Annotated in this window: 331 protein-coding genes, 8 tRNA genes, 2 pseudogenes and 1 riboswitch (1 of these 342 cut by a window edge); of the genes and pseudogenes, 209 read left to right on the forward strand and 132 right to left on the reverse strand. The window is 39.4% G+C overall.

Translation table 11 applies throughout. From position 1 onward, the window contains the following. The 4 genes from hslU to priA form a co-directional block, all read right to left on the reverse strand. Nucleotides 1–491, reverse strand: the 5' end (the start) of a protein-coding gene (hslU, locus tag ABD009_RS10395; RefSeq protein WP_343825167.1) for an ATP-dependent protease ATPase subunit HslU. It extends 844 nt beyond the left edge of the window; only the first 491 of its 1,335 coding nucleotides appear in the window; it begins with the start codon at nucleotides 489–491; the stop codon falls past the left edge of the window. A gap of 32 nt (nucleotides 492–523) precedes the next feature. Then, on the reverse strand, nucleotides 524–1,042 hold the full coding sequence (gene hslV / locus ABD009_RS10400; protein ID WP_155696378.1) for an ATP-dependent protease subunit HslV: 519 nt from the start codon (nucleotides 1,040–1,042) through the stop codon (nucleotides 524–526). A gap of 81 nt (nucleotides 1,043–1,123) precedes the next feature. After that, the gene (locus tag ABD009_RS10405) at nucleotides 1,124–1,666 is read right to left on the reverse strand and encodes an SPOR domain-containing protein (RefSeq protein WP_343825169.1); all 543 of its coding nucleotides are present in this window, start codon (nucleotides 1,664–1,666) and stop codon (nucleotides 1,124–1,126) included. A 22-nt stretch (nucleotides 1,667–1,688) separates the two neighbouring features. Continuing rightward, on the reverse strand, nucleotides 1,689–3,914 hold the full coding sequence (gene priA, locus ABD009_RS10410) for a primosomal protein N' (RefSeq protein WP_343825171.1): 2,226 nt from the start codon (nucleotides 3,912–3,914) through the stop codon (nucleotides 1,689–1,691). Nucleotides 3,915–4,030: 116 nt separating this feature from the next. Between priA and ABD009_RS10415 the strand changes: the two genes are divergently transcribed. From ABD009_RS10415 to ABD009_RS10425, 3 genes are all read left to right on the forward strand, one after another. Continuing rightward, nucleotides 4,031–4,372, forward strand: a complete 342-nt coding sequence (locus tag ABD009_RS10415) for a hypothetical protein (RefSeq protein ID WP_155696376.1) — start codon at nucleotides 4,031–4,033, stop codon at nucleotides 4,370–4,372. 153 nt (nucleotides 4,373–4,525) lie between these two features. Continuing rightward, the gene (gene rpmE, locus ABD009_RS10420; protein ID WP_155696375.1) at nucleotides 4,526–4,738 is read left to right on the forward strand and encodes a 50S ribosomal protein L31; all 213 of its coding nucleotides are present in this window, start codon (nucleotides 4,526–4,528) and stop codon (nucleotides 4,736–4,738) included. A gap of 382 nt (nucleotides 4,739–5,120) precedes the next feature. Further along, the gene (locus tag ABD009_RS10425) at nucleotides 5,121–6,353 is read left to right on the forward strand and encodes a malic enzyme-like NAD(P)-binding protein (RefSeq protein WP_155696374.1); all 1,233 of its coding nucleotides are present in this window, start codon (nucleotides 5,121–5,123) and stop codon (nucleotides 6,351–6,353) included. Nucleotides 6,354–6,457: 104 nt separating this feature from the next. On the opposite strand, the gene metJ is transcribed toward ABD009_RS10425, so the two are convergent. After that, nucleotides 6,458–6,775: a met regulon transcriptional regulator MetJ gene (metJ, locus tag ABD009_RS10430; protein WP_155696373.1), complete on the reverse strand. Its 318-nt coding sequence runs from the start codon at nucleotides 6,773–6,775 to the stop codon at nucleotides 6,458–6,460. A gap of 294 nt (nucleotides 6,776–7,069) precedes the next feature. Here metJ and ABD009_RS10435 point away from each other — a divergent pair, with 294 nt between their 5' ends. From ABD009_RS10435 to panP, 4 genes are all read left to right on the forward strand, one after another. Beyond that, entirely contained in the window at nucleotides 7,070–7,453 is a 384-nt protein-coding gene (locus ABD009_RS10435) for a DUF5665 domain-containing protein (protein WP_343825175.1), read from the forward strand. 141 nt (nucleotides 7,454–7,594) lie between these two features. Continuing rightward, entirely contained in the window at nucleotides 7,595–8,176 is a 582-nt protein-coding gene (locus ABD009_RS10440; RefSeq protein ID WP_343825177.1) for a PhnA domain-containing protein, read from the forward strand. Further along, nucleotides 8,173–8,862, forward strand: coding sequence for a tRNA (guanine(46)-N(7))-methyltransferase TrmB (trmB, locus tag ABD009_RS10445; RefSeq protein ID WP_155696371.1), 690 nt, complete (start codon nucleotides 8,173–8,175; stop codon nucleotides 8,860–8,862). Before ABD009_RS10440 ends, trmB (ABD009_RS10445) begins: the two co-directional genes overlap by 4 nt. 97 nt (nucleotides 8,863–8,959) lie before the next feature. Beyond that, entirely contained in the window at nucleotides 8,960–10,612 is a 1,653-nt protein-coding gene (gene panP / locus ABD009_RS10450) for a pyridoxal-dependent aspartate 1-decarboxylase PanP (protein WP_155696370.1), read from the forward strand. A gap of 32 nt (nucleotides 10,613–10,644) precedes the next feature. On the opposite strand, the gene panC is transcribed toward panP, so the two are convergent. From panC to ABD009_RS10490, 8 genes are all read right to left on the reverse strand, one after another. After that, nucleotides 10,645–11,502 carry a pantoate--beta-alanine ligase gene (panC, locus tag ABD009_RS10455; protein WP_343825181.1) on the reverse strand — a complete coding sequence of 286 codons (858 nt, stop codon included), beginning with the start codon at nucleotides 11,500–11,502 and terminating at the stop codon, nucleotides 10,645–10,647. A gap of 13 nt (nucleotides 11,503–11,515) precedes the next feature. Further along, nucleotides 11,516–12,310 (reverse strand): 3-methyl-2-oxobutanoate hydroxymethyltransferase, encoded by a 795-nt coding sequence (panB, locus tag ABD009_RS10460; RefSeq protein WP_155696368.1) that lies wholly within the window; start codon nucleotides 12,308–12,310, stop codon nucleotides 11,516–11,518. Nucleotides 12,311–12,331: 21 nt separating this feature from the next. Continuing rightward, complete coding sequence (gene folK, locus ABD009_RS10465; protein WP_343825183.1) at nucleotides 12,332–12,814, reverse strand: 2-amino-4-hydroxy-6-hydroxymethyldihydropteridine diphosphokinase; 483 nt, start codon at nucleotides 12,812–12,814, stop codon at nucleotides 12,332–12,334. A 2-nt stretch (nucleotides 12,815–12,816) separates the two neighbouring features. Then, on the reverse strand, nucleotides 12,817–14,235 hold the full coding sequence (pcnB, locus tag ABD009_RS10470) for a polynucleotide adenylyltransferase PcnB (RefSeq protein ID WP_343825713.1): 1,419 nt from the start codon (nucleotides 14,233–14,235) through the stop codon (nucleotides 12,817–12,819). Between the two features lie 291 nt (nucleotides 14,236–14,526). Then, the gene (gene gluQRS, locus ABD009_RS10475) at nucleotides 14,527–15,495 is read right to left on the reverse strand and encodes a tRNA glutamyl-Q(34) synthetase GluQRS (RefSeq protein ID WP_343825185.1); all 969 of its coding nucleotides are present in this window, start codon (nucleotides 15,493–15,495) and stop codon (nucleotides 14,527–14,529) included. Nucleotides 15,496–15,525: 30 nt separating this feature from the next. Further along, complete coding sequence (gene dksA, locus ABD009_RS10480; RefSeq protein ID WP_343825187.1) at nucleotides 15,526–15,966, reverse strand: RNA polymerase-binding protein DksA; 441 nt, start codon at nucleotides 15,964–15,966, stop codon at nucleotides 15,526–15,528. Nucleotides 15,967–16,099: 133 nt separating this feature from the next. Next, a complete protein-coding gene (sfsA, locus tag ABD009_RS10485) occupies nucleotides 16,100–16,807 on the reverse strand; it encodes a DNA/RNA nuclease SfsA (protein ID WP_343825189.1) in 708 nt (235 codons plus the stop codon). Continuing rightward, nucleotides 16,800–17,747: a DUF808 domain-containing protein gene (locus tag ABD009_RS10490; protein ID WP_343825191.1), complete on the reverse strand. Its 948-nt coding sequence runs from the start codon at nucleotides 17,745–17,747 to the stop codon at nucleotides 16,800–16,802. Before ABD009_RS10490 ends, sfsA begins: the two co-directional genes overlap by 8 nt. A gap of 201 nt (nucleotides 17,748–17,948) precedes the next feature. Here ABD009_RS10490 and pepB point away from each other — a divergent pair, with 201 nt between their 5' ends. After that, nucleotides 17,949–19,235 (forward strand): aminopeptidase PepB, encoded by a 1,287-nt coding sequence (pepB, locus tag ABD009_RS10495; protein WP_343825193.1) that lies wholly within the window; start codon nucleotides 17,949–17,951, stop codon nucleotides 19,233–19,235. Nucleotides 19,236–19,375: 140 nt separating this feature from the next. On the opposite strand, the gene ABD009_RS10500 is transcribed toward pepB, so the two are convergent. Then, nucleotides 19,376–21,604, reverse strand: a complete 2,229-nt coding sequence (locus ABD009_RS10500; protein WP_343825195.1) for a malate synthase G — start codon at nucleotides 21,602–21,604, stop codon at nucleotides 19,376–19,378. A 110-nt stretch (nucleotides 21,605–21,714) separates the two neighbouring features. Next, entirely contained in the window at nucleotides 21,715–22,647 is a 933-nt protein-coding gene (locus tag ABD009_RS10505) for a LysR family transcriptional regulator (RefSeq protein ID WP_155696362.1), read from the reverse strand. A gap of 138 nt (nucleotides 22,648–22,785) precedes the next feature. Here ABD009_RS10505 and ABD009_RS10510 point away from each other — a divergent pair, with 138 nt between their 5' ends. The 8 genes from ABD009_RS10510 to mrcB all read left to right on the forward strand — a co-directional run bounded on the left by ABD009_RS10510 (nucleotide 22,786) and on the right by mrcB (nucleotide 35,096). Next, on the forward strand, nucleotides 22,786–24,381 hold the full coding sequence (locus ABD009_RS10510; protein WP_343825198.1) for an isocitrate lyase: 1,596 nt from the start codon (nucleotides 22,786–22,788) through the stop codon (nucleotides 24,379–24,381). Between the two features lie 348 nt (nucleotides 24,382–24,729). Continuing rightward, nucleotides 24,730–26,478, forward strand: coding sequence for a bifunctional ornithine lipid synthase OlsF (olsF, locus tag ABD009_RS10515; RefSeq protein WP_343825200.1), 1,749 nt, complete (start codon nucleotides 24,730–24,732; stop codon nucleotides 26,476–26,478). A 48-nt stretch (nucleotides 26,479–26,526) separates the two neighbouring features. Further along, nucleotides 26,527–27,360 carry a UDP-2,3-diacylglucosamine diphosphatase gene (locus ABD009_RS10520; RefSeq protein WP_343825202.1) on the forward strand — a complete coding sequence of 278 codons (834 nt, stop codon included), beginning with the start codon at nucleotides 26,527–26,529 and terminating at the stop codon, nucleotides 27,358–27,360. 45 nt (nucleotides 27,361–27,405) lie between these two features. Continuing rightward, nucleotides 27,406–28,362, forward strand: coding sequence for a Ppx/GppA phosphatase family protein (locus ABD009_RS10525; protein WP_343825204.1), 957 nt, complete (start codon nucleotides 27,406–27,408; stop codon nucleotides 28,360–28,362). A 129-nt stretch (nucleotides 28,363–28,491) separates the two neighbouring features. Then, on the forward strand, nucleotides 28,492–29,028 hold the full coding sequence (locus tag ABD009_RS10530; protein WP_343825206.1) for a phosphatase PAP2 family protein: 537 nt from the start codon (nucleotides 28,492–28,494) through the stop codon (nucleotides 29,026–29,028). An 11-nt stretch (nucleotides 29,029–29,039) separates the two neighbouring features. Further along, nucleotides 29,040–30,098, forward strand: a complete 1,059-nt coding sequence (locus ABD009_RS10535) for an MJ1255/VC2487 family glycosyltransferase (protein WP_343825208.1) — start codon at nucleotides 29,040–29,042, stop codon at nucleotides 30,096–30,098. Between the two features lie 80 nt (nucleotides 30,099–30,178). Further along, nucleotides 30,179–32,758 (forward strand): ATP-dependent helicase HrpB, encoded by a 2,580-nt coding sequence (gene hrpB, locus ABD009_RS10540; protein ID WP_343825209.1) that lies wholly within the window; start codon nucleotides 30,179–30,181, stop codon nucleotides 32,756–32,758. Nucleotides 32,759–32,831: 73 nt separating this feature from the next. Continuing rightward, nucleotides 32,832–35,096, forward strand: coding sequence for a penicillin-binding protein 1B (mrcB, locus tag ABD009_RS10545; RefSeq protein ID WP_343825210.1), 2,265 nt, complete (start codon nucleotides 32,832–32,834; stop codon nucleotides 35,094–35,096). A 154-nt stretch (nucleotides 35,097–35,250) separates the two neighbouring features. Here mrcB and hemL read toward each other — a convergent pair whose 3' ends face one another. The 4 genes from hemL to ABD009_RS10565 form a co-directional block, all read right to left on the reverse strand. Then, on the reverse strand, nucleotides 35,251–36,543 hold the full coding sequence (gene hemL, locus ABD009_RS10550; protein ID WP_155696352.1) for a glutamate-1-semialdehyde 2,1-aminomutase: 1,293 nt from the start codon (nucleotides 36,541–36,543) through the stop codon (nucleotides 35,251–35,253). A gap of 24 nt (nucleotides 36,544–36,567) precedes the next feature. Beyond that, nucleotides 36,568–37,572 (reverse strand): aspartate carbamoyltransferase, encoded by a 1,005-nt coding sequence (locus tag ABD009_RS10555; RefSeq protein ID WP_343825212.1) that lies wholly within the window; start codon nucleotides 37,570–37,572, stop codon nucleotides 36,568–36,570. Between the two features lie 75 nt (nucleotides 37,573–37,647). Continuing rightward, nucleotides 37,648–38,160: a CopD family protein gene (locus tag ABD009_RS10560; RefSeq protein WP_343825214.1), complete on the reverse strand. Its 513-nt coding sequence runs from the start codon at nucleotides 38,158–38,160 to the stop codon at nucleotides 37,648–37,650. Then, nucleotides 38,157–39,848: a chloride channel protein gene (locus tag ABD009_RS10565; RefSeq protein WP_343825216.1), complete on the reverse strand. Its 1,692-nt coding sequence runs from the start codon at nucleotides 39,846–39,848 to the stop codon at nucleotides 38,157–38,159. The genes ABD009_RS10560 and ABD009_RS10565 overlap by 4 nt, the downstream gene beginning before the upstream one ends. A 205-nt stretch (nucleotides 39,849–40,053) precedes the next feature. On the opposite strand from ABD009_RS10565, the gene ABD009_RS10570 reads away from it, so the two are divergent. Together ABD009_RS10570 and erpA are read left to right on the forward strand one after the other, a co-directional pair. Next, the gene (locus ABD009_RS10570) at nucleotides 40,054–40,704 is read left to right on the forward strand and encodes a DUF6776 family protein (protein ID WP_343825219.1); all 651 of its coding nucleotides are present in this window, start codon (nucleotides 40,054–40,056) and stop codon (nucleotides 40,702–40,704) included. A gap of 69 nt (nucleotides 40,705–40,773) precedes the next feature. Continuing rightward, nucleotides 40,774–41,148, forward strand: coding sequence for an iron-sulfur cluster insertion protein ErpA (erpA, locus tag ABD009_RS10575; RefSeq protein WP_155696347.1), 375 nt, complete (start codon nucleotides 40,774–40,776; stop codon nucleotides 41,146–41,148). 148 nt (nucleotides 41,149–41,296) lie between these two features. Here the strand turns inward: erpA and ABD009_RS10580 are convergent, their stop codons facing one another. Next, nucleotides 41,297–41,476 (reverse strand): hypothetical protein, encoded by a 180-nt coding sequence (locus ABD009_RS10580; RefSeq protein WP_155696345.1) that lies wholly within the window; start codon nucleotides 41,474–41,476, stop codon nucleotides 41,297–41,299. Further along, nucleotides 41,476–43,974, reverse strand: coding sequence for a penicillin-binding protein 1A (locus ABD009_RS10585; protein ID WP_343825222.1), 2,499 nt, complete (start codon nucleotides 43,972–43,974; stop codon nucleotides 41,476–41,478). Before ABD009_RS10585 ends, ABD009_RS10580 begins: the two co-directional genes overlap by 1 nt. A gap of 144 nt (nucleotides 43,975–44,118) precedes the next feature. Between ABD009_RS10585 and ABD009_RS10590 the strand changes: the two genes are divergently transcribed. The 9 genes from ABD009_RS10590 to ABD009_RS10630 all read left to right on the forward strand — a co-directional run bounded on the left by ABD009_RS10590 (nucleotide 44,119) and on the right by ABD009_RS10630 (nucleotide 53,100). Next, a complete protein-coding gene (locus ABD009_RS10590) occupies nucleotides 44,119–45,207 on the forward strand; it encodes a pilus assembly protein PilM (RefSeq protein ID WP_155696341.1) in 1,089 nt (362 codons plus the stop codon). After that, the gene (locus tag ABD009_RS10595; RefSeq protein WP_343825225.1) at nucleotides 45,195–45,764 is read left to right on the forward strand and encodes a PilN domain-containing protein; all 570 of its coding nucleotides are present in this window, start codon (nucleotides 45,195–45,197) and stop codon (nucleotides 45,762–45,764) included. Before ABD009_RS10590 ends, ABD009_RS10595 begins: the two co-directional genes overlap by 13 nt. A gap of 62 nt (nucleotides 45,765–45,826) precedes the next feature. Continuing rightward, a complete protein-coding gene (locus ABD009_RS10600) occupies nucleotides 45,827–46,369 on the forward strand; it encodes a type IV pilus inner membrane component PilO (RefSeq protein ID WP_343825715.1) in 543 nt (180 codons plus the stop codon). Next, nucleotides 46,366–46,893 carry a pilus assembly protein PilP gene (locus tag ABD009_RS10605; protein ID WP_343825227.1) on the forward strand — a complete coding sequence of 176 codons (528 nt, stop codon included), beginning with the start codon at nucleotides 46,366–46,368 and terminating at the stop codon, nucleotides 46,891–46,893. The genes ABD009_RS10600 and ABD009_RS10605 overlap by 4 nt, the downstream gene beginning before the upstream one ends. A 30-nt stretch (nucleotides 46,894–46,923) precedes the next feature. Continuing rightward, nucleotides 46,924–48,984 (forward strand): type IV pilus secretin PilQ, encoded by a 2,061-nt coding sequence (locus ABD009_RS10610; protein WP_343825229.1) that lies wholly within the window; start codon nucleotides 46,924–46,926, stop codon nucleotides 48,982–48,984. Between the two features lie 136 nt (nucleotides 48,985–49,120). Further along, complete coding sequence (aroK, locus tag ABD009_RS10615) at nucleotides 49,121–49,639, forward strand: shikimate kinase AroK (protein WP_155696334.1); 519 nt, start codon at nucleotides 49,121–49,123, stop codon at nucleotides 49,637–49,639. A gap of 22 nt (nucleotides 49,640–49,661) precedes the next feature. Further along, entirely contained in the window at nucleotides 49,662–50,729 is a 1,068-nt protein-coding gene (gene aroB / locus ABD009_RS10620) for a 3-dehydroquinate synthase (RefSeq protein WP_343825231.1), read from the forward strand. Further along, nucleotides 50,726–52,258, forward strand: a complete 1,533-nt coding sequence (locus tag ABD009_RS10625) for an AAA family ATPase (protein ID WP_343825233.1) — start codon at nucleotides 50,726–50,728, stop codon at nucleotides 52,256–52,258. Before aroB ends, ABD009_RS10625 begins: the two co-directional genes overlap by 4 nt. Nucleotides 52,259–52,266: 8 nt before the next feature. Further along, on the forward strand, nucleotides 52,267–53,100 hold the full coding sequence (locus ABD009_RS10630; RefSeq protein ID WP_155696331.1) for a Dam family site-specific DNA-(adenine-N6)-methyltransferase: 834 nt from the start codon (nucleotides 52,267–52,269) through the stop codon (nucleotides 53,098–53,100). Nucleotides 53,101–53,123: 23 nt separating this feature from the next. Here ABD009_RS10630 and ABD009_RS10635 read toward each other — a convergent pair whose 3' ends face one another. Together ABD009_RS10635 and ABD009_RS10640 are read right to left on the reverse strand one after the other, a co-directional pair. After that, entirely contained in the window at nucleotides 53,124–53,303 is a 180-nt protein-coding gene (locus ABD009_RS10635; protein ID WP_343825235.1) for a DUF2970 domain-containing protein, read from the reverse strand. A gap of 5 nt (nucleotides 53,304–53,308) precedes the next feature. Further along, on the reverse strand, nucleotides 53,309–53,587 hold the full coding sequence (locus ABD009_RS10640) for a hypothetical protein (RefSeq protein WP_343825237.1): 279 nt from the start codon (nucleotides 53,585–53,587) through the stop codon (nucleotides 53,309–53,311). Nucleotides 53,588–53,749: 162 nt separating this feature from the next. On the opposite strand from ABD009_RS10640, the gene ABD009_RS10645 reads away from it, so the two are divergent. Both ABD009_RS10645 and ABD009_RS10650 read left to right on the forward strand, forming a co-directional pair. Then, nucleotides 53,750–54,619 (forward strand): hydrogen peroxide-inducible genes activator, encoded by an 870-nt coding sequence (locus tag ABD009_RS10645; RefSeq protein ID WP_343825239.1) that lies wholly within the window; start codon nucleotides 53,750–53,752, stop codon nucleotides 54,617–54,619. Nucleotides 54,620–54,713: 94 nt separating this feature from the next. After that, a complete protein-coding gene (locus tag ABD009_RS10650) occupies nucleotides 54,714–55,049 on the forward strand; it encodes a ComEA family DNA-binding protein (protein WP_343825241.1) in 336 nt (111 codons plus the stop codon). Between the two features lie 8 nt (nucleotides 55,050–55,057). Here the strand turns inward: ABD009_RS10650 and ABD009_RS10655 are convergent, their stop codons facing one another. Further along, nucleotides 55,058–56,290 carry an EAL and HDOD domain-containing protein gene (locus ABD009_RS10655; protein WP_343825243.1) on the reverse strand — a complete coding sequence of 411 codons (1,233 nt, stop codon included), beginning with the start codon at nucleotides 56,288–56,290 and terminating at the stop codon, nucleotides 55,058–55,060. A 342-nt stretch (nucleotides 56,291–56,632) separates the two neighbouring features. Here ABD009_RS10655 and ABD009_RS10660 point away from each other — a divergent pair, with 342 nt between their 5' ends. After that, a complete protein-coding gene (locus ABD009_RS10660) occupies nucleotides 56,633–57,529 on the forward strand; it encodes a methyl-accepting chemotaxis protein (protein ID WP_343825245.1) in 897 nt (298 codons plus the stop codon). A 27-nt stretch (nucleotides 57,530–57,556) separates the two neighbouring features. Here the strand turns inward: ABD009_RS10660 and ABD009_RS10665 are convergent, their stop codons facing one another. Continuing rightward, a complete protein-coding gene (locus ABD009_RS10665) occupies nucleotides 57,557–58,783 on the reverse strand; it encodes a GNAT family N-acetyltransferase (RefSeq protein WP_343825247.1) in 1,227 nt (408 codons plus the stop codon). 144 nt (nucleotides 58,784–58,927) lie between these two features. On the opposite strand from ABD009_RS10665, the gene ABD009_RS10670 reads away from it, so the two are divergent. From ABD009_RS10670 to ABD009_RS10790, 25 genes are all read left to right on the forward strand, one after another. Continuing rightward, nucleotides 58,928–59,695, forward strand: a complete 768-nt coding sequence (locus tag ABD009_RS10670) for a hypothetical protein (protein ID WP_155696322.1) — start codon at nucleotides 58,928–58,930, stop codon at nucleotides 59,693–59,695. Beyond that, nucleotides 59,696–60,178 carry a regulatory protein RecX gene (locus ABD009_RS10675; RefSeq protein ID WP_343825250.1) on the forward strand — a complete coding sequence of 161 codons (483 nt, stop codon included), beginning with the start codon at nucleotides 59,696–59,698 and terminating at the stop codon, nucleotides 60,176–60,178. Between the two features lie 32 nt (nucleotides 60,179–60,210). Continuing rightward, nucleotides 60,211–62,835: an alanine--tRNA ligase gene (gene alaS, locus ABD009_RS10680; protein ID WP_343825252.1), complete on the forward strand. Its 2,625-nt coding sequence runs from the start codon at nucleotides 60,211–60,213 to the stop codon at nucleotides 62,833–62,835. Nucleotides 62,836–62,875: 40 nt separating this feature from the next. Next, nucleotides 62,876–64,126: an aspartate kinase gene (locus tag ABD009_RS10685; RefSeq protein ID WP_343825254.1), complete on the forward strand. Its 1,251-nt coding sequence runs from the start codon at nucleotides 62,876–62,878 to the stop codon at nucleotides 64,124–64,126. A gap of 118 nt (nucleotides 64,127–64,244) precedes the next feature. Continuing rightward, nucleotides 64,245–64,436, forward strand: a complete 192-nt coding sequence (csrA, locus tag ABD009_RS10690) for a carbon storage regulator CsrA (protein WP_155696319.1) — start codon at nucleotides 64,245–64,247, stop codon at nucleotides 64,434–64,436. A gap of 189 nt (nucleotides 64,437–64,625) precedes the next feature. After that, nucleotides 64,626–64,718: transfer RNA gene (locus ABD009_RS10695), tRNA-Ser, on the forward strand. Nucleotides 64,719–64,741: 23 nt separating this feature from the next. Beyond that, nucleotides 64,742–64,818: transfer RNA gene (locus ABD009_RS10700), tRNA-Arg, on the forward strand. A 22-nt stretch (nucleotides 64,819–64,840) separates the two neighbouring features. Continuing rightward, a tRNA-Arg gene (locus ABD009_RS10705) sits at nucleotides 64,841–64,917 on the forward strand. A gap of 86 nt (nucleotides 64,918–65,003) precedes the next feature. After that, nucleotides 65,004–65,080 (forward strand) — tRNA-Arg (locus ABD009_RS10710). 472 nt (nucleotides 65,081–65,552) lie between these two features. Next, complete coding sequence (locus ABD009_RS10715; RefSeq protein WP_155696317.1) at nucleotides 65,553–65,786, forward strand: OadG family protein; 234 nt, start codon at nucleotides 65,553–65,555, stop codon at nucleotides 65,784–65,786. A gap of 11 nt (nucleotides 65,787–65,797) precedes the next feature. Next, the gene (oadA, locus tag ABD009_RS10720) at nucleotides 65,798–67,606 is read left to right on the forward strand and encodes a sodium-extruding oxaloacetate decarboxylase subunit alpha (RefSeq protein ID WP_343825258.1); all 1,809 of its coding nucleotides are present in this window, start codon (nucleotides 65,798–65,800) and stop codon (nucleotides 67,604–67,606) included. 4 nt (nucleotides 67,607–67,610) lie between these two features. After that, nucleotides 67,611–68,741: a sodium ion-translocating decarboxylase subunit beta gene (locus tag ABD009_RS10725; RefSeq protein WP_155696314.1), complete on the forward strand. Its 1,131-nt coding sequence runs from the start codon at nucleotides 67,611–67,613 to the stop codon at nucleotides 68,739–68,741. A 264-nt stretch (nucleotides 68,742–69,005) separates the two neighbouring features. Then, a complete protein-coding gene (gene pyrG / locus ABD009_RS10730) occupies nucleotides 69,006–70,637 on the forward strand; it encodes a CTP synthase (protein WP_343825261.1) in 1,632 nt (543 codons plus the stop codon). A gap of 59 nt (nucleotides 70,638–70,696) precedes the next feature. After that, on the forward strand, nucleotides 70,697–71,986 hold the full coding sequence (gene eno, locus ABD009_RS10735; RefSeq protein ID WP_343825264.1) for a phosphopyruvate hydratase: 1,290 nt from the start codon (nucleotides 70,697–70,699) through the stop codon (nucleotides 71,984–71,986). A gap of 134 nt (nucleotides 71,987–72,120) precedes the next feature. Further along, complete coding sequence (locus ABD009_RS10740) at nucleotides 72,121–72,771, forward strand: hypothetical protein (RefSeq protein WP_343825266.1); 651 nt, start codon at nucleotides 72,121–72,123, stop codon at nucleotides 72,769–72,771. A gap of 95 nt (nucleotides 72,772–72,866) precedes the next feature. Further along, on the forward strand, nucleotides 72,867–73,130 hold the full coding sequence (locus ABD009_RS10745; protein ID WP_155697132.1) for a septum formation initiator family protein: 264 nt from the start codon (nucleotides 72,867–72,869) through the stop codon (nucleotides 73,128–73,130). Next, complete coding sequence (ispD, locus tag ABD009_RS10750) at nucleotides 73,130–73,891, forward strand: 2-C-methyl-D-erythritol 4-phosphate cytidylyltransferase (RefSeq protein WP_343825270.1); 762 nt, start codon at nucleotides 73,130–73,132, stop codon at nucleotides 73,889–73,891. The genes ABD009_RS10745 and ispD overlap by 1 nt, the downstream gene beginning before the upstream one ends. Beyond that, nucleotides 73,881–74,393 carry a 2-C-methyl-D-erythritol 2,4-cyclodiphosphate synthase gene (ispF, locus tag ABD009_RS10755; protein WP_343825272.1) on the forward strand — a complete coding sequence of 171 codons (513 nt, stop codon included), beginning with the start codon at nucleotides 73,881–73,883 and terminating at the stop codon, nucleotides 74,391–74,393. The genes ispD and ispF overlap by 11 nt, the downstream gene beginning before the upstream one ends. Beyond that, the gene (gene truD / locus ABD009_RS10760) at nucleotides 74,390–75,451 is read left to right on the forward strand and encodes a tRNA pseudouridine(13) synthase TruD (protein WP_343825274.1); all 1,062 of its coding nucleotides are present in this window, start codon (nucleotides 74,390–74,392) and stop codon (nucleotides 75,449–75,451) included. The genes ispF and truD overlap by 4 nt, the downstream gene beginning before the upstream one ends. Then, a complete protein-coding gene (surE, locus tag ABD009_RS10765; protein ID WP_343825276.1) occupies nucleotides 75,435–76,184 on the forward strand; it encodes a 5'/3'-nucleotidase SurE in 750 nt (249 codons plus the stop codon). Before truD ends, surE begins: the two co-directional genes overlap by 17 nt. Nucleotides 76,185–76,188: 4 nt before the next feature. Then, entirely contained in the window at nucleotides 76,189–76,824 is a 636-nt protein-coding gene (locus ABD009_RS10770) for a protein-L-isoaspartate(D-aspartate) O-methyltransferase (protein ID WP_343825278.1), read from the forward strand. After that, nucleotides 76,824–77,405, forward strand: a complete 582-nt coding sequence (locus ABD009_RS10775) for a YqaA family protein (RefSeq protein WP_343825280.1) — start codon at nucleotides 76,824–76,826, stop codon at nucleotides 77,403–77,405. The genes ABD009_RS10770 and ABD009_RS10775 overlap by 1 nt, the downstream gene beginning before the upstream one ends. Before the next feature lies 1 nt (nucleotide 77,406). Beyond that, nucleotides 77,407–78,249 (forward strand): peptidoglycan DD-metalloendopeptidase family protein, encoded by an 843-nt coding sequence (locus tag ABD009_RS10780; RefSeq protein ID WP_343825282.1) that lies wholly within the window; start codon nucleotides 77,407–77,409, stop codon nucleotides 78,247–78,249. 62 nt (nucleotides 78,250–78,311) lie between these two features. Then, a complete protein-coding gene (rpoS, locus tag ABD009_RS10785; RefSeq protein ID WP_343825284.1) occupies nucleotides 78,312–79,292 on the forward strand; it encodes an RNA polymerase sigma factor RpoS in 981 nt (326 codons plus the stop codon). A 123-nt stretch (nucleotides 79,293–79,415) separates the two neighbouring features. Then, nucleotides 79,416–80,843 carry a hypothetical protein gene (locus ABD009_RS10790; RefSeq protein WP_343825286.1) on the forward strand — a complete coding sequence of 476 codons (1,428 nt, stop codon included), beginning with the start codon at nucleotides 79,416–79,418 and terminating at the stop codon, nucleotides 80,841–80,843. A gap of 60 nt (nucleotides 80,844–80,903) precedes the next feature. On the opposite strand, the gene mutS is transcribed toward ABD009_RS10790, so the two are convergent. Further along, on the reverse strand, nucleotides 80,904–83,519 hold the full coding sequence (gene mutS, locus ABD009_RS10795; protein WP_343825288.1) for a DNA mismatch repair protein MutS: 2,616 nt from the start codon (nucleotides 83,517–83,519) through the stop codon (nucleotides 80,904–80,906). A gap of 218 nt (nucleotides 83,520–83,737) precedes the next feature. On the opposite strand from mutS, the gene ABD009_RS10800 reads away from it, so the two are divergent. Together ABD009_RS10800 and recA are read left to right on the forward strand one after the other, a co-directional pair. Beyond that, entirely contained in the window at nucleotides 83,738–84,241 is a 504-nt protein-coding gene (locus ABD009_RS10800; RefSeq protein ID WP_343825290.1) for a CinA family protein, read from the forward strand. A 109-nt stretch (nucleotides 84,242–84,350) separates the two neighbouring features. Then, nucleotides 84,351–85,391 carry a recombinase RecA gene (gene recA, locus ABD009_RS10805; protein WP_155696299.1) on the forward strand — a complete coding sequence of 347 codons (1,041 nt, stop codon included), beginning with the start codon at nucleotides 84,351–84,353 and terminating at the stop codon, nucleotides 85,389–85,391. An 84-nt stretch (nucleotides 85,392–85,475) separates the two neighbouring features. On the opposite strand, the gene ABD009_RS10810 is transcribed toward recA, so the two are convergent. From ABD009_RS10810 to ABD009_RS10855, 10 genes are all read right to left on the reverse strand, one after another. Further along, a complete protein-coding gene (locus ABD009_RS10810) occupies nucleotides 85,476–86,717 on the reverse strand; it encodes a hypothetical protein (protein ID WP_343825292.1) in 1,242 nt (413 codons plus the stop codon). Between the two features lies 1 nt (nucleotide 86,718). Beyond that, nucleotides 86,719–89,061, reverse strand: coding sequence for an EAL domain-containing protein (locus ABD009_RS10815; RefSeq protein ID WP_343825717.1), 2,343 nt, complete (start codon nucleotides 89,059–89,061; stop codon nucleotides 86,719–86,721). Next, the gene (locus ABD009_RS10820; RefSeq protein WP_343825294.1) at nucleotides 89,051–89,722 is read right to left on the reverse strand and encodes a methylamine utilization protein; all 672 of its coding nucleotides are present in this window, start codon (nucleotides 89,720–89,722) and stop codon (nucleotides 89,051–89,053) included. The genes ABD009_RS10815 and ABD009_RS10820 overlap by 11 nt, the downstream gene beginning before the upstream one ends. Nucleotides 89,723–89,884: 162 nt before the next feature. After that, a complete protein-coding gene (locus ABD009_RS10825) occupies nucleotides 89,885–90,988 on the reverse strand; it encodes a phosphoribosylaminoimidazolesuccinocarboxamide synthase (RefSeq protein ID WP_343825296.1) in 1,104 nt (367 codons plus the stop codon). Nucleotides 90,989–91,111: 123 nt separating this feature from the next. Further along, on the reverse strand, nucleotides 91,112–92,731 hold the full coding sequence (locus tag ABD009_RS10830) for a methyl-accepting chemotaxis protein (protein WP_343825298.1): 1,620 nt from the start codon (nucleotides 92,729–92,731) through the stop codon (nucleotides 91,112–91,114). A gap of 177 nt (nucleotides 92,732–92,908) precedes the next feature. Then, a complete protein-coding gene (locus tag ABD009_RS10835) occupies nucleotides 92,909–93,676 on the reverse strand; it encodes an ABC transporter permease (RefSeq protein ID WP_343825300.1) in 768 nt (255 codons plus the stop codon). Then, nucleotides 93,676–94,611 (reverse strand): ABC transporter ATP-binding protein, encoded by a 936-nt coding sequence (locus ABD009_RS10840; RefSeq protein WP_343825719.1) that lies wholly within the window; start codon nucleotides 94,609–94,611, stop codon nucleotides 93,676–93,678. The genes ABD009_RS10835 and ABD009_RS10840 overlap by 1 nt, the downstream gene beginning before the upstream one ends. A gap of 27 nt (nucleotides 94,612–94,638) precedes the next feature. Next, nucleotides 94,639–95,310 carry a flavin prenyltransferase UbiX gene (locus ABD009_RS10845; protein ID WP_343825302.1) on the reverse strand — a complete coding sequence of 224 codons (672 nt, stop codon included), beginning with the start codon at nucleotides 95,308–95,310 and terminating at the stop codon, nucleotides 94,639–94,641. Nucleotides 95,311–95,318: 8 nt separating this feature from the next. Next, a complete protein-coding gene (gene mpl, locus ABD009_RS10850) occupies nucleotides 95,319–96,704 on the reverse strand; it encodes a UDP-N-acetylmuramate:L-alanyl-gamma-D-glutamyl-meso-diaminopimelate ligase (RefSeq protein WP_343825304.1) in 1,386 nt (461 codons plus the stop codon). A 13-nt stretch (nucleotides 96,705–96,717) separates the two neighbouring features. After that, nucleotides 96,718–99,123, reverse strand: a complete 2,406-nt coding sequence (locus ABD009_RS10855) for a zinc-dependent metalloprotease (RefSeq protein WP_343825306.1) — start codon at nucleotides 99,121–99,123, stop codon at nucleotides 96,718–96,720. Between the two features lie 346 nt (nucleotides 99,124–99,469). Between ABD009_RS10855 and ABD009_RS10860 the strand changes: the two genes are divergently transcribed. The 5 genes from ABD009_RS10860 to ABD009_RS10880 all read left to right on the forward strand — a co-directional run bounded on the left by ABD009_RS10860 (nucleotide 99,470) and on the right by ABD009_RS10880 (nucleotide 105,782). Further along, on the forward strand, nucleotides 99,470–100,450 hold the full coding sequence (locus ABD009_RS10860; RefSeq protein WP_343825308.1) for a class 1 fructose-bisphosphatase: 981 nt from the start codon (nucleotides 99,470–99,472) through the stop codon (nucleotides 100,448–100,450). Nucleotides 100,451–100,684: 234 nt separating this feature from the next. Then, entirely contained in the window at nucleotides 100,685–101,605 is a 921-nt protein-coding gene (locus tag ABD009_RS10865) for a manganese-dependent inorganic pyrophosphatase (protein WP_343825310.1), read from the forward strand. 253 nt (nucleotides 101,606–101,858) lie between these two features. After that, nucleotides 101,859–103,001 (forward strand): MFS transporter, encoded by a 1,143-nt coding sequence (locus ABD009_RS10870; RefSeq protein WP_343825722.1) that lies wholly within the window; start codon nucleotides 101,859–101,861, stop codon nucleotides 102,999–103,001. Nucleotides 103,002–103,050: 49 nt separating this feature from the next. Next, complete coding sequence (locus ABD009_RS10875; RefSeq protein WP_343825312.1) at nucleotides 103,051–103,464, forward strand: hypothetical protein; 414 nt, start codon at nucleotides 103,051–103,053, stop codon at nucleotides 103,462–103,464. A gap of 68 nt (nucleotides 103,465–103,532) precedes the next feature. Next, a complete protein-coding gene (locus ABD009_RS10880; RefSeq protein WP_343825314.1) occupies nucleotides 103,533–105,782 on the forward strand; it encodes an EAL domain-containing protein in 2,250 nt (749 codons plus the stop codon). On the opposite strand, the gene ABD009_RS10885 is transcribed toward ABD009_RS10880, so the two are convergent. The 12 genes from ABD009_RS10885 to rpe all read right to left on the reverse strand — a co-directional run bounded on the left by ABD009_RS10885 (nucleotide 105,768) and on the right by rpe (nucleotide 116,590). Further along, nucleotides 105,768–106,184 (reverse strand): acyl-CoA thioesterase, encoded by a 417-nt coding sequence (locus ABD009_RS10885; RefSeq protein WP_343825316.1) that lies wholly within the window; start codon nucleotides 106,182–106,184, stop codon nucleotides 105,768–105,770. The two genes, ABD009_RS10880 and ABD009_RS10885, sit on opposite strands and share 15 nt — an antisense overlap. A 64-nt stretch (nucleotides 106,185–106,248) precedes the next feature. Next, nucleotides 106,249–107,043, reverse strand: a complete 795-nt coding sequence (speD, locus tag ABD009_RS10890) for an adenosylmethionine decarboxylase (protein WP_343825318.1) — start codon at nucleotides 107,041–107,043, stop codon at nucleotides 106,249–106,251. Between the two features lie 143 nt (nucleotides 107,044–107,186). Next, a complete protein-coding gene (locus tag ABD009_RS10895; protein WP_343825320.1) occupies nucleotides 107,187–107,591 on the reverse strand; it encodes an OsmC family protein in 405 nt (134 codons plus the stop codon). A gap of 11 nt (nucleotides 107,592–107,602) precedes the next feature. Continuing rightward, the gene (locus ABD009_RS10900; RefSeq protein WP_343825322.1) at nucleotides 107,603–107,953 is read right to left on the reverse strand and encodes a DUF3802 family protein; all 351 of its coding nucleotides are present in this window, start codon (nucleotides 107,951–107,953) and stop codon (nucleotides 107,603–107,605) included. 35 nt (nucleotides 107,954–107,988) lie between these two features. Continuing rightward, nucleotides 107,989–108,795, reverse strand: coding sequence for a DUF1338 domain-containing protein (locus ABD009_RS10905; protein WP_343825325.1), 807 nt, complete (start codon nucleotides 108,793–108,795; stop codon nucleotides 107,989–107,991). Nucleotides 108,796–108,874: 79 nt separating this feature from the next. Then, on the reverse strand, nucleotides 108,875–110,368 hold the full coding sequence (astD, locus tag ABD009_RS10910) for a succinylglutamate-semialdehyde dehydrogenase (RefSeq protein WP_343825327.1): 1,494 nt from the start codon (nucleotides 110,366–110,368) through the stop codon (nucleotides 108,875–108,877). Nucleotides 110,369–110,376: 8 nt separating this feature from the next. Next, nucleotides 110,377–111,402, reverse strand: coding sequence for an arginine N-succinyltransferase (astA, locus tag ABD009_RS10915; RefSeq protein WP_155697130.1), 1,026 nt, complete (start codon nucleotides 111,400–111,402; stop codon nucleotides 110,377–110,379). A gap of 66 nt (nucleotides 111,403–111,468) precedes the next feature. Next, nucleotides 111,469–112,674 (reverse strand): aspartate aminotransferase family protein, encoded by a 1,206-nt coding sequence (locus tag ABD009_RS10920; protein ID WP_155696280.1) that lies wholly within the window; start codon nucleotides 112,672–112,674, stop codon nucleotides 111,469–111,471. Nucleotides 112,675–113,054: 380 nt separating this feature from the next. Beyond that, on the reverse strand, nucleotides 113,055–114,200 hold the full coding sequence (locus ABD009_RS10925; protein ID WP_343825330.1) for an HDOD domain-containing protein: 1,146 nt from the start codon (nucleotides 114,198–114,200) through the stop codon (nucleotides 113,055–113,057). A 38-nt stretch (nucleotides 114,201–114,238) separates the two neighbouring features. Further along, complete coding sequence (locus tag ABD009_RS10930) at nucleotides 114,239–114,826, reverse strand: anthranilate synthase component II (RefSeq protein WP_343825332.1); 588 nt, start codon at nucleotides 114,824–114,826, stop codon at nucleotides 114,239–114,241. 7 nt (nucleotides 114,827–114,833) lie between these two features. Beyond that, nucleotides 114,834–115,841 (reverse strand): tryptophan--tRNA ligase, encoded by a 1,008-nt coding sequence (gene trpS / locus ABD009_RS10935; RefSeq protein ID WP_330997852.1) that lies wholly within the window; start codon nucleotides 115,839–115,841, stop codon nucleotides 114,834–114,836. A gap of 83 nt (nucleotides 115,842–115,924) precedes the next feature. Further along, a complete protein-coding gene (gene rpe / locus ABD009_RS10940; RefSeq protein ID WP_343825334.1) occupies nucleotides 115,925–116,590 on the reverse strand; it encodes a ribulose-phosphate 3-epimerase in 666 nt (221 codons plus the stop codon). A gap of 159 nt (nucleotides 116,591–116,749) precedes the next feature. On the opposite strand from rpe, the gene ABD009_RS10945 reads away from it, so the two are divergent. Together ABD009_RS10945 and ABD009_RS10950 are read left to right on the forward strand one after the other, a co-directional pair. Continuing rightward, nucleotides 116,750–117,013: a DUF4404 family protein gene (locus tag ABD009_RS10945; protein ID WP_343825336.1), complete on the forward strand. Its 264-nt coding sequence runs from the start codon at nucleotides 116,750–116,752 to the stop codon at nucleotides 117,011–117,013. 410 nt (nucleotides 117,014–117,423) lie between these two features. After that, the gene (locus ABD009_RS10950; protein ID WP_343825338.1) at nucleotides 117,424–118,146 is read left to right on the forward strand and encodes a SapC family protein; all 723 of its coding nucleotides are present in this window, start codon (nucleotides 117,424–117,426) and stop codon (nucleotides 118,144–118,146) included. Between the two features lie 263 nt (nucleotides 118,147–118,409). Here the strand turns inward: ABD009_RS10950 and ABD009_RS10955 are convergent, their stop codons facing one another. The 6 genes from ABD009_RS10955 to ABD009_RS10980 form a co-directional block, all read right to left on the reverse strand. After that, the gene (locus tag ABD009_RS10955) at nucleotides 118,410–119,693 is read right to left on the reverse strand and encodes an inorganic phosphate transporter (protein WP_343825340.1); all 1,284 of its coding nucleotides are present in this window, start codon (nucleotides 119,691–119,693) and stop codon (nucleotides 118,410–118,412) included. 35 nt (nucleotides 119,694–119,728) lie between these two features. Then, nucleotides 119,729–120,406 (reverse strand): TIGR00153 family protein, encoded by a 678-nt coding sequence (locus ABD009_RS10960; RefSeq protein ID WP_155696272.1) that lies wholly within the window; start codon nucleotides 120,404–120,406, stop codon nucleotides 119,729–119,731. Nucleotides 120,407–120,643: 237 nt separating this feature from the next. Beyond that, nucleotides 120,644–121,348 (reverse strand): phosphate signaling complex protein PhoU, encoded by a 705-nt coding sequence (gene phoU / locus ABD009_RS10965; RefSeq protein ID WP_155696271.1) that lies wholly within the window; start codon nucleotides 121,346–121,348, stop codon nucleotides 120,644–120,646. A gap of 25 nt (nucleotides 121,349–121,373) precedes the next feature. Then, entirely contained in the window at nucleotides 121,374–122,198 is an 825-nt protein-coding gene (pstB, locus tag ABD009_RS10970; RefSeq protein ID WP_343825344.1) for a phosphate ABC transporter ATP-binding protein PstB, read from the reverse strand. Between the two features lie 89 nt (nucleotides 122,199–122,287). Beyond that, entirely contained in the window at nucleotides 122,288–123,937 is a 1,650-nt protein-coding gene (gene pstA / locus ABD009_RS10975) for a phosphate ABC transporter permease PstA (protein ID WP_343825347.1), read from the reverse strand. A 26-nt stretch (nucleotides 123,938–123,963) separates the two neighbouring features. Beyond that, nucleotides 123,964–126,213 carry an ABC transporter permease subunit gene (locus ABD009_RS10980; protein WP_425543073.1) on the reverse strand — a complete coding sequence of 750 codons (2,250 nt, stop codon included), beginning with the start codon at nucleotides 126,211–126,213 and terminating at the stop codon, nucleotides 123,964–123,966. 225 nt (nucleotides 126,214–126,438) lie between these two features. Between ABD009_RS10980 and ABD009_RS10985 the strand changes: the two genes are divergently transcribed. Further along, nucleotides 126,439–126,951, forward strand: coding sequence for a glycine cleavage system transcriptional repressor (locus tag ABD009_RS10985; RefSeq protein WP_343825349.1), 513 nt, complete (start codon nucleotides 126,439–126,441; stop codon nucleotides 126,949–126,951). A 105-nt stretch (nucleotides 126,952–127,056) separates the two neighbouring features. On the opposite strand, the gene udk is transcribed toward ABD009_RS10985, so the two are convergent. The 4 genes from udk to ABD009_RS11005 all read right to left on the reverse strand — a co-directional run bounded on the left by udk (nucleotide 127,057) and on the right by ABD009_RS11005 (nucleotide 133,207). Next, nucleotides 127,057–127,686 carry a uridine kinase gene (udk, locus tag ABD009_RS10990; protein ID WP_155696266.1) on the reverse strand — a complete coding sequence of 210 codons (630 nt, stop codon included), beginning with the start codon at nucleotides 127,684–127,686 and terminating at the stop codon, nucleotides 127,057–127,059. Nucleotides 127,687–127,704: 18 nt separating this feature from the next. Next, the gene (locus ABD009_RS10995) at nucleotides 127,705–128,949 is read right to left on the reverse strand and encodes an alkaline phosphatase (protein WP_425543079.1); all 1,245 of its coding nucleotides are present in this window, start codon (nucleotides 128,947–128,949) and stop codon (nucleotides 127,705–127,707) included. A gap of 213 nt (nucleotides 128,950–129,162) precedes the next feature. Continuing rightward, nucleotides 129,163–132,318 carry a TonB-dependent receptor gene (locus tag ABD009_RS11000; protein WP_343825351.1) on the reverse strand — a complete coding sequence of 1,052 codons (3,156 nt, stop codon included), beginning with the start codon at nucleotides 132,316–132,318 and terminating at the stop codon, nucleotides 129,163–129,165. A gap of 52 nt (nucleotides 132,319–132,370) precedes the next feature. Continuing rightward, on the reverse strand, nucleotides 132,371–133,207 hold the full coding sequence (locus tag ABD009_RS11005; RefSeq protein ID WP_343825353.1) for a S1/P1 nuclease: 837 nt from the start codon (nucleotides 133,205–133,207) through the stop codon (nucleotides 132,371–132,373). A gap of 260 nt (nucleotides 133,208–133,467) precedes the next feature. Here ABD009_RS11005 and ABD009_RS11010 point away from each other — a divergent pair, with 260 nt between their 5' ends. Together ABD009_RS11010 and ABD009_RS11015 are read left to right on the forward strand one after the other, a co-directional pair. Continuing rightward, a complete protein-coding gene (locus ABD009_RS11010) occupies nucleotides 133,468–134,355 on the forward strand; it encodes a PhnD/SsuA/transferrin family substrate-binding protein (protein WP_343825355.1) in 888 nt (295 codons plus the stop codon). Then, nucleotides 134,352–135,290, forward strand: coding sequence for a hypothetical protein (locus ABD009_RS11015; protein ID WP_343825357.1), 939 nt, complete (start codon nucleotides 134,352–134,354; stop codon nucleotides 135,288–135,290). Before ABD009_RS11010 ends, ABD009_RS11015 begins: the two co-directional genes overlap by 4 nt. A 99-nt stretch (nucleotides 135,291–135,389) precedes the next feature. On the opposite strand, the gene ABD009_RS11020 is transcribed toward ABD009_RS11015, so the two are convergent. The 5 genes from ABD009_RS11020 to ABD009_RS11040 all read right to left on the reverse strand — a co-directional run bounded on the left by ABD009_RS11020 (nucleotide 135,390) and on the right by ABD009_RS11040 (nucleotide 139,659). Next, nucleotides 135,390–135,962: a hypothetical protein gene (locus ABD009_RS11020; protein WP_155696261.1), complete on the reverse strand. Its 573-nt coding sequence runs from the start codon at nucleotides 135,960–135,962 to the stop codon at nucleotides 135,390–135,392. A gap of 15 nt (nucleotides 135,963–135,977) precedes the next feature. Next, the gene (locus ABD009_RS11025; RefSeq protein ID WP_343825360.1) at nucleotides 135,978–137,150 is read right to left on the reverse strand and encodes a glutathionylspermidine synthase family protein; all 1,173 of its coding nucleotides are present in this window, start codon (nucleotides 137,148–137,150) and stop codon (nucleotides 135,978–135,980) included. Nucleotides 137,151–137,152: 2 nt separating this feature from the next. Further along, nucleotides 137,153–137,797, reverse strand: coding sequence for a DUF1190 domain-containing protein (locus tag ABD009_RS11030; RefSeq protein ID WP_343825362.1), 645 nt, complete (start codon nucleotides 137,795–137,797; stop codon nucleotides 137,153–137,155). Between the two features lie 9 nt (nucleotides 137,798–137,806). Next, nucleotides 137,807–138,220 carry a DUF350 domain-containing protein gene (locus ABD009_RS11035; protein ID WP_343825364.1) on the reverse strand — a complete coding sequence of 138 codons (414 nt, stop codon included), beginning with the start codon at nucleotides 138,218–138,220 and terminating at the stop codon, nucleotides 137,807–137,809. A gap of 92 nt (nucleotides 138,221–138,312) precedes the next feature. After that, nucleotides 138,313–139,659, reverse strand: a complete 1,347-nt coding sequence (locus ABD009_RS11040; protein ID WP_343825366.1) for an MATE family efflux transporter — start codon at nucleotides 139,657–139,659, stop codon at nucleotides 138,313–138,315. A 283-nt stretch (nucleotides 139,660–139,942) separates the two neighbouring features. On the opposite strand from ABD009_RS11040, the gene ABD009_RS11045 reads away from it, so the two are divergent. Then, the gene (locus ABD009_RS11045) at nucleotides 139,943–140,179 is read left to right on the forward strand and encodes a helix-turn-helix domain-containing protein (protein WP_343825368.1); all 237 of its coding nucleotides are present in this window, start codon (nucleotides 139,943–139,945) and stop codon (nucleotides 140,177–140,179) included. Between the two features lie 23 nt (nucleotides 140,180–140,202). Here ABD009_RS11045 and ABD009_RS11050 read toward each other — a convergent pair whose 3' ends face one another. The 5 genes from ABD009_RS11050 to ABD009_RS11070 form a co-directional block, all read right to left on the reverse strand. Beyond that, entirely contained in the window at nucleotides 140,203–141,540 is a 1,338-nt protein-coding gene (locus tag ABD009_RS11050; protein WP_343825370.1) for an AmpG family muropeptide MFS transporter, read from the reverse strand. 68 nt (nucleotides 141,541–141,608) lie between these two features. Continuing rightward, nucleotides 141,609–141,932: a hypothetical protein gene (locus ABD009_RS11055; RefSeq protein WP_343825372.1), complete on the reverse strand. Its 324-nt coding sequence runs from the start codon at nucleotides 141,930–141,932 to the stop codon at nucleotides 141,609–141,611. A gap of 95 nt (nucleotides 141,933–142,027) precedes the next feature. Beyond that, nucleotides 142,028–142,663: a peptidylprolyl isomerase gene (locus ABD009_RS11060; protein WP_343825374.1), complete on the reverse strand. Its 636-nt coding sequence runs from the start codon at nucleotides 142,661–142,663 to the stop codon at nucleotides 142,028–142,030. Between the two features lie 17 nt (nucleotides 142,664–142,680). Then, nucleotides 142,681–143,217, reverse strand: coding sequence for a YajG family lipoprotein (locus ABD009_RS11065; RefSeq protein ID WP_343825376.1), 537 nt, complete (start codon nucleotides 143,215–143,217; stop codon nucleotides 142,681–142,683). A gap of 9 nt (nucleotides 143,218–143,226) precedes the next feature. Continuing rightward, nucleotides 143,227–144,441 carry a methyltransferase gene (locus tag ABD009_RS11070; RefSeq protein ID WP_343825378.1) on the reverse strand — a complete coding sequence of 405 codons (1,215 nt, stop codon included), beginning with the start codon at nucleotides 144,439–144,441 and terminating at the stop codon, nucleotides 143,227–143,229. Between the two features lie 25 nt (nucleotides 144,442–144,466). Between ABD009_RS11070 and ABD009_RS11075 the strand changes: the two genes are divergently transcribed. The 28 genes from ABD009_RS11075 (at nucleotide 144,467) to ABD009_RS11210 (ending at nucleotide 177,638) form a co-directional block, all read left to right on the forward strand. After that, nucleotides 144,467–145,132: an alpha-ketoglutarate-dependent dioxygenase AlkB family protein gene (locus ABD009_RS11075; protein ID WP_343825380.1), complete on the forward strand. Its 666-nt coding sequence runs from the start codon at nucleotides 144,467–144,469 to the stop codon at nucleotides 145,130–145,132. Between the two features lie 60 nt (nucleotides 145,133–145,192). Then, nucleotides 145,193–145,522, forward strand: coding sequence for a BolA/IbaG family iron-sulfur metabolism protein (locus tag ABD009_RS11080; protein WP_343825382.1), 330 nt, complete (start codon nucleotides 145,193–145,195; stop codon nucleotides 145,520–145,522). 55 nt (nucleotides 145,523–145,577) lie between these two features. Then, nucleotides 145,578–146,117: a TRAP transporter small permease subunit gene (locus ABD009_RS11085; protein ID WP_343825384.1), complete on the forward strand. Its 540-nt coding sequence runs from the start codon at nucleotides 145,578–145,580 to the stop codon at nucleotides 146,115–146,117. 1 nt (nucleotide 146,118) lies between these two features. Beyond that, complete coding sequence (locus ABD009_RS11090; protein ID WP_343825386.1) at nucleotides 146,119–147,483, forward strand: TRAP transporter large permease; 1,365 nt, start codon at nucleotides 146,119–146,121, stop codon at nucleotides 147,481–147,483. A 22-nt stretch (nucleotides 147,484–147,505) separates the two neighbouring features. Further along, entirely contained in the window at nucleotides 147,506–148,603 is a 1,098-nt protein-coding gene (locus tag ABD009_RS11095) for a TRAP transporter substrate-binding protein (RefSeq protein WP_343825388.1), read from the forward strand. A 120-nt stretch (nucleotides 148,604–148,723) separates the two neighbouring features. Further along, complete coding sequence (gene fabV / locus ABD009_RS11100) at nucleotides 148,724–149,914, forward strand: enoyl-ACP reductase FabV (RefSeq protein ID WP_343825390.1); 1,191 nt, start codon at nucleotides 148,724–148,726, stop codon at nucleotides 149,912–149,914. 330 nt (nucleotides 149,915–150,244) lie between these two features. Beyond that, entirely contained in the window at nucleotides 150,245–151,585 is a 1,341-nt protein-coding gene (locus ABD009_RS11105; protein WP_155696250.1) for a Na(+)-translocating NADH-quinone reductase subunit A, read from the forward strand. Between the two features lie 2 nt (nucleotides 151,586–151,587). Further along, nucleotides 151,588–152,790 carry an NADH:ubiquinone reductase (Na(+)-transporting) subunit B gene (locus ABD009_RS11110; protein ID WP_155696249.1) on the forward strand — a complete coding sequence of 401 codons (1,203 nt, stop codon included), beginning with the start codon at nucleotides 151,588–151,590 and terminating at the stop codon, nucleotides 152,788–152,790. Continuing rightward, nucleotides 152,783–153,550, forward strand: a complete 768-nt coding sequence (locus ABD009_RS11115) for a Na(+)-translocating NADH-quinone reductase subunit C (protein WP_343825393.1) — start codon at nucleotides 152,783–152,785, stop codon at nucleotides 153,548–153,550. Before ABD009_RS11110 ends, ABD009_RS11115 begins: the two co-directional genes overlap by 8 nt. Beyond that, a complete protein-coding gene (locus ABD009_RS11120; protein ID WP_155696247.1) occupies nucleotides 153,550–154,173 on the forward strand; it encodes an NADH:ubiquinone reductase (Na(+)-transporting) subunit D in 624 nt (207 codons plus the stop codon). The genes ABD009_RS11115 and ABD009_RS11120 overlap by 1 nt, the downstream gene beginning before the upstream one ends. 4 nt (nucleotides 154,174–154,177) lie before the next feature. Then, nucleotides 154,178–154,801, forward strand: a complete 624-nt coding sequence (nqrE, locus tag ABD009_RS11125; RefSeq protein WP_155696246.1) for an NADH:ubiquinone reductase (Na(+)-transporting) subunit E — start codon at nucleotides 154,178–154,180, stop codon at nucleotides 154,799–154,801. A gap of 61 nt (nucleotides 154,802–154,862) precedes the next feature. Next, complete coding sequence (gene nqrF / locus ABD009_RS11130; RefSeq protein WP_155696245.1) at nucleotides 154,863–156,086, forward strand: NADH:ubiquinone reductase (Na(+)-transporting) subunit F; 1,224 nt, start codon at nucleotides 154,863–154,865, stop codon at nucleotides 156,084–156,086. Between the two features lie 5 nt (nucleotides 156,087–156,091). After that, nucleotides 156,092–157,132 (forward strand): FAD:protein FMN transferase, encoded by a 1,041-nt coding sequence (locus ABD009_RS11135; RefSeq protein WP_343825397.1) that lies wholly within the window; start codon nucleotides 156,092–156,094, stop codon nucleotides 157,130–157,132. A gap of 2 nt (nucleotides 157,133–157,134) precedes the next feature. Beyond that, nucleotides 157,135–157,347: a (Na+)-NQR maturation NqrM gene (gene nqrM, locus ABD009_RS11140; RefSeq protein ID WP_155696244.1), complete on the forward strand. Its 213-nt coding sequence runs from the start codon at nucleotides 157,135–157,137 to the stop codon at nucleotides 157,345–157,347. A 137-nt stretch (nucleotides 157,348–157,484) separates the two neighbouring features. Continuing rightward, nucleotides 157,485–158,918 carry an MFS transporter gene (locus ABD009_RS11145; RefSeq protein WP_343825400.1) on the forward strand — a complete coding sequence of 478 codons (1,434 nt, stop codon included), beginning with the start codon at nucleotides 157,485–157,487 and terminating at the stop codon, nucleotides 158,916–158,918. An 85-nt stretch (nucleotides 158,919–159,003) separates the two neighbouring features. Continuing rightward, on the forward strand, nucleotides 159,004–160,071 hold the full coding sequence (dinB, locus tag ABD009_RS11150; protein ID WP_343825402.1) for a DNA polymerase IV: 1,068 nt from the start codon (nucleotides 159,004–159,006) through the stop codon (nucleotides 160,069–160,071). 78 nt (nucleotides 160,072–160,149) lie between these two features. Then, on the forward strand, nucleotides 160,150–161,688 hold the full coding sequence (locus tag ABD009_RS11155; RefSeq protein WP_343825404.1) for a M17 family metallopeptidase: 1,539 nt from the start codon (nucleotides 160,150–160,152) through the stop codon (nucleotides 161,686–161,688). A gap of 32 nt (nucleotides 161,689–161,720) precedes the next feature. Further along, entirely contained in the window at nucleotides 161,721–162,575 is an 855-nt protein-coding gene (locus tag ABD009_RS11160) for an MBL fold metallo-hydrolase (RefSeq protein WP_343825406.1), read from the forward strand. A gap of 32 nt (nucleotides 162,576–162,607) precedes the next feature. Further along, nucleotides 162,608–165,319, forward strand: a complete 2,712-nt coding sequence (locus ABD009_RS11165; protein ID WP_343825408.1) for a HAMP domain-containing hybrid sensor histidine kinase/response regulator — start codon at nucleotides 162,608–162,610, stop codon at nucleotides 165,317–165,319. A gap of 13 nt (nucleotides 165,320–165,332) precedes the next feature. Then, complete coding sequence (gene ampD, locus ABD009_RS11170) at nucleotides 165,333–165,884, forward strand: 1,6-anhydro-N-acetylmuramyl-L-alanine amidase AmpD (RefSeq protein ID WP_343825410.1); 552 nt, start codon at nucleotides 165,333–165,335, stop codon at nucleotides 165,882–165,884. A gap of 33 nt (nucleotides 165,885–165,917) precedes the next feature. After that, nucleotides 165,918–166,874: a regulatory signaling modulator protein AmpE gene (ampE, locus tag ABD009_RS11175; protein WP_343825412.1), complete on the forward strand. Its 957-nt coding sequence runs from the start codon at nucleotides 165,918–165,920 to the stop codon at nucleotides 166,872–166,874. A 134-nt stretch (nucleotides 166,875–167,008) separates the two neighbouring features. Then, on the forward strand, nucleotides 167,009–167,761 hold the full coding sequence (locus tag ABD009_RS11180) for a GntR family transcriptional regulator (protein ID WP_343825414.1): 753 nt from the start codon (nucleotides 167,009–167,011) through the stop codon (nucleotides 167,759–167,761). 32 nt (nucleotides 167,762–167,793) lie between these two features. Beyond that, nucleotides 167,794–170,469, forward strand: coding sequence for a pyruvate dehydrogenase (acetyl-transferring), homodimeric type (gene aceE / locus ABD009_RS11185; RefSeq protein WP_343825416.1), 2,676 nt, complete (start codon nucleotides 167,794–167,796; stop codon nucleotides 170,467–170,469). Nucleotides 170,470–170,490: 21 nt separating this feature from the next. Further along, nucleotides 170,491–172,491 carry a pyruvate dehydrogenase complex dihydrolipoyllysine-residue acetyltransferase gene (aceF, locus tag ABD009_RS11190; protein ID WP_343825418.1) on the forward strand — a complete coding sequence of 667 codons (2,001 nt, stop codon included), beginning with the start codon at nucleotides 170,491–170,493 and terminating at the stop codon, nucleotides 172,489–172,491. A gap of 150 nt (nucleotides 172,492–172,641) precedes the next feature. After that, entirely contained in the window at nucleotides 172,642–174,066 is a 1,425-nt protein-coding gene (gene lpdA, locus ABD009_RS11195) for a dihydrolipoyl dehydrogenase (protein ID WP_155696234.1), read from the forward strand. 190 nt (nucleotides 174,067–174,256) lie between these two features. After that, complete coding sequence (locus tag ABD009_RS11200) at nucleotides 174,257–174,928, forward strand: tRNA-uridine aminocarboxypropyltransferase (RefSeq protein WP_343825421.1); 672 nt, start codon at nucleotides 174,257–174,259, stop codon at nucleotides 174,926–174,928. Nucleotides 174,929–174,945: 17 nt separating this feature from the next. Continuing rightward, a complete protein-coding gene (locus ABD009_RS11205; protein WP_343825423.1) occupies nucleotides 174,946–175,449 on the forward strand; it encodes a DUF1543 domain-containing protein in 504 nt (167 codons plus the stop codon). A 110-nt stretch (nucleotides 175,450–175,559) separates the two neighbouring features. Continuing rightward, nucleotides 175,560–177,638, forward strand: coding sequence for a M13 family metallopeptidase (locus ABD009_RS11210; RefSeq protein WP_343825425.1), 2,079 nt, complete (start codon nucleotides 175,560–175,562; stop codon nucleotides 177,636–177,638). A 140-nt stretch (nucleotides 177,639–177,778) separates the two neighbouring features. Here the strand turns inward: ABD009_RS11210 and ABD009_RS11215 are convergent, their stop codons facing one another. From ABD009_RS11215 to ABD009_RS11230, 4 genes are all read right to left on the reverse strand, one after another. Then, entirely contained in the window at nucleotides 177,779–178,690 is a 912-nt protein-coding gene (locus tag ABD009_RS11215; RefSeq protein ID WP_343825427.1) for a DNA ligase, read from the reverse strand. Between the two features lie 145 nt (nucleotides 178,691–178,835). Continuing rightward, a complete protein-coding gene (locus tag ABD009_RS11220) occupies nucleotides 178,836–179,678 on the reverse strand; it encodes a hypothetical protein (RefSeq protein WP_196492502.1) in 843 nt (280 codons plus the stop codon). Between the two features lie 240 nt (nucleotides 179,679–179,918). After that, nucleotides 179,919–182,123 (reverse strand): S9 family peptidase, encoded by a 2,205-nt coding sequence (locus ABD009_RS11225; protein WP_343825430.1) that lies wholly within the window; start codon nucleotides 182,121–182,123, stop codon nucleotides 179,919–179,921. Nucleotides 182,124–182,222: 99 nt separating this feature from the next. After that, on the reverse strand, nucleotides 182,223–183,227 hold the full coding sequence (locus ABD009_RS11230) for a tRNA1(Val) (adenine(37)-N6)-methyltransferase (protein WP_343825432.1): 1,005 nt from the start codon (nucleotides 183,225–183,227) through the stop codon (nucleotides 182,223–182,225). A 24-nt stretch (nucleotides 183,228–183,251) separates the two neighbouring features. Between ABD009_RS11230 and srmB the strand changes: the two genes are divergently transcribed. The 11 genes from srmB (at nucleotide 183,252) to arfB (ending at nucleotide 193,051) form a co-directional block, all read left to right on the forward strand. Further along, on the forward strand, nucleotides 183,252–184,475 hold the full coding sequence (srmB, locus tag ABD009_RS11235) for an ATP-dependent RNA helicase SrmB (protein WP_343825434.1): 1,224 nt from the start codon (nucleotides 183,252–183,254) through the stop codon (nucleotides 184,473–184,475). A 26-nt stretch (nucleotides 184,476–184,501) separates the two neighbouring features. Then, nucleotides 184,502–185,020: a retropepsin-like aspartic protease family protein gene (locus tag ABD009_RS11240; RefSeq protein ID WP_155696227.1), complete on the forward strand. Its 519-nt coding sequence runs from the start codon at nucleotides 184,502–184,504 to the stop codon at nucleotides 185,018–185,020. A gap of 76 nt (nucleotides 185,021–185,096) precedes the next feature. Next, a complete protein-coding gene (gene nadC, locus ABD009_RS11245; RefSeq protein WP_343825436.1) occupies nucleotides 185,097–185,942 on the forward strand; it encodes a carboxylating nicotinate-nucleotide diphosphorylase in 846 nt (281 codons plus the stop codon). Nucleotides 185,943–186,212: 270 nt separating this feature from the next. Continuing rightward, a complete protein-coding gene (locus ABD009_RS11250; protein WP_343825438.1) occupies nucleotides 186,213–186,710 on the forward strand; it encodes a pilin in 498 nt (165 codons plus the stop codon). 276 nt (nucleotides 186,711–186,986) lie between these two features. After that, nucleotides 186,987–188,690, forward strand: coding sequence for a type IV-A pilus assembly ATPase PilB (gene pilB / locus ABD009_RS11255; protein ID WP_343825440.1), 1,704 nt, complete (start codon nucleotides 186,987–186,989; stop codon nucleotides 188,688–188,690). A gap of 24 nt (nucleotides 188,691–188,714) precedes the next feature. Beyond that, nucleotides 188,715–189,950, forward strand: coding sequence for a type II secretion system F family protein (locus ABD009_RS11260; protein ID WP_343825442.1), 1,236 nt, complete (start codon nucleotides 188,715–188,717; stop codon nucleotides 189,948–189,950). Between the two features lie 78 nt (nucleotides 189,951–190,028). Then, complete coding sequence (locus tag ABD009_RS11265; RefSeq protein ID WP_343825445.1) at nucleotides 190,029–190,925, forward strand: prepilin peptidase; 897 nt, start codon at nucleotides 190,029–190,031, stop codon at nucleotides 190,923–190,925. A 5-nt stretch (nucleotides 190,926–190,930) separates the two neighbouring features. Next, nucleotides 190,931–191,584 (forward strand): dephospho-CoA kinase, encoded by a 654-nt coding sequence (gene coaE, locus ABD009_RS11270; protein WP_343825447.1) that lies wholly within the window; start codon nucleotides 190,931–190,933, stop codon nucleotides 191,582–191,584. A 60-nt stretch (nucleotides 191,585–191,644) separates the two neighbouring features. Next, nucleotides 191,645–192,394: a cell division protein ZapD gene (locus ABD009_RS11275; protein ID WP_155696221.1), complete on the forward strand. Its 750-nt coding sequence runs from the start codon at nucleotides 191,645–191,647 to the stop codon at nucleotides 192,392–192,394. An 11-nt stretch (nucleotides 192,395–192,405) separates the two neighbouring features. Beyond that, the gene (gene yacG / locus ABD009_RS11280) at nucleotides 192,406–192,636 is read left to right on the forward strand and encodes a DNA gyrase inhibitor YacG (protein ID WP_155696220.1); all 231 of its coding nucleotides are present in this window, start codon (nucleotides 192,406–192,408) and stop codon (nucleotides 192,634–192,636) included. A 1-nt stretch (nucleotide 192,637) separates the two neighbouring features. Further along, complete coding sequence (arfB, locus tag ABD009_RS11285; RefSeq protein WP_343825452.1) at nucleotides 192,638–193,051, forward strand: alternative ribosome rescue aminoacyl-tRNA hydrolase ArfB; 414 nt, start codon at nucleotides 192,638–192,640, stop codon at nucleotides 193,049–193,051. Between the two features lie 19 nt (nucleotides 193,052–193,070). On the opposite strand, the gene ABD009_RS11290 is transcribed toward arfB, so the two are convergent. Next, nucleotides 193,071–194,495, reverse strand: coding sequence for a hypothetical protein (locus ABD009_RS11290; RefSeq protein ID WP_343825454.1), 1,425 nt, complete (start codon nucleotides 194,493–194,495; stop codon nucleotides 193,071–193,073). A 204-nt stretch (nucleotides 194,496–194,699) separates the two neighbouring features. Here ABD009_RS11290 and ndk point away from each other — a divergent pair, with 204 nt between their 5' ends. The 6 genes from ndk to ABD009_RS11320 all read left to right on the forward strand — a co-directional run bounded on the left by ndk (nucleotide 194,700) and on the right by ABD009_RS11320 (nucleotide 201,632). Next, nucleotides 194,700–195,131, forward strand: coding sequence for a nucleoside-diphosphate kinase (gene ndk, locus ABD009_RS11295; protein ID WP_155696217.1), 432 nt, complete (start codon nucleotides 194,700–194,702; stop codon nucleotides 195,129–195,131). Nucleotides 195,132–195,434: 303 nt separating this feature from the next. Beyond that, on the forward strand, nucleotides 195,435–196,619 hold the full coding sequence (gene rlmN, locus ABD009_RS11300) for a dual-specificity RNA methyltransferase RlmN (RefSeq protein WP_343825458.1): 1,185 nt from the start codon (nucleotides 195,435–195,437) through the stop codon (nucleotides 196,617–196,619). A gap of 32 nt (nucleotides 196,620–196,651) precedes the next feature. Next, entirely contained in the window at nucleotides 196,652–198,556 is a 1,905-nt protein-coding gene (gene pilW, locus ABD009_RS11305; RefSeq protein ID WP_343825460.1) for a type IV pilus biogenesis/stability protein PilW, read from the forward strand. After that, on the forward strand, nucleotides 198,556–199,698 hold the full coding sequence (locus ABD009_RS11310; protein WP_343825462.1) for a RodZ domain-containing protein: 1,143 nt from the start codon (nucleotides 198,556–198,558) through the stop codon (nucleotides 199,696–199,698). Before pilW ends, ABD009_RS11310 begins: the two co-directional genes overlap by 1 nt. 16 nt (nucleotides 199,699–199,714) lie before the next feature. Continuing rightward, the gene (gene ispG / locus ABD009_RS11315) at nucleotides 199,715–200,818 is read left to right on the forward strand and encodes a flavodoxin-dependent (E)-4-hydroxy-3-methylbut-2-enyl-diphosphate synthase (protein WP_343825464.1); all 1,104 of its coding nucleotides are present in this window, start codon (nucleotides 199,715–199,717) and stop codon (nucleotides 200,816–200,818) included. A 133-nt stretch (nucleotides 200,819–200,951) separates the two neighbouring features. Continuing rightward, the gene (locus tag ABD009_RS11320; protein WP_343825466.1) at nucleotides 200,952–201,632 is read left to right on the forward strand and encodes a peroxiredoxin-like family protein; all 681 of its coding nucleotides are present in this window, start codon (nucleotides 200,952–200,954) and stop codon (nucleotides 201,630–201,632) included. 87 nt (nucleotides 201,633–201,719) lie between these two features. On the opposite strand, the gene ABD009_RS11325 is transcribed toward ABD009_RS11320, so the two are convergent. The 3 genes from ABD009_RS11325 to folE2 all read right to left on the reverse strand — a co-directional run bounded on the left by ABD009_RS11325 (nucleotide 201,720) and on the right by folE2 (nucleotide 208,933). Further along, nucleotides 201,720–203,126, reverse strand: coding sequence for an FAD-dependent oxidoreductase (locus ABD009_RS11325; protein ID WP_343825468.1), 1,407 nt, complete (start codon nucleotides 203,124–203,126; stop codon nucleotides 201,720–201,722). A gap of 9 nt (nucleotides 203,127–203,135) precedes the next feature. Continuing rightward, nucleotides 203,136–207,650, reverse strand: coding sequence for a glutamate synthase large subunit (gene gltB / locus ABD009_RS11330; RefSeq protein ID WP_425543074.1), 4,515 nt, complete (start codon nucleotides 207,648–207,650; stop codon nucleotides 203,136–203,138). 356 nt (nucleotides 207,651–208,006) lie between these two features. After that, complete coding sequence (folE2, locus tag ABD009_RS11335) at nucleotides 208,007–208,933, reverse strand: GTP cyclohydrolase FolE2 (RefSeq protein WP_343825470.1); 927 nt, start codon at nucleotides 208,931–208,933, stop codon at nucleotides 208,007–208,009. Between the two features lie 227 nt (nucleotides 208,934–209,160). Here folE2 and ABD009_RS11340 point away from each other — a divergent pair, with 227 nt between their 5' ends. After that, nucleotides 209,161–210,897 carry a hypothetical protein gene (locus tag ABD009_RS11340; RefSeq protein ID WP_343825472.1) on the forward strand — a complete coding sequence of 579 codons (1,737 nt, stop codon included), beginning with the start codon at nucleotides 209,161–209,163 and terminating at the stop codon, nucleotides 210,895–210,897. 16 nt (nucleotides 210,898–210,913) lie between these two features. On the opposite strand, the gene ABD009_RS11345 is transcribed toward ABD009_RS11340, so the two are convergent. From ABD009_RS11345 to trmB (ABD009_RS11360), 4 genes are all read right to left on the reverse strand, one after another. Next, nucleotides 210,914–211,498: a YfiR family protein gene (locus ABD009_RS11345; protein ID WP_343825475.1), complete on the reverse strand. Its 585-nt coding sequence runs from the start codon at nucleotides 211,496–211,498 to the stop codon at nucleotides 210,914–210,916. Beyond that, nucleotides 211,491–213,119, reverse strand: coding sequence for a sensor histidine kinase (locus tag ABD009_RS11350; protein WP_343825477.1), 1,629 nt, complete (start codon nucleotides 213,117–213,119; stop codon nucleotides 211,491–211,493). The genes ABD009_RS11345 and ABD009_RS11350 overlap by 8 nt, the downstream gene beginning before the upstream one ends. 247 nt (nucleotides 213,120–213,366) lie before the next feature. Further along, the gene (locus tag ABD009_RS11355; protein WP_155696205.1) at nucleotides 213,367–214,443 is read right to left on the reverse strand and encodes a methyltransferase; all 1,077 of its coding nucleotides are present in this window, start codon (nucleotides 214,441–214,443) and stop codon (nucleotides 213,367–213,369) included. A 1-nt stretch (nucleotide 214,444) separates the two neighbouring features. Further along, a complete protein-coding gene (gene trmB, locus ABD009_RS11360; protein ID WP_343825480.1) occupies nucleotides 214,445–215,194 on the reverse strand; it encodes a tRNA (guanosine(46)-N7)-methyltransferase TrmB in 750 nt (249 codons plus the stop codon). 134 nt (nucleotides 215,195–215,328) lie between these two features. Here trmB (ABD009_RS11360) and mutY point away from each other — a divergent pair, with 134 nt between their 5' ends. Together mutY and ABD009_RS11370 are read left to right on the forward strand one after the other, a co-directional pair. Next, on the forward strand, nucleotides 215,329–216,420 hold the full coding sequence (mutY, locus tag ABD009_RS11365) for an A/G-specific adenine glycosylase (protein ID WP_343825482.1): 1,092 nt from the start codon (nucleotides 215,329–215,331) through the stop codon (nucleotides 216,418–216,420). Between the two features lie 77 nt (nucleotides 216,421–216,497). Continuing rightward, entirely contained in the window at nucleotides 216,498–216,770 is a 273-nt protein-coding gene (locus tag ABD009_RS11370) for an oxidative damage protection protein (RefSeq protein WP_343825484.1), read from the forward strand. A 106-nt stretch (nucleotides 216,771–216,876) separates the two neighbouring features. Here the strand turns inward: ABD009_RS11370 and ABD009_RS11375 are convergent, their stop codons facing one another. Then, the gene (locus tag ABD009_RS11375) at nucleotides 216,877–219,684 is read right to left on the reverse strand and encodes a hybrid sensor histidine kinase/response regulator (protein ID WP_343825486.1); all 2,808 of its coding nucleotides are present in this window, start codon (nucleotides 219,682–219,684) and stop codon (nucleotides 216,877–216,879) included. Between the two features lie 142 nt (nucleotides 219,685–219,826). Between ABD009_RS11375 and ABD009_RS11380 the strand changes: the two genes are divergently transcribed. The 4 genes from ABD009_RS11380 (at nucleotide 219,827) to ABD009_RS11395 (ending at nucleotide 221,433) form a co-directional block, all read left to right on the forward strand. Beyond that, a complete protein-coding gene (locus ABD009_RS11380; protein ID WP_343825488.1) occupies nucleotides 219,827–220,981 on the forward strand; it encodes an EAL domain-containing response regulator in 1,155 nt (384 codons plus the stop codon). A gap of 149 nt (nucleotides 220,982–221,130) precedes the next feature. Beyond that, a tRNA-Phe gene (locus tag ABD009_RS11385) sits at nucleotides 221,131–221,206 on the forward strand. Between the two features lie 48 nt (nucleotides 221,207–221,254). Next, nucleotides 221,255–221,330 (forward strand) — tRNA-Thr (locus ABD009_RS11390). Between the two features lie 27 nt (nucleotides 221,331–221,357). Further along, nucleotides 221,358–221,433, forward strand: a tRNA-Phe gene (locus ABD009_RS11395). Between the two features lie 96 nt (nucleotides 221,434–221,529). Here the strand turns inward: ABD009_RS11395 and ABD009_RS11400 are convergent. Genes ABD009_RS11400 through thiC form a run of 6 tightly spaced genes read right to left on the reverse strand, consistent with a single transcriptional unit; the run spans nucleotide 221,530 to nucleotide 228,098 of the window. Next, entirely contained in the window at nucleotides 221,530–222,315 is a 786-nt protein-coding gene (locus ABD009_RS11400; protein WP_343825490.1) for a HesA/MoeB/ThiF family protein, read from the reverse strand. A gap of 17 nt (nucleotides 222,316–222,332) precedes the next feature. Then, nucleotides 222,333–223,901, reverse strand: coding sequence for a thiamine phosphate synthase (gene thiE / locus ABD009_RS11405; protein ID WP_343825492.1), 1,569 nt, complete (start codon nucleotides 223,899–223,901; stop codon nucleotides 222,333–222,335). After that, entirely contained in the window at nucleotides 223,894–224,709 is an 816-nt protein-coding gene (locus tag ABD009_RS11410) for a thiazole synthase (protein WP_343825494.1), read from the reverse strand. Before ABD009_RS11410 ends, thiE begins: the two co-directional genes overlap by 8 nt. Before the next feature lie 3 nt (nucleotides 224,710–224,712). Beyond that, nucleotides 224,713–224,922 (reverse strand): sulfur carrier protein ThiS, encoded by a 210-nt coding sequence (thiS, locus tag ABD009_RS11415; protein WP_343825496.1) that lies wholly within the window; start codon nucleotides 224,920–224,922, stop codon nucleotides 224,713–224,715. A 41-nt stretch (nucleotides 224,923–224,963) separates the two neighbouring features. Beyond that, a complete protein-coding gene (locus ABD009_RS11420; protein WP_343825498.1) occupies nucleotides 224,964–226,103 on the reverse strand; it encodes an FAD-dependent oxidoreductase in 1,140 nt (379 codons plus the stop codon). A gap of 24 nt (nucleotides 226,104–226,127) precedes the next feature. Then, nucleotides 226,128–228,098: a phosphomethylpyrimidine synthase ThiC gene (gene thiC, locus ABD009_RS11425; protein WP_343825500.1), complete on the reverse strand. Its 1,971-nt coding sequence runs from the start codon at nucleotides 228,096–228,098 to the stop codon at nucleotides 226,128–226,130. A gap of 118 nt (nucleotides 228,099–228,216) precedes the next feature. Then, a riboswitch (TPP riboswitch) is annotated at nucleotides 228,217–228,329 on the reverse strand. A gap of 222 nt (nucleotides 228,330–228,551) precedes the next feature. On the opposite strand from thiC, the gene ABD009_RS11430 reads away from it, so the two are divergent. After that, a complete protein-coding gene (locus tag ABD009_RS11430) occupies nucleotides 228,552–229,877 on the forward strand; it encodes a Na+/H+ antiporter family protein (RefSeq protein WP_343825502.1) in 1,326 nt (441 codons plus the stop codon). 17 nt (nucleotides 229,878–229,894) lie between these two features. Here the strand turns inward: ABD009_RS11430 and ABD009_RS11435 are convergent, their stop codons facing one another. Continuing rightward, nucleotides 229,895–230,821 carry a serine/threonine-protein kinase gene (locus tag ABD009_RS11435; protein ID WP_343825504.1) on the reverse strand — a complete coding sequence of 309 codons (927 nt, stop codon included), beginning with the start codon at nucleotides 230,819–230,821 and terminating at the stop codon, nucleotides 229,895–229,897. Between the two features lie 281 nt (nucleotides 230,822–231,102). Here ABD009_RS11435 and ABD009_RS11440 point away from each other — a divergent pair, with 281 nt between their 5' ends. From ABD009_RS11440 to ABD009_RS11460, 5 genes are all read left to right on the forward strand, one after another. Then, the gene (locus ABD009_RS11440) at nucleotides 231,103–232,269 is read left to right on the forward strand and encodes a hypothetical protein (RefSeq protein ID WP_343825505.1); all 1,167 of its coding nucleotides are present in this window, start codon (nucleotides 231,103–231,105) and stop codon (nucleotides 232,267–232,269) included. Next, nucleotides 232,269–232,808 carry a polysaccharide biosynthesis/export family protein gene (locus tag ABD009_RS11445; RefSeq protein WP_343825506.1) on the forward strand — a complete coding sequence of 180 codons (540 nt, stop codon included), beginning with the start codon at nucleotides 232,269–232,271 and terminating at the stop codon, nucleotides 232,806–232,808. The genes ABD009_RS11440 and ABD009_RS11445 overlap by 1 nt, the downstream gene beginning before the upstream one ends. A gap of 2 nt (nucleotides 232,809–232,810) precedes the next feature. Then, nucleotides 232,811–234,952 carry a GumC family protein gene (locus tag ABD009_RS11450; protein WP_343825508.1) on the forward strand — a complete coding sequence of 714 codons (2,142 nt, stop codon included), beginning with the start codon at nucleotides 232,811–232,813 and terminating at the stop codon, nucleotides 234,950–234,952. A 76-nt stretch (nucleotides 234,953–235,028) separates the two neighbouring features. Next, nucleotides 235,029–237,332, forward strand: coding sequence for an ABC transporter substrate-binding protein (locus ABD009_RS11455; protein ID WP_343825510.1), 2,304 nt, complete (start codon nucleotides 235,029–235,031; stop codon nucleotides 237,330–237,332). Between the two features lie 17 nt (nucleotides 237,333–237,349). Beyond that, the gene (locus tag ABD009_RS11460) at nucleotides 237,350–238,690 is read left to right on the forward strand and encodes a sigma-54 interaction domain-containing protein (RefSeq protein ID WP_343825513.1); all 1,341 of its coding nucleotides are present in this window, start codon (nucleotides 237,350–237,352) and stop codon (nucleotides 238,688–238,690) included. A gap of 60 nt (nucleotides 238,691–238,750) precedes the next feature. On the opposite strand, the gene ABD009_RS11465 is transcribed toward ABD009_RS11460, so the two are convergent. Further along, the gene (locus tag ABD009_RS11465) at nucleotides 238,751–239,497 is read right to left on the reverse strand and encodes a PRC-barrel domain-containing protein (protein WP_343825515.1); all 747 of its coding nucleotides are present in this window, start codon (nucleotides 239,495–239,497) and stop codon (nucleotides 238,751–238,753) included. After that, nucleotides 239,494–241,164, reverse strand: coding sequence for a diacylglycerol kinase family protein (locus tag ABD009_RS11470; protein WP_343825517.1), 1,671 nt, complete (start codon nucleotides 241,162–241,164; stop codon nucleotides 239,494–239,496). Before ABD009_RS11470 ends, ABD009_RS11465 begins: the two co-directional genes overlap by 4 nt. 327 nt (nucleotides 241,165–241,491) lie before the next feature. On the opposite strand from ABD009_RS11470, the gene ABD009_RS11475 reads away from it, so the two are divergent. The 9 genes from ABD009_RS11475 (at nucleotide 241,492) to ABD009_RS11515 (ending at nucleotide 250,709) form a co-directional block, all read left to right on the forward strand. Next, nucleotides 241,492–241,935, forward strand: coding sequence for a hypothetical protein (locus tag ABD009_RS11475; RefSeq protein WP_343825519.1), 444 nt, complete (start codon nucleotides 241,492–241,494; stop codon nucleotides 241,933–241,935). Then, nucleotides 241,928–243,310, forward strand: coding sequence for a Na+/H+ antiporter NhaA (gene nhaA / locus ABD009_RS11480; protein ID WP_343825521.1), 1,383 nt, complete (start codon nucleotides 241,928–241,930; stop codon nucleotides 243,308–243,310). Before ABD009_RS11475 ends, nhaA begins: the two co-directional genes overlap by 8 nt. Then, nucleotides 243,300–244,658, forward strand: a complete 1,359-nt coding sequence (gdhA, locus tag ABD009_RS11485; protein ID WP_343825524.1) for an NADP-specific glutamate dehydrogenase — start codon at nucleotides 243,300–243,302, stop codon at nucleotides 244,656–244,658. Before nhaA ends, gdhA begins: the two co-directional genes overlap by 11 nt. A 131-nt stretch (nucleotides 244,659–244,789) precedes the next feature. Then, nucleotides 244,790–245,065: an HU family DNA-binding protein gene (locus ABD009_RS11490; protein ID WP_155696186.1), complete on the forward strand. Its 276-nt coding sequence runs from the start codon at nucleotides 244,790–244,792 to the stop codon at nucleotides 245,063–245,065. 156 nt (nucleotides 245,066–245,221) lie between these two features. Next, on the forward strand, nucleotides 245,222–246,235 hold the full coding sequence (locus tag ABD009_RS11495; RefSeq protein WP_343825526.1) for an extracellular solute-binding protein: 1,014 nt from the start codon (nucleotides 245,222–245,224) through the stop codon (nucleotides 246,233–246,235). A 24-nt stretch (nucleotides 246,236–246,259) separates the two neighbouring features. Continuing rightward, a complete protein-coding gene (locus ABD009_RS11500) occupies nucleotides 246,260–247,885 on the forward strand; it encodes an ABC transporter permease (protein WP_343825528.1) in 1,626 nt (541 codons plus the stop codon). 9 nt (nucleotides 247,886–247,894) lie between these two features. After that, complete coding sequence (locus tag ABD009_RS11505; protein ID WP_343825530.1) at nucleotides 247,895–248,947, forward strand: ABC transporter ATP-binding protein; 1,053 nt, start codon at nucleotides 247,895–247,897, stop codon at nucleotides 248,945–248,947. Nucleotides 248,948–249,099: 152 nt separating this feature from the next. Further along, nucleotides 249,100–249,438 (forward strand): P-II family nitrogen regulator, encoded by a 339-nt coding sequence (locus tag ABD009_RS11510; protein WP_155696182.1) that lies wholly within the window; start codon nucleotides 249,100–249,102, stop codon nucleotides 249,436–249,438. Nucleotides 249,439–249,446: 8 nt separating this feature from the next. Further along, complete coding sequence (locus ABD009_RS11515; RefSeq protein ID WP_343825533.1) at nucleotides 249,447–250,709, forward strand: ammonium transporter; 1,263 nt, start codon at nucleotides 249,447–249,449, stop codon at nucleotides 250,707–250,709. 23 nt (nucleotides 250,710–250,732) lie between these two features. On the opposite strand, the gene ABD009_RS11520 is transcribed toward ABD009_RS11515, so the two are convergent. Beyond that, a complete protein-coding gene (locus ABD009_RS11520) occupies nucleotides 250,733–251,686 on the reverse strand; it encodes a GGDEF domain-containing response regulator (RefSeq protein ID WP_343825535.1) in 954 nt (317 codons plus the stop codon). Nucleotides 251,687–251,904: 218 nt separating this feature from the next. Next, nucleotides 251,905–254,589, reverse strand: coding sequence for a PAS domain S-box protein (locus tag ABD009_RS11525; RefSeq protein WP_343825537.1), 2,685 nt, complete (start codon nucleotides 254,587–254,589; stop codon nucleotides 251,905–251,907). A gap of 301 nt (nucleotides 254,590–254,890) precedes the next feature. Between ABD009_RS11525 and ABD009_RS11530 the strand changes: the two genes are divergently transcribed. The 10 genes from ABD009_RS11530 to ABD009_RS11575 all read left to right on the forward strand — a co-directional run bounded on the left by ABD009_RS11530 (nucleotide 254,891) and on the right by ABD009_RS11575 (nucleotide 271,784). Then, nucleotides 254,891–258,871 (forward strand): response regulator, encoded by a 3,981-nt coding sequence (locus tag ABD009_RS11530; RefSeq protein ID WP_343825539.1) that lies wholly within the window; start codon nucleotides 254,891–254,893, stop codon nucleotides 258,869–258,871. Nucleotides 258,872–258,895: 24 nt separating this feature from the next. Continuing rightward, a complete protein-coding gene (locus ABD009_RS11535; protein WP_343825542.1) occupies nucleotides 258,896–260,941 on the forward strand; it encodes a sensor histidine kinase in 2,046 nt (681 codons plus the stop codon). Next, nucleotides 260,931–261,584: a response regulator gene (locus ABD009_RS11540; protein ID WP_343825544.1), complete on the forward strand. Its 654-nt coding sequence runs from the start codon at nucleotides 260,931–260,933 to the stop codon at nucleotides 261,582–261,584. Before ABD009_RS11535 ends, ABD009_RS11540 begins: the two co-directional genes overlap by 11 nt. A 280-nt stretch (nucleotides 261,585–261,864) precedes the next feature. After that, nucleotides 261,865–262,230, forward strand: coding sequence for a hypothetical protein (locus tag ABD009_RS11545; protein WP_343825546.1), 366 nt, complete (start codon nucleotides 261,865–261,867; stop codon nucleotides 262,228–262,230). 125 nt (nucleotides 262,231–262,355) lie between these two features. Then, a complete protein-coding gene (locus ABD009_RS11550; protein WP_343825548.1) occupies nucleotides 262,356–264,572 on the forward strand; it encodes an EAL domain-containing protein in 2,217 nt (738 codons plus the stop codon). Between the two features lie 167 nt (nucleotides 264,573–264,739). Beyond that, nucleotides 264,740–265,870 carry an S-(hydroxymethyl)glutathione dehydrogenase/class III alcohol dehydrogenase gene (locus ABD009_RS11555; RefSeq protein ID WP_155696171.1) on the forward strand — a complete coding sequence of 377 codons (1,131 nt, stop codon included), beginning with the start codon at nucleotides 264,740–264,742 and terminating at the stop codon, nucleotides 265,868–265,870. A gap of 5 nt (nucleotides 265,871–265,875) precedes the next feature. Next, nucleotides 265,876–266,712 (forward strand): S-formylglutathione hydrolase, encoded by an 837-nt coding sequence (fghA, locus tag ABD009_RS11560; protein ID WP_343825552.1) that lies wholly within the window; start codon nucleotides 265,876–265,878, stop codon nucleotides 266,710–266,712. 103 nt (nucleotides 266,713–266,815) lie between these two features. Beyond that, nucleotides 266,816–267,955 (forward strand): FIST signal transduction protein, encoded by a 1,140-nt coding sequence (locus tag ABD009_RS11565; RefSeq protein WP_343825554.1) that lies wholly within the window; start codon nucleotides 266,816–266,818, stop codon nucleotides 267,953–267,955. 1 nt (nucleotide 267,956) lies between these two features. After that, nucleotides 267,957–269,840, forward strand: a complete 1,884-nt coding sequence (locus ABD009_RS11570) for a putative bifunctional diguanylate cyclase/phosphodiesterase (protein WP_343825556.1) — start codon at nucleotides 267,957–267,959, stop codon at nucleotides 269,838–269,840. A gap of 135 nt (nucleotides 269,841–269,975) precedes the next feature. Then, a complete protein-coding gene (locus ABD009_RS11575) occupies nucleotides 269,976–271,784 on the forward strand; it encodes a fasciclin domain-containing protein (RefSeq protein WP_343825558.1) in 1,809 nt (602 codons plus the stop codon). 135 nt (nucleotides 271,785–271,919) lie between these two features. Here the strand turns inward: ABD009_RS11575 and ABD009_RS11580 are convergent, their stop codons facing one another. After that, nucleotides 271,920–272,123, reverse strand: coding sequence for a DUF2986 domain-containing protein (locus ABD009_RS11580; protein WP_343825561.1), 204 nt, complete (start codon nucleotides 272,121–272,123; stop codon nucleotides 271,920–271,922). A gap of 171 nt (nucleotides 272,124–272,294) precedes the next feature. Between ABD009_RS11580 and ABD009_RS11585 the strand changes: the two genes are divergently transcribed. Next, nucleotides 272,295–272,642, forward strand: a complete 348-nt coding sequence (locus tag ABD009_RS11585; protein ID WP_343825563.1) for a hypothetical protein — start codon at nucleotides 272,295–272,297, stop codon at nucleotides 272,640–272,642. A 72-nt stretch (nucleotides 272,643–272,714) separates the two neighbouring features. Beyond that, entirely contained in the window at nucleotides 272,715–273,278 is a 564-nt protein-coding gene (locus ABD009_RS11590; protein WP_343825565.1) for a CBS domain-containing protein, read from the forward strand. A 58-nt stretch (nucleotides 273,279–273,336) separates the two neighbouring features. Here ABD009_RS11590 and ABD009_RS11595 read toward each other — a convergent pair whose 3' ends face one another. Continuing rightward, nucleotides 273,337–274,872, reverse strand: a complete 1,536-nt coding sequence (locus ABD009_RS11595) for a methyl-accepting chemotaxis protein (protein ID WP_343825567.1) — start codon at nucleotides 274,870–274,872, stop codon at nucleotides 273,337–273,339. A 381-nt stretch (nucleotides 274,873–275,253) separates the two neighbouring features. Between ABD009_RS11595 and ABD009_RS11600 the strand changes: the two genes are divergently transcribed. After that, nucleotides 275,254–275,967 carry an OmpW/AlkL family protein gene (locus ABD009_RS11600; RefSeq protein ID WP_343825569.1) on the forward strand — a complete coding sequence of 238 codons (714 nt, stop codon included), beginning with the start codon at nucleotides 275,254–275,256 and terminating at the stop codon, nucleotides 275,965–275,967. 200 nt (nucleotides 275,968–276,167) lie between these two features. Here ABD009_RS11600 and ABD009_RS11605 read toward each other — a convergent pair whose 3' ends face one another. From ABD009_RS11605 to ABD009_RS11615, 3 genes are all read right to left on the reverse strand, one after another. Beyond that, nucleotides 276,168–277,775, reverse strand: a complete 1,608-nt coding sequence (locus ABD009_RS11605; RefSeq protein ID WP_343825571.1) for an HAD family acid phosphatase — start codon at nucleotides 277,773–277,775, stop codon at nucleotides 276,168–276,170. A 26-nt stretch (nucleotides 277,776–277,801) separates the two neighbouring features. Then, the gene (locus tag ABD009_RS11610) at nucleotides 277,802–278,470 is read right to left on the reverse strand and encodes a DUF3299 domain-containing protein (RefSeq protein WP_343825573.1); all 669 of its coding nucleotides are present in this window, start codon (nucleotides 278,468–278,470) and stop codon (nucleotides 277,802–277,804) included. A 323-nt stretch (nucleotides 278,471–278,793) separates the two neighbouring features. After that, a tRNA-Leu gene (locus tag ABD009_RS11615) sits at nucleotides 278,794–278,878 on the reverse strand. A gap of 229 nt (nucleotides 278,879–279,107) precedes the next feature. On the opposite strand from ABD009_RS11615, the gene ABD009_RS11620 reads away from it, so the two are divergent. Next, nucleotides 279,108–279,611, forward strand: coding sequence for an RDD family protein (locus ABD009_RS11620; RefSeq protein ID WP_343825575.1), 504 nt, complete (start codon nucleotides 279,108–279,110; stop codon nucleotides 279,609–279,611). Between the two features lie 88 nt (nucleotides 279,612–279,699). Here ABD009_RS11620 and lptG read toward each other — a convergent pair whose 3' ends face one another. The 3 genes from lptG to lptF form a co-directional block, all read right to left on the reverse strand. Then, nucleotides 279,700–280,428, reverse strand: coding sequence for an LPS export ABC transporter permease LptG (lptG, locus tag ABD009_RS11625; RefSeq protein ID WP_343825577.1), 729 nt, complete (start codon nucleotides 280,426–280,428; stop codon nucleotides 279,700–279,702). Further along, nucleotides 280,412–280,696 carry an LptF/LptG family permease gene (locus ABD009_RS11630; RefSeq protein ID WP_343825733.1) on the reverse strand — a complete coding sequence of 95 codons (285 nt, stop codon included), beginning with the start codon at nucleotides 280,694–280,696 and terminating at the stop codon, nucleotides 280,412–280,414. The genes lptG and ABD009_RS11630 overlap by 17 nt, the downstream gene beginning before the upstream one ends. Next, entirely contained in the window at nucleotides 280,696–281,811 is a 1,116-nt protein-coding gene (lptF, locus tag ABD009_RS11635; RefSeq protein ID WP_343825579.1) for an LPS export ABC transporter permease LptF, read from the reverse strand. The genes ABD009_RS11630 and lptF overlap by 1 nt, the downstream gene beginning before the upstream one ends. Nucleotides 281,812–282,056: 245 nt before the next feature. Here lptF and pepA point away from each other — a divergent pair, with 245 nt between their 5' ends. From pepA to ABD009_RS11650, 3 genes are read left to right on the forward strand one after another with little or no spacing between them, the layout of a single operon-like run. Next, a complete protein-coding gene (gene pepA / locus ABD009_RS11640; protein ID WP_155696149.1) occupies nucleotides 282,057–283,562 on the forward strand; it encodes a leucyl aminopeptidase in 1,506 nt (501 codons plus the stop codon). Between the two features lie 37 nt (nucleotides 283,563–283,599). Continuing rightward, nucleotides 283,600–284,073 (forward strand): DNA polymerase III subunit chi, encoded by a 474-nt coding sequence (locus tag ABD009_RS11645; protein WP_155696148.1) that lies wholly within the window; start codon nucleotides 283,600–283,602, stop codon nucleotides 284,071–284,073. Nucleotides 284,074–284,105: 32 nt separating this feature from the next. Further along, a complete protein-coding gene (locus ABD009_RS11650) occupies nucleotides 284,106–286,976 on the forward strand; it encodes a valine--tRNA ligase (RefSeq protein ID WP_343825582.1) in 2,871 nt (956 codons plus the stop codon). 52 nt (nucleotides 286,977–287,028) lie between these two features. On the opposite strand, the gene ABD009_RS11655 is transcribed toward ABD009_RS11650, so the two are convergent. Continuing rightward, entirely contained in the window at nucleotides 287,029–287,988 is a 960-nt protein-coding gene (locus tag ABD009_RS11655; RefSeq protein ID WP_343825584.1) for a GGDEF domain-containing protein, read from the reverse strand. Nucleotides 287,989–288,170: 182 nt separating this feature from the next. Between ABD009_RS11655 and ABD009_RS11660 the strand changes: the two genes are divergently transcribed. Continuing rightward, complete coding sequence (locus tag ABD009_RS11660) at nucleotides 288,171–289,022, forward strand: SPFH domain-containing protein (RefSeq protein WP_343825587.1); 852 nt, start codon at nucleotides 288,171–288,173, stop codon at nucleotides 289,020–289,022. Between the two features lie 85 nt (nucleotides 289,023–289,107). Next, nucleotides 289,108–289,308, forward strand: a complete 201-nt coding sequence (locus ABD009_RS11665; protein ID WP_343825589.1) for a type II toxin-antitoxin system antitoxin — start codon at nucleotides 289,108–289,110, stop codon at nucleotides 289,306–289,308. A gap of 114 nt (nucleotides 289,309–289,422) precedes the next feature. Here ABD009_RS11665 and mazG read toward each other — a convergent pair whose 3' ends face one another. From mazG to rlmD, 3 genes are read right to left on the reverse strand one after another with little or no spacing between them, the layout of a single operon-like run. Beyond that, nucleotides 289,423–290,262: a nucleoside triphosphate pyrophosphohydrolase gene (gene mazG, locus ABD009_RS11670; RefSeq protein ID WP_343825591.1), complete on the reverse strand. Its 840-nt coding sequence runs from the start codon at nucleotides 290,260–290,262 to the stop codon at nucleotides 289,423–289,425. Between the two features lie 47 nt (nucleotides 290,263–290,309). Further along, nucleotides 290,310–292,538 (reverse strand): GTP diphosphokinase, encoded by a 2,229-nt coding sequence (gene relA / locus ABD009_RS11675; RefSeq protein ID WP_343825593.1) that lies wholly within the window; start codon nucleotides 292,536–292,538, stop codon nucleotides 290,310–290,312. A 14-nt stretch (nucleotides 292,539–292,552) separates the two neighbouring features. After that, nucleotides 292,553–293,917: a 23S rRNA (uracil(1939)-C(5))-methyltransferase RlmD gene (rlmD, locus tag ABD009_RS11680; RefSeq protein ID WP_343825595.1), complete on the reverse strand. Its 1,365-nt coding sequence runs from the start codon at nucleotides 293,915–293,917 to the stop codon at nucleotides 292,553–292,555. Between the two features lie 72 nt (nucleotides 293,918–293,989). On the opposite strand from rlmD, the gene barA reads away from it, so the two are divergent. Beyond that, nucleotides 293,990–296,776 carry a two-component sensor histidine kinase BarA gene (gene barA, locus ABD009_RS11685; protein WP_343825597.1) on the forward strand — a complete coding sequence of 929 codons (2,787 nt, stop codon included), beginning with the start codon at nucleotides 293,990–293,992 and terminating at the stop codon, nucleotides 296,774–296,776. Between the two features lies 1 nt (nucleotide 296,777). Here the strand turns inward: barA and ABD009_RS11690 are convergent, their stop codons facing one another. Beyond that, nucleotides 296,778–297,260 carry a DciA family protein gene (locus ABD009_RS11690; protein WP_343825600.1) on the reverse strand — a complete coding sequence of 161 codons (483 nt, stop codon included), beginning with the start codon at nucleotides 297,258–297,260 and terminating at the stop codon, nucleotides 296,778–296,780. A gap of 32 nt (nucleotides 297,261–297,292) precedes the next feature. Here ABD009_RS11690 and ABD009_RS11695 point away from each other — a divergent pair, with 32 nt between their 5' ends. From ABD009_RS11695 to lysS, 5 genes are all read left to right on the forward strand, one after another. Further along, nucleotides 297,293–298,216: a M23 family metallopeptidase gene (locus tag ABD009_RS11695; RefSeq protein WP_343825602.1), complete on the forward strand. Its 924-nt coding sequence runs from the start codon at nucleotides 297,293–297,295 to the stop codon at nucleotides 298,214–298,216. A 108-nt stretch (nucleotides 298,217–298,324) separates the two neighbouring features. Further along, nucleotides 298,325–301,027, forward strand: a complete 2,703-nt coding sequence (gene secA / locus ABD009_RS11700) for a preprotein translocase subunit SecA (RefSeq protein WP_155696140.1) — start codon at nucleotides 298,325–298,327, stop codon at nucleotides 301,025–301,027. An 84-nt stretch (nucleotides 301,028–301,111) separates the two neighbouring features. Then, complete coding sequence (gene mutT / locus ABD009_RS11705; protein ID WP_343825605.1) at nucleotides 301,112–301,534, forward strand: 8-oxo-dGTP diphosphatase MutT; 423 nt, start codon at nucleotides 301,112–301,114, stop codon at nucleotides 301,532–301,534. Between the two features lie 110 nt (nucleotides 301,535–301,644). Next, a protein-coding gene (gene prfB, locus ABD009_RS11710; RefSeq protein WP_155696138.1) for a peptide chain release factor 2 occupies nucleotides 301,645–302,743 on the forward strand; the annotation gives its coding sequence in 2 pieces (ribosomal slippage) (nucleotides 301,645–301,719 and nucleotides 301,721–302,743; 1,098 coding nt in all). Nucleotides 302,744–302,867: 124 nt separating this feature from the next. Next, entirely contained in the window at nucleotides 302,868–304,448 is a 1,581-nt protein-coding gene (gene lysS / locus ABD009_RS11715; protein ID WP_343825608.1) for a lysine--tRNA ligase, read from the forward strand. A gap of 147 nt (nucleotides 304,449–304,595) precedes the next feature. Here the strand turns inward: lysS and ABD009_RS11720 are convergent, their stop codons facing one another. Beyond that, the gene (locus ABD009_RS11720) at nucleotides 304,596–305,078 is read right to left on the reverse strand and encodes a thioredoxin family protein (protein ID WP_155696134.1); all 483 of its coding nucleotides are present in this window, start codon (nucleotides 305,076–305,078) and stop codon (nucleotides 304,596–304,598) included. Nucleotides 305,079–305,154: 76 nt separating this feature from the next. Between ABD009_RS11720 and ABD009_RS11725 the strand changes: the two genes are divergently transcribed. After that, the gene (locus tag ABD009_RS11725) at nucleotides 305,155–306,351 is read left to right on the forward strand and encodes a L,D-transpeptidase (protein ID WP_343825611.1); all 1,197 of its coding nucleotides are present in this window, start codon (nucleotides 305,155–305,157) and stop codon (nucleotides 306,349–306,351) included. On the opposite strand, the gene ABD009_RS11730 is transcribed toward ABD009_RS11725, so the two are convergent. Genes ABD009_RS11730 through mtnN form a run of 3 tightly spaced genes read right to left on the reverse strand, consistent with a single transcriptional unit; the run spans nucleotide 306,348 to nucleotide 308,404 of the window. After that, on the reverse strand, nucleotides 306,348–306,731 hold the full coding sequence (locus ABD009_RS11730; protein WP_343825613.1) for a rhodanese-like domain-containing protein: 384 nt from the start codon (nucleotides 306,729–306,731) through the stop codon (nucleotides 306,348–306,350). The two genes, ABD009_RS11725 and ABD009_RS11730, sit on opposite strands and share 4 nt — an antisense overlap. 9 nt (nucleotides 306,732–306,740) lie before the next feature. Further along, the gene (locus ABD009_RS11735) at nucleotides 306,741–307,694 is read right to left on the reverse strand and encodes a cobalamin biosynthesis protein (RefSeq protein ID WP_343825615.1); all 954 of its coding nucleotides are present in this window, start codon (nucleotides 307,692–307,694) and stop codon (nucleotides 306,741–306,743) included. Between the two features lie 14 nt (nucleotides 307,695–307,708). After that, nucleotides 307,709–308,404 (reverse strand): 5'-methylthioadenosine/S-adenosylhomocysteine nucleosidase, encoded by a 696-nt coding sequence (mtnN, locus tag ABD009_RS11740; protein WP_155696130.1) that lies wholly within the window; start codon nucleotides 308,402–308,404, stop codon nucleotides 307,709–307,711. Between the two features lie 199 nt (nucleotides 308,405–308,603). Between mtnN and ABD009_RS11745 the strand changes: the two genes are divergently transcribed. The 5 genes from ABD009_RS11745 (at nucleotide 308,604) to dnaJ (ending at nucleotide 317,411) form a co-directional block, all read left to right on the forward strand. Continuing rightward, complete coding sequence (locus tag ABD009_RS11745) at nucleotides 308,604–309,212, forward strand: DUF2726 domain-containing protein (RefSeq protein WP_155696129.1); 609 nt, start codon at nucleotides 308,604–308,606, stop codon at nucleotides 309,210–309,212. Between the two features lie 149 nt (nucleotides 309,213–309,361). Further along, the gene (locus ABD009_RS11750; RefSeq protein WP_343825618.1) at nucleotides 309,362–310,936 is read left to right on the forward strand and encodes a CYTH domain-containing protein; all 1,575 of its coding nucleotides are present in this window, start codon (nucleotides 309,362–309,364) and stop codon (nucleotides 310,934–310,936) included. A gap of 85 nt (nucleotides 310,937–311,021) precedes the next feature. Continuing rightward, complete coding sequence (gene glnE, locus ABD009_RS11755; RefSeq protein WP_343825620.1) at nucleotides 311,022–313,994, forward strand: bifunctional [glutamate--ammonia ligase]-adenylyl-L-tyrosine phosphorylase/[glutamate--ammonia-ligase] adenylyltransferase; 2,973 nt, start codon at nucleotides 311,022–311,024, stop codon at nucleotides 313,992–313,994. A 178-nt stretch (nucleotides 313,995–314,172) separates the two neighbouring features. After that, entirely contained in the window at nucleotides 314,173–316,098 is a 1,926-nt protein-coding gene (gene dnaK / locus ABD009_RS11760) for a molecular chaperone DnaK (protein ID WP_343825622.1), read from the forward strand. Nucleotides 316,099–316,271: 173 nt separating this feature from the next. Then, a complete protein-coding gene (gene dnaJ, locus ABD009_RS11765) occupies nucleotides 316,272–317,411 on the forward strand; it encodes a molecular chaperone DnaJ (RefSeq protein WP_343825624.1) in 1,140 nt (379 codons plus the stop codon). Between the two features lie 102 nt (nucleotides 317,412–317,513). Here dnaJ and ABD009_RS11770 read toward each other — a convergent pair whose 3' ends face one another. From ABD009_RS11770 to rapA, 9 genes are all read right to left on the reverse strand, one after another. Beyond that, nucleotides 317,514–318,356: a tetratricopeptide repeat protein gene (locus tag ABD009_RS11770; RefSeq protein ID WP_343825626.1), complete on the reverse strand. Its 843-nt coding sequence runs from the start codon at nucleotides 318,354–318,356 to the stop codon at nucleotides 317,514–317,516. Between the two features lie 276 nt (nucleotides 318,357–318,632). Next, nucleotides 318,633–320,633 (reverse strand): methyl-accepting chemotaxis protein, encoded by a 2,001-nt coding sequence (locus ABD009_RS11775; protein WP_343825628.1) that lies wholly within the window; start codon nucleotides 320,631–320,633, stop codon nucleotides 318,633–318,635. Nucleotides 320,634–320,784: 151 nt separating this feature from the next. Beyond that, nucleotides 320,785–321,546 (reverse strand): sporulation protein, encoded by a 762-nt coding sequence (locus ABD009_RS11780; protein WP_343825630.1) that lies wholly within the window; start codon nucleotides 321,544–321,546, stop codon nucleotides 320,785–320,787. A 147-nt stretch (nucleotides 321,547–321,693) separates the two neighbouring features. After that, nucleotides 321,694–322,635: a sterol desaturase family protein gene (locus tag ABD009_RS11785; RefSeq protein ID WP_343825633.1), complete on the reverse strand. Its 942-nt coding sequence runs from the start codon at nucleotides 322,633–322,635 to the stop codon at nucleotides 321,694–321,696. 15 nt (nucleotides 322,636–322,650) lie between these two features. After that, nucleotides 322,651–324,954 carry a TonB-dependent receptor family protein gene (locus ABD009_RS11790; protein ID WP_343825635.1) on the reverse strand — a complete coding sequence of 768 codons (2,304 nt, stop codon included), beginning with the start codon at nucleotides 324,952–324,954 and terminating at the stop codon, nucleotides 322,651–322,653. Further along, entirely contained in the window at nucleotides 324,954–326,234 is a 1,281-nt protein-coding gene (locus ABD009_RS11795) for an imelysin family protein (protein ID WP_343825637.1), read from the reverse strand. Before ABD009_RS11795 ends, ABD009_RS11790 begins: the two co-directional genes overlap by 1 nt. A gap of 94 nt (nucleotides 326,235–326,328) precedes the next feature. After that, entirely contained in the window at nucleotides 326,329–328,029 is a 1,701-nt protein-coding gene (locus tag ABD009_RS11800) for a DUF4856 domain-containing protein (RefSeq protein ID WP_343825639.1), read from the reverse strand. 109 nt (nucleotides 328,030–328,138) lie between these two features. Continuing rightward, the gene (rluA, locus tag ABD009_RS11805; RefSeq protein ID WP_343825641.1) at nucleotides 328,139–328,807 is read right to left on the reverse strand and encodes a bifunctional tRNA pseudouridine(32) synthase/23S rRNA pseudouridine(746) synthase RluA; all 669 of its coding nucleotides are present in this window, start codon (nucleotides 328,805–328,807) and stop codon (nucleotides 328,139–328,141) included. A gap of 112 nt (nucleotides 328,808–328,919) precedes the next feature. Then, nucleotides 328,920–331,796, reverse strand: coding sequence for an RNA polymerase-associated protein RapA (rapA, locus tag ABD009_RS11810; protein WP_343825643.1), 2,877 nt, complete (start codon nucleotides 331,794–331,796; stop codon nucleotides 328,920–328,922). Between the two features lie 266 nt (nucleotides 331,797–332,062). Here rapA and ABD009_RS11815 point away from each other — a divergent pair. From ABD009_RS11815 to ABD009_RS11835, 5 genes and pseudogenes are all read left to right on the forward strand, one after another. Continuing rightward, nucleotides 332,063–332,950, forward strand: a pseudogene (locus tag ABD009_RS11815) (PIN domain-containing protein); the annotation flags it as partial. Nucleotides 332,951–333,207: 257 nt separating this feature from the next. After that, nucleotides 333,208–334,590: a PhoH family protein gene (locus tag ABD009_RS11820; protein ID WP_058405775.1), complete on the forward strand. Its 1,383-nt coding sequence runs from the start codon at nucleotides 333,208–333,210 to the stop codon at nucleotides 334,588–334,590. Between the two features lie 193 nt (nucleotides 334,591–334,783). Then, nucleotides 334,784–335,146 (forward strand): hypothetical protein, encoded by a 363-nt coding sequence (locus ABD009_RS11825; protein ID WP_008109624.1) that lies wholly within the window; start codon nucleotides 334,784–334,786, stop codon nucleotides 335,144–335,146. A gap of 209 nt (nucleotides 335,147–335,355) precedes the next feature. Next, complete coding sequence (locus tag ABD009_RS11830; protein WP_058405776.1) at nucleotides 335,356–336,393, forward strand: hypothetical protein; 1,038 nt, start codon at nucleotides 335,356–335,358, stop codon at nucleotides 336,391–336,393. Continuing rightward, nucleotides 336,390–336,737, forward strand: coding sequence for a hypothetical protein (locus ABD009_RS11835; protein ID WP_058405777.1), 348 nt, complete (start codon nucleotides 336,390–336,392; stop codon nucleotides 336,735–336,737). The genes ABD009_RS11830 and ABD009_RS11835 overlap by 4 nt, the downstream gene beginning before the upstream one ends. 137 nt (nucleotides 336,738–336,874) lie before the next feature. Here ABD009_RS11835 and ABD009_RS11840 read toward each other — a convergent pair whose 3' ends face one another. From ABD009_RS11840 to ABD009_RS11855, 4 genes are all read right to left on the reverse strand, one after another. After that, a complete protein-coding gene (locus tag ABD009_RS11840; protein ID WP_058405778.1) occupies nucleotides 336,875–340,075 on the reverse strand; it encodes an efflux RND transporter permease subunit in 3,201 nt (1,066 codons plus the stop codon). 11 nt (nucleotides 340,076–340,086) lie between these two features. Beyond that, nucleotides 340,087–341,421, reverse strand: coding sequence for an efflux RND transporter periplasmic adaptor subunit (locus ABD009_RS11845; RefSeq protein WP_058552476.1), 1,335 nt, complete (start codon nucleotides 341,419–341,421; stop codon nucleotides 340,087–340,089). Nucleotides 341,422–341,487: 66 nt separating this feature from the next. Further along, nucleotides 341,488–342,705, reverse strand: coding sequence for a TolC family protein (locus tag ABD009_RS11850; RefSeq protein ID WP_343825652.1), 1,218 nt, complete (start codon nucleotides 342,703–342,705; stop codon nucleotides 341,488–341,490). 83 nt (nucleotides 342,706–342,788) lie between these two features. After that, the gene (locus ABD009_RS11855) at nucleotides 342,789–343,139 is read right to left on the reverse strand and encodes a hypothetical protein (protein ID WP_008128668.1); all 351 of its coding nucleotides are present in this window, start codon (nucleotides 343,137–343,139) and stop codon (nucleotides 342,789–342,791) included. 166 nt (nucleotides 343,140–343,305) lie between these two features. Between ABD009_RS11855 and ABD009_RS11860 the strand changes: the two genes are divergently transcribed. The 4 genes from ABD009_RS11860 (at nucleotide 343,306) to ABD009_RS11875 (ending at nucleotide 350,056) form a co-directional block, all read left to right on the forward strand. After that, nucleotides 343,306–344,205 carry a cation efflux transmembrane domain-containing protein gene (locus ABD009_RS11860; RefSeq protein ID WP_058405780.1) on the forward strand — a complete coding sequence of 300 codons (900 nt, stop codon included), beginning with the start codon at nucleotides 343,306–343,308 and terminating at the stop codon, nucleotides 344,203–344,205. Between the two features lie 452 nt (nucleotides 344,206–344,657). Then, the gene (locus tag ABD009_RS11865) at nucleotides 344,658–345,950 is read left to right on the forward strand and encodes a TolC family protein (RefSeq protein ID WP_008128677.1); all 1,293 of its coding nucleotides are present in this window, start codon (nucleotides 344,658–344,660) and stop codon (nucleotides 345,948–345,950) included. Between the two features lie 70 nt (nucleotides 345,951–346,020). Next, nucleotides 346,021–346,917 carry an efflux RND transporter periplasmic adaptor subunit gene (locus ABD009_RS11870; protein WP_008128679.1) on the forward strand — a complete coding sequence of 299 codons (897 nt, stop codon included), beginning with the start codon at nucleotides 346,021–346,023 and terminating at the stop codon, nucleotides 346,915–346,917. 10 nt (nucleotides 346,918–346,927) lie between these two features. Further along, nucleotides 346,928–350,056 carry an efflux RND transporter permease subunit gene (locus tag ABD009_RS11875; protein ID WP_058405782.1) on the forward strand — a complete coding sequence of 1,043 codons (3,129 nt, stop codon included), beginning with the start codon at nucleotides 346,928–346,930 and terminating at the stop codon, nucleotides 350,054–350,056. A 77-nt stretch (nucleotides 350,057–350,133) separates the two neighbouring features. Here the strand turns inward: ABD009_RS11875 and ABD009_RS11880 are convergent, their stop codons facing one another. Together ABD009_RS11880 and ABD009_RS11885 are read right to left on the reverse strand one after the other, a co-directional pair. Further along, a complete protein-coding gene (locus tag ABD009_RS11880) occupies nucleotides 350,134–351,021 on the reverse strand; it encodes a cation diffusion facilitator family transporter (RefSeq protein ID WP_058405783.1) in 888 nt (295 codons plus the stop codon). Further along, on the reverse strand, nucleotides 351,008–351,739 hold the full coding sequence (locus ABD009_RS11885; protein WP_058405784.1) for a transglutaminase-like domain-containing protein: 732 nt from the start codon (nucleotides 351,737–351,739) through the stop codon (nucleotides 351,008–351,010). The genes ABD009_RS11880 and ABD009_RS11885 overlap by 14 nt, the downstream gene beginning before the upstream one ends. 77 nt (nucleotides 351,740–351,816) lie before the next feature. On the opposite strand from ABD009_RS11885, the gene cadR reads away from it, so the two are divergent. The 25 genes from cadR (at nucleotide 351,817) to ABD009_RS12010 (ending at nucleotide 373,606) form a co-directional block, all read left to right on the forward strand. Next, complete coding sequence (gene cadR / locus ABD009_RS11890) at nucleotides 351,817–352,206, forward strand: Cd(II)/Pb(II)-responsive transcriptional regulator (RefSeq protein WP_008128687.1); 390 nt, start codon at nucleotides 351,817–351,819, stop codon at nucleotides 352,204–352,206. Between the two features lie 42 nt (nucleotides 352,207–352,248). After that, nucleotides 352,249–352,626, forward strand: a complete 378-nt coding sequence (locus ABD009_RS11895; protein WP_058405785.1) for a MerR family transcriptional regulator — start codon at nucleotides 352,249–352,251, stop codon at nucleotides 352,624–352,626. A gap of 61 nt (nucleotides 352,627–352,687) precedes the next feature. Further along, a complete protein-coding gene (merC, locus tag ABD009_RS11900; RefSeq protein WP_058405786.1) occupies nucleotides 352,688–353,077 on the forward strand; it encodes an organomercurial transporter MerC in 390 nt (129 codons plus the stop codon). Continuing rightward, nucleotides 353,065–353,289: a GDCCVxC domain-containing (seleno)protein gene (locus ABD009_RS11905; RefSeq protein ID WP_082653641.1), complete on the forward strand. Its 225-nt coding sequence runs from the start codon at nucleotides 353,065–353,067 to the stop codon at nucleotides 353,287–353,289. Before merC ends, ABD009_RS11905 begins: the two co-directional genes overlap by 13 nt. A gap of 133 nt (nucleotides 353,290–353,422) precedes the next feature. Further along, nucleotides 353,423–353,803, forward strand: a complete 381-nt coding sequence (locus ABD009_RS11910) for a hypothetical protein (RefSeq protein WP_058405787.1) — start codon at nucleotides 353,423–353,425, stop codon at nucleotides 353,801–353,803. Between the two features lie 107 nt (nucleotides 353,804–353,910). Further along, nucleotides 353,911–354,408, forward strand: a complete 498-nt coding sequence (locus ABD009_RS11915; protein ID WP_004589252.1) for a DUF411 domain-containing protein — start codon at nucleotides 353,911–353,913, stop codon at nucleotides 354,406–354,408. Then, nucleotides 354,408–355,835: a TolC family protein gene (locus ABD009_RS11920; protein ID WP_058405788.1), complete on the forward strand. Its 1,428-nt coding sequence runs from the start codon at nucleotides 354,408–354,410 to the stop codon at nucleotides 355,833–355,835. The genes ABD009_RS11915 and ABD009_RS11920 overlap by 1 nt, the downstream gene beginning before the upstream one ends. Beyond that, nucleotides 355,835–357,577 (forward strand): efflux RND transporter periplasmic adaptor subunit, encoded by a 1,743-nt coding sequence (locus tag ABD009_RS11925; protein ID WP_058405789.1) that lies wholly within the window; start codon nucleotides 355,835–355,837, stop codon nucleotides 357,575–357,577. The genes ABD009_RS11920 and ABD009_RS11925 overlap by 1 nt, the downstream gene beginning before the upstream one ends. 14 nt (nucleotides 357,578–357,591) lie before the next feature. After that, entirely contained in the window at nucleotides 357,592–360,756 is a 3,165-nt protein-coding gene (locus tag ABD009_RS11930; protein ID WP_343825663.1) for an efflux RND transporter permease subunit, read from the forward strand. Between the two features lie 53 nt (nucleotides 360,757–360,809). Beyond that, complete coding sequence (locus ABD009_RS11935; RefSeq protein WP_058405791.1) at nucleotides 360,810–361,157, forward strand: copper resistance CopC family protein; 348 nt, start codon at nucleotides 360,810–360,812, stop codon at nucleotides 361,155–361,157. Nucleotides 361,158–361,176: 19 nt separating this feature from the next. Further along, on the forward strand, nucleotides 361,177–362,064 hold the full coding sequence (locus ABD009_RS11940; protein ID WP_024596191.1) for a copper resistance D family protein: 888 nt from the start codon (nucleotides 361,177–361,179) through the stop codon (nucleotides 362,062–362,064). Nucleotides 362,065–362,079: 15 nt separating this feature from the next. Continuing rightward, nucleotides 362,080–362,550 (forward strand): YybH family protein, encoded by a 471-nt coding sequence (locus ABD009_RS11945; RefSeq protein ID WP_343825665.1) that lies wholly within the window; start codon nucleotides 362,080–362,082, stop codon nucleotides 362,548–362,550. 27 nt (nucleotides 362,551–362,577) lie between these two features. Beyond that, complete coding sequence (locus ABD009_RS11950) at nucleotides 362,578–364,401, forward strand: copper resistance system multicopper oxidase (protein WP_058405792.1); 1,824 nt, start codon at nucleotides 362,578–362,580, stop codon at nucleotides 364,399–364,401. Further along, the gene (locus tag ABD009_RS11955) at nucleotides 364,398–365,264 is read left to right on the forward strand and encodes a copper resistance protein B (RefSeq protein WP_028834968.1); all 867 of its coding nucleotides are present in this window, start codon (nucleotides 364,398–364,400) and stop codon (nucleotides 365,262–365,264) included. The genes ABD009_RS11950 and ABD009_RS11955 overlap by 4 nt, the downstream gene beginning before the upstream one ends. Nucleotides 365,265–365,916: 652 nt before the next feature. Next, nucleotides 365,917–366,339 carry a hypothetical protein gene (locus tag ABD009_RS11960; RefSeq protein WP_343825669.1) on the forward strand — a complete coding sequence of 141 codons (423 nt, stop codon included), beginning with the start codon at nucleotides 365,917–365,919 and terminating at the stop codon, nucleotides 366,337–366,339. Between the two features lie 112 nt (nucleotides 366,340–366,451). Beyond that, on the forward strand, nucleotides 366,452–367,657 hold the full coding sequence (locus ABD009_RS11965) for a porin (RefSeq protein WP_343825670.1): 1,206 nt from the start codon (nucleotides 366,452–366,454) through the stop codon (nucleotides 367,655–367,657). A 13-nt stretch (nucleotides 367,658–367,670) separates the two neighbouring features. After that, nucleotides 367,671–368,198 (forward strand): c-type cytochrome, encoded by a 528-nt coding sequence (locus tag ABD009_RS11970; RefSeq protein ID WP_343825672.1) that lies wholly within the window; start codon nucleotides 367,671–367,673, stop codon nucleotides 368,196–368,198. A gap of 82 nt (nucleotides 368,199–368,280) precedes the next feature. Next, entirely contained in the window at nucleotides 368,281–368,694 is a 414-nt protein-coding gene (locus ABD009_RS11975; RefSeq protein ID WP_343825673.1) for a MerR family transcriptional regulator, read from the forward strand. Nucleotides 368,695–368,795: 101 nt separating this feature from the next. Continuing rightward, nucleotides 368,796–371,039, forward strand: coding sequence for a heavy metal translocating P-type ATPase (locus ABD009_RS11980; RefSeq protein ID WP_343825735.1), 2,244 nt, complete (start codon nucleotides 368,796–368,798; stop codon nucleotides 371,037–371,039). 24 nt (nucleotides 371,040–371,063) lie between these two features. Then, nucleotides 371,064–371,417 carry a cupredoxin domain-containing protein gene (locus ABD009_RS11985; RefSeq protein ID WP_029773135.1) on the forward strand — a complete coding sequence of 118 codons (354 nt, stop codon included), beginning with the start codon at nucleotides 371,064–371,066 and terminating at the stop codon, nucleotides 371,415–371,417. Between the two features lie 9 nt (nucleotides 371,418–371,426). Further along, on the forward strand, nucleotides 371,427–371,762 hold the full coding sequence (locus ABD009_RS11990) for a DUF2933 domain-containing protein (protein WP_058405795.1): 336 nt from the start codon (nucleotides 371,427–371,429) through the stop codon (nucleotides 371,760–371,762). Then, a complete protein-coding gene (locus ABD009_RS11995; RefSeq protein WP_058405796.1) occupies nucleotides 371,755–372,420 on the forward strand; it encodes a methyltransferase family protein in 666 nt (221 codons plus the stop codon). Before ABD009_RS11990 ends, ABD009_RS11995 begins: the two co-directional genes overlap by 8 nt. Then, nucleotides 372,404–372,826, forward strand: coding sequence for a hypothetical protein (locus ABD009_RS12000; protein WP_343825679.1), 423 nt, complete (start codon nucleotides 372,404–372,406; stop codon nucleotides 372,824–372,826). Before ABD009_RS11995 ends, ABD009_RS12000 begins: the two co-directional genes overlap by 17 nt. Nucleotides 372,827–372,836: 10 nt before the next feature. Beyond that, a complete protein-coding gene (locus ABD009_RS12005) occupies nucleotides 372,837–373,208 on the forward strand; it encodes a hypothetical protein (protein WP_058405798.1) in 372 nt (123 codons plus the stop codon). 47 nt (nucleotides 373,209–373,255) lie between these two features. Further along, on the forward strand, nucleotides 373,256–373,606 hold the full coding sequence (locus tag ABD009_RS12010; protein WP_008128014.1) for a hypothetical protein: 351 nt from the start codon (nucleotides 373,256–373,258) through the stop codon (nucleotides 373,604–373,606). A 215-nt stretch (nucleotides 373,607–373,821) separates the two neighbouring features. On the opposite strand, the gene ABD009_RS12015 is transcribed toward ABD009_RS12010, so the two are convergent. After that, a complete protein-coding gene (locus ABD009_RS12015) occupies nucleotides 373,822–374,553 on the reverse strand; it encodes a MauE/DoxX family redox-associated membrane protein (protein WP_343825682.1) in 732 nt (243 codons plus the stop codon). A 1-nt stretch (nucleotide 374,554) separates the two neighbouring features. Then, nucleotides 374,555–375,076, reverse strand: a complete 522-nt coding sequence (locus ABD009_RS12020) for a DUF305 domain-containing protein (RefSeq protein WP_008128012.1) — start codon at nucleotides 375,074–375,076, stop codon at nucleotides 374,555–374,557. A gap of 502 nt (nucleotides 375,077–375,578) precedes the next feature. Here ABD009_RS12020 and ABD009_RS12025 point away from each other — a divergent pair. Next, nucleotides 375,579–375,998, forward strand: a pseudogene (locus tag ABD009_RS12025) (PhoH family protein); the annotation flags it as partial. A 39-nt stretch (nucleotides 375,999–376,037) separates the two neighbouring features. Further along, a complete protein-coding gene (locus tag ABD009_RS12030) occupies nucleotides 376,038–379,616 on the forward strand; it encodes an ATP-binding protein (protein WP_343825684.1) in 3,579 nt (1,192 codons plus the stop codon). Nucleotides 379,617–379,674: 58 nt separating this feature from the next. Here the strand turns inward: ABD009_RS12030 and ABD009_RS12035 are convergent, their stop codons facing one another. From ABD009_RS12035 to nadK, 3 genes are all read right to left on the reverse strand, one after another. Further along, nucleotides 379,675–380,655 carry a hypothetical protein gene (locus ABD009_RS12035; RefSeq protein ID WP_343825686.1) on the reverse strand — a complete coding sequence of 327 codons (981 nt, stop codon included), beginning with the start codon at nucleotides 380,653–380,655 and terminating at the stop codon, nucleotides 379,675–379,677. Nucleotides 380,656–380,726: 71 nt separating this feature from the next. Continuing rightward, the gene (gene recN, locus ABD009_RS12040; RefSeq protein WP_343825737.1) at nucleotides 380,727–382,400 is read right to left on the reverse strand and encodes a DNA repair protein RecN; all 1,674 of its coding nucleotides are present in this window, start codon (nucleotides 382,398–382,400) and stop codon (nucleotides 380,727–380,729) included. Between the two features lie 91 nt (nucleotides 382,401–382,491). Continuing rightward, entirely contained in the window at nucleotides 382,492–383,373 is an 882-nt protein-coding gene (gene nadK / locus ABD009_RS12045; protein WP_343825688.1) for an NAD(+) kinase, read from the reverse strand. An 85-nt stretch (nucleotides 383,374–383,458) separates the two neighbouring features. Between nadK and hrcA the strand changes: the two genes are divergently transcribed. Beyond that, nucleotides 383,459–384,487 carry a heat-inducible transcriptional repressor HrcA gene (hrcA, locus tag ABD009_RS12050; protein WP_343825690.1) on the forward strand — a complete coding sequence of 343 codons (1,029 nt, stop codon included), beginning with the start codon at nucleotides 383,459–383,461 and terminating at the stop codon, nucleotides 384,485–384,487. A gap of 60 nt (nucleotides 384,488–384,547) precedes the next feature. Further along, a complete protein-coding gene (gene grpE / locus ABD009_RS12055; protein ID WP_155696112.1) occupies nucleotides 384,548–385,150 on the forward strand; it encodes a nucleotide exchange factor GrpE in 603 nt (200 codons plus the stop codon). 126 nt (nucleotides 385,151–385,276) lie between these two features. Here grpE and ABD009_RS12060 read toward each other — a convergent pair whose 3' ends face one another. Beyond that, the gene (locus ABD009_RS12060) at nucleotides 385,277–385,912 is read right to left on the reverse strand and encodes a DUF2959 domain-containing protein (protein WP_330997847.1); all 636 of its coding nucleotides are present in this window, start codon (nucleotides 385,910–385,912) and stop codon (nucleotides 385,277–385,279) included. A gap of 156 nt (nucleotides 385,913–386,068) precedes the next feature. Between ABD009_RS12060 and dapB the strand changes: the two genes are divergently transcribed. From dapB to trxA, 5 genes are all read left to right on the forward strand, one after another. After that, nucleotides 386,069–386,869 (forward strand): 4-hydroxy-tetrahydrodipicolinate reductase, encoded by an 801-nt coding sequence (gene dapB, locus ABD009_RS12065; RefSeq protein ID WP_343825693.1) that lies wholly within the window; start codon nucleotides 386,069–386,071, stop codon nucleotides 386,867–386,869. Between the two features lie 194 nt (nucleotides 386,870–387,063). After that, complete coding sequence (carA, locus tag ABD009_RS12070) at nucleotides 387,064–388,200, forward strand: glutamine-hydrolyzing carbamoyl-phosphate synthase small subunit (RefSeq protein ID WP_343825694.1); 1,137 nt, start codon at nucleotides 387,064–387,066, stop codon at nucleotides 388,198–388,200. Nucleotides 388,201–388,227: 27 nt separating this feature from the next. After that, complete coding sequence (carB, locus tag ABD009_RS12075) at nucleotides 388,228–391,446, forward strand: carbamoyl-phosphate synthase large subunit (RefSeq protein ID WP_343825696.1); 3,219 nt, start codon at nucleotides 388,228–388,230, stop codon at nucleotides 391,444–391,446. A 2-nt stretch (nucleotides 391,447–391,448) separates the two neighbouring features. After that, nucleotides 391,449–391,928 carry a transcription elongation factor GreA gene (gene greA, locus ABD009_RS12080; protein WP_155696108.1) on the forward strand — a complete coding sequence of 160 codons (480 nt, stop codon included), beginning with the start codon at nucleotides 391,449–391,451 and terminating at the stop codon, nucleotides 391,926–391,928. A gap of 144 nt (nucleotides 391,929–392,072) precedes the next feature. Next, complete coding sequence (trxA, locus tag ABD009_RS12085; RefSeq protein ID WP_343825699.1) at nucleotides 392,073–392,921, forward strand: thioredoxin; 849 nt, start codon at nucleotides 392,073–392,075, stop codon at nucleotides 392,919–392,921. A 50-nt stretch (nucleotides 392,922–392,971) separates the two neighbouring features. On the opposite strand, the gene ABD009_RS12090 is transcribed toward trxA, so the two are convergent. Beyond that, nucleotides 392,972–394,315 carry an NAD(P)/FAD-dependent oxidoreductase gene (locus ABD009_RS12090; RefSeq protein WP_343825701.1) on the reverse strand — a complete coding sequence of 448 codons (1,344 nt, stop codon included), beginning with the start codon at nucleotides 394,313–394,315 and terminating at the stop codon, nucleotides 392,972–392,974. Nucleotides 394,316–394,318: 3 nt separating this feature from the next. Beyond that, nucleotides 394,319–394,882 (reverse strand): GNAT family N-acetyltransferase, encoded by a 564-nt coding sequence (locus tag ABD009_RS12095; protein WP_343825703.1) that lies wholly within the window; start codon nucleotides 394,880–394,882, stop codon nucleotides 394,319–394,321. Nucleotides 394,883–395,269 lie beyond the last annotated feature (387 nt).

Genomic DNA, 395,269 nt, shown 5'->3' on the forward strand with positions numbered 1-395,269 from the left:
AAACGCTTACGAAGCACTTGGCGAGCTGAGCTTTCTGGTTGGTCAGATTCTACGACTTGACCAAACGTATCGCGAGCTGGCGGTAACAACGCATCTAAAATACGTTCTTCAGCCGCTTCTTCAGCTTTGTGTTTGTTCTTTTCGATAGCAACTTCACGCGTTAACTTAACGGATATTTCCGTAAGATCGCGAATGATAGATTCTACTTCTTTACCAACATAACCCACTTCTGTGAACTTAGTGGCTTCAACCTTTATGAATGGTGCGTTAGCTAACTTAGCTAAACGACGGGCAATTTCAGTTTTACCAACACCTGTTGGGCCAATCATAAGTATATTTTTAGGCGTAACTTCAGCGCGTAGTGTTGGTTCTAACTGCATTCTGCGCCAGCGATTTCGTAGTGCAATAGCCACTGCTTTTTTCGCATTGTCTTGACCAACAATGTGTTGATCTAATTCATGAACAATTTCTCTAGGGGTCATTGATGACATGGAATAACCTTAATTCTTATATGTTGCGATTGTTACAATTCTTCAATAGTTAAATTTGTATTGGTATATACACAAATTGAACCAGCAATATTTAAGCTCTTTTCAACAATGTCTCTAGCGCCTAACTCAGTGTTTTCCAACATCGCCGTTGCCGCAGCTTGTGCAAATGGGCCACCAGAGCCAATAGCGATAAGATCATTTTCAGGCTGAATAACATCACCATTGCCAGAAATAATGAGTGACGCCGTTTCATCTGCTACCGCCAATAATGCTTCTAGCTTTCTTAACATTTTGTCAGTGCGCCAGTCTTTAGCAAGCTCAACGGCTGCTTTAGTCAAATGACCTTGGTGCATTTCTAATTTAGCTTCAAACTTTTCAAATAAGGTAAACGCATCGGCGGTGCCGCCTGCAAAACCTGCGATTACTTTGCCTTTGTATAAACGGCGAACTTTAACAGCGTTGCCTTTCATTACAGTATTGCCAAGTGACACTTGTCCGTCACCACCAAGTACAACTTCTTTTCCACGTCGTACAGATACAATTGTGGTCATGAATAATCACTCCAGATTTTTTAAATAAGTCTAGCTTATGTAGGGATAATTATGGGGAATTCAAGAGGTGGCGTTAAATGCTTAACGCCATAGCCAGATTTGACAGCCTCTGATGTCATTTCGCTTTAGGATATGACGCGTTTTTTCAGCATCACGCTTACGCTCAAATGGACCTAAAATGACTTTGTACCACATGCCTGATGTGCCTTGTGAAGGGATAACTTGAGATTCAAAGCCAGCAAATGCGATACGAGCTTTAAAGCCTTCTGCGTCTGATTGACTGCGGAAACTAGCGCACTGCATTTTGTATGGGCCGCGATCTTTAAGTTCTTCAGATTCTACTTCAACGTTTTTGTTTTCAAGCTCTTCTATAAATGACCACTCTTCATCTTCAGGAGGTGGCGGTAGTGGCTTTGATTTTTTTACCGCTTTTTTATGAACAGTAGGAGCTTGGTCCTGAAAGTCATTGGAATCGTCTTTAATAAACAGCAAGCCGCCAACAAAGGCTGCTATTAAGCCTGCTACTACTAACATCTTAACCACTGGAAACGGGCGACCTTTAGGTGCTTCTTGCTTGGGTGCTTTTTGTCTTTTTTTCTGACTAACGTAATCTTTGTTTTTCATAGGGGCAGAGAGCCTTAATACTTTAACTTAAATCAATTGGGTCAACATCGACCGACCAACGGATTCTATTATCCTTTTGAATGGTATCCAAGTTTTCTAACAACCAATTAACTAATTTGTGCAAATAAGGACGAGATTGGCTTTGTATAGTTAACATATGTCGGAATTTGCCCGCTTTTCTGGTCATTGGGGCCGGAGTCGGACCTAACATTAACAGGCCTTCGTAATCATGCAAGTAATTAGACAAGTTGCTCAACCATTCAAGGCCCAAGTTAGGGACTGTGGTTTCCGCTCTTATTACGATGTGATGAGAGTAGGGCGGTAAGTTCAACATTTTGCGTTCGCTAAGAGCAAATTTGGCAAAGTCTTTATATTCGTTGTTAACTAAATCTTGGATAACGGGATGTTCAGGAAACTTAGTTTGCAACCACACTTGGCCTTTTACTGAACCGCGACCTGCGCGACCTGCAACTTGCACCACCAATTGCGAAAGTTTTTCAGCAGCTCTAAAGTCACTACTAAATAGCGCGCCATCAACATCAACAATGCCCACTAAGCTCACATTTGGAAAGTGATGACCTTTGGCAATCATCTGGGTGCCAACTATGATCATTGGCTTGCCCGAGTTAATTTGATTTAGTTTATTATCAAACTCACCTTTTTTACTGGTGCTGTCTCTATCTAAACGAACAACGTCTACATTTGGAAATAACGTTGCCAAATTGGTTTCTATTTGTTCCGTACCTACGCCAACTGGCGTCATTCGAGTTGAACCACAGCCCAAGCATTGATGCAACGTTGGGTGCTGGAAACCACAATGATGGCAAATAAGTAAGTTGCTGCCTTTATGATATGTCGTAAAGCTACTGCAACGTGAACATTCCGTAAGCCAGTGGCATTCTTCACACATTAAAACGGGAGCAAAACCACGACGATTAATAAACAACATGACCTGCTGGCCGTTATTGATTTGTTTAGCCATTTCATCAATTAATGGCTGACCTAATGACGCTTGGCTTTGACATCGGTTCAAGTCGAGCAAATGCGTGGTGGGTAGTTGACTATTACCTGCACGCTTCTGCAATTGAAGGTAACTAAATTTACCTTGTTCAGCATTGTATAAACTTTCAAGGCTTGGCGTGGCCGAACCCAAAACAACGGGAATACCCGCTTGGTGGGCTCGATACAGCGCTAAACTGCGACAATGGTATTTAAAGCCATCTTGTTGTTTAAATGAAGCGTCGTGTTCTTCGTCAATGATGATCATGCCTAATGATTTAAAAGGCAGAAAAATACCAGAACGAGTAGCAATAACGATACGAGCGTGGCCGCTTCTAGTTTGTTGCCAGGTATCAAAACGCTGTTTGTCTGTCATGCCCGAATGCCACAGCGCAACGGGAACATTAAAACGTTGTTTAAATCGAGCGATAGTTTGCGGTGTAAGGCCTATTTCAGGCACACAAACCAATACCTGCCATTGATTCAGTAAACGATGTTCGATGGCTTGTAAGTACACTTCCGTTTTGCCACTACCTGTCACGCCATCAATTAAAAAGCATTGGTGATGGTCAACGGCATTAATCGCCGCAACAGCAATAGCTTGTTCAGTATTTAACGACAACCCTTCGTTAACATGTTGAGTTTCGACTTTACTGGTGTTTTGTCCGCATGTAGCCCATTGCGCCCAGTTTTGATCAACAAATTTTTTAATGGTGGTACTAGGTACTTCTAATTCAGTTAGCTCGCTGCGGGTATAAGCATTATTAGCGAGCAAATCTCTGAGTTTATGAAGTTGCTTGGCATTTTTTGATAATTCGTCTGCAGAAGGAAACTTGTCGCCTTTTTGTAGCGTTTTAGGGAGCTGTTCATCAATGGTTTTGATGCTTCTGAGCGCGCCTGGCAACGCCATTGAAAAAACATCGCCAATGGGATGTTGGTAATAATCCGCTGCCCAGTTTAATAATGTGAGTTGAGAATCATCAAAGCTAGGTTCGTTGTCAATTAAGTCATTCGCAGCTTTAAGCTTGGCTATGTTTTGGTCAGTATTAGTGTCTACCGCGATAACAATGCCAATGAGAGTCTGGCGTCCAAACGGAACGGATACACGTTGGCCAATGCTGACTAGGTTTTTTAGTCGCTCAACATTGTCTTCATTTGCTGTAAGAGCGGCAGGCATTAAATAGTCGAACAAGCGCCTTAAAGGCACGGGCAGGGCAACGTGTAAAATAACTTGCGAAAATAATGTCATTAACTAGCAGACCTTTGCTTCTCTTGACAACAAGTGAACAATCACTTACTTTTTTACTGTTATAAACAAAGCTTTATATTGTATTATTGAGCTTAAAACAGACAAGTAAGGTTAAAATGCGTCGTCTTATATTTAGTATTTTTGTAGCAGCTTTTATTGGTATTTCATCCAGTTCGGTGGAAGCCCAAGAAGCTCGTATTTATTCTACAGAAGGATACTGTATTCTAGCATTTGAGCAAGTAGATCGTGAGTTCTTAGTTAACTACGAAAAGAAGTTAGGTTTTAAACCTAAAAACAAGCTTTGTAATCGTGTAACCCGCCTAGTCTCTGAGTTTCAGCCTGCTAAATGGGACTTTCAATTTGGTCAACCGTATCCAGGTAGCGGTATCTATTTAAGCCCTGAGTTAGTGGCAGAAATTAATAAGGCCAAACAGCGACAACGTAAAGCAAGAAAGTAATGAAAAGAAAATAGCGGTGGCTTTTAATTATCGCTTGATCTTTACCCGATACTCATTATAATTCGCGCCCTAATTTTATATAAATCTCGTATGGTATTCGGCATTATTTTTAATAAGTGACCGTTTGGCGATACGGCCCAATGAGGTAATCCCATGCAAAAAGATATTCACCCTAAATACGAAGAAATTAACGTTTCTTGTTCTTGTGGTAACAAGTTTGTAACTCGTTCTACAATCTGTAAAGACTTACACTTAGACGTTTGTTCTGCGTGTCACCCTTTCTACACAGGTCAGCAACGTAACGTTGACACTGGTGGTCGTGTTGATCGCTTCAAGAAACGTTTCAGCATGTTGGGCAAAAAATAATTTTGCTAACTTGCAAAAAAGCACCTTCGGGTGCTTTTTTTATGTCTGAAATTCAACATAGTAGATTTTTAGTCCTCTAGACGTTTAACGCCATAAAACCTGCCGTAGTAATTTTTTTTCATACAGTTCAATTCTCAACATTTAATTCGACGTTTAAACCCTAACTAAATTCTCCCATTTGATGTTAACTATACGCTTTTGTATTAAACGTAAGCTTATTGAGTTTATTAGTACTGAGTCTGTTTTTTACGGCATTTGTGCGCTTTGTTGTAATAAATTAACCAAGTGGTATGAGTTGTCTTATATGGTGTAAGTTCTTGTCGTGAATGGCTTTCCAATGCCGTACAGTGGCGGCGTTTACTCACTCCAATGGAACGTATTAATGTCAGACTTTAAGCAACGCGCACTCGATTACCATAGCCAACCATCTCCAGGAAAAATTTGTATCAACCTAACGACTCCAGCTGAAACGGTTGAAGACCTAGCACTTGCTTATAGCCCAGGTGTGGCTGAGCCAGTGAGAGAGATCGCTGCGGATCCTGACAATGCATACAAATACACAGCTAAAGGCAATACTGTTGCAGTGATTAGTAATGGAACCGCTATTTTAGGTTTAGGTAACTTAGGACCATTAGCCTCAAAACCTGTTATGGAAGGCAAGGCACTGTTATTTAAACGGTTTGCTAATATCGACTCTTTTGATATTGAAGTAACGCATAACACCGTTGATGATTTTATAAATACCGTAGCGAATATTGCAGATTCTTTTGGTGGTATTAATTTAGAAGATATAAAGGCGCCAGAGTGTTTTGAAATAGAACAAGAATTAAAGCGCCGATGTAATGTTCCGGTTTTTCATGATGATCAACACGGAACAGCCATTGTGACTGCCGCGGGTATGCTCAATGCATTAGAAATACAAGGTAAGCAAATTCACGATTGCACTATTGTATGTCTAGGAGCCGGCGCTGCTGCTATTGCATGTATGGAGCTACTGATTAAATGTGGTGCACAGCGTGAACGAATTTACATGCTGGATAGAAATGGCGTTATCCATACAAGAAGAGATGACTTAAACGAATATAAACAACTATTTGCTAATAATACCGATAAAAGAACACTAGAAGATGTGATTGAAGGTGCAGATGTGTTTGTGGGCGTATCGGGCGCTAACTTGTTATCTGCTGAGGCGTTAAAGTTAATGGCGCCAAATCCAGTGGTATTTGCTTGCTCAAATCCAGATCCTGAAATTAAGCCTGAATTGGCATTAAAAGTAAGAGACGATTTAATAATGGCGACGGGCCGTTCTGATTACCCTAACCAAGTGAACAACGTGTTGTGCTTTCCATTTATTTTTAGAGGTGCACTTGATGTAAGAGCAACGGCTATTAATGATGAAATGAAAGTGGCTGCCGTTGAAGCGATTCGAAATTTAGCGAAAGAGCCGGTGCCGGAAGAAGTATTGAAGGCATCAGGTGTGAGTAGTCTGACATTTGGCCCGCAGTACATTATTCCAAAACCGATGGATCCGAGATTATTAAAGAATGTCGCAAGAGCCGTATCGATAGCAGCGGTAGAAAGTGGTGTTGCTAAACTAGATTTACCCGCGGTTTAGCTTTGGGCTTGATATAACAAAAAGCCAACATTAATTGTTGGCTTTTGTATTTAACGGAGCGAAAAATCGTTAATCGTTAATCGTTAATCGTTAATCGTTAATCGTTAATCGTCTAGGGTCGGAATGTCTTTGCCCATCTCAGTAAGGATCTTTCTTACTTCTTCAGGTATTTGATCTGGATTTTCTTTTTTCAAATCATTATCTGATGGTAACGGCTGTCCTGTAAAAGCATGTAAAAATGCTTCACACAGCAGTTCGCTGTTCGTCGCGTGTCGTAAATTCTTTACTTGTCGACGAGTTCGTTCGTCAGTTAATACTTTGAGTACATTTAGCGGGATCGATACCGTGATCTTTTTAACTTTATCCGCTTTTTTTCCATGTTCTGCGTAGGGATGAACATATTCCCCATTCCACTTAGCCATAAAACACCTGATCAAGAATTACTGCTTACACGACATTGCTGCCGCTTTTAGTTGTTGAAATTGTATTGTATTACCAAAATTAGTCAAACAATCGATTGCTAAATGGAAACACTGCTAGACGTCTCCACTATTATAAATGGCAATTCCCGCAATAAACAGAGGGTTTTATAGATGAAAACCTATTTAACACTTTATTTTGTTAGTGCTTATGCATAAGCTGAACTAACTATTTGTAAATAAAAAAGTAACGATCTGATGAGAAGCCAAATAAAAAAAATCAAGACGGCACTAACTGTGAAAAAAAATGCACCAGTGAATGGCGACGGTAAAAATAAAGCTGAATTGTCACAGGCAAATGATATTCAAGAAAGTGAAGAGTCGTTAGATGACATTAGTATGCAAGAGATGTGGAAGAAGCTTCATATTCAAACCAAGCATATTAATGAACAGCTTCTACAATTAAACAATCACAAATTGGTGCATACCTATAACTCATTGCCTAGGTTTATTTGGTTTAGTTTATTAAAAGGCATCGCAGTGGGTTTAGGCAGTGTATTAGGTGCCACTGTGGTTCTATCTTTTGTGGTTTATATTTTATCTCAAATGGAATTTATTCCTATTATAGGCGAATGGGTTTCGGCCATTCTCGAGGTTGTTAGAGGACCAGAAGGCAACTAGTTTTTATAAACAATAAAGTGCCATAGCGTAATCTCATTTTATTCAGCTGAAAATAAGGGCTTCATTGCCCTTTTACTTTTTTTACGGAACAAAAATAGGCATAATGCGCCCTCAAAATTTAAAGGCTCAATGGAGTATCCAATGTCGATAGAATCAACACTTCAAGAACGCGGAAATAACACGTGTGAATTATGCAACAGCCCAGATAACTTGTCTGTTTATGCTGTATTGCCTAAAGCGGGTGATAACTCAGACGACTGCGTGTTGGTTTGTGACAAATGTGAGAGCGAATTAAACAGTACTGACACATTAGACGTTACCCATTGGCGCTGCATAAATGACAGCATGTGGAGCCAAGTGCCTGCAGTTCAGGTATTGGCATGGCAACAGCTGAAGTTGTTAACTAACCAAGGTGAAACTTGGGCGCAAGACTTGTTAGACATGATGTATTTAGAAGATGAAACGGCAGCATGGGCAGAGTCAGGTTTGGCACATAGAACCGCTGGCGGTGACGCAGAACACGTAGACTCTAATGGCGACAAGTTATCAGCAGGCGACAACGTCTATTTAATCAAAGATTTGCCAGTTAAGGGCGGTGGTTTTACCGCTAAACAAGGCACGACCGTTAGAGGCATTTCATTAACGAATAACCCTGAGCACATCGAAGGGCGCGTTAATGGACAAAAGATTGTTATCTTAACTAAGTTTGTTAAAAAAGTATGATTGAAAATGCGGGCAACTCGCGTTCGATTACAACTAATCAAACGGGTGTTAGTGAAGATTTAGAGAAAGTGGTTAAAAAGCATTTGAGTCACGAATTCAAAAAGCCTTTTGCGCCATTTTCGCTGCAGACTTTTGAGCAACTATCAGCAAAGGTAACGGCTTTTTTAGCTGAAGATTCTAATCGTTATATTATTTTAGACTCTTGTTGTGGAGTGGGTGAAAGCACTGTGCATTTAGCGGCAGAAAACCCAAATGCGCTAGTTGTTGGTATTGATAAGTCAGAACATCGCGTTGAAAAAATTGAGCACCACTTGGTTCATAAAGTATCGAACTTTGTTATTTTACGTGGTGATCTTAATGATTTATGGCGCCTTATTGCTGATACGGACTGGCCGATTAAATCTCACTACATTCTTTATCCAAACCCGTGGCCAAAAGCAAAACATTTACAACGCAGATGGCATGGTGCCGCGGTGTTCAGTAGTATTCCTAAATTAGCGGAAACTTTAATTGTTCGCAGTAATTGGAATATCTATATTGATGAGTTTGCTCAAGCCCTTGAAATAGCGGGTTTAAAACCAAACGTTAGTGAGTACAGAAGTGACGTAGCCATGACCCCGTTTGAGCGTAAGTACTGGGCAAGTGGACAACAAAGCTATCAATTAACCTGTAGCTTAGAAAATTAGCATTTTGCAGGACCGCATTTTGTCTGCTTAACTACAGACATTATTGTTAACTTCCAGTAAAGTACCGAAAAATTTAAAGACAACCAAACTATTTAAAATGTCAGATAAACGTTTAGCCGCTGCGTCGGAAGAGAATTTATTTAGGATCTTCACTATCCCTGAAGCTCCAGATTCAACATTGGCGCGGATAGAGCAAGAAGTATCACAAAATCTTGATGGTTTTTTACGTGACAATATTGTTGCTGTAGAAAAGCCTCTTTCTGAAATTGAACAGGACTTTCAAGACTCTGTGGTGCCTGAGCATCCGCAATTTGTTTCTGCATTAGCCGATGAGTTACTAGATAAGTTGGTTGCACAATCTGTACACACGTCATCGCCAAGCTTTATTGGTCATATGACGTCGGCATTACCGTACTTCTTATTACCACTGTCCAAGCTGATGGTGGGTTTAAATCAAAACCTCGTAAAAATAGAAACGTCTAAAGCCTTCACCCCGTTAGAGCGCCAAGTTATTGGAATGTTGCATCGTATTGCCTATGGTGGAACTCGTACTGAAGCGCATAACGACCAATATTATAAGTCAGTTATGCACAGTGCAGATACGTCACTTGGTGCGTTTTGTTCTGGCGGTACAGTAGCGAATATCAGTGCGCTGTGGATTGCTCGTAATACGTTACTAGGACCAAATGGCAGTTTTAAAGGCGTATCTAAAGAGGGCCTTTTCCGTGCGATGAGCCATTACGGTTATTCACGATTAGTGGTTTTGGTTTCTGAGCGTGGACACTATTCTTTAGGCAAAGCTGCTGATGTATTAGGTTTGGGCCGACAAGATATTGTTTCGGTAAAAACCGACGAAAATAACAAAATATGTATTGAGTCATTAGAGCAGCGGATCACTGAGCTTAAAGCTGAAAACGCAGGCATATTGTCATTAGTTGGCGTGGCTGGTACCACAGAAACTGGCAACATAGACCCATTAGATAAGATGGCTGATATTGCTGAGCGAGAAGGCATTCACTTCCATGTAGATGCAGCCTGGGGCGGCGCGACAATGATGTCCAATAACCAACGTCCACTTCTTAAAGGCATAGAACGTGCGGACTCAATAACCGTAGACGCTCACAAACAAATGTATGTGCCTATGGGTGCCGGCATGGTGTTATTTAAAGACGCGCACTCTACCGATGTTATTGAACATCATGCAGAGTACATTCTGCGTAAAGGCTCTAAAGACTTAGGCTCACATACGCTAGAAGGCAGCCGTCCAGGTATGTCTATGCTAGTTTACGCGTGCCTTAAAGTAATGGGTCGCAGTGGTTATGAAATGCTAATTGATAGAAGCATAGATACCGCTAAATACTTTGCAGATTTGATCAATGCAGAAGATGACTTTGAACTGGTTTCCGAGCCAGAGTTATGTTTATTAACATATCGTTATGTGCCAAAAGTAGTTAAAGACTACATGGAAACCTGTGATGCGGAAGAAAAGCATATCATCAATGAGTTGCTAAATGACTTAACGCGTTTTATTCAAAAGAAGCAGCGTGAGTCAGGACGTTCTTTTGTATCAAGAACACGTTTAACGCCTAAGGCGCATGACGGACAAACGATTACTGTATTTAGATGTGTCTTAGCAAATCCATTGACCACTAAAGACATACTTAAAGATATATTGGCGGAACAAAAAGAAATAGCGAAAGAGAGCTGGAGAAGTTTACCGGCGATCCTCAAGAAAATCGCCAGTCTATAATGACTGGCACTCCCGGCAATAGCGCCCTGCAGTTAAGACAACTCGACGGTCAGGTTATCTATCAAGCGAGCTTTACCAACAAATGCAGCCACAAGAATAACCGCTTGTAAGCTGCTATCTGTAACCTTACCAAAATCACTGCTATCTCTAATTTCAATGTAATCAGGCTTTAAGCCTGCTAATTCAATCATTTCTAGGGCAAATGTTTGCATTTCATTGATGTTGCGAGCGCCGCTTTTAAGGGCATCTTGAACCGCTAACAATGTTTGATATATCACTGCTGCTGTGGCCTTTTGGTCATCGCTAAGGTAACCATTGCGAGAGCTTTTAGCTAGGCCAGATGCTTCACGAACCGTTGGCACAGGCACAATGCTAATAGGCATGTTTAAATCTTTTACTAACGTTTGAATCAAACGAACTTGTTGGTAGTCTTTTTGTCCAAATAACGCTGTATCAGGTTGCACCATATTAAATAACTTAGTAACAACTGTAGCAACACCATCAAAGTGTCCTGGTCGCTGGGTAGCTTCAGCACAGTGCTCAAGTTCATTATTTGGTACAGATACTACAGTTTGAGCTTTGAGCCCGTTAGGATACATATCAGCAACGGTAGGATAAAACACCACGTGGTTGTTCACCGCTTCGAGCTTCTTACAATCGGCGTCAAAAGTTCTTGGGTATGCGTCTAAATCTTCGTTTTCTCCAAACTGCATTGGATTAACAAAAATTGAAGTGATAACAAAATCTGCGTATTTATGGGCTTGCTGAACAAGCTCAATGTGACCTTCGTGAAGGTTGCCCATCGTTGGTACAAAAGCTACGGTTTTACCGTCTTTGTAACATTGCTGACGCCACGTGCGTAATTCACTTAAAGAGCTAATAATTTGCATAGGAATAGAATACTTACTTAAACCAGCGTGCTTCGTCTGGGAACGCACCGCTTTGAACTTCATCAATATACAAGCTCACTGCCTGTTGTAAATTGCCAGTGATCTCAATGTAATTTTTAGAAAACTTTGGAATATAACCTGAGCTAATCCCTAAAATGTCATGCATCACTAAAATCTGACCATCAGTGCCATTTCCTGCACCAATACCAATGGTTGGGATAGACACGGCTGCCGTAATTGCGTTTGCTAAGTCTACCGGCACACATTCCAACACTAATAACTGAGCGCCAGCTTTTTCTAAGCCTTTAGCATGTTCAATCATTTCATTAGCTTTGTCGGCGTCTCTGCCTTGTATTTTAAAACCACCAAACACATTAACCGACTGAGGCGTTAATCCTAAATGGCCACAAACAGGAACACCATTTTGCGTCAGTTGCTTTATGGTTTCATAAAGCCATTCGCCGCCTTCAATTTTAACCATGTTTGCACCAGCGGCCATTAACTCATGACTGTTTTTAAGTGCGGTTGCTGGGCAGCTGTAACTCATGAATGGCATATCGGCAATAACAAGCGCATTTTCAGTGCCTGCTCTTACGCATTTGGTGTGGTAAGCAATTTGCTCATTGGTCACACTTAAAGTGCTGTCTTGACCATGCAATACCATCCCCATTGAATCGCCAATTAACATTACATGAATGCCTTGTTGGTCAAATAACCCAGCGAAACTGGCATCATAGGCGGTGATCGCTGCTATTTTTTCGCCATCTTGCTTCATTTTGAGTAGCTTGGAGGTAGTAATTTTGCTCATTCTTTTATCCAGAATTAATCGCTAAATAGCGTTCATGTCATTAAAAGGTAATTGTTTTGCAATATCACTTAGTATTGAACCACAAGGCAATACTAAGTTTGGCGTTATATCTAACAGCGGATAAACCACAAACTCGCGTTCTTTTAAGCCGTAATGCGGTACGGTAAGTTGCTCATCATTGATGAGGTTATCACCATAAAGCAAAATATCTAAGTCTAAGGTACGTGGGCCCCAATGTTCGCCATTTCGAGTTCGCCCATGGGCTTGTTCTAACTGACATGTTTTGGCAAACACATCGTGTGCGCTCAATGATGTTTTTAGTAAAACAACGGCGTTTACATAATCAGGTTGGTCAGAAGGTCCCATGGGTTTGCTACTGTATATTTTAGACTGACCAATAAATTCACAGTGCTCTAACGTTGCTAATGCTTTAATTGCCGAGCGAACAGTATCACGAGGGTTATTGAGGTTTGCACCTAACCCAATATAAACAAGCTCTGTCATGCCTACTGCTCTTTTTTACGACGACGGCTACCGCGATACTTTCCACGTTTTGACTTTGGTTTATCACCATCTTTGCTATCAAAGTCAGGCTTTCTGTCACCGCGAGGTCCTGAAGTAGCATTGCTCGCATTAGCGCGTGTTCTTACTGACTTAGCGATAGCTCGTTTGGCTTCATCCGTTTGTTGGTAGTCAGTCCAGAATTGAGCGATGTCATGCAATTCTCCGCCTTCCGCTTCAGCTCTTAATAATAAAAAGTCGTAAGCAGCTCGGAAACGAGGGTTTTCAACCATTTGCATTGGGCGCTTGCCCTCGGTTTTTAATAAACGGTGCTGTGAGCTCCAAATATCTCGCATTGTGGCAGTGAAACGTTTTGGAATAGCTACGGTTTGAACCGCTCTTTGCAATATGTCGCTCATGGCTACTTGGAAAGCATCATAAGGTGACAAGCCGCTTTCAAGTTCTAATTCGCTGGCGTGTGCTTCTAACGGGTACCAAAATAATGCGGCTAAAACAAAGGCTGGAGATATACTTTTCTCTGCATTAATTCTGGCATCTGTGTTTGTTAACATCGTCGCTAACAAACGCTCTTCTTTATCTAAAGGGTTACCCGTTAATACTTGTTCTGCTACTGGGAAGAAGTATCTGAAAATACCAAATTCACGAAGGGCCGCAACGTTGTCAACCGCTTTGCCGGCTAAAAATAACTTTAACGCTTCATCAAATAAACGCGCTGGTGGAATGTTGATAAGAAGATGATTTAATTCATAAATAGGTTGTTTGGTGCGTGGCGCAATTTGCATTCGTAGTTTCGTTGAGAAACGAATAGCGCGAAGCATTCTAACCGGATCTTCACGGTAACGAGTTTCCGGATCACCAATTAAATCAACCACACCTTTTTCGATATCGGCCATGCCATTGGCAAAGTCTAAAATAGAAAAGTTGCGAATGTCATAATAAAGGGCGTTTATAGTGAAGTCTCTGCGTTCGGCGTCTTCATCTATGCTGCCGTAAACGTTGTCTCTTAATAATTGGCCTTCATCACTTTGGCGTGAAGTTTTTTTGGCTTTGTCTGCGTGACCGTTTTCTTGTGATGTTTGATTGTCTTTGTTGTCTGACTCTTCCACTGGTGTGTCATGGTGCCCACGCATTGTGGCAACTTCAATAAGCTCTCGGCCAAACATAATATGAGCTAAACGGAAACGTCGACCAATCAAACGACAATTTGAAAAGCAGGCTTTAACCTGTTCTGGAGTTGCGTTTGTTACAACGTCAAAGTCTTTAGGTTGCAGACCTAGTAAGATATCTCGAATACATCCACCAACTAAGTAGGCTTCGTAACCGTTATCTTTTAGTCGATACAAAACTTTTAAAGCACTAGGGCTTACGTCGTTTCTTGAAATTGGATGAGATTCACGTGGGATAAGCGTTGCGTTATTTTCAACAAAAGGCGCTTGTGGTTTTTTAGGACGAGGTTTGCCAGCATGACGTTGAGCAGGACCACGTCGCTTTTCGTTTTTCACAGGGCGCGACGCCGTAGGTGTTTGCTCTTTTTTATCGGCTGAATCTTTGCCAAACCAAGAAATTACTTTTTTAAAAACCACGTATTTACTTACCTAATATTAATCTATTGACCACAAATGACTTTTCATTTGATTGTTAGCGGCGCATTTTACAGCAATATGAGCAAAATAAAAAATAAATGAGCAATTCACTTAAATGAGGATTTCTTGACCTTTAGGTAACCGTGAAAAATCGACAGTTTTGATGGCCCAATCTAGTATTTCAGCGCAGCTCTTTAGCTCAATCTCACTACATTCAGTTATCGGTAACCCTAGTAATTCCAAGGCTTTAACTAGCTCTGGTTTAGGGTTTTTCATATCAATAGGCGTCGCATGGTTTTGTTTACTGAGTTTATGTCCTACTTGACCAGAAATGACCGGCAGGTGAAAAAACTCTGGAGGCGTCATGCCAAACTGTTGGTAAAGAGTGAGTTGTCTAGCTGTTAGCGGCATAATATCTGAACCGCGCACCACATGTGTAATGCCTTGATCAATGTCATCAACTACAACGGCCAGTTGGTAACTGAATAAACCATCGCGACGCTTTATCAGATAATCTTCGGTTGAAAGTCCCTCAGGCGCTTCCTGCAGTCCGAAGTGAAGATCAGTATAACTATGCAAGGGATTGACTTGTTTAATACGAACAGGGTGCGTCTGAAGGTCTAATTGCTTATTTTTACATTGACCATTATAACTGCCGCCCAGTGCTTTGATTTCTTTGCGTGTGCATTCACAACCATACAGTAGGTGCTGGGCTTCTAAGTATTCAAAACATTCCTGGTATCGGTTTATGCGCTGTGTTTGCGTTAAGCAGTTTTGGTCGCTGATACGCAACTGAGATTCTGTTTGTTTGTCACAATCCCAAACAAAACCAAAGGCGGTTAACGCTTCTAAAATTTGCTCGCGGGCTTGTTTTTGAACTCTGGTGGTATCTATGTCTTCAATGCGCACAAACCAAAGTCCATTTTGTGACTTAGCGTGCAGGTAACTACCTAAAGCAGCAAACAATGAACCAAAGTGTAAAGGGCCACTAGGCGAAGGTGCAAATCGTCCGCGGACTTGGGTATTTGTAGTATTAAATTTTTTCTGTTTAGTGAAGGGGTAAGGTGTTGCTGATATCACGGAGGGGAAAAAAGGGTTAAGGCTTAAGCCTTAACCACCCATTTGTTTTTCTTTGATTTCAGAAAGCGTTTTACAGTCAATACATTGATCAGCTGTAGGACGTGCTTCTAAACGACGGATACCAATTTCGATACCACACGTTTTACAGAAACCGAAGTCGTCGCTGTCGATTAGACCTAACGTTTTTTCAATCTTTTTAATTAGCTTACGTTCACGATCTCGTGTGCGTAGTTCAAGAGCAAACTCTTCTTCTTGCGATGCACGGTCTACCGGATCTGGGAAGTTGGCTGCTTCGTCTTGCATGTGATTTTTAGTGCGGTCAACTTCTTCACGCAACTGGTTACGCCATGCTTCCAAAATTTTACGAAAATGGACTAATTGATCGTCGCCCATATATTCTTCATTTGGCTTTTCTTGATACGGCTCAACGCCTGCTAAGGCTAACAATCCTAGTGATTTCTTTTCTGCCATGCGTTGTTTTTCTCCTAAAATTCAACCGGTTAGCGCACAATTTGTTGTTTTTGTATTAGCAACCAGTGTCTAATGCCAAAAAACGGCGGCTACATATAGCAAAATTAACACTGTTTGACAACTAAAATCCAGATTAATGTTCAAATTGGCTGGTGTGGGTTACAAAAGTTTGATGCGCGTCTATATGGGTATGCAATACTAAAATTTCTACCCCTTTTTGCACCGCTTCATCAATTAAATTTCCATATTTACTATCAACATGTCTGGCTACGGTTACTTTTTTAATACCGGTATGCTGGACTAAAAAAACCAAAACGGCTCTATGTCCTTGATCTACCATCTCTATTAATTCGCGAACGTGCTTTTGACCACGTGTTGTTTTGGCATCAGGGAATGCGCCAAGACCATTTTGCTCATTTAATAATAAAGTGGTGGATTTAACTTCAACATAACAGTAATTACGTTCGTCAGGGCAATTTGGTTCGCTTAGTAAAATATCAATGCGACTATTCTCTTCGCCATACTTTACTTCCGTTTGTAATTTTTTGTAGCCCGCGAGTTCAGGAACTTTATTTGTTTCAATGGCGTCTTTTACTATTGAGTTTGCCGCAATGGTATTCACACCAATAAAGTGCCCATGTTGGTTCACTGTTTTTTCTAGCGTGTGAGCGTACTTACGTTTAGCGTTATCGCTGGTACTGAAAAAAGCATCAAAACCAGCATCCGCACAGCCAGTCATTGCGCCAGTATTAGGGCAATAAATCGTAAATTCTTTTCCGTTTTGTTCAACATCCACTAAAAAGCGTTTGTAACGTTTTAAAATAGTAGCGCTTTTAAGCATGCTGTTTTTTCCCAAACGGCAAGGTATGAATAATGCCTGCCACTATTAAGCCAGCAACAATTCCGTAAAGGCCGTCCAATAATACACTGGTAATCGTCACTATAATTGAAGGCAAGCTTAAGTCGGTAGCAAGGAAGTTGAGTACAACTTCGCTAATGTGATGTACAAAGCCAATATTGTGAGTAAGCATGCCGCCGCCAACAAGAAACATGGCCACTAAACCTATAACACTGAGGCTTTTCATTAGTTTTGGTGCAAAGGATAACAAGCCCGAACCAAATAAATTTAATATTTTGCTACCAACGCCTTTATCTTCTAATTGTTTCCAATAAAGGCCAACGTCGTCTAACCGAACGATAACAGCGACTAAACCATAAACACCGACTGTCATTGCAAAAGCGATAAATGACAGAGCGACAATTTGATTGACCATAGTTGCGCCAGCAAAACTGCCCAAAGCAATAATGATAATTTCAGCAGAAAGAACGAAGTCTGTGCGGATCGCCCCTTTGATTTTTTTTTGCTCAAAATTGAGTAACTCTTCAGGGCTTTGTTTTACTTTTTGTAATAGGGCTTGGTGATGTTGTTCTTTCTCATCACTTTTTGATTGAAAGGTTTCTATTATTTTTTCTGCGCCTTCAAAACACAAAAACAGACCACCGAGCACAAGCAAGGGAACAATTAACCAAGGCAAAAATGCACTAATGAGCAGCGCGGCGGGCACCAATATGGTTTTATTTAGCAAACTCCCTTTGGCAACGGCCCAAACAACGGGAAGCTCTCGATTGGCTTTAACGCCACTAACCTGTTCCGCGTTTACCGCTAAGTCATCGCCCAATACCCCTGCGGTCTTTTTAGCGGCGACTTTTGACATTGCAGCTACATCGTCGAGCAACAAAGCAATATCGTCAAAGAGTGCGAAAAAACTGGCAGAAGGCATAACAAACTCCGGTTGGTATTATTTAATCCATAAAAAACCATTATTAAAGATTATTGATCAGGTTGCTACATAAGAATTAAAACAATGATCAACTTTGTCTATTTACTTGTTTGTTAAAAAATAAGTCCCATATTGAACTGACGAAAGAGAATTAGTTCTCTATGATTGATAGATAATTTTTATAAAGATGAGATAGGCGTTATGACAAAATTACTGAATGTACAAATTTCTAAAAATGCAGCACCAGAAGGTTGGGGCGATGATAATCAGTTGAGTATAACTGCCGACGGTTTCACTATTCACATTGGTGACTTGTCTTTAGAAGCTTCTTTACCTCTTATTCAGTCGGTAGCTCGTAAAATTCAAGGCATGGGCGTAAACCAAGTTAATGTTCAAGGCGACTGGGATGTTGAACAACAGTGGAGTTTTTACCTTGGTTTAGTCACTGCAAAAGGTGGTCAATCGGTTGCTTGGTTAGCAAACGACAGCAAAGAGTTAGATGCTCGAAAAAAATCCTACGACTGGACTCGCGAGATGACTAACTTACCGCCTGCGGATTTATATCCAGAAGCGCTAGCGAATCAAGCGATTAAATTTATTAAAGAGTTAGGCGGCGACGCTGTGTCTCACTCACTTGTAGTAGGTGATGACTTACTTGAAGCCGGCTGGATTGGTATTCATTCAGTTGGACGTGCAAGTAGTTTTGCTCCAGCATTACTAAGCTTAGACTATAACCCTACTGGCGATGAGTCTGCACCAATTGAATATGCATTGGTTGGTAAAGGCATTACTTTCGACAGCGGTGGTTATTCAATTAAATCATCTGAAGGCATGTTAGCAATGAAATGCGACATGGGTGGCGCTGCAACGGTAACAGGCGCATTAGGTTTAGCTATTATGCGAGGCTTAAACAAACGTGTTCGTTTAATTTTATGCTGTGCAGAAAACATGATTGCAGGCAATGCTTATCGTTTAGGTGATGTCATTACTTATAAAAATGGCACTAGTGTTGAGATTGTAAATACCGACGCTGAAGGCCGATTAGTATTGGCAGATGGTCTATTGCACGCAACAGAAATTGGTGCAAAACAAATTATTGATGCCGCAACATTAACAGGCGCAGCAATGATGGCTGTTGGTAGTGATTACAATGCAATGTTCGCGTTAGACGATGCAATGGCAGACCGCGGATTAGCTGCGGCATCAAAAGAGTTTGAAGGCGCATGGCGTTTACCACTAACTAAAGCGCATCAAAATAATTGCCCGTCAGCGTACGCTGATACAGCAAATAGTCGTCCTCAAAAGGGTGGTGGTATGGGTGGAGCATCTAATGCAGCAGGCTTTTTATCGCGATTTGTTAATGAAGAAGGCAGCAACTGGTTGCACATCGACTTAGCTGGCGCATTTAACAATAACGCCACCGGAAAATATGCAGCGGGCGCTACGGCAATGGGCGTTCGTACAATTGCTAACCTGTTAGCAGAATAGATTTTTAGTTAACGAGGCTGTTAAACCGTGCGTTAAAACCAGTCACTAAAATTAAAAATGACAAATAAAAAGGCCGGCGCTCTAATTAACTTAGATTGCCGGCCTTCCCATTGGGGGACGTAAAGCGCAGATCTTAACTCTTAATTCTGCAATGAAGCCTTTTTCGCTAATCTAGCGGCATGCAACAATGGCTCTGTATAACCACTTGGTTGATCTTTACCTTTAAGCACAAGATCAAGAGCGGCATTAAAAGCGATAGAATTGTCAAAGTCAGGGCCCATTGGCTCGTATCCTTCAACATCTACGTTTTGTTGATCAACAATCGCAGCCATTTTTTTCATCACCACAACAATGCGTTGCTCACTGCACAAACCATGAGTTAGCCAGTTGGCCATGTGTTGTGACGAAATACGACAAGTTGCTCTATCTTCCATCAATCCAACATTATTAATGTCAGGTACTTTAGAACAACCAATGCCAGCATCTACCCAACGAACCACATAACCTAAAATGCCTTGGGCGTTATTATCCAGTTCATGATTTACTTTCCCTGGTGTTAATGGCTCGTCTTTGCTTAACAATGGAATGGCTAAAATGCTTTCTAAACGTTTCGCTTCGTCGGCTAACAATTCACTTTCACTGCTTTGTGCAATTAAACTGTCTTGAATCGAAGGAACAGATACTTGATGGTAATGAAGCGCATGCAAAGTCGCAGCTGTTGGAGATGGAACCCAAGCGGTATTTGCGCCTGCTTGTGGATGACCAATTTTAGCCTCCATCATGTCCGCCATGTTATCTGGGATTGGCCACATGCCTTTACCAATTTGTGCTTTACCTAAAAAGCCACTATTCAAACCGCTGGCTACATTTGACTCTTCGTATGAAGAAATCCAAGGCATTGTTTTAAGAATGGCTTTTGGCATGAACGGACCAGCTAACATACTGGTGTGAATTTCATCGCCGGTACGGTCTAAAAAGCCAGTATTAATAAATACCACGCGTTCTTTTGCTTCTTTAATACAAGCTCTAAGGTTAACCGATGTACGTCGTTCTTCATCCATAATACCCATTTTTAGAGTATAGCGGTCAAGACCAAGTGCATCTTCAACAGCATCAAATAACTGTTGCGTAAAGGCGACTTCTTCAGGTCCGTGCATTTTAGGCTTAACAATATATATGGAGCCTTTTTGGCTATTCTTTATTGTTGCCGTTGCGGGCTTTTGAACATCAATTTTACCAATCGCAGCGGTAATAATACCGTCTAGAATACCTTCTGGTACGTCTTCACCATTAAATTGTATTACCGGGTTTGTCATTAGGTGACCAACGTTTCGAACAAACATTAGCGCGCGGCCAGACAAACTATGCTGAAAACCATCTTTGCTGATGAACTCAATGTCACCGTTCATTTTACGTTGGAAAACTTGTCCATTTTTTGAGATGTCTTCTGTCAATTCACCAGACATTAGTCCAAGCCAATTTTTATAAACGGCAATCTTGTCTTCAGCGTCTACTGCGGCAACAGAATCTTCACAATCCATAATAGTGGTTAGTGCAGACTCTACCAATACGTCTTTGATAAAGGCCTTGTCAGTTTTACCAACCGGGTGATCTGCATCTATTTGTACAATTAAGTGCAAGTTGTTGTGAGCTAGCACTATGCCCGTTGGTTGGTCTGATTTGCCTTGGTAACCAACAAACTGAGATGGTTCTGCAAGATATGATGTTTCACCATTCTCAAGAGTGACTACCAGTTGTTCATTCTCAACGTTAAAGCGACTTATGTTTGTCCAGCAATCATTGATTGGGCAGTGTGTATTTAGAAGCGTTCGAGCATACTGAATAACTAAGTCACCGCGAACTGGATTATAGGCTTTGCCTTTTTCAGCTCCGTTTTCTTCACTGATAACGTCAGTACCATAAAGTGCATCGTATAAACTGCCCCAGCGAGCGTTTACTGCATTAAGTGCATAACGGGCATTCATTACCGGAACAACCAACTGTGGGCCAGCCATGGTGGCTATTTCATCGTCTACGTTTGTTGATTCGATTTTAAAAGGCGCTGGTGGGTTAACAAGGTAATTAATGTCTTGTAAAAATGACTTATAAGAAGCAACGTCTGTAGAGCCAGCATTTAAATGGTATTCATTTATTTGGGCTTGAAGAGCAGAGCGCTTCTCTAATAGTTGTTTATTTACCGGAATAAACCGTTCAAAAATACTTTCGACCTCACGCCAAAATACTTCTTGCGGTAACTGGATTTGTGGTAATACAGATGAGTTTACAAAATCGTAAAAACCAGCATCTATTGTAAGCTGATTTACCTGTACGTCTTTATTGTTCAATTCTTTACGCAATGTGTTTGGCATAACTGACTCGCATTTGTTTTAAAAAAGTTAGCGCGGTAATTCTAGATCCGAACCCTTATATAAAAATACCTTTGGTTTTATATGTTCGCCATAAGTATTGTGAATAGTAGTTACTCAGCGCCAACATCAACAATTAATCGACGTAACCAAACGTGACCAGCATCATGGTGTAACAAGGGCGACCATGCCATTTTTAATGCTATCGGAGGGATGTCAAAAGGAGGCTCCATAGTCACAGTGTCTGGGTTATCAGCATAAAGCTCTGCAGCCTTAGTAGGTAATGTCGCAATTAGGCCTTGTTCTTTAGCTAGCCACATTGCCATATGGTAGTGTCTGGTGAATACGCTAATATCGCGCTTTTTACCAAACTTTGACAGCTCATTGTCAACCCAGCCAAGCTTTTGAACCTCATTAGGATCAATGCCTACACCTACGCCAAAGCCAGTTTTACTCACCCAAACATGTTTGTGTTGTAAATAAGTATCTAAATCGAGGTTTGGCAAGCAAGGGTGCTTAGCATTAACCATGCATGAGAAGGTATCGTACCAAATGACTTTCTGATGAAATGACAGTGGTAGATCATCAAATCGGTTGATGGCCATATCAACTTTTCCTAGTTCAACATCGTGAAAGCTAACGTCCGAAGGCGTAACAATATCAAGGGTTACACCAGGGGCACGACTTCTTAATTTACCTAATACGCGTGCCAATAAAGTGGTCTCTGCATAGTCACTTGCCATTATTCTAAAGGTTCTGTTTGATTCTAACGGATCAAAATTCTTTTCTTTTTGAAGTGTTTCTTCCAGTTTTGAAAGAATACTACGGATTACAGGCTGTAATTCTAAAGCACGTGCAGTTGGTACCATTCCCTCTGAAGTTCTTATTAATATTGGGTCGGAGAAGAGTTCTCGTAATCTTTTTAAGCCATTGCTCATAGCTGGTTGAGTAATTGATAGCTTATCTGCAGCTCTTGTTACGTTTTTTTCTCGTAATAATACATCTAGATATACTAAAAGGTTGAGGTCGATCTTACTAATATTCATTTCATGAATTCCATGTATCGAAATTATTTATTTCATGAATCCTAGTCGAATGGCATAGAGTTGTCAGCAGAAAAATTCATGGAGATACAAATTAGTCTCTCCAACTAATAATAAATGATGTGAATAGAGGAAGTGCATATGTCTGCATATACTAACGAAATAGAACTATTGAATGCAATTAAAGCGCGTCACGGTGAAAGCTGGGCTGCGATTGAGCCAGAGTATGCAGCAAGAATGCGAGCGCAGAATAAATTCAAAACGGGCTTAGACATTGCTCAATATACTGCTGAGATCATGCGTAAAGACATGGGCGACTACGACCGTGACTCTTCACAGTACACTCAGTCTTTAGGTTGCTGGCATGGTTTTATTGGCCAACAAAAAATGATTTCTATCAAAAAGCACTTCCAAACTACTGAGAAAAAATACTTATACTTGTCAGGTTGGATGGTTGCGGCACTTCGCTCTGAGTTTGGTCCACTACCTGACCAGTCAATGCACGAGAAAACATCTGTAGCATCTTTAATTGCTGAGCTTTATACATTTTTACGTCAAGCAGATGCACGTGAGCTAGGCGGTTTATTCCGTCAACTAGACGATGCCCGTGAAGCTGGCGATGAAGTACAAGCGCAAAAAGTACAAAACGAAATCGACAACCACCAAACACACGTTGTTCCAATTATTGCTGACATTGATGCTGGTTTTGGTAATGCAGAAGCAACGTACTTAATGGCTAAACAAATGATTGAAGCCGGTGCTTGTGCCATTCAAATTGAAAACCAAGTTTCTGACGAAAAACAATGTGGTCACCAAGACGGTAAAGTAACGGTTCCTCACGAAGACTTCTTAGCAAAAATTCGTGCTGTTCGTTACGCTTTCCTTGAACTAGGCATTGATGACGGTGTTATTGTTGCTCGTACGGATTCATTAGGTGCTGGCTTAACTAAACAAATCGCGGTAACTCGTGAGCCTGGAGATTTAGGCGACCAGTACAACAGCTTCTTAGATTGTGAAGAAGTGGCACCACAAGATTTAAACAACGGTGACTTAGTACTTAACCGTGAAGGCAAGCTATTACGTCCTAAGCGTTTACCTTCAAACTTATTCCAGTTCCGCGCTGGTACAGGTGAAGATCGCTGTGTTCTAGACTGTATTACATCATTGCAAAACGGTGCTGACTTACTGTGGATTGAAACGGAAAAGCCACACATTGGCCAAATTGGTGCCATGGTTGACCGCATTCGTGAAGTGGTTCCAAATGCGAAACTCGTTTACAACAACAGCCCAAGCTTTAACTGGACGCTTAACTTCCGTCAGCAAGTATTTGATGCATGGTTAGAAGAAGGTAAAGACGTATCAGCTTATGTTCGTGACGAGTTAATGGCTGAAGTTTATGATAGTACTGAATTAGCACAAGAAGCGGATTCACGTATTCGTACTTTCCAAGCTGACTCTGCGCAACAAGCGGGTATATTCCACCACTTAATCACGCTTCCAACTTACCATACTGCTGCATTGTCTACAGACAACTTAGCAAAAGAGTACTTTGGTGATGCGGGCATGTTAGGTTATGTAGAAGGCGTTCAACGTAAAGAAATTCGCCAAGGTATTGCGTGTGTTAAACACCAAAACATGGCTGGTTCTGATATGGGCGATGATCATAAAGAATACTTTGCTGGCGAAGCAGCGCTTAAAGCTGGCGGTAAAGACAATACGATGAACCAGTTTGGTTAATTGTTGGTGAAGAACCAGCAATCACCATAACTGAGCGGTAAGTTCAAAATTTCCAAAGTTATCCTTTCTTTGGATACAAAGCGCCTGTTAGCAATAACGGGCGTTTTTTTATTTTCGTTTAACTGTTTTTTAGTTTACCCGCTGAAACTTATACAACTGAAGTTGAAATTGGATTTTAGATTGTTTGTTCAATTGTCATGAAGTTTAAGTTGAGATTGAAATTGGAGGGAGATTAAAATTGAAGTGAGATTGTTTGGTTCAATTGTCATCAAATTGAAATTTTTTGTTCAACTCTCTGTCATCAAGTCCGCCTAATTTATCACTTAACTCATAGTGTAGGTGAACGTCATGATTTCAGTAAAAAATGTGGTAGCAGAGCAGTTTCCAGCAATTGAAAGTGGCAACCCATTTCTAAAAAATTCTTTCCTTAGGTTTCTTCGTTTTATATTTCACGAAAGTGAATTCCAACGTTTTGAAGCGTTATACCCACATGTAAAAGGCATCGATTTTGTTGAGCAGGCTTTAGAGTTTTTTGAATTTGATTATAGTGCCAATGAGCGTGAAATCAGAAACATTCCAACGTCTGGCAAAGTCGTAGCCATCGCTAATCATCCAATCGGTAGTTTAGATGGATTGGTGCTACTTAAGCTGTTGAGCAAAGTTCGCAAAGACGTAAAAGTGGTCGCCAATGAGTTACTTTGGGCGATTGAGCCACTCAGACCTATGTTGCTGCCTGTTAACAATATGGGTGGTCGAAATGCAAAAGAAAACATGGCGGCTATCGAACAACACCTCACCAATGGTGGCGCATTACTTATTTTTCCAGCCGGAGAAGTTTCAAGGTTATCAGCAACAGGCATAAAAGACGGCGACTGGCGTAGCGGCTTTTTAAAGTTCGCACAAAAAACACAGTCTGACATTTTACCGATACATGTTGATGGTAAAAACTCGGCGTTTTTCTACGGCTTGTCTATGTTGGCTAAACCTTTGAGCACCATTTGGCTAGTTCACGAAATGTTTAAACAACATGATCAAGAGCTAAAGCTTCGCATTGGAGCGCCTATTGCGCCGAGCACTTATAACAACCTGCCGATTGATAACAAACGATTAATAAAACTGTTTAAAAAACACGTTTACGCTCTTAATAAACGTCGTTGTGTACCAGAGTTTAGCTCTAGTTTAGAAAGCATTGCCCACCCGGAGTTACCAACCTTAGTAAGAGAAGAGCTAAAGCAAAGCCAACGTTTAGGTGAAACTACAGATGGCAAACAAATATATTGTTTCCAGCCCAAAAATGATGATGCGTCAGCCGTAATGAGAGAGCTTGCTCGTCTTCGGGAGTTTACGTTTAGATCAGTAGGCGAGGGCACAGGAAAAATGCGCGACTTTGATGCGTATGATTGGTTTTACGATCACGTTATTTTGTGGGACGACAATCAGTTAGAAATTGTTGGCGCGTATCGCATGGTAGCCATGGAAAAAGTGAGAAAGCATTACACTGCAGAAGGCCTTTATACCGATACTTTATTCGACTTAACCGCCATGCCAGAAGCTTTGAGTAATAAAACATTAGAGTTAGGACGCAGCTTTATTCAGCCTAAGTATTGGGGCAAACGAAGCTTAGATTATCTATGGCAAGGTGTTGGTGCATACCTAGCAACAAAACCTCAAATACAATATTTAATAGGGCCAGTGACCATCAGTAATGAGCTCCCTAAACAATGCCAGGCGAGTTTAATTCGATATTACCAAACCTATTTTGGCGGCAAAGAATTAGCCTTTGACCGCAACAGTCTTAATCACAGTTCAACATGGCCAATTGCACGTAACCCTTATCAACTAAGCAACACATTAGGTATTCAATTTGATGGCAATAATGCTGTAGATGACTTTGTGAAATTAAAATCATTTATGAAAGAACAAGGTTATGCAATTCCAACTCTGTTTAAACAATACACCGAGTTGTGCGATGAACAAGGGACGCAATTTTTAAGTTACAACATTGACCCAGATTTTGCTGACTGCATAGATGGTTTTGTATTTATAGATATCGAAAAAATGAAACCAGCCAAACGAAGTCGCTATTTAAGATTCTGAAAACTACAGAGTCAGCACGTTAGTTTTTGGAAAGTTATAGGAGCAAACATGAGTACTAAACATCATTATGAAAGCCTTTGGATATCGGACATTCATTTAGGGTGCAAAGATTGTAAAGCTGAGTTTTTATTAGCCTTTTTAAAGAGCTGCGAAGTAAAACGTATTTTTCTTGTGGGTGACATTGTTGACTTTTGGGCTCTGAATAGAAGAACCTTCTGGCCAGAAGCGCACAATAAAGTGTTTAATCATTTATTAGAATTGTCACAACAGGGCGTGGAAGTCATTTATATTCCTGGCAACCATGACGACGTGGTTCGCTCTTATCAGTCCTTTAATTTTGCTGGCATGAAAATACATCAAGAATATATCCATGAAACCGTGTCAGGTAAAAAATTGCTGTTATTACACGGCGATAAATTTGATCAGCAAGTATGTTTTGGTCGCTTTCATGCGAAGTTAGGCGATGCGCTGTATGATTTGTTGTTATTTTTAAATAGGCAACTACATAAAGCCCGAAAAGCAACTGGAAGACCTTATTGGTCGCTCGCTTCCTATTTAAAAACTAAAGTTAAAAAGGCCAATGAAGCCATTGAACGATATAAACAAGCTGCATTATCGGAAGCCAAACTTCAGCAGGTAGATGGTGTTGTTTGTGGGCATATTCACCACCCTCAAATCTGTTTAGAAAATGGTCTTATGTACTGTAATGACGGTGATTGGGTGGAAAATTGTACTGTGCTAGTAGAAACAGAGTTAGGCGATCTTAAATTACTACGCTGGAACGATGCCATTGATAACGTTGATGTTTTAGGTCAAGTTAATTGGAGCAAACAGCAACAGAACAACAATAATCGACAAGTAGACCGGAAATGGGTATCTTAATTGTTATAAAATTGCATAAAACCTTATTTTTGGACAACCTTTTAGATGACAAACTCCCAACCGGGATCGGGCGATTTAGCATTTAGTGATACCACCAAAATCGCTGTACTGGACATTGGTTCAAATAGCTTCCACTTTGTCGTGGGAGAAATGAGTAAACAATCAGTAAAGATCTTATATAAATTAAAACAAAAAGTTCGTTTAGCCGACGGTTTGTCGGATGACATGGTGCTTTCTAATGCCGCAATAGAACGTGGTGTAGAAGCATTGGAAAAAATTAACCAACGAGTTAAAACCTACAAACCTGACTTTGTTAAGGTGGTGGGTACTTATACACTTAGAAACGCCACAAATATTGCTGACTTTGAGCGTGCGGCAAAATCGGTATTTTCATATCCCATCCAAATTTTATCTGGCGAAGAAGAAGCTAAACTAATTTTTAATGGTGTGGCTAGAAGTCACACTTTAGACAAATCTACATTGATTATTGATATAGGTGGCGGTAGTACGGAATTTGTCATTGGCCAAAATAAGCAGTCTGATTTAGCCGCTAGCTTAGACATGGGTTGTGTTAGTTATTCGCAGCGTTATTTTCCTCAAAATATCATGACCAACGACGCCTTTGATAAAGCTATTAACGCGGCAAAAAATAATCTCAAAACCATTGAGGACTCTTTTGTAAATAAAGGCTGGGAAGTTTGCTTAGGCACCTCAGGCTCGGTAGAAAGTTTAGTGAGTGTTATAGCTCAAGATACTGGACAACAGTTGTCTAAACAGGCTATTACGCTTGAAGACTTATACAAGCTAAAGCGCTTGTGTATTAATGCTGGAAACAGTGAAGCTTTGAGTATTGGCGAAATTAATGAATGCCGTAAACACGTGTTTGCCGCAGGGTTGTCAATTATAATTGCGGCCTTTGAAGTACTAAACATACAATCGTTAAAAGTGGTAACTTCAGCCTTAAGAGAAGGCGTGATGTATGAAGTTTTTGACGCCATGTAAGTAAATGATAAAGCAGGAACAATCTTCTTCATTTCATCAATTTGTCTTGTAAAAGTAACATAGAAGAAATATAGCTCACCTAATATTGAATCATGCAAACAATGCATTTCACTAATAGGTGAGGTTACTATGTTCGGTATAGCTAAAAATAACAAACTACAAGAGTTAGACACTCAGCTTTTTTACCAACTCAATCGCATATCAAAACATTCAATCAAAAACACAAGCAAGTGGATCTCAAAAACAGGCGATGGCCACTTATACTTTGTTATTGCACTCGCCACCATTGCACTTAGTGATGAGTTCAGTCCTGACTTCTTTTATACCGCGTTAGCTGCCTTTGCAGTTGAACTACCTATTTATTTAATTCTAAAAAACGTAGTTAAACGTAATCGACCTTTTGAAAAGTTAGTGGCATTTAAGTCTCATATTTCCCCATCAGATAAGTTCAGTATGCCGTCTGGGCATAGCGCCGCTGCTTTTTTATTTGCAACGGTTGTTGCTTCCTATTTTCCTGCTTTGGCAGTGTTTGCTTACATATGGGCGAGTTTAATAGCACTTTCTCGTGTGTTACTAGGCGTACACTTCCCTGGTGACACCATTATTGGTGCAGCACTTGGAATCGCTTGTGCAGAGTTTGTTATTAGTGCGTTGAATGTTCTTTAGAAGGTAAATTTATGAAAATCTTATACGGAATACAAGGTACTGGGAATGGCCACATAACTCGAGCTAGAGTAATGGCAAAAGCGTTAGCGAAAAAAGGCCTTGAAGTGGATTACGTTTTTTCAGGTCGACCTGCTGGACAGTATTTTGATATGGAAGATTTTGGAAATTACCAAACCTTTAAGGGTCTTAGCTTTGTGTCTGAACATGGCACCATTAGTTATTTAAAAACGATTCAAAAAGCGCGTCCACTAAAGATGTATAAAGACATCCAAAATTTTGATGTTAGCAGCTACGATTTAATCTTAAATGATTTTGAACCTATAACAGCGTGGGCAGGACGTAAAGCGGGCAAAAAGGTGATCAATATTAGCCATCAGGCGGTCTTCACAAAAGATAAAGTACCATCTTTAGGATTGGGTTGGTTAAACAGACAAATACTTAAAAATTTTGCACCGAGCGACATTGCCCTTGGTGTGCACTGGTACCATTACGGCCAGTCAATTATGCCACCGTTTATTGAACGTGAAGTAAGCAGCAGCTCAAGCTCTGAAAATGTACTGGTTTATATGCCCTTTGAGGACATAAATGAAGTGGTTGAGTTATTGGAAAGCCAGCTTGATCAAGAGTTTGTGTTGTATCACCCTGATGTTAAAGCACAAAGAAAAGTAAATAACGTGTTATTTAGACGCGCTTGTAGAACTGGCTTTTTAAAAGACCTTGAGGAATCAAAAGGCGTCATAGCAAATGCGGGTTTTGAACTTAGCAGTGAAGCACTTTGCGCCGGTAAAAAGCTGTTATTAAAACCTTTGCAAGGCCAGTTTGAGCAAGAATCAAATGCTGAAACCCTTCGTAGCTTGGGGCTGGCTACGGTTATTAATGGGTTAGACGAGTCAGAGTTGGAGCGTTGGTTATTATTACCAGACAATGACGCTATTAATTATCCTAGCGACCCAACGCCGCTGGTGGAGTGGTTGATTAGTGGTGATCATACTCAACCCGATGTTTTGTGTAAGCAACTATGGGCGTCTATTTCGTTACCGCAGTTTTCTAGGAGCGTTTGGTCTAAATAAGCATTTGTAATGAATGTTACTTATGAAGACTGACTTCTTGGCATATAATGACGCCAATTTACGTTGTTGTGAGCCATTAAATGAGTCTTCAATCTTTACCTGTTGATCAAATTTTTCCAGAATTGTGTTCGCTATTAAAACAGCAAACCCGTTTAGTATTGCAAGCGGAGCCTGGTGCAGGTAAATCAACACGACTCCCATTGTTATTGGTAAAAGAAGGCGAAAATCTTTCTGGTCAATTTTCTCCTAACAATCAGATCATCATTCTAGAACCTCGCCGAGTCGCGGCTCGACAAATAGCCCACTATTTGGCAAAACAATTAAACGAAAAAGTAGGCCAAACCATTGGTCTTGCCATGCGTGGTGAAAATCACACTAGCAGTCAAACTGTATTAACCGTGGTGACGGATGGCGTGCTGGTTAAAATGCTTCAACAAGACCCAGAATTAAGCGGTATTGGGCTGGTGATTTTTGATGAATTTCACGAACGTTCATTGTCTTCTGATTTAGCATTAGCCTTGAGCATGGATTGCCAGCAACTAAATGAAAACCTCGCATTATTGATTATGTCGGCCACTATAGACATTAAAAATATATCTGAGCAATTAGATGCATCAGTTATAAGTGCCGCTGGACGACAGTTTCCAATTGAGTACAGATACGTACCAAGCGAACTTATACCTACTGCTGACAACATAGTATCGGCAATAAAAACAGCGTTAGCAGAAACCCACAGCTCTATTCTGGTATTCCTACCTGGAATGGCCGACATCAAAAGAGTATCAAGTTATATAGCGAGTCATTTACCCAATAACACTGAAGTTCATTCACTGTTTGGAGGCTTGTCGATTGACCAGCAAGTGAAGGCAATTGAACCTGCGCCTAAAGGTAAACGAAAGATTGTATTAGCCACCAATATCGCGCAAACCAGTTTAACTATCGACGGCATTGATGTTGTTATTGATAGTGGTCAAGAAAAAGTGAATGTTTACCAACCTAGAATTAATGCAGACACTTTAATTAGCCAAGCAATATCTAAATCATCTGCGGCACAAAGAGCCGGTCGAGCCGGGAGACTAAGGCCAGGCGTTTGTTATCGTTTAGGCAGTGAAGAACACTGGGGCCGTAAACCAGCCTTTGATGTTGCTGAAATTGAACGAAGTGACTTATCGCAGCTGCTGCTAGAGATCACCCTGTGGGGAAGCCAATTTGATGATTTGTTTTGGGCATCTAAACCAGAAATAAGTGCACTAAAAGCCGCAGAGAAAAAGCTCGTTGCACTACAATATTTAGAACGCAGTCAAACAGAAGTTAAAAAGTCAGGTCATGAACCATCGACTGACTGCGCTCAATCAAAGTTAATAACTACAGCGCTGTCTACTCAATATCAATCATTTGGTAGCGACTTGAGACTCACGCGTTTACTGAGTTATGCAAAACAAATGGGACCGGTATTCACACAAACAGGCTGCTATTTATCAGCATGGCTTGACGTTGGATTAAATGACTCGCAGATCCGAATTCCTGAAAACATAAGTGACATGCTTAGCGCGAATCCGGCTAAATCAGATAAAATGCCGGCTAGGGTTGCGAAACAATACAAAAAAATAGCAACCAAGCTTTCTATTGAACCGTCAAAAGGTAATACAGTGGATGCTGATGTATTTGGCGTGTTGCTGGCGCATGCTTTCCCAGATCGAATCGCTAAAAAAACAAGTAAACGCTGGAAAATGAGTAATGGTGGAGCCGTTGAATTTCATCATAGTAGCGTACCAAGCAATAGTGACTTTATCGTGGTTTTGGATTTTAGTGCCAGTAAGTATGGTCATTACATTAGGCACTACGCTGAACTGTCTGAAAGCCAAGTTGATGAGTATTTATCAGATTTAGTTGTGACCAAAGAAAGCGTGACATGGTCTTCACAAAAACAGTCGCCTGTTGCTTTTATGGAAACGAAAATTGGTGAATTAGTGCTAGAGCAAAAGCCGATTAAAGTGAACTTTAGCGAACAACAATGGCAAAAAGTATGGCTTGATTATGTTTCGCAAACGGGTCTTAAAAGCTTTGGGGCCAATGAGAAAAAAATACAGGTGTGGCTGACAAAGTTAGCCTACATTACAAATTCGGTAAAAGGCACCGAATCCGAAACATCAAGTAAAGCTCAATCTTGGCCAGAATATTCGGTTGAGTGGTTAATGGATAATACCGAAAAGTGGCTAAGTCCTTTTTTAGGTAATGTAAGAAGTTTACCGCAACTGCAGAAACTAGATGTGATAACTATGCTAAATAGCCTGTTAACGTGGGAGCAACAACAGCAGTTAAAAGCTTGGTTTCCGTCGCATTATGAAACGCCAGCAGGGACTCGTTGCAAAATTGACTACGGCAATACACCACCAAAAATATCAGTCCGACTGCAAGAGATGTTTGGTGAACCCGCGTCACCAGCTATTTTTCACGGAAAAGTAGCGCTTCTAATTGAGTTGTTGTCACCTGCGCAAAGGCCGATTCAGTTGACTCAAGACTTGGCTCACTTTTGGAATAACGCTTACGTTGAAGTGAAAAAAGAAATGAAAGGTCGCTACCCAAAACACAGATGGCCGGATTCTCCACAAACGGAGTTGGCGGGACATTCGCTTAAGAAAAAAATGCCTTCCAAATAGTTTATTTACGCCTTTGGAAAAGGTAAGGTGAGATACGCGTTAAAACAATAATTATTAGAATAAATATAACCTTATGAGCAATGATGTCGACCCAAATCAGGTTTTAAAATCAGGTAGTTACCGAGCACTAAAGGTAGTTATCTTTATTCTTGTGTGTTTGGCATTTTACACTTTGTATATGGATGCCTGGGTACAAAAACGCATGTCAGGGCAAAAGTGGGACACCCCGGTTCAGGTATTCGCTAGACCGTTGTCTTTGTATAACCATAAATTTTTACCTAAACAAGAGCTAGTGGATGAGCTTAAGTTACTAGGATACAAATCTACATCTGTTGTTTCAGAGCCAGGTCAGTACAGTATCAACCAGTCTTTTGTTGAGGTGTATCGTCGAAGTTACATTGGTTTTGATGGCTTGGTTTCTCCTCAAAAGTTACGTATTGGTTTTAACAATAATCGAATTGCCGCATTACAAATATTAGTGGAGCAACAGTGGCAAGCGGAATCACTTGCGTATGTTGAACCTTTGTTAATATCTAGACAGGCAACCGAAAGTAAAGAAGATAGAGAGATACTGGATTTATCAACTATTCCTGAGTGGATGATTGACGCTTTGTTAGTGGTTGAAGACAAGAATTTTTATCATCATCACGGTGTTGCACCGTTAGCTATTGTAAGAGCCTTATTTGCTAATATTGCTGCTGGCCGAAAGGTTCAAGGCGGCAGTACTATTACCCAGCAGTTAGCAAAAAACTTGTTGCTCAATGACAACCGCAAGTCCTATTTTAGAAAATTTAAAGAAGCCATCATTGCACTCATATTGGACTACCGATATAGCAAAGATGCCATATTAGAAGCTTATTTTAATGAGATATATTTAGGTCAGAATGCCAGTCGTGGTGTGCATGGTTTTGCGCTCGCGAGTAAATTCTATTTTAACCAGCGATTAGCTGATCTGACGCCAGGTCAGTTTTCTATGCTGGTGGCAATTGTAAAAGGGCCTTCCTACTACAACCCGATTCGCCATCCTGAACGTGTTCAAGAGCGTCGTGATCTGGTTTTGCAGCTTATGGTTTCTTCTAATGTGATTAGCCGTGCTGATTACCAGCAGTATGTAGATCAGCCAATTAAGCTATCGGTTAACAAAGCAAAACATCGGGCTCGTTTTCCATCCTATTTGCAGCAAGTAGACAGGGAGCTGAAACAACTGGACGTGGTTGCGCCTCTTAACAGTGGCTTGATGGTTTTTACTGGATTAGACCCGTTATTGCAGTCTCGTTACGAATCATTGTTTTCAAAGAGTATCGCTAAATTAGAATCTGGTTATAAACAAAAAGACTTAAATGGTGCAGTAGTTTCTCTTAGTCTAGAAAATGGCACTATTTCAGCCTTGATTGGTGATAAAAACAATGCCTCTGGTGGATTTAATCGAGCTTTAGATACACAAAGAAACATAGGCTCGTTAGTTAAGCCTGCGGTATACCTTACGGCACTAAATGAACCTGACTATCATTTGGGAAGTCTTTTGCCAGATAAAAAAATATCAATGAAAAGTAACCAAGGAAAGCTTTGGGAGCCCACTAATTACGATAAAAAATTGCGCGGCGAAGTCTTGTTATTTGATGCTTTGAGTCAATCGTTAAACCTACCTACGGTTCATTTGGGTATGGACGTAGGCTTAAACTCGGTTATATCGACACTTAGAAAGATGGGTGTTGAGCAACAAATAAATAAATATCCATCGCTACTACTTGGTGCTTTACCTATGTCGCCTTTACAAGTTGCCGAAACCTTTCAGCCCATTGCTAATTTTGGGCAAAAGTTCCCTGTTAGGGCCATTACCCATGTAACCGACAACAATGGCATTCGGTTACTTACTCAAAATGAAGATAGCCAAATCATATTTGATTACGCCACAAGTTATGAATTGGCCTATGCGCTCACTCAAGTGACTAAAATAGGCACTGCAAAAAGGCTAGCAACTGAGCATAAAGGCATCCAGTTTGGTGGCAAAACAGGCACCACTGACGATTTACGAGACAGCTGGTTTGTAGGTTTTGATCAGAATAAGGTAACTAGTGTTTGGGTCGGCAAAGATGACAACTCACCTATAAACCTTACAGGCAGTCAGGGCGCTTTGTTTATATTTAGTCAATTGCAAAGTGCTCGAAAAGCAGAGTCGGTGAACAAACCAAAACCAAATAATGTGGAATTTAGATTTATAGAGAAAGAGACAGGACAAATATTATCTGATGAATGCGGTGAGAATGTCAGTTTGCCAGTTCGGGTAGATAAAATTACAAAAATTAAAGACTGCCCATCGCTTTTTGACTGGCTTTAAACGCTGAAAACCTAAGCCTTAAAGTTTCTAAACAAATAGTCAGAATTCCAATGCAAAAGGTCAATGAACAGGCACAAAAAAAGCCACGTTTGGTGGCTTTTAAACACGATTTTTATCCCGGACTATAAGTCCCGACTTCAACAGTCGCCAATAATTAATTCGCTTTTGCTAATTCCGCAAATGCTTCACCAATTACTTCAATGGTTTTGTCTAACATTGGACGATCATGCTTAATAGATACAAATCCAGCTTCAAACGCTGATGGTGCTAAGTAAACACCACGGTCTAAACAAAGGTGGAAGAACTGTTTGAATCGCTCACCGTCACATTCGCAAACTTGAGCAAACGTGGTTACTTTAGATGCTTCCGTGAAGAAAATACCAAACATGCCGCCCGCTTGTGCCGTTGCAACAGGAATACCGTGCTTAGCAGCTTGTGCTTCAACACCTTCTAATAAATAGGCAGTTTGTGCAGTTAGCTGCTCGTGAAAACCATCTTTTTCAAGTTCAGCAAGTGCCGCTAGACCAGCAGCCATAGCCACAGGGTTACCAGATAAAGTACCTGCTTGATAAACAGGACCGTCTGGCGCTAGGTGTGCCATCACTTCTTTTTTACCGCCAAAAGCACCAACAGGCATGCCGCCGCCAATAACTTTACCTAACGTTGTTAAGTCAGGTTCTACATTATATAGCCCTTGTGCGCTGCCTTTATGGACACGGAACCCCGTCATTACTTCATCAAAGATAAGTACCGCATTGTATTCATCACAAATCTCACGCAGACCTTCTAAAAAACCAGCTACAGGAGGAATACAGTTCATGTTGCCTGCTACAGGCTCAACAATAATACAGGCGATGTCGTCGCTGTGCTGCTTACAAATTTCTCTAACTGAATCTAAGTTATTAAACTCTGCTGTTAAAGTGTGTGCTGCAACGTCAGCAGGAATGCCTGGAGAGCTTGGTACGCCCATCGTTAATAAACCAGAACCAGCTTTTACTAAAAGCGAGTCTGCATGACCATGGTAACAGCCTTCAAATTTAAGAAGCTTGTTTTTACCTGTGTACCCACGTGCTAAACGAATGGCACTCATGGTTGCTTCAGTACCTGAATTCACCATTCGAACTTTTTCTATAGAAGGCAAAAACTCAGTGATTTTTTCCGCCATGGTAACTTCAATTTCAGTAGGGGCACCAAAACTTAAGCCATTTTCAACGGCGGCAATTACAGCATTTTTAATAGCTGGGTGGTTGTGGCCTAAAATCATAGGTCCCCAAGAGCCAACATAATCGATATAAGCTTTGCCATCGACATCATAAGCAATAGCGCCATCGGCTTTTTCGAAAAAGATTGGAGTGCCGCCAACGCCATTAAACGCGCGCACTGGAGAATTTACACCGCCAGGGATGTGCTGTTTAGCTTGTGCAAAAAGATCTGCTGATTTAGTCATAAAACGTTTATTACCTATTTAAAATTATTTTGAGCTTACCCAAGGAACATCACACTGAAATTTATCGACCTTGTCGGCTACTCCAAGCGTTAGTGCAAATAATGCCATTCTAATTAGAACGCCATTGTCTGCTTGGCGAAATATAGCCAAGTTTGGATTTTGGTTTAAATCGTTGTCGAGTTCATTCGCATCAGAGCGAGAGTCTCTTGGCAGTGGGTGCATGATTACCGTATTTGACTTACAATATTTTGTATAAATATCGCTATTCAAACGGAACTGACCACGGTATTTATTGGCTTCATCTTGGCTATCAAATCGCTCTTCCTGTATGCGAGTTTGGTAAACAATATCAGCACCAATATTATTTTCCATTTTGTCACTTATGGTGACCTTATGGCCCGCATTTTCTAGCGTATCAATAACGTAAGATGGCATTGATAACTCGTTTGGAGAAACCAAACTAATATGCATATTTTTATATAGCGCGAGCAACTTCGACAAAGAATGTACGGTTCTGCCATTTTTAAGATCACCCACCATTGCGATGTGCATGCCATCCACTTTTTGATCAAAAGCGGCGAGCTCTTTTTGAATGGTGAATAAATCTAACAATGCTTGTGTTGGGTGTTCATTAGCGCCGTCGCCGCCATTAATAACAGGCACTCGACTACCTTCGGCAAACTCTGCTACAGATCCGGCTTGCGGGTGACGCATGGCAATCACGTCGCTGTAACTGCTAATGACTCGAGCTGTATCGTAAAGTGATTCTCCTTTGGCCAACGCTGATGTTTGCATGCCAGTGGTCTCTCTAACTTCGCCACCAAGTAGGTTAAACGCGCAACCAAAGCTCACTCTCGTACGAGTCGAAGGTTCAAAAAAGAGGTTTCCTAAAATTGCACCATCTAATACTTTAGTTCTCAACTGGCGCTTTGCGTAAGGCTCCATTCGGCTAGCAATATCAAAGATATTTTGTAAATCGTCACGATTAAATTGATTAACTGAAAGTATGTGTTGCCCAGTAAAGTTCATCAGCTTAGTAGCCTATTTAAAAGAGTGGAACATGGTTGGAAGGCAATTTTAGCAGACCAACCCAGACTTCGACAATTAGAAAGGCTTAACAATCGCTAAGATAATAATTGCCAATAAAATTAATACAGGTACTTCATTAAAAATACGGAAAAAGCGAGCGGACTTATCATTTTTATTATCTTTAAAGCGCTTCAGTAAAACAAAACAATAACCATGATAGATATATAAAAATGCCACTAACAACAATTTTGCATGTAACCAGTGGCTCACCCTAAACCAGTCCATGCCGTAGCTATGGATGAGTAACAATCCAAATATTAAAGTGAAAATTGCGAAGGGCGTAACAAAATACAGTAATCGACGCTCCATCACTTTTAGGGTTTCAGATGTGTGGTCAATAGACTCGGTTGTTATCGTTTTTTGGTTAACCTCAGTCTGTTCTTTAGAACCGTTTTCGATTTTATCGTCAGGGTCTGAAGTAGCTTCATTTTCCGCATGGTAAACAAATAGGCGAGGCAAATAAAAAATACCAGCAAACCAAGCCACCATAAAAAACACGTGAAAAGCTTTATACCAAAGTATGATCATAACAAGGCGTTCCTATTCATTAGTATTGTGCGTAATTGTTCCCACGTGACGATGCCAACAATTTTTTCACCGCTGGTGCTGGTAATTAATGTCGCGCCGTCACGTTGATCTTTAATAAGTTCCCAAACGTGCGCTAGAGTTGAACGTGTATCCATTGTCAGTAACGGCGTGTATTTAACTTTGTCATTATTACGTGAGTAGCTGGTATCAAATTCTGCCAAAGAGTAATCAACGCCAAGGTCATGTTTCATAGCAACGATAAGCCACTGCGATTCATGCTTGTCGTTTAAGTGGAAACGGACATCCTGCTCAGTCACATAATTGATGAGTTTTAAATTAGTGTCCATTTCTGCCAATACACCAATTTTCTCTAATACGGTGGTTGCTGGCGGTGTTTGATACATCAGGCCTTGGAAATCAAGTTGCTGTAAGAAAATAGAGCGGTTTTTTAACCCTTGAGAACTGGTGATATACGCACTGGCAATAACAATAATAGCGGGCGTTATGGCAGCTGGATTATTGGTTAATTCAACCACAGCTACTAAGGCTGCTAACGGTGCATGTAAACTTGCAGCCATTAAACCAGACATGCCTAATACGGCGTAGGTCCCCATAAAATGAATGCTAGGATCGATAAGCATGACCAAGTTGGCAACAATTAAACCAATCAAAACACCTAACCCAAAAACTGGGCCTATGATGCCGCCAGGAATACCTAAACCTATTGCTACAAGCGTTAAAAATAGCTTTGAAACAAGCAGGATTACAAGTAGCTCTATATTAGTAGGGGAGATCATTGCCTGATTTATTGCGCTTGTACCGTCACCTAAGGCCTCAGGCACAAAATAACCGACAATAGCTGTTAAAACACCGGCTAATAAAAGACGTGGAAACATGTTCACATATCGGAAGGTTCGAATGATACGCATTAAGTTGGTATTAAAAATATATGCGCTGACGCCTAAAATAATGCCCAGCAATATCAGCCAAGGGTAGTGGCTACCTGGCAATGTAAATACACTAAGCTGTGCAAATTCAATGTGCTGGCCAAAAACGGCTTGAGTGATTATAGAACCTGCTGAGGAAGCCAACATCACTGGAATAAAAATGTGTATTTTATATTCCCGCAATACTACTTCCATAACAAATATAACCGCAGCTAAAGGAGTGTTAAACGACGCTGAAATACCGGCAGCTATACCACAGGCTGTTAATGTACGAACTGCGTTATGTGGAAGCCGAAGCCATCTTCCAAAATAACTCGCACCACTAGCACCAATATGAACGGAAGGGCCTTCTCGTCCAACAGAAAAACCACTGGCGAGCGCTAAAATACCACCTACAAATTGATTGGCTGTATTCCAAAAAGGCATGTTGCCATAATGAGCTTTGATTCGGTGGAGAACAAAAGGGATGCCGAGTCTGTAGTGCTTGTAGCCAGTAATATCTGCGAAGATAGCAATTAAAATGGCTGCAAAAATAGGTAAAGTAGGTAGTAAATAATCTAGGATGCTATCGAAAGGGCCGCCGGCTGAAAATGTCTCTTGAATAAATTCAATTGCTAGGCGAAAAACAACAATCAATAATGCCGCAGCGATACCGCCAAGCAGGCCTAGAATACTAAGCTGTATACTTGTTTGAGGTATTGCTAATCGTTTGCGCAAAGCATAAAGACTGTTAGATAGCATCTATGTTCCGGTATATTCTAAAAATACAGTGGTTACCTTCTTGGGTAACAAACCTTATAATGATGATTATAGTTAAACACAACTAGTCAAACTAAGGTCGCAAAGTGTACCATAAACCAATGACATATAATAAAAATTATCCAATATGAATGAGTGGCTCAGTTTTAATGGCCTAAAACAAAAATTAGGTCGATTTAGATTTTTAATGTTACTGATATTTGTACTGTCACTAACAGCATATATCAGCTACCAGATAGGTGGTAGTGTAAATCACTGGCAAAAGCAGCGATTAGTTAAACAGCAATCTCGGCTTGAAAGTTTGTATCAAGAAATTGATCAGCACGTAAGAAAAAACAACTATTTAACGGTTGAGTTGCAAGTTGAAAAAAAGGCATCAAAACAAACTCAAGAAGAGTTAGTGATGTTAAGAGAAGAGCTGTTTCAATTGCGTAAAGAGCTTAGCTTTTATCAAAAGGTATTGGCGCCAGAGCTAGTTGCCGACGGCTTGGCCATTGAGCAATTTAATATCGAACAAGATAAAGGCCAGAATCGTTTTAAGTTTCATTTTGCCGTTGTACAAACCGACAGCAAGAAGCGTAATGCAAAAGGTAATATCAGTTTGAATATTGTTGGGTATGAAAATGGCCAACGTTCAACAATTGATCTTGATAAGTTAGCAAACTTAACAGCAAAAGATTTACTCTTTAGTTTTCATTACTTTCAATATTTTGAAGGGCAATTTCAGTTACCGGAAGGTTTTATGCCTGCTCATATTGAAATTAAAGTAGTGCAACCTAAAACTCGATGGCAACCGTATAAGGCCTTTACTGAAAAGAGGGATTGGCCCGATTTATAGGCGCTGGAATACTTGATTAAATTTGTCAGGTATTAGATAATCGCGCCCCGTTTTTAAGAGGTACTTTTTATGACTAACATTGTAACACCGACTGCAGAATCAACAGAGACTCCAGAATTGCCAATTCAATTTTCTGATTCGGCTGCGATCAAAGTGAAGCAGTTAGTTGAAGAAGAAGAGAACCCAGCCTTAAAACTAAGAGTTTATGTAACGGGTGGTGGTTGTTCAGGTTTCCAATATGGCTTTACGTTTGACGAAGACGTAAACGCAGGCGACATGGAAATTGAAAAACAAGGCGTTTCTATGGTGATAGATCCAATGAGCTTACAATATTTAGTTGGCGGCATTGTTGATTACACTGAAGGCCTAGAAGGGTCACGCTTTTTTGTGAACAACCCAAACGCAACAACAACCTGTGGTTGTGGAGCAAGTTTCAGCGTTTAGTATTCAGTAAGCACTTTAAAAGTGAACGTTAAAAAAGGTCGATTATCATCGGCCTTTTTTTGTACTTACGCTAAGAAGTTCATTACACGTAAATTACACGTAAGTAGTTAAGTGCGCACAAGTAGTTAATTGCGGATAAAAATAGTAGTTAATTTAAGTAGTGATTTAGCCCGTACATCAAACCGAAAAACGCAGCAAGTGCCACTGAGAAAGCGATGATATAGAAAAAGCCTCGCTTTCCTTGCTCGATGCTCCAATTATTTATTCTTAAGTACTGCCACCAAATAAGGCTTAGCAACAGCGGTATAATAAAGAAAAACTTAATCATTAAAATATCCCTTCTTCTTCGTCAATGAGATCTTTTTCTTCATCGATAGTAATAGGTGAAAATTCGTCTACATATTTAGTGGGCTCAGTACCCTTTATGAAGTACTCAAACTCCGTTGTGTGGTCAGTTTTTCTAGAAAGCAGCCCTGTTTTTCTATCAATCCTTACGGAAACAATGCCTTCGGGGATCTCTCTATTGGCAAGCGGAATACTATCTGAAATTTGAGATATAAAAGTAACCCAACCTGGCAATGCAGTTGTAGCACCAGCCTCGGCACCTGACACTTGTTCATTGTTACCTAAATTAGAGTTAAATTTAGTTCGACCAAGCGATCTTCCTGGCGCATCAAAGCCAACCCAGGTAGTGGCAACAATCGATGCATTAAAGCCAGTAAACCAAGTATCAGCGGCGTCGTTTGTGGTACCAGTTTTACCACTGAAGTCGCGTCGACCAATAGCGCGAGCTCGCCATGATGTTCCATTCCAACCGTTACCCTTAGACCAAGTGCCGCCGCCCCAAATAGAGCTATTTAAAGCTTCAGATATTAAAAACGCATTTTCAGTAGAAATAACTCGAGGTGCAGGCATTTCTGCAGAAGGTGATTTAAACGTTTCTTCTAAGTTTACCGTCTCTTCTAGGTTAGCTACCATTTTAGTCGCCTGGTAAACCGTGTCACCAGCCACGTTTTCAATTCGCTCTATTAGGTTTGATTCAACCAAAAAGCCACCATTAGCGAATGTACTCATACCCGTTACTACGGACAAAGGAGATAAGGCTGCAGAGCCTAACGAGATAGTCTCATTAGATGGTAAGTCTGCTTTTGAAAAACCAAAGCGAGTTAAATAATCCACGGTTTTATCAACACCCATGGTACGCATTAACCTGACGGCCATTACGTTTTTCGATTCCGCTAAGCCTCGTCTCACTCGTGTAGGGCCGTTATAAGTTTCTGGTGAGTTTGAAGGACGCCAAACACTGTTCTTTTCCCATTTAGTAATAGGCGCGTCGTTTATTAACGTTGCTAAAGTGGCACCATTATCAAGTGCCCCTGAGTAAACAAACGGTTTTATGTTCGAACCTATTTGTCTTTTGGCTTGAGTTACGCGGTTATATTGATTGTGAGAAAAGTCGTAGCCGCCAACTAACGCCAAAATATCACCGTTATTCGGGTTCATGGCAACAAGTGAACTACTAACAGTAGGCTTTTGTCCTAATCTGAAGTTACCGCTTTCATCTTCTCGAACCCAAACTAAACCACCTTCCTTCAATATTTGCGACGCTGTTTCAGGAGCATCACCTTGCTTAGTATCACTTATGTACGGACGAGCCCATTTTAAATTATCCCAATCAATAATTTCTACGTTGCCGCCTTTTACTAACACATAAATTTGTTGTTCCATTACATTGGTAACCACAGCAGGAACTAAATCACCGTAATTTTTTATTCTGGACAAGTGTTTAACAATTTTTTCACTGGACCATTCAGCACCAGCTTCAGACGTGGTATCTAAATTTTCAGCATCCCATAAATAGCGACTTGGACCTCTATAGCCATGACGTTCGTCATAGGCATGAATGTTAGAACGCACCGCTTGACGTGCTGCGATTTGCGCATCACCTTTTATGGTGGTGAAAACTTTAAACCCTTCGGTATAGGCTGCTTCTAAACCAAAACGCTCAACCATCTCTTTTCTAACTTGTTCAGCAACATAAGGTGCTGGTGCAGTAATTTTTGCACCGTGCAGTTTAGCGGTAATAGGCGCACTTTTAGCTTCTTCAAAGGTTGCAGTATCAATAGCGCCCACAGTATGCATGCGGCCTAAAACAACATTTCTTCGCCATTTCGCTAAATCTGGATTTCTTATTGGATTGTATCTGGTGGTTGCTTTAGGGATTCCTGCAATCATTGCTAATTGCGGAAGAGTTAATTCACTGATGTCTTTGCCATAATAAACTTGTGCGGCTGCACCAATACCAAATGCTCGATTACCAAATGGAATCTTGTTTAGGTACAAGGTTAATATCTCTTCTTTCGACATTATTTGCTCAATGTGCAATGCGATATACACCTCTTTTATTTTTCGCATCCAGCGCTTATCAAGCGAAAGAAAGACATTTCGAGCTAACTGCATGGTTATCGTGCTTGCCCCTTGTGCTTTGCGGCCGGTGGAAATGACAGCGATGGCTGAGCGCACAATACCTATTGGATCAATGCCAAAGTGATCGTAAAAACGAGAGTCTTCCGTTGCAATAATTGCGTCTTTTAATTCTTGCGGAATTTCAGAGTAGAGTACCGGTGTTCGTCTTTTCTCACCGAATTGAGAAATGAGTTCTCCCTCTGCAGTATAAACTTTCATTGGGATTTGAAATTTAACATCACGTATTAAGTCTTCAGTTGGAAGGTCATCTTTAACGTAAAAATAAAACCCGATAACAACTAATATGGACAACAATGTCCCAAAAAATACTAGCTTGCCTAACTTTTTGAGCCAACCCATTGAATAAACCTAGAAAAAAATATGTTATGACGATAATGTAGGTAGTATAACCGGAACAGGATTCTATAAAAGGCTTTTTATTCATACAAAAAAAGTCTAATCTTTAGTTTGTAGGATAAATAACAGGTAGCTCAGTGACTTGACATGTTAGATACAATTAGGAAGTTATTCACAAAAAGTGTTCCCTATATGGTGGGGATAGACATAGGCTCTCATTCTGTTAAAGCCGTATTGCTCTCAGAGCAACATGGTGTATATAGAGTAGAAGAAGCGCTTGTGGAACCTATGCCAAAGGGAATGATAAAGGATAGTGAAATTCAGGACATTGAAGCTGTTGCTCGTGTTGTGAATAAAATCAGAAAGCAAATCCCAAAATCAATTAAGCATGCCGCCGTAGCCATTTCTGGCTCAAGTGTCATTACTAAAGTCATCTATATGGACGTGACTCTTTCTGATTCTGAATTAGAAAGCCAAATAGAAATAGAAGCGGATTCTTTAATACCTTATCCCCTTGATGAGGTTAGTCTGGACTTTGAAAAGATCGCAGTAAATAAAGCAGACCCTTCAAAAATAGATATTCTTTTAAGTGCAGCCCGAACCGAAAATATTGAAGCTCGCTCTCACGCTGTTAATGAAGGCGGTTTTGAGCCTAAGGTGCTAGACGTTGAAAGTTATGCACTGAGTAGGGCTGGCCAGTTGTGTATTGGTCAATTGCCTGATGACGCAGACAAGAAAGTAGTTGCATTTATTGATGTGGGCTCACAAATAACCTTATTAAGTATTATTGAGGGCGAACGCTCTTTATATACCCGAGACCAAGTCTTTGGTGGTGAGCAATTTACTAACTCAATTGTTTCTTATTATGGTCGTTCTTTTGAAGAGTCAGAGAAAGCAAAAGTAAACGGTGACCTTCCGCCTAACTATACTTTTGAAGTGCTGGCTCCTTTTCAAACGGCACTATTGCAGCAAATTAGACGTTCTATTCAAATGTTTTTAAATACCAGTGAAAAAGACAACGTCGATTATATTGTTTTATCCGGCGGCACCTCCTTAATATCAGGCTTAGATAGATTGCTTATTGATGAGTTGGGTATTCATACTGTGATTGCAAAACCATTCGCAGAGCTTGAAATTGCTGCGGAACTTGATTCAGAAGACATAGATTTAATTCAGTCCCAGTTAATGATTGCGACTGGCTTGGCATTAAGGAGCTTTTCACAATGCCATATATAAACCTCTTACCTTGGCGAGAAACCGCTAGAAAAGAATTACAACAACAGTTTTTGGCGATTTTAGGGATGCTATCTGCTGCTGTGGTGATTTTATTATTCCTTTTAAGCGTTTATTACTCTAAGCAATTAGAAGGTCAGCAATATAGAAATAATTACCTACAAAGCGAAATTTCAATTTTAGATCAGCGTATTAGAGAAATAAGAAACCTTAACGACACTAAAGCCGACCTTAATAAGCGAATCGAACTCATCGAGCAACTGCAAGAAAGTAGGAACTTAGGCACTGAAATTTTTAATGAAGTAGCAGGTATGGTACCAACAGGTATTTATCTAACAAAAATTGAGAAAAAAGGCCCTGCTTTACTCATAAACGGAAAGAGTGAGTCTAACAATAGACTTTCTAATATGATGAGAAATATAGAAAAATCGGACTTGTTAGAAGCCGCGGATTTAGATTCGATTGTGGCTGGTGAAAAGGACGCCGCGCTGTTAAGTGATTTTACAATGACAGTGTCCGTGAAAAAGTACGTTGTTGAAGGTAAAGGAGATAAAAAGTGAATTTAGATAAATTTAACTTTGATTTCTCGGACTTTGATATCAATGACATCGATTTCGAAAATATGGGCTCTTGGCCTAAAGCCGCAAAAGTAGCGATGGCAGCAATCGTTTCTATCGCAGTGGGCATTGGCAGTTACATGCTTTTAGTTAGCAGTGAAGTAGAAGCGCTGGAAAATGCAGAGCTTCAAGAAATTCAGCTGAAAAACAACTACCGAATAAAATACGGTGCTGCAGTAAACTTGGACTCGTATAAGAAACAGATGGTTGATATGGAAGAGAAGTTCTCACTGCTCCTCAAACGTCTGCCTACCTCACATGAAACTCCTGGTTTACTCGATGACATTACATACGTAGGTACGACTTCCGGTTTGTCATTTATCAAAATTAACTGGCTCCCAGAGCTAGAAAAACAATTTTATACGGAACTACCTATTCAAATTGAGGTGATAGGTGACTATCACGAGTTTGGACAGTTTGTAAGTCAAGTTGCTGCTCTGCCAAGAATTGTAACCTTACATGACTTTTCTATTAACGAAGCTGATGGCGACAAACTGCGCCTTAATGTTGTCGCGAAGACTTATCGTTATAAGGAGACTGAAAAATGATTAGAGTTGTTTTATTAATACTCAGTTTATTTTTAGTTGCCTGTAATGATGATGTTTCTGACATACAGCAATACATGAATAAGATTAAGTCTGGTACGCCAGTGAAAATCGAACCTATTCCTGCGGTAAATCAATTTCAACACATTGACTACTCGATGATATCTCGACGTAGTCCGTTTGATTTGCCGTCACCAGAAGTTATCCAAGAAAACTACGAGCCAGCTCAAAATTGTTTGGCTCCAGATCCTAGACGGCGTAAACAACCGCTGGAAAAATTTGCTTTGGACAATTTGAGTATGAGAGGTACTCTAGGTACGGACAAAGAAGTTTGGGCGTTAATTCAAGCTTCAGATGGGTCATTACATAGAGTGACAGAAGGGAATTTTGTTGGCTTGTATAATGGCCGCATCACATCGGTGAGTGACAATAGAGTTATTCTTGTAGAATTAATTCCCGATGGCGCAGGTTGCTGGAAAGAACGCACTGCGAGAGTACAATTGGCCGATAGTTCGGTAAATGAATAAAACTAATAAGAATATGGACTGCTAATTACAATGAAAAGTAACGTTATGTTTTATAGAATATTGACGGCATTTTTTGCGCTATTTTTGACTTTCACTGCTGCCTCAGTGCCGCTACTTTATGACATTCGCTATACACCCATTGTAAAAGGCGAAACAGAATTAGAGTTTGTTTTTGATGAAAACTTGTATTCTGATCCGAGTGTGCAAGTATTTAATGAGCCAGCCAGAATAGAATTGTTTTTCGATGAAACCGACTTTGATGAAAGCTTGGTTAATATCCTGATTCAAAAAGAAGGCGTTATCAATATTGAGACAAAGCACCAAGAGAATGGTGTTTTAGTTAGCGTATTATTAGATTATCTCAAACTGTACAAATCTAGAGTTGAAGGTAACAAGTTTTTCATTCGAATCTCTGACAACCCAACCACTGAATTGCAATCAAACAATAATACTAACATTGAACTAATCAATAGAATTCAAGCACTGGACTTTAGGCGTGGAGAAGAAGTTAACTCTGCAACAGAAGGGCGCGTTCTCGTATTTTTACAAGACAATATGGCAGCCGTAGACGTTACCTCTAAAGAACAACAAATATTTATACAATTCCATAACACTGACATATTAACCGACTTACTTTATAAAATGGATGTTGTAGATTTTGGTACCATTGTAACGGGGTTAGAGACTTTTCAAAGCGGAACTAACAGTCAGCTAGTTATCGATATTGAAGGTGATTTTGAATATGATTTTCAGCAACTGGATAATATCTTTACGTTAACAGTAAATCGCGCTCCAGAGCAGCAAGGTACATTGGCAGGTGGCTCAGAGTATCAAGGGCAGCCAATGTCGCTTAACTTCCAAGATTTACCAATTCGTACTGTGTTACAGATTATCGCAGATTTTAATGGCTTTAATTTAGTGGTTTCCGACACGGTTTCAGGAACATTAACGCTACGATTAAACAGTGTTCCTTGGGATCAGGCATTAGATATTGTGCTTAGAACAAAAGGTTTAGACAAACGAATGGAAGGCAACGTTTTAATGGTGGCGCCTTCTGATGAGTTGGCTGCAAGAGAAGCTCGAGAGTTAGAAGCTAAAAAGAAAGTAGAAGAATTTGAAGTTTTAGTATCCGAGTTTATCCAGATAAACTATGCTAAAGCTTCTGAAATAGCGGCGTTACTTAAGTCTGAAGGTACCTCAATTTTAACACCTCGTGGTCAGGTTTCGGTTGATGCTCGTACTAATACTCTACTTGTTAAAGATACAACAAGCGGTATTGAAACAGTTAAAAAAGCAGTTAAAACACTAGATATCCCAATTAAACAGGTTCTGATTGAAGCTCGTATGGTGACAATTAGGGATAATATTGATGAGCAATTGGGTATTCGTTGGGGCATCTCAGGCAATAGCTCAGATGGTAGTAGCTCAACGGGCGTTTCTGGCTCGCTAGAAGGCGCTAGTCAAACTCGTTTGGGTACAATAGGTTCTGACTCAGGTCCTAGATTGAACGTGAACCTACCTGTGGCAAGTCCAGCTGGTAGCATCGCGGTGCAAATTGCTCGTTTGGCGGATGGTACATTGCTTGATTTAGAGTTATCAGCTCTAGAACGAGAAAATAAAGGTGAGATTGTAGCAACACCAAGAATTACTGCGTCAAACCAGCGCATGTCGCGTATTGAGCAAGGTACTGAGATACCGTATGTTCAAGCAGCATCAAGTGGTGCAACATCAGTTTCATTTAAAAAAGCGGTGTTAAGTTTAGAGGTAACTCCTCAAATTACGCCGGATAATAGTGTTATTTTAGATTTAAACATAACTCAAAATGCTCGTGGCGATACAGTTTCAACCCCAACTGGCCCTGCTGTAGCAATTGATACGCAACAATTACAAACCCAGGTTACTGCGCGAAATGGCGAAACCATTGTTTTAGGTGGTATTTACCAGCAGCAAGTAATAAATAGTGTTAGTAAAGTGCCTTTGTTAGGTGATATACCATTTATTGGAAGAGTATTCAGAACGGACACATCCTTCAACGAAAAGAGAGAGTTACTGATTTTTGTAACACCAAAAATTGTAACGGATGCATTATAAACGCATTTGATCGTCAACTCTTTCTTGCATTTTAGCTACTTTTTTTGCGATAATTCGCGCCTTATTTTTTGGGCGCGACTTTTTGTGTCTGGGGCTTGTTTGTTAACACACTAAAAATGTATTTGAATTAGGTAATATGGCTGAAAAACGTAACATCTTCTTAGTTGGTCCTATGGGCGCAGGTAAAAGTACTATTGGTAGGCACTTAGCAGACCAGTTGCATTTACAATTTGTCGACTCTGACCAGGAAATTGAACGTCGTACCGGTGCAGACATTGCCTGGGTTTTTGATATTGAAGGTGAAGAAGGGTTTCGTCAACGTGAAGAAACTGTTATCACCGACCTTACAGAAAAACAGGGAATCGTGTTAGCGACTGGCGGTGGTTCAGTTGTTAGCAAAGAAATTCGCAACCGATTATCGGCACGTGGAATAGTAGTTTATTTAGAAACTCCTATTGAAAAACAAGTTGCTCGTACGCAGCGAGATAAACGTCGTCCTCTACTTCAAACTGAAGAGCCGGCTCGTGACGTTTTGATTCGACTTGCAGAAGAACGCAACCCTCTATACGAAGAAATTGCTGACATCGTTGTTAAAACCGATGAGCAAAGCGCACGTGTAGTGGCGAATGAGATAATTAGTAAACTAGACTTCTAAACGATATAAAAGGGAGCTGTGAATGAAAAGCCTAACGGTAAACTTGGCTGAACACAGCTACCCAATCTACATTGAGCAAGATAGTAGTAACTTTAAATCTTTGCTCAAAACACATATCAAAGCAAAACAGGTAGTGGTTATCTCGAATGAGACCGTGCTACCTATTTTCTCTACTGCAATATCAGACGCACTTTCAGACTATGATGTAAGGTTTTTTACTTTACCTGACGGTGAAGAATACAAAACACTCGCAAGTTATGAATCAATAATGTCGTTTCTCCTTACTGAGCAGGTTGGTAGAGATGTCACATTGATCGCGCTTGGCGGCGGTGTAGTCGGTGATATCACTGGTTTTGTCGCTTCAACCTATATGCGCGGTGTCGACTTTATTCAAATCCCAACAACGTTATTGTCGCAAGTTGACTCCTCTGTAGGCGGCAAAACCGCAGTGAATCACCCTTTAGGAAAAAATATGATAGGGGCTTTCTATCAACCTAAAGCGGTATTGATAGATGTATCTTCATTACAAACTTTGCCTCCAAGAGAATTTGCTGCTGGCATTGCGGAAGTTGTGAAATACGGTTTGTTAGCTGATTCAGTATTTTTCGAATACTTAGAAGAACATGTTGCTCAACTTAAAGCGCAAGACCTTAATGTATTGTCTTACGTTATTGGCCGGTGCTGCCAAATAAAAGCTGAAATTGTAAGCGAAGATGAAAAAGAGCAAGGCAAGCGTGCGCTACTTAATTTAGGTCATACCTTTGGACATGCAATAGAAGCTGAGCAAGGTTATGGAAACTGGTTACATGGTGAGGCTGTGGCTGCTGGTATGGTTCAGGCTGCACAGTTATCACATAGCCGGGGTTGGTTGTCGCTTAACGACATAAAACGAACCACGAGTCTTTTAGAGAGCTTTGACTTGCCAGTTCAAGGGCCAGCTTCTATGAACCTAGAGTCTTATCTTAAGCATATGAAAAAAGACAAAAAGGTTCTAGCCCAAACCATTAGATTTATATTGCTCAAATCTCTTGGTCAAGCGATACTGGTTTCAGATGTTAGCGACGAAGAATTGAAAACTATATTGGTATGACAAATACACAAATTACAAACGGCTTTTATATTCCTCCTTCACGTCAACGATTTTTAAATACGGTTCAAGAACTGCTCTCTCGAACTGGTATAGTGGCAATGGAAGGCACTGTAGGCATAGGGAAAACCTCTATGCTTGAAGAGTTGTTAACGTCCGCATTGCCAAACGCCAATAAATGTTACTTAACTGCCGTTAGTTCAATCAATGATATACAAGTTCGTAGCCGTATCATTGAGCAACTTTTTGGTAATGTATTATTTGATCCTGAAAAGCCAATGTTAAATGCGTTTCTTGAGTTTGGTGGAAATACTGAACTTATGATCGCAATAGACAATGGGCATCACTTGTCAGGGCAAATCATAGGTGAAATTTTACAGGTCGTTGCTGAATTTAAAAAACAATCCCGCGTTATTTCTGTTTTGTTTACCTTTGACAAACAAATAACCAATACGATAGGAAGCATAACGTCGGCTTTAATTAGTGTTATGCCCATCCCAAAATTCTCAGAAAAAGAAAGCTATATTCTCATTAAACAATCATTTGATGATGTTCCTAGCCCTGATACTGCAAAAGTAAAACGCTGGATTGAAAACGCTCAAGGGAATCCTATTCAGTTATTGGCATTTGATACACAAGACGCCCTAAAATTAGCTAAACCCGTTACGATGAATATTAAACTTTGGGTTTCGAATCTTGTTGTTGTTAGTTTGTTATTGGCCCTCGGCGTGTATATGTATCGGTTATACTTCACCGAAGAACAGTCGTTGCCTAAAACCATTAAAGAAAAAACAATTAAGCCAACGGTTGAGCCGATGGTGTCTGATTGGTCGAGTGCTAAAGTTAAAGAGCATGTTGTTAAAGTTAAACAAACTCAAATGCCTGAAGATAATGCTGCATCAAGTAGTGATATTTTAGAGGCGCTCAATAACGCCATGAAACCTCAAAAAGAAGTTGAAGCTGTAACCGCTAATATTGAACCTACAAAAGCTAATATTGAACCTGCAGCAGGAACTCTTGAGTCAGTACCAAATGTGAACAAGCAAAGTTTACCGGTCGAAATAGCTAAAGAAGCCATTTCTGAACCTGTCGTAAATCTTCCAGAGAGCTCCTCGAGTGAGAAAGAAATCAGTCTTGCTCCTTCAGAAGCAGAGTTTGGTTCAGAGTTAGATGCAGAGTTAGAATCAAACTTGCCTTCAAGTATCGCCCCTTTAACCGTTGCCGGTTATCGTGTTAACAACCAACAAATGTTAAGTTTGCCGAGTAATAAATTTGTTTTACAACTAACGGCAGTAAGTCAAGAATCCACACTTGAAACTTATTTAATAGAAAAAAGGTTAGATGCGAAGTTAACTCGAATTTACAAAATAAGCCGTAATAATTCAGATTGGCTAGTCGTAACCTATGGATTATTTGATACCATAGCGTCTGCACGCGAAACAGCAAAAAACATTGACCAAAATGCTTGGGCTAAATCCACAGAGGCTATTCAGCAGCAAATAAAGTCATACAATGAATCACTAAGCCAATAGAGTTACCAATGAAAAAGAAAACTAGAGCCTTTTTAAAATGGGCTGGCGGAAAATATGGCTTAGTAGAACAAATTAACGGTCGATTGCCGGAAGGTAAAAAGTTAGTAGAACCCTTTGTTGGTGCAGGCTCCGTATTTTTAAATTCCAATTTTGATAATTATTTATTAAATGATGTGAATCCCGATTTAATCACTCTTTATAAATATGTTAAAGCACGCCCCGTTACCTTTGTTAAAGACGCTAGAAAACTCTTTTCACAAAAGAATAATGACAAGGTTGCCTACTATGGTCTTAGGGCCGAATTCAACCAAACAGACGACCCGTACTATCGTTCATTGTTATTCTTGTATTTAAATCGCCACGGTTTTAATGGCCTCTGCAGATACAATCTAAAAGGGGGGTTCAATGTTCCTTTTGGTGACTATGGAAAGCCTTATTTCCCAGAAGACGAAATCTTCGCTTTCTCTGAAAAAGCCAAAAAAGCAAAATTTGTTTGTGAAGATTATAAGAAAACATTTTCTAGGGCTCGAAAAGGCGCTGTCATATATTGTGATCCACCTTACGCTCCGCTATCTAGCACGGCCAACTTTACGAGTTATGCGACGGGTGGTTTTGACGCAAATGAGCAAGCAAAGCTAGCCAAAGTTGCTGAACGAGCTGCGTTTAAAAGGAACATACCTGTTTTAATCAGTAATCATGATACTGAGTTAACTAGAAAACTCTATGATCAGAGTGAGCAAAGCTTTGTTAAGGTTTCTAGAACAATCAGTCAGAACGGAGCTGGCCGTCAAAAGGTGGGTGAGATTTTTGCGTATTACGCTAATAAACCGAATGATAAATAGTTATTTTTCTAGAAGGTAACTAGCTACCAAAGAACGATATTAACAATAGTAACAAGTAATAAAACTAAGCCGATGGCTAGAATCACTCCAGCAAGGATAAAGGGGAATGGTGTTTCAGATTCGAAATCTTTTTCATGCGATTCGGATTTTTGTACTCCAAAAAAAGCAGCAGCTGCACTTTTAAACGCCTGAATTAAAGTCAAATTATTTACCTTATGCTTTTACCCGGTGTATGGTCTGAAAATTCTGGATACTTAGGTGTTTCATCAGCATACATGAGTTCAATTAAATCAAAAAAATGAAATTGAGTAGTTTTGTTATCCGTTAACCAGCCCCACCACGTTACTTTCTTCACTTCCGATAACTGACAATCTTTATCGTCAGTACCTTCATGCAGGCAAGGCAAAGCATCAGCATTAACTGAAAGTCCTACACCAGCTAAGAACAGGGTAGCAATAACAAATTGTAAAGGCTTGAATCTAATCATTAGATGTTCCCTAAACAAGTCTCTAGTATGTAGCATAAGTTTATTTTCATACTTTACACAATTAATGCGTTAAACCACCAAGTTTTTGAGTCAAAATTGAAAAAAACTGGTTATTAATTTGTGATAGTATCAGCGATTACTTTTTTAGAACCATATATAACTATGAAATTGCCTAAACTGCAACAATTAAAATACTTAGTTGCACTTCATGACACGGGACATTTTGGTCATGCAGCAAAAAAGTGTTTTGTTTCTCAATCAACATTATCAAGTGCCATTCAGGCGTTGGAAGAGCAGCTCGATTCTCAGTTAGTAGAACGAGATCACAAAACCTTTGTGTTTACCGCATTAGGTCAAGATGTAGTTGTGAAAGCCAGAAATATTCTAGAGTTGAGTGCCGACTTGGTGGCATCATCATCGTCAAACGGTGATGAGTTTTTAGGTGAATTGCATGTTGGTATTATTCCAACGATAGCGCCATTTTTGCTTTCTGAGTTAATTCGTCACTGCAGCGCTCAATATCCGCACTTAAAGTTATATTTACGCGAAGACACGTCAGAAAACAGTTTGTCTTTGTTAAGAAGCGGACAACTGGATATGGTTCTTTTGGCTACACCTTATGACACAAGTGAATTTGTAGAGCTTAGTTTAGCAAGGGACCCATTTTATAGAGTTTCACACCCTCAGAATTCTGAAGGTAAAATCTACTTACTAGAAAGTGAACACTGCCTCTCTGATCACGCAATATCAGGCTGTCATCTTACTGATAACTCGCATATTCAACCCTTTCAAGCAAGTAGCCTAAACTCTTTACTAGCCATGGTAGAGGGTCACAAAGGTGAAACTTACTTACCTAAATTAGCCATTAACTCTGGGGTTTTAAATGGTTCGGAGCTTTTAGCTGAGCCGCTAACATTTGAAGATGCGGCTCGAAATATTAGTCTGGTTTGGCGTAAAACCAGTCAAAGACGTGAGTTTTACGTAGCTGTTGGAAACTTGTTTGAGTCGGTATTAAAGACAAAACTACAATAAACTAGACCTAAAACTGCACTGACCTACACTCGAAAAATAGCCTTTTTTAAATGACTCTTACTACAGGGAAATAAGTCCCTTATAAGGAGATATTATGAATAAATTAAATAAGGTTGTTGTCGCATTTTTGCTATCTAATGTTAGTTTTTTTGTTACCGCATCAAATCAAAATACAAGTGAAGTAGGTGCTGTGCCTTACACTGAGTCTGATACCTCAATGAAAAGCTCAGCACAAAATACCAAGCTAGATGTTAATGCCGCGACAGCGGAACAGCTAGTCTCAATTAAAGGTATTGGTCCATCTAAAGCTGCCGCGATTATTAAATACAGAAATGAGATTGGCGGCTTCACCTCTATCGAGGAGTTAGTAGAGGTTAAGGGAATTGGCCAAAAAGCTTTGGCCAATTTGAAACTATTTCTGAAAGTTTAATTAGGTCGTTAAAACTCAGAGTCATTTTGAAGTACTGAAATTTGCTCATCAGCCCAATTGACGGCACTTGCGTAAATTTCAGGTACTTTGGCATCCGTTAGATTTAGAGCTTTTTCAGCTTCATATTCAGAATCCCAGTCACCGCGTTCATAAGCCTTTGCTAATTTTAGAAATTCAGCTAACTTTCCTTCACCTTCAATTAATGCCACTTTGATCTCGTTAGCCAATGGTAATTGTTCCATCACTTTCTCAATCGTTTCATCTAAAATGGCATCTATCAAAGACATCATTCCAGTTAAAAATGCTTTGCCGATATCTTGGCTTTTTTCCGCTAGTGCTAGTTGTTCGCAAAAACGAGCTCTAACCATCGACATTTTTAATAATTCACCAGGCTTTGAGCTATTCGCTTGAGTAGAAAAAAGAAGTGATATGAACTTCTTCAGTTCTAAATGACCTAGGGCAATAATAGCTTGCTTGATTGTTGATATCTCAGATACGCGAGAAAAAGCAGCTGAATTCGCATACCTCAATAACTTGTACGAGAGGTTGATATCCCGTTCAAACACCTGAGTTATTTTAGGGATATTCACATCTTCATTTGATGTTTCATACAATAATTCGGCGAGTGTCATTTGCGCAGGCGATAGATTTTTAGTTTTTACCATTTCAGGCTTAGAAAAGAAAAAACCTTGGAAGTATGTAAAACCGACAGATTTACACCATTCAAATTCTTCAAGCGTTTCAACTTTTTCAGCTAAAAGAGTGATCTCAGGGTATGCCTTTAAATCAGCTAGTACAGAAGTTACTTCGTCCTGAGACATACTTCTGAGGTCAATTTTTATCATGCTTATATAAGGATAAAAATGTTTCCATACAGGCTTATGCTCATAGTCATCTAACGCGATGGTATAACCTTGTTCATGTAACTTTTGGACTTCAGATAGTAAACGCTTACCTGGCTGAATAGTTTCTAATAACTCAACCACTAATGTGTCTGGCGACATCATACTCGGATATTTTTTAGCGATTGTCTCTAAAGTGAAGTTGATAAATGCGGGTTTGCCGTCTGTAAGGTCTTCAAGGCCGAAGTTTATTTGGGCTCCTTCGATAATTCGAGACGTTGCCATATCGCCATCGACGTCAGGAAAAACATTATCTACGCCATCCCTAAATAAAAGTTCATATGCGTAAAGGTTTTTGTCTGCGTCAAGGATAGGTTGACGAGCCGCGTAAAAGTACATTAAAAATTCACCGCGCTAAGGGTTAGAGAGATTATGAATAATGTAGTGATTTTAGACTCAAATGCTGAAAAACTCATCTTATTTTTGAATAAATTCAGTTCGATACAAAATTTATGCATCAAAACCAGTTAAATATAAACGCTAAATTAAATTTATTTTAAGTAACTTTTTGATTACATACTATAATTACTGAAACTTAGTGGTTATCAGTAAAGTTTTTCTTAATCTGACCGATAACTTCAAAGCTAGTTACTTGATTAGACTTAAATAATATTTCTAATGAATTATAGCTTTCCTAAATTTTTAAACTTTAATCTCACTAAAAACCGAAGGTTTACACTAATGTTGAATTTTTTGAAGCCAGCTATTCCTGCTGGGCATACAACAATAAGCATAAGAGAGTTGAATGAACTTAAAGAAAAAGCTCAAGCTTTTGATAGTTCGTCAAATGCAAATTCTCTAGAAATTGCACATCAAATTCACGATACCGCTAAGAGTGTAAATCAGGTTGCCGAAGATAAGCTGCACTCTGTTGATGCCGGCGTTCAAGAAATTACGGCGTTTTTAGATCAGAGCAGTGAAATAGAAGTAAACTCTTCAAGCTCGCAAGAAAGTGCTAATGAAACGTTTCAAATGAGTCAAGAGTCTATAGAGCAGCTTGCAAGCCTAGTAAATACAATTAAGAGTTCAGCGACTTTTATTTCTGAATTCACTCAACTTTTATCTTCGTTAGATGAGAATAGTAAAAACATCGACCATTTAGTTGAATCGATTAAAGGAATAGCAGAACAAACAAATTTACTCGCGCTAAATGCAGCAATTGAAGCAGCGAGAGCGGGCGAACATGGTCGTGGCTTTGCGGTAGTTGCCGATGAAGTGCGTTCACTGGCGAATACCGCCAATAGTTCTGCGGATCAGATTCAAACTGAAATGAAGAAGATCATGGATATCTCGTCTTCTATTATCACCAAGCAGTCAGAAGTAGAACAGTTAATGGACACCTCTGTTGGTATCGCGGATGAGACTACCGTTAGGTTAAGTGCGTTAGCAGAGCTAGCTGAAACCAGTAAATCTTCTGTAGAACAAACTATTACTATGGTTCAGCATCAGCTAACTTCATCACAAGATATAATGAGTCATCTTGCGCAGATACGAGAAGAAACTGAAAATACCATCAACGGTTCAGCAAAGAATTTGGCGTTAAGCGCTCAATTAATTGAATCATTGCAGCAAAAGTAATTAGTCATTTTTAAACAGAGGCCGACATTAATTGTCGGCTTTTTTATAGGGTAATCGCTCATCGCAAGCTTGCATATAGTTTGAATTGTGAAGGGCTTCTTCAATGCAAAACTGTTCAACTGCGTTATGAAAAGGCTCAAGGGCTAATGTATGTAGGGAATTAGTTTCAATAGGCTTAAATCCTCTCGCTATTTTGTGTTCGCCCTGAGTACCTGGATTAAAGCGTTTAAGTTTGTGCTCAATACAAAACTCAATTCCTTGATAATAACAAGCTTCAAAATGTAGCTGTTCAAACTCACCAAGCGCTCCCCAATAGCGACCATATAGAGTTTCGTCATCAACAAAATACAGCGCGCTAGCAACAACTTTATCTTCATAATTACAAAGTAATAGTCTTACTTTATTTGCCATGGTTGAGAAAATTTGCTTAAAAAATGTTTTGTTTAAGTAGCCTGCTCGGCCTCTTTTTAAGTAGGTGCTTTGGTAACTTAAATAAAAAGCTTCTAATTCATCATCGGTAATTTCATTACCTCGTTTCCAATAAAAACTGAAAAGCTGACTAACCTTATTACGCTCCTTTTTAATCATCTTCCTTTTTCTGGCCGTTAAAACAGACAAGAAGTCTTCAAAGTCTCGAAAATAACTTTCTGGCTTTGTGTCTAATGCAGTGGCTAATGAATCCGTCGTAGCAATTGTTCTGTTGTTAAACCAATGAAATTGATTGCCAACTCGGCGAATAAAATTTTGGTTAGCTGCTGGTAACGTTTTATCAGCCTGATCTTCAAGGAAAAGTAAGTGACAACCAGAGTAACCTTTTTGGTTTGCATAATGATTGGCAACATCAAGTGCTGAGTCTATGCTTAAACTGCTATTTCCTATCCATTTTGAACAAGGAACTGGCGAGTATGGAATGGCGATCGTGTATTTAGGGTAATATTCTATTCCGTTACGGTGATAAGCATCGGCCCAAGCCCAATCAAAAACATATTCACCATAAGAGTTTGTTTTTTTGTAACCTAGCAATAAACCGCACTGTCCCTTATTTTCAAACAGCAAATACTCTGGCAGCCAACCCGTATGCTTGCCAATACTGCCGCTATCCTCAAGTGCAGATAAAAACTCAAATGAATTAAAAGGCGTCGCTACATTACGAAATACTTTACTTCGTTGAGCGTCCGTTAAATCATGTATAGAGTATAAAACTTGCCAATGTTCAGGCAGCAATGAAGTTGTATTCGTTCCGGTGTCAGACACATTTTTCCTTACAGGCAAGTAATTCAGCTTTTAGGTGATGGATTTCACTATTTATTAAGGTATTATTATCTATTGGCTAAATATCAACAATTAATCGACTATTTTTAACGTAAATAGTAAAAACCAATAAGTAGACTTTAAGATATGGAATTAGAAGTAACAAGAGCAAAGGTGTTTTCCGGTGTTACTTGGATAAAACAAGGTTGGAAAATTTTTACATTAAAACCTTCTGTATTTATGGCCTTGAGTGCAATCGTTGTTGTTATATCTATATTGCCAGGGTTAATTCCGTTCGCTAACTTTATTGTATTGTTTTTAATGCCTTTTATTTCATTAGGTTATTACCAAACAATTACCAATGTAGAACATGGCGAAAAAGCTGAAGTTCCTGATGTATTTCAGTATTTAGGTAAAATTCCACAGTATGGTGTGCTACTCAGAGTTGCAGCGGTTTCCTTGTTATTATCAATACCTGTCACTTACATAATGACTGATATGCAAGCTGTGATATTGCAAGAACAAATACCGCCTTTTCATAATATTCTAACACTAGCTGTTTTAATGTTTTTAAATGCAATGCTAACGGTTTTTGCAGCACCTACTGCATGGGTTGCACCTAAAACACCACTTAGTGTTATTTTAAAAAATAGTTTCAAAGCTTGTTGGATTAATGCAATGCCATTAACAGTTTACGGCTTACTCGTTTTTATTATCGCGACAATTAGCATGCCGTTTATCCTTATAGGTTGGTTAATAGCATATTCACTAATTACCATTAGTTTTCTACAAGCCTTTTTAGACATTTATCAACCAGTCCATAAGGTAAATGAACCATCTGAAGAAGCAACGGTGGAAGATATCACACAAGCAAACCTTGAATCTGATGATACGAATACTGATATAAAACAATAAATGAGTTATAAACAACCGATAAAATATGATCCAATAATTGACCCTAAAAAGCTATACAACAGGGCTTTGTATTGGTTGTCGAAAAGAGATTATTCGGTTGCTGATTTTCAAAAGAAGTTAGACAAAGTTTGTGAAATAGAAGAAATGAAAAGCTCTTTAATCATTCGTTTAATAGAAAACGATTGGTTGAGTGAATCAAGATATATTGCTGCATTTGTTCGAAGCAAAATTGCAGCAGGGTTAGGAACATATAGGATCATTAATGATCTTAAGCAGCACGGTGTATCGTCAGCAGACGCTGAAGCTTGTATAGAATCTCAAACCACTGATTGGTTTGAACAGGCCAAAGATACATATCACCGAAAGTACGGTGAAACAGAAGTAGAAGAATATAAAGAACGAGCGAAACGATTTAGGTACATGCAGTACCGCGGCTTTTCGGTTGATCAAATTAATTATGCGATGTCGCCAGAAGAAGATTGAGCGACTATTACAAACATTTTTAGGTAGCACATATGTACAATACAACGGCCAGTTTAAGAACCGCCTTTTTAGAGTTTTTTGCAAGCAAGCAGCATCAAATTGTTGCCTCAAGTTCTTTAGTTCCAGGTAATGATCCAACATTACTATTTACCAATGCCGGCATGGTACCGTTCAAAGATGTATTTTTAGGTGCTGAACAACGTCCTTATACTCGTGCAACTAGCGCACAGCGTTGTGTTCGTGCAGGCGGAAAGCATAACGATTTAGAGAACGTTGGTTACACAGCGCGTCACCACACGTTTTTTGAAATGTTAGGTAATTTCAGCTTTGGTGATTATTTTAAACAAGATGCTATTCAATACGCATGGGAATTCTTAACTAACGTTTTAGAGTTACCTAAAGAGAAGTTACTTGTTACCGTTTATGAAACTGATGACGAAGCATTTGATATTTGGAATAAAGTTATTGGTGTTCCTGCGGAAAAAATCATTCGCATAGGTGATAAGTCTTCAGACAAAAAGTTTGAATCTGATAACTTCTGGTCAATGGGCGATACCGGACCTTGTGGTCCATGTTCTGAGATCTTTTATGATCATGGTGAGCACATTTGGGGTGGTCCTCCTGGCTCTCCAGAAGAAGACGGCGATCGTTTCATTGAAATCTGGAATATTGTTTTTATGCAATTTAATCGTTCGGCTAATGGCAATATGGATAAACTGCCAAAACCGTCGGTTGATACAGGTATGGGTATTGAGCGTATTGCTGCAATCTTGCAAGGTGTGCACTCAAACTACGAAATTGATATTTTCCAAACATTGATCAAAGCAACCGCTGACTTGCTGAACGTTACGGATTTAGAAAACAAATCACTACGAGTGATAGCTGACCATATTCGTTCGTGTTCATTTATGATTGTTGACGGTGTTATGCCGTCAAATGAAGGTCGTGGATATGTGTTAAGAAGGATTATCCGTAGAGCCGTTAGACATGGTCACCAATTAGGTGGCAAAGGTTTATTCTTTAATAAACTAGTAGCAACGCTGGTTTCACTAATGGGCGAGGCTTATCCAGAGCTTGCACAGAAACAAGCCGTTGTTGAGAAAATGTTAAAAATTGAAGAAGAGCAATTTGCTAAAACTCTAGAACGAGGATTGGCTATGCTTGAATCTCAATTGGCTGATTTATCAAGTACTGAAATTCCAGGCTCTGTCGTATTTAGTTTGTACGATACATATGGCTTCCCAGCAGATTTAACCGCTGATATAGCTCGCGAGAAAAATTTGACAATTGATGAAGCTGGCTTTGAAGCTCATATGCTGGAACAGCGCAAAAAGTCACAAGCGGCCTCTTCATTTAAAGCTGACTATAACGATCAGTTAACAACTACGCATCAGTCTGAATTCACAGGTTATGTAAATGATGCTTCAACTGCAGCAGTGCTTCAGTTATTTAGTAATGGTGAGTCTGTTGCTGAGTTAACCGATGGCGAGCAAGGTATCGTGATTTTAGACTCTACACCATTTTACGCTGAGTCGGGCGGTCAGTCTGGTGATAAAGGTGAAATCGAAGTAGCTGGAGGCACATTTGTTGTCGCAGATACTCAAAAGTTAGGCAATGCCGTAGCTCACTATGGTACAGCCAATGGCGTGATTAAAATTTCTGATAAAGTAAGTGCCAAAATAGATACGGCACGCCGCGATGCAATTCGTAAAAATCACTCGGCAACACACTTAATTCACGCAGCACTAAGAAATATTATTGGTGAACACGTTGGCCAGAAAGGCTCACTAGTTGAAGCTGATAAATTTAGATTTGATTTCTCTCATTACGAAGGCGTAACAGCGGAGCAAATTAAACAAGTTGAATTACAAGTAAACGAGCAGATCCAAAAAAACCACACTTTAGCAACGGATGTTATGAACATTGACGATGCTAAGAAAAAAGGCGCAATGGCGTTATTTGGTGAAAAATACGATGATGAAGTTCGCGTAGTTACAATGGGCGACTATTCAATAGAATTATGTGGTGGTACACACGTAGGTCGCACGGGTGACATTGGTTTGTTTAAAATTATCAGTGAAGCTGGTATTGCTGCTGGTGTACGTCGTATTGAAGCGGTAACAGGCTTAGCTGCGGTAGAATACATGCATGGCTTGGAGACAACGATATCTCAAGCGTCGGCTATATTAAAGTCAGAACCATCAGCGTTAGTTGAGAAAGTTGAGCAGTCGGTTTTAAAAACTAAAGCATTAGAAAAAGAACTTCGCCAGTTACAAGACAAAGTAGCCAGCGCACAGGGCAGTAATTTATCTGAACAAGTTAAATCAATAAACGGTGTTAATGTTCTGATAGTTAACCTTGGTGAAGCTGATCCTAAGTCTCTTCGAGGACTTGTGGATGACTTGAAAAACAAGATTGGCTCAGTTGCTATGCTACTAGCTGCTTCGGCTAACGGAAAAGTAAGTCTTATTGCCGGTGTAACTAAAGACTTAGTTGGAAAGGTAAAGGCGGGTGAGCTGGTAAATGTTGCCGCAGCTGAAGTTGGTGGTAAAGGTGGAGGTCGTCCTGATATGGCACAAGCAGGTGGTAGTCAGCCAGAAAACATTGAGGCAGCTATTAAAGCCGCTGATGAGTTTTTGGCCGGTAAACTAAGCTAAACCAATTTAACTTAAATCAATTTAAACTAGGGAATGTGCATTGGCACTACTAGTCCACAAATATGGCGGCACGTCGGTAGGTTCAATAGAGCGTATCAATGCTGTCGCCGATAGAATCATTCAAACAGTACAGCAAGGCCACCAATTAGTTGTTGTGGTCTCTGCAATGAGCGGCGAGACAAATCGTCTTATTAACTTAGCAACTCAATTGGATAACCGCCCCTCGAGTCGCGAACTTGATGTTTTGATGACGACGGGTGAACAAGTTACCGCTTCACTACTTTCTATGGCGCTGGTTTCCCGTGGTTACTCGGCCATCTCACTAATTGCCGATCAAGTTGGTATCAAAACTTCTTCTCACTTTGGAAAAGCTCGTATTCAGTCAGTTAACTCTGACATTCTTAAGGAACATATAGAGCATGGGCGCATTGTAATAGCGGCAGGTTTTCAGGGGCGAGACGAAGAGAATAATATAACAACTTTAGGGCGTGGAGGTACGGATACGTCTGCGGTGGCTATTGCTGCAGCCATTGGAGCGGAAGAGTGTCTAATATTTACTGACGTTGAAGGGGTTTATACAACTGATCCGCGAATTGAGCCCAAAGCGAAGAAGCTAGATTCTATTTCTTTTGAAGAAATGATTGAGTTCGCCAGTCTTGGGGCAAAAGTACTCCAAAAGCGCTCGGTGGAGTTAGCGGGTAAATACCAAGTAAAACTGCGAGTTCTTTCTAGTTTTTTGCCGTTAAATGCAGATTTATTAGAGCAGGGTACATTAATTACTTATGAGGGCAGGAAGTTGGAAGACTTTGTTATATCCGGTATTTCAGTTTCAAAAGATGAAGCCATGATCTCTTTTTACGATGTTAGCGTAAATAATTTCAACAGAGCAGAAATACTTACTGAACTGTCGGAACAAAACATAGAGATAGATATTGTTAGTCAAAGTGCAGTAAATGCCGCTAGAGGTAGTGTAATGGACTTTACTTTTACATTAGGCCAAAGTGACTATGTACCTGCATTAGTAATATTAAGGCAATATATTGAAAGAAATAAAAATATTTCAATAGAAAGTATGCAAGGTGATGAATCTGTTGCTAAGATTTCTTTAGTTGGAATTGGAATGAAGAGTCACGCAGGAGTTGTTAGTAAAGTTTTTACCGTACTAGCAGCTGAACACATTCCTGTATTGTTAGTTTCAACATCTGAAATTAAGATTTCAGTACTGATTGATCAAAGGTATACGGAACTTAGTGTAAGGGCGCTTCATAACGCCTTTGAATTACACATGTAAAATCAATTCAATTGTAAGATGCTTTAACTGTAGGTAGAATAGCAACAGTCAGCCCAGTGCTGGTATGGAGCTTTCACTTTATGAAAGAAACCTAAGTAAGCATATTAAGGAGCTTAGAATGCTTATACTAACTCGTCGTGTTGGTGAAACGTTAATGATCGGTGATGAAGTTACCGTGACTGTCTTAGGAGTGAAAGGCAACCAAGTAAGAATTGGTGTTAATGCCCCTAAAGAGGTAGCGGTTCATCGTGAAGAAATTTATATGCGAATTCAGGCAGAAAAAGGCGGAGCGCCTTCTGAAGCAGAATAGCAGACAACCGGCTTAGGCCGGTTTTTTTATGTGTAAAAAAGGTCTAGTGTTTAGATTTTAACGGTGTAGATAAAAGCATTTATTATAGCTTTGAATCAAATTGGTTAAAATGAAGGCAAACAAACACAGATTTACAAATTTTTGTTTGACTTATATTCTTAGATCATTACTATACACCCCGCATTGATTGGAGAGGTGGCCGAGTGGCTGAAGGCGCTCCCCTGCTAAGGGAGTATAGGGTTTGTAGCCCTATCGGGGGTTCGAATCCCCCCTTCTCCGCCATTCTTTGTGTTTTTATGTATTGCGCGCTCGTAGCTCAGCTGGATAGAGTACCTGGCTACGAACCAGGCGGTCGGAGGTTCGAATCCTCCCGAGCGCGCCATTCATAAAGTTTTAAATATTGCGCGCTCGTAGCTCAGCTGGATAGAGTACCTGGCTACGAACCAGGCGGTCGGAGGTTCGAATCCTCCCGAGCGCGCCATTTAAATCCCCCAAGTTATTCAAAAAATAAACCCTGCATAAACGGAATTTTCTCACTAGGTTTAGTAAGTTTTAAAAGACTATTGCGCGCTCGTAGCTCAGCTGGATAGAGTACCTGGCTACGAACCAGGCGGTCGGAGGTTCGAATCCTCCCGAGCGCGCCATTCTTTTGAAACACACCATCTAAAAATTCAAAAAAATATCGTCATCTACAAGTTCAAAACACACCACCTGAAAATTTAAAAAACATCATCTAAAACTAAAAACAAATATCGTCATAAAAGTCAGATCCGTCTCGGGTTGGATCAGAGCCCTCGTTAGGTTCGATATTTTGTATCGAACAAAATTAAATGCCTTTATTCGGTATCAACTTTTATGCTTTCTTTCCTTTTTTAGCCTAAGCTTACTTTTTAAACAAAACATCTTTCAAAGCACCTATTCTATTCACTTTTAGTTTGAATTTTGTAAATTTCATTTACAGAACTTTAGTAGTATTTTTCGATAAAAACTTTTGTTTTTAAGTGCTTTTATGGTAATTAAGAGTTAAAGCTCTAAAAACAGGTGAGCTGTCAGTTGTATTATTATTCAATCTGCGTAGTTTAAAATTCATCTTGCAATGTGAATTAAGGAAAAGTGATGTCAGTATCAGAGTTATTGTATGAGGCGGCAATCCTCATGGTTGTAGGAATGGTCGTCGTATTTATATTTCTTACTTTATTAATTTTTGCGACAAAACTATTGTCCAAATTTGCTGGGCAAGAGGAAGCGCCAGTAAATAATCCTGTTCAACCTTCAAACCTCAATGCTCCCGCACCTGTCATTGCCGCAATTAGTGCAGCAATTCATCAATATAAACAAAATAATAAGTAAAGGACTAAGACATGAAAAAGCCCTTGTTACTAACAGAATTAGTACTTCGTGACGCACACCAATCATTATTGGCAACTCGTTTGCGTCTAGAAGACATGTTACCCATCGCTGAGAAGCTGGATAAAGTAGGTTATTGGTCAATGGAGTCGTGGGGAGGAGCAACCTTTGACTCATGTATTCGATATTTAGGTGAAGATCCTTGGCACCGTATTCGCGAATTAAAGAAAGCAATGCCAAACACTAAGCAGCAAATGCTACTTAGAGGTCAAAACCTACTGGGCTATCGTCATTATGCTGATGACGTAGTTCAAAAGTTTGTAGAGCGAGCTCATCATAATGGTGTTGATGTTTTTAGAATATTCGACGCAATGAATGACATTCGTAACCTAGAAACCGCGATAAAGTCCGCAGTTGATGTTGGAGCTCACGCACAGGGCACAATTTCTTATACTGTTTCACCAGTTCATAACCTAACCACTTGGTTGGATATGGCAAAGCGTTTAGAAGATATGGGAAGCCACTCTATTTGTATAAAAGATATGGCTGGACTGTTAAGACCATATGAGTGCGAAGAGTTGATTACAGAGTTGAAATCAACGGTTGATTTACCAATCGCAATGCAATGTCACGCTACCACTGGCCTATCAACGGCGACTTACCAGAAAGCAATTGATGCTGGCATTGATATGCTGGATACGGCCGTGTCTTCAATGAGTATGACCTATGGACATACAGCAACAGAAACCACAGTAGCTATAGTAGAAGGTACAGACCGAGATACAGGTTTAGATCTTGAGTTACTTGCGGAAATTGCTGCCTACTTTAGAGATGTTCGTAAAAAGTATGCAAAATTTGAGGGTAGCTTAAAAGGTGTAGACTCTCGTATTTTATTGGCTCAGGTGCCAGGTGGCATGTTAACTAACATGGAAAACCAGTTAAGAGAGCAAGGTGCAGAAGATAAGCTAGATGACGTTCTAAAAGAAATCCCTCTAGTTCGTGAAGACTTAGGCTTTATTCCTTTAGTGACACCAACCTCTCAAATAGTAGGAACTCAAGCTGTTCTTAACGTGTTAACTGGCGAACGTTACAAGTCAATTACAAAAGAAACGGCAGGCGTTTTAAAAGGCGAATACGGAGCAACCGCAGCTCCTGTAAACAAAGAGCTGCAGCTTAAAGTACTTGATGGTGCTGAAGCGATAACTTGCAGACCTGCAGACGTGCTAGACGATGAATTAGAAAAACTGACATCTGAGTTGTCTGAAAAAGCCAAGGAAAAAAATATAGATTTAGCAACAGATGTTGTTGATGATGTATTGACCTACGCACTGTTTCCTCAAATAGGCCTTAAGTATTTAGAAAACAGGAATAACCCAGATGCATTTGAACCTGCGCCAACGGGTTTAGAGCTTCAACAAGAGGCTTCAAAATTGGCAGCATCAGATAGCACAAGCAATAATGTTGCAGAAGGTTACTCTGTATCTGTAGATGGTAAGGTTTATGACGTTGTAGTAGGGCCAACGGGTTCTGTTTCTAGCGTACAACCATCTGCATCTGCAGCACCTCAAGCAGCACCACAAAACGCTCCTAATGCTGTAAGCTCTTCGAATGCTACTCCTCTTGAGGCACCGCTTGCGGGCAATATTTTTAAAGTATTAGTTAAGCCTGGACAAGCAATTCAAGAAGGTGATGTGGTCATTATTTTAGAAGCCATGAAGATGGAAACGGAAGTAAGAGCACAGCAGGCAGGACAAGTAGTATCGGTTGATTGCAAAGAAGGCGATGCAGTATCTACCGGTGATGTGTTACTGAGCATAGGGTAAATTTATGGAAGGCTTACAAACACTCTGGGCATCAACGGCATTAGCTAATTTTGAGATTGGTCAAATAGTAATGATGTTAGTGGGTGGACTACTGTTATTTTTAGCGATTAAAAAAGGTTTTGAACCTTTACTGCTTTTACCAATTGGTTTTGGTGCCGTATTAGCAAATATTCCCCTGGCCGGTTTTACTGAGCCAGGCGGGGTGCTTTATTACATCTATTACGTTGGAATAGAAACGGGCGTGTTTCCTTTGCTTATTTTTATGGGCGTAGGAGCAATGACCGACTTTGGCGCGTTAATCGCAAATCCAAGAATGTTGTTCTTAGGGGCCGCGGCTCAGTTTGGCATTTTTGCCACTCTATTTGGTGCAATTGCGTTAAATTTAGTACCAGGCTTCGACTTCTCTTTAAAAGACGCCTCTGCTATTGCCATTATTGGTGGTGCCGATGGACCAACCGCTATATTTTTAGCATCTAAGTTAGCACCAGATTTACTCGGAGCGATTGCTGTTGCAGCTTATTCTTACATGGCACTGGTGCCTATTATCCAGCCTCCAATTATGAAGGCATTAACAACACCAGAAGAACGTAAGATAAAAATGGAACAGCTTCGTCAAGTAAGCAAAAAAGAGAAAATCTTATTTCCTTTAGCGGTTCTGTTTTTAACGATTCTATTTTTACCAGCAGCAACCCCGTTAGTGGGCATGTTTTGTTTAGGTAATTTGATGAAAGAGTCGGGTGTTGTTGACCGTTTGAGCAATACCGCACAAAACGAACTCATTAATATTGTTACTATCTTCTTAGGTTTGGCGGTTGGCTCAAAGTTAAGTGCAGATCAGTTCCTTACCATTGAAACCCTAGGGATTCTAGGTTTAGGCGCGGTTGCTTTCAGTATTGGTACTGGCACAGGTGTCCTGATGGCAAAGTTAATGTCTAAGTTTAGCGATAAGCCAATTAACCCTTTACTTGGGGCTGCGGGTGTTTCCGCGGTGCCAATGGCCGCACGTGTTGTAAATAAAGTCGGTTTGGAAGCAAACCCACATAATTTCTTATTAATGCACGCAATGGGGCCTAACGTAGCAGGGGTGTTAGGATCGGCAGTTGCAGCAGGTATTTTATTGGCTCTGGTAGGCTAAATGTTTACCGGCACATAACCCTGTAAAAATATAAAAACAGAAGCCCATTAAATTTAATATTTAGTGGGCTTTTTTTATTATGAAGAAATCGCACAACTTCATTGTTGGAATACTGTTCGTTTGTTATACTTTTATCCCGTCCTATGTACATCCAAATTATTTCTTAATACTCAATTCGCTGTGGTTTTCTATGAGCGAAGTTTTTTGTATTGGCGTTGGCAATGTATGTAACCAAAAATAGCAATCTAACTTGTAAAGGTTTGTATGACGACTCGATATATTTTTGTCACTGGTGGTGTAGTTTCTTCACTAGGTAAAGGCATAGCGGCGGCTTCTTTAGCGGCAATTCTTGAGGCACGTGGATTAAACGTGACCATTCTTAAATTAGACCCATATATTAATGTTGACCCTGGCACCATGAGCCCGATTCAGCATGGTGAAGTTTTTGTGACCGAAGACGGTGCAGAAACAGATCTAGACCTTGGTCACTATGAGCGTTTTATTCGAACCAAAATGACTAAGAAAAACAACTTCACTCAAGGGCGTGTATATCAAGACGTTCTAGCGAGAGAGCGAAGAGGTGACTACTTAGGCGCGACCATTCAGGTTATTCCTCATATTACTAATGACATCAAACGCAGAGTAGTTGAAGGCGCAGAAGGTCACGATGTTGCTATAGTAGAAGTTGGCGGCACCGTAGGTGATATTGAATCACAACCGTTTTTAGAAGCGTTACGTCAATTAGGCACTGAGTTAGGACGTGAAAATGCAATGTATATGCATTTAACGTTAGTTCCATACTTAGGTGCTGCTGGTGAAATCAAAACAAAACCAACGCAACACTCTGTAAAAGAATTACGTTCGATTGGTATCCAGCCTGATATTTTAGTTTGTCGTTCAGACCGTTCTATACCAGCTAATGAACGTGCAAAAATTGCATTGTTTACCAACGTTGAAGAAAAAGCGGTTATTGGCTTAAAAGACGTTAGTTCAATTTACCAAATTCCAGCATTGTTGAAGTCTCAAGGCTTAGATGATCTTATTTGTCGTCGATTCCATATTGACCCGCCAGAAGCTGACTTAGTTGAATGGGAACAAGTTTTATATGAAGAGTCTAACCCAATTGGTGAAGTAACGATTGGTATGGTCGGCAAATATGTAGAGCTACCAGACGCTTATAAGTCTGTGAACGAAGCATTAAAACACGCTGGACTTAAAAACAGACTAACAATCAATATTCAATATGTTGATGCGCAAGACTTAGAAATCAAAGGAACTGAAATATTAGCGGATTTAGACGCAATTTTAGTTCCAGGTGGATTTGGTGAACGTGGTACTGATGGCAAAATTATAGCGGCTCAATATGCGCGTGAAAACAAAGTGCCGTACTTAGGTATTTGTTTAGGTATGCAAGTTGCGTTAATTGAATTTGCTCGAAACGTTGCTGGACTTGAAGGTGCTCATTCTACTGAATTTGATTCAGATACACCGCACCCAGTTGTTGGTTTGATTACAGAGTGGCTAGATGAAGATGGCCAAATAGAAATGCGTTCTGAAAAGTCAGACTTAGGCGGCACAATGAGACTAGGCGCTCAACAGTGTTTCTTAAAGCCAGATTCTAAAGTTAAAGAAGTTTATGGGGATGAGTGGATCACTGAACGTCATCGTCATAGATATGAAGTAAATAACAACTACATTGACCGACTAGAAAAAGCCGGACTTGTATTTGGTGGTTTATCTGCCGATAAAAAACTGGTAGAAATGATAGAAATACCAGGCCACCCTTGGTTTGTTGCTGGTCAATTCCATCCTGAATTTACCTCAACGCCTCGTGATGGGCATCCATTATTTACTGGCTTTGTTGGTGCAGCAGGCCAATACCATAAGAATAAATAAAATGAGTGTAAACGCAGCGTAATGGCTGCGTTTTTATATTTAAAAATAAGGAATTGAGAATGTCTCAAATTGTAAAAATTATTGGTCGTGAAATCATGGATTCACGAGGCAACCCGACAGTAGAAGCTGACGTTTACTTAGAGTCTGGTGCATTTGGTCGCGCAGTAGCACCATCTGGTGCATCAACCGGTTCTCGTGAAGCACTTGAGTTAAGAGATGGCGACAAAAGCCGTTACCTTGGTAAAGGTGTTTTAAAAGCCGTAGCCAATATCAATGATAAAATCGCACCTGAATTAATTGGTAAAGATGCACAACTTCAAGTGTTAATTGACCAAACAATGTTAGACCTAGATGGCACAGAAAATAAAACTGAACTTGGTGCCAATGCAATATTAGCCGTATCGTTAGCAAATGCTAAAGCGGCTGCCCTAGAAAATGGCATTGCTTTATTTGAGCACATTGCAAACTTAAATGGGACAAAAGGCGAGTTTTCAATGCCAGTACCAATGATGAATATCATCAATGGTGGTGAGCATGCGGATAATAATGTAGATATCCAAGAGTTCATGATTCAGCCTGTATCAGCGCCAAACTTCAGAGAAGCGCTTCGCATGGGTGCTGAAATTTTCCATAGCCTTAAAAAAGTATTAAGTGAAAAAGGCCTAAGCACGGCAGTTGGCGATGAAGGTGGTTTTGCACCTAACTTAGCATCTAACGAAGAAGCGTTGTCGGTAATCGAAGTAGCAATAGACCGAGCTGGCTACAAACTGAACGAAGACGTTACGCTAGCGCTTGATTGTGCAGCATCAGAATTCTATAGCGACGGTGTGTATAACCTTAAAGGCGAAGGCAAAGAGTTTGACTCTGCTGGTTTTGTTGATTACTTAGCTGAGTTATCTGAACGTTACCCAATTGTTTCTATTGAAGACGGATTAGACGAGTCTGACTGGGATGGTTGGAAACTATTAACAGAAAAGATTGGTGAAAAAGTTCAACTTGTTGGTGACGATCTTTTTGTTACTAATACTAAGATCTTGCGCCAAGGCATTGAAAAAGGTGTTGGTAATTCAATCTTAATTAAGTTTAACCAAATTGGGTCACTAACTGAAACGCTTGAAGCCATTCGCATGGCAAAAGAAGCGGGTTATACGGTTGTTATTTCACACCGTAGTGGTGAAACAGAAGACTCAACGATTGCTGATTTAGCGGTTGGTACAGCTGCTGGTCAAATTAAAACGGGCTCTTTGTGCCGTTCAGATCGCGTATCTAAGTACAATCAACTACTTAGAATAGAAGAGCAACTTGGTGAAGTAGCTTACCGCGGCCGTCAAGAAATCAAAGGTCAATAATCATTCAATAAGCATTCACCTGCTAAATGGTTAAAAATTGTATAAATAAAGGAGTGCATTGTCGCTCCTTTTTTGTACACTTATATTTAGTAACATCCATATGGATTCATATTAAATAGAATTAAGTTAACTTGATGTCACAAAATGATTTACAGAACAGTCTTTGGCAACAGCGCAGTAACCTGCAGGTTAAGGCAGAGGTGTGTAATGTTTTATACGAACGTGAATTGGCAAGGTTAGCTTCAGATCAAAATTTAACGCATTCAAACTTAAGGAAAAGCCTTAAGTCGCTAGCTTTTTATATCTCTAAAGCAGCGGAAAGCATTATTAATTCAAGCTCTCCATTAGACCTCGATAGCAGTAATGCAAGTTGGCTTAGCCCGCCATCAAACAAGCCCTTTAGCTTAAAGGCCAATGCAGATAACACCGAATCCTTTTATACTAAAAACAGTCAAATGGCATTAATCATCCCCGTTGCAATAAACCTTTATGGTATTGAATATATTGCTTTAGATAGTATTGATGAAATAGATAATGAAAATCAGAAAGTGCATTGTAATCAGCATGGGTGGTTTAATTTTAACGGAACACAACACAGCCCAGAATCATCAAAACAAAAGTTGCTATTAAAACCTGGAAAACCAGTAATGGCAGCGGCATGTTGTGGGCATCAATGGAAAAATAATCAAAAGACAACATCACGTGCTCTCTCGCTACGTGAATTATTATTGGCAACTCGAATTAATTGGCACAACTTCTCTAAATTAATCGCTGCAAAGCGTTAAAATTAGAAAATCTTCTTTAACTATGCGATTGAGATTTGCATAATATCAACTTGCATTAACTAAAAGGAAATTACGTGAAACCGTTAAACATATTGATGGTCATTTGCTCAGTTTTATTAATTGTCCGATTAGTGGCCGGCCACAACGGCATGCAGTTTTATTCAGACAACAGAGCAGAAGTAAACAGTTTAAAACAAGACAACGACGAGCTAATGAAACGTAACGAGTTATTGGCCGCAGACGTAAAAGATTTGAAAGTGGGCTTGGAAGGTATAGAAGAGCGTGCAAGAAATGAACTTGGTATGATCCGTCAAAATGAAACGTTTTTCAGACTAGTACCTAATAATGATGAGAAATAATGAGTCTTATTGAATCACCGGATATAGAGCAAGTCGCGTTAATTATTCCGGCCTCAGGAGTAGGTAAACGATTAGGTGCAGAAATACCTAAACAATATATAACCCTTCTCAACTTACCTCTTTTAGAGCATACCCTACGGAAATTTTTAGCGCTCCCTTTTATAGCCAAAATTGTTGTTTCCTTGGCTGAAAATGACGTTTGGTTTTCAACTTTACCCTCAGCTTCCCATGCAAAAATTCATATTGTTGCTGGTGGAAAAGAACGCGCTGACTCAGTACTTAATGGTGTTCGTGAAGCTAACAAAATGGGCTTTTGCAATGTAATGGTACACGATGCTGCAAGGCCATGTGTACTGGTATCAGACATAAAGTCACTTTATGAAAATGGAATAAATAACAATCGCTCTGCCATTTTAGGCACTAGGGTTCGAGATACAATGAAACGAACAGTGGCAAATGAGCAAGGTGAACATGGCACTCAGAGCTGTGCCGCCATTGGTAAGACAGTGGATAGGAATGATCTTTGGCATGCCTTTACGCCCCAGTTTTGTAAAACTGAAGAATTACTTACCGCGCTTGAACAGCAACTTGACCCTCAAGGGTTAGTTAACACTCAAGTAACCGATGAAGCCTCCGCTTTAGAGTTGGCAGGTTTTCCAGTCGATATTATTAATTCGAGTGCGCGAAACATAAAAGTCACCGAACCCGATGACATAGAATTAGCGACATACTATTTAGAAAGTGAGAAACATGAATATTAGAATTGGAATGGGCTACGACGTACATAAGTTTGGCGGAGAAGGCCCGCTTTCATTAGCCGGCGTTAAAGTACCATTTGAACAGGGCTTTATAGCTCATTCAGATGGTGATGTAGCCATACATGCATTATGTGATGCTATGTTAGGCGCGTTAGCAATGGGCGACATAGGCCAACACTTTCCAGACAATGCAGCAGAGTTTGAGAATATAGATAGTCGTATACTGCTCCGTCATGTTAATGATTTAATAATTAAAAAAGGTTATGTCGTATCTAACTGCGACCTAACTATCGTTGCCCAAGCACCCAAAATGGCACCTCATATTGTTTTAATGAGAGAGACGTTAGCAGCAGATTTAGGCGTTAATGTTGATCAGGTTTCAGTTAAGGCTACAACCACTGAAAAGCTTGGTTTTGAAGGTCGTAAAGAAGGTATCTCTGTTCAAGCCGTGGTACTACTACAAGGTAAGTTACAGCAGGGCGAATCGCAACAGGTGAACAAATGAGCGAAGCTAACTTTTTTCAAGACTGGGACCTATCTCATTGGAATTACTTGCACGGCAAACCGGAAGGTGAAGCGGATTTTAAGCAAATACCTGAAGACTTTGTGGTTACCGAAAAACTGCCTTTTGAGTTAACCGGTGATGGCGAAAATCTATATTTGTTAATAGAAAAGCGCGAACTAAATACCCAACAGGTTTGTCAGCATTTGGCTAAGGTATTGGGTAAAAGGTTACGTGACGTTGGTTATGCTGGCTTAAAAGATAAGCAGTCAGTTAGTCGCCAGTGGTTCTCGGTGCAATCAAACGTAACACAAGAATTGGACTTGTCAGGCATTGAAACTGACAACATTAAAATTGTAGAAACAAAACGACATCAGAAAAAGTTGAAAGTAGGTGCGTTAGAAGGCAATGGTTTTTCTATTCGTCTTCGAAATGTATCGAACAAAGAAGAACTGTTGGCTCGATTAGAAGCTGTTGCTGAAAAGGGCGTTCCAAATTATTTTGGATTACAGCGCTTTGGGTTTAAAGGTAATAATTTAAACTGGGCAAACCGCTGGGCGGATGGTGAGTCAATTCGTGACAAAAAGATAAAAGGTTTTGCCTTATCTGCGGCTCGCTCATTTATTTTTAACGAAGTAGTCAGTGCTCGAGTGGAGCAGGAAACGCTTTTTACACCTATAGCTGGGGACGTATTTGTTTTGGCTGGCAGTAACTCTTACTTCACCGGTGAGTTAGATGAGTCCATTGATAGACGATTAGCAGAGCGAGATATTTTACTGTCTGCGCCAATGTTAGGCAAAGGTGATGCCATTGCTGAATCTGACGCTTTAGAGTTTGAAAACACAATTGTTGAGCAATACGTGTCTTGGAATGCGTTATTGGCTGAGCAAGGCCTAGAGCAGCAAAGACGGGTTATACATCTAATTCCGAATAACTTAATTTGCCAGGTGCAAGATAATGATGTGGTAGTAAAGTTTGACCTACCAAGTGGCGCATTTGCAACGTCGGTTTTAAGAGAGTGTATTAACTTTAGAGTACATGAACATGAAAATACTAATTAGTAATGATGACGGTGTTTTTGCACCAGGTATCGAAGCCTTATATGAGGCATTAAGTACAATTGCAGAAGTCACGGTAGTGGCGCCAGATAGAAATTTAAGCGGTGCTAGTAGTGCGCTAACACTTACAAACCCATTGCGATTACATAAGCATAAAAATGGGTTTTATAGCGTTAATGGTACTCCTACAGATTGTGTTCATTTAGCCATTAATCAGTTACTGCCAGAACCGCCTGATATGGTTGTTGCAGGTATCAATCACGGTGCAAATTTAGGTGACGACACGTTTTACTCTGGTACTGTTGCAGCCGCAGCTGAAGGGCGGCATCTAGGTTTGCCTGCGATAGCAATGTCTTTAGCTAGTCGTTCAGAAGATAATATGAAGTGTGCCGCTCAAGTGGCGAAAAAGGTAGTTGAACACTTAAAAGAGCACCCACTAGAGTCGGATCAGATACTTAATGTGAATGTACCTGATGTTGCTTTTGAAAACATTAATGGCTTTTCTGTAACACGTCTTGGTAAGAGACATAAAGCCGAAATGATGACAAAGCAACAAGATCCATGGGGACGCGAGATATATTGGTATGGTACATTAGGTAAAGAGTTGGATGCCGGAGAAGGCACTGACTTTTTTGCGGTAAATAATAATGAAGTTTCAATAACACCACTAAAAATAGATATGACCGCATATTCAAGTTTAGAAACGGTGTCTTCTTGGGTCAAAAAAATAAAGTAGTGGCATGAATCAATATACTCGTAGCGGAGCTACGCTAGCAAATCAAGTGAAAGGGTTAGGAATAGAAAACCCTGTGGTACTCGATGCAATTTCATCGGTCCCTCGCCATCTATTTGTCGAGCAAGTCTTGGCGCATAAGGCTTATGAGAATACGGCATTACCTATTGGGCAAGGCCAGACGATCTCGCAACCTTATATTGTTGGTAAGATGACCCAAATGTTAGTTGAGCATGGTGTTACCTCTAACGTGCTTGAAATTGGCACTGGCTCAGGCTATCAGGCGGCGATATTGGGTCGTGTGTTCAGTCAGGTATTCTCAGTTGAAAGAATTCGCCAACTTCAATTAATTGCCAAACGACGACTCCAGAAATTAGATATTTATAATGTTCAAATGAAACACGGTGACGGCTGGTTAGGTTGGGAATCAAAAGCTCCTTTTGATGCAATTATTGTTACTGCCGCACCAGAGTCTGTGCCTCAAGCTTTAAAATCACAATTAAAAGACGGCGGCATTCTAATACTTCCAGTTGGTATTGAAAACCAACAGCTAGTTACCATTGTTAGAAGCGGTGATGAATTCATCGAAACGCAACATGAACCGGTTAAATTTGTACCATTAGTATCTGGAGATACCGCTTAATGAAAGTATTTACGCAGTTGTATGACGCGTGTATTCGCTGGGCTAAACATAAATATGCAACTTATTACTTAGCACTACTAACGTTTTCTGAGTCCGTGTTTTTCCCTATACCTCCTGATGTTATGCTGGCTCCAATGGTCATTAGTCAGCGCCAAAAAGCTTGGTTCTTAGCATCAATTACCACTATCAGCTCCGTAGTCGGTGGTATCGTCGGATATATGCTAGGAGCCTACCTTTACGAACCTGTCGTACTCCCTTTTATTGAAATGATGAATTATCAAGATAAGTTCGCAACAATTGTTGGGTACTTTGATGAATTTGGTGTTTGGATTGTTTTTTTAGCTGGTTTTACGCCCATACCGTACAAGCTATTTACGGTTAGCGCCGGTATGTTATCAATGACATTTTGGCCATTTGTAATAGCCTCTAGCATTGGGCGTGGTATGCGATTCTTTTTAGTAGCCGGAATTTTATATTTTGGTGGTGAAAAAATGGAGCATAAAATCAGGCAGTATGTTGATGTACTAGGTTGGCTTGTTGTCGGTTTAATCGTAACTTACGTGGTATACAAACAGTTCTAAAATGAAAATATTCCTCTCTCTAATCTTATTATTGTTAATTGTAGGCTGCGCAAACCGAAAGTATCCAGCACCAATTGTAAAAATAGATCAGGTGTCTTCGCCTTACTCCGAAGTGCACAAGAATATAATAACCGATGACTCATACCAGGTTCAAAAGGGTGAAACGTTATATTCTATTGCTTGGAAAGCTGGGATAGATTTTAGACTTTTGGCACAGATGAATAACATTTCTAAGCCCTACGAAATTTTTCCAGGCCAGAAATTGAACTTGTCACAAGGGGCTGTTTCGATAGCCAAGAATAAAACAATAAAACAACCTGTTACCGAAATAAAAACAACACAAAAAAATAATAAAAAAACTATTGCAAAAGAAAAACCAGAGGAGTACGGTAAAAACCAGACGAATCAAAAAGTACAAAAAAAAGTTCAAAAAGAACCAATTAAAAAAATAGAAAGTGATTCGTTTCCTAGCAAGGTTCGCAAATGGCGTTACCCTAGTGATGGAAAAATTATCGATACCTATTCCACCAAGGAAAATGGTAACAGAGGCATCGATTTCGGAGGAAGACCAGGCGATCCTATTATTGCAGCAGCAGACGGCAAGGTAGTTTACGCAGGTAGTGCGCTAAGAGGGTTTGGTAATTTAGTTATTATCAAGCACAACAACGATTATTTAAGTGCTTATGCTCACAATCGTTCTTTGTTGGTTAAAGAACAAGATTGGGTTAAGGCAGGACAAATTATTGCGGAAATGGGCAGCTCTGGAACCGATAAAGTCAAACTTCATTTTGAAATTCGATTTCGTGGCCGAACTGTAAATCCTCATAAATACCTGCCTAAATAGTCATAAGCTTATATTGTTAACCTAAAAAATATTGCAAAAGCAATGTATCTGGGAGTCGCACTATGGGCCAAGAACTGGTATCTGAAGTTGAAGAAACTGTAAAAACAAACGCAGAGTTTTCCGAGGGTCAGCTTAATGAAGTTGAAGATGCGGAAGAAACTGTTGAAGAGGAAGTTGTTCTTAAAGCCGAGCAGCCCAAGAACCTCGACGCCACACAAATCTACTTGAGTGAAATTGGATTCTCTCCACTACTTACCGCAGAAGAAGAAGTATTTTTTGCCCGTAAAGCATTAAAAGGCTGTGACGCATCTCGAAAGCGAATGATAGAAAGCAACCTTCGCCTCGTTGTAAAAATAGCTCGCCGTTATAATAATCGTGGTTTGGCACTATTGGACTTAATCGAAGAGGGCAACTTAGGTTTAATTCGTGCTGTTGAAAAATTTGATCCTGAAAGAGGGTTTAGATTCTCTACTTACGCGACATGGTGGATCAGGCAGACGATAGAACGTGCCATAATGAATCAAACACGCACTATTCGATTGCCTATTCATGTAGTAAAAGAGTTAAATGTTTATTTACGAACAGCCCGAGAGTTAGCTCAGCAATTGGATCATGAGCCAACAGCAGAAGAGATTGCAGCTAAACTTGATCGTCCCGTTGAAGACGTGTCAAAAATGTTACGCTTAAATGAACGTATAAGCTCAGTTGACACACCTATTGGTGGTGATTCAGACAAAGTTTTATTAGATGTCATTGCCGACGATCGCTTAAAAGGACCAGAGCTTAAAACAACAAATGACGATATAAACGATAATATTGTCCATTGGTTAGAGCAACTTAACCCAAAGCAACGTGAGGTTTTAGCTCGTCGTTTTGGTCTGTTAGGTTATGAGCCTTCTACGTTAGAGAATGTAGGTAAAGAAATAGGCCTCACAAGAGAACGCGTTCGCCAAATTCAAGTGGAAGCTTTGCGTAGACTGAAAGATATGGCTTTGCATGAAGGGTTGAACATGGAGTCACTGTTTCAAGTTGAAGAACACTAGTTTTTTACAACATGTGAATATAAGCCGGTGTTAATTACCGGCTTTTTTTTGGCTAAAATTTATAGTAATCTGTCTTTTCCTGGCTTTGGATGGCCTGACTAAAACGTTTTGAGTGTTCATCGATTGAATATAAATTTTTTTTTAAAGATAGCGATTATCTTTACACTACTTAATGTACCCCTTATATCGGCAAACCAGCCGGAAGCCCCTATTCAAAAAGAATTTAAGCAAGAAAAAACCATTCTTCTGCGTACACCTCCTCCTCATTCTCAAGGCTATTTTGTATCGGAAGTTCTGACCAAGCTTTATAAAAACCTAGGATACCAGGTGGAGTTTATAAATGTTCCAGGTGTTCGAGAGTTAGAATTGGCGGAAAAGTCGATACTATCAGGCGTTCTCGCTAGAGATAATATTATTGAACAAGAGCATAAAGAACTGACAAGAGTCGACTTTACACTTTTTGAATATCAAATCATCTTAACCGGCGACCGAAGAGTGTGTGGATATTGCTTACCTGAGCACCTTGATGTTATTGCTTACCCAAATGGGCTTGAGGTATTTCCAGAAATTATAAGGAAGTATTTTAAAGACCCTAAAGTAATGACACTAACGGATACAAAAGATGTTGAAGAGGTTGTTTTAAAGCAACGATTGCCAGCTTTTTTAAATGCAAATATCGATTATTCGGAGCAACTTAATGTTAATCCGCACATTATTAAACACATTTTAGAGGTTCGCCCTGACTTCCATTATCTTTCACCAAAATATGCTTTTTTAAAGCCGGCACTAGAGAAAGGCTTGAAAGAAATGCAAGTGAGTGGAGAGTTAGCTGCTTTAAAAGATAAGTTCGAAATAGAATCATATTCCAACGCCTATCAACTACCTAATAACTTACGCATAAAAGCTGCAAGTGGAAATTGGGAAGAATATACGGAAGTTGATGGTAGTGGCGTCTATTGGAAAATGGTAGACAGTGGGTTTGGTAAAAGTAGAAAGCTTGAAAAGGAAGCAACCTCTTGGCTCCGCGCTGTTCGCTTATTTGAAGAACAAAAAGTGGATGTTCTAGTGGGTGCTTACAAAAATTCACTTCCTGGTTATTTACCCTCAAAGTACCACATTGATTATGAAACAGAAGTCTACGCCTTTACGCATGATGAGGAAACGCTAACTAGGTTTAAAAACAACGATATAGACTTAACTGTATGTGCATCAGAAACATATGAACTAGTAGTTAGTAAATTGCCTTCGGAAACTTCAATTTATAATTCCGACTTCTTTATGTGTGAGCAGTTGTTTACAAATAAAAGAGTAGACGTTTTGATTGAATATCCTTATAACGTCCCATCCTATTTTGATACTTACAAATACACTCAGTTCCATGAGTCTTTGCCATTATTTTTGCTATTTCACAATAATGAAAAAGGCCGTACTTTGAAGGACTGGTTTGATAAAGGTATAGAGAAGGCCAGGAGAGAGAACCAGTTGTCCCAGAACTTTCTATCTTTACAAGATTATAAAAATGCTAGGATTGAAGCCTCTAAGGTCAACTAAATTCAATCAGAAGTCCTTGAGCCTATTAGATAGGCTCAAAGTTTAAGGGGTACCAATAAACTATCTTAGGGTTTGCTTTAATTTACTGATTAATTCCCAAGCTTGTCGTGGCGAAAGGTCATCAAGATCTGTATCTGATATAACATCGGCAACTTGCAACTTCGACATTTCCATCATTGACAGTGGTTTTGCTTGTGGGTTTGTAAGGGATTGTTCAGCGTACACTTCATTATTAAGCTCTTCTGGTGGGCTCTTCATTTCCAACTGGTGGAGTTTCCTTTTAGCGTAGTGTAAAACCTCTTTTGGCAATCCTGCCAATTTAGCCACCTGTATCCCAAAGCTTTTACTTGCTGCTCCTTCTTGTACTGCGTGCATAAATATTATGTCATCGCCATGTTCCTGCGCATCTAGGTGGACATTGACTACCCCTTCATGGTCTTCAGCAAATTCAGTCAATTCAAAGTAATGCGTTGCAAATAATGTTAGGGAGTGGAGTTTAGAAACTAAATAATCCGCCGTCGCCCAAGCTAAACTTAGTCCATCATAGGTACTTGTACCTCTGCCAATTTCATCCATCAAAACCAGAGAGTTTGGAGTTGCGTTGTGCAAAATGTTTGCAGTTTCTGTCATTTCCACCATAAATGTGGAACGACCCGAAGCAAGGTCATCCGATGCGCCAATACGAGTAAATATCCTATCTATTTCGCCAATTTCAGCAGACTCTGCAGGTACGTAACAACCAATGTTAGCCATTAGAGTTATTAGCGCTATTTGTCTCATGTAGGTCGATTTACCACCCATGTTTGGCCCTGTAATCACCGCAAGTCGACGGTCAACATTAAGGCTAACTGGGTTGGCAATAAATGGGTCGGACATCACCTGTTCAACAACAGGGTGACGACCGCCTTCAATATTAATACTTCGGCCGTGCACTAAAGTTGGTTTGTTATAGTTAAGAGATTCTGCTCGTTCAGAAAAATTACAAAGTACATCCAGTTGAGCAATACCTTCGGATGTATATTGCAGTGGCTCTATAACATCATTGAGCTTGGTAATGAGTTCGTCATACAACTTCTTTTCTAGCGCTAGTGAGCGACTTTGACTGGTGAGGACTTTTTCTTCATGTGCTTTTAACTCAGGAACAATATAACGTTCATTGTTTTTTAACGTTTGACGACGAATATAATGATCTGGAACCTGCGCCGAATTTGCTTTGCTGACGTCTATAAAAAAGCCGTGCACTCTGTTGTAACCAACTTTAAGAGTCGCAATACCAGTTTGCTCGCGTTCTCTTGCCTCTAGCTCTTCAACAAAGCGAGTTGCACCTGCGCTAAGCTCCCTAAGTTCGTCTAGGCTTTCATCAAAGCCAGGTTTAATGACTCCACCATCACGGATTAATACCGGTGGACTTTCAATAATTGCCGACTCCAACAGTAACGCTACGTCAGGTAACTCTTGAATATTTTGCTTAAGGGCATTGAGCCTTGCGGACTTTGTATTTGTCAGTGAAGACTTTAAGTCAGGTATAATTACTAGCGCATTTCTCAATCTAGCCAAGTCTCTTGGTCTAGCGGAGCGTAGTGCTAGCCGTGCAACAATTCGTTCTATGTCGCCAATTTGCTTTAAAAAGTCTTGAACTTCTCCGAAACGGTCACTAACTAACAACTCATCTACGGCGTCCAGTCTAGCTGAAACTTCAAGTTGCTCTCGACTTGGCATGTGGATCCAACGCTTTAACAATCGACTGCCCATTGGCGTCGCCGTTTTATCCAAAATTTGGGCTAACGTATTGTCTAATCCACCAGATAAATTTTGTGTAAGTTCTAAGTTTTTTCGGGTAGCTGAGTCTATCAATATACAACTTTGTAATGACTCTACCGTTAGACTTCTAATATGCGGTAGTGCTGTGCGTTGGGTATCTTTTACATATTGCATTAAGCAACCGGCTGCGCATAAGCCAACAGAATATTCCATAACGCCAAAGCCGGTTAGCTCTTTAGTTTTGAATTGTTGATTTAGAACTCTATGAGCCGTTTGCAAATCAAATTCCCAGTCGGGTCTGCGTCTAGCACCCTTAGCTCGGACCACGCCATGCAATTCAGTAACGGACTCTGCATATAACAGTTCGGCAGGAGACAGCCTAGTTAAAGTAGCACTTAAATCGCTAATATTTGAAAATTCATTCAATAAAAAACGACCGCTATTAATGTCTAAATAAGCGAGCCCAAATAAAGTATCAGATTTAGTTTTCTGCTCAAAAACTGCAGCAATTAGATTGTCTTGTCTGTCAGGAAGTAGGTTTTCGTCAGTCACAGTACCTGGCGTTACAATTCTTACGACCTTTCTGTCCACAGGTCCCTTGCTTGTAGCAGGATCACCAACTTGTTCGCAAATTGCGACGGATTGTCCCATTTGAACTAATCGAGATAAATAATTATCCACCGCATGATAAGGCACACCTGCCATTGGGATCGGCTGACCGTGCGCGGTACCTCTTTTTGTTAGTGAAATATCAAGTAGTTCTGATGCTCGTTTGGCATCATCAAAAAAGAGTTCATAAAAGTCACCCATTCTATAAAATAGTAGGACGTCTTGATGATCCTTCTTTAACTTTAAAAACTGTTGCATCATTGGCGTTTGTGCCGAAATACTCGCTTCACTGTATAAATCAATCATTTTTGCGGTGAACTGATGGTTGTCTCATAATGTTGTATATTGTCACAGATCGATCCACTGCTGTCTCGTAAAATTTAAAATCTATGGAATTGCATTCAATAAAATTAGGCCCATTAAAATGCTTATTAATATAAAGCTCATTAATGAAAAGTTATTTAATAAGGCTGGGCGCTAAAAGTTAGAAACAAGTGTTCCATAAACATAAGGCTAAACGGAAGATGCAAAAGCGCACAGAGATACTAGAAACCCTGGCTGCACTATTAATAAAAAGAAAATGGACAGTTACCACTGCCGAGTCATGCACAGGCGGTGGGATTTCCAGTGCCATAACAGAACTGGCTGGCAGTTCTGAATATTTTGAACAGGCGTTTATAACTTATAGTAACTCTGCAAAACAAAGTTTAGTTGGAGTGAAAGAAGATACTTTAATGACACATGGTGCAGTGTCCGAACAAACCGTAAAGGAAATGGCAAAGGGCGCACTGATAAAGGCTGGTGCGAATGCTTCCATAGCCGTCAGTGGTATTGCGGGTCCAGGTGGCGGTACAGAAAATAAACCAGTTGGAACAGTTTGGTTTGCTTTTGCTGTTAGGGATGACAACACTGAAAACAGTAAAATAGAACTTTTTAGTGAGCATCGGTTATTTGATGGTGATCGTATTTTGGTCCGAGAGAGTGCGATAAATTTTTCTTTAAATCAGTTGGTTAGTGTAATTTCTTAGAAAAATATTAAAAAAAATCTCATACAGTATTGATACTGTTTAATTATACAGTATACTCGTTTCATAAATTTTGGCTTACCGCCATGACATAGTAATTCTGGAGAAATAAATGGACGCGAATAAAGAAAAAGCACTTGGTGCTGCGTTACAGCAAATCGAACGTCAGTTTGGTAAAGGTTCTATCATGAAGTTAGGTGATAGTAAGGCACTAGATATTGAATCAATATCTACAGGCTCTTTAGGACTTGATATTGCTTTAGGTATAGGCGGTTTACCATGTGGTCGTATTATTGAAATTTATGGACCAGAGTCATCAGGTAAAACAACATTAACATTACAAGTTATTGCCCAGGCCCAAAAGGAAGGTAAAACTTGTGCATTCGTTGACGCTGAGCACGCGCTTGATCCAATTTACGCTGCTGCGTTAGGTGTTAATGTTGATGATTTACTGGTATCTCAACCAGATACAGGTGAGCAAGCATTAGAAATTACAGACATGTTAGTTCGCTCAGGCGCAGTTGACGTGCTTATTGTTGACTCCGTGGCAGCACTTACTCCAAAGGCAGAAATTGAAGGTGACATGGGTGATTCACACATGGGTCTTCAAGCTCGTCTAATGTCACAAGCATTACGTAAGCTTACTGGTAATATCAAACGTTCAAATACTCTATGTATTTTCATTAACCAAATTCGTATGAAAATTGGTGTTATGTTTGGTAACCCTGAAACAACAACGGGTGGTAACGCCTTAAAATTCTATGCCTCAGTTCGTTTAGATATTCGTCGTATTGGCTCTGTAAAAGAGGGTGATGAAATCATTGGTAATGAAACTCGGGTTAAGGTTGTTAAAAACAAAGTAGCACCGCCGTTCAAACAAACTGAATTCATTATAATGTATGGTAAGGGCATCTCTAAAGAAGGTGAACTTATAGACTTAGGCGTTAAAAATAACGTAGTTGATAAAGCCGGTGCATGGTATGCGTATAACGGAAGTAAAATTGGCCAAGGTAAAGCAAACTGTATTAAGTTCTTAAAAGAAAACACAGAGATTGCGGAAGAGATCGAAGCTAAGCTTAGAGATATGTTACTTCTTCAAGCGACCATCAAAGATGAAGTTGCTGAAGATAAAGACGCAAGTTTAGAAGGCTAATTTACACCTTCAAAAGTTGACCCTGCAAAAGTCGCCTCAGTTCAAGGCGGCTTTTTTTATGCCTAAAATTTACAACCAGTTTGTTTAGAAACGATATTGAGTAGTAAAAGAATATGACGCTTGATCTTGTTTGGCCTGCCAGCCAGACCATAACTCGCGATTTTTGTTTTCACTTTTAGTAATCGTAATTTCGGCACCAATTTGCAAGGACTTTGAAGCTTGGTAACGATAACTAGCCGTTACGCTATTACCCTTACTTTCATTTGGATCGTAAGGAGTGACGTCGTTGTCTGTTACGCTAAACTTATCATACCTTATGCTAGCTCTATGCTTATTTAGTTTATAGTGGGCTAACAAGTACCAAGAAGAGAAATCATTGTGCACGCCGTTCAGTCTGTCACCCATTTCCGTATCTCCAGACATATATTGCCCTAATAGCCTAAGTTGAGGGGTAAACTTATGTAAAAAAGAAGTGGAGATAAAGCGAGTTCGCCAGCCGTACTGCATATCAGTTTCAATTGAAAATGGGTCGGCCTTATTGTCATAATAATAGACTCTTACGTCTGTGCGTCTTTGATATTGGACATGACCTCCGACGTAGTAACCCACCCGACCGTCAGTTTCATCATTTATATCTACATAACTTGGATTAGGGTTTTCAACCGGCTGGAACTGGAAGTAATTGGCAAAGTGCACTTTTTCGCCCACAACAGACTGGCGGTTATGAATTGCCCAGCCTCGCCATGCTAATAGCGATGCCACGCCATCATTTTGAACATAAGCGGAGATAACTCCGGTATAACTAAAGTTACTATTGTACTTTCTTCCAGGGCGTTTGAATTGCCACTCGAATCCTAAGGGCTTTATTTCTTCCCCAACCCAACTGTTTATTGCCGAAAAGTTGAATGTGTAAGGACTTGTCCACCCAATATCTGAGTTTTCTAACGAAAATTGAGGATAAAAATAGCCAACTTTAACTTGATGTTTTAATCCTTGGCTTAGAGGCTGATAATTTATGTAAGCCTCGTTAAAACCTAATTTACTGTCACCATCTGGTGTATATTGAATCGTTGAAATAATAGAAAAGTCGGTTGATATGTCGACATTTACTTCTGTTAGAGCTTGATCTAACGTTAACTGAAAATCATCACTGTAACGATGTACTCCAACGCCTTTATCTAACCATGATTTTAACCAGTCTGTTTCGTTGTTATTTATACGAAGGCTAGCTTCTACTAGAGACTTTGTCGAAATTTCTGCGGCGACATTTATGCTAGCGATTAAAGCTAGGCTAGTAATGACATAAGGTAGATTTTTTATTTTCATTCTAACTTTTAAATACACCGTTGTTATCTTGTAACCAGGATTCTAGAATGTGAGCCTCGACCGGTCTGCTAATGAAGTACCCTTGTGCTGTTTCAACATTCAGTTCTCTTAATGCGGTTAAACTGCCGTTATCTTCTACGCCCTCAGCTACAATTGTCATGCCTAGGTTATGGGCTAGGCTAGTAATGGACTTAACGATTATCAAGTCATCTTTATTGGTAGCTAAATCTAATACAAATGATTTATCTATTTTTAACTCATCTACAGGTGCTCTTTTTAGTTGTTCCATAGAAGAATAGCCAGTGCCAAAGTCATCGATTGAAAGCTTGATTGACATGTTTTTAAGCATGTTTAATGCAAGCATAGCTTTGTCTGGGTCAGACATAATAGCACTCTCAGTGACTTCAAGAATTAATGAGCTTGGAGCTACAGAGTACTTTTCTAATAGATTACTGACAAAAGGAGGAAGCTCCAAATCAGAAACATCAACTGCAGAGATATTGACGGCCATCTTAATGTTAAAACCGACCTCTCTTAAACGAACGTGTTCCTGTAATGCAGTTTCAATAGCCCAATGAGTAAGGTGCCTAATATTACCTGTTTGTTCTGCAAGAGGTATAAACTCATCTGGAAATATAAAACCATGCTCGGGGTGTTTCCACCGAACCAAGGATTCAACGCTAACCACTTTCCCACTCGCAACATCTATTTTAGGTTGATAGTTTAAAGTGAGCTGGCCTTCTTCAATTGCTTGTTTTAATTCCGTCATTAAGCTTAATCTAACAACAGAGTATTTGTTATTAGACTCTTTATATCTTGTAACGCTGTGGTGTTGTTCTTTAGATTCATACAAAGCGATGTCGGCATATTGCATCAGCTTTTCGCTAACCTTTGTATCATTAGGGTAAAGTGAAACACCAATACTGACGGAGACATCTAGCGCGATTTCGTTTACGACAAAAGGACGATCAAAAAGGTGGTCAATTTGATTTGCAGCGACCAAGGCTTCTTGTTCGTTTTCAATGACTATATAAGCAGCAAACTCATCGCCGTCTAAATAAGCCAAAAACATGTTTCGTTGAGCGTTATCTTCAAGTCGCTTCGCTATTGCTTTTATGACTTCATCGCCAAATTCATGACCTAGCGTATCGTTAATGTCTTTGAAGCGATCAACATCCATCCAAAGTACCGCGAATGTATGATTTTCATATGTTGCAATCTGCTTTTTGATTTGCGACGAAAAGTAGATCCTATTTGGCAATCCAGTTAGAGGATTATAATAGGCTAGCTTATGGTTTTCCTTTTCTCTTTTTTGGATTGCGCTCTGCATGCCAGCTAATGCAAATGATAGGGTTTCTACTTCTGACAATGTCTTATCGTGCTCAATGACGGGATATTCTCCCTTTCTAATCTGATTGGCTACGTTTGCCAGTAGACGAAGAGGTTTCGCAATACTTTTAGAAAAAGAGAAGGTTAAAAAAGAGATTAATACCATAATAATGGCAATGGCTGCAGAGAGTTGAAGAATGAGTTGGTCATAATTTAGATGAGCTTTTGACTCAGGAAGTGTAAAGAATACATTGATAGGTTTTTCATTTAGTTCACCTAGGTATGATTGGTAAGAGATACTTGGCTTGTTATCTAAAAAAACTAAATTTGAGTTCTTTATTTTAGAGCTAGCAGTTAATGGCACTAAGTCTATAAACGCATTTGTTAGTTGTTCTGGTTGCACGTTATCAATAGTACTTGCTTGTATTGTATTTGAGTAACGCACACTTAATTCAAAGTTGGTAATGGACTTTATGTCGGTAGAAAACAAGTTGGAAACGTTTAAGCCAGCGATTATATAGGCGTTTGGTTTAGGGATCCGTTCTACTTCTTTAATTGCTTGTATTGATATTAAGTATAGGTTTCCGTTAATTAGACCGAAGCGCAGATTATTATTTAGTGGACCTATGTCCATTGGTTCTTCTAATACCGTTGTACTAACAACGGGTTGCCTATTTTGATCAATAACTGCCATGAAATCTGAATTGAGACGACTCTGATAATTAACCAATGCCACTTGAAGAGACGTTGGATCTTTTTTTCCGCCTAAGATTAAGCTCTTGAGGCTAAAGTTCTTACTTGCAGCCTCTAAACCTCTATTTAGACCTACCGCTTCAGACTTTAATCGATAAAGTAGCACAGAGTATGAGCTTTCAAATTGAGCATCAATCTGTTTAGTTGAGTGTTCATAGGTTTGTTGTAACGTAACGGCTAGAACGGAACTAACCGTAATAATTAGCGCAAACAGGAAAAGGAAAAAGTTACGATTTTGTAGCGAGCGGAAATTAATAAGCATCAAATTCATCGCCCTCGTCAAAACCGTCGGTAGCTCTCAATAAAGGCTGTTTTAATGACATTGTAATATTTTGAGTACCAGATACTTTAACGAGTTTAACAAACTCACTGTCCTCAAATTGCAATAATGGATTGTGAAGTCGAAGCTCATAGTCACCGGCTGGCAATTCGAGTTGAACAAAACCAGATTCATTAGTTTTAGCAAAATAAGGGGTATCGACTACATAAACATACCCCAACATCCAGTCATGTATATTACAGCCTAGAGTTACGGTTCCTGCTTTATCAAATGGAATGGGCTCTGGCTTCTCCTCTTTGTATAACCTAAGCTCAAACTTTTTAGCTTCAGAAAAGGAGTAAACATGGTGTTTTACATTATCCGCATTTGGAAAGCTAATCTCCGCGCCCATTTGTGCCATTAGAATATGAGGTGAGAATTGTGTATCAATTTGGTGTACTACTTGTGGTTCTGGTGCAGTTGCGTAACCGGTTTTTGGAATATTGATAGGTATTAACGATATGCCTACATTAGGAACTGATTGATGGTCAGTAGACAGCACTAATATATCTACTTTTTGAGAGGTAGCAGCGCTGGCGGAAAAGCTACTTACTAACAATAAGATGCTGAAAGACAACAAGACTGAAAAAAAAGTGAATCGCATAAATACCCCAATAAAATCGCTAAGAACCAGTGTACTGACATTACTGACTGTAGGCAAAAAATAAATAGATGCAGCGATATTGAGAATTAATTTTTATAAAAGCGGCATGCTCTCATTAGAGGATTACTATTAAAAACATGCCTTTGCTAAGATTTACAGTGGTTACTTTATTAAATCAAAATCAGATTTAAGGATATTGATGATTTCTTCTTTTGGGTTTTTAGATAATTGAATTGTGTTACCTGTAATTTTCTCAGCTATGTTTCTATATGTTTTAGAAACGTCCATTAAAGCTTCTGCGGGTAGTGCGTTATTTTTTGCCAACGCTTCACGCTCTGGCATACGATTTTTGTTAAGTAAAATATCTGGATCTGGGAAGTGATTCAAAAGCATCTGTCTGAAGCCTTCTTTAGAGTTCTCTACTATATTGCCATTGTTATATTCTGCCGTATCCCAAATACGTGAAGAATCTGGTGTACCTACTTCATCCATATAAATTAGCTTATCGGTACCTGCAGCATCTTTTACATAGCCAAACTCAAACTTTGTATCTACAAATGTTTGATCTATTTTTGCTAGCTCCGTGCTAATTAAGTCAAAACCTTCCAGTAAAAGACGTTGATAAAGGCTAACATCTTCTTTTGACTTAAAATTAAAGGCATCAAAATTATCGATAATATCTTGATTCGCAATGTTGGCATCATCAGCTTCAGGCACATTAGGTATACCTTTTAAGATACCTTTAGTTGATGGTGTAATGAGTTTTTCTGGTAACTTTTGGTCTTTGCTCAATCCTTCTGGAAGAGTAATACCGCAAAATTCGCGTTCGCCTTTTTCATAGCTTCTCCACATAGAGCCTGTAATGTACTGACGAGCAATGGCTTCTATCATGACTGGTTTTGCTTTTTGGACTATCCAAACAAAAGGGTGAGGGATATCTAAAATATGACTATCAGCAAGACCATGTTGCTTAAATAAGCCGAACCAATGATTTGAAATTGCATTTAGCGCTGCGCCTTTACCCGGTACACCTTGTAATCCACCTTCACCATGCCAAACACAATCAAAAGCTGATATACGATCGCTAATAACCATAATTGCTAGCGGTGTATTAGGCTCTACGTCATAGTTCTTTTCAGCAATAAGGCGTTGGCTATCTTCAGCCGTTAACCAATATACAGACCGGACTTTACCGCTGTGTACAGGTAAGTTTGTTTTGATAGGAAGATCATCATTTACAGCAAGTACAGATTGAGCCAAATTCATTGAGAGGGAATCCATTTATGTGAGGGAGCAAATTTGGCTTTAAAGTCTATCAAAATGAACGCCGAAATAGAAAACAAAAAAGGCCGCTGAGCGACCTTTTTTATCAAATCTAATAACTGCAGTTTAAAGCTTAAATTTAGACGCTGCTTCAAGTAGATCATCAGACAGTGTATGAAGACTCTTCGATACGTCCCTAATGCCATCCAATGCTTCAAGAGAACTACCAATTGACTGGTTCATATCGTTCACGTTTGTCATTACAGTATTCGCAACAGAAGTTTGTTCTTCAGTAGCCGTCGCTATTTGAGTATTTAGACCGTGGATAGTATTAATATGCCCAGCGATTTTATTAACAGACTTACCTGTTTGCGCTGCATATTCTTCGTTACGTTCAGCTTGAGCGCTTGCACTTTCCATTGAGTCAACTGAGGCTGTTGCAGCTTCTGTTAAAGCATTTAATAATTCTCGAATCTCAGTTGTCGATTTCGATGTTCTTGATGCCAACTCTCGGACTTCATCTGCTACAACCGCAAAGCCTCGACCTTGTTCTCCGGCTCTCGCTGCTTCAATAGCTGCGTTAAGAGCTAGTAAGTTTGTTTGTTCAGCGATTGACGTTATTACGTCTAGAATTTGATTAACGTTTTGAGTGTCTTGTGCTAGCTTATGAATAACTGAAGATGCACCTTTAATTTCGTTGTTTAAAGCTTGAGATACCGCCATTGACTGGTTCAAGATATCCAAACTTTGATTGGCTTCGTTCTCCGCGTTCTCCGTTGCCACTGCCGCTTCATTAGCTGAGTTGGAAATCTCATTAACACTTTGGTTCATCTCTTCCATGGATTGTTTCACCATTTCTGAATCTTCACTTTGCTTATGCATTGCGGATTCGGCAACTTCCATGCGTTGTATTAATCGAGTGGAATTATCTAAAAGCGGCTGCACTACAGCCATTACGTCACTGATAGCGGCCCTTAGTACTTCCATAAAACCATTAAAGTTTTTCGACATTTGGCCAATTTCATCTTCGCTTCGAACATCTAGCGTTGATTTCAAATCGCCATCGCCTTTAGCCAATTCACCTAGTGTTTCAGCTGCATCTGATGCTGCTTGTCGAATAACACGACCAATGAATACACCAAGCAGTACAATAAGAATTACTAATACCACTGAGACTGCAATACTTTGCATTATAGTATTTTCAGACCGTTCTTTTGCATTTTCTGCAAGCTCGACATACTCATGGTCTGATTGGGATTTATATTGCTCTAAATTATCATTTAATTGTTTAAACAACTCTGCTTTTTCAGAAGACTTTTGTTGAATCACAGAGAAATCAGCGTCACCGCTTAGGAAGGTGCTCACAATTTCTTGAGCGGTCGTATTATATTGATCAAGGGTTTCTTCAAATTGCTCTAGCTTTGCGCGGTTTGCTCTATCAAGCTTTAAAATGCTTGTAATGTTTCCTTTAAGAACTTGATATTCTTCGTTTGCTTTAGCGATTAGCTCTTCATCCCCAAACGAGACGGCTTGGCTATACAACTCATCAATACGATTTATGATAAATGAATTTGCTGTGGATATTTTAGCGATTTGATACCGACGATCTTTTAGATCATCAATGTTTTTATTATTTTCCTGACTCGCTAGGGCATTTAAAACAATTACAATAATCAGTGCAATTAATGCAATTAATGTAATGACATTAATCTTTATGAAAACGCTGAGATTTTGAAATTTATTCACACTTCATCTACCTATTGTTTTGTCGAAAGCATTTAGTATATCGGCGAGTGCCGCTAGCCCTTTAATAATAAAGGGCTGTTTAATGTTCGTCTGGTTGTAAATTAACCATAACTACTTGTAACGACTTAAGTTTAGACAAAGATCCCAATTCAACAAGGCAAACTAAAAAATAAATATTTAGCTGCGTATTCCAATTCCTTTGTTAATAAGTGTCATGGCAATTGTAAAGAATATAACTACAAAGCCCACAATCATTGATATAGCGACAGAAAGATCAACATCTGACACGCCTAGGAAACCGTACCTAAAAGCGTTAACCATATAAACAATTGGGTTTATTTTAGAAACAGATTGCCAAAACTCGGGCAATAAACTCAAGCTATAGAAAACGCCACCAAGATAAGTCAGTGGGGTCAGAATAAATGTAGGTATAATTGAGATATCGTCAAATGAATTAGCAAAAATAGCGTTGATTAACCCAGCTAAGGAAAACACCATAGATGTCATTAGCACAGTCACAATTAATGTAAGTACACTGTGTATTTGAATATCAACAAACAGTAACGATACACACGTTACGATTAAACCAACCAGCAAGCCTCGCAACATTCCGCCGCCAATAAAGCCAAGTACAATGACAAAGTTCGGAACCGGTGCTACGAGCATTTCTTCAATGTTTCGCTGGAATTTTGCACTATAAAAGGAACTTGCCACATTTGAATATGAGTTAGTGATCACCGACATCATAATTAAACCCGGGACAATAAAAGACATGTAGTCAAAACCACCCATTTCGCCAATTCTAGAACCTATTAGGTTGCCAAAAATAACGAAATACAATGTCATCGTAATAGCAGGTGGCACTAAGGTTTGAACCCATATTCTCAGAAATCGAGTGCACTCTTTTATTAATATAGCTCTTAACGCTACTGAATAACTGCCCATTACGCGTTTGCTCCTTTTTTACCGTCTTCTACTAATCGAACAAATAATTCTTCTAATCGATTGGCTTTATTTCGCATACTTAAAACTTGAATATCTTGCTCTGTTAATTGAGTAAATACACTGTTCAAGCCTTGCTCTTTAAGTACTTCCACTTCGATTGTATGATTGTCTTTTATGTTTGTATTAAAGCCCGTAATCGTTGGTTCTTTGTCAAACTCGGCGGTATCTAGTACAAAAGTTTCCACGTTCAATTTAGACAAAAGACTTTTCATTGAAGTGTTTTCACCAATAACGCCTTTATCAATAATCGCAATATTGCGACAAAGCATTTCTGCTTCTTCAAGATAATGGGTTGTCAAAATGATGGTAATGCCTTCTTTATTTAGCTTTTGCAGGGCATCCCACATACTGCGTCGAATTTCTATATCTACGCCAGCGGTTGGTTCGTCTAAAATCAATAGCTTTGGCTCATGCATTAAGGCTCTTGCTATCATTAGTCGTCGTTTCATACCGCCAGATAATGTGCGAGCTTGAGAGTCTTTTTTCTCCCAAAGATCTGTTTGTTTTAAGTACTTTTCTGCACGTTCAAGGGCGACTTTGCGTTCTACGCCATAATAACCGGCTTGGTTAACAACAATTTGCAGCACAGTTTCAAACTGATTAAAGTTGAATTCCTGCGGTACTAAACCGATATGAGACTTAGCGTCTTCAAGGCTGGAGTCAATGTCATGGCCAAATACTTTCACGCTTCCTGAAGATTTGTTTACCAATGAGCTAATCACACCAATAGTCGTAGACTTACCAGCGCCATTTGGGCCTAACAGTGCAAAAAAGTCGCCTTCTTCCACCGTTAGGTTAATACCTTTTAAAGCCTCTACCGTTCTGTTTTTTGACTGATAGGTCTTTTTTAAATCTTTTATTTCTAATGCAAACATAGAATTCAAGGTTCTCTGTATATTTGATTAACGAGTATAGCCCCATCTAGGAACTAGTGATTGTTCAATATTTAAATGATCCATGACTCTAGCAACCATAAATTGAACAAGGTCTTTAATTTCTTTGGGATGATGATAGAAACCCGGTGCCGCAGGCATAATTGTTACACCTAGGTTAGACAATTTCAGCATATTTTCTAAATGAATAGATGAAAATGGTGTTTCGCGCGGTACAAGGATCAATTGACCCCGTTCTTTTATCACTACGTCAGCGGCTCTTTCAATTAGGTTGTCTGAGCTGCCAGTTGCTATTGCCGATAGTGTACCGGTAGAGCAGGGCAGCACTACCATTTGTTTTGGCGCTGCTGAGCCTGACGCTGGCGGGCTAAACCACTCTTCTTTGCCAAGCACTATAACTTGACCTGGTTTTGCTGAAAAATGGGTTTGGCACCATTGTGTGGACTGAGTCGGTGCGCTTGGCATGTCTAACGACATTTCGGTTTTTAAAACTACCTTTGCAGCCGATGAAAGCAAAAGATAAATCTGGATATTTTTATCAACGAGCTGTTGAATAAGCTCAAACGCATAAGGCGCACCTGAGGCTCCAGTCATCGCAATTGTTATACGGCGATCAAACTCAGAACTATTAAATGAGCTGTCTGAGGTGCTATCAAAAGTGTTGCTACTTTGTTCAGTCATAAAGACGATTAGCCTTGCTGTAAAATTACATTCTTAAGTTTTTGATGGATACCACCAAAACCGCCATTACTCATGACAACAATATGGTCATTAGGCTCTAAGAGTTCAACCACATGCTGGATAATAGCATCTATACTGTTGAAAATATTTAAGTGTGTTTGATTTTCAGCTAAATCAAGTGACCAGTCTTTATCTGTATTGAAAACCAGCACCTCGTCAGCATCTTGCCATGAAGACGCGAGCGTTGAATTATGAACCCCCATCTTCATGGTATTTGAGCGAGGCTCTAAAATCGCAATTATTCTATTGCTGCCTACTTTAGCTCTTAAGCCTTCCAACGTGGTTTTAATGGCGGTAGGGTGGTGAGCAAAGTCATCATAAAGTGTTATATCATTATGCTCGAGTAGCACTTCCATTCGGCGTTTTGCGTTAGTAAAAGCACTTAATGCCTCTACACAGTGTGTAATCTCCATGCCGCAATGTCTAGCAGCGGCAAGAGCAGCCAAACCGTTATGTATATTGTGTAAGCCCGTTAAAGACCACTTCACCGTACCAACACTTTCGCCGTTTAATAGAACCTCAAAGTGACTACCATCTTTAAGGCCATGCTCATTAGGAATGACATTTACCTGCCAGTGCGCCGCATTTGATTTAGTTTCACCTGAGGCCTCAACGCTTTCTATTGGACTCCAACAGCCCATTTCTAAGGTTTCTTTTATATATTGATCTTCAGGATTAGTGATCAGCAAACCGTTATTAGGCAATATTCTCATCAAGTGATGGAACTGCGTTTTAATCGCCTCAATATCTTTAAATATATCGGCATGATCAAACTCAAGGTTGTTAATGATCAATGTTTTAGGAAGGTAGTGAACAAACTTGCTGCGCTTATCAAAAAACGCGGTGTCATATTCATCGGCCTCTATAACAAAGAACGGACTGTCACCTAATCTCGCGGAAACATCAAAATTGCCAGGTACGCCACCGATTAAATAACCAGGGTTCATTCCACAGGATTCCAATAGCCAAGCTACCATTCCCGAGGTGGTTGTTTTACCGTGGGTTCCTGATGCTGCAACTACCCATCTATTTTGCAATACTTCCCGCTTAAGCCACTCTGGACCTGAGGTATAAGCTAGGTTTCGTGCCAATACATACTCTACGGCAGGGTTCCCTCTAGACATAGCGTTGCCAATAATGACTAAATCTGGCTCTGACTTAAATTGTGCCTCATCCCAGCCTTTAGTTAGTTCGATGCCAAGTTGCTCTAACTGAGTCGACATTGGCGGATAAACATTTAAATCTGATCCTGTGACTTTGTGACCTAGTTGTTTGGCGATGGCGGCAATACCGCCCATAAAGGTGCCGCAAATACCTAAAATATGAATATGCATAATACACTACTGCTTAAATTGGAGAGCCTGGTTGCATTGTACTGAGATCTACCAAGGGTAGCCATTTTCTATGTTCAAAATACCATGATAAGTGATGACTGAGTAGGCGGTAAAAGCCTCGTTGGCCCGAACTAGCGTTATGCGACTCTTTTTTAAGCCACTCATTTAGCTGCGACAACTCATTAAATAAATCACTCTTAACTTCAATAGGAGTAGACTCAGCAAGCAAACGACCCATCATCAGTTCAATAGTAACAGCGTTAACTCGTTGCTGAACCGCGGAGTTTAGCCCGGCGCTTGAGGGTTGTTTTATAGTATTCTGTAATATTGTTTGTAAATACTCACCTACCGTCCAGTATTTACTATTTAGATTAGATTGCTGGGCTATTCGAGTGAGTCTAGCGCTATTTAGTAATGCGGATAATGTATGGTTTGCAGCGGCTGACGAGAGTGTCACCGGATCAAAAGCTAACCCCGTTTTAGTGGGACCGCTCTCTCTATCGCGGTAATTACCATATGCTTTAGGTGGAATTAAACTAATAATAGATTTAGGTAAGGTTAGGTTTTCGTTTTGCAAAGTAGCTAGCAAAGCAGATAAAGCCTGTGATTGATGCTCAAAACTTACCGGCCTCGCATTTATTGCACTGCTTTTGCTGTCGCGTTCCTTCACTACATAGTCATAATTTACACCGCCAATCAGTTTAACCGCGGCAGTGGTTTGGTATCTGTGATAAAAATAGATTGGCATCAAGATTTCTTGTAAGTCTGAAATAGGTCGGTCAAATGCCAAGTTATTAAGACCAAAGTTTTTTAATGCGACGCCTCTCACCTGCATTACTCGAGTTAACTCTGCGGCGGCGTCTTTGCCGTTATCCCATAGATGGCCGGTTGGGTGTGCGCCACTGGTTGGTCGAGCATCGGAGTCAGACATATAAAGTAGACCTTTATCCTGCGTACTGCTAATTAATGATGCTAAGGCTTTGGCTTCTTGTTCTGAGTTCTCAAATTTTTGGTAACCATATTTAATAACATACTTATCCCACTCGCCTATGCCTTCTGCATACGCGTTTGATAAGTCGATTTTGCCATCTATTAGCTCCACAAATGGATGCGGATAGTCCATGACAGAGGCTCTGTTGTTTGCAGAAGCAGCAAAGTTATGAGCAATACCTAAAGTATGGCCAACTTCATGGGCCGCTAGCTGACGAATACGAGCTAAGGCCATTTCTTTAATCTTGTCTGTGTTTGACTCTGCTCCATCATTAAATGGCCCAGTAAGCCCTTGCCCCAGTAAATAGTCGTGCCTGACTCTCAGCGAACCAAGAGTAACGTGACCTTTAATAATTTCGCCGGTTCTTGGATCAATAACGGAAGAGCCATAACTCCAGCCTCTTGTCGCGCGGTGAACCCATTGAATAGTGTTGTATCTCACATCCATAGGATCTGCATGTTCTGGTAGCATTTTAACGATAAACCCGTCTTTAAAACCGGCTTCTTCAAACGCTGTGCTCCACCATCTTGCACCTTCTAGCAATGCTGTTCTTACAGGTTCTGGTGTACCTGGGTCTAGGTAGTAGGTTATAGGTGTGTTCTTATCTAAACGGTGCCTAGGAATAACTTTTACATCCATGCTTTCATCAAGAGATACGGCGTAATCTTTATGGCTAATACTCCAGAAACCACTGAATGGGTGAAAGCGTCTAGCTTGGTATTTGTCGTCTGGCAATTTGATAAGGGAGTGATGCATGTGAACGGTGATGTTTTCACTGTCTGGTGCTATTTGTCTTACGTATTGTCCTGGGTTAGTGCCAGTAAACGAAACAATAGACTCTAATTCTGTATTTTTAGGAAATGACTTACTTTTTGCAAAGTGAACGGCGCTTCTATTTTTTACCGGTCTGTAACTTCCTTGTTTTCTTGATTTGAGTGTTTTTGCAACACCGTGAATATCACTCAACAAGAATGGCGTATAGTCGATTATAACTGTGCCGCGATCCTTTGCTTTGATTTCGAAGCCGTAAATTACTGATTTCGCAAAAGCCTCTTCAACGCTTTTCTGCTCGGCTCTGTTATCACTATTAGCGCGATAATCCATATTCAACTGAGTTAAAAGCACTTTATTGCCATAACTTTCAAACTGAACGACTCGCGTGGAGCCTAACTGACCGCGGTCTAAGCCAATATCGTTAGAGCCTAAGCCTCGAGGAAGACTACTTTGAAATAAAAATGGTTCGTTTTGCTTGTCTACTTGCAAAAATAGTTGATCATTTTGTTTGTCATAATAAAACGTGAAATACCCATCAACCTTAAGCATACCGTTAGTAAAGTCTGCAATTGATTTAACACTCGCAACGGCGTTGGCTGTCATAAAACAGCAAAAAATGATGGTTATACTTGTTATAAGACGAATTGTTTTCATAGTTATTCCCGAAACCATATAAGTTTTAGTAGCTTGACTCTTATTTATACTATTTTAGTGTGCCGCAGATTCATAATGAAGTGAACCAATAACTTAACGAGTGCTGATAATTAAGTTGGCCTAAAAAGGTTAAACGTGAAAGATGAAAAGTAAATTCTGTAAGTTGTATTGAATGTTTTCATAAATTTGATCCAAAATACTGCAACTCAGCTTAAAAATTGGTTAGAATAGCGGCATCATAAAAACGCACTCCCACTTTTAAATTAGTGTTTGATGTGAAAGTTTATTAACTTGCCTTTAAGTGTTTCCTATTGGCAATAAAATTAGATAAAAGGCTTTAATTACAATGAAAAGACTCGCACCTGAATTGCGTAAAGATGGCGTGGAATTAGATTTGATCTCACTGATCAGAACCATTTTGGCAGCCTGTAAGGATATCTCTTTTCGTGTGGGACAAGCTGATTTGTCTGGCGTGCTTGGTTCAACCCTGAATGAAAACATACAAGGTGAGACACAAAAAAAGTTAGACATACTATCTAATCAGTTACTTAAAGACATGCTGCTAGAGTCTGGTTTTGTAAGAGCTATAGCGTCGGAAGAAGAGGACTATATTGTTGAAGGCGAGCATGGCGGTCGCTTTTTAGTTGCCTTTGACCCGCTTGATGGTAGTTCAAATATTGATGTGAATAGCTTAACAGGTACTATTTTCTCTATTTTACCAGTACCTGAAGATAAGTTAGATGGTACACCAATTACCGAACAAGACTTTTTACAGCCTGGCCGCAACCAAGTAGCTGCAGGTTATGTTATGTATGGTCCATCTACGATACTAGCGTTAACCACAGGTAAAGGTGTTGATTTTTATACGTTAGATAAAACCCACGGTTCTTTCTTAAAAACCAGAGATAACATTGCTATCCCTGAAGAAACCCAAGAGTTTGCAATTAATAGCTCTAATCAGCATAAGTGGGATATACCAATGCAACGTTATATCCGCGATATCCTAGATGGTAAAGCGGGTATCCGTGGCAAAAACTTCAATATGCGTTGGATTGCCTGCATGGTTGGCGACGTACACCGCATTTTGTGTCGAGGCGGAATATTTACCTACCCAGCACATACTGATAACCCAGAAAAGCCAAATAAGTTGCGCTTGTTATATGAAGCAAACCCAATGGGCATGTTAGTTGAGCAAGCTGGTGGATTAGTATCTACTGGCGAACAAAATATCCTTGATTTACAACCAACTGAACTGCACCAACGAGTGCCAGTTATTCTTGGTTCTAAACAAGAAGTTAAAATCTGTTTGGATTATCACAACCAGTAATTAAACCGCGTTCCTCAAAATCAGGGTGGCGTATTTGAGCAATGAATACGTCACCTTGGTTTTTCCTCATTTTTAGTTACAACGAGTAAATATAGAATTTCGCTAATTCACACTCGAATTCTACGCTGGTTTGGTTATAATTCACGCCATCAAAACTATCATTTATCGCAGCGCCTTTTGTTTTTGTAAAGTCATTAGGCAGCGGCTTAAAAATCAACGATTTAAAGGTGTTCTATGCCAAATTATGTAGTGGGCCACAAGGTTCCAGACTCGGACTCAATTTGTTCAGCTATCGCATTGTCTTATTTAAAAACTGAATTGGGTGAGCCAACAGTACCTGCTCGTTTAGGTGAGCTGTCGCCAGAAACTATGTTCATACTTGACCGTTTTGGTTTTGAAAAACCAGAATTAAAATTAAGCTATGCAGGCGAGAGTTTATATATTGTTGATCACTCTGACCGTGTTCAAGGTCCTGACGATATTGATGATGCGACTATTTTGGGCATTATTGATCACCATAAATTGGGTGATATCACTACATCAACGCCACTAGAGTGTTGGATCCGCCCGGTAGGTTGTACTAATACTATTATTAAAATGATGTATGACTTTGAAGGCATCGAGATTCCTAAAGACATTGCTGGTGCAATGATGATGGCTATTTTAAGTGATACGGTTTTATTTAAATCACCAACGTGTACAACTGCTGATAAAAAATGTGTTGAAGCACTCGCTGAAATTGCTGGTATTGAAGATTACCAAGAGCTAGGCATGGATATGTTTAAGGTTAAGTCTGCGGTAGAAGGTACGCCAGCGCGTGACTTAGTATTAAGAGACTTTAAAGACTTTAATATGAAAGGCCAGCTAGTTGGTATTGGTCAATTGGAAGTTATTGACTTAGCAATGCTTGACGAAATGAAAGACGACTTACATGCTGATCTGCAATCCTTAAAAGAAGAAGGCAACCGTCACTCGGTTATCTTGTTGCTAACAGATATCATGAAAGAAGGATCAGAGTTATTGGTCGTTTCAGACGATACTAGCGTAATAGAAAAAGCATTTGATGTAACGCTGACTGAGAATCGTGTTTGGATTGACGGTATTTTAAGCCGTAAAAAGCAGGTAGTTCCACCGTTACAAGACTCCTTCAAGTAATGGGTTTTTAATCAATAAGCTTTTAAACGTTTGTTGAGTATTGATAGAGCCGTGATTATGTCGCGGCTTTTTTGTAGCCGAACTAAACGGCGAGGCAACGAGGTTATAACTGAGGTATAAGTACAGTATAGCTAAAGGCTATCTGAGTTATGCCAAAAGAGAGCATACGAATAAAACCCATAACATTACCTAGCATTAACTAACTCGTGGAGTTGCAGTGAACCGTCTTAGCCCTAAAATTTTTCTATTGGCCATGGCATTTATTTTGCCATTTGTGTTTTCAGTGTGGGCCACGCTGTTAAATAACTTTGTTATTGAAAAAGCCGCTTTTACTGGCGCTGAAATTGGGCAGCTGCAATCAATTAGAGAAATTCCAGGCTTTTTGGCATTTACCGCTATTTATATTCTGGCCTTTATTAAAGAACAACGCTTTGCCATCTACTCTATTGGCGTGCTCAGTATTGGTGTCGCGTTCACGGGCTATTTCCCAACAGAATATGGGCTATATGCCACTACGTTTATTATGTCGGTTGGATTTCATTATTACGAAACCACACAGCAAAGTTTAACCTTACAGTGGGTTGACAAAAAAGAGTCGGCGCACTTTTTAGGTAAAGCGTTGGCAATGAAGTCCTTTGCATCCTTATTAGCGTTTGGCGGGATTTGGCTATTGATGGATTGGTTTGATGTTTCATACAAGACAACCTATTTACTTGCTGGTGGAATAGGCTTTTTGGTCACGGTATTACTTTATTTTGGCTTTCCAATGTATGAACAGCCGCATGTACAAACTAAAAAAATAGTTTTGAAGAAGAACTACGCATTATATTACGTTCTCACCTTTTTAAGTGGCGCAAGACGGCAGATATTTATGGTATTTGCTGGCTTTATGATGGTAGAAAAGTTTGGCTACTCGGTAGGTGAAATTAGCCTCTTGTTTGGTATTAACTATATTTTTAACCTGTTATTTGCTAGCAAAATTGGACAATGGGTTGGCAAAATAGGCGAACGAAAAGCTTTAACCTTTGAGTATGTTGGATTGATTTTTGTATTTGTCGGTTATGCCTTGGTAGAAACGGCTGAGCTCGCAGCTGCGCTATACGTAATTGATCATATGTTCTTTGCTTTGGCTATTGCCATAAAAACATATTTCCAGAAAATAGCGGATCAAAAGGACATCGCGGCAACCGCCTCTGTCAGCTTCACTATTAATCATATTGCGGCAGTCATAATTCCTGTTTTACTTGGCATGGTATGGCTTTATTCAAGCACATTAGTATTTATGATAGGCGCGGGCTTTGCTGTGTGTAGTCTAGTCGCAAGCCAACTTATTCCTCTTGTGCCAACAGAATCTAAACCTTTTCGCTTTTCTAACAAAGTGCATACTGACCAGTAAAGCATATGATGATTAACGATTAACGATTAACGACTGGTGAGGAGAAATTGTGTACAAACGACAACTAAGCTCAAATAGACAAAGTCGCGTTACACGATCTTCGAAAGGAGGCTTTAAAGAAGCCTTAATCGACAAACAAGTCTTGGTGATACATGTAGCCATCGCAGATAAATTAATTGCTGCTAATGAAAAGGGCGACACCATCTACCTAGAACAAATACAGAAAACCCTAGATAGCCGCAGAGATTCAGGCCGTATGAGGTATGGAGAGTACCTGACTTGGCTTAGTGTGTTAGAGGTAATAGATGATTCGGTTGCCTTTAAAAATGCCATTCTTGAAGACTCGCATCAAATGAAAAAGTATAGGAGACGAACGCCTTTAGTTGGAATACTCACTGAAGCTGAAAGGCAGCGAGCTATTGAAGAGAATGCCGTTGGTTCTATAGATAAGGCTCTCTTTTAGACGTTGACACTTGCTAACAGTGCAATACAATCAGGTTATGGGAAGTCGAAAAGAGCCAATAGTAATTTGTGAATATTGAACAACTTAATAGTCTATTATTTCAAGATGTTAACATTTTATCTGAGATAGCTAATGGTCAGTCTGATGAAGCTGTTTTGAGTAAAATTTGCCAAAATTTAGAGCTAGCTTCCGGCTTTAGCGATATTCAATGCGCGGTTTTTGAAGTTATAAAAAGCAATTTATATACAGTCGCTTGCCCACACAATCATATTCAATCTCTAAACGACTTAGACGACACTCCATTAAGTCATTTTGGTTACCATAACTCATCTGCAAGTGATCTGAAAAACAAAGACTTATTAAACCACCGTTCCTTTGAAATCGAACAGCGTACTGCACCAGATAGCCAAACAATTGACAAAAATAGCCTGTTATTTAGTGTTGATGTTCCCCTTATTGATAAAAATGAGATTATTGGCCTGTTAGTTATTTTTTCAAAAGAAAAGCTATACGTAAGCCCCAAACAAACTGAGTTCATAAGATTTTATAGCCAATTAGCTTCTGCTGTATTAATTGCAGTTAGACTTAGGCAAAAGTCTGAGTTGCAATTCGATTCTCTGAAAAAAAGTAATGAAAAGTTTCAAGCATTTGTAAAAGTAATGCCAGACTTGGCGCTTATTATCGATAAAACAGGTGTATATGAGGACGTGCATGGCTCTCCAAGTAATTTAACGTACATATCTGCGACGGAAATCATTAACAAAAATGTCAACGATATATTTCCGGCTGACGACGCAAAGAAGATAATGAACGTTATAACTACTGCACTTAAAACCGACGAAACTCAAGAGTATGAGTATTCAATTGAAGGCGATAATGGAGTCTCGCTATTTGAAGGACGAATAACCCCTATACACTATAACGTGGACGAGAAAGAGTCGGCAAAACATGTATTGTGGATGGCTAGAGATGTCACCACCGCAAAACAAATCCAGAAAAAAGTCAAAGAGCTAGCCTATTTCGACCCATTGACTCAGTTGCCTAATCGAAGAATGTTTAACGAGCGTTTAGAATTGGCGGTAAAAAGTAAATCAGTGTCTAATGAGTTTGGAGCGATATTATTCTTAGATTTAGATGAATTTAAACGTATTAACGACTCACTAGGGCACTCTGCGGGAGATAAACTCTTAAAGGATGTATCCGAGCGATTAAGAATAAGTTTACGCAAGTCTGATGTTCTGTCGAGAATTGGTGGTGATGAGTTTGTTATTCTAGTGGAAAATACCGGTAGAACTATTGAACAAGCACAGTCGGAAGTAGCGATGGTGGCTAAAAAAGTTCAAGAGTCTTTCCAAGAAAAGTTTCAAATAGAGGAATTGGTATTCCAGGTTACCTGCAGTATTGGGATTTGTATTATAGACGGCTGCACTGACGCCCAAAATGTGATGAAGTTTGCCGATACCGCCATGTATAACTCAAAACGTAAAGGTGGTAATAGCTATAGCTATTACGATCCTAAACAACAAACCTTGTTAGAACGACAACTTACATTTGAATCTGAGATATCAACAGCAATAGAAAGTAGAGACTTTTGTGCGTTTTTCCAACCGCAACTAAATGGAAACGGTGAAGTTACCGGCGCTGAAGCGTTAATACGTTGGATACACCCAACAAAAGGAATGATCCCACCAGATGAGTTTATTTCCATTGCTGAGCAATTTGGTTTAATTCAAAGTTTACAAGATATTGTTTTAGAAGATATTTGTAAGTTATTGATGGAGCTTGAACGCACTTCATCCATACCGCCTGATTTTAAGTTATCGATAAATATAAGTCACTCTCAGTTTCGAGCTTCCAACTTTAAACAGTCTTTAGAATCAACTATTGATCAATTTGGAATCGCGGCCAGTAGAGTAACCTTAGAGATCACTGAGAGCATGTTGTCTCATGACATTGCAAAAACAGCTCAGCAAATGACAGAGATATCCGACACAGGGTTTAGCTTCTCAATAGATGACTTTGGTACTGGATATTCAAATTTATCTAATTTACATGCTTTTCCTGTACACGAGCTAAAAATTGATAAATCATTTGTTGATAGAATGTTAGACCCTTCGGGCTTAAGTATTGTGGAAACCATTATTAACTTAGCTAAGAATCTAAATATGAAAGTGGTTGCTGAAGGCGTTGAAAGTGATAAGCAAGCAACACTATTAAAAGAACGTGGCATTGATGTACTTCAAGGTTATCACTTTGCAAAGCCTCTGCCATTTGATGAGTATCTTAAATGGCACAATGCGCATTTAGCTCAGCGCTAATAGTTGCTCTTTATCTACTAAGTGGACTTCTAATTGCTCTCGTTCGTTGTCATTAATAGCAGATGAGGAGTTGGTTGAATAATCAAACTTAACCATAACGCATTCACCCCAAGCTACACGTTTTCCCTCTTGCCACACTTCTTGCAGTATATTTAAAGAAGAACGGCCAATTTTACTGACATGAGTTCTAATTTCTACTTCGTGTTTATAATGGATTTGTGCAATATAATTTACTTCAATCTTAGCAATGATTAAATTCCACTTATCAAGGTTTTGCTCAGGATTAAAGATTTCAAAAATACCTGGCCTAGCACTTTCAAACCACACAGGAATGACCGTATTATTGATATGAGCTAACGCATCGGTTTCTTGAAAACGAGGTTGGATTTTTATAGAAAACATTGATCACCTTTTTGACATAAAAAAACGGCACTAAGGCCGCTTTAACTTTTGTTATGTTTTTATATTACGCCATATTTCGTGCATAGAAAATTTCTTGCATCTCTTTACGTAACTTGTCTCTAATTTCGTCCTGCTGTGTATCACTTAATTCTTCAGTACTGATACCAAAAAGATAATTATTAAGATCGTTGTCTTTAATCATCATTTTTGTATGGAACATATTCTCTTGATAAACGTTTACATCAATCATGTCGTATTGATCTAAAATATCGTCGCCGATAAAGTTTTGAATAGAGTTAATTTCATGATCAATATAGTGCTTGTTACCTTCAGTGTCCCGAGTAAAACCACGAACACGATAATCTAAAGTTACGATGTCAGACTCTAAAGCATGAATTAAGTAGTTCAACGCTTTTAGTGGTGAAATAACCCCACAAGTAGACACTTCGATATCAGCTCTAAATGTACAAATACCATCATTTGGGTGAATTTCCGGGTAAGTATGAACACAGATATGACTTTTATCTAAGTGACTAACAACACTCTCTGGAATGGGTCCTGGCGTTTCACTTTGGTCCACTTCGTCAGGCGACTTAATCTCTTCTTCACTAACAAGAATGGTTACAGAGGCACCTTGAGGCTCATAATCTTGACGAGCTACGTTTAATACATTTGCGCCAATAATATCGCATACTTCTGAAAGTATGTCGGTCAAACGGTCGGCGTTATACTGCTCATCAATGTACTCAATGTACTCTTGGCGTTGAGCTTCTGTTTGTGCGTAACAAACATCATAAATACAAAAGCCTAAGCTCTTTGTTAAGTTGTTAAAACCGTGAAGTTTAAGTTTAGATTCCAACTAACAATTCCTTAATAGGTGTGGGTAAATTAAGGGGCGGATGATAAATCAAACCGCCGCTATCGCAAAATTATTTTTAAAACTATAGAAGTAAATTATGTAGGAATCAATTACGCCAATAAGAAGGCATTGGCGAGATAGTTTTAAATTTCTTTAATTTCAAAGCTATGGCTAATTTCAACGCTAGCTTCCAACATTTTTGCCACTGAGCAGTATTTATCGGCAGATAACCTTACTGCACGTTCAACATGGTTCGCTGATACGTCCTTGCCTGTCACAATAAAAGTTAAATGGATCTTGGTGAATACTTTAGGAACGGTTTCAGCTCGTTCTGCATCGATGTCGACTTCAACGTTTTTTACGCTTTGGCGCGCTTTTTCCAGTATTGAAACTACATCTATCGCACTACAAGTTGCAGCAGATAGTAATACCATCTCCATTGGACTTGGAGCAGTACCTGGATTGCTGCCATCTAAAACAACTTTATGACCAGATTCAGTTTTTCCTTCAAAGGCCATGCCTTCAAGCCATGATACATTTGCTTTCATTTAAATATCCATTAGTCGAGAAGATCAGCGATAGCGCTGTCGAATACGTTTTTAATTAGCGAGGTGAATTCTGTAATGAATTCAACCTGGCTAGGAGTCACATTTTGATGCCAGTAATCAGCCAACACTTGTTGCATGTCGTAAACAATCCCGTCTACCTCACGAACAATTATTGACCTATGATTTGTCTCAAGGTCGTCGTGCTGGCTACATAGGTTAATTATTTGAGTCGCAATTTCATTTTCAACCAATACTTCAAGCGTCTCATCTAATGTTTGTTCACTAGTAGAAGTTAAAAAAACTTCTTTACTACTAGTAAGATAATTCATTAATTCGACGTATGCGGCTTTATCGGTGACCATAAAATATTCCTTTTTTTACAACTCAAACCCTAAATTTACCCTTTTACGTTGGTACTTTCAAAGATCTTATCTGCAGAAGCTGCAACAAATCCAGAATAAAGCGTTCCAGGTGAAACTTCATAACGTTTTGCAAACTCATAAAAACAACTAGGAACAAGCTCATCACCGTCTGTAAATGGAACCGTTGCTTTGTCAGCCATCGTTGAGGATTGCTCTAATAACACTTCTGGTGAGCCTTTGATTTCGCCACCCGAAGTGTTTAATACAAAACCTTCATCTTTCAGCGTTTGATTTACACTTTCTAGTGTTTCGTATTTTGTTAGTTGGTTCACGCTAACTGTAAAGTGGTTTGGGATATATCCCCATGCTGCCATCCAAGCTGCATATTCACTTTCTTCTAATAGTACTTTGTAGTCGTTTGAACTAATTTGCCACTGAGTTCCAGAGTACAAGAAGTTATCTGCAGTAACAGAAGAAGCGTCAATTTGGTCAACTAACTCTTTGATAATACGTTGGGTATTCTCAGAAAACTCTTCAACTAATAATTCACTGATAAATACTTTTGGTTGCGTCGGGTCTGGATGTTCAAAGTGCTTCGCTTTTAGCTTTTTCGCTTCAAAGTCGTAATCGCCGCCATCTTTGTAACCTAAAGAAAGAAAGTGTTGTGCGAGTTTATCTAGATTAACTTTTTCGATGTTAAACGTTCGCAAAGCAATATGGTCATTAATAACGTCCTTACCATTTCCTTCACCTAACAGGGCATGAATTTTTTCAGCTGAAGGAGTAACAGTTAGGTATTTAGCCCACATATTGTCAAAAAGATCATTTACGTTGGTATGCATTACAGTTCCTTGAATCTTCTAAATAACGATAAAACAAATTTGATGTTTAAAAAAAGCGGCTAAGCCGCTTCTTTTTATATTAAATGCTTAAGCCGGGGCTTAAGCTTGCTGGCATGGCAACTTCTTCAAGTTCAACCGATGCAACAGGGTATGCACAGTAATCAGCGGCATAGTAAGCACTTGCTCTATGGTTGCCTGATTGACCAATGCCACCAAATGGTGCTGCACTACTTGCGCCAGTAATTGGACGGTTCCAATTTACGATACCTGCACGAATACGGCTTAAGAACTTGTTGTACAGTTCTTGATCATCGCTCAGTAGACCCGCTGACAAACCGTAGTTTGTATCATTTGCAATTTTAATAGCTTGATCAAAATCATCAAAACGGAAAACTTTTAGCAATGGACCAAAATGCTCATCATCTGGGAAGTCTGAAATATCAGTACAGTCGATAATACCTGGTGATACAAAACCGGTATCTTCTTTTAAGTGAGTCAGTTCAACAAGAACCTTACCGCCTAAATCAACCAGTTGTTGCTGAGCTGCAACCATACCAAGCGCCGCTTTGTCAGAAATCATAGAACCCATGAACGGTTGCTCAGAAGCTTCATCTAAAGAGTCGCCAACAACAATTGAGTTGGTTGCTTCAATTAACTTAGCAAGTACTACGTCGCCTTCAGCACCTTTAGGTAAAAGTAACTTTCTTGCACACGTACAACGTTGTCCTGAAGATATAAATGCTGACTGGATAATGTCATGCACAACAGCGTCGGTATTTTTTGCATCTTGGATAATTAGAGGGTTGTTGCCACCCATTTCCAATGCCAAAATTTTACCAGGTTGCGCAGCAAACTGCTTGTGAAGTAAATGACCTGTACCTGAACTACCCGTGAAGAATAGGCCATCAATTTGTGGGTGATTAGCAAGTGCTTTACCTGTCTCTACTTCACCTTGTACTAGGTTTAGTACGCCAGCAGGTAGGCCTGCTTTTTGCCATAACTCAACGGTAATTTGAGCAACCATTGGTGTTAATTCACTTGGCTTGAAGATTACAGTGTTACCAGCAATTAGAGCCGGAACAATATGACCATTTGGTAAGTGGCCTGGGAAATTATAAGGACCATAAACAGCAACTACACCGTGTGGACGGTGACGTAACATAGCACGACCAAGAGGCATTGGGTTTTCTGTAGTACCAGTACGCTCGTTATAGGCTTTTTCAGAGATGGCGATTTTACCAATCATTGCACCAACTTCAGTGCGAGTTTCCCATAACGGCTTGCCTGTTTCTTTGGCAATAGCGAGGGCAATTGGCTCTTTATATTCGCCAAGTAGCTCAGCAAAACGTTTAATAATAACTAGACGTTCTTCAACTGTTTTATCAGCCCAAGGTAAAAAAGCTTCTCTTGCTGCCAATACAGCTTGATCAACTTGCTCTGCTGTTGCCGTTAATGACTCCCACAAAAGCTCGTCTGTTGCTGGGTTTAGTGAGCCAATTAAGTGACCTTCACCAGCTAACCATTCACCATTAATGAATTGGCCATTTATATATTTATTTTCGTTATTTGACATAAATAATCCTATTTTAAAAGGGCTGCTCGCACTTGGTCGCCAGCTTGAACATTTAAAAGACTCGCGTATTCAGCCGTTAACTGAACGGTTTTAGCGTCCATGTTCATTACGGTTGTTAAGCCCGTTGCTCTAAATTCTTTAACTGATAGATTAGCAATGATGACACTTTTGTCAGATTCAAGCTCATTGACAATTTCAACTGCAAATAAATCACTGTTTTGAACCGTATGAATTTGAGAAATATCAGCTTCTACCGTCGGTCCGCCATCAAAAATATCAACATACTGTTTGTAGGTGAAACCTTCAGACTTCAATAACTTTAATGCAGGTTCTGTATTCTTATGAACTTTACCAATTACCGCTTGCGCTTCTTTAGATAACAAGTTCACATACACAGGGTATTTAGGCATTAATTCGGCAATAAATACTTTTTGGCCAATACCCGTTAAATAGTCTGCAGTAGGGAAGTCCATTGAGAAGAAATGTTCTTCTAACCACTTCCAAAACGGTGAGTCGCCATTTTCATCTGAAACACCACGCATTTCTGCAATAACAGTGTTAGAAAAACGTTCTTGGTGTTGAGCCAAAAATAAGAATCTAAACTTACTTAATACTCTACCTGTACTGCCTTTTCGAAATTCTTCGCGAAGGAATAGTGTGCATAATTCACTAGCACCAGTATAGTCATTACACAGCGTTAGAATATCGGCTGTATTGTAGATATTTAATTGACGGCTATTGTGTACTACTTTGCCTAAGTGATAATGGTAAAACGCATCATCAAGTCCTACATAAGACTCAATACCGCTGGTTCCCATTATTCTTCCGGTAGCCACATCTTCCATAACAAATAAAAATCCGTGTTCTTGCTTTTGCTCAGTCAACTCAGACTTGAACGACGCTTCTGCACGTTTAATTTTGTTAGAAATAAGCTCATCATTTACCGGTAATGACGTAAAGCCATGCCCTGACTCTTCTGCAATTTTAAGCAGTTCAGGAAAGTCTTTCTCTTGGATTGGACGAATTACAAACATCACATCTTCTTCCTTCAGAAAAAAAGCCAATGAGACATTGGCTAATTTAATTTAAATAACGCTAGATTAAGCGTTTACAATGCTTGCAACGGCTTTTTCAAATTGAGCCATGCCTTGATCAATGTCTTCTAAAGGCACAACTAGAGAAGGAGTGAAGCGTATTACGTTTGCGCCAGCAACTAGAATCATAGTGCCTTCTGCTAAAGCAGCATTAACAAACTCTTTCGCTCTGCCAGCAAACGCATCTGTTAACTCTGCGCCAACTAACATGCCTTGGCCACGGATATCTTTAAATACGTTGTACTTGTTATTAATTTCTTCAAGTTTAGCTTTGAAGATTGCTTCACGCTCTTTAACACCGTTTAGTACTTCAGGAGTATTAATAGTGTCTAATGCTGCTTCTGCAACAGCACAGGCTAATGGGTTACCGCCATAAGTAGAACCGTGAGTACCAATTTTAAGGTGCTTAGCTAGCTCAGTTGTTGTTAGCATAGCGCCAATTGGGAAACCGCCACCTAGGCCTTTAGCAGAAGCTAAGATATCAGGATTAACACCAAGACCCATATAAGCATAAAGCTCACCAGTACGACCTGCACCAGATTGAACTTCATCAAAAATTAATAGCGCGTTATTGTCATCACAAAGTTGACGAACGCCTTCAATGAATTCTTTTGTTGGAGGGATAATTCCGCCTTCACCTTGGATTGGCTCAAGCATTACCGCACATGTCTTATCAGAGATAAGCTCTTTTAGGCTGTCTAAGTTGTTGTATTCAGCGTGAACGATGTCACCTGGTTTTGGTCCAAAACCGTCAGAGTAAGCAGGTTGGCCGCCAACAGTAACAGTGAAGAAAGTACGACCGTGGAAACCTTTCTTGAATGAGATGATTTGAGTTTTATGCTCACCATGTACATCAATTGCCCAACGACGCGCCAATTTAAGGGCTGCTTCGTTTGCTTCTGCACCAGAGTTTGCAAAGTAAACTTTATCTGCAAATGTTGCATCAGTTAATTTTTTCGCTAAACGTAGCGCTGGCTCATTTGTCATTACGTTACTAAGATGCCAAAGCTTTTCGCCTTGCTCTTTTAATGCGCCTACTAATGCAGGGTGACAGTGACCAAGACAGTTGACCGCAATGCCGCCAGCAAAATCGATGTATTCTTTATCGTTTTGGTCCCAAACGCGTGAGCCTTGACCTCTTACAGGTATTACAGCCGCTGGAGAATAGTTAGGTACCATTACGTCATCAAATAAAGCACGTGTTACAGTCATTTTTGTTTCCTTAAGTTCAGCACATTTCGAAATTTCATACGAATTCAAAATGAGAATTTAAAAGTAAATACCCGCCAATTATTGCAGAAATCATCGCAAATGTCTCCATTTCAAAGCGTCACAAAGGGCTTGATGGGTAGTTCTAGCTAAATTATGAATAATTAGTGAATAAATATTTGTGTGTGTTGGAGAGAGGCAAAAAAGTGCCTTATCTGAGCGCTAGTCTAAATGCTAAAGAATAGTTAAAGAGGGCAAGATTGTTTCATTATGGTGCAAAAAGAGGAGGTGCATAGATTGTCAAAAAAAAATCACTAAAATTATTAGTTTCTATCTAAGATTAGTGACTTTTTAAGACAATTGACTAATAAACTACCTAAACTCTAACCAGTAACTCGTCTGTTGGTTAGATTTAATTTGGTGAGGTTTATAGCATTTAATGAAGTAACAAAGTCATTATTTATTTTACTGCTCATTAGAAATCGTTTTGCTTCTGGAAGCTCAATAAGGCGAGCTTTTTGCAATAATTTATATTGAGAATAAGTTTTAGACTTCAGTAATAGCGCTGCCATTGGAGTCATTTCATCAACCGCAAGATTGTTAACAACCTCTTCCATTGGTAGTGCTAGCGCTGCAAATTTAAGTTGTAGGTGCTCTAACAGTAAGTGACTTGCTTGTAAGCCATGATTCATAACCAGTTCACTAGCGAACTCACCATCTAAAACTAAAGAGTTCAGTACTTTTTCTATGTCTGCTCTACCTGTCGAGCGGGCTTTATGCATCTCTTCCAGTCGAATTTTCTCAAATGTACGTAGGTACATTCGCATGACCATGCCATACCCAAAGCTGTGCAGTAATCCCAATGTAAACGCATGTAAAGGCTTTACACCAAATACCTCTGCTTGTGTTTCCATACAGTTTGCTGTGGCAATTGAGTATTGCCAAAGCTTTGCTTTAAAATCAGAAAATGGTTCCGTGCTATGCGGTAGCCACTGTTTAGCGACCAATGCTAGAACAGGGGCTTTTATGTTATCTATGCCTACATAACGAATCGCCAGACTCACGTCTTCTTGAAAAGGTTTAGTAGACTCTTTTTCTCGAAAAGGTGGTTTGTTAACTATATTGAGTAAATCTCTTTTTATTGCCGGATTAGGTTCAATTAACTCTGCTAATTGTTTTGTATTTCCAGCATTTGATAAACAAACATCAATGATTTTGGACAGGTTAGGATCTAATTTTAATACTTCCGAAAAAAGGTATTCTGGGTCAGAAATTTTACTTTCTATATAGTCGAATAGTGTGTCGTGGAAATATTCGTTAATGTAAACTTTAAACTCTTCTTCCGTTTTAATTTTGCGTTCTTTTACCTGCTGAGCATTTGCTTCAACAGACAATAATTCACGTTTGTTAACTTCTTCTTCAACGGTTTGTATTAATCCTAGACGACGCTTAGCCACTTTGTCCGATACCATAAGGTCAACAAAGCGGGCTTGTATAATTTGTTTAAATTTATTGACTGCAGCGTCCATTATTTATCTGTCACTTTTAATTTATTAATTTAAATTTGCTATTTAGTTGTTAAAACAAAGTTATTCAACATTGCCAAACCTGATTCTGACATTACTGACTCTGGGTGGTATTGTACACCCATAACTGGATATTCCCTCATTGCCATGGCCATGAGTTCATCATGATTTACCTTGGATTCTGTCTCCACCCAAGCTGTTGGCTCAATAAACGTAGGCAAGGTGTCATGATCAACGATGAGTGAGTGATACCTAGTTACAGACAGGGGATTAGGTAAACCTTGGAACATTCCCTTTTTGCTATGGGTAATGATCGATGTTTTACCGTGCATTACTTGTTTTGCTCGTTTTACTTGCGCGCCAAACTGTTGTGCTATTACTTGGTGTCCTAAGCACACGCCTAAAATAGGCTTTTTATGATAAAAATTAGCAACAACATCAAGTGATATCCCAGCCTCGTTGGGTGAACGAGGTCCGGGTGAAATAACTATTTGTGTTGGGTTTAGTTGCTTTATCTGACTAATGGTAATGTCATCATTACGTTTCACGACAACTTCTTGGTCCAAAGACTCAAAGTAGTTCACTAATGTATAAGTGAACGAGTCGTAGTTATCTATCATCAACAACATAAATTAATTATCTAGGGTCGGCTACAAACCCTAAGGCATCATAAACAGATTTAAGCGTTTTTTCTGCTTTTGCTGAGGCTTTTTCAGCACCAACACGCATGATCCTATCTAACTCAGTTTGGTCTTCTCTGATCTCTTTGAATCTCGCTTGAATAGGTTCAATCATTGAAACCACCGCATCGGCTGTGTCTTTCTTTAAGTGGCCGTACATTTTGTCTTCATACTCAGGCACTAACTGTTCAATGGATTTACCAGTTGCTACGCTTAATATAGTCAGTAGGTTAGAAACACCTGGTTTTTCAACAGTATCAAAATAGATTCTGGCTTGCTCGTCAGAGTCGGTGACTGCTTTTTTAAGTTTCTTTTCAATCTTTTTAGGCTCATCCAACAGCATAATATAGCCATTTGGATTTTCATCTGACTTAGACATTTTCTTTAGAGGATCTTGAAGGCTCATTACACGCGCCCCAAATTCTGCGATCTGAGGTTCTGGAACTGTAAAAGTATCACCGTATATATTATTAAAGCGAGTGGCGATATCTCTTGTCAGCTCTAAATGTTGCTTTTGATCTTCGCCAACAGGAACCTTGTCTGCTTGGTATAACAGAATGTCCGCTGCTTGAAGTACAGGGTAGCTAAATAAACCAACATTAATGTTGTTGCTATGTTTGCTCGACTTGTCTTTAAACTGAGTCATGCGATTCAATTCGCCCATTTGAGCGTAGCAGTTTAAAACCCAAGCTAATTGCGCATGTTCCTTAACTTGTGACTGAACAAATAATGCTGACTTGTCTGGATCAATGCCACAAGCTGTATACAGGGCAACGCCGTCTAGAGTGCGGCTTCTTAATGTTTCAGGCTCTTGTCGAACGGTGATTGCGTGTAAATCGGCAAGCATAAAAAAACAATCGTGGTTTTCTTGCATAATGCGCCACTGGTTTATAGCACCAATGTAGTTACCTATTGTCATGCCACCAGTTGTTTGAATTCCACTTAATACTGTACTTTTCATTATATTGCCGTTTATTTAGCTAGTTTAAAATCATCAGTGCGCATTGTAACCTTAATGTACCAGTGCGCAATCTTGTATGTTGTATTTTAAGAAAGGTTGGCGATAATTTGCGCAATACGGGCCGATCTGTTCTCTGCATTAAAGATAGCTGAGCCCATTACAAAAGTATCAGCGCCAGCATCCGCAACCTTTCTAACATTATCAGCGTTCACACCGCCATCTACACTTATGCGAATGTTTCTGCCTGTTGCATCCAGTTTCTCCCTTAGGCGGGTTATTTTGTCTAGAGTTGCTGGGATAAACGACTGACCACCAAAACCTGGATTTACCGACATCACTAAAACCATATCCAGCATATCTAACACTTCATCAAGTACTTCAATTGGTGTAGCTGGATTTAATGCCAGCCCAACTTTACACCCGTGGTCTTGGATAATAGACAGTGAGCGGTGCAAGTGTTTACTGGCTTCTGGGTGAAAGGTAATCATGTCGGCACCAGCTTTTGCAAACTGTTCAATCATATCGTCTACAGGTTCAACCATCAGATGAACGTCAATAGGGGCTTCAATTCCGTGGTCTTTTAACGCTTTACATATCATTGGTCCGAAGCTTAAGTTTGGCACGTAGTGATTATCCATCACATCAAAATGCACCCATTGGCAACCGGCAGCTAAAACCTCATTAACATCATCACCCAATTTTGCAAAGTCAGCTGATAAGATGGAAGGAGATAAAATAAACTCGTTTTTCATAATGATCCTAGATTGATAAAGCGGGAAGTATTACTTATTTAGACTTAGCCTATATTATAAAAATTATTAAACAACTTCGAGACTAATATGAGTCTTTCAGACTTCCCTTATTAAATAATCATGACTAAACTTTAATTTAACAACATGGAGGAATTTAATATGTTGCCTGTAGAACTTGTTGATTCGCTATCAAAGTTGCACGCTGAATTAGAAACATCAAAAGATGTAGATCCTCAAACTCTGAACCAAGTAAGAGAGTTAGATAAACAGTTACATGAAATGCTGAAATCTAATGAATTAAAAGCAGAAGAAACAATGTTGTCACAGCTTTTAGCTTTAGAGGCCAAGTTTGCATCCGAACACCCAACCCTTGAGCGTATTACGCGTGACGTGATTGATAGGTTAGCGATGATGGGCGTCTAGATATTCACTTTAGTTATATAAATTCATATTTATAAAACCACTTCGTACAAAATGCTTGTTATTTGAGCAAGCAAAACATTAATTCATGTTTTCTATTGCGAGAGCCTTTAATTATGGCTTATTGTCCTCATGTACTTTCATAAGATATCCAGTATAGAAGGTGAGGATGGACTTTTCAGACCTCAATAAAGCGACTGCTAACTCTTTTAATAAACAAAAAGCAATAATTAAAAAGGTTTTAGCTGGTCAATCGGTTTACTGCCCTTCATGCAAACAGTTATTGGTAGTCAAGCCTAGCGTAAATACGTTAAGGATTGAGTGTTCAAAAGGCTGTACCGATATTCAACTTGAAACAGAATAATAATTATAGAAGTCAAAAAGACTGACTCGGAACTTTGGAGAAAGAACACATGGCGACAAATTTTCAGCCGTTACATAACGAAACACATAAAAGTGTAAAAATTGGCCCAATTAAAAATGTTGCTGACTTGAAGGATCAACATGCTTTAGGTTTAGTAGTTCAAGAGTTTGCAAATGCGGCTAGTGAATTCCCGGTAGTATTTTTAAAAGATAGCTCTGCAGATAAATACTTCCCAGTTGCAATGCTAGGTATTGAGCAGAATACAAATGTATTTGTTACTGAAGACAATCGTTGGGATGCCAACTACATGCCAGCTCGTTACACTCATAAGCCATTAAGTGTAATTCCTCATAAAGACGACAAAAACAAATTTTCGATAGCAATCGATCTTGAAAGCTCATTGATTCAAGACGATGGTTCACCTCTTTTTGACGAAGAAGGTAAAGAGACTGAGCATTTAGAAAAACGCAAACAAGCATTAATGTCTTACATTGAGCATGAGCAAATAACTCTTGCGTTTATTGAAGCGCTAGAGCGCTTTGAATTAATTCAGCCTAAGAATTTAAAAGTTAACCTTAAAGGTAAAGAGTTAAACCTTAACGGTATCTTTATGGTTGATGAGAAAAAGCTAAGCGAACTTTCTGATGAAAACTATTTAGAGCTTCGTAAGAAAGGTTATATTGCTGCTATTTATGCACACTTAAGTTCAATGAACCAAATTAATAGGTTAATTGAACGTCACGCAAAGCAAACAGCTGAAGATGCTGCATAAGTGTTAAATGTCGTGATTGAGAAACCAGCGCAAGCTGGTTTTTTTATGCCTCAAATTTACTTATCTAGCTCGTCATGTGCAAAATCATGTTTTGTTTTTTTGTTTTATTTAGGCTAGGCAAATAAGAGTCTAATACTATCAACAAAGTCATTATCTATTGAGTTAGCAAGGAATTAAGTTACCAAGGAATTAAGTTAGCGCTATTAAATTACAGGTACAAAAAACCGAGCACTAGGCTCGGCTTTTTAGCGTTATGATGGAGCTTAAACTACACCAAATACCGCTTTTAGAACTAGGAAACACATAATTGAAAGTGCTGCACCAATTGGCAATGTGATTACCCAAGATACAACGATGTTTCTTACAACACCTAGGTTTAGAGCTGCGATACCGCGAGCCATACCTACACCTAACACCGCACCAACTAGAGTTTGAGTAGTAGAGATTGGTAAACCAGTACCCGACGCGATGATAACTGTAGAAGCTGCTGCTAATTCAGCGGCAAAACCACGGCTAGGCGTTAGGTGAGTAATACCATTACCAATCGTTTTAATTACTCGGTGACCAAATAGAGCTAAACCAGCAACAATACCAAACGCACCTAGAGGAAGAATCCACCAAGCTAAAGAAGCTTTAGGTAAGATTTGACCGTCGTTAGATACAATGCTCACAACCGCAGCCAAAGGACCAATTGCGTTTGCAACGTCATTTGAACCGTGTGCAAAAGCCATACAACATGCAGTTACAACCATTAGTACTGCAAAGATTTTTTCAACGTTGTTGAAGTGCATTTCTTTGTCAGCAGTAGGGTCAATTTTGATTTTGCTAATAAAATACTTACCAACAAGCGCTACTAAAATACCAGCAAGGATTGCATAACCATAAGCTTCAGCACCTGAGATTGCAAAGTCGCCATCTTTAAGAACGTGTTTTAAACCTTTCTTGATAGTGACAAGTGACATAACAAAACCAGCTAGGAACATGTAGAAAGGAACGTATTTTTTAGCATTCTTAAGCGGCTCTTCAGTATCAAAGATAAGCTTTTGCGCTGAGATAAAGATTAAGTAAGCTATAATACCTGACAGCAACGGAGTTACTATCCAGCTACCAACAATGCCACCAACTTTTGCCCAATTTACTGCGTCCATACCAACACCAAAAGCTGCGAAACCAACAATGGCACCTACAATTGAGTGTGTTGTACTAACAGGCCAACCTAAGTATGAAGCAACGGCTAACCAAATTGCAGCAGCAAATAGTGCTGAAATCATGCCTAAGACTAAATACTCTGGGTTTGGAATGAATGGAGCTGAATCAATGATGCCTTTACGAATGGTTGAGGTTACTTCGCCACCGGCTAAGTAGGCACCTGCAAATTCAAAGATCATCGCGATAACAATTGCTTGTTTAATAGTTAAAGCTTTTGAGCCAACTGATGTGCCCATAGCATTTGCTACGTCGTTTGCACCAATACCCCAGGCCATGAAAAAACCAACGATAGCGGCAGTGGCGATTAACATAACGCCGTAAGTAGAAATAATATCCATTGAATATACCTAATATGTTTTAAATTGGTTGCTGCTTAACGAGCAAGCATAAGTTCTAATCGAGAACCTACACGTTCTGCTAAGTCGGCTAATTCCCCAATCCATTCAATCATTCTGTATGTCACCATGACATCGATAGGGTTTAACTGATCTTCGATTTCTTTTAGTTGTAGACGAATAGAAATTTGCATTTCATCTGTATCGTCTTCAATTGCGTCTAATTCTGTGATCATGCGCTCAACAAGTTCTACTTCACGGCCTTTAAAGCCTGTTTCTAGTAGTTCATCAAACTCATTGATTGCTTTTTTTGCTTGTGCAGTGGCATCAATGTTGCGCTCTACAAAAGCCATGAAGCTTTCTTGAATTTGCGGTGGGATAGTTAATTCACGGCCTAAATAACGACCCGCCAAGTCTTTTGCTTTGTTGGCGATCTTATCTTGTTGTGTGATTAACTCTAAAATATCCGTTCTTTCTACTGGTAAAAATAAACCTCTTGGAAGATTCATTCTTACATCGCGTTTAATAACATCCGCTTTTTTCTCAAGTTGAGAAATTTGATAACGAAGTTCCGTCGCTTCAGTCCAATTTTCTTTGCATACCGCTTCAAAAAATGGCTTTAATAATGAAGCCGCAGAATGAACGGTATTAATGTGTTCTTCTAGCGCTTTTAATGGCGATTTAGCAAAAACACCTAAAATTGAGTGACTAGCCATAGTGAACCCTTATTTAATGGCAAAAAAAAACCAGCATTTGATTGCAGGCTTATATCAATATCATAGTTTACTATAAATTCACGGAAGTGTGATTAAATAGCTTCGAGGCTATTATATGACACATTTGTGACAAAAATGTTACAGGTGGGGTAAAAAAGATCCGTTCGCTTGATTTATAACCGGACGGATCTCGTTTTTCATGTGTGTGGTTTTTAAAAGTCTAATTTTATCAGGCTCTTATAGGACATTGTCCTTAATGTCAGATTGAGACGTGTGACGGACATCTTTTCCTTTTACAAAGTAAATAATGTATTCAGAGATGTTCTGACAACGGTCACCAATTCTTTCTAACGACCTAACTGACCAAATTACGTCCATTACTTTTGGTATTGAACGAGGATCTTCCATCATATAAGTCATTAATTGACGAGTGATGGCTTCGTATTCTTTGTCGAGTACTTTATCGGCAGTATGAACTTTAAAGGCTGACTCAACATCCATGCGAGCAAATGCGTCTAGAACATCATGCAACATTACTAAAGCTTTACGGCCCATGTTGTCCATTGATACTAAAAACTCTTGCTGCTCTTTGTTAAATGACTCTAACGCTACTTTGGCAATACGTTCTGCCTCGTCGCCGATACGCTCAAGGTCAGTAATTGTTTTAATAATGGCTAACACTAGGCGTAAATCCGATGCTGCTGGCTGACGTTTAGCGATAATTCGAGTACAAGCTTCGTCAATTTGCACTTCCATTTTATTTACTTGAAAGTCGGTTTCTAAAACATGACGCGCCAATTCTTGGTCTGCTTCAGTTACTGCATTTAGGGCGTTTGTTAACTGTTGTTCTACAAGTCCACCCATTTTTAACACGTCGTTACGTATCTGTTCCAATTCAACGTTAAATTGGCCGGATATGTGTTTATTTAAATTAAGTTCCATTGTTGCCTCTCAAACTACTAATTGGTTAACCGTAACGGCCTGTAATGTAATCTTCAGTCTTTTTCATTTTAGGTGTTGTGAATAAAGCATTAGTATCTGAATGCTCAATTAGCTGACCCATGTACATGAATGCTGTTTGATCAGAAACACGCGCTGCTTGTTGCATGTTGTGCGTAACGATAACAACGGTGTACTTGTCTTTAAGCTCAGTGATCAACTCTTCAATAGTTAATGTCGAGATTGGATCAAGTGCCGAAGTTGGTTCATCAAGTAATAGTACCTCTGGCTCAATAGCAATGGCTCTTGCAATAACAAGTCTTTGTTGCTGACCACCAGATAAACCTAAAGCACTGTCGTGTAATCTATCTTTTACTTCATTCCATAACGCTGCATTAGTCAGAGATTTTTCAACCACTTCATCAAGCTCGCGTCTGTCGTTTATACCTTGCAAGCGAAGTCCATAAACCACGTTTTCGTATATACTTTTTGGGAATGGGTTAGGGCGCTGGAATACCATGCCTACTTTACGACGAAGTGACGCAACATCAACCGAGCGGTCATAAATGTTTTGGTCGTGAAGTAAAATTTCACCTTTGATTTTACAAGTATCAACAAGGTCATTCATACGGTTCATACAGCGTAACAGAGTAGATTTACCGCAACCTGATGGTCCGATAAAGGCCGTTACTTGGCCTTTTGGAATAACCATGCTGATGTTTTCTAGGGCTTGTTTTTCGCCATAAAAAAGATTCAAATTTTTAATTTCTAGAGCAATTTGCTCTTTCGTTAAATTATCGATGTCTATATTAGATGAAGACTTGTTACTCATGTCTGGTGCTACCGAAATCATCTTAAAACCTCATATCTAAATTTAGTGTAAAAAGCTGAGCTTTGTCAGCTTTGTTAAAATTGTTAGTCATTGAATTAACAGTGCTTAAATTAGTGTTCAAGTGACTTATATTTTTCGCGCAAGTGGTTACGAATACCAATTGCTGTAATGTTCAACGTTATGATAACGGTAACAAGTAAGAATGATGTTGCATAAACCAATGGTCTTGCAGCTTCAACGTTCGGGCTTTGGAAACCAACATCGTAAATATGGAAGCCTAAGTGCATAAACTTGCGGTCTAAGTGAACATACGGGAAGTTGCCATCAATTGGCAACGTAGGCGCCATTTTAACAACACCTACTAACATAAGCGGTGCAACCTCACCAGCAGCACGTGCTACAGCTAAAATAAGACCCGTCATGATGGCTGGTGACGCCATTGGTATAATGATGCGCCAAATAGTTTCAGCCTTAGTAGCTCCAAGTGCTAACGAGCCTTGTCTTAATGAACCAGGAATTCGTGATAAACCTTCTTCAGTCGAAACGATAACGACTGGTAGCGTTAGTATAGCCAATGTTAATGCTGACCATATAACACCAGGCGTACCAAAAGTTGGCCCTGGAAGTGCTTCAGGATAGAAAAGCTGATCCAGTGAACCACCAAGCATATAAACAAAGAAGCCCAAGCCAAATACACCGTAAACAATAGAAGGTACACCAGCTAAGTTAATTACCGAGATACGTATTATCTTTGTAACGGCATTGTTACCGGCATACTCGTGAAGGTAAATAGCCGCCACAACGCCAAAAGGAGTTACGATTACAGCCATTAATAGCACCATAAATACAGTACCAAATATAGCTGGGAATACACCACCTTCTGTATTTGCTTCACGAGGATCGTCAGAAACGAACTTACCTAGTTGTTTGCCGTACTGAATCACTTTTTCAAAAAAGTTCATGTCGTTTGGAAACGAAACGTCTAAAACGTAAAAAATAGGTAAGGTTACTAATTCGCCACGCATGTCTTTTACAATAACTGAATCACGTCTTGCTTCATCTCTGAAGGCGAATAGCTCTTTCTCGTATACTTTGTACTCGTCTCTAAGCGCTTGGCGTTGGTTTTCTAAATCATGTAACGCTGCGTCAGTTAGTTCATCTTCGAGTTCAAGCTTACGTTCTTTTAATCTTAACTTTTCTAATTGATAGTTAATCGCACCAATTTCGTCATTCTGCAAATCAAGAGCTTGATCATTTAAATCAACGGCTCTATCTATTGCCGCAAATAACGCGTCTTCTTTATTCTCACGAATGTTTTTGCCATCAACAATCACTGAATCTACAAAACCGTAAAAGTTACCATTTTTGCTACGCTCAAATACGGCGATGCCAGAAGGTCTAGTTTCTTTAACAATTTCAGGGCCCAATATCCATTGGAAATCCAGCTCAACGTACTCACGGTTACCCGTTTTAATTAAGTAACGCTCTACAAACTCGCCTTGTTCTTTATTAAATTCGATGCCAGAGGTAATTAAACGTTGTGTAGGAACCTGTTCAGATTCATAAACTTCACCAATAATAACGCTGGTTTCACCGCTTGAGTTTGCAATTTCAAACTGGTGAATATCTGAAGGCCAGAAAAATGACAGGCCTCTAGATGCAATGAGTAACAATAACCCAATTACTGATAATAAACTGATACTTACCGCGCCGGCTGTCATCCAAACCCACGGAGCACCCGACTTAAACCATAACTTCATATTAAATCTCCAAAAATAGGTGCTAATTAAAGTGAACTGTACTTTTCACGAAGTCGCTGACGCACAAACTCCGCAATCGTATTAAAGACAAAGGTGAATATAAACAGTACAAAGGCCGCTAAGAATAGGATTCGATAGTGTGAACTACCTACTTCAGACTCCGGCATTTCCACCGCGATATTCGCAGACAACGTACGCATGCCTTGGAAAATACTCCAATCCATAATTGGTGTATTACCCGTAGCCATAAGAACAATCATTGTTTCACCTACAGCTCGGCCTAATCCCATCATTACTGCTGAGAAAATACCTGGACTTGCTGTTAATAAAACAACTTTTATAAGTGTTTGCCACTGCGTAGCACCTAGTGCTAGTGAGCCGCTAGATAATGTTTTAGGAACACTGAATACCGCATCCTCTGCAATTGAGAATATAGTAGGTATAACTGCAAAACCCATGGCGATACCAACAATTAAAGAGTTTCTCTGGTCAAAGGTGATACCTAATTCGTTGGTAATGTATAGACGTGTATTACCGTCGAACAACCACTCTTCTACTAATGGGCTCATTTCAAATGAGAAATAACCAACAAAAGCAACAATTGGGATTAACAGAATTGAGTCCCAGCCAACAGGCATGCGGTTTCTAATTTTTTGCGGAATGTTATGCCAAGCAAATGCAGTTAAGAAAATAGCAACTGGCAATAACAGTATTAATAGAATTACACCTGGTAGTTTTTCTTCAATCAGTGGAGCTAACCAAAGACCAGCTAGGAAACCTAGGATAACCGTAGGTAACGCTTCCATGATCTCTACCGTTGGCTTTACAATTTTACGTACACTTGGGGCCATAAAGTAGGCTGTGTAGATAGCTGCCGCTAAACCAATTGGAACAGCAAATAACATGGCGTACATAGCCGCTTTTAATGTACCAAAAGAGATTGGTACTAAGCTGAACTTAGATTCAAAATCATCACTTGCTGAAGACGACTGCCAAACATAATCAGGCTCAGCATAACCTTCGTACCAAACTTCTTGCCATAAGCCAGACCAAGTTACTTCAGGGTGCTCATTTTCTACATTAAGTACGTCAAGTTGATTTGCTGACAAAACAACAAATGCGTTAGAACGTGGAGAGAAAGAAATGTCAGTGATGTTATTTGTTGGTAACTTCCCTTGCCATAAGTCCGCTTCAGAAGTGGTGTGAAAAAAGTTAACTTCGCCTGATGAGGTAGTTGCGATAAAGGTTCTACGATAAAACTCTGGATAGATTTCAGCTACGGCTTTATCACTGCCTTCAACGTTCATAGTAAAATCTCTTACTTGAACAAAGTCACGTCCAGACTTGCCGTTAACTTCAAACCACTGAGTAATTTTACCGTCTGTGTAACCTAGCATTAAAGAGTTAGCACTAGCTAAAAGTTTAGCAGTAGTAATTTGTTGGTTAGGGCGACTAATGTTTTTTGTATACAGTAATTCAACTTCGCTGCCTACGCGGCTATTAGCGACATAAATTTCATTTTTAGTCAGAATGAAAATACGAGAAGCATCTGGAGAAATGAGTAGTCGCTCTACTTTTCCATCTACAAAATCAAGTTCAGATTGTTCAACAATCCACTCAATTTCTTCAGTGAACATGTTTTCTTCACCTTCAAGGCGAGCGTATCTTACAGCGCCATTTTGAAGTTGGTAAAGAATGCCAAGTACGCCTTCTTCTTCAGCAAATACAAATTTTTCAACTGTGTAACCTTCTTCATCAAACAACTCAGGTAGTGGCTCTTCACCAAAGGGTAATTGAACACGTGGTGTCAAAGAACGAGTGTTATTCTTGAAATCGATTTTGAAAAAAGGTTTGATGATCGTTAAGCGGGCATCGTCATTCATAAAGCCGAACAAGCCTTTATGCGGAGCGCTTTGTGAGTAGGCTGTTATTTCGCCAGGGACTTCAGTTGCTATTGAAGCAATCTGTTGGCCAGACATTCCATCTTCTGCGTTAAAAAAGTCTACAGTTGCATTTGGCGTTATGGCGTATGAAATTTCAGTTTGTTCTTCAATTCCCGTTGCAAAATAGGCTTTATCTAACGTAGATGTCGCCTCTCTTGAATCTACGTGAGCAGAGTCAAAAACTGGTTTAACTACATATAATAGATAGAAAAAAATCAATAATAATGCGCATAGTACTAAGATGCCACCGGTCATTACACCGTATTTAGCGAACTTATCTTTGAACTTTCGAGTTGACTCAGTCTTCAACGCAATGTTTGTCTGTCCAGACATATATAAATACCTACCCTTTATCAGATGCCGCGAATTATATTTCATTAATGTTACAGTAATGTGACATTGGACTTTCAGTCTACGTTGAAAAGCAGAGAAAGTCGGTACTAGGATAGACGGCACTTTTGGAAGTTGTTAGGGACATTTAGCCTAAAAAAGGGACTGGATTATTTAACATTTATTGTTAATACTTGAGTTAATAAACATCAACTGGAGTGCATCTAAATGCAACACCTTGTATTAACGGTTATTGGCGCCGATCAGACAGGCTTAGTTAAGTCACTGTCTGAAATTCTTAATAAGAATGAAGCTAATTGGTTAGCGAGTAACTTATCTCATTTACGTGGGTACTTTGCAGGTGTTATTGAGGTAGCAGTACCTGAGAGCAATTTAGTAAGCTTAACAAATGAACTGTCTAATATAGATGGTTTAACCGTCACAACTTACCTCAGTAATCATGTTGAAGCGCACCAAGAGCAAGAGTTAGAGTTTGTTATTACAGGTAATGACCGCCGTGGAATTGTGCAAGACTTAGCGTCTGTTATTAGCCATAAAGGTGCCAATATTGTTAGTTTTGTATCTACTCATCAAACTGCGCCAAACTGGGGTGGTGAATTATTTCATGCTGTGGCTAGAGTCATCCTTCCTGCAGGATTAAGCGCTGATGTAATCGTAGAAGCGTTAGAGCAGCTAGCGTCGGATATCATTGTTGATGTTGAGTTAGACAAAGCGAGTTAAAGCTTAAAGATAGTTGTCACGTATCATTTGAGTTCTAATGTAAATTGTCTCAAATAAAAGAGCCAACGGCATATTATTCATGCCGTTGGCTTTTTAGTTGTCACATTAGTTTAATAAAAGCTGTTTTATTTGGGCTTTTAATACATCAATTGCAATTCTGTTTTTGCCGCCATTCGTAACAATTAAGTCAGCAACCTGTTTTGAAGGTGCTATAAATGCTTGATACATAGGCCTTACAGTCGTCAGATATTGCTTTATTACTGAATCGAAGCTTCTGCCACGCTGTTTAATATCGCGCTCTAGTCTTCTTACTAAACAAATTTCCGGCGGAGTATCCATAAACACCTTGATATCGAACTCACTATATAGTTCTGGGTGTGTTAACAGCATAATACCTTCGATCAAAATGACTTGAGCCGGCTGTACCGGTGTCGTTTCTTTTAATCGAGTGTGGGTCTTATAACAGTATTGAGGCATTTCAACGGCTTTGCCTAATTTAAGATCACGAAGATGCTCGATTAGTAAGTCATGTTCAAATGCTTCAGGGTGATCATAGTTCGTCTTTTCTCGAACGGCCATTTCCAAATGATCTTGGTTACGGTAATACGCATCCTCAGATATAAAGGAAATTTGATCTGAACCCAATTCCTGCGCCAACTCTTCAAATATAGTGGCTGTTAATAGTGTTTTACCAGACGCCGAAGCGCCTGTAATTGCTAATATAGTGGTTTTCAAAAGGAGTCTCTTCTCTTGCTACTGTGCCGAATTCAATTGTTTAAATAGTTTTTTAGCAATATCCGTATTGTCTTGTTGTCCATTGAATAGATGACTGTTTACACCAGACGCGAATACTTGTACATCACCAGCAGTATGACCGCCAGTTGTCCAACCGGTTAACGTAGTGTCATTAATAATAGCTTTAATTTCACGAGTCATCTTTTCTTTCTTTAACTTACTACTTAGAGCCGACTTTAAAGTCTCGATTTGACTTGCTGACAGATCAAAATCCACATGTTTTTTCCATGTAGACTGGATAACTTTGTCAGTAACATCTTTCTCTAAGCTTAAAAATGCCGGGATTATAACAGCTAATGAAGAATTTATTTGCTTAACTTTATCTGTTTTCCAATCATAAGTGCCATTAGCACCAATACTTAAGCCACCGGTAGCATGGTCAGCGGTAATGATTAACAACGTTTCACCATTTGCTTCAGTAAATTGTTTTGCGTACTCAATAGCTTTTGCAAAGTCTTCTAGTTCACCCATTGCGCAGGCAACATCGTTACCATGAGCACACCAATCAATTTGGCTTCCTTCAATCATAACAAAAAAACCATTGTCTGAACTTTGAGTGGCTAACAAATTCAAAGCAGTTTTTGTCATGGCCTCAACTCTATTTGGCAACGCATCATTGTCTACAGCAAATGGAAGGCCAACAGGCGCAAAAAGGCCTAGTGCTGGTAACGTATTTAATTCGTTCAATTTTGTTAAATCGTCAACGTAACTATAGCCTAAGGATTTGAATTCGTTAACGATATTTCGATCTTCACGAATAAAGTAGGAAGTACCACCACCAAGCATTAAATCTACTTTAGGTGCGTAATTCATTTTTTCGTCGATGTATGCATCCGCAATCTGATTGTAATTACGACGCGACTCATTATGAGCTATAAAACTAGCGGGTGTTGCATGATTAATTTGAGACGAAGAAACGATACCTGTCGTTTTACCAAGTTGTTTCGCTCTTTCAAGCAGTGTAAGAACAGGCTTTTTATTTACATCAACGCCAATTGCACCGTTATATGACTTAACGCCAGAGCTCAAAGCCGTTGCGGAAGCTGCTGAATCTGTAACGTAGGTATTGTCATCAGGATAAGTTGAAGAGGTACCTACAAGAAGTTCATCAAATACAGTGCGTTCTACTTCTTTTGTCGCTTTATCATCAGCGAAATAACGATATGAAGTTGTATGTGCGACACCCATGCCATCACCAATCATAAAAATGATATTTTTAGGTAGCGTATTAACGTCGTTTTTAACATTTGAATTGGCACACGCCGTGATTCCAAGTGTTATAGCGGCAATGGTGAACAGTTTATTAATAGCATTGTTCTTCAAAAGATTTCTCCATAAACATTTATGCATGAGTAAAATACAAAAATGCCCGCCTATAAAATAGGCAGGCATCTTATTTTAGCAAGTAATTATAAATTAAAAGCTATATTTAACACCAACTTTCATTGACCAAGAAGATTGTTCAGCTTCAAAGTTATTGTAGTTGTTTGTATCAACACCTTTATAACGATTTCTCAGCTGGTATTGGCTTCCGTTAGTTTCTAAATCAAATAGAACCTGTTGTGGGAAGCTCATGTTGTAAATCTTACCCCAATCATCATTCAATAAGTTAGCCAAGTTATCAATAATGAAGTACAACTGACCTTTATGTCCTTCAGCAAAACCAGGCAGTTCCTGAGTAATTGCTAAGTCCATGTTGGTTGTCCAAGGTTGGTTATGGGTATACTTCGGTATAGTTCCGCCTGCATATTGTGTTACGCCTGCTGCTTCCATAAGGGCGTATGTATCTTCATAACTCAAACGTGAAAAGTCGAAGTTCGCATCATCAGGACCGCTTGGTAATTCAGGTAAGTAAGTACCAGCTTTATAGAATTTAGACTGGTCACCAAAATCTCTATCTTCAAACAGACCCAATGTCCAAGAGAATGGACGGCCAGACTTACGCTCATAGAATAAGTTGAATGAAGTTTCATAACCTTCAAACAGCTCAGTTTCATAACCTAAGTTAAGAACAAAACGGTGCTCAATTTCATAGTAAGCACGACCCATTTCTGGGTTGTTACGGTTTGTTGTTACTTCATACTGGAAGTTAGATGTTGCTGTTGAACTTGTACCAGGGTTAACTTCATCAACATTTTGGTTGGTATAAGACATATTTAATGATACGCCATTATCCCACTTTTTGTTTAATGCAGTTGTTAAGATACGGCTATAACCACCATTATCAATATTTGTTAATTGCAAGTCGTAGCGATCTACATCATCCCAACGGTTTTCGAAAACGATACGCTCACCGATTCTTTCACCACTGTCTACACGAGCTTCATCAATCCAGTAAGGAGCATTGTCTTTTGTAACGAATGTGAATTCTGTGAACCACTGGAAGTCATTACCTAAAACAGGAATGTCAAACGTGTAGTCCGCTGATACCTGGTAACGCCAATCAGATGGCTGTTCGAAGTCTTTGTCGATTGTATTTGTATTGCCGTTCCCTGGTACTAAAGAATCTTGAAGAGCTTGTGGAACCTGGTCAAACATAACTTGAGACGGATCTGCAACTACCGCATTTTTAACTGAACTAGGGGCAGAGATAAGTGTTACACCGTCATTTGTGTATGCGTTAGAAACCCAAACTAAAGGCATTCCGCCTGAGAAACGACCTACACCACCACGTACTATTAAGTCATCACTAACCGTCCACTCGATACTCAAGCGCGGTAGTAAAATATCTAGGCCGTCAAGGTTCTCTTGGTTACTAATACCATATTCGTTAAGATAGTTTTGGTTAAGCGTTGGTTCGTCTTTTACTGTCAAGCGCTCGTAACGTAAACCTGCTGTTAAGATCACATCATCCATTATTTCAGTATTTACTTCACCGTAAAGTGAGAACTTAGTAGATTCTACTGAGAATGCTAAGTCTTGCATGTCGTTAGAAAATGCATTTTCATATGAAACAGAGCTAGGAGCTTTGTTTTGGAAATTTTCTAAAGAACTGAAAGTCCACGTGCCAGCAGCATGACGTGCATATAGATTGTAGTTTTCTACATTGTCAACTTCGGCACCAAACTTATATTCTAAGTCACCTACTAGATATAAACCGTGCAAACCAAAACTTAATGTTTCGTTCGCAAGTTCGTTACCGTGACGGCTTTCATCTTGACCAGCTACAACTGAATCATCACCAAAACGGACGTTAATCTCACCTAAGTTTGAATTAGTATTTGAAGCTTGAACGAAATCTTTGTATGCAAAGTTGAACTCAGTAGAGAAGTCTGCGCTCCAGTCTGAGAACAAGTGGCCAGTTAGGATTTCAGTTTCTGAATCTTGTGACCAACCATTTGAGGTTAGGTTTACGGTGCTATTGTTATTAATGTAGTTACGAGCAGCGGTGTTTTCTTGCTTGCTGTATGAAATGTCAGCTCGGTGATCATCGTTTATGTTCCAATCAAGCTTAACTAATAGTTTTTTGTCACTGTCTGGAGCAGGAGCTGCGCCAATAGAATCTGAAATTCCATATGTATCCTGTAACGTATCAATAACACTTTGAACTTGTGAAGTAGTAAGGTTATGACCTGCTAATGTTGTTGGGTTGAAGTTTGTAGGGACATCTTTTTCCCACTCTTCATAAGAAGCGAAGAAAAATAATTCATCTTCAATTAATGCGCCACCTAGTGCAGCACCAAATGTAACTTCATCATTTTTAAGGTCGTCTTTACTAAACGTAGGTGTGTCTTCACCAGTCCTAAACTCGCCACTCTCACGGTCAAAAGACTTTTCATCAACAGCATCGCCATTAAAAGGTGTTTTCTCGAAGAAGAATGAACCTGAAAGATCATTAGTACCTGACTTAGTTACAACATTTACCGTTCCGCCAGAGAAATTGGAAGCACGTGCATTAAACGGTGCAAATTCAATGCTAACTTGGTCAACCGCGTTTAAAGAAACCGGTGGACGCTGAGCAGGGTAACCGTTTGAGTTAAGGCCGAACGTATCGTTTACGCCAACACCGTCAACTGTTAGTGAGTTGTACTTAGGGTTTGAACCAGCAACACTCAATTGAGTACCAGATGCATCAACAACCGCTAGAGGGTTAGAGCGAACGATATCTTTAAGGTCACGGCTAACTGTTGCTGCTTTAGCAATGTCATCAGAAGTAAATATAGAGCTTGAACCAGAGTTAGCAAAAAAGTTTGCAGAACCAGTTACTGTAATTTTTTCGATGCTGCTGCTTGTTTCAAGCTTTGCAGAAAGGTCTAAAATGTCATTAAGTTCAAGGTATACGTTTTCGTATACTTTGCCTTGGAAACCTTCAGAAGCGATAGTTACCATGTATGGACCACCAACGCGAAGACCACGGGCACGGTATGCACCTTCTTCGTTAACCGTTACTTCTTTTACGCTACCAGATGGTACGTGTAAGAAAGTAATAGTTGCGTTGTTAACAGATTGGCCTGCAACTGTCTGAATTGTACCGCGAACAGCCGTTGAAGTTTCAGCCGCATTAACGGTAGCCGTGCCTAGAGCAGCTGTTACAGCTAGTGCTAGAGCGCTATGTTTAATGACATTTTTCATTGTCTTTTCCTGGTTGTTGTTTTGTTAAAATTAAAAAATTGTTGTTTTATTATTATTTTATCTTTACGCCGTTTTTGCCTACTTTTACATTAGGATCAAAAATTGCGTTTAAAATTCCAGCCAATCGAATTCCGCCTTTGCGCAATTGGTCTTTAACCGTTGGCATATGTCTATAGATATAGTCATATGAAAATTCGCCATCTTTTATGTCGTAAACATCGTCACGAAGGTTAAAAGACTCAACAACCCAATCTCTTGGTTGAGTTGAAACATAATTAGACACAAGTTTTGTGTCAGTTGTATTAATGAATCGTGCAAATTCAGTAAAAGATAAATTTTGGCTTTCAATTAGTTTTGTGTCCCACAAAGTGTGCAGGTTCATTTTCTCTCTGAAAAACTCAACTTGAATAGTATTGCCGCCTTTATCTTCGGCACGACCAACATGCAGAGGCATGTGCAAGTCACCAACTAAATGTGTTAGGAAACGTAGGTAAAATTCTTTTTCTTGTTGTTTTGATTTTGGAGAGGAGAGAACGTCTATTGCTTTGCGGATACCGGTATATACATCTTTAACTTCATCTTCGAACTTGTATGTATCAGGTTTGAAATCATCAATCGTATTTAAACTGATATAATGCCACTTAGTTCGAGACCACCATTTTTTGTCTGGTGATGAGCGCATTTCGTCTGCCCATGTTGTTACTTCTGGAAGGTGATCGCCACTGAGTAACTTTTCTATAGCTTGTTTAGTTACTGGGGTTAAATGCCACTCAGCAATTTGACCAATAATACGGTGACCATTTTGGCCATAAGCTGCAGCATTGTTTGAGACCGCTAACAGCATTATCGACGCTAGTGTTGTAAGTAGCACAAGCTTAAAGTTCTTCATTTATTAATTTCCGTTTCTACTTTTGTAATGTAATTGTAAAAATTGGGCTGGTCAAATATCAACCACTACCTCTCTGAAACTGTCGCTATTATGCTTGTTTTTTAAATATTAGGAAGGATATGTTGGGATTCATAATTACATGTTAATAAAGTTTTAAAAACAATGACTTACAATTAATGAGTAAAATTACTTAAAACAATAAGTAAATAAGGATAGAATAAATTTGTAGCGTAATGCAGGGTTTAGAGGAATTTGAAAAAATGCACTTGCTTTTATCCAAATTAAATAAGAGTTGGTATGTCACCTTTTTTATAGGTGCTTGTGTTGTTGTTTGGATGACAGCAAAGTTACATACAGACAGCCAAATAGTGCCATTGTCGCCATTAATAGAGACCTCAATACACTGCTCAACACAGTCAAAAAACAATAAAAGAAGTTTTGTTATATATAGCGGTGGTGAAGCAAGCTCTCTTTTGTTAAATGAGATTGCCTGCGCAGATCCAATAATAAACAGGCAGTACGGCGAGGTTTCTTCTTACTGGGGAGTAAGCGATGTTAATACGATTAGAATGTTAGGTAATGGCAAAGCAGACTTAGCATTAGTTAAAGAAAATATTATGTCCGCACTTAAAGCTGAAGACACTCATGGTTATAAAAAGGTGGCTTATTATCCTAATTATAAAACCTACCTAATTTCACTCTATGAAAAACCAGTATTAACAAAAGAGTATTTCCTGGATAAAACCATAGGCTTAGTCGATTACCCAACTAGTCGCTCAGGTCATATAGTACCTAAAAAGCTGTTTACGGAGCTTGGCTTAACGCTGAGTCGTATGAATATTGTTTATGCAAGCTCACATAATGAATTGCGAGAAATGTTGACCGCTGGCAAGGTTGATATCATATCTTCATATTGGCAATCAGAAGATCAAGAAAAGCTTTCTCGAAACTATATAACAAGTATTGCCGATTCAGTCTCAGGAACGTCGTGGTATTTAAGACTCGCTAAACAAAATGAGGACTTATTGTGTGCCTCGCAACGATTTTTAAAGGACTTTGCATCCCAACAAGAGTCCTCTTACTATCAAAAACTTACCTTAGTTAAAAGTAACTGCTCTAGTGCTGAAAAGAATGAAGGGGAGTTATGATGAGGAAGTTAAATAAATTATTTATGAATTCTATTAAGCTTCAAGCGGTAAGTACCTTTTTAGTTAGCTTAGTCTTGTTTTCTATTGTGCACCAAGCAAGTGTCGCAATGAGTCATGTGAATCACGTGGCCGTGACTAAACAATATGTATTACAGAGAGTTGCCCTAGACTTGCCGGTTATTCCAATTAAAAGAGAGTGGCTTAATGAATCTGGCGATAGTCAAGAAGTTCAAAATTATATAAACAGCCTTAATGAAGCAATTAACAAATACCAGTGGCCACTTAAAGTTACATTTATAGGGCCTAAAAAGCCTGTTGCTGATTATGAGGAGCTGTCTTCCGCTGAGCAAAGTGTCTACATTTCCTTTAAAGAAAAAACGTTTCCATTGCTCCACAGCCTTAGTGCAGTACCAGTGTTATTTGCTCTATTTTTCACGTGGTTGTTAGTCTTCCGACAACATTTGATACAACACCACAAGCCACTGGAACAAAAAGTAACTAACTCCCCTTTATTGTTAACCATTGATCTTAGAAGTAAGTTACTCATTAATGCTCGTATTCAAAAAGAAACGGCGTTATCTAACAAGCCGCTTTGTTTCTATTGTGCGTTGGTTGAGTATTGTATAGCTAACCCAGGTGTTAGTTTGAATATGAATAAGGACTTACCGGAAGAGTTTTTAGTATTAGCACAGAAGTATTTTTATCGTTTGATAGAACTTGGGCATACGATTAGAAAGCGACCTAACTTTGAGAGTAATTTAGATAAAACGTTAAGTGAAATAAGAGCGGCACTTGAGGACGTTTTAGAGCAGGATATAAAGTCCAAAGAGATGCTAATACCTCCTAAGGCAATAGGAGAGGGGTCTCGCTCTAAGTTACATAGCTTTGGTTTGGGCGAGATTAATGAGAATATAGTAGAAATAGTCGGGAAATAAATCGACGAAAAAAAGGCTTCATTTATTATATTGAAGCCTTTTTATTATCTACAAGCCAGGTTGGCTAATAGCTTTGACCAATAGGTTTAACCGATAGGATTAGTTTCCTTTTTCAAGTTCTCTATCTAGCTCTTGTTGTGCTTTATACGCTTTAAACTCTTGGTATAAAACGCTTTCATCATTCATCGACAAATTCTTGTTGCTTGCACTTACTAAACTTTTGAACAAACTCTCTGTTTTGTCAGGGCTCAATCCAGTTAAAACACATAATTGGTTTTTACCATTGAAGTTTGCATAGCTTGTTTTTAATGGAGTAGCACCTACAAGTGCTTGGTTAGTTACTTGTTTAGATACTGAAGAGAACGTTGCACCAATAGCAGAGTTACCATCTACGTCTACTCGCTCTTGGAACGTTTTATCTAATGCTTTTACGCGAGTGCTAATTTGTTGAGCTAAGCCAACTCTAGCCAATGCTATGGCTTGTGCTTTGTCGATAGACATATTACCAGAACTTGAAACACACTCAGCATGGGCAATGCCGTTTTCAAGTGACGGGTTTAATACCCAGTCAGGAATGTTTTCATTAAGTACTTCTGGAGTCGGGTTTGAACTACATGCCGAGAGAGCAACTGTGATTGCTGCTGCCAAGGCCAATTTGATATTTTTTCTCATGTTAAATCCTTTCATCTAATTTAAAATAATATGCGGTACAAACCGACTTAAATCTTGCGTTATAGGCTGACTATCTTCTCGAATAGAGATGCCAGCCGCCTTATCATTTACCAACCAACTGCCTATAAGAGCGTAGTTGTCTCCAAACTTAGGCAACAGATGTTTTTCTTGGTATATATACCCTTCCTGACCGTATGGTCCATCTGACATGGTTGTCGCCCGCGTTCCATCAATAAAGCTAATATTAGCTCCCTCTCGGGAGAATATGGGTTTTTTTACCAAACTTTTGATACTTGAACTAAGAGAAAGTTCCTCTTCAAAATATGCAGGCAATAAGTTTGGGTGGTGTGGAAAGTGTTTCCAAAGCATAGGTAATATTGCTTTGTTAGAAATTAGACTCTTCCATGCAGGCTCTAGCCAAGTCATTTCCGTGTCTATTTTTAGCGAGTCACCAAAGGATTCGTTAAACATAAATTCCCAAGGATATAATTTAAACATCCAAGTGATAATCTGATCATCTAAATCAGTATATTGGTGACCATTAGAGATGCCAATGTCTTCTATATAAACAAATTTATTGGGTACACCAGCGGCTGACGCGCAGTCTTGAAGGTACTGAACTGTACCCCTGTCTTCATCGCTTTCTTTGCAACAAGAGAAGTGCAATATGTGGCCAGGCTTGTTCAATAATAACTGCCTAAACCTATGAATTAGCTTGTCCTGAAGACTATTAAATTGATCACTTCTTCGATTGAGAATAGTGGAATCTACGTTGTCTTCAAGCCAAAGCCATTGCCAAAAACCAGTTTCATAAACTGACGTTGGAGTATCGGCATTATTCTCGTATAACTTAGCAGGAGAGTGTCCATCGTAGGCAAAGTCTAGTCTTGAGTACAAACTATCTTCTTTAGCCAACCAAGAATCGCGCACGAAATCCCACTTGTGTTCGGGAATACAAAACTTTGTCAGTAAGGACTCGTCTTTTACGACCCTATCAACTATATCAAGACACATTTGATGAATCTCTTCCGTGGGCGACTCAAGATCTTCTTCAATCTGCTTTAAGTTAAACTCGTAATAAGCACTTTCATCCCAATAGGCTTCGCCGTGCATAGTATGAAATTTAAAACCTAGTTTCTCTGCAAGTTGTTGCCAATTTTGACGTTGTTTTATAGGGTGCCTGAACAAAATTAGCCGCCCCAACTGCGATTTCGATTGGTTGAACGTCGTTGATTTATTTTTACTTTTTGTGCTGCTACTTGGCCAAAGCCTCCGCGAGATACAGTTCTTGCGAAAGTCGGCTTAGGTTTTAGTGAATCTTTTGGAACTTTAAAGGCCATTTTATTCATGGAGCCAAGCGCATTACCGTCCGCAAACATGTATTTATTATTAAATTTTGAGCCTTTTCGCTTGTATCCAAATACCGGTGTATAAGTACCACGATACTTGCGCTTTTTAGAGTCAAATAACGCATCTGCAATTAGGTAACCCGCCATCAATGGGAAAAAGTAATTTGTATCATTATCTTGATAGCAGTTTTCTGCACCAAATTCCCATTCGCAGTCTTGCTCATTAAAAAAGCTTGGGCCTGTTCGCTGCGCTTCTTCTAGAGCTTCTTGGTAGGCGACTTCACATTGTTGGAGGTCTAAGCTGGTATCGGCAACACAATCTTCTACCGTATTGGCAACAATGGCGGTGTAGTCAGGCTCACCACAACCAGAAAGTAGTAAACCAGTTAACCCTAAATATAATGGTCGAGTAAGTTGACGCCCAGTATTACTAAGTCCATCAAAATTAGCGGCATTAGGAAGGAGAGTTATTTTACTTCTCTTCATCGTAACTCCTTAGTAACTCATGCAAGCAGCATTTAATAAGCCAATTGCAATGCTCGTTGCACCTAATACAACACCCGCACTAATTTCATTTTGCTCAATTCGTTCTACAATTTTAGGCATGAAAATAAAGCGAATCACTGCAAATGCGAGGCATTGTGCAATTAAGGCAATAACGCCCCACGTTGCGAAGTCTAAAAGAGAAACAGAATTACTTGCTGCACTTGCTAAAGCAATAGCAAAACCTATGATTGCGCCACCAAAACCTATAGAAGCCGCAACGTTTTGTTGGTCTTTTATTAGAGTCCACTCATCATGTGGTGTGACTATTGTATAAACAAATTTGAATAGCATTAAAAAAACTAAACTAATGCCAAAATATAAAGCAAAATTGCCAATAGCAATTAAAATATCAGGGGTTTCCATTAAACTTCCTCAAGCAAAATCAATTTATTCGTAATTGCTTTCACTTTAATAGATAGCTTAACTAGGGTCAAAATATAAAAGGTTTCAAAACTTTACGACGTTAGGTTTTTCATCCAACGTTTATTCTTTACTCGCCACGCAAACATGAATATTTTACAAAACTCTTCTGAGTACATAATTACAACAACCCAAAAAAATGACAATTGCCAGTAGAATGCCGCCAGCCATACTAATGGAATGCTAATTAGCCACATACAAATTGTGTCAGTGAGTAAACAGAAACGATTGTCGCCACCAGCTCTAAGAATACCCATTGCTAATGTCATGTTTATAACTTTAAGCCAAGCTAAGCCACCCACGATATAAAAAATGGACTTGGCCAGCAGTCGAGTTTGTTCTGATATCCCCTCATAAGGAGATAACACAATATCATTAAATAGGATTAGCAAACCGCCCATCAGCAAGGCAACAAAAGGGCCTAAAACAGAAAAGATTTTTGCCATGCTCCAAGCTTCATCTAATTGATTGGCACCTAAATGCTGACCCACCACAATAGAACATGCTGAGGCGATACCAAAAAATATGGATAGAAATATGCCTTCAACAGGTAATAGCATACTAATGACTGCGAGTTCTGTTGTGCCTATACGCCCAAAAATAAGCTGGTAGGTAAAAGAGCCAAGTGACCAAATACCAAAACTGAACATCATAGGGAGAACTAAACTTAGTAACTTCTGCCAATGCAATTTTACTTTAAGGAAATCAAAATCACTTAAAGAGATGTGCAATATATGTCGTTGAGATTGTAGAAAAGTAACCAGTGCAATTAATTGAAATAGACGAGAGATAGACGTTGCCCATGCCGCGCCAGCAACACCAAGTGCGGAAATACCAAGGCCACCATTAATGAGCCAATAGTTGAGTACAACGTTTAATATGATAGAAATGGCACTGAAAACGAGCGGTATCTTTACTTGGTTTATACTTCTTAGTGCATTCTCGAATATTTGAATAACGGCAACAAAGATCATGCTAGGCATTGTGATCCAGAGGTAAGTCTCACCTAATGCAATAACTAGCGGGTCTAGGCTACCCAAGCCCATTACATCGCCTGACAAGTAATACGCAGCAACAATTACTGGAATCAGTGCAATAAAAGAGTAACAAATAGCGATAATAATAGTGCCACGAATTTTATCGCCATTACCGGCTCCGTGATACTGCGCAGATAGAATACCCACGGCCCAGCTTAGGCCCATGATAATGACCATAACTACAAAAAGTACGCGATTTCCCAATCCTACTGCAGCAATGGCTTCATCACCCAGATGACTAACCATCATCACATCAATCATACTTAAAAAAGTAACCAACATACTTTGCAATGATATAGGCCAAGCAAGTTTTAGGGTTTTACGTAGTTGTGGGTTTTTAGTCATAAAAATGAACCTCTGAATAGAGCGCGCAGAATGCCTGTTTTATCTTAATTTGTCGATAAGAGAAAACCTGAATGACAACGTATTCCATATGACAAATATATTACAAGTGTATATTAATGCTGTTATTAAATTCTATTTAAAACAGTGTCTTATAAAAAGTGTTAGGAAACGTTAATAGACAGTTGAAGGGCCCCTTTTGCTGTGTTACTAATATACTCTGCTGATATGGGAGTGTCAGTAGGATGTTAAAATTAAAAACTGCATATAAATGGGAGTAGTAACTATGATGAACGGTAGCGTTTCATCTGACGAAAATAAAATTTTAATGGCGTGGCTTAAAGTTAAACGTAAAGAAAAAGGCCATACTATGCGAACGTTGTCTCAAATTATTGGGACCCCACACTCATTTGTGGGTAAAGTCGAAAATCAAGAACGCCGTTTAGACATCATAGAGTACGTGAGATATTGTCGAGCGCTTGATATTGATCCTTTGGAAGGTTTAAAAAAGATCGCTCAATAGTATTTCAGACTTAAACGGCATGCTCATGCATGCCATTTTTGTTTTATTAGAATAACGAGAGCAATGATCGTTGGCAAACCTAACAAAGCAGTAAGCGTAAAAAAGTTGGTGTAACCAATACTTTCAAGCCACACCCCTGAAAACCCTCCAATAGACTTTGGTAGTAACAGCATTGCTGAGCTTAGCCAAGCATACTGAGTTGCAGTAAATTCCTTGTTAGTTAATGAGCTTAAAAAAGCTATTAATGCGGCCATAGCAATGCCAGCACTTAGATTATCAATAGATATAACCACGGTTAGTAGTTCCGTGCTGTGGGAAGACTGTGAAAGCACTACAAACAAAAGGTTTGTGACTGCTGATAATATTGCGCCAGCAAGAAGTATTGGCAAAATACCAAAGCGATTTATTAAACCACCGGCAAAAAAAGCGCCGAGTAGGGTCATTATTACACCAAATACTTTAGAGATAGCCGCTATCTCTTGTTTTGTGTAACCCATATCGACGTAAAAAACATTGGCCATTACGCCCATTACAATGTCCGAAACTCTGTAGGTTGCAATTAGTACTATGAGTAATAAAGCGTGGGTGCGATAGCGCGATATTAAATCCAGTACAGGATCAATAAATGCTACTTTAAACTTTTCAATTGGGGTTTGCTTAACTGAGTTAGGAGAAGAAATAGTATTTGTTGGTGTGGGCTCTGGCGAAGTAAGCGTAATAAACATGGTGCTTGCCATTAAACCAGCCATTATGAAGTAGCTAGACTGCCAAGCGTTGAAGTCGTAGTTCTGAACCGATTCAAATAGGGCGGTAAAGTAAAGGACACCCGCTGTGGCCACGATCATTGCTAGTCGATAACCAATCATGTAAGCCGCTGCCATCGCAGCTTGTTGCTTATCATCGCCTGACTCGATTCTATAGGCATCAATGACAATATCTTGGGTAGCAGAAGAAAACGCTACACATACTGCCGCAATGGCCATTACAAAAAGGTTATCCGCTGGGTTTGTTAGTGCCATTGCTGCAATGCTAAGAACTAAACAGCTTTGGCTCAGCAATAGCCAGCTTTTCCGACGCCCTAAAAGTTTATGCAGAATTGGTAGTTTAAATTTATCTACGGCTGGTGCCCAAATCCATTTTATTGCATAGGCCAGCGTTATCCAGCTAAAGAAGCCTATTGCACTTCGTTCGGCACCTGCTTCTCGCAACCAAAATGACAGTGAAGAAAATACCAACATAATCGGTAGACCAGCCGCAAAGCCAAAAGCAAATAGGCGAATGACATTGAGCTCAAAGTAAATTTTAAATGAAGTCAGTAAATTTAATAGAGTTTGGGAATATGTTGAAAGTGCGGTGCTCAAAATAAAAATCGGCCTAAAAGTAAAACTAATAGGCCGATTGTTGTCAAGATTTTACCGAATATCAAGTGTTAAGGTCGAATGCCTGAACAAAAGTCAGGAAATCGACCATACCCTTGCAGGTAACTAATGCAGGAAACCATTTCATTTTTTAACTTTTCACTCGTCTGAATTTCAGATGAGCTCCAAAATGAAATCTGATGCAACAAATACCAAAATGCACTTTCCAACGGTGTTAGGCATGCTTCTTTAGCGTTAATTTGTGACCATTCCTCTATAGTATCCCAACAATATAGATCAACTTCTGAATCTTGAATCTCTCCATCCAATAATGCATTAGCGTAGTAGCTTAGCTGATCCGTTTTGTTGTGGATAAATCGCTGTGTTTTTACCACTTTATTCACCCCCATTTGTTATTTGTATTAGTAAAGGGTACGGATTAACGATACTGCCTTTTTCGTTAAACCGGCTTTAGTATAGACACAAAAACCTATTCGGACAAAATTTGAACGGAAATTATTTTTATTTCTTTTTTAGGATAGTTAGGCCAGCCAAGCTCTTCGGAGTATTCACTGCCAATTTCTATCGCTTTTTCCAGCACTTCGTAACCTTCAACTACTTCGCCAAAAACGGTGTAACCCCATTTTTTTCCAGGATTTAAACTGTCGTTATCAGCTAAGTTGAAAAAGAATTGGCTGGTTGCCGAATGTGGCTCATATTGCCGAGCCATAGAAATAGTGAACTGTTTGTTTTTTAATCCACTGCCCGACTCATTGATAATTTCCTTGAACTCTTTGATTTGAGAAACATCATCCATTTCTTTTTTATAACCACCACCTTGAAGCACAAACTCAGGCTCTAAACGGTGGAAAATAGTACTGTCGTATCGCTTGGCAACAACATAACTTAAAAAGTTATCTACGGTAATTTGAGTTTTACTTCTATCAAGCTCAATGATTATTGAGCCGATGCTCGTTTCCATCTTTACTTTAGGAAAGAGATTATCAGGTTGTATGTATTCACCTCTTGGTACCTCACTTGAGTGAGATAAAGGAGATTGAACTGCAACTAGCAATAACGAACAGCACAGCAGAGCGTTAAACAGTGTGTTTAAACCTTTTTTCATTCAGCGAAACTCCTTGTTTAGCGGCTCAACGCTTTTTGAAACTCTTCATCTTGAAGCGTGCGTTCTAATAATGTGCTCAACATAAGGTTCATATTTTTAGTAACGTCTTCTTGGCTAAATTTCATTGGTCCGTCTTGGTTAATACCCGTTTGATAACTCTTTTTCCATGTGCGGTTTGCTGACTCTAACGTCACGGTCCACTCAAGTACGGCTTCTGACTCAAAAGACATGGCGTACTGTTTTATGTAGCTTGTAGCCGTCGTAATATCAAAGTTTAAGTTGTTTCGACCATTTGAACTTGTTTTTAAGGTGTTTTTTAGCCAAGGTGAAACTAGTTTCGTAATATTAGCCACTTCCATGAATTCGCTACTATTCACCATTGCCATGGCCTGTTGTGCGCGTGAATCGCTTACCGTGATGTTTTTGACACTCATTAGTAGTTTTGGAGACATGGCGATTGGCGCTAATTTTACCGCCTGTTCAAATTGATTTGCACAGCCGCCTAGTATTAACGTTAATAATGCTGCAGAGACTATATTTATTAGTTTTTTCATTGTTCTACCTTATCCTTTATTTACGTTTTTTTGTTGGCACATATATATAACAAATTTCGAGTTACTCGATAATACAGTAAAGCCACCAAATGTATCTTTTAACATCTTCTGGTAGGCGAGGTGTTTATTCGCAACAAGCAACATTACGCCGTTACTTTTTAATACCATGGCAGACTGCTTTATCATTTGCTCAGTTATATGAGTTGTGATGGTATTTTGCTGGTGAAATGGCGGGTTGCACAATATCAAATCCGCCGAATTATCAGGTTGTTGCGATAAGCAGTCATCTTGACTGAAATTACATACATTTATCAACTCATTGGCATTGATTTCGACATTTTGTTGTACTGAATTTATTGCCATATGTGACTCATCAGCGAAGATCATTTTAAAATTTAGATTTTGTGGTGATGCTTCGTCTGCGATTAATTCTTTAATGCGTTCTTTATTTTGTTGCAGATAACACAAACCTAATAATCCGTTGCCACAACCTAAATCAATGACAGTGAAGTTATTATCCTGCTTTGTTAACAAAGGTAAGTGATCCGCTAAAAAGCGGCCACCAATATCAATTTGGTCTTTGCTAAAAACGTTGGCATGTGAAAGCAATACTAAATTTTGTTCTGGCCATTTGGCCTCAAACTTAGGTTTCAGTAGATTGGCATCGTCGACTAATTTTTTATGCTGTTTTTTCGCAAAGATCAACCGACTCTTTTTCCTAGCTAGGCTGCTAGAAACATCATCAAAGTAACGCTCAAATAGCTTCATAACGGAAGTGGTTACAAGCGTTGTTTTACCGGTCGCAACAATGTCACAGTTTCCTTGGTATTGATTTATAGCCTGTAATTGGTGTTCTAGGTAAGCTAAGTTTTTAGTTAATTTAACAACAACAATAGAGGCTGCGGTTGGTTTTTCCAAGGAGTTGTAAACAGTAGGCGAAACTTTTGAATTGTGTTCATGGTTGTATTCAATTGCCATTTTACTAACGTAAGAATCTACCACACAGCCTAACGGAAAGTTATTTAAGGCTAGCGAAATTGCACCAAATAAGTCGTCGTAAACTAAAATGTCAGGCAGAGGTAGAGTGTGCTGGTAGGTGTCGAGAACATGTTGCACCACTAAGTCATCAGAACTGTCCCAGGCTTGTAAGGACTTGTCATGCTGATTAGGTGGATAACGATGTAACTCAAATTGAGTATTGGCAACTGTCCAGCTTGTATTCATAGCTCGCTCTTTGGTAAATTTGTTAATGGGTATTGTCCCACTGCTGGGGAGAGATGTAAATTTGCAAACAGACTTATTCAACGAATTAAATGATATAGATGTTAAAAGTGAACATGGCATACCAGAATTAGTAAAACCTTGGTTGGAGTATGTTCCAGACTTTTTGTCTTTTATCGACGCTACTGAGCTTTACCAGCAACTTGAGCAACAATTGGATTGGCAACAACCTGAAATTGTTGTGTTTTCTAAGCGACATCCTATTCCTCGGCTACAGTGTTGGCAATCCGATGAAGGAGTAAAGTATCAGTATAGTGGAAAAGCCTTAAATCAAAATGCTTGGCACCCTCTACTAGAAAGAGTCAGAGATAACATTCATGCGCAGCAAGGTGTGTACTTTAACTCTGTATTGGTAAACTTTTATCGAAGTGGCGAAGATAAAATGGGTTGGCATTCAGACGATGAACCTGAGTTAGGACCAAACCCTATCGTAGCAAGTTTATCTTTAGGTGCTTCACGGACAATGCACTTTAAAGATAAAAAGACGAATCAAACTGCGGCGGTTGAGCTATCAAATGGTGCACTATTGATGATGAAAGCCGGCATGCAACGTGCGTTCAAACATCAGGTTCCGTCTAGGAAAAAGGTACGGGAAGGCAGGATTAGCCTGACATTTCGTTACATTCATAGATAGACTCAAAGCCAAACTTTTGTTTTACTCTTTATTGAGCTGTTTATCAAAGGAATAAAAATAATGACGTCAGGTGTAATTGAACTAAAGATAATTGAAAAATTAACCAATACTTTTTTACCAGATATATTAGATGTGGTGAATGAAAGCAGTCAACACAATGTTCCAGAGGGTAGCGAATCGCATTTTAAAGTTGTTGTTATTTCCAAGACTTTTAAAGATCAAAAGTTAATCCAACGCCATAGAGCTATTAATAGTTGTTTAGCCGATGAGCTAAAAAATGACATTCATGCACTGGCCATCCATACTTTTACACCTAAAGAGTGGCGAGAAACAACAGATGTACCACTATCACCAAAGTGTCTAGGTGGGAGTAAATTCGACCGCGCTTAACCAAATATAATTCTATAAAAGCACTTTACCAATAATAAAAATAAGAGGTAAGTTTGTGGTATTTATTGAAAAACTATCTGAGCAAGTAGGTAAAGCCGTAAGTTGGTTAACATTGCTAATGGTTATTTTAATGACGTTAGTTGTGACACTTAGGTATGGCTTTAACCTTGGCTGGATAGCGCTACAAGAAAGTATTATATATCTTCATGCCGTAACGTTAATGTTAGGAATGTCTTACGTACTCAAACACGATAAACATGTTCGAGTAGACATTTTTTACAATAGATTTACGCCCCAAAAACAAGCTGTAGTAAACCTCGTTGGACATTTATTACTGCTCATTCCTACCTGCTTATTCATTATTTATATTAGTTTTGATTACGTTGCGCAGTCTTGGCAATTTATGGAAGGGTCGCAAGAAGCGGGTGGCGTGCCTTTTGTGTACTTATTAAAAACGTTGATCATCGCAATGCCAATTTTATTGGTCACTCAAGCAATTTCAGACAGTGTTGTTAGCGTCAAAAAAATCAGGGCTAATGAACAATCTCAAGATGTGAACAAACAACCTCAAAATATTAACAACGGAGCTAATTAATATGGAATGGATGGCCATTTTGATGTTTGTCACCATTTGTTTGGTATTGCTATTGGGTTACCCAGTTGCATTTAGCTTAGCGGGCACCGCTCTTATTTTTGCCGGTATAGGCTCTTTAATGGGAGGTTTTGATACTTCACTTTTAATGGCATTGCCAAGTCGTATATATGGTGTGATGACCAATCAAACTTTATTAGCAGTTCCGCTATTTGTTTTTATGGGGGTCATGTTAGAAAAGTCAAAAATAGCTGAAGACTTATTAACGAGCATGACTCAAGTGTTCGGGCGTTTGCCAGCAGGTTTAGGAATAGCCGTCACTTTAGTTGGGGCTCTAATGGCGGCTAGTACCGGCATTGTTGGAGCAACTGTTGTTACTATGGGTTTATTGGCACTGCCGTCCATGCAAAAAAATGGTTATAACGAGAGCTATTCAACCGGCGTAATTGCGGCAACAGGTACGTTAGGTCAAATTATTCCGCCTTCAATTGCCTTAGTTTTGTTAGGTGACGTGTTATCAAGTGCGTATCAGCAGTCTCAATTATCTCAGGGGATTTTTTCTCCAGAAACGATTTCTGTAGGGGACTTGTTTGCAGGAGCTCTAATACCTGGGCTTATTTTAGTAGCCATGTATTTGCTTTATTCATTAATGGTAGGGCTGTTTAAACCTGAGTGGACACCGCCAGCGGACAAAACGAACCAATTGAGTATTGGAGCCCTGATATCCAGTTTAGTACCGCCTCTTGCCTTAATGGTGATTGTTTTAGGATCCATTCTGTTTGGAATCGCAACACCAACCGAAGCCGCTGGAATAGGCGCTTTTGGTGCCATCATTATTGCTATTCAGAAGAAACAGTTAAACCTAAGTACGCTCAAAACTGTGATGGAATCAACATTAACCGTTACGTCTATGGTGTTCTTAATTTTAATTGGCGCGTCAATATTCTCATTGGTGTTCAGAGGATTTGGTGGTGAAGAGCTAGTTCATTCACTGTTTACTGATATGCCAGGTGGAAAGGTCGGGGCAATTCTAACCGTCATGTTAGTTATTTTTGTTCTTGGTTTTATTTTAGACTTTATCGAAATTACATTTGTGGTCGTACCTTTAGTGGCGCCTGTTTTGTTTATGATGGGCGTAGACCCTATTTGGTTAGGCATAATGATAGCGATAAATCTGCAAACCTCGTTTTTAACACCTCCATTTGGTTTTGCTTTGTTTTATTTGCGAGGCGTGACGCCAAAGTCCATACCAACAAATAAGATATATAAAGGGGTTATCCCATTTATTCTCATGCAACTATTACTGCTGGTGATATTAGTCATTTGGCCGGAGCTCGCCACTATGCTGCCTGAGTATATTTACGGTTAAGATACTTTTAAAAGGAATGTTAATGAAAAAGTTAGTTAAGTTTTTGTCGCTAGCAACAATTGTCTCTGTGGGATTAATGGGTTGTGGTGGCAATGAAACACAGAACACAAGTACAACGGCAGAAGTAAAAAAATTGAATTGGAAGTTAGTCACAAGTTGGCCTAAAAACTTTCCAGGTCTAGGTACAGCTCCAGAGAACTTCGCAAAACTTGTGAACGAGATGAGTGGCGGCCGATTAACCATTAAAGTGTATGGTGCCGGTGAAATTGTACCTGGCTTTCAAGTGTTTGATGCGGTATCTCAAGGAACCGCTGAAATGGGCCACGCGGCTTCATATTATTGGAAAGGTAAAATGCCTGCTGCGCCAATTTTCACTGCCACACCTTTTGGTTTAAACGCCCAAGAAACTAATGGCTGGATTCATTACGGTGGTGGTTTAGAGCTATGGCGTGAATTGTACGAACCGTTTGGCGTGATCCCATTTGCTGGTGGTAATACAGGCGTGCAATCTGCTGGCTGGTTTAAAAGAGAAATTAATAAGGTAGACGATCTAAAAGGCTTAAAAATGAGGATCCCTGGTTTAGGTGGTGAAGTACTACAAAAGCTTGGTGGTGTTCCCGTGGCGCTTACAGGTGGTGAAATCTTTACATCTTTGCAATCTGGTGCAATTGACGCAACTGAATGGGTTGGTCCATATAATGACCTAGCGTTTGGTTTCCATAAAGTTGCTGAGCATTATTATGTTGCTGGTTGGCATGAGCCTGGCGCGATGCTTGAGTTTACTGTAAACCAAAAAGTATTTAATGCCTTACCAAAAGATCTTCAAGCTATTGTTGAAGTAGCAACTCGTGCCGTTAACCAAGATATGTTGGATGAATATACCGTTAGAAATAACGCCGCGTTAGATCAACTTCAAAACAAGCATAATGTTGAACTAAAAACATTCCCAAGAGACGTTATGTTAGCGCTCAAAAACGCCAGTAAAGAGGTTATCGAAGAGCAAAAAGCTAACGATCCTACATTTAATAAGATCATGAACTCGTATCAAGCGTTCCAAAAGCAAGTGACTCAATATCATAATTTGTCTGAGCTTGAGTATTACAACAATAGAAACCAATAATGCTGGCTAGTCAGATCTGTTAAACGTAAAAAGACAGGTACACTGACGCCAGTTTTGATATCAAGCCAAAATGATTGAATGTGTTTTGGCTATTTTTATTTAGGTTAAGGAAATTCATATATGGTTATTAAGCCAAAAATTCGTGGCTTCATTTGTACTAATGCACATCCAGTTGGTTGCGCAGAAAGTGTTAATCGTCAAATCCAGTATGTAAAACAACAAGACTTTGGTACTAACGGACCAAAAAATGTATTAATTATTGGTGCTTCAACTGGCTATGGTTTAGCGTCTCGTATTGTTTCCACGTTTGGTTACAACGCCAATACCTTAGGCGTATTTTTTGAAAAGCCAGGAACAGAAAAGAAAACTGGTTCAGCGGGTTGGTACAATACAGCCGCTTTTCAAGAGGCTGCGGAAGCTAAAGGTGTTTACTCGAAAAGCATCAATGGCGATGCGTTCTCTCACGAAATTAAAGCCAAAACCATTGAAACTATTAAAGCGGATATGGGAAAAATAGATTTAGTTATTTATAGTTTAGCTTCTCCGCGCCGCACGGATCCTGACTCAGGCGAGACTTACTCTTCTACATTAAAACCAATTGGTAATGATGTAACCACTAAAAACCTTAATACCTCTAAGCGCATTATTGATGAAGTGTCCGTTGAAGCGGCTAATCAAGATGAAATCGACAATACGATCAAAGTAATGGGCGGCGAAGATTGGGAGCTTTGGATCAATGCATTGCAAGAAGCTGATGTATTGGCCGTTGACTTTAAAACCACTGCCTATACTTATATAGGTAAAAAATTAACGTGGCCTATCTATGGACACGCGACTATTGGCAAAGCAAAAGAAGACTTAGACAGAGCTTCAGCAGCAATAAACAGCGCTACCGCTAATATAAACGGTAAAGCCTACGTTTCGTCGTTAAATGCGGTAGTTACTCAAGCAAGCTCTGCAATCCCAATTATGCCTTTATATATTTCCGCTTTATTTAAAGTGATGAAAGAAGATGGCACGTACGAAGGTGTGATCCAACAAATATCTGGTTTGTTTAAAGAGAACTTGATGTCAGATTCACCTCGACTAGATGATGGAGGTCACTTGTTCCAAAACTACAAAGAACTTGAAGACAACGTTCAGGCTCGAGTACAAACTATTTGGGATACAGTGAATACAGATTCAATTGACGAGTTAACAGATTACATTGGTTATCACCAAGAATTCCTAAACTTGTTTGGTTTTGGTTATGACAACGTAAACTATGAAAATGAAGTGAATCCAGATATAAAAGTTAACGGTTTAGTTTAACCTAACTGACTGAAAACAAAGGTCTGTACAAACTTTGTACATAACAAGGAGCCAGTTGCTTAAAAATTGCACTGGCTTTTTTTGTTTTTAGGACTATGCATCAATCTTTCTTTACAGTTCTTTTATTTTTATTCGAATAATGAGCGCCTTGCGACTAAAATAAGTCCAAATTCGAATGGTCAAAATATTGAGATTAATGCTACAATTGTCGGCTGTACCGAAACTAAACTATATTCAGGTCTTGGTACTTACATAATTTTATAAATATGCGATTTAATCGGGTATTTGAAAGAATTCCATTTCTTCCAACTTAAACTAGTGCATATGCGTATGATCAACATAAAAAAAGGTTTGGATCTGCCTATTGAAGGTGTTCCACAACAAGCCATCCACGATGGCCCGACAGTGAAAACTGTTGCTACGCTTGGCGAAGAGTACAATGGTATGCGTCCTACGATGTATATCAAAGTCGGTGATAGTGTTAAAAAAGGTCAGGTTCTTTTTGAAGATAAAAAGAATCCTGGCGTTAAATACACTGCACCAGCCGCCGGTGTTATCAAAGAAGTGAACCGTGGTGAAAAGCGTGTTCTGCAGTCTGTTGTTATTGAACTATCTGGTGATGAACAAATCACTTTTGAAAGCTATAGCGCTGACCAGCTGAACGGTCTTGACCGCGAAAAAGTCGTTGCAACTTTAGTAGATTCAGGACAATGGGTTGCTTTACGCACTCGTCCGTTTGACAAAGCGCCTGCAATTGACAGCACTCCGTCTTCAATATTTGTAAATGCAATGGATACTAATCCGTTAGCCGCTGATCCAGCGCTAATTATTGCAGAGCAGCAAGCAGCATTTAACGCTGGTCTAACTGTGTTAAGCAGATTGACTGAAGGCAAGTTAAATGTCGTAAAAGCTTCTGGCTCATCAGTGAAAGCTGAAGCACCAAATGTAGACCTTCATGAATTTGGCGGTAAACACCCAGCAGGCCTGGTTGGTACTCATATTCACTATATTGATCCTGTTTCTCTAGCAAAAACGGTTTGGCATATTAATTACCAAGAAGTTATTGCTTACGGACAACTTTTCCTAACTGGTGAAATTAATAACCAACGTGTTATTTCATTAGCTGGCCCAGTTGTTAAAAACCCTCGTTTAATTCGTACAGTATTAGGTGCTTCTACAGCCGACCTAACGTCAGGCGAAGTTGAATCTGGTGAAAACCGAATCGTATCTGGTTCCGTATTGTCTGGTACTGCTGCACAAGGCGTTCACGGTTATTTACACCGTTTTGATCTGCAAGTGTCTGTTTTAGCAGAAGGTCGTGAAAAAGAATTATTTGGTTGGATTCGTCCAGGATCAAATCAGTTCTCTATCACTCGTGCGTTCTTAGGTCATTTATCGCCTAAGAAACTATTCAATATGACAACTACAACTTATGGTTCTGACCGTTCTATGGTTCCAATTGGTAACTATGAACGCGTAATGCCTTTAGACATTTTGCCAACATTATTGTTAAGAGATCTAATCTCTGGCGATACTGAAGGGGCACAAAGCCTAGGTTGTTTGGAATTAGGCGAAGAAGATTTAGCGTTATGTACCTTTGTTTGCCCAGGCAAATATGAGTACGGCTCAATTCTTCGTAATTGCCTTACCAAGATTGAAAAAGAGGGCTAATCATGGGTCTTAAGAGTTATTTAGAAAAAATTGAACCTAATTTTGAGCAAGGTGGAAAATACGAAAAGTTCTATGCTTTGTATGAAGCAGCTGCAACTATTTTCTACACGCCAGGTTTAGTAAATAAAGGTCAAACTCACGTACGTGACAGCGTTGATTTAAAACGTATCATGATCATGGTTTGGTTAGCTTTATTCCCTGCAATGTTCTTTGGTATGTTCAATGTTGGACATCAAGCAGCTGATGCCTTATCTCAAGGCTTTGCGTTAGGTGATTCTTGGCAAGTAGGTTTATTCCAAATGCTAGGCGGATCGCTAACGGCTGAATCAGGCTGGGGCATGAAAATGCTCTATGGTGCTTGTTTCTTCTTACCAATTTACGGCACAGTTTTCATCGTTGGTGGATTCTGGGAAGTTATTTTCGCTTCAGTTCGTAAACATGAAGTAAACGAAGGTTTCTTTGTTACTTCAATCTTATTTGCACTAATTCTTCCTGCAACTATTCCATTATGGCAAGCGGCGCTTGGTATTACATTTGGTGTTGTTGTTGCGAAAGAAATCTTTGGTGGTACAGGTCGTAACTTCTTAAACCCAGCGTTAGCCGGCCGTGCATTCTTGTTCTTTGCATACCCAGCTGAAATCTCTGGCGACACTGTATGGACAGCAGTAGACAGCTTCTCTGGTGCTACTATGCTAAGCCAAGCAGCATCTGGCGGTTTAGACTACAACAACATTGCTCTTTGGACACAAGCTTTCTACGGCTTCATTCAAGGCTCTGTAGGTGAAGTATCTACTCTTGCAATTGCGATTGGTGGTTTGTTAATTATCTATCTACGCATTGCTTCATGGAGAATCGTAGCCGGTGTATTCGCAGGTACAATTTTCTTTGCATCTTTGTTAAACATGGTTGGTAGCGATACTAACGCAATGTTTGCAATGCCTTGGTTCTGGCACGTTGTAATTGGTGGATGGGCTATTGGTGCATTCTTCATGGCAACTGACCCTGTATCAGCTTCGTTCACTAACCGTGGCAAGTTCTGGTATGGCGCACTAATCGGTATCATGGTTGTACTAATCCGTGTTGTTAACCCAGCGTTCCCTGAAGGTATGATGCTGGCAATACTATTTGCTAACTTGTTTGCACCATTGTTCGACTACTTTGTTGTACAGGCAAACGTGAAACGGAGGCTTGCTCGCAATGTCTAGTAATAAAGAATCATTTGGCAAAACGGTTGGTTTCGTATTTATCGTTTGTCTAGTTTGTGCAGCGTTGGTATCTGTATCAGCGGTTCAATTGAAGCCGCTACAAACAGCTAACAAGCTATTAGATAAGCAAACTAAAATCTTAGAAACTGCAGGTCTATTAGAACTAGCTGGAAAAGACATCGTTCCGACTTACAACAAGTATGTTGAAGCTAAGATGATTGATCTTGAAACTGGTGAGTATGTTGACGGCGACGTTAAGATGTTCGATGAGCGTCGTAATGCTCGTGACCCACAGAAATCTGAAAAGCTAGAAAACGACCCTGCAGGTATTAACCGTCAATCAAACACAGCTGTTGTTTATCTTGTAAAAGATGAAAAGGGCGCTGTTGAAACGGTTGTATTCCCTGTTGTTGGTGCTGGCCTTTGGGACCTAATGTACGGTTATGTAGGTTTAAAGTCTGACCTAAATACAGTTTCAAAGGTTATTTACTCAGACCATAAAGAAACTCCAGGATTGGGTGCAGAAGTTATGAACCCTAAATGGAAAGCATTATGGCCTGGTAAAAAAATCTATAACGACAATAACGAACCGGTAATTAAGTTAGTTAAAGGCGGCGCGAAAAAAGGCGATGACTACGGTGTTGATGCCTTATCTGGTGCTACTTTGACAAGTGACGGCGTTACAAGAACGTTACAATTTTGGTTCGGTGAGCAAGGGTACTTACCTTTCATCGAAAAAAATCGTGGGGAGCTTAACTAATGGCATCTGAAGCGAACAAGGTTTTAACTAAACCAATTTTTGATAACAACCCAATTGCATTACAAGTACTAGGTATTTGTTCTGCTCTAGCGGTAACAAGCTCAATGGCCAATGCATTAGTAATGACATTAGCTGTTGTTCTGGTAACTGCATTCTCTAACTTATTCATCTCAATGATCAGAAACATGATCCCATCAAGCGTACGTATCATCGTACAGATGGCGATTATCGCTTCTCTAGTTATTGTTGTTGACCAGGTGTTGAAAGCGTTCTCTTACCAGCTTTCTAAAGAGCTATCTGTTTTTGTTGGCCTAATCATTACTAACTGTATTGTTATGGGTCGTGCGGAAGCATTTGCTATGAAAGAAAAGCCAGGTGTAAGCTTCATGGATGGTATCGGTAACGGTTTAGGTTACGGTTTCATCCTGATGACAGTTGCTTTCTTCCGTGAACTATTAGGTTTCGGTACTATTTTTGGTATCGAGATTCTTCCATTAGTTCAAAACGGTGGCTGGTATCAAGCGAATGGTCTTTTAGTATTACCATTTAGCTCGTTCTTCATCATTGGTTTAATCATTTGGGCTATCCGTCAATGGAAACCAGAGCAAGTAGAGAAGGATTAATCTGATGGAACATTATTTAAGTTTATTTGTTAAAACGATATTTATAGAAAACATCGCATTATCTTTCTTCTTAGGTATGTGTACTTTCTTAGCAGTATCAAAGAAAGTAAGCACGGCCATTGGTCTTGGTGTTGCGGTAGTTGTGGTTCTAGGTATTTCTGTACCTGTTAACCAAATCATCTATCAAGGCATTCTTGCTCCAGGTGCGCTAGACGGTGTTTTAGGCATTACTGACCCAGCTCAGTCTGTTGATCTGAGCTTCCTAAGCTTTATCACGTTCATTGGTGTTATCGCGGCATTAGTACAAATTCTAGAAATGATTTTAGATAAGTACTTCCCACCGTTGTATAACGCACTAGGTATTTTCTTACCATTGATTACGGTTAACTGTGCAATATTCGGTTCTGTATCTTTCATGGTATCTAAAAACCTAACTTTCACTGAAAGTGTTGTTTACGGTATCGGTTCTGGTATCGGTTGGGCGTTAGCTATCGTATTGCTAGCGGGTATTCGCGAGAAAATGAAATATTCAGATGTACCAGCAGGTCTGCGTGGTTTGGGTATTACGTTTATTACTACTGGCTTGATGGCGTTTGGCTTCTTGTCTTTCGGTGGTATCTCTCTGTAAGGTTAATGTCGGTTTGTAGCTTAGGCTGCAAACCCTTAGATAAGAATTAAAGGAAAGGTCGATGGAAATAGTTCTCGGCGTATCGATGTTTACCGCTATTGTAGTAGCGTTAGTTTTGGTAATTTTATTTGCCAAATCTAAGCTAGTATCAACGGGAGACGTTAGAATATTAATCAACGAAGACGAAGATAAGTCTGTTGTTGCATCTGCAGGCGGTAAGCTACTTAACGTTCTAGCAGATAAAGGTATATTCATCCCATCAGCATGTGGTGGTGGTGGTACTTGTGGTCAGTGTCGTGTACACGTTCATTCAGGTGGTGGTGATATTCTTCCAACTGAAGAAGGTCACATTACAAAGCGTGAAGCAAAAGAAGGTTGTCGTTTATCATGTCAGGTTGCTGTTAAGCAAGACATGGAAATTGAACTTGAGCCTGAAATCTTTGGTGTTAAACAGTGGGATTGTGAAGTTATTTCTAACGATAACAAAGCAACCTTCATCAAAGAACTTAAGCTACGTATTCCTGATGGCGAAAGTGTTCCTTTCCGCGCAGGTGGTTACATCCAAATCGTTGCTCCACCGCATCATGTTAAGTATTCTGACTTTGATGTTCCTGACGAATATCGTCCGGATTGGGAACGTTTTAACTTCTTCAGTATTGAGTCAAAAGTAGACGAAGAGACTATTCGTGCATACTCAATGGCAAACTACCCAGAAGAAGAAGGCATTATCATGCTTAACGTTCGTGTTGCTTCTCCTCCACCTAATAACTTGTCATTACCAGCTGGTAAAATGTCATCTTATATTTGGAGCTTAAAAGAAGGCGACAAAGTAACAATCTCTGGTCCATTCGGTGAGTTCTTTGCAAAAGAAACTGAAGCTGAAATGGTATTTGTAGGCGGTGGTGCTGGTATGGCTCCAATGCGCTCACACATATTTGACCAATTACGTCGATTAAACTCTAAGCGTAAGATCAGCTTCTGGTATGGTGCTCGTTCTAAGCGTGAAATGTTCTACGTAGAAGATTTTGACGAGTTAGCAGCAGAAAACGAAAACTTCGATTGGCACGTTGCACTTTCTGATCCTCAACCAGAGGACAATTGGGAAGGTTATACAGGTTTCATTCATAACGTATTGTTTGAAAACTATTTACGTGACCATGAAGCGCCAGAAGACTGTGAGTTCTACATGTGTGGTCCTCCAGTGATGAACGCGGCCGTTATCAACTTGCTTAAAGACTTAGGCGTTGAAGACGAGAACATCCTTCTAGATGACTTTGGTGGTTAGTAGAAGTGACTCGTAAACAAGTCGTATTAACATGGCTGGCCCTTATCGGGCTGGCCATTTTGCTTTTTTTTCCAAAGCAAAATGAAGATCATGCACAGCCAGTTTTACTGCAAGGTAAAACCATGGGCACTACATTTAATATAAAGCTTTATCCTACTCAAGAGCAGTTAGCATCAAATAACTTGTTTGAGCTGGTTAACGGTGAATTAGAAAATGTGAATAGCTTGATGTCTACCTATAAGCCTGATTCAGAACTTAGCTTGTTAAATAAAGCTAAAGCTGGTGAGTCACAACTGCTGTCTGGCGATACTATTGCCGTACTAAATGAATCAATGCGTTTGTATAATGAGAGCAATGGTGCGTTTGATCCTACGGTTGGCCCTATGGTTAACTTATGGGGATTCGGTCCTGATGGTCGGGTTGTGCAGCAACCTGAGCAAGAGTTAATTGATCAAACTCGCAACTGGGTTGGTATGGATTTATTAACGATAGCAGGCAACTCAGTAACCAAGGCACATGATGACTTATATGTTGATTTTTCATCAATTGCTAAAGGTTATGGTGTTGATCAAGTTGCTAATGCTTTAGAAAAGTTAGGTATATTTGACTACTTAGTAGAAGTCGGTGGTGAAATGCGTTTGTCCGGTTCAAAACCAAATGGTGAGAAGTGGGCGGTTGCAATAGAAAAGCCGGTTTCAGATCGAAGAGAAGTGCAGCTTATTGTTAGGCCTGTAAATCTTGCGATGGCAACATCAGGAGATTACCGTAACTATTTTGAAGAAAATGGCGTACGTTATTCTCATACAATCGATCCAACTACTGGCAAGCCAATTACACATAAATTAGTTTCAGTTACTGTCATGCACCCGTCAGCAATGACTGCCGATGCTGCAGCAACCATGCTTAATGTAATGGGGCCAGAAAAAGCAATGGAATATGCAGAACGCACTCAACTACCGGTTTACCTTATCGTTAAAAATGACCAAGGTTTTACAGGTATGATGTCGAGTGAATTTAAGAAGTTATTTCCAGAAGAAAAGGGCTAATCATGCAAATATTTTTGTTAACTCTTGGCTTATTGTTGATTGTTTTTGTTGCTATGTCTATTGGTTACATCTTGCAGAAAAAAACACTAGCTGGTAGTTGTGGTGGTTTAGGAAGTTTAGGTATTGATAAAGCCTGTAACTGCGACAATCCATGTGATCGTAGAAAAGAAAGACTAGAAAAAGAAGAGCGTTGGAAACAAGACCAAATCTTGTAACGTTTTAGGATTTTATTAGTTTAATTATAAAGAAAGGGCATTAAGCCCTTTTTTTGATCCCTAAAATCAAATAGATTAGCGGGATAGCCAAAGAGCTAAAAGCATAATAATAAGAATTATAATAATAGAGAATAATAATGTTAAAGATTCAACAGTCACTCAGTCGCCGTTTTTACATGTTATTGAGTCTGCCTTCTACCGCGATGGGATTCGCACTTTCAGTTCAAATATCTGCTTTAAGCTGGTTGCTAAGCACCCAATATGGTTTGGATATCCATGAAATTGGCATCGTGTGGGCTGCTGGTCCTATTGCCGGCATTTTAGGGCAAGTAATTGTTGGTTTTATCAGTGACAAAGTTTGGTTTTGGAATGGTAGGCGTAGACCGTTTATTTTAATTGGCGGTGTCTTAGCTTCATTGTCATTATTAGCCTTACCCAATATAGGCATCATCTCAGAGTCTCTTGGTGGAATAGGTATCTTAGCAGTAGCCATTGCCATCGCACTATCATTAGACTTGTCTATAAATGTAAGTTTTAACCCAACGCGTTCAATTATTGCAGACGTTACTCCAGAAGGAGAAGCAAGAACTAAAGGTTACACTTGGATGCAAACTGTATCTGGTACCTTTGGCGTATTGGCTTATGTAATTGGCGGGTATTGGAATAACTTTGTTTTAATCTATTTTGGCGCAGCTTTAGTTTTACTATTTTCAATCTTGCCAACTTTTTTTGTTATAGAGCCAAAAGAGCTACCAAACTCTGGTGAAAACCAAGAAACAGATAAACACAATTTTAACATCGTCCAAGTATTAAAAGACATAAAACCACTGTGGGGCTTCTTAGCTTATTCACTGTACGCCAGTGTTTTACACCTAAGTAACATAGAAGTGAGTCATTACTGGGGGGAAACATTAGCTTTGTTAGTTACGTTGTTTTTTGTTTTTGAGACTCTATTCAAAAGTGAAGACAATGAAAGTAACAAATCAGGCAAAAGTCACCTAGGGTTTCAAAAAGTACTTGCGGCACATTCGTTCAGCTGGATTGGCATTCAAACTATGTTTGTATTCACCTATGCATTTTTACAAGAAAAAATGACGTTATTATCTGACGACGAATTAGGCCAAACTATCTCTTACAGCTTTGCTATTTTAAACGGTATCGCAGCGTTATTACCTGCTTTAGCGTTAGGACCATTAGCCAATAAGTTTGGTCGTATTAAGGTTCACGCAGCGGCGTTATTAGTGACTGCATTTGCCTATCTATATATTGCCTTATTTACTACATCTCCTATATCAATGTACATCATGATGGCCTTTGCCGGTGTTGGTTGGGCTGCAATTGTTAGTTTGCCGTTTGCAATTATGTCAGAACGCGTTGAAAACTCTAAGATGGGTTTATACATGGGCCTGTTCAATTTGTCTGTGGTTTTGCCTCAGCTAGTTGTAAGTCTTGGTATAAGCTTGTTCTTAAATAAAGTTGATGATAAATCTATGGTCTTTATTGTTTGTGCCGCTTCTCTACTAATATCAGCGGTGAGCTGGTTAATGGTAAAAGAAAAACAAGCTGACTGAATAGAGTAAATATATTCTTGCTCAATTAACTGTTTTTATATACAGTTGTTAAAAATAGCCTATCGTATTTGATAGGGCGAGGTTAATGAGCAAGCAGAAAAAAATTATCCATGTCGATATGGATGCCTTTTATGTATCCGTTGAGATACGAGATAACCCTAGCTTAGCTGGTAAGCCAGTTGCCGTAGGCGGTCGCTCAGATCGCCGCGGGGTTTTATCTACCTGTAATTACATAGCAAGGCAGTTTGGTGTTAGCTCAGCAATGCCAACCTCTGTCGCCTTGCGTAAATGTCCCAATTTAGTTGTAGTGCCAGGTCGAATGCACGTCTATCAAGAAACCAGCCAGATCATTCGGCAAGTTTTCAAACGTTTCACCGACAAAATAGAACCACTCTCACTAGATGAGGCCTATTTAGATGTAACAGATTGCGAGTTGCATCAAGGGTCAGCAACGTTAATAGCTGAACAAATAAGACAAGAAATCTTTGAAGCCACAGGACTGACAGCCTCAGCAGGAATCGCGCCTATAAAGTTTCTAGCAAAAATAGCTTCTGATCAAAATAAGCCCAACGGCCAATTCACGATAACGCCTAATGAGATCCTTCCTTTTATTAAAACCATGCCGCTTAAAAAAATTCCAGGCGTTGGTAAAGTGACCGCTGAAAAATTAACAAATTTAGGCCTAAGTACGGGTGCTGATATTCAGCAAAGTAATGAGTCATTCTTGGCACAACACTTTGGAAAGTATGGATATGTGTTATGGAATCGATGCCAAGGTATTGATCCAAGAGAAGTGGAGGTTTCAAGAATTAGGAAATCAATAGGCGTTGAGAGAACGTTCGAGAAAGATATTAGTGACCTTGAGATCCTCTTTAAAATACTCAACGTAAGTTTACTGCCAGAGTTAAACAAGCGCTGTGAAAGCAAAGTGGGTAATCGAAAGTTAGGAAAACTCGGCGTAAAAATTAAATTTAGTGATTTCCAACAGACCACCAAAGAGCTTAAGTATGAACGTATTGATGAAGCTGTGCTTCAACAGCTAATGATCGAGGCGCTTGACAGAGGCAACGGAAAAGCCGTTAGGTTATTGGGCATCCATGTTGGCTTGTCGGACCAAGAAGATGACAAACATCAATTAGACTTAGGTTTTTAGGATTAACTTACGTATCATTAATGAATAAGTTGAATTCACAACATTGTTTACTAACATTATAAATTTAGAGAGATTTTTATGGCTCACCCAACTCCACTAGTAATATCAAATATCAACACGGCACTGAATGATTCAAATTGGGACGCTTTAGTTATTGTTGGCCAATCCTTTGACTCTGGCCTGACCGATGAGTTATTAGAAGAGATAGCTAAGTTAGCAGAAGTTGACAAGCGCATTGGAAAATCAGAAGTAAGTTTCGTTTCTGATTCAGTAAAACAGGGGCGAGTTGTACTTGCACCAACAGGCCCATTAAATCGCTATTTTGACGATGTTCGACGTTATTTTGATGCAGCTAAGTCTGCTGCTAAATCGTTACTAGAAATGGGATCGGTAAAACCGCTACTAGTGGTTTTAGGAAATGAAGACGTTAAATATCAAAACGCCACAGTTGTATCTTATTTAGGCTTTTGCCAAACCTTTTGGCAACCACTAGAAGCACGTGAAGCGTTAGGAGACAGCATTGAGCCAGTTGGCTTAATGGGACTTGTTGGCGAAAATGTTGACGCTGCAGAAGCTAGTGCAATTGCTAATGGTCAATATGTAGCAAGAGACTTGTGTGGAACAGAGCCAGAGAGAATGGCACCACCGCGCTTTGCAGAATATTGTGTAGAAGAATTTGAAGGCACAAATGTTGAAGTATCAGTAATCGATGATATGGCTAAGTTAGAGTCAGAGTTTCCATTATTGTGGTCAGTAGCTCGTGCATCTATTGAAGTAGAACGCCATCAGCCTAGAGTGATCAGGTTGGAGTACACACCAAAAGGCAATATTGAAAAAACCTTAATGCTAGTGGGTAAAGGCATTGTTTACGATACCGGCGGCGCAGACTTAAAAGTTGGCGGGCATATGGCTGGTATGAGCCGTGATAAAGGCGGTGCAGCCGCAGTAGCTGGCTTTATGAAAGCGGTATCTGAATTAGCACCAATCGGTGTAAAAGTAGTAGCTGAAATAGCCGCTGTACGAAATAGCATAGGTGCGGAAGCATTTGTAGCAGATGAAATTATCACTGGCCATTCTGGTATTAGAGTAAGAATTGGTAACACAGACGCTGAAGGCCGCTTAGTAATGGCTGATCTACTATCTAAATTACGTGAAGAAGCGCTTGATGAAGTTAACCCTACGCTATTCACGGTTGCAACGTTAACAGGTCATGCTGCTAGAGCGGTTGGTCCATACACGGCATTGGTTGAGAATGGCGCTGCAAAAGCGGCTAATGTAGGTTCAAAAATGGTTGAAATGGGTGACTTAATTGCTGACCCATGTGAAGTATCTTTATCAAGACGTGAAGATTACGACTTTGTTGCACCAAAAACAAAAGCAGACGACTTACTATCATCAAATAATGGCGCCTCAGCAGTAACGGCTCGTGGTCACCAGTTCCCGTTAGCGTTCTTAGCCATTGTATCGGGCTTAGATAAACATGATATTGATAGCGAGCAGCCTTTGCCTTACGTGCATGTAGACATAGCTGGTAGCGGTATTGATGGTGGAGATTGGCAACATGGTAAGCCTTCTGCAGCGCCAGTGTCTGCGCTAATTAAGACTTTTATAGGCTAAGTTTGCCTATTAAAAAATATTAAGGATATAAAATGAACAAATTAACCTTTGGTATATCAATGTTAGCAGCAACAATGCTGAGTCCAGCGGCAATATCCAACTCTATGGATGATGTTGTTATAAAAGCTCAGCAAGTGTCCAACAATGTGTATATGTTGGCTGGTGCTGGCGGTAACATTGGTGTGCTTCTTGGGGCTGATGGAACACTGATGATTGATGATCAGTTTGAGCCACTAGCGCCTAAAATTGAGCAAGCCATTGCTAATATAGAGTCGGCTAAGCAGCCAAAGGTTAGTTATGTTGTAAATACTCACTATCACGGGGATCACTCTGGTGGCAACGTTTACTTTTCTAAATCAGCGAGTTTGTTAGCACATGAAAATGTAAGAAAACGACTAGCAAAAAAATCTGATCAAGGATTGCCCGTCATTACTTATGAGTCCGGTGTAAAACTTCATTTAAATAATGAAGATGTGCATGTGATGCATTTGCCTGCTGGCCATACGGATGGAGATTCAGTTGTTTATTTTGCCAATGCAAATGTTTGGCATTTAGGTGACTTATTTTTTCAAAATAGATTTCCATACATTGATACAGATGGTGGCGGTTCAGTAAAAGGTTATATTCAAAATATCTCTAGTTTACTGCTTAAAATTGACGAATCTGCACCTATTATTCCGGGTCATGGCGAGCTTGCTAATAAAAAAGATCTGCAAAACCTGCTTAGTATGATTATTGCGACTAAACTAGAAGTACAAACTAAGCGAGCTAAAGGTGACTCTTTAGAAGATGTTATCAAAGCTGGCCTTAGCGAAAAGTGGAGTAGTTGGCATTGGTCTTTTATTACAGAAGAAAAATGGATAAAAACTCTATACAATTCAAAGTAATAAAAACAGAGTTTGGTCGCTTCGGATAATACATGCGTTTACAACAAAAAGCGGTTCTATTTACACTACCTTTTATATTAATACCCACCCTAATTTTAGGGTGGTTGTCTATTCGTTATACAGAAAGCGCGCAGCGTCAGATTGCAAACGCCAGTTTACAAACTGATGTTAATTACAGAAGCGATACTTTAAATCGATATTTTGAATCAGAACGAACCACTTTAAATACCTTTTTGAACAGTAGTGAGTTTAAAAAGGTCACCTCTGAATGGTCTTTAGACAATGACTCCTTAATGTTTGAAAGCCAGTTATCACAGGTTTCTAGAGTGTTCTTTAATACTTATCCTAACGTAGTGGCAATTAGAGTATTTGATAATAGTTTAAGTGAGGTCACCACCTTTTGGACAGATGGCCCCTTATCAAACTTTAATACCAGTGGCTTTTTGAAGAGTTATAATGACTGGCACATCCTAGATCATGAAAGTTCAAACACGCCATTATCTATGATCCAAACACCTTGGTTTTCAAGTGATGTGTCTGGCCACTCAATGCTAAATTCTATTGGCTTTATTCAATTAATTAGCAAACCAAACTGGTTAGAAACGCTTCGTTTAGACAGCAAGGATGGAAATAGCTTTTCTAGCGAACACCAAATTATGATCACAAGTCAAAAAGGCAAAATATTGTTTGCTTACCCACAGTTCGACTTAGGTGATGAATTACCCGCTCAAATATTTCAAAAATTAAAAGACAGTGCCACCACCCACGCAGCTGTTGAAACCACGAATAATGGGTTGCAAATGGATTATGCGGCGCGCATTGTTGAGAATCGTTTTCTTGTGCTTTATGGGCATAAAAAGCAGAGCGTTTTTGCTGCAGACACGGCTTACACTTGGATTTCGATTTTAACGGTATTATTAACCATCGTCATTTCGCCAATTTTGCTTTACGTTAATTTTAGTCGGATGATTGTTGAGCCTATTGAAAAGTTAACGTCAGCCAAGAGGCAAGTAGCACAGGGTAACTTGGACATAAAATTAGACATGCCAAGACAAGATGAAATTGGCGATTTGTTTGCAGCATTTAATGTGATGGTAAGACAGTTAATAGTCTATCGTGAAAATGAAAGCGATAGTCGTTTAAAGCTTGAATACAAAGTTAGAGAAAGAACAGAAGAGCTTGAATCCACAAACACAGCTTTAGCCAAATCAAACAAAGCATTAGAAAGCGCAAAAGAATTATCCGAACAAGCAAATGAATTAAAAAGTGCATTTGTAGCGAACATCAGTCATGAAATTAGAACACCACTAACCGCGATACTTGGTTTTACTGAGCAAGTTTTATCGACGGAATTAAAAGACCCACACCAAGCAGAGTTGTTAAATAGAGTATTAAAAAGCGGTCGCCATCTGTTGGCGTTAATTAACGATATTTTGGACTTATCTAAAATAGAATCAAATAAGTTAGATATTGAAATTCAAGAAATTCAACTGTTCGATTTACTGCAAGACGTCAATACACTACTTGCATCACAAGCGAATAAAAAAGATCTAGACTTCAATTTTAGTTTTAGGTTCCCGTTACCAGCTAAAATTTGGACTGATCCTACTCGACTGAGACAAATCCTCATTAATTTAGCAAGCAATGCCATCAAGTTTACAGAAGCAGGCAGTGTTAATGTAGATGTTTGGTTTGACCCTGACACCAACAAGCTTTTTGTAAAAGTTATAGATACAGGCATTGGAATGAGTGAAGAGGTTCAGAAACGGATTTTCTCACCGTTTGTGCAAGCGGATGTCAGCATATCTAGAAAGTTTGGTGGCACTGGTTTAGGCTTAGTGATTAGCAATAGCTTAGCAAAACTATTGGGCGGAAACATCGAATTAGAAAGCCAATTGGGGCGTGGAAGTACCTTCACTATTAATATCTCAGTTGCCAATGACAAACATCCCCTAGGCGATAACTTCATTAATAACGAAGATGACCTAGCGGCGATAACGACAAAATACGAATCTCAAGAGGTCTATACTGAGAAACAAATATCAGGCAAGGTTTTAGTCGCAGAAGATGTAGAAGATAATCAATATTTATTCGCAATGATATTAGACTCTTTAAGCCTAGATTACGAAATTGTTGGCAATGGTAAATTAGCAGTAGAAAAAGTACTGACTAATGATTACGACCTTATTCTTATGGACATGCAAATGCCAATAATGGGTGGCCTTGAAGCCACTAAGCTTATACGTCAAGCAGGTGAAGATACGCCAATTTATGCATTAACAGCTAATGTGATGCGAGAGGATGTTGCTTTACATATGGAAGCGGGATGCGACGGAACGATTGGTAAACCTGTTGATAGAGCTGAATTGATTACCATTATAAAGTCTCATCTTACCTCCGAATCGAATGATGAATCGAAGCTCATCAATGATGACACAATGAAGGATTTGATAACGTTTTATAAATCTCAGCTTGAAAAGCAAGTTGAACTATTACAGACGTTAAAAGGCCCTCAAGATATAGAAGCGCTTAAAGGTGAATGCCATAAAATTAAAGGCTCAGCTGGAAGTTATGGATATGATCACTTAACAGAAATAGCTGGCGAGCTTGAAAGCACTTGTCGGGTGTTGATTGAGCAATCTGGAACTGACGCGGTTAGTAATATGCAGTGGCAAACGGTTCAACTTATGACAGATGAGCTTATTGCTGATATTAAAAAAGTAATTACTGGAAGCGACGAATAAAGGACTATTAGCCATGCTAAATAAAGAGCCCGTTTGGTTAAAGGGGGCAATAAAAATTGAATCGGATCATTGTGACCTTCGCGAACAAGAAGATATTAGCTTGCTGGTTATTCACAATATAAGTTTGCCGCCTGCTAGCCAAGAGTCTGACTTTGATAATAAATATGTTGAAGATTTCTTCGTTGGACAGTTAAACCCTTCGACTCACCCTTATTTTGAAACAATAGCTGGAATAAGAGTCTCAGCTCATTTATTTATAAAGCGTGATGGAAGTTTAGTGCAGTTTGTTCCGCTCAATTACAGAGCATGGCACGCTGGTGTTAGTAACTTCAAAGGACGTACTAAATGTAATGACTTTTCAATTGGGATAGAAATGCAAGGCACTGATGAAATGCCTTATACCGATGCTCAATACGAAACCTTGGCTGGAGTGACAAAACAAATAAAAGAAATTTACCCAGATATTGTTGATGAAAATATTGTGGGTCATAGTGACATCGCGCCTGGACGGAAAACAGATCCAGGTGATAGTTTTGATTGGCAACGTTATTTTAGCCAATTATAGTGGTACTTAACTAAAGGAATTGAAGGCTGAATTATGACTCTTATTTTATTACTAATGGTGTTACTCGTTGAGCGAGTTGCTCTGCAGTCTTTGCCATGGCACGCCACACGATATCTTAAATGGTACTCAAAAAAATACAGCTACAAAATAAAAGACAACGACACGTTTAGCTTGTTGTTGTTTTTGGTTGCACCAGCCGTAGCAGTTGGCATTTTCCTTTTTATCTTTGATAGCAGACTTATCGACTTTGTTGTTAGCTTATTTGTTCTAGCAATCTGTATTGGTCATTATCCACTTCGAAAGTATTACCGCCAATTTTTAAACGCTCAGCAGAGGAAAGACACTGAAGCTGCTTCAATTCTACATTACAAATTAATGGGTGAGCCGCTAGAAAATGAAGAGGCAAAAAGTAACAAGTCTGAAAGCGGCGATTCAAGTAATGAAGAGATAGAAGATCCGGGATCAGAAAATGAAGAGGCAGAACGTCCAGATTTTGATTCTGCGGAGAACAAAAACGAAAGTGTGGGTGAAACATTAGTTTGGATTAACCTTCAATATTACGCGGCACCTATTTTCTTTTATGTCGTGTTAGGTGTGCCAGGTATTATTTTATATACAACCGTACTTTATATTGCCGAAGGTAAATTCATTGATTCATTAAATGACGATAGTAATCAAGCCACAGCGTCAAAATGGCTAGAGTGGTTATTGTGGGTTCCAGCAAGACTAGTGAGTGTTGGTTACATGTTCGTTGGTCATTTTGGCCGAGGATTAGAAGCATGGTTAAAATATTCTGCAAATTTATCAAAATCTTCTAAGTTTGTAGTAACCCAAGTTGCGCTAGCAGCCGAGGGACTAGAGAAAAGTAAAGCGGATATAGAAGCCGTTGATGCAGCTAATGCAGAAAAGATGGTTCGTTTAGCAAAACGCAACATGGTCTTGTTCTTAGTAGTTGTGGCTTTATTAACGCTTTATGGTCAGATTGTATAAATTTTTTGATGATCATTTGTTCTGGTCATGCCACTTAGTTAGTGGGTTTACTTTAAAAATTTGAGCTGTTACGATCCTGGTATATTGGTAAGACCAATTTACCAATTTGAATTCAAACATGAATGGAACAGCTCGTGACAAAAGTAGTGACTAAAAAAGTATCAGAACAAGTGGCATCGCAATTAGAAAGCCAAATCATTGATGGTACTTTTGCGGCGGGTGAAAAACTCGCTTCTGAAAGAGATCTTGCCGAGCAATACGGGGTTTCCCGTCCTTCCATTCGAGACGCAATAAAACAACTTGAAGCTAAACGTTTAGTAACTCGTAAACAAGGTGGCGGTACGTTTGTAAGTCAGCAACTTGATGCGCCGTTTGCTGCACCACTATTCGACCTTTTGGCAAACAACCCAGAGTCGCACTATGATTTATTAGAATTTCGTTGTGCGCTGGAAAGTGTCGTTGCCTATTACGCCGCATTACGAGGCGACGAATCGCAGCTTAAATGTATTAAATCTGCATTTGAAGAAATAGAAGCGCTTGATGATAGTGATCTAGATTCCGTTTCAGATGCTATTGTTATGTTTTATCTAGCAATTGCAGATGCCGCTCAAAATGTTTTATTGGTTCACCTGTTAAGAGGTGTAAAAGATTTATTAAGGCACAACATTAAAGAGAACCTGTTGGTTTTTAAAGATCATAAATCAATTCGAGTTCAGCTTAATGAACACCGATTTGAATTATTAAGTGCGATTTTAAATAGTCAGCCTGAGGCTGCAAGAGTAGCAAGTGGTCAACATTTGGCCTTTATAGAACAGTCTTTATTAAAGCTTGATCAAGAACAAAATCGACTTCAAGGGTCGGTTCGCCGCTTATTAAGCAGTCAGTAAATTTTAAATTATTAATTATAGGAACCTGAAATATGTCAGAGAATCCAACTCTAAATCAGGATATAGATCCACAAGAAACTCAAGAGTGGCTTGAGTCGTTAGAAGCGGTACTTGAAGTTGACGGTGTTGAGCGTGCTCACCATATCTTAGAGTCATTGATTGATAAGGCTCGTCGTAACGGCGCTCACTTACCTTTTACACCAACCACTGCCTATCTAAATACAATCCCTGCGGGCCAAGAGCCTCAAATGCCGGGCGACCGTACTTTAGAAGCTAGAATCCGTGGCGCCATTCGTTGGAATGCACTTGCCATGGTTGTGCGTGGTTCGAAAAAAGATTTAGAACTTGGTGGACATATTTCATCATTTGCATCTTCTGCAATGCTATACGATGTAGGTTTTAACCACTTCTTTAAAGCTGACAAAGACAATTCAGGTGGCGACTTCCTTTATATTCAAGGACACGTATCACCGGGTATCTATTCTCGTGCATTCCTAGAGGGACGCTTATCAGAAGATCAACTTGATAACTTCCGCCAGGAAGCGGATGGCGAAGGTCTATCTTCATACCCACACCCTAAATTAATGCCAGACTTTTGGCAGTTCCCTACGGTATCTATGGGCTTAGGTCCAATAGCTGCTATTTATCAAGCTCGTTTCCTTAAGTATCTAACGGATCGCGGAATTAAAGATTGTTCAGATCAACGTGTTTATTGCTTTATGGGCGACGGTGAGTGTGATGAGCCAGAAGCACTAGGTGCCATTGGTTTAGCTGCACGTGAAGGTTTGGACAACTTAACGTTTATTATTAACTGTAACCTACAGCGCCTAGATGGTCCGGTTCGTGGTAATGGTAAAATTATTCAAGAGCTAGAAGGCACATTCCGTGGCGCTGGTTGGGAAGTGATTAAAGTTATTTGGGGTTCATATTGGGATCCATTACTGTCTCGTGATAAAGACGGCAAGTTACTAGATATCATGGAAGAAACCGTTGATGGTGAATACCAGAACTACAAAGCGAAAGGTGGCAAGTTCACTCGCGATAACTTCTTCTCTAAAACGCCAGAAACAGCAGCGATGGTTGCTAATATGTCTGACCAAGATATTTGGCGTTTAAACCGTGGTGGCCATGATCCAGTAAAAGTTTACGCAGCCTATGACCGCGCGACTAAAACTAAAGGTCGTCCACAAGTTATTCTTGCTAAAACTGTTAAAGGTTACGGCATGGGTGACGCTGGTGAAGGTAAAAACATTGCTCACGGTGTTAAGAAAATGGATATCGATGCGCTTAAAGCTTATCGTGACCGCCATCATATCGATATCTCTGATGAAGATTTACCAAATGTACCTTATGTTAAGTTTGAAGAGGGCAGTGAAGAGTGGAAATACCTTCATGGTCGTCGTGAAACATTAGGTGGATACTTACCAGCTCGTCGTCGTAATTCAGACGTTGAAGTTGATACACCAGATTTAAAAGCCTTTGACGCGATACTTAAAGGTTCAAATGGTCGTGAAATCTCAACAACTATGGCATTTGGTCGTATTTTGTCAGCGGTTATCAAAGACAAACAAATTGGTAAACGAATTGTTCCAATTATTCCAGATGAAGCACGAACCTTTGGTCTAGAAGGTTTATTCCGTCAAGTGGGTATTTACGCTCACGGAGGCCAAAAATACACGCCTCAAGATGCCGACCAAGTTGCTTACTATCGTGAAGATAAAAAAGGCCAAGTTTTACAAGAAGGCATCAATGAATTAGGTGCTATGTCAGATTGGTTAGCAGCGGCAACATCATACTCAAATAACAATGAGCCAATGATCCCGTTCTACATCTATTACTCAATGTTTGGTTTCCAACGTGTGGGTGACATGGTTTGGGCTGCAGGTGACTCGCAAGCAAGAGGTTTCCTAGTAGGTGGTACGGCTGGCCGTACAACACTTAATGGTGAAGGTTTACAACACCAAGATGGTCATACCCATTCTCACTTCGGAACAGTACCTAACTGTATTACTTATGACCCAACTTATGGTTATGAGCTAGCGGTTATTGTTCAAGATGGTATGCGTCGTATGTATGGTGAAAACGAAAACGTTTTCTATTATGTCACTGTAATGAATGAGAACTATGTTCAGCCAGCACTTCCTGAAGGTGTTGAAGAAGGTATTGTTAAAGGTATTTACAAACTTGATCGTGTTGAACCGAAAAAAGCGAAAGCGAATGTTCAACTGTTAGGTTCAGGTACCATTTTACTGCAAGTACGTGAAGCCGCTAAGATTCTTGCTGAAAAGTTTGATGTTAGCTCTGACGTATACAGCGTACCGTCGTTTAACGAGCTAGGTCGTGACGGATTAGAAGTAGACAGGTTTAATATGTTAAACCCAGAAGCGCCAGCACAAAAAGCCTATATCACTGAAGTTCTAGAAGGTAATGAAGGTCCTGTTGTTGCAGCTACCGATTACATCAAGTCTTATGCTGATCAAGTTAGAGCTTGGGTACCTTCAGATTATAAAGTATTGGGTACCGACGGTTTTGGTCGTTCAGATAGCCGCGCAAACTTGCGTCGCCACTTTGAAGTTGATCACAACTACATTGCTGTTGCTGCATTAAGTCAGTTAGCACGAAGAGGCGATATTGAAGCTTCAGTGGTAACTAAAGCTATTGAAGAGTTTGGCATTGATGCCGACAAACTTAGCCCACTTTACGCATAAGCACCTGAGGAGATTAAATAGATGGCTGAATTAAAAGACATTTTAGTCCCAGATGTGGGCGGTGATGAAGTTGAAATCATTGAACTATGTGTGGCCGTTGGTGACACAGTAGAAGCAGAAGATGCGTTAGTGACGGTAGAAAGCGACAAGGCGTCGATGGATATCCCAGCGCCATTTTCTGGCAAAATTGCTGAAATCAAAGTTGCTGTTGGTGACAAGGTTTCAGAGGGCACTTTATTGGTTAAGCTTGAAGAGGCTGGAGCATCTAGCTCTGAGTCTTCTGAAGCAAAACCAGAAACTAAAGAAGAGTCTAAAGCTGACGCTGCTCCAGCATCAGATAGCAAAACAGAAACATCTAGCTCAGCAGGAAAAACAATTGAAGTCGAAGTACCAGATATTGGCACAGATGATGAAGTTGATGTAATCGATGTTTTGGTTGCTGAAGGGGATACCGTTAGCAAAGAAGATGGCCTAATTACGCTTGAAACTGACAAAGCGACAATGGACGTACCTTCGCCAGAAAATGGTAAGGTTGTTTCGTTAAAAGTCGCTGTTGGCGACAAAGCTGGTCAAGGTAAAGTGATAATGACCTTGGCGATAGAAGGCGAAGACTCTTCATCATCGGACACACCTAAAGCGGATAATGCCAATACAAACCAAGCTCCTCAAGCAAATGAAAATGCTGGTGGACAAACGAGCGCTACAGAAGTTAAAAATGTAGAAGTGCCAGACATTGGTACCGATGGCGAAGTTGACGTTATTGATGTTTTAGTTGCCGTTGGCGACACTGTGGAGGCTGAGCAAGGCCTTATCACTCTAGAAACAGACAAAGCAACAATGGACGTGCCTGCACCATTTGCGGGTGTTATCAAGTCGCTTGAAATTGATAATGGTGGCAAAGTTGCAATGGGAACATTGATTGCAACAATTGAAGTAGCAGGCTCATCAAGTGCGCCAGCTAAATCAGAATCTACAAATAGCGCACCAGCAAACCAAGCAAAAGATACTCCAGCTAAAGAGAGCAAACCTGCTCCTAAAGCTCCACCTGTGCAGTTAGCACATCCTTCATCAGTAGGCGGAAATGGCAAGTCGGGCAACCTACATGCAACGCCTTCGGTAAGAAGACTTGCTAGTGAATTTGGTGTTGATTTAACAAAAGTTAAAGGCACAGGTCGTAAAGGTCGTATTTTGGCAGAAGACATTAAGTCGTTTGTTAAGTATGAGCTATCACGTCCTAAAGCAACGGCAGCGTCAAGTGTTGCAGCCGGTGAAGGTGGTCTTCAAGTATTGGCTGCGCCTAAAGTTGATTTCGCTAAGTTTGGCGAAATAGAAACAAAAGCTTTGACGCGTATTCAAAAAATATCAGGACCAAACTTACATCGTAACTGGGTAACTATTCCACACGTAACTCAGTTTGATGAAGCGGACATCACTTCACTTGAAGCGTTCCGTAAAGAACAAAACGCAATGTTGGCGAAACAAAAGTCGGATTTAAAAATCACTCCGCTTGTATTCATCATGAAGGCAGTGGCATCGGGCCTACTAACGTATCCACAATTTAACTCTTCATTAAGTACCGACGGCGAAAGCATTGTACTTAAGAAGTATGTTCATATTGGTGTTGCGGTTGATACGCCAAACGGACTTGTTGTTCCTGTTGTACGTGACGTTGACAAAAAAGGCGTTAATGAAATCTCTCGTGAGTTAATGGAGATTTCAGGTAAGGCGCGTCAAGGCAAGCTAACTGCAAAAGACATGCAAGGCGGATGTTTCACTATTTCTAGCCTTGGTGGCATTGGCGGCACTGCATTTACGCCAATTGTTAATGCTCCAGAGGTTGGAATTTTAGGTGTGTCTAAATCTGAAATGAAACCAAAATGGAATGGTTCTGAATTTGAGCCTAAACTAATGCTACCACTTTCATTATCTTACGATCATCGTGTGATAGATGGTGCGTTAGCAGCGCGATTTGCAGTACATGTTTCAAGTGTCCTGTCCGATATACGAAAATTAGTACTATAATCTGCAAGAAAGTCCTGTACTAACAGGACTTTCGACTTTTGCAGTGATAGACTTTGCAGACAAATTTTTTGAAGGGGCAAACGCGCCTTCTGTTTTAATCCCAAAAGATGAATAGTTTCGTCTTTTACTCTGAAAAGATAGAGGTTAATAATGAGCAACGATATCAAAACCCAGGTAGTGGTTCTTGGTGCTGGCCCTGGTGGCTACTCTGCTGCATTCCGTGCGGCTGATTTAGGTTTAGACGTAACGTTAGTTGAAGCTGGTCAAACGCTTGGTGGCGTATGCTTAAACGTTGGTTGTATCCCGTCTAAAGCATTATTACATGTTGCAAAAGTAATTGATGATGCAAAAGATATGGCATCACACGGTGTTACCTTTGGCGCGCCTGAAATTGATCTAGACAAAATTCGCGATTGGAAAGACAGCGTTGTTGCTAAATTGACTGGCGGCCTAGACGGCATGGCTAAAATGCGTAAAGTAAACGTAGTTAATGGCTACGGTAAATTTACAGGCAGCAACACGTTAGCGGTTGAAGGTAAAGACGGTGTTACAAACATCAACTTCGACAATGCAATTATTGCGGCTGGTTCAGAGCCAGTTAACCTACCGTTTATTCCAAAAGATGATCGTGTAATCGACTCTACTGGCGCACTAGAAATGAAAGACATTCCTGGTGAAATGCTAGTTCTTGGCGGTGGCATCATCGGTCTTGAAATGGGCACAGTGTATAGTTCACTTGGCTCAAACGTATCAGTTGTTGAATTCTTAGACCAACTAGTTCCTGCTGCAGATAAAGATATTGTACAAGCTTATACTAAGTACAATAAAAACCGCTTTAACATCATGTTATCAACTAAAGTTGTAGCGGTTGAAGCAAAAGATGACGGTTTATACGTTACTTTTGAAGGTAAAAAAGCGCCAGCAGAGCCTGTACGTTATGACAAAATCCTAGTTGCTGTAGGTCGTAAGCCTAACGGTAACCTTTGTGATGCTGACAAAGCGGGTGTTAAAGTTGATGAGCGTGGTTTCATTAACGTAGACAAACAATTACGTACAAACGTAAATAACATCTTTGCAATTGGTGACGTAATTGGTCAACCAATGCTTGCTCACAAAGCCGTTCATGAAGGTCATGTTGCTGCCGAAGTTATCTCTGGCAAAAAGCACTTCTTTGAACCTCAAGGTATTCCTTCAGTAGCTTACACAGATCCAGAAATGGCTTGGGTTGGCATCACTGAAAAAGAAGCAAAAGAGCAAGGTTTAAATGTTGAAGCGGCGAAGTTCCCTTGGGCTGCTTCAGGTCGTGCGATTGCATCTGCTCGTACAGAAGGTTTCACTAAGTTAATCTTTGATAAAGACACGCACCGCATTTTAGGTGGCGCAATTGTTGGTATCAACGCTGGTGAAATGCTTGGTGAAATTGGCTTAGCAATTGAAATGGGCGCAGACGCAGAAGACATCGCGTTAACTGTTCATGCTCACCCAACGCTAAACGAGTCAATTGGTCTTGCTGCAGAGATTTACGAAGGTTCTATTACAGATCTTCCTAATCCAAAAGCGAAAAAGAAAAAGTAATTACTTATGTAAATTACTCTTAGAGAGTAAATTGCTAAAGTACTTGAGAGAGCGGCCATTGGTCGCTCTTTTTGCATTTTAGTCGTGCTAAAATGGTGATACAGACAAGTGCCGTTGGCATAGATTTCAGCATTATCGTTTTAATATTCATGGTAATTTCACCTCCATTATTAGGTATTTAACAGGCAACATGGCACATATCAATTCAGTTCGTAGATTAAGAGAGCACGAATTACAGTTCTCAAAAAAAGAATTCAAGGCAAGAGGGGCGGCTTTAAAACGCTGTTCTGAATGCATGCTGGAGGAACGTGAATGTATTTGTGGCTCTGTTACGCCAGTACCAACAGAGATAGCTGTGTGTATGTTGATGTATCACGCTGAGTACTACAAGCCGTCCAATACAGGTCAATTAATTTGTGAAGTAGTGCCAGACAATTATGCCTTTCGTTGGCATCGCACTGAGTTAGAAGAAAGCCTAAAAGCTCTAATTGAAAGCGAAGCTTGGTATCCCATTATTGTATTTGTTCACGACGCCGCTGACCCTGACCGACAAATTCATAATATTCCAGTGCAAGCGGAGCTAAACGGCAAACGTCCGTTATTGATATTTTTGGACGGTACCTGGCGACAAGCTAAAAAAATGTTTATCAAATCGCCGTATTTAGATCAGTTTCCAGTCTTACAATTGTCTGGTTTTAATAAAGGCTCATACCAATTAAGAGAGTCATATCATGAGCATCATTTGAGCACCGTTGAAGTGGCTTTTGAGTTGTTTAGACAAAACGGCGAGTTGGAATTGGGTGATACTTTAGAGCAATTGTTTAATAATTTCAGAACCGCTTATCAAGTTCATAAGCGTTAACTCGGGGTACTTTGTAAATGAAACTCTTTATGGTTTATTTAGGTGGCTCTGCAGGGCAGTCCAATATTGAAGTCCATGATGTACGATTCGTTGTTGGGAATACTATCGATGACACAATTCCGCAGTTAATTGCTGAGTGGTATGGCAACAGAAAAAATCTGCATATTGATTGTTACATGGAAGTAAACCACATAGATGGTTACAAAATAGATATCGCCGACACAAAGTGTTCATCAGGGTTAAAATTATATTTTGTAAACTTAGGCGGATACCAGCCTACAAAGTTTACCGAATTGCATGAGTTTGGTTTGTTTGTGGCAGCCTCAAGTGAAGATGCTAAGCAACAAGCCAAAGCAACTTTGTTAAAAGACTCGGTTATTCCGCATAAAGACAACCTCATGGAAGTGGATGAATGTTTTCCGGTTTCACTATTGGACGGGCAACATTTTGTGCATTTAATTGAATCACCCGGTGGGCAGATTATAAAGCCTGACTGGTTTGGTTATCGCGTTATAACTTAAAGGGTATTACAGGATTTGATTGGCATTCAATTAGAGTCGTTGACTTTGAATTTGCTTTCATTACTCTAGAACTAATTATAAAAAAAATAACATGAATTGGGGATTACCACATGAAAAAACTAACTACGGTTGCCGCGGGCGTCGCGTTAGCGTTGGGAGCAATGTCTTTGACAGCTTGCTCACCAAAAACAGAACAAGCATCACAAGAAGTTAAAGTAGAACAACAAGCAGAAAAGCAGTTAACTTCAGGTATTTCACTAGAGAACATGGATACTAATGCTGCTCCACAGGAAGACTTTTACGTATATACCAACGGTACTTGGCTAAAAAACCAAACAATTCCTGCAGACAAGTCTAACTATGGTTCATTTACAAAACTATATGATGATGCTCAGAAAAACCTACGATTAATAATTGAAGAAGCGTCTTCAATGAAAAATGCAGCAGTAGGCAGCGAAGAACAAAAGCTAGGTGATTTCTATAATGCATTTATGGATCAAGAAGGTGCCAATGCCAAAGGCGTTGCTCCTCTTAAACCTCTATTTGATACTATCGACAGCATTAAGTCGCATGACGACGTTGCAGAAACATTTGGTAAGTTATATCGCAAAGGTGTAAGCGGCCCTCTAGGTGGTTATGTTTACAACGACGCTAAAAAATCTGACCAATACATCTTTTATGTAGGTCAATCAGGTCTTGGTCTTCCAGACCGTGACTACTATTTTAAAGAAGATGAAAAAAGCCAAGCAAACCGTGAAGCCTATGTAGCTTACGTTGGTGATATGTTAGAAATGGCAGGTGTTGAAGATGCTAAAGGTGCAGCAGAGCGCATCATGGCACTAGAAACAAAACTAGCTGATAAAATGTGGACTCGTGTTGAAAGCCGCGATGCGAACAAGCGATATAACAAGTACTCTACAGCTGAGTTCTCAGAATACATGGGTGACTTTGCATGGGATAAATATGCCGCTGCAATGGGCCTTTCTGCTGAAGAGCTAGTAGCTAGCCAAAACACTTACATGAAAGCCTTAGGCGAAATGTTTAAAGACATTGACGTAGCGACATGGAAAGAATACATGAAGCTTCGCACTTTATCTGAGTATGCTTCACAGCTTTCTTCAGACTTTGAAGATCGTAATTTTGCGTTTTATGGCACAACATTGCGTGGTATTGAAGAGCAACAACCTCGCTGGAAAAAAGCCGTATCGGGTGCAAACTCAATTCTAGGCGAAATGCTAGGCAAACTATACGTAGAGAAACACTTTAAGCCAGAAGCTAAAGAGCGTATGGAGCAGCTTGTTCAAAATGTAATTAAAGGTTTTGAAGTAGGCATCAAAGAACTAGAGTGGATGAGTGAAGAAACGAAAGTGGCTGCACTTGAGAAACTATCTAAATTTACGCCAAAAATTGGTTACCCAGATAAGTGGACTGATTACTCTGCATTAGAAATTAAAGCGGGTGATTTAGTAGGTAACTACATCCGAGCAAGCGAATTCGAAATTCAAAAGAATTTAGACAAGCTAGGTGGTCCAATTGATAACACAGAGTGGGGCATGACACCTCAAACTGTAAATGCTTATTATAGCCCAGTTAAAAATGAAATCGTTTTCCCAGCAGCAATCCTACAGCCTCCTTTCTTCAACTTAGATGCTGAAGATGCGGTTAACTATGGCGGTATTGGTGCTGTTATCGGTCACGAAATTGGCCATGGTTTTGATGACCAAGGTGCTAAGTACGATGGCGACGGTAACCTAAGAAACTGGTGGACAAAAGCCGACGAAGAAAACTTCCAAGAACGCGGTAAGTTGTTCTCTGAGCAATATAGTGGTTTTGAAGCGTTAGAAGGCGAGTTTGTAAACGGTGACTTAACACTTGGCGAAAACATTGGTGATTTAGGTGGCTTAACTATCGCATTTAAGGCTTATAAAATGTCTTTAAATGGTAAACCATCTCCAGTACTTGATGGTTTCACTGGTGAACAACGTGTTTTCTTAGGGTGGGGACAAGTATGGCGTCGTCTATATCGTGACGAAGAACTTCGTACACGCCTAGTAACAGACCCTCATTCACCTAGCCGCTATCGTGTGAATGGCATTGTTCAAAACATGCCAGAGTTCTACGAAGCGTTTGATGTTAAACCGGGTAATGCTCATTATCTACCTGAAGAAAAACGCGTTAAAATTTGGTAATAATCTAAATTTTATTTGCCATGAAATAGATTGAATATTATTTCATGTTAAAAGCCCAGCTACTTTGGTTTGAATCCAATAGCTGGGCTTTTTGTACAGGCGTTAATAACACCCGCAACCCACAGCAAGTTATTGTTGTGTTATAAGTCAGTTCTTATTTTGGAGAATCGCGCAAAACGAGGTAGCCCTGTTTTGCTAAATCCAGAGTATTCATAAGTAATAACGGCGCCCACTTTGGGTGGAGAACGGCGTTCTTCATCGGTAAAGCCCGAGCCAATTTTAAATATTTGACCTTTATTATTACGAACCCAAAGTGCACCTAACAATCCTTTATATTTCCCTTTTCCTGGTTGGTAAGCTGTTACAACGGCCTCAGCATCATAAAGAGGTTTAACTTTGAATATGTTTTTACTTCGGCCTGCTTCGTAGGTGGCATTCCCTACATTCACCATAATGCCTTCGCCAGCATCTTTTATTACGGAGTTAAAGTAACCTTCAAGCTCTACCTTTGTATCGAAGACCAAATGAGATACTAGCTGCAGCCAAGTTGGAAAGTCAGGTGCTGGACTCGTAGTGTCATCTTCTAGAGTTCGCTCAACATTGGGCAAAGGTTTATTGCGATTGAATAGTTCGAGTAAGCGCTCTTTTCTTTGATAAAACGCCAGATTGTGAATAGGTATATCAAACACCATAAATTTAATCATGCGCCACTCATTGTGATTTGGTTTATGCCGTCTTATGGCTGCTGAAACACTGTCAAAGTTGTTTCGGGATATCCAAAGTTCACCATCAAGTGCTTCGCTAGGGAAGTCCTTTGTGAACCATGACGGCGCATTGATAGTGTTGCCTTGCCGAGTTAAGAAGTGACTGCCAGTCCAATAAGCTCTTACGCCATCGTACTTTTCACTAATATAGAACCCAGACGTGTTATTGGGTAATGACGCCAGCATTTTTGTGCTTGCTAACATGACTTGGGGAGTAGACTTTGATGCTAATACAACAGGGGCAAAAACAATTATTAAGCAGATAAGCAGTGTAATAAAAAACGGCATTTTCATTCCTTTAAATTAATAATATTCAAAGGTTAGGAGAGGCTCCTAGAAAATGCCGCTGTACTCGATGTTTCTGTACGATCAGTTTTTAGTAACTGTACTTTGAAAATGCTACTTTAAAAAGAACGACTTTAAAATAAGGATCTTAAAAATAACTACCTAAAACAAACGTCCATTCCGTGAACCTAAAGTGTTGCGATGCGCTGTCCGCTTCAAATTCAGTGGTTCTAATATCTGGCATATCTATATAGCCTAATTTAACTTCAGAACGGAAGAAAAACGACTTGTAACTCAATTCTAAACCGCCTTTAATGTGTGTTCCCCAACCTGAAAAGTGGAAGTCATCGTGGCGTTCATTATTAAGCAACGTCGCATTTGTTTTTGGCAACATAACGCCAATACCGCCACCTAGCAGGCTAGAAACAATTAAGTTCTCGCTAAAGTGATGAAGTTGATCAAAGCGCGTCACTTCTGCATTTAGATAATTTAAACCATCTGAGTGTTCAAAAGCTAAGAATGTAACATCGCCTTCTTCATCTTTGTGTCCAAGATAAAATGGTTCATTATTATACGTGCCATCAAACTCACTACCTACATTAATTTGGCCAGTGATTTCTGCCGTTTGCTCTTGATCCATGATGTATTTCATATGATCAACACCAAAGGATACAGAATAATTGTCAGCAAAAAAGTACCCAACTCTAAAGTTAGTTTGTGGGCGAGTCATATCAAAAGGGTTTAAGTACGGGTCTATGCCAATGGTTGAAGGACGATCCGAAGCGCTAATATCGTTTAACTCAAATTTATAATTGTCACCCTCGAGTGTTAAATCTGACGTAGAGTAATAACCGCGGTTCCATCCCCAATAAGCAAAAAACGATCCTTTATCATGGATACCAGGTTCACTTTCAGTTTCTTCAGCTTTAGACGATGGAGACATAACCAAGGATACAAAAACTAAACCAAGAGTGATTAACATTTTAGACATCTAACTTTCCCTTTTGACTGTGTACTTATATTTTAATGAGGTGCTTTGAGCCCTGCGCGAGAGGCAAACATGCTAACTCATATTTAAAAGTCGTGATACTCATAACATAAAATAGTTAAGTGAAAACAAGATAAACGAAACAAAAAACCAGATAAACGGAACTATATAGCCAAGTGTGCAGATATAAAAAAGCCACTACAGAATAGTGGCTTGATTAAGTATTTGTAGCTTCAGGCGAAATTACAGGTTCTTGTCAAAGTATCGAACGATAGTTTTTGCCAAGTGAAGGCCTGTCTTTTTACCGCGAATACTATGTTTACTGCCTGGGTAAGTCATTACGTCAAATTCTTTACCAAGATCTTGTAAGTGTTTGAATAACTTAGTGGCATGCGTAAATAGTACGTTGTCATCGGCCATGCCGTGATAAATCAATAAGTCGCCTTGTAGGCCATCAGCATACATAAATACGTTGCTCTTATCGTAGTCTTTACCATCAACGCCAGGGTGACCTGCATAACGTTCAGTGTAGTGAGTATCGTATAACGTCCAGTCGGTAACAGGAGCGCCAGAAACACCTACTTTAAACACATCTGCTGCTTTAAACATACTCATGATAGTCATGTAACCGCCGTAGCTATGGCCATAAACACCAATGCGTTCTGGGTCTACAAAGTCTAACGTTTTAACGTAGTCCATACCTACAAGCTGATCTTTTAATTCAATATCGCCTAAGTGCTGGTAAATTGGATCTTCAAACTTTTTACCACGGTTATAAGAACCTCGGTTATCAAGTTGGAATACCACGTAACCTTTTTGAACTAAATGTTGAAGAATGAAATTACGGCTGCTCCAGCTATTTGTTACTAACTGCGCATGTGGACCGCCATATACATAGTTTACAACTGGGCGTTTACCTTTAAAGCCTTGTGGTTCAAAGATTCTGTAATGAAGAGTTTGACCATCTTCAGCGGTTAACGTACCAAAGCGAGGCTTCACCCAATCCGAAAGGTATGGATATAAAGCATGTTGCTTATTAACCTGGTTTTGTTCCATCCACGTTAGCATTTCGCCAGTGGCTTTATGTAAACTTACTTGAGTTGGCTGTGCAGTATTTGAGTATGAATCTAAATAAATACTAGAGTCTTTAGAGAAGGTGATGCTGTGAAAGCCACTTCGCTTAGATACACGAGTAATGTCTTGTGGTTTGTTTAGGTTTACCTTATATAAGTGACGCTCAGTTGGCGTGTCTTTACGGCCTGTAAAATAAACATCGCCGGTATTTTTATCAACGCCTTCTAAGGCATCTACAATCCACTCGCCTTTAGTAAGCTGAGCTTGTAGTTTGCCATTGTAGTCATAGTGGTAAATATGTTGGAAACCATCGCGCTCAGACGCCCATAAAAAGCTATCGTCTAGGTAAACTAGAGCTTCATGAAGGTTAATCCAAGTATCAGATTGTTCAGTAATGGCGACTGTTTGTTTTAGAGAATCACGTTCAACAAAACGCAGCTCTAATTTATGCTGCTTTCTGTTCTGCCATTGGTAGCTAAACGTTTTGCTTGTAGGTAACCATTTTCCGCGAGTAATGTAGATGTCTTTTTCAGCGCCTAAATCAACCCAACGAATAGCGTTTTCAGACTTAGATACGTCTAACAAACCTAGTTCGATGTTCACGTTATTTGTACCAGCAAATGGGTAACGTTGGTTAAATAGCTTGATACTGTCGGCGTAAATTTCATTGCGAGTTGCAACTTGAACTGGCGTTGTATCTACTTTTGTTAATGCGATTGTAGACTCATCAGGTGCCCACCAGTAACCAGTCATGCGGCCCATTTCTTCTTGAGCAACAAATTCGGCCATCGCGAATTTAGTAGTATCACCACCGCTTGTTGTAAGGGCTCTTGTTTTACCTGTTTTAATATCAATTAAATATAAGTTTTGGTCACGAACAAAAGAAACAAAAGTGCCTTTAGGCGAAAACTTAACGTCGGTAGCAAAACCTTCACCGTTAGTTAGCTTTTTCGCTTTTTCCGTACCTAGCTTAAAGTAAAAGATGTCGCCATTTAATGGGAACAATAAAGCGGTGCCGTCTGCTGAGAATGTGTATTCTAGAATGCCTTTACCAAAAATACGTTGGCGTTCACGACGCGCTTTTTCTTCATCCGACAAGTTTTCAGGGCCAGAATATAAAGCTTCTGAGTCAACTAGCATTGAGCGCTTGCCAGTTTCTACATTGTATTGCCAAAGGTCAAAACGGTTGTAGTCGTTTTCACGGGCTTGAATGTAAGTAGCGCGTTGTCCGTCAGGTGAAAGTTTTAATTTACGAGGCGCCGTTCCAGATAATGAAGGATCGTCATAAATTCGTTCGAGTGTTAGTTTTTCAGCATGTGCTGTAGAGCAAAAAGCAACAACTAATGCACACAGGGTGTTAATGAGTTTTTTCATATTATTTTCTTATCGTTAACAGATTAACAAATAGAGCCGCAAAGCTCTGAGGTAGGGCAATAATGCCAGAAGATGGTAAGCGATTAAATAGAAGGTGGTTTAATCGGACATTTTTAGATAAAAAGCACGGCAAAAATTTGTAAACTTAGCGCTATATTTGCCATTTTCATCACGAATAATGACTTCATCAACATCAACATCAACATCAACATCAACATCAACATCAACATCAACATCAACATCAACATCAACATCAACATCAACATCAACGTTTTCCACAGGGGGGTGTAAATTTGTGTTGTTATGGCCTTCAAAAGAACCAGTTTTTAAACCAAGCTTTATCAATGTTCTCGAAGGTGCTTTATTTGGCGTTGTTTTCACGTAAGTAAGCGCAAGCTTTTTAAAGGCCAAGTCAGCGGCAAGATTTAAGAAAGTAAGTGCTTCATCGCAAGGCAAAATTAATTCAAAGGTGCCGTTGTCTTTTAGTCGACTTTTTACGACGGCTAGCAAATCCCCAAACGGCAAACTGTCATTATGCCTAGCTTTATTTCTGGCATTATCATCGCCAATGAGTGAATCACTAAAATAAGGCGGATTGCATACAATCAAATCAAACTTGTCAGTTGTTTGTTCATTCCAACTTCGGATATCGTCATTAACAACATTTAGTAAGTTGTTCCAGGGACTTTGGTCAAAATTAAACGATGCTTGGTTCGCAGCAAGTTGATCTAACTCAACGGCAGTAATACTGATATCTGTGGCGCTAATGTCACTTTGCAAACGCACTTGTTGTTCAATATTCGTGGGAGTTCTGGTGTTTGGGTTTGTTTTGTTTGAATGTTGGCTTTGTAAACGTTGCGATAACATTAGAGACAACAAGCCCGTGCCGGTACCAATATCTAATACTTTTTTAGTATTTGGGGTGATAGAAGCCCAAGCGCCTAATAAAATACCGTCAGTACTTACTTTCATTGCGCATTGGTCGTGCCAAACACTGAATTGTTTAAATCGAAAGTGAGGTTTTGCCAACATGGTCAATTTTAGGCTATCCGTTAAGTGTGAATTTCCGCTATAATAACAAATCTCTGTCTGTTCCCAAGACATTAGCGTAAACAACTCGGAAATTGCATGACATTTAGTGAATTTGATTTAGACAGCCGTTTAGAAAAAGGGATCCATTCCCTAGGCTACGTAAAACCTACAAAAGTACAACAATCGGCAATTCCCGAAGCGCTAGAAGGTCTTGATATATTAGCCAGTGCACCAACAGGTACTGGTAAAACAGCAGCATTTTTAATTCCAGCAATTCAATACCTATTGGACTTCCCAAGAAATGCCCCAGGTTTTGCGCGCGTTATGGTTTTAGCACCTACTCGTGAGTTAGCGTATCAAATACATGAAGTTGCAGAAGGCTTGTGTAGTTTTACTGATCTTAAAATCGGCGTTATCACAGGTGGTATTAACTACGGTAGTCACAAAGACATTCTAGAGAAGAACAACGACATTCTAATCTCTACGCCAGGTCGCTTAATGGAATACATGGACGCAGAAACTTTCCACTGTGAAAACGTAGAAATTTTAGTATTGGATGAAGCTGACCGCATGTTGGACATGGGTTTCAGAAGCTTCATGAGCCGTATTGCTGAAGAATCTCGAAACCGTAAACAAGCGATGTTATTTAGTGCCACGCTTGAAGGTAGAGGCATTATTGAGTTCTCTAACCAAGTATTAACAGAAGCGGCGCGCGTTGACTGTGATGCACCTCGTCGTGAACGCGGAAAAATAGTTGAGTGGACACATTTAGCAGACAGCAACGATCATAAACTTGCTTTATTAATGCACTACTTAAAGCAAGAAGAAGTGCAGAAGTCCATTATCTTTGTAAAAACACGTGACAGACTCGATGCGCTTGTTAAAGATTTACAAAGCGAAGGTATCTACGCGACATATTTACAAGGTGAAATGCCGCAAGACCGTCGTATGAAAGCTATCGACAAAATGAAAAACGGCCGAGCAAAAGTATTAGTCGCTACAGACGTTGCTGCGCGAGGGTTAGATATCAACGATATTACTCACGTATTTAACTTTGATATGCCTAGAACAGCTGATGTTTATGTTCACCGTATTGGCCGTACAGCTCGAGCTGGCGCAAAAGGTTTTGCTATTAGCTTAATAGAAGCGCATGAAATGGGCATTCTTAAAAAAGTAGAGCGTTACACTGACCAAGTGTTTAAGCACAGAAAAGTAGCCGGACTTGAACCAAAGAATAAAGAAGCGAAAGTACCTGCTAAAAAGAAAAAGCCACATAAGAAAAAGCTCGCAAAAGCGAACGCAAAAAAATCGAAGAAGTGATTTGACCGTTATAAATAGGGAATGCCATGAGCTCAGACAATATAAAAATAGGTAAGCAGTTTTCAGTAATTTTCTGGATTTTATTTTTAGTTGTCGGTTATTGGTTTTTCTCTGACCAGCTTGAGTCACAGCAAAACCCGAACCAACAACCCGTTAGCTTTGTTAATGGCTCAACCAGCACGCTTGTTTTAAAACGAAATAGACAAGGTCATTATGTTACCTCAGGTTACATTAACGGGCAGCCGGTGACCTTTTTATTAGATACGGGCGCAACTGATGTGGCCGTTCCTGAATACATAGCAAGTTCTATTGGCCTGCAAAGAGGCCAATCAGTAAGAGTTGGTACCGCTAATGGTTCTGCCGTTGCTTATCGAACTGAAATTAATGAGCTGAAAATTGGCGAGTTAAGACTTCGTGACCTTAGGGCTTCAATTCTTCCAGGAATGAAGTCAGATCAAGTATTACTAGGTATGAGCGCCCTAAAACAAGTGGCTTTTTCTCAGTCTGGCGACGAGCTCACCATCCAATTTAATCAGCCTTATTGATTAACCTAATTTAATAGCACTAAATTAAACTAAATTTATTTCACCTTATTTATTGAGTACACATTAGGATACAAGAATGTATAAGTCGTTAATTCCTCAACAAGTTTCACAAGCATTACTTGAAGACTTAGATAATAAAGATGCCTCTGCCGACATTACCGCGCAACTTATCCCAGCCGAAGCTCAAGCTACAGGTCAGGTAATTACTCGCCAAACAGCAGTAGTTTGTGGTGTTGAATGGGTGAATGAAACGTGCAAACAAGTTGATGAAAAAATTGAAGTGACTTGGTTGGTGAAAGATGGTGAGCATGTTGAGCCTAATCAGGCGTTATTTTCGTTTTCAGGCCCTGCTAGAGCAATATTAACTGCTGAGCGCACAGCATTAAACTTCTTACAAACCTTGTCAGCTACAGCGACTTCTACGTTTAATTACGTTAAAGCTGTCAAAGACTTAGGTAGCAAAACTGAAATCCTAGATACCCGTAAAACAATACCTGGGCTACGTTTAGCACAAAAATATGCAGTTACTTGTGGTGGCGGTAAAAATCATCGTATTGGTTTATTTGATGCCTACCTAATTAAAGAGAATCACCTCCAAGCCGCTGGTGGCATTGATGCAGCTGTAAGTCAGGCCAAACAACTTAACCCTGGCAAACCTATTGAAGTTGAAGTTGAGTCTATAAATGAACTTCAACAAGCGATGAATGCCGGCGCTGATATCGTGATGCTCGACAACTTTAGTGTTGAAGAAACAAAGCAAGCGGTGGCTTTAGCAAATGGCCAAGTGAAATTAGAAGCTTCGGGTAATATGGATGGTGAAAAATTTAAGTCGTATGCGGCCCTAAATGTAGATTATATTTCTATTGGCGGTTTAACAAAACATATTGATGCTATAGACTTATCCATGAGATTTAACGACTAAAGTACTCATTTGTACCAATATTGGCTTGCATTTAAGTACACAAATAGTGTAAAAATCTCAGTGACTGGTTTTCGTGTTCGCAATTGATGTAGTGTTGAATGCAAATTTAGTAAATCTGTCGATAAATTATTAGTGATGAAAAAGCGTCCTTAGATTAAAGGTTTTGCGCGTTGAATTAAATTGCATCTTGTAATTTGATTGAAGTGAGTCACAATGGAAACAATTTTAAACAATAATAATTTCATTAAAATACATATCAGGAGTATGAATATGAAAAACCGTCAACAAAAAGGTTTTACCCTAATTGAATTAATGATCGTAATCGCGATCATCGGTATCTTGGCATCGGTAGCGGTTCCTCAGTACCAAACTTATACACTACGTACAGAAGCGACTACTCAGGTAGCGTCTGCTATACGTCCAATGCAGAATGCGATCGCTGAGTATGCGGCTCTAAACGGTGATCTACCAGCTAATTATGCTGAGTTAGCCCAAGTAGGCTTTTCTCAAGCAACTGGTATAGACCATACAGCTACTTCTTTGGCTACTGGTGATATCTCAGGAGTAGCTTGGGATGGTTCAAGTATTACACTTACATTTGACACAACTGCCCCTTCAGATCTTCAAGGTAAAACATTTATTCTTGATGCGGTCGTAGAAAATGGTGCGGTTCGTTATCAGAATCAAAATGGTAGCAGCGGTGGTGATCTTGAAGCACAATACCGCCCTAATATTGGTGAGAAGTTAGCAGCTACTCCTGCAGGTTAATTCTCATTTAAACCTCGCCTTTAATCTAAAGGTTTAGGTTACGTTCCAAAAGGTCACTTAGGTGGCCTTTTTTGATCGTGAAATTCGAGTGTTTACTCCAAAATCAAAGTGCCTTGTGGAAAATTAAATCCACTAAAAAGAGAAACTTTAAATCTATACCTTAAATGCACCAAAAACCTCACTAAATCCCTAATTCCTTTTAAGAAACGGTTGCTACCAAACGTTATACACTACATAATCTTAAGTAATAATAATCAGGATTAGTTTATTTAAGATATGCCAAATTCATACAAAGGTGCGTTGTTACGTCAGCTTTTAAGCCATCAACTGATTTCGGATGAAGACGTTGAAAAGGCACAACAAAATCGAAAACAATATCACTCTATGCCCGAAACCTTGGTGGCAGAGAACATTGTTAGTGCCGAAAACCTAGTACTCTTTGTTAGTCAACGCTTTGGTGTTTCTCGCTTTGACATAAGTCAGTTTGATATTGCCACTATTCCTGATGATGTAAAAAATGAAAAACTAGTTTCAAAACATCAAGTTTTACCTGTAGCTAAAAAAGGCCGTACGTTATTTTTAGCTACAAGCGATCCTACTGACGTTTCTGCACAAGAAGACTTTGAGTTTAATACCGGTCTGCAAACTGAGTTTGTTGTATGCGAACCAGGCCCACTTGCTGAAATGATACACAAAGCATTTTCTTCGTTGGAAGAAGGCTTAGGCGTTGATGAAAGTGACATGTTGGAACTTGCGGACTTGGAAACCGAATCTATTGATTCAAACCAAGATAATGCTGACGAAGACGGTTCTGATGATGCCCCAATAGTTGTTTATATTAACAAAATTCTTATGGATGCCATTCGCAAAGGCGCGTCGGATTTACACTTCGAACCTTATGAAAAAGAATATCGAATTCGTTTTCGTGTAGACGGAATTTTAACAGAAGTAGCAAAACCACCAACGGCATTAGCAGGGCGTTTATCAGCGCGCATTAAGGTCATATCAAACTTAGATATAGCAGAAAAGCGTAAGCCTCAAGATGGTCGTATAAAGCTAAAAATATCAGCTAAGAAGTCTATTGATTTTCGTGTTAGTACGCTACCTACTATCTGGGGCGAAAAAGTAGTAATGCGTATCTTAGATTCGTCGAGTGCCATGTTAGGCATCGACGTATTAGGTTACGAAGAAGAACAAAAACGACTTTACATGGAAGCGCTAGAACAGCCCCAGGGGATGATTTTAGTTACTGGGCCAACGGGTTCTGGTAAGACCGTTTCTTTGTATACAGGCTTAAATATACTAAATACCCCTGAGCGAAATATCTCTACCGCGGAAGACCCAGTTGAAATAAACCTTTCGGGTATTAACCAAGTTCAAATGAACGTCAAAGCTGGATTAGACTTTGCCTCTGCTCTAAAAGCCTTTTTACGTCAAGATCCAGATATCATCATGGTAGGTGAAATTCGAGATTTAGAAACTGCTGAAATTTCAATAAAGGCCGCGCAAACAGGTCACTTGGTTTTATCTACTCTGCATACCAACTCGGCACCTGAAACTCTTACGCGTTTGGCTAACATGGGCGTTCCGGCTTACAACATCGCCAGTTCGGTATCGCTTATAATTGCGCAGCGTCTTGCTCGTCGCTTGTGTTCAAAATGTAAAGAACCAGAAACTGACCTTCCAGAAGTAGAATTGCTAAAAGAAGGCTTTACTGAAGAACAACTTAGTACTATGACCTTGTTCAAACCTATTGGCTGCAACGACTGTACAAATGGTTATAAAGGGCGTGTAGGTATTTACGAAGTCCTAAAACTAAGCGAAAGAATGCGAACTATTATCATGGAAGGTGGTAACTCGTTGGATATAGCCAAACAAGCAGCGGCTGAAGGTATGAATGACCTTCGTAAGTCTGGGCTTATTAAAGCGGCGTCTGGCATGACAAGTTTATCTGAAGTTAACCGCGTAACAAATTCTTAACCAATGGATTATTAAGCGAAAATTATGGCAGTGAATAACAAGAAAAAAGTCGCTAAAAAGCAAATTGCCTACGTTTATGAAGGTTTAAACCGTCGTGGCGGAAAGATCAAAGGTGATATGTTTGCCATGTCGCCGACTGAAGCCAAAGGAATGCTTAAAAAGCAGGGCATCACACCGACAAAAGTTAGAAAAAAACCAACACCATTATTTGGTTCAGGCAACAAGCCTATAGACAGCAAAGATATTGCTGTATTTACCCGCCAGGTAGCGACAATGCTAACGGCGGGTGTGCCATTGGTACAGTCATTAGAAATGATTGCCAAAGGAGCGGAGAAGGCGAACTTACAGAAATTAGTTAACGACGTGTTAATGCACGTCCAGTCGGGTTCACCGGTAGCGGACGCATTAAGAACTCAACCTAAATACTTTGATGACCTGTACTGCGATTTAGTGGAGTCTGGAGAAAAATCTGGCGCACTTGATAGTATATTTGATCGTATTGCGGTTTATAAAGAAAAGTCAGAAGCGTTAAAGTCTAAAATCAAAAAAGCCATGACCTACCCAATTGCTATTTTAGCTATATCATTCATTGTTGTTGGTATTTTATTGGTTTACGTAATCCCGAGTTTTGAAGATATTTTTGCTAGTTTTGGGGCTGAATTACCAGCGCCAACACAAATGGCCATCGCGGCGTCTAAAGTTGCGCAAGATTATTGGATTTATGTTGTCGCCGGGATTATTGCCGGGATTTATCTATTCAAACGGGCGCTTCGTACCAATAAGCGATTTGCAGATTCTATGGACGCATTGTTATTAAAAGCGCCGATTGTAGGTAACATTGTGAACAAAGGGGCGATTGCACGTTATGCCCGAACTTTATCTACCACCTTTGCTGCAGGTGTTCCGCTTCACGAGGCACTAAATTCTGCTGCTGGCGCGTCAGGCAATGCCGTTTATAAGCGAGCCATTCAAGAAATCAAAGCGGATGTATCAGCGGGTAATATGATGCATGTTGCAATGCGAGCAACTGACTTGTTTCCAGACATGGTGACTCAAATGGTGTCTATTGGTGAAGAGTCAGGTGCGCTTGATACCATGTTAGAGCGAGTGGCTAATGTGTATGAGCAAGAAGTAGATGACGCGGTAGATGGTATTACAGCGCTTATAGAGCCTTTTATAATGGTATTTTTGGGTACCGTTATTGGTGGTCTAATAGTTGTAATGTATCTACCAATCTTCCAAATGGGTAATGCCGTTTAAGTTTTAAAAGCCGCCTGGAGGATTAACTCCGGGTTGGCTGTTTCTTTTTAATAAATCAGTGAGTAGAAGACACCATTCATGTTTGATCAATTTTTCTATTTAATGGAGCATTCAACTCCATTCTTAATTACCGTTGTGACTATTTTGTCTTTGTTAGTGGGCAGTTTTTTAAACGTGGTGATATACCGCTTGCCCGTTATGATGGAAAAACAATGGGCTTGTGAGTGTCGTGAGTTGCTTGAAGATGAATTAAAAAAGCCAAAACAGTCTCAGCAACAATCCGCCAAAGACGCTCAGTTTAATTTGGTAAAACCAGACTCACATTGTCCATCGTGTAATGCGCCGGTAAAAGCTTGGCAGAACATTCCGGTAATTAGCTACCTACTTCTAAAAGGTAAGTGTGCTAGTTGTTCAACACCAATTTCTTTGCGTTACCCAGCTATCGAACTGCTAACCGCTATTGCTTCAGCTGTAGTCGCCGTAAAATTTGGCTATTCATTACAGACTTTAATTTTAGTGCCACTCACATGGGTTTTCATCAGCCTTATTTTTATCGACATTGATAAAATGTTACTGCCGGATCAGTTAACTCTACCGCTATTGTGGTTGGTATTAATGAGCTCTGTTTGGGACGTGTTTTTAACGCCGAAGTGGACAATTATAGGCGCTGCGTCTGGTTATCTCGCTTTGTGGTTTGTTTATTGGGGCTTTAAACTCCTAACTGGCAAAGAAGGTATGGGTTTTGGTGACTTTAAATTGCTCGCGGTAATTGGCGCTGTTGTTGGCATTGTTAAACTCCCAATGGTTATTTTATTGTCCTCTGCAGTAGGCGCTGTCATCGGTTTATCAATGATGGCTTTTGGCGATAAGACTAAAAATTCACAAATTCCTTTTGGCCCATACTTAGCCATAGCAGGTTGGATAACAATGTTGTGGGGCGATGAAATGCTTAATGCCTATTTAGGGTTTATGTAATTTATATGTTGGATAATGCATTAGAAACCGAATTTTCTGATCTACTTTTTTATATAAAAGATAAACTCATTATTGGCTTAACGGGCGGAATAGGCTCTGGAAAAACCGCCGCCAGCGATCATTTTATGAAACTGGGTGTAGACATTGTTGATGCAGATGTTATTGCCCGTGAAATAGTTAAACCAAATAGTAAGACCTTAAGTAAAGTTGCAGAACAATTTGGTGCAGATATTTTATTAGAAAACGGTGAGCTGAACCGAGCAAAACTGCGCGAGCGAATTTTTACCAATGATGATGATAAGCAAGCGCTAAACAGCATAATGCAACCCGCTATTCGATACGCATTACTTGAGCAGTTAAATAAAGCACGCTCTGAGTATGTAATTTTGTCTGCACCGCTACTATTAGAAAACGGCTTAGAAAAGTATTGCCAGCGAGTACTTGTGGTTGATGTTCCAGTAGAAACTCAACTACAAAGAGCCAGTAGTCGAGATACGGTATCGAGTAATCAGATCCAATCTATAATAGATAGTCAGATAGATAGAACCTCGAGGCTGTCGAAAGCGGATGATGTTATCGATAATTCTGCAGATTTGACGCATTTATACAAACAAGTAACTCAATTACATAATAAATATTTGACACTAGCGGTTGGTTAACCCATATTGGTTCAATATGTAGCCAGTTGGACCTAAAACAATAATAAAGTACGGTTAACCATGAATTCTGTTGTTTACGAACACCCATTAAATGAAAAAGTTAGACTGCTTATGCGGTTGGAACTGCTGTTTACACAATTATCAACGCATCAAGACGTAAGTGATCAAATTCATATACAGCCCTTTTTTAACTCTTTGTTTGGAACAATTGAAGTTTTAGAGCGGAACGACATTCGCGGTACATTAACTTATTATTTAGATTTACTCGAAAAGAGCATGTTGCGCTGGTCTGCGCATCCAGAAATTCATAATGAATCATTACAAAAAAATCTGAAAGAAACTATCAACTTACAGTCTCAAATTTCCAAAATGAGTAAAGCTTGTCAGGTTCTAAAAGAAGATAAATTTTTAGCCAGTTTACGACAACGTTTTGGAATTGCTGGTGGTACATGTGATTTTGATTTGCCACAATTTCACTATTGGCGTTTAAAGCCGATAGAACAGCGCCAAGAAGATATAAAAAAGTGGCTACAAGTGTTAGCGCCACTAGAACAAGCGTTAAACTTTTCGTTGTTGTTTATTCGCGAGTCCGCAGAGTTTTCTGTGCAACAAGCACCAAATGGCTTTTACCAAGATAGCTGCAGTGATAATATTTCATTACTTCGCGTCAAATACGATCCTGAACTTGGTTACTTCCCTACTGTTAGTGGCAGCACTCGTCGCTTTGCTATTAGCTTTATGCGACCGGATAAAAGTTCTGTAAAAACTTCAGTCAATGATACAATCACGTTTGAACTAGCAAACTGCTGATTAGGTAATCCATGACAACAAAAGTTAACTGTCCTACATGTGACACTAAAGTCACGTGGGAACCTGCATCTGAATTTCGTCCATTTTGCAGCAAACGCTGCCAACTAATTGATCTTGGTGAGTGGGCTAGCGAATCAAATAGAATCGCTGAGTCTCCATTAGTTTCGTCAATGTCGGAGTCAGAATTGGATCAAGTTGAACGTCTATTAGAACAACGTTCTCAAGACTATTTAAATTCTTAATATGATACAAATTAATGAAAATGTAAGCCTTGCTGACAACGAAGTCGAAATCCATGCTATTCGTGCTCAAGGGGCTGGTGGGCAAAACGTCAATAAAGTTTCGTCGGCTATTCATCTTCGCTTTGATATAAAAGCATCAAGTCTGCCACTGTTTTACAAAGAAAGATTGCTGGCGATGAAAGATTCGCGTGTGACTAAAGACGGTGAGTTGATCATTAAGTCTCAACAAAGTCGTACGCAAGCGCAAAATCGTGAAACGGCAATTGAACGTTTAGTAGAAATAATCTGCTCAGCGATTAAAACATTGCCGCCACGTAAGCCAACTAAGCCGACTCGTTCATCGCAGCGTAAACGATTAGACAGCAAAACCAAACATGCTCAAATCAAAAAGGCGAGGGGCCGAGTGGACTTTTAAGGCTTCACAAAACCTGTACTTAGTTTTTTCTCATGGCGTTGTCACGACGCCAAAAAGTATCTTGGTTTATTTCTATTTCCCATACTTCTGCAGGGTTCCAAGTATATCCTTTAGGAAATTGCTTGGCATAAAAGGCAGCGCCAAAGTCTGAGTTCTTTCTAGCCTCATCATTTAGCAAGTTGTAATCAAAAGTAATAAGTGCCTGAGAAAAGTCATCGTACTTTATTTGGCGACGAGTGATTTGCTTCACAATTGCAGAGTTGTATTCGTTTGGACTCATGCCAATCACAATAGCGCGCTCTGGCTGACCTGTTTCTTTTGAAATAAAGTATATTCCAGCCCCTAACGGATACTGCCCAATTAGCTTCAAAAAAACCTTTGCGAAAGAGGCATGGATTAAATCTTTTTCAATCCCACTTTTTATAATGTCGTAGGCTTTATAAATAATCGAATAGTCGTGTTTGGGCTTAGTAGATAACAAAAATGATGCGTAAATCATTGGTATTCTAAGCAAGTTACCCATAGCATTAGATGGTTTTATATAGTTGTCTAAAATTGATTCCATCAAATCATAACGAGCCATTGCGTTTTGGTAATCTTCAGCTTGTTGGTTATGAAAGGCTTCTTTGTCTGGCTTGCCTAAACCAAACTCAATATACTTTTTAGTATTCGAAAAAATAACACTAATTAAGCCCTGTCGCTCTTTATCGCCCAGTAAACGGTATCGATTTCCCTTGTAAAAGGCATCGGCTTCAAGGCTATAACTGCCTATCTGGTGTAGTAGAGCAGCGCTAACGATAGGTCTTAATACTTCTTTTATATAAACATTAAGCATTTCAGGATCTGGCTCTTTTACCTCTTCATTGTCTGCCTGCTCAATCATTCTGGGCACGAGCGCAACAATTCGTTCATCATCGATTAATTTATCTTTAATCAATTGATGGAATAAACAAATAGACCAAGCCGCTATGTATATAGGTTTGTTTTTTTCATTACTTGGACATCTAGAGTGAGATTGCGGTAAAGGCGATCGTAATACCAAAGAAGTAATAAACTTATTAGCGTCTTTTTCATTAAGGGTATTTTCAATGATGAGATCTGCAAGCTCATTCACCATTAATGTTCGTCGTCTAAAGCCGCCTAGTATTTTAGGCTCTAATGAATTTACCGTTGCTTTAGATTTATCAACAATATTTTGTAATTCACCAAGGTATAACTCAGTGTCTGACTGATCTTTAATCGCAGGGTAATAGCCGTTGGCCTTTTCAAACGCAACGATAGTTTCAAGCTGATTGTGCGCTTCGTTTAGTCGGTCAAGTTCACGCTGGTAAGTTAGAACCGTGTCATCAAACTCTGCATAGAATTGTTGTGCGTCGCTGATTAAGGCTAAATACTTATTTTTCACTTGTTTCAATACATCGGTGATGAACAACGGTGAAGCCATTAACAATCCTTAAAAAGCTATATTTTATAAGCGGTTAAGCGCTTATCTATTTTTAGTACATTTATTTTCGGAGCACAACCTAGTCGCTACATTATGTTATCGAATGATAAATATAAGCAAACATATTTTTTTTAATAAAGTTCGCGTATAATTCGCGCCCAGAATTCAGAATCTTTAATTTTAATTTATATATGGAGTTTAACCATGGCGTTAGAACGTACTTTTTCAATCATCAAGCCAGACGCAGTAGCTAAAAACGTAATCGGTGCTATCTACAACCGTTTCGAATCTGCTGGTCTACGTATCGTAGCATCAAAAATGGTACACCTTTCACAAGAGCAAGCTGAAGGCTTCTACGCTGAACACAGCGAACGTCCTTTCTTTGGCGCTCTAGTATCTTTCATGACTTCTGGTCCTGTTATGGTTCAAGTTTTAGAAGGCGAAAACGCTGTTCTTAAAAACCGTGAAATCATGGGTGCTACTAACCCTGCTGAAGCACTAGCTGGTACTTTACGTGCTGACTATGCTGCATCAATCGACGAAAATGCGGTACACGGTTCTGACGCTCCTGAGTCAGCTGCACGTGAAATCGCTTACTTCTTCTCTGCAGACGAGCTATGTAACCGTACTCGTTAATCTTTGCAGATTAGTTGATAATAGAAAGGGACTTTAGCTTGCTAAGGTCCTTTTTTATATTTTTGCTGTGACTTTTTAACTTTAACTTTAACTTTAACTTTAACTTTAACTTTAACTTTAACTTTAACTTTAACTTTAACTTTAACTTTAACTTTAACTTTAACTTTAACTTTAACTTTAACTTTAACTTTCGTTTTTGCAATGTGCCTTTTGCTACAAAGTGTTTAACAGGGTATATCGCAAAAACAATGTACGCGTGTAATAACGCATCTTAATAACGATACAAGTTACATAGAGGTAAATATGTCTGTAGAAAATGTTCAAACCAACGATCAAGCCAATGCTCAAGTCACAACAGTGACACCAAAAGCTCAAAAGAAATTTAACTTACTAGATTATGATCGCGACGCAATGCGTCAGTTCTTTAAAGATGAGTTTAACGAAAAATCATTTAGGGCCGACCAGGCGATAAAGTGGATTTATCAAATGGGTCAAACAGACTTTTCTGAGATGACTAACTTCTCTAAAGCGCTTCGCGCCAAGTTAAATGAAAAATGTGAAGTTCGCGCACCGGAAATTTCAGTTCGCCAAGAATCTACAGACGGTACAATCAAGTACGCAATGCTATTAGAAGGCGGACAAGAAGTAGAAGCAGTTTGGATACCAGATGGAGACCGCAGAACCTTATGTGTATCTTCGCAAGTTGGCTGTGCATTAGAATGTACTTTTTGCTCTACCGCTCAACAAGGTTTTAACCGTAACTTAACCGTTGGTGAAATTATTGGTCAGGTTTGGCGTGTTGCTCAAGATATTGGTTGGGACGGACAGTCAACTAATCGCGCAGTAACAAACGTGGTAATGATGGGCATGGGCGAACCACTTTTAAACGTTAAAAACGTAGTGCCAGCAATGGAATTAATGATGGACGACTTTGCATTTGGTTTATCAAAGCGTCGAGTCACAATTAGTACATCTGGTGTTGTTCCAGCATTAGACTTATTGAAAACAAAAATTGACGTAGCCTTAGCAATTTCTCTACATGCGCCAAATGATGAACTAAGAGACATTCTGGTTCCAATTAACAAAAAATATAATATCGAAGAGTTCTTAGCATCTTGTCGTCGTTATATTGATGGCTCTACAGCAAACAAAGAGATCACCATTGAGTACGTTATGCTAAATGGCATTAATGACTCAATGGAACAGGCTCGTGAATTAGCACAAACGTTAAGAGGCACGCCATCTAAAATTAACCTAATCCCATGGAACCCGTTCCCGGGTGCGCCATATGAAAAATCTTCGAATAGTCGTGTAGATAGATTCGCAAAAGTAATGCAAGAAGAAGGTTATACATGTATTGTTAGACGTACTCGTGGCGACGATATTGATGCCGCGTGTGGGCAGTTGGTGGGTGATGTTGTTGACCGAACAAAACGTTTGTTAAAAAAACAGATGAAAGGTGATTCAATATCAGTCAAACTGGTTTAGTTAATAATAATAATAACTAAAAGAAGTGGGTTATGGGACGAATTCTATATTTGCTTTGCTGCATAACATTGTTATCAGCATGTGTTACGGAAAAAACATTTATCGACTCAAAAAAACAGGTACGTAGTTTTGAGTTTGATCGAGATGAAGCAGCTCGTACCCGCTTGATTTTAGCGCTTAGCTATTTAGAAACGAACCGTTTTGAACAGGCTAAGTTTAATTTAGAAAAGGCGCTAGAGTTTAATCCTGAGCGCGCCGACGTCAATTACAGTTTGGGTTATTACTACCAAATGGTTGGCGAAATGGAAATTGCCGAAAAGTACTATCTTGAAGCAATAGACCTAGAGCCTAAAAATCCAGATACATTAAACAACTACGGTACATTCTTATGTAATGTAGGTCAGCTTGATAAAGCGGCGGTTTATTTCAAAAAAGCCATCAATATTTCTAAGTACACTCGTGCCGCTGACAGTTATGAAAACTTAGCGATATGCGCGTTGTCAAATGACCAAATTCTTCAAGCGCAAGAATACTTTGAGATGTCTTATAAGCACAATCCAAGTCGTGCCTATAACCTATTATCTTTGGCAGGTATTAAGTACGCAACCGGAGATTTAATAGCTGCACTAAATTTTTACACTCGCTTTAACCGCATTGGTCAGGCAACACCGCGAAGCCTTCTACTAGGTTATATTTTAGAAACGAAGCGCGGCCGACTAAATCAAGCCAACCAATATGCCGATCAAATTATTGCTAATTTCCCTGAAAGCAATGAAGCACTATATATAACCACCAAAACGGTGATTAATAGTGAATTTGAACAGCTTCGCTTAAAGTATCAGGCGAAACATAACAATTCGCCAAAAATTAAAATCACTCGAAAGACAGCCAGCAACTCATTAGTAAAACCAAAAAAAGTAAATACGCCGAGTAAAGCGACTTATCAAAGTAAACCAGGTGGCAGTGCATTAGCGTTGCCAACGGTAATTGCTACAGCGGTAAAACAAGTGGCTACGCAGTCAGAGTTTGAAGCTGAATTACAACAAAAAGTAGCGATGTTTTCTAAACCATTAACCGATACAGAGTCTGTTAGCTTGCCAGCGGAAGTTAAGTCTGCCGTGGTGATTAGACAAGAGGCGCCATTGCCAACGGAAGAAATTCTATTAAAAGAAGTAGCCAGTGCAAAATTAGTTAATGATCGTGCAACAACAGTTAATAACCGTGAGTATACAAAAGTAGAACCGGTTAAACTTATTGTACCGACTTATGAAGTGCAACCGGGCGATAACTTATACCGTATTTCGGTGACCTTTAATGTAAAGGTAGAACGATTAGTCGCTTGGAATGCATTATCTAAAGCGGAAGTGAGTGTAGGCCAAACATTATTTGTGGCAGACCCAGAGCCTTATGTAGTACTTCAAAAAGAACAACAATTGTCAGATGTAGCAAAACAGCAAAAAGTTGAATTAGAAGCACTATTGAGATGGAATAGCCTAGACCAAGATGGATGGTTAAAAGAAGGTCAAAAAGTCTTAGTTGCTGATCCTTCATGGTATACCACTCGTCAACAAGCAGATGCAATGGCGGGACTTGGAGAGCCAATTTCAGTAGATAATGCGACTATCACTATACCTACGCATAAAGTTAAATCAGGCGAATTTTTATATAAAATATCAAAAGATTATAATGTGAAGTTAGATACACTGATTAAGTGGAATAATCTAACATCAAAAGCTAAATTAAAAGTTGGCCAAGTTATCTACGTTGGAAACCCAGATGTGTATTACACATTGCCGCAAAGTCAGAGTATGGAGCTTACGGCAAAACGTATAGGTATTAACGTTCAGCAGTTAAAAGATTGGAATAATATAGACCAAGATGGTGTCTTATCAGCAGGGACCAGGTTATTGAAAGTGAATCCGGAGCAGTATCAATAATGAAAGACGAAAATCAAATCGATGTAGTAGATGAAACATCAACAACTGAAGTTCAAAAAGAGTCAGTAGGACAGATATTATCAAGTGCGCGTGTTGCGCAGGGTATTAGTTTAGAAGATCTATCTGAACAAATTAGAGTACCAATGAAGGTGCTTGTTGGTATTGAAGCTGATGACATCCCAAATACATTACCTGAAACTTTTATCAGAGGTTACATTCGTAGCTATGCGAAAAAGGTCGGTGTGGAAGAGTCTCGAGTATTAATAGAGATAGAAACTACGGCGGCGAGTTCGCCAGACGCAATGGCCATGCAGTCATTTTCTAAGCGTAGCAAGCGTAAAAAAGTTGAACGTAGGTTGACAATTATAAGCTGGTTAATTTTTATTATCTTAGGTTCGGCATTGGTTATTTGGTGGTATCAAACTAAAGGGATTGAAATGCTTAACCCTGTAGAGCCAACCACTAAAGTTACTGAAAGTGAAGATAACGCTGTTCAGGAGCTTAATACTTCTGAGTTAACTCCAGCTGCAATGGAAGAGTCTGAAGGCGATACCAAAATTGAAGAAAATGCAGACTTAGCAGCTGCTCCTTCAGAGGCGCAAGCGGATGATTTTCCAGCAAGTGCATTAAGAGTTCAAAAGCCAGAAGCTCAACAAGCTGACGTTGAGAATACATCAGTAGAAACAACCAATGTTGTTACAGAAAACCCTGAGAACACAGTTGCACAAAATGTGAATCAAGAAGTTGCACCTGCAACTCAAACGCTTGAAGCAGCGCAACAGAAAACGGTTAATACTGATGAAGAAGCTGGTGTAAAACCAGTTCAATCACCAATTGTGTTAAGCGATGAAGAAAAACGTTTGTTAGCCGAAAACGGTGAAATAGACGAAAACGACTTTATTAGAGTTGAATTTAAGTTTGAACAAGAAGTTTGGGTAGAAGTTTATGACGCTTACGACGAGCGTATTGCAGTTGGTAATAAACCTGCTGGCTACCTAATGAAATTGAACGCGCAAGGCCCATTCAGAGTATTACTTGGCAGTACTTATGGCGTCACTATTTGGGTGAACGATAAAGAGTACGACATTTCAGAATATCCAACTAATCGAGTTGCTCGATTTGATATAGACACACAACAGTAAAAGAGAATAGAAAAAGATGTTTGGTGAAAACCCGATTAAAAGACGTAAATCCACCCTAATTATGGTCGGCGATGTGCCGGTTGGGGGAGATTCGCCGATTGCAGTTCAATCAATGACAAACACCGACACAAATGATGTTGCGGCAACCGTAGATCAAATTAACCGTATTCAAGCAGCTGGTGCCGACATTGTTCGCGTATCTGTGCCTACGATGGGTGCTGCGGAAGCCTTTAAAGAAATTAAGAAACAAGTTTCTATTCCTTTGGTTGCTGATATTCATTTTGATTATCGTATTGCCCTCAAGGTTGCTGAGTATGGCGTTGATTGCCTTCGCATAAACCCAGGTAATATTGGTAATGAAGAGCGTATCAAAGCCGTTATTGATGTAGCAAAAGAAAAGAACATTCCAATTAGAATTGGTGTGAACGGTGGTTCTTTAGAAAAAGACATTCAAGAGAAGTATCACGAGCCTACTCCGGAAGCTTTGGTTGAGTCAGCCATGCGTCATGTGGAAATCTTACAACGCCATGACTTTCATAACTTTAAAGTGAGTGTAAAAGCGTCGGATGTTCATTTGGCAGTTGGCGCTTATAGATTGCTTGCTCAAAAAATTGATCAACCTTTGCATTTGGGCATTACCGAAGCCGGTGGCTTTAGATCTGGTGCAGTAAAATCTGCAGTAGGTTTAGGTATGTTACTGGCAGAAGGTATTGGCGACACAATCAGAATTTCATTAGCTGCTGATCCAGTTGAAGAAATTAAAGTTGGCTTCGATATTTTAAAGTCTTTAGGTATTCGTTCACGAGGCATCAACTTTATTGCTTGTCCTAGTTGCTCACGTCAAGAGTTTGATGTGGTAGGAACGATGAATCAGCTAGAAGAACGATTAGAAGACGTTGTAGAGCCCGTTACAGTATCTGTAATTGGTTGTGTGGTAAATGGTCCTGGTGAAGCATTAGTCTCTGACTTAGGGCTTGCTGGCGCGAATAAACGCAGTGGTTTTTATATCAATGGCCAGCGTCAGAAAAAACGTATCGACAATGACAATATTGCAGAGCAATTAGAGTCTGAAATACGAGAGTTTATTGCCAATAAGATCCAAGTCGAAAATATTGAATAAACTTATCGTTTAGTTAAGAAAAATCACACATTAGTGAAATTACTTTCGGTAATGTAGGGTCTAGTAAAATAACCGAATGCACTTCTTTGGAAGTGCATTTTTATTTTTAAAGGAAAACCCTTACAGGAACACTATGAAAAAACATTTGATTCAATCTCTACTATTAGCAGCTTCTTTTTTCATTTCGTCTTTTTCAGCATTTGCACAAGCGGCCAATGGCATAGCCAATAGCATTTCGGAAGTTAGGCCAACCTTACCAGGCATGATTATCCCTAATACTTGTGTAGAAAGTAGCGATAAAAGCAAAGTCTGCACTGAGGCGTTGTTTGCTGAGAAACCAACGGTACTAGTTGTATATCGAGGCGGGTGGTGTCCTTATTGTAATGCTCAGCTTAATAGAATGAAGTCTATTGAGTCGGCACTTGAGTTTTTGGGTTTCCAAATCGTTGCTATTTCGCCTGACAGTAATAAAAATATTGCAGAGCAGCAGTCTCGAGAAGAGCTAGCGTACAACCTACTTGCTGATCCTAAGTTAGAATTGGCGAAAAACATGGGTTTAGCGTATTTCTTAGATAAGAAAACAGAAGAAAAGTATCGCGATAAGTTAGGTGTGCCGTTTATTGATATCGATGGTGATTCACGTGTAGCGCTGCCAGTACCTGCGGTTTATATTATCGATCAGCAGGGTAAGGTTCACTTCCAATATGTTAATCCTGATATATCTGTACGTTTAAGTGAAAACTTACTATACACAGCAGCGTCAGAAACAATGAAAGTGATTAACAAAGTAGAGCAAAAAAAAGCGAATAAATAACTTTTAAGCTAGGTTATTATTGATGGCAAGGCTTATTATTTAGCCTTGCGCATCAAGCATCAAGCATCAAGCATCAGCTATCAATAATCAAACCTCTAGCATATCCATTATTCCAGCGGCCGCATCTCGGCCTTCTGCAATGGCTGTAACGACTAAATCTGCGCCTCTGACGATATCGCCACCAGCAAAGATTTTGGGGTTACTGGTTTGATAAGCAAATTCGCCATTAGCGTTTGCTTTAATGGTATTCCAATCTGTTAGTTCAACACCAAAAGGGCTCAACCAGTCAAGCGACAAAGGTTGAAAACCAAAGGCAATAACCACTGCATTAGACTCCAATATAAAGTTGCTGTCAGGCACCGCTTCAGGTCGTTGACGGCCATTAGCATCGGGTTTACCTAAGGCTGTTTTTACAAACTCTACGCCGCAAGCTTCACCTTTTCCATTTACTAAAATGTCTAGTGGCTGTGAATTCCAAACAAACTGTACACCTTCCTCTTTTGCATTTTTCACTTCACGGCGAGAACCAGGCATACTTTTCTCATCTCTGCGATATACGCACTTAACGGACTTAGCTCCTTGGCGAATAGCAGTACGAACACAGTCCATAGCTGTATCGCCACCACCAAGTACAACAACATCTTGGTCTTTGAAGTCTATTTCTAACGGGCCTTTTTTCATGACGTGGCGAGTATTGCTAATCAAGTAAGGCAGTGCATTATAAACACGCGGTGCTGACTCATTAGTAAAACCACCTTTAAGGTTTTTATAGGTGCCTACCGCTAAAAATACTGCGTCATATTCATTGATTATCTTGTCTAGTGAAATGTCGTTACCCACTTCAGTATTCAGTACAAATTCCACACCCATTTCTTCAAATACGTTACGACGGTTTATCATCACTTCTTTTTCAAGTTTAAATGCCGGTATGCCATAAGTAAGCAGACCGCCAATTTCATCGTATTTATCGTAAACCGTTGCAGATACTCCGTTGCGAACTAACACGTCGGCACATGCAAGCCCAGCCGGACCAGCACCAATAACTGCGACCTTCTTGTCCGTCTTAATCACATCTGAAATATCCGGTCGCCAGCCAAGTTCAAAAGCCTTGTCCGTAATATATTTTTCGATACTGCCAATAGTCACGGCACCAAAGTCATCGTTCAGCGTGCAGGCGCCTTCACATAAACGGTCTTGAGGACAAACTCGTCCACATACTTCAGGAAGGCTGTTTGTTTTGTGAGACAACTCAGCTGCTTCAATTATTTTGCCTTGATTGGCTAACTCCAACCACTGAGGAATATAGTTGTGAACTGGGCATTTCCATTCGCAATATGGATTGCCGCAGTCTAAACAACGATCTGCTTGGCCTGCAGCTTGATCTTCATCTAACGGTTTATAAATTTCTATAAAGTCAGATTGCCTAATTTTAAGAGGCTGTTTTTTAGGGTCGATGCGTTGGACATCTACAAATTGATAAATATTTTTATTCATAATTCAGTCCTACATCGCTTCAATGCGTAATTCGTTTGACGAACGCTGTCTGTGGCCTAATAAAAGGTCTACATCCACTGACTTAGGCTTCACAAGTTTGAACTTGTTATGCCATTGTGAAAACTCACTTAATATCTCTAATGAACGAGTACTTTGTGTCGCTTCGTAATGATCGTTTATTAAGCCTCTTAAGAACTCTATATGTAATTGGTTTGGAAGTTTTAAGGCTTCAACGTGTTGTGGGTTTATTTTTTCATCTAAAGTGCCATCTTCATCTAGAAGGTAAGCGAACCCTCCTGTCATACCTGCACCAAAGTTAATGCCTACGGTTCCTAAAACAACGACAGTTCCGCCCGTCATATATTCACAGGCATTTTCACCTGCGCCTTCAATTACTGCATTTGCACCTGAGTTTCTAACGGCAAATCGTTCACCTGCGCAACCAGCGGCTAATAGTTTTCCGCCAGTCGCGCCGTATAAACAGGTATTTCCCATAATGGCAGACACATGACTTAAGTAAGCAACACCTAGCGGAGGATGAATAACAATAGTGCCCCCCGTCATGCCTTTACCAACATAATCATTGGCGTCACCGGTTAATTGTAAATTCACGCCGCCAGCATTCCAAACTCCAAAGCTTTGGCCTGCAGTACCTACAAAGTTTAGTTTTATAGGATCGCCTGCCATGCCTTGGTTGCCATATTTAGCCGCAACTTCGCCTGATAATTGCGCCGGAACGGAACGGTCAGTATTGCGAATAGGGTAACTAAACTCGCCTCCGCTACGTGCTTTTAATGCGGCTTTAGTATCCGCCACAATTTTACAGTTTAGTTCAGCGGTATCCGCTGGGATATTGGCCTCAGACTGATAAAGAGGTTGTGTACTTTTTAGCGTCACTGAATCTAAAATGTTTTGCAGGGCTAAATTTTGTTGTTTTGCGGTTTGACCTTCAATTATCTCAAGTAAGTCGGTGCGACCAATTAAATCCACTAGGTTAGCAACACCAAGTGACGCTAAGTGTTCTCTAGTTTCGCTGCCGATGAACTTAAAGTAATTTTCAACCATCTCTGGCAACCCAATAAAATAACGTTGCCTTAATGTTTGATCTTGTGTTGCAACACCAGTTGCACAGTTATTTAAATGGCATATACGTAAATATTTGCAGCCCAAAGCAACCATAGGTCCCGTTCCAAAACCAAAAGTTTCAGCGCCAAGAATGGCTGCTTTTACAATATCGAGTCCGGTTTTTAAGCCACCATCCACTTGTAGTCGTACTTTATGACGTAATCCATTCTCAACTAAAGCTTGATGCACTTCGGCTAAACCAAGCTCCCAAGGACAGCCTGCATGTTTTACAGAAGTTAGAGGGCTTGCACCTGTACCGCCGTCAAATCCGGAGATAGTTATTAAATCGGCGTTGGCTTTAGCGACACCTGTAGCAATGGTGCCAACGCCTGGCTCAGATACGAGCTTCACAGAAATTAATGCTTTAGGGTTTACCTGCTTCAAATCAAAAATTAGCTGAGCCAAATCTTCAATCGAATAGATATCATGATGTGGCGGTGGAGATATTAATGTCACACCAGGAATTGAGAAGCGTAACTTGGCGATTTCTGGGCTTACTTTTTCTCCAGGTAACTGACCGCCTTCTCCGGGTTTTGCACCTTGAGCGACTTTAATCTGAATAACTTCGGCATTTCTTAAATAATGAGGCGTAACACCAAAACGGCCTGAAGCAATTTGTTTGATTTTAGAGTTTTTAACGGTGCCAAAACGTTTAGGATCTTCACCGCCTTCGCCTGAGTTAGAAAACCCTCCAAGTCTGTTCATTGCCACTGCAAGTGCTTCATGTGCTTCAGGACTTAATGCTCCGATAGACATAGCGGCAGAATCAAATTTGGGGAATAGGTTCTCTACAGGCTCTACCTGTTCTAAAGGAATAGAGCTGGAAGAGTTTAATTTAAATAAATCTCTAAAATGACTGGCAGGTCGATTATTTACGGCATCGGCGTAAGCTTGGTAGTCGCTGGCATCGCCGCTTTGCACTGCTTTTTGTAAAAGTTGTACCACGTCTGGGTTATAAGCGTGATATTCGCCGCCGTGAACGTATTTTAAGAATCCGCCATGTTCTAATTCTTTGCGAGCTAACCAAGCATATTTGTTGAGTCTAGATAAATCCGATTGCACATCCACAAACTCTGCACCGCCAATTCGGCTTACAATGTGAGGGAAGCACATAGACATGATTTCAGATCCAATGCCAATAAGCTCAAATAGGTTAGAACATCGGTAGCTTGCCACCGTTGATATGCCCATTTTAGACATGATTTTTAACAAGCCTTTATTGAGACCTTGGCGATAATTAATCATGGCTTGTTTGGCGTTAAGCGGTATATCGCCTTTTTGAACATACTGCTCGACGGTTTCATAAGCTAAATATGGATAAACAGCGGTAGCGCCCAGGCCAATAAGCACAGCAAGTTGGTGAGAGTTACGCACGCCACCAGTTTCAACAATAATATTGGTATCACAACGCAGTTGCTGAGTAACAAGTGTTTCTTGCACAGCACCAATAGCGAGAGGTGCTGGAATAACAAGTTGATCTTTAGTGGGGTTTTTATCGGACAAAGTAACAATAACGGTCTTGTTTTCAGCCACGCTGTGCGCCACTTTTTTACATAAACCTTGTATTGCTGACTTTAAATCAAATTGTTCGGCGTTAAAGCAAAGTGAAAACGTTTCTGAGCGGTAATGCTCTTGGTCATACTCTTTAAGCTGTTTAATGTCGGTATACATCAATACAGGTGAATTGAATAAAACACGATCCGCATATCCTGAGGTTTCAGCAAAAACGTTTTGCTCTCGACCAATACATGTCGCCAACGACATAACATGACTTTCTCTAAGAGGGTCTATTGGTGGGTTGGTAACCTGAGCAAATTGCTGACGAAAATAGTCGTAGTAGTCTCTAACTTTTTGGGACATCACGGCCATAGGCGTATCATCGCCCATAGAGCCTGTAGCTTCTTGTCCGTCACAAGCGAGTACTTTTATGACTTGTTCTATTTCTTCGTAAGTGTAATTAAACAGTTTATGCAAAATACGTTGTTGTTTATCGTCATATAAACGAGTGCCAATTTGATCTGCCGGGTAGTCTTCAAATGGAATAAGTCGTCGAATATTTTGTTCAAGCCATTCGTTATATGGATGTCGGTCTTTTAAATCATGATCAATTTGGTCTGAGTACCACACTTTGCCATTGTAGGTATCAACGGCGAGCATTTCACCTGGACCAACACGCCCTTGCTCTATTACTTCATCGGGTGTGTAGTCCCAAATGCCAGACTCTGACGCTAGGGTCAGCAGTTTATCTTTGGTAATAATGTATCGGGCAGGGCGTAAACCATTCCTGTCCAAGTTACAGGCGACATGTCGACCATTGGTAATGACTATTCCCGCAGGACCATCCCAAGGCTCCATGTGCATAGAGTTAAATTCGTAAAAAGACTTTAGCTCTTTATCCATGTGTGGGTGTTTTTGATAAGCTGGTGGAACTAATAGTCGCATTGCCCTGAATAAATCCATGCCACCGGCTAAAAAGAGCTCAAGCATGTTATCTAGCGACGCGCTGTCACTGCCTTGGTAATTAACAAAAGGTGCAGCATCTTTTAAATCGGCAATCAGAGGAGAGTGGAATTTATATTCTCTAGCTTGCGCCCATTGTCGGTTACCCTTAATTGTATTGATTTCGCCATTGTGAGCTAAGAATCGGAAGGGTTGAGCTAGTTTCCATTGAGGCGTTGTATTTGTTGAAAAGCGCTGGTGGAAAACACAGATGGCGGTGGACATTCTAATGTCCGCGAGATCTAAGTAAAAGTCGGCAAGATCCTTTGGCATGACCAACCCTTTGTATATTGTCACCAAGCAGCTAAGGCTCGGAATATAAAAGTCTGGATCGTGGATCATTTGTTGTTCTATTCGACGCCTTGCCATGTAAAGTCGTCGTTCAAAGTCTTTTTTACGCCAGCCTGGAGGTGCATTTATAAAGACTTGTTGAATATCCGGTAAACTTTGACTTGCGATTTCACCAAGAACCTCATTGTTGGTGGGAACCTGACGCCAACCTACAATCTGTAGCGTTTCTTTTTCTAACTCTTTAGTGATAATAGCAATGGCTTGCTGCTTTAAGACAATGTCGGTACTGAAGAAAATATTGCCAACGGCGTATTTTTTGCCAAGACGCCATCCATTTTGTTCGGCAATTTCTGAAAAGAATTGATCGGGTTTTTGCATCAACAAACCACAACCGTCACCGGTTTTTCCATCGGCTGATACGCCGCCACGATGTTGCATTCGAGCCAAGCTAGTAATAGCCGTTCGAACTATTTTATGGCTAGGTTCACCTTCAAGGTGAGCTATTAGGCCAAACCCACAATTGTCTTTTACCCAATCTTCATTATGTAAAGTTGTTTGAATGCTCGTTTTGATTTTATTGTTATTGTCGTTGCTCAAAATTAACCTCACAAGTGCGACCCAATGCGCAAATATCTAAATTAGTATAGTCATAAATTAAAAGTACTAATGTTCAGGCTTGTTTAAATGCATCGATATAGCGGGTCATGATGAATATAAATTCAATAATTGTAAATAATCTATCCTTGCGAAGGTTTTAAATCAAGTAGAAATTAGAACTATGACTCTAAAATAATGTTGTAAAAAAACAATTTAATGAGTTCGGGCTAGTGGTTTTGGTGATTTTTTGAAGGGTTTTCTAAACGTTGAGGCTTTTTATGTAGTTTAGTAACAAAAGAGGGCGTAAAAAAGCAGCTCGTAAAAAATAGGAGCTGCTTCTCAAGAAACTTTAAATATTGAATATTAGCTTATTTAGAAGCGTAACCACCATCAATGCCTTTACTTGCAACAGCAACGGCGTCGTGTGCATGTAAAGATTCATAATGGTTTACTCGTAGCCAGAAGTCACGGTAGCCATCAATGCTGTTTAATGATGCTTTAATGCGTCGTCCAGCATCTTCACAGAACATTAGGTTTTGACCATTAAGGCGGGCAAATTCTTGTTCGTCTTCACGTTTTACAGCTGCTTGAACTGGCGTTTTAAGAGCAAACTCAATAGCGTCAACAAGATCAACAATTGGAAAGTCTGAAACTGAATCAGCTAGCTTAACTTTAACTTCAGCAATAGAACGTTGGCTGTGTGGAGTAGCCACTATGCCTTCAGTAGAGCCTAACCATTCGTGAACGGTTTCTGCATTTACTTGAGCTTGTCCATCAAATGTTTTTGTAAACTGGTTTTGAATAAGCTGACGCGCAAGCGCTGCTGAACACGGACAAGTAGATGAATAAGGCACTTTAACCGCTAATTCAATATCAAGTACACCGTCAGTCAGGTTACCGGTGATCACAACTGGATATGCTTTCCAGCCTAACTTACCACTGATCAATGATTTGCGGCGCATGTGGTAGTCAAACTCAAACTTTAGGTGGGCAGAGTTTGATAAGTCATGGTGACTTTCAATGAAGTTGTTTAATAGAGACTTTAAGTTCTCGATATTAAGTGCACTTTCAACTGAAAGCTCATCTAACATAAGATACAAGCGAGACATATGAATGCCTTTAGCCTTAGGCTCTTTTAAATTAACAAACGCCTCTACAAGCGCTGAAATAGGACGAGTCTCACCTTGCATCTCAACCATTAATGGCATTTCGATGTTGCTCATCCCGACCCAATCAAGTACGCCTTCAGTTTGGGCTTTCGCTTGATTTGCGATGTCTGGCATTTTAGTTGGCATGTAATCTCCAAAATTTTCAACAACAAAAGCCCTCATGTGTCATAGAGAGGGCTATTAAAATTAGTGTTTAGCTTATAGTGGTCATTTATACCACATTTTCAAGGTCTAGTTCATCAAATAACCTAGTGTTTTACTCAACTTTTTATTATAAGGTTCAAAAATAAATTATAAATATGCTAGTGTTGAATCGGGATTAAACTTATAAGTTCATAGGATAGTGATAAAGCATGTTTCGGTATTTCAAATTAACCTCTTACTTTCTTTTGGTTTTTTTAATATCAACCCAACCTGTTTATGCAGAAAAGTTTGGTACTGTATTAATAGGTGGTGGGTTAGACGTTTGTACATCCGCCCATTCGCAACACTGCAAAACTAAATTAGCAGTTAACGAAAATTCACATAGTACTCACCGTTATCTTCTCAATACAAAAAATATAAATACCTTGGCGTCACTTTATTATGCAGACCCTTCTATTCAAACTAAACAAATGCATGAGTTTTTAACAAATATTGGCAAGCTTAATGAGCTATCGAAATCCTATACGGAAAAAGGTTTAAGTCATTTCTTTAGAAAATCTAATTTACCAGATGCGACTAAGCTAGATGCCTTTCACTGGCAAATGATATTAGATGTTTTTCAAGAGAGAGTAATTGCTACTCGCTTTTTGCAAAGAGACAGGTACAAAAATGTCAACGTAGACGTGTTCAACAGTAAACAACTATTTGTAGCAAAAGCTTTAAGAGAGTTTGTGGACAATGTGTCTGGCGACAACATTTTAATTGTTACGGCGGCGAATAGAGATGCTTTTGAAGACGTATATTGGTTAATTAAAACTTTTGAACAGTTTGATTTAGATGTGAAATGGATGCCTTTAGATTTAGCTGTAGCAGAAATATGGAGAACGACAGATATTTCTAGCTCAGATAAAGTGGAAGCCGCATGTAAAAGTATTAATGAAACCAGACACAAGATAGCAAAGCGATATTTCAGAGATCGTATCTACGGTGACTTAAATGAAGAGCTCATAGAGAGCTGTAGCGAGCCAGATAAAGTTATCGATCTTGTGGAGGAAGCTGACGGGATCTACTTTCATGATGGAGACCCAATCGTCCTTCGAGATAGCTTAATGATTAACGATATTGAGCCTAATCATGTTTGGAAACGGATTTTGTCTCGCCATCAAAATAAGCAAATAACCTTAGCCTTTAATGGTGGAGCAATTCGTGCGCTAGGCGGGAATGAAGGGCGCAATGGTTTTGTTATACAGGGGTCGAGTAAAGATAGCCTTAACGATGGTTTTGGAATTTATTCAAACTTAGAAGCTTCGAAAAAGCATGTGAAAGGCAACGAGCCTTTGATGAGCATGGCGGGATTAGGATTATTTGACGGCATAAGCTTTGACAGTGAATTTAATAACATTAGCCGGCAGGGGCGACTTTTTGGGTTGCTAGCAATGATGAAGCTACCTTACGGCATTGGCATTGATGAACGAACAGTACTAGCGATAAAACAAAATGCTAATGGCCTAGAGCTGAAAGTAAGTGGGGAGGGGGGTGTGACAGTTGTTAACAATACAGAAAGTACTAGAGCATCTTTAGCGCCCGCAAAACTGACTGATATTGTAATGAGCTTTATGACACAAGACGACACAGCGCTATTTAAAGACAGTAAATTTAGTTTTGATTTTGCGAATTGGAAGTATAGTTCAAGCCAATACTCACAGCCTGTAGTCAGGGCCGGCAAAGTATTTCGCCCAGAAGCATTTTCAAAAACAATGTACATGTTGTGTACCACTGGCGCCAGAAAAGCACTATTAAAGCATATAGAGCTCGGCAAAGGGCATGTGCTAAACGTTGGTAAGTTATCTAATTCTGTATCTGTGTCTGGTAGCAAAAATGTGAATGGCGAAAATTACAGTTATTGTTCTTATCGTGGTTACACTATTTCTATAAAACCTAATTAGAAGGGAAACCTTTTATTTAAGGTATAACTACTGAAGCTCTAATAAGCTGGTGATTAACTTCGAGCGACGAGCGGCGTAAGTGTTTCCGACTGAAAACAAAGGTGACGGCAGTACCTTGGAATGAAATGCTAGCAATATTGCCAGTTTCTTTAAGATTAACGTTGTTCGCAATGGTCATCGACTCTTCTGATAAAGCTTTAATTATCTCTTTATCAGATGGTTTAGGATCTGCGTTATATATAATGTGGCAATAGGATAAAGGTACGTCTGAAGCTTGTTGCCAATTGCTGATAGACACATCAATACTTTGTTTTCGACTTTCATGTGTTTTTTTTAGTATTTCACCAATACGAAAACTCTTTTCACCAACAAAACAGAATTCAGGCTGTGCTTCTTTTTGTGCATTGTTGAAGTCTATAAAAAAGAAGAGCTGATAGATTATTGCTGCTGTTTTTTTTGCCTTTATATCTGGATTACCATTAACAGTAGCACTATTAACCGCAGTTCCATTGACCGTTGTACTATCTATAAAGTAAGCGCTGACTTCGTTAGGCAAGCTAAATAGTACTAAGGTGAGAACTACAGAAACAAGTTTAATCATGTTTTGAGCTCTGTAACTTACTTGGAAACTCTATGGTGAATATTGCACCTTCCGTTAATTGGCTCTCAACAGATATGCTACCTTGAAGTGCTTGAGTGACTAGGTTGTAAACCAAATGTAAACCTAAGCCTGAACCTCCATCGCCGCGTGAAGTTGTGACAAAAGGATCAAAGACTTTTTGTTTAATTTTTTGTTCAATACCGCAACCGTTGTCTCTAAAAACAATTATACAGTTTCCGTTACTTTCCTCTGCTGTTATAGATATGTCACCTTGCTCCATAGACTTAAATCCGTGCAGAATGGAATTCATGATCAAGTTTATAATTATCTGATTGAGTGGACCTGGTTTTGTAGTAATTGAAATTCTGTCATCACAATCCACCGTAATGATATGGCGATATTTTTTTAAGGTGGGCTGCATAGAGGTAATAATTTCATCTAAATAGGAATGGAGATTAATCTCTCTAATCACGCCTGCAGTTTGATCGACTGCAACCTGCTTAAAGGAGCTAATTAAATCAGCTGCTCGAGTCAAATTGCGATAGATTATTTGAGTGTTTTCTTTGCTCTCTGTTAAAAAAGCCGTTAACTGACCTGCACTTAATGTCTTATCATCAAGTTTGCTTGAAATCTCGTCTATCCGGTCGGAAAGCATTGTTGATGCTGTTACGCCAAGCCCTATTGGCGTATTAACCTCATGTGCAACGCCAGCAACCATTTGTCCTAAGCTTGCCATTTTCTCCGACTGAATAACTTGTGACTGATACTGATGAACCTGTTCCAGAGCCGTTAATAGCTCTTGGTTAGACTCTTTAAGGGCTTTTGTTCGGTATACAACCTTTTCTTCAAGATTTTGATTAAGCTCAGTTATTTCTTCTTCTGCCAATGAAAACCGCCTAATTTGCTGGGCAATTTTTGCAAGCAGCTCATTTACGGCATTGGTAACAACGGCAATTTCGTCAAACTCTATTGGAGAAACTTTTTTAGAAAATGAGGGATCTCGGCTAGCAGCTTCTAATTCGTCTACAAATCGAGTAATAGGTTTTAATATTCTGTTTCTTAGGGAATGAGCAATGACAAAGGCGACAATAACAACCGCAAGTATAATTATTAGATTAATCTTCAGTAATTCATACAGATCATTGTGGTAGCTTGATGTAGAAAGCTTTATATAAATGTAACCAATAACGGTATCTAGCTTTGAGTGCGTTATGGGCAAAGAATATTCTAAATAGTTTTCATTAAAGCGAGGGGTCAGTAGATTATTTAACCGATCTTTTTGTTCTACAATGGGAGCAATGTCACCACTGTTGTAGCTAGTAAAAAATTTTATACTTTGAGATTCTTCATCCACTTTGTAAATATGAACATTTAGTATTTCTTTCACGCTTTTTAGGGTGTTTAAAAAATCGTTTAGGCCAACGCGTTGATCAAAAGCAATGGGTACGGCTGCGTTATAGGCAATTATCTCACTAATGGTATTCGCTAAATATATTGATTCGTCTTTCTGATTTTTTTTATAGGTCAAGGTGGATATGGTAACGGAGACCACGAGAGTCAATATGCTCACGAGCAGTATTGCTGTGTTTATTGCGGACTTTAATGACAGACTATTGTTCATAATTTATGTTAACTATTTGCTTTAATTAACCAAAAAGAAACGAAACAAAAATTCAAATTTATACACCTAAATTAGTAGACCTATTTAAATAGAATAGTTGTTATTATAAAGAAAGGAAGTGGATTTAAGCGATTGCTTTAATTATTTTTTATCGTTCTGAGTCTATAGCTAAAAAATAGCTAAAGTAGGGGCAAAAAAACAGGTAAGAAAGGGGCTACATTAAGCCCCTCTTGATAGATTTTTAAGATTAGCGGATGTGATAAACCGAAAAACGTTTATTATTGATTATTGTTTTTCCGCTTTTAAGGTATTTTTGAAATAGTTCTGGGTAAGGCAAGAATGAATTAGCCACAACCCACATATTGAAACGGTTTTTAAGTAATACCGCGCTATTTTTTAAAAATTGATCAACTATTGAATAGTCTGTTTGCAAGCCTGTATGAAATGGCGGATTTGAAACAATAAAGTCAAACTGATTGGCTTTGTTCATTAAATTAGCAAGTCCATTTGAGTGGATTGCCGTGGCAGTTACGTTATTTAATTCAAACGTGCGCTTACTACTTTCTATCGCAAGAACGTCAACATCAATGCCAATCACTTCATTTTTAGAATCAAGGCTCAATACCGTAGCAATAACACCGCAACCACAACCAAAGTCGATGCCTTTTCCTTCAACAGGTAACATGTTTTTTAGTAACAGTTCAGTACCGTTATCTAAACCTTTAGCGCTAAACACGCCAGGTAAAGACGCAAGCGTTACTTTTTTAGTTTCACCAGACACGTTAATTTCTAGGTTGGTTTCACTAAACCAGCTTTCCATTGTTTTATTGCATGGCTCATTGTTTGATACAGCATTAAACAACATACAATGTCTAGCAGAGTCGATTTTCCTCGCTCCAGTAGTAAATTTGTTTAAAACTTTATCGCAGCCTTTTACGCCACCCTTTTTTTCACCAATAACAAAATATTCGCCATCAGTTTTTAAAAGCTGGCTCACCATCGACAAATAATAATCAAAGCGAAGTTTTGCTTTAGGGTAATAGATGATCACAGCGTCAAATTCACCCGCTTGTGCTTTGGTTAACCAAGCAGACTTGTGAACTTTTAGGTTGTCTTGTGATGACACAGACTGAGACGATAAATACTCAGCGGTATCAATATAAGGCGTGTAAACAGTCCAATGAATATCAGGGCGTAGTTTTGATAACTCGTTTAATGATGCGTCTGGTAACGCATCCATCAATAAAATATTGCCTGCAGGTAAATGGTCTATATTACGAATGATAACTTGGTTTTCGCTTTGAAAAGCACTGTTAGAAGCCATGTTATTTTACTCGCTCAAACATAATGTCCCATACGCCATGACCTAAACGGTGACCACGTTGTTCAAACTTAGTTAGTGGACGGCTGTCAGGACGTTCAACAAATACGTTTGTTTTATTTGCATCACTATTAATTTTTGATGCGATATTAGAGAATGTGTCCGTTGAGTCCATTACTTCAATCATATGTTCAGAATAGTTTTCCCAGTCTGTGGCCATATGGAAAACACCGCCCATTTTCAATTTGGTACGAAGGCTCTCAACAAAGGCTTGCTGCACAATTCTTCGCTTGTGGTGACGAGTTTTGTGCCACGGATCAGGGAAAAACAACTGTACAGTTGTTAAAGATTCATCTGCAATACAGTCACGTAATATCTCAATCGCGTCATGATTATACAAACGTAAGTTGGTTACGCCTGCTTCGTCTGCCGATGACAAACATGCACCTACTCCTGGCAGGTGAACTTCAATTCCAACAAAGTTTTTGTCAGGCGCATTTTTGGCCATTTCAACCAGTGACGCACCCATGCCAAAACCAATTTCTAAAACAACAGGGTTGTCGTTGCCAAACACTGTTTTAAAGTCGACTAAACCTTGTTTATGCTCTAACCCCATTGTTGGCCAGAACTGATCTAATGCCTTTTGCTGACCTTTTGTTAGACGGCCTTCGCGCTTAACAAAACTTTTGATAGTTCTGATGTATTTGCCTTCAGCTTGCGCCTGTTCAACAGTGTTACGAGTATTATCAGTCATGACTTCTTAATTTTTTTAGTTGAAATTGATTAAATTTTGGCGCGCATTATCTTACAGCAGAGCAAGTGTCTCAAGCTGTTTACGTCAATTCGTTAATTATTTGTTATAGTGCGCAGCATTAAAGATAGTGAATAATGACAAAAAGAACAGTTATGCCAGAGTTAACAAAAGCAGAATGCAGTTGGTTTACAAAACAATCTTTAGATTGGTACGACATCAATGGTCGTAAACATTTGCCTTGGCAACAATCAGTTACGCCATATAGAGTGTGGTTGTCGGAAGTAATGTTACAGCAGACACAAGTAACAACTGTGATCCCTTACTTTGAAAAGTTCACCGCAGATTTCCCCACTGTTTCAGATTTGGCAAACGCACCTGAAGATGAGGTTTTACACCTGTGGACTGGACTAGGGTATTACGCACGCGCTCGTAATCTGCACAAAGCCGCTAAAAAAGTTCGTGATGAATACAACGGCGTATTCCCTTCAGAGTTTCAACAAGTTTTAGATTTACCAGGAGTAGGGCGTTCCACTGCTGGCGCAGTTTTATCACTTTCACTAGGTCAGCATCACCCAATCCTTGATGGAAATGTAAAGCGAGTACTTACTCGTTTTTATGCAGTGGAAGGTTGGCCTGGGAAAAAAACAGTGGAAAATACGTTATGGAGCTATGCAGAACAACTAACACCCTCGTCTAGACCTGGAAACTTTAATCAAGTGATGATGGACTTAGGGGCAACCGTCTGCACAAGAAGCAAACCTAAATGTGAAATCTGTCCATTATCTGAAAAGTGCGCAGCAAAAGCGCAATCAAGGCAAACGGATTTTCCCTTTTCTAAACCTAAAAAAGAAAAGCCGATCAAGTTTGTTTATATGCTGATGCTTAAAAATGGCTCTGAAGTGTTTATGTATCAACGCCCACCATCAGGCATTTGGGGAGGGTTATATAGTTTCCCAGAGTTTGAGACGTTAGACATGTTACAGCATTACCTTGATGATCTAGGTTTGGGGAATTCTGATTTGGATTTTGATGAAAACTTGTTGTTTAGGCATACATTTAGTCATTATCATTTAGATATACAACCGCTTGTATTACCGGTTGGAGCGCTACCAAAAATACAGCCTGCAGTTGGTGAGCAGAATAAGTTGTGGTTTAACGCTGGGGAAATAGAAACGAACAAAGTTGGGTTGTCGGCGGTTGCTAAAAAGTTACTGCAAGATTTATAGAGATGAAACTGGGGTAGCATATGCACTCTAACCTTATTACAATACGTTTAAACACTAATTAGAAGCGAATATAAACTATGGCTCGTCAAGTATTTTGTGAACACTTAAAAAAAGAAGCAGAAGGGTTAGACTTTCAATTATACCCTGGTGAAATTGGTACACGCATTTTTAACGGAATTTCGAAAGAAGCTTGGTCTGAGTGGCAAAAGAAGCAAGTCATGCTAATTAACGAACATAAGCTTTCTATGATAAACCCTGAACATCGTGAGTTGTTGGAATCAACAATGGTTGGCTTCTTATTTGAAGGCAAAGACGTTGAAATTGAAGGTTACGTACCGAAAAGCAAATAGTCCGGATTTTTAGCTTTACCTCTAATATGAAATATATTATCTACCGGTAAATGCTAAATACGCTGGAAAGTAAGGCCTGATAACAATTTGTCGTCAGGCCTTTTTGTTATTTATATTCGCTGTTAACGTAGTTAATAACATCGTTAAATTGCTGTTGAATTTTAATAACCAATAAACCAATGTCTGCACTATCGGCTGTATGCGCAACCTCTTCCAATTCAAAGGCCGAATTAAACAATGGCATTGCGCCGACACTTTTAGACATAGACTTGAACTGGTGAGCTAAGTTCTTAAGATTTTCACGATCTGTATGCTCGACAGAGATATTCATTTTATCAATTAACTCGTTGCCTCTCGCTTTGAACATATCCAAGTATTTCACGTGTCTTTCTTTATCATTACCCAAGTAACTTACCAACACAGATTGCTGAATTGGCTCTCCAGAGCTTGGAATAGTTTCGGTTACTTTTGTTCTGCTCACTTCTTTCAATGATGTCGCTGCTTCATTGTTGTCTATATTTAGCCATTTTTTCATGACAACTTCTAAATCATTTAACTCTAGAGGTTTTGTAAGATAACCGTCCATTCCTAAGCTAATACATTTTTGTTCTTCGCCTTTCAGTGCATTTGCTGTGATAGCTACAACGCGAGTAAAGTTTTCGTTGTCACTGCCATTAGGACCTTCTTCACGAATAGTTTTTACTACGTCGTAGCCGCTTTTATGAGGCATATGAAGGTCAGTAAGTACTAATGGATATTTATGCTCACGCCACAGTTCAATCGCTTCCTGTCCGTCGTTCGCAACTTCAACGGCATAACCAAGCATATTCAGCTGCTCTGATATTACTCGTTGGTTCATCGCGTTGTCTTCTGCCAGCAAAACCAGTTGATTCTTTTTACGTGCTTCATCAATAGTCATTGTTGCTACTGATTTTACATTGGACTCTTTTGGCGCAGACGGGTCGTGTTTCTTATTGTCAGTCACGTCTTGAATTAATTCTAATAAATTACTTCGGCACAGTGGAGTTGCGTGCATATACCAAACACGGTCATGTTCCTGAACCTGATTGTCCATAGTGCTACTTAGTACTAAGAATCGGGTGTTTAATAGGTTAGGGTGTTCAAGCAGGTCGTATACTAAATTTACAGTATCGTCGTGTTGAATGGTTGCATCGATAACCCAAATTGACTGGTGGGACTGTTCAAAACGATAATGTTCTGTAACCTGCTTTAAGGCTTCTGCAGTATGGCAGGCGGTAACATTCGCGTTATAGTGTTTAACGTAAGATTCCATTGCCGCAATGTTGTGGTAGTCACTAGAAAAACAAACTAAGTCTAACTCTGAAAATTCGTGCTTAGGTGTTTGTTGTGTATCTACGCTTGAGCGCAGTGGCAGCGACACTGTAAACTCGGAACCTTCACCCAATTCAGACTTAACATCAATGTGACCATACATTAAGTCGGTTAACCTTTGGCAAATTGTTAAGCCTAAACCTGTGCCGCCAAATTGACGAGTTACAGACCCTTCGGCTTGATTAAATGGTTGGAATACATAGTTGACTTGTCGGTCAGTCATGCCTTTACCGTTGTCGATAACTCTTAATACTACATTGGTAAACTCGAGGTTCTTTTCGCTTATTTCAGCTCTTATCTGAACAACCCCTTTTTTAGACTTAGACGAGTTTGTAAACTTAATAGCATTGCCGGCTAAGTTAAATAAGATTTGACGAATTCTAATTGGATCGCCCATTAAGTTTTCGCTGATAGCAGGGTCGCAGTATAAGCGCAGCTCAACATTCTTTTGTTCCGCTACCGACAGCAAGGTTCTTCCTACTGCTTCAACAATGTCGTTGATAGACATAGGGATACTTTCTACTTCAAGTTTACCAGCTTCAATTTTTGAGAAGTCTAAGATGTCATCGATTATTCTTAAAAGTGAGAATGCGGACTCTCGAATAGTATCGGAAAGTCTAAATTGATTTTGATTTAATGTGCTTCGACGAAGCAAATCAATAGATCCTATTATGCCGTTCATTGGCGTTCTGATTTCGTGACTCATTGTTGCTAAGAAGGTAGATTTAGATTCATTCGCTTGTTCCGCTTCTTCCATTGCCATACGAAGTGCGTTGGTTCGCTCATTAATCTTACTTTCCATTTCTTGTGCTAGCTTGTCATTCGCTAAATCTAATTCTGAATTGTCTGCTCTAAGACCGTCTACCTTTTTAAGTAGGCTGTTAATGGTTGCCGCTAGCATGGCAAATGGACCAAATCGTTTTGGAGCTAAACGCTTATCAAACTTGTCTTTGGTTAAAATTAAATTAGTCTCGGCCATTAAAGGCATAGTGTTCTTATTCACATTCTGGTTAAACAGTGAGATTAATAAGCGGGTTAAAACAATGGCACCAATAAGTGAAATAAGGAATAAACTGAATATAAAACTAACATCAGCCTTTTGTTTGAGCATTGTGCCAATTAATAGACCCGTTTCTTCGCCATTTACAGTGATGATTTTTCTAATCTCTACCCAGCTATTTAAGTCTGAAACGTGGTTGGCCAAAATTGGGCTAGGGATATAACCTTTAAGCTGACTTGTGCTGGCTTGTTTAATAAGTTGTCCGCCTTCGAGGCGATATAGGAAAAAGGCTTTATTCTTCGACTCACCATGAATGGCGTTAATGTAAAACTGAGCGGGCGTTTGATTTTCGATATCCATGATGTTGTCAGGCATGCCTTTAGCAATTGAATTGACATGCTTTTGAAGATCTGTGGTGAGTTGGTCTGGTTTTAACCACTGTGAGAATGTGTACAACCCACCAATACCGGCCATTGCAGCTAAGCACCCAAACAAGACAAACCAGATTAATACTACGTGTGCTATCTTTACAAACTTGAGCTTTTTAATTTTATTATCCATTTAAGAGTGACTTTATTTATTGATTATTATTAGTAACTAGCTTAATAATAGATACTAGTTGTTCACTTTTTGCATACAAATGTCCGTTAAGTAAACAATACCTCCTTCAACTCCGTTTAATCAAGGTTTTTGTGCTGGGAATATGGAATATATCAATTTATTAAATAGGATTACCGCAGTCGATGATGATCCTTTTTTCTTGCATTTTATTGAAGATAAATTTCAAGAGATTGGGCTAAACAATGTTAACTTATTTAGTGATCCTAACTTAGGCTTAGAAAGCCTTATTGTTAGTTCTGAGTTTAATGACCTTGTGTTAGTTGACTTACAAATGCCTGAAATAGATGGCATTGCATTTTTGAAATTACTTGGGGGTGCAGGATATAAAGGTCAGGTTGTTGTTATAAGTGGGTTTGAGTCTAAAGTCTTGCAGATGGCGGAATCTATCGCAAAACAACGAGATTTAGCTATTTTGGGGCAATTGACAAAACCATTCTCGGCTGTGCAATTAAATGGCTTGGTGGATAGAGCCCTATCACGAATTATTTCAGCAGAGAATCCTGAGTTCGTAGCTTCAGTAGAAAATTACGACCCAGACAATTTTGAGATTAATGAAGTTTCGTTGTGTCCAGTTATCCAGCCTCAAATAAACATCGATAATGAAAGTATTGTTGGTTATGAGATCTTATCTCGCTTAAAAGCACTAGACGGTACAATTATTTATCCCAACCAATTTATAAGTGATTTTGAAGAAAACGGCCGAATTTCTGAATTTAATAAAGTGCTGTTTAGAACATCATTGGCTCGAATGGCAAAATACCCAAATATAAACTTTTCAATGAACCTGTCTATGCGAGACTTAAACTCTCATAGGATTGTTGATGAGATTGACTCATTACTTAGAGAGTTTGGTGTTCAGGCTAGTCGTTTGACCATAGAGATTACAGAAACCTGTCTAGTGGAAAATTTATTAACAGCTCAGGAAATTGCAACGCGACTAAGACTGTTAGGTTGCTCACTAGCCATAGATGACTACGGTACCGGTTATTCCACGATGAAACAGTTAACGGAGTTTCCTTTTAAAGAGTTAAAAATAGACCGACAGTACATCAGTAATTGTCATACACACGAAGAGCACCAAATTATAATTCGTTCAACAGTTGAAATGGCAAAAGCGTTGGGGATGAAAACCGTTGCTGAGGGTGTTGAAACAAAAGAAGAGTTAGAGTTTGTTAAAGAAGCAGGTATTGAAATTGTTCAGGGATATTACTATTCGAAGCCTTATGTTTGGGCTTAAATGCTATTTTTTGCCCAATTAGTCTATTTTATGCCCATTTAATTAAAGTATTTAAAAAACTAGTTGACTTAAAACCCCAAAATCCGTTTAATACACGCCGCACCAAGTAGGACTGTTTAAAACACGAAAACTTGATGCACGCACTTAGTGCCTCGATAGCTCAGTTGGTAGAGCAGAGGATTGAAAATCCTCGTGTCCCTGGTTCGATTCCGGGTCGAGGCACCATTCTTCTTGAATGTGTGCAGAAGAAAATCCCAGCAATGGGTTGGTGTCGCCGACTTAGCTCAGTTGGTAGAGCAACTGACTTGTAATCAGTAGGTCGCCAGTTCGATTCCGGCAGTCGGCACCATTTCTTCTTTTTTTAGCACTATAATGTGCCTCGATAGCTCAGTTGGTAGAGCAGAGGATTGAAAATCCTCGTGTCCCTGGTTCGATTCCGGGTCGAGGCACCATTCGCTAAAGTAAAATAGAACCTCATTTTTATGACTTACTATTACCTCATATAATTAAACTGTAAAACAAAAACTCGGCTATGACCTAATGCATTGTTAATCCAAATGGTTACAGCAGACTTTGCAGCTCTGTTCCTTTTTTACTTTTAAGTTACTAACAATCATCCCCCAAGCATCAAATGTAATCAATTCACTGATACTGGTACTTTTGTTCAGAAGCATTCTGATAACTTCAATAGCCTGTAGGCTACCCATAACACCTAGTAAAGGGCTTAAAACGCCAGAGGTAGAGCAGTTTAGGCTTTGTGTTGGTTTATTGGGGAAAAGACATTCGTAACAAGGTGACTGGCTGTTCGAAAAGTCAAAGCTCACTAATTGCCCTTGGCATTGTATTGCTGAGGCTGAAACTAATTTGATTTTGCTAGCAACTGCATGTGAATTTATAAAATGTCGAGTCGTAGCGTTATCAGTGCAATCTAAAACAATATCTACATTTTTTAATTGCTCAGATAAATTCAACTCTAAAACAGACTGATTAATAGCGTTAATATTAATCAAGGGGTTCAAATACTTTAGCCTTTGTTGGGCAGCACAAACTTTGGGTTCGCCGATATCTTGGCTTGTAAATAGCACCTGCCTTTGTAAGTTACTAATTTCAACAACGTCATGGTCTATTAGAGTGATACTACCAATACCAGAGGCGGCTAAGTATTGGCTAGCAGCGCAACCTAAGCCACCCATACCGACTATCATGACGCGAGCGCTAACAATATCTAGCTGGCCTTGTTCACCAATATTTTCGGTCATAACATGTCTGTTGTAACGGAGAAACTGTGGAGTACTCAGGCTTTTGTTAACATATGATTTATTAGGGCCACTCATTGGACTTTTTCTCACTTTTATTCATTTAATTGTTGTTCAATGATTTGCTGGAAATTTTTGACTGCTTCGTCAGTATTTTCAGCTCGAGTTATTGCGGTAACAACCGCTATAGATCCGACTTTAGTCATTAAGACGTCTTTTGCGTTTAAAAGACTAATACCACCAATAGCTACAATTGGAGTATTCGACGTCAATTGAACCAGTTTTTTAAGAGTACTTAAGCCTTGAATTTGTCCTGTCATATCTTTGGTTTTAGTTGGAAATATGGCACCGATGGCTATATACGACGGCTTATACTGTAATGCTTTTAGCAGCTCATAATGGCCATGAGTGCTGATACCTAAGCGAAGTCCTGCTTGCTTGATTGCTTTTAAGTCGGCCGTTTGAAGATCTTCTTGTCCTAAGTGGACTCCATAAGCATTGTGCTCAATGGCATATTCCCAGAAGTCATTAATGAATAAGCGGGCCTGGTATTGCTCTCCTAATTTGACCGCTTGTGAAATTGCATTAGATAACTTATCTCCTTTGAGCTTTTTTTCACGATATTGGATCGTTTTTATGCCCAGTTGTAGCAATTGTTGCAACCATTGTAACGAGTCTACAACCGGATATAACCCCAGCTTGTTTGTCCCACAGGAAGGAAAACTAACATTGGTAGCCTTCCGATTAGAGTGACTGTGTGGCTCCTTGCTTGGATTATTATTTAATAGTGACTCAATACTTAATACTTCAGGATAATTACTAATATTATTTGGCCAACCCCCTTGCCAAACACCGGCATATTTATAGGTTTGCTTTTTTGCTACATTCAATCCTTGATTGATATAAGCCTTAGCAATAACAAAGGCATCTCTGACTAGATACCCTTGTGCAAGCAATACAGTTATAGCAGATGAGAAAGTACACCCAGTGCCGTGGCTATTGTCAGTTAATATTGTATTGCTGCTCAGCCAATATGAGTCAGAGAAGCTTGAATAAACATCTATGCTTTTGTTTTCAGTTATGTCGATGTGACCGCCTTTTATGATGCTTGCGCCAACTCCAAGGTTAAGTAATTTTTTTGAGGCAGCTTGCAAACATGTCCAGGTTTGGGGACATATTCCGGTTAAGGCTATTAGCTCATGTTTATTTGGTGTTATTAAATCGACTAAAGGTAGTAGTAGGGTTTTTACAGCAGGTAAAAGATCTTCTTCTGTTAACGGCCCACCATTTGAAGCTATTGCAACGGGGTCATAAATTACATACGGCTTTGTTATAGCGTTGGACTTAATTTGATTTATTTGTTCCGCTATTAATTTAACCTGACGAGCATTGGCCAGCAAACCTATTTTGATGACTTTAGGAGTGTCCACCTTGATTAAAGCTGAAATCTGAGATTGTATGACCTCCTCTAGTACAGCATTAATCGCAAGTACATTATCATGGTTTTGAGCAGTAACGGCGGTTATAACACAGCTAGGATCTGCACCTAGATTATGCATAGTCTTTATATCTGCCTGAATCCCAGCTCCGGCCGTGCAATCACTGCCGGCTATAGTCCACACCGTTGGTTTTGTATTGGAATTTTCTGGGAAAATGTTATTCATTGTCGCTAATCTTTGTGTTTTGGTGCCAAAATGGAGTATCCAATGTAGGTGTACTTGCATGTGCTGTCTGTTGCTGTTGCATTAAGCCCGCCCGGAAACCAAGTTCGCCAGCATTTAATGCATAGCAAAATGCTTTTGCCATCCCTACAGGATCATCTGCCAACGCAACTGCGCTATTCAACAAGATACCGTCAAAGCCCATTTCCATTGCTATGCAAGCATCAGAAGGTTTACCAATTCCTGCGTCTAGTATCAGAGTGGTATTGGGTAAACGATGCCTGATTGTTTCGAGGTTGTATGGGTTGATTAGTCCTTTCCCTGTACCTATTGGAGAAGCCCAAGGCATGATCACTTCACATCCCAAATCGTAGAGATTTTGGCATATAACTAAGTCGTCCGTACAATATGGTAAAACCTTAAAGCCATCCTTTATCAGCATATTGGTTGCTTTTAATAACTCAATTGGGTCGGGTTGCAGGTTGTAGTCATCACCAATCACTTCTAATTTAATCCAGTTTGTATTAAATATCTCACGACTCATTTGCGATAGAGTGTAAGCTTCGTTGGCGGTTTTACAGCCAGCAGTATTAGGTAGTACAAACCCCTGTGTTTTCGACATGATGTCTTGGATATATTGCCAAATTTTTTGACCAGAGCCCTGTTCTGGCTGTTGGCGCTTTAAAGAAAGGGTCACAACTTGTGAACCACTAGCTAACACTGCCTGTTTCATAATTTCAGGAGAGGGATATAGAGCACTGCCAATCAGTAATCTGCTATTAAGTATCTCTCCATATATATTTAGGCTCATTTTTTAACCACCATGAATTGGGAATAAAACATCAATAGAGTCAGAGTTTTTGATGGAGGTAAGTGTGTACTGACTTTTGCTCACAAATTCACCATTAAGTGCCACTGCGTAGCTCATTTTTAGCTGAGAGCTTGAGAGAAAAAGATGTAAAGCGTCACTAACATAAGCTTTATCAGCTAGCGTTAATGTATGTCCGTTTATATGTATATTCATTTTATTAACCTTTTCTAAAATGTTGTGGGCATTGCAGAGTCCTAACAAAACCTGATTGGCAATAGCGAAGAGTAATTGGATGAAACAGATTCACCAGAAGTTGGAGCTCGACTTTTCAAAGCATGTTCAACGGTCGTTTCAAGTTGTTTTACGACAACGGGCGCTATTAAGTATCCATGGCGATAGAGGCCATTTACTTGGATGAGTCTATTTTTACATCGTATTTGTGGTTGATTATCATTAAAAGCGGGTCGAAGTTGGCTGATATGTTGTTGGATATGAGCTTCTGCAAAACCAGAATGAACACTATAAGCGGCACTTAATAGCTCCAATGACGAGCGAACTGTTATTGGTTTACGGCAATCACTTTCTAGTTCAGTTGCCCCTACGACAAAAATGTTGTTGGCTTTTGGCGCTATATAAAGTTGGTATCTAGGGTGCATTAATCGAACGGGTCTTGTAAGCTCAACCTCTGGGGCTAGCAAGTGAAATAACTCACCTCTTACACCTCTTAAGTCGGTAAGAGGAGCTGCTTTTTGTGACGACTCTTGAGTTCTTGCTCCTGTACCTCGAGCATCAACTACTAAATCAAACTTATGCAATTGCCCATTTGCACTGAGTGCACAATGATCAAGAGCGTTAGTCAAACCTGTGACGATAGACTCGCTATGCCAATTAATTAACTTGCACTCAAGCTCTCGCTTCAACGCTGTTAACAGCATGCGGTTATCAATTTGACCTTCCAATGGCAAGTAAACTCCTTGAGTAAATTGCTGGCTTAATTGGGGCTCTAATTGAAACAGCTGTGATTGATTTAACTTATGCATATCATGTTGAGGGTAATGCCTTGTCAAGTGACGAGTAAGCCGCTGATACTCCCCGAAGTCTTGTTGATGACTTATCATTAGAGCCCCGAGTTGTTGAAAATCAACTTGATGTTGTAATTGAGCAAGTATCTGTGGCCATAAATTGAGGGAAACAATTCCCATTTCAACAATGTTTGGGGTACAGTGTAATGACTCCCCTAACGGAGTTAATAAACCAGCGGCGGCATATGCCGCACTTTGTGTTGCTTGTTTGTTGTCTTTATCGAAAATAGTTACTCGATAACCATTGCGTACTAAAGACAATGCTGTCAACCGACCAATTAAGCCTGCACCTACCACCGCTACATTTGCCACTAGAGGCTCCTTTGTCAAAGTTTGCTATTTAGCAGGGTGATAAATTTCGCTACCTGATGCTTTAAATTCAGCAGACTTTTCAGCCATGCCTTTGACGACTTCACTAAGTTCACTCTGATTTGCCACTAGAGTCTCATCAACTAACTTAATACTTATAGATTCACCTCTTGTTTCCATCTCTGCTGCATAGTCGCGAACTTCCTGGCTGATCTTCATTGAACAAAACTTAGGACCACACATTGAACAAAAATGAGCTACCTTCCCTGATTCTTGTGGCAAGGTTTCGTCGTGATACTCAAGTGCACGCTCTGGGTCTAAACTCAAATTAAACTGATCATGCCAACGAAACTCAAATCTTGCCTTTGACAGTGCGTTATCTCTTATTTGAGCACCAGGATGGCCTTTGGCTAAGTCACCAGCGTGCGCTGCAATTTTATAGGTTATTAACCCTTCCTTTACGTCTTCTTTATTAGGCAAGCCTAAGTGTTCTTTTGGCGTTACGTAACAAAGCATTGCGCATCCATACCAGCCAATGTTCGCAGCCCCAATGCCAGAGGTTATATGATCATAACCTGGAGCTATGTCGGTAGTTAATGGACCTAAGGTATAAAAAGGTGCTTCCCCACAATGCTCTAATTGTTGTTCCATATTTTCTTTGATCATGTGCATAGGCACATGACCAGGACCTTCAATTATGGTTTGTACATCATGCTTCCAAGCAATCTTTGTTAGTTCGCCTAACGTTTTCAACTCGCTAAATTGTGCTTCATCATTTGCATCAGCAATTGAGCCGGGTCTCAAGCCATCACCCAACGAAAATGAAACATCGTATTGCTTACAAATTTCACAGATATCTTCAAAGTGGGTATATAAAAAGTTTTCTTTGTGATGAGACAAACACCATTTCGCCATTATTGAACCGCCTCTTGAAACAATTCCAGTGACTCTTTTTGCTGTCATTGGGACATATCGCAACAACACACCAGCATGAATAGTAAAGTAGTCAACACCTTGCTCAGCTTGTTCTATTAATGTGTCTCTAAAAACTTCCCAGGTTAAGTCTTCAGCCACGCCATTTACTTTTTCTAGCGCTTGATAAATTGGCACCGTACCAATTGGAACTGGAGAGTTACGAATGATCCACTCTCTGGTTTCATGAATATATCGTCCCGTTGATAAGTCCATTACAGTGTCAGCGCCCCATTTGGTTGCCCAAACAAGCTTTTCCACTTCTTCCTCGATTGATGAGGTTACCGCCGAATTGCCTATATTAGCGTTTACTTTGATTAAAAAATTACGGCCTATGATCATAGGTTCGGCTTCAGGGTGGTTGATGTTTGATGGAATAATTGCCCGGCCACGTGCAACTTCGTCTCTCACAAATTCTGGAGTTATTACTTCAGGCATATCTTTACTGCCAATTACCGCTCCAAAGCTTTGGCCAGTATGCTGTTGAGTTAACACTTCATCTTTGAGGTTTTGTCTTTTTAGGTTTTCACGAATAGCAATGTATTCCATTTCTGGGGTGATAATACCCTGGCGGGCATAGTGCATTTGAGTTACGTTTTTACCTGGCAATGCTCTTCTTACTTTGGGTAGGTTTTCAAACCTAATGTGATCCAAACCATCGTCTGCTAAACGCTGCTGTGAGTAGCCAGAAGTAGCACCTGAAAGAATTTCTGTATCGTCCCTAGATTCAATCCAACTAGCACGTAACTTATCTAACCCTTTGTGCACATTAATGGGAGTTTGTTCATCTGTGTAAGGGCCTGAGGTGTCGTATACTTGGATGGGTTCATTGGGTTCAAGTACCGGCTTTTCCTTAGTGCCACCAATAAGTGAATCAGTCAAAGCTATTTCGCGCATACCCACTTTGATTGGGTAGATGTTACCGTCAACATAGATTTTTTTTGAATTTGGAAAGCGTTGATTTGAACAATTAATTAGGAATTGCTCGGCTTGTTCGCGACGTTCGCGACGAGTTAATTTTGTCATTGGTTTCTGCCTTTCGTAAGTTAGCCCAAAGAATGAGCACAAAAGACGGAGTGTAGATATACAGGAGGTATGTCATACCCAAATTAATACGTGCTTTACAGCCGACACTATTAAAATGAGAGTGTATTCCCTTGTTTCCTTCGCAGATATTAGTCTGAATCAGGTTCTACGGATCCCGCTTAAGCGATCTCAGCCATTACAAAAATACTAATGGCACTCCGACAAGTCGAAAAGATGTTAAGCGATTCAATTTGTATACGCAAGGGATTAGTTTCACTACGTTTTTTATCAAATTACAAACTAGAGCGGATCTGGCAGGCTACAGGGGAACTTGATGAAAACGTTTTGTTATTACTCCTATCGTATTAATTATGTGATTTTATGATTTAAAGCTGGCTACTCACTAACTAATTCAGTAATAATTAGTTCTCTTTGTCTTTTTTTGAGTGTGTCATGAACGCCGTTGTTGTTGCTGTTTTGTTAATGGTTGGGTTGAGTTTAGTTCGCGTTAATATTGTTTTAGCGCTAATTGTGAGTGCGATGGTAGGTGGCTTAATCGGAGGGTTAGGTCTTATTGAAACCGTAAATGTATTTACAAGCGGTTTGGGTGGTGGAGCTGCTATCGCTTTAAACTACGCGATGCTAGGTGCATTTGCCGTTACTATTTCCAAGTCGGGCGTTACCGATGTTTTAGCTGAAAAAATTATAGGTAAAATTAACTCCCAAACTGAGAAACAAACCAGCACGCTGTGGGTAAAAGCGGGTTTAATGGCGAGTATTTTATTGGCAGCTATTTCTTCCCAAAACGCAGTTCCGGTTCACATCGCATTTATTCCAATTCTTATACCACCATTATTACACGTTATGGCTCAACTAGAGTTGGATAGAAGGGCAGTAGCCTGTTTATTAACTTTTGGCCTGACAGCAACCTATATGTTGTTACCTGTTGGTTTTGGCAAGATATTTTTGAATACAATATTGTTTCAAAACCTGGTGGATAATGGTGTTGATATTCAAGTTAGCCAATTACCTTTAGTTATGGCGATACCGGTGTTTGGTATGTTTGTAGGCTTATGTGTGGCTCTTTTTATCAGCTACAAAGGTAAACGACGTTATTCAGTGGAAAAAATATTGGCTGCAGAGCCTGAAAAAGTATCCATTAAACCTAAGCACTTGTTAACAGCTTTAGTGGCTATTATTGCTGCTTTGGCAATTCAGCTTTATACAGGTTCCGTTATTATTGGCTCTTTAACCGGTTTAGCTGTATTCATTGCTGGTGGTGTTTTAAAGGTTGATGAGACTCAGGATGTGTTCTCCAAAGGCGTGATGATCATGGGCGTTTTTGGTTTCATTATGATATCTGCCGCTGGATTTGCAGAAGTTATGAAGGCTACAAGTGCTATTGATTCATTAGTTTCGTCAACGGTAAATATGGTTGGTGATAATAAATTATTGGCTGCTACATTAATGTTAGTGACCGGTTTATTGGTAACAATGGGAATTGGCTCATCGTTTTCAACTATTCCGATTATTGCTTCTATATACGTACCTTTGGCTTTATCTTTTGGGTTTTCGCCAATGGCAACAGCTGCCATTGTTGGCGCATCGGCCGCATTAGGAGATGCTGGTTCGCCAGCTTCAGATTCAACGTTAGGCCCGACATCGGGTTTAAATGTAGATGGTCAACATGATCACATTTGGGATACCGTTGTACCAACCTTTGTTCACTTTAATATTCCGCTAGTGTTGTTTGGTATTATCGCAGCGATGATACTTTAATTGAATCAACGGCGAAGTTAGTTTGTTAGAAAGATAAATGCCGAAGTGATTGCAATAAACGCAGCTATATAAAGTACTATTTTTGAGAGACTTCGAGGTGTGCTCATTGATAAGTCTGAATAGTATTGCTCAATTGCAATTGAGACTGTATCGGGACGGTTGTTAACTTCTGGTTCGATTAGGGAAAGAGTCCAACGCTTTAATTTTGCGAACTGACTTCTGTTAGCTTCAAAACGAGGCTTGTTGGCTTGTTTTTCATGAATGCTTTGAACTTTTGTTTTTGCTGGGTAAGGAAGCTTTTTATTAAACAGCTGGAAAAATAATATTCCTGCAGCATATAAATCAGTTGTCTGGTTTACCGAAGCATCTTCAAGGTATTCCGGTGGTGCGTAAAAAGGACTGCCGCTGTCTTTGCTAGAGGTCATGTCTTTGTTTAAAACAGACAAGCCAAAATCTGCTATGTAAAGGTGGCCAGTAATATCGAGCATAATATTTTCTGGTTTGATATCTAAATGTATTGCGTTTGAGTTTTGCGCGTAGTGCAACCCTTCAAGAAGCTGTTGAACAATATCTAGAACTTGGCCATCTGATAACGTATGACTTGCCATAATGTTCTCTAAACTATCGCCCTCTATCCAATCCATAGTAATAAAGTGCAGGCCATTATGATGATAATAATCATGTAGTTTGATTATGTTTGTATGTTCTAACTTTTTGACAGAATCCAGTTTAGCTTTGAAACTAGACATCATTTCACTATTTTCAGTAATGAATGAGTCTAAAACTTTTAAAGCAATGAGTTGACCAGTAGACATATCTTGGGCTTGATAGACTAAACCGTATCGACCTTTGCCCTGTAAACTCTTAATTTCATATCGATCTAACAATACTTCCCCATCAACTAATGGGCAATTTTTAGACGCGATTTTAATACTGTCTGTCATGCGATAACTATTTTCCTGCGTTGGCTAAACGCTATTTTACTATTTGAATTAAAATTACTCACTTAAATTTAACAAAAAGTTCATAATTACATTCGTATTAATGTTCTCTTGTTAAATAAGTAGCGTATTTAAAGGTGCTATTACCTTTTTTGGTATTGTACTCCAAAAAAAACTAATAAAACGAAATAAACAGTATCCTTAATGACTAATTTTAGTTAAATTTACACATAGCTGATTAATATTGATCAGGTTGCGATTTAAAAATAATAATCATAAAAGTTGTGCGCACTCTAAGTATTATAAGTTTCATTTACATCGTTGGTAGTTTTAATGGTTACGCCAGTACCAAATGGAGTCAGCAAGAATTCGCTGTCATAGCGTCTCTCGCTCAAAATTCAACGGAAATCTACCAAGACTCCATATCAGAAACTAACTTAGCTACTAATATCGCAATAACCAAATTGTTTGAAGGTGTTGGTTTAAAAGGCAATGTTGTCATTTCCAGTGCTGACTTTTCAGAATCCTCAGAAAGTATCAATGTAAGCTCAAAAGTAGATTACAACGTTGCATTGGAAAGCCGGCTATTTATTAGTTCGCTGGTTGATATTGATTTGAGCCTTAGTAAAAGCGATACCCTTGGTGCCACTTCATTAGAAAAAGCTCGTTTCCAGAATCAGTTTTCAAATGTTGTACAAAGCTTGCGAGATCAACAAAGTGTAATCGTTAGCATAGGCTCTGCGGCAAAAAATAGATCCTTGGTGTTGTCAGCTCAACGAAGAGCAAGAACTGAATACCTATACGATGTTGATCAGCTGTTTAAAGACGAAACAATTGTTTCAGGATATTTAATCTACTCAGACCGTTTTTCTGAAGATTCACACTTTTTATTCCGTGTTGGGCAATATGTAACTGAAAGTGAATTTAACCAACAATCTCAGCAAGCCATTGATACCGTTTTAGATGTAACCAATACGTATGTTGGTATGAAAACCTCTTACCTAGGTAACAGCCAGCTAAGTATATTAATAGGCAACAGTCACCAATTTGCCGAAAGCAACTCACAAGAGTCAGACTTATTTTCTTGGAGTATTACCAATAAACTCAATATCACTGAAAATGTTCAGTTTGATTTGGGTACCTCAAGAAAAATCAGTGGCTCACCTGATCCAGAATTTCAAAGTGTTGAATTAACTGGCTACGAAATGACATTTGCTTGGAAGGTTAGTCAAAATGTTAGGTTAGTGACCGATGCAAATTACCAAGACTATCAATTCGAAGCCGGTACTACGGCATCTAGCTTGGATGTGAAACAGTCTTTGTTTTGGCAACTATCTGACCACCTTTCGGTTAACTCTTCTGTTTCATATCAAGACTTTGATGGCTCAAGAAGTGCGTTGGTTCATGATGGCTTAAACTGGTCCGTTGGTATTAACTGGGAGTTATTTTAATGCTTAAATTAATAACTTCAAAGTTCATGCAGTTGCTGGTAATTACTTTCTTTATTTTAAGTTCAAATCTGTCTCAGGCTTCATCTAGCGAATATCAATTAGGTCCTGGCGACGAAATAGAGATATTTGTATTTCAAGAGCCTGAGTTGAATGTGAGAGCAAAAATCAGCCAAGCAGGCTTCATCAATTTACCTTTGATAGGCCAAGTTAATTTAGAGGGACTTTCCGGTGAAGAAGCCAAGCTAAAAGTAGAAAACCTCTTTAAAGATGGATACTTAGTCAATCCTTATGTTACGTTAACTGTTAGACAGTATCGTCCGTTTTTTATTCACGGCGAAGTTAAGAACCCAGGAAGCTACAAATACCAAGCTGAACTTACCATTGAACAAGCAATCGCCCTTTCAGGCGGTTTAAAAGATAGAGCATCAGGATCAGAGTGGGTTGTATTGCGTGGATATCCGCAAAAGCCTTTAAAAGCTAAAAAATCAACAATTATTATGCCAGGTGATGTTATAAAAATTGAAAAGAGCTTTTTCTAATTATGGAAGAGCAAAATAAGCAAATTCATCAATTAGATGATGTTATTGATTTAGGAGAACTGTTTTCTATCGTTTGGTCGAGAAAATGGTTTTTGCTGCTGTGTGTTTTGCTCTCAGGTGTACTTACTTATAACTACCTTCTAAAAGTGCCAGACCGCTTTACTTCTTCTACTTTAATCATGTTTAAAGAAACATCGTCAAAAGCAGATGCCATTCAAAATATAATGACAAGTGGACTTACCGTAGCAGACAATACCGAGACTGAGTTGGAGTTGCTACAAAGTCGTCGTTTTGCCGGACAAATAGTAGATAATTTAAACTTGATTCATAACGTACATTATCAAATGCAGTCAGGTTATGAGCCCTTTATCCATTCGGAACAATTACTAGTAAAAAACCGTTCTTTCGCCATCGATATTCTAAGTGAGAATATTAAGGTTGCACCTAAAGCAGGTACTAACTTAGTTAGAGTATCTTACGAGTCACATTCTCCTAGCCATTCAGCCATTGTTGCTAACGAAATTGCTAAAACATTTATTACTTTTAAAGAAGAAATAATGGAAGGCAAAAATAAAGATAATGCTTATTGGCTTGAGTCTAAATTATCTGGTGTAAAACAAAACCTCTTAGATGCAGAACAACGAATATCTGAACATCAAAATGAGCATGGTTTTATTGATATAAATAGCGCGATAGCGGTAGAAAAGTCTAAATTAGAAAAGTTGACAAAAGAACGTTACGACACCACACGTGAAGTTGAAAGATTACAGATATTAAAGCAACAGATACTCAAACATAAGTCTTCTCCGGAAGAGTTGTTTAGTATTCCAGCAGTTGCTAGGGCTAAAGCACTTGGTCAAAGTAAAATAAAACTTCAGAATACTCAGGAAGCGTTTGGACAAGTTAAATTGCGCTACGGCCCTAAACACCCAGCGTATATAAAAGCTAAGCTGCTATTTGAAGACGCTCGTTCTGATGTCACGCTTGAATTAGATAGTCATATTAAGACCATTGATAAAACCCTACAGCTCGAAAAGTCTAACCTTTCGTCAGTTGACGAAGCTCTAACTGAGGCGACTTCAAGGCTCAGGGATTTAGGTATGATTGAGTTTGAATACCAGAAGTTACGACGTGAGTTTGATGCAAATTTAGAGCTTTATGAAAATCTAATGAAGCGACTAAAAGAGTCTGAAATGATGCGTGACTTAGCTAATGCATCCAACTTATTAGTGGTTGAGAAAGCGGAAGTTAGCTCTAGCCCCAATAACAAAAAAACGGTATTGACCTATACGTTAGCCGCGTTAGCCAGTGCCTTATTAGCGGCAATGATAGTACTTATTGAAGCTATGCTTGCCAGTAAGGTATTACAATTTAGAAAAGTAGCAAGATCGTACAATACAAAAATTATTGGTGTGATCCCTAAAATTAGAGTTCGTGGAACCAGAAAAAAACCTTTGTTTAAATTGGACTCTGCAAAACACATGAACTTCATGGAAGCGATGCGCTCAACCAGAACCAATATTCTGCTTGATGGCAAGTTATCGCGTCAAAAGGTTATTGCGATAACGTCAATAACGCCAAACGACGGTAAATCTAGTCTTTCTATTCAATTAGCCCATAGCTTTTCAGAGCTAGAAAAAACCATTCTTGTTGACGCCGATTTGCGTTTTCCATCAATCGGTGACGCTTTAGGTATTAATGTTAATAGCCCAGGTTTAACAAATCTTATCGCTAAAAAGCAGAAGTTAAGTGAAAGTATTCATCGAGATACCGAGTACAAATACCATGTTCTTACTGCTGGGTTCCAATCTAAGAATCCTCTTTTATTTTTGTCTCAACCAAGACTCAAAAAAATAGTAGATGCGTTAAAATCCAATTACGAACGTGTTGTTTTAGAATGTCCGCCAGTGATGTCGGTAAGCGACGCGTTTGTTATCTCTAAGCACGTAGATAGTATATATCTAATTGTTGATGTTGAAAAAACCAGCCAAAACGAATTAAGTAACTGTTTAGAAGAGCTGGCTCAAGCTAATATTATCGTTGGCGGTATTGTCTTAAATAAAGTTAAAAAGACTGAAAAATACTATACTGGTGCCTATTCAAAATACCTGAAACCTGACCTTTCTAGAGCCCGCACTGCATAAAAATATATCTTTGTTTTGATATGTCAGTTTGTGGGACTTACGCTATGATTATTCTTAAATATTAAAGGAGTATCGTGTGCGCAGTATTCATTTTTTACTATTGTTAATTAGTATCTTTACTTCTTTTTCTGCAATGCCGAGAGCGCTAGAGCCAGTTTCATTGCAATTAAAGTGGATGCACCAGTTTCAGTTTGCTGGGTACTATGTAGCCTTGGAAAAAGGTTATTTCGCAGATGCTGGGTTTGATGTAACCATATTAGAGCGGAATGTTAAAACATCACCAGTGGACGATGTTTTGGAGGGCCGAGCAGACTTTGGTATTGCTGACTCCAGTGTTGTACTGCAAAGATTGCTACAAAAGAAAATTGTCATCGCCTCAACTATCTTTCAATCTAGCCCTCTTGTGTTAATGAGTCTTAAAGAAAACGACATTAAGAGTCCCTACGACTTAGTCGGCAAACGTATTATGTATCAGCGTTCTGTGGACGATGCGTCCTTACAGGCAATGCTACAACTATTTAATATAGGTGAGAGTGACTATACCGCTGTTCCACATAGCTTCAACAATTGGGCTCTTGTGGATGATAAAGCAGATGCAATGTCCGCCTATACTTCTAATCAACCGCATTTGTATGAACGTGCTGGCTATAAAGTTAATGTGCTAGACCCTGGCAGTTATGGAATTGATTTCTATGGGGATCTCATATTCACTTCTCAAAATCGAGTAGAGCGTAACTTGGAAAGTGTTCAACGATTTGTCGAAGCTGCTCGAAAGGGCTGGCAAGACGCCTTGTCGAACCCTAAAGAAGCAATTGATATTATCTTATTGAAGTACGCACCTAAGTTAGACCGCAAACAGTTAGAACTTGAAGCCAAGTCAACTCAAAATTTAATTAAAGAGTCTTTTGTACCACTAGGGACTATGTATCCAGAACGTTTTGAAAGAATAGCAAAATCTTACAAAGATCTAAAAATGGCGCCTAGTGATTCCTCAATAAACGGGCTATTACTCACTGACTATATTGAAAAGCCTTATAAAATAACCACTAACGTGATTTTAGCGATTGCCCTTATCACTAGCTTGGTTTTAGTCTTTTTGGGTTACCAGGTTGTATTTAATCGGCGATTAAAAACAATGGTCAAAGACAAGACGATTGCCCTTGAATTGTCTAATGATTATTTAACGCACAATATAGAATTATTAAAAGAAAAAAACGAGTTGCTAGACAAGTCAAAACAAGAGGCCGAGGTCGCTACAGCTGCTAAATCTGCTTTTCTGGCTAACATGAGCCATGAAGTTAGAACCCCAATGAATGGTATCTTAGGTACATTGCAGTTAATTTCTATGGAGCCGCTTACAAGCAACGTAAAACAATTAACTGATCAAGCTTTAGTCTCAACTAAGTCTTTGCTTACTATCATTAATGATATTTTGGATTTTTCCAAAATTGAAGCTGGAAAGTTATCGCTCGACGAGGCACCTTTTTCTTTCCAAAGCATTGTCCAACAGGTAGTGAGCTTTCAAATGGTATTGGCAAAGAACAAAGGCATAGAGTTAGTAGTGCAAGTTGATGAGGACTTTCATGACCTTTGGCAGGGAGACTCGACACGAGTTCTGCAGATCTTGACCAATATTGTTTCAAACTCCGTAAAGTTTACTAATCAAGGTTCTGTGACTATAAAAATTTACAGTGAAGTAGAGGTGCCTAATCAGAGCCAACTCTGTTTTAGCGTTGCTGATACCGGTATAGGAATGGATGAAGAGGCAGTGGGCAAACTATTCCACCGCTTTGAGCAGGCTGATAGTTCAACCACTAGGAGCTTTGGAGGTACAGGGCTTGGTATGGCTATTACAGATATGCTGGTATCTCAAATGGCGGGTTCAGTTAGGGTAACAAGTGAAGTAGGTAAAGGAAGTTGCTTTACTGTTTCATTACCGTTGAAAAAGAGTGAATCTGAAACTCAGCAAAAGAGCCAAGATTCGTCGGATAAAATAGAAGTTCCTGACTTTACATCTAAACGTATTTTAATTGCGGAAGATAATAAGGTGAATCAAATCTTATTTCGAGCCATAATGACGAAAACCAATTGTGACTTTGACATTGTTGATGATGGGCAAATTGCAGTTGAGCATATCTTAAAAAATAAATATGATTTGATATTGATGGATATTCAGATGCCCGTGTTAGATGGTGTATCGGCTTGCAAAATTATAAAAAAAGACTTTTCAGCGTTACCAGTTATCGCCATTTCAGCAAATATTATGGTGGACGATATAAAAGAATATAAGGAGGCGGGCTTTGACGAGTTCATCGGAAAGCCCATAAATATCAAAGAAATGTATGAAACCTTAAATCGTTTTCTTTCTAAACCCGAATAATTTAACAATAGGACGTTATGACTAGTTTAACCTTTTTGATTGACCTTACGGATACTGCGCTTCTTAAGTCTATACAGACCAATGTATCTGGCCCAGGTAAACAGTCTTATTATGCCTCTGAACCTGGTGAAGCCTTGTTTCAACTTAAAGACAATGATGCTGACATCGCGCTTATCCAAGCCAATAAATTTACTGCGGCTGACTTGGCGCTATTGAAAGAAATTAATCAAGAGTCAAATACTGAAGTTGTTTTATTCAGTGATGGCAAACCAAACCCTTATATAGACCAAGCAATGTTTAACGGCGTTACTTATCATTTTCGTTCGCCTTATGATTATGAAAGCATTAACGCTACGTTAAGCGAATTAATTGAAGAATTGAGTGAGCAAAAGCACGTTTCCAAGTCAGCTAAAACCAGTGTTCTAGATCAATTTGGTTTGCTACTAGGTTCATCAACGCCAATGAAAAAGCTTTATAGGACGCTACGAAAAGTGTCTTCTACAGAAGCAAATGTTTTTGTAAATGGTGAAAGCGGCACTGGTAAAGAGTTAGTGGCTAATACAATACACCTCGTTAGCGACCGTTCATCAGGCCCTTTTATAGCGGTAAACTGTGGCGCTTTAAGCCCAGAGTTAGTAGAAAGTGAACTGTTTGGGCATGTTAAAGGGGCGTTTACTGGCGCTAATCGAGATCACAAAGGTGTATTTGAACAGGCCGATAAAGGTACCTTGTTTTTAGATGAAATCACCGAGATGCCATTGGAGCACCAAGTAAAGTTGCTTAGAGTACTTGAGACCGGTGAATACCGACCGGTTGGCAGTGATAAAGTTTTAAAGTGCAATGTTCGTGTTGTCGCTGCATCTAACCGTGTAATGGATGAATCCATGAGTGAGTTTATTCGTGAAGACTTATATTACCGTTTAGCCCAGTTCCCATTGCAGTTGCCACCGCTAAGACAAAGAAGTACTGATATTTTAGGTTTAGCGCAGCACTTTTTAGCGTACAGGAACATGGAGAACAGTGCGTCAAAGTCTCTTTCGGCTGCAGCCATAGCGCTCTTAGAGTCACATCAGTGGACTGGTAATGTTAGGGAGCTTAAGCACGTAGTAGAGCGCAGTTTTATTTTAGCTGAGGACGTTATCGGCGCCGAGCATATACTATTTGATGATATGTCTAGTCCTGAGGAGTCTGCCTTATCTGAGGGTATTCCTTTGGATGTTCCTTTAGAAGATATTGAGAAAATAGCGATAGAAAAAAATCTTGAGAAGAATAAAGGGAATAAATCTGAAACAGCAGATAAGCTAGGTATTAGTGTTAAAACTTTGTACAACAAGCTTGAAAAGTACAGTGAAGATTAATTCCACTGTACTTAAGTTTCTTTAATTAAACTGAGATGTGCTAACAATAAATTTAGCACATCATTTTTGATTTATAGTTGCAGATAGTTCCATCATTGCTAAAAAGGGCTCACTATTAAGTAGATTGCTCTCAAAGTGAGGGTTGCCTAACAACTGATGAGAAGATATTTGCAACGTTATCAACTGTTGATGCCAGTTATACTCTTCAATTGCATCTACCTTTATTAAACAACGCTCAGTTGCGATCATGCCGTTTTGAGCATCAACAGCGGCAAAGCTTATTTTCCAAGATTTAGTATTAAAGATATAGTCTGCCATTTGATGATGTTTATCATCGTCGGTTTTAACTAAATAACCACAAACTTCATTGATCGAACGCAGCGGAATGTCACTTTCTAGTATATCCGGCGTTGATTGATCTAATACATTGTGTGGCCTTAGTAATGCTGGATCTGAACTCATCCCCCACAAATCCGCTCCCATCCAGTAGTATCCATAACCATAATAGCGATAAAGCTCAGATTCAAAGTGTCGAGACACGGTTTCATGTTCTTCGATGCCTGGCGCTGCTTTTATCTTTTCTATATCTATGCTTAGGCATACCTCTTCAGCATCAATATTGATGTAATACACTGAGATAGGCGAAATTAAAACTTTACGACTTAATGGATTCCACTTTTGAGGATCGACAACAAGGTAACGTATTACATGATCTTTATGGGAGAACAGTACATCAGAAACAGTGCCATATTCACCGTCAATTGTGCGTATTGTGAAACCTAAAATTTTCTGAATATTGATGTTCATGATTCGTCTCCATCTGATTTTGCAGAAATTGCGGTAGGCGTATCTGGGTCAAGCAGAATGTTTAAAGAAGCAGGTTGCACCAGAATTTGAATATGATCTGATTCAAACGTTTCACCATCAATTACATAGCCAATAGGTGTTTTACTTCTAATCGTTATTTTTTTAGCTTTTGCTGTGTGAATCGAGTCTGGTGCGGCCGATTCGGAAAGCCCTGCTATTGCTAAACTTGCAACATCTGCAATGTTTTCAATAAATTCATTCTTTTCATCAAACCAAGTAATATTTAATAAACCGTCATGGAAGTTAGGGTTGCCATCTCCTTGCGCAAGAACCGTAGAAAATGGCGCAGCATTAGCAATAACCAAGCTTTTTGTTTTTATGTTCTGTGCTGGCTCAGAATCAAACTGCACCATTAAATCCAAGTTTTCTTCTGTGTTGAGGGCCTCCCAGAAGCCATGTAAATAGGCAAACTGACCCAGTTGGTTTTTAGTTTCTCGGTCAGCAGAGTTTATCATTTTCTGCTCAATACCCACCGCAGCAACGAGTAACATAGTTTTGTCATTGCATACTGCCGTATCCATACTCACGGTATTGTCGCTAACAATATGTTTAATGGCTGTTTCTATTGGAATTACTTTGCTCGAAATACCAAAAAGGGTGTGAGCCAGTGCGTTTGCTGTACCAAGTGGGATGATACCAAATTTTATGTCCGAGCCGGTTAGTTCTGTCGCCACTTCAGCAAGAGTTCCGTCGCCACCAGCTGCAATGACCATTGAGGTTTTACTAGCAACTGCTTCTTTTGCCCAATCTTGAGCACTCTTTTCTTCCGTGGTTTCAACCACTTTTAAGTTAAACTTTTGTTCTAAATAAGCTTGTATTTTTAATTGATACTTTGGCCACTTGCCTTGGCCTGAAACCGGGTTAGCAATTAACCAAGCTGGTTGCATTAATTTTAGTAAACCTGCTTCTCTGTATTGAATAAGGCGCTTCAATTGCTTTTTGTTTAAGCCTGCCTGGTTTCTAATATCGGTTATATTTGATAAAACATCTCTTACTTCTTGCTCAGGATGTTTTGCAAGTAGATATGCAGCAACACAAAATAATGAACGACCACGACCTAAAGCACAGTGCACCATTACAGGCTTGTTCTGTCTGCGTTTATTGTCTATCCAGTTTAATGCCTGCCTTAGTTGTTCAGTGGTAGGGCTTCGATGGTCTAAAATTGGAATGTTAAGATAATCCATATCTATAAAACGACTGCTCCAATCCAATGCGTCAAATTCGGCAGTAACATCTAGCACTGCTTTTACTTCATGTTCTTCAAGTTCTAAGGCTTCTTCTGCTGACAAGCGACTGGCAAGATAAATATCATCTTGAATGTGGTGAATGTAGTGACGATCCTTTTTAGCATCTTTGCTTTTTGCGGCATAGTTATAAAGCTGCACACCAATCATAAAGGGTAGAAAAATAATTCTGATAATAGCCGGTATGCTGCCGTCGGTTCGTTTCCTAAATATTCTTGGCTGATTTGTCATATACCCAACAAATACAACCAGCAACGATATAGCTATCCAATTCAGAAGAATACTGAGGATGATAGAGTCAGTTAGGCTTGCGAGATAGGCAAGAAGACCGCCAAAAATTCCATATAAATATTCGATGTACATATTAACCTCAGTTAACTTAGCGCTAACATTTTAGAAACGAACTTAGGTCTTTGCTAAAACCATGCCTATCTTGTAAGTATATGAAAATTATAGATTGTTATTGATCTTTTGCCATCTTTTAAAAGTATCTGAAGGAACATACTGTAATTTTTACATTGTTGTTATGTTAATTATTCTCAGACATCTCGAATTTTTACTAACAAGAGGGTGTGATAATCGCAGTTTAAATTTTCAACTTGCTGTTATTTATACCATTTTGTTGTTTGTTTTATAAATGGCATAAACCTAGCTTTAGTAAGGTAATGTTTTAAAGTAAGTAGGTTGTATATGACATCAAATAACCCAAATCTTCCTGAGGTTGCTTTTTTAGAAGCAAGTCAGTTTTACAGTGAGTTAGCAAATCATGTTGAGGATCTTTCTATTCGTCATGGGTTAATTAAAGTATCGAGTGTATTTCAAGAAATCCATGAAAAAGTAGGTAAATGGAAAACCAAATCTAAATGGACAGGACCGCTACATGAACTCTTTTGTAGTTGGAACAATAACCTTAATCAAATGCGAGTAGGGAATACGTCCACACCGGAGTTATCTTTGTTGGAGCAACGTTTACAAGTGGAGTCGGCAAACCTATCTAAGCTAAGAAAAGCATTTAAAGAATCCGAGCCGGAACAAGAAAAGCGATATATTGCTGATCTTATTGCAACGTATTTTAATGTTGTTGATATCTTGACCAAAATGACACGTAATCAAAAGGGAGAGCGTTATGCATAAGGAAGAGGTAGCCGTACCGGGCATTGAAAAAAAGGTAGAGAAACTGCTCAATCCATTTCAGCGCTTTATCGCAGACCAAACTACAAGTAGTAAAGTTTTATTGCTAACAACGGTCGTTGCGCTCGCTTTTGCCAATTCAGGTTTTGCTGAACAAGTGTATGCAGGGCTTCATAGCATGTTTGGTTTTGCTATAAACGATAACCTTTATCAAATGTCCGTTTTACATTGGGTTAATGACGGCCTGATGGCGTTGTTCTTCTTGTTGTTAGGCATGGAAATAAAACGAGAAGTTTTAGTTGGAGACTTAAGCTCACCAAGTAACTTAATTCCAGTTTTAGCCGCGGCGGCTGGAGGAATGTTTTTCCCAGCTATTATTTTTGCCACTTTAAATTTAGGGACACCTTATATAGCAGGTTGGGGCATCCCAATGGCAACTGATACAGCGTTTGCTGTAGGGATTTTAGCACTGCTTGGCTCTAGAGCTCCACTGGCAGCGTTTTCATTTTTAACGGGTTTAGCCATTATTGATGATATTGGTGCCATTATGGTTATTGCCATTTTCTACACGGATAGTATCAACGCGTTGTATATTGCTTTATCTGCAGTACTAACCGCATTGTTATTTGTGCTTAATTATTTAGGTATTAGAAGGCCTTTTTGGTACCTAGTTATCGGTGTTTTACTATGGCTTTCTGTATTGAGTTCAGGAATTCACGCGACTATTGCTGGCATATTAATCGCAGCAGCAATACCTGCTAGGCCAAAGTATAAAGCGTCTGTAATGGTTGAACGACTTGCCAAAGTAACACAGCGGTTCCAGCGTTTAGTCATTAATCGAGGTGCAAATCAGCCTGTACTTGCATCGAAAACTCAGCATCAACTTGCCGATGAGTTAAAAAACACTGCTAACCAAGCTACAACTCCGCTAAGGCGCTGGGAGAAGTTACTTCACACTCCTGTAGGTTTGCTGGTGCTGCCTGTTTTTGCCTTCTCAAATGCAGGTGTTCAACTTGATGCATCTAGTTTAAGTTCAACACTTAATAGCACGCTAGCCTGGGGAATATTTTTAGGCCTTGTTGTTGGTAAAGGGATCGGTATTCCGCTGATGGTATGGCTAACTATAAAGACAGGAATTGGCAAGTTACCCCAAGGTTTAAACATGTGGCATATGGTTGGTTTAGGTATGCTAGGGGGAATTGGTTTCACCATGTCGATATTCATCACGGGATTAGGCTTTGCAGGGGATCTAGCCACACAAGAGATTGCCAAAACCGCAATTCTTTTCACCTCTTTATTTGCGGGTGTGTTAGGTTATATTTTGTTCAAAGTTGCTCCTTCAAATAAAGTAAAAAAAGGGAATCAGTATGCCGGATAGCCAATATGTAGCTGAATTAAAACAACGCATTCAAGAGCGTAATCCAAATCAAAAAGAGTTTATCCAAGCGGTAACCGAAATTTTAGACAATGTTGCGGGAGAACTTGATGACACTGAACAGTACCGTCGGTATCGTATTTTTGAACGCTTAACTGAGCCAGACAGAATAATTTCATTTAAAGTTGAATGGTTAGATGATGATGGTTGTGCACAATTAAACCGTGGTTGGCGAGTTCAGCAATCTAACTTGATTGGTCCTTACAAAGGTGGCCTTCGTTTTCACCCTACGGTAAGCGAATCAGTAATTAAGTTTTTGGCTTTTGAACAGTGTTTTAAAAACGCGCTGACTGGCTTGCCTCTTGGTGGTGGTAAAGGTGGATCGGACTTTAATCCAAAAGGGAAAAGTGACCATGAGATCATGAGCTTTTGCCAAGCGTTTATGACCCAACTTTATCGTCATATTGGCGCAAATGTGGACGTGCCTGCGGGAGATATTAATGTGGGCGCTAGAGAAATTGGTTTTCTATACGGTCAATATAGGAAAATCAGAAACCAGTTTAGTGGAGTATTAACGGGTAAAGCACTAGAAATGGGTGGTAGCTTAGTACGAACTGAAGCCACTGGTTTTGGTGTTATCTATTTTCTAAAGCACGTACTTGCATTAAAGAGCATGACTATTGAAGGTCTTAAGGTTACGGTGTCAGGCGCAGGTAATGTGGCGCTTTATGCTGCGAAAAAAGCGTTAGAAAATAAAGCTAAGGTAATTACTCTGTCAAACTCCAGGGGAGTGCTTTACAAAGCCAAGGGCTTTACTAAAAGCGATATTGATTGGCTAATAAAATACGACAATATAAAAGATAATACTCTGCTTTCATTTTCTGAAGAAGATTCTAAAAAGTCTGAGGTTGAATGGCGCGCTGGAGAAAAGCCTTGGCAGTATCAATGTGATGTAGCGATACCTTGCGCAACTCAGAATGAGATGAATGGCAAAGAGGCTAAACAGCTGATTGATAACGGTTGTAAAGTTGTTATTTGTGGCGCGAATATGCCTTGTACGTCCGAAGCAATTGCGGCGATTCATGGCGCAAATGATTGTTGCTACATACCAGGCAAAGCATCAAACGCTGGTGGAGTAGCGGTATCAGGGTTAGAAATGTCTCAAAATGCCGGTTTTGAAAGTCAGACCTTTGAATACCTTGATGGGCGTTTGCAGGACATAATGAAACATATCCATGCACAATGTGCAGAATGCGGAAAAACTGAAAATGGTAGCGTTGATTATGAAAAGGGAGCAAGTATTGCAGGCTTCCATATTTTAGCAAAAGCCATGTTAGCTCAAGGGGTATAAGGCTTGAAACGCTTTATATAGCAACAAAATAGCAAAAAAATGGTGGTTTTTGTCGATAATAGGCAAACAACTGTTGAATTTTAGAAATAGGTTCCATAGGATAAGCCTTGTCTCAACTAAAGGATAAAATAATGAACAAAAGTGAACTAATCGAAAAAATGGCACAAAGTGCTGACATGACTAAAGCTGATGCAGAACGTGCACTTAACAGCCTAGTTTCTACAGTAACTGAAGAACTTGCTAAAGGCGGCGACGTTTCTTTAGTTGGTTTCGGTACTTTCAAAGTTAACGACCGTGCAGCTCGCACAGGCCGTAACCCACAAACTGGTGAAACTATTCAAATTGCTGCTGCAAAAGTTCCTGCTTTCAAAGCTGGTAAAGCAATCAAAGATGCAGTTAACGCATAATTTACCGAGTCTCTCGATAAGTTGACAAAAAAAGCCTCATTAGAGGCTTTTTTTATATTCGGAACTAAATAATTCTGTACATTGTTAAAACGTTAGTTAAAATAAATGAGAATCATTCTCAATTAGAAAATAGATAACACTAACAAAGGGTACATAATGAAACGTATATTTTTAGTCGCATTAACACTTTTCACTTCTTTGATTTCAACTTCTGCATTTAGCGCAGAAACGGTAAATATCTACTCTTTCCGCCAGCCGTTTCTTATTGAGCCTATATTGGAGCAATTTACAGCGGAAACTGGTATTAAAACAAAAGTAGTATTCTCTAAAAAAGGCTTGATAGAGCGCTTAAAAAGAGAAGGTAAATACAGTCCTGCAGACGTTGTATTGACGTCAAACTTCAATAAATTACTACAACTTAAAGGCGAAGGTCTAACGCAAGAGATTAAGTCTGAGCAAATAGACAAGAACGTTCCTAGTCAGTTTAGAGATGAAGCCGGGCACTGGGTTGCATTAACTAAACGTGCTCGCTCACTTTATGTAAGTAAGTCATCTAATTTAAATACATCAACTATTTCTTATGAAGACCTTTCAGGTGAAGCTTTATCAGGTAAAGTTTGTACCAGAAGTGGTAAACACCCGTATAACTTAGGTCTGATCGCATCAATGATTGCGCATCACGGAGAAGCTGAGACTGAAACTTGGTTAAAAGGCGTTAAAGCTAATTTAGCTCGTAAGCCGCAAGGTAATGATAGAGGCCAAGTTAAAGCGATCAAAGAAGGGCTGTGCGAAGTTTCTTTAGGAAATAGCTACTATTATGGCAAAATGCTGACTGACGAAAACCAAAAGCCTTGGGCGGATGCTGTTAATCTAGTTTTCCCAAACCAAGATAACCGTGGTACACACATTAACGTATCAGGTGCGGTATTAACAAAATATGCACCGAACAAAGCGAACGCAGAAACGTTAATTGCTTACTTAGTTGGTAAATCAGCTCAAGAGCAATATGCTTCAGTTAATATGGAATACCCAGTTAACCCAAGTGTTAAGCCTTCAGAAATGGTTTTGAGCTGGGGTGACTTTAAAGAAGATAATATTTCTTTAACAGAAGTTGCTAAGTATAGAGAGCAAGCTTTACAATTGGTTGATAAAGTAAAATTTGATTTATAAGATTCTATTAATTAAAACATGCATTTGAAATTTAATAGGCTGACCTCTGCGTCAGCCTTTCTTGCTTTACTCATCGCGTTACCTATTTTTGCTCTGCTGTTTACAGCTATGACAGAGACTGGACAAAGTTTTGAGCACATAAGAGATACAGTACTTGCTGACTATATTATTAACACTGTGTTGTTAATGACGCTGGTAGGTATCATTGTGACTTTAATAGGCGTGCCATTAGCATGGTTAATAGCATGTTGTGAATTTACAGGAAAACACCTTTTTAATTGGGCATTAGTTTTACCTTTGGCAATGCCTGGCTATTTAATAGCTTATACATATACTGACCTGCTTGACTACGCAGGGCCGCTTCAAACCTTTTTAAGAAATACGTTTGGTTGGTCGTCACCCGATGATTATTGGTTCTTTGAAATCAGATCGTTAGGCGGGGCGGCTGCAATGCTATCTTTAGTTTTGTTTCCCTACGTTTATTTAATGGCAAAAGCTAACTTTTTAAATCAAAATGCGTCATTAACACTCGCGGCCAGAACCTTAGGTTATTCACCACTCAAGAGCTTCTTTTCCGTTTCATTACCTATAGCAAAAAACTCTATTGTAGCCGCTATTTCGTTGGTATTAATGGAAACTATTGCTGACTTTGCTACCGTCTATTATTTTGCTGTTAATACGTTAACCACCGCTGTTTACGATACTTGGCTAGGTTATTATGACTTGGCTAGTGCTGCTAAAATATCAATGCTAATGATTGTTGGTGTTTTTGCTCTGATTATTTTAGAACACAAAACAAACAAAAGAGGTAAAGACAGCAACAGTGCAAAAATGTCTGTTCAACCTCTTAGCTATAAATTAACGGGTAAGCAGAATGTGTTCGCATTCCTCTTCTGTAGCCTTGTTTTTGTTCTTGGTTTTGCAGTGCCTGCATTAACCTTGCTGAGCTATGCCATTGATTACTATCAAGACGTTTGGTCAATGGAAGTAATAATGTATGCTTGGAACAGTACATATATTGCAATCGCTGTAGCGGTAATTAGCTTACTAATATCACTCGTTATCAATGTTTCGTTGCGAGAAAATAAGTCTTTAGCTAATCAATCTTGGTTTAATCTGGCAAATATGGGTTATGCAGTGCCAGGCACGGTTTTAGCGATTGCGGTTATTATTCCCTTTAGTGGTTTGGATCATTGGCTAAACAGTACGGCTGAATCATTTGACCTTGAAGCTCCTGGACTCATATTAAGTGGAACCGTGGTAGCGATTATATTTACCCACATTGTTAGATTTGCTGCTGTCGCCAATAACAATATTAAAACGAATTTTCAGCAACTTAATAAAAGTTACGATTGGGCCGCAAAAAGTTTGGGGGCGAAGCCAAATAGACTGTTTAGGCAGGTTCATTGGCCGCTTCTAAAGCGCAGCGCTTTGGTAGCCGGTTTATTAATTTTTGTAGAAAGCATGAAAGAATTACCAGCAGCACTATTGCTTAGACCTTTTGATTTCGAAACATTGCCCACATACGTATTTCAGTTTGCTAGCGATGAGCAACTTGAACAAGCTGCCCTTGGCGCAATACTTATCGTTATAGTTGGATTAATTCCGCTTATTTTTATTAATCGCTCCATTGAACAAAAACAGAATTAGGAAGCTTTCATGTCGTTGCTATCAATTAAAAACCTGTCTGTAAATTATGGTGAGTATGCCGTAATTAAAGGGTTGGATCTGTCAATTGCGAGTGGTGAAATTGTAGCGCTGTTTGGACCTTCAGGAAGCGGTAAGAGTACAATTTTAAAAGCGGTAACAGGACTTTTAAAACAAACCACTGGCGATGTTGTCTTGTCAGGTAAGGTTTTAAACTCAAGTACGGTTAACTTGCCTACAGAGCAACGTAATATAGGACTTATATTTCAAGACTATGCGCTGTTTCCTCATTTGACGGTATTTGAGAATATTACTTTTGGGATCCAGAGTGTCGAGAAAAAAGCTCGTCATAAAAAAGGGGATGAGCTGTTAGCGTTGATAAAAATGGCTGAGTATAAAAACAGCTATCCTCATCAGCTTTCAGGTGGTCAGCAGCAACGTGTCGCTATCGCGAGAGCATTAGCAACGCAGCCGGACTTATTGTTATTTGATGAAGCTTTCTCTAATTTAGATCCTCAGTTTCGCTTTGAGCTAATTGAAGAAATTAGAGATATTTTAAAGTCGACTAAAACAGCAGCGCTTTTTGTTACTCATAATCAGAATGAAGCTTTTATTTTTTGTGACAAAATCGCCGTTTTACACCAAGGTGAAATAGCCCAAATAGACACGCCTTCTGACTTATTTGATTACCCAGTAAATGAATTTGTCACAGAGTTTATAGGTGCAGGAGTATGGTTGCCAGCGGTCATCAAAAGCGAGTCCGAGTTACAAAGTGAGTGGGGGCCTTTACCATATAAAGGAAAGACAGACTTGAGTGGTCGAGTAGGTGAAACTATAAAAGTCTATCTTAGACCTCATCAAATAGGATTGAACGCTCTTAATGAGAGTGACACTAGTAATGCAGGCCCATCTTTTTCCATTGCCAGTGAGCGGTTTGTAGGGGAATTTTATGAGAGCACACTGACTTGGCATGATCAGTCTATCAAAGTAAGAACGCACGATTCATTTTATAATCAAAAAGTAAGAGTAAGAATCAAACAGCCCATCAAACAGGTTTACTTTTAGAGTGATTGCACCAAATACATAAAACTTAGCACCAATTTGGTGCTTTTTTTTTGCCCCAAAATCGAGCAGTGTAATATTTCCTTTAAAATCAGGTGTTTAATTTTTGGCATTGTTCTTCCAATAGTTTTTGCAAACTTAAGGAGAATAATAATATGAAAATGGTCACCGCGATTGTAAAACCATTCAAGTTAGATGATGTAAGGGAGGCTATCAGTGATATAGGCATTGAAGGCTTAACCGTATCGGAAGTAAAAGGGTTTGGACGACAAAAAGGCCATACCGAATTGTATAGGGGCGCAGAATACCAAGTGGATTTTTTGCCAAAAATGAAACTAGAAATCGCTGTGCTAGATGATCAGGTAGATAGATTAATTGAAGTGATCTTAGAAACTGCAGGTACAGGTCGTATAGGTGACGGCAAGATATTCGTGACAAGCCTAGAGCAGGTTATTCGAATTCGTACCGGTGAAACTGACGTTAACGCAATTTAGGAGGCGACATGGAAGTACAAATTTCTCATTTACAATATGCCATAGATACGTTCTATTTTTTAGTTTGTGGCGCACTGGTCATGTGGATGGCTGCTGGCTTTTCAATGTTAGAAGCGGGCTTAGTTCGATCTAAAAACACAACAGAAATACTCACCAAAAACATCGCGCTATATTCTATTTCGTGCATCATGTATTTACTTTGCGGCTACGCCATTATGTATGATGGCGGGCTGGGTTTAATTGCAATTGAAAGCGTTCAAGAGTCTGAGGTATTGGCGTCATTTGCTGAAAAAGAAAACCCATTATTAGGTGATGCAGTATATTCCTCCGCATCGGACTTTTTCTTTCAAGTGGTCTTTGTTGCAACGGCTATGTCGATTGTTTCAGGTGCCGTTGCTGAACGAATGAAACTATGGGCATTTTTAGCTTTTGCTGTAGTCATGACCGGCGTGATTTATCCTATTGAAGGCGCATGGACTTGGAATGGTGCGTCAGTCTTTGGCATGTTCAAGCTAGAAGACTTGGGTTTTTCTGACTTTGCAGGTTCAGGCATTGTGCATATGGCTGGCGCTTCTGCTGCCCTGTCAGGCGTACTCTTTTTAGGCGCAAGAACTGGTAAATATACACCTACAGGGAAAGCTGTGGCTATTCCAGGTGCCAATATGCCACTTGCTGCGTTAGGTACATTTATTTTATGGATGGGTTGGTTTGGCTTTAATGGTGGTTCGGTGCTTAAACTGTCAGATATTGGCAGTGCCAACAGCGTTGCAATGGTATTTTTAAATACGAATGCTGCTGCGGCTAGCGGAGTAATAGGAGCGCTATTAACCAGTATGGTTTTGTTTAAAAAAGCGGATTTAACAATGGCCTTAAATGGCGCACTAGCCGGACTCGTAGTGATTACTGCGGAGCCTTCAACGCCAACAGCATTAACGGCAAGCCTATTTGGTCTAATTGCAGGGATTGTCGTCGTATTTTCAATTCTTGGTTTAGATAAACTGAGAATTGATGATCCTGTAGGTGCTATTTCTGTGCATGGTGTTGTCGGTTTGTTGGGCTTACTCATTGTTCCTATTACAAATCCGGATGTACTGCTAGTGGGTCAAGTTGCTGGTGCGTTAACAATATTTGTTTGGGTATTTGTGAGCAGCTCAGCTGTTTGGTGGATACTAGATAAAGTCGTTGGCTTAAGGGTTACTAAACAGCAGGAATATGAAGGGGTCGACCGCTCTGAATGCGGTGTTGATGCTTATCCAGAGTTCATTAAATAATGAACTCTAAATAAACATTGAATTTACTCTTGAGCTTTAGAGCTATTAACAAATTCACGTAATTCCGGGGTATCAGCAATGGCTATCCCGGTTTGCTGCGTTTTTGCTTTATACATGGCTTCATCAGCCGATTTGAGTAACTCATTAGCTGATTTACCATGGATATCAAAAATAGCTCCGCCAATGCTGGCTTCTACAATGATATTCTTTACTGCCTGTTGAGAAGTTTCTACTGCATAAGCGCCACTAATAACATCAAACTTTATTTTGGCTAGCTGTCTTAGATGGGTTAACTCTGAGATGTTGGGAGCGAGTAATACAAACTCATCGCCGCCATAACGAGCGACATAATCAGATCCACGGTTAAAGACATTTAAACGAGAACCAACAGACTTCAATATTTGGTCACCAACAAGATGACCGTACTCGTCATTTATTTGCTTAAAGTTGTCTAAGTCTATAAATAACAGAGCAAAAGACTTTTCATATCGAGCTCCCTCATTGACCATCTCTTCGAGCTTAACATTGAACGACTCACGATTATTAAGCAGCGTTAATGCATCTCTAAATACGTTTTCCTCAAGGCTTTTCATTAGTGCAAAGCGTTCTTTTGAAAATCGAATTGAGCGTAACAATAGTGATTTGTGTAAATCTGATTTTGGAATGTAGTCTTGCGCGCCTAACTGTATTGCTCGCTCTCCGGTTACCTCGTCGTCATAACCGGTAAGGACTATAATAGGAAAGTCCTTAGCAAACTTTTTTACCTTAACAAGCGTTTCTAAGCCTACGCTATCAGGCAAATTAAGATCTATTATTAAAAGGTCTGGCAACATACTTTTCATACCAGCTTCCAAGTCGGCAACTGTCTCATAATTAGACATTTTAAAATGAGATTTAAAATTACCGATTAACATTGATTTAACCAAGTAAACGTCATCTTTACTGTCTTCTAACAAGTATATTAGTTGGTCATTCATTTTTTAACGTACCTTCGATAATTTACAATATTTAAACGGGCTGCCTTTTTCCAACATAAATAAGTCCATATATGGCTTATTAATTATTTTTGCTAAAACCTTGGGTGTGGCCGCTATTTCATACTTCATTTCTGTATCCTTTTGAAACGTAATTGCTATATGTAATATTGCCGGGAGTCTACTTTACTGCCCGTTGTTGTTAATTTATTGTAATTCCGTTAATTTGGCAGTGTGATGGTAAATGTTGTACCTACACCTACTTCACTAGAGCATTCAATGCTAGTGTTGTGAACTTTACAAATCTGTTTACAAATTGCTAATCCAATACCGCTGCCTTGATATTTGTCTTTACTATGTAACCGCTTAAATGGCTCAAATATTTGCTTGCAATACTTACTTTCCATGCCTATTCCATTGTCCTTAATTATTATCTTAGTCGAATATTCGGTATTTTCCGCAATTACACTAATAAGCGGCAATTTCTCTGACCTAAATTTGATGGCATTGCTAAGTAAGTTCTGAATCAATTGAACCATCAGTGACTTATCTACGTTCAGCAATGTCTCACCATTCGTTATGGTAATTTCTGCACCGCTCTCTTCTATAACAAATTGCAGTTGATCTTGTGCTATTGCAACAATTTCACCTAATTCGATTTTTGATTTTTGCACAGAGAAGCTACTAATCTGTGACAAACCTAAAATATCGGAAATCATTATCCTCATTCTATTTGCTGCATCTTGTATACGATCAAACTGATATTTGCTGTCATCATCTAGGCTGTATTGATTTTTCAAGGTATCGGAAAGTAACCCGCTGAAGGTGACTATTTTTCTTAGTGGCTCTTGGAGATCATGAGATGCAACCATGGCAAAGCGTTCTAGATAAGCATTAGACTCCTGAAGTGATTCTAAAAGTTGAACCTGCTCTGAGATATCAATAAAAGTAGTCAGTAAGATTAGAGGGTTGTTATTAACATCACGCTTAATAACAGAGGTATAGGTGCGACACCATCTCCACTCTCCGCTTTTATGCTTATATCGGTATTCAATCGAATGTGAGTTGTTTAAGGGGGATTGGATTACCACTTCGAGATGAGTAGAAATTTTACTTAAATCTTCCGGGTGGTATAAATCCAGCCTATTTTGGTGACTGTTTATTTCTTCCAGGGTGTACCCTAATATATCCGTATAGCGTTGATTTATTTTAATGACTTTTTGTATCGTTAAATCGAATAAACTAGCGGCACATATACTTGAGTCTAGTATGTTCTCTAAGAAAACCTTGTTTTCACTAAGTTGAAGTTCAATATCTTTTTGGGAAGTAATATCAATAGAAGAGCCTACAATTTTTACAACATTCCCATTTTCTAAAATGGGATAAAGAGAAGTATAGTACCAATAGGGTTTGCCATTCATCGGTATCATTTCTGTGTATTCACTAATGGATTTAACATCTACACAGGCCTGCAAATGATCCGTGAGTTTAGTAACAACCGTTTCACTTAATACATTTTTGTCGATTTCTGAAAGACATTTTCCCGCTATATTTTCAGGTTGAGGACCAAGCTTTTCACTCGCTGCACGGTTAAATAGTAAGAAGCGGAACTGTTGGTTTTTCTCTACAGCGACAACCCATATGGAGTTATTTGCGCCTTCGTATATTGCATTTAGTAACTCAGTTTTTTCTGCAACTTGACGCTTTAAAACTTTGCTATCTTGTATATACCGTAAAGAGCCAGAAACCGTTGCAGCCTCGTTCAATTCGTTAAATGTGGTTTTACCTATTAAATTAAACCAGCCGAACTCACCTTTTGAATTAATACCTAAATATTCTATGGAGAAGCGTTTACTGGTTTTAAATCCGCTCTTGAACTTTTCAATAGTGGATTCAACATAGTCTTCATGTATATGCTCTGTCCAAACTTTAATAGAAGGTAACTTATCCTTGGCGCCTATTAACTCATTAAACCTATGAGACCAGTTAATGGAGTTGGACTCAATATTGTATTCCCAAATTCCATCTTCTGCTGCGTCAATTGCTCGTTGTAATTTTTTGTTTGATTCAAAAAGTTGGTGTTTGATATCTTCGATTTCGGTTAGGTTTTGTACCGTAAAAATATAGTAATCGCATTCATTAAAAACTTTTTTTGCTATTCGAACTTCTGCAGGAAATGCTTCGTCATTAAGTCTTTTCAGCTGGACGATAACTTTTTTATCTAATGTTATAGGTGTGTCTTTTTGTACATTTTTTACTAGCGACGCTAAGGCTTTTACTCCCTCATGGTCGGTACTTTCAATTAAGCTGAACAACGATAAACCTATTTCGTCACCCTTATTAATTGCAGTGTCTTGATAAAACGACTCATTACATAAAGTAACTTTAAGGCTTGTATCGAGTAAACATGCTCCTATTGGCATAGTATCTAGCATAAATTGAACTAGTTTTTGTTGTTCAATTTGCATTGATAGTTGATTACGTTCTTGAGAAACCGAATTGAGCTCTTGCCTAATTCCCTCGACTTGTTTGGGGGTGGAAATCGTAATTAGGGTTGGGAGAATTCGATATAGATATATAGCCGTTGAAATGGACACTATGGCTGTCATTGATTTAAGCAATCCATGCCAGCCATACATACCTTGCCAAATAGTGACAATGCCGAATAGATGAGTGATACCACAAAATAAAATGAACAAGGAGAATAGCCAAACAACTTTCTGATAACCAATATCGGGACGTTTATTGGCGAATACCATTAGAGCAATAGGAATTGAAAAGTACGCCGCTGCAATAAGGAGGTCTGCAATGACATTTGTCCAGAGTATGTGAGGCTGCCACATGTAACAGTGGCCATGAGGCATATAGTCGCTGTAAAAAAAGCTATCCATATTTGTAACTTGCATTACAACTCCAAATAAAAAACCAACATCAATTTAAGACGAGGAACTAATACTAGTTTTTAGCGCAAAAATGAATAGAAGTCCAAAAAAGTTAAAAATCAAATAAATTCATGTATTTATCATGGGTACAAGTGTTTTTGTTAATGACTGCTAGTATCTGTTTTTTTTGAGTTTTTTAGGAAAATTACGTGTTTTATTAGTTTTTTTTACTTAAGGCTTAGAAAATATAACCCTATAAAAGTATTGGTAAATCTCTGTTTATAAGCTAAATTTTAAGCACAGTTGTGAATCGAAGGCGATGACCTTGTTAAGTAAAAAGCCGATTTTTAGACCGCTACCTGCGTTGTGTGCCATTTTTGTTATGCTGTTAGGTAGTTTAGTTATGATGGGTTGGGTAGTAGAAAACCAATCGATAGTGCAATTACATAAAACTTTTGCACCTATGCAGTTTAATACGGCTCTGTTATTTTTACTTTCAGGCTTGAGCCTATGGTTTTTAACCGAATCCCAATTGAAATTAGCCAATATAGTAGGGGGAGTAATTTTTGCTGTTGCCTCATTATCTACCCTCCAATATGTATTTGATATAAATGTAGGGTTGGACCAACTTTTTGTCTCCCACTTTATAGATATAAATACGACATCGCCCGGAAGAATGGCGCCCAATACTGGTATTTGTTTTACGTTGATAGGTTTGTTGTTAGCTGTTAGACCATTTGACAACAAGCGCTGGCCTGTGAACTTTGCCATTATTTTAGCAACTATTGTGCTCGCTGCCGCCTCCGTAGCGCTTGCTGGTTACTTCAACAATGTAACAACTGCTTATGGTTGGGGTCAAATGACGCATATGGCATTGCACACATGTATTGGCTTTATTACGATTTCAATCGGGTTTATTGTGTTTTTTGTCCAAAAAGCAAATTCCTTAAAAATTAAAGTAGACACAACTCTTCTTCTTTTCATCTTTTTTACGTCAGTCACTTTAACTCTATCACAAGCATTACTTGGTCATGAACGCTTGCAGCTAGAAAGACGTTTATTCTTCTATATTCAGCATGTGGAGTCTGAGATTAACGACAAACTGCTCAATAAAAGTAATCAACTATTGAAGTTGAGTGAAGTGTTACAAGATGAACAACTTAACTCGATTAATGAAAGTCGCTTAGTGGCCTATTTACAAAAAAACAGAAGCAATAGTGGCTTGATAGCAATATATAAAGACGGACGCGAACAGGTTATAACTGAACTTAAAGCTTCTGTAGACAGAGACGAATTAAAGGACTTATTGGTTAGACAAAAAGAGAGTGACGCTTATCCAATCCCAGGGGTTCCAAGTGCCTACATGATAAACCTCAGTCCGTTAACAAGAAATAGTGACTATTTTGCTCTTTTTTATAGTAACCCTGACTTCAATTTCAGCTTGGTACAGTTTGTTCATTTTAGTTCGTTTCTTGGTGACTTAGAGACTCGTTATAACAAACTTAATGTATCAATCAAAATAGAAGATAGTTTAGGTAATCAGGTTAATCGTTTTTCTCCCATACCGGTAAAAGAGGATGTGTTGTCATATGGACAAGACTTCAAGTCAATCGGATGGACGGTAACCTTATATTCGCAGCGCTCTAGCTTGAGCGACGGCAGCCTAGCAAATGTAATTCTTATGTTCGGGATTATCTTTTGTGGATTAATGGTTGGAATATCTAAATTGCTTTTAGACAGTAAGGCCAGAGCAATAGAAATTTCAAAGGAGTCAGAAGCACGCAAAGATGCATTAAAAAAAGCGAATGAAGCTAGGTTGATAAATGAAATGGCTCGAAAAGTTTCAGGGTTGGGAATATGGGTTTGGGATTTAGATAAAAAGGTCGTCTCCTGGGATAACAATATGTTTGATACCTACCACATGGATCCCAAACTGATAGATGAGTCTTCACTATATGACTCTTGGGTAGACGCACTCCACCCAGAAGATGCGGAAAGGGTTGAAAGTAGTTTGCAAGATGCGGTGCGAAATAAACAAGACTGGTACTGTACGTTCAGGTTAGCGTTGAAAGATAATAAAGTTAAATACATGATTGCTTCCGGGACTTGCATTAGTGATGAGTTTGGAAATGTTTTAAAAGTGGTTGGCGGTAATTTTGATGTTACTGAATTAAGAGAAGCTCAAGAACGGTTAGTCACATTAAAAGAACAAGCAGATCAAAATAATTTAGCTAAAAGCCAATTTTTAGCCAATATGAGCCATGAAATAAGAACCCCTATGAATGGTGTTCTAGGTATAACTGACTTACTAAGGCAAACCCCTTTAACACCGATACAACAAGAGTATTTAGATTTAGTCGTTAATTCTGCATCATCGCTTCTTCGTATTTTAAATGACATTTTGGATCAGTCAAAAATAGAAGCGGGAATGATGGAGCTTGTTGAGGAACACTTTTCATTAGACAACAAAGTAGGTGACATACTTAAAGGTTTCGCGCCTACGGCCCATCAAAAAATGATTGAGTTGGAATACAACATCGATAGCCAGGTGCCAAATTGCATTCGAGCAGATGAAACCCGTATTAGCCAGATGATCTTTAATGTTGTTGGCAACGCAGTAAAGTTTACTGAAACAGGCGAAGTTATTTTAGAGGTCATTTCACTTAAGCCAGACGAAGAGCTGAAAATTGGCGAACCATTTACATTAATCATAACGATAAAAGATACCGGAATTGGCATTCCTGAAGAAAAGTTATTGTCAATATTTGAACCATTTGGGCAAGTAGATAGCACTACTACTCGTCGGTTTGGTGGCACAGGGCTAGGCCTTCCAATTGTTAAGCAGTTGGTAAACTTGATGGGTGGTAGTGTTGAGGTCTCTAGTCAACTTTCAATTGGTACAGAATTTAAAATTAAAATACCCGTTAAAAAAGGTGATATATCACAGCTGAGCAATGTTGAAGGACATGCTCATATAATAAACCAGTTCGATTTTACAGGTATTAGCTGTTTAGCAGTTGATGACAATGCGATTAATCGTCGTTGGTTAAAAAGTATGATTGAGTCATGGGGTTGTAAACCAATAATGGCAAGCAGCAGCGACCAGGCTGTCGCGTTATATGATGCTGAAGTTGATGCTGGCCGAAAAGTGGATGTTTTTATCGTTGACAAGGATATGCCACAAAAGACAGGACTAGATTTCATTAATGAATTACAAGCCAAGTATAAAAATATTCCTCGAATTATCATGATGCTCACATCTAAAGAGATTAATGAATCTTTGGTAAAGCTGGAAGAGCTAGACATTGAGCACTATCTGTTAAAACCGGTTAAGCAGTCAGAAGTTTTTAACATGCTAATGAAGGTTATGGAGGTTGATCGACCAGATTTACATCAGTCAAAAAAAGACGTGTTAAGTCCACCAGAAAAGCTACTTAATGTCTTAGTTGCAGAGGATAACCCAATTAACAGTCGTCTAGTGCACGATATCCTTACCTATCGTGGCCACCAATCAACACTCGTATTTAACGGTAAGCAGGCTTTAGAGCAATATAAGGGGCATGATTACGACGTGATATTAATGGATGTACAGATGCCTGAAATGGACGGGTTGGAGTCAACGAAACTTATTAGGCAATTTGAACAGTTAAACAATAAAGAAAGTGTAAAAATTATAGGCTTAACAGCGCACGCTTTATCGGGAGACCGACAAATATGTATTGATGCGGGCATGGATAATTATTTAACAAAACCAGTGGACTCAAAAAAACTAATTTTGACAATAGAGTCCTATTTTAATATGAAGAGCGATTCTGAAGTTATAAAAGTAGAGTCTCAGAAAGGTCAAATTACTGATCAAAGCCACGCCACGCATCTGAGCTCGCATAAGGGCAATGTAGATGAAAAATTAGAAAACGAATCATTAGCAACCCAGGATAAACCTATACCTGTAAATTACAGCTATCTTGACCTAGACTGTATTCAACGTGTATCTGGAGGTCAACAAGAAACAATAGATGCTATTTCTGACATGACGCTAAAAATTCTGCCTCAAGAAATTGAGGACGTAGAAAGTTTGTTAAGCAGGAAAGAGTTTATTGCGTTAGCTAAACTTTTCCACCGACTAAAAGGTATGGTTGCTAATCTTACAGGTTCATATTTTGACAAGGGGTTTGTTCAATTGGAGCAATTCGCCATAGATGAAAATTCAGACTTGATTGAGTCGAATTGGCCATCGTTAAAGTTAAAGCTAAAGACGTTTTTAAAAGAGCTACAACACTATACGGACATACAAGATAAGAACTGATCATGGGCTATACAAGGAGGTAGAATGGCTAGGTATGATAAAAGACGGTTGTTACCGCATTTAGCGGTCTTTCTGACAGTGGTACTTTCTAGTGGCCTCTTCACACTTTACTTTGTCAGTAGCTCCAAATTAATCCAGTGGTTATTGCTAATATTTGTAGCTGCAGGCGTCTATTTTTTTGTTGATAGGTTGTTAGAGGTTATCTTTAAAGGAAGGGAGACCTACAGCCATCAAGTAAGATCCATTTTCTATAATGAAATATTGCATCAAGGCTATAACCCTTGCCTATTAATATCTGTAAATGACTTTAAAATCATAGAAATGAATTATTCTGCAAGCAAGGCATTAAGCCTTAGTAAGAACCAACCGCTTTCATCATTGATGGATATATTTGTTGAAAGTGACAGTGAGGGTTTAAATGAATGGATTCACTCAATAAAGACGCATCTAAACTACTCTACCCACATTACCAATGTCCGTATTAAAGACCGCCATGGGAAGTTAATCCCAAAAGTGTCAAAAGTTACCGCTATGCCAGTGAAAACCTTTGAAAAAGAGTTGGTTATTATCAAAGTTGAACCAAAATCCAGAATGCTTAGTGTTGCAAATGAGCCTTACCATCTTCTTAAAAATATTGATATTACTCGCCATGCTGCAGGCACTGCATATTGGGAGCTAGAAATAGACACTAATTTACTGTTTTTTAGTAGTTTAGTCGCGGAGCTCTTAGGGCTAGATAATACCTTTTCGTCGCCTATGCTGTTAGAGGAATTAGAAAAGGTTGCAGATTGCGCCGTGTTTAATTTTGCGGAGCAAATGTTTACTGGGGAAACCGGGAAGCATTCGTTTCATTCTCAAAAAATGATAATTGATCGTAATGGAAATCAAAAGTTTGTTGTTATGCAAGCGCATTACTATGAAACGGACAAGGTTATCTTAGGTACTTTGTATGACATGACGTCAATTAAAACGAGTGAAATTAAGCTAAGGCAACGAGAGCAGCAAATGAACCAACTTATTGATTCAATACCAGAAAGTATTTTGGTGTTACAGAAATCAAAAGTTGTGTTTTTAAATCGAGCCGCCGTCAAATTATTTGCATTTTCAGACATGTCTGAGGCTAGAGATATGCGACTATCGGAACTTGTATCGGACAATGATAAGTCGTTATTGAGAGATAGAATCAAATACATGCTAGCGGGTAAAAAGAGAAGTTATGGTTTTACTTCATTCAGATTACGCAAGTCCACTGGCGAGTTTTTTGATGCAGAAGTAGCAGTAAACTTAATTATTTATGAAGCGGTAGAGTCAATACAGTTTGTAATCCGGGATCTCACAGAAGTATTGCGAGTAAAGAATGCCTTAGCAAAGGCAAATTTCAGATTGAGTGCCTTATCCTCTAAGACATTGCAATTAATAGAGGCAGAGCGAAAGCAAATAGCAGGAGAGTTGCACGATGATGTTGGACAGTCACTGACGGCCATACTACTAGCAACAAAGTGGGTTAGCCGCAGACTCGAAGAAGAAGCGTTACTAGAAAAAGTATCTGATATCCATTTAATCGCTAGCCAAAGCCTAGATACAGTAAGAAATTTATCTTTGCTATTAAGACCTGCGCAATTAGATTCGCTAGGGTTTTCTCCAGCCATAAAATGGCAAATGGATAAGCTGCTTTCAATTGATGATATTCATTATGAAATTGATGATGCTGGTTTTCTTGAGCTAAAAGACAAACAAGCCGAAATCGTTGGTTTTCGTATTGTGCAAGAGTCTTTAACAAACATTGTTAAGCACGCAAATGCAAAAACTGTAAAGGTTAAATTAAGCAGTGATCTTGAAGTGTTGATAATACAGGTGAGCGATGATGGTGTAGGTTTTGATGTTCATGCTCAGAGCGATAGCGTGGGGTTAGTCAATATGAAAGAGCGAGTAGAGCTTGCTGGTGGAGATTTTAAAATTTTCTCTAAACCTCTATTAGGTACTGATATTAAAGTGGAAATTCCATTGCGAATTTCATTTTCAGAGCTAGAATCAACAGATGTCTACAGTGGAGAGTTACATGACAGATAAGAAAAAAGTGGTTTTGGTTGATGACCATCATTTAGTAAGAGCCGGCTTAAGAGCTTTGTTAGAAGATTTGAATTTTTATGAGGTTGTTGCTGAAGGTGCTGACGGAAGTGAAGTGGTTGCTTTGATAGAGCAAACAAACCCTGATGTTGTTATTCTTGATATCGCTATGAAAATAAAATCAGGACTCGATGCCTTAATAGATATTAAAGCCTTATACCCTACGTTACCCGTTATATTACTAACGATGCATAACACGAGTGATTATTTACAAACAGCAATAGAAAGAGGCGCAAATGCCTATTTATTGAAAGACTCAGCAGAAGTTGAGTTAGAGTTAGCTCTTAACGCTGTTTTAAAAAATGAAATTTATATAAGTCCTAAGTTGTCTGAACAATTACTTGAGACTTTGAATACTGATAGAAAGAGTGAAAAAGTTATAGTCTCCAAAGTCTTAACGCCGAGACAAACAGAGATATTGAAAATGCTTGCGGATGGGAAAGGCACCAAAGAAATTGCTTTTGATCTTGGGTTAAGTGTCAAAACTATTGAGTCCCACCGTTCGCAGATAATGGAAAGGTTACAAATTAGAGACTTAGCATCGTTAGTGCGTTTTGCAATTAAAAATGGCGTCACCACATTATAGCTTACCTTTTACCTAATTAAGATACAGGCTAAGGGACAGGAGTATAAGTTTTAAGAGTACTCCTGATATATATCTGATTACTATAGTTTTATCATTATTATATTAATCGAATACTCTCCAACCTGATACAGCCACTCGCAGTTTTGAATGGCTGTTTTTTTTGCTCTAAATAGGAGAATAACCTATTGGGTGCTAGGGATTGCCTCATTCATAATTGCAATGCAACTGCCATACTCCTAGTGAGTCCAAATTCTATTGGAGCGATTAGCGGAGATAAAATATGAATAATTTTATGAAAACTCCTGTATCTAACGAAATTTTGAATCACTCAGAAGTTGAACTGGGTAGTGAAACAAAAAACCATTTACTATCTTTAACCTCCTCGAATAGCTCATCAATGAGAGCTTTGGCCGTACGTAATTTAGAGTTTTATCCAGAACATCTAGATGTACTGTTAGCATTGATCAAAATAGAATCAGAAGAGGTGGTTATAAAAGAAATAAAACACTCATTGCTCGCTTTATACAAAATTGACTCTATGAAAGACGTGATTGAACATGAATTGCAAAAGTTATCTGGTCAATATGATGAAGACACAGATTTGTATAAATTCTGTAATCAACTTTTAGGTGACATAAACAATTGAACAGGCAGCAAGAGTTAAGAGTATAAAATCTAAAAATAAAGCTCGCATTGTACACTTGACACTCTATTATAATATCTTGTTCTAATTTTTTTATACAAGCGACGTTTGTAGTTATAGGGTGGTCAATGGCAACAGATAAATCGTTAGCATCTAAAGTCGGTTACTTAAAGAAAGAGCTAAAAAACGCAAAAACACAACTTACTTTTTCAATAATCGTCTTGTTTATTGTGTCTATGTGGTACAGCCATAATACAATCAAAGTGCACAAAGACTATCAGTCTTCATTAATGAGTTCAGTTTCGCAACAAGTCATAAATGAATACCAAAATCATATAAAACATCGCAGACAGCAAATTGATAGATTTCAATGGCGACACCAAACCGAACTACTAGATTTATACCGTCAAGGCGAACTTACTGAACGTGAGGACTATCTATTCTTACTCAAAGAGCTTCGTAATGAAATTTCAGGCGTAAGACTTTTCTCTATTTTTGATAAACAAGGCGTTGGCGTTTTTCGCAAAATTACGGGTGACTTTTTAGACGACTGTCAGCAGGAAATCGATTCTACGATTAATAATAATGGCCAAGAAGCAATGTTCCTGCATAAAGATTCGTCATCTGTTCATTATGATATTTTACAACCATTGATAGGCGCACAAGACCTTTTGTACCTATTTGTTGCGTTTGAACCTACTATCCTCAAATCCATTTTAGAGCGTTATAGATTACCGCAGCAGGAGTTATTCTTATTGCGAAATGACCGACACGTAGAAATTGAACTTAAAGAGTCAAGCAGTAGCACGTTTAGCAATGTTGTTATGAGCGAAGCTGAGTTTAGTAACTTTTCTAATTTAGTAAAAATTCCCAAGACTCGTTGGAGTGTCGGCATTAGACTATCCGAGAGTTATGCCAAAGATCTGTTTTGGAGTAACTACCAATGGTCTTTTATTGTTTGGGCTGTCGTATCTTTGCTTCTCTTTTTGAGTTATGTCTCTCAAAAGAAAAAAAGCGTTGGGCAATTGAGTGCGCTTAAACAGCTAGAGTTTTCTAAATCCCATGATACCTTAACGGGATTGATGACTAGAGATGTATTCTCTCAGTATTTTAATAATAGTCGCTCCTCAATACCCGAAAATCAAGGGGTAGCTTTTGTTATTGATATTGATAAATTCCAAGTTTTTAACAATTCATTAGGCTTTACCAAAGGCGATTCAGTTTTGCGTATGCTAGCTGAGGAAATCAAAAAAGTGATACCTATCGGAGCCAAAATATCTCGGATCAGTAATGATCAGTTTGCTGTTCTGGATTCAAATATGGTCCATACCAAAGCTCAAGATTATGCCCATTTGTTAAAATCCCATATTGAAAATTTAGATCTGTCGAATATCGAAGAGAGCTTGTCACTTACGAGTTGTGTCGGCGTTGTTAAAATCAATGCAGAAGTGGTTGATAGCGAGCATTTGATGAGCTCATTGTTGTTGACATTAAAACTAGCAAAAAGCAAAGGCCGAAATCAGGTTTTATTGTATCAATCCGATGATCCCGAATTAGCCCAACATGCACAAGAAATGGAGATTTATTATGCTATTCAGCGAGCTTTAAACGAAGATAACTTTCAACTTTACAGGCAAGAAATTAGATCAAACTCAAGCAATTATGAAAACAGTGTTTATGAAGTATTGCTGAGAATGTTTGATTCAATGGGCAATATTGTAAGTCCGGCTTTATTTATTCCAATTGCGGAACAACATAGCTTAGCAGCAGAGCTAGATAAGTGGGTTATCGCTAGAGCCTTTAAAAATATGGCGGTAAGTAAAACAAAAGACCACTATTGCATAAATCTTTCGGGGCAAACGTTGGCTGACCCAAGCATGGTTGGCTATGTAAAACAAAAAATTGAACAATTTGGTGTGTTACCGCAGCAAGTTACGTTTGAAATAACCGAGACCTTTGCAATTACTCATTTAGAGTCTGCTATTTACTTTATTGGTGAAATTACAAAGTATGGCTGTCAGTTTGCTCTTGATGACTTCGGTAGCGGTTTATCTTCATTTAGTTATTTGCAAAAACTGCCAGTAAAAAAGTTAAAAATTGATGGTGTTTTCATCAAGAATATCACTGAAAATCCAAGAAACCAGGCATTTGTCAGCACAATGGTAACGTTAGCAAAGTCAATGGAAATGGAAACTGTTGCAGAGTTTGTTGAAACCGAGGAAGAGTTTACTATGCTCAAGGAGCTGAACCTCGATTTCTGCCAAGGTTATTTCTTCCATAAACCCGAACGCTGGGTTGTTAATGAAATGTTGGAATTGGCTTCGAGTAATAATTTGCAACAATAGCGGTTCGATTATTGTTATTGTTGTCACTGAGAAAAAGTGAATTGGATTAGCAAGCATTTTATTTTTATTTTTTGATGGATATACTTACCACATAGTCACTTTCTAAATTACTTCAATGAATGAAAAGTTGAGGTAGTTATGTACATAAATTTAATTAAGGAGTACAAATGACAGCGCAATTTATCAAGTCTAAAGCTGCAGTAGCATGGGGCCCAAATGAGCCGTTAAAAATTGAAGAAGTTGATGTAATGCTTCCTAAAGCAGGTGAAGTGTTAGTAAAGATTGTTGCTAGTGGCGTATGCCATACTGATGCTTTTACATTGTCGGGTGAAGACCCAGAAGGTATATTTCCTGCGATACTAGGCCATGAAGGTGGTGGTATTGTTGAGCAAATTGGTGAAGGCGTAACGAGTGTATCTGTTGGCGACCATGTCATTCCTTTATACACACCAGAATGTGGTGAATGTAAGTTTTGTACTTCAGGAAAAACGAACCTTTGTCAAAAAATCCGTGAAACACAGGGTAAAGGCTTAATGCCAGATGGCACGACTCGTTTTTACAAAGACGGCCAGCCAATATTCCATTATATGGGCACTTCAACATTTTCAGAATACACTGTAATGCCAGAAATTTCGTTAGCTAAGGTTAATAAAGACGCTCCGCTTGAAGAGGTGTGTTTATTGGGTTGTGGTGTAACAACCGGAATGGGCGCTGTTATGAATACAGCCAAAGTAGAAGAGGGTGACACGGTTGCTATCTTCGGTCTTGGTGGTATTGGTTTGTCAGCTGTAATTGGTGCAACAATGGCAAAAGCAGGTCGTATTATCGCCATTGATATTAACGAAAGTAAATTTGATTTAGCCAAAAAGTTGGGCGCTACTGATTGTATTAATCCGAAAGATTACGATAAGCCAATTCAAGACGTAATTGTTGAACTAACAGACGGTGGTGTGGACTACTCTTTTGAATGTATAGGCAACGTTGATGTAATGCGCTCTGCTCTTGAATGTTGCCATAAAGGCTGGGGTGAGTCGGTAGTTATAGGTGTAGCTGGAGCAGGGCAAGAAATTTCAACTCGTCCATTCCAACTGGTTACTGGTCGTGTATGGCGTGGTTCAGCATTTGGGGGTGTAAAAGGGCGCTCTGAGTTACCTGATTACGTAGAGCGTTATTTGGCCGGTGAGTTTAAACTAAGTGACTTTATAACTCATACAATGGGCTTAGATGGAATTAATGAAGCTTTTGATTTAATGCACGAAGGCAAAAGCATTCGTACCGTTATTCATTTTGATAAGTAGTGATCATGTTAAAAAATATTAGTTCAACTAAAGTATTTGATGGTTGGCATAAGCAATATAAACACCAATCTAGCTCAGTTTCAGGGGAAATGCAGTTTGCTGTGTTTCTTCCTCCTGGTGTTAGTGAAAACAACAAAATGCCGGTTTTGTATTGGTTATCAGGCTTAACTTGTACCGATGAAAACTTTATGCAAAAAGCTGGTGCTTTGAAGCTAGCGGCTGAGTTGGGTGTGGTTATTGTTGCACCAGATACGAGCCCTAGAGGCGAAGCAGTAGCTAATGATGACAGTTATGACTTGGGCCAAGGCGCCGGCTTTTATCTTAATGCGGTTAAGCAGCCTTGGGCGAAGCACTACCAAATGTACGATTACGTTGTAAAAGAATTACCTAAATTAATCGAAAGTGAATTTCCAGTCACAAATAAAAAATCGATTTCGGGTCATTCTATGGGAGGACATGGAGCGCTTACGATAGCTCTAAAGAATCCAACTGAATATGCCTCAGCTTCGGCATTTAGTCCAATTTGTAACCCTAGTGATTGTCCTTGGGGCATTAAAGCCTTTAGCGCCTATTTAGGTGAAGAAAAAAGTCTTTGGGCGCAATACGATACAGTAGAGTTGATTAAAAGCTCGAGTGACTTTGTGCCGACACTGATTGACCAGGGTTTAGATGATAACTTCTACCCTGAGCAACTCAAAACGCTAGAGTTCAAGAAAGTAGCAGATGAAAACGACTACGATGTAGAAGTGAATCTGCGCGAAGGTTATGACCACAGTTATTACTTTATTGCGAGTTTTATAGATGAACATTTACAGTTTCACTTAAAGCACTTGTTAATGTAAAACTTTACAATAGCGTCATTAAATTATAAAAAGTCGGTAATCACCGGCTTTTTTGTTTTGTACTAAACTTAGAAGGTCTGAACGAACTAAAAGAAAGTAAGTAATGAAATCAAGTCAGTACCATTATCAGAATCGTGTTTGGCAAAAATCCAATAGCCTCCCTTTAGCAAGTCCCGCGCAATTAGTATTAACTTTTGGTTGTCGCCAGTTAGCCAGTTCTAAAGAGTTTCGAAATGAGCTCCGTTCAGCATTCCCTGATGCTGATATCATAGGCTGTACCACCAGTGGAGAGATTATTGATACGGAAGTGTTTGACGAGACAATGGTGGTCAATGAACTAACTTTTGAACATACCGAAACACAATGCCGGAGTATAAACCTAGATGACTTTGCTAGTTTTGATGCCGCTATTTCTTCTCTCGCTGAAAGTTTACCTTTTGAACACTTAAAACACGTACTGGTTATATCCGATGGACAAAATGTAAATGGTACTGACTTAGCTGAGAAGTTGATGACAGAACTACCTCCGAAAGTGACTATTTCAGGCGGTTTAGCTGGAGATGGAGACAGGTTTAATGAAACGATTGTTTGGCATAATGACAAGATTAGTGCAAAACAGATTGTGTTGTGCGGCTTTTATGGTGACCAACTCCAAGTCGGCTTTGGTTCTGCTGGCGGGTGGGTTCCTTTTGGACCAGAACGATTGATTACAAAATCAGAAGCCAATGTTCTTTACGAATTAGATGGTCAATCTGCGTTAGAGCTTTATAAAGAGTATTTAGGTGAGTTTGCATCAGAATTGCCAGCTTCCGCTCTTCGGTTTCCTCTATGCCTTAAAAATGAGAGTGATGGTGATTTTACTGTGCGTACTATTTTGAATATCGACGAATCATCAAACAGTTTGATTTTCGCTGGGGATATTTCAGAAGGGCAGTATGTCACTTTAATGCGAGCAAATACTGGAAAATTAATAGATGGAGCGCAGCTATCAGCTCAACAATCTCTAGATATTGCTGGGTATGATGAACCTGACTTCGCTCTGTTAATAAGTTGTGTTGGCCGAAGGCTAGTATTACAGCAAGAGTCTGAATACGAGCTCGAGAGTGTTCAAGAAGTGTTAGGGGAAGGTTGTACATTAGGTGGCTTTTACTCTTATGGAGAGCTGTCACCAAGAGGCTTCGAAAATCGTTGTTTACTGCACAATCAAACGATGACGGTTACTATATTTAAAGAACACAATTGATATGCACCGTTTACTAAAACGTCAAATTAAAAAGTACTTGTTAACAAATGAACCCGACGAAGAGTTAACTCATTTTTTAGCCTCCATCGACCAAGCTTATCAACAGAATGAACGCGAACTGTCTTTAATAGATCGCTCACTAGAATTGGCTTCTACCGAACTGTCTAGTCGAAATGAGTCTTTACGACGTGAAGTTGAAAAACAGCAATTGATTCAAAAAGAACTGTCGCTTTCTTTGGCTGCTTTAAATGCAACATTTGATTCAACGGGTGAAGCTATTCTTGCTATAAACCTAGAAGGAAACGTGACTAAGTATAACCAAATGGCGGGGCAACTTTTTGACAGTAATATACTTACACGTGGACCCTTGTCGTTAATCAAGTTAAAAACTGTGATTTCCCAATTAGACGACACCTCTCGGTTAGGTCATAAGCTTAGACAAATAAAACATAATCCATTAGTTGAATTGTATGGGCAGTTAAGGCTGAAGGATGGGCGCTTTTTTGAATATCACACATCTGCGCAAATCCAAGGGGAACAAATTTTAGGCCGAGTTTGGTGTTTTAGAGACATTAGTGAGCCTAAGCATAATGAGGCAATGGTTCAGCATCAAGCTTTTCATGACGCCCTTACTGGCCTGCCTAATAGAGCACTACTAGATGATCGATTATCGCACGGCATTACATACTGTAATCGCTTCAATACTCATTTGTCGGTTTTGTTTATTGACTTAGACGACTTTAAAAAAGTAAATGATAATGCTGGACACCAAGCTGGTGATGCAGTGTTAAAGGAAGTAACAAAACGCATAAAAACATGTATTAGAGATGTTGATACTATTGCACGCTTAGGTGGCGATGAGTTTGTTGTACTACTCGAAAACCTTCAAGAGTCTAAAATATCTACTGTTATTAGCCATCGAATAATAGATGAAATTGTGAAGCCATTTGTTGTAGGTGATAGTGAATTTTATATCTCATCTAGCATTGGTATTAGCATGTACCCTAAAGATGGTATCGACAGTGAAGAGTTGCTCCGTAAGGCGGATATGGCAATGTATCATGCTAAGTCCTTAGGTAAGAATAATCACCAGTACTTTGATAGTGAACTTGAGCGTTCATCAAATCAGCAATTACAAGTTGAAAACCATTTAAGAGAAGCAATAGGAAACGACGAGTTTCATTTGAATTATCAACCAAAAATTGATTTGAAGAGCAATGCTATTATTGGTTTTGAAGCTTTATTACGTTGGAACAGAGCTGGTGGAATGAATACCCCTGATATATTTATTCCAGTAGCAGAACAAACTGGATTAATAAACGAAATAGGTGATTGGGTTTTGAAGCAAGTTTGTTCTGATGTCAAAAAATGGCTTGAACTTGGATATGGGTTATTACCAGTTGCGATAAACGTTTCACCTGTGGAATTCAGAAATAAAAAGCTGGTTGAGCAGATAAAAGCCACCATTATTGAATATGGCATTCCGCCCGAAGCTATTGAAATTGAAATTACGGAATCATTATTCTTGGATAATATCTCGTTTGTGAAAGAGATATTAAAAGAGTTGAGAGACTTTGGCATCAGTGTGGCGGTTGATGATTTTGGAACCGGTTATTCGTCTTTACAATACCTTCATGAGCTGCCAATCGATATACTTAAAATAGATAAGTCGTTTATTCTGGATTTAAGTAATCAACCACATAACGCCGCGATAGCCGATAGTATTATTAATCTTGCGCACAACCTTGGTCTAAAAGTGGTGGCGGAAGGTATCGAAAACCAAGCCTCCATGTCATTTTTGAAACATCGGGGTTGTGATATTGGGCAAGGTTTTTTTATGTATAAACCTATGAGAAGTGAAGAGTTGATAGAACTTATTGTTTGATTTAACTGATATGATACCGTTGTATTTTTGAAATAGTTCAAGTTTAAAAAATAGTCTTTTTTTTAAAAAAAAAGTTGATCGAACGGAAATAAGCTTGCGTAAAAATTGAGCAAACTAAGCATAAGGAATTTTAAAGTGATAAAAATAAAAGCTCTACTTCTAATAACATGCAGTATTTTTTTTATTCAAGCTTGTAATGATAGTGACGATGAAGTGCCAGTAGCAACAATAGTTGATGTGGCCAAAGCAAACGGGAATTTTACTACCCTAATTGCAGCACTCGAAGCTACAGGTCTAGATGAAACTCTTTCAGACACAAACAGCACATACACAGTATTCGCGCCTACCGACGCTGCATTTGCGTTGCTTGGTGATGATGCAATAAATTCTCTGCTCAACGATACCGACACCTTAAGCAATATTTTAACCTATCATGTCATCAGCGGAGAAGTCAGCTCAGTTGCTGCTGAAGCCGCTGTTGGCATCACCGTTGAGATGGTAAATGGGGATTCCATTGGTATTTCTCTAGACGGCGACAATTTGTTAGTGAATACAGCGACAGTCACTGCTGTCGACATAGAGACGGACAACGGAATTATTCACGTAATTGATGCTGTGTTAATGCCACCGGCGGCAAAAGGTGCGCCAATGGATAACATTGTTGAAACCGCCGTAGCGGCAGGAAACTTTACAACGCTAGTATCAGTGCTTGAAGCCACTGAGCTGGATGACATATTAGCGAATGAAGATAGTACATTCACAGTATTTGCACCAACAGACGCCGCTTTCGCGATGATAGATGAAGAGACTTTGGGTCTTTTATTGGATAACCCGAACGTACTAGCTAGTATTCTTTTACAGCACGTTGTGTCCGGAGTAGAAGTAGATTCCGTTAATGCATATGCTTTAAATGGAACTTCAGTGGCAACCGCATCACAAGCTGCCATTGACGTTAGCATTAATACTTCAGCTGACATGCTGTTGTTTGGTGGTGCAAACGTGATTTCAAAAGATATTTATACATCAAACGGGGTAATACACGTTATCGATGCTGTTGTTATTGGTGATGTGGCGTTGCCTGAACCACCAATTAGTTTGGTAGATGTAGCGAGAGAAAATGGTAGCTTTACAACACTTGTTGCAGCTCTAGAAGCTACTGGTTTAGACATTGTATTGGCAGATACTGACTCAACTTATACTGTTTTTGCACCAAGTGATGCTGCGTTTGAAAAGCTTCCTGAGGGCACAGTAGCTGGCTTATTGGCAGATACAGAAACACTATCTGACATATTGCTTTACCACGTTTTAGCGGGAAATGTGACATCTGATACGGCAATTACAGTCGCGCAGTCAAATAGCAGCTTAATCACCATGGAGAATACTGATAACGTTGCCTTATCTTATGTGGACTCAACGTTGTTTGTTAATAATGCGTCAGTAGTGACAACAGACGTCATGGCAGACAACGGTACAATCCATGTGTTAGATACAGTAATCATGCCTCCAGCAGAAAAAGGGGAGCCTACTCAAAGCATTGTTGATGTTGCGGTAGCTGATGATCGTTTCACTACACTTGTTGACGCTTTAACTGCAGCTAACCTAGTTGATGTTTTGGCGAATGAAGAAAGTACATTCACGGTATTTGCACCAACGAATGATGCTTTTGACAAAATTGATAGTGCAGCGTTGGATGCGCTATTGGCTGACACTGAAGCGCTAAGAGAAGTATTGTTACAACACGTTATCACTGCTGAAGTTAACTCTGTGAGTGCTTACTCATTAAACGGAACAAATGTAGGAACTGCTTCGGGAAATGACGTAGGTATTTTAATAGATGCAAATACAGGCTCATTACAATTTGGTGGTGCAAACGTAATAATAACGGACATATATACCACAAATGGTATTATCCACGTTATTGATACTGTAGTGGTAGAACCATAAGGTTTAAATCAAGTTTAGGCGGGAGCTAGCTTTACGTTTAAACTGGTTACTAAAGCCGAAGTGCTTATTATATAAGTACTTCGGTTTTTAGCTTTTTGTAACCACCTACTTTACATTTGATATGCTATCAAATCTTTAATCTGCATCTGTAGCCTTTTGGTCTTTGACATTATCAGGCTTACCATCATTAGCTTCTGCGCCATACACAGGCTCTTCCGGTACTAAATTCTCTCTGTCGGCTTTACTGATATATTTTTCTTTCTTCTTGGGATTTCGCTTTTCGTTACGCTTTTTTGCTTTGCGTTTAAGTGTTTCGTTAATTTTCTTTTTTCGATTCATTTTTGCGGGCTACCAAGTCTAAATATCAATGGCATTATAATGCTAATGCAGCGTAATGGTAATGAACTTTTCACTTTACAGTTAATCAAAGAATAGACTAATCTTTAAAATAAGATTGAATACTAACAAAACAGCCCCACTTAAATAGATAGTGAATTGTTTGAGATAATTATGAAAAAAACCTCATTGTTTCTGTTAATTGTTTTTGTCAGTAATTTTATTACTGCTTTAGCTTTTGCGCAGGCTGACATTAATGAGGCCGCGGCAGAACGCTATAGTCAAACATTTAATCAACAACTAACACTGAACAGTGCAGCTAGCCAAAATCTAATAAATCTAGTTGAGCAAATCAACAGCGAATCAAATGATGATTTTGAGCAAGACTTACATTTAGCGCATAGCACAAGTTTAATAGCGAAAAGTAATGCTATTGTTCCTCTTTCGTTTTTAAACGACTCCTCCAGTGCAACCAAATATCTATATTATATTGCAAGAGCACCACCTCATTCCATTGACTAAAAATCAAACTTTTAAAACTACAAACATAATTTAATTAGTCAAATTGCACTCTAAGAGTGCGAGAGGTAAGCAATGAAAGAATTACATTTATATAATGTTGATCAAAGTGACAACGTTTTTATTCACGCTCTTGATAAACAATTAACAATTACATCTCCAGCCACAGAGGTTTTTAATGACTTTCAGGAGCATGAGCCTGTAAAAGTAAGTGGTGACGTAAAGGCAAAAGATGCTTTGATTTTAATGAAAAGAGCAGACACTGAAATGAAGCTAGTTGTATCTAATCAAGGTGATTTTTTAGGGTTGATTAGTAGCAATGAGCTCAATGAGCAAAATATTATCTCCGAGGTATCTCGTGGAGTTAGTAGGGATGATGTGTTAGTCCAAGATTTGATGATATCTAAGCACAAGTTACATGCCTTTGACTATGAAGAGCTATCACGCGCTAATGTAAGCGATGTTGTGTCTTCGTTACGTAACTATGGTTTGAGGTACTGTTTAGTGGTTGAGAGAAACCAACATCAAATTAAGGGTGTTATATCGGCTAATGATATTGCGAGAGCCTTGCAAGTACCTTTGAGCTTAAACGAAAGATCCTCATTTGGGCACCTGTATAACGCTATTGCCAATCATTAATTAAGAAAAGGAGTAAAAGTAGGATTGTCTACTTTTACTCCGGTTTAGCATAGCCGTTTTATTCTCTGAATGTTAATACCATAGATTGTAATTTGTCTGTTCTATTGGTTATTTCCGAGCTTGAATTTAAAACCGATTCCGCTTGTTGTAAATTATTCTGAGATGCATCGCTAATGTTAACGATGTTTTTACTGATTTCTTGTGAAACTAAGCTTTGTTCTTCTGTGGCTGTGGATATTTGCATGGCCAAATCTGCAATTTCTGCTATTGATTGATAAACATCTTGAACCATTTTCTGAGATTGTTCTGCCTTAAGTACGCAAACATCCGCTGAATCCTTTCCTTTATCCATCATATCCGACCAAGAAAGTAGAACAGATTGAATTTCAGATATAGATTTTTGAATCTGCTCTGTCGCTCCATGGGTCCGACTAGATAGCGCCCGAACTTCATCAGCAACAACGGAGAAACCTCTGCCGTGTTCGCCTGCTCGTGCTGCTTCTATAGCAGCGTTTAGCGCCAGTAAGTTTGTTTGGTCAGCAATACCTTGAATCTCTTGCATGATATCGCCAATTTTTTCTGCCTCACTAGCTAACTCAGTGGCAGAGTTTGCCGACTTGGATACTTCCGCGGCTAGTATATTCACTTGTACCATGGTTTCACCCATCACTGAGCTAGCTGTTTCACAATTCTTGTGGGCGAATTTGACTCTGTCATTTGTGCTCGTCGTATTTTTAGCGACTTCCTCTATGGTTGCCACCATTTCTTCTACGGCGGTAGCGACTAAATGTAGCTCTTCCGTTTCACGCTCTACGCCGTCTTTAGAGGTATTGGCAGCCTGTTGAAGCTCAACTGTTTTTTGGTTTAGCTCAGCGCTATTGTCAACAACACGACCCAAAATCGTTTTTACCTTTCCTTGCAAAATCTTATTCCGAAAATCAAAAGGGCTTAAGGTGCCGTTACCGGAATATATTAATCGAGAGATGCTATCTAACTCTTCTTTCGCTTTTTGACTGGCTTTAGGAATATCAACGAGTTCTTGCTTAAATAATACAAATGGATTCACAACAAAGCCAAGTACAAAAGCCGGGTGTAATGTAGCTAAATAAGCAAATAACAAGGTTATTAACCCAAAGAGTAACATGCGACTCTTGTAGCTATCGAACGACCGAGTCACTGATTTTCCTGCTCTAAGCGAGTTATAAGCAGATTGGGCCTTCACTTTAAGTTCAGGTTTTAAATTGGTGCGGACAGATTGAAAGCCAATAACCTGTTTGTTTTCATAAATAGGCGTTACAAAAGCATCCACCCAATAATAGCGACCATCTTTACAGCGGTTTTTTACAGCACCTCGCCAAGAACGGCCGGCCTGTACGCTATTCCAAAGGTCCGCAAATGCTTCTTTTGGCATATCTGGGTGTCTAACAATATTATGATTTTTACCGACCAACTCACTATACTCAAACCCGGCAACCCTACAAAAAGCAGGATTTGCATAAGTAATTACGCCACGAAGGTCCGTGGTAGAAACTAATTCTTCAGATTCGGCAAAACCGACTTCTTCATCAATGATGTCTGCATTTCGTTTATTCATAAAAATTAAATATTTGGCTTTAAGAAGTTTAGTTAAATCAAAGTGTAGACTTTTTTTAGGATCTTGCAGGGAAAGGAAATTTAAATGTTAACCAAACATACTCACTTTTGAGTATAGAAAATAAAAATTTAACTACAGTGAACTACTTAAACCGCAAAAAAGATAAATAAAAAATGCACCCCAAAAAGAAACCGAAGTATGTTTCAGAAGCAGGCCAACTATAGGCTCCAAAATAAATCAGGTTATACTTTTAAGTCAATTATTGATATAGGTCAACAAACCTAAGTAGGTAGTCACTTGAGGCAAATAAATATTGTTTTAGATCAATATTTAAAAATTGTATCGGATTATTCTTCTGCTCAAACGAACAGGAGAATTTATATGAAAACATCTATAGTCAGTACTACAATTTTCAGCGCCACCGCCTTAGCACTGCTCGCTAGCGCTTCGTTATTTTGTGCGTCTGCATCGGCTCATGAAAAAGGCGATATTCTAGTTAGAGTTGGTTTAACGAGTGTTGCACCTGACGAAAGTAGCTCAAACATATCAGTGGCTGGTGGTGATTTAGGATTTGGGGTGGGTGTTGACAGCAATACTCAGCTTGGTCTTAATATTGCCTATTTCGTAACGGACCGTTGGAATATTGAAGTGCTTGCAGCAACGCCGTTTAGCCATGATATCAACGTCAATTCTAATTCATTAGGTCTTACTAAATTAGGCGAAGTTAAGCACTTGCCTCCAACCGTTACAGCTAATTACTTTTTCGCTACACCTGAAGCTGATTTTCAACCTTATGCGGGTGTCGGTCTAAATTACACCGTATTTTTTGATGAAGAATTTACTGCTACCAATGAAGAATTAGGTTTTTCCGATTTAGATTTGGATGGTTCATTTGGTTTGTCAGCACAAGCTGGATTTGACTATAAAATTAATGAAAAATGGTTTGTGAATGGGTCAGTTCGATACATAGATATTAGTACTGATGCAGACTTTACTCTGGACAATGCCGGACTAGGTGCAAACAATGCAAATGGAACCGTGAGTGTTGATATTGATCCAATGGTTTATACATTGTCAATTGGTTACAAGTTATAGAGCACCCCTACGTTTGTCACGACCGGCATATCAACATACAAACAGAAACGGCATTATCCATGTAATCGATGCTGTAGTGCTAAATTAGGTAAGATAAAAGTAAGCAAAGCAAAAAGCCCTATCAATAAAGTGACCCCCAATAGTTGTACATTCCAATTACTGGGGGTCTTTTTATATCAAAAAACAGTTATCAATACCCGTTACCAGGAGCCGTACATAGGGTTTGGTAGTAGTACAAACTTAATACCTGCACCTTTCAATAATGTTTCGATATCAGCTTCATGCTGAACCACACCTACAAAGTCTTCAATGTTATCGCCGACCTGCATGATGATTTGAGCGGCTTCGAATTGGTTATGACGACCAGATTTAGGTGCAAAACAACTCGCGGTCCCAGATTCAATTTGCTGACGACGAAGGTCTTTATCATTTTTTATAGACGCACCATTTATTGAAGATTTGTCTTCAGAAACTCGGCCCATTAGACATACGTTACTTGGTGATAGTTGCAGGCCGAGCTGTTGAATATTATCCCACGTGTAACGGTCAAGATTACGTTTACGGTTAGTGATGAGCGCTACATTACCACCCTTACGAATAATGGTTTCGATAAACGATTTGGCACCAGGAACAAATGTGGCTTGTTTTGACATTACCCACGCGTCCCAACTTGCAGGTGTATACTGCTGTCCCTTAAGTTCTAAATTTGCTTGGTAGCCGCTGTTATCCAGTACAGTCTCATCGACATCCATCACTACCGCCCAATTGCCATTAAAGTTACTTTTAACAATTTGCTGCTCTGCACGCTGATAGGTTGCTGCAGTTAAAAAGCGATATTCGGCGCTGGTTGTTTGCCACTTTACGGCATTGCTTAATTCAAAGCGTTGCGGGCTGATAGACAATGAAACTGCACAATGGTCGCTTAACATCGCCTTTGGATCCATATTTTTATATGAAGCTACACTCGCTTTTTTTGCTATGTTTGAAGACAGATTACCAACCCAAATATGATCGATTGGTGCTGGATAGTATGGATGACAACCAGTTAGGTCAGCAGTTGTATTTTCTAACGTTGAGGCGCTATTGTCAGTATTTACCGTTAATTGACCGGTTAATTTATTGTAAGGCGCTGAAAGTCTGTGATTAAAGTCACCAACCATGACATAAGGAAGCCCTGCTTTTTCTTTTGACTCGACCCAGCTATCTAAAATAGGAGCCTGTTTAGAGAACACTTGGCAAGATCTTGAATCTGAACGACTATAATCATCAACAAAACAGCCACTTTTCATATGAACATTTAATATCGATAAAAGGCCATGCGGAGACTCAATGGTAAGCTCAAGACCGTAACGTAAGCCTCTCGAATCTAATGCAAGTTCAGGTAGAGATTTAACTTGTTGTACCTCAATTCCTTTTCGTACTGCAAAGCCGACCTTTTGTTGACTAGACATGCGGCCAGACTCTCTGCATTTGTATGACTCACTGTCTGGTCTATCAGAAATAAAGACTTGCCAGCTTTCTTTAGGGAATATCTGTTCAATTGCTTCTTTTGATGCGACTTCCTGCAATCCTACAACGTCAGTGTTTAATGACTGTGCGTAGGCTTTCATTTCGTTAAGTTCACTCTCGCTTCTTGGCCTACAACCGTCACTAATTGGATATGCTAAGTGTTCGATATTCCATGAACTAATTGTTAATTCTTTGTTTCCCATACTTGAAGAGGCGGCGTTCGGCATAGTTTCTGGTGCTGGTTTAGCGATGGCAGAATACGCACCAAAAAGAAGAGCAATTGCAGTTAAATGTTTCAATTTAGTTCCTTAATAAAAGTAATTGGCTAGTGAGATCCAAAATCATCGGGTTGCCCCTGATAAGTCTCTATTTTTGTTATGTCCATTTTATAAGCTGAAGTGCCTACAATATCTTCAAATAAACCTTGCTGTAGAATACCACTGAAACTGTACGCCTGTTCTAAACTAGAACTGGTAAAACCCGGCGTTAATCTAGCAAAGATAATTTGATTTGGTGGAGGGGGGGGAAAATCTATGCAAGCGCCGTAATAAGGCACAATAAAGATAAGACTTGGGGTTTTATCTTCGTGAAATTCAATTGGCACATAAAAACCGTCAATACTGACTGACTGTTGTTCAAAACTTGCAATAGTATTAGTTGAAAACATAGCATCGTGGTATTGCTCATCAGTTGAGGCTTCAATAGAGCGCAAGATTTGAGCGCTGACTTGGCCAAAGGTTTCTGATTCTGACGATATAGGTTGTTGATATCGCTTGAGGATCGACTTTTCTAGTTTTGGTAATAAATCTGTCCATTTTAAACGCTGTAATGGCTGCGAATTGAACCTTTTTAATAACTCGGTTTGATCTGTCGAGTACAACAAATGTGTGCCTAACGAAGCTTTTATAGTTTCTGTTAAATTTGGAAGTTGCACATAACTTTTGCCCACAAAAAAAACACCTAAAAAGAATAAAACAACTGCGGCTATTTTCATTGATTAGAAATATTCCAGTTCAATAGATTGTAAAATGATATGTTATATCATAAAGTATCAGCATTAGGAATTGAAGCCCAATAACTCATTGGTGACAGTTTTTGCACAGGTTACACTTTTCCTTGTAAATCCAGCTTAAAAGTCTGGTAAACCCTTTGTTTGGGCTCTGTATGAGCCCAAACCTTTTTCTTATTACCTTTCTGAAAGTCATTAAGTGTGAGTTCTTAGGTGAGCGTCACTAGGTGTGCGTCGCCAAATAGGACAAAAGCTAAATTTCAGGCACAAAAAAACCGACTATTGAGTCGGTTATTGTTTTCAAAGAATGGTACCGGTGGGCGGACTTGAACCGCCACTCCCGAAGGAAACGGATTTTGAATCCGTCGTGTATACCAATTTCACCACACCGGCAGTACGTATTCTTTGATAGATTATGAATCTATTATATTTAAATCTTCAGAGCAACGGTATTGCGTTGAAGCGAGAGGATTATAACTAGCCTAATTACACATGCAAGTTATTTGTTTATATGAAGGTTTAATTGAATAGATATTATGCAACTTGAATAAAAGGTTTTTGCAAATATGCTTTGTTGATACACTTTCAGAATTATCAGATGAAATATTTGGACGTAAATAGTTTGGAAACAAATAATAGAGCAGGTTTTTTTAAACGACTGGCCGCAATGGTTTATGATTGGTTGGCCGTGATTGCGTTATCAATGTTAGTCACTATTATCAATTTAGTCATTGTCTCTTACGGAGCCGATTTTGGGCTATTTGATTTAACGTCGTATGATGATCCTTCCGCTTATTTAAATGATCAAACGTGGTTTCAAGTAGAGTTAGTCCTGTGGGTTTGGCTATTTTACGCCTGGTTTTGGCATGATGGCGGGCAAACAATTGGCATGAGAGCGTGGCGTTTAAAGTTACAGCGCTTAGATGGTCAGCCTTTAGAGCTAACAAGAAGTTTTAAAAGGGCGGCATACTCACTGTTTGGACTTGGCAATCTCATGTTGCTGGTTAATCCAAAGAAAAAGCTATCGGTTCAAGATGCATTAACAAAAACTGAGATGATAGTATTAACGAAAGAACAAAATAAGCAGATATACCTACGTGGTATTGAAGATCCCGAAGAACGCTAATAACTGTAGCAAATAAATCAAATGCGATGGACCTTTTGGAATTGGAACATCGCATAAACGTTTTTTGTTTTTCTTCTTAATTTCTTTGTTACTTTTGCTTTTTAGTAAGCAGGCGCAAGGATATTAAAAAGAATACAAAGGTTGGGGCAAATGCTCCTAATACTGCCGGAAGTTCATAAACTAGTGCCATTGAGCCAAACACTCTGTCCACTAAAAAGAACGAAAACCCAGTGAGAATACCAAGTATGATTCTTGCGCCCATCGTGACAGAACGCAGAGGACCAAAAATAAACGATAACGCCAAAAGTAGCATTACAGCGACATTAAATGGCTGAAAAATCTTACGCCAAAACGCTAATTCATAACGACTCGCATTTTGACCATTATTATTGAGGTAGTTTAGATAATCGGTTAATTCAGATAGTGCCATACGCTCAGGCTTTACCGACACAATGCCAAGTTTATTAGGCGCTAAGTCCGTTGGCCAAGGTAGCTCGGCTTTAAAAGAAGTTGTAACGTCACGATCGTTCCATTCTTTGATTTTTACATTTGCAAGCAACCATTGGTTATTTTCAAACTTGCCAGTGTCCGCTTTTAGTTGACGCGTTAATTTTAAATCGCTGTTAAAGTCGAATACAGAAACACCAAGTAGCTCACCAGATTCTGTTACTTCCCTGATATTAACGAATGTGTCTGCTTCTTTAGCCCATATTCCTTCATCGGCAGCATATATATCACCGCCACTTATTGCTTGGGTCTTTAACTCATTCGCTTTTTTTATCGATGCAGGTACACCCCATTCAGAAAATACCATCATCGCCAGAATNACTAGACGCTAAAGCTCCTAATCCAACTAAGCCACCTATCATGGCCGCCATTGGGAAAAAGGCTTCAAAATCTTGAGGTATTAAAAACAAAGAATATAAAGCCGCTGTAACAGCCGTGAAATCGGCACGACCGATATACTTTAATTGCTCAATGAAACGAAAAAGTGAACTTATTCCCACTAAAATACCAAGCGTAACCATGATAGAACTAATTACAGTGCGGCCTACGTAGCGCTCAATTATAGACATGCCTAACATCAATTAGCTTCCTTTCGTTGTTTACTCTTTGTGGCTAACCAGTATTGCCTTAACTTACCACCGCTGGACCTATCCCGAAGTAACAATAACGTAGCGGTAAATATGCCAATAATATGAATCCACCATAAGCCAACCGACAGCGGGATACGGCCATCTTCAAGGGCTGACTTTGCTAGTAGTAGTAAAATGTAATAGGCAAAGAAAATAACAAGTCCTGGTAGAATCTTACCAAAGCGACCTTGTCTTGGGTTTACTGAGCTAAGTGGCACTGCGATTAGCGCTAAAATTGGAATGGTCAACGGAATAGCGATTCGCCACTGGAACTCCGCTTGCGCTTCAACATCATCAGAGTTCATTAATTCTATCGTGCTCTTTGCTGCTAAATTGCGACTTCTTCGCTCAACAGCTTGTTCTTCCATTAATATTTGGTATTTTGAAAAGTTAAGGCGTTGTAGGTCTGAGCGCTCATTAAAATAATAGCGGTGTCCCGCAGAGAGAATCAAATCTTGCTGGCCATTTGGCAGGTCTTGTAATTTTCCAGATTGTGCAAAAACAACGCTCTCTACACCCGATTCACTGGCTTGCGCTACAAAAACCTTTTTCATTTCTGATGTGCTGCGCTCAATGTCATGAACAAAAACAACGGAGTCGCCTTTCCCGGCTTTTTGAAATCGCCCGGCGGTAAGCGTTGATAACACGCCTTCTGCGGCAGCATTCTCTCTAACTTGGTATTCGTATTCAGCTGAAATAGGCGCTAGGTATAGAGTGATCGCACCACCAACTATTGAAAGCATAGTGGCAAACAAAAGAGCAACTCTGGCTACATACCACTCGGAAACCCCTGTCGCCTTTAAAACACTCATTTCTTGGTCAGCGTATAGTCGACCATAGGCTAGCATTACGCCTAAAAAGGCGCTTAGGGGAAGGATTACAGCCGCTAGTTGTGGGAAGCGCAAGCCAATGATTGATGCCACTAAATAACCTGGGATTTTGCCTTCTGTTGCGTCAGCTAAAACGCGAACAAAAGTTTGGCTCATGAATATACTCATAAGAACTATAAAAACCGCAAACTGAGACTTAAAAATTTCTGCAGTTAAGTAACGTAAAATTATCACTCACAAACCTTATAAAACTTGTACTTTTACTGGAATAATGCCGATTTTTGAGTAAACTTCTTATTTTCGCAAGAAATCTTTTTTATAGCAGGCTAAACTCATGCTATAACAATCGGACAACAAGCCTTTTTCTAGACTTAAACTTTTGTGCAAGGCTAGATTATAATGGTAAATCAGTGAAACACCGATAAAAATTTTAAATTTAAGTGGAATACTAAAGGTTCACTTATGTTTTTGGAGAGATCATGGAATTTAGTGTAAAAAGCGGCAGTCCCGAAAAACAACGCAGTGCATGCATTGTTGTAGGTGTTTACGAACCTCGTCGACTTTCTCCGGTAGCGGAACAGTTAGATCAAATTAGTGAAGGATATATTAGTAACCTTTTACGTCGTGGCGATTTAGAAGGCAAACCTGGTCAAGTTCTATTATTACATCATGTACCTAACGTTCTTAGCGAACGTGTATTATTAGTAGGTTGTGGTAAAGAGCGTGAACTAAACGAGCGTCAATATCGTCAAATCATTAAGAAAACTATAGATACATTAAACGAAACCGGCTCAATGGAGTCAGTTTGTTTCTTAACTGAAATGCACGTTAAAGGCCGAGATACTTATTGGAAAGTAAGACAAGCAGTTGAAGCAACAATGCATAGCTTGTATAGCTTTAACCAGCTTAAAAGCAAAAAAGACGAAGCTCGCCGTCCACTACGTAAACTTGTATTCAACGTACCTACGCGTCGTGAATTGGCGTTAGGTGAGTCTGCTATTGAACATAGTTTGGCAATATCAAATGGTTCAAAAATGTGTCGTGACGTTGCTAATATGCCACCAAACATTTGTAATCCTGCTTACCTTGCTGACCAAGGTAAAACGTTAGAAGAATTTGATAACGTATCGGTTTCTACTGTTGGTGAAAAAGAAATGGCTGAACTAGGAATGAACTCCTACTTAGCGGTTGGTCGTGGCAGTGATAATGAATCTATAATGACCATCATTGATTACAAAGGTGGTAACGAAGGCGATGCACCAATCGTCCTTGTTGGTAAAGGCTTAACATTTGATTCAGGTGGTATTTCAATTAAACCATCTGCTCAAATGGACGAAATGAAATATGACATGGGTGGAGCCGCTGGTGTTTTAGGCGCAATGCGCTCGCTAGTAGAACTAGGGCTTCCTCTAAATGTTGTCGGTATTTTAGCTGGCTGTGAAAACATGCCAAGCTCAAACGCTTATCGTCCGGGTGATGTTTTAACAACGATGTCAGGTAAAACGGTAGAAGTTTTAAATACTGATGCAGAAGGGCGCTTAGTGTTATGCGACGCGTTAACTTATGTTGAACGTTATGACCCTGAGTTAGTTATAGATGTTGCTACGTTAACGGGTGCTTGTGTTGTTGCGTTAGGCAAGCACGCAACTGGTTTATTAAGCAGCCATAACCCGTTAGCGCACGAGCTATTAAATGCATCAGAGCAATCTGGTGATAGAGCATGGCGTTTACCATTATGGGACGAGTATCAAGACCAATTAGAAAGTCCGTTTGCAGACTTTACTAACTTAGGTGGTCGAGATGCAGGAACCATCACAGCTGCATGTTTCTTGTCTAGATTTACTAAGAAGTATAACTGGGCACACTTAGACATTGCAGGAACAGCTTGGGTAAGTGGAGGTCCTAATAAAGGGGCAACCGGTCGTCCAGTTCCTATGCTTACACAGTTCTTAATGAACCGTGCAGGTATCGCGGTTGAGCAATAAGCTCAATCGTTTTTATAATTTATAAAGTTGGGCCGTTATGAACGTAATTTTTTGGTTGTTGTCAGACAAACATAGTTTGCCTCAAACCGATGAAGCCAAAAATATTTTGCCTCACTGGCATTATGCCTGTGTTCTAACGGCAGACTTATATCGACAGCACAAAAAAGTGTTGTTAGGCGCGCAGGATCAAGATCATGCTCATCAATTAGATGAGTGGCTCTGGCAATTTGAAGCAAACCGCTTCATACCTCATAATTTACCAGGAGAAGGCCCACATTATGGTACTCCGGTAGAAATAAATTGGCAGCCAAGTCCTCAACGCCGTCAGTGTTTTGTAAATACGAACAATCACATTCCTGATTTTTATCAGCAGTTAAAAGGGATAACTGAGTGGCACGACTTTGTGCCAGCTGATGATGTTGGTAAAGCCGCAGCACGCGAACGTTATAAAACACTTAAGCAAGCAGGTTTTGAAATCACAACCTCGCCTATCCCTGACTCAATCGTTTAATCGAAACAAAATAATTCAAGGCTCTTCTTAAAATGGATAAAACCTATAATCCAAGCGACATCGAACAAACCCTATATCAAGAATGGGAAAACAAAGGTTACTTTAAGCCAAGTGGCGAAGGTGACAGCTACAGTATTGTTATTCCACCACCAAATGTCACTGGTAGCTTGCATATGGGGCACGCATTCCAACATACGATTATGGACGCGTTAACTCGATACAAGCGCATGGATGGTTTTAATACATTATGGCAAGTTGGTACAGACCACGCTGGTATCGCAACTCAAATGGTTGTAGAGCGTAAACTTGCTGCAGAAAATAAACCAACGCGTACTGAAATGGGACGAGAGTCATTCATTGATAAAGTATGGGAATGGAAAGGCGAGTCTGGCGGTAATATTACTAAGCAGATGCGTCGACTAGGTAACTCAGTAGATTGGGAACGTGAACGCTTCACAATGGACCCAGGTTTATCAAAAGCCGTTGAAAAAGTATTTGTTGATTTATACAACGACGATTTAATTTATCGTGGCAAGCGACTTGTAAACTGGGATCCAAAACTTCAAACGGCGATTTCTGATTTAGAAGTTGAGAATAAAGATAAAAAAGGCCACATGTGGCATTTCCGTTATCCATTAGCTGATGGCCAGAAAACCGCAGACGGAAAAGGTTACTTAGTAGTTGCTACTACACGTCCAGAGACTTTATTAGGTGATACGGCGGTAGCGGTAAACCCAGAAGATCCTCGCTATAAAGACTTAATCGGTAAGTTCATTGAATTGCCATTTGTTGCGCGTCGTATTCCAATTGTGGGTGATGAACACGCAGACATGGAAAAAGGCACAGGTTGTGTAAAAATCACGCCAGCCCACGACTTTAATGACTATGAAGTAGGTAAGCGTAATCAATTGCCTATGATTAATGTTTTAGACTTTACTGGTCATATTCGAAAAGAAGCGAATGTTTACAATACCAATGGCGAAGAAAGCGACGAGTATAGTACAGAACTCCCTGAGCAATTTCATGGCTTAGAGCGCTTTGCTGCTCGTAAAGCGATTGTTGCCGCAATGGATGAAATTGGTTTATTAGAAGAAATAAAAGAACATGACTTAACGGTGCCTTATGGCGACCGTGGTGGTGTTGTTATTGAACCAATGTTGACAGACCAATGGTACGTGCGTGTTGAATCTATGGCTAAAGTAGCCACAGAAGCTGTGCAAAATGGCGACATTGAGTTTGTGCCTAAGCAATATGAAAACATGTATTTTGCTTGGATGCGTGAGTTGCAAGACTGGTGCATTTCACGTCAATTATGGTGGGGACATAGAATCCCGGCATGGTATGACAATGACGGTAACGTTTATGTTGGTGCTAGCGAAGCGGAAGTTAGAAAAGCAAATAACTTAGGTGATGATGTTGCACTAAGACAAGACGACGATGTTCTTGATACTTGGTTCTCATCAGCACTTTGGACCTTCTCTACAATGGGTTGGCCAGATAATATTGAAGATCTTAAAACCTTCCACCCAACCGACGTATTGGTAACCGGTTTTGACATCATATTCTTCTGGGTTGCGCGTATGATCATGATGACCATGCACTTCATTAAAGATGAAGACGGTAAACCACAAGTACCATTTAAAACAGTTTATGTGACGGGTCTAATCCGTGACGAAAACGGCGACAAAATGTCAAAATCTAAGGGTAACGTAATTGACCCATTAGATATTATTGACGGCATTGAATTAGAAACGTTAGTTGAAAAACGCACTGGTAACATGATGCAGCCTCAATTAGCAGCAAAAATTGAGAAAAGCACTCGTAAGCAATTCCCTGAAGGAATGACGTCTAGTGGCACTGACGCTTTACGATTTACTTTGTCTGCATTGGCGTCTACTGGCCGTGATATTAGTTGGGACATGAAGCGTTTAGAAGGTTATAGAAACTTCTGTAACAAGCTTTGGAATGCCAGCCGCTATGTTCTAATGAATACTGAAGAGCATGATTGTGGCAAAGACTTACCAGCAAACAGCCCAGAGTTAGAATACTCACTGGCCGATCGCTGGATTCAAAGTCAGTTACAAAAAACAGTTGAAACAGTGCGTGGTCACTTAGACGCTTATCGTTTTGATTTAGCATCAAGCGCTATGTATGAGTTCACGTGGAATCAATTCTGTGATTGGTACTTAGAATTAACTAAGCCAGTTATCTTTAAAGGAACTGAAGCGCAACAAAAAGCGACACGTAAAACGCTTGTTGATGTGCTAGAAGCTCTGCTTAGATTAATGCATCCAATTATGCCATTTATCACAGAAACGATATGGCAACGTGTTGTTCCACTAACGTCTTTAGGCGAGTCTAAAGCTGACAGCATCATGTTAAGTCCGTTCCCTCAATATAATGAGAGTGCGGTTGATGAAAAAGCTTTAGCTGACGTAGAGTGGTTAAAGCAGTTCATTTTAGTAATTCGTAATATTCGTGGCGAAATGGACTTATCACCAAATAAACCGATTAGCGTTATTTTAAGAAACACGTCTGAGCAAGATCTCTCTAGACTTGAAGAAAATAAAGCCTTCTTAATTGCATTGGCAAAATTAGAAGACATTAGTGTTTTAGCTGACGGCGAAAAAGCACCAGCTTCAGCAAGTGGTGTTGTTGGTAGCATGGATGTATTAATCCCAATGGCTGGCCTAATAGATAAAGAAGCTGAAATGGCGCGTTTGAACAAAGCCATTGATAAAAACAAAGGTGAGTTGAAGCGTGTTACAGGCAAGCTATCAAACCAAAAGTTTGTTGATAATGCGCCACAAGAAGTGCTTGAGAAAGAACAAGCTAAACTTGCAGAATACCAGCAGAGCCTTGATAAATTAGAGCAACAGTTGGTAGAAATTGAGAATATTTAAATAAAATAGACTTAATTTAAATAGCTCAAAACGATTAAAGCCAGTATGAATTTTATTCTGCTGGCTTTTTGTTTGCCTTATTTTCAAACATAATTGTTTTAGCTTCATGAATCCAATCATTACTTGTTTGAATGTGCTCTGAAATTTGGCTGGCACCAATAGAAAGCTCCACTGATTTAACTGAACCATCAGCCAATCTAAAGGTAATGCCGCTATTGATTCTCTGTATGTAATCTAACGCGGGTCTAAACTCTGTATTTGGTAAAACAATAATAAACTCGTCTTCAAAATAGCGAGCAACGGCATCGTTATTTCTAACTTCATCAAGCAATCTTGAAGCGACGGCTCTTAGAGCTCTATCGCCATACTCTTTGCCATAAGACTTGTTGATCGACTTTAACTGTTCAATATTCGTTAAAATTAAAGTGGCAGGGACTTTATGTCTATTAAACTGCTCTATACAAAATCCGATTTGTTTTCTCAACGCGTCATATTTTAGCGCACCACTAACAGCATCTATTGAAGACAGTTTGTCTATCTCTTTATAGGCGTTTCTAAGTTTTACCAAAGCAACATCTAATGCATCTTCCGTTTCTTTTAACTCAAACACATCTTGTATCGAAAAAATAAAAAAGCTTGGCCTATTAATTTCATCTCTTACTAGTGAAGCCGTCAGCTTTGCCCAAACTAAATGTCCTAATTTATGTCGGTAGCGCTTAACCCGAGTAAAGTTTTTTCTAGTATGACCAGCCAATATGGATTTTGACCATGCTAATCGCTCTTTAATATCTTCAGGCATCGTTAAGTCTTCAAAGGTAAGATCAATTAATTCGTTGTAGCTGTACCCTAAAATCTCACAAAGTTGACGGTTAATCTTTATAAACTTGCCGGAAAGTGAAACAACGGCAATACCAACGGCAATATGATCAAACCCCAGCCTGTAAACACTGTCTATATTTGTTGAATCAATAGAATTATTGTAAGGACTATCGTTAGAAAAATTTGTTTTCATTTAGTTATTATTATCCATGAGTTGATTTATAAGCATAGTGCGATAATTGAAAAACCTCCAGTCCGTATTACCCAAATGAGGTAAATAAGTTAAAGTGGAAAATGCTCATTGATCATTTGCAATTCATAAAAATAGATACTAAAGTGATATCAAAATGATATCTAAGTAAGTAAGGAAGTGATATGAATGAAAAAAATGGTTTTTCAGTAAATGGTTTTGTAGCCTCGCCAGTGCTGGCTTTATTAACCATCGGTGCGGTAAAGTCAATCAGCATCCCTTTTCAAGTAGCAGACCTATTGTTAATTGTTACGGCGGCAATACTGATTTTAAGTTGGGCCGGTTTTTTTATGGTGCAACCAAAACAAGCGCGAGTGTTAACCATGTTTGGTTCATATATGGGAACGGTTAAGGAAACAGGCTTGAGATGGACTATTCCATTTTTTATACGCCGAAACATTTCATTACGTATTCGTAACTTTGAAAGCGGCAAACTTAAAGTTAATGATAATCAAGGTAACCCGATAGAAATAGCGACTGTGGTAGTTTGGTCAGTAGAAGACAGCGCCAAAGCCGTGTTTGAAGTTGACGACTATGAAAGTTACGTTAGCATTCAGTCGGAAGCTGCGTTAAGAAACTTGGCGACGTCTTACCCGTATGATATTTATGAAAAAGACGAAGTCGCATTGCGTTCTCATCCTCAAATTATTTCAGATGCGTTATCTCAAGAAGTACAAAGTAGACTAGAAGATGCAGGCGTAAAAGTCATAGAAGCTCGAATAAGCCATTTGGCTTACTCACCTGAAATTGCCAATGCGATGTTACAAAGACAACAAGCAACAGCCATTATCGCAGCGCGTGAGAAAATAGTGGAAGGCGCCGTTGGTATGGTTGACATGGCATTAGAGCAACTGTCTGAAAAAGGTATTGTTGAGCTTGATGAAGAACGAAAAGCTGCAATGGTGAGTAACCTATTAGTTGTATTATGTGGTGATCAAAATACTCAGCCAATTATAAACGCAGGCTCACTGTATTAGTAGCTAAGTTTAAATTTAGAAAGAAGAGTGATAGTGTATTTATTGCTCTTCAAAATGCTAAAAGGTACAAACTAAAAGGTATATAGTGACTAAAAAAAAGAGCTTCCCACTACGAATTAATGAAGACGTATTTCTTGCCATGCAGCGCTGGTCAGATGATGAGTTACGTAGTTTAAATGCGCAAATTGAGTTTGTTTTGCGAAAAGCATTAGTTGACAGTGGACGAGTAAAGCTAACCCAAAAAGTAGTTACAGAGTTAGTTGATGATGTGAAAAAGAAATCATAAAGTTAAGGAATAGTAATGAAACAACTCATTATACTGTTTTGCCCAATTTTAATGGAGTTTGAACCTGCAAAAAACAGGTTCACTTTAAATCAAGGTGGTGGCAGTTTAACTTTACTAAGATTTAGGCTCACTAGCCTTAACTCTTAACCAAAGTTCTTCCATTTCATCTAGAGACATATCTGACAGAGGTGTTGAGTGCTCTTCAGCGAGCTGCTCAACGCCTTTAAAGCGTCTTGAGAACTTGTCATTTGCCTGCCGAGTTATTTGTTCAGGGTTTAGCCCTAAATGCCTAGATACATTTGTTAAAGCAAAAAACAAATCGCCAAGCTCATCTGCAATACGCTCTTTGTTGGTATTACTGTTATTTTTCTCTTTGTTCTTTTCTATTTCAACACGAAGCTCAGCAATCTCTTCTTCTACTTTATCCAGCGCTCCGTGTACATCGGGCCAATCAAAACCAACATGAGCAACACGTTTTTGAATTTTATAAGCTCTATTTAGGGCAGGCAATGCATTAGGAATATCATCGAGAACTGAGGTTTTACTCTGTTTAGAATTAGCATTTCGTTCTTGTGTTTTTATCTGTTCCCAGTTGTATTTTATTTCACTGTCATTCAGGGTTTGGTTTGAAAGTTCACCAAAAACATGAGGGTGACGGCGAATAAGCTTTTCGCACATGAGGCTGGCAATTTTTTCAAAATCAAAAAGTTCTTGTTCTTTTCCAAGCTGAGCATAAAACACCACTTGGAATAAAAGATCGCCAAGCTCTTTTGGCAACTCTTCAAAGTCTTCCTGCTCTATCGCTTCAGCAACTTCATATGCCTCTTCTAATGTATGCGGGACAATACTTTTAAAGGACTGTTTTAAATCCCAAGGACAACCGCCGTTTGGATCTCGCAGTTGAGACATGATCCATATAAGTTTGTCGATAGCGGGCTTGTCGGTGTTCATCATATTTTTTAATTCTCTGTATTCGTTAAAAAGCTCTAAAATTTGAGACCCTATGACCTTTTAACTTTCATGACTTCTTCTACTTGGCTTATTTTATCTAGTACTCTATTAAACGCACTCAAATTATAAACCTCTAACTTTAAGCCCATTGTCACTACTTGATTATTTACGTCTGAGTCGGTGCTCATTGCCAAAACGTTTACTTTGTCATTGGCTAAAATAGTGGTGATGTCGCGTAATAATCCGCTTCGGTCGTTGGCAAATATTTTTACGTTAGCAACAAAACCACCAGAGTATTGTTCCGCCCAAGATGCTTCAATAAATCGCTCAGGGTGCTCATCCATCACTATCTTAAATTGTTCACAATCAGAGCGGTGTATTACTACGCCTCTGCCTTGTGTAATGTAACCAACAATGTCATCACCCATGATTGGATTACAACAGCCGGCCAGTTGATTCATTAAATTGCCAACACCATGTAAAACCACGCCATTTTGGTTTTTCTTAGACTTTTTCCGAGGCTTTTGTATTAACCTAGGATCAATCTCCGGCTTAGGTTGATTAGTTGCCTTCGACTCGATGTAATTAATAACTTGGTATAAGCGAACGTCACCGGCGCCTATCGCGGCAAGGAGATCATCTAGTGAGTTCATATTAAAGCGCACAACCGCGTGGGACGTTTCGCTCCAATCAATATCTAAACGGTTAAGCTCGTGCTCAACCATTTGTTTACCTTCAACAATATTCTTGTCTTTGTCTTGCTGTTTAAACCAGGTTTGAATTTTTGCACGCGCTCTGGAAGAGTGAACATAATCTAAGTTAGGGTTTAACCAATCACGTTTAGGGTTTGGCTCTTTACCGGTAATGATCTCTATTTGATCGCCGGTTTTAAGCTGGTAAGTAAAAGGAACGATTCGGTTAAATACTTTAGCGCCAATGCAACGGTGGCCAACATTTGTATGCACATAATAAGCAAAGTCTAACGGCGTTGAGCCACTTGGTAAGTCAACAACATCACCGTCTGGTGTAAATACATAAACCCGATCTTCAACAACCTGATTATGAAGCTCTTCGGCAAAGTCGTTGGTATCCGCCATCTCCTCTTGCCATTGCAGTAACTTTCTTAACCACGCAATTTTCTCTTCATAACTCGACATCTTAACGTGTTTGTTTTTGCTGTCGCTTTCTTTGTACTGCCAATGTGCAGCAACACCTAACTCGGCCTCTTCGTGCATTTCTTGCGTTCGAATCTGAATTTCTATTGGTTTACCGTGCGGACCAATAATCACTGTATGAATAGACTGATAACCATTTGGCTTAGGCGTTGCTACATAGTCATCAAACTCAGAAGGAATATGTCGCCAGTTCGTATGTATAACACCTAATGCGCCATAGCAGTCTTGTAGTTTGTGAGTAACCACTCGCACTGCACGGATATCAAATAGTTGAGAAAATTCGTAGTCTTTCTTTTGCATCTTTTTATAGATGCTATAAATGTGTTTTGGACGGCCATAAACCACAGCCTCGACGCCAATGTCCGTCATTTTTTCAGACAGGCTATTCACAAAGTCTTCTAAGTACTGTTGTCTGTCAGCACGTTTTTCTTCAAGGCTAGAAGCAATGTTTTTATAAACCGTAGGCTGCAGATATCTAAATGAATAGTCTTCCAGTTCCCACTTTAACTGACCAATACCAAGCCGATTGGCAAGTGGCGCAAATATGGTTTGAGTTTCTTTGGCGGCTAAGACACGAGTTTCCTCATCGCCACTTTTAATGTCTCTTAGGTAAACAACTTGCTGACTTAACTTAATTACAACCGCTCGTACATCTTCCACCATTGCCGTTAGCATGCGACGGATTTTTTCAGCTTGAGCTGCAGAGTGTTTTATACGAGATGACAACAAGCCTAAGTTTGCCATTTTACGCACTGAGTCAAGCAGCGCTAAGGTAGAGCTACCAAACTTGTTAGTGATTTTTTCTTTGAGTTTTTTGTCAGTGGCTTGAGGGCCATAATACGGATACAGCAGAGCAGCAATTAGGCTTTCATCATCCATGCTTAGCTCAAGCATGATCTCAACAATTTGTAAGCCATGGCGGACAAAGTCAGTATCATGGACTTTATGCGCTTTTGGCGATTGTTGCTCGGCAAGTAGCCAATTTACGCCATTGCCAATTACCTCTACCGTGTGTGATTCGAGGCCCGTGTTCATCAGCCACTCATTTATGTCGTGACTGGATAATACGTTTTCTAAATTGTGAACTCGGGTAACTGAAACCACACCTATTCCTTACTTCATTTTTCTAATAACACCATAGCTTCCATATGAGCCGTATTTGGAAACATATTAAGAATGCCGGCTTTTTTCAACTGATAATCTGCCGCTAGCAATATTTTTAAGTCTCTTACCATAGTAGTTGGATTACAAGATATATATAAGATTTGTTTAGGTTTTATTTTAGGGATAGTTTGCATAACGGCCAAAGCGCCATCTCGCGCTGGGTCTAGCAATAATTTATCTATCGGTTTAAGCCAGGTTGGCGGGCGTTTTTCGTCAAAGACTGAAAGGTCAGCTTGATAAGCTTCAACATTCGTTAAGCCATTTAATTGAGCGTTATGTTTAAGCTGTTTTACCATGTTGCTAACACCTTCCACGCCAATTACTTGTTTACTGCGTTTTGCTAATGGCAAAGTAAAGTTACCTACACCACTAAATAAGTCTAAAACCGTGTCATTTGCAGTTGGTTTTAGCCAATCCATTGCTTGTTGAACCATTTGGTCATTGACGGCTTGGTTTACTTGAATAAAATCTTTAGGCGAAAATTCAAATTTTACGTTATCCGTTGAATAATGAAGTTGTTCACCATTGGCAGCGCTATGTTGATGTAAAACGTCATAGCGACTATCACTATATTCAACAATTAGGTGCACATTAAGGCCAACAGCAAAGTCGATAAGGCGTTGCTGGTCAGCAAGGGAAAACACTTCAGTAGCGCGTAAAATAGCGCATTGATAATCATCTAAGTCAAAGAGTTGGATATGCGTAAGGTTTTGTCCAGTCTCTAGCTCCAATAACGTTGGTTTAATGGTTAAGGCTATTTGTTCCAGTGCTGGAGCTAAAATTGCGCAACTGTTGATGTCTACAATATGTTTAGATTTAGACTCTCTAAAACCTAACGTTAGCTTTTTCTTGCCCGTCCACCATAATGCAAGCCTTGCTGCACGGCGGTAACCCCAAGATTTGCTAGTAATAGCTGGTTGCCAAACACCTTCAATAGAGCCTAACTGTTTTTCCATTAACTGTTTTAATACGTTTTCTTTTTCAGTAACTTGATCTTCATTAGCTAAATACTGCAACTGACAACCGCCACAAGTGCCAAAATGCTCACATTCTGGGGCGATGCGTTTTTCACTTTCTTCGATAATCTCTATGATTTGCCCCTGAAGGACCTTATCAGTATAAGTAAGAGGTTTTATTTTGGCTGTTTCACCAGTTAATAAGCCGGGAACAAAAGCAACTTTGCTATGCGGGTTAGACACAATTGACTTCAAACTTAAGTCATATTTTTCGGCAACACCACTAAATTGAGCGAGCTGTTTACCAGCGGAAGCGTGCTTTCTTGATTTAAGTTGTTTAGTCGGCTTGAAAAATTTCGCCATTGTTTGTGTACCCGCTTTGAGTTAAGTTAGATAAATACTAAAAAGAAACGTTATTATACTCGAAAAAACCGAATGAAATCTCACCTTTCCATGCGTCATTGGGCGTTTGTTGTCATTATTTTACCAACTCTGTTCATCAGCCTGATTTTAGGCAGTATTTTAATTTATAAAAGACATACAGAACTTGAGAATGTATTAATCGAAAGAGGTTTATCTCTTGCAGAGCCACTGGCTATGTTAGCGGGAAAATCTATTCAGCAACAAGATAATGAATTTTTAAGTCGTTCTCTTGATTTAGCTCATCGACGAGGTAGCCCTGCAGTCAATAATATCTCTGTTTTTACAGCGGACCATAGTTTACTTGTATCTACCAATGAACATGTTGATATTAGAGAAACTAAGTTATCAAAAGGTAAAACGGTTTCCTCTAAAAGCACCGTTGAGCGTTACGGCGATATTGTATTTGTTAGAACGCCAATTTGGGGAGAGAACTTAGACAGCTCAAAAGCCTTTGTAATTAAAGGCGATGACCGTACCCTCTATGGTTACTTGGTTTTAGAACTAAGTAGGAACAAGGTGTTACTTCAGCAACAGTCTTCACTCCTGCTCATGATCAGCATTTTGATCATCGCTTTATTTGTTAGCTTTGCTTTTGCGCAATACTTTATTAAACGGCTAATCAATCCGATACATAAAATAAATAACGTTATCAATAAAATTGTTCAAGGCGATACAAAAGTACGTTCAACAGAACTTTACCTAGCCGAGCTCAACACCTTGAGAGACGGTATTAATACATTAGGTAAAAAAATACATTTAGCTAATGAACAGGCTGAACACAATATCAGTGAGCATACGCAAGAGCTAACGCAAACAGTCGAGCTACTCGAGATTCAAAATGTAGAACTAAGCATTGCAAGAAAAGACGCCCAAACGGCAAATAATGTTAAATCTCAATTTTTAGCCAATATGTCACATGAATTGAGAACACCATTAAATGGGGTTCTTGGGTTTACTCGACAGCTGAAAAAAACGCCGTTAAATGATAACCAGAGTGACTTTTTAGAAACCATTGAATCATCTGCGAAAAATTTACTCAGGATTATTAACGATATACTCGATTTTTCGAAGCTAGATGCGGGGAAAATGGAGCTAGAATCTATTCCATTTTCTCTAAGAGATACTGTCAACGATGTCATGACGCTGATGGCGCCCACTATTTTTGACCGCGGAATCGATGTTCATTTAGGAGTAGAGTCATCTACACCAGATTCTTTAAGAGGAGACCCAGACCGAATTAAACAGGTTCTCCTAAATTTAATGGGTAACGCTTTAAAATTTACTCATCAAGGCTTTATCCGTTTAGATGTGCAATATAAAGGCGGCGATGAGCATGGACACAAAATTAAATTTGTTGTTTCTGATACAGGAATCGGCATAGATAAAACAGTTATCCAAAAGTTGTTCTCTGTGTTTGAACAAGCGGACAGTTCAGTCACCCGTCGTTTTGGCGGAACAGGTTTAGGTTTAAATATTTGTAAAAAACTCATTGAAGCTATGGGCGGGAATATCAGTGTTAAGAGTGAAAAGGACCAGGGCAGTAGTTTCTATTTTGACATCGTTGTTAAAGAAAATAACATAAGCGTTGCTGAACCCATTGATGTTGCGGACATCGCAGGGAAACGAATTTTAGTATTTGATAATAATGAACAGTCGTTAAATGACATTAATTTATTATTGTCGGATTTTACTGAGCTTCAAATCACAACCTGTGAAAACCAAGCTAACTTCTCTAAATGGTTAAAAGAGCCTTTTGATGTGGTTTTAATCTCTAGGAACGTTTCTCCAAGTACAATCGGACTGTTACAACAGTTTGTATCTGAAGCAAAAGAGAACTGCGAAAATGTTATCGCAATGATAGGTAGTATTTCGCCTAATTTAAAAGAAGCCCTCATTGGTTCTGGCGCAACAGCTTGTGTAAGTAAACCGATAAACCACAAAAAGTTGATAGATAGCCTAAGCGCACCTTTTAGAACTTATCAACAAACTGAGCAAACCAAGTCGATTTCTTTTAACGGCTTGAAGGTTTTAGCGGTTGATGACAATAAGTCTAACTTAAAATTGTTAACCACTATTTTGACAGAGATGTCGGTCGTCGCAGATACAGCATATGATGGTTTGCAGGCAGTTGAAATGGCGAAAAAGTATCGTTATGACGCAATTTTTATGGATGTGCAAATGCCTATAATGGACGGTATTACAGCTTGCCGTGAAATTAGATCTTCGTCATTAAATGAAGATATACCTATTATTTCAGTTACTGCGCATGCAACTGCCGATGAGCAGATCACTATTTCTGAATGTGGCTTTAACGACTATTTAGCTAAACCCATTGATGAACAGGTTTTACGCCAGATACTTATTGAGTTCTCCGGTGACGCATATAATGTTTCAAACAATAAAGCAGCAAAGCAAGATGCAGTCTTAAAGAGTGGTGCCGCGCCAGATTTTGCAGGGTTCCATCACATTAACTGGCCAATGGCATTAGAAAGAGCTGCTGGCAAACGAGACTTAGCAGTACAGATGCTTGATATGTTGATTAAGAGTATCCCTGATACTATTGATCAAATTAATGGTGGTTTAGCGTCTAACTCTGTTGATGATGTGCTTACTGCCGTTCACAAATTTCATGGCGCTTGTTGTTACACTGGGTTGCCAAAAATAAAGAGTTTAGCTGAGCAAATAGAAATTAGCTTAAAAGCAAATCGGCAAATTAAGAATGTAGAGCCTGAATTGTTTGAATTGTTAGATGAGATTGAGTTGTTAAGAAATGAATCAATGAGCTGGCAACTCAGCTAAATTATTTTTTCCTATGGCTCATCAGGCGTTCAAGAGACTGTCTTAGCTTTTCGTCACTTGATTTTGAAATGGTTAAAATAGAATTTGCCGCGTCATCTGGAATAAAAGAAGACTTAGTAACCTTTTTTTCAACTGCGCTTTTAGATTTTGCAGTAGACTTTAAGTTATTTAAAAGTGTACTTCTTGGACTCACTTTCATTTCAACCGTAACGGTACCGGGATTGATTTCGCGTCTCACGTGCGAGAGAATGTTAGATTGGTGCATTTTAAACGCCGTTGCTATAGTTGCAGATGGTGTTTCTAAATAAAGTATTGAGTTTTTAAAGTTGCTTACAATGATATTTTGCGCGATATTGTCGCCCAAAATAGAAACAAGTAGCGTTTGAATGGCTCGAAAATTGCTGGTTTGTTGTTGGTAATTAACTAAATTTGAACTGGCTTTGTCATGCGACATTAAATCAGATAGAGATTTTGGTGATTTCACAACAATTAATCCATAAAACTAGGTAGTATTTAATGAGTTTAACACTTATTTACAAAGGAAAGAATGTTAGCTTTAAGGTCAAAATGCCTAAAGCGCAATGGCTTCCTATTGCCGCTATTTTCCTGATTGCTACTGTTTGGTTTATAAGCTCTTCGTTAATTAACAATAACGACACTGATCATGTAAGGGAGCAATTGCTCCTAGCTCAAAAAGAATATAGCGATGAAAAACAGCAGCTCATGGGCTTAAAACGCCAAGCAGAGCACCAATTAAGTGCGTTGACGCTAAAGCTGGGTGAAATAAAAGGTCAGGTTAATAGGCTAGACGCCGTGGCTAGTCGAGTTGCTACACAAGCAAATATTCCTGCAGAAGAGTTTAATTTTGATTTAGAGTCGAGTGTTGGCGGGCCAAATTCAGAAACAGCTAGCGACGTTATGACCAGCGTTGATGGCTTGTTTTCAGAGATGGAAGAGATGCTTGTTAAGCTTGACGGTCAAGAAAGACGAATGGCAGTACTTGAATCCATATTAATGAATACCCATATAGAAGAGGAAATATTTGTTTCTGGCCGACCGATAAAGTCTGGTTGGTTATCCTCTTATTTTGGCGTCCGTAAAGACCCGTTTACTAGTATGCCTGCAATGCACAAAGGCTTAGATTTTGCCGGTGATGAAGATGCAGATGTTGTAGCAACAGGGGCAGGCGTGGTAACGTGGGCAGATAGTCGCTTCGGTTACGGAAATTTGGTCGAAATTGACCACGGTGATGGCGTGGTTACTCGATATGGTCACAATAAATCTTTATTGGTTAGTGTAGGTGACATAGTTACTAAAGGCCAAACGGTCGGAAAAATGGGCAGTACGGGTCGTTCAACAGGCCCCCATGTTCATTACGAAGTGTTAAAACGCGGTAAACAAATTGACCCATTGCCTTATGTTTACCGAAAAGCAGACTAGTTAAATTTATAAACCAGGATTGGTAACTATCTAGTTGAACAGGAACTAAACAGTCGGCATAGCCGATTGTTTTCATTATAAGAACAGTCAGAAGTAAAGCTGAAAAATATGATCTCTTCACTATTAACAAAATTATTCGGTAGCCGAAATCAACGTACGCTAAAATCCTTAAATAAAATCGTAAAAGCGATTAATGCTCTTGAGCCTCAATTTGAGAGTTTATCAGATGCTGAATTAAAAAATAAAACCGTTGAGTTTCGTACTCGACTTGCTGAAAACGAATCCCTAGATGATATCTTGCCAGAAGCTTTTGCTACTGTGCGTGAAGCTAGCCGACGAGTTTTTGAAATGCGTCATTTTGACGTGCAAATGATTGGTGGTATGGTTTTAAATTCAGGTAGTATTGCTGAAATGCGTACTGGTGAAGGTAAAACGTTAACTGCAACCTTACCTGCATATTTAAACGGCTTAACCGGCAAAGGCGTTCACGTTATTACGGTGAATGACTATCTTGCAAGCCGTGACTCTGAGTATAACCGTCCACTTTTCGAATTTTTAGGAATGAGCGTTGGTTGTAACATTCCTGGAATGAACCACGAAGAGAAAAAAGCCGCTTACCAAGCAGATATTACTTACGGTACCAACAATGAATTTGGCTTTGATTACCTGCGCGACAACATGGCATTCAGTGCCGATGAACGTGTTCAGAAAAGCCTTAACTTTGCCTTAATTGATGAAGTTGATTCAATCTTAATTGATGAAGCTCGTACGCCGCTTATTATTTCTGGACCGGCTGAAGATAATTCAGAAATCTACATTGAAATTAATAAAATTGTTCCGCTACTTGAACGTCAAGAAAAAGAAGACGAAGAAGGTGTTGAAGGCGATGGCGATTACACTGCCGATGAAAAGTCTAAACAAGTTTATCTAACTGAACGTGGTCAAATCCGTGTAGAAGAAATTTTACGTGAAGCGGGTGTGATTGCAGAAGATGACTCACTATTCAGTGCAACTAACATTCCTTTATTACATAATGTTTATGCGGCTTTACGTGCTCACATAATGTATCAAAAAGATGTGGATTACATTGTTAACGGCGACGAAGTTGTCATTATCGATGAACACACTGGCCGTACAATGGAAGGGCGTCGTTGGTCTGAAGGTTTACACCAAGCCGTAGAAGCAAAAGAAGGTGTAAAAATTCAAAATGAAAACCAAACTTTAGCGTCTATTACTTTCCAGAACTTCTTCAGAATGTACGACAAGCTATCTGGTATGACGGGTACAGCTGATACAGAAGCATTCGAATTCCAACAAATTTATGGGCTAGATACAGTTGTAATACCAACCAATAAACCAATGGTTCGTAATGACATGACTGATTTAGTTTATCTAACTCAGCTAGAAAAATATCGTGCGATTATTACCGATATTAAAGACTGCCAAGAGCGTGGCCAGCCTGTACTTGTAGGTACGGTTTCTATTGAATCTTCAGAGTTACTTTCTCAGCTACTGAAGAAAGATAAAATAAAACACTCGGTATTAAACGCAAAACAGCACGAAAAAGAAGCTCAAATTGTTGAAGATGCTGGTCGTTCAGGCTCAGTTACAATTGCGACTAACATGGCCGGTCGTGGTACCGATATTGTTTTAGGTGGCAACTGGAATGCTGAAGTTGCACGTCTTAAGAATCCAACAGACCAACAGATTGAACATATTAAATCTGAGTGGAAAAAACGCCATGATGATGTAATCACCGCGGGTGGTTTACATATTATTGGTACTGAACGTCACGAATCTCGCCGTATCGATAATCAGTTACGTGGTCGTTCTGGTCGTCAAGGTGACGCAGGTTCATCACGTTTCTATCTTTCAATGGAAGATACGTTAATGCGTTTATTCGCATCAGACAGAGTAACTGGCATGATGCGTAAGCTAGGTATGGAAGAGGGTGAAGCGATTGAGCACCCTTGGGTAAACAAAGCCATTGAAAATGCACAGCGCAAAGTAGAAGCCCGTAACTTTGATATTCGTAAGCAATTACTTGAGTACGATGATGTTGCTAATGATCAGCGTAAAGTTATTTACTCACAGCGTGATGAATTACTTGAAGATGGTGATATTGGTGAAGTGATTGAAAGCATTCGTCGTGACGTTGTTGCAACAGTACTTGATAGCCATATTCCGCCACATTCTCTTGAAGAAATGTGGAGCTTAGAAGCTTTAGAAGAACAGTTATCAGCTGACTTTGGCGTTGATATGCCAGTGCGTAAATGGCTAGAAGAAGACAAGAATCTACACGAAGAAACGCTGAAGCAACGTATTAGCGAAGAAATTGACGCTATGTATGCTGAAAAAGAGCAGCATGTTGGCGCTGAAGTTATTCGCCACTTTGAAAAAGCGGTTATGCTTCAAAGCTTAGACCAACACTGGAAAGAGCATTTAGCTGCTATGGATCACCTTCGTCAAGGTATTCACTTACGTGGTTATGCTCAAAAGAACCCTAAACAAGAATATAAGCGCGAATCGTTTGAGCTATTTAGCACAATGTTAGAGCAGCTTAAAATTGAAGTAATTAAAGTTCTTTGTCGTGTTCAAGTTAAAGCAGAAGAAGATGTTGAAGCCGTTGAAGAACAGCGTAGACAAGCAGAAGCTGCAGACCTTGAGTTCCAGCACGAGTCGTCAAATCAGTTAGCCTCTGAAGAAAAAACAGAGGTTAATGTAAGCAGCCGAGTTAAAGTTGGCCGTAATGACCCTTGTCCTTGTGGTTCAGGTAAAAAATATAAACAATGTCACGGTAAGTTAAGCTAACGCTCATCTCGCTTAACAACATTGATAAAAAGGTGAGCTTAGCTCGCCTTTTTTGTTTATGGCATTTAATAAAAGAGTTAAAGAATGACAATTGTTAACGGTAAAACTAAAACCGAACAAAAAGTAATTAGAGTCGCGGCTGCCATCATTCAGCAAGACGACCGCTTTTTGCTAAGCAAGCGGCTTGACCATTTACACCAAGGTGGTAAGTGGGAGTTCCCAGGCGGTAAAATTGAGCCAACTGAAACAGTTTCTGCAGCGTTAGTTCGCGAGTTACAAGAAGAGCTTGGTATTACGGCCACTCATCAATCTGATTTTCATGAGCTAGTCTTTGATTACCCAGAAAAGCGAGTTCAGCTTTATTTTCAACTGGTTACGGAGTTTAACGGCGAGCCAGAGGGTAAAGAAGGCCAAGCCGTGCAGTGGTTTAGTAAAAAAGAGCTGTTAACCCTGCCATTTCCTGATGCGAATAAGCCAGTTTTAGCTATGCTAGAAACACAATTATAACCCTATTTTTTGACCTAATTAACAAACCATTAATTGAGTAGATACACTAATATTGTTACACTTCGGCGCAATTTTGAGTCGTTTTAAATTTAAAGGTTATTATAAAATTCATGTTTGAGATCAACCCGGTTCTAAATCAATTAGCTGATATTCGCGAACGTACTGAAGTACTTCGGGGGTACCTTTGACTACGCTGCTAAAAAAGAGCAGTTAGAAGAAGTTAGTGGCGAGTTAGAAGATCCAAATGTATGGAACGATCCTGCTAAAGCGCAAGCATTAGGCAAAGAGCGCTCTATGCTAGAGGCTATTGTTAAAACCATAGATGACCTAGATCAAGGTTGTGAAGACGTTGATGGCCTTATTGAATTAGCGCAAGAAGCAGAAGATGAAGAAACTTTTGAAGAAGCGCAGTCTGAATTAAACGACTTAGAACAAAAGTTAGAGCAACTAGAATTCAGAAGAATGTTTTCTGGTGAGCTTGACGGAAGCGATGCCTATATAGATTTGCAGGCGGGCTCTGGCGGCACAGAAGCGCAAGACTGGTGTAATATTCTGCTTCGTATGTATTTGCGCTGGTGTGAAGCTAAAGGCTTTAAGACAGAACTTATAGAAGTGACTGATGGTGATGTTGCCGGTATTAAAGGTGCAACTATCCGGATTAGCGGTGAGTACGCCTTTGGCTGGGCAAGAACAGAAACGGGTGTACATCGTTTAGTGCGAAAGTCGCCATTTGACTCAAACTCTCGTCGCCATACTTCTTTTGCTTCTGCCTTTGTTTATCCTGAAGTGGATGACAATATTGATATTGATATCAATACGTCAGATTTAAAAATAGATACATATCGAGCGTCAGGTGCAGGTGGTCAACACGTAAACACCACCGATTCAGCGGTTCGTATTACTCACGTACCAACTAATACGGTAGTGCAATGCCAGAACGAGCGCTCACAGCATAAAAACAAAGACCAAGCGATGAAGCAGTTAAAAGCAAAGCTTTATGAGTTGGAAATGCTTAAGCAAAACGAACAAAAACAAGCAGCTGAGGACAATAAATCGGATATCGGTTGGGGCAGTCAAATTCGTTCATACGTTTTAGACGACTCACGCATTAAAGATTTAAGAACAGGTGTTGAAAGTCGTAACACGCAGGCTGTCTTGGATGGCGGTTTGGACAAATTTATTGAAGCGAGCTTGAAAGCTGGGCTATAAGACTTTAAATAAATCGTGCAAGTAAGTCTGTTAAGTATTAATTAGACAGTAGTACAGACTTACACTAAAAATAAATAGTACATAAATCATTAGATTAATCATTTTACGGTAATTGAGAACATAAATGACTGAACAAACTCAAGACGCGAACAAACTCATTGCAGAGCGTCGTGCAAAGTTAGAAAACATCCGCGAAAACTGCTCGGCTAATGCACACCCAAACAAATTTCGTCGTGAACATTACAGTGACGACCTTCAACAAGAGTTTGGTGAGTTCGAAAAAGAAAAGCTAATTGAAATGGATACAAAAGTATCTATTGCTGGCCGTATTATGGCAAAGCGTGGTCCGTTCATGTTATTACAAGACATGAAAGGGCGCATTCAAGCCTATGCCGCAAAAGACGTTCAGAAAGATCTAAAAGAAAAATACGGCGTACTAGACATTGGCGACATCATTGGTGTTTCTGGTGCTTTACATAAGTCTGGAAAAGGCGACTTATACGTTAATATGGAAAGCTACGAGCTTCTGACTAAGTCTCTTCGCCCATTACCAGAAAAGTTTCATGGTCTAACGGACCAAGAAGCTAAGTATCGTCAACGTTATGTTGATTTGATCACAAACCAAGATACTCGTAAAACATTCGTGATCCGTTCTAAAGTAGTAGAAGGCATCCGCCGCTTCTTAGCAGAACGTGAATTTATGGAAGTAGAAACACCAATGCTTCAAGTTATCCCTGGTGGTGCAACTGCGCGTCCATTCATTACTCATCATAATGCAATGAGCCGTGACATGTACCTTCGTATCGCGCCAGAGCTTTATTTAAAGCGTTTAGTTGTTGGTGGTTTTGAGCGTGTGTTCGAAATAAACCGTAACTTCAGAAACGAAGGTCTTTCAACTCGCCATAACCCTGAATTCACAATGATTGAATTCTATCAGGCGTATGCTGATTACAATGACTTGATGGACTTAACAGAAGAAATGTTACGTACCGTTGCTAACAACGTATTAGGTTCAGCCGTTGTAATTAACACGGTTAAAGACTCAGAAGGTAACGTTGTTGAAACAAAAGAGTATGACTTCGGACAGCCGTTCACTCGCTTAACAATGTCTGATGCGGTTCTTAAATATTACGATGAAGCGGCTAATAACGCTGAGTGGGCTGCTGCAATTAAAGATCCAGAAAACAACCTAGACACGTTAAAAGTTATTGCTAAAAAACTTCATATTAAAGAGCCTGAAGTTGACGGTATTTGGGGTGCAGGTAAATACCTTTGTGAGATTTTTGAAGCAACAGCGGAAGAGCAACTAGATCAACCAACGTTTATTACAGGCTACCCGTGGGAAGTATCTCCATTAGCTCGTCGTAATGATGAAAACGCGTTTATCACAGACCGTTTTGAATTCTTTGTTGGTGGCCGTGAGCTTGCAAATGGTTTCTCGGAGTTAAATGACGCTGAAGACCAAGCAAACCGCTTTAAGAAACAAGTTGAAGAAAAAGATGCCGGTGACATTGAAGCAATGCACTTTGACGAAGACTACATTCAAGCTCTTGAGTATGGTTTACCGCCAACGGCTGGTGAAGGTATTGGTATCGATCGTTTAGTAATGTTGTTTACTGATTCACCAACCATTAAAGACGTTATTTTGTTCCCGCACATGAAACCAGTTGCGAACAATGATCAAAACGAAGAAGACGCTGAATAACGAACTTATTTAGCCGAACAAACTTAGCCACGAGGGTTTAATTATCATTTAGTTAAACTCTTATAGGCTCAATATGAAAGGAGCGCTTGTCGCTCCTTTTTTATTTAACGTAAAAAGGGTGGATTTAAGCTTAGCTCTTTAACTGAGTTAGTCACCCGCACTTTTTATTAACTGAGCTATATCATTAGCCCAATCGGTTTTTGGAAACTCTAAAAAACGACCTAGTTCAGTACCATCTTTATAAACAATAACGGTAGGTGTTTTTCTTATCGAATGTTTTATAGCTTCGTCTTTTGGATCCGACTTTGCTGTGTCTAAAGCATAAAAAGTAGGTTTTATATTTTGATTATTTACTTGTTCAAATAGTGAAATCAAGCGAGGGACTTCCCTTACACTGTCATGACACCACTCTCCAAAAAAGACCTTTACCTCAACAGGTGTAGCAACTGCTCGTAACGGCGCTAAATCTGCCGTGCTATAGCTGATGTCATCTTTATGTTTAGCAAATGATTTGAATTCTTTAAGGATAGTTGGGCCTGTAATTTCCCCCACATAAAATTCACTACTTTTGGCGTTGCAGCCTGTAGCCATAATTGATAGTAAAAGTGCAATAAGTGTTTTATTCTTCATGGATTAAACCTGATGTAATTTATACTGTGCTAACCGTATTAAAACACATGGCACTGAAATGGTGGAATAAAAACTGATGAAAAAGAGTATCACGTTATGGATAACGGCAACATTGTTGGTGTTTTTTAGCTCATTTGCTTGGTCAGCTAAAACTTACCTTACAACGGCTAAAGTTGATGTTTATGATGAGCCTAATGGCAATATTATTCAATCATGGCCTAGTCATACATTATTTACTTCTAATCAAGAAGATAACTTATGGATTAGAGTATCAGGTCACTTCCCTGAGGGCGAGTGGCAGTCAGTTTTTCCTATGTGGTACGTAAAATTTTCAGAAAACTTATCTCTTCAAAAACCTCAATCATCTAACGCGCCAGCAACTATTTTTCACGTAGAAGAAGATGAGCTGGATAGCAACAAAAAAGGCGCGCAAGCTTATCGTTTGCTTGAGCAGGCGACTGTTTTTAATAGACTTGGTGAAGCGCTTGAAGTTTGGCCTAAAGGTAAAAGTTTTACTAGTGCCTATGAAAATGAAGATGCACTTAAAGTAACCGGGCACTTTCCTAACGGTTCTAGTTGGCAGGCAATGGCTGAGCCAGTTTGGATCATTAAACCTATACGATTACAAAATAGAACGCAGCCGAAACCTATTGTTAGAAAGGAAAATACCAAGCGTCTTGTTATTATCGATAAGTCGGCATTTAATATGACGGTTTATGAACAGACTCCGGATTCACTTGAGGCAATATTGACAACGCCTGTAGCGCTTGGATACGACCGTTGCTTGCCTAAGAGCCAAGGCGGAAAATGTTACTACACTCCAGAAGGTGAGTTTGAAGTTGAATTCAAGCTGTTTGATTCAGACGGAATAAAGTGGTGCATACCTAAAAAAATGGAGGCTGAATTTACCGATAAAATAGCACGTGGCGAAAGGTGTTGGCGTGGAATTATGGGGCAACATGCTCTTCATTTTGGGGATTCATTGTTTTTGCATGGTACTTCAAACCCAGACTCAATTGGAAGCCGGACAACTCATGGGTGTGTGAGACTTCGTAATAGTGATATTGAATGGGTATATCGCTTGTTAGAAAACGGTGACAAGGTGATTATTACTTCAAACAAAGTAGAAACGGTAGCAAATCTAAAAGAAAAGCAGCTAGAGGCGCTAGCGAATGCCAATGCCTCTAAAAAAGCGGCGGAAATTACGAAAACCAAGGCTGCAGAGGTTAACGCACTAGAAGCTTCTAAAAACTCAACTCCGCAGGAAAATTAAGGTTTAACCACTGGAAGCTGTTTTGCTTTCCAACCTAGCATGTCACCATCTAAGTGAACAAAACCTTTAATGCCATTTTTTCGCATCATTGCTTCTGCTTTATCCGCCCTGCGACCACTACGACAATAAACAACAATGGTTTTATCAATAGATTTTAGTTTGTCTAATTCATCAATAATCGCGTGATGCGGGATATTAATCGCACCTTCAATGTGGCCTTCTGCATATTCACTTGGCGAACGAACATCAAGAACTTGATAATTTGTTTTGTTTTTTAAGTATTGTTCAGCAGAAATCTTAGGTGTGCTATTGGCGAAAATAGCACTACTGAATAAGCTTAAAATAAGTGAAACCATGACTAAAACTGTTTTATTAAACATGTCTAAACCTTAATTTTGAAAATTTCCAATAAACCAAAATAAAAGAATAAGAATAAGCAAAAAAACGGTAAAGCGTGCAAGCCAATGACGCAGCTGAGCAATAGCACCGTGATTAGGCTTTTGTCCTTCATTTATTCTAAGTCTTGGTACTTTAACATCATTAAACATAGTTGGCCCGGCCATTTCAATACGACAACCTGCCGCTACAATACTCATCCAAACTAAATCAATAAGGCTCTGCTCTGCAGGCCATTTGTTTTTATGGCGTTGGAATAATGACCACCACCCTGGACTAGATTTAAAAACTGAAAAAATTGGAGCTATTAAAGCGCTTAACAACCAATCAAACGAAGTTTTTATGGCCGTTATAGGTAGGCCAAAATCGCTGTATTTGGGATTTAAAGCAAGCCACTGTTTTGTCACTATATCCAAAACTCTATACGCTAGGCTAGCTAAACCGCCTAGGGCAATAAACAGTACAACAGGCATTAACCAGGTCGTAACCCAAGCATTAATTTCTATTTCCAGCGCACCCTTTGTTAATCCTAGGGAGGACAATCGTTTGGTATCAAAGCTAGCCGTTTCGCTTAAATAATCTTTTGCTAAGGTATTCTGTTTATTGGCAAGAGCTTCTTCTAACGCTTTGTTTACTTTAGAGACTGAGTGGTAACTGATACTAATGTAAAGCAATACAGCTTCAGTCCATATGTCATAAGGCATTACAAAAAGTAACGACCATACAATCACAGCGACAAAGACAAAATAAGTGAGCAACGACATAAAACCTGAGATTCTGCGTTGCCGCTCTGTACCTGGTTTATTAACCTTGAGTGCAATGGCGTCTGCTAATAACGCACAAAGGCGAAGAGGAGAGTATTTAAATGGAAGTGGGATTAGCCATTCAATAACAATAACAATGGCTGCTGCCAGTAGATGTGGAAGTTCAGCCATTGTTTCTAACATAGTAATAGTCGCTTTTATTTAATTTTATTTAAAAGCTTCATCACTAAATCCGAAGAGTTTTTAGATGCGATTTCTAAATATGCATCAAAACTCATTGGCGATTCTTCACCAGCAATGTCTGAAAGAGAACGAATAACCAAAAACGGCGTGTCCATTTGATGACACGTTTGTGCAATAGCCGCACCTTCCATCTCTACTGCTAACATATCTGGGAACTGCTGACGCGTTGCTTCAATTCTAACCGGATCGCACATGAAGCTGTCACCTGTGGCAACTAAACCAACTTTGCAGGTAATGTCAGACATTTCTTCAATTGACTCTTTTGTTAACGACACAAGCTTTTCATCTGCAGCAAAGCGCGCTGGCATATTTGGTACTTGACCAAATTCGTAATTGAAAGCCGTCACGTCTACGTCGTGGTGAACCACTTGATCGCCTACAGCTACGTCGCCAACTTTTAATTCTTTGTCAAAACCGCCAGCTGAACCCGTGTTAATTACGTAGTCAGGTTTAAAGTTGTTAATTAAAAGGGCGGTGGCAATGGCTGAAGCTACTTTACCTATACCAGATTGAACTAAAACAACTTCTTGGCCATTTAATTCACCAGAAAAATACTCGTAGTTAGCAATTTTAGTGGTTTTTAAGTTGTTAATATTATTCTTTAAAATGGCTACTTCTGGTTCCATTGCGCCAATTATCGCAATTGTCATATCAAGCTCTCTATATAAATTAGGATAGTTATCTATCAATCTGAAATTAAGAGAAATTATAATAGAGCAATGGCGGCTTGGCTATGTAAAAGGAGCAAAAACAATTCACTTATCTCAGTGTCAAAATTAATACCATTTAAATGGCACACTATCTGCTTAGTAACGGTAGAGAATTATCTATCGTTCACTGGAGAATAGTATGGAATGGGTTTTAGTATTGCTAGTCGGTTTAATTTTGACCATTGCCTTAGTAGCAAGTCACTTTATTGACACCAACAATCCTTATCCTTTTAAAAAGAAAACGCAGCTTTTTACTAATGTAGAGCGCGGTTTCTTGGCGTTGTTAGATAAAGCGGTGGGTAACGACTACCGAATAGTGAATAGAGTAAGATTACAAGACATCATCGAAACAAAAGAGAGTGTTAAAGGCCGTGCCAAACGCTCTGCAATGATCAAAGCGTCAAGCAAAGTGATTGATTATGTGTTGTGCGACCCGCAAACTTATCGAATTATTGCAGCGGTAGATTTAGTTAACCAATCAAATGGTGGACACAAATCAAAGCAAGATTGGTTTGTTACTGGGGCTTTAGAAGCCGCCGGTATTCCACATATTCGTATTAAGGTAAAAGCGGGTTATAAAGTAGATGAAATTCGAAATGGCATTCTTTATAAAATAGGTAAAAAAGAGCGCGCATTCCCACCTGAACCTATCTTTAAAGGTAATATCCCTCGTAGACCTGTAGGTGCTTTGTCTGCAGGACAAGTTAAGGCTCAATTGGGCGGTCTAGGCATAGCTAAGGCGTCTTAATTAGATATTTTACAACCATTTAAGCCAGCCTATTAAAATCAATGTTTATCTAGCATATCGGTTTGAGTAGACAAAAGTTGGCTAATCGTTGAGTTTGTGGAGTGACTTAGGTAACCTGAGCACTCCAATCGAAAACAGAACGTTAATTAATGGAAATAGAGTTAAAGTTTCTTATCCAACCAGACTTAGTGAATAAGTTTACCGCTGCACTAAGCACTTCACATTTTAAAATCACCAATACTCATAAAAAGCAGTTGAGAAATGGCTATTTTGATACCGCTAATCAAGCCCTCAGAGATTTTGATATGGGCCTTCGGATCCGTTCTAGCGAGTTTTCTGATGGTCAAATTAAAGCTGAACAAACGGTAAAGTTAGCTGGCCAAGACATTGGTGGTTTGCATCGCAGACCGGAATTTAATGTTGACCTACCTACGCCCGTAAGCTTAATGGCAGACTTGTCTTTATTTGACCAAAAAATTTGGCCAAAAGGATTTGCAGTAAGTGATATTCAAGCAGAATTAAAATTATTATTTGAAACAGACTTTGAACGAACCACATGGTTAATTGAAATGCCATCGGGCACTGTAATTGAGTGTGTTCTTGATCAAGGTGTGATTAAGTCTGGCGGTCATCAAACCATTATTAGCGAAATTGAATTAGAGTTCGTTTCTGGCCAAGAAAAAGATTTATTTAACCTAGCTCAGTTTGTTAGTAGCCAAGTAGTTGTGCGATTAGGCTTTTTAAGTAAGGCAGCACGAGGTTATCAACTACTTACAGGTTCATCGCTTAAATGCACAGAGTTAAACGGTATTGAGCTTAAAAGTAATATTGAGTTTGAGCCAGCGCTTATTCAAGCAGCGTCTGAAGCTTTAAAGTTTGTACAACACAATGAGCAAGTATTTTGCTCTTCAATGTCACCAAAGGCATTGCGAAAAGTCATTGATGGCTGGTCCCTTATTATTCATATTCTTAAACTGTTTTCTGTTACCTTGGCACAAAGCCAGATTGATCAGTTCATCGAGTCTTTTGAAACCATACGTCAGCAGCACAAGTGGGTTGATGGTTTTTATCAACTAAATCAGCTAGTCAGCAGAAAAAGCCCTTACCGAAAAGAAATTGAAAATAGTGAACATCTACCTGAGTTGATGGCACAGTATCAATTGCCGGAACACAAATTAATGAAAGCGGTGGGCTTTTTTAGTACTAACGAATACAACCGACTTATTTTGAATTTTGTTCAGTGGTTAACGCAAAAGCAATGGCGAAATGCACTACCACTGAATGAGTTATGCACATTAAAAGAGCCTTTAACTGAGTTTTCAAACTTGTGGTTAGAGTCGGCGTGGCAAAACCTTCAGGTAGCGTTAGCCAACTACAAAAATCACACTGACAAAGAAAGCTTAGTAGCACTATATTGGCCTCTGGTTGAATCTATTTTAACGGGCATTACGGTGGGCAATTTATACGGCGAACAAAGCCAGTCAATGCACAATGGGCAACTTGACTTGTTGGTTGGTTGCGAAGAATTTTTGCTTTTAACTCGATTAGAAAAGCTTATTGTGCGTGATACAGAAGCGTGCAGTGAAAGTAATGATGCAACGGCAATTATTCCTGAGTCAGAAAACGCGGATTATTTATCTTGGGTAAAGGGCAAACAACAAAGCTTAAATACGGCGTTGTCAGCTTCAATAGGAAGCGTTAGCCAAATTAAACCATTCTGGTAAAACGTGATATTAGAATAGTGATAGTTAAACCTTAAAAATAAACCGTAATATCAAAATAAAGATATTTAAGTAGTGAAATTAAACCGTGAATACATTCCAATCATCGAACAATGATTCAAACTCTATAGAGGCATTAGGAGCTAAGCGTCTTTCCGCGCTTGTAAATGCACATAATGTAGACGTCGACTTTGATGATGCTTCTGCTTTGCAGTATCTGCTGGCGATGAGTGATTTTATTTTTAGGATGTGCGGTAGATATCAATTTATTTTTGAGGATTTGGCTGCAAGCTGCGTGGCCAAAGAAGTTCAACTTGTGTTGCCTCAGTGGTCTATTTCAGAAACTGAATGGCTGTCTTTATCAGAAGCAGATGCATTAAAAGCCTTGAGATATTTTAGGCATCATTTAATGGTAGTTATTGCCAGTCAGCACTTTCTAAAACAAATAGACATAAAAACTAGTATGCGATACTTGTCTGAATCAGCTGATTTGTTTTATGTATTGGCTAGGCAGTGGGCTGAATGCCAGTTAGCTCCTCGATGGGGAAAGGCGATAAATGAATGCGGGCAACCTGTTCCTTTAATTGCCCTGGGCATGGGTAAGTTGGGCGGTTACGAACTTAACTTTTCATCAGATATTGATCTTATATTTTGTTATGAGAGCAAAGGCACAACGGCTGGTGGTCGTAAGCAAGAAGACTTCCAAACTTACTTTACTAAGCTCGCTCAAAAAATTATTCAGCTATTGGATTCTGTCACCCCTGATGGTCAGGTATTTCGAGTCGATATGCGTTTGAGGCCATTTGGCGATAGTGGCCCTTTGGTAAGCAGTTTTGCCGCTCTTGAAGATTATTACCAAGAGCAAGGCAGAGAGTGGGAGCGATATGCTCTTTTAAAGGCAAGGCCGTTAGCCTACAGCAAATTTATTACGGCCGAGGAACAAAAGTCACATACACAACTTATTAGCATGCTTAAGCCTTTTGTTTATCGTCGCTATATCGACTTTAGTGTGATCGAGTCTTTGCGCACCATGAAGCGCCAGATTGAACAGGAAGTTGTCAGACGAAACTTAGTTAATAATATAAAGTTGGGCTCTGGCGGTATAAGAGAAGCGGAATTTATTGTTCAAGCTTTACAAATGTTGCGCGGCGGTAAAGAGCCACAATTGCAGTTACCCAGCTTTTTATCGGTTTTACCTGAGTTAGTTCGGCTCAATGTATTTACTGAACAAGAAGGCATTAATATTGAACAAAGTTACTTGTGGTTAAGAGATTGCGAACAATATTTACAAGCCTTTGACGATAAGCAGACCCAAACATTGCCAAGTACTGAGCTGGATCAAGAACGATTATTAACGCTATTTAATGTGCCAACCTGGGACGTGTTTTTAACAACAGTAGAGGCCGTTTCCACGCAAATTCACGACATATTTGATGAGCTGATTGGTGAATCACCGGAACATCAAAGTAGCCCAAATAATAAGTTGGTAGAAAAGTGGCAAGCAATATGGCAGTTAGATCTGCATGTAGACCTTCAAGAAAGTACAGAGTTAGAGCCTTCTCTACAGAGCTCTAACGACCTATCGGCTTCTGCTGAACATTTAACAACTGAGGTAACCACTAATTTAACTAATAACGTAGCTACTAATTTAACTACTAATAATTTAATTAGCTGTTTGATGGATCAAAAGGCGGACTTAATTAAAGCGGTTTTAAGCAGTAAAGGCCGAGACCGACTCGACTTATTAATTCCGCATTTAATGGCAGAGTGTGACGCTCAAAAAATATCGGTATCGCAATGTGCTGATATCTTGAAAATCATTAAACGTATTACGGCTAGAACAACATATCTGGCTTTATTAGTTGAACATCCTGGAGCATTAAAGCAATTAGTGAAGCTGGTGTCTTCTTGTCACTTTATAGGCCAAGAATTAAAGCACTTTCCACTTTTACTCGATCAGTTAATCGACCCAAAGCTTTTATATACTATCCCTAAATTAACCGACTACGCCGCTGACTTAAGACGAAACCTGCTACGAGTAGACGCAGACGATCTAGAATTGCAGATGGAGATCTTACGACAATTTAAGTTGTCGTCGCAGTTAATTATTGCAGCGTGTGATGTGTCGCAAATTATTGACTTACCCACTGTGAGTAATCATTTAACCGCTTTGTCCGAGGCAATACTGCATCAAGTGGTTAACTTATCTTGGCAACAAATGGTCAGTCGATATGGTTATCCGGAAGGTGCGTCAGACGAAGATAAGAACTTTGCTGTATTAGGTTATGGAAAACTAGGAGGTTATGAGCTTGGTTATGGTTCTGACCTCGATGTGGTTTTTGTCCATGGCTGTGCGTCAAGTAGCCCGACTAGTGGCAAAAAACAAATAGATTCAAGACAGTTTTACTTAAAATTAGCACAGCGAATTCTCCACGTTTTTACTACTAGAACGCCAAGCGGTATTTTATACGAGTTAGATACCAGACTTAGACCTTCAGGTGCGAGTGGTTTGCTCGCTATTAATATTAATACCTTTGCAGAGTATCAAAGCACCGAAGCTTGGACATGGGAGCATCAAGCTCTAGTGCGTGCAAGAGCAGTTATGGGAAGCAGAGCATTAACGGTGCAGTTTGAAGAGATTAGAAAGGCGATACTTAAGTCAAAGCGCGATACAGAATCGTTAAAGGCAGACATCTCTAAAATGCGAGAAAAAATGTGTGCGAACTTATCCAAAGAAACTTCAGAGTTATTTGATCTTAAGCAGAGCCGCGGTGGCATTGCCGATATAGAGTTTGTTACGCAATTTTTGGTATTACAATACAGCGGTGAGTACGCAGGGTTAGCTGACTATTCTGACAATAAACGATTGTTGGAAATTAGTTCAGAGCTAGGGTTGATAACAAAGGCTGAGTGCAATGGTCTTTGGGAAGCCTACCAGGAGTACCGCAAGTTATATCACCAGCAGTCATTAAACTTGCAAGAAAAGTTGGTGGGGCGAAGCTCAATTGAGCGTCATCAAAACTTGGTACAACAGGTTTGGCAGCGCTTATCTTTGAAATAATGGGTGCCAACAATAGTTTTTTTTAAGCCCTATTTACATTAGAAAGTAAATTCAAAAAAAATTTCAAAAAATTGTAAAAAAATTTATCTATTTCAGTTGAAAACCTCATTAGTACCCCCACTAATAGTGCAAGAATTAATTTAACCCCTTTTAATAAGTTGTTTTCGGAGTAAATCTCATGGGTAGAATCATTGGTATCGATTTAGGTACAACAAACTCTTGTGTTGCTGTTTTAGATGGTGACAAGCCTCGTGTAATTGAAAACGCGGAAGGCGATCGCACAACTCCTTCTATTATTGCATACACAGACGAAGGCGAAATCTTAGTTGGTCAACCAGCTAAGCGCCAAGCGGTAACAAATCCTCAAAACACACTATTCGCTATCAAGCGTTTAATTGGTCGTCGTTTTGAAGACAAAGAAGTTCAACGTGATATCGACATCATGCCATTTAGCATTGTTAAAGCTGACAATGGTGATGCATGGGTTGAAGTTAAGGGCGAAAAAATGGCGGCACCTCAGGTGTCAGCTGAAGTTCTTAAGAAAATGAAAAAGACAGCTGAAGACTTCCTAGGCGAAAAAGTAACGGGTGCTGTAATTACCGTTCCTGCTTACTTCAATGACTCACAACGTCAAGCAACAAAAGACGCTGGTCGTATTGCTGGTCTAGACGTGAAACGTATTATCAACGAACCAACTGCTGCAGCATTAGCATACGGTGTTGGTAAAAAAGGCAGCGACAACGTTGTTGCTGTTTACGACTTAGGTGGTGGTACATTCGATATCTCAATCATCGAAATTGATGAAGTAGATGGCGAGCAAACGTTTGAAGTATTAGCGACAAACGGTGACACGCACTTAGGTGGTGAAGACTTTGATAACCGTGTAATCAACTACTTAGTAGAAGAGTTCAACAAAGATCAAGGCGTAAACCTTAAAAACGACCCGCTAGCAATGCAGCGTGTTAAAGAAGCAGCCGAAAAAGCTAAAATTGAATTATCTTCAGCACAACAAACTGAAGTTAACTTACCATATGTGACAGCGGACGCTTCAGGTCCTAAGCATATGAACATCAAGATTACTCGTGCGAAGCTAGAGTCTCTTGTTGAAGACATGATCCAAGCAACGTTAGAGCCGTTAAAAATGGCACTTAAAGATGCGGACTTATCTGTAAGCGACGTAAACGACATCATCTTAGTTGGTGGTCAAACACGTATGCCTAAAGTTCAAGCGGCTGTTACTGAGTTCTTCGGTAAAGAGCCTCGTAAAGACGTTAACCCTGATGAAGCGGTAGCAATTGGTGCAGCGATTCAAGGTGGTGTTCTTTCTGGTGATGTTAAAGACGTATTACTACTAGACGTTACTCCATTATCTCTAGGTATTGAGACAATGGGCGGAGTGATGACTTCTGTAATTGAAAAGAACACTACGATTCCTACTAAGCAATCGCAAACGTTCTCTACAGCAGAAGATAATCAGTCAGCGGTAACAATCCACGTTCTTCAAGGTGAGCGTAAGCAAGCATCAAGCAACAAATCGCTTGGTCAGTTTAACCTAGAAGGTATTCGTCCAGCTCAACGTGGCGCACCACAAATCGAAGTAACATTTGATGTTGATGCCGACGGTATCTTGCATGTATCTGCTAAAGACAAAGATACAGGGAAAGAGCAAAAGATCACTATCCAAGCATCTTCAGGCTTATCAGATGATGAGATTGATGCAATGGTACGTGATGCAGAAGCGAATGCTGAAGAAGATAAGAAATTTGAAGAATTAGCACAAGCACGTAACCAAGCTGATGCATTAGCTCACGCAACTGAAAAGCAAGTGACTGAAGCAGGCGACGACCTTCCAGCTGAAGATAAAGAAGCTATCGAAAAAGCGATTAATGAGCTTAAAGATGCATCTAAGTCAGGCACAAAAGATGAGATTGAAGCTAAGTCTCAAGCGTTAATGGAAGCATCTCAAAAGCTGATGGAAATTGCGCAAGCAAAAGCCCAAGCTCAAGGTGGTGCCGGCGCTGAAGGTGCTGAACAAGCAACAAACGCTGCAGACGACGATGTTGTTGACGCTGAGTTTGAAGAAGTGAACGACGATAAAAAATAATCGTTAACACTTTGTAAAGTTTGAAAAATTAACATGGGCGTTTTATACGCCCATGTTTGTTACTTAAATATGGTTAATTTACGTTTAATTTCTTGCCTTTTTTATCTTAGTTTTTAAATAAACCAAAGTGATAAAAAGCGAAGTAATTAAAATAACAAGGTACTTTTTTTATTATGTCTAAACGCGATTATTATGAAGTTCTAGGTGTCGACAAGAGCGCATCAGAGCGTGACATCAAAAAAGCGTACAAGCGCCTAGCGATGAAGTATCACCCAGACCGTACCGCTGGTGATAAAGACTTAGAAGTTAAATTCAAAGAAGTGAAAGAAGCTTACGAGATTCTTTCCGACGAAGATAAGCGTCATAAATACGACCAGCATGGTCATGCTGCGTTTGAACACGGTCATGGCGGAGGCGGCGGTTTCGGCGGCGGTCATGGCGACTTTTCAGATGTATTTGGCGACGTTTTTGGTGACATCTTCGGTGGTGGTCGCAGAGGCGGTGGCGGTCAACGTCAGCAACGTGGTTCGGACTTGCGATATAACTTAGAAATGAGTTTAGAAGACGCAGTACGTGGCAAAGAGCTTGAGATAAAGGTGCCTACTTGGGTTTCTTGTAAGCCATGTGATGGCTCAGGTGCAAAAGCTGGATCTAAGCCAAAAACCTGTGGTACTTGTCACGGAGCTGGTCAAGTTCAAATGCGTCAGGGCTTTTTTGCTGTGCAACAGCCATGTCCAACGTGTCACGGTCAAGGTCAAATTATTTCTGACCCTTGTAATAGCTGTCATGGTCAAGGTCGAGTTGAAAAGACTAAGACGTTATCAGTGAAAATACCAGCAGGTGTAGACACAGGTGACAGAATCCGATTGGCGGGTGAAGGTGAAGCGGGAGCAAATAGTGCACCTCCCGGTGACTTGTTTGTTCAAGTACATGTAAAAGACCACCCTATTTTTGTTCGCGACGGCAGCAACTTATATTGTGAAGTACCAATTGGCTTTACAACTGCGGCGTTAGGTGGAGAAATTGAAGTTCCAACACTTGATGGCCGAGCAAAGCTTAAAGTGCCATCTGAAACGCAAACTGGCAAGATGTTCCGATTGCGTGGTAAAGGTGTTAAGTCTGTTCGTGGTGGGGCGGTTGGTGATTTACTTTGTAAAGTAATGATTGAAACACCAGTTAACTTAAATGACTCGCAAAAAGACTTGTTAAAGCAGTTTGAAGAAACAATGTCAGGTAAAACATCGAAATACCGTCCAAAAGAGCAGGGCTTTTTTGACGGTGTTAAGAAGTTTTTTGATGACTTAACTGGTTAATATTTATAGTTAATTCATACAATTGACATACTCGAACATAAAAAGCCAGCATCACTGCTGGCTTTTTTGTTTATGCAATATTCTAAATTTTATATTTTTTAGTTACTCGTGAGAAGTGTAAGCCTTTAATTGATTCCATGTATTAACTTGATAATCGTTTAAGTGGGAAGGGTTGATAAGACTCATCACATTTTTAGTCTTCTGTTTGTTTTTTTGATTGAAATAAAAATTAGCTAAATGCAACCTTGAGGTTGTAATAGTTATATCGTGGCCATCCAATAGCGCGTAATCTAGCGCTTTTTTTAACATCAATTCAGCGTTCTGCGGATTATCCAAGTAGACATATGCTTGTCCAATATGCCCGTAAATTACCATTATTTGTTGGTTATGACGGAGTGCCTTAGCATAGGGCAGGGCAGAAAGGTAAGCGGCTAAAGACTGCTGATGATCACCAGTTTGCCTGTATAAGTGTCCAAGATTACCATATAGCTCTAACTTAAAATGATCATCTTTACTATTTTTAAAACGCCTTTCTAGTGACAATAGAATACTCAATGACTCATCATATCTTTTAAGATCTAACAAAAGATTGGCGATACGAATGCTTCGAAGTGGGGCATAAAAAGAGTTGTTAATTTCAATAAGGTTCAACTTTGCTTCTTCTATTAACTTTAATGCTTGGCTGCGTCGTTCACTAACTATTAAAACCTTAGCTTTATATATCGTAAGGTAACTTGAGAATAGCGGAGGCGTGTTCTCTATTTTTATAGCCGTAATTGCTTTTTCTGCAGCTGTAAATTCCTTTATGCTTATTAATGACTCAATCTGTAAAAGTTTTAAATTGAACCAAGGCAAAGTGTAAGGTGTGGAGCGCGCTATTTTCTGATTTGCTTCAGCTAGACATTCTTTTGATGGCACAGAACAATGCTCAAAGTTTTTGAACATGTTACTTGCAGATACTTTGAGCGAACATATGCACAGAAAACTGCTTATTAACGCTAAACGGACAAAGTTCACTAAAACTCTCTTTTAACTCGTTGTGTGGCAAGTTATTTAATAAAGTTGATAATACTATTATGTTTTTTCAAATCAAGGACGATAATGAGAGCGTGTTTCTAAAAAACTAGAGTTTAGTAGTAAGTGTGAGGCTAAGATCTTGAATTTACTGAATTTAAAGAAAAGGCCAGCAAGGCTGGCTTTTTAGTGTTTTATATTTAGTTTTTATACTTTGAATTGCCCCATTACTCTTGAAAGTTGGTCTGCCGCAACAATCATGGCATTAATAGAGTCCGTAGCGCCTTGGGTTTCTGTAACAGAATCATCCGCTAATGACTTCAAGTGTCCAACGTTTTTAGATACGGAATGTGCAGTTGCAGTCTGTTCTGTACTAGCCTGAGAGATTGATTCAGTTTGTTGCTGTATCTCATGAATCGCAGTGGTAATTTCTCGTAACGTCTCTTCAATCTTTTGAGTTTGACTGATGCTTCGTTGAGCGTAGTCACGACTTTCTTCCATAACACTCTCAGCCTGCGACGCACTACTACGAAGACCTTCAATAATGTTTTGAATATTAGCGGTAGATTCTTGAGTCCGACTCGCTAATGTTCTGACTTCATCAGCTACAACCGCAAAACCTCTGCCTTGCTCGCCGGCTCTAGCTGCTTCAATGGCCGCATTTAGTGCAAGTAAGTTAGTTTGTTCTGCGATAGTGCGAATAACATCTAGTACTTCACCTACGTTCTCTGAATCTTGTCTTAGGTTTCTTACCACATCGGCTGCGCCCAATACATTTTTAGACAAGGCTGTGATATCGATAATAGCGCTGTTAACGACTTTAGCTCCATTCACCACTTGTTCTTCGGCAAGTGCAGCGTGTGTCATCGCTTGGGACGTGTTTTTTGCCATTTGTTCACTGGTGTACGCCAGCTCTTCCGAAGCACTAGCTACTTGAACAATTTCAGACTTTTCTTTATCAACTAGTCTTATGATCTCAGTTGAAGTTTCTTCTACTTGCGCCGACCTATCATGCACGTGATGTGAAATCTCGATGGACTCTTTAACTAACAACTGAATTTTGCTGATAAAGCCGTTGAACTCTGCTGCTAATGTACCAATTTCATCGTGTCTAGAGTCGTCAATTCGTTTTGTTAAATCGCCGTCACCTCGTGAGATGTCTTTCATCGCAGATACAAGATTTTTAATTGGTTTAATAATTGGTTTTGTTGCTGCATAAACTAATGCACAAACCACTAGCATTGTTATTACAACCCAGGCTGTATTTTTAGCAATGGCGTCATTTACAGGTTCATCAATGACAGTGTCTGGCACTACAAAGCCAAGTCTCCACCTCATTTTTGGGTAGTCACTTTCAATAGAGGTATATAAAACCGTGTGCGGTGTGTTATTCCAGGTAACAGACGATTTACCTTTTGATCTTTTTGTTACTAGCTTTGAAAAGTCATCAAAGCCTTCAGCACTTCTAAAATTATCATCTACATCTTGAATAAGTGAACCTGGGGGAAAATCTTCACTAAAGCTTGGGAAATAAACCAGCTTACCTTCATCTGTGACTAAAAACGCAAAACCTTCGCCTTCATACTTTATTTTGCTTAGTAGCTCTTCACCAATGGTTGTAACCAAAATATCCATGCCAGCTATACCAATAAGCTTTCGTTTACTGTCATAAAGTGGGGTTTTTACAGTGGCGCTAATAGAACCATCATTGGCATCGACGGCAGGATCAGAAACGTACAGAGAACCTTTTTGTTGAGCTTCACCCCACCAAGGCCGCTTGCTTGTGTAGTAATTTAAATCGTTGTGTCGACCATCGAGGTCAAAGTATTCAAAGGTATTGCCTGAACCAAAAAAGATGCTTTTTATCGTAGGGTCTTGGTCAGAAAAATACTTAAAGTATCGGGTAATCTCACGATGCCCTTCATCAGAGCTTAAGTCGCCACCGCGATCATTATAATTGCTAAACCAGTCCAGTACTTGAGGACTAGCAAAAACACTATGAATAACTTGGCCTTTGGCTTCGAAGAAACTTTTTATTTCCATCGCATTACTTTCTACGATGTTGCCAATGCCGGACTCAACCCGCTTAACAGTATCTTCTTTGACACTGAAAACATGGTTTGTACCAACAATTATAGACAAGATAAATAATGGAAGAACGGTCCAAAAGACCAATTGACGAGCAATAGATTGGTTTATAAAGCGCATATTTTACTACCTAACTACGTAAGTTTTATTATTATTATTCCTTTCGAATCTAATGTACCGTATGTAGATAAAATGCACAAAACTTTATATAAAAAAAAGGCCTACCAGTTAGTAAGCCTTTGTTTAATATTGGTATATACTAAATTTAAAATTAGAGCCATTGCTCCAATTTGGATTTTATTTGTTGATAATTAGCGCTATTTGGCAAAATTTCACTAAAGTAGGCATCACCACCTAGGAATCTATCTTTCTCAACTAAGATACCTACAGCACCATCTAGGTTTACAAAACTAAGCTCGGCTTCGCTACTTGAAAATAGCCCAGCTTGACGTTTAAATTCAAACTCTTGGTAGCAGTTAATGCTCGACTGAAACCCGTTACCACGTAGGTAGCCCTTTTCAACATCCACTTTTAAGATTTTATAACCTAGCTCGTACATGGCTTCTACAGCGTGTTTTTGAAAAGAGGTAGGGTGAATGTCTAAATAGTCCTTATCGGAACTATCTAAACCTTTATCAATATCTAGCCCTGTGGCGATCCAAACTTTAGACAGGCTGTTGGCAACAGCGGTAACTGGGGTTTCCGGATGAAGAGAAATAGTCAGATCATATTCTATTGTTTGGCCAGCCTCTAAAATTGAATTACTTAGACCGAGCTCCTGTGGAGTCATCGCCCAACGACTTAAAATAACGGTCTCGTTAACTTTAATTTCGCTATCGCCCAAGTCCTTTTCCGACTTAGCACTGGTGCATAGCGCTAACTCTAAACCATTAATATCTTGCTCAACGGAATCACTCGCTTGAATAACAACTCTTAAGTTGCATTCACCTCCTGGATTAAGTTGATCAGATAAAATGAACGTATCCACTTTAGCGCTACCAATACCGACACTCGCTAATAATTTTTTAAACATATTTAAGCCCTAACTATCCTTATGATTATTTTATATATAAGGTATTTAGCGAAAGATTCAAGTAGCGTTATATTTTGTTACAAGATAAGTGTTTAAAGGAAAGGGTCTAAAGGAAAGGGTCTAAAGGAAAGGGTCTAAAGGAAAGGGTTAGTCTCTATCAAAAGGGCTTAAATAAGCTTGCATAACACTTCGTAACTTTGTGCCCTTTATGCCAAATGTAAGGTCTTGTGTTGTGGTATTGCTAGTAATTAAAGTACCCGCCATGCGATCCCATATAGCCAATGCAGTGCCAAAGTTTTTATCGATATGAGGCGTTGCCTGACTATGGTGTATTTGATGCTGAGCTGGTGAAATAAACCATTTTTCTATCCGTTTATTCCAACACAACCAAACTTGAGAATGTCTTAAATTTGCCCCAAGCATGTTAAATATAAATACCGCAACATTCGCACCTGCAATATCGTAAAAACTCAATTTCGATTTAAATAAGTACACGCCTAAACCTATTGTGATTGCGTTAACTAATAAAAGTCGTGAGGCATATAAAAAGCTTTCTATAGGATGAGTCCGATAAACGGTTAAAGGGGTCATCACTTCAGCACTGTGGTGTAGCCTATGGAAACGCCATAAAAACGGAACCTTATGCATTAGTGCATGTAAAAGAAATCGTGTGAGGTCATCTAATACAAATAGGAAGGCTGTGAAACTAGTAAGTACAACCCACTCTGGTGTGGCAATAGTGATTTCGCCAAAGACTGCAGTTAAGGTTTTATGAGTTGCAATCGCAACAGGAGCAACAGCAAATAGCAGCGGCGTGATTATCCATGCTTTTATCAGTAGGTTTATAAACCAAATTTTACTATCTAGAATTGATGAGGGGTGAAAAAGCACTTCCCGACCAAATGACTTGCGCCAATTCCACACTCCCGTTTTTTTGTATTCTGTGCGGTAGACTAAAAAAACTAATACAAATGTTGATACTAAATAACCCCAATAAAGCCTTTTATTAGGGCTAAGCAAATGAACGTTGGCGTCTTGCCACAAGAGTGACAAAACGTTGTTCAATTCATTAAACACTTCTATTAGCATTTTAGATATTACTTACTAAAAATTATATTTATAACCAACAAACGCTTGTTGAGGTTTACTTGGTCTAGCGCCAAATGGTCGCCTACTAACTAACGCAACTTTGTCGGTAATATTATCGACTTTAAAGTAAACCGTATGGTTGGCATTAATATAATAGTTTGCAGATAAGTCGATAACTGTATAACTGTCAGTTTCTAAACCAGATAACGCGACATTGTCACCAGCCGCTTCCGGCATACTGCCTACATATTTAACTAGTAAGTTTAGTTGCCAGTCGTTGCTTTCTAAACCTAAGTTAACCGTCAATTGATCTTCTGGTAAATAAGGTACTGAATCACCAGCGGTTACATCACCCCACAACTCAAAGTCAGAAGCAAAATCAGATTTAAACTCTGAATGTGTTCGTGTATAGGTAACGGACCATGGCAAGTCTAATTCAGAGGTTAAGGTTTCACGACGCTGTAAGTTAAACTCAAGACCAGTAACATCAACCTCACCACCGTTATACTCTTGGTCTAACTTGGCTGTGTTAGTACAAGACGCTGAGGTAGAAAAAGAACAGCTTTCTTTTAAGTTATCGAAATCATTAAAAAATAGAACGGTTTCAAGTTGTGTCTTTTGATCGTTGTATCTTAAGCCAAGCTCATAGTTCACACTACTCTCTGGTTTAATCTCAGCATTTTGCTTAGGGCTTGTAGGTACAAACCCCTCATGAACGCCACCAAAAATACCAAGTTCAGAGGTTAATGTGTAAAACGCAGATGCACTGTAAAGCCAAGTTTTAGACTCTTTTTCTTGCCAATCGGTATTTTTTCCTTCGGCTTCATTTTGATAACGGCTGTCAATAATTTCACCGCGCCCGCCTATGGTGATATTCAGATCATCAATTTGAATTGTATCCGCTAGATAAATAGACACCGCTTCTGTTTCTTCATAATCAACGGTAGTGAATTTGGTGCCAATTTGATCTGGTGTCATCACACTATCTAGCATCAGATAGTTTTGCTCAAAATGATCACGATCAATTCTATCTTTATGGAATCGAATTCCAGTGCTAATGAGATTTTCAAAACCGGCCAGTTCAAATGATAGTTTTAAATCACTCTGTAAACCCTTTGAATAATAAGAACGGTCATTAGTCCCTACAACAATTTGCTCATAAATTTCTTCAGAGTTTTTTTGTCCTGTTAGCACTTGATAGTAGTTTTGGTTAACTTCTGTATTTGGATTGGCAACAATTTCCTGCAACGTACGATCAATGGCACCATTGCCTATTTGATTAAAACCATTCACTTTGCGCCAAGCACGCTCAAAAGTATTGTTATACAAACGCGTGGTTACGTTAAAACTATCATTGGATAGGCGATGAGTGAATTGGACTTGTTCGTGATCCCAATCCATATTGCCCACTTGGCTAGCAGCGTAACGACGATATGGACTCTCTTTAAAGTCAGTATCCGTTAAGCCCATGTAAGTCTCATTTGAAACTTCATCTGCGGCGGCTAACTTAAGCTCAAAAGACTGCTCAAGGTTTGTGTTAAATAAGCTAATTTGATGATCAAAAACAACTTTGGCCATCACGTCATTTTTATCAAAGCCAGTATCTTTTTCAAAAAGGCTGTTTTCAACGAAGTCGACGTCCTTAAAACCATCCGCTTGTGTATGCAAGGCTTCAATAACAAAACCAAGGTTACCGCTATCTAACGATACTGAGTTACCAACATGTCCGTGGAGCTTTTTATAACCGTTAGAGCCTAGTCCAACTTCGACTTGACCCTCAAAGCTGTCAGGTACAGCACGCGTTGTCATATTTAAGGTGCCAGCTACGGTATTCGGTCCAAATTTTATAGCCGCAGGCCCTTTTACTACTTCTACAGATGTCATTCGAGCAACCGTTGGGAAGTAATATGCCGCTGGCGCAGAGTAGGGCGCTGGACCAATTAATACGCCGTCTTCAAGAATATTGATTTTTTTAGAGCGCTCAGGCGTCACACCCCTAAACCCAATGTTAGGTCTTAATCCGTAACCGTCTTCTTGACGAATATTTACACCAGGGACATTAGCCAACACACGATGGATGTCGTCATATTCGTACTTTTCTAAAATAAGCTCATCAAGCAAGGTGGCAGAACCAGACTCTTTACGCAGCTTGTTGTCTCGGCCAATTATTTGAATGTGTTCAATGTTTTTTGATTTCTCTGCGCTGTTTGGCGCTTCATTATTTGTTTCACTTTGATTAGCCAAAACTGGAGAAGAGGCAATACTTAAAGCGGACAAAACACTTAAGGTGATCAGTGATTTCATAGCTTGATTTTTCATTAATCAGCGTCTCCTGCAGATGAGCTTGGCAGTTGTAGTGATAAAAATACGATAAAGGCAGACTTTAAATTATCAGTGACTTTTTTAGTTTGAGCGTAAAGCTCTTGCACTCTTGCTGGGTTATTTTGCACGGCGTCGGCAAAGCTACCTTCAGTCTCAAAAGACTCTATTGCGGCGATAGCAGCGGTAATATCGGCACGCATTTCATTAGCTAATGATTCGGCGTCAACAGCAGTCAAGTAATCGTCAAATGCAAGTTGAGTCGCAGGGTCGCTTCCTTGGAAAATTAACAGCATGGCTTCTAAGTTAGATTGTACATTTGCAAGTGAGTGCTTGCTAATGTTTGACTCTATGTCGTTTAGGCAGGTTGATGTGCCACAGCTATTTGTTATAAGCCCAATTGGCGAACCTAGTTTAGCGTCCTTAGTAATAGTATCTAAATAAAACAGCCCATCGGTTAAATGGTTAATAGCAGCATCAATATTCTCAAAACTAGAATTGCTGTTTGAGTCATTTGCTGTTTTTAAACTCGTTTCAAAATCAATAATAGTGTTGCTTCCGTTTTCACTACTCCAAGCTGAACTTAGCTCACCAGCAGTTGCAACTAAATCTGATGCAACTTCGGTAGCAAACTTACAACGTGCAACTTTGCGTTCAAGTTCAGGTCTATCATTCCAACCTTTTGGCCCGAGGCTATCGGTTTTACAGCTATGCGCTAATGACTCTGTAAATAGTAAGTGCTCCAAGGCGTCTAGGCCTTTGCGGTTAGCGGTTCTGTTTTTAATGTCGTAAGGACTGCCTGAGACGTTGCCGTTTTCAAAATAACTAACATCTAAATCAACAGCGCATTGGCTATCAACAGGCCACGAGTAGATTTGGTTTCGCAAATAACTCTCATCAGTACCCACAGGGCCAACTTGCATCATTTCTACTTGTTGCCAGCTGTACATGGTGTTTTTCCATGCTTCTTGCGCTGTCGTTTTTAGAGTGGCGTCTTCTGCCTGATTCGCTTGTAACGCTTCACAATAAGATTCAACCGCGACTAGTTGATTCTGAGCGTTTACTAAAACATCTTCAATTGCAGGTAAATAAACGTGATCAACCAAATCATTAACCATTTGTTGTTTATCAAATGTAGTGTTGGTACTCCCTGAACCTGATTGTGCACCACTAAATCCTGCTCCAGACGTACTGTCTTGCGAATCGCTACACGCTGCAGTAATTGAAAGAGTGCATGCTATGAGAATTACTTGCTTAACATGCTTTAAATTTGTATTCATTTAAGTTGAACCCCATTACAAGATGTAATTGTTTTAATCTTTAAAAACGCAAAAAGGCCGACAAATGTCAGCCTTATTATTCTAATGGCAGTTATTACCAACTAGTAGTATTTTCTGCATTAAATTCATAAGCTTGTTGAAGTACAAGCCTAACTTCAGCTAAATCTAATAAATATTGAACAACGCCGTCACCTGATAGTACGGGAGCGTCTTGTAAAAGTTCATTAATTTTAGTGTATTGGGCATCAGTTAACTTTTTATGCGGGTTAAACTGAAGGCTGATAGCAAAGCCTTTTAGTTCAGACCAATGTTTTGCTAAATCTGCATAGTTAAAATCTTCAGTGCCTAAGTCAGCATAATCAGCTAGAACGTCATTTACATAGTGCACAACGGTTGCTGCAATAGCATATTCCCAATTAGCAACGGCCTCGTCACGGAACTCTATAAGTGAAGCCATTTGAGCATCAGTTAACTCAGCACCAACATTTTCATTAATTAGTGCGCGGCCTTGTAAAAAGGCTTGCATTGCGGCTTCAGTAAAGTCGCTAGGCATTGAGTTGGAAGCAGTACCAAGATCACGTTTTGCTGCGTTTTGTGAATGACCAAAATTATATTCTGAATTTAAATCAATCATACCGCTTGTATCTGTATCGTACATGCCTTGGTAATTGTCACGTCCACCTTTGCTTGCGATTTCTTCATCTGTATAGCTCAGGTAATCACGTGCTGCACCAAAGTAACCAAAACCTTCATCATATTGATGTTCTAAGTTTGTATAGCTTTTACCGTCAACCAACATTTCGTTACTAGTATTTAAGCCTTTGTTGTCAACATTTGCGTCAAGATAATCATCTGTACCTTGCGAATAGGCAACCGCTCCTAATAGCGTTTTTTGAATTAATTGTTTGTAGTCTAGTCCGTTTTCACTAAGGTAAACTTTAGTAATAACGTCGCCATTAATGTCTTCACGAGTTGCACCAGAGGCTGCGATTTCTGCATTCTCAGCGACTTTTTCGAAGAAAAATTGAATAAGCTCTTCAGGAGTTTGGCTGCCCTTTTCTCCAAATGCGTAAAACTCTGTGCTCCAGTCTTTATGTTGACCTGTTGCATCGTTACCGGCAATTTTTCCTGATAAGTCTTTTGTACTGCCAGATATATCAGAAAGTAGTTTCTGCTCAGCTTCGCCATTAATGCTTAGTGTAAGAGCTCTGTCGCTGTAAACTGCATATTCTTCGTCAGTTGTTTTGTAATATGAGTTTAAAGCAGTCATTGCTTGTGCTTTAGTTGTCACATCTAAATTATCAATATCGTTTTGTAAGCCAGAGTCAATATAGTTATTCAGTTCTGCGATTAACACGTGACGAGCTACTTGGCCTGAATATGAAACACTATCTTCATTACTTAACTTGTTTGTAAATGCGTATACGTCAAGCACGTCTTCAATATCAATAGTTAGTGTTTTGGTAAAAGATAAGTTGCCAGAGTCTGTAACGGTAACTTCAACATCAATAGAAGTCGCGAACTCAAAATCAACGGCGAAATCAGGTGATAAGGATAGAGTATTGCCATCAATTACAAACGATTGGCTTGATGTGGTGAATGTAAAAGTATCAGAGTTGTTTACATCAGTCGCGGATAGAGTACCAACTTCAGCACCTAGGCTGTTTTCAATAACGCTATTGCTAGAGATAGTTATATTGGTTGGCGCTTCATTTTTATCGCTGTCGCTAGATGAACATGCCGTTAACTGAGTTGCTGCAATTACAACAAGACTAAGAATTGATTTTTTAAACATTTAAACACCCACGTAATGTTAATGAGAATTGTTATCATTATTTGGGTGAACTATAGTCTAAAGTTAAATGCGAATCAATCGCATTTACTTGAAATTTAGAAATAATTATCTAAAAGTCACACTTTTTGTAAAAGGTTAGCCATTCTTCTGTTTTTGGGTGCTGTATCTGCAATTGCTCTGCATGCAAGTTGAGTCTGTCGGCAAGAGCCACAATATTATCTGGAGCGTACAGCCTATCACCTATGATAGGGTGACCTAACTGCTGCATATGAACACGGAGCTGATGACTGCGGCCTGTGATAGGCGTTAATTTTACACGAGTAACAGCATGGCCATTAATGTCGTATCGGTTAAGTACCTCATAATATGTCATGCTCGCTTTGCCGGTTTCGTAACACACCTTTTGTTTTGGGCGATTTGGCCAATCAACAATTAGTGGAAAGTCTATATGTCCATTATCTTCTTTTAAGTGACCGTCAACCACCGCAATGTAGTACTTTCCTGTTGTGCGCTCCGCAAACTGTCTATTTAAATGACGCGTCGCGTTAATGTGCATCGACATTACCATTACACCTGAGGTCATCATGTCTAAACGGTGAACTACACAGGATAAAGGCCATACGGCCTGAACGCGACTCATTAGAGAGTCGAAGTGATCTTTTTTACGGCCTGGAACACTAAGCAAACCACTAGGTTTATTAAGCACAACAATATCTTCATCTTGATAAAGAATGTCTAAATATGGGGATGTTGGAGGTTGGTAATGTAATATGGCCACAAGGAATCAATATAAAAATGGGATAAACCTAAGTTTACCCCATTTTATTGGTTAGGATAATTGCCTTAACAAATTAAATCCTAAATACCGCTATGTTTTATACAACTCAATATTAACTGTTGTCTGCAACCAATAGTCTAATTGCGTCTAATTGAACCTGGGCTGAGTCAATTTCTGCAACGCTGTGCTCTAGTTGCAGCTCTAAAAACTCAATTTCTTCGTCTCGAATACTAGGGTTAATTGCCTGTAACGCTCGCATACGATCAAGTTCGCTTTGACGATCTGCAATTAGCTTTTCTTTTGCTGCTTTTACAATGCTATCAACTTGAGGTTGAACATTGGTATTCGCGATTTCCAAAAGCTTAATAACTTCTGGCTTTAATGCGCCAATAAGCTGCGTAGCCATGGTTTTCTTAACGTTCTTTAAACTTGCATCCATTGAGCCTTGTTTTACTTTAGGAGCTAAGTCATTACCATTTTTATCTAGCATCATTCTTACCGGTGTATTCGGTAAGTAGCGGTGTAATTGCAAGTTACGAGGTGCGTTAGTGGTAATCAAAAAGTTAAGCTCTAAGAAGTATGTACCGGCTGGCAACTTCTTATTCTTTAGTAAACATACCGATGTATTACCCAAGTCAGAACTGGTTAACATATCAAGTACGCCTGTTGTCATTGGGTGTTCCCAGCTTAAGAAGTGCTGGTCTTCTTGCGAAAGTGCAGTATCTCGCTCAAAACAAACTGTCATTCCGTCATTCTGAAGAGCAGGGAAATGCTCCGTCATCATGTGTTCGCCAGGTTTAAGTATAAAGCTATAAGCAGACTTCTCTTCAGTGTTAACACCAAAGTGATCCCAAATCTGCGTCATGAATGACATGAGCTCGGTACTATCATCTATCTCATCAATGGTTTCGCAAATTTCTGTTGCTCGCTCACCACCGCTAGAGTTAATTTCAAGTAAACGGTCTCGGCCTTGTTCCACTTCTAACTTAAGGGCTTGGTTTGCTACTTCGCATTGGTTAATTAGGTCCTGTAAGACTTCATCATCTTGAGAGTTCAAAACCGTTTGTTGAATAGCATTTAGGTTTTGCTCAAAAACAACTCGTGCAGTGGTACTTGTTTGCTCAAAAGCGTTAAACGCGTTGTGATAAAACTTAAATAAGTTCTCTGCTGCACTGCCTTCAATATATGGCACATGAATCTTCACTGTTTCAGTTTGACCTATACGGTCTAATCGACCGATTCTTTGCTCCAATAAGTCTGGGTTGGCTGGTAAGTCAAACAATACTAAGTGGTGAGCAAATTGGAAGTTTCGGCCTTCTGAACCAATTTCTGAACATACTAGTGCTTGTGCACTTTTTTCTTCATCAGCAAAATAGGCAGCCGCTTTATCTCGCTCTACAATTGTCATTCCTTCATGGAAAACCGTAGAACGTAAACCTTCTTGCTCAAATAACGCATCATCTAATTGCATAGCCGTGTTGGCATGGGCGCAAATAACCAATACCTTTTCATCTTTGTTAGCAATTAAAAGCTCACAAAGCCACTTCACTCGCGGATCGACCTGTGACCAAGTAGAAAGACTTTCAGAGTTAGGTTTATGGCGAAGTTCAGGGTGCATACCAAGCAGCTCAATCCCAGGAGCAAACAATTCTGGTCGAGGCAGTGGGTATGATGTCACTTTACGTTCCGGGAATCCCTTTATTCCTTGGCGGCTATTGCGGAACATTATGCGCCCAGTCCCGTGTCTATCTAGTAAGTCTGTAATTAAACGGTTGGCTATTTGAGCCTTGTCTTGCTCTGATTGGTATTGACTAATAGAAGCTAAACTACTTTCGTCATCAAGTAATACAGATAACGATTCTACTTCTTTGTTAGTTAACTCTTGTTGCTCAAGTAATTTATTCGCTATATCGGCAACGGCTTTGTACTCAAGTTCTTCTTTTTGATAAGTCGCGTAATCATGAAATCGATTAGGGTCTAAAAGTTGCAAACGAGTAAAGTGACCGTAATGGCCTAATTGGTCTGGTGTTGCGGTTAGAAGAATTAGACCTTTTGTCGCTTGGCCAATTTCTTGGATATGCTCATATAACGCATTAGCTGCGTCATCATTGTTGTCGTTTTCTGGTGGAGAGATGTGGTGTGCTTCATCAACTACAACAAGGTCCCAGTTGGTGCCTGTTAGTGTTGACTGCCATTTGCCACTTCGAGACAACCATTCTTGACTAACAAAAACAAGTTGCTCATTTTCAAATACGTTTTTTGTTGGATCAGATTCGGCTTCCGCTTCACAGCGTTGGTCATCAAATAAGGCAAACTTCAAATTAAAACGTCGTAACATTTCAACAAGCCACTGATGCTGAAGACTTTCAGGTAATACAATTAACACTCGAGACGCGCGCCCTGAAATAAGCTGCTGGTGGATTATAAGACCCGCCTCTATCGTTTTACCTAAACCAACTTCATCGGATAACAAAACTCTTGGTGCAAAACGCTTACCAACGGTATCTGCAATATAAAGCTGATGGGGAATAAGGCTTACTCGAGCACCTAACAAGCCATGCAAAGAGAAAGTTTCTAATTCCGCTTTTTTCTGATGAGCTTCCAATCGCAAGCTAAACCAGTGTTTTCGGTCGTATGCGCCAGTAAATAAACGTGATTCTGGGTTGTTTAACTTAACGTGGTGGTCCAACATTATTTCTTTAACGCTAACCACTTCTTCATTATCAATTCTTTGGCCATGATAAACCAAAGTCTCACCCACGGTTTCAACGTCCGAAACCTTAAACTCAAAACCTTCCATACTGGTAATCGTATCGCCAACAGAGTATTCAACACGCATTAAAGGCGCTTGATCTATGGCATACTGACGAGTTTCTTCGGCACCCGAAAATAGGACCTGCACAAATCTATTATCAACCTTGATAACGGTACCTAATCCTAAATCAAACTCAGCTTGGCTAACCCAACGCTGGCCTATCGAAAAACTCATATAATCTCCAATGGTTAAAAGCCGAAAAAAAGGCGCGTAGTCTACTCCCTTCTGCGTCAAAAATCGTTGTTAAATTCAAAAAATCCTTATTCGGTATTAAACATAGGTCACCTTTGATTATTTGTTGAGTGATCTGTTTTATTTTTATTCAATCATTTAGTAGAGCGTTGTTTGTTCTAATGAAATAATTTTCATCAAATTGTCATCAATGATGTGAAATATTAACTACAGTTAAAGTAGGGACGATAAATTAAAAGGTGCGCTGAATGGTTAATGTTAGTAGCAACATAAGAAGCGATAAAAAAGACAATAAAGCTAAGTTATTTGTATTAGATACCAATATATTACTGCATGACCCTCATGCTTATTTCAACTTCCAAGAACATGATGTGGTGATCCCCATGACCGTTCTTGAAGAGCTAGACCATATTAAAGACAGGCACAAAGATGTGTCGCGAGATGCACGCGTTGCTATTCGCTCATTAGAAACGACTCTGCATGATGTTGAACCAGAAGAAATGATAGAGGGCGTTCCTTTAAATCGTGGTGAATTAAAGGACAGCAGCGTTACCGGCCATCTAATCATCATGAATGACCATCACATTACTAGTGAAATTTCGGGGTTACCTGGCGGCGAAAATGATAATCGTATAATCAATGCGGCTTTGCACCTTCAAAAAGAACGTCCAAAGGTTACCGTTGTTTTAGTCACTAAAGACATAAACATGCGGTTAAAGGCCAAAGGTGCAGGTTTAAAGCGAGTTGAAGACTACACGACAGATCAGCTCATAGATGACATAGAGTTTTTAACAAAAGGTTTTGAACAAGTTGAAGGTGACTTTTGGTCAAATGTAAAAAATGTAGAAACGGTGAAAGATGGCCGTGATGCAAAACATACGGTAGACCGAAGTGCTTTGGAAAATGTATTTATAAATGAGTACGTCTTAGATACGGATACTGACTTTGCTGGCCGTGTGTCAGCAATCTCACCAGATAAAGTAGAATTAATGGATTTAAGCCGTACAAGGCTTATGTCTCGAAAAGCTTGGGGAATATCACCAAAAAACATATATCAGGCAATGGCATTTAATGCACTGTTGGACCCAAATATTGAACTGGTTATTTTGACTGGCCCAGCGGGTTGCGGTAAAACAGGTATTACTGCAAGCTTTTTTTCAATATTTGTGCAGACCTATCTACAGACCTTATTCTTACTGAATAAATTGAGTATTTATAACAGGCTAAGATCTAATCTCTCTAACATGTCATTAAGTGTGACTTAAAGAATAGAACCATTCATCAATAAATATAAATAACGGATTTAACCTGCAAGAGGCACAAACAAAAATAATAAAGCTAAGGTAAATCTAAAATGCTAATTAATGAAAATCGTTCTCAAAGGAGAACTAAAATGAATAATCCAAGTGAAAACAAAACCCCAAGAGTATTGGATACATCGGCACTAGTTCATGATCCAAAGTCACTTCTTGCGTACAGTGAAGACGTATACATCTGTCTAACAGTTCTAGAAGAATTAGATAACTTAAAAGAAAGAACTAACAAATCGGTTAGTGCTGATGCTCGTGTATGTATTCGTATGCTTGAAGATATAATAAATGGGCACAGTGCAGAAGAGATGGAAGCTGGTATTCCACTGCCTTCTACTGAAACAGCTAAACGAGGAAAACTGTTTATTGGAATTGATACCCAGCTCGATATGGCTAAAGAGTTAAAGCACGGTATTGGAAGTGACGCTGACAATAGAATAATTAACTATGCACTGTATCTTCAGAAGGACTTAGATAAAGACGTAGTAATTGTTAGCCGTGACATTAATATGCGCTTGAAAGCTCGAACCGTAGGGGTCATGGCAGAAGACGTTGCCGTAGATAATCAAATATCAGATATTGATCTTTTATACACAGGGGTACAAGCCTTTAAAGGAGATCTTTTTGATCGAATTAAATCAGACAAAGACTTCAAGGTTTCAGGAGAAGTTTATACTTTCCCAATAAGTCTATTTAATGATGAAGTTCAGCCAAACATGTATTGGTACGATGAAGCTGGACACATTGGGCGAATTTCAGAAGTAACAGATACTGAGGTATTCACAAAGTTATTGCCTCGTAAACAAGAAAAAGTATGGGGCATTTTGCCTAAAAATCAGCGTCAGGCAGTAGCTTTAAGCCAATTAACAGATCCATATTATGACTTAAATATCATCCTTGGCCCTGCTGGCTCCGGAAAAACTTTTTTAGCAGTTGCTTCGGCGCTGCATCAAGTATTGGAGTTAAAAAAGTACAAAAAAATCGTTGTGGTGCGCTCCAGAGACTTTATGGACGATGATCCGGGGTTTTTACCCGGTGACCTGACAGAGAAATCAATGCCGTTATTAGCAGGTATAACAGATGCGCTTATATCAATGCATTCAGGTGATAACAATGAAGGTAATATTAGTGCAACTGTTGAGCATGTGATCGAAAAAGCCAATATAGAATTTACTAGTATGGCTTACTTCCGAGGTCGTTCAATAGACGATGCTGTTTTAATCATTGATGAAGCTCAAAACATGACTAGAGCGCAAATTAAGGGCATGTTAAGCCGTGGTGGCAAAAATTGTCGCACAATCGTGTTGGGCAACTTAGCCCAGATTGATGATAAGTTTGTCACACCCGCATCTTCAGGTGCTAGCGCGGCTGTTAACGTGTATAGAAACTATGAAAAAGGCTCAGTATTGATATTTGATGAAGTAGAGCGTAGTAGCTTGGCTGAATTCACTGAAAAGAACATGTAGGCATCAAACTACAATTCACATTTCCTTATAATATTGCGACAATAGCCACTGCTTTTTGCAGTGGCTTTTCAGAGAAGCCCGTTCCCACGAAAACAGGACGAAATGGATTTACTCTGAACTAAAAGATTAAATATTCACAAAAACTGAGTGACATAGGTGCGTGGCCTAGCGTTGCCGTTTTTTTGGTGTATTGATGTCTTTTAATAAAGAAGACCTGCTAGTAAATATAAAAAGGCAGGCAAAACGATTATCTAAATTATTAACTATTCCCCTTGGACAAGCCCAAGAAGCCCTAGCTATTTGTCTTTACGGCTGTGACAGTTACAGCGATTTACTAGTAAAAATAAAAGCTGAATCCTTTGACAACCCATTGATAGCACTGTCTGCACTCTCACCAAACTCGGAAATATTTTTAGTAAAAATATTAGCTAGCCACCTAGATAGCATTATTGGAAATTTTGAAAAAAAATTTCCCGGCTCCAATATAAATGAAGAGATGGTCGTATCCCTGTTTGGGCTTAGCTTTTCAGAGTTCAAACTCAAAATATCTACCTAAAGTTGTACAAATACGTAAGTTGTCATTTTGTTTTTTGGCGATATTATAATATGAAGGCTGAACGGACAGCCTACGCCTACACATGTTTTTAAAATAAAAATATGAGCAGTGAAGCGGAGCATCCGTAAAAATTTGGTGATTCAAATAATCGAATAAATAGTGTGTTGGTAGGCCATTATTTTTTCGCAATAAATTATTTGGAAAATTACATGATATCGCTAAATCAATTACAAAATAAATTAAATAATCAAACAAAAAACTTCGCCTTACTATTAGAATTTCCCCAGCAATATGCTGAACGTCTATGGTCAATCGGTGTTTACGATTGTGCTACTATTCCACAAGCTCATGAGCGTCTTAGAGACGTTTTTGACAGCAATGATTTAAATTCAATTCTTACGCATGACTCTTTCAAATATCTGATTATTAATGAATACGATGATCAAGAAATAATTGAGTCACTTCATAAAGAAATAACGGCAATGGCATCCCGCATAGAAAGCCAGATGTTTGTTGATATCGAAACTTTAGAATTAGTTTCTGCAATTTATAAAGTTTTGGGTTTGTCTGAAGATGCCAAGTTCATCATTAATACAGGAGCTAACTTTAGGCTGGAATGGCGACCTTATTTTGACGCATATGATGATCCATTAGCCGTTCAATATGCGGATTTAAAGGTTCACGGCTGCTACTACAGGCTCATTGCCACTAAGTTTCCTTTTGAAAAAATATCTTTCGATAATATTAAAAGTTATTTGTACAAAATCAAGTGGGAGCACGATGGTGAGTTTGAGGGCTGCATTTCTAATGGTAACAGTTTCTCAAAGCATGAAGACTGGCTGATGATGACACTTGAGCTTTTCAACTCTGGAATAGGAAATGACGCTAGATTAAATCCAACGACCTTCGAAATTGAAAGGGTACGATATTTAGTTTATGGCTTTCCTCTGGTGCCTTCGTTGGTATCAGACTGGCATAAGCCTGACCTTAACCTTCAGGTTAAAAACCTAGACGGAGACCAAAAGTTTATAGTTCGTATTGACCAGCAGAGCCTAATATTTTACGCCCGTCGAGTAGAGGCTAGTTTGTTTAATACGATTGATTGTGAAAAGCATATTTCGTTGTATCGAGCTAGTGTTCTTGCTCATTTTGACGCAGATGACGAGTTATTAAAGGTCAATGGGGTTAAGTACTTAACATGCTTTCGTCCATATTCTCTAGAAGACACGAGAGGTGTTCAGATATGACAGAAAAAACTTACTTAAAGGACGTAAGCATAGTATCGGTTTATGACTACAAAGATTTTGAAAAAACATTTTTGATTGATGTCTTAGCTGGTGTAGTTATTGACGATGAAACATTTAGATTTCGTCCATTTGAGCAAATAGTTACTTCAAAAATTGTTAACAAAAGAGTTGTTGGCGACAAAATAGAAGTAATTACTCATAACGGAAGTTGTTATGTAATTGATGTTGAACATAAGTTATATGACATTTCATTTGCTGAGCTTGTAGTAATGAGAATAGGAGTGCATTCACCTGAACGTATTTTAGAAATGAGAGAACAGCTCAAAACTCCAAAATTGAATTGAATGTTAGTATGCTACGCGAGTTGCAATAACTATTACATTTAATTTCATTAAACTTTTTGGTGAATCTTTACTATTAATTAATAGTCCCACACAAAACGTCACTTAGGTGTGGGATATTGGTTCTTAATAAAATTATTCTATCTAGATAACTCCTCAATTTTCTTTCTAGAAAACCAGCTATATAAAACAGGCAAGACAAACAGTGTTAGCAGTGTTGCTGTTACCAATCCGCCAACAATAACGCTCGCTAATGGACGCTGGATTTCTGCACCAACACCATTAGACATTAACATCGGTATCAAACCTAAAGCCGATGTTATTGCTGTCATTAAAACTGGCCTCAATCTGGAGGTTGCTCCTTCAAATACAGCTTGAGAAACTTCCAAGCCATCTCTAATTCGTTGGTTAATACTCTCTACCATTACCACGCCGTTCAATACAGCAACACCAAATAGTGTAATGAAGCCAACGGAGCTAGGCACGGACAAGTATTGTCCAGATAAATATAAGGAAAAAACACCGCCAATTACAGCAAGCGGTACGTTGACCAATATCAGCATTGCTTGACCAACAGAGCCAAAAGCAAAGTAGAGTAGCAGTGCGATTAGTGCTAACGATAAAGGTACAACAATAGCTAGTCTATTTTGAGCACGTTGCTGGCTTTCGAACTGACCGCCAATCGAAACAGAATAGCCTGAAGGTAAATCAACCTTATCAGCAATTACCGTTTTGATATCAGCAACTACGCTACCCATATCACGGTTTTGAACATTTGCTTGGATAACAACCCGTCTTTGTACATCGTCGCGTCTAACTTGCGGAGGCCCCGATTCAAACGACACCGTTGCAACATCACCTAAGCGTACCCAAGCACCTGTTGGTGACTGAATGCGAATATCAGAAATCGCTTCCTTATTTCGTCGGTATTCTTCTTCAATACGTACATAAACATCATAACGCTCATTGCCGTTAATTATTTGCCCAGCTTCAACGCCTCCGATACCATCTCGTACAACTTCCATAATATTAGTGACGGAAAGCCCGAATCTTGAAAGCTCTTGCCTGTTAGGCTTTACAACTAGTTGCGCTTCCCCTGCAATTTGTTCAAGGGCAACATCTTTTGCTCCATTGACTTCTCTTATGGCAGCTTCAATTTCCTGACCTTTAGCCGCCAAAACTTCGAGTTCTGGCCCAAATAACTTAATCGCCAATTGAGCTTTAACGCCAGATATTAGCTCGTCAACACGAGTCGCAATTGGCTGAGAAAAGTTAAGTAGTAGCCCCGGAAACTCTTCTAATGATCTTTCCATCTTACCTTGAAGTTCATAGCGGTTAGATGCACTTGTCCATTGTGAGATAGGTTTTAAACCAATGTAAATTTCTATATTGTTTACAGGCTCTGGGTCGCCGCCAATTTCTGCCCTACCTATACGGCTAAGTGCATAGGTTACTTCAGGGAACGCCATTAATTTTTCTTCTAGAATTGGCGCGACAGTTAACGCAGTATCTAAACTTGAAGAAGGTGCCAGCGTTACTCTTAAGTTTATCGTGCCTTCTTCTAACTCTGGCACGAACTCAGTACCAATATAAGGCACGGTTGCCAAAGCAGATATAACTAATAGTATGGATGTAGAAACAATCAATTTAGTGTGTTTTAGAGAAAATTTCAGCCCTTTTTTGTAGAGCATGTTTAACGGCTTGAGAACGAAACTTTCTCTCTCTTTTACACCAGATCTAAATAGATAAGTTGCCAGTGCAGGTACGATAAACAACGCAACCACAATCGCAGATACAACGGCTAAGATGATGCTTATTGCCATAGGTTGGAATAACTTTGCTTCAACCCCTTCAAAACTGAACAATGGCGCAAATACGACTAAAATAATCGAGGCTGCAAAAAAGACAGGACGAGCCACTTCTTTACCTGCTTCTGTCAGGCGCAGTTCAATACCATGATCGTCGTGTTCGACATCGTGCGGATCTGCGTCAGAAGTTGGAACGCGTTCCTTTACCGATTTCGAATGTGTCGCGTCAGGTCTATTTAAATGTTTAAACATATTTTCAACCATAACGACTGAACCATCAACTAGCATACCAATGGCTACGGCAATGCCACCCAGTGACATAAGGTTTGCAGAAATGCCCCACCAAGCCATGATCATTAACGCGATACCAATTGAAATTGGAATAGATATTAAGACGAGAAAGGTTGCACGTAAGTTCATCAAAAACAGTGCTAGAACAATCGCGATGAAAATAAATGCAAGTAATAAGGCATCTACAACAGTGTTAACGGCTTTTTCAATCAAATCAGCCTGATCATAAAATGGCTCAAAGCGAACACCTTCCGGCAATGCTTGATTAATTAATGGAATTCTTGCATTGATACCATCAATGGTGGCTTTAGTATTTGAACCCATGCGTTTAAGTACAATACCAGAGACAACTTCGCCTAAATTTTCGACTTTTCCATTGGGTGATTTTCGCGTCATGGTGACAGCGCCTTGACGAATTTCACTGCCCATTTCAACTTTAGCAATATCTGAAACCGTCACAACCGTTCCATCAACCGTTTTAACGGGAACTTGTTTGATGTTACTGATGCCAGCCTCACCACTCTCAAACCAGCCTGTGCCTCTAATGACAAGCTGCTCTTGTCCACGGTTCATGTACCATCCGCCAACGTTGGCATTATTGCTATCTAATGCGCTAACGATATCTTCTTGCGTTAGTTCATATGCTAGGAGCTTAGAAGGATCGACGTTGACTTGATATTGCCTAACATTACCACCAAAAGAGAGCACATCAGTAACGCCATCGACTGGCATAATAAGCAATTTTACTATCCAATCATTGAGGCTCCTGAGTGCCATAGCATCATAGCCAGCGTTTTTATCTGAAATAAGTAAGTACTGAAACACCTGACCTAAACCCGATGTGTTTGGTCCCATTTCTGGCGTGCCGACACCTTCTGGTATTAACTCTTTTGCTGCTTGAAGCCGTTCAAATACGAGTTGTCTTGCAAAGTAAATGTCGGTGCCTTCTTTAAACACTACGGTTACGCCAGAAAGACCTGTTTTAGAAATTGAACGTACTTGCTCAACATCTGGTAAGGCGTACATAACCGCTTCAATGGGGTAAGTAATAAGTTGTTCGACTTCTTCGGCAGCCAGTCCCGGTGCTTCAGTATTAACAGCGACTTGAACGTTAGTAACGTCAGGAAAAGCATCCAAATTTAATTTTGGGATCACCATAATTGAGCCGACAATTGTGGCAAACAGTGCAATTAATATAAGGAGTCTGTTGTTAACAGACCAATCTATTATTTTATTAAACATAGTCTTGCTCCTTAGTGGTTATGCGGATCAAATCCGCCTTTAGCGATTTCAGAAGCAACAAAAAATGCGCCTTTGGTTACAATTCGAGTACCACTTTCTAGTCCGATAATTTCTCTGAAATCACCTAAAGCTCGACCAAGATTAACTTCAGTCGCTTTAAACTCTCCGGGATGGTCTTCAACAAATACTGTCCAATCACCATCGGCACTGCGGATCAGTGAACCTTCTGGTACAGCCATCACTTTCTGTTTTGTGGCGAACTGGAAATAGACTTTGACGAACATACCAGAGTGGAGTTTGTCATCAGCATTTTCTACCGCTAATCTGATAATTCGGGTGCGGGTCTTGGGATCAATAGTATGTGCTTCTTGGATAACTTTAGCTTTGTAACTTTGACCTTCTAATTTGATTGTCGCAGGAGAGTTAATTGATAGACTAAGCTTTTTGTTTGGCGAGACTTTAGCCTCAACCCATAATTGTTTTTCGTCCGCAAGTAACATAACAGTATCTCCGGCATCAACGCGTTGGCCTTGGATAAAGTCGTCTAGAAGCACGACACCTTCACGCTGGGCAGTTAATGTATATTGTCCAAATGCTTTAATGTCTTTGTTAGAAATACCATTTATTGCTTTTTCAGTTAACCCTAAAGCAATGAGTTTCCCATAACTCGCATTGTATGTTGTTTCAGCTTGTAATAATCGACTTTCACTCACCGTCTTATTACCCAGCTTTTTTACACGTTGCCATTCGGTGGAGGCAATTAAATAGTCCGCTTGCGCTTGTGCCATTGCCTCACTAAATAAAGTGACTAACTTTTGGCCTATTTCTACGTGCTCTCCAAGCGCTGCGTGACGACTAATAATGACGGACTCAGTACGAGGTGAAACCACGTAGCTTTTATAACCGTTGGCTTTTATTTCTCCGGGGGCATATATCGTGCTAAATTGATATTCTGGGATGACGCTTTCTACTTTGATGTTAGCAAGTGACATATTTTTCGGGCTAAGAGTTATACCTTCTTCATGTTCGTCTTCTTTATTCTCATTTCCGTGGTCATGGTCACCTTTTTCTTCCTTATGTCCTTTTTCGTGGCCGTGCTCGTCAAGATCTTCTTCTTGACCTTTTAGGCTTTCTCTTTCTGAGTACTCACTATGCTCAGGGTGTTCTTTAGCATGAACTCTCTCGTTCTCAGAGTGTTTATGTTCTTTTGTGTCTTGTTTGGAAAGCTTTGTGACAGAATCAGTAACATCTGACGACTGTGCAAAAGCATCATGACTTGTAGTAAGCCCTACTAACAGGCTGCTAATTACTACGGCTAATAATTTTTTACTAAATATTGTATTCATTTTTGTAACCTATATTTTTTATAAATTTAAGATTTCGCTTCTTTCGCTAATGAAAAATTAGCGCGTTCAAATCTCAAGTTTTGATAACTGACCTATACTTAAAACGAAGGATATTTCTGCAAGCTTAAATTGCTTTTCCAACCGGATGCCTGCATGAAGCGCTTCCGCGCGTTGATTTAATGCGAGTAAATAATCAGAAGTATTTATGTCACCAGCTTCCCAGCGTTTGTTGAGTAACTTTGCGCTGCTAGCCAACCTGCCTTGGGTGAGTTTGTGCCATTGCTGGTAGTAATTTTTACTGACAGTCAGCGACTCATAATTAGCTTTTGCTTCAAAAGACTGTTTTCGGTAAATTGAATGAAAGTGGGCCTCTGCTGCAATGGCTTCTGAATAAGCGGCTTTAACAGTATCTGAATAGTTATTTCTGATGTTTAAAGGAATTGAGAAAGTCACACCAACCAAGTCTTCATCTCCACTTTTACCTGCGCTAACTCCAATGGTTGGATTAGGTTTAGATTCCATAGTGGTTAGTTGAGCTTTAGATTGTTGCCCCTTCCATTGCGCTCTTGCGAGTTTAACTTTTGGATGATCCTCAACCCACTGTGAATCAAATGAATAGCTTGTTGCTCCAAAAGTAAATAAGGGTAAATTGGCGGTATTAGGCGTCCAATCTGGCAATAACTCCTGAACCTTTATCTCTGCATTTTTAAAAGCAATTTGAGACTCAGATATTTCACTAAAAATTTGCGACAAGTTTAAATAGACTAGCTCAGCGTCAAGTGGCTCTAGAAGTCCAGCTTTTCGTTTGTCTTCAACAATTCCAACGAGCGTTTGCAATTGCTCTTCTCTTTCTGAAAGTAACTGAGCAGCTTTTTTTGCTGCTTGCCAATTAACTAATGCAGTTAAGGCATTAGCCTTTTTAGAATCGAGTAGAGATAACAATTGTTGCTGGTTTGCATAAACATCAATTTCACCAATGGTTTTATTTGTTGATTGCATATCCCAAAAATCTATCGTTTGACTGATACCAATAGAGTAATTATCAAAATCACCTTCTTTTTCATAGTTTGCTTCAAGCTCTGGGTTATATACGGCTTGAGTTAAACTTTTGGCTCTATGATTACTTGCATTAAGTAACTCTTTTGCCGCAACAACTTCGGGATCTTTATTTATTTGACTATCTAGCCATGAAATACTTTTCTGTTTGCCATAAGTGGCAACTGAAAAACTCACAGCCATGCATAAAGACAGGACTAAACCTGCATTTTTTAAATATATATACATAAAAGTTCTTAATTTTAAAATTAATAAACACGAACCCTTTATCCATTGTTAAAGAATAAATAGGTCATTAAAAATTAATCTAATTAAGAAATAGGTGGGCGATGTATCGCTTCTAGGAAGGCTTTTGTCTGGTCAAATTGATAAGGAGTTTTATTGATAATATTTAGCTTACCATCGACATTTGAATTACTGACTAAAATCCAAGATAAGTGGCTGCCACTGCAATGACCACAGTGATGACAATCCTTTACATCGTGCTGTTCATCATCTGTATTATCATTTAAAACATTTCGATCATCGTCATGATCATGTTGAGTTTGAAGGTGCTCTATATCTATCTGGTGATTCTCAGATGTTGCGGATACAACAGCAGTTAACGATTGCAAAACAATAGAAACGACTAATAGTATTTTTAGCACAACATTAAGGTTCAAAGTTATTACCTGTTAAATATAGTATTTAAAATACTAGCAGAAACTATTTACTTAAACTAGCCAATTTAGTTACTTCCCAATCTTTTCAAATTAAATAACTTTTTATTTGACTCTATAGCCACTATAGATTTTATACTTATTTTAATATTGTTTCGGAATGTTAAATATGTCAGAAAAATGTAGTGGTAAGTGTCAATCATCTCCTACCAACGAAGACGTAAAAATTGATACACAATTAGATAACTATAGTGGCGCGTTTGTCAGTACATATAAAGTGCCTCAAATGGACTGTCCTTCAGAAGAGAGATTGATCAGATTAGCACTTGACTCAATTCAGCCTTCAGTTGGATTGCAGTTTGATATTCCTAATCGCTTAGTCAAAGTTTTTCATGATGAAAATTTAGATGAGATAACAAAAAAGTTACAACAACTTAAACTCGGTGCAGAGTTAGAGTCAACTAAACAAAGTTGCAGTACAGAAGCTGCAAAAGCAAAAGACTTAGCCCAAAAAAATGAGATGAAAGAAGCATCAACCCTAAAATGGTTGTTAGCCATTAATGGAGTCATGTTTTTTATAGAAGTAATTGCTGGGATTATTGCACAGTCTGCTGGCCTAATTGCAGACTCATTAGATATGTTTGCTGATGCTGCTGTGTATGGTTTAGCTATTTATGCCGTAGGTAAAAGTATTAGCATGAAACTTAGAGCAGCACATATATCTGGTGTGCTTCAAGTTATTCTAGCGCTAGGTGCTTTGAGCGAAGTCGTAAGACGCTTTGTTTACGGTAGTGAACCGATCTCTTCTTTAATGATGATATTTGGTGGAATAGCACTAATCGCTAACGTTGCTTGTCTGTTTTTGATATTTGGCAACAAAGAAGACGGCGCTCATATGAAAGCGAGTTGGATTTTTTCAGCAAATGACGTTATCGCAAACGTTGGTGTAATTTTAGCTGGCTTATTAGTTACAGCAACAAGCAGTCGTTATCCAGATTTAGTGATTGGTTTGATAATTGCTCTTGTCGTTTTAAACGGTGCTCGCCGCATCTTACAGCTAAAGTATTAAGCAGAGAAATGAAAATAATGCACTCATCGTATATCAAATCAAATATATCATACGTGATAATGATTTTAATCGCGGTGCAATCTGTGTTTTTTTCGCTAGAAGAGCTTGAAGTAAACTTAATTGAAAGTTCTTTTAATACATCACTAACTGAGTCTATTACCCCGCTAAAATCTCCAGAAACCTCCAATATATTTGAGGTGAGTAATAGCAACACTTCAATTGATAATTGTAATTTTTGTTGCTGTTGTCACTTATTTTTAAATGCAGATTATTCTTGTAACATTTTACAAACAATAGAATATTTCCTTACCTACGCCTTAGTTTCTCCTGAGCTAAAAGGCTATATCTCGGTGCCATTCCGCCCACCTAAATACGCCTAAATTTTATAGAAAATTATGAAAGGTCAAATGTTAATGACCGAAAAAAACATATAAATTTATAGGAAAGTATACATGGCACTTAATACCTGTGTGCATCGCAAGATAGCAATTTTGAGGTGTGTAACACCTCGGCTTAAATATATCGCGTTTCTCGCGTTGTCACTTTTTACATTTAATGTTTATGCCTTTGAAAAGCAGTTAAATCTTCAAGAGGCAATTCAGTGGACGCTTAAACAAAATCCTGAACTCAAAATATTTGATTTCAAACAAACCGCATTAACAGGACAAGAACAAACAGCAAGTTTAAATCCTGCTTATGAACTAGAAGTTGAAGCTGAGAACTTTGCAGGCTCAGGTGAATTTAATGCATTCGACAGTGCTGAATTAACAGTCGCTCTATCTTCGGTTATCGAAATGGGAGATAAACGCTCAGCGCGGATTGGACTTGTTTCAAAATCAAGAGCACTACTCAATGCTGAGAAAGAAGTCTCTGCGCTTAATTTAATGGCTCAAGTCACTGAGAAGTACGTGGAAGTACTTGCAGCCCAACAAAGAGTTATATTGGCAGAAAATGCTTTGAGCTTAGCACAAGAAACGTTAGAGATTGTATCTCAGCGTAACCGCGCAGGTGCTACTCCTGAGGCTGAAGTGAAACGCTCAAAAGCAGTTATTGCTCAGGCTAACCTCACCCTTCAATCTGAACAAAAGCGCTTGGAATATCTAAAGCTTTCTTTATCAGCTTACTGGGGAGAAACATCAGTGTCATTCTCTAGAGTAACTGGAGATCTGTTTCAGTTTGGCAATGATAGTGATTTTAGTAGTCTCTTTGCGAAATTAGAGAAAAACCCTGCTATTCAAGTTTATGCAAGTGAGCAGCGACTAAAAGAGGCCGAATTACAGTTGGCTAAAACAGAGTCAACGGCCAATATCAAATGGTCTGTTGGTGTTAGGCGCTCTCAAGAAGTCAATGATACGGTACTGGTCGCTGGCTTTAGCTTACCTTTGTTTGCTGAAAAGCGAAATTCTGGTGCAATCGCTAGTGCGCTAGCAGAGCGTGACCAAGTTGCCATAGAGAAAGAGGCGACTAAGTTGAGGTTTAGAAATCACTTACTACGAGCATACTCCAATAGAAAACAAGCCATATTAACAGCTAATTCATTAAAGCAGTCGGTTATCCCAATGCTTGAAGATGCACTGGAAGATACTCAAGACGCCTATCAAAAAGGTCGATATGGATATCTTGATTATGTATCGGCTAGACAAGAGCTGTTAAATGCTCGGCGAACCCTCATTGATGCGGCATCTGCTGCCCTAATTTATGGCGCAGAGATAGAAAAACTAACAAACGAAGCGCTGTCACTCTAAATAAACATCACTTTAAGTTTAATAACAATTTATTGATTCAGTTATTAACTGAATCGTTTAGGAATTCAAAATGAAAAACTATTTACTCGCACTATTGATTTTTATTGGGTATCTATCACCCATTCAAAGTGTTATCGCTAGTGAAGATGAACATGAAGGCGAAGAAGGCATTAGCAAAATAAACAATAACATGGCAAAAAGGCTTGGTGTTGAAACAGCCTATTTAGCTTCAAAAACGTTGAACCAAACTATCCCTGTATACGGCGCTACGACGATAGGCGCTGAACAATTATTTCAAGTTGGCGCTAGATATAACGGCGTTATAAAGACAATTAACTCCACTGTTGGTGATAAGGTAAAAAAAGGAGATCTATTGGCCGTTATTGAATCTAACGAAAGCTTAAATACCTATAAAATAACGTCCCCTGTTTCTGGGGTAGTTTTACAGAGAAATGGAAATGTTGGCGGTATCACGCAAAACACTAGCTTGTTTGAAATCGTCAATTTTGACACCTTGTGGGCTGAATTTAAGGTGTTTACCAGCCAATATAATCAAATCAAAGTCGGTCAGCATGTTGATATTGAGCAAGGTGAACACGCATTCAGTTCAGTCATCACTAATATTATTCCAGCTAAAGACCAACCTTATGTATTGGCACGGGTACGATTAAACAACACTGAGTTAAAGCTAACGTCAGGTCAATTATTAAAAGGCAACGTCAAAATAAATCAATTCAAGGTGGATTTAGCCGTTGAGAAAGTTGCTATCCAAGAACTGGGGGGACAATTAGGTGTATTTGTTAAAGAAGATGAAGAGTACGAATTTGCACCGCTTGTATTAGGACGTTCAGATAAGAACTATATCGAGGTTATTGGTGGCCTCAGTAAAGACACTGAATATGTAAACAAAAACAGTTATCTGATAAAAGCAGATATATTGAAATCTGAAGTAGAAGACGACGATTAGGAGACGCAATATGATTGAATCAATTTTGCGTCTTGCAATAAATAGGCGCTATTTAGTATTAAGCTTGCTGATGGTAATCATCGGCGTTGGTATGTGGAGTTATCAAAAACTTCCCATTGATGCTGTTCCAGATATAACAAACGTGCAGGTACAAATAAACACTTCTGCCCCCGGTTATTCACCTTTGGAAGCGGAACAAAGGGTGACCTTTCCTGTAGAAACAGCCTTAGCCGGATTGCCAAAGCTGTCTCACACCCGCTCCCTGTCAAGATATGGATTATCTCAAGTAACCGTTATCTTTGAAGAGGGAACCGATATTTATTTTGCTCGCAACTTAATCAATGCAAGATTAGCTGCGATAAAAGGCGTTATTCCCTCTGGCTTAGAGCCAGAAATGGGTCCTATTTCGACAGGGCTTGGCGAAATATTTATGTATACCGTACAAGCTTCTCCTGACGCTAAAATGCCTAATGGAGAGCCTTATACCGCTATTGCCTTAAGAGAAATACAAGACTGGATCATTAAACCGCAATTGGCTCAAGTTAAAGGCGTCATTGAGGTCAACAGTATCGGCGGCTACAACAAGCAATATCACATAACGCCTAAACCCGAAAAATTACTTTTTCATCAGGTAACCTTTGAAGAAATATCTGATGCATTACGTAAAAACAATGACAACCGTGGCGCAGGTTATATCGAACAAAACGGACAGCAAGTGTTAGTGCGCTCCATTGGGCAACTTGAGACAATAGATGAGATCCTCAATGTCATCATCAAAAAGAACAATGGTATTCCTGTAAAAATAAGTGATGTTGCCAATGTTGCTATTGGCAAAGAACTTAGAACAGGGGCTGCTACTCGTAATGGCATTGAGACAGTGCTTGGTACAACCATGATGCTGATTGGTGAGAATTCTCGCACCGTTGCCTTAGCAGTTGAACAGAAGCTCAGCGAAATACAAAAATCTCTGCCAAAGGGCATTACCGCTGAGCCTGTTTACGACAGAACAACATTAGTAGATAAAGCGATTGCAACCGTTACCAAAAACCTCGTTGAAGGTGCGCTTTTAGTTATTGTTGTGTTATTTATTCTACTTGGAAATTTACGTGCAGCTCTCATTACCGCTGCTGTTATCCCTATTTCCATGTTAATGACAATCACAGGTATGGTGCAAGCAGGAGTATCTGCCAATTTAATGAGTCTCGGCGCATTGGACTTTGGCTTGATAGTGGACGGGGCTGTAATCATCGTTGAAAACTCTGTCCGTAGGTTAGCACAGGCCCAACACAACGGTCATAGGCAAGACTTAAGAGAACGCCTAAATACCGTTTTTGAAGCCACTTCAGAAGTGATACGTCCAAGCTTGTTTGGTGTGGCAATTATCACTGTTGTTTACATCCCCATTTTCACGCTAACTGGCGTTGAAGGGAAAATGTTCCACCCTATGGCGGCAACTGTCGTTATGGCGTTAATTTCCGCAATGATCCTTTCAGTTACACTGGTTCCTGCTGCTGTAGCTGTGTTTATGAAAGGTAAAATCAGCGAAAAAGAAAGTGTAGTTATTCGTTCAACCAAGTCTATTTATGAACCATTGTTAAAAATGGCGATGAAATTTCGTTGGATTATTGTTTCATTCTCAACGCTGTTAATGGGGTATAGCCTTTGGTTAGCAACTACGCTTGGGACAGAATTTGTTCCTCAATTAAATGAAGGTGATATTGCACTACAGGCATTAAGAATTCCATCGACTGGCCTAGAGCAATCAGTAGAAATGCAAGAAGTACTTGAGCAACGTATTAAAGCGTTTCCTGAAGTTGATAAAGTATTCTCGCGCATCGGCACACCAGAAGTAGCAACTGATCCAATGCCACCGAGTATTGCTGATATCTTTGTTATTTTAAAACCACGTAAAGATTGGGCCGAACCTTCAAAGCCAAAGAGTGAATTAGTTGAAGAAATGGAAGAGGTACTGAAAAACATTCCGGGCAACAACTATGAATTCACTCAGCCTATTCAAATGCGTTTCAATGAATTGATTTCTGGCGTTAGAGCTGATGTGGGCATCAAAGTATTTGGCGATGATTTGGATCGGTTATTACTTACCGCAAAAGATATTCTAAATATTGTGAAAACCGTAGATGGTGCAGCAGATGCCAGAATGGAACAAGTCACAGGTGTTCCATCTTTATCGGTAATCCCTAAACGCGAAGCACTTGGTAGGTATGGATTGAACGTTACCGAATTGCAAGACTGGGTTGCCACTGCAATAGGGGGGGAATCTGCGGGGATCATTTATGAAGGAGACAGACGATTTGAGTTAGTTGTTCGTCTACCGGAGCAAACTAGAACGGATATTGATGGTTTGAAATTTCTGCCGCTTCCACTTGAGAATGGTAACTATGTGCCACTTGAAGAAGTTGCAGAGCTTAAATCTGAGTCTTTACCTGCTCAAATTAGCCGTGAGAGCGGTAAAAGAAGAGTTGTGGTTACCGTCAATGTTCGTGGTAGAGATTTAGGCGGTTTTGTCAAAGAAGTGAAAGCTAAAATTAATCAGGAAGGAGAAATTCCAGCAGGATACTGGCTTGATTATGGCGGAACCTTTGAACAGCTAGAGTCAGCGAGTAAAAGATTAAGCTTAGTTGTGCCGATCACACTAATTGTTATCTTAGGTATTTTGGTTATTGCATTTGGTTCATTAAAAGATGCATTGATCATTTTCAGTGGTGTACCGTTAGCATTAACTGGGGGCGTAATTTCTCTTTATTTAAGAGACATGCCTTTATCTATTTCGGCAGGTGTCGGCTTCATAGCATTGTCAGGTGTTGCCGTATTAAATGGCTTGGTTATGTTGGCTTTTATTCGAGATCTTTGGCATGAAAAAGGCGACCTTTACGTAGCGATCATTGAAGGTGCCATCATTCGTTTAAGACCTATTTTAATGACGGCACTGGTCGCAAGTTTAGGTTTTATTCCAATGGCGTTAAACACTGGAATTGGTGCAGAAGTGCAACGACCACTAGCAACAGTTGTTATCGGCGGTATTATATCTTCTACAATTTTAACTTTGTTTGTATTGCCTATTTTATATCAATGGGCGCATGGCGCTGAGAGCAGTAAACAGCAATCTGACGAAATTTAAAAACAAAAAAGCAGCTTAATTTATGTTTAAGCTGCTTTTATATTTAATCTTTTTATTTTTATTTTAATTTTTAAAGTTTAATTCGCATCATCTCGGCAAGTCTCTTTAGGAAACTCAAATTCAATGGTTGTATGAGACAAGCGATAGGCAGAAAGTCTCTTAGCCACTTGTTCCTTAAGTTTAATTAATTCATCAACGTCAATTTTTTCGACTAATTCTATGTGAGCGGTTAATACGTGACTTTCGCCATCTAACGACCAAAAATGCAGATGATGTACGCCATTAACTTCTGGAAGGTTAGTTAGCGACTCTTTTATACTTTCTTGAGTTTCTTCATCTGGCGCGGCCTGAAGAAACAAGACAATTGTTGATTTCAGATTTTTAAAAACATTGAACAAGATAAACAATGTGAAGCCAATAGATAGTAACGGATCTAAAATGGGCAAATCTACAAATAACAGCACAATAGATACAATAAGCACAGCAACCCAGCCAAGTACGTCTTCAAGCAAGTGCCATGTAAGTACTTTTTCATTTAAGGTTTCTCCAGCTTTTAATTTTAATACAGCATATCCGTTAACGGCAACGCCGAGTATCGCTAGCCCTAACATCCCCTCGACAACAGGCATTTCAGGATTGGACAGCCTTGGAATTGCTTCAAATAAAATCCAAATTGAGCCAATGATTAAAACAATACTGTTTATCAATGCGCCAAAGAGTGTAAGTCTACGATAACCATAACTAAACTTATCTGATGCTTCTTTATCTGAAAAACGACTTAAAATCCACGCAAAACCTATGGAAAGACTATCACCAAGATCGTGAACTGCATCTGCCATTATCGCCGTACTGTTAGTGAGCCAACCACCTATAAATTCTATAATAGTGAATGTCACATTAAGGAAAAATGCCCAACCAATACGGTCATCTTTACCATGTTGATGACTATGATTATGGTTGTGCATTTTGCACCTCCAGTACTGTCGTCTTTCTAATGTTGGCGACATTGAAGTTGATCAGGTGACGGATCACTCGTTGATACATCCAACGTTTAACGCCTGACAAATTAGTGCCTTTTTCTTGGTAGAACTTATCAGGAGAGTCATAAAGTCCGAAATCATCATGAATACCTTCTTTTTGAATATAGGTATCAGTTCCGCGCCAATTTATATCTGGAGTAGAGAAGCATTTTGTCGCAACACCATAACCACAAAAGTTATCTTTTTCTTCGCTAAATTTCTGTTGTAACGAAGTGAGATATTGCTCATCCAAGATAAAGCCTTCTAAGTTGATCCAACGTCCATCAAAGTAAACCTCTACCCAACTGTGGATAATGTATTTCGGCGCTAACCAAAAGACATACGTTGGAATAGCACCTTTTTGCAATTGCTGAGCAATGGTGAACCCGTGAAATCGGCATTGAATACCTAACCCTCGTAACAAGGCCATCAGTAAGTTACCTTTGGTATTACATTGTCCGTAACCATCCGCTAAAACATTGCTTGCAGAAATGTCATCGCTTTCATTGTAGCCAAATAATATTTCATCTTTAACAAATTGGTAGGCCGCACCAATTTTGTTGAAATCATCCAAGCTTTTCCACCTTCGTTGATTTATGAGGGATTGGATATTTTTGTGTTCAAAATTGACTATGCTGGTCTTGGTTAGATACTTATCACACATTTTTACCCCTTATTAACTTGTATGCTTTAACTATAAAACCTATAGTAACTATAGAGTCAAGTTTATTGGAAAGGTTTATGAAAATTGGCGAATTATCGAAAACATCAGGCTGTTCAATACAAACAATTAGGTATTATGAAAGAGAAGGGTTGCTTTCAGATCCTGAGCGCTCTGAGGGTAACTTTAGGTTGTATTCCAATAAGGCGTTAAAAGAGCTGGAATTCGTTAAGCATTGTCGCAGCCTCGATATATCTCTTGATGATATCAAACGTCTTATTGAATTAAAGAATAAGCCAGAAGAAAGCTGCTCTAGTGTGAATGAATTGATTAAGCAGCAATTAAATTTAGTCAACAAACGCATGAAAGAATTAAAGGCCTTAAAAAATGAATTACAACATATGGCAAGTACATGCAATTCTGATAATACCATTGAAGGATGCGGTATTATTAAGTCGTTGGATAGTTAATCTAAATTCTGCTTTGAGCTATTCTTAGTCGCAAAGGCAATTATGAAAACCATTGGTAAATTAGCACAATCATTAAATTTAAACGTAGAAACCATTCGTTTTTATGAGCGAGAAGGACTTATTACACAACCTACAAAACCAATATCAGGTTATAGACAATATGACGAAACAATAGCAGGACAACTTAGGTTCATCACAAAAGCCAAAATGCTCGGCTTTACGTTAAAAGAAATTAAATCGCTAATGTCTATGGACAACGACTGCGCTCAAGTTGAGTTATTAAGCCGACAAAAGTTAGCAATCATTCGAGAAAAAATTAGCGACCTTCAACGTTTAGAGAAAGTAATTGTGGATATGACAAATACCTGTATACAAAACGATGATCCAACATATTGCCCTATTATTGATTCATTAAAATGATTGACTCCGTACTCATGTACGGAGTTTAAAGTGCTGGTAATATCAACCAATAGACTTTCAAATGATAAATAAAATTTTAGATAAAGTTGGCTCAGGCGGGGTTTGGCTTGCAGCACTTAGTTGTACAGGGTGTTTCCCTGCACTTGGTTCATTAGCATCAGCGTTGGGGTTAGGTTTTCTTTCTCATTTTGAGGGGATTGCTGTAAATACCTTGTTACCTATATTTGCAACTCTGGCGCTACTAGTAAACTTATACAACTGGCACAAAAATAAAAGCCATACCAGAGCTGCCTTCAGCATTCTTGGGCCTGTAGCAGTGCTATTAACGCTTTATCCTCTTTGGCAATATGATTGGAGCACATACCTATTTTACTTTGGTATTTGCTTAATGGTCGTTATGTCGGTTTTGGATATCGTAAAACCAGTAAGGGAGCAAACATGCAACGTATAGAGCTAAAGTCGACTATTACATGTCCAGAATGTGGGTATAGTAAAATTGAAGAAATGCCGACAAACGCTTGTCAGTGGTATTATGAATGTGAATCGTGCAAAGTTTTGTTAAAACCATTAAAGGGTGACTGCTGTGTTTACTGTTCATATGGAACAGTAAAGTGTCCACCAATTCAGGAAGGACATAATTGTTGCTCTCATACTGGTGATTAATTAGTTATTTTTTCTCGACTATATTCACTAGTCTCCTGTATTAATCAAAATTTTTAAAAGCACCACGGTTTATCATTTACTTAGATATGACTTTAATTTAGTATTGTGATGGTATTTTTCTTAAGAGAACTTTATGTTTAAACCACTTTCAAAAGTCTTAGTTGTTGTAGCTATGCTGATTGCCTTTGTTGGGCAAGCATTGGCTTATACTGCTATGTCTTGTGAAATGTCATCAGGTTCTCACGAATCACACATGAACATGGATCATTCCAAAATGAGTCACCATGAAGGAATGAATCATGGGGATATGAATAAAAGCAGTAATGGTCAATCAGAAGATTGTTGTGACGTTGAATGTATTTGTCCTGCAAATGCTTGCTCATCTACGACAGTCCTAAATTCCAGTATTGATTCGACAGATATTCAAATATTCAGTGAATCTGTAGCTGCTCTGCAATCTAAACAACCTCATTCAATTTCCACTTCCCTTTATCGTCCACCAATTTTTGCCTAATACAGGATTAGTGCGTCCAAATTTCGCGCACATGTAATTAATTTTTCTGTTAGTCAATATAGCGTCGTAGCGCTATAGATATTTTCCAGCGATGTCTGGGGGCAAAAATGATCAATAAGTATTTAAAAATAGCAGTAGTAATGCTGCTTTCACCTGCGTTTGCAAACGCCAACGAACATAACCATGCACACAATAACGACGTAACACCTTTGGAGTTAATCGTTTATAAAACCCCTACTTGTGGGTGTTGTAAAAAATGGATAACTCATATTGAAGACAAAGGGATCGTTGCGCATTCCAAAGATTTCCGAAACATCGGCAACATCAAAACTAAGTATGGTATCAAACCTAATTACCGTTCATGCCACACGGCAGTGAGTAGAAATGGATTTGCCTTTGAAGGTCATATACCTGCTAAATTTATTCAGCAGTTCTTATCAGAAGAACATCCCAATGCGATTGGGCTTTCAGTTCCAGCAATGCCAGTTGGCTCTCCCGGTATGGAAGTCGATGACCGCTTTATGCCATACAACGTGTTAATTCTATTTAAAGATGGAACGAGCAAAGTCTATGCAAAAGTTAAGACATACGAGGAGCAATTCTAATGAAATTGAACTCTTCAAACCTTACTTCACTTTCAACTGCATTAATACTCGGCTTATCTGTATTCTCAGCTCAAGCTGAGAAAGTAGTGTCGCTTGAACAAGCTATCACCTTAGCTCAGCAAAATGATCCTTGGCTTCATGGTAGCCGATTGAAACAAAGTGCAGTTGAAAATAGAAGTATTGCTTCAGGTACTTTGCCTGATCCGAAAGTATCGCTAGGGATAATGAATTTACCAACAGATACTTGGGATTTAGATCAGGAAGGAATGACTCAGCTAAAGGTTGGCGTCTCTCAAATGTTTCCGAGAGGCGACAGTCTAGAGATCAAGCAAGATCAGTTACAAATTGAGTCCACGAAATTTCCACTGCTACGAGAGGATCGTAAAGCTAAGTTGAAAAGCCAAGTGTCACAACTTTGGTTAGATGCTTACTTAGCCCAGAAAACTATTAAATTGATTGAAGATGATTGGTCTCTCTTTGAGCAGATGGCGGAAGTGGCTAAAGCTAGCTATTCAAACGTTGTTGGTAAAACTAGACAGCAAGATGTTATTCGTGCTCAATTGGAAATAGTGCAGTTAGATGACAGATTAACTTCGCAAAAGCAGAAACTAGAAACGACAATCGCTCGCCTTAATGAGTGGCTTCATATTTACGATGCTGACCGATTGAATGAATCATTCAACTTTGACGCGCAACCACTAGAGTTTAGCGTCTCAAAAGAATTGCCTTCGATTCAATTGAATAATCCAACAGTCCTAAAAGCATCTAATTACTCAAGAAATCTATTGGCTCAGGCTCTTGCTAATCATCCAGCCATACTTGCAATTGATGTAAAACGCAAATCTTTAGAAAAAGGTGTTGAATTAGCTAAACAGAAATATGAGCCGCAATGGGGTGTTAATGCGAGCTATGCCTATCGTGACAATATGCCTTCTGGTGATAGCCGAGCTGATTTATTTTCTGTTGGTGTAACGTTTGATTTACCGTTGTTTACCGAGAACAGACAAGATAAGCAAGTTGCAGCTTCTATTGCAGATTCAGAGGCTGTTAAAACCGAGAAACTATTGCTGACAAAGCAAATGATCAGTGCGGTGGAAAAGGAGCTTAGACAGCTTAAGCGTTTATCTGATAGACAATCTATCTATCAAGAACAACTCCTTAAACAAACTCATGACCAAGCGGAAGCGTCTTTGACGGCTTACACCAATGATGATGGCGATTTTGCCGAAGTTGTTCGAGCAAGAATTGCCGAATTAAATACCAGAATATCAGCTTTAAGAATTGATGTTGATGCACTTAAAACAGTTACTCGCATCAACTATTTCTTTGCGCATTCTCAATCTAAATCAAATGCTGAACATAAGCCATTGCACACTTCGCACAAAACTAATCAGCACTTATCCAATAAGCAATTTGGAGAAAAATAATGTCAACGAATACGAAAACAATTATTGCCGTCATTATTGGGGCAGCACTAGGTGCAGGAGCATTGAGCTTATATCAAGGTGCAGGCTCAAACAGTGATACTGATGAAGCTACATCAGCAGAGAAACAACCGCTGTATTGGGTTGCACCGATGGATTCTAATTACCGCCGGGACAAGCCCGGTAAGTCGCCTATGGGGATGGATTTAATTCCTGTGTATGAGGAAGGATCATCTGGTGATGACTTTGGCCCCGGAGCAGTAAAAATTGCGCCTCATGTAGTGAATAACCTTGGGGTTCGCACTGCACCTGTTGAACTGAAAAATATGCATACTGAAATCTCAACGGTAGGTTACGTTCAATATGATGAAGATAAGCTAATTCATATCCACCCACGGGTTGATGGCTGGATTGATAAACTTTACATCAAAGCAGCAGGTAACCCTGTAGAGAAAGGGCAGCCTCTTTATACGCTCTATTCTCCTCAGTTAGTTAATGCTCAGGAAGAGCTGTTAATAGCGTTAAAGCGCAACAATAGTTCTTTAATTTCAGCAGCCAAAGATCGCCTAAAAGCGTTACAGCTTTCAGCAGACTTTATTAAAGAATTAGAGCAAACACGAAAGGTTCAGCAAACAATTACCTTTTATTCACCACAAGCAGGTGTTGTCGATGGTTTGAAGGTTAGAGAAGGTTTTTATGTAAAGCCGGGAAACACCTTATTAAGCATTGGCCAGCTAGATCAAGTTTGGGTTGAAGCAGAAGTGTTTGAACGTGACGCAGCCTTAATTAAAAAAGGACTTCCTGTATCAATGACACTGGATTATTTACCCGGTGAGGACTGGGCTGGTGTCGTTGATTATGTTTATCCAACATTGAACAGTAAAACACGCACACTCCGAGTGAGATTGAAATTTGATAACACAGACTATCAATTAAAACCAAATATGTTTGCACAAGTCTCTATTCACGCTAATCAAGCTGATAGCACCATCCTCGTGCCTAAAGAAGCCGTTATTAGAACAGGTAAACAGGACAGAGTAGTACTTGCGTTAGGTGATGGGCAATTTAAATCTATTGAAGTGACTATTGGCCGGGTTGATATCGACAGCATCGAAATATTAGACGGCTTAAATGAAGATGACGTTGTGGTGACATCTGCCCAATTCTTGATTGATTCTGAATCAAGTAAAAGCTCTGACTTTAAACGAATGACTCATGATGAAGTGCCTAACTCTGTTTGGATGCAAGGGGATGTTAATAGTGTTATGGCAGGGCACCGCATGGTTAATATTTCACATGGCCCAGCTGAAGCTTGGGATTGGCCTGAAATGGTTATGGATTTTACTGTGGCTGAAAAAGTCGATATTGACTCATTAAAGTCAGGTCAATCTTTGCACTTTGAAGTGAGCAAAACCGAAGACGGTGGATATGAAATTACTGGAATTCATATCATGAGTGAGCCTGAAGTATCATCAGCAACAGTATCTGGTTTGATCAATGCGATTGATATTGATACACGGATTCTAAATATTAGCAGAGGCCCAATAGAGAAATGGGATAGACCTGCTGCGACGATGGATTTTATCATCGCGGACAATATAGAAATGGTTGATTTCAATGTCGGTGATAATGTCACTTTCACTTTTGAGGTTAGAGATGACTTAGTTATCACTGACATTTCTCTTGAATCAGATGAACAACACGGCAAGGAAAATAAAGCTGCTGTTGATCATTCTAATCATTAAGTGGGAGAAAAATAATGATTGAATCAATTATTAGATGGTCTATCGGCAATCGTTTCTTTGTTTTGTTGATTACCTTAATTATCGCGTTTGGTGGTTTGTATTCATTACAAAAAACACCAGTAGATGCACTCCCCGATCTTTCTGATGTGCAGGTGATAATTAAGACGAGCTATCCGGGACAGGCACCACAAGTAGTGCAAGATCAAGTGACGTTTCCCCTTACTACAGCCATGTTGTCAGTACCGGGAGCGCAAACTGTTCGTGGTTACTCATTTTTTGGTGATTCCTACGTCTATATCATTTTTGATGATGATACTGATTTGTATTGGGCTAGAAGCAGAGTACTTGAATACTTAAGCCAAGTAGCATCAAGCCTGCCTGATTCGGCAAAACCACAATTAGGACCTGATGCGACAGGTGTGGGTTGGGTATACATCTACGCTTTAACAGATAAATCTGGAAACCATGATCTAAGCCAATTAAGAAGTATTCAAGATTGGTTTTTAAAGTATGAATTGCAAACTGTACCGGGCGTGTCTGAGGTTTCCGCCGTTGGCGGTATGGTTAAGCAATATCAGGTACAAGTTGATCCCGACAAGCTCAGAGCTTATAACGTGCCGTTAAGTCATATCCAAATGGCACTTAAACGAGGCAATAAAGAAACGGGCGCATCTGTTGTGGAAATGGCTGAAGCTGAATATATGGTTACCGCAACGGGGTATATTCAATCAGTTAGTGATATAGAGAAAATCCCACTTGGTATTAACGAACAAGGCACGCCATTGCGTATTGGTGATGTTGCTACCGTTAATTTAGGGCCTCAAATGCGCCGTGGTATCGCAGAGCTAAATGGTGAAGGAGAAGTTGTTGGTGGTGTTGTCGTTATGCGCTTTGGTGAAAACGCTCAACAAACCATAAACGGGGTAAAAGAAAAACTTGAATCGCTTAAATCTTCTCTACCAGAGGGGGTGGAGATTGTCCCTGTTTATGACAGATCGAAGTTAATAGATCGTGCTGTTGATAATCTTTGGAGCAAGTTGCTAGAGGAGCTTGCAGTCGTTGCTATTGTCTGTGTGGCTTTCCTATTTCATCTTCGCTCATCTATTGTGGCAGTTGTTACTCTGCCATTAGGTATCTTGGTGTCGTTCATTATCATGTATATGCAAGGCATCAATGCCAACATTATGTCTTTAGGCGGTATCGCTATTGCGATTGGTGCGATGACTGATGGTGCAATAGTGATGATTGAAAATATGCACAAGCATATGGAGAAAACACCACTAACAGATGAAAATCGCTGGCAAATTGTTGCTAAGGCTGCGAGTGAAGTAGGCCCTGCACTATTTTTTAGCTTACTGATCATTACAGTCTCATTCTTACCTGTATTTATCTTGGAAGCGCAAGAAGGAAGAATGTTCTCTCCGCTCGCCTATACAAAAACCTATGCAATGGCGGCATCAGCAGGTTTGGCGATCACATTGGTGCCTGTTTTGATGGGCTACTTTATTCGAGGCAAAGTTGTTTCTGAAAAGAAAAACCCGTTAAACCGATTATTGATTGCTATCTACATGCCTGTTTTAAAGCAAGTCATGAAGTTTCCAAAATCGACAATAGTAGCAGCAATATTAGTGACTATCGTTGGCTTTTGGCCTGTCGATAAAATTGGTAGTGAATTCATTCCGCCATTGGATGAAGGCGATCTCATGTATATGCCTACTACCTATCCCGGTATTTCAATTGGTAAAGCAAGGGAGTTATTGCAGCAAACAGACAAGCTTATTCGCACTGTGCCAGAAGTTGAAACTGTATTTGGTAAAGTAGGAAGAGCTGAAACTGCAACCGATCCTGCACCTTTAACCATGATTGAAACCTTTATTCAATTGAAGCCACAAGAGCAGTGGCGAGAGGGTGTGACTACTGAATCGTTAAAAGCTGAGTTTGATAAATTGGTTAAGTTTCCGGGCTTAACGAATGCTTGGGTTATGCCAATCAAGACCCGAATCGACATGTTAGCAACAGGCATAAAAACGCCTGTGGGTATTAAAGTCGCCGGACCAGAGCTTGATGTGATTCAGGAAATCGGCCAACAAATAGAGCAAATTTTACCCGAAGTTACAGGCACAGCATCAGTTTACTCAGAGCGAGTTGCAGGTGGACGATATATCAAGGTTGATATTTCACGCGATAAGGCAAGTCGCTTTGGGTTAAACATCGAAGATGTTCAACAAGTGGTTTCTACAGCTATTGGTGGTATGAACGTTACCCAAACGGTAGAAGGTCAAGAGCGTTACCCTGTTAACTTACGCTATCCGCAAGACTATCGAGACTCTCCTGAGCAGCTATCACGATTACCTGTTGTAACACCAAGTGGTCAACGCATTGCACTAGGTGATGTCGCAGATATTCGAGTTGAGAACGGTCCGCCGGGGATTAAGAGTGAAAATGCTCGTTTAAATGGCTGGACGTTTATCGATATAGACGGTGTTGACGTAGGTACTTATGTTGAAAGTGCAAAAATACACTTGGCTAATAATCTAAAACTACCAGCAGGTTATTCAATTACTTGGGCTGGGCAATACGAATATATGGAAAGAGCGAAAGAAAAGCTCACCTATGTATTGCCTTTAACACTCGCCATTATTGTTATTCTACTTTACTTAAACTTCAGAGCGTTTAGTGAGGTGGCTATCATTATCGTTACCTTGCCGATGGCGATGATTGGTGGCTTATGGTTGATGTATCTGGAAGGGTTTAACTTCTCTGTGGCTGTTGGCGTGGGCTTTATTGCTCTAGCTGGGGTAGCGGTTGAGATTGGTGTGATAATGTTGGTCTATCTCAATCAGGCACTTGCTGAGCTTAAGGAAAAAGCTGAAGAGCGAGCTGAACCTATCTCTGATGATGCATATCAAGATGCATTATTGCACGGTGCAGGCTTACGAGTTCGTCCAGTAATGATGACAGTTGCAACAATCATTATCGGCTTGATGCCCATTTTATATGGTACAGGAACAGGTTCGGAGATTATGAGTCGTATTGCTGCACCTATGGTAGGCGGAATGACAAGTGCTGTGCTACTCACTCTTATTGTGCTCCCAGTAATTTACTCAATCGTTAAAAAGCCAGAATTAAACGCCTTTAACAAGGAGCTTTCTAAGGCGGAGCTAAAAAGTAATGCTTAGCGAAGTTAAGAAACCATAAATAGCAATTTCAATAAACTAAAATAGAGGTAAATATGAAAAAACTAATTAAATTTTTAACCGTAATCAGTGTCGTTTTTAGTAGTGCGGTATTTGCGCATGTGCATCTTGAAAAAAGTGTGCCTGCTGATAATGCAATGCTAATGAATCCTCCAGAAGAATTAACTTTGATGTTCACCAAAGAGGTACGGGTTGTAAAAGTTTCATTGGCCAATAAACAAGGCGAAGAATTTAAATTTGGATTCGAGCCTTCTAAAGTCGCTACTAGCAAATTTACATGGAAACTACCTAAATTAGCTCCTGCAAACTACGCTGTGGATGTAACCTTCTTAGGTAACGATGGTCATAAAATGAAACATAGCTTCGGCTTTATGGTTCACTAAAATAGGCGGTGTGATTGATATGGAAATGTATATCTGGAATACAGTCATTGTACTGTCAAAAATTGTATTTTACGTCGGCTTTGCCTGTATTGCAGGTTATACATTTTTCAGGCAAATATTTGAGAATAATGAATCTCATACTAATGCTGTAATAGCGAATTTAACGTGGACAAGAACTTATATAGTTATGGCTTTGATCGCTAATATTACTTGGTTCTTTGCCAGTACTGGTGCAATGGCAGAAGAGGGAATTCAGGGGGCGATAGACGCTGATATATTGGCTATTATGTGGGACTCCTCTGTCGGCACTGGAGCTTTGCTTCGAGCGCTTGGGCTAGTTACCGCAATAATCGCTTTAGCTTTAAGGTTCAAACTCGCTGTGAACTCGTACTTAAAACAAAGCGCTTTAATGTTGAGTTTATTAATCCTTGCATACTCATTCACGTTACTGGGTCATATTTCTGAGTTAGGCACAATTGAAAAAGGCTTGCTTATTTTGCATGTGCTCGTTATGGCATGGTGGTTTGGGGCGTTATTGCCATTAAAACAGGCTTGCCATCAGCTAAGTTATGCAGAACTTCATTTGCTGATGGAAAGCTTTGGCAAACAAGCAAGTTTTACATTGAGCCTATTGTTGGTAGCAGGCCTCTGGCTCGTGATTCAATTGGTCGGAAGTCTTGATGCACTAATAAGCTCAAGTTACGGACAAACACTGTTGTTTAAATTGGCCCTTGTAGTGTCTATTTTGGCACTTGCTGCTAAACATAAACTAATACTCGTTCCACAACTTAAAAATAGTCAAGGCAGAGAGGCTTTATCTAAATCTATCTCGATAGAAATGGTAGTAGCTTTTGCCATTTTATCTGTAACGGCTGGGCTTACTAGTGTTGTTGGCCCTGCAAATTAAAACCTAAAAGAGAGAATGAAAATGAAAACAATAAATATATTACTCGTTTTATTAATGACGTTTAGTTTCGCAGCAAACGCTCATGGTGATAAGAACAAAGACAAAGGTTTGTTTAAAGGTATAGATACCCCTGCCGCAAAAGTTGTTTTGGCATTTCATCAAGCACTTGAAACTGGCAATCAAAAACAGGCTAGAGCGCAGTTAGCGGATGATGTCACCATTTTCGAGGGAAGCCGCGTTGAAAGGAGCGCTGATGAATATGCTCATCATCATATGTTGTCGGATATGAAGTATTTAGCAGCGATGAAGAGCGACACACTTGAACATCAAGTGACGATACTTGGAAATACCGCTATCTCTGCGTCGCGTAGTCAAACTACAGGTACTCATAAAGGTGTTGAACGCGATTATCAAGGCATGGAAACGATGGTGCTGGAAAAACAAAATGGTGAATGGAAGATTAAGCACATTCATTGGTCACATTAATTTATTGGTTAAATAACGGAGTACAAAATGAGAATTAAAAGTCCATTACATCAAGTTTCTACGCCACGTAGACGCTTTGTACAAGGTGTAATTGCTGGCGGTGTATTAGCTGCTTTTCCAAGTGTTCTTCATGCAGCTTCATCTTTGATTGCTGGAACTTCAACAGGTACTGCGCCCGAACTAAGTGGAGAAGTAATAGATTTAGTGATAGATGAGTCACCCGTAAACTTCACAGGTGTTGTAAGAATGGCTACAACAATCAATGGCTCAATACCAGCTCCTACCTTGCGCCTCAGAGAAGGTGATGACGTTACTATCAGGGTAACTAATAAATTATCAGTGCCGAGTTCAATTCATTGGCATGGGATCATTCTTCCGTATCAAATGGATGGCGTACCGGGTATTAGCTTTAAAGGTATAATGCCGGGTGAAACCTTTGTTTATAAATTTAAGCTGCAACAAAGCGGCACATATTGGTATCACTCACACAGTGGCTTTCAAGAAATGACAGGTATGTACGGCGCATTAATTATTGAGCCAAGAGAAAAGGATATTATTAGTGCTGACAATGAGCATGTTATCCAATTGTCTGATTGGACTGATGATGACCCAATGGATTTGTTCCGCAAGTTAAAAGTACAGAGCGATGTATTTAACTTTAATCAACCTACTGTTCCAGAGTTTTTTGATGACATTTCAAATAGCAGCGTTTCAAATGCGCTACAACGCCGGGAAATGTGGAATAAAATGAGAATGAACCCTACAGATCTTGCAGACTTATCAGCATCTGCAATGACTTTTTTAATGAATGGTTGTGCGCCTTTGACAAACTGGCGTGGAATGTTTAAAGCTGGCGAAAAGGTTAGGCTTAGATTTATTAACGGTTCTAGCAATACGTTTTTTGATGTAAGAATACCTGAGCTGAAGTTAACAGTTGTACAAGCTGATGGACAAAATGTTGAACCTGTGACAGTAGATGAATTTAGATTTGGTCCCGGTGAAACTTATGATGTACTTGTCGAGCCAAAAAATGATGCATATACGATTTTTGCACAAAGCATGGATCGCTCAGGTTATGCTAAAGGTACTTTATCAATGGCACCTAACGTTGATGCACCAGTACCTTCTTTAGACCCCGTTGAGTGGTTAACGATGACAGATATGATGGGCAATATGACCCATGATAGTGTGCATTCTACAATGGCTGATACGGCAGGTATGTCGGGCATGAATTCTAATAAAATGGATCATAGTGCAATGGGTCATGGAGCGATGGCAATGGATCATAGTAAACATGGAATGACTAAAAACCCATTAGCTGTTGCTAGCACTAAAGTGCGTCATGCAAAAACAGAGTATGGAGCTTCTGTTGATATGCGTGTTGATATGCCTAGAACAAACCTTGATGATCCCGGTATAGGTTTACGTAAAAATGGACGCCGTGTTTTAACACTTGCAGATTTACATTCTCTTGAGGGAATTACAAACCAGCAAGAGCCAGAGGCTGAAATTGAATTACATTTAACTGGAAACATGGAGCGTTATAGCTGGTCATTTGATGGCTTGGAATTTGGAAAAAGCACGCCAGTTCACATGAAGCATAATCAACGTTTAAGAGTTATTTTACAAAACGATACAATGATGACACATCCCATGCACCTGCATGGTATGTGGAGCGATTTGGAGAATGAAAAAGGTGATGTACAGGTTCGTCGCCATACTATCCCTGTACAACCAGCGCAAAGAATTAGTTTTTTAACAACACCTCATGACGTAGGTCGCTGGGCATGGCATTGCCATTTATTATTCCACATGGATGCAGGTATGTTTAGAGAGGTAGTTGTATCATGAAAAAATTAATACTAACCAATACGTTAAGACTATTATTAATAGGTTTGCCCCTTATAAGTGTATCTGTATCTGTATCTGCAAAAGATGAGATGACTGAGATGGGTGATTCTAAAATGCAAGCACAAGGTGGAGATGCACCTAAAGATGCTAGAGACCCCCATGCTTATGCAGCAGGTACAACTTTGACTGAAGGCCCTTATGCACTCAGTAGCGACAAACGACTGACTTTGGCAGATGAGCATTCATTTTACGCGCTACTAGGGGATCGTCTTGAATATAATGAGCAAACAAACGCAGGTGTTTTTGACTTTCAGGCATGGTATGGCACTACTTTTGATAGATTAGTCATCAAAACTGAAGGAGATTTTAGCGAAGGTAATTTAGAGGAGAACCAAACAGATTTTCTATGGGGCCACGCAATATCTGCTTATTGGGATACACAAGTCGGTATTCGACTTGATTACAATAACGAAGGTGAAAACCGCAAATGGCTAGCTTTTGGTTTACAAGGTCTAGCCCCCTACTGGTTTGAAATTGATATGACTGCGTATTTAGGAGAGCAAGGTAATAGTGCATTTTCGATCGAAGCTGAGTATGAGCTATTACTTACTCAAAAGTTAATTGTTCAACCACGAGCAGAGTTGACGCTTTACGGTAAGGATGACGTCCAAAATAACCTTGGTAGTGGCTTGTCTAGCAGTGCTATTGGTTTTCGGGTTCGTTATGAGTTTACCCGCCAGTTTGCTCCCTATGTTGGCGTTGAGTGGACAAATAAATTTGGTAATACAGCCGACTTTGCGAAGTTAAATGGGCAAAGTACTCGTGATACTGCTTTTGTTGCAGGTATCAAGTTCTGGCTCTGATATGAAGAAATACTATATTGACTTGATGAGAGCTACCGCAACTATGTTGATGGTAGCTTTCGTTTTTTGGGATTTAAACCATTTTAGTTATGTTAGGAAAGGCCTAGCTAATAGTTTTTTTGGAAAGAACTAAGAGCAGTAATAGTAAGCTACTTCTTGTTTTCAGTCGGTGCCAGTCTGGTGTATACCTATCAAGGTGGAATATCAGCTAAGAAGTAAAGTAGGCGAATGGTTAAGGTTAAAGAGTCAAGGCAAAAAACATCGCCATTGAAAGACGTACAATAGGCCATTTTATCACTTTTGATGAACGGGAATTGGATGTGCCCGGGATAGAACCGATTGTTGCAAAGTACTGCGCTTAAAGCTGAACAATTGGAAAAATGATCCATTACTCAATACCTAGTTATGAGCGTAGGGTTTTTATTTCTTTTAATGGTGCTCATGCTTGGCTTCAATCTCATGAGTATAAATTAGACACCCCTTTTATACTTGTGAAGTTAAAGCTGTTTAAAAAAGTAAAAAGTAAAAAGTAAAAAGTAAAAAGTAAAAAGTAAAAAGTAAAAAGTTTAGGTTTTAGTTCAAAGGTTGATCAAGATCATAAAATTATTTTTATAAAGTGGCTAATATTGTAGGTGATAAATAAGGAATTAAAATGTTTGGACTTTTCAAGTGGTTTAAAATAGTGATGATAACTGTGTTGCTTACGCAGCACGGATTTACCGTTGCCAAACCAATGAATTGTGAAGAACACCATAAGGACTCTTCCGATACGCATATTATGCAACCAAGCAAAAATATGCATCATCAATCAATGATTGACAATAGTCACTATCACGCTGAAAATTCACAAGATGCTAAGCACAATCATGCTGATGAGGAATGTGAAAAATGTAAAGCTGGTGATTGTCTTTGCTGCGAAGGTGTTTTTTGTGCAAGCTTTCATTTAAATGCCTATCTTGTGCAAGTGGAAGAAGAAAGTAGCAACAATAGTAACTTGGACTTAATTATTCAACGGATACCCCCGCCAGCCTCTGGCATCCATCTCTTACCTTATCGTCCCCCAATTATTGGCTAATCACGGGATCAGTGCGTCTTTTTTTCGCCAGTCCCATCAAAAATAGAACGATTTATTCATTGGTTTAAATAACCAACTGTTTTGAACAATTAGCACAATATTTTTGGGAGGCATGATGAACATGCTCAAATTATTGCCATTTGCAATAGCTACCGCTGTTGCGAGTGGGCACCTCTTAGCGAATGAACAACAAAATAATAGTCGCTTCGCGTTAGCGGGGTATGGAGACGTAAAATACGAAGACAGTAAATTGAAGGATACAAGTGCATTCAGTGCGCGATTTGTACCTATTTTCTTGTTTAGTCTCAGCGATAAAATGCATATAGAAGCTGAAACTGAAATCTCAGTTGATGAAAACGGGGAAACTGAAGTCGAGCTTGAATACGCTGATATTCATTATTTCCTTTCTGATACAACGACTTTTACCGCAGGTAAATTTCTACTCCCATTCGGCCAGTATGGACCGAATCTACATCCTAGTTGGATAAATCGCTCAGCATTTTCTCCCGGTATTTATGGAGGGTTAGGTGGTCATGGTGGCTATCAACCTATGCAAGGTTTGTTACCCGTGATGAGTGATATTGGTATTGGCATTCAACACATAATTCCTTTGGGTAAAAATCAGAAAATTTTCTTTGATGTATACATGACAAACGGGCTTGCTGCCGAGGCTCCGCATGGCGATGAAGAAGATGCCCATGATGAAGAGCCTGTGCAGGATGAACACGAAGAAGAGGTTGTCGATGAACATGCTGAAGAGGAAGACGAGCATGAAGAAGTTGATGATCACGCTTTGGAACTTCCTGAACTAGCGTTTGAAGCAACGAGTGCGGATAACAACTCTGACAAAGCATTTGGGGGGCGTATTACGTATGCCTTTCTTCCGGGCATTGAGGTTGGCGCTTCCTATTACACGGCAAAATATGATGATGATGAAAAGCTAGGATTTACAGCAACAGGCTTTGATATCAACTGGATTGGTAACCATTACATCGTCAGAGGGGAATACATCAAAACAGAAACCGATGCCTTCGAGGAAGATGAACATGAAGAAAACAAAGTGATCACATTTGATCGCAATGGCTGGTATCTCCAAGCAACCTTTATGGCAGGAAAAATGTTCAATGTATTGCAGGGAACAGATTTCGTCGTTGAATATGCTGAGACCAATAAAATTAACGAAGCAGAGCGTTGGGCTTATGGCATTAATTACTGGTTAGACAGCCGAGCTGTCATTAAGGCGACATATGAAGATACCACCGTTCACGATGGTGAAGATGACAAGCGCTTCGCTATTCAATACAGCTATGGCTTTTAAGGGGGATACTTAGATGAGATCAATTATACAAATATTACTGGTTGTCAGCTTATCTCTTTTGTCTGCTTTTAGCTCTCATGCAGAAGAGAAAATTTCCGGTGCAGAAGTGATCAATAACAATTGTGCAAGATGCCATAACGCTCGCGCTGTTCATGAATTTTCTATTCCCGAATGGAAAGTCATTATGCCGCATATGCGAGAAAAGGCGCATTTAACAGGTAAAGAAACGCAAGCTGTTCTTGAATTTTTGGAACTAACTAGCCAAAGCGTACCTTTGGCAAAAAAAGTAGCGCCAGAAAAGATGAAAGCTCCTGATGGAAAGCAATTGTTTGCTCAATTTGGTTGCCAAGGCTGCCATTCATTGAAAGGTGATGGTGGCACTGTTGGCCCAGCGCTAGATGAAACAATTAAAAACAAAGGGATCGGCTTTTTTATTAAGAAGCTACAAAACCCTCAGTTTAATAACTCATCTTCGCCTATGCCTAAAATGCCGCTAAACGAGCAACAGATAAAAGCGATAGCTGAGTACATTAAATCATAAGGAAGCGCTTGACCTGTGCCTTAGACACAGGTCTAAGCTGTAGGTGAGAGTACAAACTTAGGTGAAAAACTAAGGAGTAAACATGAAAGTAACAGAGCTGGCAAAAAGCCTTGGAACGACTGCTGATACGGTGCGCTATTACACGCGATTGGAACTGTTAAAACCTGCCAAGTCAGTGAATGGCTACAAGTTATACTCGAATAAAGAAGTATCGAGACTTAAATTCATTTTAAGTGCCAGAAACCTTGGTTTTTCCGTTGCAGATATCAAGCAAATTCTTAATGAATCTGAAGATGGTAAAAGTGCATGTCCATTAGTCAGAAGTCTTATTAAAGAGCGGCTTGAAGAGACAGAAAAACAGTTTCAAGCAATGTTGGCACTTCGAGGAAAAATGTCTTCAGCTCTTTCTCAATGGGAAGAAATGGAAGACAAAGCACCGACTGCAAACATGGTTTGTCATCTCATCGAAAATTTTGAACAAATAAAAAAGGCATAGGAGGAAAAATGGTGACTACTAATACAAATATTGAAACCGAATCCGGCTGTTGCTGTCAGTCAAAAGCTCAATCCTCTTCGTGTAAAAGTAAGGAGAATACGTTGGAGAAAGTATCACATAACCAACAGCTCATCATTGAAGGAGCTGGGTGTGCTAGCTGTGTAGGCAAAATTGAAGGGGCGTTAAAGGCAACTTTTGGTGTAGTCAGTGCGGAAATGAATTTTGCTGATAGGACTGTAATAGTTTCTGGGACAGCTAAAACAAAAGAATTGATCAAAGCTGTTGAGTCTGTGGGGTATAACGCGAAGCCAATTGATGATAGCTCTGCAACAGATGCGCTTGACGAGAAAGAAGCGGCTGATTGGGCATATTATAAAAAGCTAATGCGCGATACATTTATTGCCCTTTCACTCGGTGTTCCTTTGATGATCTACAGTATTGTAGTTGGAGAAATGACGGTTGAAACCAACCTTGAACGCATGTCTTGGCTGCTTGTAGGCATTTTAACTTTTGGTGTTATGTATTTTTCAGGTAAGCATTTTTATGTTGGCGCTTGGAAAAGCTTTAAAAATCACTCCGCTAATATGGACACTCTAATAGCTTTAGGAACAGGTACAGCTTGGTTGTATTCGATGGTTGTCGTGTTTGCACCTGACGCCGTTCCATTGATGGCACGGCATGTTTATTTTGAAGCTACCGCCATGATCATTGGCTTAATTGATTTAGGTCTAGCATTAGAAATAAAAGCCAGAGGTAAAACCTCTGAGGCCATTAAACGTCTTATCGGCTTGCAGGCCAAAACGGCAACCGTAGTTCGTGATAACAAAGAGGTTCAGATTGGTATTGAGCAGGTTTTACTGAATGATGTTGTAAAGGTAAAACCGGGCGAAAAAATTCCCGTCGATGGTGTGGTATTGGAAGGCCACACCTCCATTGATGAGTCCATGCTGACAGGCGAACCCATGCCTGTTGAAAAAGCTGAAGAAGATGAGGTTGTCGCTGGTACTTTGAACAAATCAGGCATGATTTTATTTAGAGCGACACGCGTTGGTAAAGACACGGCGCTTGCACAGATCATCAATATGGTCAAACGAGCGCAAAATTCAAAACCGCCGATTGGCCGCTTGGCCGATGTTATTTCAGCTTTTTTCGTTCCTGTTGTCATGATCATCTCTGTGTTAAGTGCGCTAGCATGGCTTAACTTTGGACCTGAGCCTGCAATTGCTTTTGCCATCGTTTCAGCAACTACCGTACTCATTATTGCCTGTCCGTGTGCTTTGGGCTTGGCAACGCCTATGTCTGTTATGGTCGGAGTAGGAAAAGCAGCAGAAGCAGGAGTGCTAATTCGAAACGGTGAAGCACTGCAAACCGCCTCTAAAATCACTGCCATGATTTTAGATAAAACGGGCACTATTACTGAAGGGGCACCTAAGGTAACCGATATTGTTTTGGCAAAAGCTACTGACGAAGAAGGCGTACTACAGCTTGCAGCAAGTTTAGAAAGCGGCTCAGAGCACCCTTTAGCGCAAGCGATTGTTGAAAGTGCGTTAGCGCACGATATTGAGTTACTAAAAATTGAAGCCTTTAACGCCATCACGGGTTTTGGTGTAGAAGCAAACTGCAACAATAAAGCCCTGCTTTTCGGTAACGATAAACTAATGAAGTTAAAAGGCATAGACCTCACTGGCTTTGTTGGAAAAGCCCAGTCTTTAGCAAAAGAAGCTAAAACACCTATGTATTTTGCTGTTGATGGTGAGCTTGCCGCAATAATTGCTGTTGCAGATCCAATCAAGTCTGACTCAATCTCTGCTATCCAACGTCTTCAGGCCAATGGTATACGCGTCATCATGCTAACGGGGGATAACAAGGAAACCGCTGCCGCTGTTGCCAAAAAAGCGGGCATTAGCGAGTTTTTTGCTGAAGTGCTGCCAGAAGACAAAGCCAACAAGGTGAAAGAGCTACAAGGCAGTGGCGAAATCGTTGGTATGACAGGTGATGGCATCAACGATGCTCCGGCGCTAGCGTTAGCTGATGTTGGTTTTGCTATAGGCACAGGTACAGACGTTGCGATTGAAAGCGCAGATATTACCCTGATGCGTGGTTCACTTCATGGCCTTGCTGATGCCATCGCGGTAAGCAAAGCGACTTTACGAAATATCAAACAAAACTTGTTTGGCGCGTTTGTCTATAACGTAGCCGGGATTCCTTTTGCTGCGGGGGTTCTATACCCCTTCTTTGGCATTCTGCTTAGCCCTGTAATTGCTGGTGCTGCAATGGCGTTTTCGTCATTGACCGTAGTGTCAAATGCAAATCGACTTCGCTTTTTTAAAGCCCAAAACTCATAGAAAGTAAGCATTTGGAGAATCACAATGATGATAATTAACTTATTAGGCTTAGTGTTAATTGCAATGATTGTTTGGTGGTTTTGGCTATACAAACCCAATAAAACAATTGTTCAAGATAGTGAAGTACTCATTGAAGTGAGGGATGGCGTGTATTCACCATCCTCAATTCAAGTGTCTGCTAGCCAGCCTGTCACTCTGAAGTTTATGCGCAAAGATCAATCACCCTGCGCTGAAACAATGCTTATTCCATCATTGGAGATAAGTGAGCAGCTTAAATTAAATGAAATTACTCAAATTACCTTATTGAACTTATCACCGGGAGAGCATGAGTTTCATTGTCAGATGCAAATGTATCGCGGTGTCTTAAAAGTCGTTTAGGAGGCCAACATGAAAAATGAGCACCCTAAATTTTGGTTTACACCCACAGGTTGGGCTGCATTGGTGCTTATTGCCGCAGCCACCTATTTTTTAATCTTTGAACATGGACAACATGTTCTGCAATTTCTTCCCTATTTAATTTTGCTGTTATGTCCTTTGATGCATGTATTTATGCATGGCAGTCACGGCAAACATGGTCACGATCATTCACATGCGCCTGATGACAAAAAGGAAGAGAGCTTTCAAGAACTCACGGATAAAAATGAAGCCTATCGCGATGGCTACATACAAGGGTTAGAAGAAGGACGCAAGGAATTGCATAAGAAGGAGAACAGTGATGAATGAGACATATGATTATGGCTTATGGTCAATGGTGATACTGAATTCAGCAATTTTTATCTTTTTTGCCTTTAGTTTTGTAAAACCAAAAACATCAACTGATTGGCGAAGCCTAGGAGCGTTCTCTGCCTTTATTGTTGCCCTATTTACTGAAATGTATGGCTTTCCTTTAACTATCTATTTTTTGTCTGGATGGTTAACTGAAAATTACCCAGAAGTTAACTTCTTTGCGCATGAAAATGGGCACTTATTACATACTTTCTTTGGTTTGGAAGGTGATGCCCATTGGGACCCATTTCATATAGCGAGTATGGTGTTTATTGTGGCAGGTTTCTTTATGTTGTCTTCAGCATGGAACGTATTGCATCACGCGCAAAAACACCATCAATTGGCTACTACAGGATGGTACGCGAGGTGTCGTCACCCACAGTACGTAGCTTTCATTCTAATCATGTTCGGCTTTTTATTGCAGTGGCCGACCATCCCAACACTTGCGATGTTTCCAATCTTAGTCGTTGTTTACGTCAAGCTAGCGAAACGCGAAGAGACACAAGCTATTGCCGAGTTTGGTTCGGAGTACCATAGCTATATGGAATCGACACCAAGTTGGATTCCAAATTTTAATAAGAACATAGAAGGTAAAAATCATGAAAACGTTAACTAAATCAATTTTATTTGTCAGCTCACTATTGGCGGCCACAAGCTTATTTGCTCAAAACAATGAGAATAAACATGAAGGTGCGAACAAATCGGATATGCATCAAGGCATGGCAATGTCGCATGAGAACATGGGAAAAATGCATTCAAAAATGATGGAAATGAAAAAGGAAGTCCATACCATTAAAACTGAAAAAGATCCTGAAAAGCAAAAGCAGATGATGGCTGAACATCACCGCTCAATGATGAAGATGATGCAATCCATGCACAAAAACATGGAAGCAATGCCAATGCATAAGCAAATCAAGATGGCTGAACATCATCTGGAAATGATGGAAAACATGATGCCACAAATGAAATACAAAATGGCAGAAATGAAAGACAAAAAACAACAACACTCGCACTCACATTAGGAGATAAATTATGAGCGATTTAGATCATAGAGTTGGCGTTAGAGAGCAGAATTTAGTTGTTCGAAATTTAAGACTAAGTAATGTCACAGAAGAAAACTGTGACGAGTTAGTAAAAAAAATTGATCAGCTTTTTGGTATAGATGAAGTCAGTTACAACATCAAAGAAGGTGAAATACACCTAGCATATGATGCGGCAAATATAAACCTTGATGGGATTGAGGAAGTTATTCGCAAACATGGTGCCGATGTTCATGATGATTGGTGGACGCACACTAAAGAAAGTTACTACAAATTTGTTGATCAGAATGTTAAAGACAACGCTGCTCATAAACCGTGGAGTTGTCACAAAGTTCCTCCGGGTGCAAGCCGGAAAAATAAGTAAGCTTCCAAAGAGCTTGCTCAGTTAATAAGTTAGATGAGGAAAAAATGATGAAAACATCCAATATGAAAATTCTTTTGCTTGTTGTATTCGGTATCTTTTTAGCAGGCTGTTCGAATACTGCGTTTTATCACAAAAATATGATGAGGGGCCAAGTGGTTGAGCAGTCTACTGATCGAACTCTGATTTGTATTGGTGCCAAACATGGTGCAGAGGTTGGACAAAAATACAGTGTTATTAGATTCCATGAGGAAATTGCGCCGGGTGAAGGTGATGATCCGTACACTATTGAAAAAGTGGGAACGGTACAAATTACTAAAATTGTAAATGATCACTTCGCGACGGTAAAACTAATATCTGGTGACATCGCAGCGAAAGATATGGTGGAACTTGAAGACTAATAAAGTGGTGGCGAAAGCCACCACAAGAGCATAACAATAAAACTTAATGAAAAAACTTTAGTGTTATTTTGTACAACCTTTGAGATTGTTTGCTCAGTTCTGGTTATCTTGATGCCAGTACGACAGAAAAATGTTACATATGAATTAGAAAGGTGTGGGCTGGCATCCTAGGTCTAATCTTAACAGTTAAGGGGCCGCCGAATAGAGCTATACCTTTACATCAGCAGCATAATCAATGCTCCCGCGATCATAAATAAGTTTTCAGATAGCGATACAAATCCAAGTGGCACACTGCTATCGCCGCCTACACAGGCACACTTTAACTGGCGTTTGTCGATGTAAACGGCTTTGAAAACTGAAATTGCTCCAACTGTGCCGATAAACAATGAAAATGGTGCCACTGCGAGAGGCTGTAGTTGGGCAACCATACCAATACCTGCATATGCTTCAATGAAGGGATAAATATAACCATATCTTATCCATCTCATCGCTAGTAAATCATAAGTAATAAACGAATTTGTGAAACTGTATAGGTCTTTCAGTTTTTGCACCGCTAAGAGCGTCATTGAAAAAGCTATAAATAGCATCAGTGTTCTGATGGAGATAAATGAGCCGGAAGCAAAATGTTGAGATGCGACAGCAAGAAGTGCAGCTATCGAGAAAATGGCTACAACGGGCGTGTAGGTTGTGCCAGTTTGACCTGCTTCATCTTTACCAAAATACTCTCTTAAGTCATCGTATCCTCCGACACGCTTTCCTTCAATAAAGGTTTGTGGCGTAGTTTTGACATCATGCTTAGCTTTGAAGTCATCAGCTTGTTGTCTTGACGTGAGCTTATGATCTTCTACATCATACCCTTGCCTCTCCAGCAAATCTTTCGACCTTAAACCATAGGGGCAGATATGTTCGTCAGTGACCATTCTGTACTGGGTAGCTGTCTTAGTCATCTTAGTCTCCTTTGTTCAGTGTGCCTTCAAACTTTGGGAGCGGTCGTTGCTCAGCCTGAGCTTGTGAGCTGACCTTTCCATTTTCAGAAATATCTTTAATCAGCCATTCCATTTCTTTTATTTCTTTTCGTTGGGCTTTAATAATACCATTTGCCAATTCACGCACGCGTACATCCTCCAAAGTTGAATGCTCACTAGTAAGAATAGCAATGGAGTGATGAGGAATCATCGCTTTCATGTAGGCAGTGTCAGAAATTGTGCTTTGAGAGCGAACAAGATAAAGACATATGGCAAACAGTATTGTCGCCAATAGAAAAATAGCCATGTTGAGCTTCTTGTTACTGTACATGCCAAGCATAAAGGCCAGCATGATCATTGCCATACCTGCTCCCATATACAACGCCATATAGATACGCGTTTCACTAAACCATATATGTGATACTGCGTAAGTGTTGAGGTACATCATGACAAACATAGTAATGGTTGAGGTGATGATCATTGCAGCAAATCTTGAGTATTTCATAAGTAATCCTTACATTGATAGTGTAAATATTTCCCACTGTTAGCCTATTATTCTCTACATGTGGTCATGTTCTCGAAAAAGTGCAAGTAATGAGCCAGTATCATTATTATCTTATTGTGAATATGGTTTACCAACACAGAATTGGATTTGCGCCACTGTTAGGCTATATATTGATAATTGGATTTGTTTTAGTTAGAAATGATGATCGTTAGTTACTCTATATCTAACCCAAGCCTTCGGCTTCAAATTTCTATTAGTGGTTTTACCTGCTATGAGGGATTTCATATTGATCGGATTATTGCGATCATCGCAAGTCTGAATTAGGAAAGTATTGGTTAATTCATGCAAACCATAGATAAATCATATTCCGGTTGCTTATCGAGTTATGTGAAGAAACGTTACTGTAGCTATACAAATTGAAAGGGAAATAATTAATAATTTGGATTTAAGTAAATAAGTATTAATATAACTTTTTGACAACGTAGGTGTGGATCTTAGGAAAACGGAAGAAGAAAAAATGGCGCCTTGGTTAGCGGCGATTACAGATTCACTTGAAGTACTTCATAAACAAGATGAAAACCCAAGTTCCAGTCTTAATTACATCATGGAAAAGGCTAATATTCAGTTTAAGTCGGTTAATTTTATGCGTGGCCGAAGTATTCAAAATGCCATTGTATTACTCGACGAATGCCAAAATTTAACCGCATCGCAACTTAAAACCATTATTACTCGTTGCGGAGAGGGCACTAAACTGGTGTGTTCAGGAAATTTGTCACAAATTGATAGTAACTATTTAACTGCGGTCACTTCTGGTTTAACCTATATCGTTGAGAGGTTTAAAGACTTTGAAGGTAGTGCTACTGTTAATTTGAATGGAGTAGTGCGCAGCCGCTTAGCGCAGTTTGCAGAGGAAAACCTTTAGTCTTTAAATCACATGCAGTGATTTTCAAAAGGCATAAATTTGAATCCTTTTATAAAAGGCAAAGTAGATAAAATAGTGATCGCAGGGATTATTCTTGTGATCCTATTTGTTTGCCTTGTTATTTCTCCCTTTTATTTAAAGGAAAGAGAAACCAATCGTGAGCAAGCGTTTGCGAAAGAGAAGTTAAACCTTGAGCTTTTACAGCTTAGAATATCATCAATAAAAACAGTGTTGCACGATACAGCTGAAACACTCGTGGAAGGTTTGGAAAAGCAAAGTAAAGAGTTTTCACCACTAGCGGATTCGACCTCTTCAACCGTTGGGCTAAACGAGAGCGATTTTGGCGAGTTTCAATTGAAACGCTATTCATTACTTTCTACCACAGCCAATAAGCAAACAAGTATTTCCTCTAAAAGCGATTTGCACTATGTGTTGGCGGAGTCTTCTCCATTTTTGTCGACATTCAATGTGCTAAGTAAAAACGACTCTATAGAAGCAATGTATGTTGTTGCTGATATGGGGGAGTACACTTACCAAGTACTACAAAATCAAAATCGTACATTTTCTATTTCGCTACTAGAATGGCTTAGTTTAAATAAAAGCAAATTTAGCGGAAGTGGAAGTATTAGTAATATGGTTATTACTCCTCCGTTAGCCAATCGTAATACGTTAGAAAACTTTGTACTTGTATCACTCCCAGTTACCAACCAAAAACCCGTGTATCTAATAATTGAACTAGATTTGTCGGAGTTGTCTCTTGAGGTGGGCCGTTCGACTAAATACGTATTATGGCAAAAAGAAAACGCTAGGGTGGTGAGTTCAAATATCGAAATTGGTGCAGAAACAACTTCAAATGTTCAAAGCTTTTTACTTTCTAAATATATCCCCAAGCCTTGGCACGATATATTGTTTGCTGGTGAAGCAACAGACAGTATTTACACATCAATTGATAAAAACGAATATGTCATTAAAGTCGCTCACGTTTATAACTCCGACTATTTAGCGTTTTTCTATAAAAATACTCAAAGCATGCAAGCAGCTTTGTGGCAAACCGTGATGATAGAGGGGTTTAAAATAATTGCAGTAGGTGTTGTGGGATTAGCTATATTATACCTATTGGTTTACTACTTATTTGCGAAACCTATTTCCAACTTTCTTAATTTTGTTGAGCAACAAAATAGCCTTTATGAACGTGACTCAACCAAAAAGCCTAAAGGTTGGGAGCCTTGGTTTGAAAAAATCGCCGTTTCCTATGATGACAATCGTAAGTTGTTTAACTCCTTAGTAGCAAAAAATAAGCAACTAGACGATAAAATTAGACGGCGAACACATGAGTTGCAATTACAAACAATATCTAAAGATAGAAACCTTGCCCTAAACAGAGCCATCATCAACTCTATTCCAGATATGATTTATTACAAAAACATTGATGGTAGCTTTGTAGGGTGCAATAAGTCCTTCGAATCTCTATGTGGGATAAATGAAGATCAACTTGTCACGCGGACGGTAGAAGATGTTTTTGAAGAGCGACTAGCTCAAGAATTGTCGAATTTTGATTTTCAGGCCTTACGTTCTAAACGACTGTTTTCGGCAAAGGTATGGCAAAAAGTAGGAGATGAAGATGTGTTCATTAACTGGCTTGTCGCCCCTATTAGTAATAGCGAAGGTGAGGTATTAGGTACGGTAGGTTTAGGCAGGGACATTACGGAGCAGGATGCAAACTTACGACAAATAGAGCAGGCTCGATATGACGCTGAACAGGCAAACTTAGCCAAAAGTGAATTTATTGCCAACATGAGCCATGAAATTCGAACTCCAATGAACGCAATCATTGGTATGCTGGAGTTGCTGAATAATACTGCGCCTACTGCATTGCAATCAACCTACCTTGGTGTGGCCGAATCTTCATCTCGTCACCTTTTACAGGTTATAAACGATATCTTAGACTTTTCTAAAATGAATGCAGGTATGTTGGAACTTACCTATGAAGAAGTTAATTTAAATGATGTTTTAGACATTTCCTTTGCTAATAGCTTAGCTACGGCAATGGAAAAAGACCTAATTTTAGATATCCAGTTGCCCCCAAAATTTCCTGAGCTGTTCAATACCGACAAGATTAGGCTGAGCCAAATATTTACCAATTTAATCAACAACGCGGTTAAGTTCACCAAAGAAGGCCAAGTGCTTTTCAAAGCTAAAGTGCTCGCAGAAAACAATGACGACGTGATGGTAATGTTTACAGTAACCGACACGGGGATTGGAATACCAAAAGACAGACAACGTATTATATTTGATGCCTTTTCCCAGGCTGATACGTCTATTACGAGGCAGTACGGTGGTACTGGTCTTGGTTTAGCTATTGTATTCCAGTTAGTTGAACTAATGAATGGTGAAATAAGGGTCGAAAGTACGGAAGGCAGTGGTACTAGTTTTCATGTTGTATTGCCGCTTCAAAAAATAGCAGAGCAAGCTAAAGTCCATTCTAGTGATAAGCGTTGGGTTGTATTTGCGACTAATCCTATGCTTGAACAGTTTTTATTGAACAAGTTAATTACATTTAATCAAGATGCAAAGGTATTAAATAGAGAACTACCGTCCTCTATGTTAATTGAAGAAAATACGGTTTTAATCTGTCAGCCAGCACTTGTTGAACTGCTCCCTAGCGACTGGAAAGAAGCAATAAAGTCCGGTGAAATTGAGTACCAACCGATAATTTTTAATTTATCTAATTTCACAAAAACTATGTTGGGTGACCTGCCTTACAGGCCTATTTTATCAATGCCATTTAGTACAAGTGCACTTGTAACTAATTTCCATGAAGTAAGCAATGACGAAAAACATCAAAACTTTTGCCAAGGCGCACATATATTAATCGTAGAAGATAACATAGTTAATCAGCAGGTAACTGCTCTAATCCTAGACTCACTTGGTGCAACATATGATATTGCTGATAATGGTTTAGAAGGTTTAAGGAAAGTAAATAAAAATCAGTTTGATGCTGTGCTGGTGGATATTCAAATGCCAGTTATGGATGGCCTTACCTTTGCTAAAAAGGTTCGGGCGCAAAACCGATTTGAAACATTGCCTTTAATTGCGATGACTGCACATACTAGACCAGAAGATCAGCAGCGATCAATTGAGGCCGGTATGTCTCTTCATATCAATAAGCCTATTGAAAGAACTCGATTGGTGAATGCTCTGATGACTTATGTAACATTCGATACCAAAGAGCCCATCCAAGGTGCTAAAGGGTTACAAGAAGTGCAGGCTAGCTTGCCTGCAAAAGTCTTGGATACGGAAAACTTGCTAAAACAAGTTGGTGGTAACTTTGGCTTAATGTTAAAACTTCTTACCTTGTTCAAAGACTCAAAACTTGCAGAGTTAAAAGGTATAAGCACAGAGGTCAATGAGATGGAAAGCGTATTGCTCTTTTCTAAGTTTCATAACGTTGAAGGTATGTTGGCCAATATTAGAGCAAGCGCAAGCGTAATTGCTATTCAACAATTGCGTGCTGCAGTTAAAGCGGAAGAAGAGGAGATGATTCGTCAGTCTGTGATTAACTGGGACAATGCAATCAAAAGGCTAGAGAAAGAAATCTGTTCAATGGTTTCTCAATGAGAACTTAACGGTTTTTTATTAACAACCTAATAGTTTCTTAATAAAAAAACGTTAGTGCTCAATAAAGTTTCTCAATATTATAAATACCTGAATCGATGTAGCGTAAAGAGCTGTCAGCGGCATCAGCAAAAGGTATTAAAGCAGGGCCCACTGGTTCTGTTAGGACGAAGTTTAAGCCATCAACTTCTATTGATTTATCATCGGATAATACGGATACGTTCATGCCAAGGAGTGCATGCTCTGGAAGGTAGATCATCACCATTCTCAACTTCGGGTAAAGTTGTTTCATAATATGAGCAAAAAGAGTTGCTTTGCTATCACAATCTCCTTTGTTGTGATTTAAAACATGAATAGGAGGTAAGTAACCAGCACCATTGCTAGTGGTTCTACTTTCCATTTCGTCATATGGGATTGTTTGTATCCAACTCAATAAAAACTTAGCCATTACGCGGGCAGTTGCATTAGGCATTTTTTCTCTCAATGCTTTTATAATGGGTGCGGTGGCTTCGGTTCCTTCATTAACAAACCGTTGATGATCAGGCTTAAAATGAATTGTGTTACTTTGCTCAGAGCCTATGATGCCATTAAATTCAATATAGTATTCTTGCCTTAAATACTCTTTGAGGGAATCTAAATAAACTTGGTTTAACTTTGCTTCTGTTTTAGCAGGCCATTTAGGGTCTTGGCTTTGCAATGTAAATTCAATGTTAGTTTGAGACGGTAAGATTTTTACTTTACCAGCTCTGGGATCTAGCTCACTAATCGCTATTTTAAGCTGCTTTAAAGAAAACATTCTGAGTAAAGAAGGGCGCAACGCTTTAAAATGACGATACTCATTACTCAGATCTTTTTTTGTAAGTTGGAAAGCAAAGGTTTGTTGCATTTCGTTTTCATCAAGCCAAACATAATTAAACTCAATTGAATTGCCTTGGTTATATTTATTAAAGTTAAGCTGTTTAGCACATAGACTAAAAGAGCTAATGACTAACATGGAGATCAAAAGTTTAAGGGGGAATTTAATACTCACTAATTGTGTCATCAGTAATTTTGACCTTTTGTCATGTAAGCTCTGCTTTATGCGCTTAATTCCGAACCTAGCTCGATACCTAACTATGCTGCTTGAGCAATAGCTAAGAGCTCTTTAGCATTCGCTCTTGTTGTATCAGAAATAATATCGCCACCTAATAATCTTGCTAGCTCATCAACTCTTTCTGTTTCTGTCAATAATGCCATTTTTGTTTCCGTGGCGTTATTAACATTAAACTTGTTTACAAATTGTTGCTGCTGCCCAAAACTCGCTACTTGGGGTAAATGAGTCACACAAATAACTTGTGTGTTTTTACTCAACGATTTCATTAACCGTCCTACAGCAGATGCCGTTGGTCCAGATACACCAACATCAACTTCGTCAAATAATAGCGTTGGGGTAGTTACCTTTTCAGCAATAATAACTTGAATCGCTAGGCTAATACGGCTTAGCTCACCACCGGATGCAACTTTTGCTAGTGGCTGTAATGCTTGCCCTTGGTTTGCGCTTACTAAAAACTCAACTGAATCGAAACCAAACTTGGAGAATGACGAATCATCACTTTTTATTGCAAGTTCAAATTGAGCGCCAGCCATATTTAGGCTTTGCATACTCTTTGTGATTTCAATGGTAAGTTTAGCGGCATTTTTTGTTCGAACTGTAGTTAATTTTTGAGCCAGTTCAAAATATTGTACTTTCGCTTGGTCAATCTCAACTTCGAGTACATCTAGTTTTTCATCCGTTATAGAAAGACTCTCCAACTCTTCGGTTAAAGACTGTAATTTAGCTGGTAAGTCGTTTGGTTCAACTTGATGCTTTCGAGCTAGATCCACTAAAGTAGATAAACGAATTTCTATTTCACTTAAACGTTGAGGGTTAATGTCTAAGTTATCTGAGTAATTTCTTAGTTCCCCCGCACCTTCTTCTAGTTGTATCAAAGCTGTACTTAGCAGTTCAACCGTTTGCGAAAGTTGGTCATCAATAGCCGCTGAGCGGTTTAGAGTAGACATAACGTTTTGCAAAACTGAATAGGCATTACCGTCTTCATTTTCATAAAGAAGATCTAACGCCTGAAGGCTACTAGAAAGTAACTCCTGACCATGGTGTAAACGTTGATGCTCTTTTTCTATTTCCGAATATTCGTCAATAACTAAATTGGCTTCAACAAGTTCATCAACTTGATATTGGAGCAACTGTTTTTGAGCGCTGAATTCTTCTTGTTGTTGTTTTAGAGTTTCTAACTGACGGCTTTTTTCATGCCACTGTTTATAAGCGTAAGACACTTGTTGGGATAACTCAGTAGAACCACCAAACTCATCAAGTAGATTTCGCTGGAAGTCAGGTTTTGTTAGTAAAGTATGTGCATGTTGACCGTGAATACTTACTAACTGGGAACCCAAAGATTTTAATTGAGAGGCTGGTACGGGAGTACCATTAATATAGGCTTTTGAGCGACCCTCTTTAGAGATGACTCTACGAAGTATGCAATCATTATCGCTTAAGAGGTCTTGGTCTTTTAACCATTCTATTGCTAACGGTAGGTTTTCTACATCAAAACTGGCGATAACTTCGGCTTTATCAGCACCAGTTCGTACCATTGATGCATCACTTCTTTCACCAAGTGCTTGCGCTAATGCGTCAATAGCAATTGACTTACCGGCACCTGTTTCACCGGTAATTGTGGTCATAGCTTGATGCCAATTGACTTCGAGTTGACGAACAATGGCAAAATTTTTAATGGCAATAGAAACTAGCATAAATTTATCATTCAATTAAACAACTGTTGTTACATACAGTAATTGGTTTTCGCTAATCTGTCCAATTTTAATTCAATTGAAAATAAAAAATTTAGTAGTTTTGTCTGCCCCAGTTCAATTTTTTTCTAAGAACATCGTAGTAGTCATAGGCAACAGGGTGAATGAGCCTTAAACCGAGTGGGTGCTTTTTAATGATCACTTCATCACCAGGCATTACAGAAAGCATAATATGGCTATCACAGCTTATTTGCAGTTGCGCGTCATTTGAATTTGATACAACAATACGTACCTCGCTATCTGCATCAACGACTAAAGGCCTGCTACTTAATGTATGTGGAAACATAGGGATTAATGAAATAGCGTTTAAGTCTGGATGAACAATAGGTCCGCCGCCTGACAAAGAGTAAGCTGTTGATCCCGTTGGGGTGCTTACTATTAAACCGTCCGAGCGTTGGTGGAATACAAAGCTGTTATTAATATAGGCTTCAAACTCAATCATATGAGCAATTTTATCGGCATGCAAAACAACCTCGTTAACGGCGGAGTTACTTGCTTTAACTGTTTGGTGTCTGTGAACGCTCACATCAAGCAAAAAACGCATTTCAGTTTTGAACTCACCTGCAATGACTGATTTTAACGTTGATTTGAAGTTTTCTGGGTCTAGGTCCGTTAAAAATCCAAGGTTACCACGGTTAACACCAATGACCGCAACATCAAAACGGCTCAGCACTCGAGCTGCCCCCAACATGTTGCCATCACCACCAACAACAATTGCTAAGTCACATCGCTTTCCGAGGTCAACTAAACTAGCAGATTCTATTTGGCTATCAGATACATATTCCTCAATCTGCTCATCAACAATGACAATAACTTCTTCGTTTATTAAAAACTCATAAAGCTCGTTTACGGTTTGCATTGTCTCTTCATGATTTGCTTTGCCTATCAAACCAATTGTTTTAAAGTGTTTGTCCATTGATTAATTCCGAATCGCCCAAATAATAGCATTAACGCGTTATAGCTTGTTTCACCCTGAAAATGAAGTCAGAGTATTAATTTAGATGATAAAAATAAATAAAAATCAAAGAACTGAAGCGGTACTTGAGTTGGTGATCAAGAGTTACTTGTCACTTGGCGTGCCAATATCATCTAAGTTTATCGTGGCAGAGTCTGGCATTAATGCAAGCCCAGCAACAATTCGAAACGTAATGATGGGGCTTGAGCAAGATGGCTTCATTTATTCCCCGCATACTAGCGCAGGCCGAATACCAACTACCGCCGGATTGCGTCACTATGTAAATCAATTACTAAGTTTTGAATCTGCCGACGAGGGTATGCTTCAACAGTTAAGCGCCAGTTTAGAAAAGTCTAAAACGCCACCTGAAATGTGTAACAAAGCTGCTCGAATGATTGCAGATATGACAAATCTAACGGGCCTTGTTGCCATGCCAAAAACAAACAATGTAATGATCCGTCAGTTAGAGCTTGTTCGTCTAGCTGATCAACGTTTGTTGTGCGTGCTAATTGACCAACATGACGAAGTTCAAAACCGAGTGGTGGATTTACCATTTGTTGTGACGGACGTTTTACTGCAAAACACGTTACAAATGTTGAACTCAGCCTTAGCGGGTTTCTCATTAGAAGAAGGGCAACAGCGGCTTTCTTATTTTATGAAACAATCGAGCGATGAGGTGCAAGCCTTAGTTAAGGCCGCGCTGTTTGGCGATGCGGTAGAATTAAATGAACAAGTGCTTTTTAGAGCCGGGGAAACAAGATTATTAAACGATGAGATTGCGACTGATACTGCAAACTTGAGAAAGGTGCTAAAAAGCGTTTCAAATATCTCAGTGCTACAACCTCTTTTCTCGTCTTGTTGTACAAGTCAGAATGTTCATGTATTTATTGGTGACGAAATTGGCATCGATTCTTTAAAGAATTGCTCTATTGTTGCTAAGTCGTTTTACAAGGACAATAAAGTAGCTGGTGTCATGGCTGTGGTAGGTCCTAAACGTATGGACTATCAGTCGGTCATATTATCTGTCGATTTATCGACGAATATTCTAACATCGGCCTTGAATCATCAGCAGTAATCCCCATAATACGCACCATACACATTTTATTTAACACATCAGTTTGGAGTAGTAAGACTCATGTCTGAACAAGAGACTAATAAACAAGCAGAAAATGCCCAAGAAGTAGAGATTAACGAAGCAGAAGTTGTTACTGAAGAAGTAAACACTGAAAACGTTGATGCGTCTATAGAGACTGTTGATGATCAAATTGCAAAGTTACAAGCTGACTTAGCGGCCGCGAATGCTCAAATTGATGCTCAAAAAGAATCGGTTGTTCGAGCAGCAGCAGACGTTGAAAATATTCGCCGACGCGCAGCACAAGATGTTGAGAAAGCGAGAAAGTTTGCGCTTGAAAAGTTTGTAAATGAATTGTTGCCTGTTATTGATAATATGGAACGTGCGATTGAGTTTTCTGACAAAGAAAATGAAACGTTAAAGCCTGTATTGGAAGGTGTTGAATTAACTCAAAAGTCATTTGTTGATGCAGTATCAAAGTTTGGCGTTGAGATTGTTGATCCTCAAGGTCAAAAATTTAATGCTGAATTTCACCAAGCAATGGCAATGCAACCATCTGCCGACGTAGAGCCAAATACCGTTATTGCAGTTATGCAAAAAGGTTTCACCTTAAATGGCCGTTTATTGCGTCCAGCTATGGTTATGGTATCTAAAGCAGCTGAATAAAAGTAAATTCACTGCAACAAAAAAAGCACCGAAAGGTGCTTTTTTTATGTATTCTATTTAACCGCTGTATTTTGTTGGCGATGTCATTCGTAAAATTAACATCACACAAGCATTAATATTTTCAGACTATTTTTTTAATGTTGCAATAAACTGATTCGATTCATCTACTGCTTTACCCATGTCGGCAATGAGCGCTGAAATTTCTGTTTTTAACGAATCAAACTCGCCTTTTATTGCAGATACCGCCGCAGCGTTAAGGTTGTGCTTAAGGTAAAGTACATTGTCTTTAAGCGTTGCTAATATTGGGTCCATTTTAGACTCAGCTCTGCGCATGCTTCTTAATAATTGTGAAAATTGGCGCTCAGTTTGTTTTAATTTCTTTTCACTAGCACTTCTAAGGTTCGCATTGCTGTATTGCGTTAGCTCTTCTTGCCACTCATCAAATAAGTCTTCTGCAACATCTTCTACGTCATCAATTTTTTTACTAACTAAAGCTGCCGATTTGAAACTGGATTCATAATCATCGTTAAGTTGATTATAAACTTTCTCAATTTCGCCACCTTCAAAATTGGTTAATAAAACCAATCGCTCATATGCTGACTTAAACTCTTCTTGGGTTTCTGTTTGCGCATCTCTTGCTTCTTCTACTCTATCAACCAAGATTTCACGTTTGTGAACGCCTACTTTTTCCATCGCAGCATAATAAGCAGATTGACACGCCGATAGTAAAATTAGCGTGGATATAACGGTTAACGTTTTAATTAACTTCACATTAAACTCTCTTTTATAAGTTTTAGTTTTATCCAGTATATGAAAAGTATCGGCAAAAACTACTTTTTATTGAAACTGTTTTATTTAAGTTTTAATGGTTTACTGTATTATTTCATCATAAACACAACAAGCAGTAGAGAGCAGGCAATGACAAACGTTGGAATATTTGGCGCCAATGGCCGAATGGGTAAAAAATTAATTGAAGCAGGTATTGAGAGTGACGTTGTTAATATCTCTGCGGCATTTGTAAGAAGCAGCTCTTCGTTAATTGGAGCAGATATTGGTGAGCTTATTGGTGAAGCTAAATTAGGCGTTAGTTTAATTTCAGAGTCTGCAGAATCTGTATCGGATAGTAATGTATGGATCGATTTTACATTACCAGAAGCTCTGGAAAACCACATAAACTGGTGTGTTAATAATAAATGTAATTTGGTTATTGGGGTAACCGGACTATCAGAACAACAAAAAGTCCTTATTGAAAAGGCTGCGGAAAAGGTAGCCATTGTCTATGCCACTAATTTTAGTACTGGTGTTAACTTAATGAATAGCCTATTAAAAACAGCGGCACAGGTTATGGGTGCGCAATCTGATATTGAAATAGTGGAATCACATCACCGTCATAAAAAAGATGCACCTTCAGGCACTGCTATTACAATGGGTGAATACATAGCGGATGGGCTAGGCGTGAATCTCGCCGACGTTGCCGAGTACGATAGAAATAACATAGTAGGTGAAAGAAATCAGGGCAGTATTGGCTTTGCCAGTCTTAGGGCAGGCGATATAGTAGGTGAACATACCGCTTTATTCGCAGATATAGGCGAAAGACTTGAAATAACCCACAAAGCAACAGATAGACTTACCTTTGCGAAAGGTGCAATAAGGGCTGCAGCTTGGGTAAGTAAAAAGCAAAAAGGCTTGTTTGATATGCAGGATGTGCTTGGTTTTTAAGTTTTAGGCACGGTTAATAGTATCTAGAGAGCTAATTTGATACAAAGTGCTTATTTTTACAATTTTATATAATTTTCCTAGCCTAAAGTCGATCTCTTAGCTACAATAACCGGAATTTGCCTAATGTTTTTAAGGCTAAGGTTAACCGATAGCAGAAATACCCCGTTTCTGCTCATTAATGCTAGGAGGTTATCTTGACTCAACCCGCGCTATTAGTTCTGGAAGACGGAACTATATTCCGAGGAACCGCCATCGGTGCAGAAGGTATTTCTGTTGGAGAAGTTGTCTTTAATACTTCAATGACAGGATATCAAGAAATACTCACCGACCCCTCATACGCAGAACAAATCATCACCCTCACTTATCCCCATATCGGCAATTACGGCACCAATTCAGAAGACGAAGAAAATGACACTATCTGGGCAAAAGGCCTAGTTATTCGTGATCTTCCTTTATTGGCAAGTAATTTTCGAAGTGAACAGGATTTAAGTAGTTATCTGAAAGCTAAGAATGTGGTTGCAATTGCAGACATTGATACGCGTAAATTAACGCGAATTCTTAGAGATAAAGGTGCGCAAAAGGGCTGCATAGTGACACTTGCTGAGTTTAACGAGCAAGCAGAAACTAAAGCATTAGAAGGTGCAAAGGCATTCCCTGGTTTAAAAGGAATGGATTTAGCGAAAGTGGTTTCTTGTAAAGGATCATTCTCGTGGACTTCGCAAAGTTGGCAACTAGGTCAAGGCTTTTCTGAATTAGAAGATCCAAAGTTCCATGTTGTTGCTTATGACTTCGGTGTTAAAAGAAATATACTTCGTATGTTAGCAGACCGCGGTTGTAAACTAACCGTAGTGCCGGCACAAATATCTGCGGCAGAAGTATTAGCATTAAAACCAGACGGTATATTCCTCTCTAATGGACCTGGTGATCCAGAGCCATGTGATTACGCAATCACAGCAATTAAAGAGTTTTTAACAACCGACATTCCTATTTTCGGAATTTGTTTAGGGCACCAGCTATTAGCTTTAGCAAGTGGTGCTCAAACAGAAAAAATGAAATTTGGTCATCACGGTGGTAACCACCCAGTTCAAGATCTATCGAATAAGAAAGTAATGATCACAGCTCAAAACCACGGTTTTGCAGTTAAAGAAAGTTCGCTACCAAGTAATTTAGTAGCAACGCATAAGTCATTATTTGATGGAACACTACAAGGCATAAAACGTACGGATAAACCGGCATTTAGTTTTCAAGGTCACCCTGAAGCTAGCCCAGGTCCACACGATGCTGCGCCGTTATTCGATCATTTCATTGAATTAATGAACGAACGTAACTAATTTCACCGAATTTAAGAGACTTACACTATGCCTAAACGTTCCGACTTAAAAAGTATCTTATTATTGGGTGCGGGCCCAATAGTTATTGGTCAAGCTTGTGAATTTGACTATTCAGGTGCGCAAGCCTGTAAAGCATTAAAAGAAGAAGGTTATCGAGTTATCCTAGTAAACTCGAATCCTGCGACTATTATGACTGACCCAGAGATGGCAGATGCGACTTATATCGAGCCTATTCATTGGGAAGTAGTTGAAAAAATTATAGAAAAAGAACGTCCGGATGCAGTACTACCTACAATGGGTGGCCAAACAGCGCTGAACTGTGCATTAGATTTGGAAAAGCATGGCGTACTTGAAAAGTATAACGTTGAAATGATTGGTGCATCTGCCGACGCAATTGACAAGGCAGAAGACCGCAGTCGTTTTGACAAGGCGATGAAAAAGATTGGATTGGAATGCCCAAGAGCAGAAACATGTAACACTATCGATGGTGCTTATGATGTTCTAACTCGAATTGGCTTTCCTTGTATTATTCGACCTTCGTTCACTATGGGTGGAAGCGGTGGCGGTATCGCTTACAACAAAGAAGAGTTTGACGAAATCTGTCGTCGCGGCTTGGACTTATCCCCAACGAGCGAGTTATTAATTGATGAGTCTTTAATTGGCTGGAAAGAATATGAAATGGAAGTGGTTCGCGACAAGAACGACAACTGTATCATTATTTGTTCAATCGAAAACTTCGATGCCATGGGTGTTCACACCGGTGACTCAATTACGGTTGCGCCTGCACAGACCCTAACGGACAAAGAATTCCAAATCATGCGAAATGCGTCTTGCGCAGTTTTACGTGAAATTGGTGTTGAAACTGGTGGTTCAAACGTACAGTTTGGTGTTAACCCAGTTGATGGCCGTATGGTTATCATTGAAATGAACCCACGTGTTTCTCGTTCATCTGCGTTAGCGTCAAAAGCGACTGGTTTCCCAATCGCAAAAATTGCCGCTAAGTTAGCAGTAGGTTATACGTTAGACGAATTAAGCAATGACATTACCGGCGGTGCAACACCTGCGTCATTTGAACCGACTATTGACTATGTAGTTACAAAAATCCCTCGCTTCAACTTTGAAAAGTTTGCTGGCGCTGACGATAGATTAACAACTCAAATGAAGTCGGTTGGTGAAGTAATGGCAATTGGCCGTAACCAACAAGAATCACTTCAAAAAGCATTACGTGGACTAGAAGTTGGCGTATCAGGCTTTGATCCAATTATTGATTTATCAAGTGAAGACGCTCACGAAAAAATAATTCGCGAGTTAAAAGAGCCAGGTGCTGAACGTATTTGGTACATAGGCGATGCCTTCAGACATGGTATGGACTTAGAAGCCGTATTTAAGTTAACTAATGTTGACCCATGGTTCTTAGTTCAAATTGAAGACTTGATAAAACAAGAGCAATTAGTTGCTGAACGTGGATTTGCAGGTCTAGATGAGCACTTCCTTCGCTCACTAAAACGTAAAGGTTTTGCCGATCAACGTATCGCGGACGTTCTAGCGGTAAGCGAAAAAGAAATTCGTAAAAAACGTCAAGCGTTTGGAATACTGCCTGTTTACAAACGTGTTGATACTTGTGCTGCTGAATTTAGTTCAGATACAGCATACATGTATTCAAGTTATGATGACGAGTGTGAGTCTTTTCCGTCAGATAAAGACAAAATCATGGTTATCGGTGGCGGCCCTAACCGAATAGGTCAAGGTATTGAGTTTGACTATTGTTGTGTTCACGCCTCTCTTGCACTGCGCGAAGATGGTTACGAGACAATCATGGTGAACTGCAACCCAGAAACGGTTTCTACCGATTACGATACGTCAGACCGTTTGTATTTTGAACCAATTACGCTTGAAGATGTGCTTGAGATTGTTCGAGTTGAAAAACCAAAAGGTGTCATCGTTCAGTATGGTGGTCAAACACCACTTAAATTGGCTCGTGAGCTTGAAGCTAACGGAGTTCCAATTATTGGTACTTCTCCAGATGCAATTGACCGCGCTGAAGACCGTGAACGTTTCCAACAAATGGTTGAGCGTTTAGACTTGCTACAGCCTGAAAACTCTACGGTCACTTCTGTTGAACAAGCTATTAGTAAATCAAAAGAAATCGGTTTCCCACTTGTTGTTCGTCCATCTTATGTATTAGGCGGCCGTGCAATGGAAATCGTTTACGATGAAAATGACTTACGTCGTTATATGACCGAAGCGGTATCTGTTTCAAATGAAGCGCCAGTTTTATTAGACCGTTTCTTAGATGATGCGATTGAAGTAGACGTTGATGCGATTTGTGACGGTAAAGATGTCGTGATTGCAGGTATTATGGAACACATTGAGCAAGCAGGTGTTCACTCAGGTGACTCAGCATGTTCATTGCCTGCATATACTCTATCTAACCAAATTCAAGACGTAATGCGTAAGCAAGTTCGTGACATGGCATTAGAGCTAGGCGTTATTGGTTTGATGAATACGCAGTTTGCCGTTAAAGATGGCGAAGTGTATTTAATCGAAGTTAACCCTCGTGCTGCTCGTACAGTTCCTTTTGTTTCAAAAGCGACAGGTATGCCAGTTGCTAAAATTGCCGCACGTGTAATGGCAGGTCAAAGTTTAGCGTCCCAAGGTATTACTAAAGAAATTATTCCACCTTATTACTCTGTGAAAGAAGTTGTTATTCCATTTAACAAATTCCATGGTGTAGATCCAATGCGAGGCCCTGAAATGAGGTCTACTGGTGAAGTAATGGGTGTAGGTAATACGTTTGAAGAAGCCTACGCAAAAGCTCAACTTGGTGCGAGTATTGAATTAGCACGTGACGGTAGAGCATTGATTTCAGTTCGCGATACGGATAAAGTGCGTGTAATCGATTTAGCTAGAAAGCTAATTGAAGCTGGCTTTGAGCTAGACGCAACACGTGGTTCACATAAAGTGTTAAGTGAAGCAGGGATCTCTTGTCGTAAAGTAAACAAAGTTTACGAAGGCCGACCTCATATTCTAGACCGTATTAAAAATGGCGAGTATAGCTATATCATTAATACTGTTGAAGGTCGCCAAGCAATTGAAGACTCTAAAGTGTTACGTCGTGGTGCATTGCGCTATAAGGCGAATTATACAACTACGTTAAATGCGGCGTTTGCAACATGTTTGGCAAATACAGCGGATGATCGTGGTACAGTAGATTCAGTACAAAACTTACATAAGAGAATTCAATAATTATGAGTACTCAAGTTCCAATGACAGTGAAGGGCGCGGAAGCCCTTCGCGAGGAATTAAATGAGCTTAAAACAGTGGTCCGCCCACGTATAGTTGCTGATATTGCATCTGCACGTGAGCACGGCGACTTAAAAGAAAATGCTGAATATCATGCTGCGCGTGAACAGCAGGGCTTTTGTGAAGGTCGAATTCAAGAGATTGAAGCGAAACTTTCAAATGTTCAAATCATCGACGTAACCAAAATGCCAAATACTGGCAAAGTAATTTTTGGTACAACAGTAACAATTGTTAACTGTGATACTGATGACGAAACGACTTACCATATTGTTGGCGAAGATGAAGCTGACATTAAAAAAGGTAAAATATCAATTGGCTCTCCTATCGCGAGAGGCTTAATTGGTAAAAGCTTAGATGATGTTGTTACAATCACAACACCAGCTGGTAATGTTGAATTCGAAATTATCGAAGTTCAATATATCTAGTTCAAAAGACTTGATAGCAAATTATAGAAGCCAGTTAATCGCTGGCTTTTTTTTGCTTGAAAAATACGATTCCATACCTATATAAAGGGTAAGTTGCTCGCAACTATCATTCATTTTAACGTTTAAATTTTCAATGTGAGTACTATGTCTCCTAATATATTCAATCTAACGGCTGAAAACATTCAAGCGGATCTTTTAGAGCCTTCAAAAGACACTTTATTCATTATCGATTTTTGGGCGGACTGGTGTGAACCTTGTAAACAGTTAATGCCGGTACTTGATAAAATCGCATCTGAAAATGTAGGTAAAGTGGTTTTAGCCAAAGTAAATTGTGATGAGCAGCAACAATTAGCGGTACAGTTTGGCATTAAAAGTTTACCAACTGTTATGTTGTTCAAAGACGGCCAGCCAATTGATGGTTTTGCAGGGGTTCAGTCAGAATCAGAAATAAAGGCGATGTTAGAAAAGCATTTGCCAAAACCTGAGCATGAGCTTTTCCAACAAGCGATTGCAGCGCATCAAGCTGGAGATAAGCCTTCAGCCTACACTTTTATAAAACAAGCATTAGAATTTGATCCAGAAAATCCTGACTTTACCATTCTATTAGCTGATATTTGCGTAGACATTGGCAAAATGGACGAAGCCAAAGCTATTTTAGAGCAGGTCAAGCTGGCGAATCAAAATACTCAATATCAACATGTATTAGCAAAATACGAATTAGCGGAGCAAGCTGCCGATACTCCAGAGATTCAGGCGCTTCAAAGTGCATTACAAGCTGAGCCCGACTCTTTAGAGTTAAAGTGTCAATTGGCTATTGCTTATCATCAAGTTAAAAAACAAGAAGACGCTTTACAGTTGTTACTGACGGTTCTTAAAAAGGATTTAGGGTTTGGTGAAGCTAAAAAGCTTTATCTAGATGTTATTGCGAGTCTTCCTGATGGAGATGAACTAGCGACAAAGTATCGTCGCCAGTTATATACTCTTTTATATTAACCTTATGATTGTTGATGTAGTCGGTGATTGTGTAAGATCAACTAGTGAATTTATTGAGCCCAGTCTTTTAAACGACCATATTGATAGAAAAACCGTTGCCCCATTCTTCTAAATGGGGCAAATGGAAATGAAGGCAGTTCTGTCATGAGTGGTGAACTAACTTCTTGTTCGGAAATTAAATCAGCAAGTTGTTTACCGGCCCACGCACTAAAAGATACACCTGAGCCGCAATAACCAGTGGCATAAAATATATTGTCATCGGTTTTGTATATATGGGGCATTTGATCGAATGCCACAGAAATCCAGCCACTCCAACCATAATCAATTGTTACTGTATTTAAACCAACAAAACTGGATTGCAACTCCTGAAGAAGTCTGTGTTGGTATTTAGGGTTAGATGCCGCTTTTCCTGTAATCGCGCTTCGTCCACCAAAAAGTATTCTATTGTCGGGTAGGAGACGGTAATAATATTTTAATTCTCTGGTATCCATCATCACTTGGTGAGTTTTAAAGTTACTTTGTTCTATTTCATTGGGTGTCAAAGGGCGAGTCACAATCACACTGGTTAAAACTGGTAGAACTTTCCCATTTAATGGTGTGTTCAAACTTTTTGGCGTATAGCCATTTGTTGCAATGACAAGTTTATTGGTTTTAACTGATCCACTTGGCGTAATAACATGGTGAGTATTATTTTCGGACTTTGTTATTTCATTAGCAGGGGAGTGAGTGTAAATATTAACGCCCAAATCCAGCGCTAGTTGAGCATAGTGATTAACAAGTTTAAGTGGATTAATACCAAAACCGTTTTTATAACGAATTGCGCCGTATACATGCTGGTGGTTTACAAAGTTTTTATTGAAGTCATTCTTTGTTATCACTTCAACATCATAGTTGAAGTTACTTTGTAAATAGGCTGCACTAGTGTTGAGCTTTTCAAACCAGGATTTGCTGTGTGCCAGCTTTAAATAACCCTGCTCTGTTTTATCTGCATTGCCGGGTAAGCTAGATAGCCGAGTCTCAAGTAAATCTATTGCGCTAATAAACTGATCATGAAGCTTTAAGGTTTGAGCGGTTCCAAAACGTGATTCCAACTCTTTATAGCTTAGGCGACCACTTCCTGGTAAGACAAAACCTGCATTTCTGCTACTGCATCCCCAACCAATTTGGTTTGCGTCTATGACAGTTATATTCTTAATTCCAGCGTTCGCTAATTCGATAGCGCAACTCAACCCTGTATAACCAGCCCCAATAATAAGAACATCAGTTTGGATATCTGCATCTAATGCTTTAGTTGTTATTGGTTGTTCATTAGCGTTCCAGTATGAATCTGACGGAGGTTGATTAAATGGAATCTGATTTTCAACAAATGGATCGTACATATTCGTCTTGTACATTTATTAAAAGACCAACATCATTTCTGATGCATCACAATGACAATCATTACCACACAAAATACAAACGTAGTCTGGAATGGTTGGATCGTCATTCCACCTGCGTGCATGAGTCTTTATTAATTGTCCGCCTGCTTTTGTAAAATACTTAAAAGAAGCATTACCTGGACTTTGCATCCATATATGACTTAACCCTGCTTTTGCACCCATTTCTTTTAAGGTAGTTATAGAGGTTTGTAGTAATTGTCCGCCTAACCCTTTGCCCTGGTAGTCAGGATGTATGGTATTACATTTAAAGTAAGCAACATGTTCTTTATTAACCGGCCACTTGTCTGAAGTACACCATTTATCTAGTGGCCATTTATTAGGGGCGTAGGATAATCTAAAGCCTACTAATGTTTGATCGTGATACATAACGTAACTAGCATTTAATGAACCTACCGTACTTTGATTTAAGATCTTGCTTATAGACGTTTCATCTAAATAGCCATCTCCATGAACTTTATTGCCCAGTTCTATTACTGCTGCAAAGTCTTCGTTACTTAAGTTCTTAATTAAATAATCAGTCAATGTATCTCTCCATTGTTAAATATGAACTGTATCTGTTTTCCCTATTGTACTTTATTAGCGTATTTCCATACACATTCTATAAGGAGATATTTATACGCTAGACCCATTTCTGTCATAGTTCTAGTTATTTTGAGGTTGGGCCGAGTATTAAATCCTAAATTTTGTCCTATAAATTAACTAAAAAGAGGTGTTTCAGTTTGCATTTTAAACGACTTGTTTAATCTTTGTTCAGTCGGTTTGTTTTAGTGGTTATATTTAATAAAAGCGCTTGCGCAACGTAATTAGATCTCTATAATGCGTCCTCGTTGTCAGGGAGACATCAAACGGCTTGAAACGTAAAGTGAAGGTGGTTTGGATTGACTCAAAACGGTTTAGAAAACTTTCTCA

This window comes from Psychrosphaera haliotis (genome assembly GCF_039523615.1).
In the GTDB taxonomy this organism is placed as follows: Bacteria; Pseudomonadota; Gammaproteobacteria; order Enterobacterales; family Alteromonadaceae; genus Psychrosphaera; species Psychrosphaera haliotis.

Coding starts and splice junctions, on each gene's coding strand:
- hslV (WP_155696378.1), bottom strand. CDS start 1,042: ATGACCACAATTGTATCTGTACGACGTGGAAAAGAAGTTGTACTTGGT.
- ABD009_RS10405 (WP_343825169.1), bottom strand. CDS start 1,666: ATGAAAAACAAAGATTACGTTAGTCAGAAAAAAAGACAAAAAGCACCC.
- priA (WP_343825171.1), bottom strand. CDS start 3,914: ATGACATTATTTTCGCAAGTTATTTTACACGTTGCCCTGCCCGTGCCT.
- ABD009_RS10415 (WP_155696376.1), top strand. CDS start 4,031: ATGCGTCGTCTTATATTTAGTATTTTTGTAGCAGCTTTTATTGGTATT.
- rpmE (WP_155696375.1), top strand. CDS start 4,526: ATGCAAAAAGATATTCACCCTAAATACGAAGAAATTAACGTTTCTTGT.
- ABD009_RS10425 (WP_155696374.1), top strand. CDS start 5,121: ATGTCAGACTTTAAGCAACGCGCACTCGATTACCATAGCCAACCATCT.
- metJ (WP_155696373.1), bottom strand. CDS start 6,775: ATGGCTAAGTGGAATGGGGAATATGTTCATCCCTACGCAGAACATGGA.
- ABD009_RS10440 (WP_343825177.1), top strand. CDS start 7,595: ATGTCGATAGAATCAACACTTCAAGAACGCGGAAATAACACGTGTGAA.
- trmB (WP_155696371.1), top strand. CDS start 8,173: ATGATTGAAAATGCGGGCAACTCGCGTTCGATTACAACTAATCAAACG.
- panP (WP_155696370.1), top strand. CDS start 8,960: ATGTCAGATAAACGTTTAGCCGCTGCGTCGGAAGAGAATTTATTTAGG.
- panC (WP_343825181.1), bottom strand. CDS start 11,502: ATGCAAATTATTAGCTCTTTAAGTGAATTACGCACGTGGCGTCAGCAA.
- panB (WP_155696368.1), bottom strand. CDS start 12,310: ATGAGCAAAATTACTACCTCCAAGCTACTCAAAATGAAGCAAGATGGC.
- folK (WP_343825183.1), bottom strand. CDS start 12,814: ATGACAGAGCTTGTTTATATTGGGTTAGGTGCAAACCTCAATAACCCT.
- dksA (WP_343825187.1), bottom strand. CDS start 15,966: ATGGCAGAAAAGAAATCACTAGGATTGTTAGCCTTAGCAGGCGTTGAG.
- sfsA (WP_343825189.1), bottom strand. CDS start 16,807: ATGCTTAAAAGCGCTACTATTTTAAAACGTTACAAACGCTTTTTAGTG.
- ABD009_RS10490 (WP_343825191.1), bottom strand. CDS start 17,747: ATGCCTTCTGCCAGTTTTTTCGCACTCTTTGACGATATTGCTTTGTTG.
- pepB (WP_343825193.1), top strand. CDS start 17,949: ATGACAAAATTACTGAATGTACAAATTTCTAAAAATGCAGCACCAGAA.
- ABD009_RS10500 (WP_343825195.1), bottom strand. CDS start 21,604: ATGCCAAACACATTGCGTAAAGAATTGAACAATAAAGACGTACAGGTA.
- ABD009_RS10505 (WP_155696362.1), bottom strand. CDS start 22,647: ATGAATATTAGTAAGATCGACCTCAACCTTTTAGTATATCTAGATGTA.
- ABD009_RS10510 (WP_343825198.1), top strand. CDS start 22,786: ATGTCTGCATATACTAACGAAATAGAACTATTGAATGCAATTAAAGCG.
- olsF (WP_343825200.1), top strand. CDS start 24,730: ATGATTTCAGTAAAAAATGTGGTAGCAGAGCAGTTTCCAGCAATTGAA.
- ABD009_RS10520 (WP_343825202.1), top strand. CDS start 26,527: ATGAGTACTAAACATCATTATGAAAGCCTTTGGATATCGGACATTCAT.
- ABD009_RS10525 (WP_343825204.1), top strand. CDS start 27,406: ATGACAAACTCCCAACCGGGATCGGGCGATTTAGCATTTAGTGATACC.
- ABD009_RS10530 (WP_343825206.1), top strand. CDS start 28,492: ATGTTCGGTATAGCTAAAAATAACAAACTACAAGAGTTAGACACTCAG.
- ABD009_RS10535 (WP_343825208.1), top strand. CDS start 29,040: ATGAAAATCTTATACGGAATACAAGGTACTGGGAATGGCCACATAACT.
- hrpB (WP_343825209.1), top strand. CDS start 30,179: ATGAGTCTTCAATCTTTACCTGTTGATCAAATTTTTCCAGAATTGTGT.
- mrcB (WP_343825210.1), top strand. CDS start 32,832: ATGAGCAATGATGTCGACCCAAATCAGGTTTTAAAATCAGGTAGTTAC.
- hemL (WP_155696352.1), bottom strand. CDS start 36,543: ATGACTAAATCAGCAGATCTTTTTGCACAAGCTAAACAGCACATCCCT.
- ABD009_RS10555 (WP_343825212.1), bottom strand. CDS start 37,572: ATGAACTTTACTGGGCAACACATACTTTCAGTTAATCAATTTAATCGT.
- ABD009_RS10560 (WP_343825214.1), bottom strand. CDS start 38,160: ATGATCATACTTTGGTATAAAGCTTTTCACGTGTTTTTTATGGTGGCT.
- ABD009_RS10565 (WP_343825216.1), bottom strand. CDS start 39,848: ATGCTATCTAACAGTCTTTATGCTTTGCGCAAACGATTAGCAATACCT.
- ABD009_RS10570 (WP_343825219.1), top strand. CDS start 40,054: ATGTTACTGATATTTGTACTGTCACTAACAGCATATATCAGCTACCAG.
- erpA (WP_155696347.1), top strand. CDS start 40,774: ATGACTAACATTGTAACACCGACTGCAGAATCAACAGAGACTCCAGAA.
- ABD009_RS10580 (WP_155696345.1), bottom strand. CDS start 41,476: ATGATTAAGTTTTTCTTTATTATACCGCTGTTGCTAAGCCTTATTTGG.
- ABD009_RS10585 (WP_343825222.1), bottom strand. CDS start 43,974: ATGGGTTGGCTCAAAAAGTTAGGCAAGCTAGTATTTTTTGGGACATTG.
- ABD009_RS10590 (WP_155696341.1), top strand. CDS start 44,119: ATGTTAGATACAATTAGGAAGTTATTCACAAAAAGTGTTCCCTATATG.
- ABD009_RS10595 (WP_343825225.1), top strand. CDS start 45,195: ATGCCATATATAAACCTCTTACCTTGGCGAGAAACCGCTAGAAAAGAA.
- ABD009_RS10600 (WP_343825715.1), top strand. CDS start 45,827: ATGGGCTCTTGGCCTAAAGCCGCAAAAGTAGCGATGGCAGCAATCGTT.
- ABD009_RS10605 (WP_343825227.1), top strand. CDS start 46,366: ATGATTAGAGTTGTTTTATTAATACTCAGTTTATTTTTAGTTGCCTGT.
- ABD009_RS10610 (WP_343825229.1), top strand. CDS start 46,924: ATGAAAAGTAACGTTATGTTTTATAGAATATTGACGGCATTTTTTGCG.
- aroK (WP_155696334.1), top strand. CDS start 49,121: ATGGCTGAAAAACGTAACATCTTCTTAGTTGGTCCTATGGGCGCAGGT.
- aroB (WP_343825231.1), top strand. CDS start 49,662: ATGAAAAGCCTAACGGTAAACTTGGCTGAACACAGCTACCCAATCTAC.
- ABD009_RS10625 (WP_343825233.1), top strand. CDS start 50,726: ATGACAAATACACAAATTACAAACGGCTTTTATATTCCTCCTTCACGT.
- ABD009_RS10630 (WP_155696331.1), top strand. CDS start 52,267: ATGAAAAAGAAAACTAGAGCCTTTTTAAAATGGGCTGGCGGAAAATAT.
- ABD009_RS10640 (WP_343825237.1), bottom strand. CDS start 53,587: ATGATTAGATTCAAGCCTTTACAATTTGTTATTGCTACCCTGTTCTTA.
- ABD009_RS10645 (WP_343825239.1), top strand. CDS start 53,750: ATGAAATTGCCTAAACTGCAACAATTAAAATACTTAGTTGCACTTCAT.
- ABD009_RS10650 (WP_343825241.1), top strand. CDS start 54,714: ATGAATAAATTAAATAAGGTTGTTGTCGCATTTTTGCTATCTAATGTT.
- ABD009_RS10655 (WP_343825243.1), bottom strand. CDS start 56,290: ATGTACTTTTACGCGGCTCGTCAACCTATCCTTGACGCAGACAAAAAC.
- ABD009_RS10660 (WP_343825245.1), top strand. CDS start 56,633: ATGTTGAATTTTTTGAAGCCAGCTATTCCTGCTGGGCATACAACAATA.
- ABD009_RS10670 (WP_155696322.1), top strand. CDS start 58,928: ATGGAATTAGAAGTAACAAGAGCAAAGGTGTTTTCCGGTGTTACTTGG.
- ABD009_RS10675 (WP_343825250.1), top strand. CDS start 59,696: ATGAGTTATAAACAACCGATAAAATATGATCCAATAATTGACCCTAAA.
- alaS (WP_343825252.1), top strand. CDS start 60,211: ATGTACAATACAACGGCCAGTTTAAGAACCGCCTTTTTAGAGTTTTTT.
- csrA (WP_155696319.1), top strand. CDS start 64,245: ATGCTTATACTAACTCGTCGTGTTGGTGAAACGTTAATGATCGGTGAT.
- ABD009_RS10715 (WP_155696317.1), top strand. CDS start 65,553: ATGTCAGTATCAGAGTTATTGTATGAGGCGGCAATCCTCATGGTTGTA.
- oadA (WP_343825258.1), top strand. CDS start 65,798: ATGAAAAAGCCCTTGTTACTAACAGAATTAGTACTTCGTGACGCACAC.
- ABD009_RS10725 (WP_155696314.1), top strand. CDS start 67,611: ATGGAAGGCTTACAAACACTCTGGGCATCAACGGCATTAGCTAATTTT.
- pyrG (WP_343825261.1), top strand. CDS start 69,006: ATGACGACTCGATATATTTTTGTCACTGGTGGTGTAGTTTCTTCACTA.
- eno (WP_343825264.1), top strand. CDS start 70,697: ATGTCTCAAATTGTAAAAATTATTGGTCGTGAAATCATGGATTCACGA.
- ABD009_RS10740 (WP_343825266.1), top strand. CDS start 72,121: ATGTCACAAAATGATTTACAGAACAGTCTTTGGCAACAGCGCAGTAAC.
- ABD009_RS10745 (WP_155697132.1), top strand. CDS start 72,867: ATGGTCATTTGCTCAGTTTTATTAATTGTCCGATTAGTGGCCGGCCAC.
- ispD (WP_343825270.1), top strand. CDS start 73,130: ATGAGTCTTATTGAATCACCGGATATAGAGCAAGTCGCGTTAATTATT.
- ispF (WP_343825272.1), top strand. CDS start 73,881: ATGAATATTAGAATTGGAATGGGCTACGACGTACATAAGTTTGGCGGA.
- truD (WP_343825274.1), top strand. CDS start 74,390: ATGAGCGAAGCTAACTTTTTTCAAGACTGGGACCTATCTCATTGGAAT.
- surE (WP_343825276.1), top strand. CDS start 75,435: ATGAAAATACTAATTAGTAATGATGACGGTGTTTTTGCACCAGGTATC.
- ABD009_RS10770 (WP_343825278.1), top strand. CDS start 76,189: ATGAATCAATATACTCGTAGCGGAGCTACGCTAGCAAATCAAGTGAAA.
- ABD009_RS10775 (WP_343825280.1), top strand. CDS start 76,824: ATGAAAGTATTTACGCAGTTGTATGACGCGTGTATTCGCTGGGCTAAA.
- ABD009_RS10780 (WP_343825282.1), top strand. CDS start 77,407: ATGAAAATATTCCTCTCTCTAATCTTATTATTGTTAATTGTAGGCTGC.
- rpoS (WP_343825284.1), top strand. CDS start 78,312: ATGGGCCAAGAACTGGTATCTGAAGTTGAAGAAACTGTAAAAACAAAC.
- mutS (WP_343825288.1), bottom strand. CDS start 83,519: ATGATTGATTTATACAGTGAAGCGAGTATTTCGGCACAAACGCCAATG.
- ABD009_RS10800 (WP_343825290.1), top strand. CDS start 83,738: ATGCAAAAGCGCACAGAGATACTAGAAACCCTGGCTGCACTATTAATA.
- recA (WP_155696299.1), top strand. CDS start 84,351: ATGGACGCGAATAAAGAAAAAGCACTTGGTGCTGCGTTACAGCAAATC.
- ABD009_RS10810 (WP_343825292.1), bottom strand. CDS start 86,717: ATGAAAATAAAAAATCTACCTTATGTCATTACTAGCCTAGCTTTAATC.
- ABD009_RS10815 (WP_343825717.1), bottom strand. CDS start 89,061: ATGCTTATTAATTTCCGCTCGCTACAAAATCGTAACTTTTTCCTTTTC.
- ABD009_RS10820 (WP_343825294.1), bottom strand. CDS start 89,722: ATGCGATTCACTTTTTTTTCAGTCTTGTTGTCTTTCAGCATCTTATTG.
- ABD009_RS10825 (WP_343825296.1), bottom strand. CDS start 90,988: ATGAATTTGGCTCAATCTGTACTTGCTGTAAATGATGATCTTCCTATC.
- ABD009_RS10835 (WP_343825300.1), bottom strand. CDS start 93,676: ATGGGCAGTTATTCAGTAGCGTTAAGAGCTATATTAATAAAAGAGTGC.
- ABD009_RS10840 (WP_343825719.1), bottom strand. CDS start 94,611: ATGTTTGCATTAGAAATAAAAGATTTAAAAAAGACCTATCAGTCAAAA.
- ABD009_RS10845 (WP_343825302.1), bottom strand. CDS start 95,310: ATGACTGAACAAAGTAGCAACACTTTTGATAGCACCTCAGACAGCTCA.
- mpl (WP_343825304.1), bottom strand. CDS start 96,704: ATGCATATTCATATTTTAGGTATTTGCGGCACCTTTATGGGCGGTATT.
- ABD009_RS10855 (WP_343825306.1), bottom strand. CDS start 99,123: ATGAAAACAATTCGTCTTATAACAAGTATAACCATCATTTTTTGCTGT.
- ABD009_RS10860 (WP_343825308.1), top strand. CDS start 99,470: ATGAAAAGACTCGCACCTGAATTGCGTAAAGATGGCGTGGAATTAGAT.
- ABD009_RS10865 (WP_343825310.1), top strand. CDS start 100,685: ATGCCAAATTATGTAGTGGGCCACAAGGTTCCAGACTCGGACTCAATT.
- ABD009_RS10870 (WP_343825722.1), top strand. CDS start 101,859: ATGGCATTTATTTTGCCATTTGTGTTTTCAGTGTGGGCCACGCTGTTA.
- ABD009_RS10885 (WP_343825316.1), bottom strand. CDS start 106,184: ATGTTTTCTATAAAAATCCAACCTCGTTTTCAAGAAACCGATGCGTTA.
- ABD009_RS10895 (WP_343825320.1), bottom strand. CDS start 107,591: ATGAAAGCAAATGTATCATGGCTTGAAGGCATGGCCTTTGAAGGAAAA.
- ABD009_RS10900 (WP_343825322.1), bottom strand. CDS start 107,953: ATGGTCACCGATAAAGCCGCATACGTCGAATTAATGAATTATCTTACT.
- ABD009_RS10905 (WP_343825325.1), bottom strand. CDS start 108,795: ATGCATACCAACGTAAATGATCTTTTTGACAATATGTGGGCTAAATAC.
- astD (WP_343825327.1), bottom strand. CDS start 110,368: ATGTCAAATAACGAAAATAAATATATAAATGGCCAATTCATTAATGGT.
- astA (WP_155697130.1), bottom strand. CDS start 111,402: ATGTTTGTAATTCGTCCAATCCAAGAGAAAGACTTTCCTGAACTGCTT.
- ABD009_RS10920 (WP_155696280.1), bottom strand. CDS start 112,674: ATGACTGTAACACGTGCTTTATTTGATGACGTAATGGTACCTAACTAT.
- ABD009_RS10925 (WP_343825330.1), bottom strand. CDS start 114,200: ATGGACGCTGCAGTCAATAAATTTAAACAAATTATACAAGCCCGCTTT.
- ABD009_RS10930 (WP_343825332.1), bottom strand. CDS start 114,826: ATGTTGTTGATGATAGATAACTACGACTCGTTCACTTATACATTAGTG.
- rpe (WP_343825334.1), bottom strand. CDS start 116,590: ATGAAAAACGAGTTTATTTTATCTCCTTCCATCTTATCAGCTGACTTT.
- ABD009_RS10945 (WP_343825336.1), top strand. CDS start 116,750: ATGTTGCCTGTAGAACTTGTTGATTCGCTATCAAAGTTGCACGCTGAA.
- ABD009_RS10950 (WP_343825338.1), top strand. CDS start 117,424: ATGGCGACAAATTTTCAGCCGTTACATAACGAAACACATAAAAGTGTA.
- ABD009_RS10955 (WP_343825340.1), bottom strand. CDS start 119,693: ATGGATATTATTTCTACTTACGGCGTTATGTTAATCGCCACTGCCGCT.
- ABD009_RS10960 (WP_155696272.1), bottom strand. CDS start 120,406: ATGGCTAGTCACTCAATTTTAGGTGTTTTTGCTAAATCGCCATTAAAA.
- phoU (WP_155696271.1), bottom strand. CDS start 121,348: ATGGAACTTAATTTAAATAAACACATATCCGGCCAATTTAACGTTGAA.
- pstB (WP_343825344.1), bottom strand. CDS start 122,198: ATGATTTCGGTAGCACCAGACATGAGTAACAAGTCTTCATCTAATATA.
- pstA (WP_343825347.1), bottom strand. CDS start 123,937: ATGAAGTTATGGTTTAAGTCGGGTGCTCCGTGGGTTTGGATGACAGCC.
- ABD009_RS10980 (WP_425543073.1), bottom strand. CDS start 126,213: ATGTCTGGACAGACAAACATTGCGTTGAAGACTGAGTCAACTCGAAAG.
- ABD009_RS10985 (WP_343825349.1), top strand. CDS start 126,439: ATGCAACACCTTGTATTAACGGTTATTGGCGCCGATCAGACAGGCTTA.
- ABD009_RS10995 (WP_425543079.1), bottom strand. CDS start 128,949: ATGATTGGTGATGGCATGGGTGTCGCACATACAACTTCATATCGTTAT.
- ABD009_RS11000 (WP_343825351.1), bottom strand. CDS start 132,318: ATGAAAAATGTCATTAAACATAGCGCTCTAGCACTAGCTGTAACAGCT.
- ABD009_RS11005 (WP_343825353.1), bottom strand. CDS start 133,207: ATGAAGAACTTTAAGCTTGTGCTACTTACAACACTAGCGTCGATAATG.
- ABD009_RS11010 (WP_343825355.1), top strand. CDS start 133,468: ATGCACTTGCTTTTATCCAAATTAAATAAGAGTTGGTATGTCACCTTT.
- ABD009_RS11015 (WP_343825357.1), top strand. CDS start 134,352: ATGATGAGGAAGTTAAATAAATTATTTATGAATTCTATTAAGCTTCAA.
- ABD009_RS11020 (WP_155696261.1), bottom strand. CDS start 135,962: ATGAGAAAAAATATCAAATTGGCCTTGGCAGCAGCAATCACAGTTGCT.
- ABD009_RS11030 (WP_343825362.1), bottom strand. CDS start 137,797: ATGAAGAGAAGTAAAATAACTCTCCTTCCTAATGCCGCTAATTTTGAT.
- ABD009_RS11035 (WP_343825364.1), bottom strand. CDS start 138,220: ATGGAAACCCCTGATATTTTAATTGCTATTGGCAATTTTGCTTTATAT.
- ABD009_RS11040 (WP_343825366.1), bottom strand. CDS start 139,659: ATGACTAAAAACCCACAACTACGTAAAACCCTAAAACTTGCTTGGCCT.
- ABD009_RS11045 (WP_343825368.1), top strand. CDS start 139,943: ATGATGAACGGTAGCGTTTCATCTGACGAAAATAAAATTTTAATGGCG.
- ABD009_RS11060 (WP_343825374.1), bottom strand. CDS start 142,663: ATGAAAAAAGGTTTAAACACACTGTTTAACGCTCTGCTGTGCTGTTCG.
- ABD009_RS11065 (WP_343825376.1), bottom strand. CDS start 143,217: ATGAAAAAACTAATAAATATAGTCTCTGCAGCATTATTAACGTTAATA.
- ABD009_RS11070 (WP_343825378.1), bottom strand. CDS start 144,441: ATGAATACAAGCTGGACAGTTGCCAATACTCAATTTGAGTTACATCGT.
- ABD009_RS11075 (WP_343825380.1), top strand. CDS start 144,467: ATGGGTATTGTCCCACTGCTGGGGAGAGATGTAAATTTGCAAACAGAC.
- ABD009_RS11080 (WP_343825382.1), top strand. CDS start 145,193: ATGACGTCAGGTGTAATTGAACTAAAGATAATTGAAAAATTAACCAAT.
- ABD009_RS11090 (WP_343825386.1), top strand. CDS start 146,119: ATGGAATGGATGGCCATTTTGATGTTTGTCACCATTTGTTTGGTATTG.
- ABD009_RS11095 (WP_343825388.1), top strand. CDS start 147,506: ATGAAAAAGTTAGTTAAGTTTTTGTCGCTAGCAACAATTGTCTCTGTG.
- fabV (WP_343825390.1), top strand. CDS start 148,724: ATGGTTATTAAGCCAAAAATTCGTGGCTTCATTTGTACTAATGCACAT.
- ABD009_RS11105 (WP_155696250.1), top strand. CDS start 150,245: ATGATCAACATAAAAAAAGGTTTGGATCTGCCTATTGAAGGTGTTCCA.
- ABD009_RS11110 (WP_155696249.1), top strand. CDS start 151,588: ATGGGTCTTAAGAGTTATTTAGAAAAAATTGAACCTAATTTTGAGCAA.
- ABD009_RS11115 (WP_343825393.1), top strand. CDS start 152,783: ATGTCTAGTAATAAAGAATCATTTGGCAAAACGGTTGGTTTCGTATTT.
- ABD009_RS11120 (WP_155696247.1), top strand. CDS start 153,550: ATGGCATCTGAAGCGAACAAGGTTTTAACTAAACCAATTTTTGATAAC.
- nqrE (WP_155696246.1), top strand. CDS start 154,178: ATGGAACATTATTTAAGTTTATTTGTTAAAACGATATTTATAGAAAAC.
- nqrF (WP_155696245.1), top strand. CDS start 154,863: ATGGAAATAGTTCTCGGCGTATCGATGTTTACCGCTATTGTAGTAGCG.
- nqrM (WP_155696244.1), top strand. CDS start 157,135: ATGCAAATATTTTTGTTAACTCTTGGCTTATTGTTGATTGTTTTTGTT.
- ABD009_RS11145 (WP_343825400.1), top strand. CDS start 157,485: ATGTTAAAGATTCAACAGTCACTCAGTCGCCGTTTTTACATGTTATTG.
- dinB (WP_343825402.1), top strand. CDS start 159,004: ATGAGCAAGCAGAAAAAAATTATCCATGTCGATATGGATGCCTTTTAT.
- ABD009_RS11155 (WP_343825404.1), top strand. CDS start 160,150: ATGGCTCACCCAACTCCACTAGTAATATCAAATATCAACACGGCACTG.
- ABD009_RS11160 (WP_343825406.1), top strand. CDS start 161,721: ATGAACAAATTAACCTTTGGTATATCAATGTTAGCAGCAACAATGCTG.
- ABD009_RS11165 (WP_343825408.1), top strand. CDS start 162,608: ATGCGTTTACAACAAAAAGCGGTTCTATTTACACTACCTTTTATATTA.
- ampD (WP_343825410.1), top strand. CDS start 165,333: ATGCTAAATAAAGAGCCCGTTTGGTTAAAGGGGGCAATAAAAATTGAA.
- ampE (WP_343825412.1), top strand. CDS start 165,918: ATGACTCTTATTTTATTACTAATGGTGTTACTCGTTGAGCGAGTTGCT.
- aceE (WP_343825416.1), top strand. CDS start 167,794: ATGTCAGAGAATCCAACTCTAAATCAGGATATAGATCCACAAGAAACT.
- aceF (WP_343825418.1), top strand. CDS start 170,491: ATGGCTGAATTAAAAGACATTTTAGTCCCAGATGTGGGCGGTGATGAA.
- lpdA (WP_155696234.1), top strand. CDS start 172,642: ATGAGCAACGATATCAAAACCCAGGTAGTGGTTCTTGGTGCTGGCCCT.
- ABD009_RS11200 (WP_343825421.1), top strand. CDS start 174,257: ATGGCACATATCAATTCAGTTCGTAGATTAAGAGAGCACGAATTACAG.
- ABD009_RS11205 (WP_343825423.1), top strand. CDS start 174,946: ATGAAACTCTTTATGGTTTATTTAGGTGGCTCTGCAGGGCAGTCCAAT.
- ABD009_RS11210 (WP_343825425.1), top strand. CDS start 175,560: ATGAAAAAACTAACTACGGTTGCCGCGGGCGTCGCGTTAGCGTTGGGA.
- ABD009_RS11215 (WP_343825427.1), bottom strand. CDS start 178,690: ATGCCGTTTTTTATTACACTGCTTATCTGCTTAATAATTGTTTTTGCC.
- ABD009_RS11220 (WP_196492502.1), bottom strand. CDS start 179,678: ATGTCTAAAATGTTAATCACTCTTGGTTTAGTTTTTGTATCCTTGGTT.
- ABD009_RS11225 (WP_343825430.1), bottom strand. CDS start 182,123: ATGAAAAAACTCATTAACACCCTGTGTGCATTAGTTGTTGCTTTTTGC.
- ABD009_RS11230 (WP_343825432.1), bottom strand. CDS start 183,227: ATGTCTTGGGAACAGACAGAGATTTGTTATTATAGCGGAAATTCACAC.
- srmB (WP_343825434.1), top strand. CDS start 183,252: ATGACATTTAGTGAATTTGATTTAGACAGCCGTTTAGAAAAAGGGATC.
- ABD009_RS11240 (WP_155696227.1), top strand. CDS start 184,502: ATGAGCTCAGACAATATAAAAATAGGTAAGCAGTTTTCAGTAATTTTC.
- nadC (WP_343825436.1), top strand. CDS start 185,097: ATGTATAAGTCGTTAATTCCTCAACAAGTTTCACAAGCATTACTTGAA.
- ABD009_RS11250 (WP_343825438.1), top strand. CDS start 186,213: ATGAAAAACCGTCAACAAAAAGGTTTTACCCTAATTGAATTAATGATC.
- pilB (WP_343825440.1), top strand. CDS start 186,987: ATGCCAAATTCATACAAAGGTGCGTTGTTACGTCAGCTTTTAAGCCAT.
- ABD009_RS11260 (WP_343825442.1), top strand. CDS start 188,715: ATGGCAGTGAATAACAAGAAAAAAGTCGCTAAAAAGCAAATTGCCTAC.
- ABD009_RS11265 (WP_343825445.1), top strand. CDS start 190,029: ATGTTTGATCAATTTTTCTATTTAATGGAGCATTCAACTCCATTCTTA.
- coaE (WP_343825447.1), top strand. CDS start 190,931: ATGTTGGATAATGCATTAGAAACCGAATTTTCTGATCTACTTTTTTAT.
- ABD009_RS11275 (WP_155696221.1), top strand. CDS start 191,645: ATGAATTCTGTTGTTTACGAACACCCATTAAATGAAAAAGTTAGACTG.
- yacG (WP_155696220.1), top strand. CDS start 192,406: ATGACAACAAAAGTTAACTGTCCTACATGTGACACTAAAGTCACGTGG.
- arfB (WP_343825452.1), top strand. CDS start 192,638: ATGATACAAATTAATGAAAATGTAAGCCTTGCTGACAACGAAGTCGAA.
- ABD009_RS11290 (WP_343825454.1), bottom strand. CDS start 194,495: ATGGCTTCACCGTTGTTCATCACCGATGTATTGAAACAAGTGAAAAAT.
- ndk (WP_155696217.1), top strand. CDS start 194,700: ATGGCGTTAGAACGTACTTTTTCAATCATCAAGCCAGACGCAGTAGCT.
- rlmN (WP_343825458.1), top strand. CDS start 195,435: ATGTCTGTAGAAAATGTTCAAACCAACGATCAAGCCAATGCTCAAGTC.
- pilW (WP_343825460.1), top strand. CDS start 196,652: ATGGGACGAATTCTATATTTGCTTTGCTGCATAACATTGTTATCAGCA.
- ABD009_RS11310 (WP_343825462.1), top strand. CDS start 198,556: ATGAAAGACGAAAATCAAATCGATGTAGTAGATGAAACATCAACAACT.
- ispG (WP_343825464.1), top strand. CDS start 199,715: ATGTTTGGTGAAAACCCGATTAAAAGACGTAAATCCACCCTAATTATG.
- ABD009_RS11320 (WP_343825466.1), top strand. CDS start 200,952: ATGAAAAAACATTTGATTCAATCTCTACTATTAGCAGCTTCTTTTTTC.
- ABD009_RS11325 (WP_343825468.1), bottom strand. CDS start 203,126: ATGAATAAAAATATTTATCAATTTGTAGATGTCCAACGCATCGACCCT.
- folE2 (WP_343825470.1), bottom strand. CDS start 208,933: ATGCCAACTAAAATGCCAGACATCGCAAATCAAGCGAAAGCCCAAACT.
- ABD009_RS11340 (WP_343825472.1), top strand. CDS start 209,161: ATGTTTCGGTATTTCAAATTAACCTCTTACTTTCTTTTGGTTTTTTTA.
- ABD009_RS11345 (WP_343825475.1), bottom strand. CDS start 211,498: ATGATTAAACTTGTTTCTGTAGTTCTCACCTTAGTACTATTTAGCTTG.
- ABD009_RS11350 (WP_343825477.1), bottom strand. CDS start 213,119: ATGAACAATAGTCTGTCATTAAAGTCCGCAATAAACACAGCAATACTG.
- ABD009_RS11355 (WP_155696205.1), bottom strand. CDS start 214,443: ATGGCTTCTAACAGTGCTTTTCAAAGCGAAAACCAAGTTATCATTCGT.
- trmB (WP_343825480.1), bottom strand. CDS start 215,194: ATGACTGATAATACTCGTAACACTGTTGAACAGGCGCAAGCTGAAGGC.
- mutY (WP_343825482.1), top strand. CDS start 215,329: ATGACAAAAAGAACAGTTATGCCAGAGTTAACAAAAGCAGAATGCAGT.
- ABD009_RS11370 (WP_343825484.1), top strand. CDS start 216,498: ATGGCTCGTCAAGTATTTTGTGAACACTTAAAAAAAGAAGCAGAAGGG.
- ABD009_RS11375 (WP_343825486.1), bottom strand. CDS start 219,684: ATGGATAATAAAATTAAAAAGCTCAAGTTTGTAAAGATAGCACACGTA.
- ABD009_RS11380 (WP_343825488.1), top strand. CDS start 219,827: ATGGAATATATCAATTTATTAAATAGGATTACCGCAGTCGATGATGAT.
- ABD009_RS11400 (WP_343825490.1), bottom strand. CDS start 222,315: ATGAGTGGCCCTAATAAATCATATGTTAACAAAAGCCTGAGTACTCCA.
- thiE (WP_343825492.1), bottom strand. CDS start 223,901: ATGAATAACATTTTCCCAGAAAATTCCAATACAAAACCAACGGTGTGG.
- ABD009_RS11410 (WP_343825494.1), bottom strand. CDS start 224,709: ATGAGCCTAAATATATATGGAGAGATACTTAATAGCAGATTACTGATT.
- thiS (WP_343825496.1), bottom strand. CDS start 224,922: ATGAATATACATATAAACGGACATACATTAACGCTAGCTGATAAAGCT.
- thiC (WP_343825500.1), bottom strand. CDS start 228,098: ATGACAAAATTAACTCGTCGCGAACGTCGCGAACAAGCCGAGCAATTC.
- ABD009_RS11430 (WP_343825502.1), top strand. CDS start 228,552: ATGAACGCCGTTGTTGTTGCTGTTTTGTTAATGGTTGGGTTGAGTTTA.
- ABD009_RS11435 (WP_343825504.1), bottom strand. CDS start 230,821: ATGACAGACAGTATTAAAATCGCGTCTAAAAATTGCCCATTAGTTGAT.
- ABD009_RS11445 (WP_343825506.1), top strand. CDS start 232,269: ATGCTTAAATTAATAACTTCAAAGTTCATGCAGTTGCTGGTAATTACT.
- ABD009_RS11450 (WP_343825508.1), top strand. CDS start 232,811: ATGGAAGAGCAAAATAAGCAAATTCATCAATTAGATGATGTTATTGAT.
- ABD009_RS11460 (WP_343825513.1), top strand. CDS start 237,350: ATGACTAGTTTAACCTTTTTGATTGACCTTACGGATACTGCGCTTCTT.
- ABD009_RS11465 (WP_343825515.1), bottom strand. CDS start 239,497: ATGAACATCAATATTCAGAAAATTTTAGGTTTCACAATACGCACAATT.
- ABD009_RS11470 (WP_343825517.1), bottom strand. CDS start 241,164: ATGTACATCGAATATTTATATGGAATTTTTGGCGGTCTTCTTGCCTAT.
- ABD009_RS11475 (WP_343825519.1), top strand. CDS start 241,492: ATGACATCAAATAACCCAAATCTTCCTGAGGTTGCTTTTTTAGAAGCA.
- nhaA (WP_343825521.1), top strand. CDS start 241,928: ATGCATAAGGAAGAGGTAGCCGTACCGGGCATTGAAAAAAAGGTAGAG.
- gdhA (WP_343825524.1), top strand. CDS start 243,300: ATGCCGGATAGCCAATATGTAGCTGAATTAAAACAACGCATTCAAGAG.
- ABD009_RS11490 (WP_155696186.1), top strand. CDS start 244,790: ATGAACAAAAGTGAACTAATCGAAAAAATGGCACAAAGTGCTGACATG.
- ABD009_RS11495 (WP_343825526.1), top strand. CDS start 245,222: ATGAAACGTATATTTTTAGTCGCATTAACACTTTTCACTTCTTTGATT.
- ABD009_RS11505 (WP_343825530.1), top strand. CDS start 247,895: ATGTCGTTGCTATCAATTAAAAACCTGTCTGTAAATTATGGTGAGTAT.
- ABD009_RS11510 (WP_155696182.1), top strand. CDS start 249,100: ATGAAAATGGTCACCGCGATTGTAAAACCATTCAAGTTAGATGATGTA.
- ABD009_RS11515 (WP_343825533.1), top strand. CDS start 249,447: ATGGAAGTACAAATTTCTCATTTACAATATGCCATAGATACGTTCTAT.
- ABD009_RS11520 (WP_343825535.1), bottom strand. CDS start 251,686: ATGAATGACCAACTAATATACTTGTTAGAAGACAGTAAAGATGACGTT.
- ABD009_RS11525 (WP_343825537.1), bottom strand. CDS start 254,589: ATGCAAGTTACAAATATGGATAGCTTTTTTTACAGCGACTATATGCCT.
- ABD009_RS11535 (WP_343825542.1), top strand. CDS start 258,896: ATGGCTAGGTATGATAAAAGACGGTTGTTACCGCATTTAGCGGTCTTT.
- ABD009_RS11540 (WP_343825544.1), top strand. CDS start 260,931: ATGACAGATAAGAAAAAAGTGGTTTTGGTTGATGACCATCATTTAGTA.
- ABD009_RS11545 (WP_343825546.1), top strand. CDS start 261,865: ATGAATAATTTTATGAAAACTCCTGTATCTAACGAAATTTTGAATCAC.
- ABD009_RS11550 (WP_343825548.1), top strand. CDS start 262,356: ATGGCAACAGATAAATCGTTAGCATCTAAAGTCGGTTACTTAAAGAAA.
- ABD009_RS11555 (WP_155696171.1), top strand. CDS start 264,740: ATGACAGCGCAATTTATCAAGTCTAAAGCTGCAGTAGCATGGGGCCCA.
- fghA (WP_343825552.1), top strand. CDS start 265,876: ATGTTAAAAAATATTAGTTCAACTAAAGTATTTGATGGTTGGCATAAG.
- ABD009_RS11565 (WP_343825554.1), top strand. CDS start 266,816: ATGAAATCAAGTCAGTACCATTATCAGAATCGTGTTTGGCAAAAATCC.
- ABD009_RS11570 (WP_343825556.1), top strand. CDS start 267,957: ATGCACCGTTTACTAAAACGTCAAATTAAAAAGTACTTGTTAACAAAT.
- ABD009_RS11580 (WP_343825561.1), bottom strand. CDS start 272,123: ATGAATCGAAAAAAGAAAATTAACGAAACACTTAAACGCAAAGCAAAA.
- ABD009_RS11585 (WP_343825563.1), top strand. CDS start 272,295: ATGAAAAAAACCTCATTGTTTCTGTTAATTGTTTTTGTCAGTAATTTT.
- ABD009_RS11590 (WP_343825565.1), top strand. CDS start 272,715: ATGAAAGAATTACATTTATATAATGTTGATCAAAGTGACAACGTTTTT.
- ABD009_RS11595 (WP_343825567.1), bottom strand. CDS start 274,872: ATGAATAAACGAAATGCAGACATCATTGATGAAGAAGTCGGTTTTGCC.
- ABD009_RS11600 (WP_343825569.1), top strand. CDS start 275,254: ATGAAAACATCTATAGTCAGTACTACAATTTTCAGCGCCACCGCCTTA.
- ABD009_RS11610 (WP_343825573.1), bottom strand. CDS start 278,470: ATGAAAATAGCCGCAGTTGTTTTATTCTTTTTAGGTGTTTTTTTTGTG.
- lptG (WP_343825577.1), bottom strand. CDS start 280,428: ATGATGGTATTTTCTGAATGGGGTGTACCTGCATCGATAAAAAAAGCG.
- pepA (WP_155696149.1), top strand. CDS start 282,057: ATGGAATTTAGTGTAAAAAGCGGCAGTCCCGAAAAACAACGCAGTGCA.
- ABD009_RS11645 (WP_155696148.1), top strand. CDS start 283,600: ATGAACGTAATTTTTTGGTTGTTGTCAGACAAACATAGTTTGCCTCAA.
- ABD009_RS11650 (WP_343825582.1), top strand. CDS start 284,106: ATGGATAAAACCTATAATCCAAGCGACATCGAACAAACCCTATATCAA.
- ABD009_RS11655 (WP_343825584.1), bottom strand. CDS start 287,988: ATGAAAACAAATTTTTCTAACGATAGTCCTTACAATAATTCTATTGAT.
- ABD009_RS11660 (WP_343825587.1), top strand. CDS start 288,171: ATGAATGAAAAAAATGGTTTTTCAGTAAATGGTTTTGTAGCCTCGCCA.
- mazG (WP_343825591.1), bottom strand. CDS start 290,262: ATGATGAACACCGACAAGCCCGCTATCGACAAACTTATATGGATCATG.
- rlmD (WP_343825595.1), bottom strand. CDS start 293,917: ATGGCGAAATTTTTCAAGCCGACTAAACAACTTAAATCAAGAAAGCAC.
- barA (WP_343825597.1), top strand. CDS start 293,990: ATGAAATCTCACCTTTCCATGCGTCATTGGGCGTTTGTTGTCATTATT.
- ABD009_RS11695 (WP_343825602.1), top strand. CDS start 297,293: ATGAGTTTAACACTTATTTACAAAGGAAAGAATGTTAGCTTTAAGGTC.
- secA (WP_155696140.1), top strand. CDS start 298,325: ATGATCTCTTCACTATTAACAAAATTATTCGGTAGCCGAAATCAACGT.
- mutT (WP_343825605.1), top strand. CDS start 301,112: ATGACAATTGTTAACGGTAAAACTAAAACCGAACAAAAAGTAATTAGA.
- lysS (WP_343825608.1), top strand. CDS start 302,868: ATGACTGAACAAACTCAAGACGCGAACAAACTCATTGCAGAGCGTCGT.
- ABD009_RS11720 (WP_155696134.1), bottom strand. CDS start 305,078: ATGAAGAATAAAACACTTATTGCACTTTTACTATCAATTATGGCTACA.
- ABD009_RS11725 (WP_343825611.1), top strand. CDS start 305,155: ATGAAAAAGAGTATCACGTTATGGATAACGGCAACATTGTTGGTGTTT.
- ABD009_RS11730 (WP_343825613.1), bottom strand. CDS start 306,731: ATGTTTAATAAAACAGTTTTAGTCATGGTTTCACTTATTTTAAGCTTA.
- ABD009_RS11735 (WP_343825615.1), bottom strand. CDS start 307,694: ATGTTAGAAACAATGGCTGAACTTCCACATCTACTGGCAGCAGCCATT.
- mtnN (WP_155696130.1), bottom strand. CDS start 308,404: ATGACAATTGCGATAATTGGCGCAATGGAACCAGAAGTAGCCATTTTA.
- ABD009_RS11745 (WP_155696129.1), top strand. CDS start 308,604: ATGGAATGGGTTTTAGTATTGCTAGTCGGTTTAATTTTGACCATTGCC.
- ABD009_RS11750 (WP_343825618.1), top strand. CDS start 309,362: ATGGAAATAGAGTTAAAGTTTCTTATCCAACCAGACTTAGTGAATAAG.
- dnaK (WP_343825622.1), top strand. CDS start 314,173: ATGGGTAGAATCATTGGTATCGATTTAGGTACAACAAACTCTTGTGTT.
- dnaJ (WP_343825624.1), top strand. CDS start 316,272: ATGTCTAAACGCGATTATTATGAAGTTCTAGGTGTCGACAAGAGCGCA.
- ABD009_RS11770 (WP_343825626.1), bottom strand. CDS start 318,356: ATGTTCAAAAACTTTGAGCATTGTTCTGTGCCATCAAAAGAATGTCTA.
- ABD009_RS11775 (WP_343825628.1), bottom strand. CDS start 320,633: ATGCGCTTTATAAACCAATCTATTGCTCGTCAATTGGTCTTTTGGACC.
- ABD009_RS11780 (WP_343825630.1), bottom strand. CDS start 321,546: ATGTTTAAAAAATTATTAGCGAGTGTCGGTATTGGTAGCGCTAAAGTG.
- ABD009_RS11785 (WP_343825633.1), bottom strand. CDS start 322,635: ATGCTAATAGAAGTGTTTAATGAATTGAACAACGTTTTGTCACTCTTG.
- ABD009_RS11790 (WP_343825635.1), bottom strand. CDS start 324,954: ATGAAAAATCAAGCTATGAAATCACTGATCACCTTAAGTGTTTTGTCC.
- ABD009_RS11795 (WP_343825637.1), bottom strand. CDS start 326,234: ATGAATACAAATTTAAAGCATGTTAAGCAAGTAATTCTCATAGCATGC.
- ABD009_RS11800 (WP_343825639.1), bottom strand. CDS start 328,029: ATGTTTAAAAAATCAATTCTTAGTCTTGTTGTAATTGCAGCAACTCAG.
- rapA (WP_343825643.1), bottom strand. CDS start 331,796: ATGAGTTTTTCGATAGGCCAGCGTTGGGTTAGCCAAGCTGAGTTTGAT.
- ABD009_RS11820 (WP_058405775.1), top strand. CDS start 333,208: ATGAATAATCCAAGTGAAAACAAAACCCCAAGAGTATTGGATACATCG.
- ABD009_RS11825 (WP_008109624.1), top strand. CDS start 334,784: ATGTCTTTTAATAAAGAAGACCTGCTAGTAAATATAAAAAGGCAGGCA.
- ABD009_RS11830 (WP_058405776.1), top strand. CDS start 335,356: ATGATATCGCTAAATCAATTACAAAATAAATTAAATAATCAAACAAAA.
- ABD009_RS11835 (WP_058405777.1), top strand. CDS start 336,390: ATGACAGAAAAAACTTACTTAAAGGACGTAAGCATAGTATCGGTTTAT.
- ABD009_RS11840 (WP_058405778.1), bottom strand. CDS start 340,075: ATGTTTAATAAAATAATAGATTGGTCTGTTAACAACAGACTCCTTATA.
- ABD009_RS11845 (WP_058552476.1), bottom strand. CDS start 341,421: ATGAATACAATATTTAGTAAAAAATTATTAGCCGTAGTAATTAGCAGC.
- ABD009_RS11850 (WP_343825652.1), bottom strand. CDS start 342,705: ATGTATATATATTTAAAAAATGCAGGTTTAGTCCTGTCTTTATGCATG.
- ABD009_RS11860 (WP_058405780.1), top strand. CDS start 343,306: ATGTCAGAAAAATGTAGTGGTAAGTGTCAATCATCTCCTACCAACGAA.
- ABD009_RS11865 (WP_008128677.1), top strand. CDS start 344,658: ATGGCACTTAATACCTGTGTGCATCGCAAGATAGCAATTTTGAGGTGT.
- ABD009_RS11870 (WP_008128679.1), top strand. CDS start 346,021: ATGAAAAACTATTTACTCGCACTATTGATTTTTATTGGGTATCTATCA.
- ABD009_RS11875 (WP_058405782.1), top strand. CDS start 346,928: ATGATTGAATCAATTTTGCGTCTTGCAATAAATAGGCGCTATTTAGTA.
- ABD009_RS11880 (WP_058405783.1), bottom strand. CDS start 351,021: ATGCACAACCATAATCATAGTCATCAACATGGTAAAGATGACCGTATT.
- ABD009_RS11885 (WP_058405784.1), bottom strand. CDS start 351,739: ATGTGTGATAAGTATCTAACCAAGACCAGCATAGTCAATTTTGAACAC.
- cadR (WP_008128687.1), top strand. CDS start 351,817: ATGAAAATTGGCGAATTATCGAAAACATCAGGCTGTTCAATACAAACA.
- ABD009_RS11895 (WP_058405785.1), top strand. CDS start 352,249: ATGAAAACCATTGGTAAATTAGCACAATCATTAAATTTAAACGTAGAA.
- merC (WP_058405786.1), top strand. CDS start 352,688: ATGATAAATAAAATTTTAGATAAAGTTGGCTCAGGCGGGGTTTGGCTT.
- ABD009_RS11905 (WP_082653641.1), top strand. CDS start 353,065: ATGCAACGTATAGAGCTAAAGTCGACTATTACATGTCCAGAATGTGGG.
- ABD009_RS11910 (WP_058405787.1), top strand. CDS start 353,423: ATGTTTAAACCACTTTCAAAAGTCTTAGTTGTTGTAGCTATGCTGATT.
- ABD009_RS11915 (WP_004589252.1), top strand. CDS start 353,911: ATGATCAATAAGTATTTAAAAATAGCAGTAGTAATGCTGCTTTCACCT.
- ABD009_RS11920 (WP_058405788.1), top strand. CDS start 354,408: ATGAAATTGAACTCTTCAAACCTTACTTCACTTTCAACTGCATTAATA.
- ABD009_RS11925 (WP_058405789.1), top strand. CDS start 355,835: ATGTCAACGAATACGAAAACAATTATTGCCGTCATTATTGGGGCAGCA.
- ABD009_RS11930 (WP_343825663.1), top strand. CDS start 357,592: ATGATTGAATCAATTATTAGATGGTCTATCGGCAATCGTTTCTTTGTT.
- ABD009_RS11935 (WP_058405791.1), top strand. CDS start 360,810: ATGAAAAAACTAATTAAATTTTTAACCGTAATCAGTGTCGTTTTTAGT.
- ABD009_RS11940 (WP_024596191.1), top strand. CDS start 361,177: ATGGAAATGTATATCTGGAATACAGTCATTGTACTGTCAAAAATTGTA.
- ABD009_RS11945 (WP_343825665.1), top strand. CDS start 362,080: ATGAAAATGAAAACAATAAATATATTACTCGTTTTATTAATGACGTTT.
- ABD009_RS11950 (WP_058405792.1), top strand. CDS start 362,578: ATGAGAATTAAAAGTCCATTACATCAAGTTTCTACGCCACGTAGACGC.
- ABD009_RS11955 (WP_028834968.1), top strand. CDS start 364,398: ATGAAAAAATTAATACTAACCAATACGTTAAGACTATTATTAATAGGT.
- ABD009_RS11960 (WP_343825669.1), top strand. CDS start 365,917: ATGTTTGGACTTTTCAAGTGGTTTAAAATAGTGATGATAACTGTGTTG.
- ABD009_RS11965 (WP_343825670.1), top strand. CDS start 366,452: ATGATGAACATGCTCAAATTATTGCCATTTGCAATAGCTACCGCTGTT.
- ABD009_RS11970 (WP_343825672.1), top strand. CDS start 367,671: ATGAGATCAATTATACAAATATTACTGGTTGTCAGCTTATCTCTTTTG.
- ABD009_RS11975 (WP_343825673.1), top strand. CDS start 368,281: ATGAAAGTAACAGAGCTGGCAAAAAGCCTTGGAACGACTGCTGATACG.
- ABD009_RS11985 (WP_029773135.1), top strand. CDS start 371,064: ATGATGATAATTAACTTATTAGGCTTAGTGTTAATTGCAATGATTGTT.
- ABD009_RS11990 (WP_058405795.1), top strand. CDS start 371,427: ATGAAAAATGAGCACCCTAAATTTTGGTTTACACCCACAGGTTGGGCT.
- ABD009_RS11995 (WP_058405796.1), top strand. CDS start 371,755: ATGAATGAGACATATGATTATGGCTTATGGTCAATGGTGATACTGAAT.
- ABD009_RS12000 (WP_343825679.1), top strand. CDS start 372,404: ATGAAAACGTTAACTAAATCAATTTTATTTGTCAGCTCACTATTGGCG.
- ABD009_RS12005 (WP_058405798.1), top strand. CDS start 372,837: ATGAGCGATTTAGATCATAGAGTTGGCGTTAGAGAGCAGAATTTAGTT.
- ABD009_RS12010 (WP_008128014.1), top strand. CDS start 373,256: ATGAAAACATCCAATATGAAAATTCTTTTGCTTGTTGTATTCGGTATC.
- ABD009_RS12015 (WP_343825682.1), bottom strand. CDS start 374,553: ATGACTAAGACAGCTACCCAGTACAGAATGGTCACTGACGAACATATC.
- ABD009_RS12020 (WP_008128012.1), bottom strand. CDS start 375,076: ATGAAATACTCAAGATTTGCTGCAATGATCATCACCTCAACCATTACT.
- ABD009_RS12035 (WP_343825686.1), bottom strand. CDS start 380,655: ATGACACAATTAGTGAGTATTAAATTCCCCCTTAAACTTTTGATCTCC.
- recN (WP_343825737.1), bottom strand. CDS start 382,400: ATGCTAGTTTCTATTGCCATTAAAAATTTTGCCATTGTTCGTCAACTC.
- nadK (WP_343825688.1), bottom strand. CDS start 383,373: ATGGACAAACACTTTAAAACAATTGGTTTGATAGGCAAAGCAAATCAT.
- hrcA (WP_343825690.1), top strand. CDS start 383,459: ATGATAAAAATAAATAAAAATCAAAGAACTGAAGCGGTACTTGAGTTG.
- grpE (WP_155696112.1), top strand. CDS start 384,548: ATGTCTGAACAAGAGACTAATAAACAAGCAGAAAATGCCCAAGAAGTA.
- dapB (WP_343825693.1), top strand. CDS start 386,069: ATGACAAACGTTGGAATATTTGGCGCCAATGGCCGAATGGGTAAAAAA.
- carB (WP_343825696.1), top strand. CDS start 388,228: ATGCCTAAACGTTCCGACTTAAAAAGTATCTTATTATTGGGTGCGGGC.
- greA (WP_155696108.1), top strand. CDS start 391,449: ATGAGTACTCAAGTTCCAATGACAGTGAAGGGCGCGGAAGCCCTTCGC.
- trxA (WP_343825699.1), top strand. CDS start 392,073: ATGTCTCCTAATATATTCAATCTAACGGCTGAAAACATTCAAGCGGAT.
- ABD009_RS12090 (WP_343825701.1), bottom strand. CDS start 394,315: ATGTACAAGACGAATATGTACGATCCATTTGTTGAAAATCAGATTCCA.